This window comes from Anaeromyxobacter oryzae (assembly GCF_023169945.1).
In the GTDB taxonomy this organism is placed as follows: domain Bacteria; phylum Myxococcota; class Myxococcia; order Myxococcales; family Anaeromyxobacteraceae; genus Anaeromyxobacter; species Anaeromyxobacter oryzae.
In genome coordinates this window covers 4,076,103-4,528,357 of sequence record NZ_AP025591.1, presented here as the reverse complement: position 1 = coordinate 4,528,357, position 452,255 = coordinate 4,076,103, and the positions used below count along the sequence as shown (strand labels likewise).

At 73.7% G+C, this 452,255-nt stretch carries 391 protein-coding genes, 8 tRNA genes, 1 other RNA gene and 2 pseudogenes (2 of these 402 cut by a window edge); 208 read left to right on the top strand and 194 right to left on the bottom strand.

The window, feature by feature from the left end; genetic code table 11:
* Positions 1-2,006: the 3' portion of a hypothetical protein gene (locus tag AMOR_RS19800; protein ID WP_248353457.1), read on the top strand. The gene continues 13 nt to the left of window position 1, outside the view; only the last 2,006 of its 2,019 coding nucleotides appear in the window; its start codon lies beyond the left edge, outside the window; its stop codon occupies positions 2,004-2,006.
* A gap of 2 nt (positions 2,007-2,008) precedes the next feature.
* On the top strand, positions 2,009-3,562 hold the full coding sequence (locus AMOR_RS19795; protein ID WP_248353456.1) for a hypothetical protein: 1,554 nt from the start codon (positions 2,009-2,011) through the stop codon (positions 3,560-3,562).
* Between the two features lie 12 nt (positions 3,563-3,574).
* Here the strand turns inward: AMOR_RS19795 and AMOR_RS19790 are convergent, their stop codons facing one another.
* A complete protein-coding gene (locus AMOR_RS19790; RefSeq protein WP_248353455.1) occupies positions 3,575-4,075 on the bottom strand; it encodes a hypothetical protein in 501 nt (166 codons plus the stop codon).
* A 353-nt stretch (positions 4,076-4,428) separates the two neighbouring features.
* Between AMOR_RS19790 and AMOR_RS19785 the strand changes: the two genes are divergently transcribed.
* Entirely contained in the window at positions 4,429-4,815 is a 387-nt protein-coding gene (locus AMOR_RS19785; RefSeq protein WP_248353454.1) for a response regulator, read from the top strand.
* A gap of 71 nt (positions 4,816-4,886) precedes the next feature.
* Here the strand turns inward: AMOR_RS19785 and AMOR_RS19780 are convergent, their stop codons facing one another.
* From AMOR_RS19780 to AMOR_RS19725, 12 genes are all read right to left on the bottom strand, one after another.
* Entirely contained in the window at positions 4,887-5,069 is a 183-nt protein-coding gene (locus AMOR_RS19780; RefSeq protein WP_248353453.1) for a hypothetical protein, read from the bottom strand.
* Positions 5,066-6,178, bottom strand: a complete 1,113-nt coding sequence (locus AMOR_RS19775) for a TIGR04552 family protein (protein WP_248353452.1) — start codon at positions 6,176-6,178, stop codon at positions 5,066-5,068. Before AMOR_RS19775 ends, AMOR_RS19780 begins: the two co-directional genes overlap by 4 nt.
* A 184-nt stretch (positions 6,179-6,362) precedes the next feature.
* On the bottom strand, positions 6,363-8,174 hold the full coding sequence (gene gltJ / locus AMOR_RS19770; protein ID WP_248353451.1) for an adventurous gliding motility protein GltJ: 1,812 nt from the start codon (positions 8,172-8,174) through the stop codon (positions 6,363-6,365).
* Positions 8,175-8,236: 62 nt separating this feature from the next.
* A complete protein-coding gene (locus AMOR_RS19765; RefSeq protein ID WP_248353450.1) occupies positions 8,237-20,533 on the bottom strand; it encodes a tetratricopeptide repeat protein in 12,297 nt (4,098 codons plus the stop codon).
* A 409-nt stretch (positions 20,534-20,942) separates the two neighbouring features.
* A complete protein-coding gene (cglE, locus tag AMOR_RS19760) occupies positions 20,943-21,560 on the bottom strand; it encodes an adventurous gliding motility protein CglE (protein ID WP_248353449.1) in 618 nt (205 codons plus the stop codon).
* A 14-nt stretch (positions 21,561-21,574) separates the two neighbouring features.
* The gene (gene gltG, locus AMOR_RS19755; protein ID WP_248353448.1) at positions 21,575-23,596 is read right to left on the bottom strand and encodes an adventurous gliding motility protein GltG; all 2,022 of its coding nucleotides are present in this window, start codon (positions 23,594-23,596) and stop codon (positions 21,575-21,577) included.
* Between the two features lie 27 nt (positions 23,597-23,623).
* Positions 23,624-23,893 (bottom strand): adventurous gliding motility protein CglF, encoded by a 270-nt coding sequence (cglF, locus tag AMOR_RS19750; RefSeq protein WP_248362565.1) that lies wholly within the window; start codon positions 23,891-23,893, stop codon positions 23,624-23,626.
* A 79-nt stretch (positions 23,894-23,972) separates the two neighbouring features.
* Positions 23,973-25,325 (bottom strand): adventurous gliding motility TPR repeat lipoprotein GltE, encoded by a 1,353-nt coding sequence (gene gltE / locus AMOR_RS19745; RefSeq protein ID WP_263009826.1) that lies wholly within the window; start codon positions 25,323-25,325, stop codon positions 23,973-23,975.
* The gene (locus AMOR_RS19740) at positions 25,322-28,861 is read right to left on the bottom strand and encodes a tetratricopeptide repeat protein (protein ID WP_248353447.1); all 3,540 of its coding nucleotides are present in this window, start codon (positions 28,859-28,861) and stop codon (positions 25,322-25,324) included. The genes gltE and AMOR_RS19740 overlap by 4 nt, the downstream gene beginning before the upstream one ends.
* A gap of 27 nt (positions 28,862-28,888) precedes the next feature.
* Complete coding sequence (gene gltC / locus AMOR_RS19735; protein ID WP_248353446.1) at positions 28,889-30,853, bottom strand: adventurous gliding motility protein GltC; 1,965 nt, start codon at positions 30,851-30,853, stop codon at positions 28,889-28,891.
* Between the two features lie 6 nt (positions 30,854-30,859).
* Positions 30,860-31,636: an outer membrane beta-barrel domain-containing protein gene (locus AMOR_RS19730; RefSeq protein ID WP_248353445.1), complete on the bottom strand. Its 777-nt coding sequence runs from the start codon at positions 31,634-31,636 to the stop codon at positions 30,860-30,862.
* Positions 31,633-32,493, bottom strand: coding sequence for an outer membrane beta-barrel domain-containing protein (locus tag AMOR_RS19725; RefSeq protein ID WP_248353444.1), 861 nt, complete (start codon positions 32,491-32,493; stop codon positions 31,633-31,635). The genes AMOR_RS19730 and AMOR_RS19725 overlap by 4 nt, the downstream gene beginning before the upstream one ends.
* Before the next feature lie 173 nt (positions 32,494-32,666).
* Between AMOR_RS19725 and cglC the strand changes: the two genes are divergently transcribed.
* Both cglC and AMOR_RS19715 read left to right on the top strand, forming a co-directional pair.
* Positions 32,667-33,098 (top strand): adventurous gliding motility lipoprotein CglC, encoded by a 432-nt coding sequence (gene cglC, locus AMOR_RS19720; RefSeq protein WP_248353443.1) that lies wholly within the window; start codon positions 32,667-32,669, stop codon positions 33,096-33,098.
* Positions 33,095-33,559 carry a DUF192 domain-containing protein gene (locus AMOR_RS19715; protein WP_248353441.1) on the top strand — a complete coding sequence of 155 codons (465 nt, stop codon included), beginning with the start codon at positions 33,095-33,097 and terminating at the stop codon, positions 33,557-33,559. Before cglC ends, AMOR_RS19715 begins: the two co-directional genes overlap by 4 nt.
* A 5-nt stretch (positions 33,560-33,564) precedes the next feature.
* Here AMOR_RS19715 and AMOR_RS19710 read toward each other — a convergent pair whose 3' ends face one another.
* Positions 33,565-33,930 carry a TIGR02266 family protein gene (locus tag AMOR_RS19710; protein ID WP_248353440.1) on the bottom strand — a complete coding sequence of 122 codons (366 nt, stop codon included), beginning with the start codon at positions 33,928-33,930 and terminating at the stop codon, positions 33,565-33,567.
* Between the two features lie 67 nt (positions 33,931-33,997).
* Here AMOR_RS19710 and AMOR_RS19705 point away from each other — a divergent pair, with 67 nt between their 5' ends.
* A complete protein-coding gene (locus AMOR_RS19705; protein ID WP_248353439.1) occupies positions 33,998-36,310 on the top strand; it encodes a type VI secretion system protein in 2,313 nt (770 codons plus the stop codon).
* A gap of 4 nt (positions 36,311-36,314) precedes the next feature.
* On the opposite strand, the gene AMOR_RS19700 is transcribed toward AMOR_RS19705, so the two are convergent.
* Positions 36,315-36,785, bottom strand: a complete 471-nt coding sequence (locus AMOR_RS19700; RefSeq protein ID WP_248353438.1) for an AAA family ATPase — start codon at positions 36,783-36,785, stop codon at positions 36,315-36,317.
* A 126-nt stretch (positions 36,786-36,911) separates the two neighbouring features.
* On the opposite strand from AMOR_RS19700, the gene AMOR_RS19695 reads away from it, so the two are divergent.
* Positions 36,912-37,391, top strand: a complete 480-nt coding sequence (locus tag AMOR_RS19695) for a nuclear transport factor 2 family protein (protein WP_248353437.1) — start codon at positions 36,912-36,914, stop codon at positions 37,389-37,391.
* Positions 37,392-37,410: 19 nt separating this feature from the next.
* On the opposite strand, the gene AMOR_RS19690 is transcribed toward AMOR_RS19695, so the two are convergent.
* Both AMOR_RS19690 and AMOR_RS19685 read right to left on the bottom strand, forming a co-directional pair.
* Positions 37,411-38,379, bottom strand: a complete 969-nt coding sequence (locus tag AMOR_RS19690; protein ID WP_248353436.1) for a homoserine kinase — start codon at positions 38,377-38,379, stop codon at positions 37,411-37,413.
* 62 nt (positions 38,380-38,441) lie between these two features.
* Positions 38,442-38,972 carry a hypothetical protein gene (locus AMOR_RS19685; protein ID WP_248353435.1) on the bottom strand — a complete coding sequence of 177 codons (531 nt, stop codon included), beginning with the start codon at positions 38,970-38,972 and terminating at the stop codon, positions 38,442-38,444.
* Positions 38,973-39,110: 138 nt separating this feature from the next.
* On the opposite strand from AMOR_RS19685, the gene AMOR_RS19680 reads away from it, so the two are divergent.
* From AMOR_RS19680 to AMOR_RS19670, 3 genes are all read left to right on the top strand, one after another.
* Positions 39,111-39,935, top strand: a complete 825-nt coding sequence (locus AMOR_RS19680; RefSeq protein ID WP_248353434.1) for a tetratricopeptide repeat protein — start codon at positions 39,111-39,113, stop codon at positions 39,933-39,935.
* A gap of 142 nt (positions 39,936-40,077) precedes the next feature.
* A complete protein-coding gene (thrH, locus tag AMOR_RS19675; protein ID WP_248353432.1) occupies positions 40,078-40,692 on the top strand; it encodes a bifunctional phosphoserine phosphatase/homoserine phosphotransferase ThrH in 615 nt (204 codons plus the stop codon).
* Between the two features lie 114 nt (positions 40,693-40,806).
* Positions 40,807-42,474 (top strand): sigma 54-interacting transcriptional regulator, encoded by a 1,668-nt coding sequence (locus AMOR_RS19670; RefSeq protein WP_248353431.1) that lies wholly within the window; start codon positions 40,807-40,809, stop codon positions 42,472-42,474.
* A 1-nt stretch (position 42,475) separates the two neighbouring features.
* Here AMOR_RS19670 and AMOR_RS19665 read toward each other — a convergent pair whose 3' ends face one another.
* The 3 genes from AMOR_RS19665 to AMOR_RS19655 all read right to left on the bottom strand — a co-directional run bounded on the left by AMOR_RS19665 (position 42,476) and on the right by AMOR_RS19655 (position 44,795).
* A complete protein-coding gene (locus AMOR_RS19665) occupies positions 42,476-43,021 on the bottom strand; it encodes a GspE/PulE/PilB domain-containing protein (protein WP_248353430.1) in 546 nt (181 codons plus the stop codon).
* 170 nt (positions 43,022-43,191) lie between these two features.
* Positions 43,192-44,091 (bottom strand): tetratricopeptide repeat protein, encoded by a 900-nt coding sequence (locus tag AMOR_RS19660; RefSeq protein WP_248353429.1) that lies wholly within the window; start codon positions 44,089-44,091, stop codon positions 43,192-43,194.
* Positions 44,092-44,114: 23 nt separating this feature from the next.
* The gene (locus AMOR_RS19655; protein ID WP_248353428.1) at positions 44,115-44,795 is read right to left on the bottom strand and encodes an OmpA family protein; all 681 of its coding nucleotides are present in this window, start codon (positions 44,793-44,795) and stop codon (positions 44,115-44,117) included.
* Between the two features lie 115 nt (positions 44,796-44,910).
* Between AMOR_RS19655 and AMOR_RS19650 the strand changes: the two genes are divergently transcribed.
* The 5 genes from AMOR_RS19650 to AMOR_RS19630 all read left to right on the top strand — a co-directional run bounded on the left by AMOR_RS19650 (position 44,911) and on the right by AMOR_RS19630 (position 53,804).
* Positions 44,911-46,275: a sigma-54-dependent transcriptional regulator gene (locus tag AMOR_RS19650; protein ID WP_248353427.1), complete on the top strand. Its 1,365-nt coding sequence runs from the start codon at positions 44,911-44,913 to the stop codon at positions 46,273-46,275.
* 300 nt (positions 46,276-46,575) lie between these two features.
* Positions 46,576-49,206: a penicillin-binding protein 1A gene (locus tag AMOR_RS19645; RefSeq protein WP_318653817.1), complete on the top strand. Its 2,631-nt coding sequence runs from the start codon at positions 46,576-46,578 to the stop codon at positions 49,204-49,206.
* A 25-nt stretch (positions 49,207-49,231) separates the two neighbouring features.
* Positions 49,232-50,635: a VCBS repeat-containing protein gene (locus AMOR_RS19640; RefSeq protein ID WP_248353425.1), complete on the top strand. Its 1,404-nt coding sequence runs from the start codon at positions 49,232-49,234 to the stop codon at positions 50,633-50,635.
* Positions 50,632-52,068 carry an ABC transporter substrate-binding protein gene (locus AMOR_RS19635; protein ID WP_248353424.1) on the top strand — a complete coding sequence of 479 codons (1,437 nt, stop codon included), beginning with the start codon at positions 50,632-50,634 and terminating at the stop codon, positions 52,066-52,068. Before AMOR_RS19640 ends, AMOR_RS19635 begins: the two co-directional genes overlap by 4 nt.
* Positions 52,065-53,804: a sensor histidine kinase gene (locus AMOR_RS19630; protein WP_248353423.1), complete on the top strand. Its 1,740-nt coding sequence runs from the start codon at positions 52,065-52,067 to the stop codon at positions 53,802-53,804. The genes AMOR_RS19635 and AMOR_RS19630 overlap by 4 nt, the downstream gene beginning before the upstream one ends.
* Before the next feature lie 871 nt (positions 53,805-54,675).
* On the opposite strand, the gene AMOR_RS19625 is transcribed toward AMOR_RS19630, so the two are convergent.
* Together AMOR_RS19625 and AMOR_RS19620 are read right to left on the bottom strand one after the other, a co-directional pair.
* Positions 54,676-56,307, bottom strand: a complete 1,632-nt coding sequence (locus AMOR_RS19625) for an MXAN_5187 family protein (RefSeq protein WP_248353422.1) — start codon at positions 56,305-56,307, stop codon at positions 54,676-54,678.
* Between the two features lie 115 nt (positions 56,308-56,422).
* Positions 56,423-57,601 (bottom strand): pyridoxal phosphate-dependent aminotransferase, encoded by a 1,179-nt coding sequence (locus AMOR_RS19620; protein WP_248353421.1) that lies wholly within the window; start codon positions 57,599-57,601, stop codon positions 56,423-56,425.
* 172 nt (positions 57,602-57,773) lie between these two features.
* On the opposite strand from AMOR_RS19620, the gene AMOR_RS19615 reads away from it, so the two are divergent.
* Together AMOR_RS19615 and AMOR_RS19610 are read left to right on the top strand one after the other, a co-directional pair.
* A complete protein-coding gene (locus AMOR_RS19615) occupies positions 57,774-59,879 on the top strand; it encodes a S46 family peptidase (RefSeq protein ID WP_248353420.1) in 2,106 nt (701 codons plus the stop codon).
* 101 nt (positions 59,880-59,980) lie between these two features.
* A complete protein-coding gene (locus AMOR_RS19610; protein WP_248353419.1) occupies positions 59,981-61,384 on the top strand; it encodes an NCS2 family permease in 1,404 nt (467 codons plus the stop codon).
* 20 nt (positions 61,385-61,404) lie between these two features.
* On the opposite strand, the gene nadA is transcribed toward AMOR_RS19610, so the two are convergent.
* Entirely contained in the window at positions 61,405-62,409 is a 1,005-nt protein-coding gene (gene nadA / locus AMOR_RS19605; RefSeq protein ID WP_248353417.1) for a quinolinate synthase NadA, read from the bottom strand.
* Entirely contained in the window at positions 62,406-62,618 is a 213-nt protein-coding gene (locus AMOR_RS19600) for a hypothetical protein (RefSeq protein ID WP_248353415.1), read from the bottom strand. The genes nadA and AMOR_RS19600 overlap by 4 nt, the downstream gene beginning before the upstream one ends.
* A 110-nt stretch (positions 62,619-62,728) precedes the next feature.
* On the opposite strand from AMOR_RS19600, the gene AMOR_RS19595 reads away from it, so the two are divergent.
* Positions 62,729-63,526 (top strand): class I SAM-dependent methyltransferase, encoded by a 798-nt coding sequence (locus AMOR_RS19595; protein ID WP_248353413.1) that lies wholly within the window; start codon positions 62,729-62,731, stop codon positions 63,524-63,526.
* Between the two features lie 76 nt (positions 63,527-63,602).
* A complete protein-coding gene (locus AMOR_RS19590) occupies positions 63,603-65,471 on the top strand; it encodes a sulfatase-like hydrolase/transferase (RefSeq protein WP_248353412.1) in 1,869 nt (622 codons plus the stop codon).
* Between the two features lie 271 nt (positions 65,472-65,742).
* Here AMOR_RS19590 and AMOR_RS19585 read toward each other — a convergent pair whose 3' ends face one another.
* From AMOR_RS19585 to AMOR_RS19555, 7 genes are all read right to left on the bottom strand, one after another.
* Complete coding sequence (locus AMOR_RS19585; RefSeq protein ID WP_248353411.1) at positions 65,743-66,633, bottom strand: alpha/beta fold hydrolase; 891 nt, start codon at positions 66,631-66,633, stop codon at positions 65,743-65,745.
* Between the two features lie 58 nt (positions 66,634-66,691).
* The gene (locus AMOR_RS19580) at positions 66,692-67,510 is read right to left on the bottom strand and encodes a hypothetical protein (protein ID WP_248353410.1); all 819 of its coding nucleotides are present in this window, start codon (positions 67,508-67,510) and stop codon (positions 66,692-66,694) included.
* Between the two features lie 88 nt (positions 67,511-67,598).
* On the bottom strand, positions 67,599-70,025 hold the full coding sequence (gene lon / locus AMOR_RS19575; RefSeq protein WP_248362563.1) for an endopeptidase La: 2,427 nt from the start codon (positions 70,023-70,025) through the stop codon (positions 67,599-67,601).
* A 585-nt stretch (positions 70,026-70,610) separates the two neighbouring features.
* A complete protein-coding gene (gene clpX / locus AMOR_RS19570) occupies positions 70,611-71,849 on the bottom strand; it encodes an ATP-dependent Clp protease ATP-binding subunit ClpX (protein ID WP_248353409.1) in 1,239 nt (412 codons plus the stop codon).
* Positions 71,850-71,936: 87 nt separating this feature from the next.
* A complete protein-coding gene (gene clpP, locus AMOR_RS19565; protein ID WP_248353408.1) occupies positions 71,937-72,545 on the bottom strand; it encodes an ATP-dependent Clp endopeptidase proteolytic subunit ClpP in 609 nt (202 codons plus the stop codon).
* A 39-nt stretch (positions 72,546-72,584) separates the two neighbouring features.
* Positions 72,585-73,877, bottom strand: coding sequence for a trigger factor (gene tig, locus AMOR_RS19560; protein ID WP_248353407.1), 1,293 nt, complete (start codon positions 73,875-73,877; stop codon positions 72,585-72,587).
* Positions 73,878-73,957: 80 nt separating this feature from the next.
* Positions 73,958-74,039: transfer RNA gene (locus tag AMOR_RS19555), tRNA-Leu, on the bottom strand.
* Positions 74,040-74,172: 133 nt separating this feature from the next.
* On the opposite strand from AMOR_RS19555, the gene AMOR_RS19550 reads away from it, so the two are divergent.
* Positions 74,173-74,580, top strand: a complete 408-nt coding sequence (locus tag AMOR_RS19550; RefSeq protein WP_248353406.1) for a hypothetical protein — start codon at positions 74,173-74,175, stop codon at positions 74,578-74,580.
* Between the two features lie 85 nt (positions 74,581-74,665).
* Here AMOR_RS19550 and AMOR_RS19545 read toward each other — a convergent pair.
* From AMOR_RS19545 to rplM, 17 genes are all read right to left on the bottom strand, one after another.
* Positions 74,666-74,738 (bottom strand) — tRNA-Lys (locus tag AMOR_RS19545).
* Between the two features lie 120 nt (positions 74,739-74,858).
* Positions 74,859-74,932: transfer RNA gene (locus tag AMOR_RS19540), tRNA-Arg, on the bottom strand.
* A 29-nt stretch (positions 74,933-74,961) separates the two neighbouring features.
* Positions 74,962-75,034, bottom strand: a tRNA-His gene (locus AMOR_RS19535).
* A gap of 15 nt (positions 75,035-75,049) precedes the next feature.
* A tRNA-Arg gene (locus AMOR_RS19530) sits at positions 75,050-75,126 on the bottom strand.
* A 70-nt stretch (positions 75,127-75,196) separates the two neighbouring features.
* A tRNA-Pro gene (locus AMOR_RS19525) sits at positions 75,197-75,270 on the bottom strand.
* 71 nt (positions 75,271-75,341) lie between these two features.
* The gene (locus AMOR_RS19520; protein WP_248362561.1) at positions 75,342-76,064 is read right to left on the bottom strand and encodes a non-canonical purine NTP pyrophosphatase; all 723 of its coding nucleotides are present in this window, start codon (positions 76,062-76,064) and stop codon (positions 75,342-75,344) included.
* A gap of 10 nt (positions 76,065-76,074) precedes the next feature.
* Positions 76,075-76,794 (bottom strand): ribonuclease PH, encoded by a 720-nt coding sequence (rph, locus tag AMOR_RS19515; RefSeq protein ID WP_248353405.1) that lies wholly within the window; start codon positions 76,792-76,794, stop codon positions 76,075-76,077.
* A 56-nt stretch (positions 76,795-76,850) separates the two neighbouring features.
* Entirely contained in the window at positions 76,851-77,603 is a 753-nt protein-coding gene (locus tag AMOR_RS19510; RefSeq protein ID WP_248353404.1) for an N-acetylmuramoyl-L-alanine amidase family protein, read from the bottom strand.
* A gap of 49 nt (positions 77,604-77,652) precedes the next feature.
* A complete protein-coding gene (gene selD / locus AMOR_RS19505; protein ID WP_248353403.1) occupies positions 77,653-78,708 on the bottom strand; it encodes a selenide, water dikinase SelD in 1,056 nt (351 codons plus the stop codon).
* 101 nt (positions 78,709-78,809) lie between these two features.
* Positions 78,810-79,502 (bottom strand): tetratricopeptide repeat protein, encoded by a 693-nt coding sequence (locus tag AMOR_RS19500; RefSeq protein WP_248353402.1) that lies wholly within the window; start codon positions 79,500-79,502, stop codon positions 78,810-78,812.
* A gap of 49 nt (positions 79,503-79,551) precedes the next feature.
* On the bottom strand, positions 79,552-80,364 hold the full coding sequence (locus AMOR_RS19495; protein WP_248353401.1) for a nuclear transport factor 2 family protein: 813 nt from the start codon (positions 80,362-80,364) through the stop codon (positions 79,552-79,554).
* Positions 80,348-81,142: an outer membrane protein assembly factor BamD gene (locus AMOR_RS19490; protein WP_248353400.1), complete on the bottom strand. Its 795-nt coding sequence runs from the start codon at positions 81,140-81,142 to the stop codon at positions 80,348-80,350. The genes AMOR_RS19495 and AMOR_RS19490 overlap by 17 nt, the downstream gene beginning before the upstream one ends.
* Before the next feature lie 198 nt (positions 81,143-81,340).
* Positions 81,341-81,835: a regulatory protein RecX gene (locus AMOR_RS19485; protein WP_248353399.1), complete on the bottom strand. Its 495-nt coding sequence runs from the start codon at positions 81,833-81,835 to the stop codon at positions 81,341-81,343.
* A 76-nt stretch (positions 81,836-81,911) separates the two neighbouring features.
* On the bottom strand, positions 81,912-83,219 hold the full coding sequence (locus tag AMOR_RS19480; protein WP_248353397.1) for a type IV pilus twitching motility protein PilT: 1,308 nt from the start codon (positions 83,217-83,219) through the stop codon (positions 81,912-81,914).
* Positions 83,220-83,302: 83 nt separating this feature from the next.
* Positions 83,303-84,415 (bottom strand): lysylphosphatidylglycerol synthase domain-containing protein, encoded by a 1,113-nt coding sequence (locus AMOR_RS19475; protein ID WP_248353395.1) that lies wholly within the window; start codon positions 84,413-84,415, stop codon positions 83,303-83,305.
* 220 nt (positions 84,416-84,635) lie between these two features.
* On the bottom strand, positions 84,636-85,028 hold the full coding sequence (gene rpsI / locus AMOR_RS19470; RefSeq protein ID WP_248353394.1) for a 30S ribosomal protein S9: 393 nt from the start codon (positions 85,026-85,028) through the stop codon (positions 84,636-84,638).
* A gap of 12 nt (positions 85,029-85,040) precedes the next feature.
* The gene (gene rplM / locus AMOR_RS19465; RefSeq protein WP_248353393.1) at positions 85,041-85,490 is read right to left on the bottom strand and encodes a 50S ribosomal protein L13; all 450 of its coding nucleotides are present in this window, start codon (positions 85,488-85,490) and stop codon (positions 85,041-85,043) included.
* A 245-nt stretch (positions 85,491-85,735) separates the two neighbouring features.
* Between rplM and AMOR_RS19460 the strand changes: the two genes are divergently transcribed.
* Positions 85,736-87,007 (top strand): WD40/YVTN/BNR-like repeat-containing protein, encoded by a 1,272-nt coding sequence (locus AMOR_RS19460; protein WP_248353392.1) that lies wholly within the window; start codon positions 85,736-85,738, stop codon positions 87,005-87,007.
* Positions 87,008-87,048: 41 nt separating this feature from the next.
* Here AMOR_RS19460 and AMOR_RS19455 read toward each other — a convergent pair whose 3' ends face one another.
* The gene (locus AMOR_RS19455; protein ID WP_248353391.1) at positions 87,049-89,070 is read right to left on the bottom strand and encodes an ATP-dependent helicase; all 2,022 of its coding nucleotides are present in this window, start codon (positions 89,068-89,070) and stop codon (positions 87,049-87,051) included.
* A 103-nt stretch (positions 89,071-89,173) separates the two neighbouring features.
* Between AMOR_RS19455 and AMOR_RS19450 the strand changes: the two genes are divergently transcribed.
* Complete coding sequence (locus AMOR_RS19450; RefSeq protein ID WP_248353390.1) at positions 89,174-89,818, top strand: 4Fe-4S binding protein; 645 nt, start codon at positions 89,174-89,176, stop codon at positions 89,816-89,818.
* On the opposite strand, the gene AMOR_RS19445 is transcribed toward AMOR_RS19450, so the two are convergent.
* Positions 89,815-90,021 carry a hypothetical protein gene (locus AMOR_RS19445; protein ID WP_248353389.1) on the bottom strand — a complete coding sequence of 69 codons (207 nt, stop codon included), beginning with the start codon at positions 90,019-90,021 and terminating at the stop codon, positions 89,815-89,817. The two genes, AMOR_RS19450 and AMOR_RS19445, sit on opposite strands and share 4 nt — an antisense overlap.
* A gap of 92 nt (positions 90,022-90,113) precedes the next feature.
* On the opposite strand from AMOR_RS19445, the gene AMOR_RS19440 reads away from it, so the two are divergent.
* The gene (locus AMOR_RS19440; RefSeq protein WP_248353383.1) at positions 90,114-90,761 is read left to right on the top strand and encodes a CGNR zinc finger domain-containing protein; all 648 of its coding nucleotides are present in this window, start codon (positions 90,114-90,116) and stop codon (positions 90,759-90,761) included.
* A gap of 61 nt (positions 90,762-90,822) precedes the next feature.
* On the opposite strand, the gene AMOR_RS19435 is transcribed toward AMOR_RS19440, so the two are convergent.
* Positions 90,823-91,695, bottom strand: coding sequence for an RluA family pseudouridine synthase (locus AMOR_RS19435; RefSeq protein ID WP_248353381.1), 873 nt, complete (start codon positions 91,693-91,695; stop codon positions 90,823-90,825).
* Between the two features lie 134 nt (positions 91,696-91,829).
* On the opposite strand from AMOR_RS19435, the gene AMOR_RS19430 reads away from it, so the two are divergent.
* The 7 genes from AMOR_RS19430 to AMOR_RS19400 all read left to right on the top strand — a co-directional run bounded on the left by AMOR_RS19430 (position 91,830) and on the right by AMOR_RS19400 (position 100,002).
* Complete coding sequence (locus tag AMOR_RS19430) at positions 91,830-92,435, top strand: glutathione S-transferase family protein (RefSeq protein ID WP_248353380.1); 606 nt, start codon at positions 91,830-91,832, stop codon at positions 92,433-92,435.
* 112 nt (positions 92,436-92,547) lie between these two features.
* Positions 92,548-93,741: a cache domain-containing protein gene (locus AMOR_RS19425; protein WP_248353379.1), complete on the top strand. Its 1,194-nt coding sequence runs from the start codon at positions 92,548-92,550 to the stop codon at positions 93,739-93,741.
* Between the two features lie 81 nt (positions 93,742-93,822).
* Entirely contained in the window at positions 93,823-95,505 is a 1,683-nt protein-coding gene (locus tag AMOR_RS19420) for a sensor histidine kinase (protein WP_248353378.1), read from the top strand.
* 203 nt (positions 95,506-95,708) lie between these two features.
* Positions 95,709-96,278 carry a histidine phosphatase family protein gene (locus AMOR_RS19415; protein ID WP_248353377.1) on the top strand — a complete coding sequence of 190 codons (570 nt, stop codon included), beginning with the start codon at positions 95,709-95,711 and terminating at the stop codon, positions 96,276-96,278.
* A 77-nt stretch (positions 96,279-96,355) separates the two neighbouring features.
* Positions 96,356-98,311, top strand: coding sequence for an ATP-binding cassette domain-containing protein (locus tag AMOR_RS19410; protein ID WP_248353376.1), 1,956 nt, complete (start codon positions 96,356-96,358; stop codon positions 98,309-98,311).
* A 38-nt stretch (positions 98,312-98,349) separates the two neighbouring features.
* Positions 98,350-98,997: a caib/baif family protein gene (locus AMOR_RS19405; RefSeq protein ID WP_248353375.1), complete on the top strand. Its 648-nt coding sequence runs from the start codon at positions 98,350-98,352 to the stop codon at positions 98,995-98,997.
* Positions 98,998-99,036: 39 nt separating this feature from the next.
* On the top strand, positions 99,037-100,002 hold the full coding sequence (locus AMOR_RS19400; protein ID WP_248353374.1) for a M23 family metallopeptidase: 966 nt from the start codon (positions 99,037-99,039) through the stop codon (positions 100,000-100,002).
* Here AMOR_RS19400 and AMOR_RS19395 read toward each other — a convergent pair.
* Positions 99,999-100,799: an inositol monophosphatase family protein gene (locus tag AMOR_RS19395; protein ID WP_248353373.1), complete on the bottom strand. Its 801-nt coding sequence runs from the start codon at positions 100,797-100,799 to the stop codon at positions 99,999-100,001. The genes AMOR_RS19400 and AMOR_RS19395 overlap by 4 nt on opposite strands.
* Before the next feature lie 119 nt (positions 100,800-100,918).
* Between AMOR_RS19395 and AMOR_RS19390 the strand changes: the two genes are divergently transcribed.
* On the top strand, positions 100,919-101,218 hold the full coding sequence (locus AMOR_RS19390) for a hypothetical protein (protein ID WP_248353372.1): 300 nt from the start codon (positions 100,919-100,921) through the stop codon (positions 101,216-101,218).
* Positions 101,219-101,230: 12 nt separating this feature from the next.
* Positions 101,231-103,024, top strand: a complete 1,794-nt coding sequence (locus AMOR_RS19385) for a histone deacetylase family protein (RefSeq protein ID WP_248353371.1) — start codon at positions 101,231-101,233, stop codon at positions 103,022-103,024.
* Here AMOR_RS19385 and AMOR_RS19380 read toward each other — a convergent pair.
* Positions 102,987-103,505 carry a TlpA family protein disulfide reductase gene (locus AMOR_RS19380; RefSeq protein ID WP_248353369.1) on the bottom strand — a complete coding sequence of 173 codons (519 nt, stop codon included), beginning with the start codon at positions 103,503-103,505 and terminating at the stop codon, positions 102,987-102,989. The genes AMOR_RS19385 and AMOR_RS19380 overlap by 38 nt on opposite strands.
* 296 nt (positions 103,506-103,801) lie before the next feature.
* Between AMOR_RS19380 and AMOR_RS19375 the strand changes: the two genes are divergently transcribed.
* A complete protein-coding gene (locus tag AMOR_RS19375; protein ID WP_248353367.1) occupies positions 103,802-105,133 on the top strand; it encodes a hypothetical protein in 1,332 nt (443 codons plus the stop codon).
* Entirely contained in the window at positions 105,133-106,215 is a 1,083-nt protein-coding gene (locus tag AMOR_RS19370) for a cytochrome c3 family protein (RefSeq protein WP_248353365.1), read from the top strand. The genes AMOR_RS19375 and AMOR_RS19370 overlap by 1 nt, the downstream gene beginning before the upstream one ends.
* 115 nt (positions 106,216-106,330) lie before the next feature.
* Here the strand turns inward: AMOR_RS19370 and AMOR_RS19365 are convergent, their stop codons facing one another.
* The 3 genes from AMOR_RS19365 to AMOR_RS19355 are packed head-to-tail and all read right to left on the bottom strand — an operon-like array spanning position 106,331 to position 109,919.
* Positions 106,331-107,758, bottom strand: coding sequence for a UDP-N-acetylmuramate--L-alanine ligase (locus AMOR_RS19365; protein WP_248353363.1), 1,428 nt, complete (start codon positions 107,756-107,758; stop codon positions 106,331-106,333).
* Between the two features lie 8 nt (positions 107,759-107,766).
* Positions 107,767-108,966 carry a serine hydrolase domain-containing protein gene (locus AMOR_RS19360; RefSeq protein ID WP_248353361.1) on the bottom strand — a complete coding sequence of 400 codons (1,200 nt, stop codon included), beginning with the start codon at positions 108,964-108,966 and terminating at the stop codon, positions 107,767-107,769.
* Complete coding sequence (locus AMOR_RS19355; RefSeq protein ID WP_248353360.1) at positions 108,963-109,919, bottom strand: S66 peptidase family protein; 957 nt, start codon at positions 109,917-109,919, stop codon at positions 108,963-108,965. Before AMOR_RS19355 ends, AMOR_RS19360 begins: the two co-directional genes overlap by 4 nt.
* Positions 109,920-110,256: 337 nt before the next feature.
* Here AMOR_RS19355 and acs point away from each other — a divergent pair, with 337 nt between their 5' ends.
* From acs to yfcF, 5 genes are all read left to right on the top strand, one after another.
* On the top strand, positions 110,257-112,152 hold the full coding sequence (gene acs, locus AMOR_RS19350; RefSeq protein WP_248353359.1) for an acetate--CoA ligase: 1,896 nt from the start codon (positions 110,257-110,259) through the stop codon (positions 112,150-112,152).
* A gap of 114 nt (positions 112,153-112,266) precedes the next feature.
* Entirely contained in the window at positions 112,267-113,502 is a 1,236-nt protein-coding gene (locus AMOR_RS19345; RefSeq protein ID WP_248353358.1) for an AI-2E family transporter, read from the top strand.
* Positions 113,499-114,230, top strand: coding sequence for an FKBP-type peptidyl-prolyl cis-trans isomerase (locus AMOR_RS19340; RefSeq protein WP_248353357.1), 732 nt, complete (start codon positions 113,499-113,501; stop codon positions 114,228-114,230). Before AMOR_RS19345 ends, AMOR_RS19340 begins: the two co-directional genes overlap by 4 nt.
* Positions 114,231-114,795: 565 nt before the next feature.
* Positions 114,796-115,491 (top strand): carboxypeptidase-like regulatory domain-containing protein, encoded by a 696-nt coding sequence (locus tag AMOR_RS19335; RefSeq protein ID WP_248353356.1) that lies wholly within the window; start codon positions 114,796-114,798, stop codon positions 115,489-115,491.
* Between the two features lie 9 nt (positions 115,492-115,500).
* Positions 115,501-116,142, top strand: coding sequence for a glutathione transferase (gene yfcF, locus AMOR_RS19330; protein ID WP_248353355.1), 642 nt, complete (start codon positions 115,501-115,503; stop codon positions 116,140-116,142).
* A gap of 27 nt (positions 116,143-116,169) precedes the next feature.
* Here the strand turns inward: yfcF and AMOR_RS19325 are convergent, their stop codons facing one another.
* Positions 116,170-116,625, bottom strand: coding sequence for a GNAT family N-acetyltransferase (locus tag AMOR_RS19325; RefSeq protein WP_248353354.1), 456 nt, complete (start codon positions 116,623-116,625; stop codon positions 116,170-116,172).
* 9 nt (positions 116,626-116,634) lie between these two features.
* A complete protein-coding gene (locus AMOR_RS19320) occupies positions 116,635-118,482 on the bottom strand; it encodes a proline dehydrogenase family protein (RefSeq protein WP_248353353.1) in 1,848 nt (615 codons plus the stop codon).
* A 137-nt stretch (positions 118,483-118,619) separates the two neighbouring features.
* On the opposite strand from AMOR_RS19320, the gene AMOR_RS19315 reads away from it, so the two are divergent.
* Positions 118,620-119,060, top strand: a complete 441-nt coding sequence (locus tag AMOR_RS19315; RefSeq protein WP_248353352.1) for a pyridoxamine 5'-phosphate oxidase family protein — start codon at positions 118,620-118,622, stop codon at positions 119,058-119,060.
* 217 nt (positions 119,061-119,277) lie between these two features.
* Here AMOR_RS19315 and AMOR_RS19310 read toward each other — a convergent pair whose 3' ends face one another.
* Entirely contained in the window at positions 119,278-120,348 is a 1,071-nt protein-coding gene (locus AMOR_RS19310; RefSeq protein ID WP_248353351.1) for a methyl-accepting chemotaxis protein, read from the bottom strand.
* A 124-nt stretch (positions 120,349-120,472) separates the two neighbouring features.
* Positions 120,473-121,582, bottom strand: coding sequence for a methyl-accepting chemotaxis protein (locus tag AMOR_RS19305; RefSeq protein WP_248353350.1), 1,110 nt, complete (start codon positions 121,580-121,582; stop codon positions 120,473-120,475).
* Between the two features lie 251 nt (positions 121,583-121,833).
* Here AMOR_RS19305 and AMOR_RS19300 point away from each other — a divergent pair, with 251 nt between their 5' ends.
* Both AMOR_RS19300 and AMOR_RS19295 read left to right on the top strand, forming a co-directional pair.
* A complete protein-coding gene (locus AMOR_RS19300) occupies positions 121,834-122,304 on the top strand; it encodes a hypothetical protein (protein WP_248353349.1) in 471 nt (156 codons plus the stop codon).
* 6 nt (positions 122,305-122,310) lie between these two features.
* Positions 122,311-123,816 carry a type IV pilus twitching motility protein PilT gene (locus AMOR_RS19295; RefSeq protein WP_318653816.1) on the top strand — a complete coding sequence of 502 codons (1,506 nt, stop codon included), beginning with the start codon at positions 122,311-122,313 and terminating at the stop codon, positions 123,814-123,816.
* 899 nt (positions 123,817-124,715) lie between these two features.
* On the opposite strand, the gene AMOR_RS19290 is transcribed toward AMOR_RS19295, so the two are convergent.
* Positions 124,716-125,111 carry a VOC family protein gene (locus tag AMOR_RS19290; RefSeq protein ID WP_248353348.1) on the bottom strand — a complete coding sequence of 132 codons (396 nt, stop codon included), beginning with the start codon at positions 125,109-125,111 and terminating at the stop codon, positions 124,716-124,718.
* 79 nt (positions 125,112-125,190) lie between these two features.
* Here AMOR_RS19290 and AMOR_RS19285 point away from each other — a divergent pair, with 79 nt between their 5' ends.
* The 3 genes from AMOR_RS19285 (at position 125,191) to AMOR_RS19275 (ending at position 130,239) form a co-directional block, all read left to right on the top strand.
* Positions 125,191-127,752 carry a DEAD/DEAH box helicase gene (locus AMOR_RS19285; protein ID WP_248353347.1) on the top strand — a complete coding sequence of 854 codons (2,562 nt, stop codon included), beginning with the start codon at positions 125,191-125,193 and terminating at the stop codon, positions 127,750-127,752.
* Between the two features lie 136 nt (positions 127,753-127,888).
* On the top strand, positions 127,889-129,091 hold the full coding sequence (locus AMOR_RS19280) for a sodium:proton antiporter (RefSeq protein ID WP_248353346.1): 1,203 nt from the start codon (positions 127,889-127,891) through the stop codon (positions 129,089-129,091).
* Positions 129,092-129,135: 44 nt separating this feature from the next.
* The gene (locus AMOR_RS19275; RefSeq protein ID WP_248353344.1) at positions 129,136-130,239 is read left to right on the top strand and encodes a calcium/sodium antiporter; all 1,104 of its coding nucleotides are present in this window, start codon (positions 129,136-129,138) and stop codon (positions 130,237-130,239) included.
* 18 nt (positions 130,240-130,257) lie between these two features.
* Here the strand turns inward: AMOR_RS19275 and AMOR_RS19270 are convergent, their stop codons facing one another.
* Positions 130,258-130,971, bottom strand: a complete 714-nt coding sequence (locus AMOR_RS19270; protein ID WP_248353342.1) for a hypothetical protein — start codon at positions 130,969-130,971, stop codon at positions 130,258-130,260.
* Positions 130,972-131,068: 97 nt separating this feature from the next.
* Here AMOR_RS19270 and AMOR_RS19265 point away from each other — a divergent pair, with 97 nt between their 5' ends.
* Positions 131,069-131,371, top strand: coding sequence for a PQ-loop repeat-containing protein (locus AMOR_RS19265; protein ID WP_248353340.1), 303 nt, complete (start codon positions 131,069-131,071; stop codon positions 131,369-131,371).
* Here the strand turns inward: AMOR_RS19265 and AMOR_RS19260 are convergent.
* Complete coding sequence (locus AMOR_RS19260; protein ID WP_248353339.1) at positions 131,298-131,885, bottom strand: DUF488 domain-containing protein; 588 nt, start codon at positions 131,883-131,885, stop codon at positions 131,298-131,300. The genes AMOR_RS19265 and AMOR_RS19260 overlap by 74 nt on opposite strands.
* A gap of 209 nt (positions 131,886-132,094) precedes the next feature.
* On the opposite strand from AMOR_RS19260, the gene AMOR_RS19255 reads away from it, so the two are divergent.
* The gene (locus AMOR_RS19255) at positions 132,095-132,439 is read left to right on the top strand and encodes a hypothetical protein (protein WP_248353338.1); all 345 of its coding nucleotides are present in this window, start codon (positions 132,095-132,097) and stop codon (positions 132,437-132,439) included.
* A 10-nt stretch (positions 132,440-132,449) separates the two neighbouring features.
* Here AMOR_RS19255 and AMOR_RS19250 read toward each other — a convergent pair whose 3' ends face one another.
* Positions 132,450-132,821 (bottom strand): peptide chain release factor family protein, encoded by a 372-nt coding sequence (locus AMOR_RS19250; RefSeq protein ID WP_248353337.1) that lies wholly within the window; start codon positions 132,819-132,821, stop codon positions 132,450-132,452.
* A gap of 149 nt (positions 132,822-132,970) precedes the next feature.
* Between AMOR_RS19250 and AMOR_RS19245 the strand changes: the two genes are divergently transcribed.
* A complete protein-coding gene (locus AMOR_RS19245) occupies positions 132,971-133,723 on the top strand; it encodes a class I SAM-dependent methyltransferase (RefSeq protein ID WP_248353336.1) in 753 nt (250 codons plus the stop codon).
* Between the two features lie 119 nt (positions 133,724-133,842).
* Here AMOR_RS19245 and AMOR_RS19240 read toward each other — a convergent pair whose 3' ends face one another.
* Together AMOR_RS19240 and AMOR_RS19235 are read right to left on the bottom strand one after the other, a co-directional pair.
* A complete protein-coding gene (locus AMOR_RS19240; RefSeq protein WP_248353335.1) occupies positions 133,843-135,270 on the bottom strand; it encodes a DUF5666 domain-containing protein in 1,428 nt (475 codons plus the stop codon).
* 161 nt (positions 135,271-135,431) lie between these two features.
* On the bottom strand, positions 135,432-136,598 hold the full coding sequence (locus AMOR_RS19235) for a GNAT family N-acetyltransferase (protein ID WP_248353334.1): 1,167 nt from the start codon (positions 136,596-136,598) through the stop codon (positions 135,432-135,434).
* Between the two features lie 104 nt (positions 136,599-136,702).
* On the opposite strand from AMOR_RS19235, the gene AMOR_RS19230 reads away from it, so the two are divergent.
* Genes AMOR_RS19230 through AMOR_RS19205 form a run of 6 tightly spaced genes read left to right on the top strand, consistent with a single transcriptional unit; the run spans position 136,703 to position 141,581 of the window.
* Complete coding sequence (locus AMOR_RS19230; protein ID WP_248353332.1) at positions 136,703-137,680, top strand: fumarylacetoacetate hydrolase family protein; 978 nt, start codon at positions 136,703-136,705, stop codon at positions 137,678-137,680.
* A complete protein-coding gene (gene maiA / locus AMOR_RS19225; protein WP_248353329.1) occupies positions 137,677-138,339 on the top strand; it encodes a maleylacetoacetate isomerase in 663 nt (220 codons plus the stop codon). Before AMOR_RS19230 ends, maiA begins: the two co-directional genes overlap by 4 nt.
* Positions 138,336-139,523, top strand: a complete 1,188-nt coding sequence (locus AMOR_RS19220) for a 4-hydroxyphenylpyruvate dioxygenase family protein (protein ID WP_248353328.1) — start codon at positions 138,336-138,338, stop codon at positions 139,521-139,523. The genes maiA and AMOR_RS19220 overlap by 4 nt, the downstream gene beginning before the upstream one ends.
* Positions 139,524-139,539: 16 nt before the next feature.
* Positions 139,540-140,697 carry a homogentisate 1,2-dioxygenase gene (locus AMOR_RS19215; RefSeq protein WP_248353327.1) on the top strand — a complete coding sequence of 386 codons (1,158 nt, stop codon included), beginning with the start codon at positions 139,540-139,542 and terminating at the stop codon, positions 140,695-140,697.
* A gap of 54 nt (positions 140,698-140,751) precedes the next feature.
* Complete coding sequence (locus AMOR_RS19210) at positions 140,752-141,075, top strand: cupin domain-containing protein (protein ID WP_248353326.1); 324 nt, start codon at positions 140,752-140,754, stop codon at positions 141,073-141,075.
* Positions 141,076-141,125: 50 nt separating this feature from the next.
* On the top strand, positions 141,126-141,581 hold the full coding sequence (locus tag AMOR_RS19205) for a hypothetical protein (protein WP_248353325.1): 456 nt from the start codon (positions 141,126-141,128) through the stop codon (positions 141,579-141,581).
* Between the two features lie 969 nt (positions 141,582-142,550).
* Here the strand turns inward: AMOR_RS19205 and AMOR_RS19200 are convergent.
* Positions 142,551-142,757 (bottom strand): hypothetical protein, encoded by a 207-nt coding sequence (locus AMOR_RS19200; protein ID WP_248353323.1) that lies wholly within the window; start codon positions 142,755-142,757, stop codon positions 142,551-142,553.
* 171 nt (positions 142,758-142,928) lie between these two features.
* Here AMOR_RS19200 and AMOR_RS19195 point away from each other — a divergent pair, with 171 nt between their 5' ends.
* The 5 genes from AMOR_RS19195 to AMOR_RS19175 all read left to right on the top strand — a co-directional run bounded on the left by AMOR_RS19195 (position 142,929) and on the right by AMOR_RS19175 (position 152,334).
* On the top strand, positions 142,929-144,359 hold the full coding sequence (locus AMOR_RS19195) for a sigma-54-dependent transcriptional regulator (protein ID WP_248353322.1): 1,431 nt from the start codon (positions 142,929-142,931) through the stop codon (positions 144,357-144,359).
* A 260-nt stretch (positions 144,360-144,619) separates the two neighbouring features.
* A complete protein-coding gene (locus AMOR_RS19190) occupies positions 144,620-145,663 on the top strand; it encodes a hypothetical protein (protein WP_248353321.1) in 1,044 nt (347 codons plus the stop codon).
* A 48-nt stretch (positions 145,664-145,711) separates the two neighbouring features.
* Positions 145,712-148,762, top strand: a complete 3,051-nt coding sequence (gene glnE, locus AMOR_RS19185) for a bifunctional [glutamate--ammonia ligase]-adenylyl-L-tyrosine phosphorylase/[glutamate--ammonia-ligase] adenylyltransferase (RefSeq protein ID WP_248353320.1) — start codon at positions 145,712-145,714, stop codon at positions 148,760-148,762.
* A gap of 70 nt (positions 148,763-148,832) precedes the next feature.
* Complete coding sequence (locus AMOR_RS19180; RefSeq protein ID WP_248353319.1) at positions 148,833-150,842, top strand: APC family permease; 2,010 nt, start codon at positions 148,833-148,835, stop codon at positions 150,840-150,842.
* Positions 150,843-150,906: 64 nt separating this feature from the next.
* Entirely contained in the window at positions 150,907-152,334 is a 1,428-nt protein-coding gene (locus AMOR_RS19175; protein ID WP_248353317.1) for a patatin-like phospholipase family protein, read from the top strand.
* Between the two features lie 29 nt (positions 152,335-152,363).
* Here the strand turns inward: AMOR_RS19175 and AMOR_RS19170 are convergent, their stop codons facing one another.
* Positions 152,364-153,512, bottom strand: coding sequence for a hypothetical protein (locus AMOR_RS19170; protein ID WP_248353315.1), 1,149 nt, complete (start codon positions 153,510-153,512; stop codon positions 152,364-152,366).
* Between the two features lie 105 nt (positions 153,513-153,617).
* Between AMOR_RS19170 and AMOR_RS19165 the strand changes: the two genes are divergently transcribed.
* From AMOR_RS19165 to AMOR_RS19145, 5 genes are all read left to right on the top strand, one after another.
* The gene (locus tag AMOR_RS19165; protein ID WP_248353313.1) at positions 153,618-154,538 is read left to right on the top strand and encodes a branched-chain amino acid transaminase; all 921 of its coding nucleotides are present in this window, start codon (positions 153,618-153,620) and stop codon (positions 154,536-154,538) included.
* A 379-nt stretch (positions 154,539-154,917) separates the two neighbouring features.
* Positions 154,918-155,685 (top strand): Fic family protein, encoded by a 768-nt coding sequence (locus AMOR_RS19160; RefSeq protein WP_248353311.1) that lies wholly within the window; start codon positions 154,918-154,920, stop codon positions 155,683-155,685.
* Between the two features lie 279 nt (positions 155,686-155,964).
* Positions 155,965-156,792 carry a deoxyribonuclease IV gene (locus AMOR_RS19155; RefSeq protein ID WP_248353309.1) on the top strand — a complete coding sequence of 276 codons (828 nt, stop codon included), beginning with the start codon at positions 155,965-155,967 and terminating at the stop codon, positions 156,790-156,792.
* A complete protein-coding gene (locus AMOR_RS19150; protein WP_248353307.1) occupies positions 156,789-157,913 on the top strand; it encodes a DHH family phosphoesterase in 1,125 nt (374 codons plus the stop codon). Before AMOR_RS19155 ends, AMOR_RS19150 begins: the two co-directional genes overlap by 4 nt.
* Positions 157,914-158,001: 88 nt before the next feature.
* Positions 158,002-159,135 (top strand): cysteine desulfurase family protein, encoded by a 1,134-nt coding sequence (locus AMOR_RS19145; protein WP_248362557.1) that lies wholly within the window; start codon positions 158,002-158,004, stop codon positions 159,133-159,135.
* Between the two features lie 6 nt (positions 159,136-159,141).
* Here AMOR_RS19145 and AMOR_RS19140 read toward each other — a convergent pair whose 3' ends face one another.
* Positions 159,142-160,101, bottom strand: a complete 960-nt coding sequence (locus AMOR_RS19140) for a serine/threonine-protein kinase (protein ID WP_248353305.1) — start codon at positions 160,099-160,101, stop codon at positions 159,142-159,144.
* A gap of 127 nt (positions 160,102-160,228) precedes the next feature.
* On the opposite strand from AMOR_RS19140, the gene ssrS reads away from it, so the two are divergent.
* From ssrS to AMOR_RS19125, 3 genes are all read left to right on the top strand, one after another.
* Positions 160,229-160,423, top strand: a non-coding RNA gene (gene ssrS, locus AMOR_RS19135) — 6S RNA.
* A gap of 5 nt (positions 160,424-160,428) precedes the next feature.
* A complete protein-coding gene (locus tag AMOR_RS19130; protein ID WP_248353302.1) occupies positions 160,429-161,028 on the top strand; it encodes a 5-formyltetrahydrofolate cyclo-ligase in 600 nt (199 codons plus the stop codon).
* Positions 161,025-161,813, top strand: a complete 789-nt coding sequence (locus AMOR_RS19125) for a TIGR00282 family metallophosphoesterase (RefSeq protein WP_248353299.1) — start codon at positions 161,025-161,027, stop codon at positions 161,811-161,813. Before AMOR_RS19130 ends, AMOR_RS19125 begins: the two co-directional genes overlap by 4 nt.
* 3 nt (positions 161,814-161,816) lie before the next feature.
* On the opposite strand, the gene tyrS is transcribed toward AMOR_RS19125, so the two are convergent.
* Both tyrS and AMOR_RS29745 read right to left on the bottom strand, forming a co-directional pair.
* Positions 161,817-163,079, bottom strand: coding sequence for a tyrosine--tRNA ligase (tyrS, locus tag AMOR_RS19120; protein WP_248353297.1), 1,263 nt, complete (start codon positions 163,077-163,079; stop codon positions 161,817-161,819).
* Positions 163,080-163,677: 598 nt separating this feature from the next.
* Positions 163,678-164,259: pseudogene (locus AMOR_RS29745) on the bottom strand (SAM-dependent methyltransferase); the annotation flags it as partial.
* Between the two features lie 70 nt (positions 164,260-164,329).
* Here AMOR_RS29745 and AMOR_RS19110 point away from each other — a divergent pair.
* From AMOR_RS19110 to AMOR_RS19075, 8 genes are all read left to right on the top strand, one after another.
* Positions 164,330-164,719, top strand: coding sequence for a hypothetical protein (locus AMOR_RS19110; RefSeq protein ID WP_248353294.1), 390 nt, complete (start codon positions 164,330-164,332; stop codon positions 164,717-164,719).
* A gap of 156 nt (positions 164,720-164,875) precedes the next feature.
* Complete coding sequence (locus tag AMOR_RS19105; protein ID WP_248353293.1) at positions 164,876-165,061, top strand: YfhL family 4Fe-4S dicluster ferredoxin; 186 nt, start codon at positions 164,876-164,878, stop codon at positions 165,059-165,061.
* A gap of 226 nt (positions 165,062-165,287) precedes the next feature.
* Positions 165,288-165,590 (top strand): YfhL family 4Fe-4S dicluster ferredoxin, encoded by a 303-nt coding sequence (locus tag AMOR_RS19100; protein ID WP_248353292.1) that lies wholly within the window; start codon positions 165,288-165,290, stop codon positions 165,588-165,590.
* A 117-nt stretch (positions 165,591-165,707) separates the two neighbouring features.
* The gene (locus AMOR_RS19095; protein ID WP_248353291.1) at positions 165,708-167,360 is read left to right on the top strand and encodes a thiamine pyrophosphate-binding protein; all 1,653 of its coding nucleotides are present in this window, start codon (positions 165,708-165,710) and stop codon (positions 167,358-167,360) included.
* Positions 167,361-167,413: 53 nt separating this feature from the next.
* The gene (locus tag AMOR_RS19090; protein ID WP_248353290.1) at positions 167,414-167,971 is read left to right on the top strand and encodes a hydrolase; all 558 of its coding nucleotides are present in this window, start codon (positions 167,414-167,416) and stop codon (positions 167,969-167,971) included.
* A gap of 119 nt (positions 167,972-168,090) precedes the next feature.
* Positions 168,091-168,164: transfer RNA gene (locus AMOR_RS19085), tRNA-Pro, on the top strand.
* 144 nt (positions 168,165-168,308) lie between these two features.
* The gene (locus AMOR_RS19080) at positions 168,309-168,671 is read left to right on the top strand and encodes a hypothetical protein (RefSeq protein ID WP_248353289.1); all 363 of its coding nucleotides are present in this window, start codon (positions 168,309-168,311) and stop codon (positions 168,669-168,671) included.
* On the top strand, positions 168,664-169,311 hold the full coding sequence (locus AMOR_RS19075; RefSeq protein ID WP_248353288.1) for a hypothetical protein: 648 nt from the start codon (positions 168,664-168,666) through the stop codon (positions 169,309-169,311). Before AMOR_RS19080 ends, AMOR_RS19075 begins: the two co-directional genes overlap by 8 nt.
* A 269-nt stretch (positions 169,312-169,580) precedes the next feature.
* On the opposite strand, the gene rnk (AMOR_RS19070) is transcribed toward AMOR_RS19075, so the two are convergent.
* From rnk (AMOR_RS19070) to AMOR_RS19045, 6 genes are all read right to left on the bottom strand, one after another.
* Positions 169,581-170,069 (bottom strand): nucleoside diphosphate kinase regulator, encoded by a 489-nt coding sequence (rnk, locus tag AMOR_RS19070; protein ID WP_248353286.1) that lies wholly within the window; start codon positions 170,067-170,069, stop codon positions 169,581-169,583.
* A 177-nt stretch (positions 170,070-170,246) separates the two neighbouring features.
* Positions 170,247-170,999 (bottom strand): hypothetical protein, encoded by a 753-nt coding sequence (locus AMOR_RS19065; protein WP_248353284.1) that lies wholly within the window; start codon positions 170,997-170,999, stop codon positions 170,247-170,249.
* 70 nt (positions 171,000-171,069) lie between these two features.
* The gene (rnk, locus tag AMOR_RS19060) at positions 171,070-171,480 is read right to left on the bottom strand and encodes a nucleoside diphosphate kinase regulator (protein WP_248353282.1); all 411 of its coding nucleotides are present in this window, start codon (positions 171,478-171,480) and stop codon (positions 171,070-171,072) included.
* Positions 171,481-171,492: 12 nt separating this feature from the next.
* Entirely contained in the window at positions 171,493-172,230 is a 738-nt protein-coding gene (locus tag AMOR_RS19055; protein WP_248353280.1) for a sensor histidine kinase, read from the bottom strand.
* Between the two features lie 593 nt (positions 172,231-172,823).
* Positions 172,824-174,530: an HAD hydrolase family protein gene (locus AMOR_RS19050; protein WP_248353278.1), complete on the bottom strand. Its 1,707-nt coding sequence runs from the start codon at positions 174,528-174,530 to the stop codon at positions 172,824-172,826.
* Positions 174,531-174,892: 362 nt separating this feature from the next.
* Positions 174,893-175,645 (bottom strand): ZIP family metal transporter, encoded by a 753-nt coding sequence (locus AMOR_RS19045; RefSeq protein ID WP_248353276.1) that lies wholly within the window; start codon positions 175,643-175,645, stop codon positions 174,893-174,895.
* A gap of 278 nt (positions 175,646-175,923) precedes the next feature.
* Here AMOR_RS19045 and AMOR_RS19040 point away from each other — a divergent pair, with 278 nt between their 5' ends.
* Entirely contained in the window at positions 175,924-176,550 is a 627-nt protein-coding gene (locus AMOR_RS19040) for a hypothetical protein (RefSeq protein WP_248353275.1), read from the top strand.
* Positions 176,551-176,773: 223 nt separating this feature from the next.
* Here AMOR_RS19040 and AMOR_RS19035 read toward each other — a convergent pair whose 3' ends face one another.
* Together AMOR_RS19035 and AMOR_RS19030 are read right to left on the bottom strand one after the other, a co-directional pair.
* Positions 176,774-177,817: an alpha/beta fold hydrolase gene (locus AMOR_RS19035; protein WP_248353273.1), complete on the bottom strand. Its 1,044-nt coding sequence runs from the start codon at positions 177,815-177,817 to the stop codon at positions 176,774-176,776.
* A gap of 264 nt (positions 177,818-178,081) precedes the next feature.
* Positions 178,082-179,155, bottom strand: a complete 1,074-nt coding sequence (locus AMOR_RS19030; RefSeq protein ID WP_248353272.1) for an outer membrane beta-barrel protein — start codon at positions 179,153-179,155, stop codon at positions 178,082-178,084.
* 472 nt (positions 179,156-179,627) lie between these two features.
* Between AMOR_RS19030 and AMOR_RS19025 the strand changes: the two genes are divergently transcribed.
* The gene (locus tag AMOR_RS19025) at positions 179,628-180,770 is read left to right on the top strand and encodes an MFS transporter (RefSeq protein WP_248353271.1); all 1,143 of its coding nucleotides are present in this window, start codon (positions 179,628-179,630) and stop codon (positions 180,768-180,770) included.
* Between the two features lie 36 nt (positions 180,771-180,806).
* Here AMOR_RS19025 and AMOR_RS19020 read toward each other — a convergent pair whose 3' ends face one another.
* The 4 genes from AMOR_RS19020 to AMOR_RS19005 form a co-directional block, all read right to left on the bottom strand.
* Complete coding sequence (locus AMOR_RS19020; protein WP_248353270.1) at positions 180,807-181,451, bottom strand: rhomboid family intramembrane serine protease; 645 nt, start codon at positions 181,449-181,451, stop codon at positions 180,807-180,809.
* Between the two features lie 229 nt (positions 181,452-181,680).
* On the bottom strand, positions 181,681-182,151 hold the full coding sequence (locus AMOR_RS19015; protein WP_248353269.1) for a hypothetical protein: 471 nt from the start codon (positions 182,149-182,151) through the stop codon (positions 181,681-181,683).
* 111 nt (positions 182,152-182,262) lie between these two features.
* A complete protein-coding gene (locus AMOR_RS19010; protein ID WP_248353268.1) occupies positions 182,263-186,870 on the bottom strand; it encodes a translocation/assembly module TamB in 4,608 nt (1,535 codons plus the stop codon).
* A gap of 125 nt (positions 186,871-186,995) precedes the next feature.
* Positions 186,996-188,939, bottom strand: coding sequence for a BamA/TamA family outer membrane protein (locus AMOR_RS19005; protein WP_248353267.1), 1,944 nt, complete (start codon positions 188,937-188,939; stop codon positions 186,996-186,998).
* Positions 188,940-189,342: 403 nt separating this feature from the next.
* Between AMOR_RS19005 and AMOR_RS19000 the strand changes: the two genes are divergently transcribed.
* The 4 genes from AMOR_RS19000 (at position 189,343) to AMOR_RS18985 (ending at position 192,913) form a co-directional block, all read left to right on the top strand.
* Entirely contained in the window at positions 189,343-189,747 is a 405-nt protein-coding gene (locus AMOR_RS19000) for an ester cyclase (RefSeq protein ID WP_248353265.1), read from the top strand.
* A gap of 59 nt (positions 189,748-189,806) precedes the next feature.
* Positions 189,807-191,069, top strand: coding sequence for a M20 family metallopeptidase (locus AMOR_RS18995; RefSeq protein WP_248353264.1), 1,263 nt, complete (start codon positions 189,807-189,809; stop codon positions 191,067-191,069).
* Positions 191,066-191,737: a trimeric intracellular cation channel family protein gene (locus AMOR_RS18990; RefSeq protein WP_248353263.1), complete on the top strand. Its 672-nt coding sequence runs from the start codon at positions 191,066-191,068 to the stop codon at positions 191,735-191,737. Before AMOR_RS18995 ends, AMOR_RS18990 begins: the two co-directional genes overlap by 4 nt.
* Before the next feature lie 228 nt (positions 191,738-191,965).
* The gene (locus AMOR_RS18985; RefSeq protein WP_248353262.1) at positions 191,966-192,913 is read left to right on the top strand and encodes a DUF3500 domain-containing protein; all 948 of its coding nucleotides are present in this window, start codon (positions 191,966-191,968) and stop codon (positions 192,911-192,913) included.
* Between the two features lie 11 nt (positions 192,914-192,924).
* On the opposite strand, the gene metG is transcribed toward AMOR_RS18985, so the two are convergent.
* Positions 192,925-194,520, bottom strand: coding sequence for a methionine--tRNA ligase (gene metG / locus AMOR_RS18980; protein ID WP_248353261.1), 1,596 nt, complete (start codon positions 194,518-194,520; stop codon positions 192,925-192,927).
* Between the two features lie 385 nt (positions 194,521-194,905).
* Between metG and AMOR_RS18975 the strand changes: the two genes are divergently transcribed.
* Both AMOR_RS18975 and AMOR_RS18970 read left to right on the top strand, forming a co-directional pair.
* Positions 194,906-195,823, top strand: a complete 918-nt coding sequence (locus AMOR_RS18975; RefSeq protein ID WP_248353260.1) for a CPBP family intramembrane glutamic endopeptidase — start codon at positions 194,906-194,908, stop codon at positions 195,821-195,823.
* A gap of 27 nt (positions 195,824-195,850) precedes the next feature.
* The gene (locus AMOR_RS18970) at positions 195,851-196,804 is read left to right on the top strand and encodes a LysR family transcriptional regulator (protein ID WP_248353259.1); all 954 of its coding nucleotides are present in this window, start codon (positions 195,851-195,853) and stop codon (positions 196,802-196,804) included.
* 105 nt (positions 196,805-196,909) lie between these two features.
* Here the strand turns inward: AMOR_RS18970 and AMOR_RS18965 are convergent, their stop codons facing one another.
* The 3 genes from AMOR_RS18965 to AMOR_RS18955 form a co-directional block, all read right to left on the bottom strand.
* Entirely contained in the window at positions 196,910-197,143 is a 234-nt protein-coding gene (locus AMOR_RS18965) for a hypothetical protein (protein WP_248353257.1), read from the bottom strand.
* A 207-nt stretch (positions 197,144-197,350) separates the two neighbouring features.
* Complete coding sequence (locus tag AMOR_RS18960) at positions 197,351-198,376, bottom strand: chemotaxis protein CheB (protein ID WP_248353255.1); 1,026 nt, start codon at positions 198,374-198,376, stop codon at positions 197,351-197,353.
* 90 nt (positions 198,377-198,466) lie between these two features.
* Complete coding sequence (locus AMOR_RS18955) at positions 198,467-199,549, bottom strand: fatty acid desaturase family protein (RefSeq protein WP_248353254.1); 1,083 nt, start codon at positions 199,547-199,549, stop codon at positions 198,467-198,469.
* 309 nt (positions 199,550-199,858) lie between these two features.
* On the opposite strand from AMOR_RS18955, the gene AMOR_RS18950 reads away from it, so the two are divergent.
* Positions 199,859-200,893 carry a GAF domain-containing protein gene (locus AMOR_RS18950; protein ID WP_248353253.1) on the top strand — a complete coding sequence of 345 codons (1,035 nt, stop codon included), beginning with the start codon at positions 199,859-199,861 and terminating at the stop codon, positions 200,891-200,893.
* Between the two features lie 118 nt (positions 200,894-201,011).
* On the opposite strand, the gene AMOR_RS18945 is transcribed toward AMOR_RS18950, so the two are convergent.
* From AMOR_RS18945 to AMOR_RS18935, 3 genes are all read right to left on the bottom strand, one after another.
* Positions 201,012-201,629 carry a hypothetical protein gene (locus AMOR_RS18945; RefSeq protein ID WP_248353252.1) on the bottom strand — a complete coding sequence of 206 codons (618 nt, stop codon included), beginning with the start codon at positions 201,627-201,629 and terminating at the stop codon, positions 201,012-201,014.
* Between the two features lie 351 nt (positions 201,630-201,980).
* Entirely contained in the window at positions 201,981-204,185 is a 2,205-nt protein-coding gene (gene ptsP, locus AMOR_RS18940; RefSeq protein ID WP_248353251.1) for a phosphoenolpyruvate--protein phosphotransferase, read from the bottom strand.
* Between the two features lie 73 nt (positions 204,186-204,258).
* Positions 204,259-204,408, bottom strand: coding sequence for a lmo0937 family membrane protein (locus tag AMOR_RS18935; RefSeq protein WP_248353250.1), 150 nt, complete (start codon positions 204,406-204,408; stop codon positions 204,259-204,261).
* 302 nt (positions 204,409-204,710) lie between these two features.
* Between AMOR_RS18935 and AMOR_RS18930 the strand changes: the two genes are divergently transcribed.
* The 3 genes from AMOR_RS18930 (at position 204,711) to mgtA (ending at position 209,124) form a co-directional block, all read left to right on the top strand.
* Complete coding sequence (locus tag AMOR_RS18930; RefSeq protein ID WP_248353249.1) at positions 204,711-204,890, top strand: CsbD family protein; 180 nt, start codon at positions 204,711-204,713, stop codon at positions 204,888-204,890.
* A gap of 25 nt (positions 204,891-204,915) precedes the next feature.
* Positions 204,916-206,478, top strand: a complete 1,563-nt coding sequence (locus AMOR_RS18925; protein WP_248353248.1) for a B12-binding domain-containing radical SAM protein — start codon at positions 204,916-204,918, stop codon at positions 206,476-206,478.
* A 66-nt stretch (positions 206,479-206,544) separates the two neighbouring features.
* A complete protein-coding gene (mgtA, locus tag AMOR_RS18920; RefSeq protein WP_248353247.1) occupies positions 206,545-209,124 on the top strand; it encodes a magnesium-translocating P-type ATPase in 2,580 nt (859 codons plus the stop codon).
* Here the strand turns inward: mgtA and ribA are convergent.
* Positions 209,121-209,876: a GTP cyclohydrolase II gene (gene ribA / locus AMOR_RS18915; RefSeq protein ID WP_248353246.1), complete on the bottom strand. Its 756-nt coding sequence runs from the start codon at positions 209,874-209,876 to the stop codon at positions 209,121-209,123. The genes mgtA and ribA overlap by 4 nt on opposite strands.
* 188 nt (positions 209,877-210,064) lie before the next feature.
* On the opposite strand from ribA, the gene AMOR_RS18910 reads away from it, so the two are divergent.
* From AMOR_RS18910 to AMOR_RS18900, 3 genes are all read left to right on the top strand, one after another.
* Positions 210,065-212,707 (top strand): MGH1-like glycoside hydrolase domain-containing protein, encoded by a 2,643-nt coding sequence (locus AMOR_RS18910; protein ID WP_248353245.1) that lies wholly within the window; start codon positions 210,065-210,067, stop codon positions 212,705-212,707.
* A 188-nt stretch (positions 212,708-212,895) separates the two neighbouring features.
* Positions 212,896-214,068 carry an NAD(P)H-dependent flavin oxidoreductase gene (locus tag AMOR_RS18905; RefSeq protein ID WP_248353244.1) on the top strand — a complete coding sequence of 391 codons (1,173 nt, stop codon included), beginning with the start codon at positions 212,896-212,898 and terminating at the stop codon, positions 214,066-214,068.
* Between the two features lie 242 nt (positions 214,069-214,310).
* Positions 214,311-214,553 (top strand): hypothetical protein, encoded by a 243-nt coding sequence (locus AMOR_RS18900; protein WP_248353242.1) that lies wholly within the window; start codon positions 214,311-214,313, stop codon positions 214,551-214,553.
* A gap of 37 nt (positions 214,554-214,590) precedes the next feature.
* On the opposite strand, the gene AMOR_RS18895 is transcribed toward AMOR_RS18900, so the two are convergent.
* Both AMOR_RS18895 and AMOR_RS18890 read right to left on the bottom strand, forming a co-directional pair.
* Positions 214,591-214,893, bottom strand: coding sequence for a PRC-barrel domain-containing protein (locus AMOR_RS18895; RefSeq protein WP_248353240.1), 303 nt, complete (start codon positions 214,891-214,893; stop codon positions 214,591-214,593).
* A 57-nt stretch (positions 214,894-214,950) separates the two neighbouring features.
* Entirely contained in the window at positions 214,951-216,003 is a 1,053-nt protein-coding gene (locus tag AMOR_RS18890) for a sensor histidine kinase (RefSeq protein ID WP_248353238.1), read from the bottom strand.
* Between the two features lie 502 nt (positions 216,004-216,505).
* On the opposite strand from AMOR_RS18890, the gene AMOR_RS18885 reads away from it, so the two are divergent.
* The 4 genes from AMOR_RS18885 to AMOR_RS18875 all read left to right on the top strand — a co-directional run bounded on the left by AMOR_RS18885 (position 216,506) and on the right by AMOR_RS18875 (position 222,468).
* Positions 216,506-220,147, top strand: coding sequence for a chemotaxis protein CheB (locus AMOR_RS18885; RefSeq protein ID WP_248353236.1), 3,642 nt, complete (start codon positions 216,506-216,508; stop codon positions 220,145-220,147).
* 414 nt (positions 220,148-220,561) lie between these two features.
* On the top strand, positions 220,562-221,005 hold the full coding sequence (locus tag AMOR_RS18880; protein WP_248353234.1) for a hypothetical protein: 444 nt from the start codon (positions 220,562-220,564) through the stop codon (positions 221,003-221,005).
* Positions 221,002-221,298, top strand: coding sequence for a YtxH domain-containing protein (locus AMOR_RS29860; RefSeq protein ID WP_404800905.1), 297 nt, complete (start codon positions 221,002-221,004; stop codon positions 221,296-221,298). The genes AMOR_RS18880 and AMOR_RS29860 overlap by 4 nt, the downstream gene beginning before the upstream one ends.
* Positions 221,299-221,328: 30 nt before the next feature.
* Positions 221,329-222,468 (top strand): esterase/lipase family protein, encoded by a 1,140-nt coding sequence (locus tag AMOR_RS18875; RefSeq protein ID WP_248353233.1) that lies wholly within the window; start codon positions 221,329-221,331, stop codon positions 222,466-222,468.
* Positions 222,469-222,538: 70 nt separating this feature from the next.
* On the opposite strand, the gene AMOR_RS18870 is transcribed toward AMOR_RS18875, so the two are convergent.
* Together AMOR_RS18870 and AMOR_RS18865 are read right to left on the bottom strand one after the other, a co-directional pair.
* Complete coding sequence (locus tag AMOR_RS18870) at positions 222,539-222,946, bottom strand: hypothetical protein (RefSeq protein ID WP_248353232.1); 408 nt, start codon at positions 222,944-222,946, stop codon at positions 222,539-222,541.
* A 703-nt stretch (positions 222,947-223,649) separates the two neighbouring features.
* Positions 223,650-224,828 (bottom strand): sigma-54-dependent Fis family transcriptional regulator, encoded by a 1,179-nt coding sequence (locus AMOR_RS18865; RefSeq protein WP_248353231.1) that lies wholly within the window; start codon positions 224,826-224,828, stop codon positions 223,650-223,652.
* An 867-nt stretch (positions 224,829-225,695) separates the two neighbouring features.
* On the opposite strand from AMOR_RS18865, the gene AMOR_RS18860 reads away from it, so the two are divergent.
* The 5 genes from AMOR_RS18860 (at position 225,696) to AMOR_RS18840 (ending at position 229,729) form a co-directional block, all read left to right on the top strand.
* Complete coding sequence (locus AMOR_RS18860) at positions 225,696-226,262, top strand: lipid-binding SYLF domain-containing protein (RefSeq protein WP_248353230.1); 567 nt, start codon at positions 225,696-225,698, stop codon at positions 226,260-226,262.
* Between the two features lie 228 nt (positions 226,263-226,490).
* A complete protein-coding gene (locus AMOR_RS18855; protein ID WP_248353229.1) occupies positions 226,491-227,768 on the top strand; it encodes a 4Fe-4S dicluster domain-containing protein in 1,278 nt (425 codons plus the stop codon).
* Positions 227,769-227,913: 145 nt separating this feature from the next.
* The gene (locus tag AMOR_RS18850; RefSeq protein ID WP_248353228.1) at positions 227,914-228,063 is read left to right on the top strand and encodes a lmo0937 family membrane protein; all 150 of its coding nucleotides are present in this window, start codon (positions 227,914-227,916) and stop codon (positions 228,061-228,063) included.
* Positions 228,064-228,163: 100 nt separating this feature from the next.
* Complete coding sequence (locus AMOR_RS18845) at positions 228,164-228,556, top strand: cupin domain-containing protein (RefSeq protein ID WP_248353227.1); 393 nt, start codon at positions 228,164-228,166, stop codon at positions 228,554-228,556.
* A gap of 84 nt (positions 228,557-228,640) precedes the next feature.
* Complete coding sequence (locus AMOR_RS18840; RefSeq protein WP_248353225.1) at positions 228,641-229,729, top strand: AI-2E family transporter; 1,089 nt, start codon at positions 228,641-228,643, stop codon at positions 229,727-229,729.
* Between the two features lie 50 nt (positions 229,730-229,779).
* Here the strand turns inward: AMOR_RS18840 and AMOR_RS18835 are convergent, their stop codons facing one another.
* Positions 229,780-230,055 (bottom strand): AtpZ/AtpI family protein, encoded by a 276-nt coding sequence (locus AMOR_RS18835; protein WP_248353223.1) that lies wholly within the window; start codon positions 230,053-230,055, stop codon positions 229,780-229,782.
* 11 nt (positions 230,056-230,066) lie between these two features.
* Positions 230,067-230,330 (bottom strand): hypothetical protein, encoded by a 264-nt coding sequence (locus AMOR_RS18830; RefSeq protein ID WP_248353221.1) that lies wholly within the window; start codon positions 230,328-230,330, stop codon positions 230,067-230,069.
* 555 nt (positions 230,331-230,885) lie between these two features.
* Between AMOR_RS18830 and AMOR_RS18825 the strand changes: the two genes are divergently transcribed.
* The 5 genes from AMOR_RS18825 (at position 230,886) to AMOR_RS18805 (ending at position 235,214) form a co-directional block, all read left to right on the top strand.
* Positions 230,886-231,914 (top strand): MlaE family ABC transporter permease, encoded by a 1,029-nt coding sequence (locus tag AMOR_RS18825; protein ID WP_248353219.1) that lies wholly within the window; start codon positions 230,886-230,888, stop codon positions 231,912-231,914.
* Between the two features lie 3 nt (positions 231,915-231,917).
* Complete coding sequence (locus AMOR_RS18820; RefSeq protein WP_248353217.1) at positions 231,918-232,703, top strand: ABC transporter ATP-binding protein; 786 nt, start codon at positions 231,918-231,920, stop codon at positions 232,701-232,703.
* A 23-nt stretch (positions 232,704-232,726) separates the two neighbouring features.
* Positions 232,727-233,587, top strand: coding sequence for an MlaD family protein (locus tag AMOR_RS18815; protein WP_248353215.1), 861 nt, complete (start codon positions 232,727-232,729; stop codon positions 233,585-233,587).
* 55 nt (positions 233,588-233,642) lie between these two features.
* The gene (locus AMOR_RS18810; RefSeq protein WP_248353214.1) at positions 233,643-234,203 is read left to right on the top strand and encodes an ABC-type transport auxiliary lipoprotein family protein; all 561 of its coding nucleotides are present in this window, start codon (positions 233,643-233,645) and stop codon (positions 234,201-234,203) included.
* A gap of 105 nt (positions 234,204-234,308) precedes the next feature.
* Positions 234,309-235,214 carry a YihY/virulence factor BrkB family protein gene (locus AMOR_RS18805; protein WP_248353213.1) on the top strand — a complete coding sequence of 302 codons (906 nt, stop codon included), beginning with the start codon at positions 234,309-234,311 and terminating at the stop codon, positions 235,212-235,214.
* Positions 235,215-235,409: 195 nt separating this feature from the next.
* On the opposite strand, the gene AMOR_RS18800 is transcribed toward AMOR_RS18805, so the two are convergent.
* The 3 genes from AMOR_RS18800 to AMOR_RS18790 all read right to left on the bottom strand — a co-directional run bounded on the left by AMOR_RS18800 (position 235,410) and on the right by AMOR_RS18790 (position 237,217).
* Positions 235,410-235,916, bottom strand: a complete 507-nt coding sequence (locus AMOR_RS18800; RefSeq protein ID WP_248353212.1) for a hypothetical protein — start codon at positions 235,914-235,916, stop codon at positions 235,410-235,412.
* A 244-nt stretch (positions 235,917-236,160) separates the two neighbouring features.
* Entirely contained in the window at positions 236,161-236,364 is a 204-nt protein-coding gene (locus AMOR_RS18795) for a hypothetical protein (protein WP_248353211.1), read from the bottom strand.
* Between the two features lie 109 nt (positions 236,365-236,473).
* On the bottom strand, positions 236,474-237,217 hold the full coding sequence (locus tag AMOR_RS18790) for an MBL fold metallo-hydrolase (protein WP_404800904.1): 744 nt from the start codon (positions 237,215-237,217) through the stop codon (positions 236,474-236,476).
* A 343-nt stretch (positions 237,218-237,560) separates the two neighbouring features.
* On the opposite strand from AMOR_RS18790, the gene AMOR_RS18785 reads away from it, so the two are divergent.
* From AMOR_RS18785 to AMOR_RS18775, 3 genes are read left to right on the top strand one after another with little or no spacing between them, the layout of a single operon-like run.
* The gene (locus AMOR_RS18785) at positions 237,561-238,166 is read left to right on the top strand and encodes a sulfite oxidase-like oxidoreductase (protein WP_248353210.1); all 606 of its coding nucleotides are present in this window, start codon (positions 237,561-237,563) and stop codon (positions 238,164-238,166) included.
* A gap of 12 nt (positions 238,167-238,178) precedes the next feature.
* Positions 238,179-238,913: a ferredoxin reductase gene (locus AMOR_RS18780; RefSeq protein ID WP_248353209.1), complete on the top strand. Its 735-nt coding sequence runs from the start codon at positions 238,179-238,181 to the stop codon at positions 238,911-238,913.
* Position 238,914: 1 nt separating this feature from the next.
* Complete coding sequence (locus tag AMOR_RS18775; protein ID WP_248353208.1) at positions 238,915-239,187, top strand: DUF6510 family protein; 273 nt, start codon at positions 238,915-238,917, stop codon at positions 239,185-239,187.
* 87 nt (positions 239,188-239,274) lie between these two features.
* Here the strand turns inward: AMOR_RS18775 and AMOR_RS18770 are convergent, their stop codons facing one another.
* Positions 239,275-240,045 carry a VOC family protein gene (locus AMOR_RS18770; protein ID WP_248353207.1) on the bottom strand — a complete coding sequence of 257 codons (771 nt, stop codon included), beginning with the start codon at positions 240,043-240,045 and terminating at the stop codon, positions 239,275-239,277.
* Positions 240,046-240,139: 94 nt separating this feature from the next.
* On the opposite strand from AMOR_RS18770, the gene AMOR_RS18765 reads away from it, so the two are divergent.
* The 3 genes from AMOR_RS18765 (at position 240,140) to AMOR_RS18755 (ending at position 242,917) form a co-directional block, all read left to right on the top strand.
* The gene (locus tag AMOR_RS18765; protein WP_248353206.1) at positions 240,140-241,171 is read left to right on the top strand and encodes a C-GCAxxG-C-C family protein; all 1,032 of its coding nucleotides are present in this window, start codon (positions 240,140-240,142) and stop codon (positions 241,169-241,171) included.
* Between the two features lie 336 nt (positions 241,172-241,507).
* Positions 241,508-241,858 (top strand): hypothetical protein, encoded by a 351-nt coding sequence (locus AMOR_RS18760; protein WP_248353205.1) that lies wholly within the window; start codon positions 241,508-241,510, stop codon positions 241,856-241,858.
* 30 nt (positions 241,859-241,888) lie between these two features.
* On the top strand, positions 241,889-242,917 hold the full coding sequence (locus AMOR_RS18755) for a serine/threonine-protein kinase (protein ID WP_248353204.1): 1,029 nt from the start codon (positions 241,889-241,891) through the stop codon (positions 242,915-242,917).
* Here AMOR_RS18755 and AMOR_RS18750 read toward each other — a convergent pair.
* The 5 genes from AMOR_RS18750 to ydiK all read right to left on the bottom strand — a co-directional run bounded on the left by AMOR_RS18750 (position 242,914) and on the right by ydiK (position 248,840).
* Complete coding sequence (locus tag AMOR_RS18750) at positions 242,914-243,261, bottom strand: YnfA family protein (RefSeq protein WP_248353203.1); 348 nt, start codon at positions 243,259-243,261, stop codon at positions 242,914-242,916. The genes AMOR_RS18755 and AMOR_RS18750 overlap by 4 nt on opposite strands.
* A 120-nt stretch (positions 243,262-243,381) precedes the next feature.
* Positions 243,382-243,885, bottom strand: a complete 504-nt coding sequence (locus AMOR_RS18745; protein WP_248353202.1) for a cysteine rich repeat-containing protein — start codon at positions 243,883-243,885, stop codon at positions 243,382-243,384.
* A 21-nt stretch (positions 243,886-243,906) separates the two neighbouring features.
* Entirely contained in the window at positions 243,907-245,259 is a 1,353-nt protein-coding gene (locus AMOR_RS18740; RefSeq protein ID WP_248353201.1) for a patatin-like phospholipase family protein, read from the bottom strand.
* Positions 245,259-247,523 (bottom strand): patatin-like phospholipase family protein, encoded by a 2,265-nt coding sequence (locus AMOR_RS18735; protein ID WP_248353200.1) that lies wholly within the window; start codon positions 247,521-247,523, stop codon positions 245,259-245,261. The genes AMOR_RS18740 and AMOR_RS18735 overlap by 1 nt, the downstream gene beginning before the upstream one ends.
* A gap of 171 nt (positions 247,524-247,694) precedes the next feature.
* The gene (gene ydiK, locus AMOR_RS18730; RefSeq protein WP_248353198.1) at positions 247,695-248,840 is read right to left on the bottom strand and encodes an AI-2E family transporter YdiK; all 1,146 of its coding nucleotides are present in this window, start codon (positions 248,838-248,840) and stop codon (positions 247,695-247,697) included.
* Between the two features lie 231 nt (positions 248,841-249,071).
* On the opposite strand from ydiK, the gene AMOR_RS18725 reads away from it, so the two are divergent.
* The 11 genes from AMOR_RS18725 (at position 249,072) to AMOR_RS18675 (ending at position 261,508) form a co-directional block, all read left to right on the top strand.
* A complete protein-coding gene (locus AMOR_RS18725; protein WP_248353196.1) occupies positions 249,072-249,785 on the top strand; it encodes a hypothetical protein in 714 nt (237 codons plus the stop codon).
* 15 nt (positions 249,786-249,800) lie between these two features.
* Positions 249,801-250,931: a calcium/proton exchanger gene (gene cax, locus AMOR_RS18720; RefSeq protein WP_248353194.1), complete on the top strand. Its 1,131-nt coding sequence runs from the start codon at positions 249,801-249,803 to the stop codon at positions 250,929-250,931.
* Between the two features lie 25 nt (positions 250,932-250,956).
* Positions 250,957-253,536, top strand: a complete 2,580-nt coding sequence (locus AMOR_RS18715) for a mechanosensitive ion channel domain-containing protein (protein ID WP_248353193.1) — start codon at positions 250,957-250,959, stop codon at positions 253,534-253,536.
* Between the two features lie 121 nt (positions 253,537-253,657).
* A complete protein-coding gene (locus AMOR_RS18710) occupies positions 253,658-254,749 on the top strand; it encodes a fatty acid desaturase family protein (RefSeq protein ID WP_248353192.1) in 1,092 nt (363 codons plus the stop codon).
* Between the two features lie 193 nt (positions 254,750-254,942).
* Positions 254,943-255,887, top strand: coding sequence for a hypothetical protein (locus AMOR_RS18705; RefSeq protein ID WP_248353191.1), 945 nt, complete (start codon positions 254,943-254,945; stop codon positions 255,885-255,887).
* 31 nt (positions 255,888-255,918) lie between these two features.
* Entirely contained in the window at positions 255,919-256,170 is a 252-nt protein-coding gene (locus AMOR_RS18700) for a hypothetical protein (RefSeq protein WP_248353190.1), read from the top strand.
* An 87-nt stretch (positions 256,171-256,257) separates the two neighbouring features.
* Positions 256,258-256,455: a TIGR04563 family protein gene (locus AMOR_RS18695; protein ID WP_248353189.1), complete on the top strand. Its 198-nt coding sequence runs from the start codon at positions 256,258-256,260 to the stop codon at positions 256,453-256,455.
* The gene (locus AMOR_RS18690; RefSeq protein ID WP_248353188.1) at positions 256,452-257,441 is read left to right on the top strand and encodes a hypothetical protein; all 990 of its coding nucleotides are present in this window, start codon (positions 256,452-256,454) and stop codon (positions 257,439-257,441) included. Before AMOR_RS18695 ends, AMOR_RS18690 begins: the two co-directional genes overlap by 4 nt.
* A gap of 11 nt (positions 257,442-257,452) precedes the next feature.
* Complete coding sequence (locus tag AMOR_RS18685) at positions 257,453-258,373, top strand: lysophospholipid acyltransferase family protein (protein WP_248353186.1); 921 nt, start codon at positions 257,453-257,455, stop codon at positions 258,371-258,373.
* Between the two features lie 202 nt (positions 258,374-258,575).
* Positions 258,576-259,985 carry an ATPase domain-containing protein gene (locus AMOR_RS18680; RefSeq protein ID WP_248353184.1) on the top strand — a complete coding sequence of 470 codons (1,410 nt, stop codon included), beginning with the start codon at positions 258,576-258,578 and terminating at the stop codon, positions 259,983-259,985.
* Positions 259,982-261,508 carry an ATP-binding response regulator gene (locus AMOR_RS18675; protein ID WP_248353183.1) on the top strand — a complete coding sequence of 509 codons (1,527 nt, stop codon included), beginning with the start codon at positions 259,982-259,984 and terminating at the stop codon, positions 261,506-261,508. Before AMOR_RS18680 ends, AMOR_RS18675 begins: the two co-directional genes overlap by 4 nt.
* A gap of 12 nt (positions 261,509-261,520) precedes the next feature.
* On the opposite strand, the gene AMOR_RS18670 is transcribed toward AMOR_RS18675, so the two are convergent.
* Entirely contained in the window at positions 261,521-261,703 is a 183-nt protein-coding gene (locus AMOR_RS18670; RefSeq protein WP_248353182.1) for a hypothetical protein, read from the bottom strand.
* A gap of 173 nt (positions 261,704-261,876) precedes the next feature.
* Positions 261,877-263,307, bottom strand: coding sequence for a PQQ-binding-like beta-propeller repeat protein (locus tag AMOR_RS18665; RefSeq protein WP_248353181.1), 1,431 nt, complete (start codon positions 263,305-263,307; stop codon positions 261,877-261,879).
* A gap of 173 nt (positions 263,308-263,480) precedes the next feature.
* Between AMOR_RS18665 and arsN2 the strand changes: the two genes are divergently transcribed.
* Complete coding sequence (arsN2, locus tag AMOR_RS18660) at positions 263,481-263,918, top strand: arsenic resistance N-acetyltransferase ArsN2 (RefSeq protein ID WP_248353180.1); 438 nt, start codon at positions 263,481-263,483, stop codon at positions 263,916-263,918.
* A 58-nt stretch (positions 263,919-263,976) separates the two neighbouring features.
* Here the strand turns inward: arsN2 and AMOR_RS18655 are convergent, their stop codons facing one another.
* From AMOR_RS18655 to AMOR_RS18645, 3 genes are all read right to left on the bottom strand, one after another.
* On the bottom strand, positions 263,977-264,699 hold the full coding sequence (locus AMOR_RS18655; RefSeq protein WP_248353179.1) for a radical SAM protein: 723 nt from the start codon (positions 264,697-264,699) through the stop codon (positions 263,977-263,979).
* 134 nt (positions 264,700-264,833) lie between these two features.
* Positions 264,834-265,592 (bottom strand): DUF3108 domain-containing protein, encoded by a 759-nt coding sequence (locus AMOR_RS18650; protein WP_248362554.1) that lies wholly within the window; start codon positions 265,590-265,592, stop codon positions 264,834-264,836.
* 229 nt (positions 265,593-265,821) lie between these two features.
* Complete coding sequence (locus AMOR_RS18645) at positions 265,822-266,550, bottom strand: YsnF/AvaK domain-containing protein (protein WP_248353178.1); 729 nt, start codon at positions 266,548-266,550, stop codon at positions 265,822-265,824.
* Positions 266,551-266,790: 240 nt separating this feature from the next.
* Here AMOR_RS18645 and AMOR_RS18640 point away from each other — a divergent pair, with 240 nt between their 5' ends.
* The 4 genes from AMOR_RS18640 to AMOR_RS18625 all read left to right on the top strand — a co-directional run bounded on the left by AMOR_RS18640 (position 266,791) and on the right by AMOR_RS18625 (position 269,860).
* The gene (locus tag AMOR_RS18640) at positions 266,791-267,159 is read left to right on the top strand and encodes a response regulator (RefSeq protein ID WP_248353177.1); all 369 of its coding nucleotides are present in this window, start codon (positions 266,791-266,793) and stop codon (positions 267,157-267,159) included.
* Between the two features lie 28 nt (positions 267,160-267,187).
* Positions 267,188-267,955 carry a TSUP family transporter gene (locus AMOR_RS18635; RefSeq protein ID WP_248353175.1) on the top strand — a complete coding sequence of 256 codons (768 nt, stop codon included), beginning with the start codon at positions 267,188-267,190 and terminating at the stop codon, positions 267,953-267,955.
* Between the two features lie 86 nt (positions 267,956-268,041).
* Positions 268,042-269,316 (top strand): acetyl-CoA hydrolase/transferase family protein, encoded by a 1,275-nt coding sequence (locus tag AMOR_RS18630; RefSeq protein ID WP_248353174.1) that lies wholly within the window; start codon positions 268,042-268,044, stop codon positions 269,314-269,316.
* Between the two features lie 220 nt (positions 269,317-269,536).
* Positions 269,537-269,860, top strand: coding sequence for an STAS domain-containing protein (locus AMOR_RS18625; RefSeq protein ID WP_248353173.1), 324 nt, complete (start codon positions 269,537-269,539; stop codon positions 269,858-269,860).
* Here AMOR_RS18625 and AMOR_RS18620 read toward each other — a convergent pair.
* Positions 269,857-270,027: a hypothetical protein gene (locus AMOR_RS18620; protein ID WP_248353172.1), complete on the bottom strand. Its 171-nt coding sequence runs from the start codon at positions 270,025-270,027 to the stop codon at positions 269,857-269,859. The genes AMOR_RS18625 and AMOR_RS18620 overlap by 4 nt on opposite strands.
* A gap of 100 nt (positions 270,028-270,127) precedes the next feature.
* On the opposite strand from AMOR_RS18620, the gene ku (AMOR_RS18615) reads away from it, so the two are divergent.
* From ku (AMOR_RS18615) to AMOR_RS18600, 4 genes are all read left to right on the top strand, one after another.
* A complete protein-coding gene (gene ku / locus AMOR_RS18615) occupies positions 270,128-271,042 on the top strand; it encodes a non-homologous end joining protein Ku (RefSeq protein WP_248353171.1) in 915 nt (304 codons plus the stop codon).
* 10 nt (positions 271,043-271,052) lie between these two features.
* Positions 271,053-271,994: a non-homologous end-joining DNA ligase gene (gene ligD / locus AMOR_RS18610; protein WP_248353170.1), complete on the top strand. Its 942-nt coding sequence runs from the start codon at positions 271,053-271,055 to the stop codon at positions 271,992-271,994.
* A 100-nt stretch (positions 271,995-272,094) separates the two neighbouring features.
* Entirely contained in the window at positions 272,095-272,535 is a 441-nt protein-coding gene (locus AMOR_RS18605) for a phage holin family protein (RefSeq protein WP_248353169.1), read from the top strand.
* Positions 272,511-272,969: a hypothetical protein gene (locus tag AMOR_RS18600; protein WP_248353168.1), complete on the top strand. Its 459-nt coding sequence runs from the start codon at positions 272,511-272,513 to the stop codon at positions 272,967-272,969. Before AMOR_RS18605 ends, AMOR_RS18600 begins: the two co-directional genes overlap by 25 nt.
* 98 nt (positions 272,970-273,067) lie before the next feature.
* On the opposite strand, the gene AMOR_RS18595 is transcribed toward AMOR_RS18600, so the two are convergent.
* Both AMOR_RS18595 and AMOR_RS18590 read right to left on the bottom strand, forming a co-directional pair.
* Positions 273,068-273,307, bottom strand: a complete 240-nt coding sequence (locus AMOR_RS18595; protein ID WP_248353166.1) for a hypothetical protein — start codon at positions 273,305-273,307, stop codon at positions 273,068-273,070.
* On the bottom strand, positions 273,304-273,717 hold the full coding sequence (locus AMOR_RS18590; RefSeq protein WP_248353164.1) for a hypothetical protein: 414 nt from the start codon (positions 273,715-273,717) through the stop codon (positions 273,304-273,306). Before AMOR_RS18590 ends, AMOR_RS18595 begins: the two co-directional genes overlap by 4 nt.
* A 108-nt stretch (positions 273,718-273,825) precedes the next feature.
* Between AMOR_RS18590 and AMOR_RS18585 the strand changes: the two genes are divergently transcribed.
* Positions 273,826-274,323 (top strand): SRPBCC family protein, encoded by a 498-nt coding sequence (locus AMOR_RS18585; protein WP_248353163.1) that lies wholly within the window; start codon positions 273,826-273,828, stop codon positions 274,321-274,323.
* A gap of 86 nt (positions 274,324-274,409) precedes the next feature.
* Here the strand turns inward: AMOR_RS18585 and AMOR_RS18580 are convergent, their stop codons facing one another.
* The 3 genes from AMOR_RS18580 to lpxC all read right to left on the bottom strand — a co-directional run bounded on the left by AMOR_RS18580 (position 274,410) and on the right by lpxC (position 276,685).
* Entirely contained in the window at positions 274,410-275,435 is a 1,026-nt protein-coding gene (locus AMOR_RS18580) for a DUF2804 domain-containing protein (RefSeq protein ID WP_248353162.1), read from the bottom strand.
* Positions 275,436-275,445: 10 nt separating this feature from the next.
* Positions 275,446-275,682 (bottom strand): hypothetical protein, encoded by a 237-nt coding sequence (locus AMOR_RS18575; protein ID WP_248353161.1) that lies wholly within the window; start codon positions 275,680-275,682, stop codon positions 275,446-275,448.
* Between the two features lie 76 nt (positions 275,683-275,758).
* Positions 275,759-276,685: a UDP-3-O-acyl-N-acetylglucosamine deacetylase gene (gene lpxC / locus AMOR_RS18570; protein WP_248353160.1), complete on the bottom strand. Its 927-nt coding sequence runs from the start codon at positions 276,683-276,685 to the stop codon at positions 275,759-275,761.
* Between the two features lie 295 nt (positions 276,686-276,980).
* Between lpxC and AMOR_RS18565 the strand changes: the two genes are divergently transcribed.
* Entirely contained in the window at positions 276,981-277,718 is a 738-nt protein-coding gene (locus tag AMOR_RS18565; RefSeq protein ID WP_248353159.1) for a rhomboid family intramembrane serine protease, read from the top strand.
* Between the two features lie 16 nt (positions 277,719-277,734).
* Here the strand turns inward: AMOR_RS18565 and ruvB are convergent, their stop codons facing one another.
* Both ruvB and AMOR_RS18555 read right to left on the bottom strand, forming a co-directional pair.
* A complete protein-coding gene (gene ruvB / locus AMOR_RS18560) occupies positions 277,735-278,763 on the bottom strand; it encodes a Holliday junction branch migration DNA helicase RuvB (RefSeq protein ID WP_248353158.1) in 1,029 nt (342 codons plus the stop codon).
* 55 nt (positions 278,764-278,818) lie between these two features.
* Positions 278,819-279,481: an HAD family hydrolase gene (locus tag AMOR_RS18555; RefSeq protein WP_248353156.1), complete on the bottom strand. Its 663-nt coding sequence runs from the start codon at positions 279,479-279,481 to the stop codon at positions 278,819-278,821.
* Between the two features lie 197 nt (positions 279,482-279,678).
* Here AMOR_RS18555 and AMOR_RS18550 point away from each other — a divergent pair, with 197 nt between their 5' ends.
* On the top strand, positions 279,679-279,990 hold the full coding sequence (locus AMOR_RS18550; protein ID WP_248353155.1) for a hypothetical protein: 312 nt from the start codon (positions 279,679-279,681) through the stop codon (positions 279,988-279,990).
* 29 nt (positions 279,991-280,019) lie between these two features.
* Here AMOR_RS18550 and ruvA read toward each other — a convergent pair whose 3' ends face one another.
* The 5 genes from ruvA to AMOR_RS18525 all read right to left on the bottom strand — a co-directional run bounded on the left by ruvA (position 280,020) and on the right by AMOR_RS18525 (position 286,158).
* Complete coding sequence (gene ruvA / locus AMOR_RS18545; RefSeq protein WP_248353153.1) at positions 280,020-280,613, bottom strand: Holliday junction branch migration protein RuvA; 594 nt, start codon at positions 280,611-280,613, stop codon at positions 280,020-280,022.
* Entirely contained in the window at positions 280,610-281,164 is a 555-nt protein-coding gene (gene ruvC / locus AMOR_RS18540; RefSeq protein ID WP_248353152.1) for a crossover junction endodeoxyribonuclease RuvC, read from the bottom strand. The genes ruvA and ruvC overlap by 4 nt, the downstream gene beginning before the upstream one ends.
* A 136-nt stretch (positions 281,165-281,300) precedes the next feature.
* Positions 281,301-282,731, bottom strand: a complete 1,431-nt coding sequence (locus tag AMOR_RS18535; protein WP_248353151.1) for an MFS transporter — start codon at positions 282,729-282,731, stop codon at positions 281,301-281,303.
* 151 nt (positions 282,732-282,882) lie between these two features.
* Complete coding sequence (locus AMOR_RS18530; protein WP_248353150.1) at positions 282,883-284,127, bottom strand: MFS transporter; 1,245 nt, start codon at positions 284,125-284,127, stop codon at positions 282,883-282,885.
* 24 nt (positions 284,128-284,151) lie between these two features.
* Positions 284,152-286,158 carry a potassium transporter Kup gene (locus tag AMOR_RS18525; RefSeq protein WP_248353149.1) on the bottom strand — a complete coding sequence of 669 codons (2,007 nt, stop codon included), beginning with the start codon at positions 286,156-286,158 and terminating at the stop codon, positions 284,152-284,154.
* 245 nt (positions 286,159-286,403) lie between these two features.
* Between AMOR_RS18525 and AMOR_RS18520 the strand changes: the two genes are divergently transcribed.
* The 6 genes from AMOR_RS18520 (at position 286,404) to AMOR_RS18495 (ending at position 293,966) form a co-directional block, all read left to right on the top strand.
* Positions 286,404-287,792 (top strand): MATE family efflux transporter, encoded by a 1,389-nt coding sequence (locus AMOR_RS18520; protein ID WP_248353148.1) that lies wholly within the window; start codon positions 286,404-286,406, stop codon positions 287,790-287,792.
* A 48-nt stretch (positions 287,793-287,840) separates the two neighbouring features.
* Positions 287,841-288,275 (top strand): archease, encoded by a 435-nt coding sequence (locus tag AMOR_RS18515; protein WP_248353147.1) that lies wholly within the window; start codon positions 287,841-287,843, stop codon positions 288,273-288,275.
* 70 nt (positions 288,276-288,345) lie between these two features.
* A complete protein-coding gene (locus tag AMOR_RS18510) occupies positions 288,346-289,785 on the top strand; it encodes an RtcB family protein (RefSeq protein ID WP_248353145.1) in 1,440 nt (479 codons plus the stop codon).
* A gap of 51 nt (positions 289,786-289,836) precedes the next feature.
* Positions 289,837-290,058 carry a hypothetical protein gene (locus AMOR_RS18505; RefSeq protein WP_248353143.1) on the top strand — a complete coding sequence of 74 codons (222 nt, stop codon included), beginning with the start codon at positions 289,837-289,839 and terminating at the stop codon, positions 290,056-290,058.
* 34 nt (positions 290,059-290,092) lie between these two features.
* The gene (locus AMOR_RS18500) at positions 290,093-292,267 is read left to right on the top strand and encodes a thioredoxin domain-containing protein (RefSeq protein WP_248353141.1); all 2,175 of its coding nucleotides are present in this window, start codon (positions 290,093-290,095) and stop codon (positions 292,265-292,267) included.
* 70 nt (positions 292,268-292,337) lie between these two features.
* Positions 292,338-293,966, top strand: a complete 1,629-nt coding sequence (locus AMOR_RS18495) for a DUF4388 domain-containing protein (protein WP_248353139.1) — start codon at positions 292,338-292,340, stop codon at positions 293,964-293,966.
* Positions 293,967-294,000: 34 nt separating this feature from the next.
* Here the strand turns inward: AMOR_RS18495 and AMOR_RS18490 are convergent, their stop codons facing one another.
* The 5 genes from AMOR_RS18490 to AMOR_RS18470 all read right to left on the bottom strand — a co-directional run bounded on the left by AMOR_RS18490 (position 294,001) and on the right by AMOR_RS18470 (position 302,712).
* Complete coding sequence (locus AMOR_RS18490; protein ID WP_248353137.1) at positions 294,001-297,129, bottom strand: efflux RND transporter permease subunit; 3,129 nt, start codon at positions 297,127-297,129, stop codon at positions 294,001-294,003.
* A gap of 16 nt (positions 297,130-297,145) precedes the next feature.
* A complete protein-coding gene (locus AMOR_RS18485; RefSeq protein WP_248353135.1) occupies positions 297,146-298,288 on the bottom strand; it encodes an efflux RND transporter periplasmic adaptor subunit in 1,143 nt (380 codons plus the stop codon).
* Positions 298,285-299,550 (bottom strand): TolC family protein, encoded by a 1,266-nt coding sequence (locus AMOR_RS18480; protein WP_248353133.1) that lies wholly within the window; start codon positions 299,548-299,550, stop codon positions 298,285-298,287. The genes AMOR_RS18485 and AMOR_RS18480 overlap by 4 nt, the downstream gene beginning before the upstream one ends.
* 105 nt (positions 299,551-299,655) lie before the next feature.
* Positions 299,656-301,098, bottom strand: coding sequence for a sigma-54-dependent transcriptional regulator (locus AMOR_RS18475; RefSeq protein ID WP_248353131.1), 1,443 nt, complete (start codon positions 301,096-301,098; stop codon positions 299,656-299,658).
* Positions 301,099-301,101: 3 nt separating this feature from the next.
* Positions 301,102-302,712, bottom strand: coding sequence for a sensor histidine kinase (locus AMOR_RS18470; protein WP_248353130.1), 1,611 nt, complete (start codon positions 302,710-302,712; stop codon positions 301,102-301,104).
* 126 nt (positions 302,713-302,838) lie between these two features.
* Between AMOR_RS18470 and AMOR_RS18465 the strand changes: the two genes are divergently transcribed.
* Positions 302,839-303,894: a threonine aldolase family protein gene (locus tag AMOR_RS18465; RefSeq protein WP_248353129.1), complete on the top strand. Its 1,056-nt coding sequence runs from the start codon at positions 302,839-302,841 to the stop codon at positions 303,892-303,894.
* On the opposite strand, the gene AMOR_RS18460 is transcribed toward AMOR_RS18465, so the two are convergent.
* From AMOR_RS18460 to AMOR_RS18450, 3 genes are read right to left on the bottom strand one after another with little or no spacing between them, the layout of a single operon-like run.
* Positions 303,895-304,716 (bottom strand): prohibitin family protein, encoded by an 822-nt coding sequence (locus AMOR_RS18460; RefSeq protein ID WP_248353128.1) that lies wholly within the window; start codon positions 304,714-304,716, stop codon positions 303,895-303,897.
* A 24-nt stretch (positions 304,717-304,740) separates the two neighbouring features.
* Entirely contained in the window at positions 304,741-305,754 is a 1,014-nt protein-coding gene (locus AMOR_RS18455; RefSeq protein WP_248353127.1) for a cytochrome d ubiquinol oxidase subunit II, read from the bottom strand.
* Positions 305,751-307,085, bottom strand: coding sequence for a cytochrome ubiquinol oxidase subunit I (locus AMOR_RS18450; RefSeq protein ID WP_248353126.1), 1,335 nt, complete (start codon positions 307,083-307,085; stop codon positions 305,751-305,753). The genes AMOR_RS18455 and AMOR_RS18450 overlap by 4 nt, the downstream gene beginning before the upstream one ends.
* A gap of 174 nt (positions 307,086-307,259) precedes the next feature.
* Here AMOR_RS18450 and AMOR_RS18445 point away from each other — a divergent pair, with 174 nt between their 5' ends.
* The gene (locus tag AMOR_RS18445) at positions 307,260-307,565 is read left to right on the top strand and encodes a hypothetical protein (protein ID WP_248353125.1); all 306 of its coding nucleotides are present in this window, start codon (positions 307,260-307,262) and stop codon (positions 307,563-307,565) included.
* Between the two features lie 147 nt (positions 307,566-307,712).
* A complete protein-coding gene (locus AMOR_RS18440; protein ID WP_248353124.1) occupies positions 307,713-308,663 on the top strand; it encodes a hypothetical protein in 951 nt (316 codons plus the stop codon).
* A 10-nt stretch (positions 308,664-308,673) separates the two neighbouring features.
* Here the strand turns inward: AMOR_RS18440 and AMOR_RS18435 are convergent, their stop codons facing one another.
* Positions 308,674-309,447, bottom strand: coding sequence for a glycerophosphodiester phosphodiesterase (locus AMOR_RS18435; RefSeq protein ID WP_248353122.1), 774 nt, complete (start codon positions 309,445-309,447; stop codon positions 308,674-308,676).
* A gap of 102 nt (positions 309,448-309,549) precedes the next feature.
* Here AMOR_RS18435 and AMOR_RS18430 point away from each other — a divergent pair, with 102 nt between their 5' ends.
* Entirely contained in the window at positions 309,550-309,708 is a 159-nt protein-coding gene (locus AMOR_RS18430; RefSeq protein ID WP_248353120.1) for a twin-arginine translocase TatA/TatE family subunit, read from the top strand.
* 66 nt (positions 309,709-309,774) lie between these two features.
* The gene (locus AMOR_RS18425; RefSeq protein ID WP_248353118.1) at positions 309,775-310,494 is read left to right on the top strand and encodes a ZIP family metal transporter; all 720 of its coding nucleotides are present in this window, start codon (positions 309,775-309,777) and stop codon (positions 310,492-310,494) included.
* A gap of 9 nt (positions 310,495-310,503) precedes the next feature.
* On the opposite strand, the gene AMOR_RS18420 is transcribed toward AMOR_RS18425, so the two are convergent.
* Together AMOR_RS18420 and AMOR_RS18415 are read right to left on the bottom strand one after the other, a co-directional pair.
* Positions 310,504-311,268 (bottom strand): hypothetical protein, encoded by a 765-nt coding sequence (locus AMOR_RS18420; RefSeq protein WP_248353116.1) that lies wholly within the window; start codon positions 311,266-311,268, stop codon positions 310,504-310,506.
* A complete protein-coding gene (locus AMOR_RS18415) occupies positions 311,265-312,962 on the bottom strand; it encodes a zinc-ribbon domain-containing protein (protein ID WP_248353115.1) in 1,698 nt (565 codons plus the stop codon). The genes AMOR_RS18420 and AMOR_RS18415 overlap by 4 nt, the downstream gene beginning before the upstream one ends.
* Positions 312,963-313,071: 109 nt before the next feature.
* Between AMOR_RS18415 and AMOR_RS18410 the strand changes: the two genes are divergently transcribed.
* A complete protein-coding gene (locus tag AMOR_RS18410) occupies positions 313,072-313,683 on the top strand; it encodes a polyhydroxyalkanoate synthesis regulator DNA-binding domain-containing protein (RefSeq protein WP_248353114.1) in 612 nt (203 codons plus the stop codon).
* Between the two features lie 5 nt (positions 313,684-313,688).
* Here the strand turns inward: AMOR_RS18410 and AMOR_RS18405 are convergent, their stop codons facing one another.
* Positions 313,689-314,477, bottom strand: coding sequence for a ParA family protein (locus AMOR_RS18405; RefSeq protein ID WP_248353113.1), 789 nt, complete (start codon positions 314,475-314,477; stop codon positions 313,689-313,691).
* A gap of 16 nt (positions 314,478-314,493) precedes the next feature.
* Positions 314,494-314,838 carry a phasin family protein gene (locus tag AMOR_RS18400; protein WP_248353112.1) on the bottom strand — a complete coding sequence of 115 codons (345 nt, stop codon included), beginning with the start codon at positions 314,836-314,838 and terminating at the stop codon, positions 314,494-314,496.
* 45 nt (positions 314,839-314,883) lie between these two features.
* Between AMOR_RS18400 and AMOR_RS18395 the strand changes: the two genes are divergently transcribed.
* From AMOR_RS18395 to AMOR_RS18380, 4 genes are read left to right on the top strand one after another with little or no spacing between them, the layout of a single operon-like run.
* Complete coding sequence (locus AMOR_RS18395) at positions 314,884-315,825, top strand: ArsA family ATPase (RefSeq protein ID WP_248353111.1); 942 nt, start codon at positions 314,884-314,886, stop codon at positions 315,823-315,825.
* Positions 315,822-316,952 (top strand): ArsA family ATPase, encoded by a 1,131-nt coding sequence (locus tag AMOR_RS18390; RefSeq protein WP_248353110.1) that lies wholly within the window; start codon positions 315,822-315,824, stop codon positions 316,950-316,952. Before AMOR_RS18395 ends, AMOR_RS18390 begins: the two co-directional genes overlap by 4 nt.
* A gap of 12 nt (positions 316,953-316,964) precedes the next feature.
* Positions 316,965-317,375 (top strand): secondary thiamine-phosphate synthase enzyme YjbQ, encoded by a 411-nt coding sequence (locus AMOR_RS18385; RefSeq protein ID WP_248353109.1) that lies wholly within the window; start codon positions 316,965-316,967, stop codon positions 317,373-317,375.
* Positions 317,376-317,383: 8 nt separating this feature from the next.
* A complete protein-coding gene (locus AMOR_RS18380) occupies positions 317,384-318,502 on the top strand; it encodes a tetratricopeptide repeat protein (RefSeq protein WP_248353108.1) in 1,119 nt (372 codons plus the stop codon).
* A gap of 987 nt (positions 318,503-319,489) precedes the next feature.
* Here the strand turns inward: AMOR_RS18380 and AMOR_RS18375 are convergent.
* The 9 genes from AMOR_RS18375 to AMOR_RS18335 form a co-directional block, all read right to left on the bottom strand.
* Positions 319,490-320,143, bottom strand: coding sequence for a hypothetical protein (locus tag AMOR_RS18375; protein WP_248353107.1), 654 nt, complete (start codon positions 320,141-320,143; stop codon positions 319,490-319,492).
* Between the two features lie 23 nt (positions 320,144-320,166).
* The gene (locus AMOR_RS18370; protein ID WP_248353106.1) at positions 320,167-321,084 is read right to left on the bottom strand and encodes a HAMP domain-containing protein; all 918 of its coding nucleotides are present in this window, start codon (positions 321,082-321,084) and stop codon (positions 320,167-320,169) included.
* A 45-nt stretch (positions 321,085-321,129) separates the two neighbouring features.
* A complete protein-coding gene (locus AMOR_RS18365; protein WP_248353105.1) occupies positions 321,130-321,882 on the bottom strand; it encodes a roadblock/LC7 domain-containing protein in 753 nt (250 codons plus the stop codon).
* A gap of 2 nt (positions 321,883-321,884) precedes the next feature.
* A complete protein-coding gene (locus AMOR_RS18360) occupies positions 321,885-322,208 on the bottom strand; it encodes a hypothetical protein (protein WP_248353104.1) in 324 nt (107 codons plus the stop codon).
* A gap of 58 nt (positions 322,209-322,266) precedes the next feature.
* Entirely contained in the window at positions 322,267-324,174 is a 1,908-nt protein-coding gene (locus tag AMOR_RS18355) for a serine/threonine-protein kinase (RefSeq protein WP_248353103.1), read from the bottom strand.
* 8 nt (positions 324,175-324,182) lie between these two features.
* The gene (locus tag AMOR_RS18350; RefSeq protein ID WP_248353102.1) at positions 324,183-326,309 is read right to left on the bottom strand and encodes a DUF4388 domain-containing protein; all 2,127 of its coding nucleotides are present in this window, start codon (positions 326,307-326,309) and stop codon (positions 324,183-324,185) included.
* A gap of 236 nt (positions 326,310-326,545) precedes the next feature.
* On the bottom strand, positions 326,546-327,502 hold the full coding sequence (locus AMOR_RS18345) for a TraB/GumN family protein (RefSeq protein ID WP_248353101.1): 957 nt from the start codon (positions 327,500-327,502) through the stop codon (positions 326,546-326,548).
* Between the two features lie 56 nt (positions 327,503-327,558).
* A complete protein-coding gene (locus tag AMOR_RS18340) occupies positions 327,559-328,056 on the bottom strand; it encodes a DUF4112 domain-containing protein (RefSeq protein ID WP_248353099.1) in 498 nt (165 codons plus the stop codon).
* 32 nt (positions 328,057-328,088) lie between these two features.
* On the bottom strand, positions 328,089-329,909 hold the full coding sequence (locus AMOR_RS18335) for an AMP-dependent synthetase/ligase (protein WP_248353098.1): 1,821 nt from the start codon (positions 329,907-329,909) through the stop codon (positions 328,089-328,091).
* A 226-nt stretch (positions 329,910-330,135) separates the two neighbouring features.
* Here AMOR_RS18335 and AMOR_RS18330 point away from each other — a divergent pair, with 226 nt between their 5' ends.
* The 7 genes from AMOR_RS18330 to AMOR_RS18300 all read left to right on the top strand — a co-directional run bounded on the left by AMOR_RS18330 (position 330,136) and on the right by AMOR_RS18300 (position 339,641).
* Entirely contained in the window at positions 330,136-331,452 is a 1,317-nt protein-coding gene (locus AMOR_RS18330; protein ID WP_248353097.1) for an O-acetylhomoserine aminocarboxypropyltransferase/cysteine synthase family protein, read from the top strand.
* Positions 331,453-331,816: 364 nt separating this feature from the next.
* The gene (locus AMOR_RS18325; RefSeq protein ID WP_248353096.1) at positions 331,817-332,788 is read left to right on the top strand and encodes an ABC transporter substrate-binding protein; all 972 of its coding nucleotides are present in this window, start codon (positions 331,817-331,819) and stop codon (positions 332,786-332,788) included.
* A 70-nt stretch (positions 332,789-332,858) separates the two neighbouring features.
* Entirely contained in the window at positions 332,859-334,409 is a 1,551-nt protein-coding gene (locus tag AMOR_RS18320) for a methyl-accepting chemotaxis protein (protein WP_248353095.1), read from the top strand.
* Positions 334,410-334,588: 179 nt separating this feature from the next.
* A complete protein-coding gene (locus tag AMOR_RS18315; RefSeq protein WP_248353094.1) occupies positions 334,589-335,791 on the top strand; it encodes a glycosyltransferase family 4 protein in 1,203 nt (400 codons plus the stop codon).
* Between the two features lie 101 nt (positions 335,792-335,892).
* Positions 335,893-336,930: a glycosyltransferase 61 family protein gene (locus AMOR_RS18310; RefSeq protein ID WP_248353093.1), complete on the top strand. Its 1,038-nt coding sequence runs from the start codon at positions 335,893-335,895 to the stop codon at positions 336,928-336,930.
* A gap of 51 nt (positions 336,931-336,981) precedes the next feature.
* Positions 336,982-338,244 carry a two-component system sensor histidine kinase NtrB gene (locus AMOR_RS18305; protein WP_248353091.1) on the top strand — a complete coding sequence of 421 codons (1,263 nt, stop codon included), beginning with the start codon at positions 336,982-336,984 and terminating at the stop codon, positions 338,242-338,244.
* Entirely contained in the window at positions 338,241-339,641 is a 1,401-nt protein-coding gene (locus AMOR_RS18300) for a sigma-54-dependent transcriptional regulator (protein WP_248353089.1), read from the top strand. The genes AMOR_RS18305 and AMOR_RS18300 overlap by 4 nt, the downstream gene beginning before the upstream one ends.
* Here AMOR_RS18300 and AMOR_RS18295 read toward each other — a convergent pair.
* On the bottom strand, positions 339,632-340,477 hold the full coding sequence (locus tag AMOR_RS18295; RefSeq protein WP_248353087.1) for a nucleoside hydrolase: 846 nt from the start codon (positions 340,475-340,477) through the stop codon (positions 339,632-339,634). The two genes, AMOR_RS18300 and AMOR_RS18295, sit on opposite strands and share 10 nt — an antisense overlap.
* A 293-nt stretch (positions 340,478-340,770) precedes the next feature.
* Here AMOR_RS18295 and AMOR_RS18290 point away from each other — a divergent pair, with 293 nt between their 5' ends.
* From AMOR_RS18290 to AMOR_RS18250, 9 genes are all read left to right on the top strand, one after another.
* Positions 340,771-341,553, top strand: coding sequence for a WecB/TagA/CpsF family glycosyltransferase (locus AMOR_RS18290; protein WP_248353085.1), 783 nt, complete (start codon positions 340,771-340,773; stop codon positions 341,551-341,553).
* Positions 341,554-341,630: 77 nt separating this feature from the next.
* The gene (locus tag AMOR_RS18285; protein ID WP_248353083.1) at positions 341,631-342,491 is read left to right on the top strand and encodes a hypothetical protein; all 861 of its coding nucleotides are present in this window, start codon (positions 341,631-341,633) and stop codon (positions 342,489-342,491) included.
* Complete coding sequence (locus tag AMOR_RS18280; RefSeq protein WP_248353081.1) at positions 342,488-343,498, top strand: glycosyltransferase family 2 protein; 1,011 nt, start codon at positions 342,488-342,490, stop codon at positions 343,496-343,498. Before AMOR_RS18285 ends, AMOR_RS18280 begins: the two co-directional genes overlap by 4 nt.
* A gap of 243 nt (positions 343,499-343,741) precedes the next feature.
* The gene (locus AMOR_RS18275; RefSeq protein ID WP_248353079.1) at positions 343,742-344,764 is read left to right on the top strand and encodes a Gfo/Idh/MocA family protein; all 1,023 of its coding nucleotides are present in this window, start codon (positions 343,742-343,744) and stop codon (positions 344,762-344,764) included.
* Between the two features lie 2 nt (positions 344,765-344,766).
* Entirely contained in the window at positions 344,767-345,660 is an 894-nt protein-coding gene (locus AMOR_RS18270; protein ID WP_248353078.1) for a hypothetical protein, read from the top strand.
* 11 nt (positions 345,661-345,671) lie between these two features.
* Positions 345,672-346,487, top strand: a complete 816-nt coding sequence (locus AMOR_RS18265) for a WecB/TagA/CpsF family glycosyltransferase (RefSeq protein ID WP_248353077.1) — start codon at positions 345,672-345,674, stop codon at positions 346,485-346,487.
* A gap of 2 nt (positions 346,488-346,489) precedes the next feature.
* Positions 346,490-347,116, top strand: coding sequence for a hypothetical protein (locus AMOR_RS18260; protein WP_248353076.1), 627 nt, complete (start codon positions 346,490-346,492; stop codon positions 347,114-347,116).
* Between the two features lie 236 nt (positions 347,117-347,352).
* Positions 347,353-347,619, top strand: coding sequence for a hypothetical protein (locus AMOR_RS18255; protein ID WP_248353075.1), 267 nt, complete (start codon positions 347,353-347,355; stop codon positions 347,617-347,619).
* 985 nt (positions 347,620-348,604) lie between these two features.
* The gene (locus tag AMOR_RS18250; protein ID WP_248353074.1) at positions 348,605-349,681 is read left to right on the top strand and encodes an HNH endonuclease; all 1,077 of its coding nucleotides are present in this window, start codon (positions 348,605-348,607) and stop codon (positions 349,679-349,681) included.
* A 125-nt stretch (positions 349,682-349,806) separates the two neighbouring features.
* Here the strand turns inward: AMOR_RS18250 and AMOR_RS18245 are convergent, their stop codons facing one another.
* The gene (locus tag AMOR_RS18245) at positions 349,807-351,207 is read right to left on the bottom strand and encodes a GumC family protein (protein ID WP_248353073.1); all 1,401 of its coding nucleotides are present in this window, start codon (positions 351,205-351,207) and stop codon (positions 349,807-349,809) included.
* Between the two features lie 262 nt (positions 351,208-351,469).
* On the opposite strand from AMOR_RS18245, the gene AMOR_RS18240 reads away from it, so the two are divergent.
* Positions 351,470-352,480, top strand: a complete 1,011-nt coding sequence (locus AMOR_RS18240) for a glycosyltransferase family 2 protein (protein ID WP_248353072.1) — start codon at positions 351,470-351,472, stop codon at positions 352,478-352,480.
* Between the two features lie 13 nt (positions 352,481-352,493).
* Here AMOR_RS18240 and AMOR_RS18235 read toward each other — a convergent pair whose 3' ends face one another.
* Genes AMOR_RS18235 through nadE form a run of 3 tightly spaced genes read right to left on the bottom strand, consistent with a single transcriptional unit; the run spans position 352,494 to position 355,760 of the window.
* On the bottom strand, positions 352,494-352,748 hold the full coding sequence (locus tag AMOR_RS18235) for an acyl carrier protein (RefSeq protein ID WP_248353071.1): 255 nt from the start codon (positions 352,746-352,748) through the stop codon (positions 352,494-352,496).
* A gap of 2 nt (positions 352,749-352,750) precedes the next feature.
* Positions 352,751-354,784 carry an asparagine synthase (glutamine-hydrolyzing) gene (asnB, locus tag AMOR_RS18230; protein WP_248353069.1) on the bottom strand — a complete coding sequence of 678 codons (2,034 nt, stop codon included), beginning with the start codon at positions 354,782-354,784 and terminating at the stop codon, positions 352,751-352,753.
* A 1-nt stretch (position 354,785) separates the two neighbouring features.
* Complete coding sequence (gene nadE / locus AMOR_RS18225; RefSeq protein ID WP_248353067.1) at positions 354,786-355,760, bottom strand: NAD(+) synthase; 975 nt, start codon at positions 355,758-355,760, stop codon at positions 354,786-354,788.
* Between the two features lie 282 nt (positions 355,761-356,042).
* Between nadE and AMOR_RS18220 the strand changes: the two genes are divergently transcribed.
* Positions 356,043-357,614 (top strand): class I adenylate-forming enzyme family protein, encoded by a 1,572-nt coding sequence (locus AMOR_RS18220; RefSeq protein WP_248353065.1) that lies wholly within the window; start codon positions 356,043-356,045, stop codon positions 357,612-357,614.
* Between the two features lie 15 nt (positions 357,615-357,629).
* Here AMOR_RS18220 and AMOR_RS18215 read toward each other — a convergent pair whose 3' ends face one another.
* Positions 357,630-358,238 carry a serine acetyltransferase gene (locus AMOR_RS18215; RefSeq protein WP_248353063.1) on the bottom strand — a complete coding sequence of 203 codons (609 nt, stop codon included), beginning with the start codon at positions 358,236-358,238 and terminating at the stop codon, positions 357,630-357,632.
* Between the two features lie 22 nt (positions 358,239-358,260).
* Complete coding sequence (locus AMOR_RS18210; RefSeq protein WP_248353061.1) at positions 358,261-359,784, bottom strand: oligosaccharide flippase family protein; 1,524 nt, start codon at positions 359,782-359,784, stop codon at positions 358,261-358,263.
* 284 nt (positions 359,785-360,068) lie between these two features.
* On the opposite strand from AMOR_RS18210, the gene AMOR_RS18205 reads away from it, so the two are divergent.
* The 5 genes from AMOR_RS18205 to AMOR_RS18185 all read left to right on the top strand — a co-directional run bounded on the left by AMOR_RS18205 (position 360,069) and on the right by AMOR_RS18185 (position 367,494).
* Positions 360,069-361,376, top strand: a complete 1,308-nt coding sequence (locus tag AMOR_RS18205; protein ID WP_248353059.1) for a glycosyltransferase family 4 protein — start codon at positions 360,069-360,071, stop codon at positions 361,374-361,376.
* 12 nt (positions 361,377-361,388) lie between these two features.
* Positions 361,389-362,663 (top strand): glycosyltransferase, encoded by a 1,275-nt coding sequence (locus tag AMOR_RS18200; protein WP_248353057.1) that lies wholly within the window; start codon positions 361,389-361,391, stop codon positions 362,661-362,663.
* A complete protein-coding gene (locus tag AMOR_RS18195) occupies positions 362,660-363,703 on the top strand; it encodes a polysaccharide deacetylase family protein (RefSeq protein ID WP_248353055.1) in 1,044 nt (347 codons plus the stop codon). Before AMOR_RS18200 ends, AMOR_RS18195 begins: the two co-directional genes overlap by 4 nt.
* Before the next feature lie 174 nt (positions 363,704-363,877).
* Positions 363,878-365,674 carry a right-handed parallel beta-helix repeat-containing protein gene (locus tag AMOR_RS18190; RefSeq protein ID WP_248353053.1) on the top strand — a complete coding sequence of 599 codons (1,797 nt, stop codon included), beginning with the start codon at positions 363,878-363,880 and terminating at the stop codon, positions 365,672-365,674.
* 212 nt (positions 365,675-365,886) lie between these two features.
* Positions 365,887-367,494 (top strand): glycosyltransferase family 39 protein, encoded by a 1,608-nt coding sequence (locus AMOR_RS18185; protein ID WP_248353051.1) that lies wholly within the window; start codon positions 365,887-365,889, stop codon positions 367,492-367,494.
* Between the two features lie 27 nt (positions 367,495-367,521).
* Here the strand turns inward: AMOR_RS18185 and AMOR_RS18180 are convergent, their stop codons facing one another.
* From AMOR_RS18180 to AMOR_RS18160, 5 genes are read right to left on the bottom strand one after another with little or no spacing between them, the layout of a single operon-like run.
* Complete coding sequence (locus AMOR_RS18180) at positions 367,522-368,514, bottom strand: glycosyltransferase family 2 protein (RefSeq protein WP_248353049.1); 993 nt, start codon at positions 368,512-368,514, stop codon at positions 367,522-367,524.
* On the bottom strand, positions 368,511-369,905 hold the full coding sequence (locus AMOR_RS18175) for a hypothetical protein (protein WP_248353047.1): 1,395 nt from the start codon (positions 369,903-369,905) through the stop codon (positions 368,511-368,513). The genes AMOR_RS18180 and AMOR_RS18175 overlap by 4 nt, the downstream gene beginning before the upstream one ends.
* 31 nt (positions 369,906-369,936) lie before the next feature.
* Entirely contained in the window at positions 369,937-371,607 is a 1,671-nt protein-coding gene (gene xrtE, locus AMOR_RS18170) for an exosortase E/protease, VPEID-CTERM system (protein ID WP_248353045.1), read from the bottom strand.
* Complete coding sequence (locus AMOR_RS18165; protein ID WP_248353044.1) at positions 371,604-372,902, bottom strand: hypothetical protein; 1,299 nt, start codon at positions 372,900-372,902, stop codon at positions 371,604-371,606. Before AMOR_RS18165 ends, xrtE begins: the two co-directional genes overlap by 4 nt.
* A 3-nt stretch (positions 372,903-372,905) precedes the next feature.
* Positions 372,906-373,583, bottom strand: coding sequence for a polysaccharide biosynthesis/export family protein (locus tag AMOR_RS18160; RefSeq protein WP_248353043.1), 678 nt, complete (start codon positions 373,581-373,583; stop codon positions 372,906-372,908).
* A 360-nt stretch (positions 373,584-373,943) separates the two neighbouring features.
* Between AMOR_RS18160 and AMOR_RS18155 the strand changes: the two genes are divergently transcribed.
* Positions 373,944-375,347, top strand: coding sequence for a sugar transferase (locus AMOR_RS18155; RefSeq protein WP_248353042.1), 1,404 nt, complete (start codon positions 373,944-373,946; stop codon positions 375,345-375,347).
* A 242-nt stretch (positions 375,348-375,589) separates the two neighbouring features.
* On the top strand, positions 375,590-377,131 hold the full coding sequence (locus tag AMOR_RS18150; RefSeq protein ID WP_248353041.1) for an ammonia-forming cytochrome c nitrite reductase subunit c552: 1,542 nt from the start codon (positions 375,590-375,592) through the stop codon (positions 377,129-377,131).
* A 178-nt stretch (positions 377,132-377,309) separates the two neighbouring features.
* Here the strand turns inward: AMOR_RS18150 and AMOR_RS18145 are convergent, their stop codons facing one another.
* Positions 377,310-379,943 carry a multiheme c-type cytochrome gene (locus tag AMOR_RS18145; protein ID WP_248353040.1) on the bottom strand — a complete coding sequence of 878 codons (2,634 nt, stop codon included), beginning with the start codon at positions 379,941-379,943 and terminating at the stop codon, positions 377,310-377,312.
* 301 nt (positions 379,944-380,244) lie between these two features.
* On the opposite strand from AMOR_RS18145, the gene AMOR_RS18140 reads away from it, so the two are divergent.
* The 7 genes from AMOR_RS18140 (at position 380,245) to AMOR_RS18110 (ending at position 386,705) form a co-directional block, all read left to right on the top strand.
* Positions 380,245-380,754 (top strand): hypothetical protein, encoded by a 510-nt coding sequence (locus AMOR_RS18140; RefSeq protein ID WP_248353039.1) that lies wholly within the window; start codon positions 380,245-380,247, stop codon positions 380,752-380,754.
* Positions 380,747-381,877, top strand: a complete 1,131-nt coding sequence (locus AMOR_RS18135; protein ID WP_248353038.1) for a porin family protein — start codon at positions 380,747-380,749, stop codon at positions 381,875-381,877. The genes AMOR_RS18140 and AMOR_RS18135 overlap by 8 nt, the downstream gene beginning before the upstream one ends.
* Positions 381,877-382,215, top strand: a complete 339-nt coding sequence (locus tag AMOR_RS18130) for a hypothetical protein (RefSeq protein ID WP_248353037.1) — start codon at positions 381,877-381,879, stop codon at positions 382,213-382,215. Before AMOR_RS18135 ends, AMOR_RS18130 begins: the two co-directional genes overlap by 1 nt.
* A gap of 13 nt (positions 382,216-382,228) precedes the next feature.
* Positions 382,229-384,106, top strand: coding sequence for a SpoIIE family protein phosphatase (locus AMOR_RS18125; protein WP_248353036.1), 1,878 nt, complete (start codon positions 382,229-382,231; stop codon positions 384,104-384,106).
* Positions 384,099-384,614: an ATP-binding protein gene (locus AMOR_RS18120; protein ID WP_248353035.1), complete on the top strand. Its 516-nt coding sequence runs from the start codon at positions 384,099-384,101 to the stop codon at positions 384,612-384,614. The genes AMOR_RS18125 and AMOR_RS18120 overlap by 8 nt, the downstream gene beginning before the upstream one ends.
* Positions 384,611-385,009 carry an STAS domain-containing protein gene (locus tag AMOR_RS18115; protein ID WP_248353034.1) on the top strand — a complete coding sequence of 133 codons (399 nt, stop codon included), beginning with the start codon at positions 384,611-384,613 and terminating at the stop codon, positions 385,007-385,009. Before AMOR_RS18120 ends, AMOR_RS18115 begins: the two co-directional genes overlap by 4 nt.
* Positions 385,010-385,370: 361 nt before the next feature.
* Positions 385,371-386,705: a multiheme c-type cytochrome gene (locus tag AMOR_RS18110; RefSeq protein WP_248353033.1), complete on the top strand. Its 1,335-nt coding sequence runs from the start codon at positions 385,371-385,373 to the stop codon at positions 386,703-386,705.
* Positions 386,706-386,786: 81 nt separating this feature from the next.
* Here the strand turns inward: AMOR_RS18110 and AMOR_RS18105 are convergent, their stop codons facing one another.
* The 4 genes from AMOR_RS18105 to ttcA all read right to left on the bottom strand — a co-directional run bounded on the left by AMOR_RS18105 (position 386,787) and on the right by ttcA (position 391,042).
* Complete coding sequence (locus tag AMOR_RS18105; protein WP_248353032.1) at positions 386,787-387,956, bottom strand: phosphopentomutase; 1,170 nt, start codon at positions 387,954-387,956, stop codon at positions 386,787-386,789.
* A 164-nt stretch (positions 387,957-388,120) separates the two neighbouring features.
* Positions 388,121-388,801 (bottom strand): deoxyribose-phosphate aldolase, encoded by a 681-nt coding sequence (deoC, locus tag AMOR_RS18100; RefSeq protein WP_248353031.1) that lies wholly within the window; start codon positions 388,799-388,801, stop codon positions 388,121-388,123.
* Between the two features lie 53 nt (positions 388,802-388,854).
* Entirely contained in the window at positions 388,855-390,102 is a 1,248-nt protein-coding gene (locus tag AMOR_RS18095) for an AgmX/PglI C-terminal domain-containing protein (RefSeq protein ID WP_248353029.1), read from the bottom strand.
* 76 nt (positions 390,103-390,178) lie between these two features.
* On the bottom strand, positions 390,179-391,042 hold the full coding sequence (gene ttcA / locus AMOR_RS18090; RefSeq protein ID WP_248353027.1) for a tRNA 2-thiocytidine(32) synthetase TtcA: 864 nt from the start codon (positions 391,040-391,042) through the stop codon (positions 390,179-390,181).
* 160 nt (positions 391,043-391,202) lie between these two features.
* Between ttcA and AMOR_RS18085 the strand changes: the two genes are divergently transcribed.
* From AMOR_RS18085 to AMOR_RS18060, 6 genes are all read left to right on the top strand, one after another.
* Entirely contained in the window at positions 391,203-391,481 is a 279-nt protein-coding gene (locus tag AMOR_RS18085; RefSeq protein ID WP_248353025.1) for a TIGR02300 family protein, read from the top strand.
* 192 nt (positions 391,482-391,673) lie between these two features.
* Positions 391,674-392,561 carry a heme o synthase gene (gene cyoE / locus AMOR_RS18080; protein WP_248353023.1) on the top strand — a complete coding sequence of 296 codons (888 nt, stop codon included), beginning with the start codon at positions 391,674-391,676 and terminating at the stop codon, positions 392,559-392,561.
* Between the two features lie 4 nt (positions 392,562-392,565).
* Positions 392,566-393,546, top strand: coding sequence for an ABC transporter ATP-binding protein (locus AMOR_RS18075; protein ID WP_248353021.1), 981 nt, complete (start codon positions 392,566-392,568; stop codon positions 393,544-393,546).
* Positions 393,543-394,604: an ABC transporter permease gene (locus AMOR_RS18070; protein WP_248353020.1), complete on the top strand. Its 1,062-nt coding sequence runs from the start codon at positions 393,543-393,545 to the stop codon at positions 394,602-394,604. Before AMOR_RS18075 ends, AMOR_RS18070 begins: the two co-directional genes overlap by 4 nt.
* Positions 394,601-395,032: a DUF420 domain-containing protein gene (locus AMOR_RS18065; RefSeq protein ID WP_248353019.1), complete on the top strand. Its 432-nt coding sequence runs from the start codon at positions 394,601-394,603 to the stop codon at positions 395,030-395,032. Before AMOR_RS18070 ends, AMOR_RS18065 begins: the two co-directional genes overlap by 4 nt.
* Positions 395,033-395,064: 32 nt before the next feature.
* Positions 395,065-395,751: an Ig-like domain-containing protein gene (locus AMOR_RS18060; RefSeq protein ID WP_248353018.1), complete on the top strand. Its 687-nt coding sequence runs from the start codon at positions 395,065-395,067 to the stop codon at positions 395,749-395,751.
* Between the two features lie 276 nt (positions 395,752-396,027).
* On the opposite strand, the gene AMOR_RS18055 is transcribed toward AMOR_RS18060, so the two are convergent.
* Positions 396,028-398,310, bottom strand: coding sequence for a tetratricopeptide repeat protein (locus AMOR_RS18055; protein WP_248353017.1), 2,283 nt, complete (start codon positions 398,308-398,310; stop codon positions 396,028-396,030).
* Between the two features lie 112 nt (positions 398,311-398,422).
* Here AMOR_RS18055 and AMOR_RS18050 point away from each other — a divergent pair.
* Positions 398,423-398,498 (top strand) — tRNA-Ala (locus tag AMOR_RS18050).
* Between the two features lie 51 nt (positions 398,499-398,549).
* Here the strand turns inward: AMOR_RS18050 and AMOR_RS18045 are convergent.
* Positions 398,550-399,848, bottom strand: coding sequence for a mechanosensitive ion channel family protein (locus AMOR_RS18045; RefSeq protein WP_248353016.1), 1,299 nt, complete (start codon positions 399,846-399,848; stop codon positions 398,550-398,552).
* A gap of 66 nt (positions 399,849-399,914) precedes the next feature.
* On the opposite strand from AMOR_RS18045, the gene AMOR_RS18040 reads away from it, so the two are divergent.
* On the top strand, positions 399,915-400,190 hold the full coding sequence (locus tag AMOR_RS18040; protein WP_248353015.1) for a hypothetical protein: 276 nt from the start codon (positions 399,915-399,917) through the stop codon (positions 400,188-400,190).
* A 245-nt stretch (positions 400,191-400,435) separates the two neighbouring features.
* Here the strand turns inward: AMOR_RS18040 and AMOR_RS18035 are convergent, their stop codons facing one another.
* Positions 400,436-400,786, bottom strand: a complete 351-nt coding sequence (locus tag AMOR_RS18035) for a hypothetical protein (RefSeq protein WP_248353014.1) — start codon at positions 400,784-400,786, stop codon at positions 400,436-400,438.
* A gap of 184 nt (positions 400,787-400,970) precedes the next feature.
* A complete protein-coding gene (gene ligD, locus AMOR_RS18030) occupies positions 400,971-403,475 on the bottom strand; it encodes a DNA ligase D (RefSeq protein ID WP_248353013.1) in 2,505 nt (834 codons plus the stop codon).
* 97 nt (positions 403,476-403,572) lie between these two features.
* On the opposite strand from ligD (AMOR_RS18030), the gene ku (AMOR_RS18025) reads away from it, so the two are divergent.
* Positions 403,573-404,472: a non-homologous end joining protein Ku gene (gene ku, locus AMOR_RS18025; RefSeq protein ID WP_248353011.1), complete on the top strand. Its 900-nt coding sequence runs from the start codon at positions 403,573-403,575 to the stop codon at positions 404,470-404,472.
* A gap of 25 nt (positions 404,473-404,497) precedes the next feature.
* Positions 404,498-405,322 carry a tetratricopeptide repeat protein gene (locus AMOR_RS18020; protein WP_248353009.1) on the top strand — a complete coding sequence of 275 codons (825 nt, stop codon included), beginning with the start codon at positions 404,498-404,500 and terminating at the stop codon, positions 405,320-405,322.
* Positions 405,323-405,342: 20 nt separating this feature from the next.
* On the opposite strand, the gene AMOR_RS18015 is transcribed toward AMOR_RS18020, so the two are convergent.
* From AMOR_RS18015 to AMOR_RS18005, 3 genes are all read right to left on the bottom strand, one after another.
* Entirely contained in the window at positions 405,343-406,032 is a 690-nt protein-coding gene (locus tag AMOR_RS18015; protein WP_248353007.1) for a DUF4142 domain-containing protein, read from the bottom strand.
* A 100-nt stretch (positions 406,033-406,132) separates the two neighbouring features.
* Positions 406,133-407,158 carry an SPFH domain-containing protein gene (locus AMOR_RS18010; RefSeq protein ID WP_248353005.1) on the bottom strand — a complete coding sequence of 342 codons (1,026 nt, stop codon included), beginning with the start codon at positions 407,156-407,158 and terminating at the stop codon, positions 406,133-406,135.
* Positions 407,159-407,192: 34 nt separating this feature from the next.
* Complete coding sequence (locus AMOR_RS18005; RefSeq protein WP_248353003.1) at positions 407,193-407,615, bottom strand: NfeD family protein; 423 nt, start codon at positions 407,613-407,615, stop codon at positions 407,193-407,195.
* Positions 407,616-407,743: 128 nt separating this feature from the next.
* Between AMOR_RS18005 and AMOR_RS18000 the strand changes: the two genes are divergently transcribed.
* From AMOR_RS18000 to AMOR_RS17975, 6 genes are read left to right on the top strand one after another with little or no spacing between them, the layout of a single operon-like run.
* Complete coding sequence (locus AMOR_RS18000) at positions 407,744-408,373, top strand: DUF4129 domain-containing protein (protein ID WP_248353002.1); 630 nt, start codon at positions 407,744-407,746, stop codon at positions 408,371-408,373.
* Positions 408,370-409,632: a DUF4350 domain-containing protein gene (locus tag AMOR_RS17995; RefSeq protein ID WP_248353001.1), complete on the top strand. Its 1,263-nt coding sequence runs from the start codon at positions 408,370-408,372 to the stop codon at positions 409,630-409,632. The genes AMOR_RS18000 and AMOR_RS17995 overlap by 4 nt, the downstream gene beginning before the upstream one ends.
* On the top strand, positions 409,586-410,542 hold the full coding sequence (locus AMOR_RS17990; protein ID WP_248353000.1) for an AAA family ATPase: 957 nt from the start codon (positions 409,586-409,588) through the stop codon (positions 410,540-410,542). The genes AMOR_RS17995 and AMOR_RS17990 overlap by 47 nt, the downstream gene beginning before the upstream one ends.
* Positions 410,539-411,852 (top strand): DUF58 domain-containing protein, encoded by a 1,314-nt coding sequence (locus AMOR_RS17985; RefSeq protein WP_248352999.1) that lies wholly within the window; start codon positions 410,539-410,541, stop codon positions 411,850-411,852. The genes AMOR_RS17990 and AMOR_RS17985 overlap by 4 nt, the downstream gene beginning before the upstream one ends.
* Positions 411,849-412,844, top strand: a complete 996-nt coding sequence (locus AMOR_RS17980) for a stage II sporulation protein M (protein ID WP_248352998.1) — start codon at positions 411,849-411,851, stop codon at positions 412,842-412,844. Before AMOR_RS17985 ends, AMOR_RS17980 begins: the two co-directional genes overlap by 4 nt.
* Positions 412,841-413,767 (top strand): RDD family protein, encoded by a 927-nt coding sequence (locus tag AMOR_RS17975; protein WP_248352997.1) that lies wholly within the window; start codon positions 412,841-412,843, stop codon positions 413,765-413,767. Before AMOR_RS17980 ends, AMOR_RS17975 begins: the two co-directional genes overlap by 4 nt.
* An 11-nt stretch (positions 413,768-413,778) precedes the next feature.
* Here the strand turns inward: AMOR_RS17975 and AMOR_RS17970 are convergent, their stop codons facing one another.
* The 4 genes from AMOR_RS17970 to AMOR_RS17955 form a co-directional block, all read right to left on the bottom strand.
* A complete protein-coding gene (locus AMOR_RS17970; protein ID WP_248352995.1) occupies positions 413,779-414,498 on the bottom strand; it encodes a hypothetical protein in 720 nt (239 codons plus the stop codon).
* Positions 414,495-414,821 carry a hypothetical protein gene (locus AMOR_RS17965; protein WP_248352994.1) on the bottom strand — a complete coding sequence of 109 codons (327 nt, stop codon included), beginning with the start codon at positions 414,819-414,821 and terminating at the stop codon, positions 414,495-414,497. Before AMOR_RS17965 ends, AMOR_RS17970 begins: the two co-directional genes overlap by 4 nt.
* Positions 414,822-414,843: 22 nt before the next feature.
* Positions 414,844-415,710: a hypothetical protein gene (locus AMOR_RS17960; protein WP_248352993.1), complete on the bottom strand. Its 867-nt coding sequence runs from the start codon at positions 415,708-415,710 to the stop codon at positions 414,844-414,846.
* A 110-nt stretch (positions 415,711-415,820) separates the two neighbouring features.
* A complete protein-coding gene (locus AMOR_RS17955) occupies positions 415,821-416,333 on the bottom strand; it encodes an OmpA family protein (RefSeq protein ID WP_248352992.1) in 513 nt (170 codons plus the stop codon).
* Positions 416,334-416,512: 179 nt separating this feature from the next.
* Here AMOR_RS17955 and AMOR_RS17950 point away from each other — a divergent pair, with 179 nt between their 5' ends.
* A complete protein-coding gene (locus AMOR_RS17950; protein WP_248352991.1) occupies positions 416,513-417,208 on the top strand; it encodes a hypothetical protein in 696 nt (231 codons plus the stop codon).
* Between the two features lie 61 nt (positions 417,209-417,269).
* Here the strand turns inward: AMOR_RS17950 and AMOR_RS17945 are convergent, their stop codons facing one another.
* From AMOR_RS17945 to AMOR_RS17910, 8 genes are all read right to left on the bottom strand, one after another.
* Entirely contained in the window at positions 417,270-418,139 is an 870-nt protein-coding gene (locus AMOR_RS17945) for a glycoside hydrolase 5 family protein (protein ID WP_248362552.1), read from the bottom strand.
* A gap of 11 nt (positions 418,140-418,150) precedes the next feature.
* A complete protein-coding gene (locus tag AMOR_RS17940) occupies positions 418,151-418,927 on the bottom strand; it encodes a TIGR04290 family methyltransferase (protein ID WP_248352990.1) in 777 nt (258 codons plus the stop codon).
* The gene (locus tag AMOR_RS17935) at positions 418,924-419,688 is read right to left on the bottom strand and encodes a sugar phosphate nucleotidyltransferase (protein ID WP_318653814.1); all 765 of its coding nucleotides are present in this window, start codon (positions 419,686-419,688) and stop codon (positions 418,924-418,926) included. The genes AMOR_RS17940 and AMOR_RS17935 overlap by 4 nt, the downstream gene beginning before the upstream one ends.
* Entirely contained in the window at positions 419,688-420,839 is a 1,152-nt protein-coding gene (locus tag AMOR_RS17930; RefSeq protein WP_248352989.1) for a CgeB family protein, read from the bottom strand. The genes AMOR_RS17935 and AMOR_RS17930 overlap by 1 nt, the downstream gene beginning before the upstream one ends.
* A gap of 171 nt (positions 420,840-421,010) precedes the next feature.
* Positions 421,011-421,211, bottom strand: coding sequence for a hypothetical protein (locus AMOR_RS17925; RefSeq protein WP_248352987.1), 201 nt, complete (start codon positions 421,209-421,211; stop codon positions 421,011-421,013).
* A 68-nt stretch (positions 421,212-421,279) separates the two neighbouring features.
* Positions 421,280-421,459, bottom strand: coding sequence for a hypothetical protein (locus AMOR_RS17920; RefSeq protein WP_248352986.1), 180 nt, complete (start codon positions 421,457-421,459; stop codon positions 421,280-421,282).
* A 63-nt stretch (positions 421,460-421,522) separates the two neighbouring features.
* Positions 421,523-422,818: an MgtC/SapB family protein gene (locus AMOR_RS17915; RefSeq protein ID WP_248352985.1), complete on the bottom strand. Its 1,296-nt coding sequence runs from the start codon at positions 422,816-422,818 to the stop codon at positions 421,523-421,525.
* Positions 422,819-422,895: 77 nt separating this feature from the next.
* The gene (locus AMOR_RS17910) at positions 422,896-423,705 is read right to left on the bottom strand and encodes a PP2C family protein-serine/threonine phosphatase (RefSeq protein ID WP_248352984.1); all 810 of its coding nucleotides are present in this window, start codon (positions 423,703-423,705) and stop codon (positions 422,896-422,898) included.
* Between the two features lie 77 nt (positions 423,706-423,782).
* Between AMOR_RS17910 and AMOR_RS17905 the strand changes: the two genes are divergently transcribed.
* Positions 423,783-424,790 (top strand): serine/threonine-protein kinase, encoded by a 1,008-nt coding sequence (locus AMOR_RS17905; RefSeq protein WP_248352983.1) that lies wholly within the window; start codon positions 423,783-423,785, stop codon positions 424,788-424,790.
* 3 nt (positions 424,791-424,793) lie between these two features.
* Positions 424,794-426,134 (top strand): ammonium transporter, encoded by a 1,341-nt coding sequence (locus AMOR_RS17900; RefSeq protein ID WP_248352982.1) that lies wholly within the window; start codon positions 424,794-424,796, stop codon positions 426,132-426,134.
* 68 nt (positions 426,135-426,202) lie between these two features.
* On the opposite strand, the gene AMOR_RS17895 is transcribed toward AMOR_RS17900, so the two are convergent.
* Positions 426,203-428,092: an APC family permease gene (locus AMOR_RS17895; protein ID WP_248352981.1), complete on the bottom strand. Its 1,890-nt coding sequence runs from the start codon at positions 428,090-428,092 to the stop codon at positions 426,203-426,205.
* 764 nt (positions 428,093-428,856) lie between these two features.
* On the opposite strand from AMOR_RS17895, the gene AMOR_RS17890 reads away from it, so the two are divergent.
* On the top strand, positions 428,857-430,380 hold the full coding sequence (locus tag AMOR_RS17890) for an ammonium transporter (protein ID WP_248352980.1): 1,524 nt from the start codon (positions 428,857-428,859) through the stop codon (positions 430,378-430,380).
* A 62-nt stretch (positions 430,381-430,442) separates the two neighbouring features.
* Here the strand turns inward: AMOR_RS17890 and AMOR_RS17885 are convergent, their stop codons facing one another.
* On the bottom strand, positions 430,443-432,260 hold the full coding sequence (locus tag AMOR_RS17885) for a HAMP domain-containing sensor histidine kinase (RefSeq protein WP_248352979.1): 1,818 nt from the start codon (positions 432,258-432,260) through the stop codon (positions 430,443-430,445).
* Positions 432,261-432,391: 131 nt separating this feature from the next.
* On the opposite strand from AMOR_RS17885, the gene AMOR_RS17880 reads away from it, so the two are divergent.
* Both AMOR_RS17880 and AMOR_RS17875 read left to right on the top strand, forming a co-directional pair.
* Complete coding sequence (locus AMOR_RS17880; protein WP_248352978.1) at positions 432,392-433,777, top strand: sigma-54-dependent transcriptional regulator; 1,386 nt, start codon at positions 432,392-432,394, stop codon at positions 433,775-433,777.
* 428 nt (positions 433,778-434,205) lie between these two features.
* Positions 434,206-435,633, top strand: a complete 1,428-nt coding sequence (locus AMOR_RS17875) for an ammonium transporter (protein ID WP_248352977.1) — start codon at positions 434,206-434,208, stop codon at positions 435,631-435,633.
* A 61-nt stretch (positions 435,634-435,694) separates the two neighbouring features.
* Here the strand turns inward: AMOR_RS17875 and AMOR_RS17870 are convergent, their stop codons facing one another.
* Positions 435,695-437,086 carry a response regulator gene (locus tag AMOR_RS17870; RefSeq protein ID WP_248352976.1) on the bottom strand — a complete coding sequence of 464 codons (1,392 nt, stop codon included), beginning with the start codon at positions 437,084-437,086 and terminating at the stop codon, positions 435,695-435,697.
* A gap of 173 nt (positions 437,087-437,259) precedes the next feature.
* Positions 437,260-437,928 carry a helix-turn-helix domain-containing protein gene (locus AMOR_RS17865; protein WP_248352975.1) on the bottom strand — a complete coding sequence of 223 codons (669 nt, stop codon included), beginning with the start codon at positions 437,926-437,928 and terminating at the stop codon, positions 437,260-437,262.
* Between the two features lie 31 nt (positions 437,929-437,959).
* On the opposite strand from AMOR_RS17865, the gene AMOR_RS17860 reads away from it, so the two are divergent.
* Together AMOR_RS17860 and AMOR_RS17855 are read left to right on the top strand one after the other, a co-directional pair.
* The gene (locus AMOR_RS17860) at positions 437,960-438,988 is read left to right on the top strand and encodes a radical SAM/SPASM domain-containing protein (protein ID WP_248352974.1); all 1,029 of its coding nucleotides are present in this window, start codon (positions 437,960-437,962) and stop codon (positions 438,986-438,988) included.
* A gap of 112 nt (positions 438,989-439,100) precedes the next feature.
* Positions 439,101-440,564 (top strand): potassium/proton antiporter, encoded by a 1,464-nt coding sequence (locus AMOR_RS17855; RefSeq protein WP_248352973.1) that lies wholly within the window; start codon positions 439,101-439,103, stop codon positions 440,562-440,564.
* Positions 440,565-440,645: 81 nt separating this feature from the next.
* Here the strand turns inward: AMOR_RS17855 and AMOR_RS17850 are convergent, their stop codons facing one another.
* The 6 genes from AMOR_RS17850 to AMOR_RS17825 form a co-directional block, all read right to left on the bottom strand.
* Positions 440,646-441,722, bottom strand: a complete 1,077-nt coding sequence (locus AMOR_RS17850; protein WP_248352971.1) for an HNH endonuclease — start codon at positions 441,720-441,722, stop codon at positions 440,646-440,648.
* Positions 441,723-442,446: 724 nt separating this feature from the next.
* A complete protein-coding gene (locus tag AMOR_RS17845; protein ID WP_248352970.1) occupies positions 442,447-443,085 on the bottom strand; it encodes a TPM domain-containing protein in 639 nt (212 codons plus the stop codon).
* A 56-nt stretch (positions 443,086-443,141) separates the two neighbouring features.
* Positions 443,142-443,915, bottom strand: coding sequence for a TPM domain-containing protein (locus AMOR_RS17840; RefSeq protein WP_248352969.1), 774 nt, complete (start codon positions 443,913-443,915; stop codon positions 443,142-443,144).
* Positions 443,912-444,502 carry a LemA family protein gene (locus AMOR_RS17835; protein ID WP_248352968.1) on the bottom strand — a complete coding sequence of 197 codons (591 nt, stop codon included), beginning with the start codon at positions 444,500-444,502 and terminating at the stop codon, positions 443,912-443,914. The genes AMOR_RS17840 and AMOR_RS17835 overlap by 4 nt, the downstream gene beginning before the upstream one ends.
* 212 nt (positions 444,503-444,714) lie before the next feature.
* Positions 444,715-444,945: a hypothetical protein gene (locus AMOR_RS17830; protein ID WP_248352967.1), complete on the bottom strand. Its 231-nt coding sequence runs from the start codon at positions 444,943-444,945 to the stop codon at positions 444,715-444,717.
* A complete protein-coding gene (locus AMOR_RS17825; RefSeq protein ID WP_248352966.1) occupies positions 444,942-445,508 on the bottom strand; it encodes a BP74-related protein in 567 nt (188 codons plus the stop codon). The genes AMOR_RS17830 and AMOR_RS17825 overlap by 4 nt, the downstream gene beginning before the upstream one ends.
* A 129-nt stretch (positions 445,509-445,637) precedes the next feature.
* Between AMOR_RS17825 and AMOR_RS29740 the strand changes: the two are divergent.
* Positions 445,638-445,853, top strand: a pseudogene (locus AMOR_RS29740) (MGMT family protein); the annotation flags it as partial.
* Between the two features lie 227 nt (positions 445,854-446,080).
* Here AMOR_RS29740 and AMOR_RS17815 read toward each other — a convergent pair.
* Both AMOR_RS17815 and AMOR_RS17810 read right to left on the bottom strand, forming a co-directional pair.
* On the bottom strand, positions 446,081-448,615 hold the full coding sequence (locus AMOR_RS17815) for a glycogen/starch/alpha-glucan phosphorylase (protein WP_248352965.1): 2,535 nt from the start codon (positions 448,613-448,615) through the stop codon (positions 446,081-446,083).
* A gap of 179 nt (positions 448,616-448,794) precedes the next feature.
* A complete protein-coding gene (locus AMOR_RS17810) occupies positions 448,795-450,198 on the bottom strand; it encodes a M20/M25/M40 family metallo-hydrolase (RefSeq protein WP_248352963.1) in 1,404 nt (467 codons plus the stop codon).
* A 59-nt stretch (positions 450,199-450,257) separates the two neighbouring features.
* Between AMOR_RS17810 and AMOR_RS17805 the strand changes: the two genes are divergently transcribed.
* Both AMOR_RS17805 and AMOR_RS17800 read left to right on the top strand, forming a co-directional pair.
* On the top strand, positions 450,258-451,391 hold the full coding sequence (locus AMOR_RS17805; RefSeq protein ID WP_248352961.1) for a YcaO-like family protein: 1,134 nt from the start codon (positions 450,258-450,260) through the stop codon (positions 451,389-451,391).
* A protein-coding gene (locus AMOR_RS17800; protein ID WP_248352959.1) for a TfuA-like protein crosses the window boundary here: on the top strand, positions 451,388-452,255 show its 5' portion. Its footprint extends 449 nt past the window's final position; 868 of the gene's 1,317 nt are visible here — the first part of the coding sequence; it begins with the start codon at positions 451,388-451,390; its stop codon lies beyond the right edge, outside the window. The genes AMOR_RS17805 and AMOR_RS17800 overlap by 4 nt, the downstream gene beginning before the upstream one ends.

Below are 452,255 nucleotides of genomic sequence, written 5' to 3'. Positions count from 1 at the left end.
TCGATCCGCCCGACTTCGCCCCGCCGGATCCGCCTCCGGCGCCGCAGCGTCCGCGGAACATCCCGGGCGACGCGATGTTGTTCGTCGATCCGTCCGGCGCGTTGCTCCCGCTCTCGCCGCTCGAGGCGGCCACCGCGGGTCGCTTCGGGTACGTGCCCGCGTCGCCGCAGCAGGTCGAGGACTGGAACCAGACGCAGGCGCTCCACGAGAAGTACGGTGGGATCGGCGGCGAGCTGAAGGCCGCGGGCCTCGGCGCCGCCCGCGCCGCGTCCTTCGGGCTCTCCGACGTGGCGCTGACGGGGCTCGGCGCGATGAGCCCCGAGGACATCCGCGGCTACGGGCAGGAGAACCCGATCAGCAGCGCGGCGGGCGCCGCGGCGGGCACCATTGCCCCTCTGATCGCCACCATGGGAGCGAGCGCTCCGGCAGAAGCCGCAGGGGCCGCCGCGGAGGCCGCGCCTGGCGTCGTTCGGACCCTTGCCGGCATGACCGGACCGGCTCTCGCGGCGCGCGCGGGAGAGGGCATCACGAGCGGTCTGCGGGGCTCGCTCGGGAGCGGCCTCGTCGCGGGCATGCTGGCCCGCGGCGCCGGTTCGGCCGTCGAGGCGATGGCCTACGATGCCGGCCATCTCGTGTCGGAGAAGGCGCTCGGCGATCCCAACCTGACAGCCGAGGCGGCGCTCTCTCAGATGGGCGCTGCGGCAGCGCTCGGTCTCGGGGTCGGCGCGCTCGGGTCTGCGGTCGTGGGCACCGCGAAGGCGCTCATCCCGAAGGCCGCGGGGCTCGCGGCGAAGCTGCACGACGCCCTCGACGAGGCACCGGGTGCGCTGGAGGACGTCCTCGGGGGCGCCGGCACGGGTGCGGTCGCGGGTCTCGCGGGCGGTGCGCTCTCTGCCGTCCGCGAGGCTGGCGACGACCTCGTAGGAGGCGCAGCGCGCCACGCCCTCGGACACCTCGCCGGCGCGGCGGGGCTCGGCGCGGTCGCGGGACCGATGGTCGGCATCGCCGCGAAGTACGCGATCCCGAAGCTGGGGCAGGCGCTCGGGCGCCTCGCTGCGGAAGGTGTGCCCGAGGTCGTCGGGACTGCCGCAGCGGCCGGAGCGAAGGGCCTCGCCGCCGCGGGGCTCAGCGCTGCGGACAGGAGCGCAGTCGAGAGCCTTGTGGATCGTAGCGCCTCGGAGATCGCCTCGTCGCGACAGGCAGGCGCGCCGGACATGACCGGGGTCGCGATCGCCGACGATCCCGACCGAGTCGCGGTGCTCGCGCAGCTCGAGCGGGGAAACGTGAAGGTCGCGAACGAGATCAACGATGGCGCCGCGGCGGTCGTCTCCGGTTCCGATCGCGCCGCGTCGCTCTCCGGCGACTACTCCCCCGCGACGTTCCGCCGGCGCGTCGAGGCCATCCAGACGCTCGCGAACGCGCCGACCGTCGCGCTCCCGCATCTCGAGGCGCTGATCGCAGACACGCACCGGCACGCACCGAACGTCGGGCAGTCCCTGGCACTCACGGCGTCGCGCGCCGTCGCCTTCCTCGCGTCCAAGATCCCGACCCCGCCGTCGCCGAAGTGGGAGCCCTCCGCCGCGGAGATCGGGACCTTCAACCGGCACTGGAACGCCGTCGACCGGCCGACCGGCGTCCTCGGCGAGGCCGCCGCGGGCGTGCTCACGCCGGAGGCGGTCGAGAGCGTCCAGACCGTCTACCCCGCGCTCTACGCGAAGATGCGCGAGGCGGTCTTCACGCGGCTCGTGGAGCACGGCGGCGTCGAGAAGGTTCCGTACGGGCGGCGCCTCGCGATCACGCAGCTGCTCGGCGCGGACCTCGGCAACGACCTCGACCTGGGGTCGTTGCTCGCGAATCAGTCCGTCTACAGCCAGGGCACCGCGGTGCCCTCGATGACCCCGGCGCCGACGAAGCCCAGCAGGAGCGGCGCCGGGAAGGTCACGCTCGCGAAGCGTTCACTCACCGATCAGCAGGCCGCGCAGGCGCGCGGAGAGGAGAAGGCATAGGGTTGAGGAAGCCGCGCTCCGACATCCGCTCGATACTGGAGGACGCCGCGGCCATCCGTGGCGGGAAGTGCGCGAAACGGCCGGACGTCCTCGCCGGCGCGTTCCCCGAGCAGCGTGCCTTCATCGAAGACAAGTCGCCGCTCAAGTGGGCGCTCACCACGAGACGGGCTGCAAAGACGTTCAGTGTAGGGCTCCAGATGGTCGACGATTCGTTCGACTATCCGAACGCGACCTACCTGTTCATCTCGCTCACGCGCGAGGCGGCGCGCCGCCAGTTCTGGAAGGATGTGCTGAAGGCCATCGATCGCCAGTACGACATCGGGGCGGACTTCAACGAGAGCAGCCTCACGATGCGGATGCCGAACGGCGCCGAGATCGTGATCCTGGGCGCCGACGCCGACGAGCAGGAGAAGGACAAATTGCTCGGGGGCAAGTACCGCGTCGTCTGCGTCGACGAGGCGGCTTCCTTCACGACGGACCTGCGCGAGCTGGTGGAAGGCACGCTCGCCCCGGCCGTCGTCGACCTCCAGGGCCAGATCATCTTGACGTCCACGCCGGGCAACTTGTACGGCGGATTTTTCCACGAAGTGACTCACGGATCGGACGCGAGCTACCTCTCCCCGCCCGAGATGCGCGAGCCGGGATGGTCGGGCTTCGTCTGGACGACCGACAAGAACCCCTACGTCGCGAAGCAGTGGGGTGAGCAGTGCGAGCGGCTGAAGCGCGACAATCCGCGCATCACCGCGACGAAGTCGTGGAAGCAGATGCGCGAGGGCCGCTGGGTGATCGACGATGGGGAACGCGTCTATCGCTTCGACCGCTCACGGAACGCGTTCACGGACCTGCCCACGTTCGCCGGCGGCCAATGGCATGCCGCCATCTCTTGCGACCTGGGGTACCGCGACGCGACCGGGCTGCTCTTGGGCGCGTGGCACGACTGGGACCGGCACCTCTACTTCGTGCGCAGCTGGAAGGAGTGGGGCTTGGACATCTCAGGCGTCGTCGCGCGCGTGTACCTGCTCGCGGACGAGGCGCGCCGGATCTTCGGCGTGGACGTCGAGCACTACCTCGTGGACGGCTCGAACCGGCAGGCCGTGGAGGAGATGCGGCGCCGGCACAACGTCGGGTTCCTCGCGGCGGACAAGCAGGGCAAGGAGTTCCACATCGAGATCATGAACGACTCGTTCATCTCCGGCGACATCCTCGTGCAGCTGGAGGGCTGCACCGATGGTGTCCTCAACTCCGGCCGGAAGGCGGACACACTGGGGCTCGCCGACGAGTACGAGCACTTGACGTGGCACCCGAAGCACCGGACGCCCGGGCAGCGGAAGGAGTTCCACCCGCCACTGGAGAACGCGCTCGCCGATTGCGGCCTGTACCTCTGGCGTTACGCGTACAACTTCCTCGCGAAGGCGCCGGTGCCGTCGCCGCCGGTCGGCACGCCCGAGTGGTTCCGGGAGGAAGAGCAGCGCCTCTGGGACGCGGAGATCGCCGAGATCGAGGCCCGTCGCGAGGCGGAGGCGAACCTCGACGTCGACCCGATGCTGATTCACTGAGAGAACGGCCCTTCACGGCGTCCCCTTCACCCACTCCTTCTGGACGGCCTCGATCAGCACCGTCGCCGGCGGCCGATCCGGAACTTTGCCGGGATCTACTGTTTCTTCCACCCTCCGCGTCCGATTCAGGTGAAGGGCGAGCGCGTCTGCGCGAGCGACCCTTGATGGCTCGGTATCCACGCGAACATGCCGTTCGTCGGTGTACGCGACGACGGGGAAGGCCACCAGATCGGTGCTGAAGACGAGGAGGGTTTCGTCCGGACCGTCCGGACCGCCCCTCTTCAACTCGACCCGTACCAGTCCATCGGCGGCGTCGAGGTCGCGCTGGATGGCGTAGAAGAAGAGCCGGAAGGGCCGCTCGGCATCGTCTTCGGTCCTCGGCGGCGGGGCTTGCGGCCCGAAGGGTTGACGCCCCCGGCTTAGCGGCTGCCTGCTCGCGAGGTGTTTCAATAGTTTCTTCCTGGCCTCGGCGGTGTCGTAGTAGGCGGGGATCTCGGGCACGGGCGTCGGCATGCCCCTGGACGGTGCACACGTCGCGTCCCCGAGGCACGCCCCCGTCCCCTCACCGCCCGTGGACCATTCGTGGCCCGTTCGCCCCGCTGAAGCGCCCATCTCGGCCGGTCAGGCGTGCCCACGGGGCGACGCGGAAGCGCTCGGAATGACTACGCCCGGCTACTGGCGGTAGTCAGGCGTAATCACTCCAACAAGTACCAGCTGTTCTGATCGCGAGGCGCGGCCCGCCTGGATTGGGACGCGACGCGGCCCGCCCGGGCCAGCACGCGTCTCGTTCGGCCCGCTCGTCCCCCCGTAACATCCCGACGCAGTCGCGACATCTCGCAGCGACGCGGGCCGTCCAGCGTGGGCACATGTCCGCGACCGCCGAACCGCAGCCCTGCGTCACGGTGCTCCTCGTCGACGACGACGACGCGAACCGGGAAGCGATGACCCGGGCGCTGGCACACGCCGGGTTCGACGTGCTCCCCGCGGCCTCCGGGGCCGACGCGCTCGAGCTCGCGCGCGCGCACGAGCCGGACGTGGTCGTGCTCGACGTGATCCTCCCGGACTCGGGTGGCCTCGGCCTCGCCCGCGCGTTCCGGCGGGAGCACCCGCGTCACCCGGTGCCGGTCCTGTTCATCACGGGCCTCTCGCCGCCCGCCGTGCGCGACGCGCTCTCCCCCGCGCCCGTCCTGTTCAAGCCGTTCTCGCGCGGCGACCTCGTGTCGCGCGTCCGCGAGCTCGCGCGCGAGCGGTGAGCGTCCGCGCCGGGTCGACGATCGCTCGGTCCGCACGCCGCGCGTGCCGGGCCGCGAGCGGCCTGCCCCGCCTACGCCTCGTCGTCTTCCGCCGCGCCCTCGCCGTACTCGATGGCGCAGGCCGGGCAGAACGCGTTCGGCGCGTCCGCGCCCGGGATCTCGATGGTGGGCCCCTCGGCGCCGCAGACCTGGCACACGCCCGGGACGAGGACCTCGCCGCGGTCGATCGGGCTCTCCTTCGTCGGCTCTCTCACGATCCACCTCGCTTCCTCTTCTTCGGGACCACCAGGCCGCGGGACAGGCGCCGCAGCACGCGCTTCAGCTGGCGCCGCTTGTACCGCTCGTGCGAGGAGTCGCCCTCCTCGTTGATGCGGGCCGTGGCGCGATCGACCACCTGGAACTCGACCAGCGAGAAGACGATCCGCCCGAGCTCGTCCGCCATCGGATCGAGCGGCGACATGAGGTCGTCGATCCGGACCGGCAGGTCGACGACGAAGTTGAGCACGCGGTAGTCCTTCCCGCTGAACTCGTTGCGGGGCGCGGCGGGGTCCCGCCCCTCGAGGTCGGGCGGGAGCTGGAGCTGCGCCGCGACCGCGGAGCCCTGCGGGTGCCCGAGGATCAGGTCCGCGAAGCGGACCAGGCTGTTCTGCGTCTGCCCGGGCACCGCGTAGTTGAACGGGAACAGGTGCCGGGCGAGGTGGTGGACGATCGGCGCGATCTGGTCGGTCGTCTCGGTGACGATCCGGTACCGCACGCGATCGAACACCTGGGCGGCGACGGACTCCTTCTTCGCGAGCAGCTTCGTCACGAGCGACGACCGGCCCTTCACGCTGCCCGCGAACTCGACGATGGGCATGCCCGAGGCCTTCATCCGCTCGGCCTCGGCCATGATCCGCCGGTGCACGCGATCCGCGAGGTCCGCCTCGCGGATCGGGGTCCGGAACAGCAGCTCGCGGGCCTCGAGGTGGTGGATGACGTGCATCACCTTCAGGACCACGCACGCGATCCGCCGGTACTTCTTCGGCTCCAGCGCGCCGGACGCGAGCAGGAACACGTCGCGCACGTCCTCCGGCGCCGCCACCGGCGCGGCGACCCGGTAACCGAAGGCGTTCCGGAGGTAGTCCACCGCCTGGCCGAGGATGGCGCGGAGCCGCCGATCGTCGCGCGAGTCGTCGAGGTCGAACAGGTTGAGCCGCAGGAACGCGTCGACCTCCGCCGCCGCGGTGAATTCGAGGCGCCGCCAGTCGATGACCGAGCCGCCGCGGAGCAGCAGCCTGAGCTCCTCCAGCTCCGCCACGCCCATCTGCTCGAGCGAGCGGAAAGGGGCGGAAGGGCCGGGGGCGCGCTTCAGCTCGAACGCCAAAGAGGGGCCTCTGTGGTGGAGGGCGCCGGCTGTCGGCCGGCGGCGCTGAACATGGCAGCGCCCGCGGTCCCGGTCAAGCGAACCGGGAGCGCGGGCGGAGCCATGGAAGCGAGGGCTGGCGCCCTCGCCCCGCCAGCAAAAGCGGGTCGGGCCCCACCCCTGCGCACCTACGTCGTCGACTCCCTCAGAACTTTATCGGGAAGGTGACATCAGGTCGCCCGCTCACCGACCTCGGGAACTTCATCCCCCGGAGGACCCCGGTGAGACACTGGGCGATCGGGCTCGAGGCGTACTCGGGCGTCGCGCACGAGATCGCCTGCACGCCGCCGTCCGGCGCGATCGTCCACCGCATCTTGAGGACGCCGCTCGCCCCCGGATCGCGCGCCTTCTGCTCCTGCACGCACTGCTGCAGCGCGGAGACGCGCGCGAGGATGGTCTCGTTCACCTGCGAGTCGGTGAGCCGCTGCGGCACGGTGCCGCCGCCCGGGGCGGCGGGGACGTACACCTTCCGGCCTCCGCCGAGCGCCTCGTCCAGGGCGGGATCGCTGCCACCGCCGCCGCCGTCGAAGTCGAGCAGCGAGTCCTTCTTGGCCGCCGGCCTCGGCGCAGGCGGGGGCGGCGCCGCGGCGGGCGGAGGCGACGCCTGGGCGACGCGGACGGGCTCCTTCTCCTTCCGCGGCAGCGGCGCCTCCTTGTGCTTCGGGGCGACCGGCTCGTGGTGCGCGATCTTGCCGGGCGCGTGGCCCGGCTCGGGCGCCTTCGCCACCGGCTCGGGCGCGGGCGGAGGCTCGGCCTTGGCGGGGACCGCCTCCGGCGCGGGCGCCGACCTCGGCGCCTCCGGCGCGGCGGCGACGGCGGCGGGCGCCGCGGCGGAGGGGGTCGGCGCGGCGGACGCCGGTTCCGGCGCCGCCGCGGGCGGCGCGGGCGCGGGCGCCGGGGCGACGGGCGCGGTGACGGCGGCCACCGCCGGCGCAGCCTTCTGGTTCATGGACCGGACGACGATGACGGCCGCGGCCGCGACGACGACCACGACCGCCGCGGCGCCGATCAGCACCGCGCGCGCGGCGCTCCGCTTGTGCCGGAGCTCCTCCGCGCCGCGGGCCACCGACGACCGCTTCTCGATCTTCTGCTCGTCCGTCCGCTCGAGCGCCTTGATGGGGAGCGGGATCGCGCCGGTCGGGTCGACGCCGCCACCGTCCGGCAGCTCCTCGACGAGCGACTTCACGCCGTTCGGCGCCGGCCGCTGGGCCTCCGCGCGCGGCTCGGGCCGCTCGCGCGCGGCGATCTCCTCGCTCGCGAGGGCGGCCAGCGCGCTCGCCGCGACCGGCTTCCACGTGACCTCCGGCGCGGGCGCCGCGGAGGCGCTCGCGGCGGCGGACCCGGGCTGCGCGTGCTCGGCCCGGGCGACGACCGGCGCCGGCTCGGCGCGCGACGGTGTGCGCGAGGCCTGTGGCACCGGCGCGAGGTACGTCGCGAGGTCCGACATCGACGACAGCGGCGCCCAGTCGCCCATGCCGGGGCGCCACACGAGGGAGTCGGGGCCGACGTCGCCCGCCTCCCACTTGCGCCTCACCTCGGCGAGCGGCAGCGGCCCGACCTGCGCCTGCCCGATGGCGACGTACCACTCGGTCGCGGGCGGCGATGCGGACGCGGCCGACGCCGCGGCGATGCGCGCCGCCTCCTCCGCCGAGACGCCCTGCGTCGCGTCGAGATCGGGGGCCGGGGCGGCCGCCGGCGCGGGGGCGTCGCCGAACGCCTGATCGAAGGCGTGACCCAGCTCGCGCTCCAGCGCGTGCTCGCCGGTGCCGCCCGGCGCCGGCGCCGGCGCCTCCGCGGCCCGCGCGGGGGCCTCGGCCGCGACGGCGCCGTTCTCCACGGCGCGCCGGACCAGGATCACGTTGCTGCACTTCTTGCAGCGGACCTTGACGCCGTTCGGACCGACCTTCTCGTCCGAGATCATGTACTGGGCGTCACAGCGCTCGCAGGTGAATTTCATGTCCTCGATCCCGCTTCGATCCTAGGTTTCCATCCGTCCGACGGTCAACAAACCCGCCCGCGTCACGCGGGCACGAGGCACGACAGGCCGAGCCGCTCCCGCAGGGCGGCGTACTCCTCGGAGACGCAGAACAGCGCCAGGTCCCGCAGCCGGGTCTCGTCGCGCAGCTTGGAGACCTGCGGCCGCTCCTCCAGCACCGCCCGGCGCACCACCTCGAGATCCCCCGCGAGCAGCGCGCCGGCGCGGTTCGACGTCAGCTCGGCGCCGTCCAGGTACGACCGGACGTCGCCCGGATGCTGCACGTCGCAGTACGCGCGGGCGAGGAGCTTCAGGGTGTTCTTCCGCACCGGCTCCGGCAGCGTCTTCTCGAGCTCCCGCTTCAGCTTCGCCACGAGGTGGGGATCCGCGGTGACGACGAACCGCGACGTCCCCGCCGAGCACGCCGCCTGGAACACGAGGTCGAGCTGGTCGTGCGGCATGAGCCGGGCCATGAGCAGCTCGGGCCTCGCGAACGCGAGCGCCTTCCCGATGGCGAACCACAGCTCCTTCTTCGGCCGCTCCTCGAACATCTCGTCGGCGGCGAGGAAGCCGGGGGGATCGGTGGGGACGAGCTGCAGGAGCGCGGGGACGCCGCCCTTGCGGAACAGCCGGAGCCCCTTCAGACCCAGCGTCCGCTCGACGTACTTGAACATGTTCGCGAAGAAGAGCATCGAGCCCTGGACGTCGAGCTCGTCCTTCTTCGGGTTCACGCCGAGGTCCTTCTCCTTCTGCACGAACAACGGCCGCGCGTGCAGCGCGAGCAGGGTCATGATGTCCGCGAGCGGTCCCTTCACGCGCTCGTGGAGCAGCATCCCCCAGAGCTGGTCGTCGAGCGGGCGGCTGGCCTGGTCGCGCGCGAACTTCCGGAGCCGCGCCACCACCTGCACCTCCTCGCCGCCGGCCTGGCCGAGGAGGTGGACGAGCACCTGCGCCGCCGAGTAGGCCGGGTCGTACTGCTTCGCCGTCGCGTGCAGCTTCACGAGCGCCTGCGCCGCCTTCGGCGCCTTCGCGCCGGTCCGCAGGAGCTGGCGGTACGCCGCGATCGCCTCGCGCTCGGCGCCGGGCTTCCGCGCCGCGAGGTCGGCGAAGGTCTCGACCGCCACCGCGTCCTCCGGGTCCGCCTTCGCCACGACCTGGTACGCCATCCGGGCGCCGTCGTCGTTGCGGAGCACGTTCCGGTACAGGTCGCCGAGCGTCTTCCAGAGCGCGAGGCGCGCCTGGGCGGCGTCGGGCGTCTTCGGCAGCCGCTGCACCATCCGGAGATAGGCCTGCTCGAGGTCGGTCCACCGCTTCTGCCGGCCGAGGATCTCCTCGATGGCCGCGAACGCCTGGACGAGCCGCCAGTTCTTGTCGAGGGCCTTCTCGAGCTCCAGGACCGCCGCGCCCTCGTCCTTCACCTCGTCCCGGAGGATCTCGGCGAGCGAGAGGTGCAGCTTCGCCGCCCGCGCCGGATCGGCCTGCACCTCGGGCCGCGCGACGATCTGCGCCAGCACGTCGGCCGCCTTCTGGCCCTGGCGCGTCTCGCGGTAGAGCCCGAGGAGCGCCTCCGTCACCGGGAGCGAGGTGGGATCGAGCCTCGACGCGCCCAGGAAGGCGTCGATGGCCTGGTACGGATCCTGGAGCCGGTCGCGGCAGATCTCGCCGATCGCGACGAGGTTCTCGAGCTTCGCCTGGCCCTCGAGGAGGGGCAGCAGCCGCTGCCGCTGCTCGACCGCGCCCTCGAAGTCGCCGGTCGACTCGAGGATCCGGGTGAGGCTCCGGCGGGAGGGCTCGTGGTTCTGGTCGATCTCCAGCGCCTTCCGGAAGGCGTTCGCGGCGCGCTCGACCTGCGCGAGCTTCGCGGCGATCTCGCCGATCTGCCAGTGCGTCTCGACCACCTCGAGGTCGGTGAGCCCGTCGCGGTGGTGGATGATCACCGTCGTGAAGATCCGGAGCGCCTCCTCCCACTGCTGCTCCTGCACGAGGAGGTTCCCGAGCCCCTCGAGCGCGGGCAGGTACGTCGAGTCGAGCTCGTACGCGCGCCGGTAGGCGGCGAGCGCCTTCTCGCGGTTCCCGAGCTTCTCCGCCACGTAGCCCTGGCGGTAGGACTGGCGGCAGAGCTCCTTCGCGTCGCCGCCCTGCGAGAGCGCCTCGACGATGCCGTCGAGGACGCGCTCCGCGTCGGGCCACCGCGCCTGGGCGACGTAGATGTCCGAGAGCGGGCGGGCCGCGGCGAGGTGCCCCGGGGTCCGCTTCAGCGCCTCCTCGTAGTAGCGCGCCGCGCTCTCGCGATCGTCGCGCTCCTCCTGGTAGACGCGCGCGGCCTCCGTGTAGCGCTCCGTCTTCGCCTCGACGTCGGTCTCGTACCGCGCCTCGTCCACGAGAAGCTCGAGGTAGCGGTCGCGGTTCCGCTCGCGCTCGAAGAGTCCCTTCAGCGCCTTGATGGCGGGGAGGTGGCCGGGATCGAGCTGCAGGGCGCGGGAGTAGGCCTCCTTCGCGCTCGCCACGTCGAGGAGCATCTCCTCGTGGATCGCCCCCATCCGGACGTACAGCTCCACCGCATCCTTGGAGCCGCCGGCGACGCGCGCCTCGCGGCGCAGCATGTCGAGCGCGAGGTTCCAGTTCCCGCTGCGCTCGTAGAGCCGCCCGAGCGCCGCGACGGCGGTGCGGGAGTCCGGGTCGAGCTGGAGGGCGTGGTTGAAGATCGCCTCGGCGCGGTCGACGCGCGACATCTCCTTCCACCACACCTCCCCGATGGCGACCTCGAGCGCGACCTGCTCGCGCCGCTCCTGCACGAGGGAGAGGTGGTGCTGCATGACCGTGATGAGCCGGTCCCAGAGCCCCTCGTCGCGGTAGAGCCGCTCGAGGTTCTTCACGGCGGGGCCGTTCGCCCCGTCGAGGCGGAGGATCTGCTCGTTCCGCTCGATGGCCGAGCGCGGGTCGTGCAGCTTCTCCTCGTGGATCGCCGCGCTCTTCGCGAGGATCCGGACCTGCTCGCGCGGGTCCGCCGCGAGGGCGATCTGGCGCTCGTAGACGCGGTTGAGCTCGGCGAAGCGGTCGAGCTTCGTGTAGAGCCGCTCGAGCCCGGCGAGCGCGTCCTTCGACCGGTCGTCGAGCCCGAGCACCGTCCGGTACGCCTCGACGGCCGCCTCGTCGTCGCCGATCTCGTTCTCGTGGAGCGCCCCGATCTGGAGCTGGTACGCGATCCGCGCGGCGTCGGTCGCCGCGAGGTCGCGGGCGCGGGCGAGGATGCCCGCGAGATCGGCCCAGCGCTGCTCGCGCCGGTACAGGGTCGAGAGCGCCTCGAGCGCAGCGGCGTCGCCGCCGTCGAGCTCCAGCACCCGACGCAGGGCGCCGACGGCCTCGTCCACGTCGTGCAGCTCGGCGTCGTAGATCTTCGCCACCTCGAGGAGGAGCGCCTTCTTCTCCTCGAGGGCCGCCGCCGCCTCGAGCCGCTGCTCGAGCGTGATCACGAGGTCGCGGACGCGGCCGCGGCGCTTGAAGAGCTGCGTGAGCGCGTCGAGCGCCTCGGGGCTGGCCGGGTCGGCCTCGAGGGCGCGCCGGTAGGCGCCCTCCGCCGCGGCGGCGTCGTCGAGCTTCGCGTCCTGCAAGCTCCCGAGGTGGAGGAGGAGCTTCGCCTTCACCATGCCGCGGGACTTCTCCGCGATCTCCTCGAGCACCGAAGACAGCTCCTCGAACGCCTCCGTGTCCGCGGCGAGCCGCTCGGCCTCCGCGAGGGCCTCGGCGTCACCGGGCGCCTCGGCGAGCGCGCGGCACCAGGAGAGGAAGCTCATCTCCTTCTGCCCGAGCCGCTTCTCGTGGACCGCCGCGACCTCCTTCAGCAGGACGACCTTCTCCGCCGGATCGCCGAGCTGCGGCGCGAACAGATCGCAGACGCGGGCGAAGGCGCGCCAGTTGCCCGCCTCCTGGTGGAGCGCGCGCAGCCCGTCGTACGCGGTGCGGTTCCTCGGATCGAGCTCGAGCACCTTGTCGAGCGCCGCCGCCGCCGCGTCCGGCCGCTTCTGCTGCCGCCAGAGGTCGGCCACCGCGAGCCAGGCCGGCACCGCCTCGGCGGGCCCGCCCTGGGCGGCGAGCAGGGCCGCGCGGGCCTCGGCGGCGCGCACGCCGTCCTGCGCAGCGCCGCCCTGCCGGAAGATCTCCTCGATGCGGACGAGGTCGTCGGCGCCGTGCGGCTCGATGTCGAACGCGAGCTTCGCCTGCTCCACCGCGTCGCGCTTCTGCCCGGCGCGGAGCAGCACCTCGGCGAGCTCGAGGCGCGCGCGCTTCACGCCCGCCGCGTCCTCCTGCAGCGGCACCAGGCGCCGGTAGACCGAGACGAGCGCGTCCTGGTCGCCCTGGGCGGCGTGGATGTCCCGGAGCGCCTCCAGGGCGCGCCGGTTCTTCGGATCCGAGTCGAGGACCGCCTTGTACGACTGGACGGCCTGCGTCGCGTCGCCGAGGCGCGTCCCGAGGACCTGGCCGAGCTTGTCGTTCAGCCGCGCGATCTCGCGCCGATCCACGGTGGCGCCGATCCGGATCCGGAGGTGCTGCGCGAGATCCTGCCACCGCTCCAGCGACTCGTAGAGGTCCTCGAGCGCCGGGAGCGCCGCCTCGTGCCGCGGCCGCAGCACGAGCAGCTCCTTCCAGAGCGCCACCGCCTCGTCGAGGCGGCCGAGGTCGGCGACGAGCGCCGCCATCTTCGCGAGGACGCGCTCCTTCGACGCCGCGTCCTGGGCGACCGCGCGCTGCGCGGCGAGGTTCTTCACGAGGTCCTCGCGCCGGCCCGCGCCCTCGTAGAGCGCCTCGAGGGCGCGGAGCGACGGGACGTGGCGGGGATCCGCCTGGACGGCCGCCTCGTACGCCTCGGCGGCCCGATCCGGGGACGCGAGCTTCTCCTCGCAGAGCTGCCCCACCCGGAAGAGGAGCTGGACGCGCTCCGGCCCCTGGGCAGCGGCCGCGCGGGCCGCGAGCGTGTCGGCGAGCTCCGGCCAGCTCTCGAGGCGCGCGTGGATCCGCTCGAGCGCGGGCAGCGCCTCGGGCGCGGCGGCGGGATCCAGCGCGAGCGCGCGGCGGAGGAACCCGGCCGCGCGGCCGGGATCGCCGAGCCGCTCCTCGTACAGCGCGCCGAGCCGGAGCGCGACCGCGGCGGTCTCCGCGGGCGGGAGGCGGTCGATCTCGTCCTCGTAGATCGCCGCGAGCTCCTCCTCGTGGCCGCTCGCGCCGGCGAGCGCCTCCATGCGCGCGCGCACCGCCGCGTCGGCGGGGTCCTCGCGGAACGCCTTGCAGAGCGCGAGGAAGGCGAGCTCCGGATCCGCGAGCGCGCGCTCGCGGAGGTCGGCGAGCTCGAGGTACAGCGCCTTGCGCTCCTCGGGGTCGGGCCGCTCGCCGGCGCGGACCTCGAGGACCGCCGCCTGCTTCAGCGCGTCGCCGCCGGCCGCGTACGCGCGCTCGAGCGCGAGCGCGGCGCGGGCGTTGCCGGGATCCTTCTGGAGCAGCGCCTCGAGGCGCGCGATCGCCTCGGGGTGATCCGGGCGCGCCTGCAGGACCTCCTCGTACAGCCCGAGCGCGCCGTCGCGATCGAGGAGCCGCGCGTCCTTGAGCTCGGCGAGTCGCTGCCGGAGCACGACCAGCGCGGCCTCGTCGCCCGCGTCGGCGGCGGCGGCGACCTCCCGCTCGAGCACCTCCGCGAGGTCGACCCACCGCTCCGTGCGCAGGCACAGGCGGTCGAGGCGCGCAAGGGCGTCGCGATCCGACGCAGCGAGCTCGAGGAGGCGCCGCAGCGCCTGGATCGCGCCGGCGGCGTCGTCGAGCCGCTCGTCGAGCACCGCCGCGAGGCGGCGGAGCAGGTGGGCGCGCCCCTCGGGCAGCTCCTCGACCGCGAGCGCGCGGCGCAGCGCCTGGGCGAGCGCGTCGGGATCGGTGCCGGCCTCGAGCGCGTCGATGAGCCCGACGAGCGCCTCGCGATCGTCCGGCGCGAGGTCGAGGAGCCGCTGCCAGGCCTCGGCGGCGCGGGCCGCGTCGCCGCCCCGCGCGAGCCGCGCGATCCGGCGCTGGTACTCGGCGCGCGCGGACGGGTCGCGGGCGCGGTCGGCGTGCTCGGCGAGGAGCCCCTGCAGCTCGTCGCCGAGCCCGGCGGCCTCGGCGCCGCTGGCGGCGAGGTCCAGCGACTCGATGGAGTCCGGGTCCGCGGCGAGGGCGCGGCTCGCGGCGAGGAAGGCCATCTCCGCGTTGCGGAGGGGGCCGGCATAGGTCGCCGCCACGCGGCGGAGGAGCGCGGCCCGGCGCGCCGGGTCCGTCTCGTTCGCGGCGCGGGCCTCGAGCGTCTCGACCACCTTCCCGTGCTCGCCCTCGGCGGAGTAGACCGGCTCGAGGAGGAGCGCCGCCTCGAGGGCGGCGGGCCCGGTCGAGCGCGCGAGCTCCTCGAGGGCGGCGAGCGCCGCCGGGTGGCGGGGCACCTTCGCGAGCACCTCCCGGTAGGCGGCGAGCGCGCCGGCGGCGTCGGCGAGCCGCTGGTGCCGGATCTTGCCGAGGCGGTAGCGCAGCTCGGCGGCCTCGGCGACGAGGTTCGGCTGGCGCTCGGCCACCGCGAGCTCGCGTCCGAGGACGTCGACGAGATCCTCCCACCGTTCGGCCGAGCCGAGCAGTCGCCCGAGGAGTCGCAGCGCCTGCGGGTCCTCGGGATCGACGGCGAGGATCTTCCGGTACGCCTGGATGGCGCCTTCGCGATCGGAGAGGTGTTCGGCCATGATCTTCGCCACCTCGAGCAGGAGTTCCTTCCGCGCCGCGGGTGCGGGCGCGACATCCGCGAGCCGCTCGAGCGTCCGGGCGAGATCCCGGTGCGCGCCGAGCCGGCGATAGACGCGCGCGAGCGCGCCGAGCGTCTCTGCGGAGGGCGCCGCGGCGGCGACCTCCTCGTAGAAGCGCGCCGCCACGTCGGGCTTCCCGAGCCGCTCGACGTGGATCGCCGCGAGGCGGCGCCGCACCTCGAGCGCGGCGCCGGCGGGGAGCCCCGCCTCGATCGCCTCCTCGAGAGCCGCGGCGAGCGCCTCCCACGCTCCGGAGGCGGCGGCGAGCCGCTCGAGATCCGCCCGCGCGCCGGGCGCGTCGCGCCCGGCCCGGGCCGCCTCGGCGAGCTCGCGCGCCTTGGAGCGGAACGCGCCGTCGCGATCGCCGAGCCGCTCGTGCAGCGCGGCGATCTCCGCGAGGAGCGGGCCGTGCTCCGAGGCGTCCGCCACCTCGAGGCGCACCTCGAGCAGCGCCGCGAGCCGGCGGGCGTCGCCCGCGGTCCGCAGCACGTCCTCGAGGACGCGCGCCGCGGTCTCGCGCGCGTCGGCGCGGTCGAGGAGGCGCTCCAGGCCGGCGACGGCGCCCGGCTCGCGGGGGCTCTCGGCGAGCACCTCGGCGTAGGCCTCCACCGCCCGGCGCGGGTCCGGGTCCGTCTCGAGCAGCCCGGCGCGGCGGAGGAGGAGCGCCGTGCGCCGCGCCGGGTCGTCGGCGACCGCGCGCGCGAGCGCCTCGATGACCCACTCCAGCTCGGGCACCGCGGGTCCGCGCGAGAGGATGCGATCGAGCCCCTCGAGCGCGGCGACGTCGAGCGGCGCCTCCTCGAGCACGGCGCGGTACGCCTCCGCCGCGGCACCCGGATCCTCGAGCGCCTCCGCGAGCGCGCCGGCGTGGAGGAGGTGACCCGCGCGGTCCGCGCCCACGGCGAGCGCCGCCCGGCGGCGCGCGACGTCGAGCAGCTCCCGGGCGGAGCGAGCGGTCTCGTAGAGCCCCGCGAGCGCCTCGAGCGCCTCCGCGTCGTCGGGCGCGTCGGCGAGGACGCGGTTCCAGGCCTCGATGGCCGCCGCGCCGCCGCCGCGCTCGGTCCGGACGCGGGCCGCGCGGCGCCGGAGCGCGAGCGCCTCCTCGGGCTCCGCGCCGCCCGCGGCCTGCTCGTACACGTCGGCGACCTCGGCCTCGCTCCCGGTCGCGGCGGCGAGCCGGACGAGGTCCGCGCCCGCGCCCTCGCGCGCCGGCCCGCCCTCCGCGAACGCGCGGCACGCGGCGAGGAACGCGAGCCCGGGATCGTCGAGCTCGGTCTCGAGGATGGTGCGCAGCTCGGCGAGGAGGCGCGCCCGCTCGCCGGGATCGGTCACCGCGGCGAGGCGCGCCTCGCGCGCGGCCACCCGGCGGGTGTGCTCGCCCGCGGCGCGGAGCACGCGGTCGGCCGCCTCGAGCGCCTCGCGCCCGACGGGGCCCGGCACGGCGGCGAGCTCGGCGAGCGCGTCGCGCGACGCGGTCCGCCGTGGATCGCGCCGGACCAGCTCGGCGTGGAGCGCGAGCGCGCCGGCCGGATCGTCGAGGCGCGTGCGGCGCAGCTCCGCGAGGCGGGCCGCGGCGTCCACCTCGAACGCGCGGGCGAGGCGGCGCTCGAGCACCGCGGCGAGCGCGTCCGGCCGGTCGAGCCGGTCGTAGAGCCGCTCGAGGGCCGCGGCGGCCTCGGCGTCCTGGGGCGCGAGCGCCGCGACCTCCGCCCACGCCTGCGCGGCCCGCGGCGCGTCGGCGAGGCGCGCCTCGGCGACGGCGCCCTCCTCGCGGAGCGCGTCCTCCCGGACCGCGGGCTCCTGCGAGCGGCGCGCGATCTCCGCGCAGACGTCGGCGAGCTCGCCCCAGCGCTCGCGGGCGCGGTGCAGGCGCCGGAGCGCGGCGAGCGCCTCCCGGTCTGCGGGCGCGGCCCGCGCGACCTGGGCCCACGCCTCGGCGGCGCGATCCGGGTCGAGCCGCCGCTCGGCGAGGTCCGCCCGCTCCCGCAGGATGGGCAGCCGCTGCTCGGGCGGCGCGAGCTCGGCGAGCTCGGCGTGGAGCCGGGCGCACGCCTCGACGTCGCCGGCCTCGGCGGCGACCCGGCGGAGCTCGGCGCGGAGCTCCGCGTCCGCGGGCGCGAGGCGCGAGGCGGCGGCGAGGGCGGCGAACGCGAGCGACGCCTGCCGCAGCTCCTGCTCGGCGATCCGGGCGGCCGCGCGGCGCGCGGCGACCTTGCCCGCGACGTCCGGCGCGACGCGCGCCTCGGCCTCGAGCGCGCGGACGCGCCGGCGCGGGTCCGGGTGGCGCGCGAGCGCGGCGGCGGCGGCGCGGACCGCCTCCGGATCGCCGCCCTCGAGGTGGGCCTCCAGGGCGGAGAGCGCGGCGGGGTCGTCGGGGGACGCGCGCAGCGCGAGGACGGTCCGCTCGACCGCCGCCTTCTCGTCCCCGAGGCCGGCGCGGATCCGCGCGCTCTCGAGCGCGGCGCGGGACGCCTCGGCGGGGTTCGCGGCCTGCGCCGCCAGCTCCGCGAGCGCGTCGGCGCGCCCGGGGGCGTCGCCCGCGTCGCCGAGCGCCGCCGCGAGGCGGGCGAGGAGCCGGGGCCGCTGCTCCGGGGCCGCCACGGCGAGCGCGTCGCGGGCGGCCTGCGCCGCGCCTGCGGGGTCGTCGAGCCGCTCGTGCAGGACCTCCGCCTCCTGGGCGAGGAGCGCGACCTTCTCCGCGCCCTCGGCGGCGGCGGCGCGCTCGTCGAGCAGCGTCGCGGCCTCCGCCCAGCGCTCGCCGGCGAGCGCCGTGCGGGTGAGGGCGGCGAGGATGCCGGGATCGCCGGGGCGGAGCGCGACGGCGCGGCGGAGCTGCACGGCTGCGTCGTCGTACGCCCCGAGATCCTCCTCCGCGACCGCCGCGGCGCGGAGCCGGAGCGCCGCCTCCTCGGGGCGCCCCTCCAGGCGGCCAGCGGCCTCGTCGAGCAGCGCGAGGAGCTCGCGCTCGGCGCCGACCTCGCGGGCGAGGTCCTCGCAGCGGCGGCGAGCCTCGAGGTGATCCGGGCAGGCCCTGAGCGCCGCCGCCGCGGCGGAGAGCGCGCCGCGGCGATCGCCGAGGCGCTCCGCCCGGACGGACGACGCGTCGAGCAGGTGGCGCGCCCGCTCCCGCGGGTCGGCGCCGGCGGGCAGCGACCGCGCGAGGAGCTCCAGCATCGCGGCGTGCTTCGCCGCGTCGCCGGCGGCCGCGTACGCGGGGGCGAGCACCTGCGCGACCGGGAGCGGGGCCACGCCGCGCGCCAGGAGGCGCTCGAGCAACGCCGCGGCGTCCGCGCGCTGCGACGCGCCGACCCCGGCGGCCTGGACGAGCCCGGTGGCGATCTCCGCGGCGTCGGCGAGGCGGCCGAGCGGCTCCGCGAGCGACTCGGCGCGGGCGAGGGAGATGGCGCCCCGCTCCGCGACCCCCTTCGCGCGAGCCTCGAGCCGCCCCAGGATCGACACGCGCTCCTCGGCGGCGCGCGGCCCGCCCTGCCCCTCGAGGGCAGCGTGCAGGCCCCAGAGCGCCTCGTCGTCGTCGGGCGCGTGCTCGAGCACGTCGCGCCACCCGGCGGCCGCGCGCTCCACCTCTCCCGCGTCGGCCCACAGCTTCGCGAGCTTCGCGGAGAGCGCGCGCCGCTCGTCCCCGGTCGCCCGGGCGCGCTTCTCCTCGAGCTCGCGCGCGAGCTCCTCCTGCTGCCCGGCGCGGGCGAGGCACGCCTCGAGCGCGTTCGCCGCGCCCCGGTCCTCGGGGTCCAGCGCGACGAGGGCGCGCCACGCGCGCACCGCCTCCTCGGGGAGGGAGAGGTCGCGATCCAGGATCTCGGCCACGCGGCGGAGGAGGGTCTTCCTCGCCTTGAGGTCGCCGTCGACCGCCTCGGCGGCGGCGCGGTACGCCCGCGTGAGCTCGAGGAACGCGTCGGCGCGGGCCGCGGCGCCCTCCATCGCCTTGCGCGTGGCGGCGCGGGCCGGATCGATGGCGAGCGCGCGAGCGAGCGTCCGGAGCGCGTCGCGCGGCCTGCCGAGCTGCTCCTGCTGGACGTCGGCGAGCCGCTCGAGGAGGCGCACCCGCTCGGAGGGATCGCGCTCCCAGCGCGCGGAGAGGTCGAGCACCTCGGCGAGGCGCTGCCACGCGCCGGCGTCGGCGAGGAGCGGCGCGAGCGCCGCCGCGGCGGGGCCGTGGCCGGGATCGGCGCGCAGCGCGGCCTCGAGGTGCTGCCCGGCGCGCGCGGGGTCGCCGAGCTTCTCGCGCGCGAGCGCGGCGGCCCGGACGCGCAGGGGCGCGTGCGCGGCCTTCTCCGGCGCGGCCGCGAGGTGCCGCTCGAGGACCGCGAGGGCGTCGGCGAAGCGGCCGGCGTCCACGTGGTGCTCGAAGACCTGGAGCGCGGCGCTCTCGCAGGCAGGGTCGAGCTCGAGCGCGCGCCCCAGGGCGGCGACGAAGGACTCGGTGTCGCCGAACCGGACGAGGTCGACGCGCGCCATCTCGAGGTGCAGCGCGACGAGGGCGGCGCGATCGCGGGTCTGCGCCGCGAGCCGCGCGAGGGCGTCGGCGTGGCCGCGGTGGTCCCCGCGCTCCGCGAAGAGCCGTGCGAGCAGCTCGAGCGCGAACGGGTTCCCCGGCGCGGCGGCCCAGGCCCGGTCGATCCGCTCGAGGGCGCGAGAGGCGCCCTCGGGATCGTAGGCGGCGTGGAGCTGCGCGAGCCGGAGCTGCAGCGCCGCCGCTTCGCGCCGGTCCGCCGCCCGCGTCACGGCCTGGCCGAGGCGGGCGGCCTCCTCGCGCCACGTGCGCGGCATGGCCCTGAGCCGCTCGCGGGCCGCGGCCGCGCCGGGCGCGTTGCGGTCGAGCGTGAGCGCCTCGATGAGCGCGTCCATCGCGAGGCCGTGCTCGAGCGGCTCGTCCACGAGCCGCGCCCCGAGCGCCGCGTACTCGGCGGCGATCGCGCGGGGATCCGCGCCGGCGTCGCGCGCGGCGTCGAGCATCCGGCGGGCCTGCCCGAACCGGCGGAGCGCGACGAAGCACGCGAGGCCGCGCGTGCGGGCCTCGGCGAGCGCCGGATCGAGCCGGTTCGCGCGGGCGTAGAGCAGCGCGGCGCGGTCGCGGCGGCCGAGCCGCTCCTCCTGCACCTGGCCCAGCCGGAGCGTGAGCCGCGCGGCCTCGGTGGGTTCGCTCGCGCGGGTCGCCTCGCGCTCGAGGGTCGCGGCCAGCGCGCCCCAGTCGCCCTTCTCCTCGAGGAGCGCCACCATCGCGCGAACGGCGTCCGCGTGCCCCGGATCGGTCTGCAGCAGCTGCCGGTACAGCTCCTCCGCGCGAGCGACGTTGCGGAGCTTCCGGTGCGCGAGGTTCGCGGCCTGCGCGAGGAGCGGCGCACCCGGACCGGGCGCGAGCCGCGCGCGCCCCTCGTAGAGCGCGATCAGGTCCTCCCAGCGCGAGGCCTGCTCGTAAAGTCCCACGAGCGCGTGAAACGCCTGCTGATCTCCAGGAGCCACCTCGAGGATCTCGAGGTGCGAACGGATCTGGTCGTCCAGGGAGGGTGCGCTCAAAGTTGGCTTCGCCGGGGAGGGTTGGGCGAGAAAAACGCCAGACGTCGCGGAAGTATAGGCCTCGCTCCGCGGGAGGGTCAACGACACGACTCCCGGATTCCCGAGCCCTTACGGGCGTTTGCCTACATTGGATCCGCGCGGTGGGGCGTACCGCGCGGCGCTGTCGCGCACGCGCCGATGGCACCCTCACCGTGAGGCTCGGCGTTCAGACCGAGGGCTACGAGAGCCTGCGACGAGCCCCCTCCCCGTGGCGCGCTCCCCCGGCCGGCGAGAGGGAACGCGTCGGTACCGATCCGCCGTCCGCCTCGCGGCGCGCGCGGAAGACGGGTTCGCGGTGACCCGCGGTTGCTTCACGCGCGGTTGCTGGAGACGTAGCCCCGCCCAGCCGCCCGCGACCGAGGACCGCGCCCTAGAAGGTGTACCGGATCGTCGGGTACACGGCGACGCCGCTCGCCTTGGCCTTCGTGGCGTAGACGTAGTCGCCGGCGAACCCGACCGAGAAGTGCCGCAGCTGCGTGTAGTACTCGAGCCCGAGGCCGCCCTGGACGACGGTGTCCGTGTCGCCGAAGAGGCCGGTCGGGAACGACTTCGCGTAGCCGCCGCGACCGTGCAGGTAGACGAAGAACCGATCCCAGCCGTTCCGGTCCTTCTCGCCGATCACGGAGACGCGGAGGTCGAGGCCGGTGGAGAGCAGACTGAACGCGCCGTAGTTCGCGTTCGCCTTCTCGTTGCCGCCCTGGCCGAACAACGCGACCGAGACGCGGCTCCCGAGGTCCACGCCCATCGTCAGGCCGACGACGAGACCGCCGGCGGAGCCGCCGGACGTCCCCGCCGTCGGGAACTTCGCGGGGTCGGCGACCGGCGTGTCGAGCATTCCGAGGTAGCCCGCCTCGAACCCGATGAAGAACCCGCGCTCCACGTCGCCGAACCGCGGCGCGCGCGGATCCTGCTGGAGCGTCGGGGCGGCGTCCTGGGCGCCCGCGAGGAGCGGGACGGCGAGCGCGAGCGCGGCGAGGATCCTCTTCACGGTGGTGCCCTCCCCTACTCGCCGCCGGCGGACCGGAGGATCCAGGGGTACGTGATCACGGCGATGCCGCCGCCCTTCGGCTTCGGGAACTGCCAGCTGGTGATGCGGCTCATCATGCACTCGTGGACCTTCGAGTCCTCGAGCGTCGTCGCCCCGCGTTCCACCTCGGGCAGCGACGCGCTGCCGTCGCCGTTGATGACCCACTTGATCGAGACCTTGCCGCTGAGCTTCGGATTGAGCGCGAGCTGCTGCTCGTAGCAGTAGCGGATCTGCGCGGCGTGATCCTGGATCACCTTGCGCACGAGCTCGCGGTCGATGGAGCCCATCACCTGGGCGGTCCCCGTCGCGATGCTCACCGCGTGGTCGCCCTTCTTGCCGAGCCCGCCCACGCCGGTGCCGTAGCTGCCGAGCCCGCCGCCGCGGCCCTTCGTACCGACCGCGCCGATGCCGATGGTCTCGCCGCTGCCGCCGCCGCCCGACCCGGAGCCGCGGATGCCGAGACCGCCGAGCCCCTGCGAGTCGCCGACCACGGGGCCGAACATGTTGCCGACCGCGCCCTTGAGGTCGCCGCCGAGGCCGCCCTGGCCGAACACGGTGGAGAGGCCGCCGCCCGCGCCGCGCCCGAGCGCGCCGAGGAGGCCGCTGTTCCGCACGACGTCCTTCGCGTTGGGATCGATGGCCTTCGGGGCCGAGCGCCCGTTGGTCTTCGGGGCGTCCTTCTTCCCCATCTTCCCCTCGTCGCCCTTGTGCTTCTCGGCCATCTCGCCGGGATCGTCCTTCTTGTCGCCGGCCGACTTGTCCATCGGCTGCGGCTTCGGCGCCTCCGGCGGCTTGATGATGAACTTCGCCATCCGCGAGGGGTTCTTGAACAGATCGTCGGCGACGACGTCCGAGTCGTACGGATAGTCGCGCGCCATCACGATGAAGCCGGACTGCAGGAAGAAGAGGACGAGGAAGAGGTTCAGGAGCTGGTAGTTGAGCCGCTCCCAGATCGGCGCCTGCTTCACGCGCTCGGGGACGCGCGGCCGGGCCTCGATGGCGAGGTGGCTGCCGACCTCGGCGCGGATCGCGCCCGCCTTCGGGACCGGGATCCAGTACGCGCCCTTCACCGCCGAGTCGGGGAGCGCCTTCCGCGACTTCACGAGCTCGCCGAACGCGGTGCGCCCGCCCCTCTCCTCGACGACGCCCGTCATCCCGGTGCCGAACGCGAACTGGTACTCGCTGCCCTCGCAGCGGAGCATCGGGAACTGCGGGACCGGGAGGCCCTCGACGCGGATCGCGCAGTCGCGCCCCTCGCCGACGAGGACCGGCTGCTTCGGCCGGATGAACGTCGCGGCCTCGAGGAGCGTCTCGCCCCAGAGCAGGCGCAGCTCGACGCCGAGATCGGAGGCGGCGGAGAGATCCTCGATCGCCCGGTCGGCCGGGCGGAGGTGGAACCGTCCACGCGGCTCGGACGTCGCCGGCGCGCGCACGACCGCGGCAGGGCGCTCGACGGCCACGGGCCGCTCGGCGGGAGCCGGCGCGGGCGCGGGCGCGGCGACCGCCGCCGGCAGGGACACCTCGGGAACGCTGACCCCGGCGGGCAGCTCGTGCGTGTGCCCGTTCGTGCCGTTCTTCCCGTTCGCGTGGCCGTTGGCGTGCCCGTTCGTGCCGTTCTTCGGGCTCGCCCTCGGCGCGGCCACGACCGGCGCCGCGACGGCGCGGTTCACCGGCTCGACCGCCGCGGTGTTCGCCCCGTCCGGCCCCTCGAGCACGATCCGGAGCCCACCGAGGGTGATCTGATCGCCCAGGCGGAGCGCGCCGCGGCTCACCTTCTTGCCGTTGACGAACGTCCCCTCGGCGCTGCCCATGTCGATGATGGAGATCGCGCCGTCCGAGCCCACCTCGATGACCGAGTGGATGCGCGAGATCTTCTCGTCGTCGAGGCAGAGGTGCGCCGACGCGAGCCGCCCGATCTTGATGATCTCGCGGTTGAACTGCTCGGTCCGGACGAGCTCGTTCCCGCGAAAGACCTTGAGGGTGATGGGGGTGGGCATGGTCGCTCGGAGGGGCGCGCGATCCGGCTAGAGGTCGCCGGAGGCCTGCATGACCTTGTCGCGCCAGTTCTCGCGGATCTTGATGAGGTTCGAGTGATCGACCTTCCGGCGCGACTCGACGTACTCGCCATCCGGCCGCTTCAGGTCACCCTCGATCGTGTCGTCCTCGAAGTTGATGACGGTCTTCTTCTCGTACTCGACCTTCGGTTGGGGCTGGCTCCCGCTCTTGCCGCCGGCCGACTGAGCGACCGCCGACAGAGGAAGGAACAGCGCCATCGTGAGCACCAGCGTGCGCATCGTCGTGACCCCGCGTGCCATGGCCGAGCTTACCACCCCGGCCGAGAGACCTAGAAGCAACCGGCGTGCTCCTTTTCGCTCACCGTGTGGGGCTCTGGGCGGATGTGGGCGACACCGCTCCCCCCTGAGTGGGCACCGGCACCGGCGACGCCTCGCCCTTCTCCGCCGCCTTCCGCGCGGCTTCCTCCGCCGCCTTCTGCTCCGCCTTGCGCTTCAGCTCGTTCGCGACCTCCGCCGCGCGCCGCCCCTCCTCGACGGCCTGCTCGCACTCGCGCTGGAGCTTCAGCACGGGCGAGTCGGTCGTCGCCATCGGCCCCGCGGCCTGTGCGTACGCGCGGAACTCCTTGAGGGCGGGCTCGCACTCGCTCTTCACCCGCATGTAGAGGACGCCGCGCGCGAGGTGCACCTCCGGGAGGCGACCCGCGGAGACCTGCTCGGCGCGGTCGTACGCGGCGAGCGCGTCGTCCGGCTTGTCGAGGTGACGGAGCGCGATGCCGTACGCGAGCTGGACGGGCGCGTTCTTCGGGTCCTGCGCGAGGATCGCCTGCGTGTGCTCGGCGACCTGCTTCCAGCTCTCCTTCTTCACGGCCGCCTGGAGCAGGGCGTACCGCGCGGGGAGGTAGTGTCCGTCGAGCGCGAGCGCCTTCCGGAGCTGGACGGTCGCGGCCGCGTCGTCGCCCTGCCGCGCCGCGATCACGCCGAGCAGGTAGGGGAGCTCGGGATCCGCCCCGTCCAGCTTCTGCGCACGGAGCGCGATGAGCTTCGCGAGATCGAGGTTGTTCCGCTGCGCGGCGACGCGGACGAGCACCTCGTACGCTCCGACGGACCGGGGATCGCGGAGCAGCGCCTCGCGCGCGAGCCGCCACGCGTCGTCGAGCTGCCCCGCGTCGCGGTAGAGCGCGGCGAGCCGCGCGCGAGCGCGAGCGTCCTCGGGGAAGTCGCGGACGACGCCCGCGTAGATCGCCTGCGCGCCCTGGACGTCGCCGCGCTTCTCGAGCAGCACGCCCAGGTTCACGGCCGCCTGCCGGAGCGACGGCTTCGAGGCGAGGGCGCGCTCGTACTCAGCGCGCGCCTCGTCGAGCCGGCCCTGCTGCTCCAGCGCGACGCCCACGTTGAAGTGGACCTCGGCCACGTCCGCGGCGTCGAGGACGGCGCGCCAGCGCCGCTCGAGGACGGCCCAGTCGGTGGGCACCTGCAGCTTCTTCTGGTCCTCCTGAGCGCGCACCGCCTCCGCGAACAGCCGCTGCGCGCGCGCGGAGAGGGCCTCGGGCGCCTGGGCGTCCGCGGCGGGGCCGGGGGCACCGGCCTCGGTGCGGCGCTGGGGAGCGGCGTCGCGCTGGACCGGGGCGGCCGGGGCGGGGCGCTGCGGGGCGCTCGCGCAGCCGAGCACGGCGGCGAGCAGGAGCGGGCGCGCGATGAACGGGGTCTTCACGGGAGGAGGTCCTCGTCTTCGTCGGTGCTGCTCCCCTTCTTCTTGTGCGCCTTCCGCGCCGGCGCGGGCTCGTCCTCGACCACCCGCCGCTGCGGATCCGCGTCCGCCGCCTCGCCGCTCCGGCCCGGGGCTGCCTTCGCCCGGAGCGGAGGGAGCGCCGCGTCGGAGCTGCGGCGCGCGCCCTTCGCGGCGGGCACGGGCTGGACCTCGGCGAGGATGCCGTACCCGGCGGGCGCCTCGGCCGGCGCGGCCGCGGCGAGCTGCGGGACGATCTCCGGCGACGGGCCGTAGCGGTCCGGCTTCACCTTGAGCAGGATCGCCGTCGCCTCGCGCGCGCAGGCGTTCACCACGCCGTAGTCGCGCGACGCGTTCATCGCGAGCTCGAGCCCCTCGACCGCCTTCTGCTCGAGCGGCTCGGCGTACTGGGCGATGCCGGCCTTGTACTCCTCCTCGTACTCCTGCTTGCCCCGGTACTCGCGCGGCATCGGAACGTCCCAGAGCGCCTGCGCGAAGCGCTTGTAGCCGAGGCCGATCTTGTAGAGGGCGCAGATCGCCGGCTCCGCCTGCTTGAGCTTCACGACCTGCCCGTACGCCTCCTCGAGCTGCTTCAGCTTCCGACCCTTCGTCTGGACCTGGCCGGCGAGGAACTTGGGGGCGACGTTCAGCGTGATCCGGTCGTACTCGGCGAACGCCGGCTCGAGGTCGAGGTACATCGCCTGCGCGACGAGGGCGAGGCCGCGATCCTTCACCGCGCCCTTGTTCCGCTTCCAGTGCTCGAGCCCGAGCTGGTATGCGCGGCGCGCCCCGGCGGCGTTGCCGGTCTTCTCCATGAGGACCGCGATCCGCTGCTGGATCCCGAGCCACTCGTCGGGGTCCTTCGCGTAGCGGCGCTGGTACTCCTCGAGCTGCTTCAGCTCCTTGGCCGCGTGGCCCTGCCGCGCGTAGAGGTCCGCGAGGCCGAGGAACAGGCGGGGCGCGTCGGCGCCGTCCGGCCAGGCCTCGAGGTAGGCCTCGGTCGCGGCCTCGGCGCGCGCCCACTCGCGCAGGCCCGCGCGGAACACCGCGGCGTTCACGATCGCGTCGTTCGCCTTCTTCTCCTCCCAGCGCGCCACGGGCGCGGCGGGCGCGTCGTCCGCCTTCGCGGCCTTGCCCTTCGCCGGCTTCGCGTGTCCGCGCGCGACGGGCTTCTGGCCGGTCGACTTCCGCCACTCGCGGAAGTACCGCTCGTACCGGTCGGCGGCCTCCGCGAAGTCCGCGACCGCCTCGTACGCCTCGGCGTCGTCGTACAGGCACTTCGGCGCGAGCGGATCGGCGGGGAACCGCTGGATGAGCTGCTCGCGGATCTCGACGGCGCGGTCGAGCCTGTGGGCGCGCACGTAGTCGACGGAGGCGTTGTAGAGGGCGGTCGGGGCGAGGCGCGAGCCGGGCCAGTCGCGGGCGAACGCGAGGTACTCCTCGGCGGCGCCCTCGTGGTCCTTCGCGCGCTCCTTCTCCTCGATCACCTTGAACGCGCTCTGCTCGATGATCCGGGCGAGGTCGTCCTTCAGCGCCGGGTGCGCCTCGACGAGCGCCTTGTTCGCGTAGAACCGCTTCGCCCAGCCGTTCACGTTCCGCCAGTCGCCCAGCAGGTTGTACGCGTCGAGGACGAGGTTCGTGGAGTAGCCGGCGAGCTCGTGCGTCGGGTGGTCGAGCGCGATGCGCGTGAAGAGGTCGGTCGCCTCCGCGAACGCGTTGTGGCGGTAGTAGAGGTTCGCGGTCTTGTAGGCGATCTCCACCCACTTGTCGCCCTTGGGCTGCCACTTGAGGTAGCGCTCGCAGGCGTCGAGGAGCCGCTGCCGCTCCGGACCGATGGCGAGCTTCTTCCGGGGATCGCTCGGCACGCGCTTCTCGGAGTCGTCGAGCTTCTTCACGACGACGTCCCAGGCGAACACGGCGTTCTCGAGCGCGTCCCTGAAGAACTTGCCGGGCTTCGCGTCCTTGCCCGCCTTGCCCTCCGCGGCGGCGATGTCGGCGAGGACGACCCGCTCGTACTCGGCGCCGGCGTCGGCGAACTGGGCGAGGGCGTAGAGCAGCTCGGCGTGGAAGAACCGCATCTCGTACGCGGTCGGCTCGCCGGGGAAGACGTCGAGGTAGTCCTTGTAGACGGCCGCGGCGTAGCCCGCCACCGGCTCGTCGCGCGTCTTCTTCCACTCGTTGTGGTACTGCACCGCGAGGACGCGGAGCGTGTTCTCCGCGTCGCGGCGCGCCTCGACCAGGAGCTTGCGGTTCTTCTCGTCCTTCGCCTCCGGGAGCGCCTCGAGCTCCCGGATCATCGAGACGAACACGTGCGCCTGCTGGACGGCGGCGTCCTTGCGACCCATCCGGCCGGCGCAGGTGACGACGCGCGACTGGAAGAAGGGCGCCTCGAACGAGCGCGGCTTCTCCCGGATCATCCGCGCGTACACCAGCACGGCGTCGCGGTCCTTGCCCTCGTCGAAGTAGAGGCCGGCGAGGGACTTCAGCATGTCCCACCAGCCGGTCTCGCCGCCGACGCGCCGGAACTCGTCCCAGGCGCCCTCGGCGCTCCCGACGTGGCTGTAGGTGCGGACGTAGTCCTTCCGCGCCTCCTTCACGAGCGCGAGCTTGCGATCCGCCGGGATCGTCGAGGTCGGCATCTCGCCGAGGAAGATGACGGACCGGAACAGCTCGAGCGCCTCGCTCCAGTTGCCGAGGTTGTAGTGGACCCAGGCCTGCTTGTAGAGCGCGTACCCGTAGACGTTGCTCTCCTGGTAACCCGCCGCCTTCCTGTACGCCTCGAGGGCCTTGGCGAGGTTGCCGGCGCGGTCTCCCTTGTTCGCGCGGTCGAAGTAGTACTCGCCGAACGCCATCCAGGCGTCGGGCACGAAGCGCGACTGCGGGTAGCGCTGGATGAGGGCGCGGTACGCCTTCATCGCGTCCGGATCGTTCCGGTTCCGCTTCGTGAGGTTCTCGGCGAGGAAGAAGAGCACCTCGTCGAGGCGCGGGTACTTCGGGTACTTCGAGATGATGGCCTTGTAGAGCGCGACCGCCTGGTCCTGGCGGTCCCGCGACTGCGAATCGAAGTCGCGCTTCTCGGCCTCGAGCCGCTCCCGCTCCGCCGGGTTCGCCTTCCCGAGCGCGATGATCCGGTCGTCGCGCCGGTTCGCCTCGAAGAAGAAGTACTGCGACTCCTCCCAGAGCAGCTCGGCGAGCCGGAAGTACCACTGGGGCGTCTCGACCTCGCTCCCGCCGCCGAGCCGGATGAGCTTCTGGAGGCTCGCGATCTCCTCGCGCCGCTTCTCCGAGATGTCGAACTCCACGGTCTTCCGGAACGTCTCGAAGTCGAGCGCCGGGCCGCCGGCCTCCGCCGTCTTCGGCTTCTTCGCCTGGAGGCTGCCGCCGAGCGACGCGTCGGGCGCGACCGACCGCTTCTGGCCGAGGTCGGCCGCCGGGGGCGGCGCGCGATCAGCCGCGCGGGCCGCGGTCGCGCCAGCGGCGAGCGCCAGCGCGGCGACGCCGAGGACGAGGGGACGGGACATTCGCGGGGTCTCCGTGGCTCTCGCGCGCTAGCGGCTCGCGGCGGCCTTGCCTTCGGTGCGCGGCAGGCGGTCCTTGCAGCCCTTCGTGAGCGTGTACGAGTACGTGCCGAGCTCGTCGCGCCAGAACTCGCCCTCGTAGGGCCAGTAGAGGTGCTCGTCCGAGACCGCGTGCGAGTACTTGAGATCCCGCACGACCTCGACCTGGCTGCCCTTCGCGAGGGAGCCCTCGAGCGCCTCGCGCTCCTTGCGCGACACCTCGATCTTGATGCGCAGCGCCTGGGCGAGCAGCGTCCGGAGGCCGTCGCGCTCGTACTCGAGCTTCGCGCGCGCCCGCGCCCCGGCCTCCTCGACGAGCCCGCGCTTCTCCGCGGCGAGCGCGTCGCCGAGCCGCTTCGCGAGCGCCGACTCCCGGAACGCCGGGCGCTGCGCGCCGACCCGGAGGTCGACCTCGTCGTCGACCTCCTGGATGGACTCGGCGAGCCGCCGGACGTTCTGGTCCGTGAAGGCCAGCTTCATGATCTTGCGGGTGATGCTGCTGCCCGCGCGCTGCGCGTCGGCGATGAGGTCGTAGTAGTACGCCGGCGGCTGCGACCCGGCGGTGATCTTCGTGAGCTCGTCGTACACGGACTCGTAGCGCCCGGAGAACGTCTCGAGCACGAGGCGCGCCTCCGGGTACCGGCAGTTCTCGTAGTAGACGATCGCCTTGAGGACGTACGACTCCGGGTAGTACTCGTCCTCGAAGTACGGCGACTGCAGCGTGAGGAGGTTGCCGAGGGTCTTCTCGTAGTCGCCGATGCGATAGTGCGCGTACGAGGCCTCCCACAGCCCCTCGAGCCAGCTCTCGCCGCCCCACGGCATCTTGTCGTAGTAGAAGATGGCGTAGCGATTCTGGCGGTTCTCGTAGTGGATCCGGGCGAGCTGCAGGAACGCGAGCTCGCGCAGCTCCGGATCGGCGCGGCGGCCGCGCTTCGGGTTCGTGAGCCGGACCACGTCCTTGAAGGCGTTCGACGCCGACTGCGCGTCACCCTCGGAGTAGAGGACCAGGCCGTCCACGAACCGCGCCTTGGCGAACACGTCGCCCTCGTCGACCGCGGGGGCGTCGCCCGACGGCGCGGCCGCGGCGCCGGCCTGCTCGCGCACGAGCGACGCGAGGCGCCGCGCCTCGGTCCAGGCCGTCTTCGCCTCGCCGGCGCGCCCCGCCTCCTGCAGCGCGCGCCCGCGCTCGAACTCGTACTTGGCGAGGAGGAAGTGGAACTTGTCCTCGTAGCCCGGGGGGAACGCGTCGCGGGCGTGACGGGCCACGCGCGAGAGGAGCGGCTGCTCGTTCTTGAGCTTCCTCCCCACGAAGAAGAGCCACTCCATCGACGAGCCGTAGAAGCGGCCCTGCGGGCCGAGGTCGAGGACCTCGTCGAACGTGGCGAGCGCGGAGTGGTACAGGCCCATCCGGACGAGCGTCTTCCCGAGCTGGTACCGGGCCTCGTCGTGCGCCGGCGCGAGCGCCGGGTCGCGGAGGATCTGGTCGAAGGCGATGGCGGCGGTGTCGTTCGCGCCGTCCTGGAGGAGCCGCTTCGCGGCCTCGAGCCGCTCCTTCGCGACGCCGCTCGCCGCGGTGGCCTTGCCGAGGTCGATCCCGAGCCCGTCGCCGGACTGCGCCGGCCGCGCGGGCGCGGGCCGCGCAGGCGCAGGCGCGGGCTGCGGCGGCGGGAGCGGCTGGGAGAGCGGCTGCGGCTCGGCCTTCGGCGGCGCGGGCGGGGGCGTCTCGGCCTCCGGCTCCGCCGCGGGCGCCGCCGGCTTCTTCTTCGCCGGCGCCTTCTTCTTGTCCTTCTTGTGCTTGTCGGCCTTCGGCGGCGGCTCGGACAGATCGAGCCCGAGCTGCGCGCGCGCGTCGGCGGCCGCGGCGAGGAGGATCGCGACCGCGGCGAGCCGCAGGGCGAGACCGGCCCGGGCGAGCGGGCGCTTCGACCGCGAGTCGTAGGGCATGGGCGCGCGCATGGAGGCCTAGGGGGTCGAGCGGTTCTGGAACGGGAAGAAGACCGACAGCCCGAGCTCGGTGAAGAGCTGGTTCTGCACGTCCTTCCGGGCGCCGCCGCCCTCCTGCCAGTTCGGCACCGGGACCACGTACACGTAGTCCTTGAACTCGATGCGGGCGGCGAGCCACTCGGAGAAGAAGAACCGCAGCCCGACGCCGACGTGCCCGCCGATCGTCGACGCGTCGGGCGGGTGCTGGCCGGCGGCGGCGAGGACCGCGGCGTCGCCCGCGGAGAGCACCTTCTCGTAGGTGATGTAGTCCGCGCCGAGGAGCAGCGAGAGGTCGAAGTGCGCGACGCGCTCCGCGGCCAGGCTCAGCTTCCCGTAGATCGGCGACCAGCCCACCTCGAGCCCGCCCATCATCTTGAGGTCGCCCGGCACCTGGTACAGGGCCTGGTCCGACGCGTTCGAGCAGCCGTTGCGCGTGTCGCAGACCACCGCGGAGCCCGCGCGGACCGCCGTGCCCGTCGCGACCTGCGCGCCGACGAAGAAGTAGTCGTTCAGGTGGTACGCGAGCTTCACGCCGCCGAAGTACTTCGAGAAGAACGCGTCGTTCAGCGAGAGGTTCCCGCCGAGCGTGAGCTCGAAGCGCCCGCCCGTGCGGTACAGCTGGCCCGAGACGGGCGGAATCTTCCCGGCGAACGCGTCGGACTTGGACTGGGCGCGCGCCGCGGCGGGCGCCGCGAGCGCCGCGACGGCGGCGAGGGCGACGAGGGCGGCGCGGGCGCGGGAGCGAGGCGCGGTCATGGGTAGTAGTACTCGAAGGTCGTCGGGAAGAAGAACGAGATGCCCACGTTCGCCACGAACACCTTCTGGACCGTGCCGGGCACCGACTCCACCGGCTGATCCGGGTAGAGCGTCGCCATCAGCCCGAGGTCGAACGCGAACCACTCCTTCGGATAGAAGCGGACGCCGCCGCCGAGATCGGTGGCGAAGTGCGGCCCCTCGTTGCGCGGCGCGAAGCTCGTCGCGCTCCACACGGCCCCGAAGCCCGCCGCGAGATACAGGTCGAAGTGGACGATGTTCTTCCCGAGGAACGCGGCCTTCCCGTAGATGGGCGACCACACGCCGTCGAGCATCACCTGGCCGGTGAGCTGCGACGAGAGCAGCTGGCTCTGCATCGCGAGCTTCCCGACGCGCACGTTGTCGGTGCGGTACGGGGTGAACCAGTTGCCGCGGAGCGCGAGCGCGAAGCTGTCCTGGAGGCTGTACGCGAACCGGAGACCGCCGCCGAACTTCTCGTAGAAGGCGTCGTTCACGGTCGCCGCGAAGGTCGGCGTGAGCTCGAAGCGGCCGCGCTTCAGGAAGCCCTTTCGCTGGACCGCCTTCACCTTGTCTCCGAGCGCGACGTCCTTCTCCGAGAACGGGGCGCCCCCCTTCTTCTCCTCCTCCTTCGCGGCGCTCGGCGCGGGCGGCGGCTTCGGCTCGCCCTGCGGCTTCGAGAGATCCACCGGCGGGAGCTCGCCCTCATCGGAGGGTTGCTTCTCCGCCGGGGGCTGCTCGCGCTGCGGAGGTGGAGGCTGCGACAGGTCGATGCCCGGTATCTCCTGCGCGAACGCGGGAGCCGAGGCGATGAGGCACGCGATGGCGATCGTTGTTCTCATCTGGTCTCTTGTTGTCCCGCGTCCTCGGGGCATCCTAGCCAAAGGTCGGTGGAGGGGCAACGGACCGACCTTCGCGGAAAGGCGAGATCGTGCGCGGTTGTAGGGCGCTGTGGCTTCACCCGGAGCGTTCCTTGTCGCATTCACGATCGCGTGCTAACGATTGCCGTCGAGCCATGTCCATCCGACTTGCGCGGCTCCTACTCGTAGTGTCCGGCGTCACCGCGATCGCGGCGTGCCAGCGCCCCGCCGTGGGCTCGCGCTGCACCCTCACATGGAATCGCGCCGATGGCTCGATCCCGCCGCCGACGCCCTCCACGGCGCAGGGCGACTACTTCGAGTCGGGCAACATCGGCTGCGACGACCTCACCTGCATCGTCTCCCCCGCACCGGAGGGCTCGAAGTACGGCTCCTGCTCGGGGGAAGCGTGCGGGTACTGCTCGAAGCCGTGCGTCTCGAACGCGGACTGCTACTCGTCGAGCACGGGGCTCGTCTGCGATCAGATCGTCCTCGATCCGGCGTTCCTCGCCACCCTCGACGAGACGACGAAGCAGCGCTACCTCGGCGAGATCCGGTTCTCGTCGTACTGCGTGGTCCCGCGCCAGTGATCGTGCGAGGGGCCGCGCTGGCCGCCGCCGTCCTCGCCACCGTGGCCTGCGCCTCCGGCAAGAGCACCTCGGAGCCCGCGCGCCCCACCGGGCGCGTCGTCTTGACGACCGCCGCGGGCGCGCGCCACGCCGTCGCCGTCGAGGTCGCGCGCACGCCGGAGTCCCGGACGCGCGGGCTCATGTACCGCGAGAAGCTCGATCCCGACGCGGGGATGCTCTTCGTCTTCGACGAGAGCGAGCCGCACGGGTTCTGGATGAAGAACACCCTCATCCCGCTCGACATGATCTTCATCGACGACACGGGCCGCATCGTCGGCATCGTCGAGAACGCGGAGCCGCGGACGCTCACCACGCGGGACGTCGGCGCCCCGAGCCGCTACGTCCTCGAGGTCAACGGCGGATGGGCCAAGGCGCACGGCATCGCCAGGGGCGACATGGTCCGCTTCGAGGGAGTGCAGTAGGCGACCTACTGCTTCCGCAGCAGCCGCTGCGCGACGAGCGGCCCGAGGGACTCGTTCATGAGCCGCTCGACGATCGCCTCGAACTCCGCGCGCTCGCGGTCGTCGGACCAGACGAAGCGGATGCCCATCCCGGGCTCGTCGGCGTTCGCGCTCGCGTGAACGACCTCGCCGTTCAGCTCGAACGGCGACGCGCGGCCGGGCACGACGAGGCGGAACAGGAAGCGCGTCCCGACGGGGAGCGTCTTCTTGGTCCGGATGAACGTGCCGCCCTTCGAGATGTTCCTCGTGTAGTCGGCGAAGAAGCTGTTGAGCTTCTTGTAGTCGACCTTGAGCTCGATGGGCGCGCGCCCGTGCTCGCGGTGTTCCGGCATCGGGCGGCATGTTATCCCGCCCTCGCCGGGGCGCGGTAGTTCCGCCCCGTTCCGATATCGTGTCCGCGTGAGCCGACCGCCAGAGACCTTGCGCACGCTCGCCCGGCGTCCCTCCGTGGCCGTGGCCGCGATCGCGCTGATCGCGCTCGGGTTCGCGGGCGGCTGGGTGCCGCTGCTCGACGCCCCCGGGTACGAGCTCGGCGAGGCGGGCGCGCTCCTCGCGGCGCTCGCGCTCGCGCCGTGGCTCGGCGTCGCCGCGGCGCGGATCGAGCGCGCCCGCGCGACGCCGTCGCCCGGCGCCGCGTTCGGGGCGGCGGCCGCGACGGGCGGGCTCCTCCTCGCGCTCCTCTTCGCGTCGAACGCGGCGCGCGCGGCGCTCGGCCCGTGCCGCGTCCTCCCGTCCTCGGGGTTCCTCCCGGTCCTCGCGGCGCCGTCGCTCCTCCTCGGGACGGCGCTCGCCGTCGCGGCGACGTTCCTCGCGGGGGGCCGCCGCGCCGTGGCCGTGCTGCTCTATGCGGCCGTGGTCGCCGGCTCCCTGGCGCTGACGCTCCGGGCGCTGTACCTCGGCCCCGCCGCGTCCGCGCTCGACCCGCTCCTCGGATACTGGCCGGGGCCGCTCTACGACGAGCGGCTGCCGCTCGATCCGCGCCTGCTCGCCGCCGCGGCGGAGTCCACGGCCTGGGCCGTCGTGGTCCTCGCGTGGACCGCGGCGCTCGTCCGCCGGCCCGTCGCGGTCGCGCCCGGGACGGGGCCGATCCGCGCCCCCCGCGCGCCCTGGATCGCGCTCCTCCTCGCGACGGCGGCCCTCACGGCGCTCTCCCTCGCGCGCACCGCCGCCGGCGAGGGGCGGAGCCCGGCGGCGACGCGCGCGGCCATCGTGCGCGCGCTCGGCGCGACGCGCGGCGGCCCCCGCTGCACGCTCGTGCTCCCCGCCGAGAAGCCCCCGGCGGCGGCGGCGGAGCTGCTCCGCGAGTGCGAGTTCCACGTCGCGGACGTCGCGCGCGCCCTCGCCATCGCCGCCCCGCCGCACGTCACCGTGTTCGTCTACCGGAGCGCGGAGGAGAAGCGGCGCCTCGTCGGCGCCGCCGCGACCGAGTACACGAAGCCGTGGCTCGCCGAGATCCACCTCGGGGACGCGCCCCTGCCGCACCCGGTCCTCCGCCACGAGGTCGCCCACGCGGTGGCCGCCGCGGCGGCGCACGGACCGCTCCGCGTGCCGGCGCGGGCCGGGGTGCTGGTCTCGATGGGGCTCGTCGAAGGGCTCGCGGTCGCCATGGAGATCCCGCGGAGCGCCTGGACCGTGCACGAGTGGTCGCGCGCGGCGCGCGACCTCGACCTCCTCCCCGACGTCGCCCGGATCGTCGGGCCGGCCGGCTTCTGGGCGCAGGCCCCGGCGCGCGCGTACACCGCCGCGGGCAGCTTCATCTCCTTCCTCGTCGATCGCTACGGCGCGGACCACGTCCGGGACGCGTATGGCTCGGGGGACCTCGCGGTCGCCATCGGGAAGCCGCTCCCGGCGCTCGTCGCGGAGTGGCAGCGGTTCCTGGACGGCACGGCGGTGCCGGACGGGCTCCGGATCGCGGCGCGCGCGCGGCTGACCCGGCCGAGCGTGTTCGCCCGCCCGTGCGCGCGCGAGGCGGCGGCGCTGGAGGGGCAGGCGGCGGACGCGGCCGCAGCGGGGCGCGTGGAGGAGGCGTGCGCGCTGTACGATCGCACCGCGGCGCTCACCGGCTCCGCGGGCGCGCTCAAGGCGCGGGCCGACGTGCTCGCCCGCGCCGGCGCGCTCGAGCCGGCGCTCGAGGCCTATCACCTCGCGTCCCGGCGCGCGGACGGCGACGCGGCGCTCCGGGCCGCGATCCTGGGAGCGGAGGGGGATCTCGCCTGGCGCCGCGACGACGTCGCCGGCGCCGCGTCGGCGTGGCTGCAGGTGCTCGGCACGCACCCGGACCGCGCCGAGACGCGGCTGCTCCAGGCCAAGCTCGTCGCCGCGGGCGACCCCGACCTCGCGACGGCGGCGCGGCCCTACCTGCTCGGGCTCGAGGACCCCGCGACCGCGCTGGCCCGGGTCGCGCGCGTGCGTCATCCGCTCTCCGCCTACCTCGTCGGCCGCACGCTCGCGTCGCGCGGCGACGACGCCGCCGCCGCGGTCGAGCTCGCGCGCGCGACGGAGGGCGCGCTCCCGCCCGTCCTGGAGCGCGAGGCGCGGCTCGGGCTCGGCGAGGCGCGCTGCGCCTCGGGCGCCACGGACGCCGGCGCGGCGACGCTCAGGGAGCTGCTCGCGGCGCCGCAGGGCGCGGCCGACCGCGCGCGCGTCGAGGCCGCGCTCCGGCGGTGCCGGTTCGACGCGGGCCCCGGCGCGCCGCTGATTGACGGTGGGTGAACGGCTACGCGCCCTGCGCGCCGCCGCCGCGGAGCCGATCGATCGCGGCCTTCGGGTTCTTCACGCCGTTCTTGAGCAGCCACCAGCTCACCTTCATGCCGCCGATGGCGAGCACGCCGAGGTAGCCGTGCCCGAGCAGGCGGGTGGTCGGGGCGTCGATCCGGACGCGGACCTTGTAGGCGGGATCGTGCTCCAGGACGAGCTTGAAGAAGGCGATCCCGAACTCGCCCACGTCGTCCGACGCGAGGGTGGTGAGCCGCTGCACGGCCCCGTCGGGCAGCGTCAGGGTGAAGTCCGGGTCGGGTGCCGCTCCCTCCCGGAGCGCCGGCCCCCCGCTCTCCATCGTGAAGCACGCGGGGCCACCCTCGAGGGCGACGTTGACGCACGCGTTGCGGGAGAGCGGGCGGGCCGCCTTCCGCGCGGCGGGCGCCGTCTCGAAGAAGGTGCGCAGGGCCTCGAAGCTCTTGGCGGGCATGGGGCCGAATCTAAACAGCCCGGCGGCCCTCCGGCGAGAGGCGTCGCGCGCGCCGCGCGGGGCGCGTCGCAGGAGCGCGGTTTCCCTCGTTGACGGCCTCCCCGGACCGGGCCAAAGTCCGGCCCCATGAGAGCTTCCGCGCTGCTCCGCCTCCCCCTCGTGCTGCTCGCCCTCGCCGCCGCGGCGTGCAGCCCGCGCCTCCTGCCCGGCACGGAGATCAAGGACGATCCGGACACCCGCGCGATCTTCGAGCTCATCCGGGCGTACCGCGACGCGATGCGCCAGCGGGACGCCGCGGCGATCCTGGCGATGGTCTCGCCCGACTACTTCGACAACTCCGGCACGCCCGAGCCCGAGGACGACGTGGATCGCGCGATCCTCGAGAAGCGGCTCCCCCAGGACCTCGAGAAGGTCGACGCGATGAACCTCGACCTCACCCTCCGGAACATCCAGGTGCAGAACGACCGCGCGGTCGCGGAGGTGTTCTACGATTCGTGGTACCGCGTGAAGACGCCGGCGGGGGACGTCGCGCGCCGCGACTCCGACATCCACCAGTTCCGCCTCCGGAAGCTCGGCGGGAAGTGGCTGTTCGCGGGCGGGCTCTAGCAGCGACCGCCGCCCCGGCTCACAGCCCGAGCAGCTCGCGGTAGCCGCCCTCGCCCATCGCGCGGAGCGCGAGCAGCCGGTCCCGGTAGCGGCGCCAGTCCTTCCACGCGAGCCGGTCCTCCCCGAGCGCGGCGCGGTGGAAGGCGTGGATCCGCGAGGCCGTGAAGCGCAGCGCCGCGTACCTCGCCCAGGCGTACACGGCGTCCACGGTCTCCGGCTCGAGGCGGCGCTTGGAGCGGTAGCCCGAGACGAGCGCCCTCGCGCGCGCGGAATCGTAGCCGTGCACGTAGCACCACGCGTTCACCGCGACCCCGAGGTCGTAGGCGAACGGGTCGACGCAGCTCATCTCCCAGTCGAGCACGAAGCTCACCCGGTCGCCCACCCAGAGCACGTTGTCGACGAACAGGTCGCCGTGCACGAGGCCGCGCGGCGCGCCCGGCAGCGCCGCGGCACGCGCGAGCTCGTCCTCCAGCACCGGGAGCGCGGCCTTCACGTCCGCGTCGCCGTCGCCCTCCGGCCGCAGCTCGGCGATCCAGCCGGCCACGCGCGGCACCGCGTACGGGTTCGCGCGCTCGTGCGTGAAGCCGGCCGACAGATCGTGGAGGCGCCCGAGCTGCTCGCCGACGCGCCGGCACCGGTCCGGGCCGGCCGCCCCGAGCGCGATCTCCTCGCCCGGGGCGTAGGAGAACAGCATCGCCGGCTTGCCTGCGAACGGCACGAACGGGCGGCCGTCGTCGGCGAGGTGCAGGTGCGGGACCGGGAAGCGCGCGTCGAACAGGTAGCGCTGCACCTCGGCCTCGAACCGCACGTCGGCCTCGGTCTTGCCCTCGTTGATGCGGAGGAAGTACCGCTCGCCGCCCGCCCACACGTGGTAGTTCGTGTTCACCGCGCCCTTCGGCTCGGGCTTCACGCGGTCGGGCGCGGGTAGCCCGAACCGGCGAACGACCGCCGCGATCTCTTCGGGGGTGAGGACGGTGTAGAGGGCCATCGGGTCGGGGTGCGCCGCGGGCGCGCCGGGACGGGGAGAATGCCCGCTCGGCCGCGGCGGCGTCAATGCCCGCCGCCCGGCGCCGGCGCGCCCGGATCGGGCGGACCCGCGATCGCCTCGGCGAGCGAGATGGGGCGCCACTCGGCGGAGACGACGCGCCACTCGCCGTCCTCCCGCTCGAGGCGGCACGCGAAGCGGTGCGCGGTCGCCTCGCCGGGCAGGAGGCCCGCGAGCGTCTTCCCCTTCCCTGCCGCGCGCGACAGGATCGCGTCCACGTTCGCGCGCGCCGCGTCGCCCTCCACCGCGACGGCGGCGCCGGCGATCGAGACGGCGACCCACTCGCCGCGGAGGACCTGCCACGCGACGAGCTGCTTCACGCCTTGCCGGTCGAGCCCCTGCCCCCGGAACCGCTCCGACAGCGCGATCACCACTTCGGCCGGCCGCCGCTCCTCCGCGGCGCGCGCGGCCGAGTCGAGCAGCGCGCGGATCCGGTCCTCGTCGCGGGGCGGCGCCCGGGTCAGGCGCCAGGTGACGGTCGCGGCGAGCGCGACGGCGGCCGCCGCAAGGAGCTGGACCGCGCTGCGCCTGGACATCCGCGTTCACCTCCGGAGCCGCCGAGCAGGCGGGCGCTCCCGTTCCTTCCGTGGCCGGCGCGCCTGCCCGCCGGTTAGATTTCCGTGGGCCGCCCGTCGTCCCCCCGCCGGGGGGCGATCGAAAGTAGACTCGCCGCCGTGAGCCGGGACAAGAAGGACCACATCGCGCTCTCCGACGAGCACAACTCGCGGGGGATCGAGCTTGCCGACCGCGGGTGGCTCGACGAGGCCATCAAGGAGTTCAAGAAGGCGATCGAGCTCGACCCGAGCTCGGCGCATGCGCATGACAACCTCGCGACGGTCTACTCCGAGAAGAAGCTCTTCCGGGAGGCGTTGCACGAGTACCTCACGGCGATCACGCTCGAGCCCGACAGCGCGACGGCCCACTACAACCTCGCCTGCTTCCTCTCCTCGCACGGCGCCGACATGGCGGTCGCCGAGTACCGCGAGGCGATCCAGCTCGACCCCGAGTACCCGGACGCGCACCTGAACCTCGGCCTCACCTACGCCGACCAGGGCAAGAACGACGAGGCGGCCAGGGAGCTCGGGCTGGCGATCGAGCTCGACCCGAAGGATCCGTTCCCGCGCCACGAGCTCGCCGCGCTGCTCATGGACGAGGGCGACTTCCGGGGTGCCATCACGCAGCTGAAGGACGTGGTCCGGCTCGAGCCGGGGAACTTCGAGGCGGAGCTCGACCTCGGCATCTGCTACGCGCAGAAGGGCTTCTACGCCGAGGCCGAGCGAGCGTACGCGAAGGCGAAGGCGATCCAGCCCGAGGACCTCCTGCTGAACTACAACATCGCCGCGCTGTACGCGCTGTGGGGCAAGCCGCGCGACGCCCTCGAGGCGCTCCGGAAGGCGGTCGCCCAGGACGCCGCCAAGGTCCGCGGGTGGCTGCAGTCGGACCCGATGTTCGACGGGCTCAAGGGTACGCCCGAGTACGACGAGCTCGCGCACGGCTGACGCCGCTCGCCTCGAGCCTTTCCCCGAGCCTGTCGAGGGTCGGGGGAGGCGGAGTCGCGGGGCGCCCGACGGGCGTCGCCCGATCCGGACCGCGACCGAGAAGTGCTACACTGCGCGGCCCGCATCGCCAGGAGCCCGAAACGTGCAGATCGTCGCCCTCGACCTCGAAGGTGTGCTCGTCCCCGAGATCTGGATCGCGTTCTCCGAGCGCACCGGCATCCCCGAGCTGCGACGGACGACGCGGGACGAGCCGGACTACGACAAGCTCATGCGGTTCCGGCTCGAGATCCTGAAGAAGCATGGCCTCGGGCTCCTGGACATCCAGCGGGTCATCGCGCAGATGGGGCCCGAGCCGGGCGCGAAGGACTTCCTCGACGCGATCCGCACGCGCCACCAGGTGATCATCCTCTCGGACACCTTCTACGAGTTCGCCATGCCGCTCATGGCGCAGCTCGGGATGCCGACGCTCTTCTGCCATCGCCTCGAGACGGACGCGAGCGGCTTCGTCACCGGGTACCGGCTCCGCATGCCCGACCAGAAGCGCGCCTCGGTCCGGGCCCTGAAGCAGCTCGCGTTCAAGGTGATCGCGGCGGGCGACTCGTACAACGACACGGCCATGCTCGCCGAGGCGCACGCCGGGATCCTGTTCCGCCCGCCCGCGAACGTCGTCGCCGAGTTCCCGCAGTTCCCCGTCGTCCGCGACTACCCGGGCCTCGCGGCCGCGATCGGCGAGGCGAGCCGGCGGATCGGCGAGTAGCGGACGCCGGTCGGCCGTCTCCCTGCGACGGCGCCGCTACGACCCTGCGTCCCAGACACTCAGGGGAAAGTTCCCCCTTCCCAACAGCGCTGCGGCTCCGCTAGCCTCGGCTCCATGCCCGAGCTGGCGTTCTTCCGCCACGGGGAGGAGCTCCTCCGCGTGGCCCTCGGGGACCGGACCGCCATCGGCCGCGCCCCCGACTGCGACGTCTCCCTGCCCGATCCCGCGCTCTCCCGCGTGCACGCCGTCGTCGAGCGGCGCGGCGACGCCTTCCACCTGGTCGACCGCTCCGGGCGCGGCACGCGCGTCGGGGGGGCCGACGTCCCGGAGGCGCGGCTCGACGACGGCGCCGAGATCGGCCTCGGCACCTGGCGCGCCCTGTTCCGGGCGGCGGTCGCGGACGGCGGCGACGAGACGCGGCTCTCCGGCGGGACCGAGGTCCGCGCCGCCCCGGGCGCGTCCGCCCCGATCCCCGCGGCGCGCCTCCGCGTGCGCGCGGGCGGGCGCGAGCGGACGGTGCCGGTCACCTCCGCGGGCGTGATCGTCGGCAAGGAGCCGACGTGCGACGCGCCCGTCGACGACCCGTTCGTCTCGGCGCGCCACCTCCGGATCGCGCCGCAGGCGGGCCGCTGGCACCTCGTCGACCTCGGCTCGACGAACGGCACGTTCATCTCCGGCGCGCGCGTCGCCCAGGCCGAGCTGCCGTTCGGCGTCACCGTGACGCTCGGCGACGCGGAGCTCGTGCTCGAGCCGCGCGACGCGCCCGAGCCGCCGCGCGCCGAGGCCTTCGAGGGGATGATCTCCCGCGACCCCGGGATGCGGCAGGTGTTCGAGCTCGTCGAGCGCGTGGGCGCCTCGGACGCGGCCGTGACGATCCTCGGCGAGACCGGCACCGGGAAGGAGCTCGTCGCGCGCGCCCTGCACGCGCGGTCGACGCGGCGAGACGCGCCGTTCATCCCGGTGAACTGCTCGGCCATCGCGGAGACCCTCATCGAGTCGGAGCTGTTCGGGCACGAGAAGGGCGCGTTCTCCGGCGCCGAGCGGCTCCGGAAGGGCGCCTTCGAGGAGGCGGACCGCGGGACCATCTTCCTCGACGAGATCGGCGAGCTCCCGCTCGACCTCCAGCCGAAGCTCCTGCGGGTCCTCGAGCTCGGCGAGGTGAAGCGGGTCGGCGCGTCGCGGCCGCTGCAGGTGAGCGTCCGCATCGTCGCGGCGACACACCGGGATCTCCGCGCGCAGGTCCGGGCCGGGAAGTTCCGCGAGGACCTGTTCTACCGGCTCTGCGTCGTGCCGATCACCGTCCCGCCGCTCCGGCGGCGGCGCGGGGACGTCCGCGCGCTCGCCGAGGCGTTCCTCGCCCGGGCCGCGCCCCGCGGCGTGGCGGTCCGGTTCACCGACGAGGCCCTCGCGAAGCTCGAGGGCTACGACTGGCCCGGCAACGTCCGGCAGCTCCGCAACGTCGTCCAGCGCGCCCTCCTCTTCCGCGGCGAGGGCCAGCACGTCCCCGCGTCGGCGATCACCTTCGAGGACACCCGCGCCGCCCCCGGCGACACCGGTGACGACGACACGCTCTACGTGCGCGGCCTCACGCTGGAGGAGATCGAGCGCGAGGCGATCCGGCTCTCGCTGCGGCGGAACCGCGGCAAGCGCGCCGCGGTCGTGAAGGAGCTGCAGATCGCGAAGAGCACCGTGATGAAGCGGATCGGCCAGTGGGGGCTGCACGAGGAAGGCCGCGCGCCGGGCGACGCGGCGGAGCTCGAGGACGATCCGGCCGACGCCTAGCCTAGTTCCGCGGCTCGTCCTCGCCCCGCCGGAGGACCGTGAGCGGGTTCGTGTCCTCCGGCAGGTCGATCGCGTCGCGCCGCGCGGAGGCGTCGCCGCGGCGCGGGACGCCGTCGAGGTGGTACGCGATCGCCTCGTCGAGTTCGGAGTCCGCCGCGAGCAACGGCTGCACGACCATCCCCGTCGCGAACGCGAGCTCGTCGAGGACCCCGAGGTCGCCGGCGTCGGGGACGGCGACCTGGAGCGGCCCGCGGCGCGCCTCGGAGAGCCGCGCGAGCGGGAGGACGCGCCGCGAGCGGATGAGCTTCTGCGGGACGAGCGCCAGGACCTCGCGCGGCACCTCCCGATCGCGGAGATCCACGACGGGCACGCCGAGCTGCGCGCCGACGGCGTCGAGCACGGCGCGCTCCTTCATGAACCCGAGGCTCACGATCGAGCGGCCGATCCGTCCGCCCCACTGCCGCTGGTGCGCGAGGGCGCTCTCCAGCTGGACGGGATCGAGCGCCCCCCGGGCGACGAGCAGCTCACCGATGCGCACCCGTGCCATCGCGACCTCCCTGGACGTACCTCGCGCCATGCCTGTGCGAGTGACGTGCCGCCCATTCCGGCGGATGGCCCGGCGTGATCTCGCCGGGTTACGTCGCGGCACCTACATGTACGGTGTGACTCGCAGGGGGCGGCGCTGCAACGTCCCGGGTGAGGCGGGGGTCGAGTGCCCTACTTCTTCTTCGCCGCGGCCTTCTTCTTCCCCTCGGCGGGAGGGGGCGGCGACTCCGACGCCTGCAGGCGCGCGAGGCGCTCCTTCGCGCGCGCCGCGGCGGGGGTCTTCGGGAAGCGGTCGACGAGCTCCCGCAGGACGACCGGCGCGTCCTTCCGGAGGTCCTCGAGCTCGAGCATCGCGTTCCCCATCCCGAGCATCGAGTCCGGGAGGCGATCCGACTTCGGGGCGTGCTCGTAGACCCAGCCGTACGCGACGACCGCGTCGCGCCAGCGCTTCTGGGCGCTGAGCAGCTCGCCGGACCGGTACGCCGCCTCCGCAGCGTTCGGATCGTTCGGGAACCGCTTCACGTACTCGTCGTAGAGCGCGCGGGCGACGGCCGTGTCACCGTCCCCCTCGGTCTTCTGCGCCAGCTGGAAGAACGCCGCCTTGTCGTCCTGCTTCGGGAGGGTCTCGAGCTTCTCCTGCGCGAGCACCTCGTCGAGCGCGCCCTTCCCCTGCAGGCCCGCGAAGCGCTTGTCGGTCCTCGCGCGGTACGTGGCGATGCTCTTGTCGAGCTCGGAGAGGTCGTGCCGCGCGACCTCCTCCTCGCCCCGCAGCCGCGCGACCTCGTCCTGGAGGCGCGACAGCTGCACGCCGAGATCGGCGCCGCTCCGGCGCGCGGCCTGGTTCAGCTCGTCGATCTTCTGCTGGACCTCGACGATCTTCTTGTCGACCGCGGCGACACGCCCCTGGAGGACCTTCTGCTGCTCGTCGATGCGGCGTCCGTGATCGGACTGCGTCGACTCGATCCGGTCGAGGCGCGCCTCCATCTGGCGCCCCTGCTCCAGCGGAACCCAGCAGGCGGAGAGCGCCAGGACGAGCGCGGGCGCGGCGAGCGTGGTGGTGCGGAGCGTCATCGGTGACCTGGAACTCTACGCGATCATCGGCTGACCTGGAACTCTACGCGGCGGTTGCGGCTCCAGCACGCCTCGTTCGAGTCCGTGCAGAGGGGGTTCTCCTCGCCGTACCCGACGGTCTGCATGCTCGACTGGACCCCGAGATCGCCGAGGTACTTCTTCGCGGCCTCGGCGCGCTTCGCCGAGAGCGCCACGTTGTACTGCGCGGTGCCGCGCTCGTCCGCGTAGCCGTTCGCGGTGAGCGCCTTGGCAGGCGCGCGCTTCAGGCAGTCCGCGAACTTCTGGAGCGTCTGCTGCGACTGCGAGGTGATGGTGTACTTGTCGAAGTCGAAGCGGATCGTGAACGCGGACGGATCGGCGCACTCGGGCGGGACCGCGGCGGCGGCGCCGGCGCCGGCGGCCGGCGCCTCGGCCTGCTTCGCCACGCAGCGCTCCGCCACGCACTCCTGGCCGGCGGGGCAAGGCGTGTCCGGCCCGCACTGGGGCTTCGGCGCGCAGCGGTTCTCGCGGCACACGAAACCCTCGCGGCAGTCGGAGTCCTGGCCGCACTCCTGGCAGCGCCCCTCGACGCACACCTTCCCGACGCCCTCCTGGCTCGCGCAGTCCGCGCTGGACTTGCACTCGCCCTTCTTCACCTTGGGCGGACACCCCGCGAGCGCGAGAACGGCAGAGACGGACAGTGCGGCAAGCAGGACGCGACGCATGGGACCTCCGGGGATACACCGATACTTGGAGTGGGTCCTCGCTTATTTGCTCCATTCTGAACGGGTGTCAAAGGATTTCCTTCCCGCCTGACCATCCGGGATTAACATCCAGCGCATGCCCGTCACGGTGCTCGTCGTCGACGACGAGAGGAACATCCAGCTCACGCTCTCGCGCGCGCTCTCGATGGAAGGGTACGCGGTGGAGACGGCGAGCGGCGGACGCGAGGCGCTGGAGAAGATCTCCGCACGCCCCGTCGACGTGGTCGTGATGGACGTCCGGATGCCTGACCTGGATGGGTTATCCGTCCTCCAGCAGGCGCGCGAGACGCGGCCCGACCTGCCGGTCGTGATCATGTCCGGGCACGGCTCGATCGAGACCGTCCGGAGCGCGTTCAAGCTCGGGGCGTTCGACTACCTCGAGAAGCCCATCACGGAGAAGGAGAAGCTCCTCGTCGCCGTGAAGAACGCGCTCGCGCTGCAGAGCCTCCGCGCGGAGAACGCGGCGCTCCGCCGGGAGGCCGGCCTCTCCGAGATGGTCGGCGGCGGTCCGGCGATGCAGCGGCTGTTCGATCTCGTGCGGCGCGCCGCGCCTTCCGAGGGGCGGGTCCTCGTCACCGGCGAGAACGGCACGGGCAAGGAGCTCGTCGCGCGCGCGATCCACGAGAACTCGCGGCGCAAGGACGGGCCGTTCGTGAAGCTGAACTGCGCGGCGGTGCCGGCCGACCTGATCGAGAGCGAGCTGTTCGGGCACGAGCGCGGCGCGTTCACCGGCGCGGTCGCGGCGCGCAAGGGCAAGTTCGAGCTCGCCGACGGCGGGACGCTCTTCCTCGACGAAGTGGGCGACATGCCCGCCGCGATGCAGGCGAAGGTGCTCCGTGTCCTCCAGGAGGGCGAGTTCGAGCGCGTCGGCGGCGGGCAGACGCTGAAGTGCGACGTCCGCGTCGTCGCGGCGACGAACAAGGACCTGCAGGCGGAGGTGCAGGCGGGGCGCTTCCGCGAGGACCTGTACTACCGCCTCAACGTCGTCCCCATCCACGCGCCGCCGCTCCGCGAGCGGAAGGAGGACGTCCCGGAGCTCTCGACGCGCTTCCTCGCCGAGGCGTGCGAGCGGAACGGCCGCCGCCCGATGCGCCTCGCGCGCGACGCGGTCCTCGCGCTCCAGGCGCACGGCTGGCCGGGCAACGTCCGCGAGCTCCGCAACCTCGTCGAGCGGCTCGCGATCCTCTGCGACGGCCCGGAGATCTCCGCCGACGACGTCGCGACCGTGCTCCCCGACGCCCGCAAGCCCCGTGCGGATCGCTTCCGGGCGGGGGCGTCGTTCCACGAGCTGGTGGACGAGGCGGAGCGCGAGATCATCCTCGGCGCCCTCGACGCGCACGGCGACAACGTGTCGGACACCGCCCGCACCCTCGGCCTCGAGCGGAGCCACCTCTACAAGAAGATGCGGGGGCTCGGGATCAAGCGGGGTACGGGCGAGTAGGCCGACCGGGCGCGACCTCGAACCCGAGTCCCCCGTTCCGCACCCCTCCGTGTCGCTCCTGACACGTTCCGCGGAATCACCCCGCCGCCCGCGCGTTTCCCACTCGCGGAGCGCCTGGCACGCCCGCTGCTCTGGCGTCGTGGACGAATGCCTCCCCGCGACCGCCCCGCTGCCTTCCCCGTCGCCCTGCCTGGCGCTATGGTTCGAGCCCCCGTGGAAACCCCCCAGGACACCACCTTGCCTGCGCCCGCTCCCCCGCCCCTGGGGCCGGCGGGCGACCAGGCGGACGAGGAGCCCCGCGTGTCTCGTCGTCGCCTCTCGCCCCGCGCCCGCAAGGCCCTCCGCGCCACCGCGATCAGCGCGCTCGGCGCGCTGCTCCTCGGCGGGGGCGTCCTCTTCGCCTGGACCCGCGAGCTACCGGCCTTCGACGGGCTCAAGGACTACGAGCCGCTCGTCTCGACCCGCGTCTTCGGCAGCGACGGCAAGGAGGCCTTCCAGTTCGCGCGGGAGCGCCGGACGGTCGTCCCGATCCAGGAGATCCCGGACGTCCTCAAGAAGGCGGTCCTCGCCGCCGAGGACGCCCACTTCTACGAGCACGAGGGGCTCAACTACCTCGCCATCGGGCGCTGCGCCGTGAAGGGGCTCCTCGGCGGCGGCGTGAAGTGCGGCGGGTCCACCATCACGCAGCAGGTGGTGAAGACGTTCCTGCTCCAGAGCGAGTGGCGGGTGAAGCGGAAGGTGAAGGAGCTCGTCCTCGCGCCGCGCCTCGAGCAGAACCTCTCGAAGGACGAGATCCTCTACCTGTACCTGAACCAGATCTACCTCGGGCACCTCCGCTACGGCGTCGAGGAGGCGAGCCGGTTCTACTTCGCGAAGGGCGTGAAGCAGCTCACGCTCGGCGAGGCGGCGACGCTCGCGGGCGTCATCCAGTCGCCCATGCGCTGGTCGCCGGTGAACCACCCGACCGCGGCGAAGGAGCGGCAGCGATACGTCCTCCGCCGGATGATGGAGGAGGGCTTCATCTCGAAGAAGCAGGAGGAGGCCGAGCTGGCGCGGCCCATCGCCGTCTCGCCGCCCGAGGCGGAGCCGCCCGGCGTCTGGTACCAGGACGCGGTCCGCAAGTACCTCGTGGAGAAGTACGGCGAGGAGGCCGTCGAGACCGACGGGCTGCAGGTCGACGTCGCCATGGATCCGCTCCTGCAGCGCTACGCCGAGTCGGCGCTCGAGGCCGGGCTCCGCCAGGTCGACAAGCGCCAGGGCTGGCGCGGCCCTCTCCTCCACCTCGACAAGGATCGCCTCGCGGCGGCGCTGCCGCTCTGGCGGAAGCGGCTCGAGGCGGTCGAGCCGCGGCCCGGGCAGATCATCGTGTGGGACCTCGGGCGCGTGAACCCGGAGCAGATCGAGCCGGGCGAGGAGCAGGAGAAGGACGTGGCGCGGATGGCGCGCGCGAAGCCGCTCGAGACGGGCGAGGTGTACGCGGGCCTCGTCACCAGGGTGGACGAGAAGACCGCCACGGTGGACCTCGGCAACGCGCACGGGGAGATCCCGTTCGCCGACGTCGCCTGGGCGCGGAAGTGGAACCCGACCGTCGCGACCGCGGCCCCGAAGCGGATGGCGTCGGTCCTCTCGGCCGGCGACGTGGTGCTCGTGCGCGTGATGCCCGCGAAGGTCCCGGCGGAGCGCGCCGCCCGCGAGAACAGGGCGCTGGTCCTCTCGCTCGAGCAGACGCCCAAGGTCCAGGGCGCCCTCGTGGCCATCGATCCGGACACGCGCGGCGTCCGCGCGCTCGTCGGCGGCCTCGACTACCAGGCCTCGCAGTTCAACCGCGCGCTCCAGGCCAAGCGGCAGCCGGGCAGCGCGATGAAGCCGTTCGTCTGGGGCGCCGCGCTCGAGTCGCGCCGGTTCACCCCGGCGACCGTGGTCTACGACACGCCCGACCTCTACCGGGATCCGTGGACCGGCAAGGAGTGGAAGCCGCGGAACTTCGAGAAGGACCAGTTCGACGGCCCGATGCTCCTGGGCGCGGCGCTCGCGCACTCGAAGAACACGGTCTCGGTGAAGCTCGTCGACAGCCTCGGCGTCGACGCGGTGATCGCGTTCGCGCGGCGGATGGGGATCGCCTCCGACCTGCCGCGGAACCTCACGCTGGCGCTCGGGACGGGCGAGGTGTTCCCCATCGAGCTCGTGAACGCGTACGCGTCCATCGCGGCGCACGGCTTCACCACGCCGCCGCTCCTCGTCCTGCGCGTCCGCGACCGGTTCGGGAAGGTGCTCGAGGAGACCCGGCCTGCGCGGCCGCCCGCGATCGCGGCGGACGGCAGCGCCATCGTCCCGGCGAGCGGGACCGCCGTCGCAGCGCCGGGCCCCCAGGCCGCGGCGACGCCTCCAGCCCCGGACGGCGCCGCGCCGCCGCCCGCCGCCGATCCGGCCGCGCCGCCGTCGTTCTTGCTCCCCGAGAGCGGTACGCGCCCGGACGTCGCGTTCGTGCTGAGCGGCCTCATGCGCCAGGTGGTCGAGTCCGGCACCGGCGTGGCCGCGAAGGCGCTCGGCCGGCCCATCGCCGCGAAGACCGGCACGGCGCAGGACCACCGCGACGCCTGGTTCGTGGGCTTCACGCCCGAGCTCGTCACCGGCGTGTGGGTCGGCTTCGACGACAACTCGCCGATGGGTGCCCGCGAGACGGGCGCGGGCGCGGCCCTGCCGCCCTGGCTCGCGTTCATGCAGGCGGCGGTCGGCGCGCGCCCCGTGACGGAGTTCCAGCCGGTCGCGGGCGTCGAGTTCGCCCGCATCGATCCGGCGACCGGGCTCCTCGCGCCCGAGGGCCAGGCGGACGCGCCGTTCGTGCCGTTCCTCGCCCGGACGGCGCCCGCGCAGGCGGCGTCGACCTCGCCAGGGTCCGCGCCGCAGAACTTCTTCATGGACGATCGGTGAACGACTTGAGATGGAGGGAGGCTCGATGCGCCTCCTCGCTTTCGCCGTCGCCGTCCTCGCCACCGCGCCAGGCACGCGCGCTGCCGATCGCCCTTCGCCAGGCTCGGGGCGAGCGGACGGAGCCGCGTCCACCCGCGCGGCCGCCCAGCCGCCGGCGCTGACCGCCGCCGCCGAGGGGCTCGCGGACGGCATCGGCCCGCCCGCCGAGGGCCGCCGCGCCCTCGCCCTCGCGGTGGAGGCGCGCGTCCCCGCCCTCGCCGCTCCCGTCGAGGCCGCGGTCGAGGCGGCGCTCGCGCGGCGCGGGTACGCGGTCACGCCGCTCCGCGGTGCCGCCGACGCCGAGCTGGCCGCGCGCTCCGGCGGCCAGGACTGGCTCCTCCGCGTGCAGGCCGGGCTCGTCCCGGGCCGGCGCGAGCTGGCGCTCGTCGGCGAGCTCGTGCCGGCGTGGGCTTCCTTCTTCCTGCAACGCCGGCCCGGCGCGCGCGCGATCCCGCCGCGGGTGGTGCAGGCCCGCGCGCCCGCCGATCCCGAGACGCTCCTCCTCGGCCGCGAGGGCCGCCCGCCCGGCGCGCCGTTCGCGGCGGTCCGGCGGCTCGCGCGCGTCGAGGGGCGCGTCCTCGCCCTCGCGATCGGCGAGGTTCCCGAGGCCGGCGGCGTGGTGATCGCCGTTGCGACGCCGGACGCGGACCTCGTGCTCTCCGCGACGGGCGCGCCGGTGGCGGCCCGCGCGCTCGACGCCGCCGCGGCGCGGCCGGTCCGCGACCCGGCCGCGGCGATCGCGGTCGGCGCGTTCGGCGGGGGGCGGATCGCCGTGCAACACGCCGGCGCTCCGCAGGGCGACGTGCTCGCGGTGCGCGGCGGCCGCCTCGAGCCCGCGGGCACGATCTCGACGCCGCCCCTCTGCGCGGCGGAGGGCGCGCGCCTCTTCGGCGCGTTCGCGCCCGGGACGGGCGTCCTGCTCGACGTGCTCTCGCCCTTCTCGGATCCGGAGGCGCGCCCGCGGTCGTCCCGCCTCCTCTACGGCGTCGCCGCCGCGCCGCGCGGCGGTCCCCTCGCCTTCGCCGCGCTCGGCCAGGACCTGCGGCTCGAGCTGCTCGGCCAGGACCTCGGTCCCGCGGGCGCACCGCTCGACGGCGTCGGCGCGGGGTTCGCGCTCGCCGACCTCGACGGCGACGGCACCGCGGAGGTGATCGCCTCCGCGCCCTCCGTCGCCGGCCCGGATCGCGTGCGGATCCTCGCGCCGCGCGCCGAGGCGCCGCTCCTGCTCGAGTCGCCGCCCGTCGACGGCGTCATCCTCGCCGGCGCCGCGGGCGACCTCACCGGAGACGGCGTGGACGACGCGGTGCTCGCCGCCGTCGTCACGGCGCCGGGCGGCAAGGTGGCGACCGACCTCTGGATCGTCACCACCGATCCCAGGGAGGCGCCATGAGCTCGCCGGCTCGCCGGCTCGCGGCGGCCGCCGCGGCCGCCCTCCTCGCCGCGCCCGCGCTCGCGGGCGTCCGGCCCGCGTACGGCGGGACGGTGCGGATGTCCCTGCCCGCCGTCCCGCGCGTCCTCGATCCGGCCCGCGCCTGGGAGCCGGCGGACCTCGCGGCGGTCCGCGCGCTGCACGCGCCGCTCCTCGACGTGGGCCCCGACGGGAGGCTCGCGCCGGGGCTGCTCGCCGAGGTTCCGCTGCCCGAGGCGGGCGCCCGCGCGTTCCGGCTCCGGCTCGCGCCCGGGCTGCGCTTCTCCGACGGGACGCCGATCACGGCCGCCGACGTGGGCGCGAGCCTCGCGCGGCTGCTCGCGCGCGAGCCGCCGTCGCCGCACGCCTGGGTGGCGCTGCCGATCCTCGGCGCGGACGCGGTGCTCGAGGGCCGGGCGCCGGTGATGGCGGGGCTGCAGGTGCTCTCGGAGCGCGAGCTGCTCGTCACCCTCGCCTTCCCGCTGCCGGAGTTCCCGTGGGCGCTCGCGACGCTGCCCGCCTCGGTGGTCTCGCCGCGGGGCGCGGGCGCCGGCCCGTTCGTGCTCGTGACGCAGGACGCGCGGCAGGCGCGGCTCGCGCCGAACCCGAACGCCCGGCGCGGGCGGCCGTTCGCGGACGCGCTCGTGCTCTCGGGCGCCGACGCCCGCGGCGCGGCGCGCGCGCTCGGCGCGGGCGACGTGGACCTCGTCCTCCGCCCCGAGCCCGCGGGCGGCGTCGCGGCGGGCGCGACCCCGGCGCTGCTCGCGACGGTCGCCGCCGTGAACGGCCCCCGCCTCGGGGCCGGCGCGCCTGCGGTCCGGCGCGCCCTGGCGCGCGTGGACCGCGGCGAGCTCGCGCGGCTGTTCGCGCGCGGCCCGGCGGCGCCGCTCGAGACGGTCGTCCCGCCGGCGCTGATCGCCGGGCAGCGGGCGCCGGAGCCCGACGGAGGCGGCGGTCCGCCGCCCGCGCGCGTCGTCCTGCTCGTGTCGGCGGGCGTGCCCGATCAGCGCGCGCTGGCGGAGCGGCTCCAGGTGAAGCTGTTCGATCGCGGCGTCCGGGCGAGCGTGGAGGAGGAGCCGGCCGCGCGGTTCGCCGCGCGCGTGGCGGCCGAGGACTACGACGTCGCGCTCGTGCCCGTGCCGGTGCTCGCGCTCGCCCCGGCGCTCGCGGCGGGCGAGATCGCGCTCGCCGTCCGCGGCCCGGCTGCGGCGCGGCGCGCGATGGCCGACCTCGCCGGCGCGCCGCCGGAGAGCCTGCGCGACCGGCTCGCCGGGCTCGCCCGCGCCCTCGACGTGGTCCCGCTCGTCGCGACCGGGCTCCGCGCGAGCGCGGCGCCGGCGCTCCAGGGCGTCGCCCCGCGGCCCGACGGCGGCGTCGACCCCGGCGACCTGTGGCTCCTCGGAGGCGGCCGATGACGCTCCGCACGAAGCTCGCCGTCGCGTTCGCGCTGTTCGCGGCGGTGCCGCTCGCCGCCGCCCTCGTGCCGGTCTCGCGCGCGCTCGCCCGAGCCCTGGCGTCGGAGCACGCCGCCCGCCTCGACGGCGCCGCCGCCGCGCTCCAGGGCGAGCTCGACCGGCTCGGCGACGACGCCGCGGCCGCCGTCCGGGATCTCGCCCGCGCGCCGGAGCTGGAGGCCTTCGCCCGCGAGCGCGACGCGGGACTGCTCCCGCCCGCCGAGGCGGCCGGACGCGCCGGCGAGTGGATGACCTCGCGCGGCCTCGACGTCCTCGCCCTCGTGGACGCCGACGGGCGGGTCGTGTCGTCGGGCCACCTCCCCGGCCGCGCCGGGGACGTCGACCCCGAGCTGGGCGGGCTGCTCGCGACGGCGCCGGCGGGCCGCGCCGTCCCGCGGCTGGTCTCGCGCGCCGGCCCGGAGGGCGTCGCGCCGGTCCTCGCCGTCGTCGCCTGGACGCCGGCCCCCGCCGCGCCCGCGCTCCGGGTCGTGGGCGGGCTCGCGCTGGGAGCCGAGCGCGCCGAGCGCCTCGCGGCGCTCACCGGCGGCGAGGTCGCGATCCGCGGCGCGGACGGCGCGGTGCTCGCCGAGGCCGGCGCGCCCGGCGCGGAGGGATCGCGCCTGTGGCGGCGGCTGGCGCGCGTCTTCGGGGGCCTCGGCGCGGCGCGCCGGACGTTCCCGGTCGGTCCGCCGGAGGCACCGATCGCCCGGGTGGACGTGTCGGTCGCGTCGGAGGGGCTCGTCCGGGCGGGCGCGACGGTGGTGCTCGCGTTCCTCGCCGCGCTCGGCCTCGGGACGGCCGCCGCCGCCGCGGTCGGCACCCTGCTCGCCGCGCGCGTCACGCGGCCCCTCGAGGCGCTCCGCGCCGGCGCGGCGCGCGTCGCGGGCGGCGACCTCGGCGCCCACGTCGAGGTCCGCGCGGCGGGCGAGGTCGGGGAGCTCGTCCGGGCGTTCAACGCGATGACCCAGGACCTCGTCGCCGGGCGCGCGAAGCTCGCGCAGGCGGAGCGGATCGCCGCGTGGCGCGAGGTGGCGCGGCGCCTGGCGCACGAGATCAAGAACCCGCTCACGCCCATCGCGATGAGCGTCGAGACCCTCCGCGACGCGCACGCGAAGGGACGCGCCGACTTCCCGGAGATCTTCGACGAGGGCACGCAGGCGATCGGCGAGGAGGTTCGGCGCCTCAAGCGGATCGTGGACGAGTTCAGCCGGTTCGCGCGCCTCCCCGCCCCGGAGAAGGAGCCCGTCGCGGCGGAGGATCTCGTCGCCGCCGTGCTCGCGCTCTTCCCCGCGCCGCCGCCCGGCGTCGAGGTCCGCCGCGAGATCGCGCCGGGCCTCCCCGCCGTCCTCGCGGACCGCGACCAGGTGCTCCAGGTCCTCCTGAACCTCGTCCGGAACGCGCTCGACGCGATGCCCGCCGGCGGCACGCTCCGCCTCGCCGCCCGGCGCGCCGGGGACGCGGTCGCGTTCGAGGTGGCGGACTCCGGTGCCGGGGTCCCGGCGGAGGACCTCGACCGCGTGTTCGAGCCCTACTTCACGACGAAGGAAGGGGGGACCGGCCTCGGGCTCGCCATCGCGCGGCGGATCGCGGAGGAGCACGGCGGAGCGCTCGAGGTGGCATCCAGGGAGGGAGAGGGTGCGACGTTCACGCTGACGTTGCCGGTCGCGGCGGGCGCGGGGGTGGCGGCCAAGGCGTGAGAACGGGCGCCCTCCTCGTGGCCGTGACCGTACCCGCCTTCTCCGTGCCCGGGACTCGCGTCCCGCGACCGGTGGCCCTGGACCGATCCCCTGACTGACCCCGACGCGGTCAGCCGACCCCGAGTGCGACTGCGCGGCGACGTCGAGGTCGACCGCGAATGGAGCGCGAACGGGAACGGGAACGGGGTCGCGAACGGGAGCGGGAGCGAACGCGAACGGGAGCGGGAACGGGGTCGCGAACGGGGGCGGGAACGGGGACGCGAACGGGGGCGGGAGCGAACGCGAACGATCGCGAGCAGGACGCGACTATGACGCGAACGGAGCGCGAGCGCCTGGAGTAGTTCCCCCTCTCCCCCCGCAGTGTGGGGGGAGAGGGTCGGGGTGAGGGGGGCCGCTTGCCTCACTCGCACGTTTCGCTCTCAGTCATAGCCTGCGCGCGGCGAGGAGCCGCCGTCACGCAGGCCGGCACCCAGTGACGTTCGTCGTTTCACGCGTGCGGTTCGAGCCTCTGACGAAAGGCGAGTCGGATGGCGAGCGGCAGGCGGCCCCCCTCACCCCACCCCTCTCCCCCCGCTGCGCTTCGCTTCGCGGGGGGAGAGGGAGGAATCCTCTCGCCGACGGCGATCGCACCCCGACCCCGATCCCGCCCGCCCCCGATCCCGCCCGCCACCGACCCCGGCGCCGCCCCCGATCCCGACCCCGACGCCGCCCTCGATCCCGACCCCGATCCCGCCCGCCCCCGCCCCCGATCCCGACCCACGACCCCGCCCCCGATCCCGCCCGCCCCCGATCCCTCCCGCCCCGGAAAACGAGACCGGGCGCGCCCCAGAGGGCGCGCCCGGCCGAAACGTCCCGCTCAGCTGGAAGGCCGTTACCGCACCGGCGTCGCCTTCAGCGCCGCCTTGCCTTCCTTCACATAGACCTGGAACCGCACCGTCCGGCACGCGTACTTCGCGACCAGGGTCGCCTTGTTCGACTCGAGCTTCGCGCGGAACCGCTCGAAGGTCAGCCCCTCCGCGGGCTCGCCGCACTCGGTGCGGACGCGGAGGAAGTCCTGGAAGACGTCCCGCCAGTGCTGCTCCTCGCCGCCGGCCTCGGCGGGCGGGGCGGCGCGGGCCGCGGCCTGGAGCAGCGCCGGGGCGGCCGCGACCGGCGCGGGCGTGGGAACCGCGCGGGCCGGCGCGGGGACGGGAGCGGCCTCGAACGCGCCGCCTCCGAGCGTGGGGCCGGTGGCCGCCGGCGCCGGCGCGGGATCGGCCGCGGGCGCCGCGCGCGGGCGGACCGGGAACTCGAACGCGGGCGGGTCGGGCGTCAGGGCGGGCTTCTCGCCCCCGGCGAAGAACTCCTGCGTGAGGGAGGGCGCGGGCGCGCGGGCGGCCGCTGCCGCGGCGTCGAGCGCCTGGTTCATCGCCGCGGACACCGTGCCGAGCTGGCCGGCGAGCACGGGCGCGCGGGCGTTGAGATCGCCGCGGCGGATCTTGTCGGCGGCCGCGAGCAGGTCGGGCGGCACCGGTGCGGCGACCTCGGCGGGCCGGACGAGCAGCCCGAACAGGAAGCCGATCACCACCAGCGCGAGGGCGCCGGCGAGGAGCGTCCACTGCACGTCGAGGAAGGGCGCGAGGACCGCGGCCGTGGGAGCCGCCGCGACCGCGGTGCCGCCCGCCAGCCCCGGCACGGGGAAGGTGAGCGCCCGGTTCGCCGGCGCGCCGGAGAGGAACAGGAGGCTGGGCTTCTGGATGCGGAACCCGAGCACGTTCACGAACGCGGGGGCGAGGCGTCCGACGTCCCTCGCCGCGCCGGCGCGGGACGCGACCGCGACGAGCGCCGCGACGTCGCGGGCGCCCGCCGAGATCGGCTTCACGTCGGGCGCGACCACGACGAGCTCGGCGCCCGCCCCGGCCATCGCGGCGCGCAGCCACTCGGCGTCGACCGGCTGGAGCAGGACGAGCCCCGCGCCCTCGCCGGCCGGGACGGCGGCCGCATACCAGAGCTTCTCGGACCAGCGGATCCAGCCGCGCCGGGTCTCGCCGCCGACGGCGGCGCCGAGGGCGTCCACGAGCTCCTTCTCGCCGGCGCCCGCGTCCTGCGCCTTGCGCGCGTAGGCCTCGCGGCTCGCTGCGACGATCGTCGTGCCGTCGGAGACCGCGAACCCGGCCGCCTGCTCGGCGGCGGCGCGCGCGGCGTGGGCGGCGGCCTGGATCGCGGCCTCCTCGGCGGCGGGATCGGCCGCGGGGGGCGGGGTCCTGCGGCCGCGGGGCGACGGGGCCTCCTTGGCGTGGAGGAGCTCGACGAGCTTCGGGTCGCGCGCGGCGAGGGCGGCGACCGACGCGGTCTCGTTCGAGAGCGCGCGGACCGCGAGCGTGAGCTGCGCCGAGGCCGCCTCGAGGCGCGCATCCAGCGCGCGCGTGGCGACGCCTCGCTCGGCGACGGCCGTGAACCACACCGCCGCAACCGCTGCGGCGCCCACGAGCAGCACGAAGAGCCAGACCTTGAGCCGGTTCATCGTCCGCCCTTATAGGCGGGGACCGAGGGGGTGTCAAACGAGCGGCAGAGCGAGCAGGCGCACGTTCATCCGCGGAAAGAGGGAGGAATTCCCCGCTTTCGCCCAAGGTGAGATTTCACTTCGGGTCCCAGATCCCGGCGGCTGCGCGAGCGACGCGATCGCGGACGCGGGCGAGCCCCGCGGCGAAGGCATCCGGCGGCGCGAGGAGCGACACGACCAGGTGCCCGGCGCGCTCGAAGTCGTAGAAGAAGCCGGGCTGCACCGCCACGCCGTCGTCGAGCAGCGCCAGGCAGAGCCCCTCCTCGTCGATGGTCTCGCCGATCCTGAGGACCGCGCTCCAGCCGCCCGCCGACGGGAGCGCGTCGAACGGGGCGCCAGACGCCGCCGCGGCCAGCGCCGCCCGGTTCGCCGCGAGCCGCGCGCGGAGCGGCCCGAGGAACCGCTCCCGGTCCGCGAGGAGGCGGGGCAGCGCGAGCTGCGCGGGGCCGGAGATCGACAGGTAGGCGTCCGCGATCACCTCGAGCCGCTCCAGCGCGGCCGCGACGGGCGCTTCCGGACCGCCGGCGGCGATCCACGCCGCCTTCACCTGCGGGAGCCCGCACACCTTCGACAGGCCGGACAGGTGGAACGCGAGCGCGCGCGAGGCGCCGAGCACGCCCGCGGGCGGGACCAGGGCGGTGTCCGCGAACACCTCGTCGCCGACGAGCGCGAGGTCGCGCGCGGCACACAGGCGGTCGATCGCCTCCCGCTCGGCGGCGCCGAGCACCGCGCCGGTGGGGTTCGACGGCGACACGACCACGACCGCGCGCGTGCTCGCCGTCACCGCGGCCTCGAGCGCGGGGACGTCCAGGTGCCACGCGCCGTCGTAGCGGAGCGGGTACCGGACGAGCCGGACCGACTCGAGGTCGGCGAGCAGGTCGAGGAGCGGATAGCTCGGGGCCGGCACGAGGACCTCGTCGCCGGGGTCGCAGAGGAGCTTCAGCAGGAGCGCGTACCCCTCGCTCGTGGACGCCGTGAGCACGATCCGCCCCGGGTCGACGGCGTGGCCGCGCGCGGCGAGGTACGCCGCGACCGCCTCCCGCGCCGCGGGCAGCCCCCGCGGCTCGGGGTCGTAGGCCGCGATCCGCGGGTCCGAGAGCGCCGCCCCGAGCGCATCCGCAGGCCAGGCGAGCCCGGCCCGGGTCGGATTGGACTCGGCGAGATCGAGGAGCGGCCGCCCCGCGCTACGCGCCGCGTCGAGCCGGGCCGCGAGCCGGTTGCCCGCGAGGTTCCAGCCGGTTCGGCGCGAGAGCATCACCCGGGCATCGTAGCGCCGCTCGCCCCCGCGCGGTCGCCGGGCGGGAGATGTCACGTTCGCCTGCTTCTCGACTCATCAATCGACCGACCCTACATTCACGGGGTCCGCGCATCGAGGGGCTCTCTCCGGAGTGGACGGGGCCTCGACCTCCTCTCCCCGGAGACCACCGATGAAGAGACTCATCACCCTGCTCCTCGTCGCCGCGCCGTTCCTCGCGACCGCCGACGAGGGCATGTGGACGTACGACAACTTCCCGTCGAGCCGGGTCGCGAAGAAGTACGGCTTCACGCCGACGCCCGCGTGGCTCGAGCAGGCCCGCCTCGCCTCCGCGCGCCTCGCCGGCGGGTGCTCGGCGAGCTTCGTCTCCGAGGACGGCCTCGTGATGACGAACCACCACTGCGCGCACGAGTGCATCGAGCAGCTCTCGACCGCGCAGAAGGACTTCGTGAAGGACGGCTTCTACGCGAAGACCGGCGCGGACGAGGTGAAGTGCCCCGAGATCGAGGTGAACCAGCTCCTCGCGATCACGGACGTCACCGCCCGGATCCAGAAGGCCACCGCCGGCGCGGAGGGCGCCCGGTTCACGGCCGCGTTCCAGGCGGAGAAGGCGGCGCTCGAGCGGGAGTGCCAGACCGACGCGTCGCTCCGGTGCGAGGTCGTGACGCTGTACCACGGCGGCGAGTACGGCCTGTACCGCTACCGCCGCTTCCAGGACGTCCGCCTCGTGTTCGCGCCCGAGTTCGCCATCGCGTTCTTCGGCGGCGACCCGGACAACTTCATGTTCCCGCGGTACGACCTCGACGTCTCCTTCCTCCGCGTCTACGACGGCGGGAAGCCCGCCAAGACGCCGAACCACTTCCGCTGGTCCCCGGCGGGAGCGAAGGCGGGCGAGCTCACGTTCGTGTCCGGCCACCCGGGCCGGACGGACCGCCTGCTCACCATCGCCCAGCTGAAGGAGCTCCGGGACTTCTCGATGCCGGACATCCTGCAGCGGCTCGCGGAGGAGCGCGGGCTCATCAGCGGCTTCCAGCTCCTCGGACCCGAGCAGAAGCGCGTCTCGACGGCGCGGCTGTTCTACACGGAGAACAGCGTGAAGGCCCGCCGCGGAATGTTCGACGCGCTCCGCGATCCGGCGTTCTTCGGGCAGAAGGTGAAGGAGGAGGAGGCGCTCCGCGCCCGGATCTCGAAGGATCCGGCGAAGGCCCGGCGGTACCTCCCCGCGTTCGACGCCATCGCGAAGGCCCAGGCGCGGTACGAGCAGATCCGCCGCCCGTACACGTGGCTCGAGGCCCTGGGCGGTCGCCCGCGGATCGGCGGCGACCTCTTCTGGATCGCGCGCCACCTGGTGCGCGGCGGCGAAGAGCGGGCGAAGCCCGACGGTGAGCGGCTCAGCGACTACCACCAGTCGGCGCTGCCTGCGCTCGAGCAGGAGCTCTTCAGCGCGGCGCCCGTCAACCTCGACTTCGAGAAGCTCCGGCTCGCCTTCTGGCTCACCAAGGTCCGCGAGCTCCTCGGGGCCGATCACCCCGCGGTGAAGAAGCTCCTCGGGAAGGAGTCTCCCGACGAGATCGCGCAGCACGTGGTGGACGGGACGCAGCTCAGGGACGTCGCGGCCCGCCGGAAGCTCTGGGACGGCGGCGCCGCGGCGATCGCGGCCAGCGCCGATCCGATGGTCGCGCTCGCGCGCCTTTCCGACGCCGACGCGCGGGCGATCCGGAAGGTCTACGAGGACGAGGTCGAGGCGGTCGAGAAGAAGAACCAGGGGCTCATCGCCGAGGCCCGCTTCGCGGCGTACGGCCGCTCGACGTACCCCGACGCGACGTTCACGCTCCGGCTCTCGTACGGTCAGGTGAAGGGCTGGCGCGAGGGCGACCGCGAGATCGCGCCGTTCACGACCTTCGCCGGCGGGTACGAGCGCGCGACCGGGCGCGACCCGTTCGCGCTCCCGCCCTCCTGGATCACGGCCAGGGACCACGTCGAGCTCGCGACGCCGTTCGATTTCGTGACGACGAACGACATCATCGGCGGCAACTCCGGGTCGCCCGTGTTCGACAAGGACCTCCAGATCGTCGGCCTCGTCTTCGACGGGAACATCCTGTCGCTGGGCGGAGACTACGGGTTCGACGAGGCCGTGAACCGCACCGTCGCGGTGGACTCGCGCGCGCTCATCGAGGCGCTCTCGAAGATCTACGGCGCGACGCGGATCGTCGACGAGCTCCGCGGTGCGCCGTCGGGCGCACCGGGCCGCGCCGCGGCCGCCACGGGCGCGCAGTAGCGGGCGCCCGTCCCCACCGCCCCTCCCCTGCCGGTGCCGGCGGGGGAGGGGCTTCGCTTTTCCGCTCGGGCCCGCGCGGGGCGGCGGCTTATATCGCACGCATGGAGAACCCGACCGTCGCCCGCGCGACCCGCGCCTCCGGCCTCGACGCCTTCTTCGGCCTCACCGCCCGCGGGACCACCGCCCGGCGCGAGGTCCTCGCGGGCGCCACCACGTTCGTCACGATGGCGTACATCGTCTTCGTGAACCCCGCGATCCTCGGCGGCCCGAAGGACGTGACGGGCGCCCAGCTCTCGCACGCGGCGATCCTCACCTCGACCGCGCTCGTCGCCGCGGTCATGACCGTGGCGATGGGGCTCCTCGCGAACCTCCCCCTCGCGCTCGCGGCGGGGATGGGCCTGAACTCGGTCGTCGCATTCCAGCTCGTCGCGGCGCGCGGCCTCACCTGGCCGCAGGCCATGGGCGTCATCGTCGCCGAGGGCCTCGCGATCACGACGCTCGTCGCGACCGGGCTCCGGCAGGCCGTCGTCCGCGCCGTGCCGATGGCCATGAAGCGCGCCATCGGGATCGGCATCGGGCTGTTCCTCGGGATCATCGGGTTCGTGGACGCGGGGTTCGTGTCGCGCAGCCCCGCCGATCCGGTCCCGGTGGCGCTCGGGACCGCCGGTCACCTCCGCGGCTTCCCGGCGCTGCTCTTCGTGGCCACGCTCCTCCTCACCGCGTGGCTCCTCGCCCGGAACGTCCGCGGCGCGCTCCTCATCGGCATCGGCGCGTCGACCGTCGTCGCGGTCGTTGCGAAGGCGCTCCTCGGGAGCGCGGCCGGGTTCAAGCCGTTCGAGGTGGTCCTGCCGTCGTCGCCGGTCGCCCTCCCCGACTTCGGCCAGCTGGGCAAGTTCAGCTTCTCCTTCTTCGGCGCGATGGGCCCCGCGGCGGCGATCCTGGTGGTCTTCTCCCTCATGCTCTCCGACTTCTTCGACACGGTGGGGACCGTCGTCGCGGTCGGGCAGGAGGCGAAGTACCTCGACGCGCAGGGCAACTTCCCGCGACCGGGGACGGTGCTGCTCATCGACTCGCTCGCCGCGGTCGCGGGCGGCGCGGCGGGCGCGAGCTCCGCGACGACCTACGTCGAGAGCGCGTCCGGCGCCGCCGCGGGCGGGCGCACCGGGCTCACGTCGGTCGTGACCGGGCTCCTGTTCGCCCTCTGCCTGTTCATCTCGCCGCTCGCGGCGGTGGTCCCGCCGCAGGCGACCGGGGCGGTGCTCGTGCTCGTGGGATTCCTGATGATGCGCGAGGTCGGCTCGCTCCCCTGGGACGACTTCACCGAGGCGATCCCGGCGTTCCTGACGCTCACCGTGATGCCGTTCACGTACTCGATCACGAACGGCATCGGGGCGGGGTTCGTCACCTTCGTCGTGCTGAAGCTCGCCACGGGGCGGACGCGCGAGGTCCACCCGCTCATGGCGGGGGCCGCCGTCGCGTTCGTCGTGTACTTCGCGCTGGCGTGACCCGGCGCGGGATCCCCCCGCTACGCGTCCCGCGGCACCGCGATCATCCGCTCGAGCGCGCGGCGCGCCCCGGCGGCGACGTCGAGCTCGACCTGCACCTCGTGCTTCCCGCGGACGAGCGCGTCCCGGACCATGACGAGGTCGATCATCTTCATGTACGGACAGTGCATCCGGCACCCGATGCAGCCGTCGGCCACGATGAACTCCCTGTCGGGCCAGCGCTTCTTCATCTGGTAGACGATGCCGTGCTCCGTCGCGACGATGAAGGTGTGCGCCTGCGGGTGGCGCTCGACCGCGGTGAGCATCGCCGTCGTCGAGCACACCTCGTCGGCGATCTCCACGACGTCGGCGCGGCACTCGGGATGCGCGATGACGACGGCCTCGGGCTTCGCGGCCTTGACGCGGTTCACGCTCGCGGCGCGGAGGACGTCGTGCACGGGGCAGCAACCGTCGTACACCACGACCTCCTTCTCCGGGACCTTCGCCGCCACCCACTTCCCGAGGTTCTTGTCGGGCGTGAAGAGGATCTTCTTCTGGGGCAGCGACCGCACCACCGACGCGGCGTTCGCGCTCGTGCAGCAGATGTCCGACAGCGCCTTCACCTCCGCGGTGGAGTTCACGTACGTCACGACGGCGTGCTCGGGGTACCGCGCCTTCCAGTCCTCGAGGGACTCGGCCGTGATCGAGTCCGCGAGGGAGCAGCCGGCGGACAGGTTCGGCAGGAGGACCCGCTTCTCCGGGGCGAGCACCTTGGCCGACTCCGCCATGAAGTGGACGCCACAGAACACGATGGTCGCCTGCGGGACCTTCTTGCCTATGATGGCGAGCTGCAGCGAGTCGCCGACGTGGTCGGCGATCTTCTGGACCTCGGGCAGCTGGTAGTTGTGGGCGAGGATGACCGCGTCCTTCTCCCGGGCCAGGGCGCGGATCTCCTCCTCGAGGGAGGCGACGTCCGCGGCGGCGAGATCGCTGCCGGAGGCGGGGTTCGCGACGGGATCGTGGATGGGCACGACGGGGAGGCTCATGCTTTCACCCGGGCGCCGCGCGCGGGCTTGATGTCGCCCGTGCCGGCGGGAAAGAGGCGCCAGAACTCCCGCCGCACGAGGCCGACGAGCGTCGCCGACTTGGAGAAGCCGTGGTAACGGGCCACGGCGTCGAGCATGGCCGCGTCCTCGTCGGTGGCCGAGAAGCTGCGCACCTTCGCGGCGCGCCCGTTCCCGCTGGTCTTTTTCATGACGATTTATATAACTCTTGAGTAGGCGAAGATCCTAGCCGCCCCGACGCGCCGGCGCAACCCCGCCGGCGCCCTTGCGCGGGGGCCCGCGCCGGGCGAGCCTCCCCCGCGTGGACCTGGTCGTCACCACCCCGCTGCACCCCGCCCCCGACGAGGCGCAGGCGGCCATCGCGGCGGCCGGGCGCTACGGGCTCCCGTTCGTCGCGCGCGAGCGGCGCCCCCTCTCGCGCGTGGTCGCCGCCGCGGGCGCCGACGCGGCCCTCGTCCTCTCGTCCACGAAGGCGGTGCTGGTCGCCGGCGGCGCCGAGCACGCCTGGTCGCCGGGCATGGGCGCGCTCCGGATGAAGCGGGTCCTCGCCCGGCGGGCGGGGAGCCGGGCGGACGCGACGACGCACGACCCGTTCGCCGAGGCCGCCGGCATCGAGCCGGGGGATGCCGTGCTCGACTGCACCGCGGGGCTCGGCGCGGACGCGCTCGTCGCCGCCGCCGCCGCCGGACCGCGCGGGCGGGTCGTCGGCCTCGAGTCCTCGCGCGCCCTCGCCGCCTGGACCGGCGAGGGGATGCGGCGCCTCCCGCTCGAGCCCGCTCGGCGCGTCGAGGTCCAGCACGCGGATCACCTCGCGTTCCTCTCGGCCGCGGCGCCGGCGAGCTTCGACGTCGTCGTCTTCGACCCGATGTTCCGCCACGCCCGCGCCGAGCCCGGCGGGTTCGACGTGGTCCGGCGTCTCGCGGACGCGCGGCCGCTCGCGCCGGAGGCGCTCGACGCCGCGCGGCGGGTGGCCCGCCGGTGGGTCGTCGTGAAGGACGGCGCGCCGGGCTGGGACCTCGCGCGCCTCGGCCTCGTGCCGCTGCCGAGCGCGCGCGGCGCGCACCGGTACTACGCGCGCGTGCCCGCGCTCGGGCGCTGAGGGCGCCGCGGTTCCCCCGACGCGAGCGGCGCTCCTCGCCGCCCCGGGCCCCTGTATGATGATCGGCGCCCGTCGCATGCCCGTCCCGTGCCCGCCACCCGACGCCGTCGTCCACCGCCGGGCGCTGCTCGCGCTCGCGCTGTGGAGCGCCGCCGCCGCACTCCCCGTCGCCGAAGGCTATGCGCGCGCGGCGGACGCGCCGGGGCTCCTCTCGGCGACGTTCGTCCGGGTCGCGGCCGGAGCGCAGGTCCTCGCCGCGTGCATCGCGGTGGCGCTCGTGCTGTTGCCGCTCACGCTCGCGGCCGCGGCGCGCGCCGCGCTGCGGGTCGCCGCGCCGGTCGCGTTCGCGTCGCTCCACCTCGCGCTGCAGGTCGATCGGAAGGTGTACGCGCTGTTCCACTTCCACGTGAACCGGATGGTCGTCGACCTGCTGCTGACGCCGGGCGGGCTCGCCTCGCTGGAGCTCACGCGCAAGGACGTGACCCTCGCGGCCGCCGCGTGCGCCGCCGCGCTCGGCCTGGCGGCCGCCGCGCACGCCGCGCTCCTCCGGCGCGCGGCCCGCCGCCCGCACGACGGGGCCGAGCGGATCGCGTGGCGTCGCGCGCTCGCTGCAACCCTCGCGCTCCTCGTCGCGGACCGCGGCGTGTACGCCGCCGCCGACGTCGCCGCCCGCTCGGACGTCGCGCGCGCGGCCACCGCGGTGCCCGCCTACGGCCCGCTCCCCGTCCGGCAGCTCTGGCGCGTCCTGACCGGCGCGGGCGGCGCGCACCACCCGCTCGACCTGCTCGATCGTTCGCGCCCGGGGGTCGGTGAGCCGCGCTATCCGCTCGCGCCTCTCCGGTTCCGGGCGGGCGCGCCCACGCCGCCAATCGTTTGGATCGTGCTCGAGAGCTGGCGCGCCGACGCCCTCGACGACGAGACCACGCCGGTGATCGCGCGCTTCGCGCGGGAGTCGACGTGGTTCCGCCGGCACGCGAGCGGCGGCAACAGCACCGGTTTCGGCGTCTTCAGCATGTTCTACGGGATTCACGGCGTGTATCTCGACGCGTTCGCCGCCGCCCGGCAGCCGCCAGCGCTCCTCGCAGCGCTCCGCGCGCGCGGCTACGCGTTCGGGGTGTTCTCGTCCGCGGTCCTGACCTACCCCGCCCTGCGGTCGACGGTGTTCGCCGAGGTGCCCGGCTCCATCGCCGACGCCTTCGAGGGCGACGGCGCCATGCGCGATCGCGCCGCTGCGGCCGCCGCCATCGCGTTCGCCCGTGAGCGAGCGAGCGGGACCGCGCCCTTCCTCCTCGCGCTCTTCCTCGACTCGAGCCACGCCCCCTACGCGTTCCCGCCAGGAGACGCGCCGTTCGCCCCATACGCGCCCAACCTCGCGGTCGCGGAGATGGGCTCGACGGCCCCGGTGCTCATGAGGAACCGCTACCGCAACGCGCTCCGGTACGAGGATCGGCTCGTCGGCGAGGTGCTCGCCGCGCTCGGCCCCCGCGCTGGAGAAGCGATCGTGGTCATCACGGGCGATCACGGGGAGGCCTTCGGCGAGGGCGGGCACTGGTTCCACAACTCCGGCTTCGGGGAGGAACAGTGGCACGTGCCGCTCGTCCTGCGGATCCCGGGCCGCGGCCCCGGCGTTCGCGACGACCTCACCCGGCACGTGGACCTCGCGCCCACGCTGGTCGAGGTCCTCGGAGGTGAGGACCCGGCCGCGGATCGCGCCCTCGGGCGGTCGCTGCTCGAGCCGCCGGAGCACGGCCGGCACGCCGTCGTCTGCGGCTGGGCGGCGTGCGCCATCATCGAGGACGACGACACCACGACCGTGTTCGCGAACGGCATCGACGAGTCGACCCGGCTCACGGCTCACGGACCGCGCTACGAGCCGCGGGACCCGAGCGCCGCGCCGAGGCTGCTGATGGGCATCCTCGACGAGATGCGACGGTTCGTGCGGTGAGAGGCTCGCTTTCGTAGGCTCGCGCGGCGGTCGCGTGCCCGCGCTCCGGCGCTGACGCGGCCACGCGGCGCCCGCTCGCCCGCGGCCGGGCGGAGCTCCCCCTCCGCCGCGCTCCCGCCGCGGGGGTCGGCGGCGATCAACGCCAAGCTCCTGCAGGACCGCGAGTACCTCGCCTTGCTCGACCGCGCGAAGGACCTCTGGGTCGAGGGGTCGCTGAAGGACATCCTCGTGCAGATGCCGGAGTAGCGGAGGGCGGGCCCGCTCGACGGGCCTACCGGATCCCCGCGAGGAACGCGTCGAGCTTCCCGTTCAGCGCGTCGGGCTCGTCGAGCTGGAGCCAGTGCGAGACGTTCGAGACCTCGAGGCGCGGCAGCCCCAGCATCGCCGCGGCCATGAACGGGACCGGCCGATCACCCACCTCGATGGCGATGGCCGGGCCGCGGTAGGGCGCGAACCGCTCCTTGGCCGAGATCTGGGTCAGGCTGCGGCGCAGCGCCGCGAACGCGGGCGGGTCGAGCCGCGCGACGGCGCCGAGCACCTGGTCGCGCGTCGCGGGCCGCGCGCTCGGGCCGAGCATCTGCGCGAAGCCCTCGCGGATCGCGGGGGTCGTCGTGCGCGTCGCGTCGCTCGCCAGCATCGCCTGGACGTCCGGCCTGGGCAGCCCGCGGAGATCCCCGAGCGCGTCCACGTACACGAGCCCGGCGACGACGTCCGGATGGCGGCCCGCGTACGTCGTGAGCACCGCGCCCGACATGCTGTGGCCGACCAGCACCACCCTGCGGAGCTTGAGGGCGTGGATCACGGCGTCGAGATCGGCCGCCAGCGCGTCGATGGTGTACACGCCGTCGGACGCGCGGTCGGACTCGCCGTGACCCCGCTGATCGTAGGCCACGGCGGCGTGGTGCAGCCGGACGTGATCGAGCTGCGCGCGCCACACCTCGAGGTCCGAGCCGAGGCCGTGCACGAACACCACCGCGGGCTCGCCCTCACCACCGACGGACGCGCGGAGCTTCCCGGCCGTGCCGTCGACGTTCATGAAGAACTCGGGCGGCGCCGCGGGACGGGCCGGGCGCTGCGCCGCGGCGCCGGCGCAGGCGGTCGCGAGCACCAGCAGGACGGTCGGGAGGGGCCTCGCGGCGCGGCCCCGCGGTCGATCGAGCATGCCCCTTTCTACCGCGGCTCGAGGCGCGAGCGCACCTCTCTCGCGCAGGTGCGCGCCTCTACCGCGGCGGCGCGGCGGGCGGCCCCTTCTCCGCGAGCAGCGCCCGGACGCGAGCGGGATCGGCCCCCTCGCCCCCGGCGGCGACGGCCGCCTCGAGCACCTCGCGCACGCGCGGGTGCGCCTCGGCGTTCGCGCGGAGGGACCAGCGCGCCGCCTCGCCGACGAGGCGGCGCTGCGGATCCGCGTCCTCGCTCCAGGCGAGGTGGGCGGCGATCCGGACGATGACGCGACCGTCGCCGGTCGCGAAGAACGACGCCCAGAGGACGTCGAGCTGCGCGGGCGTCCCGACGGCGGCGAGCAGCGGGTCCGGTGGAGGCGCCGCCCGCATGGCCTCGAGCGCGTCGCGCACCGGCGCGGTCGCCCCGACGGCCGTGGCGAGCGCGGAGAGCGCCGCGGGCGTGCCGCTCGTCCAGACCGACTGCCACCACAGGACCTGCCCCGCCGTGGAGGCACCCTGCATCGCCCGGTTCCCGGAGGCGATCAGCTCGGGGTGCTCCCGCAGGACGGCGCCGGCGAACGCGGAGAACGGCCCGAGCGTGCCCTCGCCGACGACGCCGAGCCGGTCGGCCGCGACGAGCGCCTCCACGAGCCGGTCCGGGCGAGGGGAGCGGTAGTAGCCGGTGATGAAATCGCCGAGGTCGGCGGCGGTGGCGATCGGGGGCGGGGGGGTCGGGTCGGGGGCCTGGGGACCGGGGACAGGGGCCGCGGGCACGAGCGCCGGATTCGCGTTCGGGCTCGGGTTCGGGGGAACGTCCGCGGCAGCGTCCCCGCCCCACGCCGCCAGCATCGCCCACGCCGCCATCGCGCGCAGCCTCATGCCTCACGTCTACCACGACGCGCGCGCGGCAAAGAAAGAGCGCCCGGCCGTGGACGGCCGGGCGCTCGATGCGTCTTCCGTGGACCAGCTACGCCTGCGCGGTCGCCTCGGGCGGCTGCGCCGCGGGCGCGGGCTCCGGCTTCTTCAGGAAGCCCTCGGGCCGCTCGAGGACGAGCGCCTCCCGGAGGACCTCGTCCGCGTGCTCGACCGGCACGATCGTGAGCGCGTCCCGGACCTTCTTCGGGATCTCGCGGATGTCCTTCTGGTTCTCCTTCGGGATCAGGATCTTCTTGATCCCGCCGCGGTGGGCCGCGAGGACCTTCTCCTTGAGGCCGCCGATGGGCAGCACGCGGCCGCGGAGCGTGATCTCGCCGGTCATCGCGACGTCCTTGTGGACGGGGATCCGGCAGAGCGCCGACACGAGCGTCGTCGCCATGGTGATGCCGGCGGACGGCCCGTCCTTCGGGATGGCGCCCTCGGGCACGTGCACGTGGATGTCGATGTTCTCGAGGAACCGCTTGTCGAGCCCGAGGAGCTCGGCGCGGCTGCGGACGTAGCTCATCGCCGCCTGGGCGGACTCCTGCATGACCTCGCCGAGCTTGCCGGTGATCATCAGCTTGCCCTTGCCGGGCATCACCTGCACCTCGACGGTGAGCAGCTCGCCGCCGAGCTCGGTCCAGGCGAGCCCGGTGGTGAGCCCGATCTGGTCCTGCTCCTCCGCCGTGCCGTACCGGAACCGCGGCGGGCCGAGGTACCGCTGCACGGCCTTCTCGCCGACGATGTACGTCTTGCCGTCGACCTGGCCGTTCTTGAGGACGTCCTTCGCGATCTTCCGGCAGATCGAGCCGACCTCGCGCTCCAGGGAGCGGACGCCGGACTCCTTCGTGTACTTGTGCACGAGCGCCTTGAGCGCGCTGCGCTTGAACTCCACCGGCACCTGCTCGAGCCCGTTCAGCTCCTTCTGCTTCGGGATGAGGTAGCGCTGGGCGATCGACAGCTTCTCGAGGTCGGTGTAGCCCGCGATCCGGATGACCTCCATGCGGTCCTGCAGCGGCAACGGGATCCCGCCCATCGTGTTCGCCGTGCAGATGAACATGACCTTGGAGAGGTCGTAGTCGAGGTCGAGGTAGTGATCGTTGAAGTTGTGGTTCTGCTCGGGGTCGAGCACCTCGAGGAGCGCCGCGGAGGGATCGCCGCGGAAGTCGGTGGACATCTTGTCCACCTCGTCGAGGAGGAACACCGGGTTCCCGGAGCCCGCCTTCTTCAGCGACTGGATGATCTTCCCGGGCAGCGCGCCGATGTACGTGCGCCGGTGCCCGCGGATCTCCGCCTCGTCGCGGACGCCGCCGAGGCTGATCCGGATGAAGCGGCGGTTCATCGAGCGTGCGATGGACTTCGCGAGCGAGGTCTTGCCGACGCCAGGCGGCCCCACGAAGCAGAGGATCGGGCCACGGATCTTGTCGACGAGCTTCTGCACCGCGAGGTACTCGAGGATGCGCTCCTTCGGCTTCTTGAGCCCGTAGTGATCCTCGTCGAGGATGCGCTCCGCCTCGGGGATCTCGAGCTTGTCCTCGGTGTAGTCGTACCAGGGGAGCGAGAGGATCCAGTCGATGTAGTTGCGGACCACCGTGGCCTCGGCGCTCATCGGGCTCATCATCTTGAGCTTCTTGAGCTCCTTCTTGGCCTTGAGGGTGGCCTCCTTCGACATCTTCTTGTTCTTGATCTTCTCTTCGAGCTCCTGGATCTCGTTCTTGAACTCGTCGCGCTCTCCGAGCTCCTTCTGGATCGCCTGCATCTGCTCGTTGAGGTAGTACTCCTTCTGCGTCTTCTCCATCTGCTTCTTGACGCGAGTCCGGATCTTCTTCTCGACCTGCAGGATCTCGATCTCGCCCTGCATCAGCTCGTAGAGCTTCTCGAGCCGCTTCGCGGGCGACTCGGTCTCGAGGATCGACTGCTTGTCGTTCAGCTTGAGCGACAGGTGCGCGACGATGGTGTCGGCGAGGCGCGCCGGGTCGTCGATGCTCGCGACGCTCGTGAGCATCTCCGGCGGGATGCGCTTGTTGAGCTTGACGTAGGCCTCGAACGTCGAGTGCACCGAGCGCATCAGCGCCTCGAGCTCCACGGTGCGATCGCTCTGCTCCTCGATGTCGTCGGCCTCGACGAGCAGGAACCGCTCGGAGTCGAGGAACCGCTTCACGCGGGCGCGCTGCTTCCCCTCGACCAGCACCTTCACGGTGCCGTCGGGGAGCCGGAGCAGCTGGATGATCGATCCGATCGTGCCGACGGCGAAGATGTCGTCGGCGCTCGGCTCGTTCGTCTTCGCCTTCTTCTGGGCGCACAGGAGCACGGCCTTGTCTTGGGCCATCGCCTCCTCGAGGGCGGCGATGGACTTCTGACGGCCGACGAAGAGCGGCACCACCATGTGCGGAAACACGATGATGTCGCGGAGAGGCAGGAGCGGGAGCGTACGGCTCTTCTTCCCGTCCTTCTTCCCGTCGTCGCTGCGCGAGAAAATGGGCACGGTCGTTCTACTCCTTCGGAGGGCGCGCGCAGGCGTCCGCGGCGCGGGTGGAGACTAACTCACTTAACACCCGGCGAGCCGCGCTTCTTCGGATCGTCTGCACGCTGCGCGCGAGCCGGCGTCGGCCGGCACGAGCGCGGCACGAGGGCGTGTGCCGCGCCCGCTCCGACGAGCGTCCGCTTGCACCCCATCCGGCACCACGCCCGCGCGGAGCGGGCCGGCGCGCAGTCAGCAGCAACTCCTCGGCTTCCGCATCGTCCGACCGCGCGGGGTCCGCGTCGTCCGGGTCGAAACCGAAGATCGACGTGCCGGGCGGGAGGTCGGAGCCGAGACGGCCGACCGCCTGGCGCGGTGCGGCTCCCACACCGTCTCCGTCCCGATCCGGGTAGATCGGCACGAACCGGAACGGGGCCGGGTCCGCGTCGTCGCGTTCGCCGCGGCGGCGACGCTGCGATACCTGGCCGACCTGGATCGCCGCCTCGATGAGGCGCCGATCGCCTCGCAGGCGCCCTGCCGAAACGACCGCGGGCGGCCCTGGGGCCGCCCGCGCGTGGAGCTCCCGTGTGGCGAGGGGGCGCGCTAGGCGCTCTCCGCCTCCTTCTGCATCACCACGAGCGGCGCCTCGTGCTTCTCGATGACGTCCTCGGAGATCACGATCTCGCGGACGTTCCGCCGGCTCGGCACGTCGTACATGATGTCGAGCATCGCGTTCTCGAGGATCGCGCGGAGACCGCGCGCGCCGGCCTTGTTCTTCATGGCCGCCTTCGCGATCGAGACGAGCGAGCCGTCGGTGAACTTGAGGCTCACGCCGTCCATCTCGAGGAGCTTCTTGTACTGCTTCACGAGCGCGTTCCGCGGCTTCGTGAGGATGTCGACGAGCGCCTTCTCGTCGAGCTCCTCGAGGCTCGTGATGATCGGCAGGCGGCCGACGAACTCGGGGATCATCCCGAACTTGAGGAGGTCGTCGGGCTCGACGAGGGAGAGGAGCTCGCCGATGTTCTTCTCGGTCTTCGACTTCACGTCGGAGCCGAAGCCGAGGTTCCGGCCGCCCGAGCGCCGCTCGACGATCTGCTCGAGCCCGCAGAACGCGCCGCCGCAGATGAAGAGGATGTTCGTCGTGTCGACCTGCAGGAACTCCTGCTGCGGATGCTTGCGGCCGCCCTTCGGCGGCACGTTCGCGACCGTGCCCTCGATGATCTTGAGGAGCGCCTGCTGGACGCCCTCGCCCGACACGTCGCGCGTGATCGACGGGTTCTCGCTCTTGCGGGCGATCTTGTCGATCTCGTCGATGTAGACGATGCCCTTCTGCGCCCGCTCGATGTCGTGATCGGCGGCCTGCAGCAGGTTCACGATGATGTTCTCGACGTCCTCCCCGACGTAGCCGGCCTCGGTGAGCGTCGTCGCGTCGGCGATCGTGAACGGGACGTTCAGGATCTTGGCGAGGGTCTGGGCGAGGAGCGTCTTGCCGGAGCCGGTCGGGCCGAGGAGCAGGATGTTCGACTTCTGCAGCTCGACGTCGTCGATGGCGACGCGGCTCTCGATGCGCTTGTAGTGGTTGTGGACCGCCACCGCGAGCGTCTTCTTCGCCCGCTCCTGCCCGACGACGTACTCGTCGAGGATCGTCTTGATCTCGGAGGGGCGCGGGACGCGGAGCTTCTGCTCACGCTTCTCCTCGCCCGCGATCTCCTCCGCGATGATGTCGTTGCAGAGCCCGATGCACTCGTCGCAGATGTAGACCGTCGGCCCGGCGATGAGCTTCTTCACTTCCTTCTGCGACTTGCCGCAGAAGCTGCAGCTCAGGGTCTCGCGCTTCTCCACGGTCACTCTCCTTCGGAAAATGCGAGCCCGCTCTCCTGGCTGCTGCCCCTGAGGGTGCCCACCGGCGCCTCGCCCTGCCCCTCAATCTTACTGCGGCTTCTTCTCCGTCGCCTTCTTGGTGATGACGTCGTCGATGAGGCCGTACTCCTTCGCCTCGCCAGGCCCCATGAAGTAGTCCCGATCCGTGTCCCGCTCGATGCGCTCGAGGGGCTGCTTCGTGTGTCGCGCGAGGATCTCGTTCAGCTTCGCCTTGAGGCGGAGCGCCTCGCGCGCCTGGATCTCGATGTCGCTCGCCTGCCCCTGGAACCCGCCCGAGAGCTGGTGGATCATGATGCGGGCGTTCGGGACCGCGAACCGCTTGCCGGCGGCGCCGCCGGCGAGCAGGAAGGCGCCCATGCTCGCCGCCTGGCCGAGGCAGATCGTCGAGACCTGTGGCTTCACGTACTGCATGGTGTCGTAGATCGCGAGGCCCGCCGTGACGGAGCCGCCCGGGCTGTTGATGTAGAGGTTGATGTCCTTGTCCGGGTCCTCGGACTCCAGGAACAGGAGCTGCGCGATGACGACGTTCGCCACGTCGTCGTCCACGGGCGTGCCGAGAAAGACGATCCGGTCCTTCAGGAGGCGCGAGTAGATGTCGTAGCTGCGCTCGCCGCGGTGCGTCTGCTCGACGACGTACGGCATCGGGATGTAGGGCATCGCTCGGCTCCTCTTCTCGGACGCGCGCGGCGCGCGCGATCAGGACGACTTGATGTTAGCGGCGGAGGAGAGCAGGGCAAGGGCCTTCTCCTCCCTGATCCGGTTCTTTAGGGCCTCGCGGGCCTCTTTGCCGCGGACCTGCTGCTGGACCTTCGCGAGGGGCATGCCGAGCTCGTCGGCGATGCGGGCGGCCTCGGCCTGCAAGTCCTCGTCGGTGACGTCGACCTTCTCCGCGTCGGCGATCGCCTCGAGGAGCAGCGCGCCGCGGACCTGGAGGAGCGCCTGCTCGCGCAGGTCGGCGCGCATCCGGGCGATGTCGAGCTCGAGCCGCCGGATGTCGATCCCCTGGCGCGCGAACCGCTCGGCCGCGCCCTCGATCATCGTGTCGATGGCCCGCTCGACGAGCGCCGGCGGCACCTCGAACTCGTTCTTCCCGAGGGCCGCCTTCACGAGCGCGTCCTTGAGCTCGTTCTCGGCGCGGCGCTTCTCCCGCTTCTCGAGGTCGGACCGGATCCGCCCGCGGAGCTGCTCGAGCGTCTCGACGCCCTCGATGCCGACCTCCTTCGCGAGCGCGTCGTCGACGGCCGGAGGCTGCCGCACCTTGAGCTCCTTCAGCGTCACCTTCATGTGCGCGGTCTTGCCGCGCAGCGCCGGGTTGCGGTGGTCCTCGGCGAAGGGCTCGTCGATCTCGACGGTCTCGCCGAGCTTCTTCCCGGCGAGCTGGCCGAGGTTGCCCTCGGCCACCGGCCCCGGCGCGACCTTCACGGTGACGCTCTCGGCCTTGCCGCCCTCGAACGGCAGGCCGTCGATCGTCCCCTCGTGATCGATCACCGCCCAGTCGCCCTCCTGCGCCTCGAACCGCCCCTCCGCCGGCACCAGCTGGGCCATCGAGTCCTGCAGCTTCGTGAGCTCGTCCGAGACCATCTGGTCGGTGACCTCGGGCGGCTTCCGCGTGACCTCGAGGCCGCGGTAGTCCTTCGGCTCGAGCTTCGGCTTCACCTCGACGCGGGCCGAGTACTTCATCCCCTTCCCCTCGGCGACGCCCTCCGCGATCGAGACGCTCGGCGCGGCGACGACGGGCAGATCCTCGACGCGGACGGCCTCGGCGAACGTCTCGGTGACGATCCGCTGGGCGACCTCGCTCTCGACCTCGGACTTGAACTGGCGCTCGAGCACCTTGCGGGGCGCCTTGCCGGGGCGGAAGCCGCGGAGCTTCACGCGACGGGAGAGGCCGGTGTACGCGCGCTCGAGCTCCTTGGCGACGCGCTCGGGGTCCACCTCGATGGTGACCTTCCGCTCGATGGGGGAGACCGTTTCGACCTGGATCTTCATGTGGGATTCGACCTTTGCGAGAGGACGGCGAGAAAGGCGGTAGTGCTACGTGCGAGGGGATATCGGGGTCAAGCGTGAAGTGGGCGGGGAGGGGCTCGAACCCTCACGCCTTTCGGCACTGGATCCTAAGTCCAGCGCGTCTGCCAGTTCCGCCACCCGCCCGGTCATCGGAGGTCCTTTCGCGCCGACCGCCCGGCCCCCGGACGACGGTCCGCCCGCCGTCGCGAGCGCCGCCGCGGCAGACGTTTACCACGCGCCGCGACGGGTGGCCTCGTCCTGTAGTAGACAGGGCTGGGTGGACTTGCACCATGACCACGCTTCCGAGGCGCCGTGCACGCCGGAGTGTCCGGCCTGGGGCCAGGGCGCGCTGGAGCTCCTGAGGCTCCGCCGCCGCTGGTCCGACATGCTCGAGGCCTGCCGGACCGCGGCCGCGATCGAGTCGCTGATCGTCGAGCCGAGCGCGCCGGGCGTCGAGCTGCCCGAGTACCTGCACGAGGAGGCCCTCGTGCGCGTGAACCTCGTCGTGGGCCGCGACACGCCCGAGGTGCTCCTCGACGAGTGGGGGGTCCGCTGCAACCTCACCTTCCGGGGGCGACGGTTCGACTGCGCGTTCCCGTGGCCGTCGGTGCACGGCGGCGTCCTGCGGGCGCCGGAGAAGAAGCGGCCCCGGTTCGGCGTCATCCAGGGCGGCAAGAAGGACTGACGGCCGGTACGCGGAAGCGGATCGCCGCGCGGCGCGCCCCCTCGAAAAGGAAAACCCCCGGAGAGCGATCTCCGGGGGTTTCTTGTGAGCGCGGAAGGAATCGAACCTTCAACCTATGGATTAAGAGTCCATTGCTCTGCCAGTTGAGCTACGCGCCCGAACTTCTTCTCGGGATGGCCGAGGGGCCGCGTATCTAGCAGCCCCCTTGGATGCTGTCAACGTCCCGTGCCTGGGACGGAACGTCGAGGTGAAGCTCTGCGCCTTCGCAGCCGGATCTGCGCGCCCGGAGGGAGTCGAACCCCCGACCCGCGGCTTAGAAGGCCGCTGCTCTATCCAGCTGAGCTACGGGCGCAACCTGCATCGCCGCAGCGAAATACTGAGGGTGAGTAAAGGGGCTCGAACCCTTAACCCCCGGATCCACAGTCCAGTGCTCTACCGATTGAGCTATACTCACCGTAAACCAAGAAACTGGCGCGCCCGGAGGGAATCGAACCCCCGACCTGCGGCTTCGAAGGCCGACGCTCTATCCATCTGAGCTACGGGCGCTGAAGCGCTTCATCCGTCCGGCGTTGGAACGCATCATCGCGTCCCGGCCATCCACCAAGCTGTCAAAGAGTCGGGGCGGCGGGATTCGGACCCGCGACCTCCTGCGCCCAAGGCAGGCGCGCTACCAGGCTGCGCTACGCCCCGGAACTGCGCGGGAGCCCGAGGCGCCCGCCGTTTCCGAGAACGCCCGTCTGTAGCGGACCGCCGCCCCCGCGTCAAGGGCGCCGAGCGCCGGCGAGGCGCGCGAGCACCGGGAGGATCTGCCGGAACGCGGCGCCCCGGTGGGAGAGCGCGTCCTTCTCCTCCGCGGAGAGCTCCGCCATCGTCCGCGCCGGCCGGCCCGGCTCGCGGGCCGCGCGCGCGAGCTCCGCCTCCGGCACGAAGAGCGGGTCGTAGCCGAACCCGCCGGTCCCCCGGCGCGCGTGCCCGATCCGGCCGCGGCACACGCCGGTGACGCTCGCCTCGATGCCGCCGTCCGGGCGAGCGAGCGACAGCACCGCCTCGTACTCGCTGCCGCGGCGCGCGTCCTCCACGCCCCCGAGGGAGGCGAGCAGCTTGTCGTTGTTCCGCTCGTCGCGGGCGGCGCGCCCGGCGACCGGACCGAGCTCCGCCTCCGCCGCACCCGCGAGCTCGCAGACCGGGCTCGCCGGCCCGCCGCCCCCGAGATCGGACCACCGCGCCGAGTGGACGCCCGGTGCGCCGCCGAGGGCGTCCACGCAGAGCCCGGAGTCGTCCGCGAGCGTGTGGAGGCCGGACCACCGCGCCCACGCGCTCGCCTTCTTCTCGGCGTTGGCCTGGAACGTGGCGCCGTCCTCCTCCACCTCCGGCACCGCCCGCCCGAGGTCGTCCGGCGAGACCACCACGACCGGCAGCCCCGCCACGAGGCGGCGCAGCTCGCGCAACTTCCCGGGGTTCGTCGTCCCGAAGAAGAGGCGCAGCACGGGTCCCCTACCCCACCCGCAGCGCCAGGTCCTGCAGCGCCTTGAGCCTGGCGATGCCTTCGAGCGCGGCGTCGAGCATCCGGTCGAGGTCGGCGCGCGGGAACGGCTTCCCCTCCGCGGTCCCCTGCACCTCGACGAGCGCGCCGTCACCGGTCGCGACGACGTTCATGTCCACCTCGGCGGTGGAGTCCTCGGCGTAATCCAGGTCGAGGCAGACCTGGCCGCCCACGATCCCGACCGACACCGCGGCGACGCTCCGCTTCACCGGATCCCCGGCGAGCTTCTTCGAGCGCTGGAGCGATCGCACCGCGAGCACCAGCGCGACGTACGCGCCGGTGATCGCGGCGGTGCGCGTCCCGCCGTCGGCCTGGATCACGTCGCAGTCGAGGGTGATCGTCCGCGGCCCGAGCGCGCGGAGGTCCACCGCGGCGCGGAGCGCGCGGCCGACGAGCCGCTGGATCTCGAGCGTCCGGCCCTGCTGCTTCCCGCGCGCGGCCTCGCGCTGCATCCGCTCGTGCGTGGAGCGCGGGAGCATGCCGTACTCGGCGGTGACCCACCCGGCGCCCGTGCCGTACACGTGCGGGGGGACCTTGTCGTCGATGGACGCCGTGCAGAGGACGTGCGTGTCGCCGAACCGCGCGAGGCAGGAGCCCTCGGCGTGCTTCGAGAAGCCCGCCTCGAGGGCGATCTTGCGGAGATCCCGGTCGCCGCGCCCGTTCGTTCGCATCGGGCGCAGATAGCACGCGCGCGCGCGGCGCGCCATGCTTCTCGGCCGCGGGCGCCCTACCTCCTCGCCGCCCGCGTCTCCTTCCGGAACACGGCGATCCCGTCCGCGAGCGCGGCGGCGACCTTCTCCTGGTAGTCCTTCGCGCGGAGCCGCTCGGCCTCGCCCTCGTTCGAGATGAAGCCGACCTCGACCAGCACCGCCGGCATGCGCGCGCCGGCGAGCACGTAGAAGGGCGCCTGCTTCACGCCGCGGTCGAGGGCGCCCGTCGACGACACGAGCCGGTCGTGCACGGCGTAGGCGAGCCGCGACGAGCCCTCGAGGCTCGCCGCGTCCTCGAGCGACGACAGGATCGCCCCGACCGGATCGTTCGGGTCCGGCTCCGGATCGCCCGCGAGACGGTCGGCGTTCTCGCGGGCGGCGACCGCGCTCGCGTGCGTGTCGGTCGCGTCGGCGGAGAGGAAGTACGTCTCGACGCCGGTGGTCACCCGCCGCGCCTCGACCGTCGGCATGGAGTTCAGGTGGATGGAGACGAACAGGTCCGCCCGGATCGCGTTCGCGATCGCGGCCCGGTTCGCCATCGGCACCGCGATGTCGCCGGTCCGCGTGAGGATGACCTTGGCCCCCATCTTCCGGAGCCGCGCCGCGACCCGCCGCGCGATCTCGAGGGCGAGGTCGGACTCGCGTACGCCGCGCGGCGAGATCGCGCCCTCCTGGACGCCTCCGTGGCCCGGATCGATCACGGCGACGAACGCCGGAGGCGCGGCGCCCGCGGCGAGGGCGAGGAGGAGCGCGGCGGCGGGCGCGAGCATCGGCGCGCCCGATACTACCAGAGCGCCGCCGCGGACCCGAGGCGCCGCCCTACGACACGACGAGGCGCGGCGGCTCCCCGGGGAGCACCTCTCCCACCTCGACCGCCGGGACGCCCGCGTCCCGGAGCGCCGCGAGGACGCCGTCGGCGCGCGCCCCGTCGACGGCGGCGAGGAGGCCGCCGTTGGTCTGCGCGTCCGCGAGGACGATCCGCAGCTCCGGCCCGACGGCCGCGCCGAACTCGACGTTCGGCTCGACCCAGGCGAGGTTCGCCTTCGAGCCGCCCGGGACCACGTCCTTCGCCGCGAGCTCGGCGATGCCGTCGAGCACCGGGATCGCGGCGACACGCAGCCGGAGCGCGACCCCGGAGCCCTCCGCCATCTCCCACGCGTGCCCGAGCAGGCCGAAGCCCGTCACGTCCGTGAGCGCGTGCACGGCGCCGCTCGCGGCGAGCGCCTCGCCCGCGGCGCGGTTCAGCCCGGCCATGAGCTCGACGACGCGTTCGACGAGCGCGGGCGACGCGATCCCCCGCTTGATGGCGGTGGTGGCGATCCCGGAGCCGAGCGGCTTGGTGAGGACGAGCCGGTCGCCGGGGCGGGCGCCGACGTTCCGGAGCACCCGGTCCCGCTTCACGATCCCGGTCACCGCCATCCCGTACTTCGGCTCGGGGTCGTCGATGCTGTGGCCGCCGAGCACCGGCGCGCCGGCGAGCCGGGCCGACTCCGCGCCGCCGCGGAGCACCTCGCCGAGCATGTCCAGCGGCAGCGTCTTCACCGGCCAGCCGACGAGGTTGAGCGCGAACAGCGGCCGTGCCCCCATCGCCCAGATGTCCGAGAAGGCGTTCGCGGCGGCGATGCGGCCGAACCAGTACGGGTCGTCCACCACCGGCGTGAAGAAGTCGACGGTCTCCACGACGGCGTCGTCGGACCCGTCGAGCGCGTACACGGCGGCGTCGTCGCGCGTGGAGTGTCCCACCAGCGCGCGCGGGTCCTTCACCTCGGGCAAGCGGCGCAGGACCTGCGCCAGATCCGCCGGGCGGATCTTGCAGGCTCAACCCGCGCCGTGGCTGAGGCTCGTGAGCCGGACCGTCTTCTCGGTCTCCGTCATGGGCCCGTTCCATACCGCCGGCCCGGCGCCCGGGCAACGACGGCGCGGGGGGCCCGAGAGCGAAGCGAGCCGGCGGGGCGGGCGGGCCGCCCCCGCCTCCATCAGCTCATCTGGAGGTACATCTCGGCGTTGCGGTTCCCGGGCGAGATCTCGAGGACGCGCTGCCACTGCTTCGTCGCGTCCTCCTTGCGGCCCGCAGCGTAGAGGGACAGCCCGAGGTTGAGTCGCGCCGGCACGTAGGTCGGGGACTGACGGACGACCTCCTCGTATTCCGCGATCGCCGCCTCGCGCTGGCCCGCGTCCCGGAGCGCGCCTGCGAGCTTCGCGCGGATGTCGACGAAGGCGGGGCCGAGGGCGAGCGCGCGCCGGTACTCCTCGATCGCCTCGGGGTACATGCCGGACGAGAGGTACACGTCGCCGATCTCGGCGTACATGTTCGCGAGCTTGCCCTGCACGAACCGGTCGAGCTTGCCGTGCGACGCGCCGGAGCGGGAGAGCGCGTGACGGTAGGTCTCCTGCGCCTCCTTGTACTTGCCGGTGTCGTTGTAGGTGACGGCGAGGTTCAGCGCCGCGTCGGTGTACCCGGGGTTGATCCGGAGCGCCGCCTCGAACGCGCGGAGCGCTTTCTGGTACTGCCCCTGGTCGTGGTAGATGACGCCGAGCATGTTGTAGACGTCGGCGAACGACTGGTTGTGCTCCACGACCTGCGTCAGGTACTGCTCGGCGAGCCCGTACTCCTTCTTGAGGTAGTAGCCGCGCCCGAGCGCGAGGGCCTGCTTCAGGGTGTCGTCCATGGCGTCCTCCCGGCCTGGGCGAGTCTACACCGGCCCGCGGGCACCGCTATCAAAGGCCGTCCACGATGGCCCAGCGCTCGCCCTCGCGCGCGAGGACGTAGCGGGCGCGGAGCCGCGCCGGCGGGCGCCCCTCCATCTCGATGTCGTAGTCCTCGCCGACCTCCGCCCGCTCGCGCTCGACCCGGATCTGCCAGGCCTCGATCCGGACGCGCGCCTTCGGGCCGGCGGCGAGGTCCTCCCGGAGCCGGGCGAGGAGCGCGGCCTTCCCGCCCCGGCCGCGGTACCGCTCGGACACCACGCGTTCGTACGCCGCCGGGTCGCGCGCGTTGAAGGCGTCCTCGCGCCGGAACAGGGTCGTGAGCACGCCGCGCAGGTTGTCGAGCTGCCTCCCGTCCCCGCACCAGAGCGCGATGGAGCAGGGCGTCATGCCGAACGCCTCGCGGCCGATGTAGGCGATCCGAGCCCGCTCGTCGCGCCAGGTCACCCGCCCCTCGCCCTCCACGAGCGCGAGGACGTGGGCGGCCTTCCCGCCCTCGTCGAGCTGCACGGCGACCTCGGGGTAGCGGACCGGGTACAGCTCGACGGTGCCGCCGGACTTCCAGCCGTACACGTCGCCGAGCTGGGCGCGATCCTGGTGGAGGAGCGCCTCCTTCACCTGCGTCTCGGGGCTCGCCATGGCGACCGGGAGATCGACCGCGGTCAGCCGGTCCCAGTTGCGCCAGAGCAGCAGCGCCGCCGCGAGCGCGAGCGCGGCGGGGACGAGGTACGGGGCGCCGATCTTGGCGTGCCGTGCGCGGCGCGCCTCGCGGGCGCGCGGCTCGAACGGGCCGCCCGGCCGGGGCGGCTCACCGGAGCGCGGCAAGGAGCTTCTCGGCCTCCGCCCGGCGCGGATCGTCCGGGTGCTTCACGATGAGCTGCTGGAGCGCGGTCCGCGCGCGGAAGTTCTCCTTCAGCCGCTCGTACGCCTTCGCCATCTTCCAGAGCGCCTCCGCCTCGTGGCGGGATCCGGGGTACTGCTTCACGAGGTTCTCGTAGCGCCCCGCGGCGCCGGCCCACTTCTCGCGCGACCAGTAGTACTCGGCGACGTACCACTCGCGCGCGGCGAGCCGGGCCTTCGCCTCGGCGAGGACCTTGCGCCCCTCCTGGACCCACTGCGAGTCCTTCCCCTCCCGCGTCCTGAGGAAGTCCTCGAGCGTCTGCACCGCCTTCTCGGTCTGGCGCTGGTCCTTCTCGTACGCGGGCGGGAACAGCGCGAAGTCGCCCGGCGCGTCCTTGAAGTAGGAGAGGCCGGCCCGGTACTCGGCGTAGTCCACGTCCTCGCTCGTGGGGTGGAGCGTCACGAACTGCTTGTAGGACTCGGCCGCCTCGGCGAACCGGTCCTGGTCGAACTTGGCGTCGGCGAGGCGGAGGTCGGCGAGCGCCGCGTACTTCGTGAAGGGGAACTTCGACTTCACGTACTCGAAGAACTTCACCGCCTCCGGGTAGTTCTTCGCCTTGAGCTCGTCCACGCCGGCGGCGTAGTTCTCCTCGGCCGACTTCCCGAGCTTCAGCTCGCCGGTGAACGTGGTGTGCTTGGTCGTGCACGCCGCGGACAGCGCGACGAGGGCGGTGAGGGCCGCGAGGGAGGCGATCCGGCGCATGGGGCCGGGAGAATAACAGAGGAACGGCTGCCACGGGGGCGTGCCGCCCCGCCCCGCCGGCAAAGCCGTCGGAGCCCCGCCCCTGCCCCCCCGCGAGGCCCGTGACCTCGCGCGCCCGCGTTCGCGGGCACGCGCGAGGTCCCCGCGGCGAGGGGCTCCGCCCCTCCCCCGCTGCGCGGGGGCCCCCTCCCCGTGCTCTCACCCGTCCGTGTAGACGCCCAGCACCGCCGAGACCACGGAGCCCGCGAACCCGCGCCCGAGCAGGAAGCGCGCGAGGCGCCGCCGGCCTCGGTCGTCGAGGTCCTCGAGGGCGACCCCGCGCGAGCGCCGCGCCGCCAGCGCGCGGCACAGCTCCAGCTCCGCCGCGCGCCGGTCCGTCTCGCCATCCCCGGTCATCGCCGCCGCGATGGCGTCGCGCGCCGCCGCGGGCCCGATGCCCTCCGCCACCAGCCGCCGCTCCGCGAGCCGGGGCCCCGCGCCTCGCGACACGAGCCCGCGCGCCCGCGCCCGGGCGTACGCGGCGTCGTCCAGGTAGCCGAGGCCGCGGAGCCAGGCCATGACCGCGTCGGCCTCTCCGTCGAGGTCGTCCTTCGCGAGCCGGGCGCGGAGCTGCGCCTCGGTCCGCATCCGCGTCGCGAGCTGGCGGAGGGCGATGGCCTTCGCGCGGGCGAGGGGGGTCTCTTCGGACGCCATCGCGGCGAAGCTAGCACGTCATGATCTGCACGGCGGCGGTGGGCACGGCGGGACGGGGCGGCACGCCCCGTCCCGATCAGAACCTCTCGATCTGGAAGTCGTCGTCACCGCCCGCGCCGGGCGCAGGCGGCGTGGCGGGCCGCCCGGCGGCGGGCGCCGCGGGGCGTCCCGGCGTGAGGCGGCCGAGCGCGGCCGCCGGTCCGGCGGGCGGCGCGGGCGGGCGGGCCGAAGCCGCCGGGCGCGCCGCAGCGGCGGCGGGCTGCGGGGCGGGCTCGGGCGCCTTCTCGAACGAGTCCCACTTGGAGTCGGAGGTGCTGCTGATGCCGGAGACGCGGAGCGCGAAGTCGTCCGGGTTCGACGCCTGCCGCAGGGCCTCCTCGTACGAGATGAGGTTCGACTTGAGGAGGGACATCAGCGACTGATCGAAGGTCTGCATCCCGTAGGTCGTGTGGCCCTGTGAGATCGCCTCGTTGATCTCCTTCGTCCGGTCCTTGTCCTCGATGAGCTCGCGGACGCGGCCGGTGGCGAGGAGCACCTCGATCGCGGGGACGCGCCCCTTGCCGTCGGCGCGCGGCACGAGCCGCTGGCTGATCACGGCGCGGAGCACGGAGCTGAGCTGGAGCCGGACCTGCTTCTGCTGGTAGGGCGGGAACGCCGAGATGATCCGGTTGATGGTCTCCGTCGCGTCGAGCGTGTGGAGCGTCGACATGACGAGGTGGCCGGTCTCGGCGGCGGTGAGGGCGGTCTCGATCGTCTCGAGGTCTCGCATCTCGCCGACGAGGATCACGTCGGGGTCCTGGCGCAGCGCGCTCTTCAGCGCCTGGCCGAAGCTCATCGTGTCGACGCCCACCTCGCGCTGGTTCACGATCGAGCGCTTGTCGCGGATGAGGAACTCGATGGGATCCTCGATCGTCATGATGTGGCAGGTCTCGGTCGCGTTGACGTGATCGATCATCGCCGCGAGCGTCGTGGACTTGCCGGAGCCGGTGGTGCCGGTCACGAGGACGAGGCCGCGCTGCTCGCCCGCGACCTTCTCGAGCACCTTCGGCAGCATGAGCTGCTCGATGGACTGGATCTTGAAGGGGATGACGCGGAGGACGACGCCGATCGTGCCGCGCTGCTGGAAGACGTTCACGCGGAAGCGGCCGAGGCCGGGGACGCCGTAGGCGAGATCGACCTCGTTCGTCTGCTTGAACTTCTCCTTCTGGTACTCGTTCATGATCCCGAAGGCCATCCGCGCGATCTCCTCGGGCGGGAGGCGGCGGGCGTCCTTGAGCGGCACGAGCGAGCCGTCCACCCGGAACATCGGCGGGAGGCCCGCCTTCAGGTGGATGTCCGAGGCGCCGGCGCGGAGCGCGACCTGCAGGATCTCGTTGAGTTCCATCGCGATCACGGAGGGTAGCACCGCGATCCGAGCGGATCCAATGCCGGGCCCGCGGGACGGAGACGCCCCACGACCTCGGCGGTTCATGTGGGTGTTCGTGAGCGCGCCGCGCCCGGATCTTCACCGTCGGAGGACCCGGAGGACCCGGAGAGGCCCCGCGCGACCGCGCGCCGCCGCCGGAGCAGGTCCGCGAGCGCGCCGCGGCGGACGAGCGCGGAGGCGAGGCCGACGAGCACGAGGGTCGCGACCGTCGAGAGGTGGGTGAGGACGGCGAGGGCGGCGGCCTGCTCGGCGCTCGCGCCGAGGCGGCGCGCCGCGTACGCCGCCAGGGCGTAGTAGACGCCGGTGCCGACCGGCAGCCCCGGGGTGAGCTGCCCGAACGTCACGAGCGCGAGGATGATGGCGCCGCCCGCCGGCGCGCCGTCGACGCCGAACGCGGCGAGCGGGAGCGCGTACGCCGCCGCCGAGGTGAGCGGCGGCAGGAGCGCGGCCGCGAACGCGCGAGAGAGCCGGGCCGCGGACCCCGCGCCCCGGACGCCCTCCGACGCGGCGCCGACGAACGCCGACGCGCGCGGGTGCCGATCCGCGAGCCGGAGGGCGACGGCGCGCCCGCGCCGGACGAGGACGGCGAGGGCGAGCCCGAGCACCGCGACGAGCCCGGCGCCCGCGAGCGCGGCCCGGAGCGCCGCACCGTGGCCGCCGCGCGCCGCCGCCGCCACGGCGCCGAGCGCGACGACCGCCGCGAGCTCGAGGAGCTTCGCGAGGAGCTGCGACGACAGCGCCGCGCCGAACGGGGCGCCGGCGAACCGCGCCAGGAGCCAGGCCGCGGCGAGCGGCCCGACCTTGCCCGGCACCGTGTTGTGGACCAGCGCCCCGAGGGCGGTCGCGTGGAACGCGTCCCGGTACCGTGCCGGCGGCTCCGGCAGGACGAGGCGCCAGACGAGGGCGCGCCAGGCGGGGAGCAGCGCGGTGAGGAGCGCGAACGGCCCGAGCCACCGCCGGTGCTCCGGGAGCCGTCGCACGAACCCGGCGAGCTCGAAGCGCGGCGCGAGTCTCGGACCGCCCTCCCAGCCCACGCGGAAGAAGACGAGGAGCACGAGCGCCAGGCTCGCCGCGACCGCGACGGCGACGAGCACGGCGCGGCCGAGGCGGCGCGGGGGCCGCCCCGCCCGGTCGTGGTTCGACCGCTTCACCACGACCGGTCTCCTTCGCGTCGGATCGCCCCGAGCCCGTCGAGCGGCGAGCGCTCCTGCCGGCCACGGAGCTCCATTCCCTGAAGGTGGCCACCGGCGCCCCGACGGCCGGCGCACCGGGCGGATCGGCGAGGCGGTCCGACCGGCCGTCGAGCGCGCGAAACACGACGGCCGGCGCCGCGCGATGCGCGGGCCGGCCGTGTGGGGTGAAGCGTCCTGCGCTCTAGCGCTTCGAGAACTGGAAGCGCTTGCGGGCGCCCGGACGACCGTACTTCTTGCGCTCGACGGCGCGGGCGTCGCGGGTCATGAACCCGGCCTTCTTGAGGACCGGGCGGAACTCGGCGTTCAGCTCGCACAGGGCGCGGCTGATGCCGTGGCGGATCGCGCCGGCCTGGCCGGAGAGCCCGCCGCCCCGCGCGTTCACGAACACGTCGAGCTTGCCCATCTGGTCGACGAGCTTGAGCGGCTCGACGAGGATCATCTTCGACGTCTCGCGGCCGAAGTACTCGTCCATCGTGCGGCCGTTGATGGTGATGTTCCCGGTGCCGGGAGAGAGCCGCACGCGTGCGACCGCCTCCTTGCGGCGGCCGACGATGAGATTCGCCTGGGTAGCCATCGATCGATTCCCTTACTGCGCGAGGTTCAGCGCCTCGGGCTTCTGCGCGGCGTGCGGGTGCGTGTCGCCCGCGTAGACCTTGAGCTTCGTGAGCATCTGCCGGCCGAGCGCGGTGCGGGGCAGCATCCGGCGGACGGCGTTCTCGATGATCTGCTCCGGGTGCTTCTCCCGCAGCTTGTTCATCGGCGTGTGCTTCGCGCCGCCCGGGTGCATCGTGTGGGTGAAGAAGGTCTTGTCCTCCTCCTTCTTCCCGGTGAAGCGGGCCTTCCCGGCGTTCACGACGACGACGAAGTCGCCGGTGTCGAGCGACGGCGTGTAGGCCGGCTTGTGCTTGCCCTTGAGGATCGAGGCGATGCGGCTCGCGGCGCGGCCGACGGTGAGGTCGGTGGCGTCGACGACCCACCACTTCCGACCGTTGAGGGCCTCGGCGCGGGTGGCGCTGTGCGTGGTGCCTTTGGACATGGATAAACCTGCGGAATCCCGAAATTGGAAACGCGCCTTTTAGAGGAGGGACGCGCGCTTGTCAAGCGTCATCGCCCCCGTACCGCGCCCCCTTGGGACACGGCACGCCGCCGCGGGCCGGTAGGCGCGAGCGGGCGCGGACTGTAACTGCTCTCCCCGAAACCCACAAGAGCGGTCGTTCGGCCCCTCCAGCAGACCGGCGCCCAAGCCTGGCCGGTCGCAGGTTCGCCGCCGGAGGAGGCGACATGCGAACGGGCGGGTGGGCGGCGGCGGCGGCGATCGCGCTCGCGATCGTGGGATGCGGTGGAGGGGGCGATCATCCGATCGGCGCAGGGACGCCCACCGGCGGAGCCGGGAGCGGGTCGGGCGGGACGCCCCCGGGAGGCGGGGGGACGACCCCTGGAAGCGGCGGGACGACCCCCGGCGGCGGCGGGACGACCCCGGGCGCCGGCGGAACGACCTCGGCCGGCGGGAGCGGATCGGGCGGGGGCGCGGGCCCGGGCGGCGGCCGGGGCGCGCCGCTCGCCGCGACCTACACGGAGGGGAAGGTCCGGTTCTTCGCGGTCGGCGCGGACGGCACCTCGTACGGCCAGCGGCTCGACGACGCGCCGGATCAGCTCTACGCGAGCGCGGACGGGCGGACGTGGACGCTCCGCGCCGCCCAGCCCACGGGGCGCGTCTTCTTCCTCGTCATCCCCCTCCGGAGCGGCGCGCTGCTCGCGGACACGATCGGGGCGGACGGGAGCCACGCGATCTCGCGATCATCCGACGGCGGGCGGACCTGGAGCGTCGTCCTCCCCCTCGGCAAGTACCGGCTGCTGACGCCGGCGAGCGTCGCGGAGCTCGGGGGCGAGGTCTTCGCCATCGAGTACCAGGCGTTCACCGGCCAGAGCGTCCCCATCCGGCTCTGGGCGAGCGACGACGACGGGCGGACCTGGTCGGTCCGCAACGTCACGACGACGCACCGGCACGGCCACGGGCTCCTCGCGGACCCCGCGGCGGGCGCGCTCTGGACGTTCTATGGAGACCTCCAGGGCGGCACGTACCTGTCGCTCGACGGCGGCCGCACCATGACGCTCGTCCGCGGCCCGCTGGACGGCGGGGTGCTCGTGATGGCGGTCCCGACGGCGCAGGGCCTGCTCGGCGGCCTCGACACGCTCTGGCAGGCGCTCCCGCCGAACGTCGTCACCCTCTCGTTCGGCGGGGCCTACGCGCAGCACTTCCAGCTCCCCGGGCCGAGCTACTCCATCCGCGCGCTCGACGGCGGCGGCTACCTCGTCGGAGCGGCGCGGGAGCCGACCGGCGACGTGTACCCGGACGCGTCCGCCCACCTCTTCGCGTCGCCGGACGGCGTCTCGTTCCGCGAGGTCTTCTCGTGCCCACAGCTCGACCCGACGGCGACCGCGCGCGCCGACGTCTACTTCCAGCTCCCCACGGGCGAGGCGGTGGTGCAGGTCGTGAACTGTGCCGGGTTCGGCGCCGGAGGCCTCGGGTACGTGCTGCTGTCGCCACCCTGATCCGGGCGGGCGGGACCGGCGCGCCGGGATGGCCGGCCCGGCTACTTCGAGGCCCCGAGGCGCGCCCGGAGCGCCGCCATGACGTTCTCGGTGTGCGCCGCGACCTCCTGCGGCGGGGCGGCGAGCGCCTCCGGGTCCACCTTCTCGTGAGCGCCGGCGGGGAGGTCGTCGAGGAAGCGCGACGGCGTCCGCGGCAGCAGCTTCCCGCGCTTGGTCCGGGTCGCGACGCGCGTGAGGTAGAGCCGCTCGCGGGCGCGGGTGATCCCGACGTAGGCGAGGCGGCGCTCCTCGTCGAGGTCTCGCGCCTCGCCCTGGATCCCGGCGCAGGGGAGGTAGTCCTCCTCCGCCCCCACGAGGAACACCACCGGGAACTCGAGGCCCTTCGCCGCGTGGAGCGTCATGAGGGTGATGCCGCCTTCCTGGGCCGGGTCCTCCTCGTCGCGCGAGTCGAGGGCGAGCCGCTGCAGCCAGGTGGCGAGGTTCGGTCGCGCGTTCCGCTGTGCGTAGCCCTCCAGGGAGCGGAGGAGGCCGTCGAGCGCGTCGACTTTCCGCGCGCCGGCCTCGAGCGACTGCACGCTCGCGCGGACGTGCGTGTAGAGGTCCACCTCGGCGACGAGCCCCCGCGCGACCTCCGCGATGTTGCCGCGCTCGGCGAAGCGCGCCTGGTAGCGCTCGATGACCGCCACGAACCCGGCGATCTTCTCCGCCGCGCCGCGGGGCAGCTCCGGCACCTCGGGCGCGCGGCGGAGGGCCTCGAACAGGTGGACCCTCTGCGCGATCGCCCAGTCGTGGACTCGCTCGAGCGAGGTGTCGCCGATCCCGCGCGCCGGCACGTTCACGATCCGGGACAGGGAGACGTCGTCCTCGGGCTGGACGCAGAGCTTCAGGTACGCGAGGAGGTCGCGGACCTCGGAGCGGTCGAAGAAGGCGGGGCCGCCGTGCATCACGTACGGCATGGACCCTTCCCGGAACGCCTCCTCGAAGGGGCGCGAGAGGGCGTTCAGCCGGAACAGCACGGCGAAGTGGCTCCACGGCCGGCCCTCGGCGCGCTGCCGCGCGATCTCCTCGGCCACGAAGCGCGCCTCGTCCTCCTCCTCCGCGAGCGCGACGACGCGCACCGGCTCGCCGGGCCCGGACTCCGTGAACAGCGCCTTGGGCTTGCGCGCCGCGTTCTTCGCGATGACCGCGTTCGCGCACGCGAGGATGTGCCCCGTCGAGCGGTAGTTCTGCTCGAGCCGGATCTCCTTCGCGCCGGGGAAGTGCCGGTCGAAGCGGAGGATGTTCTTCACCTCCGCGCCGCGCCAGCCGTAGATCGCCTGGTCGTCGTCGCCCACGGCGCAGACGTTCCGGCGATCGCCCGCGACGTGCTTCAGGAGCTCGAGCTGCGCGAGGTTCGTGTCCTGGTACTCGTCGACGAGCAGGTACCGGAAGCGCTCCTGGTACTTCGCCTGGAGCGCCTCGTCGCGGCCCAGGAGCGCCACCGGCCGCGCGATGAGGTCGTCGAAGTCCACCGCCCGCATGGCGCGGAGCGCCTTCTCGTACCGGGGGAAGACCTCCGAGGCGACGAGATCGTAGTCGTCGCCCTGCCCTGCCTCGCGGACCGCGATCCGCTTCTTGCCCGCGTTCTTCGCCTTCGAGATCGCGGCGAGCACGCGGTGCGCGTCGAACTTCCGGTCGTCGACGGACACCTCGCGCATGCAGCGCTTCACCAGCGCGAGCTGATCGCCGGCGTCGCAGATCGCGAAGCGCTTCGGCAGCTCGGCGAGCTTGTGCTCCTGCTGGAGCAGCCACAGGCCGAAGCTGTGGAAGGTGGAGACGAAGACGTCCACCCCGGGCGGCCCTGCGAGCGCGGCCACCCGCTCGCGCATCTCGCCGGCCGCCTTGTTGGTGAAGGTGACGGCGAGGACCGACTCCGGATCCACGCCCTTCACGAGCAGGTACGCGACCCGGTGCGCGATGACGCGGGTCTTGCCCGAGCCCGCCCCCGCGAGCACGAGGACCGGCCCCTCGGTGGTCATCACCGCCTCGCGCTGCGGCGGGTTGAGGGTGGAGAGGTCGAGCATGGAGCGGGGCCGCGTTCTCACACGCCCCCGGCCGCCGAGACAAGACTTGAAAATCCGCGGGCGGGGGAGGCGGCGCGGCGGGCCGCGCTGGTAACATCCCGCCGTGCCCGCCGACGCGCCCGCGCCGCGGCCCCGCATCGCCGCGCGAGGCCGTCCGCTCGAGGATCCGGGCTGCGCCGGGTGCGCGCAGCTCGGCCTCCTGCGCGCGCTCCGCCGCGCCGCGCTCGACGTGGAGGGCGGGCTCGGGTGCGATCCCGCCCCCGGCGCGAGGCCGCCGTCGCCGGAGGCGCGCCGCGCCCGCCTCGCCGGGGCCGCCGAGGCGCTCGCCCGCCCCGCCGCGCTCGTGGAGGCGGCGCGGGGTCGCGCCCTCCTCGCGATCGCCGATCGCGGCCCGCACCGCGCCGCCGGGGTCGCGTCGGCCCTCGCGGCCGCAGGCGCGCGCGTCGTCCTCGTCCCGCCCGACGCCTCGCCCGCCGAGGCGGAGCGCCTGGTCGCCGCCGCCACGCCCGGCGCCGCCCTCGTGGCGCTCGTCGCCTGCGCCCGGGGCGGGCCACGGACGGCGCCGCTCGCGGTGGAGCGTGCCCGCTGCAACCGCTGCGGCGCGTGCCTCGGGCTCGGGTGCGTGGCGCTCTCCGACCCCGGCGGCGACGCCGTCGAGATCGACGGCGGCCGCTGCACCGGGTGCGGGCGTTGCGCCCCGCTCTGCCGGGCCGGCGCGATCGCGCCGCGGCGCGCGGACGTGCGCTAGGTCCCGACCCGCTCCGCCGCGGCCGGACGGCCGGACGTGCGGCCGAGCGGCGCGACGACGCCGACCGCGACCCAGCCCCACAGGAAGAGCCATACCGCGACGATCAGCAGGCCGCCGAGCAGGTCGCGCAGGACGCGCCAGCGGTCGCGCCGCGCCGCGGCGTGCATCGAGACGTTCCGGGTCACGTTCGGGAAGACCGTCATGGGACACCTCGCTTAACCGGCATACTGCGACTTTGACGGTTATGAGTCTGGAGCTGGCCTTCTAACCTGTCAAGTGGCACCATGGCGGTTACATGGGGACGGCGGCGACCAGGACCGAGTGGACCTTCGAGCTGAGCGGCGGCCGGCTCGCCCTCGACTTCGTGAACACGCAGGGCGGCATGCGCGGGGTCTCGCCGAAGGAGCACCTGCACGCGTACGCGGATCTCGTGGCGTTCGCGCGCCAAGCCGGCGCGCTCGACGACCGCCGCGCCCGCGCGCTGATGGCCGAGGCGCGGCGGAGGCCGGCCGACGCCGACGCGGCGCTGCGCGACGCGCTCGCGGTTCGCGAGGCGCTCTACCGGATCTTCCTCGCGCGCACCCGGGGCGGCGCTCCGGCCGCGGACGACGTCGCGCGGATCTCGTCGGCGGTCGGCCGCGCCCTCGCCCACCGCCGGCTCGACCCGCGCGACGCCGGCTTCGCGCTCGGGTGGGACGAGCCCGGCGACGCGCTCGACGCACCGCTGTGGCCCGTGATGGCCTCGGCCGCCGAGGTCCTCACGTCCGGCGCAGACCTCGCCCGCGTGCGCGTGTGCGGGCTCTACGACAGCGACGAGTGCAGCTGGCTCTTCGTCGACGAGACGCGGAGCGGGACCCGGCGCTGGTGCTCGATGAAGGACTGCGGGAACAAAGCGAAGGCGCGGCGTCACTACCGCCGCACGCGCGGCGGCGAGGACGGCTGACGCGGGGGCCGGCGACCGGGCCGCGGAGGATCGCGGCCGCCCGCCCGGAGCCGTCTCGCCTCTACCGCGGGCCGCCCCCGAGCGCCTCGAGCGCGCGGGCGAGGTCGTCCGGCACGGGCGCGCGGACCTCGACGCGCGCGCCGTCCGCCGGCCGCGGGAACGCGAGCCGCTCGGCATGGAGCGCCTGGCGGGCGATCACCGGCGACGGGACGCCGTAGACGGGGTCGCCGAGCACGGGCCAACCGGCCTCGGCGAGCTGCACGCGGATCTGGTGGGTGCGCCCGGTCTCGAGCGCGACGCGGAGGAGCGCCGCCCCCTCGAGCCGCGCCGCGACCTCGAACGAGAGGCGGGCGCGGCGCGCGGAGGGCACGCGGGTCGTGAAGCGGCGCGGATCGGCGGGGCTCCGCGCGTACGGCGTGTCGAGCCGGCCGCGGTCCGGCGGCGCGCCCGCCACGAGCGCGAGGTAGTCCTTCTCGACGCGGCCCGCCTCGAAGGCGGCGCGCAGCGCCGCGAGGGCGCGATCGCTCCGCGCGAGGAGGAGCGCGCCCGTCGTGTCCCGGTCGAGCCGGTGCGGGAGCCCGGGCACGGCGCGCCCGTCCACGTCGAAGGCGCCGAGCCGGCTCGCCGCGGTCACGACCGACGGCCCGCCGATTCGCGACGGCTCCACCGCGAGCCCCGCCGGCTTCGCCACGACGAGGCAGTCGGCGTCGTCGTGCAGCACGACGAGCTCGGGGCCGCTCGCGGCCGCGGCGACGGGGGCCGGCCGCGCGACGTCGATCGCCTCGCCGCCGAACAGCTTCCGGTGCGGCGAGCAGGTCTTCCCGCGGATCCGCACGCTGCCCGCCGCGACCAGGGACCGGATCCGCTCCACCGGCAGCGCGAGCGCGCGCGAGAGGAAGCGGTCGAGCCGCTCGCCGGCGTCGCTCCGCGGCACCTCGACGGTCTCCGTCCGCGCCGGCGCGCGGTCCCGCGGGGGCCCTTCTCCTTGACGCCCCGGTGCCGGCCTCGTACGACGAGGGCGGACGGGCCGCGCCGGCTTCGAAGGACGATCACCAGGAGAGGACACCGATGAAGCTCTACTACGTGCCGCGCACCCGGGCCACCCGGCCGCGCTGGATGCTCGAGGAGCTGGGCGTGCCCTACGAGCTCGTCCGGCTCGATCCGTCGAAGGGCGAGACGCGGACGCCGGAGCACCTCGCGCGGCAGCCGCTCGGGCACGTGCCCGCCCTCGAGGACGGCGACGTCACGCTGTTCGAGTCCGCCGCGATCTGCCTCTGGCTCGCCGAGCGCTTCCCGGAGAAGGGCCTCGTGCCGCCGCCGGGGACCGCCGGCCGCGCCGCCGCGTACCAGTGGCTCTTCTTCGCCGAGACGGAGCTCGAGCCGCCGCTCGGCGAGATCTCCCGGCAGAACCGTCGCCCCGAGGCGGAGCGGGACGCCGCCGCGATCGCCGACGCGCGGAAGCGGTTCCTCGCCGCCGCCGCCGCGCTCGAGGCGCCCCTCGCCCGGAACGCCTACCTCCTGGGCGGTGCGTTCACCGTCGCCGACCTCGTCGCCGGCGCGTGCACCTCGTGGGGCAAGGCGCTGGCGGGCGGCCTCGACGGCCTGCCGTCGGTGGAGGCGTGGCTCGGGCGCCTCAAGGCGCGGCCCGCCTGGAAGCGCGCCACGGCGGACTGAGGGCGCGCGCCCGCCGTGCGCGGTTTCCCCACCCGGCGATCCCGTACGGGCGGTGGACCCCTGCGCGCGGCGCCATGGTAACGTTCGTGGCGGGGCGCACCGCGCCCGCATCATGCGCTCGCTCTCGCTCCAGCTGAAGCTCCTGCTCGCCGTCGCCGTCCTCTCCGTCGCGTTCGCGGCGGGCTCCGCGCGCCTCGCGGCCGCCATCTTCGAGCGCCGGGTCGAGGACGGCGCGCTGCAGACGCTGCGCCGCGCGGCCGACGCGTTCGATGCGCAGGAGCGGAGCGAGATCGAGAAGCTCGCGGCGACCCTCGACGTGCTGCTCGCCAACGACGAGCTGCGGGAGGCGTTCGTGGCGCGGGATCGCGAGCGGCTGCTCGCGCTCGCGAACCGGCTCTTCCCGACGATGCGCGAGCGCGACCGGATCACGCACTGGTACTTCATCGCGCCGGAGGACCGGACCGTCTTCCTCCGCGTGCACAAGCCCGAGCTGTCCGGCGACCGGATCGAGCGCGTCACCCTCCGCCGCGCCGCGGACACGGGCGACCTCGGGGCCGGGAAGGAGCTCGGCCGGACGGCGTTCGCGCTCCGGTGCGTGCGGCCCTGGTACCACCGCGGCCAGCTCGTCGGATACATGGAGCTGGCCGAGGAGATCGACCACTTCCTCACGACGATGAAGTCCCGCACCGGCGACGAGTACGGGCTCCTCGTGAAGAAGAAGTACCTCGACGAGAAGGCGTGGGCGCAGGTCCTCGGCCCGCGGGCGAACACCTGGAACGACCGGGCCGACGTGGTCGTGGTGGACACGACGACGTTCACCGACGGCATCATCGACTTCGACGGCGACCTCGACGCGGTGCCGGACGGCGGCGCCTTCTCGGGCGAGCTCGTGCGCGGAGACCGGTCGTTCGTGCGCGGGGTGTTCCCGGTGCGCGACGCCGCGGGCCGGAAGGTCGGCGGCCTCTTCGTGCAGCACGACTTCACCGCCCCTCACTCCGCGATGCGCGCGGGGGCGCTCCAGGTCTTCCTCGTGCTCATCGCCCTCGGCGTCCTGCTGGCCGCGGCGATCGGCCTCACCACCCACCGGATCGTGTTCGCCCCCCTCGAGCGGCTTCGCCGCAGGCTCGAGGCGGAGGCGGCGCGCGAGCGGCTGCCGCCGGGGCGTGTCGTGGACCTCTCCGACGACGAGATCGCGCGCCTCGAGGCGCTCCTCGATCGTGCGCTGTTCCCGAGCCGGCACCGCGACGTTGCGTCGCGTCCCGGAGATACGGGGCCGGCCAAGGACGTTTTGTCCTCCGACGGTTGACGCTCGCCAAGGCTCCCCGGCGATCGCGGGCGCATGCTCCGTATCGAGGAGGCGGCGGGGGTCCGCCGTTCACCCAGGGGGATGACCAAGACGGCCGCAGGCTCCGATCGCGGCGCCGAGGCAGAGAGGTCGGCCGGACCGCGCGCGCCGCGGCCCGGCCCGGTCCCCTTCCTCCACCGGCTCTCGACCAAGCTGCTCGGCGTCACCGCGATCCTCGCCCTCGCCGCGCTCGTCGCGCTCTGGGCGGCGGATCGCCGGCTCGGGCGGGCGCTGGTCGGCGAGGTGGAGCGCTCCTCGGCGCTCCTCGGCGAGGCGCTCCGCACGACCACGCGCGACGCGATGCTCGCCGATGGCCCGGAGCACGCGTACGACGTCCTCGCGCGGATCGCGGCGCTCGAGGGGATCGACCGCGTGCGCGTGCTCGACGCGCGGGGGCGCGTGGCCTTCTCGACCGTCGCGGCGGAGCGCGGGACGGTCGTCGCGAAGGACGAGGCGCCGTGCGCCGGGTGCCACGCCGGACGCGCCGAGCCGGTGTCGCGCGCGCCCGCGGACGCGCGTGGGCGCACCGAGGTCGGCCCGCGCGGCCGGCGTTACGCGATGGTGACGCCCCTCTACAACGATCGCGCCTGCGCCACCGCGGCGTGCCACGTCCACCCGCCGGGGCGGCAGGTGCTCGGGCTCCTCGAGATCGGCGTCTCCCTCGAGCGCGTCGACTCGGGCGTCTCGGCGTTCCGCGTCGGGGCGGCCCCGCTCCTCGCCGCGGGCATCGTGCTGATCGCGGTCCTGCTCTACCTCCTCGGGCGGGCCGAGGTGCTCGGGCCCGTCGCGGCGCTGCTCGAGGGCATGCGCCGGGTCTCGCGCGACGAGCTGGACGTCGAGGTGCGGGTGCGGTCGCGCGGCGAGATGGGCGCGCTCGCGGGGTCGTTCAACGAGATGACCAGCTCGCTGCGCGCCCTCGAGGACGCGCTGAACGGCGTCCTCGCGAACCTCGAGCACGAGGTCGAGGCCCGGACCGCGGAGCTGCGCTCCGCGCAGGACCAGCTCGTCCGGACGGAGAAGCTCTCCGCGCTCGGGAAGCTCTCCGCCTCCGTCGCCCACGAGATCAACAACCCGCTCGCGGGGATCCTCACGTTCGCGAAGCTCGTCTCGCGGACGCTCGCCGAGGGGCCGCCGGACGACGCGCGGCGGGCGGTCCTGCAGAAGAACCTCGCCCTCGTGGAGCGCGAGGCGCAACGCTGCTCGGCGATCGTCCGGAACCTGCTCGACTTCGCGCGCGAGCGGCCGATCCAGCGCAAGCGCGTGGACGTCAACGCGGCGATCGACGAGGCGCTGTCGCTCATCGCGAACCAGGTCGCGATCCAGGAGATCGCCCTCGTCCGCGAGCTCGCGCCGCTGCCGCCGGTGCTCGCCGACTTCGGTCAGCTCCGGCAGGCGTTCGTGAACGTCGCGATGAACGCGTGCGAGGCGATGGGCAAGGGCGGCCGGCTCGCGATCACCTCGCGGACTCGGGACGGCGCGGTGGAGATCGCCATCGCCGACACCGGGCCCGGCATCCCGCCCGAGCGCCTCGGCCACATCTTCGACCCGTTCTTCACGACCAAGGAGAAGGGCACCGGCCTCGGGCTGTCCGTGGTCTACGGCATCGTCCAGCGCCACGGCGGGACGGTCACCGTGGACAGCGCGGTCGGCGCCGGGACCACCTTCGTCCTGCGACTCCCGGCGGATCAGGACGCCGACACGACCGGGCCCGGGCAGGCGGCGTAGGCGGGTCGGGGTCGGGGGCGGCGGCGGGTCCTCTGAATGACCTCCCTCTCCCCCCGCAGTGTGGGGGGAGAGGGCCGGGGTGAGGGGGGCCGCTCGCGTTCGAGGCCCGAGATCCGAGTGGCCGGGAGCGGGCCAGGGCCCACGGGCCACCGGACGCGGCAAGGGGCGATGCATCCGGCCCGATCCCGGTGTAGAGAGGCCCAATGCGCGAGCTCTTCATCGTCCGCCACGGGGAGACCGAGTGGAGCCGGATCGGGCGTCACACCGGGCGGACGGATCTCCCGCTCACCGCGAAGGGCGAGGACCAGGCGCGCGCGCTGGGGCCGCGGCTCGCGGGGCGGAACTTCGCGCGTGTCCTCGCGAGCCCGCTCCGGCGCGCGTGGGACACCGCCCGCCTCGCGGGGTTCGGCGACGTCGCGGAGCGCGTGCCCGACGCGATGGAGTGGGACTACGGCGCGTACGAGGGGCGCACCCGAGCCGAGATCCTCGCGGAGACCCCGGGCTGGACCATCTGGACGGGGGGCGTCCCCCGCGGCGAGTCGATCGAGGACGTCGCGCTGCGCGCCGACCGCGTCCTCGCGCTCGCGGGCGCGACCGATGGCGACGTCCTCCTGTTCGCGCATGGCCACCTGCTCCGCGTGCTCGCGCTCCGCTGGCTGGGGCTCGACCCGCGGCTGGGGGCCCGCCTCGCGCTCGGGCCCGCCCGCGTGGGCGTGCTCTCGCGCGAGGGCGAGGTGCCCGTCCTCGGGCTGTGGAACGCGGCGGGGCCCTGACGCCCGAGCCGGACGGCCCGCCCGCCGGGCCGCCGGTCGACTTCGACGGGCGCACCGTTCCGCGCTAGGAGGAGGGGGTGGAGCAGCCCATCGTCACCCTCGACCGCCTCGACGTCTCGCTCGGCGGCGCGCGCGTCCTCTCCGGCGTCTCGCTCACCCTCTCGCGCGGCCAGGGGCTCGCGGTCCTCGGCCCGAACGGCTCCGGGAAGTCGACGCTCCTTCGCCTCCTCCGCGGCGACGTTTGGCCGGACCCCGCGAGCGCGGGCCGGCGGCTCTTTCACGCGGACGACGGCGCGTCCGCGAGCCCGATCGGCGTCCGCGAGCGGCTCGCCCGGGTCGCGCCCGAGACCCAGGATGCGTACGTCCGGAACGACTGGAACCTGCCGGTCGAGGCGGTGATCCGCTCCGGCTTCTTCGATCAGCTGTGGCCGTCCGAGGCGGCGACCTCCGCGCAGGCGGCGCGCGTCCGCGCGGCGGCGGAGGCGCTCGGCGTGACCCACCTCCTCCGCCGGTCCTTCCTCGAGCTCTCGCGCGGCGAGGGCCGCCGCGTGCTCCTCGCCCGCGCCCTCGCGCCCGGCCCGGACGCGCTCCTGCTCGACGAGGCCTGCGACGGCCTCGACGCGGAGGCCCGCGCGGACCTGCTCGGCCGCGTGGCGGCGATCCTGCGAGGCGGGACCGCGGTGGTGATGGCGACGCACCGGGCGGACGAGATCGTCGAGGAGATCCCGACCGTCGCGTGGATGGAGGGCGGGCAGATCGTGAGGTTGGGGACGAGGGAGGAGGCGATCGGGGAGGCGAGGGAGCGCGACGACGAGCGCGACCCGTCCTCCGTGAACGTGCCCGTCACCGTGCCCGACCCCGAAGCCGAACGCGAACCCGCGGGCCGTGCCCGTGACCCGCGTCCCGTGGCCCGTGGCCCCTGGTCCGTTCCCGGCCACCCCGACCGCGATCGCGAGCGGCCCCCCTCACCCCGGCCCTCTCCCCCCGCGGAGCGGGGGGAGAGGGGGAGTTCACCGGGTGACCGCGAACGCGACTCCGCCCATCCGCTCGGGCACGGTGAGCGGGGGAGTCCACCGGGTGACCGCGAACGCGACTCCGGTCGTCCGCTCGGGCACGGTATGCGGGGAAGTTCACCGGGTGACCGCGAACGCGACTCCGACCGTCCGCTCGAGCACCGTGTGCGGGGAAGTTCACCGGGTGACCGCGAACGCGACTCCGACCGTCCGCTCGAGCACCGTGTGCGGGGAAGTTCACCGGGTGACCGCGAACGCGACTCCGGCCGTCCGCGGGGAAGTCCACCCGGTGACCGCGAACGCGACTCCGCCCATCCGCTCGGGCACGGTGTGCGGGCCGGGGCTCCCCCCATCCTCTTCACCCTCCGCTCCGTGACCGTCCTCGTCGAGGGCCGCCCCGTCCTCGACGAGGTCGACTGGACCGTCCGCCGCGGGGAGCGCTGGTGCGTCCTCGGCCCGAACGGTGCGGGCAAGTCCACCCTCCTCCGCCTGCTCGCGGGGACCGAGCAGCCGGCGCGCGGCGAGATCGACCGGCTCGGGCTCGGACCGCGGGCGGGCGCCGACGACCTCGCCGGTCGCGTCGGCCTGGTCTCGCCGGAGCTGCAGGCTCGTCACCGGCTGGACGCGCCGGCGCTGGACGTGGTCGCCTCCGGGTTCGCGGGCTCCATCGGGCTCGCCGAGCCGGCGACCGCACGCCAGCTCGACGGGGCCCGGCGCGCCGCCGCGCGGCTCGGGATCTCCGAGCTGCTCGCGCGCCGGATCCTCTCCCTCTCCTACGGCGAGCTCCGGAAGGTCCTCCTCGCGCGGGCGCTCGCGCCCGGCCCGGACGTCCTGCTCCTCGACGAGCCGCTCGCAGGCCTCGATCCGGGCGCGCGCGCGCACGTCCTCGCGGTGCTCGACCACCTGCGTGCCGAGGGCGTCGCGGTGGTCGCGGTGTCGCACCACGCCGACGAGTTGCCGCGGGCCGCCGACGGCGTGCTCCGCATCGCGCGCGGGCGGGTCCTCCCGCCCCGTCCTTGATTTCCATTCGCCGCCCATCTGCGGCAGGATGAGCGCGCATGGCCGACGGCCGCCGCCGCCCCGACCCGAGCCCCGCGCCGCCGCCTCCGCGACGCGGCGGAGCGCCGTCCCCCGCCGACCGCGCCTCGCCGGGCCGGCGGATCGTCGCCCCGCCCGCGGGCGTCGTGACACCGCGCGATCCGTCGGTCCGCGTCGTCACGGGCCCGATGTTCATCGACACCGCGAGCGGCACGTTCGAGGACCGCCGCCCCGCGCCGCCGCCGGTCATGTCGCGGCGCGAGTTCGAGCAGGAGCTGCAGCGGCTGCTCCGGGGATACGCGCAGGACCAGGAGAACCCGGGCTCGGTGTCGTGCACCGGGTGCCGGCGCTGCGTCTCCTGCATGTTCTGCGAGGACTGCGAGGAGTGCCACCGCTGCACGCACTCGCGCGGCTGCCGCTCGTCGACGCACCTCACGCACTGCGTCGAGTGCGACGCCTGCCACGAGTGCGCCTACTGCGTTCGCAGCGAGAGCTGCACGCGCTCGAACTACCTCGTGCTGTGCCGCGCGTGCTCGGAGTGCACCTACTGCTTCGGCTGCGTCGGGCTCGCCAAGGCCGACTTCCACATCCTCAACGTGAAGTACACCCGGACCGAGTACTTCCGCCTCGTGAAATCCCTCTCCGCGGAGCTGGGCCTTCCCGGGTAGGCGTGCCCGGGGCCCCGCCGCCGCCTATCCTCTCCTCCGATGCCGCTCGCCACCGCCCTCGCGCTCGCGCTCGCCGCCGCGCCGGCCACCCCTTCCCTCGCGTTCGCCCCGGCGGCGGCGCGCCCCGGCGACGTGGTGCTCATGGAGGTCACGGGCGCGCGCGAGACGCCGCACGGGACGCTCGCCGGGCGCCCCCTCGTGTTCTGGCGCGACGGCGAGAGCTGGCGCGCGCTCGCCGCGCTGCCCATCGAGACGGCCCCGGGCACGATCGCGGCGCACGTGGAGGTGGGCGGCGCGCCGATCGACGCGGCGCTGAGCATCGTCGAGCCGGGCTTCGCCTCGCACGCGCTCACGCTGCCGCCGAGGTACGTCGAGCCGCCGCCCGAGGTGAAGCGGCGGATCGAGGCGGACCGTCGCGCCTTCGCCCTCGCGTTCGATCGGCCGTTCGAGGCGCCGCTGTTCGCCCGCGCCTTCGGGATGCCGCGCGACGCTGCCACGAGCGGGCGGTACGGAGACCAGCGCGTCCTGAACGGGAAGGTGGACAGCGTCCACTACGGCCTCGACCTCCGCGGGCCGCGCGGCGCGGCCGTGTCCGCCTCGAACGACGGCACGGTCGCGCTGGTCCGCGACGCGTACATGTCCGGGAAGACCGTCGTCCTCTGGCACGGCGCGGGGATCTTCACCGTGTACTTCCACCTCGACCGGGTCGACGTCCACGACGGCCAGCGCGTCCGGCGCGGGCAGCGGATCGGCCTGCTCGGCTCGACCGGCCGGTCCACCGGCCCGCACCTGCACTGGGGCGTGAAGGTGGACGGGCTCTACGTCGACCCCGAGTCGCTCGTCGCCATCGACTTCGGGAAGGGCACGGCCCCGGCGCGGCAGGCGGTCGCGGCGCCGCGGCCCACGCGCCCGCAGGAGGCGGCTCCCGCGCAGGCGCCGGCGGAGACCGCCCCCGGCGCGCCGCCGGCCGAACCGGCCGAACCGGCGACCGCCGGTCCGCGCTAGCGCCCGCCGCCCCGGACGTGCGCGATCACGTCCAGCATCGGGCCGTGCAGGGCGGGCGACGCGGCCAGGATGTCCCCGGTCTCGAGCATCCGGTCGCCGCCGTCGAGATCGGTGACGCGCGCGCCCGCCTCGCGTGCGAGGAGGATGCCGGCGGCCACGTCCCAGGGCTTGAGCCGCTGCTCCCAGAAGCCGTCGAACCGGCCGCACGCGACGTACGCGAGGTCGAGGGCGGCGCTCCCGAGCCGGCGCACGCCGCGCGCCCGCGTCACGAACGCGCCGAAGAGCCGCAGCGGCAGCTCGTGCTCGCTGTGGATGTCGTAGGGAAAGCCGGTGACGAGCAGCGCGCTGTTCACCTCGGTCCCGCCGGACGGCGCGAGCCGGACGCCCCCGAGGAACGCGCCACGACTGCGCGCCGCGGTGAAGAGCTCCTCGCGGAGCGGATCGTACGTGGCCGCGGCGGCGAGGCCGCGCGCGTCCGTGACCGCGACGTTCACGGCGAAGACCGGGAGGCCGTGGGCGTAGTTCGTCGTGCCGTCGAGCGGATCGACGATGAAGCGCAGCCCGCCGGCTCCGGCGCCGCTCGCCCCGGACTCCTCCGCGAGCACGTCGGCGCCCGGGAATCGGTCCGCGAGGAAGCCGAGGACCGCGGCCTCGCTCGCCCGGTCCGCGTCCGTCACGAGGTCGATCCCGCCCTTCAGCTCCACGGTCCGGTGCTTGCCCCAGCGCTCCCGGAGGACCGCCCCGCCGCGGCGGGCCGCCTCGATGCACGCCTCCAAGAGCTCCTGCTCCGCCGCCATGCACTCCCCTTTCGTGAGGTCCGGCGACAGGATAGCCGTCCGCTCTCGCCGCCGCACCCCGCGAGGAGCGGCGCTCGTCGCGAGCGCACCCGCGCCGCGCGCTTGCTACACTCGGGGCCATGGTCATCCGCGCGCTGACGGTGTTCCGGACGCTGTTCCTCGCGTACCTGGTGTATTACACGTTCCGTGCGACCCCGCTCATCATGGGGTTGCCCGAGAACGTCACGGACCCGTACCCGATCTGCAAGGCGAGCAACACCGCGCTGCAGAAGGGGATCTGGATGGCGCTCGCCTGGATCGCGCTCGAGACCGCGATCGGGTGGTGGTGGTGGTCGCGCGCGAGCCGCAAGCCGCTCGAGCCGGACGTGCCGAGGGCGGGCTCCAGCGAGCCGCCGTTCGCCCCTCCCTCGCACCGGTAGGCCCGGAGGACGATGCAGCCCCGCGCGTTGCTGTACCGCCTCCGCTCCTGGCTCCACCGCCGGGACGTGTCGGTCTGGTACGACGCGCGCTACCGCCTCCCGCTCTCGGGGATCGAGGTCTCGGCGGGCATGGAGCCGCGCCGCGCCGACCACGTCGCGTGGTGGCTGCGCGAGTCGAGCGCCGTTCCCGAGAGCGGCTTCCGCGCGCCGCGCCGGATCTCCTACGAGGATCTCGCGCGCGTGCACGACGCGGACCTCCTCGAGTCGCTCGGCCGGCCCGAGACGCTCGCGCACGTCTTCGCGGTGGATCCTTCGGACGTCCCCGTCGACGAGGTGATGACGACCATCCGCCTCGCCTGCGGCGGGACGCTGGGGGCGGCGCGCGAGACGCTCCGCACCCGCGCGCCGGCGCTGAACCTGCTCGGCGGGTTCCACCACGCCGGGCCGTCCTCCGCGGGCGGGTTCTGCCCCGTGAACGACGTCGCGGTCGCCATCGCCGCGCTCCGGGCCGAGGGGTTCCAGGGGCACGTCGCGGTCCTGGACCTCGACGCCCACCCGCCCGACGGACTCGCCCTCGCCCTCGCGAACGACCCCCGGCGCTGGATCGGCTCCATCTCCGGCTCGGACTGGGGCCCGCTCCCGGAGGTCGACGAGACCGTGCTGCCCGAGGGCACCGGCGACGACGGCTACCTCGACGCGCTCGGGGCGCTGCTCGCGCGGATGCCGCGCCCGCAGCTCGCGTTCGTGCTCGCCGGCGGCGACGTCCTCGCCGGCGACCGGATGGGCCGGCTCGGGCTGTCGCTCCGCGGCACGCGCGAGCGCGATCTCCTCGTCGCCGCGGAGCTCGAGGGCGTCCCGGCGGTGTGGCTGCCGGCCGGCGGCTACTCGCGCCACGCCTGGCGCGTGCTCGCGGGGACCGGGATGGCCCTCACCGCCGGCTCCGACGAGCCGATCCCGGAGGACTACGATCCGCTCTCGGCGCGGTTCGCGGTGGTCTCGCGCGCCCTCTCGCCGGTGGACCTCGGCGACACCGGCGAGCTGACCGCGGAGGACCTCGAGGAGGCGCTCGGGATCCGACCGCAGCGGCAGCGGCTGCTGCTCGGCTTCTACACCGCGTCCGGGATGGAGCACGCCCTCTACCGCTTTGGGATCTTCGAGCAGCTCGAGCGCATCGGGTACCGCAACTTCCGCGCCGCGTTCGACTCGTCCGGGATGGGCGAGCGCGTCCGGCTCTACGGCGAGGCGGACGGGGAGGAGGTTCTGCTCGTCGAGCTCATCCTCGAGAAGCGCCGCGTCCTCGGCGTCGAGGTGCTCTACGTCCACTGGCTGTCGCTCCGGAACCCGCGCGCCCAGTTCAGCGAGCGCCGGCCGCGGCTGCCGGGGCAGGAGGTGCCGGGGCTCGGCCTCGCCCGCGAGGCGGGCTCGATGCTGGCGCGGATGGCGGTGCGCCTCGGCGTCGGCGGCGTCGTCTTCCGGCCGTCGCACTACCACACCGCCTACGCCGCGCGGCACGAGTTCGCGTTCATCGATCCGGAGCGTCAGGGCCGGTTCGAGGCGCTCGTGCGGGACCTCAAGGGTACGTCGCTCCGGGAGGCGACCCTCGCGGTGAGCGAGGGCCGCCTCCGGATGAACGGCGCGCCCTACGCATGGGAGGCGGACGAGATGGCGTACTGGCTCCGCGAGTCGCCGTCGGAGCCGGGCGAGGTGGAGCGCGAGCGCGAGCGGGTCCACTTCACCGTCGTGCCCCCGGCGGAGGCCGACGCCGCGGTCACGACGCGGGCGGCGCCTCCGCCAGCAGCGCCTTGACCTCGCGCTCGAGCCGCTCGCCCGACGCGGCGTCGAACCCGACGTGGACGTGCCGCACGATGCCGCGCCGGTCGAGGACGAGCGTGGTCGGCAGGCGCTGCACGTCGAGGGGCTCGGAGAGCTTCGCGCCGCCGCGGTCCCAGAGGATGGCGATCGAGACCGGGTGCTGGACGAGGAACGCGTCGAGCTGGGCGCGGTCCTCGTCGAACGACACGGCGGTGACGGCGAGACCCTGCTCGCCGTAGCGGTGCGCGAGCCCGTCGAGGTGCGGGAGCTGGTCCTGGCACGGCTCGCACCACGTCGCCCAGAAGTCGACGACGCGGACCCGGCCGTCGGCCTCGAGCCGCACCGGCCGCCCCGACAGGTCCTCCGCCGCGATGTCGACGCTCTTGCCGGTGAGGGCAGGCGCCCGGAGCGCGGGGCGCGCGGTGGCGCACGCGGTCGCGGCGGCGAGCAGGACGGCGAGGGCGGGTCGGGCCATGGCGGGATTCTAAGCGGGGAGCACGACGCTCGCCGGTTCGCGGCGCGCCTCGGGTGCCTTCCGCCGTGCGCGTGGGAGCGGCGGGCGCGCACGCACCGGTTGCTTCACGCAGCGTGCTCCGGCGCGAGGTCGTTCCCGGTGGGCAAAATCCCAGGTGGGTCGAGGGGCTTCGTAAAGGTTTCCTGATCTGGAGCAACATTGGATCCTCGCGCGTGTGCGAAGGTCGCCCGCGAATACGTCCGTCGCTTCGCGGTGCACCGCCGTCGCGACCCACCGTCCGCCGAGGTGAGCTCCTGATGCGCCATACAAAGTTGATCGCCGCCGCCCTCGTGCTGCTCGCCGGGGCCACGGTTCGTGCCGACACGGTCGACGTCAGCTCGACCACGCTCGTCACCGGGGGGCAGCAGACCCGGTTCACCGGCGGCACCAAGCTCGACCTGGTCACGGTCGTCCCCGCCTACGAGATCCTCTCCGTCGTCGCCCGTGACGTGACGAACCCGGTCGCGAGCGACCTGCAGCTCGTGCTCGCGGGCTGGGGCGCTTACGACTTCGACCACCTCCGCTGGGACAACGGGACCAGCTCGAACCTGAACGGCGACCTGCAGATGGGTTACGTGCAGGGCAAGCTCCTGAACCGGCAGCTCACGCTCCGGATCGGCCGCGAGCAGGTCCAGACCGGCGTCGCCCGGATGATCCACATCGACGGCGGCGAGGCGATCGTGCTCCTTCCGGCCGGGTTCCGCGTGTCCGGCTACGTCGGCGCCCCGGTCTCGCAGCGGTTCCAGTCGCGCAGCGGCCTCCGCAGCTGGAACCCGGAGGGCGGCGACCTCGCCTACGGCGGCCGGCTCGCGTACTCGCTGCCGATCCCGGGCGTCCCCGGCCGCGGGCTCGACATCGGCGCCTCGGCGAACTTCGTCGAGGACGGCGGCGATCCCGTGCGCCAGGAGGTCGGCGGCGACCTCCGCCTGCAGCCGATCGGGAACCTCACCCTGCTGGCGTTCGGCGCGTACAGCCTCTACGACGACCGGTTCTCCGAGGCGAGCGTGATGGGCACCTGGACGCCCATCCACAAGCTGCACCTCTCGGCGGACTGGCACTTCTTCGCGCCCGACCTGTTCCTCGCGCGGAACTCGGTCCTCTCGGTGTTCTCGGCCTCCGACCGGAACGAGTTCGGCGGCGGCCTGACGTACGAGCTCGGCCGCGGCCTGTCGGTCGGCGCCGACTACCACCTGCAGCTCGAGCCCGGCGCGACCGAGGAGTCGGGGCACCACATCGGCCACGACGCCAACGCGCGCCTCGACTGGTCGCGCGGCGCCACCGTGGCCGGCGCCGAGTTCCTGTTCCTCGACGCCCTCGAGAACGGCTACTGGGGCGGCCGGCTCTACGGGCGGCAGTCGTTCGGGAAGCTGTTCGCCGCCGCGGACGTGATCGGCCACGTCTTCCGCGAGAAGGTGAACAACGAGACCTACGCCGTCACCGGCACCCTCTCCGCCGGCCTCGAGCTCGCCCGCGGCTTCTCCGCGGTGATCTCCGGCCGCGCGGGCGTGACCCCGTTCCTGGAGCAGACCTACGACGTCATGGCGAAGCTCGTCTACAACCAGACCTACGTGCGCCGGGAGGTGCGGTGATGAACCGGCTCCTCCTCTCCCTCGCCGCCCTCGTGGCGGTGACGGGCTGCAAGCTGAAGCCCATGTCCGAGACGTACGCGACGGAGCAGTCGCCGTACGTCTTCCCGCACTCGCCCCACGTCGAGAACGACGTCGCGTGCAGCAACTGCCATGCGGGCATCGAGAAGGCGACGAAGCTCGATCCGGCCGGGCGGCACGTGAAGCTGCCCGCGAAGATCTCGAAGAACGACGCGTGCAGCGGCTGCCACGACACCGACCCGAAGATCACCATCCCCTCCCAGCGGCCCCGCGCGCGGCTCACGTTCAATCACGCGGAGCACCTCCCGCGCGTGAAGGGTGACTGCAAGGCCTGCCACAAGGCGCTCCCGGACAAGGGCGACAAGCAGGCCAAGGTGCCGCCGATGGTCGCCTGCACCACCTGCCACAACCACCAGAAGGACTTCGCGGAGGCGCGGTGCACGCCGTGCCATACCGACCTCAAGGGCTACAAGCCGGTGACGACCTTCGCCCACGAGGGCGACTGGATGCGGATCCACGGCCGGCTCGCGAAGCCCGTCGCGGAGAGCTGCGCGCAGTGCCACGACCAGACCTACTGCGCGGAGTGCCACTCCCCGCAGACGACGCCGGCGCGGCCGTCCGTCATCTGGCCGGAGGAGGTCACGCGCGCGTTCATCCACCGCGGTGACTACGTGTCGCGGCACATGATCGAGGCCGGCGCGAACCCGGCGAGCTGCCGGAAGTGCCACGGCAGCCCGTTCTGCACCGCCTGCCACGAGCTGCAGGGCGTCTCGGCGGCGGCGGTGACCAACGTCCGCGATCCGCACCCGGCGGGCTGGGCGAACCGCGCTCTGGGCGGCACCGCATTCCACGGCGACGCCGCGCGGCGGGACATCACCTCGTGCGCCGGGTGCCACGACAACGGCGCCGACACGATCTGCGTCCGCTGCCACAACGTCGGGAACAGCATCACCCAGGGCCTCGGCCCGAACGGGCCGCACCCGCAGAGCTTCATCTCGAAGCACCGGAACGAGGACAAGTCGAAGAACTCGATGTGCCTCGCGTGCCACACGAACGGCACGTAGCCGCTGCCTGAAGCACGACACACGACGGGCCCGGTCGCGAGAGCGGCCGGGCCCGTTCCGCTTCAAGGGCCGCCCGCGGCGCCCCTCCCCTGCCGCTGGCCGTGAGCGGGGTGCGCTACCCCCGCCCGACCGCCTCGAGCACCTTCCCCCAGATCCCGCCGAACGCACCGTTCGACATCGCGACCACGACATCGCCGCCCCGCGCCGCGCCGGCGATCGCCGGGACCATCTCGTCGACCGTGGCGTACACGTGGGCGCGCTTGCCGCGCGCGTTCAGGGCGGCGACCACCGCGTCCACGTCGAGCCGCTCGCTCTCGGGGACCTTGTCCGTCGGGATGGGCCGGAGCAGGAAGACCTCCGCGGCGTCGGACCAGGTGGCCGGGTCGGCGTAGTCGTGCTGGTGCAGGTTCCGCCGGCTGGTGTTCGAGCGCGGCTCGAAGGCCGCGAGGAGGCGTGCGCCGGGGAAGCTCCCCTGCACCGCCGCGAGGGTCTGCCGGACGGCGCGGGGGTGGTGGGCGAAGTCGTCCACGACGGTGACGCCGCCCGCGGTGCCCCGCACCTCCTGCCGGCGCTTCACGCCGTGGAACGCGGCGAGCCCGGCCGCGATCTCCGCCGGCGAGAGGCCGAGCGCGGTCGCCGCCGCCGCCACGCCGAGCGCGTTCTCGACGTTGTGGGCGCCGCCGACGGGCAGGTGCACCTCCGCGAGCGCCGCGCCGTGCCGGACCAGCGTGAAGCGGGCGCCGTCGCGATCCAGGCGCAGGCCGCGCGCCTCCCAGTCGGCGCCGGACCGGTCCACCGCGTACGTCTCGACGCGCGCCCGCGACCGGGCGGCGATCCGGCGGACGCTCCCGTACGCCGCGCACGCCGCGAGGAACCCGCCGTCCGGGAGGAGGTCGACGAACTTCTCGAAGGCGCTCTCGTAGTGCGCCTCGTCCCGGTAGATGTCGGCGTGATCGAGCTCGCAGCTCGTGAAGATCGCGGTCTTCGGCCGGTAGTGCAGGAACTTGGGGCCCTTGTCGAAGTACGCGGTGTCGTACTCGTCGCCCTCGACGACGAAGTGGGCCCCCTGCCCCAGGCGGAAGTTCGACTCGAAGTCGCGCGTCACGCCGCCGACCAGGAACGACGGGTCGCGTCCGGCGTGGTGCAGCACCGCCCCCATCATCGCCGAGGTGGTGGTCTTGCCGTGCGTGCCGACGACCACGACGCCGTGGCGCGGCCCGATGAAGAGCTCGCCCAGCGCGGCGGGGAAGGACACGTGCGAGAGCCCGCGGTCGCGCATCGCGGTCGCCTCGGGGTTCACCATCCGGACGACGTTCCCGACCACGACCACGTCCGGCCGCGCCCGGTCGAGGTTCGCCGGCGCGTACGGGGACATCGCCTGGATGCCCCAGCGCTCGAGCTGGGTCGACATGGGCGGGTAGACGTTCTCGTCGGAGCCCGTCACCTCGTAGCCCGCGGCCTTCAGCATCCCCGCGAACGAGCCCATGCCCGTGCCGGCCACGCCGATGAGGTGGATGCGCTTCACGCTCTTCCAGTCGATCACGTCTGCTCCTAGAGGCCGAGGGACTCCGCCACCGCGTCGTGGAACCGCTGGCGGAGCCCGCGGATTCGCCCCTTGTCGGCGGTGCCGCCGGGGTGGGTGTGGTTCGTGAGGAGCGCGCACACGACGCCGGCATCGAGGTCGATCCAGAGCGAGCACCCGGTGTAGCCGAGGTGCCCGATGGCCCCGCGCGGTCCGCGCCCCAGGCGGCTCCCGAGCGAGGTCGCCCCGCCGCTCGGGGTGTCCCACCCGAGGGCCCGCTCGCTGCCGGCGACCGCCGGATCGCGCCGGGCGAACTCCGCCGCTGCCGACGCCGGCACGACGGAGCGGCCGCCGGAGAGGGCGTCGAGCCAGGCCTGGCCGAGCGCGGCCACCTCGAGCGCGGTCGAGAACACGCCGGCGTGGCCGCCGACCCCGCCCATGGCCCAGGCGTTGTCGTCGTTCACCGCGCCCGCGACCACCTCGCGGCGCGCCTGCGACCAGCCGGTCGGGACGAAGGTCCGGTCCTCGCCTCGCCGGCGCGCGTCCGCGGGCTCCGTGCCGTCCAGGAAGAAGGTGGACGCGAGGCCGAGCGGCGAGAAGATCCGGGCGGCGGCGAGCGCCGCGAGCGGCGCGCCCGCCACTCGCTCGACGAGGAGGCCGAGGGCGATGAACCCGGGATCGCAGTAGAGGGCGCGGGTCCCCGGCGGCGCCTCGACGGCCTCCGCGAGCACCGCCTCGCGGACCAGCGCGCGCCCGCGCCGGCACGCGCCGGCGAGCGCCTCGGCCGGCGGCCGCTCGCGGGCGGGCGCGAGGAGCCGTGCGGCCTCCGGATCGGCCGCCAGCCGCGCGTGATACGGGCGCCACGCCGGGAGGCCGGCAGCGTGGGCGAGGAGGTGCCGCGCCGTCACCCGCTCCTTGCCGCCCGCCTCGAAGCCGGGGAGGCGCGCCGCGACCGGCGCGTCGAGGTCGAGCGCGCCGGCCGCCACGAGCTGCGCGGCGAGCGTGGTGGTCGCCATAACCTTCGTGAGCGAGGCGACGTCGAGGAGGTCGTCGCGGCGGAGCGGCCGCTCGGACCCCGGTCCGCCCGCGCCCGCCGCGGCGGCCACGCCGTGCCAGCTCGCGTGCGCCACGCGGCCCTCGCGGAGCACGGCGCTCGCCAGCGCCGGCGCGACGCCGTCCTTCCGCGCCGCCTCCAGGACGGCGACGACCGCCGGGAGGACGTCGCTCACGCGGCGCCCCCGTCCGCCTCCAGCCACCCGTCGAAGAGGAGGCGCGGCGAGCCGTCCTCGCCGGAGGCCGGCGCGACGAGCGTCGCGCAAGCGCCGAGCGGGACCGCGAAGTTCGCGTCCTCGTGGCCGGCGGGGATCCCGTCGATGGCCGGGACGCCGAGCGCCGCGACGAGCTCCCGGACGACGTCCGCGCCGCGCAGGCCGGGCGCGTCGCAGTCGGCGAGCTGACCGACCGCCACGCCGGCGACGCCGGCGAACACGCCCGCCAGCCGGAGCTGGGTCAGGTACCGGTCGAGCTTGTACGGCTTCTCGCCGACGTCCTCGAGGAGGACGATCGCGCCGCGCAGGTTCGGCTGCCACGGCGTGCCGCAGAGGTGGGCGAGGAGCGTCAGCGACCCGCCGAGGATGGGCCCCGAGGCGCGGCCTTCGCGGATGACACCGGTCCCGGCGAGCCCGGCGCCGGGCGCGGGGGCGCCACGTCCCCCGCTCCGGCGTTCGCGGCGGAGCAGCGCCTCGAGGTGCGCGACGGCGGCCTCCGGCGCGCGGCCGAGCTGGGTGAGCACGGGACCGTGCACGGTCGCGAGCCCGGCGCGGTTCAGCGCGACGTGGATCGCGGTCACGTCCGAGAACCCGACGACGAGCTTCGGGGCGGCGAGGAGCGGTGCGGGATCGATCGTGGAGAGGATCCGCGTCGCGCCGTAGCCGCCGCGGGCGCAGAAGATCGCCCGCGCGTCCGGGTCGGCGACGGCCTCCCGCCACTCCGCGGCCCGGCGCGCGTCGTCCCCCGCGAGGTACCCGCGCCGCGCGTCCAGGTCGTCGCGCCTGCGCACCACCAGGCCGAGCCGACGCTCGAGCACCTCCACGCCGCGCGCGAGCTGCTCGGGATCGAACGGGCTCGACGGCGCGACGACGCGGACGACATCACCGCGCGAGAGCGGCGGGGGGATTCGCACGGCGCGGAGGATAACCGCCGCCAGGGGTGGGGTCGAGGCGGCGCGCGACGGCGAGGACGCGGAGTCACCGCCCCTCGGAGGGAAGCCACCCCGGCCACCCGTGGATACATCGAGGGACGGGGAGCGCAGCTTTTTCGGTCACGGCCGGGTGCGTCATGCGAATTCGTGCTAGGGGGCGTCTAAGCGTTTGGTAACTTGGGTGCTTTCGGCTCGATTTCAGGCCGTGCAAGAGATGCGGCGCGACTCGCCCCCCCGAGCGCGCACGCACGCAAACTTCGCGGGTCGCTTGGGCGGCCCCGGGGCGCCGAGCGCCGCCCCCACAGACAAGGAGCGTGTGATGAGCCCGAAGTCGCAGCTGGAAGGCGAGGTCTTCTATCCGTCGCAGGAGGTCGCCGCGCAGGCGCGGGTGAAGGACTGGGACGCCGTCGCCGCGCGCGCCGCCGAGGATCTCGAGGGCTTCTGGGGCGCCGAGGCGGAGGAGCTCGAGTGGTACCGGAAGTGGGACAAGGTCCTCGACGCCTCCGAGAAGCCCTTCTACCGGTGGTTCAAGGGCGGGCAGACGAACATCGTCCACAACTGCCTCGACCGTCACCAGCGCACCTGGCGGAAGAACAAGCTGTCGCTCGTGTGGGTCGGCGAGCGGAACGAGGTGCGGACCTACTCGTACTTCGCCCTCAACCGCGACGTCTCCAAGTTCGCGAACGTCCTGAAGGCGATGGGCGTGAAGAAGGGCGACCGCGTCACGATCTACATGCCGCGCATCCCGGAGATCGTGATCGCGATGCTCGCCACGGCGAAGCTCGGCGCGATCCACTCCGTCGTGTACGGCGGGTTCTCCGTGGACGCGCTCCAGGGCCGCATCGAGGACTCGGAGTCGAAGGTCGTCGTCACCGCCGACGGCGGCTTCATGAACGGGAAGATCGTCGAGCTCAAGAAGACGGTCGACGACGCCGTTCGCCGCTGCCCGACCGTGGAGACCGTGATCGTCGTCCAGCGCACGGCGCACGAGGTCCGGATGGAGCCGGGCCGCGACTACTGGTACCACGACCTCATGAAGCTCCCCCTCGCCTCGGGCGTCTGCCCGACCGAGGTGATGGAGTCCACCGACCCGCTCTACGTCCTCTACACGTCGGGGACGACCGGGAAGCCGAAGGGGCTCGTCCACTGCCACGGCGGGTACCAGGTCGGCATCTACTCGACGCTCAAGTACGTCTTCGACGTGAAGGACGAGGACCGGTACTGGTGCGCCGCGGATCCGGGCTGGGTGACCGGGCACAGCTACATCGTGTACGGGCCGCTCCTGCTCGGGGCGACCACCTTCATCTACGAGGGCGCGCCGACGTACCCGTACCCGAACCGCTGGTGGAGCCTGATCGAGAAGTACGGCATCACGATCCTCTACACCGCGCCCACCGCGATCCGCGGGCTGATGCGCTTCGGCGAGTCGTGGCCGAACCGGCACGACCTCTCCACGCTCCGGCTCCTCGGCTCGGTGGGCGAGCCCATCAACCCGGAGGCGTGGAAGTGGTACCACCGCGTCATCGGGAAGGGCCGCTGCCCGATCATGGACACCTGGTGGCAGACCGAGACCGGCATGTTCATGATCACGCCGGTCCCGACCATGCCGCTCAAGCCCGGCTCGGCCACGAAGCCGTTCTTCGGGCAGCAGGTGTCGATCCTCGACGACGCCGGGAAGTCCGTGCCGGACGGCGAGGAGGGCTTCCTCGTGCTCGAGAAGCCCTGGCCCGCGATGGCCACCACCGTCTACAAGGATCCGGACCGGTACGTGAAGACGTACTGGACCAAGTATCCGGGCCGCTACATGGCGGGCGACGCCGCGAAGCGGGACAAGGACGGGTACTACTGGGTCATCGGCCGGACCGACGACGTCATCAAGGTGGCCGGGTACCGGCTCGGCACCGCCGAGATCGAGAGCGCGCTCGTCTCGCACCCGGCCATCGCCGAGGCAGCGGTCATCGGGCTCCCGCACGAGGTGAAGGGCCAGGCGATCCACGCGTACGCGCTGCTGCGCCAGGGCTTCAAGCCGGGCCCCGAGCTCGAGGACGAGGTGAAGGCGCACGTCGCGCAGCACCTCGGCCCGATCGTCCGGCCGGAGAAGATCAACTTCGTCGACCAGCTCCCGAAGACCCGCTCCGGCAAGATCATGCGGCGCGTGCTCAAGGCGCGCGCCCAGGGGTTGCCCGAGGGCGACGTCTCGACGCTGGAGGAGTAGCGGCCTGGCCGGCGCGGCGCGCGCTCTTCACCGGGAGAGCGTGCGCCGCGACGCCCGGCGCGCCCCACCGAAGATCCGCGGCCCCTCCGGGGATCTGTGATACTTCCGCGCTCGATGCAGACGGGCCTGCCCCTCTGGAGGCGCCCCCGGGCGCAGCTGTACACCGTCACGGCGATCGTGTGGGCGCTCGTTCTCGCGATCCTCTTCCTCGCCTGGCCGTTCCTCCTCCCGTTCCTCCTCGCCGCGCTCGCCGCGTACGTCATCGACCCGGTGATCGCGCGCATCGCAGCCGCGCGCGTCGGCGGCCGGCCGGTTCCGCGCGCCGCGGCGGTCGCGGTCGTGTACGCGGTGCTCGGCGTGGTCGTGTACCTGCTCGCGGTGTCGGTCTTTCCGGCGGTGTACCGCGAGGCCGTCCGCGGGCTGCTCGAGCTCCGCGACGCGCTCACGAACGTCACGCCCGAGAGGATCCGCGAGTGGACCGGCGGGATCGACCGGTTCCTGCGCCGGTACGGGATCCCGCTGGACGTCACGCCGGGCGGGACGCCCACCGCGGGCGGCCGCTTCTCGGTCGACCTCGCGGCCGGGCTCGCCGAGGCGCTGCAGGAGACGAGCGTCTTCCTCCGCGGGCGCGTCGGCGACGTCGTGACGTTCTCGCGGGCCATCGTCACCGGCACCTTCCAGACGGTGTTCTTCGTCATCCTCCTCTTCATGCTGACCGCGTTCATCTCGATGGACGCGCCGCGGATCCTGCGGTTCTTCGAGACGCTCGTCCCGACGGCGTGGCGGCAGGACTTCCGGCGGCTCGTCCGCGGCATCGACGCGGGGCTCTCGGGCGTCGTCCGCGGGCAGCTCACGATCATGCTGGTGAACGGGACGCTCACGCTCGTCGGGCTCCTCGTCCTGCGGGTGCCGTTCGCGTTCGCCCTCGCCTTCCTCGCGACGCTGCTCTACGTCGTCCCCCTCTTCGGGACGATCCTGTCGTCGGTCCCCATCGTGCTGCTCGCCCTGACGGCGGGCGGGCTCTCGAAGGGGCTCCTCGCGCTCGGCTGGATCCTCGTCATCCACGCGCTCGAGACGTACGTGCTGAACCCGAAGATCATGGGGGACGCCTCGAAGATCCACCCGGTCCTGATCGTCCTCGCCCTGGTGGTCGGCGAGCGCACCCACGGGATCATCGGGGCCCTGCTGGCGGTGCCGGTCGCGAGCGTGTTCGTGGCCGTGTTCCGCTTCCTCCACCGGAAGCTCGCCGAGCTGGACGCGCGCGCCGCCGCCCAGCCCGGCACCACCTCGCTCGCAGCGCCGGATGCGGCCCCGACAGAGCCGCTCACGAAAGGAAGAACGCAGCCATGAGAACGCTGATCGCCGTCCTCGCCGTCGCGCTCGCCGCTCCGGCGCTCGCGCAGAATCCGAAGGCCGAGGAGAAGAAGCCCGCCGCGCCCGCCGCGCCCGCGGCGAAGCCGGAGCAGAAGCCGCCGGAGAAGCTCGACACCGACAAGAGCCTGTACGCGGTCGGCCTCGCCGTCGCGAAGAGCCTCGACGTGTTCGCCCTCACCCCCGCCGAGGCGGAGAAGGTGATCCAGGGCGTCAAGGACGGCCTCGCCGGGAAGCCGAAGTTCCAGCTCGACGAGAAGGCCCAGACGTCCGTGCAGGAGCTGGCGCGGACCCGCATGGCCGCCGCCGCGCAGAAGCAGCAGGCGGCCGGCGTCGCCTACCTCGACAAGATGGCGAAGGAGAAGGGCGCGGTGAAGACCGAGTCCGGCGCGATCGTCATCCCGATCAAGCCCGGCACGGGCGCCACGCCGGCCGTGACGGACACCGTGAAGGTGCACTACACGGGCACGCTCGTCGACGGGAAGGAGTTCGACTCGTCGGAGAAGCGCGGCGAGCCGGCCGAGTTCCCCCTGAACGGCGTCATCAAGTGCTGGACCGAGGCGCTGCAGAAGATGAAGGTCGGCGGCGAGGCGAAGGTCGTCTGCCCCTCGGGGATCGCCTACGGCGAGCAGGGCCGGCCGCCCGTCATCCCCGGCAACGCCGTGCTCACCTTCCACGTGAAGCTGCTCGACATCGTGAAGAAGTAGCGGCGCTCGAGGGAGGCGGCGGACGCGAGCGTCCGCCGTCTTCCCGTGCCGGTCGCGCCCGGTCGACGCAACCTTCGCCGACTCGCGCCACCGCGCCTGCGGAGTCCCTCGCGGCGTGGACGAGCCCGCGCTGTCGGTGAACCTCACCCCCCACGGTTCCGGGACGCGCCGCGCCGCACGCGGCGTGGCAGGCTGCGTGTACCGGTCGGGGGGCGAGTGTTTGCGCCCGGGGAGGTGGGGAATGAAGCGGACGCTCGGGCTGCTCGTCGTCCTCGTCGTGCTGGCCGCAACCGCGTGGCTCGTGGTCGCACGGCGGGCGCCGAACGGAAGTATCGATGCGGCGGCTGGCGGCGGCGCTGCGAACGCGAGTGCGAGTGCGAGGTCCAATAGACCTCCCTCTCCCCCCGCCTCGGCGGGGGGAGAGGGCCGGGGTGAGGGGGGCCGCTCGCGTTCCTCGACCGCTCGCGCGTCGGGCACGGGGAGCGGGCCAGGGCCCACGGGCCACGGGACGCGGGTCACGGGCACGGAGAAGCCGGGTACGTTCACGGGCACGGCCACGGGCACGATGGTGGCGACCCCGATCCCTGACGCGATCCCGACCCCGATCCCAACCCCAACCCCCGCCGCCAACGCACTCCCCGGCGCGCTCTCCGGCCATCTCCGCGACGCTCAGGGACGCGCGCTCGCCAGCGTCACCGTCCTCGCCGTCGCAGCCGACGGCAGCGACGCCGGCGAGACGGTCACCGACGACGATGGCTTCTTCCTCATCTCCGCCCTGCACGCCGGACGGTACGCGGTGTTCGCCGGGCTCGAGACCGCGCTCGCGAGCCGCGTCCCCGTACGCGGCGCCGCCGTCCGGAGCGGCACCGTGAGCCGGATCGAGCTCGCCGAGTCCGCGCGCGGCGCCGTCGTCCGGGTGCACGCGCGCGAGGCCGACGGGCGCGACGCGCCGGCGCAGGCCGTGCTCGTGGCCGGCGCGCCGGGCGTGCCGTCGTCGTTCGGGTCGCTCCTCGCGAGCGAGGCGATCTACCTGCCCGACCTCGGGGACCCACGGAGCGTGCTCCCGAACGTGCCCGCCGGCGTGTACACGGTCGTCCTCCTCCGCCATGCGGGCGCGACCCCGATCGCGGCGCGCGACCCGGTGCGCGTCCCCGGCGAGGGCGAGATCGCGATCGACGTCCGGATCCCGGCGGGCGAGAGCGCGTCCGTTCCCGCCGCCGCCCCGCCCGGACGCGTTGCGTCCCGCCCGCGCGGCGGGTAAGAGCGGGCCATGGCCGACGAGATCGTGCTGTACGGGAACGAGGACTGGACGAGCCCCTACGTCTTCTCCGCCTTCGTGTGCTTGAAGGAGAAGGGCGTGCCGTTCCAGGTCGAGCGGCTCGACCTCGCCGCCGGGCAGCACCACCGCCCGGAGTACGCGGTGCCGTCCTTCACCGGGCGGGTGCCGGCCCTCCGCCACGGCGACTTCTGGCTGGCCGAGTCGTCCGCGATCGACGAGTACCTCGAGGACGTGTTCCCGCCGCCGCGGCACGCGGCGCTGTACCCCGCGGACCCGCGGGAGCGCGCGAAGGTCCGGATGGTCCAGGCGTTCGTCCGGAGCGACGTCGCCCCGCTGCGCGCCGACCGCCCCACCTCGACGCTCTTCTCCGGCGACAAGCCCGGGCCGCTCTCGAAGGAGGGGAAGGCCGCCGCGGATCGCCTCGTCGCGGTCGCGGAGCGGTTCCTGCCGGCGGGTGCCCAGTACGTCGCCGGCGCCTTCAGCATCGCCGACGCCGACCTCGCGCTGATGCTCCAGCGGCTCGTGCACAACCACGACCCGTGCCCGGAGCGGCTCGCCACCTACGCGCGGGAGATCTTCCGGCGCCCCTCCATCCGCGAGTGGCTCGGGCACACGCGCTGGCAGGAGCGCTGAGGAGAGAACGCTCCGCTCGCAGCCCCTCTATCGCAGCCGCCGCCAGTACAGCACCTCGCCGACGTCGGGGAGGACGAGCCCGGGCAGCGCGCCGACGCGCCGGTAGCCGTGCCGCTCGTAGAAGCGCTGCGCGCCGTCGTTGAAGTCGGACACGAGCAGGAACGCGTGGGCGCTCTCGCGCGCGACCGCGGCCTCGAACGCCTCGAGGAGCGCCGCGCCGGTGCCGCGCCCCTGCCCCGCACCGAGCACGGCGATGAGCTTCAGATACCCGCCCATCGCGAGCGTCCCGGCCGGCAGGAACCAGGCGAGGCCCGCGAGCGCGCCGTCCTCCTCCGCGACGAGGAGCCCCTCCCCGCGGCCGAGCGCGGCCGAGAGCGCCGCCTCGAGCTTCTCCGGGGTCCGGCCGTAGCGGACCATGAGCGGCAGCGCCGCGAGGCCGCGCGCGAGCGCGGGGACGTCTGCGGGGGCGAGCGGGCGGATCATGCGGCGATCCTAGCGGAACGGCACGAGCGGCACCGGGATCCACCGCTCGCTCGCGCGGACCACGACGCGACCGCCCGGCGCGAGGTCGAACCAGATCCGCGCCCACCCGTCCTCGTCGTCCCGGCCGAGGAGGAGCGCGCCCTCGAGCTCGAGCCCGAGGCCCGCCGCCGGGACGGCGACGGTGAGCGCGGGGATGGCGGCCTCGCCGTGGTTCCGGACCTCGGCGGCGCCGTCCGGGCGGTACGCCACCTCGACGTCGCCGAGCGCCCGGAGCCGGTCGCCGGCGTCCACCCAGGTGAGCGAGGCGAGCCGCCCGGCGCTCACGCGCGCCGCGAGCCGCGCGAGCGCCGCGTCGAGCTCCGGATCGACGACGAGACGCCCCGGGGCGACCTCCCGGACGACGAGGCGCGCGAGGTGGTCCGCGGTGTGCGTGGTTCGCGCGGAGGGTCCGAGGTACGTGTGCGCGACGAAGAGGCCGCGCTCGGCCTCCAGGCGGGCGAGCGCGTCGTCCGAGAGCGCCGCCGCGAGGGCCGCCGGCGCGTCGTAGAACATCGACGAGCGGAACACCCACAGCCGCGGGTCGAGAGGCATCGGGTAGTACGCTGCGCGCGCCTCGTCCGGCGCGCCGCCCAGCAGGTTCACGAGGCGCGTCGCGCCCGGCCCGAAGTCGCCGGCGGCCCACACCCAGCGCACGCCGGCGTCCGCGAGCACGTCGCGGATCCCGTACGCGCCCGTGGTCCTCCAGCCGTCCGTCGCGACCGCCTCGCAGTTCGTGTACGGCTCGTGGTCGATCCACGTCGCCGGCCGCCACCGCGCCGCGGCCGCGAGCCCGGCGCGGACCTCGTCGCGCCGGTCGGGGTCGGGCGTGATCGAGTGCAGCGCCACCTCCGAGCCGGCCTCGGCGAGGTCGTCCGCGAGCACCCGCGTGGCGCCGTCGTCGAGCCCGCCGCGCCGCGCGTGGACGAAGAAGGATCGCGTGAGGCGCAGCCCGCGGCCGAGGAACCCCGCGCCCACGCCGCCCTGCGCGCTCGGATCCGAGTCGCCCCAGAGCACGGCCCGGAGCGCGTCCGGGTCGGTCCGGTCGGCGTGGTCGGTGAACACCACGGCGGCGCGGGCGCCCGCGGGCCAGCGCTCCACGATCACGGGCAGGATCGGCGCGCGGTCCGCGACCGGGTACAGGGCGGCCGCGAGGCGATCCTCCTCCCCGGGCGCGCGGGGCGCGCCGGGCAGCGAGCGGCGGCGCTCGAGCGCGCCCCATGCGACGTGCTGGCCGTGCTCGAGGCCCGGCACCGCCTCGAGGCAGGTCTCGTACGTCGTGAACGGGCGCGCCGCCGCGTCATCGAGGACGAGCGCGGCCTCGACGCCGCCGGGGGTCGCCCGGAGATCGGCCGCGGCGAGCCCGGGGCCGCCCGCGAGGAGGGCCGGACCGGCCACGACGAGCAGCGGCGTCCCGCGCTCGACGCGCTCCGGACCCGCGAGCGGCGCGAACCCGAGGCTCCGCGTCACGGCCCAGGGTGACCCGCGCCACGCGAGCACGAGCGCCGCGCGCTCGAGCTCCGCCCGCGCCGTCCACCGGATCCCGAGCGCGATCGACCGCGCGCCGCCGGGCAGCGGCGCGAGCACGAGCTCGGCCTCCCACTCGGCGCCCCGCGCTCGACCCTCGACGGCGCCGTCCGCGCGCGTGCGCCAGGCGATGGCCGGTGCAGCGGCGTCGGGGTGCGCCACGGTCCGGAGCTCGAGCCGGACCTCCAGGGGGAGGTCGACGTCGCCGAGCGGCAGATCGATCGGCGGCGCGGCCGGCGTGGTGCCGAGCGCGCTGGCGAGCGCTGCGGCGACCAGGGGGAGGAGCGAGGGCACGCCAGGAGGATGCCGGATCGCCCGGGACGGTCAAGGCGGGCCGGCAGGCGAGCGGGCGGGCGGGCGAGCGGTCACCCCAAGTGCCCGTGGCGCCGGGGAGCGCGGCGGAGCCACCTTTCCGGGATAGGGAGGATGCGATGCCCGACGATCCGCGCACCACCGCCGCCCTGCTCGCGCGCTTCCGCACCGCCCTCCTCGCCACGCGCGGCGAGGACGGGCACCTCCGCTGCCGGCCGATGGCGATGCGCCATACGGTGCGCGGCGAGGAGCTCTGGTTCGCGACCGCGCCGGACTCGACGAAGTGCCGCGACCTCGAGCACGACCCGCGCTGCGCGCTCGTCTTCTTCGACGCCGCGGACGGGACCACCGTGAGCCTCTCCGGCACGGGCGAGGTGATCCGCGATCGCAAGCTGATGACCGAGCTCTGGGACCCGTCCTGGACGCGGTGGTTCCCGGGCGGTCCGGACCCGAAGGACGTCGCGCTGCTCCGGGTGATCCCCGAGCACGTCGAGCGCCACGACGGCCGGACGGGCGGGACGGAGGTCCTGTTCGCGGCGTCGCGGAAGCGGGGACGGTGACGAGGGTCCCCTGCCGTTCTCCGTTACCGTTCTCCGTTGCCGTTACCGGCTTCTCCGTTCATCGCGTCCCGCGTCCCGTGTCCCCTGTCCCCTGTCCCCTGGCCCGCCCCCGTTACCCGTCATGAAGCGGGAACGGGCCACGGGCCGCGGGACACGGGAGGCGGGTCACGGGAACGGGTGCGGAAACGGAAACGGAAACGACGCTGGAACGCGCCCGCTACGCCTCGACAGCCCGCTTCAGCCCCGACGCGAGATCGTTCAGCGCCTTCGCCTCGGTCGCGACCGCCTGGGTCGACGACATCGTCTCCTGGGTGGCGAGGTAGATCTCGTTCATCGCCTTCAGCACCTGGTCGATGCCGTGGTCCTGCTGCTGGGCGACGGTCGCGATCTCCTTCGCGCCCTGGGACGCGTCGCGGAGCGCGGTGGCGAGCCGCCGGATCGTCTCGCCGGTCCCGGAGGCGACCTGGGCGCCCTGCTCGGCGCGGCGGATGCCCACCTCGGCCGCGGTCATCGCTGCGAGCATCGCCTTGTGCACCTCGGAGAGGATGCCCTTCACCTGCGCGCTCGCCTTCTTGGCGTCCTCCGCGTGGTGGCGCATCTCGACGACGACGTCGTTGAACCCGCGCGCCGCCGGGCCGGCCTTCGTGGCCTCCGCCGCCGCATGATCCGAGAGCCGCTGCGAGCGATCCGCGATGTAGTTCACCACCGACGCGATCTCGAAGATGTCGCGCATCCGCCCGTTCAGCCCCTCGATCCGCTGCGAGAGGCCGCGGACCTCGTCCGCGAGCTTCACCATCTCGCCGGTGCTCGTCTCGATGGCGCTCAGGCCCTCGTTCGAGGTGCGCTCGCCCTGCCGCGCCAGCCCGATGACGGTCTCGGCCGTGAGGGCGGCCTTCGTCGCGGTCTGCCCGAGGTGGCCCATCGTCGCGGTGGTCTCGCGCACCGACGCGGCCGTCTCGGCGGTCATCGACGAGAAGGAGGACACCGTCGACAGGAGCGACTGCGCGGCCGTGAACAGCTCCGACGCCGTCTTGAGATACCCCTCGCGGCGCGCCTGCTCGACGGCGACGATCTCGTCCTGCCGCCGGCCCGCGAAGCTCGCGAACACGCCGAGGAAGAACGGCGCGGTGAAGATGATCCAGACGAGCGGCGAGGTCGCGACCGCCTTCACGAGCCCGGGACCGGAGAGGCCGAACTCCGGCCGGGTCGCCGCCTCGATGACGGTCCCGATGATCGGGAAGAGGATACCGAAGAGCGCACCGAAGAGGGCGTACCTGCGCGTGTACATGTCGCTCCCGAAACCCTGTGGATTCGAGCCATTGTGCCCGATGTGGGACGCGGGTGCCAGCGCCGGGTGTGGCGGCGGCGGACGCCGCGGTCGAACCGCCGGTCCGTGCTCGGCGGGCGACGCTTCAGTGCTTCACGGCGGTCTGGAGCGACGAGGCGAGCGCGTTCAGCGACCGCGCCTCGCGCGCGACGTGGTGCGTCGAGGCCACGGTGTCCTCGGTCGCGTGCGCGATCCCGTTCATCGCCTTGAGGGCCGCCTCGATGGAGCTCTCCTGCTGCTGGGCGACCCGGGCGATCTCCCGCGCCGCGCGGGCCGACTCGCGGAGCGCGGTGGAGAGGCCCTTGATGATGTCGCCGGTCTCCGCGGCGACCTTCGCCCCCGCGACGGCGCGCGCGCTCCCGGACTCGGCCGCGGACAGCGCCGCGAGGACGGCGTGCTGGACGTCGGCGAGGATGCCCTTCACCTCGTCGACCGCCCGGCGCGTCTCCTCCGAGAGGCCGCGCATCTCCACGGAGAGCCCCTGCAGCTCCGCCGCCGCCGGGCCGGCGCGCTCCACCGCGGCCTGCGCGGCGGCCGCGACGCGCTCGGCGCGATCCGAGACGTCCGACACCACCGTGGCGACCTCGAAGATGTCGCGCATCCGCGTCGAGAGCCCCTCGATCCGCGTCGAGAGCGCGCGGACGTCCTCGGCGAGCCGCAGGAGCTCGGCGCTCGACGCCTCGGCGTGCCGCAGCCCCTCCTCGCTGGTGCGCTCCGACTGGAGCGCGAGCCCGATGACCGTCTCGGCGGTGAGCGCGGCGGCGCTCGCCGTCTGCGAGAGCTGGTTCATCGTCGCGGTGGTCTCGCGGACGGACGCGGCGGTCTGCGCGGTGGTGGACGAGAATTCGTGCACGTTCCCGAGGAGCCCCTGCGCCGCGTGGAACAGCTCGGAGGCGGTGCGGGTGAGGCTGTCACGGCGGGCCTGCTCGAGCCGGACGATCTCCTGGCTCTGCCGCACGAGCTCCTCGCTCTGGCGCACGAGGTCCCGGTGCTGCCGGACGATGATCATCCCGAGGCCGCCCAGGACGAACGGGGTGGTGTCCATGATCCAGAGGAGCGGCTGGCCGAGGTGCGCGGCGACGAGCGAGCCCGGCGCGACGTTCCCGTAGTGCCGGAGGGCCTCGATCAGGGTGCCGACGAGCGGCAGCCCGATGCCCACCAGCGCGCCGTACCAATCGTACCGGAACCTCCGCATCGAACGCTCCCCGCCGCGGACCGCGCGCGGCGAGCGGATCCTGTCCAGGGCCGCCCGCGCGCGCCACCGGTCGAGCGGGTGAGCCCGAACCCGCGGGTCCACGGTCCCGCGCGCCGCGCCCCCGGGGCGCACGACGTGCCCGCTGCACCCACAGCGAAACGGTCCTCGCGCCGTGCCCGGGGGACAGACGCGCGATCGTTTCCGGGCACAATGCTCCGCGCGCCGGCGAAGGCGCACGGGGAGGTCCACGGATGGAGGAGCTGCGGGTCCCGAAGCGGCGCGTGCCGGCGGAGGTGGTGCTGCCGGGCGGCGCCGAGCGCCGGGTGGTGCTCTTCCTCGCGGAGGCGGCGGCGGACCACTCCGGCGCCGAGCAGCCGGGAGATCTCCTGAACGGCCCGGGCGACTTCTTCCCCGCGCTCGACGAGCTCGCCGGGGCGATGACGTTCCTGCATCGCGGCGCCGTCGCCGTCGTGCGCGTGGCCCGGACGCTCGAGGCGGACTGCGCCGAGGCGCTGACGCTCCCGACCGAGCACGAGGTGGAGGTCCACCTCGCCGACGGGAGCTGCCGCACCGGCCTCGTCTCGTACCTCCGCCCGCCGGATCGGGCGCGGCTCGTGGACTTCCTGAACGAGGCGCCGCCCTTCTTCCGCCTCCTCGAGGCGGATGCCGTCGCGCTCGTGAACAAGCGCCACGTCACCCGCGTCGTCCTCCTCTCCCGGTAGATCCCCATGGCCCGCATCGACGCGTTCATCGATCGTCTCTTCCAGGAGTCCGCCCGCGACCTGAGACTCGAGACCGGCGCCGGCGCCGTCGTCTCGGCGGCGCGCGGCCCGGTCCTGCTGCTCAAGCAGCCGCTCACGACGCCGCAGATCGTCGGCGCCGTCGCCGAGATCGTCCCGGCCGACCAGCGCGCCGGGTTCCCGCGCCCGGGCGTGACGGCGTTCCCGTACCTCTCCCCGGCGGGCGCGGTGGAGGTCCGGCTCGAGACGACGGACTCGGGCGTGCGCGTGGTCGTGACGCCGCGCGCCGCCGGGCGGCCCCTCCCCGACGACCCGCCGGCGTCGTCGCCCGCGGCCGTCGCGCGCACCGCGACGCCGACGCCCGTGGTCGGGGCCGTCCGCGGCGGCCGGATCGCCGCGCCGCAGGATCCCCGGGCGGCGCTCGACGCGCTCCTCGACGCGATGCTCGCGCGGCGCGCCTCCGACCTGCACCTCTCGTCCGACTGCCCGCCCATGCTCCGCGTCGACGGCGACATGGTTCCCGAGCGCGATTACGGGCCGATCTCGCACGAGCGGCTGAAGGAGCTGCTCTGGTCGATCGCGCCCGAGAAGAACCGCGAGGAGTGGCACGCGCGGAAGGACACCGACTTCGCGCACGAGACCCCCGCCGCGCGCTTCCGCGTGAACGTGTTCTCGGATCGCAAGGGGATCGGCGCCGTCCTCCGACAGATCCCGAGCGAGATCCTCACCGCCGAGAAGATGGGCCTGTCCCAGCCGGTGCTCGACCTCTGCCACCTCACGAAGGGGCTCGTCCTCGTCACCGGCCCGACCGGCTCCGGCAAGTCGACCACGCTCGCCGCGATGATCGACTACATCAACCGCAATCGCGACGACCACATCATCACGATCGAGGACCCCATCGAGTTCGTCCACCCGAACAAGCGCTGCCTGGTGAACCAGCGCGAGGTCGGGATCCACACGAGCTCGTTCAAGCACGCGCTCCGCGCGGCCCTCCGGGAGGACCCGGACATCGTGCTCGTGGGCGAGCTGCGCGACCTCGAGACGATCGCCATCGCCATCGAGACCGCCGAGACCGGCCACCTCGTGTTCGGCACCCTCCACACGAACACGGCGGCGTCGACGGTCGACCGCATCATCGACCAGTTCCCGGCCGACCGGCAGGCGCAGATCCGGATGATGCTCTCCGAGTCGCTGAAGGGCGTCATCTCCCAGACGCTCTGCAAGCGGATCGGCGGCGGCCGCGTCCCGGCCCTGGAGATCCTGCTCTGCACGAGCAGCGTCTCGAACCTGATCCGGGAGGGGAAGACCTTCCAGATCCCGTCGATCATGCAGACCGGCCGCGGCGCCGGGATGGCCACGCTGAACGACGCGCTCCTCGATCTCGTGAAGCGGAAGGTCGTCGAGCCGCGGGAGGCCTACACGAAGGCGGTCTCGAAGTCCGAGCTGAAGGGCGTCCTCGAGCGCGCGGGGATCGCGGTCGATCTCGCGGCGTAGGCCGGACCGGGAACGCGACGGCGAACGCGACGCGTGACCCTGCAATCGGGGAGCGTCGCCGGCCCCGGAGCGCACGGCGTGACGACCGGGGGCGGGGACGCCCCCGTCGGTGATGGGCGGATGTGGCCGTGAGGGCGTGCGTACCCGTTCGACGGACGCCCCCTCACCCCGGCCCTCTCCCCCACGCGATGAAGCCGCGCGGGGGAGAGGGAGGGATCTGGTGTGCCGGGCGAAGAGGACCAGCGCGAGGTCAGCGCGAGGTCAGCGTCGAGGTCGGCGTCGAGGTCGGATTCGGTCGAGGTCGGGCTCGGGCGAGGGCGAGCGGCGAGCGGCGAAAGCGAGGCCGGGATCGCGAACGCCAACAGGCGCCGCGCCATACAGTCGGGGAGGCCCCCTCGCCCGCGCGCAGCCGCGTCGCTGCGTACGGACCCGATCGACAGTACTTCAGCCGCGGTGCACGCGACGTGACACGCGAGCGCCCCACGGAACCGTTCGCCTCGCGCGACGCACGCCACGACCGGGCGCGAGCGTGGCGCGTCCGGGCGTGCCGCGGCCCCGCGCGCTTCGGCGCCCGATCGACCTACGGCGCCCGGTCGCGAGTTCCGCGGCGAGCACGGACGAGGGGGCCTCCACGCCGGCGCGGCGCCGGTCCCGGAGCGCACCGCAAGAGAGCAGGGTGCGGGACGCCCCGTCGGTGATCGGCGGATGTCGCCGCGAGGGCGTGCGTACCCGTTCGACGGACGCCCCCTCACCCCGGCCCTCTCCCCCACGCGATGAAGCCGCGCGGGGGAGAGGGAGTACGACTGGAGGGAGCGGGATCGTGCGCAGGTAGAGCGAGTACGTACGGCGTTGGTCCCGCTCGCAACGCTCCGGAGGAGAACGGCTGCCGCCGTCGGGCGCTACGAGCCGAGCCCGCCGATCGGCTGACCGAACGTGAACTCGACGAGGTGCCCGTCGGGATCGCGGAGCATCGTGACGTACCCGATGTCGCCGCCGCCGTCCCAGGGCGGCTCGGCGAGGATCCCGAGCCGCTCCCCGTCGGCGGCGAGCCGGTCGATGTCCTCGCGCGCGGCGCACTGGAACCCGAGGTGATCGATCCGGCAGTCGACGGGCGAGAGGTAGAGGACGAGCACGAAGGGCGGCGGGGAGGCGGCGCCGGGCGGGGCGAGCCAGACGGTGTGCCCGTCGGGGCGCCCGTCGCGGACGGGCTCGAGCCCGCAGAACCGGCGGTAGAAGGCGATCGAGCGATCGAGGTCGGCGACCTTCAGGACCACGTGCGTCCAGCGGGGCGGCATGGGACGAGTATCGCCGATCCGGGGCGCCGGGAGGCGGCGCTGGCGCCGCCGCCCCGCCCGCGGTACCAAGAGGCGGCCGATGACCACGCTCACCCCGATCGCCGGCGAGGCCCCGCTCGCCGCCCTCCTCCCGCCCCGCGGCGAGGCCCTCGCGCCCGACGCCGTCCTCGACCGGTTCGTCTCCTGGGTCGCCGGCACCGGGCTCACGCTCTACCCGCACCAGGAGGAGGCGATCCTGCACCTCCTCGACGGGAAGCACGTCGTGCTCTCGACGCCCACCGGCTCGGGCAAGTCGCTGGTCGCGACGTTCCTGCACTTCCAGGCGATGGCGGCCGGGCAGCGGTCGTTCTACACGTGCCCGATCAAGGCGCTCGTCAACGAGAAGTTCTTCGACCTGTGCCGCGTCTTCGGGCCGGAGAACGTCGGGATGATGACCGGCGACGGCGCCGTGAACCGCGACGCGCCCATCGTCTGCTGCACCGCCGAGATCCTCATGAACCTCGCGGTCCGCGGCGACGCCCCCCGCATCGACGCCGTCGTGATGGACGAGTTCCACTACTACGGCGACCGCGACCGCGGCGTCGCCTGGCAGGTCCCGCTCCTCGTCCTCGAGGACACCCGCTTCCTGCTCATGTCCGCGACGCTCGGGGACACGAAGGCGATCGAGGCGTCGCTCCAGGAGGTGACCGGCCGCGCGATCGAGGCCGTCCGGAACGCGGCGCGTCCCGTCCCCCTCGAGTTCGAGTACCGCGAGACGCCGCTGCACGAGACCATCGAGGAGCTGGTCTCGGCGAACAAGGCGCCCATCTACCTCGTCAACTTCACCCAGCGGGCCGCGGCCGAGCAGGCGCAGAACCTCATGAGCGCGAACTTCTCCTCGAAGGAGGAGAAGGCGCGGATCACGGAGGCGCTCGCGGACGCCCGGTTCGACTCGCCCTACGGCAAGGAGCTCCAGCGGTTCGTCCGCCACGGCATCGGGCTGCACCACGCCGGCCTGCTCCCGCGCTACCGCCTCCTCGTCGAGAAGCTCGCGCAGGGCGGTCTCCTCAAGGTCGTCTCCGGCACCGACACGCTCGGCATGGGCGTGAACATCCCGATCCGCACCGTCCTCTTCACCCAGCTCTGCAAGTTCGACGGGACGAAGACGGCGATCCTCTCCTCGCGCGACTTCCACCAGATCTCCGGGCGCGCCGGCCGGAAGGGCTTCGACGAGAAGGGCTACGTCGTCGCGCAGGCGCCCGAGCACGTCATCGAGAACAAGAAGCTCGCGGAGAAGGCGGCGGCCGGCAAGAAGGTCGTGAAGAAGCAGCCGCCGACGAAGGGCTACGTCCACTTCGACCGGAACACCTTCGAGAAGCTCCGGGAGAAGGAGCCCGAGCCGCTCGAGAGCCGCTTCGAGGTGACCTTCGGCCTGCTCGTGAACCTGCTCCAGAGCGAGACGGCGCGGGTCGGCGGCGGGTACGGCCGGCTGGTCGAGCTCATCGGGCGGTCGCACGGCAACGACTACGTGCGGGCGAAGCACCGGCGCACCGCCGCGCAGCGGCTCCGGACGCTCCGCGGGGCCGGGCTCGTCGAGCTGAAGCGGATCGAGGGGTACCGGGGCGCGTACCTGCGGCCCGCGCCCGGGCTCCAGCGCGACTTCTCCCTCTTCCACACGCTCTCGCTGTACCTCCTCGACACGCTCCCGAAGATCCCGCGCGAGCGCGAGACCTACGCGCTCGACGTGCTCTCGATGGTCGAGTCGATCCTCGAGGACCCCGACGTCATCCTCTGGAAGCAGCTCGACCAGGCGCGCGGGCGCGCCGTGGCGGAGATGAAGGCGCAGGGGATGGAGTACGACGAGCGGATGGCGGAGCTCGAGAAGGTCGAGTACCCGAAGCCGAACCGCGACTTCGTCTACGCGACCTTCAACGAGTTCGCCGCGAAGCACCCCTGGGTCGGCGCCGAGAACATCCGGCCGAAGTCGGTGGCGCGCCAGATGGTCGAGCGCTTCATGACCTTCGCCGACTACGTGCGCGAGTACGAGCTGCAGCGGTCCGAGGGGCTCGTGCTCCGCTACCTCTCCGAGGCGTACAAGACCCTCGTGCAGACCGTGCCGGAGACGTACCGCGACGACGCGCTGCTCGACGTCATCGCGTTCCTCCGCGCCACGGTGCGCGGCGTCGACTCGTCCCTCATCGACGAGTGGGAGCGGATGCGGGATCCGGCGTACCAGGCGCAGGCCGTCGACGCGCGCGCCGCCGTCGCGGCGACGCTCGGCCCGCCGCCGATCTGGGCCGACCCGCGCGCGTTCGCCGCCCGGCTCCGGAACGAGCTGCACGCCGTGCTCGTCGCCCTCGCCCGGAAGGACCACGCCGCGGCGGTCGCCGCGCTCGCGCCCGGCTCCGACTGGACGCCCGCGCGCCTGGACGAGGCGATGGCGCCGTACTGGGCGGAGCACCCGCGCATCGACACCACCCCCGCCGCGCGCCGGCCCGACAACACGTTCGTGAAGGAGCTCGGGCCGCGGCGCTGGGAGGCGGTGCAGCGGATCGTCGACGAGGCCGGCGAGGTCGACTGGGCGATCACCTGCGAGATCGATCTCTCCGGGACCGTGGACCCGGATCGGCCCATCCTCTCCCTCGTAAGCGTCGGGACGTGACCCGGCGGCGGCAGGCCCCGCCGGATCCATTCAGAACCCCTCAGCATCTCTCGATCATTATCTTTTGAACGAGAGTTGCCGCTCCGCTAGCTCCCCGGATGCGCGGTCCGCGCCGCGCCTCTCTCCGGGAGCGCACGTGAAGAAGGTCCTCCTCTACTCGGTCCTGCTCGTCGCCGGTCTCGCCGGCTCGCAGCTCCTCCCTGCCCTCGGCGACGCCGAGCGGGCCGCCCGCGAGGTGCTCCGGGTCGCGACGATGGCGGCCCTCGGGTTCGTCATGATCCGCGTCGGGCTCGAGTTCGAGCTCGACCGGACGCGGCCCCGTGCCCTGCTCGTCGACTACGGCGTCGCGGCGACCGCGGCGGCGTTCCCCTGGATCTTCGCCGCGGTCTACTTCGTCGTCGTGCTCGGCGAGCCGGGCGCCGCGGGGAACCTGCGCGCCTGGAGCGAGGCGCTCCTCGCCGGCCGCTTCGCCGCCCCGACCTCGGCGGGCGTCCTCTTCGCGATGCTCGCGGCCGCGGGGCTCGGCGCCACCTGGCTCTACCGCAAGGCACGGGTGCTCGCCATCTTCGATGATCTCGACACGGTGCTCTTCATGATCCCGCTGAAGATGCTCCTCGTCGGCGCGCGGTGGCAGCTCGCCGTCGTCGTGGTCGTCGTCGTGGGGCTCCTCGCGGCGGGTTGGCGGTGGATGCGTTCCCTCCGGGCGCCGACCTCCTGGCCGTGGCTCCTCGGGTACGCGGTCGCCATCGCGCTCCTCTCCGAGGCGATCCACCTCGCCTCGCTCCGGATCGACGACGTGATGGGCATCCACGTCGAGGTGCTCCTGCCCGCGTTCGTGCTGGGCGTCGCCATCGCGCACCGGCCCGGCGCCGACGGCGCGACGGGCCACGCCGAGTCACGCGCCGACCTCCGCGCCGCCGACGCGGTCTCCGGCGTCTTCATGGTGCTGGTCGGCCTCTCGATGCCGGTCGTGGACCTCGGCGAGCAGGGCGCCGGGGCGCTCGCGCTGCACGTCCTCGGCGTCACGGCGCTCGCGAACCTGGGGAAGATGTTCCCGGTCTTCTGCTACCGGGGCGAGGCCACGCTCCGTGAGCGGCTCGCGCTCTCGATCGGGATGTGGCCGCGCGGCGAGGTGGGCGCGGGCGTGCTGGTGGTCTCGCTCGGGTACGGCATCGGCGGGCCGATGGTGACCGTCGCCGCCCTCTCCCTCGCGCTGAACCTGCTGCTCACCGGCGGCTTCATCGCCGTCGTGAAGCGGCTCCTCGCCTCGGTCCCGGAGCGCGTCGGCGTCCCAGCCGGAACCGCGCCGCCGCTGCCCCGTGCCGCCGCCCGACGGTGAACCGGGCTCGCCCCTCGCCGGAGCCCCCGGACCGGAGAACGGACATGACGCTCGCGACCCTCGCCCTCCTCGTCCTCGGCCTCGCCCTGCTCACGGCGGGCGCCGAGGCCCTCGTCCGCGGCGCCTCGCGCCTCGCCCTCGCCGCGGGCCTCTCGCCGCTCGTCATCGGCCTCACCGTCGTCGCGTACGGCACGAGCACGCCCGAGCTGGTCGTCTCGACGATGGCGTCGCTCCGCGCCCAGCCGGACATCGCCGTCGCGAACGTCGTCGGCTCGAACGTCTTCAACGTCCTCTTCATCCTCGGCGCCTGCGCGGTGATCCTGCCGCTCGCCATCTCGCGCCAGGTCTGGCGGCGCGAGGTGCCGATCATGATCGGGGCGTCGCTCCTCCTCCTCGCCTTCGCCGCGGACGGACGGGTCGGGAGGGGTGAGTCGCTCGTCCTCCTCGCCGGCATCGTGGGCTACACGGTCGTGAGCATCCGCGCGAGCCGCCGCGAGTCTGCGGCCGCCCAGGCCGAGGCGGCGCACGGCGAGCGGCTCGACCGCCCGGCGCGCCGCGGGCTCGGGACGAGCGTGCTCCTCGTGCTCGGCGGCCTCGGCGCGCTCGTGCTCGGCGCGCGCTGGCTGGTGGACTCGGCCGTCGCCATCGCCCGCGCCGCCGGGCTGTCGGAGGTCGTGATCGGCCTCACCATCGTCGCGGCCGGCACGTCGCTCCCCGAGGTGGCGACGTCCATCGTCGCGACGATCCGGGGCGAGCGGGACATCGCCGTCGGCAACGTGGTGGGCTCGAACGTCTACAACGTGCTCGCGATCCTCGGCGTCGCCGGCCTGGTCGCGCCGGGCGGCCTCGTGGTCCACCGTTCCCTCGTCGCCCTCGACATCCCGTTCATGACGGCGGTCGCGGTCGCGTGCCTGCCGCTCTTCTTCACGGCGCGGACGCTGGCGCGCTGGGAGGGCGGGCTGTTCCTCGGGTACTACGCCGCGTACACCGCGTACCTCGTCCTCGCCGCCACGGAGCACGACGCGCTCCCCGCGTTTTCCCGGGTGATGTGGCTCTTCGTGGCGCCGATCACGATCGTGACGATCGCGGTGGTCACCGTCCGCGCGATCCGGATCGAGCGCCGCACGACGAGCGCGGCGCGCGGCTGACGCGGAACCGGGGCCCGCTCAGGGCCGGAAGGTCGCCTCGGGGAGCGACGCCGGGAACTCCACCTTCTCCAGGACCGTATCCCCGGTGGTGCGACCGTTCGCGTAGTTCCCCTCCCGGAACGCGACCAGCACCCCGTCCACCGTGCGGAAGTCGGAGTACGTCGTCACGAACTCGAGCGGCATCCCGCCGGTGCCGGTGCCGCGCGAGCGCAGGATCCGCCCGGTGGCGGCGTCGATCGCGGCCTCGATCCGGAGGCCGGGCGCGACCTCGAGCGCGAGGACCCGGAGCGTCTTCCCATCGACCTCCGCCGTGCCCTCGTCCACGAGCTTCGCCTCCCACGCGGCGAGCAGCGACGGCAGATCCAGGCGGGCCGCCTGGAGGATCATCGAGACGAGGAACGGCCCCTGCACCTCCTCGCCGAAGCGCCAGCCGCGGCTGCCGTCGAGCACGCGGACCTCGCGCGGCGCGTCGGGGTAGGCGATCTCGACGCGGAGCTTGCCGGAGCGCTGGTAGACCCGGCTGATCCGGCCCGCCGCGCCGGGGTGGAGCACGTTGGACGTGACCGAGCCTTCCTCGCGGATCCGCGCGAGCCGGACGATCGCCTTCTTCCCGCCGTACGCATCCACGCAGCGCTCGACGAGGGCGTGGATCGCGGGCGCCGGGCCGGAGGCCTTCGGCGCGGGATCGGCGGCGAGGGCGAGCGCGAGCAGGACGAGCGACGGTGCGGACAAGGGCGACCTCCGGGGAAGGGCGCGGCAGTGTCGCCCGGCCTCGACCCGCGCGCAACGCGGGTGCCACCCGCGGCGCAGAGGGCCACCCTTCCAGGCAATGGTCGAGCTCATCGGCTGGTTCAGCTCCGCCGTCCTCCTCGCGACGCTCGCGCGGCAGGTCTGGAAGCAGTGGCGCGAGCAGCGCGCCGAGGGCGTGTCCCGCTGGCTGTTCGTCGGCCAGACGACCGCGTCGGTGGGCTTCACGCTCTACAGCGCGCTGGTCCGGAACTGGGTCTTCACGGTCACGAACGCGCTCATCCTGCTGAACGCCATCGGCGGGCTCGTCCTCACGATGCGGCTCCGGCGGCGGCAGGCGGCGGGTACGTCACGCGCCGCCCCTCCACGCGCGCGAACGGCGTGAGCCGGTGCGGCCGCCACCTGCCCTTGCCCGTCACGTGCTCGACGACCACGCCCCGCGCGAGCAGGGCGTCCGCGATGAGCGAGCGATGGCACCGCCACGGCACCGCCTCGGCGCACAGGAGCGCCACCGGCCCGGACCGCGCGAGCGCCGCGAGCGCGCGGAGCCCCTCCTCGAACTCCGGCGTGGACATGTGATCGGCGTACCCGCGGAAGCTGGCGTTGCGCCACGCGCCGTTCGGCGAGCCCTTGCGCGCGTGGCGGAGCCCCCCGAGCAGCGGCAGGTGGGCGTAGCCGATCCCCGCCGCGGCGAGCGCACGCGAGAGGGCGCCCTGCTCGAACTGCGGGTTCGCGCGCGACCGGGGGATCGTGCGCACGTCCGCCACCGTGACGACGCCGGCGGCGCGGAGCAGCTCGACGAGCTCCTCGATGGGACGGGTCGAGTGGCCGAGCGCGAACACCCGCGCACCGCCCCATCCCGGCGCCGCCCTCGGCCGCCGCTCCGCCTTCTCCGCCACGCACCGGATCTGCTCGGGCCCCGCGCGTCGCGCCAGTGCGCCTCCGAGGCGGGCGGCGGCGCCCCGGGGGAGCCGCCCGGCCCCGGCCAGGGCGCGAGCCTGGCGCAACGCTTGGTGTTGACAATCACCGGGCGGCGGGCGGATACCTCGGCCACATGCTCCTCGGAAGGTCGTCCGACGGACCTCGGTGGCCGCGAGGTCAGAAGTTCATGCTCTCTCCCTCCGGCGTCGCTGCGGAGGAGGCTTACCGGGCGGCGTACACGGCGGCGCGCGGAGGCGGACGCAGCGCCCTCGACGCGGCGCTCGCGGCGTGGGCCTCGCCGCTCGCGGTCGCCCCCGGCGACGGGTTGATCCTCCGCGAGCTGCAGGCGAAGCCGCGCGGCCTCGCGGACGTCACCGGCGCGCTCGAGGACGCGGGCATCGCGCCCGCCGAGGTGCGGCTCGCGATGGACCGGCTCGTCAAGGCCGGGCTCGTCGCGCTCGTCCCGCTCGCGTCGCAGGCGGAGAAGGAGCCGGCGCCGCCGGCGGCGCCGCGCACCCGCTGGCAGTACTGAGGCGGCCGCCCTAGTCCCACCCCCTGCGCGACGCCTTCCGTTCGCCGCGCGCCTTCTTCTCCTTCAGGCGCCGCTCCTTCGCGCCGCGCGTGGGCTTCGTCGCCCGGCGCGGCTTCGGCCGGTGCGCGAGCGCCTCGAGGCGCGCGCGGAGCCGCTCGAGCGCAGCGGCACGGTTCTGCGGCTGGCTCCGCCGCTCGGTCGCGGTGACGACGACGCCCGTCGGCCGGTGGGCGAGCCGCACCGCGCTCTCGGTCTTGTTCCGGTGCTGCCCACCCGGGCCGCCGCCGACGTAGAACGACTCCTCGCACTCGGCGAGCAGCGCGGCGTCGTCTCGCGCGAGCGCGCGGCGCGCCGCGGCGCGGATCTCCTCGGGGACGGTCATGCGGGCTCCCTGCGGTTCGGGCGAACGGACACGATCCGGCCGTCGACGCCCCATTGTGCCCCGGGCGCCGGGGACGCGCGAGCGGTTCGGCGCCGCGGACGCGTCAGAGCCCCTCGGCGCGCCGCACGCGCCCGCGGTAGGCTCCGGACGTGTCCCGCCGCGCCGTCCGCCCCGCCGATCACGCCCGCTGGGTCTTCAACCGGCTCGCCGCCGACTACCGGCTCCGGCCCGGCTACCCGGACGCGCTGCTCGCCCGCCTCCTCGCGCTCGCGGGCGGGCCGTCGCCGCGCGTCGCCGACCTCGGCGCGGGCACCGGTCACCTCGCGCTGCCGCTCGGGCGGCTCGGCGCACGCGTCGCCGCGGTGGAGCCCGCGCGCGAGATGCTCGCCGCGCTCGCCGCCGAGGCGGGCCCTTCCGTCGTCCCGGTGCACGCGGCGGCGGAGGACACCGGCCTCCCCGCCGCGGCGCACGACCTCGTGGTGCTCGCCGACGCGCTGCACTGGATCGATCCCGAGCGCGGCGCCCGGGAGGCGGCCCGGCTCCTCGCCCCCGGCGGCGTCCTCGCGGTGGTGACCCCGCGCCTCGCGGCGACGCCGTTCCTCGATGCGCTCGCGGCCCGGATCGCCCGCGCGAACTTCAAGGCCCGCCCGGCCCCGCCGCCGGTCGGGCTCCTCTTCTCGACCGCCGGGATGCCGGCCCCCGCCGCCGAGCGCTTCGACGACGCGGTGTCGCTCGACGAGGCGCGCCTCGCCGCGGTGCTCCGCTCGCTGTCGTACGTCGGCCCGGCGCTCGGTCCGGCGGCGCTCGACGCGCTCCTCGCGGACGCCCGCGCGCTGGCGGCGAAGCACGGCGGCGCAGTGTGGGCGCGGGAGATCACGCTGTGGTGGGCGAGGGCCGGTTGAGCGGTCCACCCCCGCACCCCGTCGCCCGATAGACGAAGCCCCCGGGACGCGGGGCGGCGTCCCGGGGGCTTCGCGCGCAGCGGGCGGAGGCCCAGCCAGCCGCGCCCGCGCACGACACGTCACTTCTGGCTCTCGAGCTCCATCTCCTTCGCGGTGAGCGTGGTTCCGGAGAGCGCCGTCGCGTCGCGCCCGCGGACCTTCACCACGGTGACCCCCGGCGTGATCGCCGCGAAGAACGCCGCCCGGTCCAGCGGGGCGTCGGCGGCGGTCTCGGCGTGGAATTCCGTCGAGGCATCGCTCGCGGCGGTGAGGCCGAGGATGCCGAGCGAACCCGCCGCCGCGTCCGCCGAGGAGACCACGCCCTGGAGCACGAGGCGGGTGTCGTTGGTCGCCTCGATGCGCGTCGCCACGAGGCCGGCGCCGCCGCTGCGCGGCACGCCGCGGACCTCGATCGTCGTGCCGGCCGCGAGCGCGGACGGGGAGATCCGCCACTCGGTGAGGTCGGAGACGCTGACCGGGATGCCGAGGAGGGAGAGCGTGCCCGCGGCGCCGGAGATCGCGACGTCCGCCGCCGCGCCCTGGAGCCGGTACGCCGCGCGGAAGGAGACCTTCTCCGCCTGGAGGACGCCGGCGACGAGCGCGTGGCCCTCGACCTCGACCTTCACGCCCGGCGCGAGGTCGGTGGGCGCGCCGAGGTACCACCGGGTCGTCGCGGTGGTGTGGACCGCCTGGCCGTCGACCACGAAGTCGCTCGAGGTGCCGGACGAGACGATGCCCTCGATCTCGACCTCGGTGGCCTCGCCCTCGCCGCGGTCCTCGAGCGAGACCGCGGCGGCGACGATGGCGCCGCCCTGCGGCGCGCCGGCGGAGCGGACCTCGACGTACGAACCGTTCGCGATCCCGGCGGGGAGCGCGACGCCGGGGGCGAGCGTGACCGTCCACGCCTGCGCCGCGTCGGGGGAGATCTTCAGGGTGAAGCCGGCGGCGGAGAGGTCGGACACGAAGCCCTTCAGCTCGAGGTCCTCGCCGGTCGCGTCGTCGTGGTCCACGCGCGTCGCCCGCAGCCCGCCGCGATCGTCGGGCACGCCCGAGATCCGGACCCGCGACCCGCCCGAGACGCCGGCCATCCGGGAGCCGTCGGGGAACTCGGTCGAGTCGTCCACGCGGACGGTCTGCCCGCCGACGACGAGGAAGTCGGTGCCCTTGTCGTCGACGCGGCCCTTCGCGACGTCCTCGAACTCGACCTCGGCGGCGGTGCCGGTCCGATCGTCGAAGGTGCCTTTCACGGTGACGACCATTCCCTTCTCGAGCTCGGACTCGGGCCGCTGCGCCTTCTCGATGTGGACCGTCGCGGAGCGGGTGTCGATCCTCGTCCCGTTCACGGTGATGGACCCCGCCGCGCGCTCGGTGATCGCGCCGCGCGTGAGCTGCAGCCCCGCACCGCCCCCGCCGGGTCCGGTGCCGGAGGAGGAGGAGCCGGAGCCGCCGCAGGCGAGGGCGGAGGTCACGAGGGCTGCGAGGACGGGTGCGAGGGGGCTGCGCTTCATGGTGGTGATCCTTTCGTCGTTCCGGGCGCATGCGCGGGCGCGCGTTCGCCCCGGGGTCGTGGCGGCGTCACGGCGCCGCGCTCGACGTGAAGGACACCGGGCGCCCGCTTTCCGGACGCCCTCGATTGCCCGTGGCCGGGCGTGGAGGCCGAGGGTCGGCGCTATCCGCCGAGCCGGGCGTGCTCCTCGCGCCAGCGGGCGACGGCCTCGAGCCGCTGCGCGCGCTCGGTGTCGAGGTGGCGGCGGAGGGCGGCGTCGAGGCGGCGGTCGAGGACGAGGTGGGCGCTCCAGGTCTCCGCGGGCTCGAAGCCGCGCGCGATCTTGTGCTCGCCGCCGGCCCCGCCCTCGAAGACGGAGACGCCGCGCCGGATGCACTCGTCGATGGAGTGGTACAGCGCGACGTTGAAGTGGAGGAACGGGTGCTCCTCGACGCAGCCCCAGTACCGGCCGTAGAGCCGCGTCGGGCTCGCGAGGTTGAACGCCATCGCGACGAGGCCACCGTCGCGGCGCGCCTCGACGACCTCCACCGCGTCCGGCAGGCCCGCGATGACGCGCTCGTAGAAGGCGCGGTTCACGAAGCGCATGCCCCAGACCATCTTGTCCGTCGTGGCCCGGTGGAGCGCGAAGCACGCCTTGGCCCAGCCGGCGGGATCCCGGACGAGCTCGTCGCCCCGCACCGTCCGGATCGCGATGCCCTGCCTCTCCGGCATGCTCTTCTCCCGGCGGATCGCGTTCCGGCGCTTCGACGGGAACCGCGCGAGGAAGTCCTCCGGCGTGCGATAGCCGTCGTTCCTCCAGTGGTACTGGAAGTCGATGCGGAGCGCGAGGCCGGCGGCCTCGAGCTCCCGCGCGTCCTCCGGATCCGGGAACAGGGCGTGCACGCCGTGGATGCCCTCGTCGGCGCAGAGCCGGCGCGCGGCCTCGACGACGGCGTGGACCATCGCGCCGCGATCCTCGCCGGGGGCGACCAGGACGCGCCGCCCGGTCGCCGGGGTGAACGGCACCCCGAGGACGAGCTTCGGGTACCACGGCGTCCGCCCGCGGGCGGCGACGGACGCCCACTCCCAGTCGCGGCCGAAGTCGCCGTCCGAGCGGTCGCGGGCGTACGCGGGGGCGGCGGCGACGACCTCCCGGCGGCGGCGCACGACGAGGTGGCGGGGCACCCAGCCGGCCCGCGGGGTCGCCGCGCCGCTCTCCTCGCAGGCGAGGAGGAACGCGTGCCGGAGGAAGGGGCTCGCGCGGTCGGGCTCGTGCGCGAGCAGCGCGTCCCACGCGGCGGCGGGGATCTCGGAGAGGGCGCCGTGGACGGAGACGGTGAGGCCGGTCACGGGGGACCTTTCTAGCGCGCCCCGCGCGCGGGTGCCGAGGACGCGCCCTCGCCCCGCCCGGGCCTTCGAACGCGGGCGACCGCCCGTTACTACCTTCGCGAGAGATGCGGCTCGCGACGGTACGGGACGGCAGCCGCGACGGGCGGCTGGTGGTGGTCCGCCGGGACGGCGACGCCGTGCTCGACGCGCGGAGCGTGGCGCGCACGCTGCAGGACGCGCTCGACCGCTGGGACGCGTGCGCGGCGTCGCTCCGGGCCCTCGCCGCGACCCTCGACGCCGGGGACGTCGACGGCGAGCCGCTCGATCCCGACCAGCTCCTGTCACCGCTCCCCCGCGCGTACGAGTGGATCGACGGCTCCGCGTACCTGAACCACGTCCGGCTCGTGCGGAAGGCGCGCGGCGCCGAGCCGCCGCCGACGCTGGAGACCGACCCGCTCGTCTACCAGGGCGGATCGGGCGTGCTCCTCGCGCCCACCGAGGACATCCCGCTCCAGGATCCTGCCTGGGGGCTCGACCTCGAGGGCGAGGTCTGCTGCATCCTCGGCGACGTGCCCCGGGGCACCCGCGCCTCCGAGGCCGCCCGGTGCGTGCGGCTCCTCTGCCTCGCGAACGACGTGACGCTGCGGAGCCTCGTCCCGGCGGAGCTCGCGAAGGGCTTCGGCTTCTTCCAGTCCAAGCCGGCGACGGCGTTCTCGCCGTTCGCCGTGACGCCGGACGAGCTCGGCCCGGCGTGGCGCGACGGCCGCGTGCTACTCCGCCTGACGGTGCGGTGGAACGGGAAGGTCGTCGGCGACCTCGACGCCGGGCCGGAGATGCACTTCTCGTTCCTCGACCTCGTCCAGCACGTGGCCAAGACCCGTGCGTTCACCGCGGGGACGATCCTCGGCAGCGGCACGATCTCCAACGCCGACCGCGCGCGCGGGTGGTCCTGCATCGCCGAGCAGCGCGCGCTCGAGCTGATCGACCACGGCGAGGCGACGACGCGGTTCCTGGCGGCGGGCGACACCGTCGAGCTCGAGATGCGCGACGGCGCCGGCCGCAACGTGTTCGGCACCATCGCCCAGCGGGTGGTGCCCGGATGACGACCCTGCGCCTCTACTCCTACTGGCGGTCCTCCAGCTCGTGGCGCGTCCGCATCGGCCTCGGGCTGAAGGGGCTCGCTTACCAGTGCGTCCCGGTGAACCTCCTCACCGGCGAGCAGCACTCCGAGGCGCACCGCGCCCGGAGCCCGATGGGTCAGATCCCGGTGCTCGAGGTCGAGGAGGACGGCCAGGTGCTCCGGCTCGTCCAGTCCATGGCGATCCTGGAGTGGCTCGACGAGCGGTTCCCGGACCCGCCGCTCCTCCCGGCGGACCTCGCCGGCCGCGCCCGCGTCCGTTCGCTCGCGGAGCACGTGAACTCGGGGATCCAGCCGCTCCAGAACGCCATCGTGCTGCGGATGCTCAAGGAGCGGCACCCCGGCTACGAGAAGGAGTGGGTCCGGCACTGGATCACCGTCGGGCTCCAGGGGCTCGAAGCGGCGGTGAACCACGGCCCGGTGAGCCGGTTCTGCCACGGCGACGCGCCGGGCCTCGCCGAGTGCTACCTCGTGCCCCAGATGTACAGCGCGCGCCGCTTCGGCGTAGACGTGGCGCCGTTCCCGACGCTCGGCCGGATCGAGGAGGCGTGCCGCGCGCTCGCGCCGTTCCAGGCGGCCGAGCCCGACCGCCAGTCCGACGCCCCGCCCGAGAGGACGCCATGACGACCGCCGCCGACAGGCTCGAGCCGCTCGGGATCGTCCGCATCGAGGCCCTGCACTACTACGTGCACGACCTCGCGCGGAGCCGCCGGTTCTACACGGAGAAGCTGGATTTCGCCGAGGTGGCGCGGAGCACGGCCGCGCTCGAGGCGGAGGGCAGGCAGCGCTCCGCCGTGTTCGAGGCGGGACAGGTGCGCATCGTCTGCTCCGAGCCCGCCGGCGAGGGCGGGCGCGCGTGGCGGTACCTCCGCAAGCACCCCGACGGCGTCGGCACGGTGGTGTTCGAGGTCGAGGACGCCGCGCGCTGCTTCCGGCTGCTCGAGGAGCGGGGCGGGACGCCGGTCACCGACGTCCAGGAGCACCAGGACGACGGCGGGACGCTCCGCACCTTCAACATCACCACGCCGCTCGGCGACACCACGTTCCGGTTCGCGGAGCGGAAGGGCTACCGCGGGATCTACCCCGGGCTCGACCGGCTCGAGGCGCCGGAGGGCGGGAGGAACGCGTTCGGCTTCGGCCAGGTCGACCACCTCACGCAGAACTTCCAGACGATGAAGCCGGCGCTCCTCTGGATGGAGCACGTCCTCGGGTTCGAGGAGTTCTGGGAGGTCCAGTTCCACACCAAGGACGCGACCGCCGCCGACGCGCGCCGCCAGGCGCTCCAGGCGCAGAAGGGCTCGGGGCTCCGCTCCATCGTGATGAAGGACCCGCGCTCGCCGGTGAAGTTCGCGAACAACGAGCCGTGGCGGCCGGCGTTCAAGTCCTCCCAGATCAACGTCTTCAACGAGGACCACCGCGGGGACGGCATCCAGCACGCGGCGCTCACGGTGGAGGACATTCTCTCCGCCGTGCGCGGGATGCGCGCCCGGGGCGTCGAGTTCATGCCGACGCCGGCGTCCTACTACGAGGCGCTCCCGGAGCGGATCGCGCGGACGGGCATCGGGCGCATCGACGAGGACGTCCGGACCGTGCAGGAGCTGGAGATCCTGGTCGACGGCGCGGGGCCGCACTCTTACCTGCTCCAGATCTTCCTCCGCGACGCGGCCGGCCTCTATCACGAGCCCGCGGCGGGGCCGTTCTTCTTCGAGATCATCCAGCGCAAGGGCGACCAGGGGTTCGGCGCGGGGAACTTCCGGGCGCTCTTCGAGTCGATCGAGCGCGAGCAGGTGAAGGAGGGCCGGGCGTAGCGCCCGCGCGGCGCGCATGCTCGACCGGATCGTCCAGGGCGCGGTGCCGAGGAAGCACCACCTCGCCTTCCGCGACGCCGAGGGGCGGCTCCTGTACGAGGAGGCGTACACGCGCGCCGGCTTCGACGGACCGTACACGCTCGCCTACCACCGCGGGCGGCCGCACGCGGTCCACGCCGTCGAGCCGCGCCACGGGTTCCCGCTCCCGGAGGCGGGCCCGGCGCGCCGGCTCGAGAAGCGCCACTACCGGACGCAGGACCTCGCGCCGCGCGGCGGCCCGCTCGTGGACGCCCGGGTCCCGCTCCTCTTCAACGCGGACGTGACCATCGGGCTCGCGACGCCGACCGCGGCCGATCCGGTCTACCTCGCGAACGGCGACGCGGACGACCTCTACTTCGTCCAGGAGGGCGGCGGCCTCCTGCGCTCGCCCCTCGGCGATCTCCGGTTCGGGAAGGACGACTACGTCTACGTCCCGAAGGGCCTGCTGCACCGGTTCCTGCCCGACCCCGGCCCGCAGCGCTGGCTCGTGCTGGAGTGCGCGGGCGGCGTGCACCTGCCGTCGCAGTGGCGGAACGAGACCGGGCAGCTCCGCATGGACGCGCCGTACTCGCACCGCGACTTCCGCCGGGTCGAGTGGAAGGGGCCGCAGGACGAGGGCCTCCGGGACCTCGTCGTGAAGCGCGCGGGCGCGTTCCACGGCTTCCGCTACGACGCGCCGCCGCTCGACGTCGTGGGCTGGGACGGCGCGCTCTATCCGTTCGCCTTCCCCATCCTGAACTTCCAGCCGCGCGCGGGGCTCGTGCACCTGCCGCCGACCTGGCACGGCACGTTCGCGACGCGGGGCGCGCTCGTGTGCTCGTTGGTGCCGCGCCTGCTCGACTTCCACCCCGAGGCGGTCCCCTGCCCGTACCCGCACGCGTCGGTGGATGTGGACGAGGTCCTGTTCTACGTCCGCGGCGAGTTCACCTCGCGGCGTGGCGTCGGCGCGGGCTCGATCTCGCACCACCCCGCCGGCACGATGCACGGGCCGCACCCCGGCGCGTACGAGGCGTCCATCGGGGCGAGGAGCACGAACGAGCTCGCGGTGATGCTCGACTGCTACCAGCCGCTCGCGGCGACGCCGTTCGCGCTCGGGATCGAGGACCCGGGATACCAGGAGAGCTTCATCGGGTGAGCCTCTTCGTGCTTGCAGCCCCGCTCGCGCCTGCGAGCGGAACAGGTGGGAGCCATGACATCACCTCCGCCGTTCGCGGCCGACACGGAGTGGATCGCCAGGACCGACACGGTGGCGGTGCGGGTGAACACCCTCGCGCCCGGCCAGGGCTCGCCCTGGCATCTCCACACGGCCGTCACCGATGACGTCTTCTCCCTGGACGAGGGGATCGAGGTGGGCCTGCGGGAGCCGGACGAGACCGTCACGCTGGCTCCGGGTCAGCGCCAGCGGATCCCCGCAGGACGTGTCCACCGCGTCGTCAACCGGGGCTCCGCGCCGGCGCGTTACCTGCTCGTGCAGGCCACGGGGCCCTACGACTTCGTCGAGGTTCCGGGGTAGGAGGGAGGAAATCCTCGGTCCGCCGGCCCGCGCCGCGGTACACCCCGCACATGCCGTTCCGCGTCACCCGTCCCTACGCCCCGCGCCCGGTCGCGTACCGCGGCGTCGTCGAGCACCTCGGCTACCGGCTGAAGCGCTACTCGATCTGGCTCCCCGGCGAGACGTTCGCGGAGGCGCGCTTCCGGGCGGGCCGGGGGCTCGCGCTCTCGGCGGTGCCCGAGCCGGCGGTGACGGCGGAGCGGCCCGGCGTCGGGTTCCTCGTCGAGCACCAGGGCCGCGACATGGACTTCGTGGTCGTCGCCTGGTGGGACCGGGAGAACGAGCTGCCGGTCCGGATCATCGTCTGCGACGAGCACGGCGGCTGGCGGCCGGCGCGCGACGAGTCGTTCTGCGTGTGGGACCTGCAGGTCATTGCGGCGGAGCGCGACGCGTACGTGGAGACCGTGCTCACGCCGGGGGGCGGCGGAGTGGAGGGGTATCTCGGGCGATCGTGGGCGGGGACGTAGGCCGTGTTCAAGGGCGAGTGGAAGGGGTGGCTCCTCATCACGGTCGGCTGGGTGATCCTCGGGCTCATCGCCTCGGTCATCGCGGTCGACGTCATCGGAATGCTGCGGTAAGGACCCCGGCGAACGCTGCGGAGTGGAGAGCGTTCGTGACGCCCTAGTCGCCGATGGGGCGGCGTACCGGGAAGGCACGCGTCGCGGTCGGACGGGCGCCCCCTCACCCCGGCCCTCTCCCCCACGCGATGAGGCCGCGCGGGGGAGAGGGAGGTCTTCTGGCGCTTCGCGCCGGGGAGAGGGACGATCTTCGGAGGCGCGCGGGAGGGCCAGATGCTCCCGGGCGCGCCGCCGCTCCCGGCGGACGGTGGCCCCGGTCGCCGGGAGGCGCCGCGCCATACAGTCGGGGAGGCCCCCTCGCCCGCGCGCAGCCGCGTCGCTGCGTACGGAACCGATCGACAGTACGCAAGCCGCGGTGCACGCGACGTGACACGCGAGCGCCCTACGGAGACGATCGCCTCGCGCGACGCACGGGACGTCCCCGGGCGCGAGCGTGGCGCGTCCGGGCGTGCCGCGGCCCCGCGCGCTTCGGCGCCCGATCGACATACGGCGCCCGGTCGCGAGTCCGCGGCGAGCACGGACGAGGGGGCCTCACCGCGGGCGCGGCGCCGGGCCCGGAACGCTCCGCGGGAGATGCCGACGGCGAAGGCAATTGGGCGCGAAGGCGAAGGGATCTGCGAACGCGACCGCAAGGCGAGGGGGAACGCGAACGGGACCGACGCGTTCGAGCGGGACCGTCCTGCGGCCGCCCCTCACCCCGGCCCTTTCCCCAGGCGATGACGCCGCGCGGGCCCCGTCACCCGGCCCTCTCCCCCGCGCCTTGGCGCGGGGGAGAGGGAGGGGTTCAGGACGCTCTCGCGCGTCCGCGCGTGCCGCCGATCCGTCCCCGAGAGCTGGACGGATCGAAGGGTGAGTCCACTACGCCGGAGCGGGGATCGGCGTGAAGGGCGAGTCGTAGGCGATGTTGCTGGTGCTGGGATCGGTGGTCAGGATGTTCATCCCGTCGTCGAACAGGACCGTCGGCGCGACGTATCCCGGGATCTTGCCCTGCCGCTTGAACCGTCCGCCGGAAACCGCGCTCAGCTCCTCGTCGCCGAGGATGGTCTTCTCGTTCCTTCCGTTCATGATCTCTCCTTGGTCTCCGCTCCGGGCGGGAACCGTTTCGTGAGTGTGTTCGCTGGGCGGGGGCGATCGGGTCCGTCCGTCGCTCCGTCCGTGGGAGAGACCGGCCGGGATCGGAAAGCTGACACGTCGACGCGGGCGCCCGCTCTCCCGACCGCCTATACTCGGCCCCGCATGGACCCGAGCAAGCCGACCATCCTCGTCGTCGACGACGAGAAGAACATCCGCCGCTCGCTCCGCATGGTGCTCGAGCCGGAGGGCTACGAGGTCACCGAGGCCGAGAGCGCCGAGGACGGCCTGAAGCTGCTGGAGGCCGAGCCCATCGACCTCTGCATCTTCGACATCCGGCTGCCCGGGATGGACGGCCTGACCCTCCTCTCGAAGGCGCGCGAGCTGTGGCGCGACCTCCCGGTGATCATGATCTCCGGGCACGCCGACACGAGCGACGTCGTGGACGCCGTGAAGCGCGGCGCGACCGACTTCTTCTCGAAGCCGGTCGACCGCGATCGCGTGCTCGTCTCGGTCCGGAACGCGCTCGCGCGCCGGAGCCTCGAGGAGAAGGTGAAGGACCTCGGGGCGCGCGAGCGCCGGTTCGCGGACGAGATGCTCGGCGAGAGCCCGGCGATGGCGAAGCTCCGCGAGGACATCGCGAAGGTGGCGCCCACGAGCGGCCGCGTCCTCGTCACCGGCGAGTCCGGGACCGGGAAGGAGCTCATCGCCGCGGAGATCCACCGGCAGTCGAAGCGCGCCGCCGGTCCGTTCGTGAAGGTGAACTGCGCCGCGATCCCGGGCGAGCTCATCGAGTCCGAGCTCTTCGGGCACGAGAAGGGCAGCTTCTCCGGCGCAGGCGCCCGGCGCCGCGGGCAGTTCGAGGTCGCGCACGGCGGCACGCTGTTCCTGGACGAGATCGGCGACATGAGCCTCTCCGCCCAGGCGAAGGTCCTCCGCGCGCTGCAGACCGGCGAGATCGTCCGGGTCGGCAGCGAGAAGGCGTTCACCGTCGACGTGCGCGTCGTGGCCGCGACGAACAAGGACCTCGAGGCCGAGGTGCGCGAGGGCACCTTCCGGGAGGACCTCTTCTTCCGCCTGAACGTGGTCCCGCTCCGCGCCCCCGCGCTGCGCGAGCGGCTCGAGGACGTCCCGCTCCTCGCCGAGCGGTTCTTCCAGCTCGCGGTGCGCGAGAACGGCATGCGCCCGAAGCCGGTCGATCCGGACGTGTACCCGCGGCTCGCCGTGTACCGGTGGCCGGGAAACGTCCGCGAGCTCCGGAACGTCTGCGAGCGCATGGTGATCATGAGCGGCGAGCGGATCACCGCCGCCGACGTGCCCGAGGGCGTGGGGCCCCGGGCCGCGCCGGCGCCGGCCGGCACCGGCGCCGCCGACCTCTCCCGGTACGGGGAGGTGCCGCTCAAGGAGCTCCGCGACCTCGTCGAGCGCGACTACATCCTGAAGAAGCTCGAGGAGCACGACTGGAACATCACCCAGGCGGCGCAGGCCCTGGGCGTCGAGCGGACGAACCTCCACAAGAAGATCAAGCAGCACGGCCTGTCCCGCGCCGGCCGCGGCGTCGCGCCCGCCGCGGGCGACGACGCGGGCGAGGACTGAGCGCCTCGCCTCCACGGCGCCCTTCGACTCCGCGCGGCCGCGCTACGCTCAGGGCGAACGGTGTAGACGGGGGGCCCCGGCCTTCCGCCCGCCCGCCCCCGCGTCCCCGCGTCCCCGCGTCCCCGCGTCCCCGCGTCCCCGCGTCCCCGCGTCCCCGCCCCGCCCATCCCCGCCGGCAGTCGTCCCCGCCGCACGCCTTGAGCGCGCCGCGCCGAGCTTCTAGACTGCCCGGCTGGCGGGGGCCGAACGAGGTCGCGGGAATGGAGCTCCGCCAGGAGGATCTGCTCGCCGTCGCCCGGCAGGGCGTCGTCACGCCGGCCCAGGCCGACGAGCTCTGGCGCGCGCTCAGCGCCGCTCCACCCGCGCCGGATCCCGTTCCCGTCGCGCCGTCGTCGACCGCCCGCGAGGTGCTCCTCCTCGCGGCGGGCATGCTCGCCGCCGCGCCCGCCGCGGCGGTCGCCCTCTCGACATGGGAGCGGTTCGGCGGCGCGGCGGCCGCCTTCGGCACGTCGGCGCTGGCCGCCGCCGCCGCCCTCGCCGGCGCAGGCACGCTCCGGCGGCGCGCGCCCGGCGCGAGCGCGGCGCTGCTCGCCGCCGGACTCGCCCTCGTGCCCTTCGCGGTGCACTGCGGCGAGCACTGGATCGGCTGGGCCGTGACCTCGCCGCCCCCGGACGATCTGGGCGACTGGCTCCTCGGGCATCGGCTTCCCCCCCTCGCCGCCGCCGCAGCCGCGACGGTGGTGGCGCTGCGGATCCTCCGCTACCCGGTGCTCGCGGCGGCACTCGCCGCCATCGCCTGGTTCGCGGCGATGGACGCGGCGCCCGCGATCTTCGGCCCCTCCCCGACGTGGACGCAGCACGCCCTCCTCTCGACGCTGCTCGGGCTCGCCGTGCTCGGAACCGGCTTCGGCCTGGACGGGCGCACGCGGCGCGACCACGCCGGCTGGCTCTACGTCGCCGGCCTCGTCTCGTTCTGGGGAGGCCTCACCACGGCGCAGTCGGCGAGCCGGACGTCGCTCGTGCTGTACGTCACGGTGCAGCTCTGGCTGCTCGCCGCCGCGCTCCTCGTCCGGCGCCGGGCGTTCGCCATCGCGGGCGCGATCGGGCTCGCCGGCGCGGCGGGGCGGATCGCCGACGCGACGCTCGAGCCCGCGGCGCTGCCGGTCGTCTTCGCGGCGGTCGCGGCCGCCCTCGCCGGCGGAGCCGTCCTCTGGATCCGGCACGAGGCGCGGATGTCCGGCGCCGTGATCGAGCGGCTGCCCCGGCGCGTCCGGCGGCTCCTCCCGCGGGCCGGCGCGCGCTGAAGCGGCGGCGGCGCCGCGGCCGCGTTCGCGGCGCTATGATGACGCCCCGTGCTCACCTCCCACGCGATCCCCGGCCTGCCGCCCGCCGAGCCCCGCGATCCCGCGACCGCCGAGCGCCTCGCCCGGCTCGGCAAGCGCTTCCCCGCCCGGGTGGACGCCATCGTCGCGGCGTGCCGCCTCGCGCCGGATCCCGACCTCGCCCTCGCCGGCGTGGAGCGGTTCGTCGACGGGGCCGGCGCGGTGCCGGAGGAGCCCGATCTCCTCGAGGCCCTGGCGCTGCTCGCCGGCGCGTCGTCGATGATCCCCGCGCTGCTCGCGCGGACCCCGCACCTCCTCCGCCGCGCGGCGCGCTCCCCCTGGCTGCTCAGGCCCCGCGCCGAGGCGGAGCTCCGCCGCGTCCTCGACCGCGCCGCGCGGCGCGTCGCGGCGGACGACGTCGCGGGGTTCCACCGGCTCCTCCGGCAGGTGCGCGCCCGCGAGGTGGTCCGCATCGCGCTCCGCGATCTCCGGCGGGCCCGCGTGAAGGAGGTCACGGGCGAGCTCTCGGCGCTCGCGACCGCTTGCCTCGACGCGGCGATCCGGTTCCACGACCGGCGGCTCCGGGCCCGGCACGGACCGCCGGCGGGGCTCGCCGACCGCGAGCCGGGCGCCGGCTTCTGCGCCCTCGCCATGGGGAAGCTCGGCGCCCGCGAGCTGAACTTCTCGTCGGACATCGACCTCATCTACGTGTACGACCGCGACGGCCAGACCACCGGAGAGAAGGCGGTCACCCACTTCGCGTACTACGCGAAGCTCGCGGAGCACGTCACGGAGGCGATCGCGAAGCCGACCGAGGACGGCTTCGTGTTCCGCGTGGACCTGAACCTCCGCCCCGACGGCCAGAACGGCCCCATCGTGAACAGCGTCCGGGCCGCCGAGCTCTACTACCAGTCGTTCGGGCGGTCGTGGGAGCGGAACGCGCTCGTGAAGGCGCGGCCCGGCGCGGGGGACCTCGAGGTCGGCGACGCGCTCCTGCGGAGCCTCGAGTCGTTCGTGTGGCGGCGCAGCCTCGACCTGGGCGTCATCGAGGAGATCCAGGCGATGAAGGCGCGCATCGACGCGCGCGCCGGCGGCGAGGGCAAGGACGACCTGAAGCTCGGGAAGGGCGGCATCCGCGAGGCCGAGTTCTTCGTGTCCGCGCTGCAGCTCCTGCACGGCGGCCGTGACGAGGGGCGCGCGCTGCGCGAGCGCGCGGTGCTTCCCGCGCTCGAGCGGCTGCTGTTCGCGGGCATCGTGCCGGCGAAGGACCGCGACGAGCTCGCGGACGCGTACCTCTTCCTCCGCCGCGCCGAGCACCGCGTCCAGATGGTGGAGGGCGCGCAGACGCACCGCCTCCCCGCGCCCGGCGAGCGCCTCGGCCTCGCGCGGTCGATGGGGTACGCCTCGGAGGAGGCGTTCGAGGCCGTCCTCGTGGCGCACCGCGAGCGCGTGGCCGGGCTGTTCGCCGGCCTCCTCGGCACGGGCAAGGAGGAGGTGAAGCTCGACCCCGAGCTCGCGCTCCTCGCCGAGGCCGACGTGGAGCCCCAGCGCCGCGCGGAGATCGCGGTGCGGCGCGGCTTCGCGGATCCCGACCGCGCCATCGCCGCGCTCGACGCCATGGCGCGGCGCCGGACGCCGTTCTCGCGCCTCGGCGATCCGGCCGCCGCCGTCGCGCTCCTCTCCGACGTGCTCGGCACGCCGGATCCGGACCAGGCGCTCTCGCACCTCGCCGACTTCGCCGCCGCGCTCCGCAACCCCGAGCCCTACTTCCGGATGCTCGGCGACCGGCGGCGCGTCGCCCGGCTCATGCTCTCGCTGTTCGGGACCTCCGACTTCCTCTCGAAGCGCTTCCTCCGCCACCCGGAGCTCATCGACATCCTCCTCCGCGAGGACCAGGTGCGGCTCGCGAAGGACCGGGAGACCTTCCGCCGGGAGGTGGAGGAGCGGCTCGCGACGGTGCCGGAGGACGACCTCCCGCTCGACGAGGTCCTGGAGCTCCGCCTCGGCGAGCTCCGGCGCTACAAGAACGAGGAGGTCCTCCGCATCGCGATCCACGACATCGCCGGGACGCTCGACCTGCCCGCCGTGTCGGGGCAGCTCACCGACCTCGCCGAGGTGAGCCTCGAGGCGTGCCTCGCGCTCGCGGAGACCGAGGCGAGCGCGAAGGGCGTCCTCCCGGCGGGCCGCCTGTGCGTCATCGGGATGGGGAAGCTCGGCGGTCGCGAGCTCGGCTACCACTCCGATCTCGACCTCATCTTCCTCTATCCCGGCGGGGCGAACGTCCCCGGGTACGAGCGCTACGCGCGCCTCGCGCAGCGCCTGATGTCCTTCCTGCAGATGCCGCTCCGCGAGGGACGCCTGTACCAGATCGACACGCGGCTGCGGCCCTCCGGGAACCAGGGGGCGCTGGTCATCGGCACCGATGGGTTCACGCGGTACCACGTCGGCGACGCGCTCCCGGGCGGCGAGGGGCGCGACGGCGCGATGGGTCACGTGCGGAGCCAGCTCTGGGAGCGCCAGGCGCTGCTCCGCGCGCGGCACGTCGCGGGCGACGCGGCGCTGTTCGAGGAGATCCGCGCGCGCGTCATCGTGCCGGTCGTGTACGGGCTGCGCGAGGACCGGGCCGCGCTCGCCGCCGAGATCCGGCGGATGCGCGAGAGGATGGAGACGGAGCTCGCGCGCGAGTCGTCGCGCGGGAAGAACCCGAAGACCGGGCGCGGCGGGCTCGTGGACGTCGAGTTCGCGGCCCAGTTCCTCCAGCTCGCCCACGGCCACGATCACCCCTCGATCCGCACCGGCTCGACGCCCGAGGCGCTCGGGAGGCTGCGCGCGGCGGGCCTCCTCCGCGAGGCGGACCACGAGGCCCTCGCGAAGGGCTACGACTTCCTGCGCCGCGTGGAGCTGCGGCTGCGGATCGTCCACGACTACGCGATCGACCACCTGCCGGAGCGCGGCCCCGCGATGCACCAGCTCGCGCGCCGGCTCGGCTACTACGGACCGGAGCCGGGCGAGCGGTTCCTCGGCGAGTACGCGCGCGTCACCGCCGCCGTCCGGTCGGCCTTCGACGCGGTCGTCCGCTGACGGACCGCGCGGGCGGGGTGAACCCCTCGCGAGGGGAGCGGCGCCGGAGGGGCCGCGCTAGTGCTTCCCGGTGGAGGACGTCCGGGCAGAGCCGGGGCGGATCGACCCGCGCGGGCGCCGCGGATCCCTGCGGAAGCGCCTCCTCGGCGCGCCGCGCGACCTCCGGGACCCCCGGACGTACCACGCGATCTCGCTCGTCGCCCTCCTCGCCTGGGTCGGCCTGGGCGCGGACGGGCTGTCCTCGTCCGCGTACGGCCCCGACGAGGCGTACCGCGCCATCGGGACGCACCACTTCCTCGCGCTGGCGCTCGCGGCCGCCACCGCGGTGACGGTGCTCGTCATCTCCCTCGCCTACTCGCAGATCATCGCGCGGTTCCCTTTCGGCGGCGGCGGCTACGTCGTCGCGACGAGGCTCCTCGGGCCGAGCGTGGGCGTCGTCTCCGGCGCAGCGCTCCTCGTCGACTACGTGCTCACCATCTCCGTCTCGACCGCCGCGGGCGGCGACGCCGTGTGGAGCTTCCTCCCGCCGGCCGCCGCGCCGTACAAGGTCCCCGCGGAGGCGCTCGCGATCGGGCTCCTCGTGGTGCTGAACCTGCGCGGCGTCCGCGAGTCGGTCACCGTGCTCGCGCCGATCTTCGGCCTCTTCCTCGTGACCCACGCGATCCTGATCTTCGGGGCGATCGGATCGCACCTCGGCGACGTCCCGGCGGTGGCGTCGCAGATCCACTCGGAGTACCGGACCGCGGTGTCGACCGAGGGGCTCGCGAAGGTCTTCGGGATCTTCCTCCTCGCGTACTCGATGGGCGCCGGCACGTACACCGGGATCGAGGCGGTCTCGAACGGCCTCCAGATCATGCGCGAGCCCAAGGTCGCGACCGCCCGCCGGACGATGACGTACATGGCGGTCTCGCTGTCCATCACCGCGGGCGGGATCCTCCTCGCGTACCTCCTCTTCCGCGCCGTGCCGCAGGAGGGGAAGACGATGAACGCCGTCCTCCTCGAGCGGTTCGCCGGGGGGTTCTCCCCCGGCGGCGTCGCCATCGGGCGCGGGTTCGTCGTGGGGACGCTCGCCATCGAGGCGGCGCTCCTCTTCGTCGCCGCCCAGGCCGGCTTCCTCGACGGCCCGCGGGTGATGGCGAACATGGCGACCGACTCGTGGCTGCCCCGCCGGTTCGCGGCGCTGTCGGAGCGCCTCGTCACCCAGGACGGGGTGCTCCTCATGGGCGGCGCGTCGCTCGCGACGCTGGTCCTCACCCGCGGCGACATCACCCACCTCGTCACGATGTACTCCATCAACGTCTTCGTGACCTTCTCGCTGTCGCAGGCGGCGATGCTCCGGTACTGGCGCCGGCACCGGCGGCCGGGCCGCGCCGGCGGCTTCGCGATCCACGGGCTCGCGTTCGTGCTCTGCGCGGGGATCCTCCTCGGCGTCGTCTGGGAGAAGGGCCGGCAGGGCGGCTGGGTCACCATCGTCGTGACGAGCCTCCTGGTCGCGCTCTGCTTCGCCATCCGCCAGCACTACCGCACCGTCCAGGGAAACCTCCGGCGCCTGGACGAGATCATGAACGCCCTCCCCGCGCACCCGGTCGCCGAGCACGGACCGCTCGATCCCCGCCGCCCGACGGCGGTGATGCTGGTCGGCGGCTACGCCGGGCTCGGCATCCACGCGCTGCTCACGGTGCAGCGGCTCTTCCCGGGGTTCTTCCAGAACTTCCTCTTCGTGTCGGTGGGCGTCATCGACTCCGCCACGATGAAGGGCGTCGAGGAGGTCGAGGAGATCCGCCGCCGGACGGAGGAGTCGCTCCGCCGGTACGTGGACCTCGCGCGGCGGCTCGGGCTCGCGGCGGACTGGCGGATGTCGGTGGGGACGGAGGCGGTCGCCGAGGCGGAGCGCCTCTGCCTCGAGGTCGGGCGCGAGTTCCCGCGCGCCGTCTTCTTCGCCGGAAAGCTCGTCTTCAAGGAGGAGCGCTGGTTCCAGCGCCTCCTCCACAACGAGACCGGCTACGTGCTGCAGCGGCGGCTCCAGTTCGCGGGGCTCAACACGATGGTGCTTCCGGTCCGGGTGCTCGAGGCGGCGTAGATCGGCCTGGTGCGCCGGCTCCCCACCTCGCGCGCGCCGCGCCGTCGTCTAGAATGGCCGCCTCGTGCCCTCCGGCGACCCCATCGACGCGCTCCGCGACGCCGCCCGTCCGTTCGAGGAGGCCGAGGCCGCCCTGGTCCGCTCCGTGGTGAGCACCGCGGCGTGGCTCTCCGAGCCCGACGAGGCGGCGCTCCGGTACGCGCTCAACCTCGCCCGCCTCGAGCGCGTCCGCGCGCCGGACGGCGCCGACGTCGATCTCGCGCCGGCCCTCGCGCCCTTCCGCGCCGACGTCCGCGAGCGGCTGGTCCCCGCCCTCCTCGCGCCGGGCGGCCCCGATCGGGCCCGCGTCGTCGGCCTGGTCGCGGATCTCTCGCTCCACGCCCGCGCCTTTCGCGACCGCGCCGTCCTGGCCTCGGCGGGGCGCCTCTCGCCCGACGCGCTCGATCGCGAGGTCTGCGAGAAGGCGCTCGTCCTCGTCTGCGGCGGCGGGGGCGGCGTCGCCTGGTCCTACCTCGGGGCGTTCGCGCTGCTCGACCAGTACGGGCTCGTCCCGCGCCTGCTCGCCGGCACGAGCATGGGCTCCGTGCTGCTCCTCTTCCGCGCGCGGCGGCTCCGCTGGCACGCCGAGGACGTGGACGCGGCGCTCCGCCAGCTCTCGTTCCGGAGCATCTTCCGCTTCCTGCAGACCGAGGCGCGCTACGGCGTGCCCGCGGCGATGCGCCTGTACCTGCGCGCCGCGATCGGCGACTTCCTGAAGGGCCCCGACGGCCATCCGCTCACGCTCGGCCAGCTCCCCATCCCGCTCGTGGTGGCGGTGACCGGGATCCGCGCGGGCGCGCTGCCCCGGGACCCGGCGGCGTACGAGCACCTCCTCGACGAGCACGGGCGCGCGCCCCGGCCCGGCGTCCTCTCGCGCGTGGTGTCGGACGTGCTCCAGGCGCTGACCGAGCTCCTCGCGCAGGGCGATCGGTTCGCCCGGATCTACCTCGGCGAGGATCCGGAGACGCGCGCCTTCGACGCGATCGACGCCGTCGGGTTCTCCTCGGCCCTCCCCGGCGTAATCCACTACGACGTGCTCCGCGACGACGAGCGGATGCACCGGCTGCTCGCCGCGGTCCTCGAGCGCCACGACGTGGCGCGGCTCTGCGACGGCGGCCTGGTCGACAACCTCCCGGCACGCGCCGCGTGGGCCGCGGTGCAGCGCGGCGCCGTCGGCACGCGCAACGCGTTCGTGCTCGCGCTCGAGGGCTTCGGGCCGAAGCTCGCGCACCCGCTGTGGTTCGGGCTGGAGCAGCTCGCGGCCAAGAACGTCGCCCGGAGCCGGCCCTTCGCGCACCACCACCGGTCCTTCCAGCGCGTGCTGTCGCCCCTGGAGATCGTGCCGGACGACGAGACGCTCCGGCGGGCGGTGCAGGGCGCGAAGGCGGAGCTGCACCCGGACCTGCCGTTCGTCGCGCGGATGGTCCGGCCGTTCGCGCCGCTGCAGGCGTAGGGGCACGCGGCCAGCGTGCCCGCTCGGGCCTAGGGCCCACCGCCCTCGGGCAGCGCCGGCCGTCCGGTGCGCGGGTCCCGGTCGGCCATCCCGATGGAGAGGAGCATCGCGCGCTCCTCTCCGGGCGCCAGCGCGCGGCCGTGCCACTCGAGGCCGATGAACACCTCGTTGCTGGCGAGCGGCACGCCCGGGCGCTGCAGCCCGGGCTGGTTCGCGAAGAAGACGAGGTCCGGCTGATCGTCCCCGACCCACGCGATGAAGTCCGCGGCGCCCGTCTTGGAGTCGACGATGCCCGCCCAGCGGTTCACGCGGGCGTCCACCTGCGACTCCTCCGTGACGATCCCGCCCGCGACCCAGCCCAGGTTCCCCTCCGCGGAGCCGAACTCGCCGACCCACGGCTCGTCGCCGTACGCGTAGGTGTAGGTGGCGGGGAGGTCGCCGAGGTTCACCACCCGGATGCCGAGCTTGAAGAACGGGCGCCCCGCGCGGAAGTAGGCGAAGCGGTCCATCCGCAGCCGCGCGCCGCGGCGCTCCAGCTCGTGCGAGCTCTCGAGGACGACCCGCTGCCCGTCGCGAACGAGGACGCGGCTCCCGAGGAACCTCCAGTACGACGGGTAGATCGGCGTCTCGTCCGGCAGGAGCCAGATCGCCTCGTTCACGTTGCACCAGATGTGCGTCCACCCCCGGGCGTCGTGGTGCGTCATCCCGCTCTCGTTCTGCGCGCCGGGATCCGCCGCGATGTCCGGGAGCGCGCCGCCCACGAAGAGGCCGTGCGGCGTCGCGCCCTCGCTGTCCTGGAAGCGCGAGAACAGCGTCACGAGCTCGGTGCCGTCCGCGAGGTGATTGCGGATGATCCCGCTTCCCTCGCGCTCGTCCCACTGGAGCTCGAGCCGCGGCGCCTCCGGCCCGGCGGCGCGCGCGGTGAAGAGGCGGCGGAGGGGCGAGAGCGGAACGCCGGCGACGAGCCGCGACCCGTCCCCGAGGAGCAGGTCGTCCTTGATCTCGAAGGTCGGCCCCTCCTTCCCGCGGAGCAGGTACAGCCCGTACCAGTGCCCCGCGATGGAGAGGCGCGTCATCGCCGCGAAGACGCCCGCGAGCGCGAGCGCCACGATCGCCGCGATGCGCGCGCTCCGCGCCCCGCGGCCCCCCCGACGGACCACCTCCCCGCCGGTCGACATCGAACCCTCCCGGCCCCGACCGCTTGCGCGATCACACCGGCTGGTTGAATCCGCACCACGCCTGAGGCATGTTCGGAGCTCCCCTCATACGCTCGGGCTCGCGAGATGATCAAGGCCGACAAGATCTGGATCGATGGGAAGCTGGTCGCGTTCGACGACGCGAAGGTGCACGTCCTCACGCACGCGCTGCACTACGGCGTCGGCGTGTTCGAGGGCATCCGCGCCTACAAGACGGCGGACGGGCGCTCGGCGGTGTTCCGGCTGAAGGAACACGTCCAGCGACTGTACGACTCCGCGCACATCGTGCTGATGGAGATCCCGGTGCCGCCCGAGCGCCTCGAGCAGGCCTGCGTCGAGGTCCTGAAGGCGAACAAGCTCGACGCCGGGTACCTCCGGCCGCTCGCGTTCTTCGGCGCGGGGGCGATGGGCGTCGGCGCCGGCGCGACGAACCCGGTCCAGGTGATGGTCGCGGCGTGGCCGTGGGGCGCCTACCTCTCCGAGGAGGGGCTGAAGAAGGGCATCCGCGCGAAGGTGTCGTCGTTCACGCGCATGCACGTGAACGTGAACATGGTCCGGGCGAAGGTGTCGGGGCAGTACGTGAACTCGTTCCTCGCGACGCGCGAGGCGGCGATGGCCGGCTACGAGGAGGCGATCCTCCTCGACACCGAGGGCTACGTCGCCGAGGGCTCGGGCGAGAACATCTTCATCGTGAAGAACGGCGTGCTCCAGACGCCGCCGCTCTCCGCCCCCGTCCTCGCGGGCATCACGCGCGACTCGGTGCTCCGGATCGCGAAGGACCTCGGTGTCCCGGTGAAGGAGGAGAAGTTCACCCGCGACTCGATGTACCTCGCGGACGAGCTCTTCATGACCGGGACGGCCGCGGAGGTGACCCCGGTCCGCGAGGTCGACAACCGCCGGATCGGCAAGGGCGAGCCCGGGCCGATCACGAAGCGGATCCAGGACACCTACTTCAAGGCGGTGCGGGGCGAGGAGCCCCGGTACCGCGAGTGGCTCACGCCGTACTGACGATCCGTCGAGACCGCGCGTTCGAGACCGCCCGTCGTGAGGACCGTTGGTGGTGAGCTGTCGAGCCACGAACGGATGCGATGGTCGCCTCGACCGGCCCCCGGCGGGCGGTAGCGCCGTGACACCCACATCGACGCCTTCGCCGCCTGTCCCACAGGCGCCCGGGCGCTCGCCCGCCGGCCGCCCGGAACAAAGCCGACCGCTCCCTCGTTCCATTCTCCCGGAAGGGCAAATTCGTTGACCTGTCGCGGACGATTCAGCTAGATTCCCCGCGCCTTTCCGGGGTTCGTTTTTGAAAATCAGCTGAGATGTCCGGGGGTTTGGAGCGGTCCAGGGCGAGGTCGCCCTCGCGACCGCAGGGCATCGAGGAGTGTCAGGGATGCGGACTCGATACGTCGACATCGACGATCGCATGGAAGACCTCGCGGACCGGCTCCGGACGGATCCGGAGCTCGAGCAGGACTTCCTGTCGAAGTACGAGCTGTCGTGGCTGTACCACGAGAACGCGCTCGAGGGCGTCGTCTACTCCGGCCAGGAGCTCGCGACGGCGCTCGATGGCGCGCCGCTCGCCGACGCCACGTTCGTGAGCGCCCTCCAGGAGATCCGGAACCACAAGACCGCGCTCGACCTCGTTCGCGAGGAGGCGCTCGCGAAGAAGCCGAAGCTGAACCTCACGCTCGTGAAGCGCCTGTACGAGGTGCTCGGGCAAGGGATCGACGGCCGGAGCGTCGCGGAGTTCCGCAAGGACATGCCGCTCCACCGCGCGTACTTCCACGACATCGCGCAGCCGCCCAAGATCCAGCCGCTCCTCCAGAAGCTGCTCGACGCGTGCGAGACCGCCGACTTCAAGACCGCGCACCCGATCCAGCAGGCCGCGAAGCTGCACCACGGCTTCATGCAGGTGTTCCCCTTCACGGAGAACTCCGGGCGCGTGGCGCGGCTCCTCGCGAACCTCGTCCTCTTCCACGCGGGCTACCGGCTCCCGGTCATCATCCACGCGACGGATCGGCAGCGGTACTACGAGTCCCTCCGCGTCCCGGAGGCGACCCTCCGCGACCTCACGATGGAGGCGCTCGACAACGCCCTCGCGCAGGCCGAGAAGCTCTTCGCCGACGCGCCGGTGCGCCGCCGCAAGGCCGCGCGCTAGCCGGGCGAACGCTCACCGAGGCGCGCCGCTCCCTCCGGGGGCGGCGCGTTTCTCGTTTCCGTGATGATCAGGGATGCCCCCCGTAAGAGGGGCCTCGCCTGGTTCGCGCGCACGGGCGTGGCTGGATCCCTGGCATCGCAGACCAGGCGATGGCGGGGGTTCCGCGGCCCCTCTGGCGCAGTCAAGCTATTGAAATCGCAGGGCTCGCGTCCAGTGCGGGTCAGGCGATGACCGAGCGTGGCGGGGCGGGGCCCGGCTATTGTATAGCTACGCCCCCCTATGCTCCTCGGTGCGCACGAAGGGATCGCCGGTGGGGTCTCGACGGCGTTCAGCCGCGCCGAGGCCGACGGCGCCGACTGCCTGCAGATCTTCACGCGCAACGCGCGCGGCTGGGCGGCGAAGCCCCTCGAGGACGACGAGGTGACGCGGTTCCGCGGTGAGGCCCGGCGGACCGGGAAGCCGGTCGCGGCGCACTCGTCCTACCTCATCAACTGCGCCGCCCCGGACCGGGTGATCCGCAAGAAGAGCTGGGAGGCGCTCGCGGACGAGCTCGGCCGCTGCGAGCGTCTCGGCATCCCCGCCCTCATCTTCCACCCAGGGAGCCACGACGACGTGGCCGAGGGGACGAAGCTGGTGGCGGAGGCGATGGAGCGGGCGCTCGATCGTGTGCCCGGCAAGGCCAAGCTGCTCGTGGAGACGACGGCCGGCCAGGGCACGAGCCTGGGCTGGCGCTTCGAGCAGGTCGCGGCGATCCGGGACCTGGTGCCGGCAGGGAAGCGCCGGCGCACCGCGGTCTGCGTGGACACCTGCCACATCCACGCGGCGGGGTACGACATCACGACCGAGGACGGATACGAGAAGACCATCGGCGAGCTGGATCGGGTCGTCGGGCTCTCGAACGTCCGGGCGTTCCACCTGAACGACTCGAAGAAGCCGATCGGGTGCCGGGTGGACCGCCACGAGCACATCGGCGAGGGCGCCCTCGGGCTCGCTCCGTTCCGCCTGCTCGTGAACGACGACCGGTTCGCGGAGACGCCGGGGTTCGTCGAGACGGAGTCCAGGTGGAAGGAGAACATCGAGGTCCTCCGCGGCCTCGTCCGGCGATGAAGTCCAGCCTGCCCATGCGTCACGCCTCCGAGGAACCGCCCAAGGCGCGGTCGCGCCCGCTCGTCCGGGCGGCCCGGATGGCCCTCTACCCGCGGTCCACCGAGGCCACCCGCGGGAAGCTCGATCGCCTCGTGCAGTACGCGAGGGCGCACAAGAAGGCCCTCATCCTCACCCACGACAACCCCGATCCCGACTCCATCGCGGCGGGGGTCGCGCTCGCGCACCTCCTCGAGAAGCTCGCCGGCGTCGAGGCCATCGTCGCGTACGGCGGGATCGTCGGCCGCGCCGAGAACCGCGCGCTCATCAAGGTCCTGAAGCTGCCGGTGGTGCCGGTCGCCCGCGTCGTCTTCGACGAGTACGACCTCATCTGCATGGTCGACACCCAGCCGGAGCAGGGGAACCACTCTCTCCCGGCGCGCCACTTCCCCGACGTGGTGATCGATCACCACCCCGAGCGCCCGGACTCGCACCTCGCGCCCATCGCCGACGTCGGCGGCCCCATCGGCGCCACGTCCACCGTCGTCGCGGAGTACTTCCGCGCGAGCGGGCTCAAGGTGCCGTCGCCGGTGGCGACCGCGCTCTTCTACGGGATCAAGGCGGACACGCGGGACCTCGGGCGGCAGACCACGCGGCAGGACGTCGACGCGTACCTGTGGCTCTTCCCGATGACGGACAAGGACGCCCTCGGGGAGATCGAGCACCCGAAGCTCCCGCTCGACTACTTCCGCCTCTACCACACGGCGATCGAGCGGGCGCAGGTGTACGGCGACGCGGTGGTCTGCGATCTCGCCGACATCTACGCGCCGGACATGGTCGCCGAGGTCGCCGAACGGTTCATGTCCCTCGAGGGCATGCGCTGGTCGCTCGCGTTCGGCGAGTACGAGGACAACCTCTACTTCTCGATCCGGACGGGCGATCGGCGGATGAACGCCGGCCGGCTCATCCGCGACGTCATCGAGGCGCGCGGGGGCTCCGCCGGCGGCCACGGCACGATGGCCGGCGCGCGGCTCCCGGTGAAGGAGCTCGGTCCCGTCGCGACGAAGCGGCTCAAGGAGGACGTCGTCAAGGACTTCCTCGACGCGTTCGGCCTGAAGGGCCGGAAGGGCAAGAAGGTCGTCTGAAGGGGCCCGTTCCGTGAGCCTGTCGAGCGACGGACGGGCGCGGCGGGTCGCGCTTCGATAGGTTCAGGCGAGCGGGGCTCACGCCTTGGTGTACCTCGATCACAACGCGATCACGCCCATGCGGCCGGAGGCGATCGCCGCCGTCCGTGCGGCGCTCGACGTGTTCGGCAACCCGAGCTCGGTGCACCAGGCCGGCCGCGCCGCGCGCGATCTGCTCGACCTCGCCCGCGCCCAGGTCGCCGCCGCGCTCGGCGGCGCGCCGGGCGAGATCGTCTTCACCTCCGGCGCGACCGAGGCAGCCGCCCTCGCGATCCGCGGCACCCTGGGTCGCTCGCCGCCCGGGCGGACCCGGCTCGTCGTCACCGCCGTCGAGCACCCGTGCGTCCTCTCGCTCGCCCGCATGCTCGAGCGGACCGGGACGCCGCTCACGGTGGTCCCGGTCGACCGGCGCGGCCTCGTGGATCCGGACGCCTTCGCCGCCGCGCTCGGTCCCGACGTCGCCCTGGCCTGCGCCATGCGCGCGAACAACGAGACCGGCGTGATCCTCCCGGTCCCCGAGCTCGCCCGGGCCGCCCGGGAGAGGGGCGTGCCCCTGCTCTGCGACGCCGTGCAGGCGGTCGGGAAGATCGCCGTGGACGTCCGCACCCTGGGGGCGGAGCTGGTGATCGTCACCGGCCAGAAGTTCGGCGGTCCCCGCGGCGCCGGCGCGCTCTGGGTCGCGAACGGGTTCCCGCTCGCGCCGCTCTTCGGCGGCGAGCAGGAGCGCGGTCGCCGCGCCGGCACGGAGAACCTCCCCGGCATCGCCGGGCTCGCGGCGGCGATCGACGCGGCGGTCCGGGCCCGGCCCGCGGACGAGCCGCGGATCGCGGCGCTCAGGGATCGCCTGGAGACCGGCCTCCTCGCGGCCGTGCCCCGGACGCGGGTGAACGGCGCCGGCGCGCCACGGCTCCCCGGCACGCTCTCGGTCACGCTCGACGGGTGCGACGCCGAGGCGCTCCTCATGGCGATGGATCTCGAGGGGGTCTGCGCGAGCGCCGGCTCGGCCTGCCACTCCGGCTCGACGAAGCCCTCCGGCGTGCTGCTCGCGCTCGGCCTCTCCGAGGCCGAGGCCCGCTCGACGCTGCGCCTCAGCCTCGGCTGGAGCAGCACCGCGGATGACGTCGCGGCCGCGCTCCGGATCGTGCCGCCGCTGGTGGCGCGGGTGCGGGCGGCGATCGGGTAGCGGCGCCTACCTCGCGCCGAACAGGCCCCGCACCACCGCCGCGATGGCGAGCGGCGTCCCGACGGCGGGGTCGTACAGGGTCGCGAGCTCGCGCGCGAACGCCTCCGCGGTGGGAAAGCGCCAGGCGGGATCGGCGGCGATGCAGCGGAGCACCATCGAATCGAGCTCGAAGGGCACCTCGGAGCGGACCTCGGAGGGCGCGCGGAGCGTGCCCGCGAGGATCCGCTGGCCGACCGCGTTCACGTCCGCGCCGGGGAAGGCGGGCGCGTTCGTGAGCAGCTCGAAGAAGACGGCGCCGAGCGCGAAGATGTCGCTGGCGGGCGTCGGCCGCGCGCCGCGGATCAGCTCCGGCGCGAGGTAGTGGATCTTCCCGACCGCGCCACCCGGGCTCGCCGCGGCGGCGCCGGCCGCGCGCGCCACGCCGAAGTCGCCGAGCTTGATCTCGCCGAGCCTGGAGATGAAGACGTTCGACGGGGACACGTCGCAGTGGACGATCCCGAGCGGCGCACCCGCCTCGTCGCGCCCGGCGTGCGCGTGCGCCAGCGCGTCGGCGACGACGTGCGCGACGTAGGCGGCGAAGTCGACGGGCAGGAGGATCCCGCGGGCGGCGCACTGGGCGAGGATCTGCTTCAGGTTTCGCCCGTCGACGTACTCCATCACGATGAAGGGCGTCCCTGCGGCGACGCCGGTCTCGAGCACCTCGACGATGCCGGGGTGGCGGAGGCGCCGCGTGATCTCCGCCTCCTGGGCGAAGAGCGCGACGTACGAGGCGTCCCGCGCCAGCTCCGGCCTGAGCCGCTTCACCGCGACGGTCCGGCCCGCCTCCGGACCGGCGACGGCGACGGCTCGGTACACCTCCGCCATGCCGCCCGTCCCCACGAGCGCCTCGATCGAATATCCGGAGAGATCGCTACCGTTCACAGAGGTCGGTTCCCGGCGCCCGGCGGCCTCCCGCGGCGAGCGCATGCGGGGGGCATTCTACCCGCGAAGGCTCGACACCTCGCTTGACAGGGCTGGCGTGGAGTCCTAGGATCAACTTGGTCAAAACCCCCCGTGAAATCGGGGAGTTAAAGCTCTTTTCCAGCCATCGAGCTGCCCCCTGCCGGGTTCGTGATTGGGTCCCCGCGTCGTTTGGGCCGACTTTGTGCCAAAGCGGAGCGCCCGCCCACGTCCATGAGCAAGCTCCCATGCAGCGAGGGAGAAGCCTACGGACGCTGGTGTACCGGGTGCCCCACCTGTAGAAATACAGGTCCAAACAACCGGGCCACACGGCTCACGCGGGGGGCTTTTTTTTTGACGGGAGTCGAGACCAGGTCGGGCGACGCGAAGCGCGCCCTCCGATCCGAGCTCATCGCCGTCCGCGCGCGCCTCTCGCAGGAGGAGCGCAGCGAGAAGTCCCACGCCATCGCCGAGCGGGTCGATCGCATCGCCGCCGTTCGCGACGCCCGCACGGTCGCGCTCTACGCGCCGCTCGGCACCGAGGTCGACTCCACCGAGCTCGCCCGCCGCATCGGCGCGCGCGGCGGCCGCGTCGTCTACCCGCGCTCGGTCGTGGGCGAGCGGCGTCTCGTCTTCTGCCGCTGCGATCCCGCGGAGCTGGTGCGCGGACCGCTCGGCGCCCGCGAGCCGCCCGCCGGAGCGCCCGAGGTGGCGCTCGCGGAGGTCGACTGCGTGGTGATGCCCGGTGTGGCGTTCTCGCTCGACGGCCTGCGGCTCGGGCGTGGCGGCGGCTACTACGACGCGACGCTGTGGGCGATGCCGGGCTCCGCGCGCGTCGGCGTGGCGTTCGACGTCCAGGTCGTCCCGTCGCTGCCCCGCGAGCCCCACGACGCGCCGCTCGACGCCCTGGTCACGGAGTCGCGCGCGCTCACCTTCGCCCGGGGCGCCCGGTGAAGATCCTCTTCGTCGGCGACGTGTTCGGGAAGCCCGGCCGGCAGGCCGTGCAGCGGCTCGTGCCCCGCCTCATCGCGCGCGAGGGGCTCGACCTCGTGATCGCGAACGCGGAGAACTCCGCCGCCGGCGCGGGCGTGACGCCCGACGCCGCCGAGGAGCTGCTCGCCGCGGAGGTCGACCTCCTCACGAGCGGCAACCACATCTGGTCGAAGCGGGAGATCGTGCCGTACCTCGAGAAGCCGGGCTCGCGGCTGCTCAGGCCGGCGAACTACCCGGGCGCGCCCGGGCGCGGCCGCGGCATCGCCTCGACGCCAGACGGCCGCCGGCTCGGCGTGGTGAACCTCGAGGGCCGCGTCTTCATGAAGGCGCTCGACGACCCGTTCCGCGCCGCCGAGGCGGAGATCGCTGCGCTCCGAGCCGAGGGCGTGACCGCGATCCTCGTCGACATGCACTGCGAGGCGACGAGCGAGAAGAACGCGATGGGCTGGTTCCTCGACGGCCGCGTCTCGGCGGTGCTCGGGACGCACACGCACGTGCAGACCGCCGACGCGCGGGTCCTCCCCGGCGGCACCGCGTTCGTCACGGACGTCGGGATGTGCGGGCCGTGGGACTCGGTGATCGGCGTCCGCAAGGAGCTCGTGCTCGAGCGCTTCCTCACGCAGCGACCGGTGGGGTTCGAGCCCGCGAAGCGCGACGTGTGGCTCCAGGGCGCGATCGTCGAGATCGACGACGCGACCGGGCGGGCCCGGTCGATCGCGCGGGTGCAGGAGCGGCTCGAGGAGTAGGGATCAGGAGACCACGAGCAGGGCGTGGTTCCGCTTCCCCTTCTGCAGCATCACGAACTCGCCGTGGAGCAGGTCGGCGGCCCCGAGCGTCCGCTCGGGCGCGGCGACGGTCTCGCCGTTCACGAGGAAGCCCTTCCCCTGGATCCCGCGGCGCGCGTCGCCCTTCGAGGTGGCGAGCCCGACCCGCACGAGCGCGTCGAGGACCCCGAGGCCCTCGAGCTCGGCGCGCGCGAGGTGCACGACCGGCAGCTCCTGCGAGAGGACGCGGAGCACGTCGGCGCCGGCCCCGCGGAGGTCGGTGCCGCCGAAGAGGAGCCGGCTCGCCTCGACGACGCTCCGCACCGTGTCGGCGCCGTGGACGCGCGCCGTCACGTCCTCGGCGAGGCGCCGCTGCGCCGGGCGCTTCCCCGGATCCCGCGCCTGCTCCGCCAGGAGCGCCGCGATCTCCTCGACCGGGAGGAACGTGAAGAACTTGAGGAGCCGCTCGACGTCGCGGTCGTCGGTGTTGAGCCAGAACTGGAAGAACTTGTACGGCGAGGTCCGGGCCGGGTCGAGCCACACCGCGCCGCCCTCGGTCTTGCCGAACTTCGTGCCGGCGGCGGTGGTGAGCAGCGGGAACGTGAGGCCGTGGACGCTCGCGCCCTCCTTGCGGCCGATGAGCTCGGTGCCGGCGGTGATGTTGCCCCACTGATCGCTGCCGCCCATCTGCAGCTCGCAGCGGTCCGCCTTGAAGAGGTGCCAGAAGTCGTACGACTGGATGAGCATGTACGAGAACTCGGTGAACGAGATCCCGGCCTCCATGCGGCCCTTCACCGAGTCCTTCGCGAGCATGTAGTTCACGGTGAAGTGCTTGCCGACGTCGCGGAGGAACTCCATCAGGCCGAGGGGCCGGAGCCAGTCGGCGTTGTTCCGCACGCGGGCCGCGTTCGCGCCCTCGAAGGAGACGAACCGCTCGAGCTGGCCGCGGATCGCGGCGACGTTCCGGTCGATCTCCTCGACCGAGAGGACCGGGCGCTCGGTCCGCTTCCCGCTCGGGTCGCCGACCATGCCGGTCCCGCCGCCCACCACGATGATCGGGGTCCCGCCCGTGCGCTGCAGCCAGGCGAGCGCCATCACGGCCAGCAGGTGCCCGACGTGGAGCGAGTCCGCGGTGGGATCGAACCCGACGTAGCCGGTGAGCGGGCCGTTCGCGAGGCGGTCCGGCAGGCCCGGCGTCGAGTCGTGGATGAGGCCGCGGGGCGTGAGCTCTTCGAGAAGCGTGCGCATGGGCGGCATAGATTAACGGATCTTCCGCCGCTGGGAGCCGCTTCCTGCGGCTGGACGCCTAGCGGCGCCGGCGCGAGGGAGGCGCCGCACGGGGCCGGGCGTGATGGGTCGCGGAGGGGCGCCGAGGGGTGGCCTTCTTCGCGGTCGCCTTCGGGTTCGAGGTCGCCTTCGACCTCGCAGCGGCACTCGGCGTCTTCGCGGTCGCCTTCGACTTCGCCGGTGCCTTCTTCGCCGTCGCCTTCGACTTCGCGGTCGGCGTCTTCCCCGGTGCCCTCTTCGCCGTCGCCTTCGCGCTCGACTTCCCGCTGGCCTTCATCGCGGTCGGCGCCGCCTTCGCGCCGGCCTCCCGCCCCACCTTCTTCGCGGGCGCGCTCACCCACGGACCTCCCTCTCCCCCCGCCTCTCCGGGGGGAGAGGGCCGGGGTGAGGGGGGCCCGCCGGCGACCGTCGCGGTCGCGGTGGTCGGGGTCGGGGGAGTCGGTCCGGGGCCCACGACCCCCGGGACGCGGGCCTCGGGCACGGGCACGGGCGCCGGGGTCGGGGTCGGCGTCGGGGTCGGGGATGCGCTCGCGGTGGTGCTCGTCCCGCGGAACCCCTTCCCCAGCACGTAGACCTCGTACGAGCTCTCGCGCGTCGCCTCCGGCCGCACGATGTGGAAGCTCTCGAACCGCGCCCGCAGCTCCCGGCGGAGCACCGGGAAGTCGCCGCCCATGAAGACCTTCGCGACGAACGCGCCGCCGGGCGCCAGCGTCTGCTCGGCCACCGCGAGCGCCATCCGCACGAGCTCGAGCGAGCGCGCCTCGTCGGTCACCTTGATGCCGATGGTCTTCGGCGCCATGTCGCTCGTCACGAACCGGAAGCGGCCGGGATGCAGCGCGCGGATCCTCTCGAGCGCGTCCGGGGCGAGCAGGTCGACGACGGCCGTGCGGACCCAGGGCTTGCCGAGGTTCCGGATCGGCTCGAGGTCGACGCCGACCGCGACGCCCTTCTCGCCGACGGCCTCCGCGAGGATCTGGAGGAAGCCGCCGGGCGCGGCGCCCAGGTCGAGCACGGCGTCGCCGCGGGCGAGCAGCCGGTGCCGCTGCAGGATCTCCTCGATCTTGAACGCGGAGCGGGCGCGCAGGCCGGCCTTCTTTGCCTTGCGGAAGTAGAAGTCCTTCGGGTCGTAGGGCTTGGCCATCCGTTGGTCCGTTGCCGGGGCTCCCCGGCGGCAGGTATCCTGACCGCTCGCGCAGAGCAGTCAAGCCGACATGTCCCGCACCCGGATCGCCCTGCTCTGCCTCCCGCTCGCCCTCGTCGGCGCGGGTCTCGCCGCCCACGCCTCGCGCCGGGTCCGGGAGGAGGAGCGCGCGCTCACGGCGCTCGCGGCGGAGAGCCAGGCCGCGGGACGGTCCTTCGTCGAGACGCTGCAGGGCGAGCACGCGGAGCGGCAGAGGCTCGTCTTCGAGAAGCGGCGGGCGGCGGCGCTCGGCCTCGCCGCGGCGCGGCGCGACCGGCTGATCGGCGTCCTCCTCGTCGGGGCGGCCCTGCTCGCCGCTGGAGCACTGACCGTCATGCGCCGGATCGCCGAGGAGGTGGCGGAGCACCGCGCCGACGTCGACGCCGCGGCGCCCGAACGCGGACCGGATCGGTCCCGTTGAGCGCGCATCCCCGCCGGGGATCGTCGACGAGAACGGTCCGAATTTCGTGAAGATTTTTGGCGTTGGAACCTTGACTCCCCGGGGCAGGAGATCGGATAAGTCGCGTCACCCGAGCGAAGCCCACGCGGCTCGACCGAAACGAGAGGACAACGGAACATGGCCCTGAAGATTACCGAGGAGTGCATCAACTGCGGCGCCTGCGAGCCGGAGTGCCCGAACCAGGCGATCAGCCAGGGTGACGACATCTACGTCATCGACGCCGGCAAGTGCACGGAGTGCAAGGGCCAGCACGACTCGCCCGCCTGCGCCGGCGTCTGCCCGGTCGACTGCTGCGTGGCTTAGTGTAGCCCGACCCGCGCCGCGCGCCCGGAGCCTGACGGCCCCGGAACACGTTGCCGCGGTGCGGTGTTGGAAGGAACGGCGGCCCCGAGGCCGCCGCCAGAGCGCCCCGCCTGGCTTCGAGCCGGCGGGGCGTTTTCCGTTTTAAGCTCCGCGGGCGCCGGGCAGGAACAGCGGCCCGCCCTTCCATGTCCGGTTCGCCCACGCGGCGGACGAGAGGAGATCTCCGATGGCCACCTTCATCACCGAGGAGTGCATCAACTGCGGCGCCTGCGAGCCGGAGTGCCCGAACAGCGCGATCACGCAGGGTGAGGACATCTACGTCATCGACCCCAACCTCTGCACCGAGTGCGTGGGGTTCCACGACGCGGAGGCGTGCGCCGCGGTGTGCCCGGTGGACTGCTGCGTGCCGGATCCGGCGCGGCCGGAGACCGAGGAGCAGAACTACGCGAAGCTCGCGAAGATCCACGCGGACAAGACGTTCCCGCCCCTCGCCGAGCTGCCCGCGAACCTCTCGCGGTTCCGCAAGTAGCGCGCCCACCGCGCGCCTGCCCGGACGCCCCGCGTGCCCACGAGGCGCGCGGGGCGTCGTCGTTTAAGGATCCGGCGAGGCGCCGCGAGGACGCGGGCGGCGCGCGCCGGAGGGCACATGGAGACGTTCACGGGGGGGCGACTCGTCGCGCGCATGCTGCGGAAGGAGGGCGTCGGCACCGTCTTCACCCTCCCCGGCCTGCACGTCGCGCCGATCTACGCCGGGTGCGTCGACGAGGGGATCCGCGTCGTCGACACGCGCCACGAGCAGGCGGCGGCGCACGCGGCGGACGCCTGGGCGCGCCTCACGCGCGGCGCCGGCGTCGCGATCGTGACCGCCGGGCCGGGCGTCACCGACGCGGTGACCGGCGTCGCGAACGCCTGGGCGGCGAGCGTCCCGCTCGTGCTCCTCGGCGGCGCGGCCCCGGCCTTCAACCTGGGGCGCGGCTCGCTGCAGGAGATGCCGCAGACGCAGCTCTTCGCCGGCATCACGAAGTGGTCCGAGCGCGTCCCCTCCCCCGAGCTCGTCCCGAGCTTCCTCGCGAAGGCGTTCCGCGTCGCGCGAGCCGGGCGGCCCGGCCCCGTGTTCCTCGAGCTGCCCTGGGACGTCCTCTCGAACGGGGCGGACGAGGCACTCGCGGAGGCGCAGGTCCGGTACCGCACCGACGCGCGGTCGCCGGGCGACCCCGCGAAGCTCGAGGAGGCCCTCGCGCTCCTCGCCCACGCGGAGCGGCCGGTGCTGCTCGGCGGGTCGTCGATCTGGTGGGACGACGCGGTCGCGCCGCTCGAGCGGCTCGCCTCGCGCACCGGGATCCCGGTCTACCTGAACGGCATGGGCCGGGGCTGCCTCCCGCCGGATCACCCGTCCTTCTTCCAGGGGTCGCGCAAGGAGGCGCTCGCCCAGGCCGACGTGGTGCTCGTGGTGGGGACGCCGCTCGACTTCCGGGTGGGCTACGGGACGGAGCCGACGTTCGCGCCCGGTGCGAAGGTCGTCCAGGTGGACGTGGACGCCGCCGAGATCGGCCGGAACCGGCCGATCGACGTCGGGATCGTGGGCGACGCACGGAGCGTGCTCGCCGCGCTCGAGCCCGCGGCGCGGCTGTCGTCCGGTGCCCTCGCGTGGCGGGCGTTCCTCCGCGAGAAGGAGGCGGAGCGCGCGGCGCGCCAGCGGGTCTTCGAGGAGAGCGATCAGCGCCCCATCCACCACTTCCGGCTCGCGAAGGCGCTCGACACCGTCGCCTCGCGCGCCGGCGACGTCACGTACGTCGGCGACGGCGGGAACGTCGTCGCCGTGGCGGCGAAGGTCCTGCGCGTCGAGAAGCCCGGCCGCTGGCTCGATCCCGGGCCGCTCGGCTGCCTGGGGGTGGGCGCGCCGTTCGCGATCGCCGCGAAGCTCCTCGATCCGGCGCGGCCGGTCTGCGTCGTCCAGGGCGACGGCGCGTTCGGCCTGAACGGGATGGACTACGACACCGCCGTCCGGTTCGGGCTCCCGATGGTCGTCGTGGTCGGCAACGACGCGGCGTGGGGCCAGATCCTCATCCCGCAGCGCGGGCTGTACGGGGAGGACCACGCGGTGGCGACGCGGCTCGCCCCGACGCGGTACGACCGGGTGGTCGAGGCGCTCGGCGGGAAGGGCGAGCACGTCGAGGATCCCGCGGACCTCGTGCCGGCGCTCGAGCGCGCCTTCGCGTCCGGGACCGTATACTGCGTGGACGTGGCGATCGACCCCGAGGCGGCCGCGGCGGCGGGCGCGGCGGGATACGCGGTCTAGAGATCTCGCCCGCCACCGCGCCGCGGCGGCGGGCTCACGGAGCGGAGGCGACGATGACACCGAAGGTGAAGCTGGACCGGAGCCGGGCGGCGATCCTGATCGTGGACGTGCAGGACCGGCTCACGCCGACCATGCCGCCCGAGGCGCTCGCGCGCGTCCTGAAGTACGGGAAGGCGCTCATCGGCGCGGGCAAGGAGCTCGGCCTGCCGGTGCTCGCGACGGAGCAGTACCCGAAGGGGCTCGGCCACACGGTGCCCGAGCTCCGCGACGCGCTCACCGCCGCCCCGCTCGAGAAGGTGCACTTCTCCTGTGGCGCCGATCCCGCCTTCGCCGCCGCCCTCGAGACGACCGGCCGGCGCCAGGTCGTGATCGCCGGGATGGAGACGCACGTCTGCGTCTTCCAGACGGCGCGCGACCTCGTGGCGATGGGCTACGAGGTGCACGTCTGCGCCGACGCGGTGTCGAGCCGGACCGAGGAGCACCGGAGGACCGGGCTCGAGCTGTGCCGCGAGGCCGGCGCGATCATCACGACGGCGGAGACGGCGATCTTCGACCTGCTCCACCAGGCCGCGACGCCCGAGTTCAAGAAGGTGGCGCCGCTCATCAAGTGACCGGTCCGCGGCGGTCGCGGGGATGGCGCCCCACCCCCGCCGACCGCCCGCAAGGGAGGCCGGCGTTCCCGGTTGACCCAAGGGTTTCGCGGTGCTACCTATCGCGTCCCCGCAGTTCCCGGGGCGTAGCGCAGCCTGGTAGCGCACTTGCTTGGGGTGCAAGTGGTCGCTGGTTCAAATCCAGTCGCCCCGACAATCGAACCGCCCGTCATCCGGTGGCTTTCCGGGGACGGGCGGTTCTCTTTTCGGGGGGCGGGTGCGTCCCGGGGTGCGCTTCGCGACCCGAGGGACTGAGCCGGCGCCTCTTCCGGCCGGCGTCGGCTTCACGGGAGCGTGCATGAGCCAGATCCAGGCACCGCCGGAATGGAAGGGCACCTTCGTTTCGACCCTCGACGCGCTCGAATTCATGCGCCGCCTCGACGACGAGGGCCGCCCCCTGAGCGTCTTCTTCGGGGAGTGGGATGTCAGGCGCTTCGGCGCGTTCGTGGATGGCCTCTGGGCCCACCTCTTCTTCTGCGGCGCGAGCAACCCCGGGTGGCAAGGCTTCTTGGATTGGCTGCGAATCCACCATGGCCTCTCCTCCGGCCCGTGGGAGGAGAAGTTCCTCGCCGACGCGGGCGGCGATCATCACGCAGCGATCCGGCGATTCCTGCGGGAGGCAGCGGAGTTTCGAGCGCGGACCCCGGCTGGCGATGCTTGAGTCCTACGACCGCACGCTCCCGTACCGGATCGCGTTCGGGCTGGCGTTCTTCGGTGCGTTGGCCTTGTGGGAGGTCTTCCGCCGAGGACGCGAGAGCCAGCGGCTCCGGGAGTACGGATTCCTGCTCTTCGCGACGGTCGCGTCGGTCGCGTTCGCGCTCCTGCACGACCAGGTCACCGCCACGATCTCTCCCGAGTACTTCCTCACCGCGAAGGGCCTCGCGAACGATCCCCGGCCTTTCCGGGCTGCGGTCGCGATCCTCGCGGTGAAGGCGTCGTACTGGGTCGGCCTGGTCATCGGCACGACGTTGCTCGTCGCGAACAACCCCTCGCCGCGGCGTCCGCAGATCGGCTACGCGATGCTCGTGAAGCTCGCGGCGCTGCCCCTCCTGTTCGCGGTCTTGGGGGCGGCGGTCGGCGCGGCGATGTTCCGGGGGATCGACCTCGGGCTTCGAAGCGCGGCGATCGCCGTGGTCGGGGCGGGCGCCGCGAGCCGGTTTCTCGTCGTCTGGGGCATCCACGCGGGCTCCTACCTCGGGGCGCTGGTCGGCGGCATCGCCGCGGTGACCATCGTCGTCCGGCGGCGGCGCCGGTTCGGCGCAGCGGCCGCGGCGGACATCGAGCACGCGCCCCTGGCGTAGGGGCGACGGGCGCCGCCGCCAGGTCGGTCGTGCTGAGCACGAGGCGCAGCTTCCCGTTCTCGACCGCGTAGATCTGGTCCGTCTGCACGCCGCAGTTGCAGCAGCCCCAGCTCGCGTGCACGTAGTCGACGCCCCCCAGCGTGAATCCCGTGCCCCCCCACCCCCCGAGATTCGGGCCCCCCCTCCCTCCCGTTGTCCAACGCGGACCCACCGGCCCCTTCAAGTTTTACCGTCCCGAACCACTCACCGCGCTCCCGTGACCCCCCACCTCACAGGTGAAACTCCTCGGCCGCCTCCGGCTGGTACTGCACCGCCTCGACCTCGAGGACGGCCATACGGTCGTCGCGCAGCGGCCACCCAAGCACCGCGCCCTCGGACAGCCCCAGCAGCGCGACGCCGACGGGAGAGAGCACGGAGACGCGACCCGCGCCCGCGCGCTCTTCCCCGGGGTAGACGAGGACGACCTCGCGGCGCTCGCCGCTCTCGGTGTCCCTCAGCACCAGCCGCGATCGCATGGTCACGACGTCGCCGGGGATGCGGTCGGGCGGAACCACGATCGCGCTGCGAAGCGCCGTGGCGAGCAGCTCGAGCGCGCCGTCTCGCGGCGAGTCGCCCCCGAGCGACTCCAGTAGGCCGCGCGCGAGCGCAGCCCGGAGCCTCGCCGCGTCCTGCTCGGTGACCAGCAGGCGATCGGTGCGCCAGGAGCCGACCTCGTCGACGATGAGGCGCTGGTCGTGCTTCACGGCATGACGGGACATGTGCTTCCTCCTCTCCGGGTGAAGGAGGCACCCGGCGCGCTCCGCGCGTCGAGTGCTCCGTGGTCAGCGCTTCGGTGGCGCGGTGGGTTGCTGGAGCGCAACGCACCGCTGCTTCGTCTCGGTCCTCCGCCGGGCGTTCGCCGTGCGCGCCCTCTCACGCGGGCGGCGCAGGCCGCGTCAGGGCCGCCGGGGTGGGTGTCGGTCGGCAGGGCGCGCGAGCGCCCGCCGGATCGTCACGAACGCGTCCTCTGCGCGGCAGAGCACGTGCTCGATCCGCCACCCGCCCTCGACCCTCCGCATCCGGAGGCAGTTCACCCCGCGCGACGCCCGCGACGCGTGGACGGCCTCGTACGTGCTCATCGCGACCGCGACGTCGTCGACGACGTGGACGGTCCTCTCGAGCTCCGTGACCCGCAGGTCGCGCGCGCTCCGTCTCCCCGCGGCGACGAACTCGCCCGCGGGCACCGCGTCGCCCTCGCCGGCTCCCCCACAGTCGAGGAGGGCGCCGCGCGCGAACAGCGCTTCGAGCTCGTCCCACCGCTGCTCGCCCGGCGGACCCGAGGGCGCCGCGTAGAAGATGCGCAGCAGGCGCTCGATGGCGAGGAGGTCCGCCGGAGACACGCGCGCGGCCAGCGGATCGCGCGACGGATCCTCGTCCGCTCGCCGCTCGCCCTGCGCCCGCGCCCGCCGCAGCGCCGCGAGCTCGCGCCGCGCACGGTAAGCCACCGCGGCGGCCACGACCGCCAGCGGGAACGGCGCGGTCACGAGCGCGTGTACGACCGCGCTGTCGCTCGCGCGAAACCCCGCCGCGCTCGCGACGACGCCCGCCATCCCGAGCCCGATCGCGGCCAGCGCGGCGATCGCCGCGCGGTTCGCGACCCGGCGGTCGCGGTCGATGCTCCGATGTTCCAGCCCGATGTCCACGAACATCTCCTGCCTCCTCGCGACGCGCGGTCGCGCAAACTGTCCCGCTTCGGTCGCGTCCCTCGCAACCGAGAGGTCATGCCGCCGTCCCGGCCCCGCTCCGCGCGGGCTGCGCGACGGAGACGATGCGGATCTCGGCGATCCGGCCGTCGGGGAGCGGCCAGTCGATCGCGTCACCCTGCCGTTGCCCGATGAGCGCGGCGCCGATGGGCGCGAGCACGGAGATCCGGCGAGCGGACGCGTCCGCGGCGGAGGGATAGACGACCACCACCTCCCGCGTGCCGCCGCTCCTCGCGTCCTCGAACGCCACCCGGGAGTCGATCGTCACGACGTCCCTGGGCAGCGTCGCGGCGTCCGCGACGATGGCCCGGTCCAGCTCGACCGCCAGCCGCTGGGCGGCGGCGCCGTCGCGGCCGCGCGAGTGCTGCTCGACGAGCTCGCGCAGGCGCTCGAGCTCGGACTCGACGATGTAGATGCGCTCGGACATGGCCGTCCTCCTCTAGGATTCCACGGCGTGCTCAGGGTGCTCCGGCGCGCAGCGCGGCAGCTCCAGGACGAACGAGATTCCCCCGCCGCCGGTGAACCGCGCGAGCGCGCCGCCGTGGGCGAGCGCGATACGCCGGGCGAGCAGCGCCTCGAGACCGCTCTCGTCCACGTCCGCGATCGCGTCGCCAAAGTCCGGGGCGATCTCGGCGGGCACGCCTCGGCGCCCCGCCTCCACGCGTAGCACGACGCTCTCGGCGTCTCCCCTCCAGCGGAGCGAGACCGAGTCCGCCGGCGATGCGTGCCTCGCGGCCAGCTCGACCAGGTACGAGATCGCCTGGGAGAGCCTCCCCGGATCCCACTCCCCATGGCCGTCCCCATCGCTCTCGTATGTGATCCGTCCGCGGAACCCGATCTCGCGCAGCTCCTCGATCGCGCTCTCGCAGACGGCGCCCAGCTCGCACGGCCGAGGATCGACGGGGAGCTCGCGCCCGCCGTCGAGGTACAGGAAGTCGAAGACGCCCGAAAGGACGCGCGCGATACGCTGCGCGTGCATTCCCGTGAAGTCGAGGAGCTCGAGCTCGCGGGCGGAGAGCGTCGGCGGACGCCGGAGCTCGCTCGCGCGGACTCCGAGCGCCCACGCGGAAACGACGAGCTCGCGCGCGGTGGCGTCGAGGATCCGGGGAGCCAGGTCGCGCGATCCGGTGTCGGAGCCGACCGGCGCCGCGATAGGGAGTTCGTGACGATGCAGCATGGAGCACCTCCTGCCCGCAAACGGGCGTGAAGGCCGCGCGGGGCTGGCGCCCGCGGGAACGCGTGGGTTCGATGAATGGAAGCGGACCTGGGTCGCGCGGCGGCAGCCGGGAGGAGACGGTCCCTGCCGTCGTCGCGGGCGCCCCGAGCGGCTAGGCCGGGCTCGAGGCGCGGTCGCCGAGACAAGCCGTATCGCGGACGCGCGCGAGCGCCCGGGAGACCCCGGGGAGGCGACGCTGCGTCGTCGAGCTGAATCGGTGGGCGAACACGGCTGGAATTCAATTAACCGCGTCCACGCCGCGGCGCAACCGTCGAGGCGCTCGGGGCCCGAGACGGTGAGCATCAAGCGAGGTCGTCGTCCGCGTGCGCCGTTGCTGGCACGACGCATCATCGACGGACACGCAAGGGAATCGGGTGCTCGCCGTCGCCCCGGGAGCGCGCCTCGACGTCGAGCTCGTGCACGCGCTCTCGACTGAGGTGTGGGACAGCGCCGGCATCCCGCGCGAGCTGGTCGAGCGGTCGATCGCGCATTCCGTGTGCTTCGGCATCCACGAAAGGCGAGCGACAGGTCGGGTTCGCGCGCGTGGTCTCCCGTCAACCGGGGAGCGTGTACCGGCGCTCGATCGCGTCCCGGACGAGCCGGCGGCTCTCCGCAGCGGACAGGTCCCCGGCTTGCTCCATGCCTGCGATCTCGCTCGCGAGGTCCTGATCCTTCACGACGTGCCGGATCCAGCGCGAGTAGTGGCCGCCGTGCAGGTGGTACAGCCACGTCTCGTCGTCGACCCCGTCGCCGATCTCCGTGAACGCGATGAGATTCTGTGCCCGCAGCCGGAGGCGGCCGTCGGGACCGCGGAAGACGAACGCGTGCGGTCCGAGGTTCCCTTCCGCGTACTTGCGCAGGTGCCGCAGCCGCGCGGAACGTGCCGGAACGGTCTCGAGGAGCACCGGGTCCTCCTCTCGGCCGAGAAACCACGCGACGACCTCGCCGCGACGGAGGCGCGTGGCCGGCATCGGCGGAGCGCTCCTCTCGCGCCCGGCGGCGACGGCCGCGAGCGTCTCCGCGGCGCGGGGACCGACCGCGACCGCGATGTCGATCATCGCGACTAGGGGTCGCGCGAGCTCCGCGGGGTGCAGCGTGACGAGGACGGTCTCTCCGAGTCCTTGCGGCACCGTCGAGGGCACGAGCCCCCACGACGCGGGCCAGAGGTGATGCGCCTCGTCGATGACGATCCAGTGCGGGCGCCCGGTGCGGGCGCGCATGGACTGGAGTCGAGGCACGAGCTCCGCGAAGAAGGCCGGCCGATCCGCGAGCGCGATTCCCAGGAGGTTCACGACGAGGTTGGTGGCCGGCTCCGAGAGCACGTCGAGGATCTCGGCGATGTGCGGCGCCCGAACGCGACTGCCGAGGGTCACGATGTCCTCGAGCGTCGAGTAGTCGCCTTCCGGGTCGATGATGCACACCTGGTACCCCTTCTCGATCAGCCGCTCCAGGAATCCCGTCGCGAACGTCGACTTGCCTGCCCCGGACGTCCCGGCGACGAGGATGTTGTCCCCGTACGCCGGGATCGTGACCTCGTCACCGCCGGGGCTGCGTCCGAGCAGCAGCGAGTCGTGCGCCACGGCCGTGCTCCGCGCGCGGAGGTCGTCACGGACGAGCTCCTCGATCAGCTCGACCACGCCCTCGCCGGCGCCCCCGTCCGTCGTGAACGCAGCCCGCGCCCTGAGTGACGCGACCGCGCTCGCCACCGCCACGCCGCACTCTGCGAGCTGGAGCATCCCGTGATCGTTCGCGTCGTTTCCGATCGCGACCACCTCGTGACGCGAGAGGCCCAGCCTCCGGAGGGCCGTCTCCAGCCCGGCCGCCTTGTTGACGCCCGGCGGAAGCACCATCACCGCGTCGCCGTTGAACACGATCTGCAGCTCGAGGCCGAGCTCGCGGATCACTTGCAGGATCGCGGTCTCGTGAGGGTGCCACGAGCTGACGATGACCTGCCCGAGGTCGTGCGTGATCCCCCGGGCGCGCAAGGCATCCGCGAACGGCGCGGGCGCAGGCGCCGCCTGCAAGGACGTCTCGCGCGACGCGGGCCAGTACAGCACCCCACCGTTCTCCGCCACCACGCAGTCGAAGACATCGACGCGAGAAAAGACGCTAGATAGGTCCCCGAGCTGCCGACCTGTCACCAGCACGGCGCGCCGGCCAGACGACCGCAGCTTCTCGAGCGCTGCGACAGCGCGGTCGCTGACACGGCCGCTGGCGGCGAGCGTCCCGTCGTAGTCGGTCGCGAGTGCGTGGTAGCGCATTCGTTCGAGCGGACAGAGTAGCTACGAGGCCGCGCGAATGCCGGGACGGTATCTTTCCTCTTGGCTCAGACCGGGGTCCGGATGCGTCCCACACCGCGCTGATCTGGTCAGAGCCGCTCGTCGCGTAGCAGTGGCCACCCTGCAGCGTCGCCCGGATGACTTCCTCGGTGAGCTTTCTAGCTCGCTCGAACTCTCCTCGCGAGATCGCCTCGGAGGTGGCGACCTCTCCGCGCCCACCGGGATGACGGGCGGCTCGATTGTCGGTTCTCTTTCGGGCGGCGTGGCGCGCTTCGAAGCCGATCGTCGGCCGACATCGTCGCGACGCGGGCCCGTCCCGCGGAGGTGGTGGGCCGGTCCGGCGCTCACCCCCCGAGCTTCGTCAGGACGAACGCGGCGAGGAACCCGACCACGGTCACGAGCCCCGCCACCTGGTGCGTCTCGGCGAATGCCTCCGGGATCATCGTGTCGGCGATCATCGCGAGCATCGCGCCCGCGGCGACCGCGGTCGTCGCCGCGACGATGGCTGGCGAGAGCGCCGCGAACACGACGTAGCCGATCAGCGCGGCGAGGCCGGAGGCGACCGCGATCCCGGTCCAGACCGCCGCCACGTAGGCGAGCGACCGGCCCGCGTGGCGCATCCCCGCGGCGCTCGAGAGCCCCTCTGGCACGTTCGAGACGAAGATCGCGATGACCGCCACCCAGCTCACGGCGCCGCCGCCGATCATCGAGACGCCGATCACGATCGACTCAGGGATGCCGTCCAGCAGGGCGCCGACCGCGATCGCGAGGCCGCTCCCCGGCCGCTCCCCCTCGCTCGGCTGCTGGCCGGAGCGCTTGCGGTGCTTCGCGCCCCGCCTCGCGAGCGCGGCGCCGAGCACCGTGTAGACGGCGGCGCCCGAGAGGAAGCCCGCGGACGTCGCCCCGAAGCCGCCGCGGTGGAACGCGTCGTCCATGAGGTCGAACGACAGCGCGGAGATGAGCACGCCTCCGCCGAACGCCATCACGGAGGCGATGATCCGCTCACGGATCGGGACGAAGTAGCCGGCGGCGGCGCCGAGCACGAGCGCGGACCCCGCGAACAACCCCCAGAACCCCGCCCATCCCCACGTCGGCATCTCGCGCCTCTCCGGACGGCCCGGCGCGCGCCGGCGCCCGGGCGCCGTGCCGTCGTCACCCCCACGACATCCTGTGCACGCCGGACGCGCGTACCAACCCGCTCGGGCGCACGTCGGGAGGCGACCGCTCGACGGCGCCCGCGCCCCCGCCGCGAGCGGGCGGGGCGCGGCCCGGGACCGCGTCAGACGGGCGGCCTTCGTTCACATGTCTTCACACTTCGTGTATCGGGCCTCTCCGGCCTCTCGGGTTTGGTAGTCTCTCCGGACCGGAGAACGCGATGGGACCTGACGGCTTGGACATGGATGGGGCTGCCACACTGATTTCCGACCTTGCTGGACGCGACTTAGACGGCAGCACTGCCTGGCGCCAGCTCGTGGCCTGGTGTGCATCGAACCGGCCGCACGCAGACTGGGAGCGGTTTCGCACGCTCGACTTCGACGCCGAGCTGCAGAGACTCCGTGGATGGCTGGGGCGCGTTCTGCACTCCGCGCCGCCGGACCCCTCGGTGACGGGGCTCTACTTCGGCCTGTTCAACCCAGTGTACGACGATGGCGAGCCGGTTGCCGACGTCTACGTCGCCGGCGGCATCTACGGCTCAGGGGACTGGTTGTCGTCGGTCAGTGAGCACTGGTTTCCCGAAGGCCGCTACGCTCACTCCGAGCTGCTAGCCCAAGTGTACCGGACCGCGTACGCGTCGGAAGGCAGCCTCGGTAACGACGCCGAGTATCCGCTCGTGCTCGGGTTTGGCGTGCTCGCGGCGAAGCACCTCTGCCAGGATCTCGGCCAACAGCTCCTGGCCCGAGGCCGCACCGAGCTGTGGATCGCGGCCGGGTTCGATAGCGGCGACGTCTTGACGCTCGGACGCCTGACGCCCTCCGGCCTCGCTATCTCGCCGGCCTGGTAACGGTGGTGCGATGGTTCCTTTGTCGCTTCACGTCGACGGGAACTTTCGGTCGGGCCTCTCCGGTCGTGTCATGCGCAGTTGACCGAGCGAGGCTGCGTCGGGTCCGCCACGGTTGCTCACCAGCGCCTTGAGCCGACGCACCTCTCGACGAGAAGCGGTAGGTCTCGTCGAGCGTGAGCGATGAAGTCGTAGTCGGCCGGGATCGTCAGCGTCGATGTCGGACTCAAAGACCATCGACCTCGACGATGGCTTTCGCAAAGGCCTGCGGAGCTTCCTGAGGCACGTTGTGGCCGATGCCCTCGAGAATCTGGTGCCGGTACTTGCCCGAGAATTTCTTGCGATAGGCCGAGCCGTCCGCACCCGGACCGTCGAAGTCACTGGCAATGGTGATTGCCGGTACGGAGATGACAGGACCCTTGAACAGCTTCTGCTCGAGTTCGTCGTATCGCGACTCGCCCTTTGCCAGCCCCAGCCGCCAGCGGTAGTTGTGGATGACGATCGCGACGTGATCCGGGTTGTCGAACGACGCTGCCGTGCGGTCGAAGGTAGCGTCATCGAAGTGCCATTTCGGCGAGACGTTCTTCCAGATGAGCTTGTTGAACTCGTGACGGTACTTGTCGTACCCGGCTCGGCCGCGTTCCGTGGCGAAGTAGTACTGGTACCACCAGCCGTATTCAGCCACCGGCGGCAACGGTTGCATGTTCGCCTCGAGACTCGTGATCAGGTAGCCGCTCACGGAGACGATGGCCTTGCAGCGCTCAGGCCAGAGCGCCGCCATGATGTCGGCCGTCCGCGCTCCCCAATCGAAACCGGCGACGATCGCCTTCCGGATCTCGAGAGCGTCCATGAGAGCGATGACGTCGAGGGCCACGACCGATTGCTGGGCGTTGCGGAACGTCTCACTGGAACGAAAGCGCGTCGTGCCATAGCCGCGCAGATACGGGACGATCACCCTGTAGCCCGCCGAGGCCAGCAGCGGAGCGACGTCGACGTAGCTGTGGATGTCGTAAGGCCAGCCGTGCAGAAGAACGACCGCCGGCCCCGTGGCGGGGCCGACTTCGGCGTATCCAACGCTCAGGAGGCCCGCATCGACCTGCTTGAGAGGACCGAACGATGTGTTCGTCCCTCGCCTGGCGGCCCCATCTGCCGCGCCTTCCTTGACGGCTTGCGCGTCCGCTGAACGCAGCATGCCGAACTGGGCGGCGGCCATCGTCATGGCTGCGGTGCCACAGAACCGGCGGCGACCACGGTCGATCGTCTCGGACATGCCTTCACCCGTTCCCTCGTCCCGTGCCTCGCATCAGCCGGCTGCGGCACGCGACGGTGGTTCGCCGCCATGTAACGAAGCCTCGGACGAGCCGCGCGATTCTGATCGGTTGCGGAGCGGTCGGGGTGCAAGAGACGAGCGACCCGTGTGCCTCCGGCCTCGCATCGGCCCGGTCGCAACGTTCTCGTCCGGCGGCACGCGCCCGCGCCTGGTCCTTGGGCGCCTGGGAGGAGCACGCCGGGCGTCGGCGCCGGATCGCCGGGGTCAGAACCAGGCCAGCGCAGCGGCCTGGACCGTCGTCTGGTAGCTCTTGCCCGGCGTGAGGTCGCCCGTGTCCACGCGGTCGTGCCGCCCCTCCAGTCGGAGCTCGGCGGTCGAGCCCAGCGGCACCGACAGGCCGAGCGTGCCTTCCCAGTACTTGTTCGGCGTCGGCGGCGCGACCTGGATGCCGTCCGAGTCGTCCAGGTACTCGCCGCGGCCGGAGATCCGGAGGCGATCCCCGAAGAACGCGACCCGGGCCATGCCGGAGATCCCCCAGTAGCTCGCGCTCCCGAGCCTGCCGTAGTCGGCGTTGAGGTTCAGCGACAGCGGCCCGAAGGCCCTGCCGACGACGCCGTCGAGGAGGAGGCGGTCGTCCTTCTCGTAGGGATTGCGGCCGTACATCGCGTTCAGGGTCACCGTGGTGCTCGACGGCCCCGCGTAGACGAGCGCGAGGTGCCCCATCTTCTGCGGGCCGACCTCCTTCGGCGGGTTGTCCCAGCCGTTGAACAGCGCCGCCATCACCGACAGCCCGGCCACTCGGGGCACCGGGATCGTCACCCGCAGGCCGGTGTGCGTGAACGGGATCGCGAACGAGAAGAGCAGCGAGCGGGAGTACAGCCAGTCGTCCTTCGCCTCGATCACCTCGGCGCCGGCGTTGGTGACGAACTTGCCTCCGTCGACGACGATGTCGCCCGGGAGCTTGTAGCTCACGAACGCCTGCTCGACGACGACGTCGCCGCTCGACGGCGTGCTCCTGAACATCAGCGCGCTCGCGGTCTGGCCGAACCCGACGTCGGCGCGGAAGCCCACCGAGTACGGCTTCGGCGGCGTGAGCTGCGCGGTGAGCTTCGCGAACGACAGCTCGAACCCGTTCGTCTGGTCGAACGCGCGGAGCGGGTTCGCCGTGCTCTGCGCCTGATCCAGGTTGGCGGAGAAGTAGGTGTCGACCAGACCGTGGAGCTCGAACGTGTCGTACCACTTCGGTGGAGGCGCGTTCTGGACCGCCTCCTCCGAGACGGCGGGCAAGGGCGCGAGCAACGTCACCACGAGGCAAGTCGTCGAGATCCGGTCGAGCACGTCCGTCCTCCTTCCGCTCCGAGCCGCCCCGTGGTCGGCCTGCGCACGCCCGAGCGACCCCGAGTCGCTCGCTCGTCCGAGCGGGGAGCCATCACGCACGGAGCATCAGCACGATCCGCGCCACCTGACCCCCGCAGCGCAGGCCCGCTCGCGGGCCGATCCGCGGAACCGGGTCCAGGCTCCGCGTGCCGGCGAGGTCGGCGGAAGGCGCCGAGGGCGCGCCCGGGGTCGCAGCGTTGCAGGATGCAAACCACCATCGGGGAGGTCCGCTGCACGTTTCCTGGCGCGCGAGGGCACGCGCAACGTGCACGCCATCTCCGGAGTCGGCCGGCGCAGGTCACGGCGCGGCGCGGCGCGCGAGGCTATATCCCCTCGCTCCCGCCCGCCGGAGCGCCTGCTCTTTCACTTGGCCCGACCGCTCGCGACCTCCCGTCCCGGCCCCGCGCCGCCCGCGAACGATCCCGACTCCGGCGTGACCACCCGGATCCTGCCCGCGGTCGGCTTCAGCTTCGCCTGCTACCTCGTCATCGGGATGCTGCTCGCGATCTTGCCCTCGTACGTGCACCTGCGGCTCGGGCTGAGCACGGTGGTCGCCGGGCTCGTGGTGAGCGCCCAGTACGTGGCGACGGTGCTCAGCCGTCCGCACGCCGGACGGATGACCGACGCGCTCGGTCCCAAGCGCACGGTCCTCTACGGGCTGCTCGCCTGCACCGGGAGCGGCGCGCTCTCCCTGCTCGCCGCGTGGGGGGACGGCGTGCGCGGGCTCGGGCTCGGCAGCCTCATCGCGGGACGGCTCCTGCTCGGGGCCGGCGAGAGCATGGTCGCGACCGGCGCGACGATGTGGGGGATCGGCCGGGTCGGTTACCGGCACACGGCGAGGGTCATCTCCTGGAACGGCATCGCGACCTACGGCGCGCTCGCCGCCGGGGCGCCGCTCGGCGTGGTCCTGGAGCGGCGCTGGGGGCTCGCCTCGGTCGGCGCGTTCGTGGTGGCCCTGTCGCTCGCGAGCGCCGCGCTCGCGCTGCGCATGAACCCGGCTGCGGTCGTCCACGGCGAGCGGATGCCGTTCCGCCGGATCCTCTGGCGCGTGACGCCGCACGGCATCGGGCTCGCCCTGGGCGGCGTCGGCTTCGGCGTGATCGCCGCCTTCGTGACGCTCTACTACGCGCAGCGGGGCTGGTCGGGAGCCGCGCTCGCGCTCTCCGTGTACGGCGTCTGCTTCATCGGGGCGCGCCTGCTCCTCTCCGACGTGATCCAGCGGTTCGGCGGGTTCCCCGTCGCCGCGGCATCGTTCGCGGTCGAAGCCGTGGGGCTCGCGCTCCTCGGCCTCGCCCCCGCGCGAAGCGCCGCGTTCGCGGGAGCGGCGCTCACCGGGTTCGGGTTCTCCCTCGTGTTTCCGGCGCTCGGGGTCGAGGCGGTGCGCCACGTCCCGGCCGAGAGCCGCGGGGCGGCGCTCGGCGCCTACACCGCCTTCGTGGATCTGTCGCTGTTCGTGAGCGGGCCCGCGGCGGGCGCGGTGATCGGCGGGTACGGGTACCCGGCGGCCTTCGTCTCGGCCGGCGGCGCCGGGGCGCTCGCGCTCGGCCTCACCCTGTGGCTGTCGAGGCGCGGCTAGCCCCGACCCAGGCCTTGACCTGGGCCTCCAGCCGTTTCACCGCGACGAAGCGGCGGGAGCGACGGCGGGGGTCGTCAGCGCCCAGGTGAGCGCCACGCCCGCGACGAGACCGCCGAGGTGCGCCGCGTGATCCACGTTCATCCCCGCGAGCGCGAGGGTCCACAGGGCCGCAGTGCCGGCGACGCGCTGAACTCTGCGACTGCGCACGAACGCCCGCCACGTGCCCAGGCGGCGCGCGTCGAGCGCGAGCCAGGCGCCGACGACACCGAACCCGGCCCCGGACGCTCCCGCACCGATCACGTCGTGCGCGAGCACGCTCGTCGCCGACGCGGCGATGGCCGCGCCGAGATACAGGACGGCGAAGCGCGCCGACCCGAGCGCACGCTCCACCGGCGTGCACCACCCGACCATCGTCACGACGTTCCAGGCGAGGTGAACGACCCCGATGTGCAGGAAAGCAGAGCTGACGAGGCGCCAGACCTCGCCCGCCCAGACGCGTCCACGCTCCGTCGCGCCGAACCGCACGAGCGTGTCCACGTCCTCCGTCGATCCGTGCTGCTCCGCGATGACGAACAGCACGACGCAGGCGGCCAGGAACAGGGTCGTCACGGGCGCGCGGCGCACGACCTCGAGCGCACGTCCGAAGGCGGGGTCGGGGCCAAGGAGCTTGGTTCGGGCCATGGGGACCATGCCGCGGCGGCGAGACGCACTGTGGGTGACCGAAGGCTACCGCGGGTACTCGTTTAGTAGCACGTCCTCCTGCCCGCCCTCGCCGATATCCACGATTCTGCTGCATCGGATAGCGTGACGTCCCGACCGAGAGTTGTTCCGATTTCGTAGAAATCGATCGTCGCGCCGGCGCCTGTCGCGACTCGGCAGGTGTGAGCGCGGACGCACCAACCCACGGCGGCTAGGCCCCAAACCGCAGCGTGGCCGACGGGGGCCTCGCCGCCCGCCGCCGTCGCGACGCGCCGAGCTGCCGGAACAACAGCCTCCCGTATCCCGTCATCACCGCGAGCCCAAGCGCGCCCTTCGCCAGATCGGCAATCGACGTGGGCTGGGGAAACGGCCGCAAAGCCATCAGGCGGTAGACCGCGAACACGATCCAGCGGACCGCAAAGACCATCCCGAGCGTCCAGGCGAACGCGAGGAACATCACGTACGCGTGGAGCACCCGCGTCTCCAGGCGCTCTCGGTGACCCGGCGCACGCGCGTCGGGAGGAACCGGGAACCGGCGCTCGATCGCGCGCGACACCGCGCGGCGGGCCAGGAACGGCGCGAAGAGGCCGACGACGAGGATCCCGCACGCCGCGAGGGCCGACACCAGCCCGGGGTCGAGCGCGGCCGTCGCCGTCCCGAGCATCGAGGGGCCTCGGTACATGCCCCACAGTCTACTCATTCACTCGTGGCCTCTGCACACGAGTTCCAGGGCTCCCACGCCGGTCGACGCGGGCGTCGACCACGCTGGCACGAGATCTCTCAGCGCGATCCTTCAATAATCCTTCCGCCAGCTCACACCGGCTCCGCCCGCGCGCGCGTCCCCGTACCTACCGTTGATGCTCCAGCGCTTCGAGAGCTGGTACTCGAGGTCCACCTCGTTGGAGTTCTCGCCGCGCATCGGGTCCGCACCGATCCGACCCTTGAACCCCACGTAGAACCGGTCGTTGACGTAGGTGCCGGCCTCGAGCTTCGAGCCCTCGACGCCGCTGTCTCCCGCCTCGATGGAGAGCACGTCGAGCGGCAGCTTGCCGGAGAGCGTCTTCTTGAGCTGCGACGCCGCGACCGAGCCCAGGAGCGACGCCGCCTCGCCGGCCGGCGATGAGGCGCCGGTCCCGTGGTGCAGGGAGGTGTGGCCGGTCGCGAGCAACGTGTAGATCTCCGTCTCGGAGAGCGGCGGGTCCGACGTCGGCTTGAGCTCCAGCTTCTCGGGCTCGCCCTGCACGTTCAGGTGCACCGTCACCTGCTCGATCTCGTTCTTGTAGGTCGCCGTGACGTTCAATGCGGGCTGCATGGGCGGCCCCGCGAACGTGACCTTCGAGTCGCGCTCCAGGTCGAAACGTCGCCCGAACACCTCGAGCCGCCCGCGGAGGACGTTCACGTCGCCGAAGATCCTGGGCTCGGTGGCGTACTCGATGCGGAAGCCCTCCGAGAACCCGATCTCCGTGTTGACGTCGTTGCCCTCGATCCAGAGGTTCCTCGGAGCGTTCACGAGCACCGTCACCTCCGTGACCGGACGTGCCGGGACAGGCGATTCGCCATCGCTCGCGGAGGAGCCCGTCCCCGCCGCCCCCGCCGTCCCCGTCGCCGCCACCACCTGCGGCGACTTCGTCTTCGAGCCGCGGATCGGCTTCCCGTCGAGCGTCAACACGACGTCAGGGGGGTCATCCAGCTTCTGCACGTCCTTCCGTTGCACGACCGGGAGCTGCACGTGCGCCTCGGGAATGTGGAGGTTCTCGATCGCGATGCGGGCGGGAGACGCCTCGCCCTCGGCAGTGCTGCGGATGGACAGGGTCGCCGCGAGCTGCCCCTGGGACATCACCGGGAGCTTGTCCACGTCGGCCTGGGCGTGGATCTTGAACGTCCCGCTGCCCGTCCGCTCGACGACGGCCGAGAGCTTGGCCGTGCCCTTTCCGCTCTTCGCGGTCAGCTCCTCGAGCTGCATGCGGCGATCGTCACCGCTCGCCACCAGGTGCATGCCCGTGAAGCTCCCGCTGCCGTGCGTGAAGACCGCGCCGTCCTTCCACTCGATCCTGCCCTTCACGGTCGGCGAAGTCATCGTCCCGCCCGCGCGGGCGTCCGCGTAGAGGAGCCCTCCCAGCCGGTCCACCGCACCGCTGAGCTTCGCGAGAAACGCCGGGTCGAAGTCCTTCGCGCTGAGCGTCGCCTCGATCGGCGCTGCGTCGAGCCGCGTCGCGCTGGGATGGGACAGGTCGAGGTGCCCGTTCGCGGTCGCGTGCAGCTCGCCCCCATTCTGCGATCGCATCAGAAGGTCCAGCGTCTCCTTCGCGCTCCCGTACTCGAAGCTCAACGCCACCCGCCCCTCGGGACCGTCGCCGGCGCCGAGCCCGTCCGCCCATACCCGGAGCAGCGCCCGCGGGTCTCGAACCGTGCCGCTCACCGCGAGCCGGCCCGCGAGCGTGCCGCGGACCTGCACCTGCGCCTGCGCCGGGTCCACGTTCGCCGGCTGCGCCGCGGCCTGGAGCTGGGACAGGGAGAGCGGGCCGACGTTGGCCTCCAGCGTGAGCGGCGCCTGCGCCAGGCGGGCTCGATCTTTCAGCTGCTTCGGCCCGATGCCGACGCGGGCCTTGGCCGTGAGCAGCGGCTTCCCGCCCTGCTCGGCCCACACGTCGGCGCGGAGATCGTCGCCGGCGTGGAGCTCGACGTTTGCGTCCACGGGCGCCCGGCCCTGGATCCCCACCCGCTTCGCGCTAAGGGACACCTCGCCGCGGGGCGCGGCGGCCGAGACCGTTGCGTGCGCCCGCGCGCTCAGCGTGCCGTCCAGCGGCTGCGTGCTCATCCCTGCCTCGGACAGGAGCTTCAGGGGGAGGTCCCGGACGTCGGCCTCGAGGGCGAACTCGGCCGCAGTGAGCGCTGCCGCGCCGGGCCGCTCGCGGAGGAGTTGCCCGAGCGTGAAGGGGGTCCTCACCTCGACGAAGCTCTTCCTCCCCTCCAGCGCCAGGTCCGCGCGCGCTCGGAGCCGACCCGCGTCCGCGCTCTCCACGGTGACGTCGACGTCGGAGGGCGGGAGCTGCTTCGCCCGGAGCCGGCGCCCCTCGAGCGCGACCCGGAGGCGGGGATCGTCCGCCGTCCCCCAGACCGAGACCCGCGCCGAGACGAGCCCGGAGACGGGCGTCTCGACGCCGAGCTCCCGGAGCGCTTCGTCCAGGCGCAGCTCGGCGAGCACGAGCTCCACCTTCACCGGGACGCGCCGCCCGCGCTCGAGCGCCTTCACCGGCACGTCGAAGCTGCCGGTCAGCCCGACGCCCTGGCCCTTCGCGGCGAGCGTTCCCTTCGCCACGTCCCCGGCGTAGCCCGCGTCGACCCGGAGCTGGAGCTCGCGGTACCGCTCGAAGCGTCCCCCCCGGAGGTCGACCTGAGCCATCACGTCCGGCTTCGAGCTCTGCCCCGTCGCGCGCACCCGGACGTTCAGCACCCCGCCGAGTCCGAGCGCCGGATCGACGAAGGCCCTCGGGAGCCTGCCGAGATCGAGGGAACGGACCTCGAGCGCGGCGTCGAGCTTCGTCCGGCGCTTCAGCACCCTGGCCGAGATGACCTGATCGCCCGACCGCAGCGTGAAAGGCGACACCGCCACGACTCCCGGGCGCGACTCGATCCGGACCGGCGCCTCGAGCTCCCAGCTCGCCTCCGGATAGCGCAGCGCCAGCGCCCGCAGCGTCCCGCCGTGTCCATCCGGTGAGAGCGAGGCCCGCCCGCCGACGCTCAGCTCCGCGTAGCCGTGCACGGCGGCGTCGAGCGTGAGCTCCTCGCCCTCGCCATCCACCGCGAGATGTACCCCCCGGAAGATCTTCCGGGGCGCGAGCGCCACCTTCCTCGCCTCGAGGCGCGCGTGCATCCCGGCCGGAGCTTTCACGTTCGGCACATGGAGATGGAGCGCCAGTCCGTCCACCCGCGTCTGCTCGTACGTGAGGACGGGGAAGCTGCCGTCCGCCTCGACCGACGGCGCCTCGGTCGATCCGCTCAAGGCGAACTCCAGCAGGCCTTGCCCCTTCGCGGAGAGGCCCGTGGGCCCGACGAGCTTGCCGATCGTCCGGCTGAACGCGTCGAGGTCGCTCACGATGAGCCTCCCGGCGAACGAGAGCCGCTCCTTCCTGCCCTGCCCTCGCGCCTCGATCCGCACGCCCGGGACGCTCACGACGAGGTCGCGGAGCTGGACCTCGCCGTCCGCGGCGCTCGCCACCACGTGCACCGGACCCATGGTCTCCTCCGCGATCGGTGAGGGAGGCACGCTGAGCTCGAGCCGGCCGACGGCGTCGTCCAGCGACGTCCCTCCCCCGGACGCGAGCAGCGTGAGACCCACGTCGGACGTGGGGCCGCGGTCGGTGAGCTCGCTCAGGTCCACGTGCCGGACCGTCAGCCTCGCGGCGCGAGCGCGTCGGGCCGCGAGGTCGAACGTCCCCTCCACGCGCGCGGACGCCGACCCCGCCTTCGCGACGAGGTGGAGCGACAGCTCGTCGCCGCTGCGCTTCGCCTCCGCCGACAGCGTCGCGGGTGCACGGAGGGGGTAGCCCGGCGCAAGGGCCCGGGCGACCTCCGGCGGGACCACGAGCGACTCGATGCGCGCCTCGACGTGGCGCTCGTCGTCCAGGTGCGCCGTGGCGACGAGCGCCGCGGCGCCGAGCTCGAGCGCGACCCGCGCGTCCTTGCGCTCTCCCGCGCCCGTCGCGTCGACGCTCAGGTGAAGGAGGGCCTCGAGGGGAGCGGCGAGCGCCGCGGTGATCTCCAGCCGCGCTCCGAGTGCTGCTCCCACCTTGTTCGCGGAGCCGAGCGCCCTGAGGTCGTCGAGGTGGACGTGGCGCGTACCGTCGGCGGAGCGCTGCACGACGTCGATGACGCCGCCCGCGATCTCGAGGTCCTCCAGCACGAATCCGAAGCTGCTCCCCTCGCCTCGCGTCTCGGGCTCGGGCCCGGGGGTCCGGGTGCGCGCGGCGATGGCGCGCTGGAGGTTGCTCCCGCCGTCGTCCTGCTCGAGGTGGAGCTCGGGCGCGTCCAGCCGAACGATGGCGACATCGATGCGCCGCCGGATGAGCGGCGCGAGCCGAAGTCGCACCTCGAGGCCGGAGACGCCCGCGACGAGGTCGCCCTCCGGATCGCGGAGCTCCACATCCCTGAGCACGAGGTGCGGCCCCGCGAGGGAGAGCGCTCCAACCGAGAGCGCGCCCTCGATGGTCGCGTTCGCCTTCTCCACGAGGAGCGCGCGAAGCCTCTCTCCTCCGGACGGCGACGCGAGGTAGGTCAGCGCCCCGGCGATGACGACGAGCACGAGGCCCACGAGCGACAGCGCGCCGATGGATAGCCGCCTCAGCCACTTGTGCCGGCGCGGGCTCCGGCTCGGAGCCCCGCTCGATCCGGACGGTGCCACGGACGACCCCCTCGTTCCGCCACCGGAGACAGGCGGGCTTCCCCATGGGTAAAGCGCGCCGGCACAAGTTGGAATCGACGGGTGGCCCTGCATGCTCGTCCGCCCACCGAGCGGTGCGTCGCAGCTCAGAACGCCTCGCCGATCGAGATGTGCAGCACGCAAGGGCCTTCCGGCGCCCCCGCGGTCGGCCCGCCGCTCCCGAGCCCGAAGCAGCTCGACCGCGTCGGGTAGCTGAGCGACGTGCCGGGCTGCTGGAACACCTGCAGGGGAGGGCCGACGTCCAGGCGGTAACCGAAGTCGACCCGGATCGGCCCGATGGGGGTTCGATAGCGGGCCCCGGCGCCCACCGCGACCAGCATGTCGTCGAGGAAGGGCGTCCTGCCGATGCGCTCGGCGGTGACGAACCCCGTGTCCACGAAGGCGGCCAGGACGAAGTTGCCGGTCACGTTGTAGCGAACCTCGAACGAGGACTCGAAGAGCCCGTTCCCGCCCACGGGCACCGTGTAGCCCTCCGTCGTGGAGCCGGACACGGGCTGCACGACCTGCGGCGCGAGCCTGCGCGTGTTGAAGCCGCGCATGTCGTTCCCGCCGGAGTACAACCGCGCGACGATGGGGCTCGAGGTGTCAATCCCGTCGAAGGGGATGAGCGTGCCCATCTTCAGCCGGGCGGCGAACGTCAGCGTGTCCTCTTCGAGGAACGAGACGTAGGCGCGGACCTCCGGGATGATCCGGAAGTACCCGAAGCTTCCGCCCAGGATCCCGCCGCCCTCCTGGAGCGACAGCGCGAGGTAGTAGCCGCGGCGAGGCTCCTGGCGGTCGTCCCGCTGATCCCATTCGACGACCTCCTCCGCGTACGAGAGCACGCAGTTGGTGGGGCATCCGAAGAGCAGCGTCGGCGCGGTGCCACCGAGCTGCGCGGTGCCGGACTCGAGGTGGTACCACTCGAGGTTGTAGGAGGGCGTGATGGAGAGGTGGTTCGTCGGCGTGTAGACCACGCCCAGCTTCGCGCGGCTGCCGTAGTAGCTGTAGGCGGGCTCGATCCCGCGCTCGATGGCGAGCCTCGTGTCGAGCTTGAGATCGCGGAAGAAGAACCTGGGCTGCTCGAGCTGCGCGCTGAGGCTCCCCACCACCCCTGACTTTGCGCCGGAGGCGCTCGATGCATAGAAGGTGGGAATCCACGCGTAGCCGGCCCTGGCATCGAGCGTCAGCTTGCGGAGGCCGCCCCGGAAGTCGCGGTCGATGTAGCCCGCGGTGGCGCCGACCTCCTGGCGCGTCTGGTCCACGGAGATGCCGCCGCCGGTGGCGAGCGTGTGGAATCGCGATTCCTGGGCGTCCACCTGCAACGGCACGGTGAGCTCTGCCGGATCGGGCTCTCCCGGCTTCACCTTCACCGCTCCGAAGACGTCCATCTTGAAGACGCGCGCCTCCGCCTCGCGCTGCGCCTTCAAGGAGTACCAGTCGCCTGGCTTGGCCTCGGCGGCGGCCTGCTCCGTGATGCGCCATGCCGGCACGCGGGAAGGCGTGTAGGGCTTCACCGACAGGGCGCCGAACCGGTATCGCGGGCCATGATCGATGCTGACCGCGACGTCAGCCGAGCGGGTGTCGAGGCCCACCTTGACCTCGCCCTGCACCGTGGCTGCCGCGTAACCCTCTTCCAGGAGCGTGCGGAGGAGCTTCTCCTTGAGCCCATTCCAGCGCTCCACGATGAAGACCTGGCCAACCTCGAGGTTCACCTCGGAGAGCAGCCGGTTCCGGTCCTCCTCCGGGAGGTCATCCACCCCCTCGATCGCGACCGAGGTGATGTGGGTCGGCTCACCCTCCTGGACGGTCGCGACCGCGTCCACTTCGCCCTTGCCGTGGGGCTTCACCCCCGCGCCGGTCACCCTGGCCTGGTAGAAGCCCTGCGCCCGGTAGAACTTCTCGATCCGGCGCAGGTCGGTGTTCCACGCATCCTCGTCGAAGTACTGCCTCCGCGAGAACGGGACCCAGCTGTTCTCGGTCGTGACGAGGTGCTTCTTGACGTCCCCCTCCTTCACCCGGCGCGCACCCTGGATCCGGACCGAGTGCACCTGGGGTGAATCCCGCCTCTCGCCGGTCGCGCAAGCCGAGACCAGAAGGACGGTCACAACGAAGCGCGTTCGTCGTCCCTCGGGCACCGCACACTCTTAGCTCAGGCGAAGCAGGACATCTGGACCACGGAGCAGCGCCAAGCGTGTCGCGCGCGCTTCTCGAACGGGTGAGCGAGCGGCCGTCGGATCAGCAGCCTGCGCAGCGAAGGTGCCATGGGCCCGGAGAGGAGCGCCGGTGGAGAGCCGGACTGCTGCCCCTGTCCGGGCGACCCTTCATTTCGCCATGCAGTCGCGCGCGGCGCGAGCGTAGAAGGAACCGACCCGAAGTACCGGGACCCCAGCGGGCACGCGGGGCTTCACGTCGGGGGAGGGTCTCATGAGCGGCGAAGACAATCTTCAGCGGATGAAGACGCTCGATGACGCCTGGAACTCCCAGAACTGGGAGGTCTTCAGGAAGCGCCACTCGGCGGACACCGCCGTCTACTGGCCGGGGCAGCCGGAACCGACCCGCGGTCGCGATGCGCACCAGGTGGAGTCCGAGGCCTTCTTCAAGTCGATCGAGAACCACCTCGACAACGACCCGTACAAGGTCATGATCGCCTCGGGCGACTGGACCTGCACGATCGCGAACTGGACGGGCAGGATGATCGGGCCGTGGAAGGGTCTGGACGGAAAGGTGCATCCGGCGACCAACAAGCGGTTCCAGCTGGAGTTCTGCACCGTCGCCCGCTGGAAGGACGGCGAGATCGTCGAGGAGAAGCTGTTCTACGATCACGTCGGCTTCCTCAGGCAGATCGGCGTGCTGTAGGGGCCCGCGGGCGACGCGGCGGCCAGACGTGTCGGCTCCCTGAGCGAAGGGAGGAGCACATGGCGCATGCGCTCGGAGTGAACGACTTGCTCACTCCGCTCGACGGTCTGATCCCAGATCTGGAGCGGCTCTACACCGATCTCCACGCGCACCCCGAGCTCTCGATGCAGGAGACCCGGACGGCGGGCATCGCGGCGGGGCGGCTTCGCGCGGCCGGCTACGAGGTGACGCCGGGCATCGGGAAGACCGGCGTGGTCGGTCTGCTCCGCAACGGCGACGGCCCCACCGTCATGCTGCGCGCCGACATGGACGCGCTGCCCGTCAAGGAGCTGACGGGACTGCCCTACGCCAGCACGGCCACGTCCACCGACCGCGACGGCGACGCCGTCCCGGTGATGCACGCCTGCGGTCACGACATGCACGTGGCCTGGCTGGCGGGCGCGGCGGCGCTGTTCGGCCAGTCCCGCGGCGCGTGGCGAGGGACGCTGCTCGCCGTATTCCAGCCGGCGGAGGAGATCGCCGCCGGCGCCCAGGCGATGATCGACGACGGGCTCTTCATCCGGTTCCCGAAGCCCGACGTCGTCCTCGGGCAGCATGTCATGGTCGGCGCCGCAGGCGTCCTCGGCTGGCGCGCCGGCGTCATGACCTCCGCTGGGGACAGCCTCCAGATCCGGCTCTTCGGCCGGGGGGCCCACGGCTCGATGCCTCAGGCGAGCATCGATCCCGTGGTGATGGCGGCCGCGACTGTGCTCCGTCTCCAGACCATCGTCTCCCGCGAGCTCGCCGCGACCGAGGCCGCCGTCGTGACGGTGGGCGCGCTGCAGGCCGGCACGAAGGAGAACGTCATCCCCGACGAGGCCCTCCTCAAGCTGAACGTCCGCACCTTCGACGAGGGCGTCCGCGCTCGCGTGCTCGCCGCCATCGCGCGGATCGTGAACGCGGAGGCCGCGGCGTCCGGGGCGCCTCGTCTGCCGGAGATCACGCCGCTCGACCGCTACGGATCCGTCCGGAACGACCCCGAGGCGACCCGCCGCGTGGTCGCGTCGTTCGGCCGGAGCTTCCCGTCCGAGTGCGTCCAGGAGGTGGAGCCGACGTCGGCGAGCGAGGACTTCGGGTGCTTCGGCGCCGAGTGGCACGTGCCCTCGGTGTTCTGGTTCGTGGGTGGCACTGATCCGGAGGCGTACCGACAGGCCCGGGCCGCCGGCCGGATGGGCGACCTCCCGACCAATCACAACCCTCGCTTCGCGCCGGTCGTGCATCCAACCCTGCGCACGGGCGTGGCGGCGGCAGTGGCCGCGGCGATGGCCTGGCTTTCGCCGTGACCATCACCCGCTTCGCCGTCGATCTGGGCGTGCTCCCGATGGCGCTCGACCTCGGCGGCACGTTCGTGTTCGCGATCAGCGGTGCGGCGGCCGCCGCCAAGCACCGGCTCGACGTCTTCGGAGCCCTGGTGCTGGCGCTGGTGGCAGCGAGCTCGGGCGGGATCGTTCGCGACGTGCTCATCGGCGCCGTGCCGCCGGCTGCCCTCGACGACTGGCGGTTCGTCGCGGTCTCGCTCCTCGCCGGCGCCGTGACGCTCCGCTGGCACTCGGTCGTGGAGCGCCTGCGGAACCCCGTGCAGCTCTTCGACGCGGCCGGCCTGGCCCTCTTCGCGGTCTCCGGCGCGCACAAAGCGCTCGCCTTCCACCTCGGCCCGCTTCCCGCCGCGCTGCTCGGCATGGTGAGTGGAATCGGGGGCGGTATCGTCCGCGACCTGCTGGTGCTGGAGGTCCCCGCCGTGCTCAACGCCGAGATCTACGCCGTCGCCGCCCTGGCCGGCGCGACCGTGGTGGTGATCGGAAACGGGCTCGAGCTTCCGTCTTCCCTGGCCACGACGGCCGGCGCGCTCCTCTGCTTCGGGCTGCGCTTCCTCGCCCTCCGGCGCGGCTGGCGGCTGCCCGTCGTCGGCGAGCCCAGGCCATCGGCCGACGGCCGTCCGGACCGAGAGTAGTTGCCCGCCCGGGCCGCCCGGACCGAGAGTAGTTTGCCGCACCAGCAACACGCGCCCGTCGAAAGACCCGAACCTCGCTGGAGACGTGACGAGAGAACCGGTCCTCTGCGCAGCCCATGGCGCGGACTGACGGCTCACGCCCGGTGGAGGAGCAGGGCGGTGCCCGGAGCACCGGAGCGATGCCGGCGGGAGGCTGCGCAAGCGCCGCAGGGTGGCTACATCCCACCCATGCGCGACGAGGCCGTCGCCTTCCTCCGCAGCCTGACGCCCGAGCAGCGGCGCCGGGCGACCTTTCCCATCGACGGCCCCGAGCGACTCGACTGGCACTACGTCCCGCGAGAGCGCCCCGGTCTACCGCTCGGGGAAATGGATGACGATCAGCGCGCCGCCGCTCACGCGCTCCTGCGCTCGGCGCTCAGCGACGCCGGCTACCGCAAGGCCACCGACATCATGCGCCTCGAGGAAGTCCTCCGCGCGATGGAGAGGGTGCGTCGGTCCCGCCGCGACCCGGACAACTATGCATGGAGCATCTTCGGCGACCCGGAGGCGGAGTCGGCCTGGGGCTGGCGGGTCGAAGGGCATCATCTTTCGCTCAACTTCACGTTCGCAGACCATTCGGTCCTGGCCGTCACGCCCGCCTTCATGGGGGCGAACCCCGCCAAGATTCCGTCGGGCCCGCTCGCGAGCCTTCGCGTTCTGGGCACGCAAGAGGACATCGCGCGCGAGGTGGTTCGCAGCCTGGCGGGAGCTCAGCGGGAGCGGACCATCATCGCCGCGCGGTCGCTGGGCGACATCGTGAGCGGTCCTGGTCGCGCCGACATGCTCAGAAGCCCGGCTGGCCTGCCGATCGGCGACATGGGAGCGGCGCAGCGTGCCGTGGCGGAGCGGCTGATCGAGGAGTTCGTCGCCAACCTCCGGACCGAGCTCGCCGAGGCGCAGCGGGATCGCATCCGGGAGGCGGGCCTCGGCGCAATCCACTTCGCCTGGGCCGGCCCCGTCGAACCGGGTCACGCGCACTACTTCAGGCTGCACGGACCGCGGCTCCTGGTGGAGCACGACAACACGCAGAACGACGCGAACCACGTCCATTCCGTCTGGAGGGATCCGGGGCGAGATTTCGCCCTCGACGTCCTCGGCGAGCACTATCGCGCCGGCCCCCACGCGGTCGCTCGCTGAGTCAGCGCAGCTCATGCCCGTCCCCTCGGGGCGGCGCGCGTCCCGGAATCCCTGCTCCAGTCTCTGCCCCCGATTCGCCCGAACAACGGCGCTCCGCGCGTGAGCGGGGCCCCGGTCGGCAGCACGTTCCAGCCGACCCCGCCCTCGAGCGGCGGCGCCCGGAGGCGCGTCCGGAGGTCGTCGGACGCCCCTGGCAGGAACGGCGCCAGCTCACGCGCGATCACGTGCAGCGCCTCGAGCGCCGTCCGCAGCGTTGCGGCGGCGCGACCTTGCCGTCCCTCCCGGACGTCCTCCCACGGCGCGGCGGTCGTCACGTACCGGTTCGTCGCGTCCACGAGCCGGAAGACGCCCGCCAGCGCCTCGTCCAGGGACAGCCGGTCGACGGCCGCGTCCACCTCGGAAGGCAGCGCCAACGCCGAGTCTCGAAGCTCCTGGTCCGCCGCGAGGGCGACGCCGGGTTCGGGGACGCGCCCGTCCGTCACCTTCTCCGCGAGCGCCAGGATTCGGCTCGCCAGGTTCCCGAGCCCGTTCGCGAGCTCCGCGTCGTGGGCCTGTTGGAAGCGCCTGAGGCTGAAGTCGCCGTCCCGTGCCGTCCGGATGTGGCGGAGCAGGAAGTAGCGTACCGCATCCGCGCCGTACTGCACGATGAGCGGGGTCGGATCGATCGACCGCCCGGACTTGCTGATCTTCTCACCGTCGATCGTGACGTATCCGTGCACGAGCAGGTCCGTCGGCCACGGGAGCCCCGCCGACGCCAGGAACGCGGGCCAGTACACCGCGTGGAACCGCGCGATCCCCTTCCCGATGACGTGTACGCGCTCGCCCTCACCGCACCAGTAGGTATCGAGGCGGCTTCGGTCCCTGCCTCCGTATCCCAGCCCCGCGATGTAGCCGCAGAGGGCGTCGAACCAGACCCAGATCACCTGTGACGCGTCGCCCGGAACGGGGAGGCCCCATCCCCTCGCGCGCGCGGCTGATCTCGACACGGAGATGTCGCGCACGGGACCACGCAGGAACGCCAGGGTCTCCTCGCGCGCCCCGTCGTGGACCACGCGAAGCCTCCCGCTCTCGATCGCCTCGCGCACCACGTCGGCATACCGCGAGAGCCGGAAGAACCAGTTCGTCTCCTCGACGATCTCGAGCGGGGCGTCGTGCTCGGGGCAGCGCCCGTCGTTCAGCTCCTCCGGTTCGTAGAACCGCTCGCACCCGACGCAGTACCGCCCGTGGTACGGCTTCCGGTAGAGGTCGCCGCGGTGGGCGCACGTCTCCCACAGCGCGCGGACGGCGGGAGCGTGCGCGGGGTTTGCGCTCGTGCGCTGGAAGTCGTCCGCCGAGATGCCGAGCGCGTCGCTCAGCGCCTCGAACGCCGCGGCGTGGTCCGCCACCCACGCCGAGGTCGGCACACCGGCGCGTTCGGCGGCGAGCACGTTCTTGAGGCTGTGATCGTCGGTTCCGGTCACGAAGCGAACGCGGCGCCCCCGGATCCGGCGGTGTCGCGCGAACGCGTCCGCGACGCAGAGCTCGAGCGCGTGGCCGAGGTGAGGGTTCGCGTTCACGTACGGGATGGACGTGGTGACGTAAGACGTTTTCTGCGCGGCGAGAGGCATGGTCGGCTCCTTCGGGTGAAGGGCCGCCCCCCGCGGAAGCCGTAAGACGACGGCCGCCCAGAGGGCGGCCGGTTGGCTCGACACGTTGGCGTCGGTTACGGGATCAGACGCGCACGACGAGCGGCACGGCAGCCCCTGCAATCAGGGCGCGCATCATCGCCATTCGCGTCTGGGACCCAGCGTGGATCACGTCGAAGAAGATGGCAGCCGCCGATCCGTGCGTCAAGCCGAACCACGCCGCCGGCAGCCGCGGCGCACCCCCCTGCGACCCCGGGCACCACCGCGGCCACCGCGTCGACGGGGAGCTCCCCGACCCCCGACGTCGACCGCGCGTGCGAACTTCCGTGCGGCGAAATAGCTGCGCACCCCGCCCGTAGGTGACTGGATGCCACCGGTGCCTCCCTGGCTGGGCCGAGCGCTGTCACCGCGCTTCTGGCCCTGGCGCCTCGCCATCGCGGTCCTCGCGCCACGGCTCCCGATCATCGTCATCGATCGCGCCGTCCGCCTGCCGGGAGGCGAGTTCCAGCGGCTCATCGAGACGCGGCTCCTCTCGGCGCTGGTGAGCTTGCTCGTGCTCGTCGCCGTGGTGCGGCTCCTGGAGGGGCGCACGCTCGCGCAGACGGGGCTGTTCTCCCGCGCGGCATGGGGCCGAAGGGTCGCCGAGGGGCTCGCGCTCGGCGCGAGTCCCGTGCTCGCCTACGGGGCGGGGCTCGCGGGCGCTGGGCTCGCCGCGTTCTCATGGCCAGGCGAGGCGACCCTGGCCGAGGCCGCCGGGCTGGCGGCGGTCATCCTGGTGGCAGCCGTGGACGAGGAGATCCGATTCCGGGGCCTCGCCTTCCGGATCCTCGAGGAGGGTACGGGCAGCTCGGTCGCCCTGATCGTGAGCGGCGCGCTCTTCGGCGCCGCCCACGCCGGAAACCGCGGCGCGACGCCGCTCGGAGTGGTGGTGGTCGCGATCGGCGGCGTGCTCCTGGCGGCCTGCTACCTCCTCCACCGCTCCCTGTGGATCCCGATCGGCTTCCACTTTGCGTGGAACACCACGATGGGCGCAGTGCTCGGGCTGCCCATCTCGGGGATTCCGATCCCGGCCCTGCTGAGGGCCGACGTGACCGGCCCCGGGCTCTGGACGGGTGGACGCTTCGGCCCGGAGGCGAGCCTGCCGATGGCCATCTTCGTCGTCCTGGCCTCGGCGACGTACGTCTGGCGCGCGGCTGCCGCGGGACGGTTCGCGCGCGGCACGTGGCTGCGAGAACTCCGGGGCCCCGTCTCTCCGGGGCCGGCTTGTCCGGGGAGCGGCCGCTAGGCTAGGCCAGTAAAGGTGTCGTGGCTCATGGCGACCGTCCGACAGAAGCCGCAACGCAGCGCCGCGCCCGCGCCCGCGCCCGCGCAGGAACGCTACGGCCATCTCGACTGGGGTCACCTGCGCTTCTTCCTCGAGCTGGTCCGGACCGGCAGCCACGGCCGCGCCGCCAAGCGGATGGGCGTCGATCGCAACACCGTGGCGCGCCGCGTGGCGGCGCTGGAGGCGGAGCTGGGGGTGGCCCTCTTCGAGCGCGGGCCGCAAGGCTGGAGCCAGACGCTGGAGGGCCAGGAACTGGCTGAGCTGGCGAGCCGGGTGGAGGAGCACGTGATGGCCCTGGCCCGCCACGTGGACGCGCGGGACCCGACGCTGCGCGGGATGGCGCGCCTCACGACCGTGCCGCACCTGGCCACTCACCTGCTGCCGCCCGCGCTCCCGGCGCTGCGCCAGCGCCACCCCGAGCTGGTGCTGGAGGTGGTCGCCGACGCGCGGGCCTTCGACCTGTCCCGCCGCGAGGCCGACCTGGCGATGCGCCTGGGCCGCCCCCACGACTCGGGGCTGGTGGCGCGACGGCTCTCCCAGCTGGCCCACGGCTTCTACGCGGCCGCCGCCACGGCGGCCGGGGACCGTGGCGCGGTGGACTTTCGCGCCGACATCTTCCTGGGCGGCGAGGGCGGCGCCAGCGAGCCGCAGGAGCGCTGGCTTCAAGAGCTGGCGCCTGAGCGGCGGGTGGTCTACCGCTGCAACAGCACCACCTCGCTGCTGGAGGTGGCGCGGCAGGGGCTCGGCGTGGTCCTGCTTCCCTGCTACATCGGCGACGCGGATCCGGCGTTGCGGCGGCTGGACGGGCCGGAGCCGGCTTTGCACGAGATCTGGCTGCTGGTGCACGGCGACCTCCGGCGCACCCCGCGGGTCCGGGCGGTCATGGACTGGCTGGACGAGCTCGTCGCGCGCGCCCGGCCGGCACTGCTCGGGCAGCGCTGAGGCGGGCGCGCGACCCGGGACGTGCCGCGTCATTGCCGAGCCGGTCGAGGGCCGCGCGAGTGAGGAGCGGCTCGCCGAAGAGCGCTCGCGGCGCCGGTGCTCGCGTCACCGGATGGCGAGGAAGAAGGCGACCATCGTCGCTACCCAGCCGAGGAGAAGGACGGGGCCGAGGGCGAACACATGCGGCACGGCCGTGCATGTCGCTACGCTCGAGCAAGTCAGCTTCCGGCGTCCGAGAAGCTGGCACTGCAGACAGGACAGGGCGGTGGGAGCAACGAGGGGGCGTTCACCAGCGATCGGCAGTGAAACCGGGACGGCGACAGCGATGGCCTTGCCCATGACAGATCTTCCACCGCGCGGTTGGGGTGGACGTTCGAGGAAGCCGGTGCGCACCTGAATGTCGATCAAGCGGGCGCGCGCGGGCGACCGGGCGGCAAGAGGGTGAACTTGTGTTAGCGCGGTGCTGGTGTTCGCGCTCACCCGTCCCGGCTGCGCCCCAAGGTGGTCGCAGCGGACGTCCCGACCGCCGCGTGCCGGGTGACCAGCTCACTCCAGGTCGCCCGGCCTGGAGCTCCGGATGCCGGTCCCGAGGACCAGGTCGCGGATCCGGGTGACATCATCGTCCACCGCACGGGCGTCCTTCTCGTGAACCTCGGCCTCCTCGAGCAGGTTCTGCTTTCTCAGACGCTCTGCGAGCAGGCGGGAAAACGTGACCCGCTCTTCCATGATCCGGATGGCCGTCCAAAGAGCGCTCTCCGTGTTGCGACGCTGCTCCGCTGCGAAGATCTCCCCCGTGAACGAGTGTCCGACATGGCAGCGCACCTTGAGCGGCTCCCCGTCGCCGATCTGCCAGATGGCGCCGTTGCAGTCGGGACAGGTGAAGGTCGTTCGTTCGCCGATCCGTTCGACGTTCTCCAGGAACTCCTTCGTGTTCATGACCTGGTCCGCGATGTTCGCCTCGATCTCGAGGGACGTTGTCGTCGGAAAGTCCTCCTGGGGGAGCGGTGGCTCCGCGACCAACCGCATCAGGAGGGCGCCGGCGTCCGCGATGGGAACCGTGTGATCGACGGTCATGTACCGGAGCGCGGTCATCGGCATGCTCGGGTACTCGGCCTCTGCGGGATCCTGCACGACCGTGATCCCGCCCCTCTTCTTGATCGTCTGCAGCCCGACCGTCCCGTCGTCGAGATATCCCGTCAGGACCATCCCGATGACCCGCGAGCCGTGCGCCCGAGCAGCGGACCGGAAGAGCGCGTCGATGGAGGGCCGAAACCGGTTCTCTTGCGGACCGCGCGAGACGCGGACACGGTCGCCCTTCAACAGAAGGTGATGATCGGGAGCGGCAACGTACACGTGGCCCGCGAGGATGGCCTCGTCGTCGGCGGGGCTGCGAACAGGAAGATCGGTGATGTCGCCCAGGAGCTTCGGCAGGTAGCTCTTCTTGTCAGCCGCGAGATGCTGGACGACGAAGATCGCCGCACGAATGTCTTCCGGAAGCTCGCCCAGGACGGCGCTGAGGGCCTTGAGGCCGCCCGCCGAGGCCCCGATGACGACGATGTCGTGGCCGGTCAACGTGTCCTCCACCGCCCGTGTGTCGAACGGGTGGGTTGCTCAAATCTGCGCACTCGATCACCGCGCCCGTGCCCATCGCGACGCCGCAGGTCACGCCGCGCCGGCGAACGCCGCGGTAGCGCTCGGTCGCCGCGCAGGCCGGCCCGGGATCGCGAACCGGACGAGCCGGCGCATGGCGCTCGCGAACTGCGACGCCAGCGAGCCGGTCGCGTAAGGGATGCCATGGCGCTCGCAGATCGCGCGTACGCGCGGCGCCATCGCGGGATAGCGCCAGGCGGGGATGTTGGGGAAGAGGTGGTGCTCGATCTGGAACCCGAGGTGGCCGCTGAGGATGTGTCCGAGCTGCCCGGTCTCGAAGTTGCTGCTGCCCGACACCTGCCGGACGTACCACCCGGCCCGGTCCTCGCCCGCGACGTCCTCCTCGCGGAAGGTGGCCGTCCGCTCCGTGAGGTGGCCGCAGTAGATGACCGCGTACGCCCAGCCGTTCCGGAGCGCGTTCGCGAGCACGTTCCCCGCGAGGACCTTCACTGCGAGCGGACCGGCGAGCGCGGGGTAGAAGACGTACTCGACGAACCCCTTCCGCGCGGCCTTTCGCGCGAAGGCCCAGACATCGCGGACCACCTCGCGACGGGGACGTCGCTTTCCGCCCTCGCTCGGCTGCGGGCCGAGCGCGTCGAGGAGGCCGAGGTCGTAGGCGCCGATGGAGTACTCGAAGAAGAGTCCGCTGAGCGGGCTGACCAGCGGCTGGAGCAGGTGGATCGGCTTCCAGGGCACCTCGTCGGAGAAGCGGAACGCGTTGTACCCGAAGTCGCGATCCCGCCCGATGACGTTCGTGAAGACGTGGTGGGTCGCGTTGTGCGCCCGCTTCCAGCTCTTCGCGGTGCCGACCATGTCCCACTCGTAGGTCGCGGAGCTGAGCGATGGATCGCGCATGAAGTCATACTGACCGTGCAGCACGTTGTGCCCGATCTCCATGTTCTCGAGCACCTTGTAGGTGCCGAGAGCGACCACGCCCGCACCCCAGCTGATCGGCTCGAGGCTGAAGTGCAGGAGCAGGCGTCCCGCGATGCGGGAGATCCGCGCCACCGATCTGATCGTCCGGATGTACTCGGCGTCACGGGCGCCGACCTTCGCCGCGTACTCCTGCCGAAGGGCGTCCAGCTCGGTCCGCAACGATCGTGATTGCTCCGCTGTCAGGTTCACCCGTTCCCCCCGCCTCTCCGGCTGCGCCGCCGTCCGTTCGACCACGCTGCTCGATATGTGCCGCCGGTGTCATGAGCCGGTCACGAGACGTCCCGCCACCTCGAGAGGGCGAGCGCTCAGGGGACGTCGGGCGTGGGAGCGCTCGGGAGGGGGACGCGTGCCGAGCCCACGGATGCCCCGGCGTCCACGGGCAGCGAGGCTTCCCCGCCGCTATGCTTTCAAACGAGGTCGCCCCTCTCCCGCATCTCGCTCGCGCCGTGGCGGCTCCAGGAGCCCCACATGGCCAGCCCTCACGGTTCGTTCCGCTTCGCGCGGTCGAGCCTGAACGACCCACCGGACGAGACACCGCGCGGCGATCCAGCGGCTCTCACGCCGGACCACCTCGCGCGCCTGCTCGACCTCTCCCGCGCCCTGTCCGGCGCGTTCGGCCTCGCGGACGTCGCGATCGTCGCCGCGGAGCGTGGGCGCGTCCTCACCGGCGCGTCCGCCACGCAGATTGTGGAGGTGCGCGAAGCCGACCGGCTCGCGGTCATCGCGGAGGACACCGGGCGTGCGCCCCCTTCCGCCCCGAGATCCGGCACCTTCGTCCGCGCCGGTGGTCCGGAGCACGACGTGGCGCGCAGTGGCGAGCCCGCCTGGCTCCGGTCGCGCGCGGAGGCCTCCGAGCGCTGCCCGAACCTGGCGCTCGAGGCGCTCACCGGCGGACCGGACGGCGCCGCCTGGGCAGTGCTTCCCCTGGTAGCGGACGACGAGGTGAACGGGGTCCTCACGCTGGTGTTCGACGAGGTGCAGGGGTTCGACGGCCCCACTCGCGCATTTCTCTGCGAGGTCGCTGCCGCGTGCGGGAGCGCGCTCGCGCGCGGGAGCCTCTTCACCCGCGAGCGCAGCCGCGCGAACGCCTCCGAGGAGGCGCGCGCGGCGGGCGAGGTCCGGGAGCGCCTCACAGCACGGCAGATCGCCGATCGCACCCGCCTCTACGAGCGAGAGCGGTTCGCGCGCGCACGCGCCGAGGCGGAGACGATCGTCGCGGTGCGGGCGGCGAACGAGCTGGAGCGAGACGCCACCGCGGCGCGGGACCCCGCGCTCCGGGCGACCAGCGCGCACCCTCTCGATGCCTTCGTGGTGCAGTACGAAGAGACCGGGGTGGACGGCCCGGTCGCCGGCCTCCTCGGGGTCTTCTCTTCGGAGGCGACGGCGCGCGACGCGCTGCGGGAGCTCGACCGCTCGCGGTCGCTCGCCTTCCACGCGTCGATCACCGCGTGGACCCTCGACGTGCCGGGACCGCGGACACGGGTCGAGATCGATCTGAGCTGACGCTCGCGACCTCCGACCCCCGATCTCAAGCTCCGCCGTAGCTCCCCTGCGCTGGCCGCGTCGTCGGCCTCTGCGCCCGCAACGGCCGGCCGTGAGCACGCGCCCACGGCCATCCACCCTACTTGCCGCTTCCCGTCCCCGTCTGTTCGCTGCTGCCGCTAGCCTCCAGCCGACGCTGGGACTCCTCCCACTGCTGCCGCGCCGTGGTCGCCTGGACCTCGCGGGACTTGGCGTTCTGCGTTGCCGCGGCGAACTCCCCCTGCGCGTCATTCACCGCTGTCTGGAAGCGGCCGGCGTCGTACTTCGTCGCAGCTGGGTTCTGGGCCTGCTCGAGTGCCTGCAGCTTGGACCACTCGACGCGCGCCTCGGCAACCTTGACCTGTCGCTCGGCTGCCTCCACCTCCGCCTTGCGCTGGTCAATATGCTTACTGGCGTACTCGGCGTGGAGATCGGCGACCTGCTTGTGTACCCTCGCCTGCTCCTGAAGCTGACGCGCCTTCTCCAGCTCATCCGGCGCACGGCTCTCGTTCGCCAGTTTCTGCTGGGCATCGGCTACTTTCTGGTCAGCCGCGGCCGCCTGCTGATCAGCCTTCGCAGCGCCCTCCTCGTTCTGGGCCTGCTGCAGCCTCAGCCTCGTGCGTGAAAGAGAATCATTCGCGACGCCCAGAGCCAGCCGAGCTTGATGTACGAGCGCTTCCTGCTCCGGCCCGAGCCTGCCGACGTCTGCTTCGGACACGGTCGATGACTTTGCTTCACTCTGCGCCCCCCCATGCATGCAGCTCATGACGGCCGCGAATGCGAGGGGGATGATTCGCCGCGACCGCGAGCTCGGACACGCCGAGCGACTTCCCTTGATCGTCATTGGCGGATCCTCCCACAGGAACATCCGTCGCCCCAGGCGCGCGGGCACCTCCCAGCGTGAAGAGGTCTGCTGCGAGGATGCACCCCTTGCCGGGCACGTCGCGCGTGTGGACCTCGCCGCGGTTCGCCGTGACGGCTCTCCGGGTCGTCGCCACGCCCCGACCGAGAGTTGTCTGCTCCGCTTCGTGCGCAGAACGCCTCCCAGCGCCCAGGGGAGGCGTTCCGATCAGGCGAGCTGGGCGTCGCGAAGTGCGGCCGCGACGGAGCGCGCGTCCGAGAGCGCGAGTATCGCCCCCATCGCGCGGCGCATCGGCTCGAGACGCGCGCCAGCGAGCGCCTGCTTCAGCTCGGGGATGGCGGTGGGGACGACGCTGAGCGAGTCGACGCCGAGCGCCATCAGCGCCAGGGCCACATCGGGGCGTACCGCGATCTCGCCACAGACGCCCACGCGCTTTCCCGCGGCCCGAGCGGCGGCGGCCACGCGAGCCACCATGCGCAGAATCGCCGGGTGGTACGGATCGCTGAAGGCAGCCATCCGCGAGTCCTCGCGGTCGACGACCAGCGCGTACTGCATCAAGTCGTTCGTGCCGATGGACAGGAAGTCCGCCTCCCTCGAGAGGTCGACCGCGAGCTCGACGGCCGCCGGCACCTCGATCATCACCCCGATCTCGGGCGCCCTCTGGGCCCGCGGCTCGTCGAGGTCGGCGATCGCCTGGCCGATGAGGGTTCTCAGGCGGCGGAGCTCTTCGATCGACGTGACCATCGGAATCAGGATGCGAAGGGGGCGATCTGCGGCGGCCAGGGCGAGCGCCTGCACCTGATCTCGCAGCACGTCGGGGTGATCGAAGAGGACGCGAATCGAGCGATACCCGTGGAACGCGCCGCGTGCCGTTGCGACGTGCCCTCCAGCCACGAACTTGTCACCGCCCAGGTCGAGAAGGCGGAAGTGAATGGGTCCGGCGGGAAACACCTCGTAGGCCTTGCCGTAGATCCTCACCTGCTCGGCTCGCGTCGGGAACGAGTCACGGACGATGAAGGGGAACTCGGTGCGATACAGCCCGATGCCCTCGGCGCCGTTCTCACGGGCGATGGTCAGATCCGAGGCGACGCCGACGTTCGCGTGCAACGTCACACGCTCACCGTCCGCGGTGCGGGCGAGGACGTCGCGGAACCTCGAATGCTCGGTCCGCGCGCGCTCGGCGCGCCGACGCTCCTCCTCGTAGCGGGTCAGCGTGTCTTCGCTGGGGCGCACGACGACCGCGCCGCTCGTGCCGTCGACGACGAGCCGGTCGCCGGGCCGCACCGACTCGAGCATGTCTGCGATCCCCGTGACCACCGGGATGGCCATCGCTCGCGCCAGGAGGACGCCGTGCGACGTCGCGCCGCCGCTCTCGGTCACCAGCGCCTGCGCGCCTTCGGTCTTCAGCTCGACCACCAACGACGGGGGGATGCGGCTCGTCAGGACGATGCCCGCGCCGAAGCGTGCGCGGCTGCCCCCACCGAGGACGTGGTCGAGCAACCGGCTGCGCAGATCATCGACGTCGTCGATCCTCTCGCGGATGTAGGCGTCCGGGACGAGCCTCAGCCGTGACTCGAATTCCTCGAGAGCCACGTCGATGGCGAGAGGTGCGCTCAACCCGCGTGCGATCTGCTGATCGATGTGCTCCAGGAGCGTCGGGTCGTTGAGGAGCATCAGATGCGACGCGAAGATGAGGGCGTGCTCCTCGTCGATCTCGCGCGCCGCAGCAACCTGGATCCTCGAGACGTCATTGTGCGTCTTCTCGATCGCGGTTCGCACGCGCGCGCGCTCCGCGGCGGCTTCTCCCGCGGGCAAGTCACGCGCGGAGAGATCGAGTCGGTAAGCGCCGCGAAACACCGCGGGTCCCATCGCGATGCCGGGCGACGCGCCGACGCCACGAAGGATCCGCTCCCCGCCCTCCGTCCCCGCGGATGACGGTCGCGGTGCGGCCCGGGGTGCGGGTCGCTCGCCTCGATCGAGGGCACCGATGATCCGCGCGTTCTCGACGATCCCGACGAGCTGCGCGCATGTCGTCGCGAGCGTCCCGATGTCCTCCACCGAGAAGGCGCGCCGGATGGTGCTCTGCAGCACGAGCGCGCCCACCACGCGATCACGGAGGATCATGGGGGACGCAACGAGCGACGCCGTCTCTCCGCGGGTGGTGGCGACGCGTCGCTCGGCGATCACCTGAGCGGCGATGGACTCTGCCTCGGCGCCCGGGGGTTGGCTCCGCCCGGACGGATGGAAGCCATCGGCGGCGCCTCGCACGAGGTCCCCATGCTCGTCGAGCAGGAACACGAAGCAGCCTTCGACGCGCAGCCGTTCGGCGATGACGCGCGTCGCGGCCTCGAGGATTCGATCCAGCGAGTGCGCCTGCTCCACGACGTGAAGCAGGTCCATGGTGAGGTTCACGGTAGGTCCTTCCGGTGACACCGGAGCTCATGGACGGTGCGGGTCCATGTGTCCTACCTGCGGAGAAGCAGCTCTAGGCCACGCGCCGGCGCCGGATGACCTCCACCAGCAGCGAGATGAGGGCCAGCACCAGCAGGAGGTGGATGAATCCACCGAGTGTGTAGGAGCTCACGAGCCCGACCGCCCAGAGAACGAAGAGGATGACCGCAATGGTCCACAGCATGACGACCTCCCGGCGCGGCGCTCGCTCGTCTGCCGCGCCATCGTGAGCGTGCGCCGGAGCGAAGGGGACGCAGGGCGGTCAGCGGGGTTGCACGGAAGAGGCGCGATCGATTCCTGCAGCACGCGAGCGTGGCACGACCGGGGTTCCCGCGGCCGCCGCGCCGCGAACGGACGACGCGGTGTGGCCCGGCGGGTTCCAACCCTGCTGGCCGCCGCCGATCCGATGACCGCGGCGCACGCTCATCGCGATCGGGAAGGTACCCCTCCGGGAGGGACCAGATCCCGAGACATTGGAGGGCCGCCATGAAGCCGAGCACGAAGGACCAGGCGAAGGGCAGGTTCGAGAACCTGAAGGGCAAGATCAAGGAGGTCGCCGGGATCATCACCGGACAGCGCAAGCTCGAGACCGAGGGGAAGAGCCAGAAGCGCGCCGGCAAGGCTCGCGAGAAGCTCGGACAGGTCGAGAAGATCGTCGGGAAGTGAGGCGCGACGTCGCCGGATCTCAGCCATGCGCGCTCTCCTCGTGCAGTCCCGCTCGCCGCGCACCTACTGGAGCTTCGAGCGAAGCCTCCCCTTCATCCGCAAGGCCGCGACCCTGCCGCCGCTGGGGCTCGCCACGCTCGCGGCGCATCTCCCGGAGCGCTGGGAGCTCCGGCTGCGCGACCTGAACGTCGCGCCGCTCGAGGACGCCGACCTGCTCTGGGCGGACGCGGTGCTCGTCTCCGGGATGCTGGTGCAGGTCCCGTCGGTGCGCGAGGTGCTCCTCCGTGCGCGCGCCCTGGGCCGGCGCACCGTCGTCGGCGGCGCCGGGCCGAGCACCGCGCCCGAGCTCTTCCCGGAGGCGGACTTCGTCTTCCGCGGCGAGGCCGAAGGGCGGCTCGACCTCCTCGTACGAGTCCTCGAGGGTCGGGAGACGCCGGCGCCCCGCCTCCTCTCGGCCGAGGACGGCGTCCGGCCCGATCTCTCCCTCGCGCGCGTGCCCCGGTTCGACCTCGTGGACCTCCCGCGCTACGCCAACCACGCCCTGCAGTACTCGCGCGGCTGCCCGTTCCGCTGCGAGTTCTGCGACATCGTCGAGCTCTTCGGGCGCGTTCCCAGGGTGAAATCCCCGGAGCAGGTCGTCGCCGAGCTCGAGGCCCTGCACGCGCGCGGGGCGAGGGGCGCGCTCTTCTTCGTGGACGACAACTTCGTCGGCAACCGGCGCGAGGTGATGCGCCTGCTCCCGGTGGTCCGCGCCTGGCAGGAGCGCCACGGGTTCCCCTTCCAGCTCTGCACCGAGGCCAGCCTCGACCTCGCGAGCGCTCCGGAGCTCGTGGCCGGGATGGTCGCGGCCGGATTCCAGGAGGTGTTCCTCGGGATCGAGACGCCCTCCGCCGCCGCCCTCCAGGAGACCGGCAAGAGCCAGAACCTCCGCATGCCGGCGGCCCAGGCCGTCGAGACGCTCACCCGCGCCGGGCTCGAGGTGTTCGCCGGCTTCATCGTCGGGTTCGACAGCGAGGGACCGGACATCTTCGACCGCCAGCTCGAGCTCATCTCCCGCCTGCCGATCCCCAGGGCGATGGTGGGGCTCCTGATGGCGCTCCCCGGCACGCGCCTGTGGCGACGCCTGGAGGCGGAGGGCCGCCTCCGCGGCCACGGCTGCGGCGACAACTTCGAGCGCCCGAACTTCGTGCCCGCGCTGGATGAGCCGACGCTGCTCGCGGGGTACCGGCGCGTCGTCGCGGCGCTCTACACGCCGGAGCGCTACTACGCGCGCTGCGCGCTCGCCGTGGACCAGCTGCCGCTCCGCGCCCGCGCCGCGGCCGACGCCGGCGCGGCCGAGGGATCGCTCGCCGCGGTCGCACGGATCGCGTGGGGCATCGGCGTCCGGAGCCCGCGCCGGCTCCACTTCTGGCGCCTCGTCGGGCACGCGCTGCGGCGCGGCACCGGCGCCCTCCCGCGCGCGCTGGCGCTCGCGGTGATCGGCGAGAGCCTCATCCCGTACACGCAAGAGGTCGTCCTCCCGCGCCTCGATCGGTCACTCGCCGAGCTCGCGGCGCACGACGCGCAGCGCGACGCCGCGTCCGCCTGAGCCGGCGATCCTCGCGCGGCGTGAGTCGAGGGCCAGATGACGGCTGCGCGGTTCTGGAGCGGTCCCTTGCCGGCACTCCTCGAGGAGCTGGGCACCTCCGCTCGCGGCCTCTCCACCGAGGAGGCGTCCCGAAGGAGCTCGACGGGAACCTCGACGCGCCTGCGGCGCACGAGCCGGGCCAGGGGGCCGCGACTTTTCCTGCACCAGTTCGAGAATCCCATCGCCGCGCTCCTCCTCGTCGCGGCGATCCTCGCGTTCTTCCTGGGCGACCGCGCCGACGCCGCGATCATCCTCGCGATCGTCCTCGTCAGCGGCTTCCTGGGGTTCTGGCAGGAGCGCAAGGCCGCGCACGCGGTCGAGCAGCTCCTCGCCATGGTACGGCCGAAGGCCACGGTCCTCCGGGACGGCGTGGAGCGACAGGTCGCTCCGGAGGAGGTCGTGCCCGGTGACGTCGTCCTCCTCTCACCAGGCGACAACGTGCCGGGTGATGGACGGCTCCTCACGGCCAACGACCTGTTCGTCGACGAGGCGGCGTTGACGGGGGAGAGCTATCCCGTCGCGAAGGCTGAGGCCGCGCTCTCGCCCGATGCTCCCCTCGCGCGCCGGACGGATGCGGTGTTCCTCGGCTCCCACGTGGTCAGCGGCAGCGCCGTTGCCGTCATCGTGAAGACCGGTCGCGACACCGACTTCGGCGCCATCTCGGAGCGCCTGCGCCTGCGCCCACCCGAGACGGAGTTCGAGCGCGGCGTGCGAAGGTTCGGGTACTTGCTCCTCGAGATCACGCTGCTCCTCGTGCTCGCCATCTTCGCGTTCAACGTGGCGTTCCATCGACCGACGCTCGATTCGTTCCTGTTCGCGCTGGCGCTCGCGGTCGGGCTCACCCCGCAGCTCCTGCCGGGCATCATCAGCGTGAACCTGGCCCATGGCGCGCGACGGATGGCGGCGAGCAAGGTCATCGTGAGACGTCTGTCGTCCATCGAGAACTTCGGCAGCATGGAGGTGCTGTGCTGCGACAAGACTGGGACGCTCACGGAGGGCGTCGCGCGCGTGCACTCTGCCGTCTCGATGACGGGCGAGGCCTCCGAGAGGACGCTCCTGTACGCCTACCTCAACTCGTCCTTCGAGAAGGGATACGACAACCCGATCGACCGAGCCATCCGAGAGCATGCCCGGCGCGACATCTCCGGCTGGCGAAAGCTGGGCGAGAAGCCGTACGACTTCTCGCGCAAGCGCCTCAGCGTGCTGCTCGGCAAGGACGGTGAGGCCCTGCTCGTGACCAAGGGAGCCGTCCCCAACGTCCTGGGCATCTGCACGACGGCGGAGGGATCGGACGGAGTCGCGGTCCCTCTGGAATCGGCCCTGCCGATCATTCAGTCCCGTTTCCAGGAGCTGAGCGCTCGGGGCCTGCGGGTCCTCGGCGTGGCCTATCGAACCGCAGGGCTCGGCCAGCGGCTCGTCCCCGACGATGAGGCCGGGATGACCTTCCTCGGGTTCGTGGTCCTTCACGATCCGGTGAAGCAGGGAGTCGCAGACATCATCCGGCAGCTGCGTGAGCTCGGCGTCTCGCTCAAGGTCATCACCGGCGACAACCGATGGGTCGCGCAGACGCTCGGCCGCCAGGTCGGGGTGAACGCCGACGAGCTGCTCACGGGGGCCGAGCTTCACGACCTGTCGGAGGCGGGACTCATCGGGCGCGTGGCCGAGGTGGATCTCTTCGCCGAGATCGAGCCCGCCCAGAAGGACCGCATCATCCTCGCCGTCAAGAAGGCGGGCCACGTCGTAGGGTTCATCGGGGACGGGATCAACGACGCCTCGGCGCTGCACGTCGCCGACGTGGGGATCTCGGTCGACAGCGCGGTGGACGTGGCCAAGGAAGCCGCCGACATCGTGCTCCTGGAGAAGGACCTGGGAGTGCTGGCCACCGGAGTGCGCGAAGGCCGGGCGACGTTCGCGAACACGATGAAGTACGTGCTGATGGCCACCAGCTCGAACTTCGGCAACATGTTCAGCATGGCGGGGGCGTCCTTGCTCCTGCCCTTCCTGCCGCTCCTTCCGTCGCAGATCCTGCTCATGAACCTGCTCACGGACCTGCCCGAGATGTTCATCGCGAGCGACCGCGTCGACGCGGAGATGACCGCTCGCCCCCATCGCTGGGACATCCGCTTCATTCGACGCTTCATGCTGCTCTTCGGGCTGGTGAGCTCGGTCTCCGACTATCTGACCTTCGGCCTGTTGCTGGTCGTGCTGGGGGCGCCGGAGCGCCTCTTCCGCACGGGATGGTTCGTGGAATCCGTCGTCTCCGCGACCCTCATCGTGCTCGTGGTCCGGACGCGTCATCCGCTCCACCGCAGTCGACCGGGAAGGCCACTCCTCACCGCCGCGCTCGCGGTGGTCCTGGCCACCCTCGCCCTGCCGTACCTGCCCGGCGCGGAGTTCCTCGGGTTCCAGCACCTGCCACCACCGTTTTACCCCGCGCTCGGCGCGATCATCCTCGTCTACGTCCTCTCCGCGGAGATCGCCAAGCGATGGTTCTACCGGGGCGACCGGGACGCCGCTGGCGTCGTTCCGCGCAGCGCCGCGCTCATCGAGGCGCCGCTCGGCACGACCGCCGGATCGGCGGAGAGCGGCGCGGGAACGGTTCGCTAGGGCTCTTCGAGGACGATCACCGGCTCACCTTGCTCCGGCAGGTGTTGCTTCCCGTTCAGATCGATGTAGTGGCCCGATCGCGCGGCCTTCGTCTCCAGGTAGAACCGATTGTGCTCGTTCGGCCGCATGATGTGCGGGATGCGAGCGGACACGCGGATGCCGTGCTGCTCGAGTTGCTCGATCTTGTCGGGGTTGTTGGTCATGAGCCGGATCGAGCGCACGTCGAGGCTGACCAGCATGTGCGCCGCGATGGCGTAGTCGCGCTCGTCGTCGCGGAAGCCCAGCGCGAGGTTGGCGTCCACCGTGTCCAGGCCGCCGTCCTGGAGCGCGTAGGCCCGCACCTTGTTGATGAGGCCGATTCCGCGCCCTTCCTGCCTGAGATACAGCAAGAGCCCGCGCTCGCGGGAGCCCAGGTCGCGGAGTGCGGCTTCGAGCTGCTCGCGGCAGTCGCACCGGAGAGAGCCCATGACATCTCCGGTCAGGCACTCGGAGTGGAGCCGCGTCGGGACGTCATCGGCTCCCATCACATCGCCGTGCACCATCGCCACGTGCTCCTTGCCATCCCGGTTGTTCCAGAACGCGACGAGGCGGAACCGGCCGAAGCGGGTCGGCAGGTCAGCCACTGCCTCGACCTTCACGCAGACGTGGTGCGCGCCGAAGCCGCTGCAGTCATGGTCCCTGTCACGCTCGACCAGTCCTTCGAGCGTGGCGACCCGTCGTAGGCCGGTGCACGGAGTCGGAGCTGAAGCCATGAGGCACGATTAGCGCGTTCGACGCGGAGGGACCGATCCGGCGTGGGGACACACCCCGAACTGGGCCGTGCGCATGAGCGCTGTCGGGCGGCGCGGCGCACGTCCTGGCGCACGGGCGCGACCCGCCGCCCGCAAGGGAGGCGGTCGACCCGCCCCCGAGCCGAGGCGGGCTGCTAGAGTCACGGTGCGTGAGCGCCGAGCGAGAGCGGCTGCGCGACGCCGACGAAGGCCGGCAGCCGTGGCGGCGCTGGGGACCCTACCTGGCCGAGCGTCAGTGGGGGACGGTCCGGGAGGACTACAGCGCCGGCGGCACGCCCTGGGTGTATTTCCCCCACGAGCACGCCCGCAGCCGCGCCTATCGCTGGGGCGAGGACGGGCTGCTCGGGATCTGTGACGACGAAGGGCTGCTCTGCTTCGCTCCGGCGCTGTGGAACGGCCGCGACCCCATCCTCAAGGAGCGGCTCTTCGGGCTCGCGGGGCCCGAGGGCAACCACGGGGAGGACGTGAAGGAGGAGTACCACTACCTCGACGCGGTGCCGTCGAGCTCCTACCTGAAGGCGCTCTACCGCTACCCGTTCTCCGACTTTCCGTATCAGGCCCTCCGTGACGAGAGCCGGCGCCGCGGGCGCGATGTCCCCGAGCTCGAGCTCCGGGACACCGGCGTCTTCGCCGGAGGCTGGGTCGATTTCTTCGTCGAGTACGCCAAGGCCGAGCCCGAGGACCTCCTCATCCGCCTCACGGCCGTCAGCCGTGCGCCCGGACCGGCCGTGCTGCACGTCCTCCCGCACCTGTGGTTCCGGAACACCTGGTCCTGGGGCCGTTGGCCGGAGCGTCCGCGCATCGCGCTCCTCGGGGCCGGCCTCGCGAAGGCCGACCACTCGCGGCTGGGGGTGCTGTACCTCCAGTGGCAGGAAGCGCCCGAGCTGCTCGTCAGCGACAACGACACCAACTTCGCCCGGCTCTACGGCCACCCGCCCTCGGGGGCGGTCAAGGACGCCTTCCACGACGCGGTGGTGCGGGGCCGCCGCGACGGGCTGCGCGAAGACGGCGAGGGGACGAAGCTCGCGCTCTGGCACTCCGTCAGCCTGCCCCCCGGCGGCGCGAAGGTGATCCGGCTGCGCCTGCGGCGGGACCCCGCGCCGCTGCCCTTCGCCGACTTCGACCGGATCTTCGCCGCGCGCGAGCGCGAGGCCGAGGAGTTCTGGCGGGAGTCGGCGGCCGGCATCGAGGACCCCGAGGCGCGGCGCGTGCACCGCCAGGCGCTCGCCGGCCTCCTGTGGTCGCGTCAGTTCTACCACTGGGACGTCCCGCGCTGGCTCGAGGGAGATCCGGGACAGCCGGTGCCGCCGGCGGAGCGGAGGCGAGGACGCGACAGCGGGTGGGAGCACCTCAACAACGCCGACGTGCTCCTCGTCCCCGACAAGTGGGAGTACCCGTGGTACGCCGCCTGGGATCTCGCCTTCCACTGCGTCGCGGTCGCCCGCGTGGACCCGGAGCTGGCGAAGGCGCAGCTCGTCCTGCTCCTCCGCGAGTGGTACATGCACCCGAACGGTCAGCTGCCCGCGTTCGAGTGGAACCTCGGCGCTGCGAACCCGCCCGTGCACGCGTGGGCGGCCTGGCGGGTCTTCGAGATCGACCGCGAGCTGCGGGGCGGCCGGGGGGACCGGGCCTTCCTCGAGCGCGTGTTCCACAAGCTCCTCATCAACTTCACGTGGTGGGTGAACCGCAAGGACGTGGAGGGCCGCAACGTCTTCCAGGGCGGGTTCCTCGGCCTGGACAACATCGGCGTCTTCGATCGCAGCGAGATGGCGCCCGACGGCGCCCTCGATCAGGCCGACGGGACGAGCTGGATGGCGATGTACGCGCTCGATCTGCTCCGGATCGCGCTCGAGCTCGCCCGCGAAGAGCCCATCTACCAGGACGTCGCGACCAAGTTCTTCGAGCACTTCCTCTACATCGCGGACGCGATGAACGACGTGGGGCGGCAGGGCGTCGCGCTGTGGGATCCCGAGGACGAGTTCTTCTACGACGTGCTCCGGCGGTCGGACGGACGCGCGGTGCCGCTGAAGATCCGCTCCCTGGTCGGCCTCATCCCGCTGTTCGCGGTGGAGGTGCTGGAGTCCGAGCAGCTGGCCCGCGTTCCGGAGTTCGCCGAGCGGCTCCGGTGGTTCCTGCGTTATCGCCCCGACCTCGCCTCGCTCGTCTCGCGCTGGCACGTTCCCGGCGCCGGGGACACGCGTCTCCTCGCGCTCCTCCGCGGCCACCGGATGAAGCGGGTCCTGCGGCGGATGCTCGACGAGGCGGAGTTCCTGTCGCCCTTCGGCGTGCGCTCCCTCTCCCGCCATCACCGCGAGGCTCCATTCCGGCTCGCGCTCGATGGAACCTTCACCGTCGACTACGAGCCAGGGGAGGCGAGGACCGGCCTCTTCGGAGGAAACTCCAACTGGCGCGGACCGGTCTGGGTGCCGATGAACTACCTGATCGTCGAGGCGCTCCGGCGATTCCACCGCTACTACGGAGACGACTTCAGGGTGGAGTGCCCGACGGGCTCGGGGGTCCCCCTCTCGCTCGCGGAGATCGCGGACGAGATCGCAGGGCGCGTCCTGCGGCTGTTCCTGCCGGGACCCGACGGGCGGAGGCCGTACCAGGGAAGCGGTCCGGCGCTGCCGGGTAGCGAGGACCTCCTGCTCTTCCACGAGTACTTCGACGGAGAGGACGGCCGAGGCCTCGGAGCGTCCCACCAGACCGGGTGGACGGCGCTGGCGGCGGAGCTGCTGCGGACGGAGGCGCGCGCGAGGCGTCGCTCGCGCACGGCGCGCCACGAGAGGTGAATGCATCTCGCTCGCGCCGCCCGCGGCACGTGACACGGCCGCCCGGATGCCCGGCCCAGGGCGAGTGCGCGCAGGGCGCGCGCGTCGGATCGACGCCGCCGATGGTGGCGCCCCAGCACTCCCGGTCCGGGTCCGAGACAGTGCCGTACGATGCCGCGCCGTACGATTCCGCTCGGGAGGACATCCCCGTGACCGACGACCTCGTCGTGCCGAACCGCACGGACACCGACCCCGCAGGCCGCGGCTCCGCGCCGAAGCTGACGCGCGACGCGATCGGCGAGATCCTGCGAGCAGGCAAGCACCTCCTGGTGCAGGGGGCGATGGGCCTCCACGTCTCCGACGGGCTCGCCGGGAAGGTGGCTGCGGCGAAGAGCGCACGGTTCGTCACGGCGGGTACCGTCTCGGGCGTGGGGAAGACGCCCGAGCTGCTCCGGCGCGAGCTGCGGCGCGCCCGGGCCGAAGCGCCCGGCGGGTACGTCGGCGTGAATCTCATGGCCGCCATCAATCACCTCGACTTCGAGCGGCTCGCCCGCACCGCGCTCGTGGAGGGCGTGAGCTTCATCGTGCAGGGCGCGGGCATCTCACGAGAGGTGATCCGCTGGTGCCACGACGCCGGCACGCCGTTCGCCGGGATCGTCTCGTCCGGACGCCTCGCAGCGATGTACGAGAAGTGGGGCGCCGACTTCCTCGTCGCGGAGGGCGCGGAAGCCGGGGGTCACATCGGCGACATCGAGCTGCCACTCGCCTCGCTCGTCGAGGACGTCCGGAGCCATTCGTCGCTGCCGGTCGTCGCGGCCGGGGGCATCGACGCGAGCGACGTCGCAGCGTACCTCGCGCAGGGTGTCGCCGGCGTCCAGCTCTCGACGCGATTCATCGCGTGCAGGGACGGAGACGCCCACCCGGCGTTCAAGACGATGCACCTCGGCAAGGGGGCGGACGACGTCGTCGTCATCACGAGCTGCGTGAAGGGCATGAAGGCGCGGGCGGTCCGGAACGCCTTCACGGACGCGCTCGCCGCGGGGGACCACTTCCCCCCGCGCTCGAAGGCCTGGTTCTTCGGGAAGGACGGCTACGGCGGTCGAACCAAGGCGTGCATCGAATGCCTCGGGACGGGGCTCTGCAAGTGCCGCGCGAGCGACTTCCACGAGAGCTTCTGCATCACGGACGCGCTGCTGCGGGCGGCCATCCTCGGCGACACCGTGCGCGGCCTCTTCTACACGGGACAGAGCGTGACGAGGATCCCCGAGGGCACCGTGCAGGAGCTGAAGACCGTGCAGGAGCTCGTGCTGGAGCTGGACCGTCTGCTCGAGGACGGCTCGCACCGGACGCACGCTCTTTCCGCGGCGAGCGCCTCTCCGTGATCCGGCCCGACGCACGCGCGGACCGTCTCGATGCAGTCGGAAGGGCGCGCCCTCGAGCGTGGAAACGCCCGGGAGAGGGACGCGAGCCGAGCTCGCGGACGCCCCGGCGTCCACGGGCAGCGAGGCCTCCCCGCCGCTATGGTTCGAGCGAGGTCGCCCCCCGAGCAACCTCGCGCGCCAGCTGGCCGTCTTCGGCGCGGCGCGCGGTGGGGCGTCGCGGGTCGCCCCACAGAGGAGGAGTCATGACTCGCGAGACGAGGAGCGCGGCGTCCCTGGCGCTGGCGGCGGCGGTCTCGCTGATGGGCAGCGCGCTGCTGCTGAAGGGAGGCCGAGCGCTTCCGGTCATGACGGGCGGTGCGCCCGAGGACCACCCCGGCATCCTGCTCGTCGCGGTCGTCGTCCTGCTCGCGGCGACGGGCGTGCTGCTCCTCGCGATGGCCGGGAAGGGGCTCCTCGACTCGAGGCGTCACCCGCACGCTCACTGACCCGCCCGCGCGCGTCGGGGGGGACCTCGACTCACGGTCAGTGGGTAGCCGCAGGTTCGCCCTCGGCGGGGAGCACCTCGCGCAGCCCGTCGACCGGGACCGAGAGCACGACGGCATCGCCGACCGACTGGATCAGCCTGATCGGGATCTCGACCGTTCCAGCGTGGAACATCGTCCGCGAGGCGCCCAGCTGGTCGGCGACGTCCTTTCGCAGCTTCACCCGGAGCGACTCCACGCTCCACGCGTCGCTGTCCAGGAAGAGCGCTGCGATCTCGCCGACCGCCCGCCCGTCCGCCCCGATGACCGTCCGTCCCCGCAGGTTCTCGTCAGAGAGACGCATGGCGCCTCCTTCTTTCACTTGCTCCTCTCTCGAATCTAGGTCTCACGGCCTCGGGGCTCACGCGGCGGCCGCGGAGGCCAGGGGCAGCTCGATGCCGAAGATGCACCCCTTCCCGGGCAGGTCCACGGTGTGAACCTCGCCGCCGTTCGCCGTGACCGCCTTCCGGATGATGGAGAGGCCGAGCCCGAGGCCTGCTCGATCGCTCCCGCGCCGGCTGCTCACACGTCCAAGGCCGCCGCACTCGTCCTCCACCTCGATGAAGACGCGGCCGTGCTCGCCCCGGCCCCGGATGACCACGCGGCCGCTCGCCCGGGTGTACCTGAAGGCGTTGCGCAGCAGGTTCATGACCGCCGACGCGAGGAGCTGCGGGTCGACGTCGATGGCGAGCGTCGGATCGACGGGCTCGACCGTGAACCGGATCCCCCGGCACTGAGCGTGCAGTTCTGCAGCGGCCGCGAGTTCGTCGAAGAACGCCAGCAGCGAAACGCGTTCGTGCCTCCGCGCGTCGGCGGCCAGGCGGACCTCGGAGACGAGGCTGTCGAGGAGGTCCCGGATGTCGATGAGGCTCCGGCCGAGCACGGCGACGGCGCTGGCGCTCGCGCCCGGCTTGCCACCCTTGACGACCTGGAACGAGAGCAGCGCCGTCTGGACGAAGTTCCGCAGCTCGTGCGCGATCCGACCGCGATGCTCGAGGTCGTGGTGCGAGCTTGCCTCCTCCTTCAGCCGCCCGTACTCCGCAACGGCCTCCGCGAGGGCGGTGTCCAGGCAGCGGTTCAGCGTGTGGAACTCCTCCGGGCTGATGGTCGCGCCCCGCTCTGCGGCGAGCTCCGTGATCGCCTGGCACACGTCGGCGTAGTCGTGGACGAGGCGTGAGACCGAGGCTCCCTGGGCGAGCAGCTCGCGCCCGTGCCTCGCGGCGCCCGCTCCGATGGCGGTCGGCGGGAAGGGCGTCGCCGTCATCTCCAGCCGGAGCGTCTCCGAGAGCTGGGCGAGGAAGAGGCGGACGCAAGCCTCCAGCTCGCCCGTGGAGACGGAAGGCGACGGGCTGGCCGCGGCCTGGGCCCTCGCCATGAGCTCCTCACGGTTCGAGCTGATGAAGACGTTGAGCATGACCTGGCTCCTTCCCCGGTTGCCTGTCGACGGGCCCGAGGGCTCGTCGTCGTCGTCGAGCGGCCGAGCGCTGGATGCGAGCTTCAGGCCGACGGTCGACGACCCACCTGCCGCGCGGAGCCAGGTGGGGGGACGAGTCCGAGACGAGGCCGGTGGACGCCTGACGATAGGTCTGCGGGCGCTCCCCGGCACGTTCCCTGTGCGGGGTCATTTCAGCGCACCCGACCCTTTCCAGATCGGCACGCTCCAGAGCCCCGCCCCGATCACGAGCCGGCGCGGAGCTCCTCGGTACTATTTTGGGCGACCCAGGATTCGCTGCGCATCGCATACTTATTTGGGGGTTGGGGGGGAGCCGTAGCCCAGACTGCCCTCTCGACGACCCTCGCGCCTGCTACAGAGGCAGGGGACACGGACCATGGACGCACAGGAACCCACGGCATTGCCCGCGAGCGACCCCCAAGAAGCCGAGTGGCGCGCCAGCGAAGGGGAGCGTCTCCTCGTCGTGGGCATCGGTGCCTCCGCGGGCGGCCTGGAGGCGCTCGAGCGCTTCCTCCAGCGGGTCCCGCCGGACAGCGGCCTCGCCTACGTCGTCGTGCAGCACCTCTCCCCGGAGCACGCGAGCAGCCTCGCCGATATCCTGGCTCGCGCGACGAGGCTCCCGGTGTTGACCGTGACGGAGGGGCAACGCGTCGAGCGCGACCACGTGTACGTCATCCCGCCGGGAGCTGGTCTGGTCGTCGAGCGCGGCGCCCTGCGGCTCGTCGCTTCCGACCAGAAGGGCGTTCGCCTGCTGGTGAATGCGTTCCTGACCTCCCTCGCGGAGGACCAGCGCGAGAACGCCGTCGGCATCGTGCTCTCCGGGACGGGCTCCGACGGCGCGCTCGGCATCGCGGCCGTGAAGCGGCACGGAGGCCGGACCTTCGCGCAGCTCCCCGCCGACGCTCGCTACGAGAGCATGCCCGCCGCCGCGATCGCGACGGGGACGGTGGAGCAGGTTCTTCCGGTCGACGAGATCCCGGCGGCGCTCGTCCAGCTCGCCGCCGAGCGACGGAAACATCCGCCCGAGAGCGCACGGGGCGAGGCGGAAGGTTTCCGCCAGGCGCTCGAGGTGGTCGGCCGGGCGACGGGGCACGACTTCAGCCGCTACAAGCGGACCACGATCCTTCGCCGGTTCCACCGGCGGATGGCCGCCACCGGGACCGCCACGGTCCGGGAGTACGCCGCCCTCCTCGAGGGCGACGTCGACGAGGCCCGGCGCCTCGCCGACGACCTGACGATCAACGTGACGAGCTTCTTCCGCGACGACGGGCCGTTCCGGGTGCTCGAGCAGATCGTGATGCCCGACATCGTGGAGCGACGGCGAACGGAAGGAGTCCGGATATGGGTGCCGGCCTGCTCCTCCGGCGAGGAGGCCTACTCGGTCGCGATCCTGCTCCGCGAGCGCGCCGACGAGCTCCCGCACCCGCCGCAGATCCAGGTCTTCGCGACGGACATCGACGCGTCCGCCCTCGCGGAGGCACGCCGAGGTCAGTACACGAGCGTCGTCGAGCGTCAGGTGAGCCCCGAGCGGCTGGCGCGCTACTTCACGAAGCGCGGGGAGGTGTACTCGGTCACGAAGGCCGTCCGCGACCTCTGCATCTTCACGGAGCACGACCTCGTCCGGGACCCGCCGTTCTCCCGCATGGACCTCGTGTCCTGCCGCAACCTGCTCATCTACCTCGAGCCCGCGCTCCAGAAGCGGGTCATCGAGCTCCTCCACTACGCGCTCCGCCCGGGCGGATACCTGATCCTCGGCAAGGCCGAGATGATCGACACGAAGGAGCGGGAGCTGTTCGAGGTCGTCGACAAGGTGGAGCGCGTGTTCCGGCGACGCGAGGTGGACCGGCGACCCGCGATCCTGCCGGCGGGGCGGCGGGCGCTGCCCCTCGGGCTGGCGCCGCCCGGCCGGCGAGCCGATCCCGAGGTGAGGAGCGCCGCCGACCGCTCGCGGAGCATCGTGCTCGAGGAGTACGCGCCGCCGTCGGTGGTGGTCGATGCCCGCGGGGAGATCCGATACTACTGGGGGACGAGGCTGTCGGTCTTCCTGCCGCCCCACGCCGGCGCCCCCGCGACCAACCTGATGCACCTCGCCCGGCGCGAGCTCCGGGTCGAGCTCTCCGCCGCCCTCCACAACGCGGCGCGCCAGGGGAAGCCGGTCATCTACAAGGACGTGGTGGTGGAGGCGGAGGGCGTCCAGCGCCGGCTCAACCTCGTGGTCCGGCCGCTTCCGCCCACCGAGCAGGATCCAGACGAGCTGTTCCTCGTCGTCTTCGAGGAGCTGCAGGCCACGCCCGTCGCGCATGGGACGCCGCTCGACGCGCCGACGCTGGAGCGTCACCGGCAGCTGCAGCGCGATCTCGAGAGCACCCAGGAGCGGCTGCAGGTCACGATCGAGGAGCTCGAGAACGCGAACGAGGCGCTCCGCACGTCCAACGAGCAGCTCCAGGCCCTGAACGAGGAGATGCACTCCGCCAACGAGGAGCTGCAGACCTCGCAGGAGGAGCTGCAGTCGGTCAACGAGGAGCTCAACACCCTGAACGCCGAGCTGAGCAAGAAGGTGGACGAGCTCGAGCTGCTCTACGGCGACCTTCAGAACCTGTTCCAGAGCACGCAGATCGCGACCATCTTCCTCGACCGCGAGTCCCGGATCGCCCGCTTCACGCCGGCGGCGACGGCGGTCTTCCGGCTCGCCGACGGCGACGTGGGGCGGCCGCTGGCCGACTTCGCGGCCCGGTTCGACGCCCAGGACGTGCCCCAGGAGGTGGCGCGGGTGCTCGAGACGCTCGCGCCCGTCGAGCGCACCGTCGGCCTGGTGGACGAGAAGCGCTCGTTCCTCATGCGCATGCACCCGTACCGCACCCCGTCCAACGTGATCGCGGGCGTGGTGGTCTCCTTCATCGACATCACCAGGCTGAAGGAGACGGAGGCCGCCCTGCGGCGAGCGGTGGAGGAGCGGGAGCGCGCCGAGCACGCCCTGCGGGACGCGGACCGGCGCAAGGACGAGTTCCTCGCCGTCCTCTCTCACGAGCTGCGGAACCCGCTCGCGCCCATCCGGAGCAGCCTCCACGTCCTCGAGCACGCACCGGCGGACGCCGGCGCGGCGGCCAAGGCGCACGAGATCATCGCGCGGCAGGTGGGGCATCTCGCGCGGCTCGTGGACGACCTCCTGGACGTGACGCGCATCGCGAACGGCAAGCTCCAGGTCGAGCGCAGGCCGATGAACCTCCGGGACCTGGCTCAGCGCACGGCCGAGGACCACCGTGGCCTCTTCACCGCGCGCGAGGTGGCGCTCGAGGTCGCGCTCCCGGAGCAGCCGCTGTGGGTCGAGGGCGACGCGACGCGCCTCGCGCAGGCGATCGGGAACCTGTTACAGAACTCCGCCAAGTTCACCTCGAGCGGCGATTCGGTCCGGCTCTCGCTCGAGGGGGTGGGCGGCTTCGCGGTGCTGCGCGTCCGTGACACCGGCATCGGCATCGAGCCAGCGATGCTGCCTCGCCTCTTCCAGCCCTTCGCGCAGGCCGACTCCTCGCTCAACCGCCGCCTCGGCGGGCTCGGCCTCGGCCTCGCGCTCGTGAAGGGTCTCGTCGAGACCCACGGCGGCACGATCGACGTGTCGAGCGGCGGCAAGGGCGCGGGGGCCGAGTTCGTCGTGCGGCTGCCGCTCGTGGCGGCGCCGGTCCAGACGGAGGTCGCGCCGGTGGCGGCGGCGCGACCGCGCCGCATCCTGATCATCGAGGACAACCTCGACGCCGCGGAGAGCCTGCAGCTCGCGCTCGAGCTCGAAGGGCACGAGGTCACGGTGGCGCATGACGGGCCCCAGGGTATCGAGCGCGCCCGCGAGCTCGTGCCGGAGGTGGTGCTCTGCGACATCGGGCTCCCGGATGTGGACGGGTATGCGGTGGCGAGGGCGCTTCGCCGCGAGCCGGGTCTCCAGAACACGCAACTGGTCGCGCTCACCGGCTATGCGCTCCCGGAGGACCAGCGGCGCGCCCTGGAAGCCGGGTTCGACGCGCACCTCACCAAGCCCGTGACGGTCGAGGGGGTCGAGGAAGCCATGGGTCGTGCGCGGCCGCGACCCTCGCCGGGGGGCCTCGCGTCGTCCTGACGCCGCAGCACCGGGAATGCAGGCACCCCGCGGCACCACCGAAGCCGGGCAGCTCAGGCGGGGTGCTATTCGCTCTGGCGGGACGTCGCCCCGAGCAACGAGCACCATGCATGCGGGGCCCGCTCTCGGCGTGCGCCAACGAAACGCAATTGATCAGCGTCCATACGTGCGCATGCTCGTGGTGGCCACGGCGCACCCCTGACCCGGGCGCTCGCCGGTGTGCCGGATTGGGGGCGCCATGTCGCTGACCACGATCCTGATCATCGTCCTTCTCGTCGTCCTTCTCGGTGGGGGCGGGTTCGTCTGGACGAACCGCAGGTGACCGCACGCGCAACGAAATTGCGCGAGCCCTGCTAGAGCACGAAGCTGCCGCGCCGCCGAGACGAGCGCTGGCGAAGCGCGGACGGAGGTCGTGTGACGACGGAGAGCTGGGGGACGGCGCTGCTGGTCCTCGGGGCCGTCCTGGTCGGCGCCGCCATCCCGGTGCTCGTCCAGTTGCGGGCGACGCTGCGCGCGATGGACGAGACGCTCCGGCGATCCGGAGCGCGGCTCGACGAGGCTCTGGCCGCGACCGTCGTCGCTGCCGGGAGGATCGATGCGCTGGTCGTGCGGCTGCAGGAGGGCGGCCGGATCGAGCAGCTCGTGGACGGCGTCGCGGACGTGAGCCGGATGGTGAGCCAGCTGCGGGATACCCTCCGCGTCGCGTCGGCCGTCGGCGCGGCGGTGGGCCCGGCGGTCGCAGCGGCGATCCACGCCTTCCGGGAGGATCGGGAGGGGGTGACACCTGGGCCGCTGCAGGTCGCCCCGGTCGAAACCAGAGCAGTGCACGCCGAACCAGGAAAGCAGGCCATGCCATGACGGAGACAGAGCATTCCGGAAGCGGAGGTCTCAAGGTGTTCCTCGCCTTCGTCGGAGGCGCGCTGGTCGGAGGCGCCGCAGCCGTGCTGTTCGCACCGCGCGCCGGCGCTGAGACGCGGCGGCGCCTCACTGGCGCGGTGGATGACTCGAGGGAGGCCGCCTCGCGCATGCCGCAGGCGATCCGCGAAGCGACGGCCGCGGCGAAGGCCGCGTTCGCCGCGGCGCTGAAGGAGAACGCGGGAGCGGACGCGGCCGTCTCGGCCCTTCCCGGATCCCCGCCTCGCCACCATTAGTGAAGTGGCCGCACGGGTGATACTCCAGCGGTGCGCGCCACGGACCAGGTGATCCTCGTACCAGGCTTCTTCGGCTTCGGCTCCTTTGGCCGCGAGGGGAAGCCGCACATCATCTATTTCGACCACGTCATCAAGGCGATGGTGGCAGCGCGGCCGGAGCTGAGCGGGCGCATCCACGTGCACGAGCCGCCGCCCATGGGTTCGCTCGAAGCGCGCGTGCGGACCCTGCAGGACGCGGTCCTGCAGCGCCTGGGCGGCGCGCTCCTGCGCGGCGAGTCGACGGGACGGGGCCCGCGTATCCACATCGTCGGCCACTCGACCGGCGGCCTCGACGCGCGGCTGCTCGCGAATCCGCGCTACCGCTTCCGTGGAGAAGACCGCAGGCTGCGAACGCAGCTCCTGCGGCACCTCGGCACGGTGGTGACGCTGTCGGCACCTCACCACGGCACGCCCATCGCGAAGAGCTTCGTGCGCGGCCTTCCCCGCCTGGTGCTGGAAGGGATGTCGGTGGCGACCATCATGGCCAACGCCGGGCGGGTGACCCGGCGGCTCGGGCTGCCCGGGATCGGCCTGGCCTACACCCTCTTCCAGGCGGTGAGGCCGCGGCCCAGCATGAACGGGCCGGTCATCGATCTCCTTTCCGGCATGGACGAGGAGACGGCGCGCGAGATCGAGCGCTTCCGCGGGATGGTCATGTCCGACAACCGGATCCTGCGTGACCTCGCGCCCGAGCGGATGGCGACGCTCAACAGGCGCCTCGGCGACCACGCGGGGCGGCTGGTGGAGATCGTGACCGTCGCCCCGAGACCCTCCTTCACGCGAGGGGGCCTCGACGCCCTCGACCGCCGCGCGGTGTATGCCCTCTGCTATGCCTGCGCAGCGCGCAGCGACTTCCGGCCCCAGAGCTTCCCCAAGGGTCCCTGGCTCGCCGCGTGTGCGCCCGGGACCGAGCGCGAGGCGGTGGAGGATGCTCCGCGCGCCAACGACGGCATCGTACCTGCCTCATCCCAGACGCTCGCCGGCCGCGCCGCGCGCATCGTGCTCGCCGACCACCTGGACGTCGTCGGCCACTTCGAGTGGCGCTGGAACACGACGCTCTTCAAGTCGGGCGCGGCCTTCGGCCGGCGCGAGTTCGAGGAGCTGTGGCGCTTCGTAGCCGAGGCACTGTGAAGTGTTCTGGAGCGGTTCTCCGAGCACCGCACGAGCTTGCGGGCTGTGCGAACGGTGCTCGTGGCCGCCCCTAATCGCGATCGCCGCCGTGCCCGTCGTGCCCGTGTTCCTCGTCGCTCCGCTGGTCCCCATCCCCTCGGTAGTGCCGGTAACGGCCAGGCGGGGACTGCACGAGCGCGGCCGGGACGTAGCGGGGTTCGACCCGCTCCCAGCTGCCGCGGTGGTCGCGTGCGCGGAACCACGTCTGATCCTGGCGCGCCCAGTAGTAGCCGTCCGCGTAGAAGATCTCGTGGTCCATGTCGCGGGCGACGCTGACGCCGGGCTGCACGACGACGAGCGGCGGCAGCTCTGCAGGTAGGCTCAGCGTGAAGGAAGCCTCCCCGCCCCTCCGTTCTTCGCCCCTCCGTTCTTCTTCTCGAGACGTCGCGTAACACCCACCGAGCGCGACCGCGACGAGAATGCACACGAATGTCCTCATGAAGTACCTCCTTTGATCCGTGAGGACTGCACGCATCGCGCCAGCCGTCCCCGCGCCGCGTCTTCGGCGGTCCAGGTGATTCCGCCTCCGTCTGGCTCGCGCTCCTCCAGCGCTCCGCGCCTCGTGGCGCCCGTCCGCACCGACCTTCGAAGGACGACACAGGCGCCGGTGGAGTGAGGGGAACCGTTCGCGAACGTTCACCGACGACGCTCGCCGTCCAGCCGGCGACCTGGGCGGCTGGAGTATCGGACGGTTGCCTGGGCGACGCGGCGGGCACGGCGGGTGCTCCAGCGACGGATCGAAGCTTCCCGAACACACACCCTCCACTTCCGCCTCTGGCAGGTCCGCGGACCCATCCCATGATCGAGCCGCTCTTGCTGGCCATCGGCATCCTGGCGCTGCTGATCACGTCGACCGCGCGACCCGTCCGCGCTCGACTTCGGATGGGCTTCCCGGCCGTCCTTCCGCCCTTGATCGAGGTTCAGCCCGGGGTCCGCGTCGTCCAGGACTTCGACGAGGAGGTCTTCTTCATCGGCGGCGACTACTGGGTCCAGCGCGACGGGAGCTGGTACCGCGCTCGTGATCACCGCGGTACGTGGCGCCACGTCCGCCCGGGGCTCGTCCCGACGGCGCTCATCCGGCACGAACCCGGCCGCTACCGCCACTGGCAGCACGGAGGCATCACAGGCCGTAGCCTGAGCCTTCACCGACGGCGGAAGCAGGCCGGGTCGAGCTCCGCCGACCAGAGCAGCCGGTACAGCTTGGGCCGCGAGACCCCGACGTGGCGCGCCAGCTCGGCCACCCGGCCGCCGAATCGCCGGAGCAGCTCCTCCAGGCGAGCCCGGTCGAGCTCGACCGGGGGCGCCGCCGGAGGGAGCACCGAGCGTTCGATGCGGTTGTCCTCCAGCGCCGCGAGCACCTCCGGGCCGAGCGCGAGCGGCTGTCCGGCCGGAGTGGCGATCACCGCGATGGAAAGCACGTTCGAGAGCCCGCGAACGTTGAGCGGCCAGGGATGAACGAGCAGCGCCTCCTCGAGATCCGGCGTCAGGGCCCGCCCCTCCGCGCCGAGCTGCGCCAGCAGGGCGCGGGAGAGCGCCGGGATGTCCTCGCGACGGTCGCGCAGCGGCGGCAGGCGGATGTTCCACTGCGCCAGCCGAGCATAGAGATCGGCGCGGAACAGGCCTTGCTGCACCAGGCTGACGAGCTCGCGGTTGCTCGCGGCGACCACGCGCACGTCCACCGGGACGTCGCGCGAGCTGCCCACCGGGCGCACCTGCCAGGTCTCGAGCACGCGCAGGAGCGTCGGTTGGAAGGCCAGCGGGATGTCGCTCGCCTCGTCGAGGAGCAGCGTCCCACCGCGCGCGGCGCGGAAGAGACCCTGCTGCTCCGCGACGGCGCCGGTGAAGGCTCCGCGCACGTGACCGAAGAGCTCGCTCGCGAGCAAGCCCTCGGTGAACCCACCGCAGTTGACCGCCACGAACGGCCCGGACCGGCCGCTGTGGCGGTGGAGCAGGCGGGCCACGATCTCCTTTCCCGTGCCGGTCTCACCGGTGACCACCACCGTTCGCGGATGGGGGGCGACGGCGGCGATGCTGCGCCGGACGGCCTCGATGGACGCGGTCGCGCCCGTCAGCTCCGGCTCCGTGGCGCTCCGCGGCTCGTCGGCCGCGGGAGGTGGCTCGGTGCTCGTGTAGACGAACATGGTATCGCCGAGGCGGAGCACGTCTCCCTCGGCCAGCGTGTGCGACTCGCGCACGGGGACGCCGTTGAGGCGGGTGCCAGCGGCGCTGCCGAGATCGTGCACCACGGCGTGCGCGCCCTGGAAGCGGACCTCAGCATGCCGGGGAGACATGGCGGGATCGCCGAACGGCTGGTCGAACACCGCCTCTCCACGCCCGAGTACGAGGCCCTCGCGTGGGATCGGGCGGCTCTGCGCGGGGCCGGTTCCTGGGTGGGGAAAGGGGAGCAGGAGCGCTGGCGGGAGCGTCCCTGGTCGCAGCCGGATTGTTCCGGTCATGGCGCCCTTCTGCTCCGCGCGGGAGAAGAGCGGCTGGTGGTGTGTCAGCTGTCCGCGCGGCTGCCTGGATCGTAACCGCAGCCTGCCTGCGCGCCCGGCGAACGTTCGGGGGCGCCGGCGTGAACGTTAGCCGCGAAGGCGTGCGTCCAGCCGCGCCTACCCGGCGGTGGGACCGGGGGCGACGTGCCACGGAAGCGTGACGGTGAACGTCGATCCGAGGGCTTGTGCTCGCCGAAGTCGACGCCGGTGGTCGCCCGCACGAGCGCGACGACCTGCGCCAGGTGGGGCCGGCGCTCGTACGCCGAGGCCGGCGGGCGGGTGGCGCGCACGCGGTCGAGCGGACGCGGCGGGCGGGCGTCTCGGGATGGTGTCGAGCGCGTCGGCATGCGGTGGACCCTCTCGGACGGAGGCTCGGGTCCAGAATGCGGCCCAGGGAAGGCGGTTCGACCGTGAGGAAACCTTGCTCCGATCGGTCGCCACGCGCTCGCTCCACCGTCGCCCGACTCGCTCCGACTCGCTCCGCGTTCGCGTCGTGGGCGTCCGCGGACGTTCGCGGACGTTCGCCGGTGACGTGGGGGTACGCGCCCGAATGGCGCGGCGGGGCTTCGACGGTCCGTGTATCCCAGCCGTGCCCGCAGCCTGCCCGCGCCGGTGTCGGCGCGCAGGCACTCGGTCCCGGGCGCTCGCGCGGGCACGAGAACCCGGAGTCACTTCACTGCAGGGAGTGTTCACATGCTGAAGATCCTGAGCACGCTCGTCGCCGTTGCGCTGATGGGCCCCGCTCCTGCGTTCGCCGACCAGAAGAGCGCGAAGGATGACGAACGGGCCGTGAAGCACGCTCGGCAGGCCATCGTGGAGCTCGAGCGGGCCGATCCCGGCCTCACCCGGCTCTTCGACAGCGCGGCCGGCTACGCCGTGCTCCCCACCGTGGGGAAGGGCGCCATCGGCGTCGGCGGCGCGCACGGGACGGGCGTGCTGTTCGAAAAGGGCATGCCCGTCGGCGAGGTCACCCTCACGCAGCTGACGGTCGGTCTGCAGCTCGGCGGGCAGTCCTACACCGAGGTCATCTTCTTCGAGACCGAGAAGTCGCTGGCGAGCTTCAAGAAGGGTGAGTTCACCATGGCCGCCCAGGTGAGCGCGGTGGCCGCGGCCGCAGGGGCATCGGCGAACGCGAAGTACGTGGAGGGCGTGAGCGTCTTCACCCTCGCGAAGGGCGGCGTGATGGCGGAGGCCAGCGTGGGCGGCCAGAAGTTCGGCTACCGACCGTTCGACAAGCCGATCACCACCAGCTCCAGGTAGACGGCACCTCCGTGAAGGCGTTGCGCTCCAGGCCAGGCCGCCTCGCGGCGCTGGGCTCGAGCCAAGGACCAAGGGCGAGGCGGGATGCGCGCCGGGGCCGGAGCCCCGTGCGCACGTCCTCGCACCGCCCGGGGAGTGATCGGCGCGCGGCCTCCTCACGAGCCCTCGTCGCGGCGCGGAGAACGAGGTAGCCTCGGGGCGTTCCGCGGGATTTCGCGACCGTCCGTCATGGCGCACCGAACGTCACCGTCCGTCTACGACCGGCTCACGGAGCGGCTCAACCGCTGTTCCCAGGGGGCGCCCCCCTCCGAGAGCCTCTTCCAGATCCTGAAGATCCTGTTCAGCGAGCGAGACGCCGCGCTCGTCTCGGTGCTCCCGCTCAAGCCGTTCGACGCGGCGAAGGCGGCGTCCATCTGGAAGACCAGCGAGACGGAGGCGCGCCAGGCGCTCGACCAGCTCGCCTCTCGGGCGCTCCTCGTCGACGTGGAGACCGAGGACGGCACCGAGTACGTCCTGCCCCCGCCCATGGCCGGCTTCTTCGAGTTCTCGATGATGCGGGTGCGCGAGGACGTCGACCAGAAGGCGCTCGCCGAGCTCTTCTACCAGTACCTGAACGTCGAGGAGGACTTCGTCCGCGCCCTCTTCGTGGGCGGGGAGACCCAGCTCGGCCGCACCTTCGTCCACGAGCCGGCCCTCTCGGAGGAGAACGCCCTCCACGTCCTCGACTTCGAGCGCGCCAGCGAGGTGATCCGGACGGCGACCCACCGCGGCGTCGGTCTCTGCTACTGCCGGCACAAAATGGCTCACCTGGGGCGTGCTTGCGACGCGCCGCAGGACATCTGCATGACCTTCAACACCTCCGCCGGGTCGCTCATCCGGCACGGGCACGCCCGGGAGGTGGACGTCGTCGAGGGGCTCGAGCTCTTGCACCAGGCCCACGAGCGGAACCTCGTGCAGTTCGGCGAGAACGTGCGGGAGGGCGTGAACTTCATCTGCAACTGCTGCGGGTGCTGCTGCGAGGCGATGATCGCTGCCCGGCGCTTCGCCGCCGCGCACCCCGTCCACACCACCCACTTCCTCCCGGTGGTGGACGCGGAGGCGTGCAGCGGCTGCGAGCGGTGCGTGCGGGTCTGCCCGGTGGAGGCGATGAGCGCCGTCTCGGCCAACGATCCGCGGCGCCCCCGGCGCACCGTCGCACGGCTCGACGAGGCGCGCTGCCTCGGGTGCGGCGTCTGCGTGCGGACCTGCCGGGAGAAGGCGCTCTCGCTCCGAGAGCGCGGCCCGCGCCGGCTCACCCCGATGGACGGCGCGCACCGGGCCGTGCTCATGGCCCTCGAGCGGGGCAAGCTCCAGGACCTGCTCTTCGACAACCGGCTCCTCTGGAGCCACCGGGCGCTCGCCGCCTTCTTCGGCGCCATCCTGAAGCTCCCGCCCGCGCGGCGCCTCCTCGCGACGGAGCAGGTCCGCTCGCGCTACCTCGAGGCGCTCGTCCGACGGTTCGCCTAGCGAGCGGACCGTTCGCGAACGTTCTCGAGAACGCCCGCGCGGTCCACCCGTCCGCGGGCGCGGCAGGGATGTCGGACGGTTGCCCGGAACACGCGACGGGCACGGCGCGTGCTCCGGAAGCGATCAGGACCTGAAGGGAGTCATCATGCTCTGGACCCTCGTGATCATCCTGCTCGCGCTCTGGGCGGTCGGTCTCGTCACCTCCACCACCATGGGCGGCCTCATCCACCTCCTGCTCGTGGCGGCCGTCGTCGTGTTGCTGGTCCGCGTGATCCAGGGTCGCCGCGTGGTCTAGGAGGACCGCTCGTCGCGACGATCGCATTCGACCTCGTCCCCCGAATGGGAAGTCGCGTGTCGAGCGCGCCGAGGAGACCCTGAACGACAGGGAGTCGGTCATGAAAGGCTTCGTGCAAGACATCGAGAGTCTCGCCATAAAGAACCACGAGTTTCGCCGGGTGCTCTACACGGCCCAGCACTGCCAGCTCGTCGTCATGTCGCTGGAGCCCAGGGGAGAGATCGGCGCGGAAGTCCACGAGCTCGACCAGTTCTTTCGCGTGGAGGAGGGTTCGGGCGAGGCGGTCCTCGATGGCGTTCGGACGGCGCTCCGAGCGGGCTTCGGGGTCGTCGTCCCGGCTGGCACGAAGCACAACATCATCAACACCGGCAGTGTTCCACTGAAGCTCTACACGCTCTATGCGCCCCCGAATCATCGGGACGCCGTCGTCCACCGTACCCGCGCCGAAGCAGAGGCCGACGACGAGCACTTCGACGGCAAGACGACGGAGTAGGCCGTCGACCTCGCACCGGGCCGATCTCCCCCGCCGCCGCCCCTGATACGCCGCGCAGCCGAAGCGGAGTCCGAGGTTCAGCCCGTGTCGTCCGACCGCCCTGGCAAGCCCGCCTCGGTCCCGCCTCGCCGATCGCAGGTGAGCCTCGCGACCGTCTTCACGGTGTGCTTCGGCGTCGCGCTCGCGGCCGCGCTGGTCTTGTTCCTCCTGAAGACCAGGGTCGCCCTCCTCCTCACGCTCGGTGGCGCGATCGCCGCGGTGGCGATGGATCACGCGGTCGAGGCGCTCGCGCGGCGGGGGCTCCGGCGCCCGTGGGCGATCGCCGCCGTCCTCTGCGGGCTCCTCGTCGTCTGGCTCGCGCTGGGATTCCTCCTCGTCCCGCCCATCGTGAGCCAGGCGAGGGCGCTCACCGCCGAAGCTCCTGCCCTGTGGCGGAAGCTGCACGACACCCCGCTCTTCGCCAGCCTCGATTCACGCTTCCACTTCCTCGAGCAGCTTCGCGAGTCGGTCCCGGGCGCGGCCACGGCGGTGAGCACCGCGGTGGGCGGGATCGTCAGCGCGCTGGGCGGGATCCTCGCCTTCGTGTTCCTCGCCGTGTTCATGCTGGTGTTCGGTCGCGACCTCGCCGCCACGTTCTTCGCCGAGGTGGTGAGCCCGGCGAGCCGCGAGCGGGCCGAGCGGATCGCCTCGAACATCTACCGCGCCATGGGCGGTTACCTCGGCGGGCTCCTGGGGATCTGTGTCATCAACGGGACGCTGACGACGGTGCTCCTCGTCATCCTCCGGACGCCCTTCTTCCTGCCGCTCGGGATCCTGAGCGGCTCGTCGAGCCTCGTCCCGTACGCGGGACCCCTCGTGTCCGGCGCGACCGTCACCCTGTTCGTGCTCGTCACCGGCGGTGGCTGGAAGGCGCTCGCGGCCGCGATCTACTTCGTCCTGTACGGGCAGCTGGAGGGCAACGTCCTCGCGCCGCTCATCTACCGGCGCGCCGTCGACGTGAACCCGCTCGTCACCCTCCTGGCGATTTTGTTCCTGGCGGAGTTCATGGGGATCGCAGGGGCGATCCTGGCGGTGCCGGTCGCGGCCGCAGCGCAGATCGTGATGCGGGAGCTGCTGCTGCTCCGGCGGACGGGCGGAAAGCGAGGAGCCCCGAGCGCCCCGCCGGATCCGTAGCTCCGCCGGGACGGCCGAGAGCCCGCTTCGACGTCCACGCACCGGTGGGTTCAGGCGCGTTTCGCGTCAGCATCGGCGCGCAGCACCCTCGTGAAGAAGCCGATGAATCCGACCACGATCCCGATCACCGCGCCCGTGACCAGCAGCCACTGCACGGTGTGGCCCAACCAGCGGTCGAGCCCGTAGCCGATGGCCGTGAACGCCGCCACCGAGCCCATGAGCGTGCTGGACGCCGCCATGTAGGGTTCTGCCCGCCGGTAGGCAGCCGCGCCGCCCGAGAGCCCGCGCTCGGAGTCCCTGGGCCCCGGGTCGATCTTCGCGTCCACGGGGGCCGGCATCACGCGCTCGCGAGCGGCGCTGCGGGCTCGAGCTTCCTCCAGCAGGTGCCGCACCGGGTCGCGGCGCGCATCCCGACGCTCCCGCAGAAGGGACACGACCGCAGCTCGGGCGGCGGCCCGAGCCCGAGGAACTCGATCAGCTCGGCCCACGACGACAGCAGCGCCGTCGTGTCGGCGCCCGTCGAGTCCGGCCGGGCGAGGAGGCGTGACATCTCGCGATCCAGGGCTTCGACGATCGGCCTCAGCCCGTCGGTCTGCATCATGATCCACCGTCCTTGCCGTTCGGACGCCGAAGAGGCGAGCGGTCCAGAGGCGAGGAGTCGATGGCTCGGCGCGGGTGGGCAGGTGGTCGAGCAGGACGTCCGGTCAGCCCGACCGCTTTCAAGGTAGGCCCCGAGGAGCGCTTCGACGACCCGTGCTTCGACGGTATCTCGGGGTCCTCTGCGCGATTCCGCGGCATCCTCGCGCTGCCCAGGAGGCGACCGGGTGAAGCCGCGCTCCACGTCGGTGTGGACGGGAGCAGCGCCGCATCATTTTACTCTCGGTGCGCCCCCTGACCGCAGCGGGGTGACCCGCCCATCCGAAACGGCGTGGTCGCCGTCGCCGCGGGCGGAGCGGCTCCGTCGATTCGCGCTCGGCGGGGCCCTCGTTTCCATCACAGGGGTTCGTTCTTACCGTTGATTCGGGAAGCCGGGCTCTTCTGGACCGGCCCCGGCGGGACGGAGCGGACGATGGCCCTTGCGGGCTCACCCGGCATCCGAGTCGAGGGTGGCGCGGTGCGCTGCAGCGGCTCGTGGACGATCCATCGCATCGGCCGCGTGGAGCGAGCTCTTCGGGGGCTCGCGTGGCCCGAGGGCGTCGCAGTGGCGGTCGACGCCACCGCCGTCGGGGCGATGGACACGGCCGGAGCCTGGCTGCTGGCGAGGACCGCGCGCGGGCTCGAGCGCAGCGGACATACGGTCACCCTGAGGCTCCGCCCCGAGCACGAGGCGCTCCTCGAGATCGTGACATCCTCGGGCGCCGTCGGCGGGCCGCCGCGTGGGCGCGAGCGTGCGCGCTTCCTTCCGACGCTGGGGCGCAGGGCGTGGGATTCCGGCCGCGAGCTCGGTGGCCTCGTCGCCTTCTTCGGCGAGATGGGCGTCACGGCGGCGCGCGCCCGCGCCGGACCGTTCCGGGTCCGCTGGCGACAGATGCTGCAGCACGTGCAGGCTGCGGGGTTCGAAGCTCTTCCCACCGCCGCCTTGCTGTCGTTCTTCATCGGGGTCGTGATCGCCTTCCAGGCATCGGTGCTGTTGCGCCCTTTCGGCGCCGGCATCCTCGTCGCGGACCTGGTCGGTCTCGCGATGATGCGAGAGCTGTCGCCGCTCGTCATGGCCATCATCGTCGCGGGGCGCTCGGGCTCCGCGTACGCCGCACAGATCGGCGCGATGAAGATGACGGGGGAGATCGACTCGCTGCGAGCGGTCGGCCTCTCGCCCATCGAGGTCCTCGTCCTGCCGAGGATCGCCGCGCTCCTGCTGGTCCTCCCGCTCCTCACCGTGGTGGCGGACGTCCTCGGCCTGGCCGGCGCCATGGTGGTCGCGAGGACGGAGCTCGCGATGGGCGCCGGTGAGTTCCTCGGGCGCGTCGCCCGCGAGATCCGCGCCTCGAACTATCTCCTCGGCGTGGGCAAGGCGCCGGTGTTCGCGGTGATCGTCGCGGCCGTCGGCTGCTACCAGGGATTGCAGGTGACCGACGACGCGGGCAGCGTCGGGCGGCGCACCACCGGGGCGGTCGTCCAGTCGATGTTCCTGGTGGTCGTCGCGGATGCGTTCGTGCTGGTGGTCGCGAGGCAGCTCGGGATCTGATCCATGGCCACCTCGGTCCCGTCAGCGCCGGAGATCGTGATCGCCATTCGTGACGTCCACACCACGGTCGGCGGCGACGCCATCCACGACGGGGTGACGCTGGACGTCCACCGGGGGAGGATCTTCGCGCTCGCAGGGCCGAGCGGCTGTGGAAAGACCCTGCTCCTCAGGGAGGCCCTGGCGCTCCATGTGCCGGACTCCGGGTCGATCCGGGTGCTCGGGCGAGACGTGGTGGCAATGGGCGACGAGGAGGCCCTCGAGCTCCGGCGGCGCTGCGGCGTCGTCTTCGAGCGTGGCGCGCTCTTCAGCTCCCTCACCGTCGCGGAGAACGTCGCGTTGCCGCTGCGGGAGCGCTCGCGACTCGGCCGGACGCTCCGGGACGAGATCGCAGCCCTGAAGATCGCGCTGGTGGGGCTCCCCCCCGGCGCCGGGCCCAAGTACCCGTCGCAGCTCTCCGGTGGGATGCGCAGGCGCGCCGCCCTGGCCCGGGCGATCGCGCTGGACCCGGAGCTGCTGTTCCTCGACGAGCCGAGCGCGGGGCTCGATCCGGCGAGCGGCAAGGAGTTCGAGGAGCTGGTGCGGCACCTCAACGAGCTCCTGGGGCTCACGGTCTTCGTGGTCACGCGAGATCTCGGGCTCCTGTGGAACGTCGCCGACCACGTCGCATTCCTCGGGGAAGGGCGGATCGTCGCTGCGGGCACGATGGCGGAGGTGTCGCGGTCGGATGAACCCGTGGTGCGCGCCTACTTCCCCGGGACACGCAGCGGACCTGCGGGGGCACCGCGATGAGGGCGCAGCCGAACTTCGCGGCCGTGGGCGCATTCCTCCTGGGGCTCGGGGCCGTCGCGATCCTCGTGGGCCTGTGGCTCGCGGCGGGAGGGGTCCCCGGCAGGCGGCAGGAGAGATACGTCGCCCGGTTCGCGGAGTCGGTGTCCGGCCTCAGCCGCGGCGCGCCGGTGAAGTACCGGGGGGTGCCGGTCGGGTCCGTCCGTGAGATCTCGCTCGATCCCGCCGATCCCGCGCAGGTCCGGCTCGTGCTCGAGGTCGCGCGCGGCACCCCCGTCAGCCAGGACACGGTCGCGGTCCTGGCGTTCCAGGGGTTGACCGGCATCGCGTCCGTCGAGCTCAGCGGGACCAGGCGCGACTCTCCTCCGCTCGCGCGCGCGCCCGGCGAACCGTACCCGGTGATCCGAACCGCCCCGTCGACGATGAGCCGTCTCGAGACCGCCGTGACGACGCTCCTCGGCGACCTCGGGGAGACCGCCTCGGACGTGCAGCGGCTCGTCGCTTCGCTCGCCGGGAGATCCGGGGACATCGACGCCGCGATCGCCGACGCCGCGACGTCCCTGCGCCACGTCGCCGAGGCGAGCGCGCAGCTGTCCGGGGTCGCCGCGCGGATGGGGCGAGGGGCCGAGGCGGTCGAGCGGATGGCAGACGAGGTGAAGGGGGTGGGATCTGCGGCGCGCGCCGCGGTCGACGAGGCAGCGCGCGCAGCTCAGGAGACCAGCCGGACCCTTCAGCAGATCAACGGCAGCTCGCTGGTGGAGGTCGACCGGCTCGTCGCCGAGCTGACGGAGGCGGCCGCCGCGCTCGGCCGCGTCTCGCGCGAGCTCGCGCGGAACCGGGGAGCGCTCCTCGGCGGCCAGACGCCGCCACCGGGACCGGGTGAGTGACGTGACCTGCGCGCCGTCGAGCCGCGGGGCCATCCGGGCGGCCCTCGGAGCCGTGATGGGGGGTCTGATCGCCTGCGTCTCCCTCGGACCGTCGACACCGCCGACGCGCTACGAACTCCAGGCGGACTTCGAGGGTCAGCCCGTCGCCGGGCCGGGGCCTGCCCTGGTGGTGGCGGTCCCCACCGCCGCGGCGGGCTTCGACGGACCGCGCATCGTCTACGTGCGGAGATCGCACGAGCTCGAGTTCTTCTCACGCAACGAGTGGGTGGACGCGCCGGCGCGCATGCTCGCCCCGCTGCTCGTCCGGGCGCTCGAGCGCAGTGGGCGGTTCCAGTCCGTGTCCGAGGCCGGCACCGCCGCCGCTGCGGGACTGCGCCTCGAATCCGAGATCGTGCGGCTGCAGCACGAGTTCACGGTTCGTCCGAGCCGCGTCCGGTTGACCGTACGCGTCCAGCTCTCCGACGTGGCCTCTCGACGTGTGCTCGGGGCCCGGGAATTCGAGACCGTGGAGGAGGCGCTCTCCGACGACCCGTACGGCGGCGTCGTGGCCGCCAACCGCGCCGTCCGGCGGGTGCTGGACGACATCGTCGCGTACTGCGTCGGGTCGACGGAGTAAGCTGGCGCTCCGCCGCGCCTCTCGAGTTTCGCCGTGTAGTGGAACTCCCGCGCGTCCTCGTGACAGCGAGCGAGTGGCCGAGGGGAAGACGGCAGGTGAGGCGCCATGGACCCGGTTCGTGACGTTTGGAGATGGACCACGCGCCTGCTGCTCTTCGCCGGCCGGGCCCTGCGCGCGTTCTCGCGCAACCGTGGCATCCTGCTCGCCGGCGGCGTTGGCTATAACGCGCTGCTCTCGCTCGTCCCCTTCCTGACGCTCGCGGTGGCCGCTCTCTCGATCCTCTTCGACGAGGCTCGCATCCTCGGCATCTTGCGCCCGGCGCTCACCGCGCTCGTCCCTCAGCACGCGGACGCCTTCCTGCAGGCGGCGCAGGCATTCCTCCACACCGAAGCGTCCACCCGCGCTCTCAGCGTGGTGTCCATGCTGTTCTTCAGCTCGATCGCGTTCCGCATGCTGGAGCAGGCAGTTGGAGCGATCTTCCGCTCGTCCAGCCATGCCGCGCACCGGAGCTTCTGGGTCTCGGCCCTGCTCCCCTACCTCTTCATGCTGGTGCTGATGGTGGCTCTCCTGGGCGTCACCCTGCTCACGGCCGGCCTCGACGCCCTCGACGAGCACCACCTGCGGATGTTCGGGCTGCAGCGCCCGCTCGCGTCCGGGATCAAGCTGCTCCTGCGGCTATCGGGCTTCCTCGGGCTGGTCGTCCTGTTCGCCGGCATCTACCGCGTCCTGCCGGTGGTCAGGATCTCCGCTCGGCGCGCCTTCATCGGAGGCCTCGCCGCGGCGGTGCTCTGGCGACTCACCGCGTTGTTCATGGTGTACTTCTTCACCAACATCTCGATGGTGAACGTGCTCTACGGGTCGCTCGCCACCGTCGTCGTCGTGCTGCTCTCGCTCGAGATCGTGTTCGTCATCCTCCTCCTCGGCGCGCAGGTCATCGCCGAGCTCGAGGCCAGCTCCGCCGCGGGAGTGCGCTGGTACGAGAAGGCGCGCGAGGAGACGGGCCGAACGTAGGCCGGACGAACCTGACGGTCTTCCTGCCGCTTCCCGCCGGCGCGCCTGCGAGCTCGCGCCGAAATCTGGTCGTGAACGACGTGAGTCGGCGGCTCCAGGAGACGAGAACGACGGAAGACGCCCCGACCACCAGGGTGATCGGGGCGCAGGCGCAGCGTGTGCCGGGCGTCTGGTGGTCGGGGTTCGGCGCCGTCGTCAGCGGCCCTGGACGGCGAAGTGAACCTCCTCGCGCCGATCCTTCCGCCCGGCGAAGCCGTCGTCGACGAGGCGATCGACCTTGACCAGGCGGTAGTCGCAGTTCCCGGTGGCGGCGAGCGAGCTTCGGAACCCCGGGAACCCGCCCCTCCGCACGCTCGCGCAGACCACGGGCTCGGCTCCGGCCCGCTCGTACACCACACGCTTCGCCGCGGGATCGTAGGTCAGCCCCGGCACGCTCACCTGGACGGGAGCGTCCATCTCGCACTCCCCCTCCGAGTCCCGGCAGGGCGCCTGGAACCGATAGTGGAGCACGAGCCACGCGCGGCGGAACCGATCGCTCGTCGCGTAGTCGATGCCCGAGAAGCGGCCCTCGCCGTTCCGCACGTCGTCGGCGATCTTCAGGTCCACGGGCGTGGTAGCCGCCCGATCGACCTGCTCGATCGCCTTCGCCGGCCCGACCGCAACCAGCAGGGCCGCGCTCCCTGCCATCATCCACCGCCTCATCGTGTTCTCCCGTCGTTCAGGGCCGCCCGACTGCGGGCGTCCGTTCCCCCAGACACGACGCAGGACGCGCTAGATGGTTCCCTCGCGGTGCGCTCGTCCTCCACCACCCGACCCAGCACCCGACCCAGAGTGATACCTGCTGGCGACGATAGTTCCTGTGAGCGACACGAGCTCGCGGCGTCTCAGACATCCCGGCCGAACCGCGGAAACTCTCGGTCCGGGCGCGCGGCCGCGGTCCGGTCGCCTAGGGCCCGGTCACCGTCACGGACCCGGTGGTCGCCGCGCCATCCTGAAGGTCGTACTTCCAGGCGTTCGCGAGCTCGGCGCTCGAGAGAATCGAGCGGTCGAGCTGGAACGCGGCGGTACAGTCGACGCCGCCGGCAGAAGGCGCGGCGAACGTCGCTCCAGCGGTGACGTAGCTGATCGGGATGGAGCCGTTGCACGTCATGGGTCTCCCCGAGCGCGCTCAGGCGGCGCCGCCCCGGCCAGCTCCTCGAACGGCGTCGGCAGGCGTCAGCGCGACGGCGACGACACCTCCGACCGAGCGGCGCAGCGGCTCAGACCGGATACCAGCCGCCCTGCTCGAGCGGGGCGATGCCGCTTCCCGTGAGCTCGAGGTGATCGGGGAAGTGCGCCAGCCGCAGCTTCGCCCGCAGCGCCGGCGGCAGCGCCGAGAGGCGCTCGAGCGGGGTGTGGATCCCGAAGCCGGCCTCGTGGATCACCAGGTCGGCGTCGGCGAGCCAGTCGACGAGCTCCGGGTCGAACTCCGTGTCGGCGCTGCACCCGACGCAACGCCCGCCTCCCCGGATCCGGAACGCCGTCGTCGGCACGGGGTGGCGCGTCCGGCGACACTCGATCTCGAATGGTCCGACACGGACGGCGGCCCCCTCCGTCAGCGGGATCATCTCGAAGAAGTCGTCCAGGTTTCGCGCCGTCGGTTCGCGCCTGGGGTCGTGCTCCATGCCCGCAGCCAGATGGCCATCCCAGAGACGCCGGGCCACGTCCGGGTGAGCGGCGATTCGCGCCCGCCGGCCCAGCACGAAGTGGCTGAAGTACCCGAGCCCCTCCAGGCCGGAGGAGTGGTCGGCGTGGAGGTGCGTGAGCGCGACGGCCTCCACCTCGTCGAGGTCCACCGGAACGCCGCTCCGCACCGACGCGTCGCGCATCATCTTCCGGATCGGATGAGGGCAGTCGACGAGCAGCCACCGCCCCTCGGCTCGCAGGGCGAGGCACGTGGAGTAGTGCTCCGCCGAGAACGCATCTCCCACACCCAGCGCCAGGACGTGAAGGTCGCTCATCATCCGACTCCCTACCCGAGAGCGCGGCCAGGTTCGAGACCAAAGAGCCCCGGATCCCGTGCGACCGTAATGGCGTCCCGCTCATGACGCATCGGACCCGGCCGCGGCGATCGGCTCCACCGTCGCTCGCGGAGCGGGAGAGGCGCGTCGAACGAGCGAGGGGTGCCCGAGGAACCAGGCGGGCTCGCCCATGAAGGAGCGCGTGCTGCCCCATGCGCCCGCGAAGACTGGATGGCGCGGTGCACGGTACGCCTCCAAACCGTCCGGGGGCGAACAGCCGATCGCCCCACATTCGGCGAACGGCGGGCGGCTTGCGCCGCCCGGTCGCCGCGACGCGAGGACCATCGTGATAACGCGAGGATTCCGGAGCAGGCGGCAGCGCGCTGACCCATCGCGGGTTCCCCCCGGCCAGTACGTCACGGACGACTTCCCGGTCCTGTCCGCCGGCCCGACCCCGCGCACGTCACTCGAAGCATGGTCGTTCGCCCTCCGGGACGTGGACGGCGGCGAGCTCGCGACCTGGACCTGGAAGGATCTCCTCGCCCTGCCCCCGGCCACCGTCACGGTGGACATCCACTGCGTGACGAAGTGGTCCAAGCTCGATACGCGCTGGAAGGGCGTCACGATCGACGGCCTCCTCGAGGCCGCCGGGCTCGACCCGGACGCACCTTACGTCACGGCCTTCTGCGACGGCGGGTACACGACGAACCTGGCGATGGAGGACCTGCTCGACGGTCGCGGCCTCGTCGCCTACGAGTACGACGGCGCGCCGATCGATCCGGAACATGGGGGTCCCGCGCGGCTGCTCATCCCGCACCTCTACTTCTGGAAGTCCGCGAAGTGGATTCGCGGTCTCGCGTTCATGGAGGAGGACGAGCCCGGCTTCTGGGAGACGCACGGGTATCACCTCCGCGGGGACCCCTGGAAAGAGGAGCGCTACGCGGGAGACTGACCGGTGCGGCCCATGCCCATCCCATGGCTCGCCGCGGACGTGCGGGAGATCGTGGTCGAGACCCCAGACGTGAAGACGATCCGCCTCGCCGTCCCGGGGTGGCGAGGACACGTGCCCGGCCAGCACGTCGACGTGCGGCTCACGGCGGAGGACGGGTACCAGGCGCAGCGCAGCTACTCGATCGCGTCGCCGCCCGAGGAGGACGGGGTCGCGCTCACCGTCGAGCGCCTCGAGGACGGCGAGGTCTCCACGTTCCTGACGGAGGAGCTGCGAGCCGGCGACCGCCTCGAGCTGCGGGGGCCGCTCGGCGGCTACTTCACGTGGACCGTGGAGCAGGGCGGTCCCCTCGCGCTCGTCGCCGGCGGCAGCGGCATCGTGCCGCTCATGGCGATGCTCCGGCACCGCGCTGCGCAGGCGAGCAACGTGCCGACCCGCCTGCTCTGCTCGTGGCGCGCGGCGGAGCAGATGATCTACCGCGACGAGCTCGCCCGCCTCGCGGCGCGACGCGACGGCCTCGAGGTGACGCACACCCTGACCCGCGATGCGACGGCGGACTGGCGCGGCCACTCCCGCCGGATCGATCGCGAGATGCTCCTCGAGGCCCTGCCCGGCCCCGAGGCCCGTCCGCTCGCGTACGTCTGTGGGCCGACGCCGATGGTCGAGTCCGTCGCCACCCTGCTCGTCTCGCTCGGCCACGCGCCCGAACGGATCCGGACCGAGCGCTTCGGGCCGACGGGAGGTGGGTGACATGCGAGCAAGCGGTGAGGATCGGCTGGACGGCAACGGCGCCGCAGGGGTCCTGCGGGAGGTGTTCGCGGTCGAGATGACGGCCGCGGCCCTCACCTGCGCGGGCTGCGGACGTGTCTCGGCGGTGGGTGGGCTGCACCTCTACGGCGGAGCGATGGGCGCCGTGCTGCGCTGCCCGAGCTGCGAGGCGCTCGTGGTCTGCATCACGAGCGTACCGACCGGGCACTTCATCGAGCTCCGCGGCATCGTGCACGTCCACCCGGACGGTGACTGACGCGTCGCGATCCACCAACGGTGAGGGTCGCAAGTCGGCGAGGACGTCTCGGGACCGCAGCTCGTGGCCGTCGCGGGAGGCCGTCCCTCACTCCCGCAGCGCGAACGCGGCCCCCTGCGGATCCTCGCAGACCGCGATGCGCTCGCCGCCCGGCAGCATCGTCGGGCCGAGGACGACCCCGCCTGCGGCGCGAACCGCGAGCAGCGCGGGCTCGAGCGCGGCGACGCGAAAGAAGAAGAGCCAGTGGGGGTGCACGCCCGGGCGCCCGGCCACGTCCGCCATCGCGCCGACGCTCGGTCCGCCGGCTTCCCACGCGAACGGCTGGACCACGCCGAGCGTACCGAGGTCGACGCGCTCGGTGAGACGCCAGCCGAAGAGCCCGCAGTACGACGCGGCGGCACGGTCGAGGCCGGTCGTCTCGAGCACGTGCCAGGTCACGCCGGCGCGCGCGGGCAGTCGAGCCTGCGCCGACGCGAGCGCGACCACCGCGCCGCCCGGATCGCGGAGGATCGCGACGTCGCCGCCGGCGGTCGGCCGCGTCGGACCGAGGCGGATCGCGCCGCGCTCGACGAACGCCGACGCCGCGCGCTCCACGTCGTCGACGCCGAGGTGGCCGAGCCAGTGGGCCGGCGCGCCCCGCGCGATGGCCTCTCCCGGCAGCGGCACGATCTCCACCTCTACGTCGCCGAGCACCGCCGCGTAGAACGCGCGCGCCGCGGCGACGTCGGTGGTGCGCAGCTCGTAACGCTGGAAGCGGATCATGGTGGCGGCGCCCGTGGCGGCCGAGCCTAGCCTCGATCCGAGTGCCCCGTCCACGAGCGGACCGGCGCCGGCGGTCGAGTGGGCGAGCCCGGGCATGGTCGTGGGCTCGGTCGCCGTGAGGCCTCTGCGGCAACCCCGATTGGCGCGCCCGGCCTCCGCACGCGGCCGTACCGTGGCGGCGGAGCAGAGCATGGACACCGACCGATCCTCCGGCGGCCGTCCCCCGGGTCCGGGGCAGGAAGCGCGATGGGACGCGCCGATGGACGCGAGCCCCGAGGCGGCGAGTCGGTACCGGCGCCGGAGCACCTCCAACCTGCTGAGGATGGGGCACTGCGCGCCGACGGTCGCACGGACGATCCTCGACGTGACCCGGAACGAGGGCGAATGGCTGATCAGGCTCTCCGCAGGATTGCCGGGCGGCATCGGCGACACCGGACACGAGTGCGGCGCCGTCACCGCGCCGCTGCTCCTGCTCGGCCTCCGCTCCGGCGGCGCGATGGATCGCGGCCTCCCGGTGATCTTCGACCGGGGACGTGCGTACTGCGAGCGGTTCCTGGAGTGCAACCGCTCCCTGTCGTGCAAGGCGGTCCGGGGCGACGACCGCCTCCTGAGGCGCTGCGTCCGGGCGATCCGCCGCGCGCCGGAGCTCCTGGCGCAGACGGTGTCGAGCGACCCCGTCGGCGCCATCCCGATCCACGACCGCGAGGCCTACCGGGTCCTCTGGTCCCACCTCGCGGAGCGCGGCTTCCACTGCGCGCACGCCGTCCTCCGGCGCCTCGTCCCCGTCACGCCCGCGCTCCTCGACGCGACCGCTGGATTCGTGGGCGGCACGCTGTTCATGGGGATGACCTGCAGCGCGCTCGCGGCCGGCGTCATGGCGATCGGGCTCGCGGAGGGCGAGATCGAGAGCAGCCGCCTGAAGGTCGCCCGGCTGATCGCGACGATGTTGGTCGGCGGCGACGTCCTCGACGACCGCCTCAATGCGCTCAACAGGAGCGTGAAGCGCGGGAAGGCCCTCGCGCGGTGGTTCGCCGCCGAGCATGGCAGCACGCAGTGCCGTGCCCTCACCGGCTGCACGTTCTCGTCCCGGGCGGACGTCGAGAGATACATCCAGGGCGGCCAGGTCATCCGGTGCGAGCAGCTCGCCGCCCGGGTGGCCGAGCGCGTCCAGGCGATGCTCGCCGTCGACGCCGGCAGCGAGCCGGCGCGCGCTCCGTCCTGACGTCCCGGTCGCTCCACCGGTGCCGCGGCCGATCTTCTGGCCTTCGGCGCGGGCCGCTCATGCTGCGCCACGCACCGGAGGACGGCGCTGATCTTCGCGCGCCGCGCGAGCGCGAACCGGAGCACGTCCTTGTGCGGCCGCTCGGCGGCCCCCGCCGCCCAGCGCGCGGAGCTCCTCGGTCGCCGAGTCCGGCCGGCCGCCGCCCCCGGCGTTGCGCCCTGCACGCCACGACCGGGGTGTTCGGTGCACATTGCGCGACGGGGCGGTCGGATGCGGCGAGGATCGGGCCCGAAACGTCCCTGCAGGATCCGGCACGCGGGATGCTCTCCACCCTGCATGCTCTCGCCGATCACGACGCTTCCCCGGCGTGCGGTCACGGGCGATCGAACGACGCCTTCCCGCCAGCTCCGGGTCGCGCTGACGGGCGCCGCCGTCCTGGCGGTCCTCGCCGCCCTCATCGTCGTCGGCGACGGCGATCGCAGGTCCGTCCGGAAGCTGGATGCACCCACGCGCGCGGGCCTCGTGGAGCGCGCCCTCGTCGATCTCCGGGCCGCCTGCGGGCCCACCGATCGTGCCGCGCCGGAGACGTGGTGCCGCGAGCGGGCGGAGTTCGCCCTCGCCTTCGACGAATGCGACGAGGCCTGCCGAGCGACGGCCCGCGAGGTGCTGCGGGTCCCGGCCCGGTGACGATCGCCCCACCTCCACGGACCCGATCCCATGCGTGATCCCGGCGTCGGCGACGTCCTCGACGGCCACCGCATCGAAGCGCTCCTGGCCCGCGGCGGCATGGCCTCGGTCTTCAGGGCTGTCGACGAGGCGTCGGGCGATCCCGTCGCGTTGAAGGTTCCGCACATGCAGTACGAGGCCGACGTGGTCTTCTACGAGCGCTTCCGGCGCGAGGAGGAGATGGCCCTGCGGCTCGACCATCCGAACCTCGTCAGGGCGCGGCCACCTCCCCGCGAGAAGACGCGCGTGTACCTGATCATGGAGTACGTCGACGGCGTCTCGCTCGCGGAGCTCCTCGGCGGCGGCCCGCTCCCCCCGGCGCAGGCGGTCGAGATCGCCCGGCAGAGCTGCGACGCACTCGCGTACCTCCACGCCCACGGCGTCGTCCACCGCGATGTGAAGCCCGGGAACGTCCTGCTCACGCGTGAGGGCCACGTGAAGCTCCTCGACCTCGGCATCGCGCACGTCGAGACCGCGCGGCGCCTCGCCATCACCGACCTGTCCGCCTCGATCGGCACGCCCGACTACATGACGCCCGAGCAGATGCAAGGCCGCGCCGGGGACGCCCGCGTGGACCTCTTCGCGCTTGGGACCATGCTCTACGAGATGCTGACGGGACGGCTGCCGTACGCCGGAGGCGGCTGGGAGGCGCGGGCGCGCGCCAAGAGGCTCGGAGCACCGACGCCGCCCTCCGCGCATGTCCCCGAGCTCCACCCGGGCCTGGAGTCGATCGTCATGAAGGCGATCGACCCCGTCCTCGAGGAGCGCTACGCGAGCGCGGTCGACCTGCTGGCGGACCTGCGGGACCCCTCGGCCGTGGCCCCACGCGACCTGACCCGCGCTGCGGTCCGCCGGACGCCCAGGCTGGACCCGAGGCCCGTGGCCGCCCTCCTCGCCATCCTCGCGGCGCTCTCCGTCGTCGGCGGGGTCGGATGGCTGGCCCATCGGCGCGGCCTCGAGACGAGCACCACGAGCCCGGCCGCGGGCGCGCCCCCGCGCACGGCCGCGCGCCCGCCCTAGGAGCCTCTGCCGAAGTGGATGACGAGGCTCCCCGCGAGGATCACCGCGAGCCCGGCCCACGTCGAGGTCGGGATCCGATCCTGGAAGACGACGCGGCCGATGAGCACGCTCACGACGGCGAAGATGCCGACGTAGGCGCCGAGCATCCGGGAGAAGTCGAGATCGAGCAGGTTCACCACGATGCCGTAGCTCCCCAGCACGGCGAAGCCGACCGCGATGACGGCGAGGCCGCTGCCCCGCATGCCCTTGCGAATGAGCGCGTCGCCGAACACCTCCAGCGCGGCCGCTCCGATGAAGATCGCGATGGCCCCCGCCCTGCCTGCTCCCAGCGTCCCTGGATTCATCGTGTCTCGGCCCCCGCGACTCGCTCGAGTGACGGCGTGTACCACGAGGGCAGCTGCACCGACGGGGCCACGCGGACCGGCCCGCGCCTTCCGGCGCGGCGCCGCCCGGCGGAAAGCCCCTCACGGTCCCATCAACGCCTTGCAGGCCGCCGACAGCTCCGACTCCCTCGACTTGAGGCACGCGAGGACGCGTCCCTCGCCCCTGGGGATGCCCTTGCAAAGCTTCTTCATGTCCTTGCCGCATGCCTTCGTGAACTCCGCGTACTTCTCCTGCGCGCCCTGGACGATCTCCTGGCACTTCGGCGCGAGGCTGCCCTTGTTCTGGGCCAGGCATCGGAGGACGGCCCCCTGGCCGGTCTTCACGCCGGCGCAGTAGGACTCGATGTCGTCCCGGCAGGCGTCCCCGACCTCCTTCACCTTCCGTTCGATGGAGGCGAGGTCGGCCTTGCACTCCGGCGAGAGCTTGGCCTTGTTCGCCGCGAGGCACGCCGCGATCCTCCCGCCGCCGGGCTTGATCCCCGAGCACAGCTTCTCCACGTCGGCGCGGCACGCGTCGTCCCCGGCGCGCGCGCTCCCAGCCGCCAGCACCGCCGCCGCGAACAGCACCCGAGCCATCGTCCTCATGTGGTCCTCCTCGCCAGTCACCTACGGCGCGCTGCGCGTCGACGCGGACGGGGCGCCCCCCAGCGCCGCGACCACCTTCCGGAACTCGGGGGACTCACGAAGGAGCCGCCCGGCGATCTCCCGGAGCCGGTCCACCTGTCCGTCCTCCAGGTGGAAGCTCGTCGGCAGCTCGCGGACCCAGCGGCGCTCGGCCGGGTCCGAGATCGCCTCGAACGTCACCTCGACGAGGAACGCGCTCCGGCCCGGAGCCGCCCGGGCCCACCGCGCGAGCTGATCGCGGGCGGCCTCGACCACCTCGAGCGAGTAGCGGTCCACCGGGATGGAGCGGGCCTGATCGAGGAGCGATCCCTTTCCGGGCGGCTCGGCCGACCGATCCCAGTCTCGCGGCGGGTCCCGCTGCGCGTTCACCACGATGGCGACGACGGTGCGGGGTCCTCCGGGGAGACCCGGCGCGAGGGACGGCGGTGCGGTCGCGATGGTGTCGAGCGCCTCGACGAGCGCCCGCAACCCCAGGTTGTCCGCGATGCCGCCGTCGAAGAGGTGCACGTACGGCCGCTCGACCGCGTCAGCGTACGACCGCAGCTCGCGCCCGCGGAGCCCGCCGCGCCCGAGCGACGCGCCCGATCCGGTCGCCGCCGCCCACGCGGGCTCGTGCCAGCCGCACGAACCTGCGCGGTTCTTCAGCGAGATCGGGGTGAGCATCGGCGGGAGCGCGGACGACGTGGCGACCGCCCGCGCCACGGGGAAGGCGGAGAGGTCGGAGCAGAGGACGTCGAAGCTCTCCTGCGTGAACGGGAAGCGCGCGCCGGTCGTGACGTCGGCCCCGTTCACGACGACGAACGGGCCGCCGCTGCGGAGGAGATCTCCGTACGTCGCGCGATCGAAGACGGTCTCGTCGTACAGCTCCGCGGCCAGGTCGGACCGCGAGAAGGTCCCCGACATCAGCCGGAACCAGTTCGCGGGCGAGAGCACGCGCGCGGCGATGGCATGCTCCACGTCCCGCTTCAGGAACTTGCCCTCGAACTCGTCGAAGATCCGGTCGCCGCGCAGCGCGTAGTAGGTCGCGGTGAAGGTGCCGCCGGAGACCGCGGAGATGACGTCCACCTCGTCGAGGAGCCGGTGGCGGGCGCCTCCGGCCGCCACCTCGGTGCGGGCGAGCTCCTCGAGCGCGCCGTACGCGAGCGCGGCGGCCCGGGTGCCTCCCCCCGAGAACGAGACGAAGAGGAGGAGGTCCTCGGACTGGTTCGCGCGCCGGACGTTCTCGAGGCGGTACCCTGTCCGCGGGTCGTGGCGAGCGAGCGGCGCGTTCTCCGGCCAGTGGGTGCACCCGATGGCCGCGGCGACCGCGGCGACGCAGAGGATGCTCGCACGCATCAGAACCCCCACTGGACGCCGATCCCGGGGCCGAGCGCCCACTGGTTCTTCTGACCGCTGCCCGCGGGCGGGTACCAGTTCGCCGTCAGCTGGAGGCGCACGCGCTCCAGCACCGCGGCCGCGACGCCGCCCTGGATGGTGGGGCGCGAGCAGTCTCCGATCACGTCGGAGCCCGGATCCGGGCACTTCCCGAACCCGCCGCCGTCGTTCGACGAGAAGAGCCACCCGCCGCGGAGGAGCAGGCTCGGCTGGAGCCGGGTGCTCGACCACCACGACGGGAGGTACTCGGCGCCGGCCACCACGCCCATGATGAAGTTGCCGTGCTCCGACGAGAGCAGCTGCTCGGAGCCGACGAGCTGGAGGGCGGCGTGGAACCGGAGCGGCGCGACGTAGACCCCTCGGGTCGCGAAGCCCTTGCTGATCCCGATCTCGGGATCGCGCCCGTACATCGCCCAGATCGTGAACCGCGGCGGGACGTAGGCGACCTGGTCCGCCGCCATCTTCACGAGCGTGCTCACCACCAGGTCCTGCCCCGTCGGCTGCGTGGCCGCTACGGAGTCACCGATCGAGAGGAACCGCGCGCGGAGCGTCGCCGGAGCCTTCGACGCCTCGTCGCGCCGGAGCCCGAGATCCTTGAACTCGAACTGGTGCGCCGCGAGGAGCCGCATCGAGTAGGCCGCGTCGTTCTCCTCCCCGCGCCGGCGCCACGCGTCGCCGGCGAGCGGCTCCACGAGCGGGACCTGCATCACCGGCTCGCCGCGCCTCGCCCGGCGGCAGAGCGCGTCGCCGTCGTACGTGTCGTCCTTCAGGACGGCGCAGGCGTTCCACAGCCGCTCGATCGAGGTCTGGAGCACGATGCGGAAATCCCGCAGCTCCTCGCCCGCGCAGGCCTCCTTGGGTTCGGGGGCGCCGTCCATCACGGCCCTGAGGCACACGTACCGCCGCCACGCGGCGGCCGCCTCCCGGGCGGCGGGCGTGTCCTCCGGGAACCTCGGTGGCGGAGCGCCCGCGCGCGCCAGCCGCGCGCCGAGCCGGGCCTCGGCGAGGCGCCGGGCGTCGTACATGCCGAGCGTGAAGTCGAAGCGGCGGAGCTCGCCCTCGACGAAGCCGAAGAACGCCCCGAGCGGCGAGCTCGCCGCGGGCAGGTGGCGCTCGGGGATGATCAGGTGCTCGAACACGTCCGGGGAGTCGTCGTGGACGTAGAGCAGGTTCTTCGCGCGCGCGGTGGCGAGGAAGGCGCCGCCGACCTGCGTCGTCACGCCGAGCAGCGTCTCGAACTTCTTCGCGCGCGGCTCGTTCGTCGGCTCCGGGAACGTGCTCGCCTCGGTGGAGAGGTAGGCGAGCACGAGCGACGGAGGCAGGTCCCGCACGGTGAGGTCCGGCGCGTCCATCCACCGCGGCCCCGCGCCGCGGTCCTCGCGGAGCCCCGCGGCGGCGATCCGGGTGGCGAGGCGGACCGGGGTGTTGTCGAACACGCCGCCGTCCACGAACAGGTCCTCCCGGGCGTCGGCGACCGGGCACCTCGCCCCCGAGGACCCGGCGCGGACGACGCAGTGCCTCACCGCCTGCGGAGGGAACGCGCCCGGGAACGCGGTCGACGCGAAGAGCGCGTCCACGAGCGCGGAGAAGACGACCTCGCCGTCCTGCTGCTCGGGCAGGAGCGCCTGCTCGCCCTTCCACCTCGGGTCCACGTAGTTCGTGAGCCGCGGCGCCTTCCCCGGGCCTCGGCCCTGGACCCTCACCACGAAGTGCTCCTCGACGCGCGGGAGGCGGAGCCGCTCGCCCTCCGTCGTGACGACCCGCGGGACGAGGCGCGTCACGGACAGGCCGAACACCGCGTCGCAAGACTCCGGCAGCCCCGCGTTCCACGTCCGCACGATGAGCTCGAGGGGCGCGTCGAAGGCGGCGCGGGAGAACGCGCTCGTCTTCTGCGCCTGGCCGGGGACGTGGAGCTTCCCGAGGCCGAGCGGGATCCACGCGTTCCACACGAGGCTCGCCGTCGGATCCGGCACCGCTCCCCCGCACGACTGGAGGATCGCCATGAACCCGTTCACGGACCCCGCGGACGCACCGGTGACGATCTTCGGCCTGGCGGCGGCCGGGTTGAGGCGCATCGCCTCGACGACGTAGTAGATGAGCCCCGCCTCGTAGGAGCCGAGGCTGACGCCGCCGGAGATGGTGATGGACGCGGGTGGCTGAGCCGATCGAGCGACACCGGAGACGAGGAGCACCGCCGCGGCGAGGGCGATCCTTCGGCCAGTCATGCCCACGGCGTTCCCACATCCCTGCGCCGGAGGCCATCGGACGAAAGCCCCACTGTCATGGGGCGGAGGACCGCGTGACCTCCCCGGGGCGTGCCTCAGGGCGCAAGACGGCCTCCGACTGCGGCGACGCCGCTCGGCTTGGCAAGGCCGCCAGCGGCGACCGTGCACGCGTCAGACGGACGAGGTGATCTTCCCCGCGCCGCGGGCGACGGCCGGTCCTGCGTCGATCGCGGGGGCGCCCGTCGGCATCGCCTCGCCGAGCCCGGAGGAGATCCAGCTCTGGAGCAGGTTCACCGTCACCGCGAGGATCACCGGCCCCACGAAGAGGCCGATGACGCCGAGCCACAGGAGGCCGCCGATGACGCCGGGGAAGATGAGCAGCAGCGAGAGATCGGCCCCTCTCTTGATGAGGACCGGCCGCAGCACGTTGTCGATGGTCTGGGTGACGATGGTGATGACGAGGAGCACCGTCCCGCGCCCCGGGGAGCCCGTCGCGTACAGCCAGATCACGCAGGGCACCAGCGGGAGGAGCGGCCCGACCTGGGCGATGCAGAAGACGAGGACGACCGCGGTGATGAGCCCCGCGAACGGGACGCCGAGGGCGACGAGACCGATGCCGGCGAGCGCCGTCTGCACGGCCGCCGTGACGACGATGCCGAGAGCGACGGCGCGGATGGCCTTTCCCGACAGCTCGACGATCGCCTCGCCGCGCTCGCCCGCGAGGCGCCGGAAGAAGCGCCGGAGCGCCTCGGCCGCGCCCTCGCCCTTGGCGAAGAGGATCGCCGAGATCACGACGGTGAGCAGGAAGTGGATCACCAGGCTCGCGAAGCCCCCCGCCTTCGCGGCGAACCACGTGAGCGCCGTCCCGAGGTACGGCGCCACGCGCCTGGCGAGCTCCTCTTGCGACAGGGCGGCCAGCGCGTCCCATCGGGCCGCCGCCTTGTGGCCGACGAGGGGCAGCGCGTCGACCCACGCCGGAGGCGGTGGCACGCGCAGCTCCGGCATCGTGCGAGCGAGGTCCGCGACGCGGCCGGACTGCTCGATCAGCGTCGCGAGCGCCAGGTACAGCGGGACGAACAGGACGAGCAGCAGCACGACCGTCATCACCGCGACGGCGACGCCGCGGTGGCCGCCCAGGCGCGCCTGGGCGCGGCGCATGAGCGGCCAGGTCGCGACGACGATCATCGTGGCCCAGAGGAGCGCGCCGAGGAACGGGAGCAGCACCCGGAAACTGCCCACGATGAGCACGCCGATTCCGAGGATCGACAGCGTGATGCGGGCGAGATCGCGCTGAGCGGCAGGCTCCGTGACGGGCATGGCCGCATTGTAAGCGGCGTTCCGCCGTCGGCTCACGCCCGCGCGGGACGTGCCGCCCGCGCGCTGGCGCGCATCGCGGCCGGCGTGCGAACGAGCGCGCGAGACCCTCCGACGCGTACGCCCCCGCCGACGGGTCGGGACGAAGGTCTGATGGCGGCCGCTGGAACGGAACGGGACGATGCCGTCGTTCCGGTCGGGCTCGTGTCGTGAGGACCGGACAGGGAGGCGACCATGACCCGCATGCTCGCGCTTGCGACCGTGCTTCTCGCGATCGCCCGGACGGCCGCGGGGCAGCCCACGGCGGCGCCGGCGTCGCCCGGCGAGTCCACGGCCGCACCCGCCGCGCCCCCGCCGACCGCCGAGACGACGCCGCCCGCCGCCGAGCCCGCGCCGCCCGCTGAGACGCCCGCCGCAGCCGCGCCTGCGGCCACCCCTGCGGCCCCTGCCGCCGCGCCTCCCGAGTCGCCGCCCGCCCAGCCGGCCCCCGCGGTCGCGCCCGCCCCTCCGCCTCCGCCGCCGCCGGCTGCCACGCAGCAGCAGCAGCAGCGCCGCCGGCCCCTCTACACCTGGGGCAGCATCGGGACGACCTTCGCCTACGGCCAGACCTATGGAAGCGCGAGCTTCGGCGTCGGCTACCTCATGCAGGCCGGGATCGCCCCGAACGTCGAGGCCTCCTACGTCTTCGGCAACTCGCCGACGATGTGGGCCCTCAAGCCCGGGGTGACGTGGTTCATGCCCGTCCCGCGCTTCCAGCCTTACGTGGGCGCGTACTACACGCACTGGTTCGTGAACGGCTCGCTCCCCGACGAGAACGGCGTGGGGGCGCGAGCGGGCTTCTCTCTCGGGCGGATGATCTCGCTGGGCGTCACGTACGATCGCGCCCTCAACTGCGAGAAGAACTGCGAGAGCTGGTCTCCGCAGGTCGCCGCCGGCTTCTCGATGTAGCGGCGCGGGAGGCGCATGAGCGAGCGGGCCGCGATCGCCGAGGCGCCCCCGGCCGAGCCGCCGCGCCCCGGTGCGCGCTGGCTCAGGCCGTCGCTCTCGTGGCTCCTCGCGTTCGTGCCGGTCGCGCTCGCCCTCGAGCACGGCGGCGCGCGCCCGCCCCTCGTCTTCTTCGCGGCGGCGCTCGCGATCGTGCCCATCGCCGCCTGGATCGTCCGCTCGACCGAGCAGCTCGCCCATTACACCGGCGACGCGGTGGGCGGGCTCCTCAACGCCACGTTCGGGAACGCGCCGGAGCTCATCATCGGCCTGGTCGCGCTCCGGGCAGGGTACTTCGACATGGTGCTGGCGTCCCTGGTCGGCGCGATCCTGGCGAACCTGCTCCTCGCACTCGGCCTCGCCTTCTTCGTCGGCGGGCTGCGGCACCGCGACCAGACGTACCGCGCCGACGCCACCCGCGTGTACGTCTCGATGATGCTGCTCGCCGTGACCAGCATGGCGGTGCCCTCCGCGTTCCGCTCGCTGTCCGGAGGGACCGTCGCGGCCGCGCAGCACCTGAACCTCTCCGTGGCCGTGGTCCTCCTCGCGCTCTACGTGCTGTACCTCCTGTTCATGCTGAAGACACACCCGCACCTCTTCGCTGCCGAGGGCGGGGGCGAGGGGCACGGCGCAGGGGCGGAGCAGTGGAGCGTGGCGCGCGCGGTCGTCACGCTGCTCGTGGCCTCGGCGCTGGCCGCCTGGATGAGCGAGGTCCTCGTCGGCGCGGCCGAGGGCACCGGCAAGGCGCTCGGGATGTCCCAGGCTTTCGTCGGGCTCGTGTTTCTCGCCATCGTCGGCGGCGCGGCGGAGAGCGTATCGGCCATCACCATGGGCCGGGCGAACCGGATGGACCTGGCGGTCAGCATCGCGATCGGGAGCTGCATCCAGATCGCACTCTTCGTGGCGCCGGTGCTCGTCCTCCTGAGCTACGCGTTCTCGCCGGAGCCGCTCCAGCTCGTCTTCCCGCGGGTGCTGGTGGCCACCATCTTCATCGCCGTGACGGTCAGCGCGGTGGTGTCGGGTGACGGGCGGTCGAACTGGTTCAAGGGGGTCCAGCTCGTCGCCGTGTACGCGCTCTTCGCCCTCCTGGCCTACTTCGTCCCGACCTGAGCGGCTGTGCGTCGCGAGGAGGCTCATGCCGAAGAGGGCGACGAGGGCGCGCGGCACGACCGGTGACCTCCGGCTCGCGCTCGTCGCGACGGCACTCCTGGCCGCCGGCGCCGCGCGCGGCGCGGGTACCGGTGCGGTCCCGTCCCCCCTGGCGGGCGCGCGCGAGGCGCCGGAGAAGATCGACGTCAAGCCGCCCGCCGTCCCGTCGCCTCAGCCGATCCCGGTGGAGCACGTCTTCCGCGCCGCCGACGACCTCGCGGCGCCGCTGCGGGCCGCGGAGGCGGCCGCCGGTCCCGATCCCGCCGTCGAGGAGGTGGAGCGGCGACTGGAAGAGGCGGCACGGGCCAGCCAGGTCCTCCGCGCGCGGCTGGACGCGCAGCGCCTCGGGGACACCTCTGCCCGCGAGATCGAGCGCCTGCGACAGGGCCTGGCGCGGGAGGATCTCTTCCTCGCGGACGGACAGCTGGTCCTCGAGAAGCGCGCCGAGCGGGTGGCGACCGCCGAGCGGCAGATCGAGGACCGGCTCGCGTCGTGGCAGCTGACCGCCGAGGCCGCGCGCGGGGAGCAGGCGCCGCCGGCCGTGCTCCGGCGCGTGGCGCAGGTCGAGGAGAGCCTGCGCGCCGCGGAGGCGCGCCTGCGGACCGAGGGCGATCGGCTCCTCGGGATCCAGGGGCGCGTGAGCGAGGTCCGCGCCGGGCTTTCCCTCGTCGCGAGGTCGGTCGAGGAGGCCGACGCCGCGCTGCAGCGCCAGCTCTTCGAGGTCGAGAGCGCGCCGCTGTGGCGGGCGCTGAGCGGCCCGAACCGGACCGGGGCTCTCGGAGGGCAGCTCCGGCAGGCGCTGCGCGAGAACGGGCGGGACCTCGCCGACTTCTTGGCGGAGGAGCAGGAGCGGCTCTTCCTCCACCTGGCGATCTTCGTGGCCCTGGCGCTGGGGCTCCTCGCGCTGCGCCGCCCGGTCGCTGCGATGGGGGCCGAAGGCGCGGCGCTCCGCGGCGCAGCCCAGGTGCTCTCCCGGCCGTGGTCGGCGGCGCTCCTGCTGTCGCTCCCGCTGGCGGGCGGGCTGTATCCCCTGCTCCCTCCCTCCCTGAGGGATCTCCTCTTCCTCGTGTTCCTGGCGCCGCTGCTCCGGGTCCTGCCCGGACTCATGCCGGACCTGTTCCGCCGTCCCCTGTACGGCCTCGTGGCGCTGTTCGCCCTCGACAAGCTCGCGTCCATCGCCCCGCCGCGCACGCTCCTCGCGCGCCTCACGCTGCTCCTCGTCACCGTCGGCGCACTCGCGGGCCTCGTGAGGGGCCTCCGCCGCGGAGGGTGGGCTCGCTTCCTGAGGGCGGGAGCCTGGCGCGTCGCGACGAGGAGCGCCGCCGTCGGGGCGGCCGCGCTGCTCGCGGTGTCTGCCGTCTCGAACGTCGTCGGAAACGTGACGCTCGCGGAGCGGCTCACGCACGCGACGCTCGCCAGCGCGACGCTGGCCGCGGTGCTGCTCGGAGTGGACATCGTCCTCGAGGGCGCGCTGGCGGCGCTGCTCCGGGTCCCGGCCCTGCAGCGCCGGCCGCTCGTCGCCCGGCACCGCGCGCTGCTCGAGCGACGCATCGCCGGGCTCCTGCGCGCCGCCGCCGTGGCGCTCTGGGCCTGGCGGACCGCGAAGGGGCTCGGCGTCGCCGCCGCCTTCTCGGGCGCTCTCAAGGCCGTGCTCGGAGTGAGGCTCCACGTGGGCGGGCTGGACGTCTCGCTCGGGAACGTGGTCGCCTTCGCGGTGACGCTGGCGGTCTCGCTGGCGCTGTCGAAGGCCATCCGCTTCGTGCTCGACGAGGGCGTCTTCTCCGAGCTCCGCCTTCCGCGCGGAATCCCCGCCGCCGTCTCGACGACGGTGCAGTACGGGCTCGTGCTGCTGGGCTTCTCCTGGGCGGTGCTGGCGTCCGGCATGGAGATGAGCCGCTTCTCGTTCCTGCTCGGCGCCCTCGGCTTGGGCATCGGCTTCGGGCTCCAGAACGTGGTGAACAACTTCGTGTCGGGACTGATCCTGCTCTACGAGCGACCGATCCAGGTGAGGGACATCGTCGAGGTCGGGACGATCGCGGGCGAGGTGACGCGCATCGGCGTACGCTCGTCGACGGTGCGGACCTTCACCGGCGCCGAGGTGATCGTCCCCAACGCCACGCTGATCTCGGACGCGGTCACGAACTGGACCCTCTCGGACAGGCGCCGCCGCATCGACCTGGGCGTCGGCGTCGCGTACGGGACCGCGCCGCAGCAGGTGATCGACCTCCTCCTCGCGGTGGTCCGGGGTCGCGCCGGGGTCCTCGACGATCCGGCACCGGTCGCCCTCTTCCTCCGGTTCGGCGAGAGCTCGATGGAGTTCGCGCTCCGGTTCTGGACCGCGGACTTCGACCGGTGGGTGCTGCTCGCCAGCGAGGTCATGGTCGAGGTGCACGCGAGCCTCGGCCGCGCGGGGATCCAGATCCCGTTCCCGCAGCGCGACCTCCACGTCCGGTCGCTCGCCCCCGCGGCGGCGGAGGCGCTCGCCGCCGCCCGGATGCGCCGCGGCGACGGATCCGCTCGTGCGCCCTCCGAACCGCCGTCCCCCGAGGCAACACCGCCGGGCTGAGCGCCGGATCGCCGTCCAGCGCCGCCCCCGATCCCGCGCGGGGCGGAGGGAGGCTCTCGCGCCGGTGCGCCGGACCGTCCGCGATGACCCCCCGATGACATCTCATCCCCATGTTGAGGAGATGACCCCGACCGCCCTCCGCGTCCGCTTCCCGCACGACGACGGGTTCCACTCCGACCTGAAGCGCGGCGTCGCGGCGTACTTCGAGCGCACGGGACGGCTCCCGCACGGCGGTCGCGCCATGCACGTGAAGACGGCGGCCATCCTGGGGTGGTTCGCGGCGTCGTACGGGCTCCTCCTCGCCGTCGGCGGAGCCTCGGCGTGGCTCGCGGTGGGCCTCACGGTCTCGCTCGCGCTCGCGACCGCCGGCATCGGGTTCGCGGTGATGCACGACGCGAACCACGGCGCCTACTCCCGGTCGCCCCGCGTGAACCGCGCGGTCGGGCTGGCGCTCGACTTCATCGGCGCGAGCTCGTACGTGTGGCGGTTCAAGCACAACGTGCAACACCACACCTACGCGAACGTCGCCGGCCAGGACGCCGACATCGACGCCGAGCCGTTCCTCCGGCTCTCGAGCGCGCAGCGCCGCCGCGCGCTCCACCGGTGGCAGGGCGGGTACGCCTGGCTCCTCTACGGCGTGCTCGCGCTCAAGTGGTGGCTGGTCGACGACGTCGTGGACCTCGTCCGCGGGACGATCGGCGGCCACCCCTACCCGCGGCCGCGCGGCCGCGAGCTCCTCGCCGTCTTCGCCGGGAAGGTGACGTTCGTCTGCTGGGCGCTGGTCGTCCCGCTCCTCATTCACCGCAGCGCGTGGCCCCTGGCCCTCTTCGTGCTCGGCGCGTTCGTTCTGGGCGTCGTCATGTCGGCGGTCTTCCAGCTCGCCCACGCCGTGTCCGGCGCGGAGTTCCAGGCGCCCGGCGGCGACGGCCGCATGCCCACGGGCTGGGCGGAGCACCAGGTCCGCTCGACGGTGGACTTCGCGCCCTCGAGCCGCGTCCTCGCCTGGTACCTGGGCGGCCTCAACTTCCAGGTCGAGCACCACCTGTTCCCTGGCGTCTGTCACGTCCACTACCCCGCGCTGGCCGCGACCGTGGAGGAGACGTGCCGCGCGCACGGGATCCCGTACCGCGCGCTGCCGTCGCTCCGGGCGGCCATCTCGGCGCACCATCGCCACCTCCGGGCGCTGGGCGCGCCCGCCCTGGCCGAAGCGTGACGAGCGCGCTGGAGCGCGCGGTGGTATACCAATGACCCCCCGGCGGATGACGCCGGCCCTCCACGCCGCCGTGAGCGACACGGCGGGATTTCACCCCGCGCCACCCTTCGTCCCGCGACGAGCCGCCCTCCGCGTCACCCGGCGCGCTGGACGCGACGCGTGTCGATCCCTGCCGCGACGGAAAAGGCGAACCATGAGCCTCGAGAACGGAATGCTGGTGCAGCACGCCTCCCTGGGCCTCGGGAAGATCGTCGCCCTCGAGCCCAAGGCCGTGCACGTCTTCTTCGCGGCGAGCGACGCGCGGTTCGCGACGAAGCTGCGCCTGCCGATGGCGCTGTCGCTGCTCACCCCCGCCGCGGCGCCGGACGCCTGGCTCTCGGGCCTGTCCGGCTTCGCCCTCGACGAGAAGACCGGCCGGTACGGGCGCGCCGGATCGTGGCTGTCGCACGGGGAGGCGGTGGCGCGGTTCCTCGAGGCGTTCCCGGAGGGCTTCGCGGATCCGCGGTACGTCGCCACGACGGGCAAGGAGCGCTCGGACCAGCGCGCCTCCCGGTGGCGGCGCGCGCACGAGGCCTTCGTGGAGGAGCTCGGGAACGGCCAGGGGGAGCGGCTCCTCGAGGCGGGAGACGTCGCGGGGCTCGTCGAGCGCGCCGTGCGCGTCGAGCGGAACGTGAGGACGCTCCACAAGGACGCCGACAAGATCTCGCTCGAGGTCGCGCTGAAGGACCCAGGCGCCGCGCGGACCTTCTTCGCGGCGCTGTTCGAGCTCCTGGCGAGCTCGCCCGACCAGACCCGGTTCGAGGCGCTCGCCGAGGCGACGGCCGCGCTCACGCCGGACGCGACGCCGGAGTCCCGCTGGCCGACCGTGACGCTCCTGCCGTTCGTCGCGCGACCGGAGCTCCACATGCTCCTCCGCCCCCGGTTCGCCTGCGACGTCGCGCAGCGGCTCGGGCTCGAGCTGGCCTACTCCGCCGCGCCGAACTGGAAGACGTATTCGGCCCTCCTCGGATCCGCGGCGCTGCTGCTCGAGAAGCTCCGGCCGCTCGGCGCGAAGGATCACGTCGACGTCGAGGCGTTCATGCACGTCAGCACGGCGAAGCAGCCCAAGCCGCGCCCCGAGCTGCACGCGGTCACCTGAGCCGCACTCTCCTCGATCCCGGGAGCCCCCCATGCCGCTCGACCCGTTCCTCGCCGCCGTCCGGACGCATCTCCTGGACCCGCTCGCCGCGCGCACTCCCTGGGCGCGCGGTGCCTGGTGCCGGAAGCAACGCCGCCGCCTGGACGCCCGCCGCGGCGCGGTCGTGTGGATCCGGGGCGACGCGCTTCGCTGGGCGGAGTGGGGCGCGCGCGTCGGCTACTTCGAGGTCCAGTACATGGACGGGCTCCCGTACCTGCGTGCGGTCCAGGACCCGGTCGCCTGACCTGCCGAGCGCCGGCGCTGGAGGTGGCGGTGCGCGCTCCGGAGGGCGTACCCTTCCCCTGAGCGCGCGCGAGGCGTACAAGAGGTGATGCCGGACGCGCGAAAGCAGTCGCTCTACTTCCCCGAGGAGATGCTCAAGGAGATGCAGCAGGAGGCGATCCGGCAGGATCGTTCGCTCTCCTGGGTCGTGCAGCGCGCCTGGCGGCTCGCGCGCGCCCGCATCGCCACCCTGCCCGCGAGCGGCGCCGCCGCCCTGCCGGCGCCCTCCGTCGCGGAGGTCCCGTGAGCGAGCTCGCGACCGGGATGCTCGTGCAGCACGCCTCGCTGGGCGTCGGGAAGATCGTGGCGGTCGAGCCGACCGCCGTGCACGTCTTCTTCCCCGACAGCGAGAAGCGCTTCGCGGCGAAGCTCCAGCTCTCCATGGCCAGGACGCTCCTCCGGAGCGACGGCGTCGAGCGGAACGCCTGGCTCGAGGGGCTCTCCTCGTTCGCGCTCGACCCGGTGACGCGGCGGTACGCGCTCGCGGCGAACTGGGTGACCCACGAGCAGGCGATCGCGGACTTCCGCGCGACGTACCCGCGGGGTTTCCTCGATCCCGCGTACATCGGGAACGGCTCCGGGAAGCGCGAGCGCGCCTCGCGGTGGCGCGCGGCGAGCGCCGCCTGGACCGAGGGGCTCGGCGAGGGTCGGGCGGAGAAGCTCCTCGAGGCCGGCGACGTCCGGGAGCTGATCCGGCGCGCGCTCGTCGTCGAGAAGCACGTGGTGCTCGTGCCCGGCACGTTCGAGGCCGGCGCGCTGACGGAGGCGTTCGGCGACGAGGACCTGGCGGAGGCGTTCTTCGACGCGCTGCTCGGGGTCCTCTCGGTGCCGTCCCCCGCGCGCGCCCGCTTCGACCGGCTCTTCGCCGCGACGCTCGCGCTCGACACCCCGCCCGCGCTCGCGTGGCCGCTCGCGACGCTCTTCCCGTTCCTCGCGGAGCCCGCCCGGCAGGTGTTCCTCTGGCCGAGATCCGCCTGCGGCGGGGCCGAGCGGCTCGGGTGCGACCTGCGGTTCGACCCCGCCCCGAACTGGAGGACGTACGCGGCCCTCCGGAGCTTCGCGGCGAAGCTCCTCGAGGAGCTCCAGCCGAGCGGCGCGCGCGACTTCGTGGACGTCGAGGCGTTCCTCCACGCCACCGCGACGACGCCGGCGCGGGACCGCGGCGAGGAGAGCAAGGCGACCCGCCGGCCACGCGCGGCGAAGGCGGCCGCCGCGGGCAACCGCAAGGGCTAGCGGTCCGGAGCATGGCGGCGACCGGCTGGAAGCGCGCGCGGCGCGCGGTGCGCGCGGCGGTGATCGTGGCGTTCGTGCGCGCGCTCATGACGATGCCCCTCGGGGTCGCGCTGGCGCTGGGCGGGGCGCTGGGCCGCCTCGCGTGGGCGATCTCCCCGCGGATGCGGCGCGACATCCGCGCGAGCCTCGCGGTGGCGTTTCCGGAGCGCAGCGATGCCGAGCGCGACGCGATCGCGCGCGCGAGCCTCGTGCACCTGGGCTGGGTCGGCGCGGAGGCGATCACGATGCGCCGCTGGGCGGACCGCCTCGACGCGTACGTCGACGCGCCGCCCGAGGCGATCGCGACGGTCGAGCGCGCGTGGGCGCGTAAGAAGGGGATCATCTTCGTCCTCGGGCACATCGGGAACTGGGAGCTGACGTCCCGCCTGTCCCGCTACGTCCAGCCGAACGCGGCGATCGCCAAGCGGAGCTGGCACGTGCGGCTGGACCGGCTCTCCGAGCGGTTCCGCGCCGAGAATGGCGTCGGCACGTACTGGCGCGACGACCCCGCGACCGGGCGCGCGATGCTGCGGCTGTTCCGGCAGGGCGGCGCCCTCGGGATCCTCATCGATCAGGACATCCGCGACGTCCAGAGCGTCTTCGTGCCGTTCTTCGGGCGCCCCGCCGCGACCCCTCGCGCCGCGGCGGACCTCGCGCTGCGCTTCGGGGCCGCCGTCCTCGTGGTGACCTGCCACCGCCGCGGGCCGCGCGCCGGGGACGGTCATCGCCTCGAGGTCGTCGAGGTCCCGTACGACGCGGCGGCGCCGGATCGCGAGGGCGAGGTGGTCCGCCTCACCGCGGCCTGCGCCGCGGTCCAGGAGGACGCGATCCGGAGGCATCCGGCCGAGTGGGTCTGGATGCACCAGCGCTGGAAGTCGCGGCCGGACCGCTAGGGAAAACCCTGCTCCCTGCCGGCGCGACGCGCCGGATCGCCCGCGCCCCGAATGTTCGTGGACGGGTCCCCGCGTTCGAGTGAGGAGAAGGTTCGCGACCCCGCACTCCGCGGGAGCGATCCGGGGGGGCTCGGTCATGTCCGCGAGCGAGCGACGCACGAGGCCGCGGGTCCGGACCGGCGTCCCAGGCCTGGACGATGTCATGGCCGGCGGCCTGCCGGGCGGGCGCGTGCACCTGCTGCAGGGCAGCCCCGGCTCCGGCAAGACGACGATCGCGCTGCAGTTCCTGCTCGAGGGGCTGCGGCAGGGCGAGCGCTGCCTGTACGTCTCGATGTCCGAGAGTCGCGACGAGGTCCTGTCCGTCGCGGAGTCGCACGGCTGGAGCCTCGCGGATCTCACGATCCTCGACGCGTCGCAGGCGGTGCCGGAGGACGAGAACACGCTGTTCCAGCCGTCGGAGGTCGAGCTCGGCGAGCGGATGGACGCGATCCTGGGGGAGGTGGATCGCGTGCGACCGACCCGGCTCGTGGTCGACTCCTGCACCGAGCTGCGGCTGCTCGCGCACACGCAGGCCCGCTACCGGCGCCAGATCATGTCGCTGAAGCGGCAGCTCGCGGACCGGGACGGGACGGTCCTCCTCATCGACAACCCCGCGCCGGACGTGCCAGACGTGCTGCTGCAGAGCCTCGCCCACGGCGTCATCGTCCTCGAGCACGTCCAGGCCGACCTCGGCGGTGACCGGCGGCGGCTGCGCGTCATGAAGATGCGAGGGGTCGCATACCGCGGGGGGCCGCACGACTTCGTGATCCGGACCGGTGGCGTGGTCGTCTTCCCGCGCCTCGTCGCGGCCGAGTTCCGCGCGCCGATGGCGTCGGAGACCTTCGCGACCGGGCTCGCGCCGCTCGACGCGCTGCTCGGCGGCGGGCTCGCGCGCGGGACGAGCACGCTCGTCATGGGGCCGGCCGGCTCCGGGAAGTCGGCCCTCTCCACGCTCTGCGCGGTCCGCGCGGCGAGCACGGGCGAGCACGCCGCGATCTTCTCCTTCGACGAGTCCACGCAGGTAGCGCTCGCGCGATCGCGCTCGCTCGGGATGGATCTCGGGCCGCACGTGAGCTCCGGCCGGATCTCCCTCGACCAGATCGATCCCGCGGAGCTGTCGCCCGGCGAGCTCGTTCACCGGATCCGGGCGGCGGTGGAGGAGCGCGGTGCGCGCGTCGTCGTCCTCGACAGCGTGAACGGCCTCATCCAGGCGATGCCGAACGAGAACTTCATGATGCTGCAGCTGCACGAGCTGCTCATGTACCTCTCGCAGCGCGGCGTCCTGACCGTGATCGTGCTCGCGCAGCACGGCATCGTGGGCGAGGACGTCGCCGGGCCTGCCGACGTGAGCTACCTCGCGGACACCGTGGTCCTGCTCCGGTACTACGAGGCCCAGGGCGCCGTGCGGAAGGCGATCTCGGTGGTCAAGAAGCGGACGGGCGCGCACGAGACCACGATCCGCGAGTACGTCCTCGACGGGAACGGCCTCCACGTCGGCGAGCCGCTCACCGCATTCCGGGGGGTCCTCAGCGGCGTCCCGGTGTACGACAGCCCCCCGCCGGCGGCGCCGTGACCGCCCAGGCGCGCGCGGCCGAGCAGCTGCTCGTTCTCGCCCCGACGGGGCGGGACGCTGCGCTCGCCGCCCGCGTCCTCGAGCAGGCCCGCCTCGCGTGCGAGATCTGCCCGGACGTTCCGCGGCTCGTCGCCGCCCTCGAGGGCGGCGCGGGTGGCCTCCTCCTCGCGGAGGAGGTGCTGGTCGGTGCGACCCCCGGCACCCTCGCGGAATGGGTCGCGCGCCAGCCGGCCTGGTCCGACCTGCCCATCATCGTGGTGACGAGCGCCTCCTCGCCCATCGAGCCCGGCTTCGCCCTGGCGCGCCTCGCGCCCCTCGGCAACGTCACGCTCCTCGAGCGGCCGCTTCGCCGCGACACCCTCGTGAGCGTCGCGCGGTCGGCGCTCCGCGCCCGCAAGCGTCAGTACGCCGCGCGTGACGTCCTCGCCGCGCGCGAGCAGGACGTCCGCGCGAGGGATCAGTTCCTGGCGATGCTCGGCCACGAGCTGCGGAACCCGCTCGGCGCCATCACCATGGCGCTCGAGGTCATCGACCGGCGCGGCGGCGCGGAGGAGCGGCAGCTCGCGATCGTGCGGCGGCAGGCGCACCAGCTCGCGCGCATCGTGGACGACCTCCTCGACGTGGCGCGCGTCACGTCCGGGAAGATCGCGCTGCACCGGGTCCCGATCGAGCTCGGGACCGTCGCGGCCCGCTGCGTCGAGGCCTTGCAGCCGCAGGCCCACGAGCGCGGCGTCGCGCTCGCCCTCGACGAGCCGGCCGGCGCCGTCGCGCTGCTCGCGGATCCCGTCCGCCTCGAGCAGGTGATCGCGAACCTCGCGGGGAACGCGCTCAAGTACACGCCCGCGGGCGGGCACGTGACCGTGACGATCGGGTCCGATGGAGGCGAGGCGGTCCTGCGGGTACGCGACGACGGGATCGGGATACCCCGCGACCAGCTCTCGCGCGTCTTCGAGACCTTCGCCCAGGTCGACACCTCGCTCGACCGCGCTCGAGGCGGCCTCGGCCTCGGGCTCACGGTGTCCCGCTCGATCGTCGCGATGCACGGCGGCACGATCGAGGCGGCGAGCGAGGGCCCCGGCCGGGGCAGCGAGTTCGTGGTGCGGCTCCCGGTGGAGAACGGCGACGGGCCGGCGACCGCCGCGCTCGCGCCTGCCGGGGATCGCCGGCGACGCGTGCTCGTGATCGACGACAGCGACGACAACCGGTCGGCGCTCCGGCTCGCCCTCGAGCACCTCGGCCACGAGGTGGCCGAGGCCGAGGACGGCAAGACCGGGCTGCAGCGCGCCGTGGCCGACGGCGCCGAGGTCGTCGTCGTCGACATCGGCCTGCCCGGGATCGACGGCTTCGAGGTCGCCCGCCGCATCCGCGCCGCGCGCGGGCGGAGCGTCCTCCTCGTCGCGCTCACCGGGTACGGGCAGCCGGACGACCGGCGGATGGCCCTCGAGGCGGGGTTCGACGTCCACCTGACCAAGCCGGTCCAGCTGGACACGCTCGCGCGCGTCATCCGGCGCGAGCCCACCTGAGCTCCCGGTCGCCTACGCCGGTCCGGGCGAGGCGACGGGATCGCCATTCCCGCGGTCGCGCAGGATCTCGAGGCACGCCGGGCAGGTCACGGCCCGCGCGTGCTTCGTCGAGCTCGTCTGCTCCGTCACGCCGCAGACCACCGCGCGTCGCACGGTGTCGTAGCCGTGGACGACCTGCCCCGTCTCGTGCGCCATGCCGACCTCTCGTGAGGGTGCCACGATGGAAACGTGGCCACGGGCGGCCGCCCTGGCCGCCGTCCTCCGGGTCCCTTCCTTCCGGTACGGCTCGACCGGCGACGCGCGGTGGCGCCGGCCGCTCATCGGGCGGATGGGACGGAGACCGCTCGCACGGCCGCCCGCCTCGATGGTCAGCGCGCCCGGCGGTCCGCGCCGGCGCTGCCGTGCGCGCCGCTCCAGCCCCACGCGAGGGGGCGCCGGCCGGGGAGCTCGAACGCGCGGATCTCGTGAACGGCCGCCGGCTCCCCGAACGGCTCCCAGCCCACGCCGACCAGCGCCACCCAGCGCCCATCGGCGAGGACCGCGCTCTCGTACCGATCCCGGCCGCGGTCCGGCAGCGCGACGCGCATCCACTCGAGACCGTCGACGTCGATCTCGCGCAGCCGGGCGCTCGTCCGTGTCGAGACGTGGCCCGTCTCCCAGTCCGTCGAGCCCACGAGGAGCGTCCCCGCCTCCGTCGGGAGGGGCGCGAGCGTCCACGTGCCGACGCCGGCGGTCGGGATCCGGCCCACGTCGACCGCCCACGACGGGGTCGAGGTGCCGAGCCGCACGCGCTCGAGGCGCTCCGCCGTCTCCCCTTCCGCGAACGCGTCCACGACGGCGTAGGCGCTCCGGCCTGCGACCGCGGCCGAGGCGCTCCCCGCGAGCGATCCGATCTCGGCGCCGGTCGCGGCGTCCAGGATCGCGGGCGGCGCGATGACCACCCCGGACGCGACCGCGACGAGCGCGGAGGCGCGAGCGGGCGCCGGGACGTCGTAGCGCACCTTGCCGGCGGGGGACACCGAGACGAGCCGCCGGCCCCGCTCGTCTCCGCCGAGCACGTACGCGTCGCCGCGCTCGTCGAGGAGTGGGCCCAGCCCGAAGGTCCACGCGGGAGCGTCCGGGACGCTCGCGCTCCACCGGAGCCCGCCGCCCGCGAGCGCATAGGCCTCGACGGCGTGCGCGCATCGGCCCTGCTGCGCGCACCGGGTGACCACGAGCACGGCGGCCGAGCCGCTCGCGGCGGGCGCGCTCGCGGTCGCCGAGCACGACCAGAACGCGCGAGGCTCCGCCAGGTCCGCGGCGAACGCGTGCGACCACGCGACCGCACCGTCCGCGGTGCGGAGCGCGACGACGCGGGCATCCGTCGCGCACGCCACCGGCGCGGCGCCGGTGCGGAGGACCAGGAAGTCCCCCGCGACGAGCAGCGTCTCCTCCGGGGTCCCGGCGGCGGACCGCGCCGAGCCGGCGGGGATCGGGACGCGCCAGCGCTCCGAGCCGTCGGCGCGGAAGGCGACGACCTCACCCGCGCCGGTCGCCGCGTCCGCGATCTCGAGCCAGTAGACGGAGCCGTCCGCGCCCGCCGCGCCGGGGAAGATCGCTTCGCGGCCGGCGGGGACCGCGTACGTCCACGCGGTCGCGAGCGTCCCGTCCGCCGTGCGGAGCGGCTCCGGAAGCGCTGCGGTCGGCGCTACGGGCTCCGTGAGGTGCGGATCGGGCGTCCACGACGTCGCTCTCCTATCGGCGCGGCACGCGGAGAGCAGGACCAGGAGGCACATCCCGAGAAACCGCGCTGCCGGCATGCGCCGACCGTGGGGACCGCGAGGCGAGATCGCCAGCCGCCTCGCGGGTCGTCTCGCGGCGCGAGGCGCACCTCGAGTCCGGGTGGATGGAGGCCGCGTGCCGTGGATGACTCCGCGCGCCCGCTTCAGGCATGCTCACGGCGCGCCCTTCGACCGGCGCGAGGAGGAACGAGATGACCCGGACCGAGATCGTGCCCGCCGCCGCCGCCGACCTGGAGGCGGTGCGCGCGCTCCTCGAGAGCGCGAACCTCCCGGTGGCGGACCTCGGGTCGCGCGACCAGCACTTCCTCGTGGCGCGTGACGGCGAGGCGGTCGTGGGCTGCGTCGCGCTCGAGCAGTACGGGACGGTGGCGCTGCTCCGGTCCCTCGCGGTCGCGCCGGCGCGCCGCGGCGCCGGCCTCGGTCGCGCGCTCTTCGACGCGATCGTGATCGAGGCCCGCCGCCGCGGCATCGAGGAGGCCTATCTCCTCACCACGACCATCGAGCCGTTCGCAGCGCGCCGCGGCTTCGTCCGGGTCGACCGCGCCAGCGTCGCGCCCGCGGTCCGCGCGAGCGCCGAGTTCCGCACCTGCTGCCCGGCGAGCGCGGTCTGCATGGCGCGCCGGCTGTAGCGCGCGCTTCGGCGGACGCTCCCCGGCCCTGCTCACGGTCCGCGACGATCCGGGTGCGCTATGCGATCGCGCCGCCGTCGGGATCGAGCGTGAGCGCTCCATCCTCGGCGTCGAGCAGCAGCCGCGCCTGTGCGGCGTATCCGCTCATGCGGTGCACGAGCAGCTCGAGCGGCCGCCTGCCGACGAGGAGGCCCTCCCGGTCGAGGAAGCGCAGGAGCGGCGAGAGCGGTCCCAGGTGCGACGGATCGCTCGCGTCGAACCGGATCATCACGTCGATCCAGTGCCGCGCCAGCGCGACGTTCGAGAGGATCCGGTCGAAGCTCGGGCCGCCCTCCGCGAGCGGGCGCTGCCGGTCGTGGAACGGGGGCGGCCCTGCCAGCGTCACCAGCGCGCGGGTGATGCCGGACGCCCGGAGCAGGCGCGCGGTGTGGCCGTCGAGCAGCGTCCCGTTCGTCACGAGGCCGCCGCGGTACTGGATGCCGCGCCACGTGCAGAATTCCTGGAGCGCCGCCGAGTCCTCCACGAGCCGGTCGATCACGAGCAACGGCTCGCCGCCGTAGAACGCGACGCCCACCGCCTCCGCGCCGCTCGCCTCGATGCGCTCGATGACCCGCTCGGCGGCGGATGCGCCGCGCTGTCCTTCGTCGAGCGCGCCGCGGCTGGGGCGGGGGCAGTGGAGGCACTTCAGGTTGCACGGAGCGTCAAGATCGACGAGGCACCGCAGCCGCGGTCGTTCCCGCCCATCGACCGTGCAACAGCCCTCGCTCGCGACCAGCCCCACGCGGCCCGCTCCCCCGCCGCGAAGCTGTGCATGACCCGGCGGAGCGACGCTGACGGAGATCAACGGGTCCGGCTGCAATTCGGGGCTGCACCGCTGAGGGTTCCGGCAGAGCGGCGCGACCGGGAAGACCTCGGTCAGCGCCGCGCGGCGCGATCGTGCGGCGGCGCGCCGGACGCACCCGCCTCGTCCGGCTTCCCGGGCTGGTACCCGGAGAGCTCCGCCTTCGCACGGCCGATGGCGAAGTCCGTGGTGATGCGCACGACGATCCGCCGCGCGTCGTCGCTGAACCAGACGTACGTCGGGTTCTTCTCGCTGAACTTCCCGGTCATGCCCGTCGGCACCCGGACCCTGACCGTGGCGAACTTGCCGGCCGGGGTCGAGATGGTCTCGCGCGCCTCGACCGTCGCGGTCACCTTCGCCACGTCCTTCCCGACCAGCACCGGGAAGTCGTGCGTCGCGCCGGGCTCGAGCGGGAGGGTCCGGAGCCGGAAGACCATCGCGACGAAATCGACCGTGTCCGGGGGGACGTCGATCTCGTACGTGTTGTCGTACTTGCCCTTCTGCCGGACGATCGCCTTGTTCGAGGCCCGGTCGAACCGCGCGACGTCGGTGTGCTTGTACCCGGGCTCCACGGCGTCCAGCGTGAAGGTCCGCGGCAGGCCGGTCTCGACGTCGAGCACGCTCGAGAGCTGCTCGCGCACGTCGACGACGGAGACGAGGCCGCTCGTCCTGGCGAGGAGCAGCACGGGCAGCGCGCCTCCCTCCGGGCGTCCCACCGCGATGCGCGCCTTCCCCATCGTCACGCCGAGGTACTCGATGGAGAAGTCCATCCGCTCCTCGGGCGCGTAGGGGACGGCCTGCGTGGCCAGGGACAGCGCGATCGCCATGGTCATTCCGAGCACGTCGGGGGTCCTCGAGGGGCGCGACATGCCGCGCTCGCCGGGCGCGAGCGGGCCGAACCGTCCCGGGAGCGTAGCCCGGCGTCGAGGGCCACGCCACCCTGGCGCCCGTCGTGAGCCCCGCTGCGGGCGGGCTCCCGCTGCAACGACCACTGCCGGTGCGGCACGCGCGCGCGCCGCACCGGCCGGCCGAGAGGGGCTCAGCGCCCCATGATCCCATCCGCTACTCCTTCGGCGGCTCGCCGAGGCCCGAGTCGCGACGCTCGCTCGTCCGGTCGACCTCGCCCTCCCCCTCGATCCGCGCCTCCTCGCGGCGCACGTCGGCGTCGGCGCGGCGCTCCTCCTGGCGGCGCGTCTTCGTGACGCGGATCTCCTCGCGCACCACGGGCTTCTTGCGGATCTCGACCTCCTCCTCCCGGATCGGGACGGAGACGGTCTTCTCCTGGAACGACTGCGGCCCAACCTCGGCGCTCCCGGACGCCGGGACGCGCTCGACGTGGACCTCGTCGCGCGTCACCGGCACCTCGATCTGCCTGTGCTCCGTGACGACGTCCTTCCGGACGCGGACCTCGCCCGCGTCGCGCATCTTCGTCTCGGCGGTGAGCTCCTCCTCGGCGAGCGGAACGCGCACCTCCTCGCGGGAGCCTGGCAGGCGCTCGTTTCCCTCCGTCCGCGCCGTGAGGTTGTCCGCCGTGCTCCCGGTCTGCCCGGCCTCGAAGGCCTCGTCGCCGGCCTCGCGAAGCGCCGACGCGGCCGCGCTCAGGTGGACCTCACCGTCGCGCACGTCCGCCACCTGCTCGTAGCGCGCCAAATAGTCCTTCGGGAAGAAGAACCCCTTCTCGACGAGGAAGAAGCTCTCCGAGCACTGGACGACCTTGCCGAGCTTCTCCCCGTCGCTGCTCCGGACCGCCATTCCCTGCTGCACTCCCTGCTGCACTCCCCGGTTCTCCATCTCTCCCTCCTCGGTTCGGGTGTCACCCCAACGTGGCGATCGCCCCCGGGCGATCCAACAGACGGGATCCCCGGCGATCGGCGGCGTGGCCGGCGCCGACGGGCCCGCTCGCCCGGTCGCGGCCCGGGCCGTTCCGGGGGGGCGCGGCCCGCTGGCCGGGGCGGGCGGGGGGCGAGCGGTGACTCCCCGCCAGGGCCGGCACTTTCGGGCGCGAGTCACGATACTGTGCGCGACCGTTCGATGAACGACGCTCGCACCATCGTCGTGGTGGACGACGACACCGATCTCCGCGAAACGCTCGGCGAGCTGCTCGTCGAGGAGGGCTACGACGCTCGCCTGTTCGAGAACGGCCGCACCGCGCTCGAGTTCCTCCGGGCGGACGGCGACGATCCCGACCTCATCCTCCTCGATCTGATGATGCCGGAGATGAACGGCTGGCAGTTCCGCGAGGAGCAGCTCCGCGACGCGCGGCTCAAGGAGATCCCCGTCGTCGTCATGACCGCGAGCCGCGGGCTGGACGCGAACCCGATCACCGCGACGGAGATCCTCTACAAGCCCATCGGGCTCGGGGAGCTCATCGAGGCGGTGGAGCGGAACGCGTCGCGCTGACCCTCGCCACGCCGTGGTACAAGGCGCGGTGCCCGACGTCTCGCCGGAGCGGATCGCGCTCCTCGCCGCGGTCGCCCTCGCGGCGGGGACCATCGACGCGGTCGCGGGGGGTGGCGGCCTCCTCACCGTCCCGGCGATCCTGTGGGCCGGCCTGCCGCCGCACCTCGCGCTCGGCACGAACAAGGGGCAGTCCGTCTTCGGCTCCTTCGCCGCCCTCGCGCGCTTCGCCCGGGGCCGGATGGTCGACGCGGATCGCGCCCGGATCACGTTCCCGCTCGGGCTCGCCGGGTCGCTCGCCGGCGCCGCCCTCGTCCTCGCGGTCCCGCCGGCGGCCCTCCGGCCGGTCGTGCTCGCGCTGCTGGCCGCGGCGGCCCTGTTCGTGGGTCTCCGGCGCCCCGGCGCCGCGCGGCTCGAGGACGCCCCGCCGCCGCGCCGCGCCGCGCTCCGCGCGGCGGGGATCGCCCTCGCGATCGGCGCCTACGACGGGTTCTTCGGCCCCGGCACCGGCACCTTCCTCATCGTGGCGTTCGTGGCGCTCCTCGGGGACGGCCTCGCCCACGCCTCGGCCGACGCCAAGGTCGTGAACTTCGCCTCGAACCTGGCGGCCGTGGGGCTGTTCGCGGCGCGCGGGAAGGTGGTCTGGCGCGTCGCGCTTCCGATGGCCGCCGCCCAGCTCGCCGGCGGGTGGCTGGGTGCGCACCTCGCGATCCGGCGGGGAGACGCCCTCGTCCGCCGCGTGGTGGTCGCGGTGGCGCTGGCGCTCGCGGCGAAGCTGGCGCTCGACATGCGCGGCTGACCGTCCGGGCGCCGCCCCTGTTCGCGCCGCCCCCGCCCGGCTGCTACACTGTGGGCTCCCGGGGGACGAAAGGAGCGCGCGCCGCGATGAGCCGCAAGGTCACCGCAGAGGAAGCCGTCGCCGTCGTGAAGTCGGGCGACCGCGTCTTCATCCACAGCGTCGCCGCCGCGCCGCGGCGGCTCGTCGAAGCGCTCACCGCACGCGCGAGCGAGCTCCGGGTCGTGGAGATCGTCTCGATCCACACCGAGGGCGACGCGCCGTACGCCGCCCCGCAGCACGCGAAGAGCTTCCGCGTGAACGCCCTCTTCGTCGGCGTCAACGTGAGGCCCGCGGTGGAGGAGGGCCGGGCCGACTACCTCCCGGTGTTCCTCTCGGAGGTCCCGCAGCTCTTCCGGGCGGGCATCCTCCCGCTCGACGTCGCTCTCGTCCACGTGTCGCCGCCCGACCGGCACGGCTACTGCTCGCTGGGCGTGTCCGTGGACGTGACGCGCTCCGCGGTCCAGACCGCCCGGACCGTCATCGCCCAGGTGAACCCGCGGATGCCGCGATCGCACGGCGACGGGCTCATCCACCTCGACGCCATCGACTACCTCGTCGAGGTCGACGAGCCCATCCACGAGATGCCGCTCGCGACGCTCACCGACATCGAGCGCGCGATCGGTCGCCACTGCGCGGAGCTCGTGGACGACGGCGCCTGCCTGCAGCTCGGGATCGGCGCGATCCCGCAGGCGACGCTCGCGGCGCTCGGCGATCACCATCGCCTCGGAATCCACACCGAGATGCTCTCCGACGGGATCGTCGATCTCGTGGAGAAGGGCGTCATCACCGGCGAGATGAAGCGCGTGCACCCCGGGAAGATCGTGGGAGGCTTCGCCCTCGGGACCCGCCGCCTCTACGACTTCCTCGACGACAACCCGCTCGTCGCGATGCTCGACATCGCCTACGTGAACGACACCGCGGTGATCCGGCGGAACACGAAGGTCACCGCCATCAACAGCGCCATCGAGGTGGATCTCACGGGACAGGTGTGCGCGGACTCCATCGGGGACCGCCTCTACTCGGGCGTCGGCGGCCAGATGGACTTCATCCGCGGCGCGGCGCTGTCGGAGGGGGGCAAGCCCATCATCGCGCTGCCCTCGGTCACCTCGAGCGGCGAGTCGCGCATCGTGTCGTTCCTGAAGCCCGGCGCGGGGGTCGTCACCACCCGGGCCCACGTGCACTTCGTCGTGACCGAGCACGGCATCGCCGACCTCTTCGGGAAGAACCTCCGCCAGCGCGCCGCCGCCCTCATCGCGGTGGCGCACCCCGCCCACCGCGACGCGCTCGCGGCCGAGGCGCGCCGACGCTTCGGCTCGTGGTGACCGCCGCGGGCGCACGCCCGTGCCCCTCGCCGGACCCGCCGCGCTCGGATGGCGCCCGGGCCGGTACGCGCGCGGTGACCCTGCGGGCGGTCCCCCACTACGGCGTTGCGGCGCGTCGCTCGCGTGAGAAGGATCGCGCCGGGGAGTCCTGACGACGCGGCGAGCGACGGTCTGGTGCCTGCGCGTCGGCACGGGCGCGCCGGGGTCCGGAGGGAGCGCCATGCCGGAGAGCAGCTGCACGTTCCACAGCGAGCACGAGGGCGACCGGACGGTCATCCGCCTGTGCGGGACCTTCGACCGGGCCTCGGCCTTCGAGCTGGCGCAGCGCCTGGAGGGCGAGCACGATCACGAGCTCGTCCTCGACTTCAGCCTCGTCCGCGAGTTCGCCGACCTGGGCGTCGCTACGCTCGCGCACGGGCTGGCGGGCGCGGACCACCGGCTGTTCATGCGCGGCCTGCGACAGCACCAGCTCCGGATCTTCCGCTACTTCGGCGTCGACGTGGAGGCGTCCGCCGACGGCGATCCCGGCGCCACGGCGAGCTAGCGCTCGCCGCTCTCTCCCGGGTCCGGCGCCTCGCGCTCACGCTCGACCCCCTCCTCCTCTCCCGTCCCGAAGTAGCCGTCGTCGTACGGCTCCCTGGTCGGCGGCAGATCCGTGCGCGGCGCGTCCCCGGCGTCCTTCCGCGGCTCGTCCCTTCGCTTGCCCGGCATCCCGTACCTCCTCCGAGAATCTGGGGCCGCCGGAGCGCGCGGAGAACCCCGCGTTGCCTCCGCCCGTCCGGGGACGGATCGTTCGCCCGGGGGGCTGCGCATGCCGAGGGCGATCTGGAGCGGAGCGCTGACGTTCGGGCTCGTGAACATCCCGGTGAAGCTCTTCACCGCGGTCTCGCAGAAGGACGTCCACTTCCACATGCTCCACGACAAGGACGGCGGGCGGATCCGCCTGAAGCGCTTCTGCGAGGTGGAGAACGAGGAGGTCCCGTACGAGCACGTCGTGAAGGGCTTCGAGGTCGCGTCGCACCGGTACGTGACGGTCACCCGCGAGGAGCTCGAGAAGTACGATCCGAAGGCCACGCGCACCGTCGAGATCCACGACTTCGTGGACCTCTCCGAGATCGACCCGGTCTTCTTCGAGAGCACGTACTACCTCGTGCCGGACCGGAGCGCGGCCAAGGCCTACCGGCTCCTCGGGGACGCGATGCGCAGGGCGGGGAAGGTCGGCATCGCCACCGCGGTGCTCCGGACCAAGGAGTCGCTTTGCTGCGTGCGGCCGGCGGAGGGCGAGGCGCTCGCCCTCTCGACCATGAACCGGGCCGACGAGGTGATCCCGGTGTCGTCGCTGGAGCTGCCGGAGGCCGGGGGGAAGCCTTCCGAGCGCGAGCTCGCGATGGCGGAGCAGCTGGTCGCCTCGCTCACGGGCCCGTTCGAGCCCGAGCGTTACCCCGACCTGCGCCGGCAGCGGATCCTCGAGCTGGTCGAGAAGAAGGCGGAGGGCCAGACGATCGAGGCGCCGGAGGCGGAGGAGGCGCCCGCGCAGGTGGTGAGCCTCGCGGACGCGCTGTCGGCGAGCCTCGCGGCGGCCCGGCGGCGCGGCGCGGAGGGGCACGACGGCGCGCCGCGCGCGGCCGAGGAGCACCGCCGCCCGGCGCACGGCGCCCGGCGGCACCCCGCCCAGGCGGCGGCCCGGACCGCGCGGGCGAAGCGGGCGCGCAAGAAGCGGGCGTAGGAGCGGCGACGTGGCGAGGGGCGGGGCGATCGAGGTCGACGTCGCGGGGCGGCGCATCGTCCTCCGTAACCTGGACAAGGTCTTCTACCCCGAGGCCGGCTTCACGAAGCGTGACCTCGTCGACTACTACACGCGCATCGCGCCGGCGCTCCTCCCGCACCTTCGCGGCCGTCCCCTCACGCTGAAGCGCTATCCGGACGGCGTCGCCGGGCCGTTCTTCTACGAGAAGCGCTGCCCGCGGCACCGGCCATCGTGGTTCCGGACCGAGGCGGTCTGGAGCGACGGGAACCAGGCGTTCATCGACCACTGCGTCGTGGACGATCTCGCCTCGCTCGTGTGGCTCGCGAGCATCGCCGACCTCGAGCTGCACGCCTCGCTGTCGCTGGCGCGCAGCATGAGCCGGCCGACGGTGCTCGCCTTCGATCTCGATCCCGGCCCCCCGGCGGACGTGGTGGCGTGCTGCGACGTCGCGCTCCTCCTCCGGCGCCTCCTCGGCGCGCTCGGCCTCGAGTCGTTCCCGAAGACGTCGGGCTCGAAGGGGCTCCAGGTGTACGTCCCGCTGAACCGGCCGACGTCGTACGACGAGACGAAGCCGTTCGCGCACGCGGTCGCCCGCCTGCTGGAGCAGCGCCACCCCCGCCTCGTCGTCGAGCGGATGGCGAAGTCGCTCCGCGCGGGGAAGGTGCTGGTGGACTGGAGCCAGAACGACCCGCACAAGACCACGGTCTGCGTCTACTCGCTCCGCGCCCGCGCCCGGCCGACCGTCTCGGCGCCGGTCCGCTGGACCGAGGTGGAGAAGGCCGCCCGGTCCCGCCGCGCCGCGGGCCTGGTCCTCGAGGCGCGCGACGTCCTCCGGCGGGTCGAGCGCGGCGGAGACCTGTTCGAGCCGGTGCTCACGCTCATGCAGCGCCTGCCCGGCGCGGCGGAGCTCGCCCGCGCACCCGCGCGGTGAGAGCCCCGCGCCCCCCGCGGCCGTACGGTGCGCGCGGCCGGTCGCGGGAGCACCTTGTCTCGTGCGCCCGCGAGGATCGGCGGTGGGCCGAGGGGGGACGATGAACGCGAACGACCGGCCGGGGATCCCGACCCATCCGCCGCCGCCGCGCGGCGCGGGACTGCGCGAGCTCCCGACCCGCGACCTCGTGACGGAGGTCGCCCGGAAGGCGAGCACCCTCGTCCGCAAGGAGGTGGAGCTCGCGAAGGCCGAGGTGCGCGCCGACCTGCGCGCCGAGATCAAGATGGCGAGCGGCCTCGGCGCGGCGGGGCTCTGCGCGATCTTCACCGTCCAGCTCCTGCTCACCGCGATCGTGCTCGCGCTCATGGAGGCCGAGGTCCTGCCGGGGTGGGCCGCCGCGCTGATCGTCGCGGCGGTGGTCCTCGCCGTCGGCACCGGCATCGGCCTGTGGGGCTGGGCGAAGCGCGTCCGCAAGCCGCTCGACACGACGCGGCGGTCTCTCCAGGAGAACGTGCGATGGGCGAAGGACCAGATCGCGTGAAGAACGGGTCTCCCGGGGGGGGCGACGTGCGCCGGGTCTCCGGCGAGATCGAGAGCATCCGGGGGGAGCTCGGCGCGCTGGTGGCGGAGCTGGACCGGCGCCGGCACGAGGCGTTCGACCTCGGGCTCCAGGCGCGACGTCACCCGGTGGTCGTCGCCGTGGCGGCGAGCGCGGCCGCGCTCGTCCTCGGCGGGCTCATCGCGCTCGCGGTGCGGTCGCGGCGCGAGCGGCGGCGCCCGTCCACGCGGATCCGCGAGACGCGTCGGGCCCTGGCCCGCCTCGTCGAGCACCCGGACCGCGTCGCGGCCGAGCCGAGCATCCCGAACAAGATCGTGACGGCGGTGGCGGTCGCGGCCGGGACCGCGTTCGCGAAGCGGATGATCGATCGCGCGGTGAAGTCGCCGCCGCGGGTCCCGCAGGCGCGGCCGGCCTGAGGCGGCGACCCGCCCTTCGACTCCGCGGAGGGCGGCCTTCTCATCCCATCCACGCTCAGGGCGACCGGGGGGCGCGCCGCTCCGGGCTCGGGGCGATGTCAGGCGTCTTCGGGCACGCCTTCCCGGGCGCCGGCGTGATGGGCGCAGTGCGCGCAGCAATAGGTCCGGCCGCCGGCGTCCACGCCGTGGCCGATGATGCGGCAGGCGCAGTGCGCGCACCGCGGCGCGAGCGCCTGGATCGCGCACTCGAAGCTGTCGAAGACGTGGCGCTTGCCGCCCGCGGTGATCTCGAGCGCGCGCTCGTACTCGTTCCCGCACACCTCGCACGTCCCCGTCATGCCCCGCCCCTCCGCCGGCGCGCCCGCCGCTCGTCGGTCCCGCCGCGGCGCGCGAGGGCGATACCCCAGGCGGCGGCCAGCGCGGCCTCGAACGCCGCGTCCGCGAGGTAGATGGGCGAGATCCGCCGGCGCCGCCCCGCGTACCAACCCTCGACGACCGCGATGCCCGCCGCGGTGACCGCGCCGAGCGCGGCGACCTCGGGCGTGATCGAGCGGCGGACTCCCGCTGCGGCGAGCGTCGCGCCGATCGCGGCGACGAGCACGCCCACCGTCTTCACGAGCCAGGGCTCGCGCTTCGGGCCGGTCACCGCCTCGAAGCTCGCCTCGTCGAGCAGCGGCCAGACGCCCGTCGCCAGGTAGAACGCACCCTGTCCGATCGCGAGCGCCCGCCCTGCTCCCCCGTCGCGCACGAGTCCACGTTGGTCACGCCCTGGGGCGGACGCGAGCGGAGGCGCCTGCCCGTGCCATCCGGGGCCGCCGTGGCAAGGCTTCCGGTGGAAACCTCCCAGGGGGGACACATGGCTCGGGTCGAGAAGAGCATCGAGGTCGATAGGCCGCTCCGGATGGTCTACGACCAGTGGACGCAGTTCGAGGATTTCCCGCGGTTCATGGAGGGCGTCGACGAGGTCCACCAGATGGACGACAGGACGCTCCACTGGAAGGCGAAGATCGGCGGCAAGGACGAGGAGTGGACGGCGGAGATCGTCCAGCAGATCCCGGACCAGCAGATCGCCTGGCGGCACACGCGCGGCGCGATCAACTCCGGCGTCGTGACGTTCACGCCGCTCGAGGGCGACCGGTGTCGCGTCACGCTCGCGCTCGAGTACGATCCGCAGGGCGTCGTCGAGAAGGTCGGCGACATGCTCGGGTTCGTGTCGCGCCGGGTCGAGGGGGACCTCGAGCGGTTCAAGCGCTTCGTGGAGGAGCGCACGATGGAGACGGGTGCCTGGCGCGGCACCATCCACCCATCCGGCGGCGTGACGCCGGACCACTCCGGCCACACCGGAATGCACTGACGGGACGGCGCGGGGGCACGCTCATCCGCGTGCCCCTGCGCTCGCTCGCGCCCCGGGCCCGCGTCTCCGCCGCTCTCGCGAGCGCATCACCACCGGGCCCAGTGATCCTCGACGACCCCGGGCAGCGCCGCGACGCGCCGGCCGGCGACCACGCCCTCGAACGTCCCCGCGACCTGGACGAAGCGCGTGCGCACGAGCGCGAGCTCCTTGCGCTCTCGGTGGAGCGCCTCCGGGAGGAACCCGAGGTCGACCGCGCCGCCGCCTCCCGCGATGCGCCACGGCGCGAGCGGTCGGGCCGGATCGAGCTCGAACCGGACCGGCGGCAGCCGCTCCGGCCCCGGCGCGAGCAGCGCGTTCTCGCCGGCGTCGCAGTCGGGCACACCGAACCCCGCGCACAGGTTGAACGCGAGCGGCGCGCCGCTCGCGTCCCGGCCGGTGCCGAGCGCCCAGCGCCAGGCGGTCTCCCGGGCGAGGAGGCCGGCCGTGTAGTCGAGCGCGCCGGTGCCGTCGAGCCGCAGCGTCCGCCCATCCACGCGCGCCGCGCCTTCCGCATGCAGCGCGCCCGCCTTGAGGGTCGTGCGGGGCCCCGCGCCGGGAACGGCGGCCACCAGCGTGAACGGCTGCGGCGCGTCGGCTGCGGAGAGCGAGACGTCGAGCTCGAGGTGCCTGCGTACCCGGCCAGTGAGCCGCCAGGCGGCGCCGGTGCGCTCCACCCGGAGCGCCATCGCGCCGCCGTCGAAGCGCGCCCGCGCGCCCTCCGCCGGCGACGCGCCCACCTCCGCGTTCACCTTCGGCAGCCCCGCGCCGGACCGCTCGACGACCATCTCGCGGCGTCGCCGGTCGAGGACCCACACGAACGCGCCGCCGAACAGCCCCGCCTCCACGATCGCCGCGCCGACGAGCGCCTCCGCGCCGCCCGCGAACAGGTAGAACCAGCGCTTCGCGCGAGCGGCGCGGCGGAGCCGGTCGCGGAGCCCGGCCCGAGCGCGGGGCGCGACGAGCGCGACGAGCGGGATCACGCCGGCGAACGCGCCGAGCCGCGGCGCCCCTGCCGCGTCGAACACGGCCTCCGGCGCCGGGGGGAGCGACGCGGGGTAGGGCACGGCCGTCATGGTGGGGAGCCTACGCCGCCGCCGCACGCCGGAGAGCGGCCCGGACGGCGTCGAGCCCCGTGTGGAGTACGGCGCCGTCCCACAGCGCCGGGGTCGCCGCGGCTCCGCCCCGGGCCGCGAGCGCGTCCCGGTGCGACTCGAAGGTCACGTTCCGGAAGACGACGCGGTCCACGAGCCCGAGCTCGGCGACGAGCCTGCGCGCGGCGGCGGAGTGGGGCTCCGAGAGCCGATGGAAGAGCTCGAGCACGCCGGAGAGATAGCGCGGCCGCGCGTGTGGACACGCGCGGCCGCTCGAGGATGCCGGACGAGGTGAAGGATCGGCGCTAGGCGATCTGGCCGTTCGGGACGACGAGGGCCGGCACGTTGGCGCGGATCGCGGGCGCGTCCGCCTCGGCGGTGACGCGGACGACGCGGTGCGAGGTCGGATCCGCGAGCACCTTGCGGACGAGCGCCTGGTTCATCGCGTGGCCGCTCTTCACCGCGATCAGCGCGCCGACGATCGGCATCCCCGCGAGCGCGAGGTCGCCCACGGCGTCGAGCACCTTGTGGCGCGCGAACTCGTCGGGGAAGCGGAGGCCCTCCGGGTTCAGTATCGAGAACTCGTCGACGACGATGGCGTTCTCGAGGCTGCCGCCCTTCGCGAGCCCCATCGCCTGCATCCGCTCGATGTCGCGACGGAAGCAGAACGTGCGGGCGCGCGCCACCTCGCGCTCGAAGCTCCTGTCGGAGAGCGTGACCCGGAACGCCTGGTTCGTGATGAGCGGGTGGCCGAAGTCGGCGGTGAACTCCACCGCGAACGTGTCCGACGGCTCGAGGCGCGCGACCTTGTCGCCGTCGCGCAGCTCGATCACCTGATCGACGACGAGGTACCGCTTCCCGGCGGACTGCACCTTCACGCCCGCCTCGTGCACGAGGCACACGAACGGCGCGGCGGAGCCGTCGAGGATCGGGATCTCGGGCCCGTCCACCTCGACCCGGCAGTTGTCGATGCCCATCCCGTGGAGCGCGGCCATCACGTGCTCGACCGTCGAGACGCGCGCCTTGCCGGACCCGATGCTGGTGGACAGGGTGGTGTCGACGACGAACTCGTTCCGGGCCGGGATCTCGACGCCGAGATCCATCCGGACGAACGTGATGCCCGCGTCCGAGGCGGCGGGCGCGAGCGTCAGCGTCGCGGGCTTCCCGGAGTGCAGGCCGATGCCCGTACACGAGACCCGCTTCGCCACCGTCCGCTGATTCCAGTAAGCCATGTCGAGTGTCCGTCCCGTCCTCTGGGCGTGGCGCCCGGGCGACCCCCACTTGAGCAATCGACGTGCCAGTCAACGCCTGGGCACCGTCGTGCAGCCCCGCCGGCGCATACTACTAAGAGCTCGGTACTTTGGGCTTTTTTCCAGCTACCCGGATCGCTGGGCCCCTGTTTGGCCCAGGAGGGTGTCGGAGTCCTGATCGCCCTGTGCCTCCGCCGCGACATGCGTGTCAGACCGGCACGATGACACGCACCTCGAACGCGGCGCCTTATAGCATGACCGGCCGAGGCCCAAAGGCGTGATCCCGCTCAGCGACGACAACCCGCTCGAACGAACGCCGATCGTCACGATCCTCTTCATCGCCGCGAACGTCCTCGTCTTCCTCTGGCAGATCGACGCTCCGGCGCTCCCGGCCGCCTTCGCGTCGGGCGACGTGCTCGGGTTCCTCGAGCGAAACCTCCAGCTCAGCGCGTTCCGCGGCGGCCTCGTGCCGTACGAGATCCTCACCTTCACCGACATCGAGTACCGCGACATCGTCCCGCCGCCGTTCACGATCCTGACGAGCATGTTCCTTCACGGTGGGTTCATGCACATCGCGACGAACATGCTGTTCCTGTGGATCTTCGGGAACAACGTCGAGGACGCGCTCGGGCGCGTCCGGTTCGTCGTCTTCTACCTCGCGTGCGGCATCGCGGCGGCGCTCGTCCAGGTGGTCGCGTCGGCGGTGACGGGCGACCTCCTCGTCCCGATGGTCGGCGCCAGCGGCGCGATCGCGGGCGTGCTCGCGGCGTACATGGTGCTCTTCCCGCGCGCGCGGGTGACGACCCTCGTCATCATCGTGGTGTTCATCCGGATCGTGCCGGTGCCCGCCGGGTTCTTCATCGGGCTCTGGTTCCTGCTCCAGATCCTCTCCGTCCTCTTCGGCGGGAACACCGGCGTCGCGCTCTTCGCCCACATCGGCGGGTTCGTCGCCGGGTGGCTGCTCGTGCGTCTCATGGGGCGGCGGCCGACGCAGGCGCGGCGGGTGGTGTGGTGACCGCGGCGCGCGCGGCCTAGAACAGCCCGCCCTGCTTCCCGTGCGGCCTCTCGCGCCCGAGGTGCGCGAACGCGGCCGGGAGCGCGACGCGCCCGCGGGGCGTCCGCGCGAGGAAGCCCTCGCGAACTAGGAACGGCTCGTAGACGTCCTCGATGGTGTCCGACTCCTCGCCCACGGCCGCCGCGACGGCGTCGATCCCGACCGGGCCGCCGCCGAACGTGTCGATCACCGAGGCCAGGATCCGGCGGTCCATCGCGTCGAGGCCACGAGCGTCCACCTCGAGCCGCGCGAGCGTCCGGTCGACGATCTCGCGGGTGAGCTTCCCGTCCCCCTCCACCTGGGCGAAATCGCGGGCGCGCTGGAGCAGCCGGATGGCGATGCGCGGCGTCCCGCGGGCGCGCCGCGCCAGCTCCTCGGCGCCGGCGGCCTCGACCGGGAGCGCGAGCTTCCGCGCGGCGCGGACGGCGATCTCCTTCAGCTCCGGCGCGCCGTAGTACTCGAGGCGCTCCTGGATCGGGAACCGATCGCGGAGCGGGCTCGCGAGGAGGCCCGTGCGCGTGGTCGCCCCGACCAGCGTGAAGCGCTCGAGCTTCATCTCCATCGTCTGGGCGCCGAGGCCGGCGCCGAGGACGACGTCGAAGCGGTAGTCCTCCATCGCCGGGTAGAGCGCCTCCTCGACGGCGGGGGAGAGCCGGTGGATCTCGTCGATGAAGAGGATGTCGCGCGGCGCGAGCGCGGTGAGGAGGCCCGCGAGGTCGCCCTTCTTCACGAGGGCGGGGCCGCTCGTGACGTGCAGCGTGACGCCGAGCTCGCGCGCGAGGATGTGGGCGAGCGAGGTCTTCCCGAGACCGGGCGGTCCGGAGAGGAGCACGTGATCGAGCGCCTCGCCGCGCGCTCGCGCCGCCGCCGCGTACACGCGGACGTTCTCGACGATCTTCTCCTGGCCGACGTAATCCTCGAAGGTCGCGGGCCGGAGCGACTGCTCCAGCCGCTCCTCGCCTTCCAGGGTCTTCGGGGAGACGTCGCGGACCGGCTTCGGGGACATGGCCGCGGCGAGCGTAACACGCGCGGGTGACCGGCTCGTCATGCCTCGGCGCGGGTCAGGCCCACTCCGGCTCCGGCCAGAGCCGGTCCACGACGTCGGCGAGCGCGAGCAGGTCCGGGACGACCAGGTCCGCGGGGCCGACGCGCCGGTGCGGCCGTCCGACGAGCACGGTCGTGAGCCCGAGGGACCGCGCGACCGAGAGGTCGTAGTCGGCGTACGCGGCGACGTGCCACCAGGCGGGCCCGAGCGCGGCGCCCGTGACCGCCGCCGCCGCCGACCAGAACGCCGGGGCGGGCTTGTAGACGCCGACGTCCTCGGCGCACAGCCAGCGCGAGAGCCGGAACCCGAGCCGCGCCTGCACGTCGACGCCGTGTCGGCGATCGGAGTTCGTCATCGCCAGGCAGGGCGCGCGGGCCTGCAGCCGGAGGAGCGCCGCGCGCGCATCGGGGAACGCCGGCCAGGTCCCGGCGTCGCGACCGATCGCGTCCGCGTCGCCGGGGTCCATCCCGAGCACGTCCACGAGGCTCCGCGCGACGATCTCCCGATAGGACCGGAACGGCGCCTCCTGCTCGAGGACCCCCTGGCGGTCGACGATGCGATCGAAGTCCCCGTCGCCGAGCGCGACGCCGCGCAGCGCGAGCGCCGCTCGCAGGCCGGCCTGCCAGTCGAGGACGGTCCCGAAGACGTCGAAGGAGAGGAGCGCGGGGCGGACGGGCATGCGGGGAGTCTGGCCGAGGCGCGGCCGGCGCGCCAGGGGTTCGGAGGCGGCTGCTGCACCGCCTCGACCTCGTCCGACTCGCCGATCGCCTCCCGGCCGCGGGTCCGCATGGACCTTCCGTGACGATTCGTTAAGCTCTATTAACGCGCGCTCCGGAGCTCGACGACGATGCGACACTCTCCCGGACAGGAGCCCTCATGACGTCCCGCGCATGGATCCCGCTCGTCGCGCTCGCCTCCGCCGCATGCGCCCCGGTCCCCCTGAGGAAGGCCGACGGCAGCGGCACCGTGCTCGTCAGCCAGCGGCTCGCCACGACCGTCGAGTCCGAGCACCGCTGCCCTCCCGAGCGGATCACCGTCATCCGGATGGACGACTCGATGGACGCGGACTACTTCGAGCTGGACGTGTGCGGCTCGGTGCGGCGGTACGAGAAGTTCCAGGGCGGCGACACGTTCACCTGGGTGGACGTGACGACGCTCTATCCGCCGACGGACGACATCTCGCCCTGACCGTCGCGGAGAGCGCGCGCGGCCGGGCGTCACCCCCGGAGCAGCTTCAACGCCTCCCGCAGCAGCTCGTCCAGCTTCTTCCCCTCCGCCCCGTCCCGCAGCGCGTCCGCCGCCCCGTCGGCCTGCGCCGGCTTGTAGCCCAGGTTCACGAGCGCCGTCCGCAGCTGCTCCACCGCGTCCGCGCCCGGGCGCGCCTTGGCCGGACCCGCCGCCCGGGCGAGCGCGACGAGCTTCTCCTTCAGCTCGACGACGAGCCGCTCGGCGGTCTTCTTCCCGATGCCCTGCACCTTCGTGAGCCGCGCGACGTCGCCCTGCGCCACCGCCTGCGCGAGCTCGCGCGCCTCGATGCCGGAGAGGATGTTCTGCGCGGCGCGGGGACCGACGCCCTTCACGTCGATGAGGGCGCGGAAGACCGCCTCCTCGTCCTCGCTCGCGAAGCCGAAGAGATCCAGGGCGTCCTCGCGGACGTGCGTGTACGTCCGGAGCGTCACCGCCTCGCCGCGGGGCGGCAGCGACGCGAGCGCGAGCTGCGAGAGGTGGACGAGGTAGCCGACGCCGCCCACGTCGACGATGGCGTGGTCGTCGGACTTCTCGGAGACCTTGCCGGTGAGCCGGGCGATCACGGCGCGCTCCGGCGGTGATCCCGGCGCGCGGGGACGAGCCGGGCCAGGGCGGACGCGGCGCCGCGCTTCCCGGCGGCGGTCGCGAGCCGGAGCGGCCTGCGGGCGAGGTGACAGACGGCGAGCGCGAGCGCGTCGGCCTCGTCGGAGAGGTCGGGCGAGGCGCCGAGGAGCATGCGGGCGGTGCGGAGCATCTGGTCCTTGCCGGCGCGCCCGTTGCCGGTGAAGGCGAGCTTCACCTCGGCGGGCGCGTACTCGAAGACGGGGAGCCCGGCGCGAGCGGCGACCGCGAGGGCGACGCCGCGGGCCTGGCCGAGCACGAGGGCGGAGCGGGGCGATGCACCGCAAAAGACCGCCTCGACCGACACCTCGGCCGGGCGCGCGCGGGCGATGACGGCGTCGAGGCCGTCGAGGATCCGGCCCAGGCGGACCGCGATCGGGAGATCCCCCGGCTCGAGCACGCCCGACTCGACGACCCGGAGCCGCGCGCCCTCCCGCTCGACGACGCCGAAGCCGCAGCGCCGCGAGCCGGGATCGATGCCTAGGACGATCACGCGGGCATGCTAGCAGACGCTGAACCGGCGTCCAGCGGGCGGCCCACGGAGCCGTCTGCCGGCGTGGCCGTTCGCCCCGAGCCCGTCGACGGGCCGACCGCGAGCGCATGGTTCGACAGGCTCACCACGGGCGGCCTCAGACCTCGGGCGTCGGACGCCCGGCCTCTGCGCCCGCACCGGGGGCGCGCTCCTCGCCCGCGCTCCGGCTGGCCTCCGCGCGGACGACGGAGCACGCCGCCGCGGCGATCGCGAGCGCGGCGCCCGTCCGGAGCGCGAGCGCGTAGCCGGAGAGGAACGCCGGCCCCGCCGGGGCGCTCCCGGCGCGGAGCGCGAAGAGGCTCCCCGCGAGCGCGACGCCGATGCCCATCCCGACGTTGCGGGCGGTCGCGAGGAGCCCGCCGCCGGAGCCGAGCCGCTGCCTCGGGAGCGACCCCATCACCACCGAGTTGTTCGGCGCCTGGAAGAGGCCCATCCCGACCCCACAGACCGCGAGGCGCGCCATCACCGAGGCGAGCGCATCGTGCGCGCCGGCGGCGGAGAGCAGCACCAGGCCCGCGGCGAGGATCACCATGCCGGCGACCGGGAGCACGCGCGCGCCGATCCGGTCGGAGAGCCACCCGGAGAGCGGCGACGCCACCGAGAGCGCGATGGGCACCGCGGAGAGCGCGAGCCCGAGTCGCCCCGGCGGGAGGTGCAGGACGCGCGCGAGGTAGAAGGGCGTGAGGAACGTCTGCGAGAACATCGCCGCGTACGAGAGCAGGCCGGCGAGGAGGCCGAGCGAGACGGGCCGGCTCCGGAAGAGCGCGCCGTCGACGAGCGGGGACGGCGCCCGCCGCTCGCGCCACGCGAGCGCGGCGGCCGCGCCCCCGCCGACCACGAGGAGCGCCACCGCGATCGCGTCGGGGTGCACGAGCCGGTCCACGGCCGCCAGCAGCGACGCGAGCGCGAGAGCGAGGAGCCCCGCGCCCGGCCCGTCGAACGGCGGGTGGAACCCTGGGCGGCGGCGCGGCAGGATTCGCGCCGCCCAGGCCGCGCCGGCGATCCCGACGGGCACGTTCACGTAGAACACCCAGCGCCAGGAGAGGTGGGCGAGGATGAGGCCGCCGATCGGCGGCCCCGCGGTGAGACCGAGCGCGACGACGGTGCCCACGGCGCCGAGCGCGCGACCGCGCTGCTCCGCCGGGAACGTCGCGGTGACGACCGCGGGACCCACCGCCATCGTGGCGCTCGCTCCGACCGCCTGGAACACGCGCGCCGCGACGAGCGCGGGGAAGCTCGGAGCCGCGCCGCACAGCGCGGAGCCGAAGGTGAAGACGACGAGCCCCGCGACGTACACCGTCCGGAGCCCGACGAGATCGGCGGCGCGGCCCATGGTGAGCAGCGTGGCGCTGATGGCGAGGAGGTACGCGGTCACCGCCCACTCGAGCCGATCGATCGTGGCGTGGAGCTGCGCGCCGATGGTGGGCAGCGCGACGTTCACGATGTTGCCGTCGAGCGTCGCCATGAACGTGCCGACCGCGATGGCGGAGAAGGCGATCCAGGGCGAGCGCGGGCTGCGGAGGTGCATGGGGGAAGGGCTGTACGTACCCGACGCGCGGCCGCGGGTCGAGCGCAGACGCGGGCCCGGCCGGGCAGGCGGTGCCCCGCTCCGCCTCGCCCTTCGAGGCCGGACGTGCTTTCCCCGGGGCCTCGGCCCGCGGGGAACGGGACGCGGCCGGTCAGCTCGCGACGGGCGGGAAGAGCGTCGGGTGCTCGGCGAGCACGGTGCGGCGCAGGCGCGGCAGGGCGACGTGGAACACGGCGCTCGCGACGAGGACCACGAGCGCGCCGGCCGCCAGCGTGTGCGGCGTCCCGACCCGGCTCGCGGCGAGGCCGGCGGCGAGCGAGCCGAACGGCGTCACGCCCACGAACAGCGTGGAGAAGAGCCCCATCACGCGGCCGCGCAGGTCCACCGGCGCGAGCCCCTGCAGGAGCGTCATCGTCCCTGCCATCTGCGTGATGAAGCCGAAGCCGGTGACGGCCAGCGCCGCGATGGAGAGCGCGGGGCTCCGCGACAGGGCGAGCACGAGCACGCCCGCGCCGAGGAGCGTCGTCCCGACCGCGACGCGCCGGCCGAGGCCGCGGAGGCCATGCCGCAGGAGCAGGCCCACCGCGCCGACGAGGGCGCCGATCCCGGCGGCGCCGAGGAGGACGCCGTACAGCGAGGCGCCGCCGTGGAGGATCTCCGACGAGACCACCGGCAAGAGCGTGACGTACGGCATCGCGAAGAAGCTCGAGACCGCGAGGAGCGCGAGCAGCGCCCGGACGTGCGCCGTGCGCCCCGCGTACGCGAGCCCCGCGAGCAGGTGGGCGCGGCGGCTGCCCGTGTGCGCCGGCTGCGGCGGCGGCCGCATCACCAGGAGCGCGTAGTAGGTCCCGGCGAAGGAGAGGGCGTTGAGGAGGAAGCAGATCCCCTCCCCCACCGCGGCGACGAGCAGCCCCGCGAGCGCGGGCCCCACCGCGCGCGCCGCGTTCACGATCGACGAGTTGAGCGCGACGGCGTTGGGCATGTCCTCGCCGGCGATGTCCGCGAGGAGCGCCTGGCGCGCCGGGATCTCGAAGGCGTAGGTGAGGCCGAGCATCGCCGCGAGCACGATCACGTGCCAGGGCCGGACGGTGCCGGTGAGCGTCAGGATCGCGAGGAGCACCGACTGCGCGATGGCGTTGGTCTGCGTGGCGAGGACGATCCGCCGCCGCGGCAGCCGGTCCGCGAGCGACCCGGCCCAGACGCCGAGGAAGAAGACCGGGACGCTCCCGAGGAAGTTCACCAGCCCGAGCATCTCGGAGGAGCGCGTGAGCCTCCAGACGAGCCACGCCTGCGCGACGGACTGCATCCACGTGCCCGCGAGGGACACGAGCTGGCCACCGAAGAACAGCCGGAGGTCGCGCTTCTCGAGGGACCGGAGGGCGTGGGGCCAGCGCATGGGAACGGCGCTCCGGCCGCCGGATCAGAGCTGGATCTGCGCGCCCATCTCGACGACCCGGTTCGGGGGGAGACCGAAGAAGGAGCTCGCCGTCTGGGCGTTGCGCGCCATCACGATGAAGAGCCGCTTGCGCCAGCCCCAGATCGCGGACGGGCCGTTCGGCAGCAAGGTCTCCCGCCCGAGGTAGTAGGTCGTCTCCATCGGGACGATCTTGATGCGGGGCCCGCCGCCGACGAGCGGCCGCGTCGGGAGCGAGTCGAGCATCGCCGGGACGTCCGGCGTCTCCATGAACCCGTAGCGCGCGAGGACCTGGAAGAAGCCGCTCCCGAGGTCGCGCGTCGAGACCCGCTCGCGATCCGGGACGAACGGGATCTCCTCGGTCATGAGGGACACGAGGATCACGCGCTCGTGCAGGATCTTGTTGTGCTTCAGGTGGTGCAGGAGCACCGGCGGCACGCCCCCCGGGTTCGAGGTCATGAAGACCGCGGTCCCCGAGACGCGCTGGAGCTTCTTCCGCCCGATGTCCGCCATGAAGAAGTCGAGGGGGAGCCCCGACTCCCGGAGCATGAGGGCGAGCGCGTCTCGGCCCCGCTTCCAGGTGGACATGAGCGTGAAGACGAAGATCGCGGCCGCGACCGGGAACCAGCCACCGTCCTCGAACTTGATGAGGTTCGCCCCGAAGAACGCCACGTCCACCGAGAGGAAGAGCGCCGTGAGCGGCCAGGCCTTCGGCCGCGACCAGTGCCACTGATCCCGCGCGACGCGGTGGAAGAGGAGCGTCGTCACCATCATCGTCCCGGTGACGGCGATGCCGTACGCCGCAGCGAGGCGGGAGGAGGTCTGGAACCCGAGGACCAGCGCGACGCACGCGACGCCGATCGCCCAGTTCACCTCGGGGATGTAGATCTGCCCGATCTCCGACGACGACGTGTGACGGATCGTGACGCGCGGCGAGTACCCGAGCTGCACCGCCTGCTGCGTGAGCGAGAACGCGCCGGAGATGAGGGCCTGCGACGCGACGATCGCGGCCAGCGTCGCGATCCCGATCATCGGGTAGAGCCCCCAGGAGGGCACGAGCAGGTAGAACGGGTTCGTCGCGGCGGTGGGGTCGTGGAGGAGCAGCGCGCCCTGGCCGAGGTAGTTGAGGAGCAGCGCGGGCATCGCGAGCGCCAGCCACGCGAGGCGGATCGGGCGCTTCCCGAAGTGGCCCATGTCCGCGTAGAGCGCCTCGCCGCCGGTGATGACGAGGACGACGCCGCCGAGGACGAGGAACCCCTGCCAGCCGTTCGCGAGGAAGAAGCGGATCCCGTGCACCGGCGAGATCGCGAGGAGGATCGACGGGTCGTGGGTGATGCCCCGGATCCCGAGGAGCGCGATCGAGGTGAACCAGACGAGCATGATGGGCCCGAACACCGCGCCCACCGTCGCCGTCCCGCGCTTCTGGATCAGGAACAGCAGCACCAGGATCACGACCGTGATCGGCACCACCAGGTGGCCGAGCGCCGGCGCGGCGACGGTGACGCCCTCCACCGCGCCGAGCACCGAGATCGCGGGCGTGATGACGCCGTCGCCGTAGAGGAGCGCCGCCCCGAACAGCCCGAGGATCAGCAGGACGCGCCGACCGGCGCGCGTGGTCTCGGTCTTTCCGACGAGCGCCATGAGCGCGAGGATCCCGCCCTCACCCCGGTTGTCGGCGCGCATCACGAACGAGAGGTACTTGAACGTCACGACGAAGGTCATCGCCCAGACCACGAGCGAGAGGACCCCGAGGACGTTCGGCGGCGTGGGGGCCACCCCGTGGAGGCCGGTGAAGCACTCCTTCAGCGAGTAGAGCGGGCTCGTCCCGATGTCGCCGTAGACGACGCCGAGGGCGCCGAGGGCGAGCGCCGCGAGGGCCTTCCCCCTCGGCTTCGGGCGGTGGCCGTGCGGCACGGGCGACGGCGTCGCGGCGGGCAGCTCGCCGGCGCCGGGCGTCGGCGCCGGCTTCGCGTCGGCAGCAGGGAGATCCTGGGGTGATGGAGCCTGGGACATCTGAGGGGGCGGTCCGTGAAAGGCGGCGAAGGAAAGCAGATCGTCGTCGGCGAGTCGAGTGGCGACCCCACCTCCGCGCACACGCGGCCGTGGTTGTTATCGAATTTGTCTATCCAGCACTGCACTTGCGCCAGGCAGGCCCCCCGTAAGGGTCAATCCCGCTTGGCTGCAAGTTCCCATTAGCAATTCACGGGCCGCCCACCGCTCGCTCCTCTCCGTACCCTCGGATATCTTCGCGCGCCCCGATGACCTCGCCTCACCCCTTCCGCGCGGAGCTCCGCGCCCTCGTGCGCCTCGCGCTGCCGCTCTCCATCGCGGCCAGCGGCCAGGCGCTCATGGGCGTCGTGGACACCGCGGTCGTGGGGCGCGCCGGGCCCGTCGCGATGGCGGGGACCGGGCTCGGGAACGCCCTCTTCTTCGCCGTGGGCGTCTTCGGGATGGGGCTCATGCACGGCGTCGACCCGCTCGTCTCGCAGGCGCTCGGTGCGGGGGAACCGGGCCGGGCGCGCCGGTTCCTCTGGCAGGGCGTCTGGCTCGCCGGCGCGACCTCCCTCCTCCTGGCGGTCCCGCTCGCGGTCGCGCCGTCCGTCCTCGTCCGGCTCGGCATCCCGCCCGGCGTCGCGCGCGAGGCGGGGCGCTACCTCTGGCTGCGACTGCCCGGGCTGCCCCTCTTCCTCCTCTACTTCGTCGCCCGCGCCTACCTGCAGGCGCACGGCCTGCCCCGGCCCATGGTGATCGCGGTGGTCGCGGCGAACCTCCTGAACGTGCCCGCGGTGGCGCTCCTCGTCTTCGGGGGCGCGTCGCTCCCGGCCGCCCTCGGCCCCCTGCGCCTCGTGCCGCCGATGGGCGCCGCAGGCGCCGCGCTCGCCACGACCCTCTGCATGGTCGTGCAGTCGGCGATCCTCGTGCTCGCCATCTCCCGCGTGCCGTTCCCGCGCGCGGGCCGCGGCCACCGCCGGCCCGCCTGGCCCGACGTGCGCGCGGCGATCCGGGTCGGCGGCCCCATCGCGCTGCACATGGGGACGGAGGTCGGGATCTTCGCGACGGTCGCGTTCCTCGCCGGCCGGCTCGGCGCGGACGCGATGGCGGCGCACCAGCTCGCCATCTCCATCGCGAGCCTCACGTTCACCTTCGCGGTCGGCTTCGGCGAGGCGGGCTCGGTCCGCGTCGGGTGGGCGGTCGGCGCGCGCGACCGGATCGGCGCGCGCCGCGCCGGCCTCGCGGCGTTCTCCGGCGGCGCCGGGTTCATGTCGACGTCCGCGCTCGTGTTCCTGCTCTTCCCCGGCCCGCTCGCGCGGCTCATGACCGACGACGCGCAGGTCGTCGCGACGGCGGTGCCGCTCCTCCGGGTGGCCGCCCTCTTCCAGATCTCCGACGGCATCCAGGGCGTCGGCGCCGGCGTGCTGCGCGGCGCGGGCGAGACGCGGTTCACCTTCATCGCGAACGTGTTCGGCCACTGGGTCGTGGGGCTCCCCGCGACCATCCTGCTCGGGTTCGGGCTCGGGTATGGGGTGACGGGGCTCTGGGGCGGCTTCTGCTTCGGCCTGACCGCCGTCGCGGCCTCGCTGCTCGCCCGGTTCCTGCGCGTCTCGTCGCGCGAGATCGTGCCCCTCGCGGACCGCGCCATCGCCTGAGCCCACGCGGGTCCGCCCCCGCCGCGCTGCCGGGCGTAGGCTTCCATCGTGCGCCTCGCGCTGCCGCAGCCGTTCGAGGACCTCGACCACACCGCCGACGTCGGCGTCCGGGTCCGGGGCGCGTCGGCCGAGGAGGTGCTCGCGCGGCTCGCGCTCGCGCTGGGCGCGCTCCTCGCCGGAGGCGGGGCCGTCCACGCCGACGCGGAGGAGCGGGTCGCGGTCGCGGGCGGGCCTGGGCTCGCCGGCACGGCGGTCGCGCTCCTGCGGGAGCTCCTGTTCCGCTTCGCGACGGCGCGGCGGATCCCCGCGGAGATCGAGATCGTCCGGCTGGGCGAGGACGCCGTCGAGGCGCTCGTCGCGACCGGTCGCTACGATCCCGACGTGCACGGCGAGGGCGTGGATCTCAAGGCGGTGACGTGGCACGCCGCGCGGCTCGAGCGCGAGGGCGACGGCTGGATCGGCCAGGTGGTCTTCGACATCTGAACGGGCCCCGTCGAGCGAAGCGTGACCGGTCCCCCGCGGCGCTCCTCCGTCGGCGCGATACGAGGACGACATGCAGCTCCGCCGCATCGAAGGCGACCTCTGGGAGATCCCGCGCGAGGGGCGGATGAAGGTGCCGGGCCGCGTCTACTCCGTGGGGCCGCCGGCGCCGGACGATCCTGCGCTCGAGCAGGTGAAGAACGTCGCCCACCTGCCCGGGATCCTCCGCTTCTCGCTGGCGATGCCCGACATCCACTGGGGGTACGGGTTCCCGATCGGCGGCGTCGCGGCGGTCGACGCCGAGCACGGGGCCGTCTCGCCCGGCGGCGTCGGGTACGACATCAACTGCGGCGTGCGCGTGGTCACCACCGCGCTCGACGCGGGCGACCTCCGGCCGAAGCTCCACCCGCTCGCGGCGCAGCTCTACCGCGACATCCCCACCGGCGTCGGCGCGAGCCGCGCGATCCCGCGCCTCGACGACGCGGAGCTGGACGAGGTGCTCCGCGACGGCGCGCGCTGGGCGGTGCGGCGCGGCTTCGCCGCCGCGGCCGACGACGCGGAGCGCTGCGAGGAGGGCGGCAGGCTCGCGGGCGCCGATCCGGACGCGGTGAGCGATCGCGCCCGGCAGCGCGGGTCGGATCAGGTCGGGACGCTCGGGAGCGGGAACCACTTCCTCGAGGTGGACCGCGTGGCGGAGATCTACGACGAGGCCGCCGCCGAGGCGTTCGGGCTCTTCCCCGGGCGCGTCGCGATCCAGATCCACTCCGGCTCGCGCGGCCTCGGGTACCAGGTCTGCGACGAGGCCCTCGCGGCGCTCGCGCCGCGGCTCGCCAGCTTCGGCGAGGACTACGCCGCGCTGCCCGACCGGCAGCTCGCGTGCGCGCCCGTCGACAGCCCCGAGGGTCGCCGGTACCTCGCCGCGATGCAGGCGGCGGCCAACTTCGCCTGGGCCAACCGGCAGGTCATGACGGGGCTCACGGTCCGCGCCTTCCTGCACGCGCTCGGGATCTCCGAGCGCGACCTCGGCGCGCGCCTCCTCTACGACGTCTGCCACAACGTGGCGAAGCACGAGGAGCACGAGGTGGACGGCGTCCGCCGGCGCGTCCTCGTCCACCGCAAGGGGGCGACCCGCGCGTTCGGCCCCGGGGACGCGCGCGTGCCCGCGCCGTACCGGGACGTCGGGCAGCCGGTGCTCATCCCGGGCGACATGGGCCGCTACTCCTACGTCCTCGCCGGGACGGCGCGCGCCATGCGCGACACGTTCGGGAGCAGCTGCCACGGCGCCGGACGGCTCCTCTCGCGGGGCGAGGCCCTGCGGCGCGCGCGCGGCCGATCCATCGCGCGCGAGCTGGCCGACCGCGGGATCGAGATCCTGGCCCGCGGGAAGAAAACCCTCGGCGAGGAGATGAGCGACGCGTACAAGGACGTGGCGCAGGTCGTCGCCGTGATGGACGGCGCGGGGATCTCGCGGCTCGTCGCCCGCCTGGAGCCGATGGCGGTCATCAAGGGGTGAGTCTGCCGACGCCCGGTGCGTCGCCCCACCCCCCATGCCTACCTTGCCGTCATGGGCGACCCGCCCGAACTCCCGCTGAAGCTCCTCAAGGGTGGCCGGACCGACGACGACCCGCCCACCGGACGCCCGCTCCCCCGAGAAGCCCTGCGCGTCATCCCCGGCGGACCGGCCGGGGACCTCCAGGCCGCCATCGAGGAGACGGTCCAGGCCGCGCGCAAGATGCGGCAGGAGATCGAGGAGCGAATCGCCAAGGCGCTGGAAGAGCTGTTTTGAGGCCCGGGGCCTGCGTCACCGTTAATTCCCCTTCATGGTCGAAGCCCTTCCCGGAGCGGGCCCGTTCCCGGAGGTGCTCGCGCGACGCCTCGCCGAGGCCGTCGCCGCGCGGAGCCGCGCGCAGGCGCCGCGGACGCACCACCTCGTGGACGGGCGGCCGCGGTACACGAACCGGCTCGCGCTCGAGCGGAGCCCGTATCTGCTCCAGCACGCGCACAACCCCGTGAGCTGGTACCCGTGGGGCGACGAGGCGTTCGAGGAGGCGCGGCGCAGAGGCAAGCCCGTGTTCCTGTCCGTCGGCTACTCGACCTGCCACTGGTGCCACGTCATGGAGCGCGAGTCGTTCGAGGACGAGGAGATCGCCCGCGTCCTGAACGAGCGCTACGTCGCGATCAAGGTCGACCGCGAGGAGCGGCCGGACGTGGACGCGATCTACATGACCGCCGTCCAGCTCCTCACGGGCGGCGGCGGCTGGCCGATGAGCGTGTGGCTCACCCCGGACCGCGAGCCCTTCTTCGGCGGGACCTACTTCCCGCCGCGGGACGGCGTGCGCGGGGCGACGCGCGGCTTCCTCGGCATTCTCGAGGAGGTCGCGGACGTGTATGCGAGGGATCGCCCGCGCATCTCGGCGGCCACCGGGTCGCTCGTGAGCGCGGTCCGGACGGCGCTCGCGTCGCACGGGGCGGCCGCCGACGAGCCGCCCGGCCCCGGGCCGATCGAGGAGGCGGTGGCGCTCTTCCGCCGGACGTTCGACGAGACCCACGGCGGCGTCCGCCGCGCGCCGAAGTTCCCGTCGAACCTCCCGGTGCGCCTGCTGCTCCGTTACCACCGCCGCACGGGCGACCCCGAGCCGCTGCACATGGCGCTCCTCACGCTCGAGAAGATGGCGGCGGGCGGGATCCACGATCAGGTGGGCGGCGGGTTCCACCGCTACTCGACGGACGCCGCGTGGCTCGTCCCGCACTTCGAGAAGATGCTGTACGACAACGCGCTCCTCGCGGTGGCCTATGCCGAGGCGTGGCAGGTCACCGGCCGGCGCGACCTCGCCCGCGTCGTCCGCGGGACGCTCGACTACCTCGTGCGCGAGATGACGTCGCCCGAGGGCGGGCTCTGGTCCGCGACCGACGCGGACTCCGAGGGCGAGGAGGGCCGGTTCTTCGTCTGGGAGGAGCGCGAGCTGCGCGACGCGCTCGGGCCCGACGCGGACCGCTTCGCCGCGTTCCACGGCGTGACGCCCGAGGGGAACTTCGAGGGGCGGAACATCCTCTGGGTGCCCAGGCCGGACGAGGGCGAGTGGGAGGCGCTCGCGCCCGCGCGGGAGAAGCTGTACGCGCTCCGGGCGCGGCGGGTCCCCCCGCTCCGGGACGAGAAGGTGCTCGCAGGATGGAACGGGCTCGCGATCTCGGCGCTGGCCTTCGGCGGCCGCGTCCTCGGGGAGCGGCGGTACGTCGAGGCGGCCGCGCGGGCGGCGGACTTCGTGCTCGGTCGCATGGTGAAGGACGGCCGCCTCCAGCGGACCTGGGTCGCCGGCGAGGCCGCCGTCCCGGCGTTCCTCGAGGACCACGCGTTCGTGGCGCAGGGCCTGCTGGAGCTGTTCGAGGCGACGTTCGAGCCGCGCTGGCTCGCGGCGGCGGTCGACCTGTCGGACCGGCTCGAGCGGCTGTTCGGGGATCCCGAGGGCGGCGGCTGGTTCACCACGGCGGCGGACCACGAGCGGCTCCTCGCCCGCGAGAAGCCGACCCACGACGGCGCCGAGCCGTCCGGGGCGTCGGTCGCGGTGCTGAACGCGCTCCGCCTCGACGCGTTCACCACGGAGCCGCGCTGGCGCCGCGCGGCGGATGCCGCGCTCCGGCACTACCACGCCGCCCTCGAGGCGCAGCCCGCGGCGCTGACCGAGCTGCTCCTCGCCCTCGACTTCGCCACCGACTCGGTGCGCGAGGTCGTGCTGCTCTGGCCGGACGGCGCGCCGGCGCCGGAGCCGTTCCTCGACGTGCTCCGCCGGACGTTCCTCCCGAGCCGCGCGCTCGCGGGCGCGGCCGAGGGCGACGCCGCCGCGCGGCTCGGCGCGGTGGCGTCGATCGCGGCCGGGAAGACCACCGCCGGCGGCCGTCCGACCGCGTACGTGTGCGAGCGCGGCGCGTGCCGGCTGCCCGCCATCGCGCCGGAGAAGCTGGCGGCGCAGATCGCTCCGGTCCGGCCCTACCGGTAGGCGCTCCCGGACCCGCGGGTGCGGGGTGCCCCGCGCGCGCCCCGCGCCGGCGGCGCTACACTCGCGCGGCATGTTCCCGCCGCCCGCCGAGGTCCTCGCGAAGCGCGAGGGCGCCATCGCCGACACGCCGCTGCCGCTCCTGCTCCAGGCGATCTTCGCCGCGGGACGGACCGTCACGCTCGACCTCCGGCTCCGCGGCCTGGAGAAGCGGATCCAGTTCGAGGACGGCTCGCCCGTCGCCTGCCGCTCGAACCTCCTCCACGAGACGCTCGGCAAGTTCCTCGTCTCGAAGGGGAAGCTCACCGAGGACGAGCACCAGCAGGCGCTGCAGGACAGCGTCCGCACCGGGAAGCGCATCGGCGAGCTCCTCGTGACGCAGGCGAAGGTGTCGGCGTTCGAGCTCTACAAGCTCATGCAGGCGAACCTCGCCCTCCGGATCCTGGACGCGTTCCGCTGGGCGGACGCGACCTGGCGCCTCCACGGCGACAGCGAGCCCGCGGAGCTGGCGCTCCGGATGAACCCGGCCCAGCTCGTCCTCACCGGCTGCGCCGGCTTCGTGCCGTTCGACGTCGTGGCGATGCAGCTCGCCTTCACCGACGGCCAGCGCTTCGCGCTCGTGCCCCGCCCGCCGCACGCGCTCTCGGAGCTGAAGCTCTCGACGCGCGAGGCGAAGCTCGTGCAGGTGCTCAGGCGTCGCCCGACGTTCGACGAGGCGGTCTCGGCGAGCGGGATGGAGGTCGAGGAGGCGATGCGGCGGATCTACGCCCTCGCGGTCCTGGGCGTGGTGGCGTTCGCCGAGGCGGTGCCGGAGGAGGCGGGGCCGGGGGCGAGCGCGACCCCCGTGCCCGAGCCCGAACGCGAACCCCTCTCCCCTGCCCGTGGCCCCCGCCCCATGGCCCCCGGGCCCGGGCCCGTGGCCCCCCACCCCGATGGCGCCACCTCGTCCAGACCGTCTGCGGCGCCCGACGCCCTCCCGGAGGAGTCCGACGCGCTGCGCGACGCGCTCGTCTCCGCCTACCTCGACCACCGCGCGAAGGACCCCTTCGACCTCCTCGGCGTGGCCGACGATGTCTCCGCCGCCGACGCGCGCCGGGTCTTCCTCGACCTCGCGGACCGCTTCTCGCCGCTCCGGTTCCGGAGCCCCGACCTGCGCGAGAAGGCGGAGGCGCTTCTCGCGGCCCGGGCCAGGGCGTTCGGCGCGCTCGCGGACGCGGACCAGGCGGCGCTGTGGCGGAAGCGGCGGGCGGCCGCGGCGGAGAAGGTGCGGGGGGCGGCGCGCCCGTCCGCCGCGGAGCAGTTCCGCATCTCGACGAGCCTCCTCGACGCGGCGGCTCAGTTCGCCGAGGGGCTGCGGCGCCTCGAGGCCGGCAACGCCCGCGGCGCCCTCGAGTACTTCCAGTACGCCGCCGACATCGAGCCGCGGACGCTGCACCGGGCGCACCTCGCCTGGGCGCGGTTCCTCGTCGATCCCGCGCGCCACGCGCGGCTCGCGCTCCAGGAGCTGGCCGAGGCGGCGCGGACCGACCCCGGCTGCGGCCCGGCGCACTTCTTCGCCGCGCAGATCCACCGCGCCGAGGGGCGCCTCGCGGAGGCGGAGGACGCCTACCGGCGCGCATTCAAGGCCGACCCGTCCGACCGGCGCGCGCAGGAGCTCGCCCTCGAGATGCTGCGAGCCCGGCGCGCGAACGCCCGACCGTGACGAGCGCCCGCGCGCCGGACCCCACGCCGGTGGATCAGTCCCGATCCACCGGCGCTCCCTGGAGAGCGACCACCGAGAGCCTCCCGTCGCCCGCGGTGAGGCCACCCGACCTGCGCCCCTCGACGAGCGCGTAGAGGACGGGCAGCACGAAGAGCGTGAGCAGCGTCGCCGAGACGAGGCCGCCGATCACGACGATCGCGAGCGGCCGCTGCGTCTCCGCGCCGATCGCGTGCGAGAGCGCGGCCGGGAGCAGGCCGAGCGCGGCGAGCAGCGCGGTCATCAGCACCGCCCGGAGCCGCGCCTGCGCGCCGGCCTCGACGGCTTCGACGACGCCCGCGCCCGCGCGCCGGCGCGCCTCGATGTCGGACAGGAGCAGCACGCCGTTCAGGACCGCCTGGCCGATGAGGGCGATGAAGCCCACCGCCGCGGAGACCGACAGGTTCGTGTGGGAGACGTACAGCGCCACGACCCCGCCGATGAGCGCGAACGGGATGTTCGCGAGGATGAGGAGGGCCGAACGGAGGCGGCCGAACGCCTTCAGCAGGAGCACCAGGATGAGCAGGATCGAGAGCGGGATCACGATCGCGAGGCGGTGCATCGCGCGCTGCTGGTTCTCGAACTCGCCGCCCCAGGTGATCTGGTAGCCCGCGGGCAGCTCGACCGCGCCGCCGACCGCGGCCTGCGCGTCCCGGACGAACCCGCCGAGATCGCGCCCGCGGACGTTCATCTTGATGCCGATGAAGCGCTGGTTCGACTCGCGGTTGATCGCGGCGCGACCCTCGCCGACCCGCACCGCCGCGAGCTCGGAGAGCGGGATCGACGGACCGTCCGGCGCCGGGACGAGCACGTCGCGGATCGCCGAGAGCTGGCCGCGGAACGCGCTCGGGAACCGGACGTCGACGTCGAACTTCCGCTCGCCCTCCCAGAGCTGGGTCGCGACCTTGCCGCCGAGGGCGGTCTCGATGGCCTCGTCCACGTCGGCCACCGCGATGCCGTACCGCGCGATCTTCTGGCGGTCGATGGCGATCTGCACCTGCGGGAGCTGGCCGGCCTGGATCACCGCGAGGTCGGCGACGCCGGGCACGCCGGCGAGGGCGCGCTCGACCTTCGAGGCGAGCGCGTCGAGCTTGCCGAGGTCCTCGCCGAAGAGCTTCACGGCCACCTGGCCCTTGATGCCGCTGATGCCCTCCTCGACGTTGTCCTTGATCGGTTGCGAGAAGTTGTAGTCGATGCCGGGGAGCTTCCGGAGCCGCGCGTCCATCTGCGCGACCAGGTCCTCCTTGGACCGCGCGGTGGTCCACCTGTCCTCCGGCGCGAGGTCCACGAACATCTGGAGGCTGTTCACGGGCGCCGGGTCGGTGCCGTCCTCGGGCCGCCCGAGCTGGGCGACGACCGTGCGGACCTCGGGAAACTCGAGCAGGGCGGCCCGGATCCGCGGGGCCATGCGCTCCGCCTCCTCGAGGGAGACGGACGGCGGCAGCGTCGCCGTGACCCAGAGCGAGCCCTCGTCGAGCTCCGGCAGGAACTCCGAGCCGAGGGCGCCCGCGAGCACCAGCGCGCCCGCCAGGGCCACCGCGGCGGCCAGCAGGACCTTCCCCCGGTGCGCGAGCGCGAAGCGGAGCGCGGGGCCGTAGGCGCGCTCCGCGACGCGCACCACCGGCGACTGCCGCTCCTTCTCCTTCCCGAGGAGCAGCGCCGAGAGCACCGGGACGAGGGTGAGCGACGCGATCAGCGCGCCGACGAGGGCGCTCGCGACGGTGTTCGCCATCGGGGCGAAGATCCGGCCCTCCACGCGCTGGAGCGTGAAGATGGGCACGTACGCCACGATGATGATGCCGAGGGAGAAGAGCGTGGGCCGGGCGACCTCGTGCACCGCGCGGCGGACGACGCCCGCGGCCGGGGCGGCCGGCTCGGCGTGCCGGCGCCGGAACACGTTCTCCACGATCACGACCGCGCCGTCGACGATGATGCCGAAGTCCACCGCGCCGAGGCTGAGCAGGTTCGCCGACATCCCGCGGACCTTCAGATACAGGAAGCTCCCGAGCAGCGAGATCGGGATCACCGCCGCGACCACGACCGCGCCGCGCCACGAGAGCAGGAAGAGGAGGACGACCGCCGTGACGAGCACCGCCCCCTCGGCGAGGTTGTGCAGCACGGTGTGGAGCGTGTGGTCGACGAGGGTGGTCCGGTCGTAGTACGGCACGATCCGGACGCCCTTCGGCAGCACGCCGCCGTTCAGCGCCTCGACCTTGGCGTGGATGCCCTCGAGGACCTTGCCCGGGTTCTCGCCCTTGCGGAGGAGGACGATCCCCTCCACCACCTCGTCCGTCCGGTCCTTCGAGACCTGCCCGCGCCGCGGCACCGCGCCGACGGACACGCGCGCGACGTCGCCCACGGTGAGCGGCGTCCCGCTCCGGGCCGCCACGACGACGTTCCTGAGGTCGTCCGCGGACCCGAGGTAGCCGATGCCGCGGATCACCATCTCCTCGGCCCCGTGGCGGAGGTAGTTGCCGCCCGCGTTGGCGTTCGAGCGCTGGAGCGCCTCGAACACCTGCCGGAGCGAGACGCCCTGCCCCTTGAGCCGCGCCGGGTCGACCTCGACCTGGAACTGCTTCTGGTAGCCGCCGAACGAGACCACGTCCGCGACGCCGGCCACATGCCGGAGCTGGCGCTCGAGCACCCAGTCCTGCAGCTCGCGGAGCGCCATCGGGCTCTGCTCCGCCTGCGGATCCGGCACGAGCACGTAGCGGTAGATCTCGCCGATGGGCGTGTAGAGCGGCCCGAGGGACGGCGTCACGCCGTCGGGCACGTCCACCTGCCGGAGCCGCTCGGAGACCTGACTGCGCGCGAAGAAGTTGTCTGTGCCGTCCTCGAACGTGAGCGTCACGACCGACAGGCCGTAGATCGAGATCGAGCGCATCGCGGAGAGCTGCGGCGTCCCGTTCAGCTCCTTCTCGATGGGCGAGGTCACCTGCCGCTCGACCTCCTCGGGCGCGTGCCCGGGGAAGAGCGTGATGACCTGCACCTGCGTGTCGGTGACGTCCGGGAACGCCTCGATGGGCAGCTCGTGGAAGGCCCAGAGCCCGGCGGCGACGAACGCCGCCGTGAGCACCAGGACCGCCCACCGCTCGCGGAGCGACCAGTCGACCAGCCGGTTCAGCACGCGTCCTCCTCCGTCCCTACGTCCCGTCGATCGCGGCCCGCAGGAACAGCGCGCCGTCCACGACGACCTGGTCGCCCGGCGCGAGCCCGGCGAGCACGCGGACCCGGCCGTCCTGCTCCGGCCCGCTCTCGATCGTCCGCTTCTGGAACCGGCCCTCGCCGAGCGCGACGACGACCGCGCTGGCCTCGCCGTCGGAGAGGACCGCCTGCGCCGGGACCGTGAGCACCGCCTCGCCCGGGGCGCCGCGGAGCGACACGCGCGCGAACATCTCGGGCTTGAGGAGCCGGTCGGGGTTCGCGACCTCGATCCGGACCTTCACCGTCCGCGTCGCCGGGTCGACGAGATCGCCGACGTGCCCGACGCGCCCCTCGAAGACCTTGCCGGGGAAGCCGGCCACCTTCACCGACGCGGCCTGCCCCTCGGCGACCTGTCCGAGATCGCGCTCGTACACGTCGGCGAGGACCCACAGGCGCGACAGGTCCGCGACGGTGACGAGCGAGGTCCCGCCGTCGGCCCGGACCTCCATGCCCGGGTTCGCGGGGCGCTCCACGACGACCCCGTCGATGGGCGCGCGCAGCACGTACCGCGAGGCGCGCGGCGTGGCGGCGCGCGGATCGATCCCGAGCACCTCGAGCCGCCCCTGCGCGCGCGCGAGCGCCGCCGCGGCCTTCGTCTCGTCGCTCTGCGCCTGGAGCACCTCCTTGTACGGCACGGCCTGATCGGCGTAGAGCCGCTGCTCGCGGGCGAGCGTCTTCCTCGTGACCTCGGCGTCCGCCGACGCCGCGACGAAGTCCGCGACCGCGCTCTCCGCGTCCGGCGAGGCGATGACGAGGAGGCCCTGGCCCTTCTTCACGCGGTCGCCGGCCTGCACGAGCAGCTCGGTCACGCGCCCGGAGACCGGCGCGCCGACGCGCGAGACGCGGCCCTCGTCGAAGGCCACCTTGCCGGTCACCGCCGTGGCGCCCGCCTCCGGCGACGGCTCGACGCGGGCGAGCTTCACGAAGTCCGGGACCTCCGGGAGCCGCACCTCGCCGGGCGGCGCGGGGCGTCGAGGCGGGGCCTCGAAGGCGCGCCCATCCGAGCACGCGGCGGAGGAGACGAGGGCGGCGGCGGCCACCGCCGCGAGCGGCGAGCGGACGGGGAGCGGCGGGCGGATCATGCGGCCTCCGGGAGCTGCGCGCCCACGGCCTGCTCCAGCTCCAGGCGCGCCTCGCGCAGCTCGTACAGCGTGTCCAGGTAGTCGGCGCGGAGCGCGATGTCGGTGCGCTCCGCCTCGAGGAACTCGAGCAGGCTCTTCTCGCCCGCGCGGTAGGTCTTCTCCATCACCTCGAGGGCGCGGTCGGCGCGGGTGAGGGCGCCGCCCTCGTAGCGGGCCACCTTCTCCGCGGCCGCCGCGTAGCGGGCCCACGCGCCCGCGACGTCGCGGCCGATGCCGGCCTCGGTCGCGGCGAGCGTTCGCTCCGCGGCGCTGACGGCGACGTCGGCTTTCTGCACCTCGCCCCGGCGGCGATCGAAGATCGGCAGCGGGAGCGAGAGCGTGACCGCGAGCGCGTCGGGGTTGTCGCCCGCCGCGACCGCGGCCGAGTGGGTCCAGGCGACGCCCACCGTGACGTCGGGGATCCGCTCGGCGCGGGCGAGGTCGGCCCCGGCCCGCGCGGTGGAGAGCGCCGCCCGCGCGCGCGCCAGGTCCGGCCGGGAGGCGAGCGCCCTCGTCGTGAGCGCGGCCTCGTCGAGGGGAGCCGGCGCGGTGCGGAGCGTCCCCTGCACGTCCACGTCGGGCGGCGCCCCAGGCCCGGCGAGCCGGAGCAGCTCGGCCACGGCGGCGCGCTCCGCCGCGACGGCGTCGGCGAGGTCGTTCTCCTGCTTCGAGCCCTCGAGCTCCACGCGGTCGAGATCCACCGCGGAGATGTCCTCGCTCGCGAAGCGGGCGCGCATGATCCGGAGCGTCTCGCCGTAGCGGGCCTTCACCGCCTCCGCGAGCGCGCGCCGCTCCCGGGCGCGGACGGCGTTCCAGAACGCGGTCCGGAGCGCGTACACCGCCGACCGGCGCGCGTCGTCCACACCGAGCCGCGCCTCCTCGACGGCGCTCCGCGCGGCGGCGAGCCGCTTCCCGCGCTTGCCGCCGAGCTCGATGGGCTGGTCGAGCTCGAGATTGGTCGTGTAGTTGTGGGCGAACCCGGCCCCGTTACCGGATCCCGTCAGGTTCGCCTGGAGCGGGATGTTCCCGAGCGCGGTGGAGAGGTTCGGGTTCGGGCGGGCGCCCGCCTGGACGGCCTCCGCCCGGGCGGTCGCCTCCGCGAACCGCGCGTCGACGAGCGCCGGGCTGTTCTTCTCGAACGCCGCCACGGCGTCCGCCTCCGTCCAGACGGGGCGTCCGGCGGGCGCGGAGGCGGCGAGAGCGACGAGCGCGACGGCGAACACGCACCGCGTCGTGGCAAGCCGCGCGCCAGCGCGGAAGTGCCCGAGATCACGTCCGGGTGCCGCCCGCGGGCGGGGCCGGCCACGCCGGCTTTCGAAAGGATCTTGCTAGCTCTCCGGGGCGTCGTCCTTCCAGCGGGACACGTCGATCCCGTGGTCGGCGATCTTCTTCGCCACCGTGGGGTAGGACACCCCCATCCAGCGCGCCACCTGGCTCTTGTTGCCCCCGGCGCGGGCGAGCAGGTCCTCGAGGTACGCCTTCTCGACCTCGCCGAGCGTGGGTGGCCGTCCCGGGTCGGCTCCCGCGGCGGGGAGCGGCGGAGGTGCCACGGGAGGCGCGGCGTCCGGCGCCGGCGCCGGCGCCGGCGCCGGCGCCCCGCGGAGCAGCACGGACTCCGGCGAGAGCACGTCACCGGCCTCGAGGACCACGGCGCGCTCGATGACGTTCCGGAGCTCGCGGACGTTGCCGGGGAACGCGTACGCGAGGAGGCGCCGCTCCGTCTCCGGGGCGAGCCCGCGGATCGACTTCCCGGCGCGCGCGGCGAGCTCGCCGAGGAAGAAGCGCGCGAGCGGGAGGATGTCCTCGCGGCGCTCCCGGAGCGGCGGGATGGTGATCCGGAAGACGTCGAGGCGGTGGAACAGGTCGTGGCGGAAGCGGCCCGCCGCGACCTCCGCGGCGAGCTCCCGGTGCGTCGCCGCGAGGAAGCGGACGTCGGCCTGGAGATCCCGGACGCCGCCGAGGCGCCGGAACACCTGGGTCTCGAGCACCTTGAGGAGCTTCGCCTGCGTGGCGAGGGGCATGTCGCCGATCTCGTCGAGGAAGAGGGTCCCGCCCTCGGCCTCCTCGAGGAGCCCGGGCTTGGCGCGCTTCGCGTCGGTGAACGCGCCCTTCTCGAACCCGAACAGCTCGGACTCGAGGAGCGTCTCGGGGATGGCGGCGCAGTTCAGCTCCACGAACGGGCCGTCGCGCCGGCCCGGCGTGCGGAAGTGGACGAGGTGGGCGACGACCTGCTTCCCGGTCCCGCTCTCGCCCTCGACGAGCACGGTCGTGTCGGGCGAGGTCGCGACCTTCGCCGCGAGCTCCACCACGGCGCGCATCGCGGCCGACGCGCCGACGCAGAACTCGCGCTCGAGGCGCCGCCGCGCGGCGCCGGAGAGCCCCTCGGCGCGGCGCCGGAGCCGCCGCGTCTCGAGCGCCTTCTGGATCGTGACCACCAGCGCCGGCAGCTGGATCGGCTTCGTGAGGTAGTCGAACGCGCCGGCCTTGAGCGCGTGCACCGCGTTCTCGATCTCGCCGTACGCGGTGGCCATCACCACGAGCGGCGCGTCCTCGCCGCCCTCCTCGCGCAGGCGCTCGAGGACCGCGAGGCCGTCGGCGTCCGGCAGGTTCCGGTCGAGCACGACCACCTGGGGCTGGAAGGCGCGCGCGACGCCGAGCGCCTCGCCGCCGCTCGCGGCGGTGCGCACGTCGTGCCCCTCCGCCGCGAGCGCCGCCTGCGCCACCACCCGGAACGTCTTCTCGTCGTCCACCACCAGGATCCGCGCGCCCATGCCCTAGGCTCCTCCCTCCGCGGGCAGGATCACGCGGAACGTCGTGCCGCCCTCTGGTCGATCCACCGCCTCGATGCGGCCGCCGTGCGCCGTCACCACGCGCGAGGCGATGGCGAGGCCGAGGCCGGTGCCGGTCCGCTTCGTCGTCACGAACGGCTGGAAGAGCTTCGCGCGCACCTCGGGGGCGAGGCCGGGGCCGTCGTCGCGCACCTCCACGACCGCGGCCCCGTCCGCGGCCCGAGCGTCGAGCTCGAGGCGCCGGCGGCGCTCCACCCGCGGGTCGCCGAGGCGCTCGCCGAACGCGCCCGGTCCCATCGCCTCGACGCCGTTGCGGGCGAGGTTCGTCACCGCGCCGAGGAGCTTCGCGGCGTCGCCGCGCGCCGGCACCGGGCCGGGCGCCGCGACCCGCACCTCGACCCCCGCGTCCTCGGCGAGATCGGCCACGGCGGCCGCCGCCTCCCGGCAGAGCTGGGCGAGATCGAGCGGCGCAGGGGTGAGCCGCGGCGGCGCCGCGAAGAGGGTGAGGTCGTCGGCGACGTCGCGCAGCCGGCCGATCTCGCCGCGGGCCTGCGCGTGCACCTGCCGGAGGACCGCCGGATCGCCCCTGCCCGCCGCGAGGAGATCCAGCGCGACCGAGAGCCCGTTCAGCCCGTTCTTCACCTCGTGCGCGATGGCGGCGGAGGTCTTGCCCATGGCGGCGAGGTGGCGCGACCGCGCGAGCTCGACCTCCGCGCGCTCGAGGCGGCGCACGGCGAGCCCGAGCGCCGCGCCGACGGCGACCGCGAGCAGCACCGCGACGGCGACGGTCGCCACGAGGCGCCGGAACGGTGCGCGCAGATCGCCCTCGACGTCCTCCGCCGAGAGCACGAGGCGCAGGACGAGGGGCGTGTCGCCCACCTCCGCCTGCGTCTGGAGCCATCGCGCGCCGTGCGGGTCCTCGACCCAGACCTGCCCAGGCCCGTCGAGCCGGCGGGCGGCGCCGGCGGGGAGCTGGCCGCGGGCCTCGTGCGCCACCGCGACGTCCGCGCGGTCCGCGCCGCCCGGCAGCACGAGCGTCACCGCGCCGCGGTCCCGGACCGCGCCCGCGAGCGCCTCCCCGAACAGCGTGCGCGCCGCCTGGCCGCTCACGATCCCGGCGATGGCGCCGCGGCCGGCGATGGGCGCGGCCACGTCCATCTCGCCGGCCTCGAAGTGGACCGACGCCCGGCCCTGCCCGCGCGCGAGCCCGACGAGCAGCGCCCCCGGGGCCGCGGGCCGTGCACCCTGGGGCTCCGCCCAGAGCACCGCGCCGTCGGCGTCCAGGATCGCGATGGACATGGCGAACAGGACGGTGTCCCGGCGCGCGATGCGGAGGACGCGCTTCTCCGGCTCGAGCGTCCCGTCGGCGAGGTCGATCTCCGCGAGCTTCGAGAGGCGAGAGATCTCGGCCACGAGCGCGTCGAGCTCGTTCCCGATGAGCTGCGCCCGCGACCGGACGAGCAGCGACTCGCGCTCGGCGGCGGACTCGAGGGCGGCGGCGCGGTAGCGGACGAGGAGCAGGCCGCCCGTCGCGCCGACGGCGACGGCGGCGAAGGCCGTCAGCACGAACACGAGCCAGCCGGGGCGAAGGCGCATCTCGACCCATTGTAGGCGGGGCGGCGCCCGCGCGGCGGGGCGTGCGCGCGCACCCCGACCCGGGGCCGCCCTCCGTCATGACGGAGGATCTGGATCGGCCTCCGCCATCGTGTACCATGCGCCGCCATGACCCGCCGCGCCGATCCCCTCCGCCACTTCGCGAGCGACAACTACGCCGGCATCTGCCCGGAGGCCTGGGCCGCGCTGGCCGAGGCGAACGTGGGGCACGCCCCCGGCTACGGCGACGACCGGTGGACCGCCGAGGCCGCCGACCTGCTCCGCGAGACGTTCGAGACCGACTGCGACGTCTTCTTCGCGTTCAACGGCACCGCCGCGAACTCGCTCGCGCTCGCGGCGCTCTGCCAGTCCTACCACTCGATCCTCTGCCACGAGACGGCGCACGTGGAGACGGACGAGTGCGGCGCGCCCGAGTTCTTCTCGAACGGGACGAAGGTGCTCACGGTGCCGGGGCCGCACGGGAAGCTCGACCCCGCCGCCATCGATCACATGGTCCGCCGCCGCTCGGACATCCACTACCCGAAGCCGCGGGTGGTCTCGGTGACGCAGCCGACCGAGCTCGGCACGGTCTACCGCCTCGACGAGCTCCGGGCGATCCGCGATCGCGCCCGGGCGCACGGGCTGAAGGTGCACATGGACGGCGCGCGGTTCGGCAACGCCGTCGCCGCGCTCGGGTGCCGGCCGCGCGAGCTCACCTGGGAGGTCGGCGTCGACGTCCTGTGCTTCGGCGGGACGAAGGCCGGGATGGCGGTGGGCGAGGCGGTGGTCTTCTTCGATCGCGCCCTCGCCTCCGAGTTCGAGTACCGGTGCAAGCAGGCCGGCCAGCTCGCCTCGAAGATGCGCTTCCTCGCCGCGCCCTGGGTCGGCATGCTCCGCGGCGGCGCGTGGCTCCGCCACGCCGCGAACGCCAACGAGATGGCGCGGCTCCTCGAGCGGTTGCTGCGGGAGGTGCCGGAGGTGAAGGTCCTCCACCCCGTCGACGCGAACGCGGTGTTCGCGACGCTGCCGCCGGCCGCCGCGGCCGCGCTGCGCGTCCGGGGCTGGCGGTTCTACGACTTCATCGGCGCGGGCGGCGCGCGGTTCATGTGCGCGTGGGACACGACGGAGGAGGACGTCGCGGCGTTCGTGGACGCGCTGAAGGCGGCGGTGCGCGAGGGGCGGTAGCTACTTCTCCCCCTGCAGGATCAGCGGCAGCCCGCTCTTCCCGCTCCCGACGATCACGATCTTCGCGTTCTGGCTCGCCGCGAGCCGCTCGGTCGCCTCGATCCCCTTGAACTGGAGGTACTCGGGGGTGAGCCCCTGGCGGACGATGCTCTGGTACTTCGCGATGCCCTCCGCCTCGATCTGCTTGCGCTGCGCCTCCTGCCGCTCGCGGTCGAGGGTGAACCGCATCTTCTGGGCGCGCTGCTCCTCGGCGAGCTTGTCCGCGATCGCGGTCCGGATGGTCTCGGGGAGGATCACGTCCCGGACCAGCACCGCCTCGACGATGACGTGCTTCCCCTCCAGCGCGCGGAGCACCTCGTCGTAGATCTGCCGCTCGATCTCCTCGCGCTTGGTCGAGTAGATCTCCTCGGGCTGGTAGCGCCCGAACACCTTGCGCGCCTCGGACCGGACCACCGGCGCCACCACCTTCTGGTCGTAGTCCGGGCCGATCTCCGTCTGCAGCGCGTAGAGCTCGTCCACCTTCGGCCGGTACCGGACGCTCGCGTCCACCTGGATCGCGAGCCCGTTCGAGGAGAGGACCGAGAGCGACTCCTTCATCTCGTGCACGCGCGTGTCGTACGGGATGACGCTGTTCCAGACCGGCATCAGGTGCATGCCCTCGTCGAGCACCTCCTTGCTCGTGCCGCCGCCGAGGCTCTTGAACACGATGCCGCGGTGCCCGGAGTCGACGGTCGGGCACTTGCAGCCGGGCAGGAAGGGCGCGATCGCGAGGATCGCGAGGGTCAGGCTGCGGAGCGTGTCGGCGCGGCGGGCGAGGCGCATGCGGGTGGTCCTCCCGCGACGAGCCTACCGGGGTCTCGCGCGGTCCACCACCGCGAACGGCCGCTCCCCCTTGAAGATACGGAAGAGGAGGTACAGGGCGGGGAGCAGGAACAGCGCCCCCGCGCCGAGCGCCCACAGGACCGCGACGAGCGTCGCGCGCGGCCCCGCCGCGGAGGCGAGGGTGAGATCGGGCGTGACGAGGTAGGGGTACTGGGACGCGCCCCACCCGATCACGATGAGCGCCACCTGGAAGACCGCCGCGGTGCGGGCGAGCCGCACGCGGTCCCTGAACAGCGCCCCGAACGCGACGATCGCGGCGGCGCCCGTCGCGACGTGGAGCGGGAGGGTGAAGGTCCGGCGCGTGAGGCCCTCGAAGACGAGCGGCGCCTCGCGCGACGAGAGCGCGGCGACCAGGAGTGCGCAGAGGAACACCGCCGCGCCCGCCGCGATGGCGCGGCGGCGGAAGTCGTCGCGCAGCACGCCCTCCGCCTCCACGGCCAGGTAGGTGGCGGCGAGGTACGCGAACAGGACGGCGGCGAAGAGCCCGGTTGCCACCGGGAACGGCGAAAGCCACGCGAGCGCGTCGACGGTCGCGCCGCCGGCGAGCCGTCCCGTGGCGAGCGCACCGACGACGACGCCCAGCATGAGCGGCGCGAGGATGGAGGCGCCCGAGAAGACGACGCCCCAGCGCCGCTGCACGCGGTCGTCGGGCCGATCGTAGGTGCGGAAGGTGAACGCGGCCCCGCGCAGGACGATGCCGACGAGGAGGAGGACGAGGGGCGTGAAGAGCGCGATGGACACGCGCGCGAACGCCGCCGGGAACCCCGTGAAGAGGAGGACGACCACGAGGATGAGCCACACGTGGTTCGCCTCCCAGATCGGCCCGATGGCGCGCTCCACGAGGTCGCGCTGCGCCCGGGTGCGCGGCCCGGAGGCGAGGAGATCCCAGATGCCGCCGCCGAAGTCGGCGCCGCCGAGCAGCGCGTAGAGGACGAGCGCGGCGAGGATCACGGCGCCGAGGAGGTCGTGAGGGCTCACGGGGCCGCCTCCGGGGGCACGTGCGGCGCCGCCGCGGCGTCCACCGGGACGTGCGCGATCTGCCGGCGGACGAGGACGATCACCATCACGCCGAGGAAGACGTAGAGCAGCGTGAACGCGACGAGCGGCGCGGCGAGGTTCGTCACCGGGGTCACCGCGTCGGCGGTGCGCATCGTGCCCCAGATCGTGAAGGGCTGGCGGCCCCACTCGGTCACGAGCCAGCCCGCCTCGAGCGCGAGGAAGCCCATCGGTGACGCGAGGACGATCGCCCGGAGCAGGCGCGGGCCGGGCTCTCGCCCGCGGACGCGCTGCACGACCCAGGCGAGCGCGACCAGCGCGAGGAGCGACCCGAGCCCGACCATCACCTGGAAGGCGAGGTGCACGAGGCGCGTGTTCGGCCAGACGTCGCGGGGGAACGCCTTCAGCCCCTTCACCTCCGCGCCGGGATCGTGGAACGCGAGGAGCGACAGGCCGCGCGGGATCTCGAGGGCGAACCGGGTCTGCTCCGCGGCGGCGTCGGGGAGGCCGCCCACGCGCAGCGGCGCGCCGCGCTCGGTCTCGAACTGGCCCTCGAGGGCGGCGAGCTTCACCGGCTGCGTGCGCGCGATCTGCCGGGCGGAGAAGTCGCCGGAGAGGGGCTGCAGGAGCGCCGCGAGCGCCCCGACGCCCAGCGCGATCCGGAGCGCGGCGCGGTGGAAGGCGTGATCCCCGTGCCGCAGCAGCAGGAACGCGTGGATCCCGGCGACCGCGAACCCGGTGGCGGCGTACGACGACAGGAGCACGTGCACGACCTCGTGCGCCCAGCCGGGCGGGAACATCGCGACGGCCGGCGCGACCCCGGTCGCGGCGCCGGCGGCGTCCACCGAGAAGCCCGCCGGCACGTTCATCCACGCGTTCGCGAGCGTCACGAAGAACGCGGAGACCGCGCCGGAGAGCGCGACCATCGCACCGGCGGCGAGGTGGAGCCGCGGGCCGGTGCGATCCCAGCCGTACAGGTAGATGCCGAGGAAGATGGCCTCTGCGAAGAACGCGAAGCCCTCGAGCGAGAACGGCATCCCGATGATGGGCCCGGCGAACGCCATGAACCGCGGCCAGAGCAGGCCGAGCTCGAACGAGATCACCGTCCCGGAGACGGCGCCGACGGCGAAGAGGATCGCGACGCCCTTCGCCCAGCGTCGCGCGACGTCGAGGTGCACCGGGTCACCGGTCCGCCGCCAGCGCCACTCGGCGAGGACCATGAAGAGCGGCATCGCGACGCCGACCGCTGCGAAGACGATGTGGAAGACGAGCGAGGTCCCGAAGAGCGCCCGGGCGGCGAGGAGATCGGACACGGCTCCGCTCATCTGCCGGCCCGCGCCGGGGACCGCGAGTCCCGGAGGGGCGCCGCGACCGCTTGCCGCCGGCCGCGGGCCGGCTTCCGCTCGCGGTGCGAGCGCCCGGGCACGCAGCCCGGCGGCGCGGTGGGCAGGTTCTGGGCTCAACCCCTTCCACCGCAGGAGGATCGGATGAGCTACGAGGATCGTGCGACCGAGACCGTGGAGAGCCAGACCGCGAAGGTGCCCTCGCTCGCATTCATGGGACTCGCGATCGGCGCGATGGCCGCCTCGGCGGCGCTCGTGCTGACGGGACGTAAGCAGCTGGGCAACTTCGTCGCGCAGTGGGCGCCGTCGATCCTGATCATGGGGCTCTACAACAAGATCGCGAAGGAGCTCGCGGTGCCGCGGCGCCGGATGACGTCCGGCGACGCCGGCATGTCGAGGGGTCTGGGCGAAACGAGCGGCACCTACAGCGGCGCCGGCGCGGGCCTGTAGGCGCGCCGCCCGGCGGCTCGCACCCGCGGAGCGGGAGGGGCCCGGGTAAATTGACACTCCCGAAAGGGGGGCAGTAACCTCCAGCGTCCGTTCGCTCCTCCGCCCGGCGTCGCGCCGGGCGGGGGACGCGCGCTCCCCGGAGGCTCCATGTCCCGCCCGCTGGCGCCCGTCCTCGCCGCCGCCGTCCTCGCGCTGCCTCTCGGAGCGCGCGGCGCCGAGCCGCTCGACATGGATCTGTCGCGCCTCGGCGCACCGGACGCGCGGGTCTGGAAGGCGATGGACGGGACGCTCTCGGACGCGGACGCGGCGCTGCGGGCGAACGACGCCAAGGTCCGCTTCGGCATCCTCTCCTCGGAGATGGCGCTCGCGATCTCCTCGGCGATCCTTCACCCCGCCTCCACGACCGGCCACTCCGGGTTCGACTTCGACCTCGAGGCGGCCTACGTCGGCGTGCACCCGTCCATCATCGGGAGCGGCGCGACGGCGGCCAGCGACTGGCCGACCCACGCCCTGACGCCGCACGAGCTCTTCCTGCCTGCGTTCCACGTCCGCAAGGCGCTGCCGTTCAGCTTCGAGCTCGGCGGCCGGATGATCTACCTCTCGCAGTCGTCGTACTTCGCCGCGCAGGTCGAGGGGAAGTGGGCGCTGAACGAGGGGTTCGACGTGCTCCCGGATCTCGCGGTGCGCTTCGCCTGGACCCAGCTCTTCGGGCAGCGCGACTGGGACCTCGGCGTCGGCGACGTCGACCTCATGATCTCGAAGCGCTGGGGCGTGAACGCCGTGACGAGCTTCACGCCGTACGCGGCGGCGCGGTTCTCCCTCGTGCGGGCGTCGACGAGCGTCATCCAGTACCAGCCGACGACCGACGTGACGCAGGCGATGGATACCTCCGCGGCGTTCCCCAGGCTGAGCGCCGGCTATTACCGCACCACGGTCGGCCTGCGGATGACGGCCTACGCGGTGTCGATGGCGGCCGAGGCGACGTACTTCGGAGGCTCGAAGTACTCGGGGAAGGCCGACCCGACCGCGGCGCAGTACCCGAGCTTCCGCCTGAACTCGTCGTGGGGCGGGGCGTGGAAGTTCGGGTTCGAGTTCTAGGACGATCGTCTCACCTCCCCGTCCTCCGCCTCACGACCTCCCGCGTCCGGCCCGGGACGTTGGAGATGATCGCGGTCGCGCCGAGGTCCACGAGCCGCTCGATCTCCTCGGGCGCGTCCACGGTCCAGACGTTCACCGCGAGGCCGCGCGCTCGCCACGCGGCGGCGCGCGCGGGCGTCACGAGCACGCGCTCGGGGTGGACCGCCTCGGCCCGGAGGAGCCTCGCGGCGAGCGCGGTCCGCAGACGCCACGGGTGCTCGTGCTCGAAGAGGAGGCCGACGGGCAGGTGGGGCGCCGCCGCGCGGAACGCCGCGACCAGGCGGTAATCGAACGACGACACGACGACGCGGTCCTCGGCGCGCGCGGCCGCGACGACGGCGGCGGTCGCCCGGGCGAGCGCGAGGTCCCGGCCCCTCGACTTGAGCTCCACGTTCACGACGGCGCCCGGGAGCGCGTCGAGCACCTCCGCCAGCAGCGGGATGCGCTCCCCGCGGAACCGCGGACCCGCGTGCGCGCCGACGTCGAGCGCGCGCAGCTGGGCGAGGGTGGCGTCCCTCACCCGGACGGGCGCGCCGGCGATGCGGGAGGCGTCCTCGTCGTGGAAGACCACCACCTCGCCGCTCGCGCAGCGCCACACGTCGAGCTCGACGCCGTCCGCGCCCTGCTCCATCGCGAGGCGGAACGCCGCGAGCGTGTTCTCGGGCGCATCGGCGCTCGCGCCGCGGTGACCGAGCACGAGCGGCCGGCCCGATCCGCGCGGGGCGCCTCGCCGGGTGGTATCCATGGACGGCCTCCCGTCCCCGCGCGGATCGGGTGCGACGGCGCTTGGCGCGCACGGGGACGCGCGGCTATCCTAGCCCCGCCGTCGCCCTTGCGGCGGAGCGCCATGACCGACCTCGCCATCGTCGTCTTCGTCGCCGTGCTGGTGTTCGCCGCGACGCGGATCCCGGCGCTCGGCGACGCCCTCGGGCGCGCGCTGAAGCGAGGCGCGCCCCCCGCGGACGGCGCAGCGCCGCCGCGCGGGGACGGGCCCGACCGCCGGTGATCGCGGCGGAGCCGTTCACGCTCTCGACCCCTGCCGCAGGGTGAGCTGGTGTAGCCTCGCGGGCCCGTGACCCTCCGCGAGCTCCTCCTCATGGCGATCCCCGCGTCCGTCGCCCTCGGCGGCGGCGTGCTCGCGGCGCTCTGGCACCCCGGGCACCGCGCTCGCAGCCTCATCCAGCACTTCGCCGCGGGGGTGGTGCTGGCCGCCATCGCCGTCGAGCTCCTGCCCGAGATCGAGCGAGAGCACGCGCCGGGGCCGGTGCTCGCGGCGTCGTTCGCCGCCGGCTGCCTGGTCATGTTCGGCCTGAAGCTCCTCACCGACCGGCTCGAGTCGCACCCGGGTGCGCGGACCGGCATCGCCACCGGCCTCATGCTGGCGGTCTTCGTCGACGTGGCGATCGACGGCTTCATCATCGGGGCCGGCTTCGCCGCGGGCGGCGAGACCGGCCCCGTGCTCGCCGTGGGCCTCTCGGTGGAGCTGCTCTTCCTCGGCCTCGCGCTCACCTCCGAGTCACCGGGCGGCTGGCGCATCGTGGGCGTCTCGGCCGCGCTCGGCGTGGTGGTGCTGGCGGCGGCGGCGGCCGGAAAGCTCCTGCTGGGCGGCGCCTCCCACGCGGTCATCGGGGGCGCGCTCGCGTCGTCCGCCGCGGCGCTCATCTACCTCGTCACCGAGGAGCTGCTCGTCGAGGCACACCAGGGCCAGGAGCCCGAGACCCCCGTCTCGACGCTGGTGCTCTTCGCCGGGTTCCTGGCCTTCTGGTCGGTGCAGCTCGTCGGGCGCGGGTAGGCGCCGCCCTCAGGCCATCCGCGGCAGGCGCGCCGCCGCGAGGCGCCGCGCGAGCGCGCGGACCAGCGGGTGGACCGTCCCGTCGCGCGCGACGTCCGCGAGGTCCGCGGCCGCGAGGAAGGGCAGGAGCTCGAGCGCGACGCCCGTCTCGACGTAGGGGTTCCGCGCGATGGCGAGCGCCACGGCCGGGCGGGTGCGCCAGCGCCGCGTCTCGAGCAGGCACCGCAGCGTCCCCGGCCGGATGGGGCGGCGCGCGGCGATCCGGACGACGAACTCCTCGGTGAGCTGCGGGTTGCGCAGCAGCTCCCGGACGACCACCGGCTCCCCCTCCGCCGCGAGACGCGCGAGCAGGTCGGGATCACGGTTCGCGCGCGCGAGCGCCTTCTTGTGCCCGAGCGTGAGGTGCGCCAGGCGAGTATCGGCGCGATCCCGCGGCGCCTCGTACGACCGGAGCGGCGGTGGCGCGACGAGGAGGCCGGACACCTCGGCGAGGCCGCGCTCGACCGCGGCGGCGTAGAGCTCGGCGCGCCAGGCGTAGGACAGCAGCGGCTCGGGCCGCGAGAGGGCCTGGCCGACGGCGGCCCAGCCGGCGCGCTCGCCGGCGCCGCCGCTGCGCGCGAGCGCGGCGAGGAGATCGACCGCGGTCTCCGGGTCCATCGCGGCGAGCGCGCGCGCGGCCGCGTGGACGCGGAGAGCACCCTCCTCGTAGGCGGCGAGCCGCCGCGCGAGGGCCCGCGCCGCGCCCGATGCCTCGGGCCCGGCGAGCCCCTTCATCGCGCGGCCCCCGCCCCCGGCCTCGCCGCCACCCGCACCGAGGCGCCCGCGAGCTCCGCCGGGACGTCGCCGATCGCGACGAGGAACGCCACCCGCTCGCCCGGCCGGATCGCCGCAGGCGCCCGACCGCGGACCGTCGCGGAGAGGACCTCGAGCGCCGGCGCGTCCGCCGAGCCGTAGAGCTCCTCGGCCGTCGGGATCGCGCCGGCGGGCGCGGCACCCCGGGCGATCACCCTCCCGTCGCGGACGATCTCCACGTCCACGGTGACGCCGCCGACCGGCGCCGCGGCGTGCGAGACGACTTCGCCGCGTACGAACAGGACCGGCGGCGCGTTCGCGCGATCGTAGAGGCCGCTCGTGACGCCCTCCGTCGCGAGCGCCGCCGTGCGAGCGCCCTCGCGTGCGAGCGCGCCGAGGACGGCAGACGGACGGAGCGCGCTCGCCCCGGCGCCGGCCTCGCCGCGCCAGACCACGCGGAACGCGAGGGCGACGACCAGGAGGGCGGCGAGCGCGACGGCGTTCACCGCGACGGCCCGGAGGCGCGCGCCGCGGCCGCCCGGGATCCGGGCGAGCCCGGCGGCGGCGGCGTCCTCCGCCTCCGCCGTGGCGACCGCGCGCGGGGAGGAGCTTCGCGCGGAGGTGGCCGCTCCCGCCGCCGCGGGAGGAACCGGAGGCGCCGCGGGTGCGTCCGGCGACGGCGCCGGGGTCGGCTCCGTCGCGAGCGCGAGCGCGCCGTCGTCACCGCCCGAGTAGAAGGTCACCTCGCTCGGATCCGCGAACCCGATCTCGGCCGCGGCCGCGGGCGCCGGATCGGGCGCGGGGAGCGGATCGTCGGGCGCCGGCAGCTCGGAGCCGGCGGCGCGGATGCCACGCGCGGGGCCCGGCGTGGTGCGGTCCTCGAGCGCGAGGTCGGCGCCGGGGCCGCCGCCGAGGTCGGGCGAGGGAGCGCCGGCGGGCTCGGCAGCGAGGTCGAAGTCGCCGGAGAAGTCGAGCTCGGCCGGCGCGACGGTCGAGGCCGCGGGCGCGGGCGTCCGGTCGGCGATCTCGAGCCCGGCGCCGGCACCGGGCATGGGCGGCGGCGCGGGCGAGCGAGGGGGCGCGCTCGCGCCCGCAGGAGCGTGCCCGAGCAGCGCCGAGAGGTCCGTGACGGGCAGGTCGGAGCCCCGGGACGGCTGCGCCCGGGGCGTCACGACGGCCGCGAAGGGATCAGCGATCGCCGCGAACGGGTCGTCGGCCCGCGCCCGCGCCCCGCGGCTGGCGGCGGGGGCGAAGGGATCCGGGGCCGCGGGAGCGAAGGGATCCCCGGCGGGCCCCGGGAACGGATCTGCGCCGGCGGCCGCGACACTCTGCGGCGCCGCGAACGGGGTGCCGGCGCCGGGCGCGCCAAAAGGGTCGGCGGCGGGACCGCCAGGCGCCGGCGAGGACGGCCCGGGCCGCGCGAGCGCGGCCGCGAACGGGTCGTCCGGCGCAGGCCGACCTGCGGGCGCCACCTCGAGCTCGACGTTCGGCATCACGCGCGCCGGCCGGGGCGGGGCTACCGCCGGGGCGCCGCCGGCCACCGGCATCGTCCCGAGATCCCTGTGGACGAGGAAGACGTCCTGGCACCGCGAGCAGCGAACCTTCGCGCCGCGCGGGCCGACCTTCTCGTCGGCGACCTTGAACTTCGCCTGGCAGCGCGTGCAGATGACGATCATGCGGCCCCGCTCGGGACTGCGAGATTACACCGCGAACGCGCTTGACACCAAGCGCCACCGACAGAACAATCCTCGGGATCCTGCACACTTACCGCCGCCCTGGGACCACATGACCGACGAGCGCACTGAGGGTACGGAACAGGCCGCAGGAACGACCGCGCCGGCGGGAGTCGAGCCGAAGGTCATCAAGCGTTACACGAACCGGAAGCTCTACGACACCGTGGAGAGCCGCTACGTCACGCTCGACGAGATCGCCGAGATGATCAAGGCGGGCGGTGAGGTGAAGATCATCGACAACCGGACGAAGGAGGATCTCACGTCCGTGACCCTCGCCCAGATCATCTTCGAGGAGGAGAAGAAGACCTCCAAGATGAGCCTCGAGACCCTCCGGGCGCTGATCCGCCAGGGCAGCGAGGTGGCCCAGCGGCTCGTGGAGGGGACCCAGGAGCAGCTCCGCGGCCGCGTGGACGCGGTGAAGGCCGCCGCCGAGCAGCGGGTCCAGAGCCTGCTCACGCGCGGCCAGGCGACGAGCGACCGGGCGAAGGAGCTGGTCCAGGCGTCCCAGGAGAGCGTCGCCGCGATGCAGAAGAAGGTCGACGAGCGCGTCCGGGCCGCGATGGAGGGGATGTCGAACCTCGCCGAGGTCCGGCGGCAGCTCGACGAGATCGGGCAGCGGATCGAGGGGCTCGAGCGGCGCGTCGAGGAGCTCTCGAAGAAGTAGTCCGGCTACGCCCCGCCAGCGGCGCGGAGCGCCGGCGCGCGAGAGAGGATCTCGTCCCCGATGGCGGCGAGCGCCGTCGCGCCGGACGAGCGCGGCGCGTACTCGAAGATCGTGCGCCCGTGGCTCTGGGCCTCGTCGACCTTCACGGACCATCCGAGCACGGTCCTCGAGAGCGCGTCCGGGAAGCGCTCGTGGAGCTTCGCGAGGATCTCGTCCGCGAGCTGCGTCTTCCGGTAGAGGGTCGGGACCACGAGGAGGAGCTCCGGCGCGCGGCCGCGCTCCGCGCGGAGCCGGTCCAGGCTCTGGAGGATCTCGGCGCAGCCGTCGAGGGCGAGGTAGGTGAGCGCGACCGGGATGACGAGCTCCCGCGCGCCGCGGAGGACGTTCTCCGTCACGAGCGACTGCGAGGGGGGCGCGTCCACGAGCACCGCGTCGTAGCGCCCCTCCCGGATCGTCCCGAGCCGCTCGTCGAGACGGTCGGCGCGGTCGGGGGCGGGCGCCACCGCGACGGGGAACCCCGAGAGATCCTTGTTCGCGGGCACGAGGTCGAGATTCTCGACGCCGGTGGGCCGGACCACGTCGTCGAACCCGACGGTGTAGTCGAGGAGCCAGTCGTGCACGGTCGGCGAGAGCCCGCGCACGTCCAGGCCGAGCGACTTCCCCGCGTGGCCCTGCGTGTCCATGTCCACGACGAGGACGCGCTTGCCGCGCGCGGCGAGCCGCGCCGCCACGTTCACGCACAGCGTCGTCTTGCAGGTGCCGCCCTTCTCGTTGATGAAGGCGATCCGCCGCATGGGTCCCGGCGGCGCGCTAGGCGGCGTCGTCCGGCTCGTCGGCCTCGTGGCGGGCGCGCGCCGCCGCGGGCGGCGCGTCGACCCGGGCGGAGAGGCCGTCGATCATCGACTCGAGCTCCTCGAGCTTCCGCTTGAGGGAGGCGACGTCGTCCCGCGACGGGAGGTTCGCCGCGTGGAGCGCCTGCTGCACGCCCCGCTCGAAGGTCTCCCTCGCCTGCATCGCCGAGGTGACGAGGCTCGAGAGGCCCGTGGTGACGCGGTCGCTCGCGAGGAGCTTGCCGACCACCTTCCCCATCCCCTCCTCGCCGGCCGCGAGGGCCCGCTTCAGCACGGGATTCCGGAGCACGTCTTCGAGGCGCATAGATGGTGGACTTGTCACCCTCCCCTCGCTAGCTTGTCAAGCCTCGTGGGCCTCCCGACCCTTCTCGAGCGACGCCTCGTCATCGTCACGGGGAAGGGCGGCGTGGGGAAGTCGACCGTGACGGCCGCGCTCGCCCTGCTCGCCGCCCGGTCCGGGAAGCGCGTGCTCGTCTGCGAGGTGAACGCGCAGGAGCGGATCGCACCGCTTCTCGGCGCGCCGGCGGCGGGCCACGCCACGCGGCAGGCGCGGCCCGGGATCTCGACGGTCAACGTCACCCCGCCGGACGCGATGCGCGAGTACGGCCTCATGGTCCTCCGGTTCCGGACCATCTACGAGGCCGTCTTCGAGAACCGGGTGGTGAAGTACTTCCTGAGAGTCGTGCCGTCCCTCGCCGAGCTCGTCATGCTCGGGAAGATCCTCCACGAGGCGCGGACGGAGGAGCGCGGACGCCCGCGGTGGGACCTCGTGCTCGTCGACGCGCCGGCGACCGGCCACGCCGTCCAGCTGCTGCGGGTGCCGAGCGCCCTCCTCGACACCGTGCCCGGCGGACCGCTGCGGCACGACGCGGAGTGGATGGAGGCGATGCTGGTCGACCCGGCGCAGACCGCGATCGCCCTCGTCACGCTCCCCGAGGAGATGCCGGTGAACGAGGCCATCGAGCTCGACGGCCAGATCCGCGAGGTGCTCGGGATGCCGCGCGCGGCGCTCTTCGTGAACGCGATGCCCGACGCGCGGTTCACGCCCGAGGAGGCGGCGCTGCTCGCGCCGCTCGCCGCCGCCGCGCCGCCGCTCGGGCCCGCGGCGCAGGCGGGGCGCCTCCAGGCGCTCCGCGCCGAGCAGGCCGGGCGCTACCTCGCGCGCGCCCGGGCGGCGCTGGATCTCCCCACCTGCGTCCTCCCGCTCCTCCCCATCGCGGAGTGGGGACCTGCGGCCGTCGAGGAGATCGCCGCCGCGATCGCCGCGGCGCCGCCCGGGAGCCTCGCGTGAGCGCGGTTTCCGAGAGCATCGCGCCGCGGCGGATCGCGGTGTGCGTCGGGTCGGGCGGCGTGGGCAAGACCACCGTCGCCGCGACCATCGCGCTCCAGCGGGCGCTCCGGGGGGGCCGGGCCCTGGTCTGCACGATCGATCCGGCGCGGCGGCTCGCGAACGCGCTCGGCCTCTCGACCCTCGGCAACGTCGAGTCCCGCGTCCCCGAGCACAAGTTCGCCGAGGCCGGCCTGCACCCGAAGGGCGAGCTCTTCGCGATGATGCTCGACGTGAAGCGCACGTGGGACGACCTCGTGACGCGCCACGCGCCCGACCCGGCCCGCCGCGAGCGCATCCTGAGGAACCGCCTGTACCAGCAGATGTCGGCCGCCCTCGCCGGCTCGCAGGAGTACATGGCGATGGAGAAGCTCTACGAGCTCGCGACCGATCGTGACTACGATCTGATCGTCCTCGACACGCCTCCGACCGCGCACGCGCTCGACTTCCTCGACGCCCCGGACCGCATCCTGGACTTCCTCGGCAACGAGACTGCGCGGGCGGTCCTCGCGCCGGCGCTCGGGGCGGGGCGCCTCGGCCTCCGGCTCGCGCAGCTCGGGGGCGGGTACATCGCGAAGACCCTCGCGCGCTTCACCGGGCAGGAGGTGCTCGGCGACCTCGGCGACTTCCTCCAGGGCTTCCAGGGCATGTACGACGGCTTCAAGGAGCGGGCCGCGGCGGTCCGCGCGCTCCTCTCGCGCGCCGAGGTCGGGTTCGTCCTGGTCTGCTCCCCGTCCGCCGTCTCCATCGACGAGGCGCTCGCGTTCCACGAGCGCCTCCACGCGGAGTCGATGCCGATCGCCGGCCTCGTCGTGAACCGCCTCACGCCTGACCTCTGGCCCGCCGGGGCGGGCCCGCTCCCCGCGGCGGAGGCGCTCGCGCCGGAGCTGGCGGCGGCGGGCGCGGCGGCGGACGATCTGGCCAGGCGCCTGGCCTCCACGCTCGCCGATCACCAGGCGCTCGCGACGGCCGAGCGACGGGCGCTCGCCCCCCTGCTCGAGCGCGTGACGACCGCCCAGGCGCTCGTCCCACGCCTCGAGACGGACGTGCACGACCTCGCGGGCCTCGCCAGGCTGGCCGAGGGGCTCTAACATGCCGGACGGATGCGCCTGCCGGACCTCTCCGTCGAGACCCACGCGAAGGCCGAGCTCGTCGAGATCACCGGCGAGATCCGGGCCGCGCTCCGCGCCGCGGGCGTGACCGACGGGCTGCTCGTCGTCTACGTCCCGCACACCACGGCCGGCGTGACGATCCAGGAGAACGCCGACCCGGATGTGAAGGCCGACTTCCTCCTCGCGCTCGAGAACGCCGTCCCCGCCCGGCCGCCGCGCGGCGCCTACCGGCACGCGGAGGGGAACAGCGACGCGCACGTGAAGACGGCGCTCGTCGGGACTTCCGCCACGGTGATCGTCGAGCGCGGCGCGCCCGTGCTCGGCACCTGGCAGGGGATCTACCTCTGCGAGTTCGACGGGCCGCGGCGCCGGACCGTGAGCCTCAAGGTGCTCCCCGGGTGACCCCGCACATGACCCTCCGCCGGACCGCGACGCTCGTCGCGCCGTTCATCCTCATCGCCTGCGCCGGGGCCCGCGCGCCGCGCCCAGCCGACGCCGCCGCCGCGCCGGCGGGCGCCTCGACCCCGCAGCACCTCGCCTTCCCCCCCGAGGAGGTGAAGGTCTCGCCGACCGACCTCGAGCTCGAGGGGAAGAACGACGAGGAGCTGTTCGCCATCGGGACCGCCGCGTACGGCGCGGGCGAGTACGCGCGCGCGGCCGCGGCGTTCGCCCGGCTCGCCGACCTCTTCCCCACCTCGCGGCACGAGGCGGCGGCGCTGTTCGACGCGGGGCTCGCGTACCAGCACCTCGACGAGTGGCGCCTCGCGCTCGAGCGCTTCCGGACGGTGGAGCGGAAGTACGAGGGGCCGGACGCGCTCGAGGCGAGCTTCAAGATCGCGGACTGCCTCTACTACCTGCACGAGCTCGACGAGGCGCACGCGCGGCTCGAGGCGATCCTGCGCCGCGACGGCCTCGACCCGGCGCTGCGGATCCGCGCGCTCGCACAGCGCGGCGTCCTGGAGCTCGAGGGCGGCAAGACCGAGGACGCGGAGAAGAGCTTCCGGCTCGCCCTCGGCGCGTGGCAGGGCGCGAGCGACCAGGAGCGGCTCGACCCGTACTACCCGTCGCTCGCGCAGTACTACCTCGGCGAGACGTACCGGACCTGGTTCCGCGCGCTGCCGCTCGATCCCTCGAGCGGAGACGAGGAGCGGCTCCGGCAGGACCTGGAGCACAAGGCCGAGATGCTGCTGTCGGCGCAGGGCCACTACCTCCGCGCGATCCGGATGGGCGACGACCGCTGGGCGGTCGCTGCCGGCTTCCGCATCGGCGAGCTGTACGACGAGCTCCGGCGGCAGCTGCTCGACGCGCCGCTCCCGCCCGGCCTCGACGAGGAGCACGCGGCCGCGTACCGGTCGGAGCTCCGCAGGAAGGTGCGCGTCCTCGCCACGAAGGCCATCTCGGCGTACGACCAGACCCTCGCCCGCGCCGCCCGGTCCGGCGTGGACGACCTGCGCTTCCTCTCGGACGCGCAGGAGTCGCTGGCGCGCCTCAAGTCCGCGCTCGCGGAGGACGCGCCGCCGGGGACGTGAGGGGCAACTCGGGATCGAATCACATCGGCACGTTCCGAGTGCGCTCGTGCGTCCATCCGCCAGCAGCCCGATCGCCGACTGAAGCGGAGAAAGCCGGACCGGGCCTTCGCGCCGGAGCGCAGGGACCGGGCGTTTCGTACGGACCGGCCCGCAGTACTTTAGCCGGCCTGTCACGGATCGCGTGCGGCCCCCCTCACCCCGGCCCTCTCCCCCCGCTGCGCTTCGCTTCGCGGGGGGAGAGGGAGGGATCTGGTGTGCCGGGCGAAGAGGACCAGCGCGAGGTCCGCGTCGAGGTCGGAGCTCGGGGTCGGGCGAGGGCGAGCGGCGAGGGCGAGCGGCGAGCGGCGAGCGGCGAAAGCGAGGCCGGGATCGCGAACGCCAACAGGCGCCGCGCCATACAGTCGGGGAGGCCCCCTCGCCCGCGCGCAGCCGCGTCGCTGCGTACGGACCCGATCGACAATACTTCAGCCGCGGTGCACGCGACGTGACACGCGAGCGCCCCACGGAACCGTTCGCTTCGCGCGACGCACGCCACGCCCGGGCGCGAGCGTGGCGCGTCCGGGCGTGCCGCGGCCCCGCGCGCTTCGGCGCCCGATCGACCTACGGCGCCCGGTCGCGAGTCCGCGGCGAGCACGGACGAGGGGGCCTCCACGCCGGCGCGGCGCCGTACCCCGGAGCGCCCAGCACCCGTCGCCGGGCGGACGCGAAAGTGAATGGGACCGAGATCGCTGACGGGAAGGCGCGAATGCGAACGTGACCCAAGGTGGCGCCGGTCACCGTCGCGGCTTGACGTTCAACACGGTTGCTCTCCCCCCGCTGGCACGGGGGGAGAGCGGGTACATCTCCAAGCCGATTCGAGCTTCCCGTTCGCGTCCGCGCTCGCGCTTCCCGTTCGCGCCCGCGCTCGCGCCAGTTCGCTTCTCGCGCTCCCGTTCGGGCGCGCGACGCGCTCCTGGAGAAGCAGCTCGACCCGACCTTCGAGGGCTCCTACAGCTCGCCCTTCGAGTCGACGGCCCGGAAGCCGATCCGCACCGCGCCCCAGTGCACGCCGCGGACGAAGACCGGCACCGAGAGATCCACCATCGTCTCGCCCGTGTCCCGCTGGTAGCGCTGGATGAGGAACGCGGCCTCGTTCTGCGCCGCGGCGAGCCCGGTCCGGTCGTTGAAGATGCGCTTCGTCCGGTTGTTCACGAGGTCGCTCGCCATGTTCCCGGTGAGCGGGAGCGAGTATCGCTGGTTGTGCGTCGGGAGGTAGCCGTACCGATCGACCATGACCGTGAAGATGATGGTCGGCGAGCGCGCGAGGATGCTCTCCTCGACGCCGAGGATGTCGCGGTCGGAGAGGCGGTCCCAGTCGGTCGTGAACTTGGGCGGGTCCGTGTTCGGCACGGGGTAGTAGAGGAAGCTGAACAGCTGGTCCTGCGTGACCTCCTTGCTCGCGATCCACCGCTCCAGCGTGTCGGTGCAGCGCCGGGCGAACTCGTTCGCGAGCGCGAGCATCTCCCGGTCCTGCGCCGAGAGGCCGTCGACCACGGCGGCGGGGACCGGCTTCGGCGCCCGCTGGGCGCGGGCGGTGGCGGGGGCCAGGGCGGCGAGCGCCAGGCCGAGGATCGCGCAGACCTCGAGGACGGAACGCTTCATGGTGTCGTCTCCTCCGGTGGCGGTCAGTGGCCGAGGCGCGTCATCGCGGCCTTCATGCTGACGCGCAGGCGGTCGATCGTCTTGGTGAGCCGGCCGATCTCGTCGACGGACGGCGACTTGACGGGCGTGTCGAGCTCCTCGCCCAGGCTGATCCGGTCGGCGGCCTCGGTGAGCGCGACGACCGGCTTCATCGCCCCGTGGACCACGAGGAACATGGCCCCCACGGTCACGAGCGCGAACATCCCGAACACCGCGATCAGGATGCCGATGAGCTGGCGCTGCCGGCCGGCGATGCGCTCCATCGAGACGGCCACCCGGAACCCGCCCCAGTGCTTCCCCTTCACGTAGATCGGCGAGGACACGTCCCACATCGTCTCGCCCGTGTCGCGGTTGTAGACCTGCAGCAGGCTCGGCTGCAGGTTCTTCGCCGCGGCGATGCCCACCGGGTCGTCGAAGATGCGCTTGGTGCGGTTGCCGGAGAGGTCCTTGGACGCGTCGCCGGTGAGGGGCTTCTGGTAGCGCGTGTTGTGCGTCGGCAGGTAGCCGTTCTCGTCGACGCCGACCGCGAACACGAAGTCCTGGTGCTCGAGGAACTTGTCCTGGAACACGAGCACCGCGCGGTCCGTCAGCGCGTCGTACCGGGTGTGGAACTTGGGCTTGTCGCCCCAGTCGTGGCCCTTGATCGGCGCGTAGCTCCGATCGAACACGTCGTTCACGGTCACGAGCCCCGCGTCGATCGCGCCGTCGAACACGTCGCCGTACTGGCGGGCGCCGATCGCGGCCGCTACCCGGGCCTTCTCGAGCGTGAGCTCCTCCATCTGCCGCGTCTGGTGGACGGTGATGACGGTGGCGGCGATCGCGGTGAGCGCGAGCGCCAGGACCGCGAGCTTCAGCGACACCTTCGCGCCGAGGCTCCTTCGGACCGCGAGAACGATGGACATCTCCTGACCTCCAAGAGTCGATCCAGGGGGTGGCCTGCTCTTCGGCTATCGGCTCTGCAGCGTGCTGCGGAACTTGGCCCGATCGTCGGCGTCCTCGATCTGGCCCGCGAGGTCGTCGAGGAGCGGCCCCGCGGAAGAGAGCGCGAACGGCGCGTCCGGCGACACGCGACGGACCGCCTCCTCCACGTACACCTTCGAGATGGGACCCACGTGACGCGCGAGCTCCTTCGCGCAGCGGGAGAGGAACGCGCCCGCCGCGGGATCCGCGACCGCCACGCGCGAGAGGCCGACGCTCGAGATCTTCGACCAGCTCAGGCCGGAGTTCGCGAGCACCGGCTTCGACTCCGACGGCAGGTGCGCCGACGAGGACGCCGCGGGCGGCGCGTGGGCGGCCGCCGCGAGGTCGTGCACCGAGGACGCGCCGGGGCCCGGGGGTGCCCCCTCGTCGAGCGCCTTCTTCAGCTTCGTCGCGGCGACCCGGATCGCCACCGTCGCGAACGAAGGGTTCAGCGCGGCGTCGGCGACGAGCGCGAGCACGTGCGTCTGACCGTCGCGGGCCGCGCCGAGGTTCCGGAGGAGGAGCTTGCCGTCGGCGAACTGCGCCGTGAGCCACTCCCAGTCGCGCTGCTGCAGCTGGACCGCGTCGGTCGCCCTCACGAGCGTGGCGCTGACCTGCTCGCAGAGCGCGCGGTCGTAGACGGCGTGACCGCGGGACGCGACCAGCCGGCCGGCGCCGTCGAACACGAGCGTCGCGCTCACGCCGGAGAGATCGAGCAGCGCCTGGAGGATGTTCTCCATGATCAGCCTCGTCCTTGCAGGGATGTCTCGAGAGCCTTCTCGACGCCGGCGTGGGCCGCCGCCGGCTCGACCGCCGCGGTCAGCACCGACCCGCCGCGGACGGCCAGGACGTGGGCGCGGTTCGCGCCCGCGAACGTGATCCGCTGCAGCGCGCCGAGGCCGAGGTGCTCCCCCGCCTCGAGGAGGCTCGTCACGACGAAGCCGGCGACCGCGGCGACCGTCTCGCCGTCCTCCTCGCGGAGGGCGTCGAGGAACGTGCCTCCGACGTCTCCCAGCACGGCGCTCCTCACCTCGGGGAGGCCGGCGATCAGCGCGAGCTCGGACATGGGTCGCTCCGTCGTTGTGCGACCGGCGCCTCACGGCGCGCCGGCTCTTCGGTCCAGGTCACGGCTTTCCTCTCGGCCAGGGCGGCAGGCCCGCGCCCCGGCGGCAAGCGTCGATCACGTCGATGACCTCCGTCGGCGGCCACCGGTCCGGCCGGCGCGGCAGCGTCGCCGGCGCGGCCGGGGACCAGCGCTCCCGGTCCGACGCCGCCCAGGCGTGCCACGACGAGAGCGTCCGGCGGCGCTCCGCGGCCGCGAGCCACAGCATGTTCTCGGCGATCCGGTTCACGCGCTCGAGCGCGCCCTCGGACCGGAGCGCCAGGAGGAGCAGCGCGTCCGGGGAGACGAGGATCGGCGGCGCACGCGGCGCGAGCGCCGCGTCGATCCACCCGCGGACGTGAGCGCCGATCTGCGCGCGGTCGAGGGCGGGCACGGCGACGAGCGTGAAGGCGTCGCCCCGGAGCGAGACCCCGGCGCGGGCGAGCGCCTCCGGGACCGCCGGCTCCGCGGCGAGCAGCAGCTTGAACGAGCGCGACCAGAGCGCCGCCTCGACGATGCGCACGAGGGCGCGCGGCGCGGCCTGCGTCGCGGGCACGCCGTCCAGGACGACGACCGGCGGCGCGCCGCGCGCGTGGTGCTCCTCGGTGAACCGCGCGACGAGCGCGTCCAGGCTCGCCTCGTCCGACGCCTCCTCGGGCACGCCGGCGGCGCGGCAGAGCCTCTGCAGGCAGGTCCGGCCCTCCCCGTCCGCGCCGGCGTCGAGCGCGATCGCGAGCCGCTCGCCGGAGAGCTCCGCCGCCGCCTGGCGGGAGAGCGCGCCGCAGCCGCTGTGCGGGCCGCCGCTCAGGAGCAGCACGGTCACGTCGTCGCGCGCCCACTCCGCGACGCGCGCCCGCACCGCCGCGAGCGGCTCGACGACGGAGGCTCCCTCGTCCGCGGGCACCGCCCCGGCGAACGGCCGGAGCCGGAACCCGAGCACGTCGGCGAGCGGCCCCGTCGCGCGCTCCGCGGGCGCGCGCGCCGCCGCGCGCGGCGTCGCGGGGCGGCGCGCGGCGGGACGGTACCCGGGCGCAGCGCCCGCGCCGGGCGCGGCCACGAGCTCCTGCAGCACGCGCCGCCCGTCCCAGAGCAGCGTCTGCGCGGACGCATGCCGCTCCCGCGGAGCCTTCGCGAGCGCCCGGGCGACGAGCGCGGCGCACGACTCCGGGAGGTTCGGCACGAGCGTCCGCGGGTCGGGCACCGGCGCCCGGAGGTGCGCCTGCTCGACCGACGCGACGTCGGGGCCGGGGAACGGGGGCGTCCCGGTGAGCAGGTGGAAGTAGGTCGCCCCGAGCGCGTAGACGTCCGATGCGGGGCTCGCGGGCTCGCCGCGCCAGATCTCCGGCGCCGTGTAGTACGGCGTCCCGACGCGGACGTGCGCGTTGCCGGCCCCGACCTCCGCCGACCCGAGCGCCATGCCGAAGTCGCCGAGCTTCGTCACCCCGTCCTCGCCGACCAGCAGGTTCGCCGGCTTCACGTCGCGGTGGACGACGCCCGAGCGATGCGCGGCGTCGAGCGCCGAGGCGGCCTGGAGCAGCATGTCCGTCGCGACGTCGGGCGCGATCCTGCCGGCCTTCGCGACGAGCGCCTCGGCGGAGCTGCCGACCACGTACTCCATCGCGATGTAGCAGTGGTCGCCGTGCCGCGCGGCCCCGTAGATCTGCACGACGCGAGGGTGGTTGATGCGCGCGACGAGCCGCGCCTCGGCGAGGAACCACTGGACGGGATCCTGCCCCTTCGCCTCCGCGACGCTCCAGGAGAGGATCTTGATGGCGGTGGGGCGGAGGAGCGCCTCGTCCTTCGCGAGGTACACGATGCCCATCCGCCCGCGCCCGATGATCCGCTCGAGGCGATAGTTCCCGAGCTTCAGCCCCACGAGCTTCGTGAGGTCGGCGCCGTCCGGCTCGGGCGTGGCGATCGAGCGGGGCATGGGTCCCGTCACGGCTTCGCGCCGGCCTCCGCGGGGCCGCGGGAGGCCTCGTCCATCTGCCGGAACACGTCGAGCAGCACCGCCTGCGGATCCACCGAGACGGGGAGCTCGCCGGGTGCGGCCTCGCCCTCGAGCTCGCGGCTGAACGCGAACTCACCGTCCTTCCAGGAGACGAGCTCCCGCACCACGAGCGCGATCTGGCGCTCGAGCGCCTCCTGCACGGCCCCGGCGTCGACGAGGCCGTCGCGGACCAGCCGCGCGCCGACGACCTGATCCGTCTGCTCCGCGCCGGCCGGGACCGCGCGGAGCGCCTGCGACCCGAGCTTCCCGGCGCGGACGAGGAGGTCCGCGACGCCGGGCGTCGCCGGCGACGCCGCGCCGGTGATGAAGCCCTCCCGGAAGCGCAGCGCCCCCATCCCCGCGGCGGTGCTGCACACGAGGAGCCCTGTACGGCGGGCGGTCCGGAGGAACTCGAGGAGATCGGGCAGCGCGAACACGCTCAGCCGTCCCGAGAAGACCGACTCGGTGCCGCCGGTCGCCGCCTGCTGCGCGCGCGCCAGGATCGACGACGACGACGGCCGCTGCGCCGGCGGGACCTCGGTGGCCGCTGGCCCTGCGACGACCGCACGCGGCGACGGCGGCTCGCCGCCGGTCTCGCGGGCGTTCGCGATGCAGCCGAGCCCCAGCATCACCGACGCGCGGTCGCCCGGCGAGAGCTCCTGCGAGAGCAGCGCCCGGAACATGCCGGCCGCGTCGTCGTACTTGCCGATCTTGAGGAGCATCCACGCCAGCGCCTCGCGCGCCTGGAGGAAGCCGGGCGACGTCCCGGCGATCCGCGCGAGCGCGCGGATCGAGCGCGCGCTCGGCGGCGCGTCGTGCTCGTGGAGGAACTCGGCGGCGTCGGCGCGCCCGACCTTGCCCTGCCGGATCGCCTCGATGAGGGCCCGCACGCGGTCCGCGGCCGGCGTGCGGAGCGGGCCGAGCAGCGCCTCCGCCGCGGCGAGATCGTCCCGCAGCAGGGCGCGCCGCGCCAGGAAGATCGGCGGCTCGTCCCAGGCGGGATCGCGCGCCGCCGCCTGGCGGGCGGCCTCGGCGGCCTCGTCCTCGCGCTGGAGCAGCGCGAGGATCCGCGCCTCGGCGAGCCAGGTCTGCGCGAGGCCCCAGGTGTCGGCGATCCGCTCGAAGCGGCCGCGCGCCTCGGCGAGCCACGCGAGCGCGCGGGCGGGGTCGCGGTCGTGCGCGAGCACCTCCGCGGCGACCCACTGGCTCACCGCGCGCGCCTCGATGTCGAGCTGCCGCCCGAGCTCCAGCGACTCCTTCACGTGGGCGCGCGCGGTCGGGAAGCTCCCTCGCTTCAGCGCGGCCCGCGCGCTCCAGTGCAGCGCGAGCCAGCGGAACGAGAGGTTCTGCTGCGACGGGGCGGCGAGCTCCCGCAGGATCCGGTCCCCGCCGACGCCGTCGCCCGCCATCACGCTCCCGACGCCCTCGAGGAGCAGCTCCAGCGCGTGCGCGCACTCCGCGGCGGGCAGCGGCTCGCTCCCGGGACGGCGCGCGCCGGCCGCCGCGGGCGCGAGCAGGTCGCGCTGGCGCGCGACGGCCTCGGTGAGATGGCCGCGCACGAGCGCCCTGCGCAGCGCGGCCCATGCATCGGGGCCCTGGCCGCCCCGGTCCGTCGCTCCCGCCGGCGCGGCACGGTCGGGCCGCCGCTCGACGACCTCCCGGGCCTGGCCGGACGGCGCGGGCGCGACGGTCGGAGCGGGCGGCGCCGCCGCTCTCTCCGCGGACCTCGGCGGCGCCGCCGGCGCGGTCGGATCCCCGGGGCGCACCCACGCGCTCGCCACGGCCTCCACGGCCTTCGTCGCCCGGAACGGATCGACGGCGACGAGGAGGAGCGCGTCGGGCCGGATGGCGGCCACCATCGCGGCGCCGGGGCCCTTCACGACGAGCAGCTCGAGCCCGGCGAGCCCGACGACGCTCCCGGCCGCGGCCAGGTCGGCGACGACGGAGGCGGCGGTCGCGACGGTCTCCGCCGGGAGCCGGGCGCCCGGCGTGCCCGCGAGCACGCGGCCTTTCAGATCCGCGGTGACGGCCGCGCGGACCTCGGACAGCCCATCGAACGAGGGTGGGAGGGTCATTCAGGACGTCGGCCGCGGAGTCGCGCGGTGCACGAGCGCCATCGCAGCCGGCGAGGACGTCCGCCGGTCGGCAACGCGCTCCGATGGGGATGCGGTGAACATCGGCGGCCCCTGGGTGGATCGAGCTGCACTTACGCGGCGATCAGTCCTGCACCGTCAGGCGATGGTAGGGACCGCGCGTGCGACGTGTCAATATGTCGCACGTTCACGGCACACACGGCGGGCCGCCACGAGACTCATTCCCGTGCGAGCTGCCGGACGCGGAGCCCGCGCGCGGCAAGCAGGGCCAGCAGGCCGCGATCGCCGACCAGGTGGCCTGCGCCGACGACGGCGAGGTGGACCCTCGGCGCGCCCGCGAGGGGCGCGAGCTTCTCCGCCATCGCGCGGTTCCGCGACCAGAACATCGCCTCGTAGGCGGGCGCGAGCACCGGATCGCCCAGATCCTCGAACGCGATCGCCTCGAACGTGGCGGTGTCCCCGGCGTGCCACGCCGCGGCGGCGGCGCGCGCGTGCTCCACCGTGCGCAGGCCACGGTGCAGCGACTTCGCGAGCGCGTGCAGGTCCACGGCCTCCGGCGTGCCCGTGAGCGCCGCGAACTGCTCGTCCGCCGTCTCGAGCTCGACGATGTCGCGCTTGCCCCGGGACCGGTCGAGGAGCCTCGCATCAAGGCCTGCCTTCTCGTCGAACCCCGCTGCCTTCAGATCGAAGAACGCGAGCATCATCGAGACGAGCCACGGGCGCATGCGGTCCGCGGCCGACTGCGGGAACCCCACGCGGTCGAGCTCCGCCGCGAGCAGTACCCGCGTCTCGTCGTCGAGGCGCGCGAACAGCGTCTGCGTCGGCGGGTACATGCCCTTCTCCAGGACCAGCTTCTGCATCTCGGCCGGAGACACGCGCTTCGGATCGAGCTCGACGACCAGGACCTCCGCGCGAGCGAGCGCCGCCTCGAACGACGGCGGAAGCTCGAACGTCTCGTCGCGGCCCAGGTGCATCGAGCCGGTCAGGTACAGCGGCCGGCCGGGCGCGTCCGGCCGCGTGATCTCCCACAGGAACGCGCGGGGCGCCGGCGCGGCAGCCACCGCCACGGGCGCAGCAGCGGGCGCGGGCCGCGCGCCGGCGCAGGCGGAGAGAGCGGAGAGGAGCGCGGCGGAGAGGGCGAGCGCGGCGGACGTGCGGCTGGGGCGGGAGCGCATGGAACCCGAGCAAACCATCCGGCGCGCGCGGCGTCCAGCCGCCGCACGAGGGAGCTTCACCGTGAGTGCATCTCCCCGGTGGCCCACGCGACGACGTGCCAGCCCGCGAACACGACCGCGGCGGTGACCGCGAGCACCGCGGCGAGGACCCCCGCGACCACGAGGGCGCTCGATCTGCCGGCGCGGGCGGGCGCCGCCGACCACGCGTCGAGCAGCGCCGCGTTCCGCAGGTTGGCGCGCCAGGCGACGTCGAACAGGTCCCCGAGCACCGGGACCGCGCCCACGACGGAGTCGATCGCGAGGTTCAGCCCCATCCGCACGAGGACCGCGGGCGGGGCGCCGAGGCGGTGCGCGACGACGACGATCCACGCGCCGAGGAGGCTCCCCGCGAGGTCGCCGAGGCCGGGGAGGAGGCCGAGGAGCGGATCGAGGCCGACGCGGATGCCGGTCCCCGGGATCACGAACGCCGCGTCGAGCCAGCGGGCGAGCCGGCGCACGTCGTCGAGCCGGCGCGCGTCCCGCGCCGCTCCCACCGCGTCCCGTTCCCGCCGCATCCTCGTGTTCTAGGGTGGCCCGGGCCGGAAGGCTACGCCGCGGGCAGCTCGCCGCGGTAGAGCCCGTCCAGCTCGGCCGCGAACCGCCGCTCGATCACCTTGCGCTTGAGCTTCTGCGACGGCGTGACCTCGCCCTCGGTCTCGCTGAACTCCCGCGGCACGATGGCGAAGCGCTTCACGGTCGCGAAGCGCGGCAGGGCCGCGTTCATCCGGTCGAGGTCGCGCTGCACGATCGCCCTCACCTCCGGGAGGAGCGCGAGCTCCGCGACCGGCGCGCCGGCGCGGCCGTGCTCCCCCGCCCACCGCGCGAGGGCCTCCGGGTCGAGCGTGACGAGCGCGGTGACGTAGTTGCGGCGGTCGCCGTGCACGAGCACCTGCGACACGAGCTGCGACACCGCCTTGAGCCGCGACTCGAGCTCGGCCGGCGCGATGTACTTGCCGCCCGACGTCTTGATGAGGTCCTTCTTGCGGTCGGTGATGGCGAGGAAGCCTTCCGCGTCCACGAACCCGACGTCGCCCGTGTGGAGCCAGCCGTCCGCGTCGAGGGCCTCGGCCGTCTGCTCGGGCAGCCCGTGGTAGCCGCGCATGATCCACGGCCCGCGCATCAGGATCTCGCCGTCCTCGGCGATCCGGACCTCCACCCCGGGGAGGGCCGGGCCGACGGTGCCGATCTTCCGGGCCCGCGGCAGGTTGCAGTGCGTCGCCGCGGAGGACTCGGTGAGGCCGTAGCCCTCGAGGATCACGACGCCCATCGCGTCGAACAGCTCCGCGATCTGCTTCGAGAGCGGCGCCGAGCCGGAGATGAAGAACTGGAGGCGCCCGCCGAACAGGTCGCGCACCTTCCGGAACACGAGCCGGTCGGCGATCGCGAGCTGCGCCGCGAGCACGGGACCGGGGGGCCGGCCGGCGCGGCGAAGGCGCGAGGCGTCGAGGCCCACGCCGATCGCCCAGCGGAAGATCCCCGCCTTCACCGGGCCGCCGGCGCGGGCGTTGGTCAGGACCTTCGCGTGGACCTTCTCGAAGATGCGCGGCACGGCGCAGACGAACGTGGGCCGGATCCGGCCGAGGTTCTCGACGAGCCGCTCGATCCGCCCGTCCACGGCCGTCGGGAACCCGATCCGGAGCTGGGCCGTGCCGATCATCTTCCCGAACGAGTGCGCGAGGGGGAGCCAGAAGAGCTGGAGCACGTCCGGGTGATCGAGGATCCCGGACTGCTGGACGGAGCGCGACTGCTCCACCCAGCAGGAGTGGGTGAGCTCGACACCCTTGGGGCGCCCGGTCGTGCCCGACGTGTAGAGGAGCGTCGCGAGCGCGTCGGGCCGCACCGCGGCCGCGGTCTCCTCGAACGCGCCGGGATGGGCCGCGTCCCACGCGCGCCCGCGCGCCTCGAGATCCTCGAGCCCGATCACCCAGCCGTCCGGGGACGGCGCGCCGTCGAACGTCACGACGTGCCGGAGCGCCGGCAGCTCGCCGCGCCGGGACGCGAGCTTCGCGACCTGCGCCGCGTCCTCCGCGAACGCGACCACCGCGCCGGAGTCCGAGAGGATGAAGGCGCACTCCTCCGCGGTCGTGGACGGGTAGATCGTGCTCGTCGCGCCGCCCGCGCACAGGATGCCCAGGTCCGCGAGGATCCACTCGATCCGCGTCTGCGAGAGGATCGCGCAGACCTGCTCGCCCTCCAGGCCGAGCGCGCGCAGGCCGGAGGCGATCGCCCGGACCCGCGCCTCGGTGTCGGCCCAGGTGAGGCTCCGCCAGGCGCCGTCCGGCGCGGGGTAGCGGAACGCCTCGGCGGCGGGCGTCCGGCCCACGCGATCGAGGAAGAGCTCGGGGACGGTGCGCGGGTCGTCGGTCACGAGGCGGATCCTCCGGAGAGCGGGACTCTAAATCGAAGCCGGCCAGCGGGCGACCGGAAGCCGACGCCCCGGAGGAGCCCGCCCGGAGATCGTCCGCCGCAGCGCTCGGCCATCCGCTTGAGCGGCGTACGCTCGCATACGCCTGTACGCTTGACAGGACTTCCGTCCGCTAACTAGGATTACCGTCCACTACAGCGGAACCCCGATCCTCCGAGGAACGAACCCCATGGCGATCCCCCCGAACCGGAAGCTTCGCTTCGAGACCTTGCAGGTCCACGCCGGCCAGGAGCCCGCGCCGGGCACCAACGCCCGCGCGGTGCCCATCTACCAGACGACGTCCTACACGTTCGACTCCGCCGACCACGGCGCGAACCTCTTCGCGCTGAAGGAGTTCGGCAACATCTACACGCGGATCATGAACCCGACGACGGACGTCTTCGAGAAGCGGGTCGCCGCGCTCGAGGGCGGCGTCGCGGCCCTCGCCACGGCGTCCGGCCAGGCGGCGCAGTTCCTCGCCATCGCGAACATCGCGCAGGCAGGCGACAACGTCGTGTCGACGAGCCGCCTCTACGGCGGCACCTACAACCAGTTCAAGGTCACCTTCCCCCGCCTCGGCATCGGCGTGAAGTTCGTCGACGAGGACGACCTCGCCGCCGTGCGGAAGGCCATCGACGGCAAGACGAAGGCGATCTACGTCGAGTCGATCGGCAATCCGGCCGGCAACGTGCCGGACTTCGAGGCGCTCGCCGCGCTCGCTCACGAGAACGGGATCCCGCTCATCGTCGACAACACGTTCGGCGCCGGCGGCTACCTGGTCCAGCCCATCGCCTGGGGCGCCGACGTCGTGGTCGAGTCCGCCACCAAGTGGATCGGCGGCCACGGTACGTCCATCGGCGGCGTGATCGTCGACTCCGGCAAGTTCGACTGGGCCAGGAGCGGGAAGTTCCCGGCCTTCACCGATCCGTCGCCCGGCTACCACGGCCTCGTCTTCAACGACGTGTTCGGGCCGAAGGGGCCGTTCGGCAACATCCAGTTCATCATCCGCGCCCGCGTCGAGGGGCTCCGCGACCTCGGGCCGGCGCTCTCGCCGTTCAACGCGTTCCTGCTCCTGCAGGGCCTCGAGACGCTCTCCCTCCGCGTCCAGCGGCAGACCGACAACGCGCTCGCGCTGACGAAGTGGCTCAAGACGCACCCCTCCGTGGCCTGGGTGAACTACACGGGGCTCGAGGATCACCCGCACCACGCGCGGGCCCGCAAGTACCTCCGGAACGGCTTCGGCGGCGTCTTCACCTTCGGCATCAAGGGCGGGTTCGAGGCCGGCAAGAAGTTCATCAACGCGGTGAAGCTCTCCTCTCACCTGGCGAACGTGGGCGACGCGAAGACGCTCGTCATCCACCCCGCATCGACGACGCACCAGCAGCTCTCCGACGCCGAGCAGAAGAGCGCCGGCGTGACGCCGGACCAGGTCCGCGTCTCCCCGGGCATCGAGCACCTCGACGACATCAAGGAGGACTTCGAGGAGGCGTTCCGCGCCGCGCGGTAGGCGGACGCGTCCACGGCGCCTTCCGGTGCGCCCCGCATCCCGGTGGCGCGTCGGAGGATCGGGAGAGGGCCCCGGCGTCGGGGCCCTCTTTTTTTCATTCGCGCGGCAAGCGTTCGTTTACGCGTCCCGCGGGCCAGTGTCGCCGGATCGTGCGCCGTGAGGGAAATGCCCCAGGCGCGAGCCCCACGGGGCGATCGCCACCCCGGACGACGGCTGCGGCGCCGGCTGGGCGGAGCGGCGCGAAAGCACCGTCGGCGTGCTCCGGTCCCGCGCCCGGGACCGGCCCGCCGGAGCCCGGCGGGTGGTGCCGTCGTTGCACGAGGCCCCGCGCACGTTCGCATCCTTTCCACCCACGAGGTCCCGCATGTCCCCGCTCACGAAGTCCTCGCTCGCACTCGCGCTCACGATGTGCGCGGCGCTCGCCCTGCCCGCCCGCGCCCAGAGCGTCGCCGGCAAGAAGGTGCTGTTCGTCAACTCGTACCACGAGGGCTACCCCTGGTCGGACGGCGAGGAGCACGGGGCCAGCGCCGCGTTCCAGGGCAGCGGCGTCGAGCTCCGCTTCTTCCGCATGGACACGAAGCGCCACCAGGACGAGGCCTTCCGGAAGCAGGCCGCCCAGAAGGCGAAGGCGGAGATCGAGGCCTTCAAGCCCGACCTCGTCATCGTGGCCGACGACCCCGCGGTGAAGTACGTGCTCGAGGCCCAGTTCAAGAACGCGAAGGTGCCGTTCGTCTTCTGCGGCGTGAACTGGGACGCGTCGAAGTACGGCCTCCCGTACTCGAACGCCACCGGCATCGTCGAGGTCGCGCCGGTGAAGGCGCTCGTGTCGAACCTGCGCGCGCTCGCGAGGGGCGGCCGCGTCGGTTACCTCACCGTGGACTCCGAGACCGAGCGGATCGAGGGCCCGTCGTACGCGAAGACCCTCGGGGCGCCGTTCGCGACCGACCTCTACGCGAAGACCTTCGCGCAGTGGAAGGAGGGCTTCCTCCGCATGCAGACGGACGCCGACCTGATCCTGCTCGGCAACGTCGCCGGCATCAACGACTGGAACGAGGCCGAGGCGAAGGCCTTCGTCCTCGCCAACGCGAAGGTCCCGGTGGGCGCCGCGTACGACTTCATGATGCCGTACGCCATGCTCGGCCTCACGAAGATCGAGGAGGAGCAGGGCGCCTGGGCGGGCCAGACGGCGCTCCGCATCCTCCGCGGCGCCTCGCCCGCTTCCATCCCGGTCGCGACGAACTCGCAGTCGAAGATCTTCATGAACGTGAAGCTCGCGCAGGCGGCGAAGATCGTGTTCCGCCCCGAGATCGTCCGCAGCGCGCAGGTGGTCCAGTAGGCCGGCGGGGTCGCGCCGCCGCCCGACCGGCGGCGGCGCGCCCGCGCTCCACCCCGGGGGCACACCGCACATGCTGATCCGCACCAAGCTGAGCCTCATCCAGTCCCTCCTCATGACCGCCTGCCTCGCGGTCATCGTCGCGGTCATCTACGGCTCGGCGTCCCGGCTCATCAACGAGAAGGACGACGCGCTCTACGGCGAGCGCCTGGACGGGATCACCGGCCAGATCGAGGCCGAGCAGGCGAACCTCCAGCGCACCGGGCTCGCCGGCGTGGACGCGTACGTCGAGGGGGCGCAGAAAAGCCTCCTCGAGGTGCTCGTGAAGCGGTACGGCGAGACGCGCTCCGAGGCGGTGCGGTTCTTCATCCTCGATCGCGCCGGGAAGGTGATCCATCACCCGACGATCGCCGCCGGGGCCGCCCTCGGCGTCGACGCCGCCGTCCTGGGCGCCGAGAAGGGGACGGTGCGGACGACCCTCGACGGCCAGCCGACCTGGGTCGCGTGGCACCGCGACGACGCGTGGGGCTGGACGGTCGGCTACGCGGTCGTCGAGGCCCACAAGTACGCGGCGCTGCACGCCTTCGTCCGCGAGCTGCTCGCCATCAGCGTCGTGTCCGTCGCGGTGATGCTCGCGATCACCTTCGCCGCCGTGAAGCGCATGCTCGCGCCGCTCGGCGGCGTCGTCGCCGCGGCGGAGCGGATCGGCGCCGGCGACATGTCGGCGGAGATCGCGGGGGGCGGCCACGACGAGGCGGGCCAGGCGCTCGGCGCGATGCGGGACATGGCCGCGCGGCTCGGGCAGGTCATCGCCGAGGTCCGCGGCGGCGCCGACGCGATCCTCGCGGCGTCCACGCAGGTGTCGGCGACGGCGCAGACGCTGTCGCAGGGCACGGGGGACCAGGCCGCCTCGGTGGAGGAGACGACCACGCAGCTCGAGGCGATGAGCGGGTCCATCGAGCGGAACGCCGACGCGAGCCGCCAGACCGAGAAGGTCGCGGCGGGCGGCGCACGCGACGCGGGGGAGAGCGGCGCGGCGGTCGACGCGACGGTGAAGGCCATGCGCTCCATCGCCGAGAAGATCGGGATCGTCGAGGAGATCGCGTACCAGACGAACCTCCTCGCCCTGAACGCGGCCATCGAGGCGGCGCGCGCGGGCGAGCACGGGCGCGGCTTCGCGGTCGTCGCCTCCGAGGTTCGCAAGCTCGCGGAGCGCAGCCAGCGGGCCGCGAAGGAGATCGCCGGCGAGGCGGCGTCGAGCGTCGAGGTGGCGGAGCGGTCGGGCGTGCTGCTCGACGCGCTCGTGCCCGCCATCGAGCGGACGGCGAAGCTCGTCCAGGAGGTCGCGGCGACGTCTCGGGAGCAGGCGGCTGGCGTCGTCCAGATCAACCGCGCGATGGGGCTCGTCGACCAGGTGACGCAGCGGAACGCCTCGGCGGCGGAGGAGCTCTCCTCCACGTCGGAGGAGATGGCCTCGCAGGCGGAGGCGCTCCGCCAGCTCGTCTCGTACTTCCGGATCCCCGAGGCGAGCGGCGCGGGCGCGCGCCCGAACGCCGCCGCGGGCGGGCCCGGGGCGACGGTGCTGCGGCTCGCGCCGGCGCGCACGGCGGCGCCGGCGGCGTGAGGCCCCCACCCGCTCCGCGGGCGCCGTGCCGGGGCCGCCCCGGCGGCGCCCGCGCGTGCGCCGCAGCGCCCTGCCCCACCTGGCGCCTGTCCGCGATCCTCGTTCTGTGATTGGTGGAGGATCGGCCCGGGGTGCTCGCGACGATCGCGTCGGGCACCGGTCGGGCGGCGGGGGGACCCGTGACCGCGACGACGCCAGCCGGCTCCCGGGAAGGAACTCTCAGTGAAGGTCGCGCCTCGCCGGGCGAAGCGCCCGCCCCGGGGGCGGCCCCGTCACCGCGCCGCCGGATCCTGATCGCGCTCCCCGGGCTTCACCGCGTCCGCCGCGGCGCCGAGGTCGCGCTCGAGTCCATCGGCCAGCACCTCGCGGCGGCCGGGCACGTGGTGACGCTCGTCGGCTCGGGCCGGCCCGATCCCGCCCGCGCCTATCGCTTCCGGTCCAGCCCGTGTCTGCCCCGCGAGCGGCTCGAGCGGCTGCCGTCGATCCCGGTGCTCCGGACGGTCTACGCGTACGAGGAGCTCACGTTCGTGCCCGGGCTCGCCGTGCAGGCGCTGCGCGACCGTCACGACGTCACCGTCGCGTGCAGCTACCCGTTCACGAGCTGGACGCTGCGCGCGCTCCGCCTCGGACGGCGGTCTCCCGCGCACGTGTACGTCACCCAGAACGGCGACTGGCCCGCGTACGCGCGCAACAGCGAGTACCGGTTGTTCTCGTGCGACGGCCTCGTCTGCACGAACCCGGTCTACTACGAGCGGAACCGCGAGCGGTGGCGGTGCGCGCTCATCCCGAACGGCGTCGACGAGCGGGTGTTCGCGCCGGGGCCGCGGCGGACGCGGTTCGGCCTGCCCGACGCCGCCCCTGTCGCGCTCATGGTGAGCGCGCTCATCCCGAGCAAGCGCGTCGTGGACGGGATCCGGGCGGTCGCCCGCGTCCCCGGGCTGCACCTCCTCGTCGCCGGCGACGGCGAGCTACGCGCCGAGGTCGACGCGTGCGGCGCGGCGCTCCTCGGACGGCGCTTCCGGCGCGTCGCGATCTCCCACGAGGAGATGCCGGAGCTCTACCGCGCGGCGGACGTGCTGCTCCACATGAGCCAGGCGGATCCGTCGCCGCTGGCGTACGTGGAGGCGCTCGCGACGGGGCTGCCCGTGGTCGCGCACGACGAGCCCGTCACCCGCTGGACGTTCGAGGGCGTGGCCTCCCTCGTCGACACGACCGACGGCGCCGCGGTCGCCGCCGCGCTCGAGCGCGCCCTCGGCGCCACGTCCGCGGCGGAGGTGGCCGCGCGCCGGGCGCTCGTCGAGCGCCGCTTCACGTGGTCCGCGGTCGCGCGCCAGTACGCCGAGTTCTTCGAGGTGGTGCTCCGGGGCTCGCGGGGCTCGTAGCGCGTCGACCCTGCGTCAGCGGCGCACACCCCGAAAGCCCAGCCCGCCGGGTCGAGCCCGGAGCGTTGCGCAGGCCGCGGGGATCGTCCGAACATGGCCCGATGCTGCAGCAGCTCTCCTACGTCACGCGTCGGCTGCTCCGGCGCACGCTGCCGCTCACCGACGCGGCGGCGCGGAGCTGGGTGATCCACCCCGCGCAGCGGACGCGGCGGAGCCGCGCCTTCTTCCTCGACGGACAGCTCGATCGCGTCGAGGGGGTGCAGGAGGAGACGACGCGCGAGAACGAGGAGCGCCGCGTGCTCGGCTCCGCCGTCGAGCACGCCGCCACGCGAGGGCACGAGCTCCGCGACGCGGTCCTCGTCGGCGGGTCCGTGTACGCCGGCGGGTCGCGCCTCGCCCTGCTGCCGGGCTCCGCGGTCCCCGAGACCTTCCAGAGGCCGCGCGAGGAGCTGGCGACGGCCGCGCTCGACTGCACGTTCGTCGGCAACCGCTACTTCGGCCACTGGATCACGGACGACTGCCCGCTCCACCTCCTCGCCCGGGATCACGCGCCGCCCATCGGCGTCGTCCGGGCGCCGTACGCACAGGAGGAGGGCTACTGCGCGCTGTGGGGGCTGTCGCCGAGGAAGGTCCCGGGCGCGCGCGTGCGTTCGCTGCTCGTCTTCCAGGACTACGGCCAGAACGCTCACAAGCGCGGCCGGTACACGGCCCTGCGGACCGCGCTCGCGGCGCGCGTGGGCCCGCGGCGCCGGCGCGGCGTCTATCTCCGGAGGGGCACGACCGGGGTGCGCCGGCTGCTCGAGAACGAGCAGGAGATCGAGGCGCGCCTCGCCGGCCGCGGATTCGACGTCGTGGATCCGGTCGGCGGGTCGGCGGAGGACGTCGCGCGGGCCTGCGTCGGCGCGGCGTGCGTCGTGGGGGTCGAGGGCAGCGGGCTCGCCCACGGCGTCGTGGCCGTCGCGGACGGCGGCGCGATCGTGGCCCTGCAGCCGCCCTGGAGGTTCAACAACGTCTTCAAGGACTACGCCGACTGCCTCGACCTGCGGTACGGCTTCGTCGTCGGGACGCGCGCGGGGGACGGGTTCCGCGTGGATCCGGGAGAGCTGGAGCGTACGCTGGACCTCTGCGACCGCGCCTGACCCCACGGCCCCTTCTCCCGGCTCCGGCGCGCGGGTTAGGCTGCGCGCCCGATGCGCCTCCCTTCCGCCGGCCTCGCCGGCCCGGCCGCGCCGTTCGCCGTCGCCGTCGCCGTCGCGCTCGCCCTGCTCTCGCTGGCGGCCGCCGCCGTCGTCCTCGTGGCGCGCACCCGCGCCCGCGCTTCGACCCGCACGCTCGCCGAGGCGCTCGCCGCGGCGGAGCGCGAGCGGGAGGCCCGGGCTGCGGACTCGAGGCGGCTCCAGGCGATCATCGACTCGATGGCGGACGGCGTGATCTTCATCGACGCCGGGGACCGCATCGCGCTCGTGAACGCCGCCGGGCGCTCGCTGCGGAACCTCCGCGACGGGGAGCGGCGGCCGGTGAAGGAGTGTCACCCGCGCGCCACTCACGCGATGCTCGACCGCGTCATGGGCTACCTCCGCCGCGGGGACGACGCCGGGGCGGCCCACTCGATCATCAAGGAGCGGGAGGGCCGGTACGAGACGACCTATGCGGCCGTCAGGGTCGACGGCGCCTACGTCGGGACGGTGATGGTGATCCGGGACATCGCCGAGCGCCGCACGCTCGAGCGGCGGCTGCTCGACGCCGAGCGGCTCGCCGGCCTCGGGCAGATGTCGGCGCAGATCGCGCACGAGCTCCGGAACCCGCTGAACGTCATCGATGGTGCTGCGCAGTACCTCTCCCGGCGCTTCGCGGCCGATCCCGAGGTGCGCGAGTACGCCGGGCTCGTCGGCGACGAGGTGCAGCGGGTCAACCGGTTCGTCTCCGCGCTCCTCGGCGTCGCGCGGCCGGCCGAGCCGTCGTTCGCGCCCGTCGCCGTGAACCGGCTCCTCCGCGACGCGGCCCAGCGCGCGGCGGTCGCCCGCGGTCTCCCGGCGTCCGCGGTGTCCCTGGACCTCTCCCCGGACCTGCCGGTCCTCGACGTCGACGGCTCGATGATCACGGAGGCCCTGGTGAACCTCGTCCAGAACGCGCTCGACGCGGGCGGGACGACCCCGCCGGAGCTCGCGAGCCGCTACGAGGCGGACGGCGGCGACGGGGCCGTCGTCGTCGAGGTCCGGGACCGCGGCTGCGGGATCCCGCCCGACCAGCTCGACGAGGTGCTCCGGCCCTTCGTGACGACGAAGCCCACCGGCACGGGGCTCGGCCTGGTCGTGGTGGTGCGCGCGGTGGAGCAGCACCGCGGGCGGTTCGAGCTCGCGCCGCGCGACGGGGGCGGGACGGTGGCCCGGATCCGCTTCCCGGTCCGGCAGACCGTCTCGGGGGCGGCGCGGGGCTCGGGGGTGGCGGCGTGAGCGCCCCGGGCGGCGCGGAGGGGCTCGTCCTCGTCGTGGACGACGATCCCGGGACGCGGAAGGTGGCGCGCGCGAACCTCGCGCTCGAGGGGTTCGAGGTGCTCGTCGCGTCGTCGGGCGCGGAGGCGCTGGCCCGCCTCGCCGAGAGCGACCCGCTGGCGATGGTGTCGGATCTCAAGATGCCGGACGTGGACGGCATCGCCCTCATGGAGCGGGTGCACGCGCTCCGGCCGTCGCTCCCGGTCGTGCTCGTCACGGCGCACGCGACGGTCGAGACCGCGGTGCAGGCGATGCGGAAGGGCGCGCTCCATTACCTCGTGAAGCCGCTCCGCTTCGACGAGCTGGCGCTGGTCCTCCGTCACGCGGTCGCGCACGAGCGGGCCCGGCGCGACGTCCTCCGGCTCCGGGGCGAGCTCGAGCGCGCGGCGGGGTTCGAGGAGATCGTGGGCGGCTCGCCCGCGATGCGGGAGGTGTTCGCCACGGTCGAGCAGGTCGCGGCAGCCGACGCGACGGTGCTCCTCCGCGGCGAGACCGGGACCGGCAAGGAGCTCGTGGCGCGCGCGCTGCACCGGCGCTCCCCGCGCCGGGAGCGCCCGTTCGTCGCCGTGAACTGCACCGCGGTTCCGCGCGAGCTCATGGAGAGCGAGTTCTTCGGCCACGAGCGCGGCGCGTTCACCGGGGCCACGGCCCGCCGGGTCGGCCGGTTCGAGCAGGCCGACGGCTCGACGCTCTTCCTCGACGAGGTGGGCGACCTCGACCTCGCGATCCAGGCGAAGCTCCTCCGCGTCCTCCAGGAGCAGGAGATCACCCGCGTCGGCGCCGTGGACGCGCTGAAGCTCGACGTCCGGGTCGTCGCGGCGACCAACCGCGATCTCGAGGCGCTCGTCCGCGAGGGCCGCTTCCGCGACGACCTCTACTACCGCCTGAACGTGATCCCGATCCGCCTCCCGGCCCTCCGCGAGCGGGTGCAGGACCTCCCGCCGCTGCTCGAGCACTTCCTCGGCTCGTTCGGCCAGCGCTACGGGCGGCCCGTGCCGGTGCCGCCGCCCGAGCTGCTCGCGGCCGTGCAGGCGTATCCGTGGCCCGGGAACGTGCGCGAGCTGCGGAACCTCTGCGAGCGCGCGGTCCTCCTGGGGTGGTCCGCCGTCGCGCCCATCCTCCAGGGCGACGCCGGGCGCCCCGCGCCGGGCGCCGACGCGCCGCTCGCCGACACGAGCGTACCGCTCCTCGAGGCGCGCCAGCGCCTGGTGGAGCGGTTCGAGCGCGAGTACCTGACGAGGCTGCTGCGCGAGCACCGCGGCCGGATCGGCGAGGTCGCCCGCGCCGCGGGCATCGCGGAGCGGAACCTCTACGAGAAGATGAAGGCCTACGGGCTGAGCCGCGACGACTACCGCTGAGGCGGGAACGGCGCGCGCTCCGGCGCGGCGACCGGGAGGGCCGCGAGCGTGGCGAGGAGGGCGCGCGCGATCCGGTCCTGCGCCGCGGCGACGAGGTGGCCGCCGTCGTCGGTGTACGCCGGCGCGAGGGCGAGCGTCGACGTCCCCCGCCACTCGGCCCGGGTGACGGAGCCGTCCGGTGCGGTCGCCTCGAGGCGCGCGAGATCGAACAGCGGCGCGCGGCCGCCGTACTCGGCCCGGAGCCGCGCGTTGAACGCCTCTCGGCGAGCGTTCTCGAGGAGGCCGTACGGCGGCTTGCCGAGCGCGCCCTTCACCAGGGCGCGGGCGCCGCCCTGCACCGTCGTGAGCGGGACGGTGACGTGCACGAAGGTCGTGCGGGGGTGCCGCCGCGCGAGCTCCGCGAGCGCGGTCCGGTAGACCTCGAACAACGCGTCGGCGTCGGTGTCTGCGCCGAAGTCGGCCCAGCAGAGCTTCACGAGCGCGACGTCCGGGGGCGGCCCCTCGAGGCGGGCGAGCAGCGCCGCGAACGCGTCGAGCTTCGTGCGTGGCGCGCCGTTCTCGCCGACGAGCGCGTGGGAGAGGCCCGGCGCCAGCGGGCCCGCGCCGCGGACCTCGGTGACACCGAGGACGCCGCCGTGCGCGGCCGAGAGCCGCGCGACGCCCGCGAGCACGTTCCCGCCCACCGACTGGTGACCGAACAGGACCCGGAGCCGCGCAACGCGGGCCAGGTCGTCCCCGAGCTTCGCGTTCGCCGCGTCGCCGGCGGGCACCTGCACCGCCGCCGCCGCGACCAGGGTCGCCGCCACGCCGACCACCACAGGGAACAGGACGCTCATCGCCGACCCCCCTTGGCCGCGAAGACCGAGGCCCCCGCGCGAGGACGCGTGCCCCCGGCGAGGAGGACGCGCTCCGTCTCGGCCCCCCGGCGAGCGAAGTCGGATCGCTTGTACGCCGCTGCCGGACGGCGTGTCAAAGCTCGCGCGCGTCCCGCCACGCTGGCGCGCGCACGCGCTCCGCCCCGCCGAGGGGGCCTGGCCGCGCGGGGCCTCACCGGACCGCGGGCGGCATCGTTACCGTGGCGTGCGCCCGCGCGCCCGAGGGAGCCGCCGTCGCAGAGGAGCCGCGCCACGTGCCAGGCCGAGTCCGGCTGGGTCGGATCGAGATCGACGCGCTCGACACGAGCGAGGCGATCGACGCCATCGAGGCGCTGGTGCGCGCGCGACGGGGCGGCGCCGTCTTCACGCCGAACGTCGATCACCTCGTGAGGCTGGAGCGCGACGCCGCGCTCCGGGTCGCGTACGAGGCCGCCGACCTGCGGCTCGCGGACGGGATGCCGCTCGTCTGGGCCGCTCGCCTCGCCGGCACGCCGGTGCCGGAGCGCGTGGCGGGCGCGGACCTCGTCGTCCCGCTCGCGCGCCGGGCCGCCGCGCGGGGCTGGCGGGTGTACCTGCTCGGGGGCCCGCCCGGCATCGCGGCCCGCGCCGCCGCGGCGCTCGCGCTCCTCGGCGTCGTCGTCGCGGGATACGACGCTCCGTGGATCGACGACTCTCGCGAGGGTCGCGCCCGGGCCCGCGACGCCGCGGCCCGGGTGAGCGCCGCGCGCCCGGACCTCCTCTACGTCGGTCTCGGCGCGCCGAAGCAGGAGCTCTGGATGGACCGCCACCGGGACGCGATCCGGCCCGCGGTCGCCGTCGCGGTGGGCGCGAGCCTGTCGTACCTGGCGGGCGCGCTGCCGCGCGCGCCGCGGTGGGTCTCGCGGAGCGGGCTCGAGTGGCTCTTCCGCCTCGCGTGCGAGCCCCGGCGGCTCTGGCGCCGCTACCTCGTCGACGGCGTCGCGTTCCTCCCGATCCTCCTGCGAACGCTCCACGAGGCGGAAGGCCGCGCGGCACGCGGTCCCAGCGCGATCGTGTAGCCCCGCTCCGGGCGGGCGCGCCCCTCGAACGAGCGCTGTACGATGCGCGCCATGCCGCCCGCACCGGAGCCCGCGCGGTGAGCGTCCCGATCGCGCGCGCAGCGGCGGATCCTCCGCCTGAACCGGAACCGCTCCCGCGCCCCGCGCTCGTGCAGGCGACGGCGCCGGGGATGCCCGGCATCGATCTCCTGCGGCTGCTCGCGGTGGCGGCGATCGCCTGGTTCCACGCCGGCGGGCCTTTCTCCGAGTACCTCGGCTTCCGCCTGCCCGCGGTCGCGCTCGTCACGAGCCTCGTCGTCTCCCGGAGCGCGCGGTGGGCGCCGCGGCGCGTGCTGGTGCCGTGGGCCATCTGGTACGCCGTCTACCTCGCCGCGCTGCTGTTCCGGCTTCGAGAGCAGAGCTGGGGCGGTGCAGCGGAGCTCCGGTGGCACCAGCTCCTGCTCTCCGGGCCCGCACCGCACCTGTGGTACGCACCGTTCGCCCTGATGGCGGGGTGGCTCGTGACGCGGTTCGCCTCGGCTGCGACCGGGTGGATCCTCGGCGCGGTCGCCCTCGCGTCGGCGGTCGCCGTCGCGATGCGAGGGCTGCCGTACCCGGGGCCGCAGTGGGGGATGGTCCTCCCCGCGATCCCGGCGGGCATGCTCCTCGCCCGCAAGGACGCGCCGCGGTGGGCACTCCTCGCGCTCGTCGCGGCGACGACCGCGGCGCTCGGGCTGCGCTACGCGATCGCCGTGGCCCTCGTGCTCGGCGTGTCGCGGTGGGAGGGGCCGCGGCTCCGCCGCCTCGCCGAGGTCGGGCGCGGCGTCTACTGGAGCCACGTCCTCGTCATCCTCCTCCTGCACAAGCTCGGGACGTCGAACCCGGTCGTCGCGCTCGCCGGCGCGGGCGCGGCGGCGCTGGGCCTGTCCGCGACGCCGTGGGGCCGGAGGGCGCTGTGACGAGCCCTCCCGAGCTGCTCGTCGTCGTCGTGAACTACCGCACACCCGACGTCACGCTCGCGTGCCTCCGCTCGTTGGCGGCGGAGCTCCCCGCCCTCCCCGGCGCGCGCGTCGTGGTGGTGGACAACGGCTCGGGCGACGGCTCGGCCCGACGCCTCCGGGCGGCGATCGACGCGGAGGGCTGGGGCGCGTGGGCCACCGTGCTCGCGCTCGCCGAGAACGGCGGGTTCGCGTACGGCAACAACCGCGGGATCGCGGCGGCGCCGGAGGCGCGCTACTTCCTCCTCCTGAACAGCGACACGGTCGTGTCGCGCGGATCGCTCCGCTACTGCCGCGACGCGATGGACCGCGATCCGGCCGTGGGCGCCCTGAGCTGCACGTTGCTGAACGCGGACGGGTCCATGCAGAACGTCGCGCGCCGCTTCCCGACGCCGCTCCGGCGCGCCGCGGGCGCGCTCGGGCTGCCCTGGCGACTCCCGCGCGCGTTCGCGTGGGCCGATCTCGACGATCCGGGGTGGGACCGCTGGACCACGCGCCGCGACGTCGAGTGGCTCGGCGGCGCGTTCCTCTTCGTCCGAGGCGACCTCGTGCGGCGGATCGGCGGGCTCGACGAGGACTTCTTCTTCTACGGCGAGGACGTCGAGTTCTGCGCTCGCGTCTGGCGCGCCGGCTACCGGTGCCGCTACGACCCGACCGTCTCGATCGTGCACCTCGGCGGAACGTCGTCGGATCCCTCCCGGCTCGCGACCGGCCACCGCCTCGCGCACGCGTGGCGCGCGCGCCACCTCGTCCACGAGAAGCTCTACGGCCGGCGGTCCGCCGCCGTGCTGCTCGCGCTCGATCGCGCGGTGATCGCGGCGCGGCTCAGGGTGCTGGCGTGGACCGCCGGGCCGACCGACGCCCGCTACGCGAACGCGTCGGCGGTCCAGGCCGTGCTCCGGAGCGCGGAGACGGTGCGCCCGTGGCGGCCACCTCGGGCTGCTGCGCCGCCGAGCGCGGGCGGATGATCGAGATCGCCGCTCCCGCGCGGCGCGAGCGTGGCCGGAGCGCACAGCCACGAAGTTGGGGCGCGTTCCGGGGGCGATCTCGACGCGCGTCCCTTGCGAGCATCCCACGCTTGCATGATGGGTGGCGCGGACACGCTCCGCTAACATGCACGCGTTGACCATCTGTTGGCCGGGGGGCCTCGGGACGAGCTGGGTGTCGGAGCGGAGCTTCCGCGACGCGCCGGCTTCGGGCCGAGGGGCGGCATGACGAGAGCAGGCCTGATCGGCGCCGGGAAGATGGGCATCTCGCACTACGCCATCCTGGGTGCGCATCCGCGCGTCGAGGTCGCGGCGGTCTGCGACAGCGCGGCGTACGTCACCTCCGCCCTGCGAAGGCAGACGGGCGTCCCGACGTACAAGGACTTCCGGAAGATGATCGACGAGGCGGCGCTCGACTGCGTCGTCGTGGCGACGCCCACCGCGACGCACTTCGAGGCGGCGGCGTATGCGCTCGAGCACGGGCTGCACGTCTTCGTCGAGAAGCCGCTCTGCCTCGATCCCGCCCAGAGCCTGCGCCTCGCCGAGCTCGCGGTGGCGCGGCGCCGCGCGAACCAGGTCGGCTACCACAACCGCTTCATCGGCACCTTCCGCGAGGCGCGGCGCCTGGTCGAGGCCGGCGCGCTCGGCGACGTGTACCACGTCGCGGGCAGCGCCTTCGGGCCGGTGGTGGTGCGGCCGAAGACGGGGCTCACCTGGCGCGCCCGGAAGGAGGAGGGCGGCGGCTGCCTCCACGACTACGCCTCGCACGTCGTGGACCTCATGAACTTCGTCGTGGGTCCGCCGGAGGAGGTGGCCTCGGCGCACCTGCGCGCCATCCACTCGCGCGACGTGGAGGACGCGGTCTGGGCGGAGCTCCGGTACCGCGGCGGCGGACACGGCACGCTCGAGGCGAACTGGAGCGATCCCGCGCACCGGAAGATGAGCACCACGATCGTGGTGTACGGCACCCGGGGGAAGCTCGTCGCCGACCGGCAGGAGCTCCGCGTCCACCTGGGCCCCGGCGCCGGGGTGGAGGGCTACCGGGAGGGCTGGACGATCCGCTACATCACCGAGCTCCAGGCGCCCGTCGCGTTCTATCTCCGCGGCGAGGAGTACTCCGCCCAGCTGGACGCGTTCGTGGACGCGGCGGAGCGCGGGACCGCGGTGCACGAGAACTCGTTCGGCAGCGCGTACGAGACCGACCGGGTGATCGACCTCGTCATGAAGGCCGGCCAGCGGAGGAGCTAGGCATGGACCGCATCCTCTTCGGCGACAACCAGTTCTTCGGCGTGAACCACATGTCCGAGGAGAAGGCGCGCGCGCAGGCGATGAAGTTCCGCGACACGCAGGACATCATGCGCGTCCTCGACGCCGCGTACGACGCCGGGATCCGCGTGTTCATGTGCACGACGCACGACCGGGTCGGCGAGATCGCCGACCTCGTCCGGGCGAACCCCGCGCGCTACCCGGACCTCGCCTTCTATCCCTGCCTGCCGTACGCGCACAAGTACGCGAACTCGGTCGGCGAGGTCGGGATCCTCGAGACGATCCGGAGGTTCGCCCCGGGCGGCGTCCTCGAGACGCTCGTGAAGGGCGCCGTCTCCGCCGCGACGCAGGACGTGCAGAAGCTCATGGAGATGCTGGTCGACGCCGAGCTGAAGCGGTTCGCCGGAACCCGCATGCCGATCGTGTTCGTGCAGAACGTCGTGACCGATCTCCTCCTCGGGCTGAAGCTCGATCACCTGCTCGCCGCCTTCGCCGCGCACGTCGGCGCCCGCCACGGTGCGGAGGCGGGCTTCATCACCATGAACCTGCCCCTCCTCGTCGAGCGGCTGGAGCGCGTGGGGGTCGTGAACCCCATCGTCTGCGCCAACGTGAACAAGATCGGCTTCCGGATGAGCGGCGGCGTGGACGCCTACCGCGACGTGCTCCGGGCCCGGCGGTGCCGCGCCATCGCGATGTCGGTGCTCGCGTCCGGCGCCATCCCGCCGCGCGAGGCGATCGAGTGGGTCTGCGGCCTCGAGGGCGTCGACTCCATCGTGTTCGGCGCTTCGTCGGCGCAGAACATCCGCCAGACGAAGGCCCTCATCGACGAGGCGTGGGGCCTCGCGCCCGCGGCGACGCTGCGCCGCGCCGCGGTGTGACGGGGAGCGCCATGCGCGAGCGCGTCCGGCTCCTCAACGTCGACATCGACGACATCACGATGGACGAGCTCCTCGACGGCTTCCGCGAGGGCATGCTGCTCACGCTGCACGTCGACATGATCATGAAGCTGCAGCGGGACCGGGAGTTCTACGAGCTCCTGCCGCGGTTCGACGTCGTGACCTGCGACAGCGAGATCCTCTTCCGGGCGGCGCGGCTCCTCGGGCGGCCGCTGCGCGAGCGCGTCTCCGGCTCGGACTTCTTCCCGCGCTTCTGCGAGCGCCACCGGGACGACCCGGAGATCACGATGTTCCTCTGCGGTGGGCAGCCCGGCGTCGCGGAGCGCGCGCGGAAGAACGTGAACGCCCGCGCCGGCCGCGAGATGGTCGTCGGCGCCGACGCGCCGCCGTTCGACTTCGACACGCGGCCGGGGGAGATCGAGCGCATGATCGCCGCGATCGACGCGTCGCGCGCCTCCGTGCTCGTGGTCGGGCTCGGCGCGGGCCGGCAGGAGAAGTTCATCGCGCGCCACCGCGACCGCCTCCCGCACGTCCGCACCTTCCTCCCCCTGGGCGGCACGCTCGACTACGAGGCGCGCACGCTCTCGCGGCCCGCCGCGTGGGTCACCGACGCCGGCCTCGAGTGGCTGTACCGTCTGGCGCGCGAGCCGCGCCAGCGCTGGCGGCGGTACCTCGTGCACCAGCCGCCCGTGCTGTGGCACCTCGCCCGGCAGCGGCTGGGCCGGTACGAGGATCCCTTTGCGTCGCCTCTTCACGGCGCGCCGGCGCGCGCGCCGGCGGCACCGTCGAGCGACGCGCGAGCGGGGTGAACATGGCGCACGGAAGCAGGTGGCGGCGAGGCGAGCAGGCGGTGGACGTGGACCTGGCGGCCGAGCCGGATCCGCTCGTCGCGCGGCGCATCGAGGCCGCGCGCGTCGTGGCGCCCGCAGGGCAGGCCGAGGCCGGGAGGCACGAGATGACGGGTGCGGCGCCGGACATGGCCTTCGATGCGAGCAAGGAGCTGGCGCTGCCACCGGTCGCGCCCGCGCCGGAGCTGCTCGAGCTGTGGTTCAGGCTGGCCCAGCGCACCTGGACCTCCGTGGCGCTCGTGCCCGCCGACGGCGGCACCACGGCTGCGGCTCCGTTCGCGCGATCGCTCGCCGAGGTCGGCCGGCGCCTGCACGGCGCACCGGTCACCGCCATCGCCCCCGACGAGCTCGACTTCGCGACCGCCGCCGCCCTCGCGGAGTGCGTGCGCGCCGCGGCGCGGAGCCCCGAGGGCGCGCGGGTCGTCGTCGCCGTGCCGCCCCTCGTCATCGAGCCGCTCGGGACGGCGGCGGTGCAGGCCGCCGACGTCGTGGTGCTCTGCATCGAGCTCGGTCGGACGCGGCTCGCGGGGGCGCGCCGGACGCTCGACCTGGTCGGTCGCGAGCGCGTCGTCGGCTCGCTGCTGGTGTGATCGGACGGGGGGCTGCGCCTGACGATGGAACTCGGGATTTCGGGGCGTCTACGACAGCGCTCGGACCTTCACGGCGCCGCCGTCATCGCGCTCGCCGCCGTGAGCCGACGTTGCAGAAGGAACAAGCCGCACGGTAGAAGCGAACCTCGCACGAACGACCCGTCAACGAGAGAAGCGCATGACGGACACGAACGCGCGGTGGCAACCCGAAGACAACTCGGACCGGAGAGCGAGCCGTGCTCAAGGACCTGATTCTCGGTCTGATGCTGACCGGACTCGTAGTGGGTCTCTGTGGTGCGCTGGCCTCCTTCTCTTGGCGCAAAGACGGCGTGTCTTCGCGGGAGTTATGGCTGGCCGGGAGCAAGGCCGCCGCCTATCCGGAGCGATACGTCCGCCCCGACCGAGTCCTCGTCGTCCGCGTCTTGAACTTGGTCGGGGTCGGGCTCTGCCTGGCGGGCGTCCTCATCATGGTTGCCGGAACCGTTCAGCCTCTGCTCCGGTAGACCAGACTGCCGACCCGCGGTGAAGCCGCCCCTGCGGCCTCCAGGGCGCTCCACGGCGCCGCCGTCGCCGTGGCGGAGATGGCCGGCGCCGAGTTGACGGACCGAGTCTGCGAGCAAGCGCCCATCCGCATCGGGACCGGATGATTCCGGCGACATCCTCCTCGGCACCTTCGCCGCCTACCATCAGCAAGGGCGCGAGCGCCTCGTGGAGCGCATCCGGGCCGGGCTCGCTCACGCAGGCTTCTTGGTAGCCGATCCACGCGGTCGACGTTTCCCCGGCGCGGACCCGCCTCGGCCGTTCCTGTGCTCAGCCCTCCTTCACCAGACCGGCCGGGCGCAAGGCGCCGGTTCTCGTTCGGCTTGTGATGAACATGGGGGCTGCGCGTTGACGATTCATCACATGTCTCCGCGAGGGTCGGCGCCTCGGCGATCGTGGTCGCGGGGACCTTCGTGGCTGGCAGATGAGCGGGAAGGGGCTGAGAAGACGGGGACGGCCGGGGCGGAGCCGCGTGGACGGGACGTTGCAGCGTGGATCGGCCCACAAGAAGCCTGTGTTGCGGCGCCAGCGATCCGGAGCTCAGCTGAGCCGAGCCGCGGGGCGCGCGGGAGCGTCCACGCGGGAACGGGCTTCGATGTTCGAACGATGCGACGAGGGTCCGTGTGTGTCGAGCCGTGGGCCCGCGAGCAGCAGTTCGCTCGATGAACCACTCTCAGTGAACTATGATCCGCACGGCCGCCGGCGCAGCGCGGATGAATCCCTGCCGCACCCAACGGGAACTTCACTGTGCGCTTGACGCAGGGCGGGCGAAAATCGCCGCTCGCGCTCGGGCTCACGCGAGAACGGCGCTGCTGGAGCGCTGGCTCGGCGGGATGCCGCGCTGGAAGTTGCCGAAGGGGCCGCGCGGCGCTCCTCCGCGTTCGCGCGTCAGCGGGCCGTTCCCGCGTGTTTCAGGAGGCCTCGAAAACGCGTGCGAGAGTGCTCTTCATGGACACCGCGCGCACGCTCTCCGCGAACCTCGCCTCCCTCCTCCGCCGCGAACATTCCGCCCTCGGCGCGTTCCTCGTGGCGCTCGCCGACTTTGACCGGCGCCGCGCCTGGATGACGCTCGGGCACGCCTCGCTGTTCGCGTACCTCCACCGCGAGCTTCGGCTCTCCAAGGCGGCGGCCCAGTACCGCAAGGTCGCGGCGGAGCTGATCCAAGAGGTGCCCGCGGTGGGCGACGCGCTCGGCGAGGGTCGGTTGTGCCTGACCTCCATCGTCGAGGCCGCCCGGGTGGTCACCGCGCAGAACTGGGAGACCGTGCTGCCCCGGTTCTTCGGGCTCTCCCGGCGAGAGGCGATGGAGGTCGTCGCGGAGCTCCAGCCGCACCCCGGGCCGCCGACCCGGACCATCGTCTCTCCGGTGCGGACCGCGCCCTCCGAGGTCGCCGCCGGCCCCGCCTCGGCGGTCCCGCCCCTTCCGCTCGAGGCCGGGGCCGCCGGGCCGGCGGGGAACCGCCCTTCCGGTTCGTCAAGCGAACTCACTGAGCGTGAAGTAAACACTTCTACCCCCACGCACAGGCCCGCGGAGGTCGTTCCCCTCACCGCAGACCTGCGCCGGTTCCACCTCACCGTCTCCGATCGCTTCCTCGAGAAGCTCCAGGCGGCAAAAGATGCACTCTCCCACGCGCGTCCGGGGGCAACGGAGGAGGAGCTTCTCGAGGCTGGCCTCGACCTCCTCCTCGAGAAGGCCGCGAAGCGGAAGGGCCTCGTCGCGAAGCCACGGAAGACCCCGCGGGCGGCGAAGTGCGACCACATCCCGGCGCACGTGAAGCGGGCGGTGATGGAGCGGGACGGCGGCCGCTGCCAGTTCCGGCTCCCCTCCGGCGAGATCTGCGGCTCCACCCACCAGCTGGAATTCGATCACATCGAGCCGGTCGCGCTCGGCGGAGCGTCGACCGTCGAGAACGTCCGGATCGCCTGCAAGCGGCACAACATCATCTCGGCGCGGAGGGTCTTCGGGGACGGCTGGATGGATCGGTACGCCCCGGGCAAGGCCTCGCTCCCGGCCGAGACCGGCTGAAGACGGCGGAGCCCATGCGCCCGCGAGAGCGGGCGCGTCCCCGAACGTGAGCCCCTCCCCGGCGCGCGGGGCCTCCCTCCCGGCCGCCCCACGATCCGTCGGGCCGCTCGGCTCGCGCGCGCTCGTCAGGGCCGGCGCAGCTCGGAGAGGATCGGGACGCCCAGCTCGCGCTCGATCTGCCAGCGCTCGACGATCCGGCCGCCGCGCACGTCGGGCCAGGCGGCCGCGAGCACCGCGAGGAAGATCGACAGGACCGTCCCGAGCCCGAAGACCTTCGTCGGGTCCGGGCTCACCGGCGTCCGCGGCTCCTCCGGCGGCCAGATCACGTTGTAGCGGTACTTGAACGCAGCCCGCACCGCGTCCAGCTCGAGCTGCGCGGCGTTCACGCGCTCCAGGATCCGCTGGTACTGGAACCGCGCCTCGCGGACGCGCTCGTCCTCCTCGGCGGACGCGCTCGAGCGCTGCGGGGCCGATCGCACCTCGACCACGCGGGCCGGAGCCGGCGACGCCGACGGAGCGTCGCGACCCGATCGCGCCGCGTACTCCTTCCGCAGCTTCGCCTCCTCCTCGCGGAGCGCGGTGATCTGCGGCGACTCCCGCGAGAGCGAGTCGATGTCCCGGCGCAGGCCGATCACGCTCGGGTGCGCGTCCGAGTAGGTGTTCCGCCGCTCGTCGAGCTGCGCCTGCAGGTCCGCGAGGCGCCGGCGCCGGAACTCCTCCACGTCCTGGATCGCGCGCTGCTTCGCTTCCAGCATCGACTTCAGCCGGACGAGGTCCTCGTCGGGCGCCTGCACCATCGCGTCGGGCCGCGGCGCCGGCTGGAGGTCCCGGTAGACGACGCGGGGCGCCTGCTGCGCCTGCTCGCGCTGGACCTGCGCGAGGACGCGGTCGAGGTTCTCGCGCGCGGTCACCACGTGGCCGCGCAGCACCGAGATGACCTCGTCGATCGAGGTCACCTCGCGGAGGTGGCGCGCCTCGATGAAGTTCTGGAGCGCGCCCTGCACGATCAGATAGCCCTGCTGCGCGTCGGGCCAGTCGAGCGTGATCGTGATCGTCCCCTCGTCGGCCGTGACCTGCAGCTTCTCGTCGAGGTAGCGGGCGAGCCGGTCGCGCGGATCGTCGCTCGCGCTCGCGCCGGCGCGGAGCTTTCGCGGCAGCTCCACGGAGTCCACCGGCGGCGGCCGCTGCAGGAGCCCGGCCTCGTCGACGAGGGCGAGCAGGTTCTCGCGGCGGTGGACGATCTCCCACGCGAACCGCGTCGGAGCGTCCTCGCCGGTCGGCCGGACGTTCGACGGGAGCGCTTGCTGCCGCTGCGCGAGGATCGTCGTCTGCACGCGGTAGACGGGCGTCTTGGTCCGGTAGTAGACGGCGCAGGCGGCGAGCCCGCACGCGAACACGAACGCGGTGACGAGCTTCCGCCGTCGCGCCGCGCCGAGGACGAGCCGGGTCCACTCCGCCGGCGTCGGACCTCGCGGCCGCGCGCCCTCCTCCTCCCACGAGTCTCCCCCCGTCCCCGGCTCTCGCATCGCGTCCCCCGGCGGGCGAGCGTAGCGCAACGCGCGACGCGCGCGAGCGAGCCCGGACAGGGAGCCGCGTGCCGCGGCTCGAGGACACGCGATGGAGCGCCGGTCCGGGGCGACCAGCGCGGGTGCGACCGGAGGTCACCCGCGGCTCGCCGCGCCGGCAGCGCTCCGCGTGACGATCCGCATCGCCCGCCGTGCCCGCTCGCGCCTGCACCGCGTCACGCCGGGCGGCGTATCATCGCGAGGCCGACACGGAGCCAGGCCCATGCGCAGGTACTGCCTCATCACGCCGTGCAGGGACGAGGCACGGTACGCCTCCCGGACGCTCGACGCGATCTTGCGCCAGACCGCGCCGCCCGCGTCCTGGGTGATCGTGGACGACGGCTCGAGCGACGCCACGCCCCGCATCCTGGCGGAGTACGCGGCGCGCGCGCCGTTCATCCGCGTGCTGCGGCGGCCGGACCGCGGCGACCGCAAGCTCGGCGGCGGCGTCATCGACGCGTTCTACACGGGGTACGACACGATCGATCCCGCCGCGTTCGACTACGTCTGCAAGCTCGACCTCGATCTCGACCTCCCGCCACGGTACTTCGAGCGCCTGATGGATCGCATGGAAGCGGACCCGCGCATCGGGACGTGCTCCGGAAAGCCGTACTTCTTCCACGGCGGCCCGCCGCCGGCGCAGGTCCGCTTCCCCCTCGACGACACGTCCGCGCTCACGTCCGAGATGCTCGCCGACGACAACTCCGTCGGGATGATCAAGTTCTACCGCACGCGATGCTTCGAGCAGATCGGCGGGTTCGTCCGCGAGCTGATGTGGGACGGCATCGACGGCCACCGCTGCCGGCAGCTCGGCTGGCGGGCGCTGTCGTGGGACGACCCCGAGCTCCGCTTCGTGCACCTCCGGCCCATGGGCACGAGCCACCGGAGCTGGTGGACCGGGCGCGTCCGGCACGGGTTCGGCCAGTGGTTCATGGGGACCGATCCGGTGTTCATGCTCGCCGCCGCGACGTACCGGATGACCCGGCCGCCCCGCGTCGTGGGCGGCCTCGCCATGCTGCGCGGCTACCTCGGAAGCATGCTCCGCGGCCATCCGCGCTACGGCGACGACGCGTTCCGGAGCTTCCTGCGCGGGTACCAGCGCGCGTGCCTGGTCCGCGGCCGGCGGCGGGCGCTCGCGGAGCTCGACGCACGCCAGGCGCGGGTCTGGGATCCCGAGCGGCGGCCGTCCGCGCCCGCCCGGGACGGAGCGGGCGCCGCGCGCGCCGCGGGATGATCGCCGCCCGGCGTCACGCCGGCGCGAGGTGGCGCTTCCGCGCCACGAACGCGGCGATCCGCGCGATCGACTCCAGGTTCTCCGGCGTCGTCTCCTGGTCGTGGACGCGGATCCCGAACTCCGCCTCGAGGAAGGCGATCACCTCGAGCATCCCCGTCGAGTCGACGTAGCCGCTCGACACGAGCAGCGTGTCGTCCGTGATCTCCGCGGGATCCGCGACGTAGAAGTTCTCCACCACGAACTGCCGCACCCGATCCTGGATCTTCATGCTCACCTCCCGGACGCGCCGATCCGGACGGCGGCGCCCCCCTGTCTCGAAACGCGATCGACGACGGTCTCGAACGCGGCCGGCGCACCACGCGCCGGCGCGCGGCGCACGAGCTCGCGGTGCAGGAGCCCCGTCGACAGGACGCCGACGAGCGCCATGTTGTCCGCATTGGAGAGCGGCGCGCCGGTGCTCGCGCGGCACTTCCTGACCAGCCGCGCGACGGCGGCGGGCTCGAACACGCCGGCGTCCGCGAGCGCGTCGTCGCTGAGGATCTCGGCGACCCACGCGGGCGCGTCCGGCGCCGTGAACGAGAGCGCGTCCGGCGCTCGGTACGGCTGCTTCGGGCGGCGGAGGATCTCGTCCGGCACGAGGCCGCGCGCCGCGCGCTTGAGGACGTGCTTCTCGTCGAGCCCCCGGAGCTTGTACGACGCGGGGAGCGCGTTCGCGAGCGCGATCACCTCCGCGCCCAGGAACGGGAACCGGCCCTCGACGGAGTTCGCCATGAGCATGCGGTCGCCCTGCGACGAGAGCAGGTAGGCCGACAGCAGCGTCCGCGCCTCCAGGTGCTGGTCCTGCGCGAGCGGCGCCCACGACGTGAACTCGCCGGGGAGCGACGCGAGCAGCCGCGCGACGACGTCGACGCGCCCGGCCTCCCGCCTGACCTCCCCCGTGAAGAGCCGCTGCAGCGCCGCGGCGGAGCGCCAGCGCGTGCCGTGCGCGAAGCCCGGCGCGGCCCACCGCTCGCGGCCGAGGCCGAAGAACTCGCGCGCCATCGCCTGCTGCAGGACGGGCGACCGCGCCAGGTACGGGTAGAGCCGCTCGAGCAGGCGCGGCCTCAGCGCCGATCCGGGCTGCCGGCCCCAGAACCGGCGGATCTTCCCCTCGCGGAACAGGTCGTACCCGGCGAACAGCTCGTCGGCGCCCTCGCCGGTGAGGACGACCTTGATCCCCGCGTCGCGCACGAGGCGCGAGAGCAGGAGCATCGGGGCCGGGGCGCTGCGGAGGAGCGGCCGCTCCGCGTGCGCCACGACCTCCGGAAAGATCTCGGCGATGTCGCGACGGCGGACCACGATGTCCCGGTGCTCGCTCCCGATCCGGTCGGCGACGGCGCGCTGGTAACGCGTCTCGTCGTACTCCGCGTCCTCGAAGCGCAGCGAGAAGGTCTGGAACGAGGCGCCCTTCACGCGCCGGCCGAGCGCCGCGACGAGCGAGCTGTCGAGGCCGCCCGAGAGGTAGCTGCCGACCGGCACGTCCGCGCGGAGCAGGCGGAGGCGGACGGCGTCCTCGAGGGTCGCGCGGACGCGCTCCGCCGCCTCCTCCACGCTCCCCGCGAACGCGTCGCCCGGGCCGGTGGGGAACCGCGGCCGCCAGAAGGCCCGGTCCTCGGTCCGGCCGCGCGCGACGCGGCGGACATGGCCGGGCTCGAGCTCCGTCACGCCCCGGAAGACGGTCTGCGGCGCGACCGCGCTCCAGAAGGTGAACGTCTCGGCGAGCCCGACCGGGTCGAGCGCGCGGGGCATCGCCGGATCGCCGGCGAAGATCGCCTTCACCTCGCTGGCGAACGAGAGGCGCCCCTCCCGCTCGCAGAGGTACAGGGGGCAGATGCCCATCGGATCACGCGCGAGCACGAGGACCTCGTCCCGCGCGTCCCACAGCGCGATGGCGAACTGGCCGTCGAACCGCGCGAACGCGTCGTCGCCCCAGGCCTCGTACGCGTGCACGACCACCTCGGTGTCGCTGCGGGTCCGGAAGCGGTGGCCGAGCGCGACGAGCTCCTCCCGCAGCTCGAGGTAGTTGAAGACCTCGCCGTTGAAGACGATCCACAGCGAGCCGTCCTCGTTCGAGAGCGGCTGCTGCCCGGTCGCGAGATCGATGATCGAGAGGCGCGCGTGCGCGAGGCCGGCGCGGAGGTCGCGATAGAGGCCGCGCTCGTCCGGGCCCCGGTGGCGGAGCGCCGTCGCCATCGCCTCGAGGTCCGCGCGTGCGGGGGGCGCAGCTCCCGCCCGCAGCACGACGATGCCGGCGATCCCGCACATCTCAGCCGCCCCGCGCCTCGCTCGCGAGGAGCGGCGCCTCGTGCAGGTACCGGCTCGCGCGCCGCTTCGCCTCGATGTCCCGGAAAACGCGCTCCACCTGCGCCGGCGAGAGCCCGAGCGCGGCCGCGACGTCCTCCGGGGGTGTGTCGTGGTCGTGCGCCCAGAGGCAGAGGTCCATCTCCGCGTACGGCAGGGCGAAGTAGAACTCCTCCTGTGTCTGCGCGAGCGAGAACGTGTCGGTGGTCGGCGGCCTTCGCCGGATCTCCTCGGGCACGTCGAGGTGCGCGGCGAGCGCGTAGACCTGGGTCTTGTACAGCCGCGCGATCGGCTTGAAGTCTGCGGCGCCGTCGCCCTGCTTCACGAAGAACCCCTGGTCGTACTCGAGCCGGTTCGGGGTGCCGGCGACGGCGAAGCCCAGGCGATCCGCGTGGTAGTACTCCATCATCTTCCGGACGCGCTGCTTGAAGTTCGTCGCCGCGACGAGCTGGAGGTAGGCGGCGGCGGTCATGCGCGACGCACGCTGCCGGCCTTCGGGGTCCTCCACCGTGAGCTGCGTGATGTTGAGCCGCTCGCCGTCGAGGAGCGACGGCAGCGTGAGCTTGCACCGCCAGCCGTCCCCGTACCCGGGGAACACCGAGCGGATCGCCTCGCGCTGACGCGCGTAGCACCCGAGCGCGTCCAGCGCGGGGCCGACGTCCTCGACGGCGTGGCGGATCCCGAGCCGGCCCGCGAGGAGCCGGCCGAGGCGGAGCGCGTCGGCCGAGGAGTCGCGCTCCGGCATGAGCAGCCCGAAGACGCGATCCGGGCCGAGCGCGCGCACGCAGAGCGACGCGACCACGGAGCTGTCGATGCCGCCGGACATCCCGACGACGGCACCGCGCCGCCGCAGCGTCCCGAGCACCTGCTCCCGGATCGCCGCCTGGATCGAGGCGGCGACCTGCGGAGCGTCGATGCGAAGCACCTCACGCGAGAACATGGCGCTCGATCCCCCCTGCACGAGCCACCGGCGCGCGCGCCCGCGATCTTCGGGGGCAACCGCGCCGGGTGAGTGCCACTCTACCGGAGCCACGAGGCGCACCCTACGCGTGCCCCGCTGCCGGCCCTTCCGTGACCGCGCCCCCGCGCAGGGGGAATGCGCGATACTCGGCTGCGCCGCGTCGGGACGGACGTGGCGTGCGTGACCGGATGCCACGCGCGTCCGGTGCGTCCGGCGAAGCGCGGAGCCGCGCGTCCGGGTACGGCGGAGCGGGGGACCACGATGGACTCACCCTTCCTGCACGAGTGGGTGTTCCAGCACGCCGCGCGGCGGCCCGGGGCGCCCGCCGTCGCGTCGCCCACCGCGCGCCTCACCTACGGCGACCTCGCCGAGCGGACCCGCGCGCTCGCCGCCGAGCTCGCCGCGTCCGGGGTCCGGCCCGGCGATCGGGTCCTGCTCGCGCTCCCGAGCACGCCGGCGACGGTGGTCGCGGGCCTCGCGGTGCACGCGGCCGGCGCGACCGCCGTCGAGGTGAACCGTGAGTGGAGCGCGGCGATCCTGGGCGACATCCTCGCCCGGAGCCGAGTCCGGCACGGGTTCCTGTGGGCGCGCGACGCCCGGACGTGGCGCGGCGCGGGCGCCGGCGCCCTCCTCGAGCGCGCCTGGGTCGTGCACCCCGGGCCGCTGCCCGCGGCGCTCCACGACGACCTCGGGATCCCCGCGACGTGGCTCCAGCTCGACGGGCGGCTCGACCCGCGCGCCGCGCCGGCGCCCTACCGGCCGCCCCCCGCGCCCGCGCGCGAGGCGCCCGCGCTCGTCCTGTACACGTCGGGGAGCACCGGACGTCCGCGCGGCGTCGTCCAGACGTTCGGGAACGTCGACGCGAACGCCAGATCCATCGTGGCGTACCTCCGGCTCGGTCCGGACGACCGCGCGCTGCTCGTGCTGCCGCTGTACTACTGCTACGGCCGGAGCGTGCTGCAGACGCACCTCCTCACCGGCGGGTCGGTCTTCCTCGACGGCCGCTTCGCCTTCCCCCGGTTGGTCCTCGAGGCGCTCGCGGCCGAGGGCTGCACCGGCTTCGCCGGCGTCCCGCTCACCTTCGAGATCATCCGCCGCCAGGTCGACGTCTCGACGCTGCGCTTCCCGCGCCTCCGTTACCTCACGCAGGCCGGCGGGCCGATGGCGCCCGACACCATCGCGTGGGTCCGGGAGGCCTTCCACCCTGCGTCGCTCTTCGTCATGTACGGCCAGACCGAGGCGACGGCGCGGCTCTCGTACCTGCCGCCGGAGCGCGCCGAGGACAAGAAGGGCTCCATCGGGATCCCGATCCCGGGCGTCGAGCTGCGCGTCGTCGGCGAGGACGGCGCCGACCTGCCCGCCGGCGAGGTCGGCCACCTGGTCGCGCGCGGCGCCAACGTGACCCCGGGCTACCTCGACGAGCCCGAGGCGACCGCGGCGATCCTGCGGGACGGCTGGCTCTGGACCGGCGACCTCGCGGCGCGGGACGCGGACGGCTTCTTCTTCCACCGCGGCCGCTCGAAGGAGATCCTGAAGATCGGCGGCCACCGCGTGAGCCCGGTGGAGATCGAGCACGTCGTGGCGCGCCACCCGGAGATCGCCGAGTCCGCCGTCATGGGCGAGCCGGACGCGCTGCTCGGCGAGGTGCCGGTCGCGTACGTCGTGCCGCGCGCCGGCGCCACGCCGGCCGACGCCGAGCTCCGCCGGTTCTGCCGCGCGCAGCTCCCGGCCTGGCAGGTCCCGGTCCGGTTCGTGCTCGTGGACGCGCTCCCGCGGAACGAGGCGGGCAAGCTGCTCCGGGCAGAGCTCGCGCGGCGCGCCGGCGCCGCGTGATGCGGCGCCGCCGACTCAGCTCCCGACGTCCTTCTCCCGCTCCGGCTCCTCCTCGCGGACGGGGGCCGGCGCGCGCGCCCCGGCGGCGTCGCCGCCCGCGCCGTGCGCCCGCGCGAGCAGGCTGCGGCGCAGGACGCGCGTCGGGACGGGGAGGATGGCCGAGTCCGGCGGCACGTGCCGGGTGACGACGCAGTTCGCCCCGACCATCGACCGATCGCCCACGCGCACCCCTCCGAGGACGCGCGCGCCGACGTACACGTCCACCCGGTTCCCGAGCTTCGGCAGCCCGGGGAGCGGCCCCGTCCCGAGCGTCACGTCGTGGAACAGCAGGCAGTCCTCCCCGATCTCCACGCCGCGCGGCACGAGCACGTTGTTCGGATGGATGAGGCACAGCCCCGGGCCGATCCGGGCCTTAGAGGACAGGTCCACCTGGAGGAAGAGGTACCAGGGCAGGCGAACCATCCGGTACAGGGTCACGATCACGACCCGCAGCAGCGGGTTCCGGAGCGCGTGCGCCCAGACGCCGACCCGGTAGGTCGCCCCGATCCAGAACCCGAGCCGGCGGTGCCAGCCTCCCAGCTTCTCGTACCTCGCGGCGTCGCGTCTCAGCTCTTCGAGCAGCATCGTGGACCCCTCCATCGATCGGCTACGGGGCGGCGCCGAGCCCGGGGAGCGGCTCGCCCTTCCTCGCCGTCAGCGCGCGCCGCACGTACCGGATCGCGAGCGGCGCCCAGACCACCACCACGACCACGCCCGCCGCCAGGAACGCGGCGGCGGTCCCGCCGAGGGCTCCGGCCCGGCGGCCCGCGGCGGAGGCGACCAGCGCGCTCGCCGCGATGGCCCCCGTCAGCGCGACGTCTCGCGCGACGAGCCGCACGCGGCCCACCCGCAGGCCCGCCGAGGAGACGGCGTACTTCACCGCGTCGCTGGCGACGAGCCCGACGAGCGCGCCCCGGAACCCGTCCACGCGGAACCCGATGGGCAGCAGCACGAGCATGCTCGCGAGCTTCGCGGCGCGGTTCGCGGTGAGCCACCGCAGCCGGCCCTGCGCCAGGATCGCCGCGCTGTTCGTGGCCTCGAGGATCTGGAACCACCCGGCGACCGCGAGCAGCTGCAGCACCCAGCCGGCCTCCCGATACCGCGCGTCGTACAGGAGCCGGATGAGGTACGGGCCGGCCGCGAGGAGGCCGCTCGCGATGATCGCCCCGCCGAGCGCGAGCGGCGCGCGGGCGCGGTGGAAGGCGGCCTCGAACGCGCGCGTCTCCTGGAGGCGGCTGTACGCCGGGAAGAGCACCGCGCTCCCCAGCCGCTGGGCCGCCTGCGTCGGCAGCATCGCGAGGGCCGCGGCCACGCCGTACACGCCGAGGAGGTCGAGCGGGATCATCTTCCCGAGGACGAGCCGGTCCGACTGTCCGACGAGGAACGTCAGGATCGTGCTCACGAAGATCCAGCGCCCGAAGCCGAACAGCACGGAGAGGTCCTCGCGGGAGAGCTCGAACCGATGGCGGATCCCCGGGAGCGCCACGTGGCTCAGCACGAGGCGGAGCCCGCCGCCGGCCAGGCCGCCGACGACGACGGCCCACACCGCCGTCTCGCGCTCCGGGCCGGCGAGGGACCGGTGCGCGGCCGCGAGCGCGACCATCGTCACGATCCCGACGCCCTGAGCCGAGAGATCGACGAGCGTGAGCTGCCGGAGCCGGAGGTCGCGGGCGAGCGTGTGCATCGAGGTCGACTCGAAGCCGAGGAGCACGGTCGTGAGCCCCGCGACCGGCACGTACCACGCGAGCCCCGGCTCGCCGTAGAACGCCGCGAACGGCGCGGCGAGCGCGCACGCGCACATCCAGAGGACGATCCCGCGGCCACACTGGACGGTCCACGCGGTGCGCAGGAACCGTTCGCTCGCCCCGCCCCGGCGCTGGATGATCGCCGGCCCGATGCCGACGTCCGAGAACATCGCGAGGCCCTGCATGAGCGTCGTGATGAGCGCCATCACGCCGAACACGCGAGGGAACAGGAGCCGCGTCAGGACGAGGTTGCCGGCGAACCGGAGGAGCTGGCCGGCCGCGTAGCCGCCCATCGCCCACGCGGAGCTGGACGTCATCGAGGGCGTGGCGACGACCGCCTCGAGCGGTGCGCCTTCCGCCGCCGACGGGCCGATTCCCTGCGTCATCGCCTCCCCCTCCGCGGCCGGCGACGTGCCCCGCGAGGCTGCCTCAGGATAGGCGCCCGCCCCGCGGCCGAGAACCGGCGTGCCGCCCGGGACGGCGGGGCGCGTCCCGGAGCCGCGCCCCCCGCGGATGCGTGCGACGAAGACCGGGCCCGGCTCGGCGCCGGCACCGTGGGCGACGCCCCACGGACGCGGTTCGCTTCCGGGTTCGCTCCTATTGGCGCGACAACGGCGGCGGGCCGGCGCCCATTCCCCTCCGCAGGAGGGCATGTCACTGTTCGTGCTCGATGACCGGGGCGCCAGGCGTCATCGCTGCGGGTCCTCGGGCGGACGTTCCGGCGCTCCGCCCGCGGATCGCGTATCTCGTCAGCCAGTACCCGGCGCCCTCGCACACGTTCATCCGTCGCGAGATCGCTGCCCTCCGCCGGCGGGGGGTGCTCGTCGACGCGTACTCGATCCGCCCCGGCGAGTGCCTGTCGGAGGCCGACCGCGCGGAGCAGGCGGGCACGTTCTACGTGCTGCGGCCGCCGTGGCGCGCGTTCGCCGGAGCGCTGGCGTGGAGCTTCGCCCGGAGCCCGCGCCGCTGGTTCGTCACGCTCGCGGCGACGATGCGCCACCGGCTGCCGGGGGCGGCCGCGCTCGTCCGGTCCGGCTTCTACTTCGCCGAGGCGATGCGGCTCGCGCGCGAGCTCGACCGGCGGCGGACGACGCACCTCCACGACCACTTCGCCAACGCGGCGGCCCAGGTCGGGCTCGCCGCGGCGCGGTACCTCGGCCTCGGCTGGAGCCTCTCCGTGCACGGCCTCTCCGACTTCGACGGCCCCACCGCCCCCCTCCTGGCGCAGAAGATCGCCGCGGCGGAGTTCGTCGCGTGCGCGACGCGGCACGGCCGCGCGCGGCTCGTGCGCCTCGCGCCCGAGGGCGCGTGGAGCAAGCTCCACGTCGTCCGCTGCGGCGTGGACCCGGCCGCGCTGCCGCACGCCGAGGCGCGCCGCCCGCCCCGTCCCGGAGAGCCGCTCGAGCTCGTGTCCGTCGGGCGCCTCGCGCCGGAGAAGGGCCACGCCGGCCTCGTCGAGGCGTTCGCCGAGGTCCTCCGGCGCGGCGTGGACGCCCGCCTGACCATCGTGGGCGGCGGGAGCGAGGAGGGCCGGATCCGCGCGGCCATCGCGGCGCACGGCGTCGAGGGGCGGGTGGCGCTCCGGGGACGCCAGCCGGAGCGCGTCGCGCTCGAGGCCATGGCGCGCGCCCACGTGTTCGTGCTCTCGAGCCTCGCCGAGGGACTCCCCGTCGTCCTCATGGAGGCGCTCGCGCTCGAGCTCCCGGTCGTGGCGCCTGCGATCGCGGGGATCCCGGAGCTCGTGGTCCACGGCGAGACGGGGCTCCTCTACCCCGCGGGCGACTGGCGCGCGCTGGCGGACCGGGTCTGCGCGCTCGGGGCGGATCCGCAGCTCCGCGCCAGGCTGGCGGCGGCGGGACGCGCCCGCGTCGCCGAGGAGTTCGACGCGGATCGGGCCGCGGCACCGCTCGCCACCCTGTTCGGCGCGCGCGGCCCCGCGACCGCCGCGGCAGGCGGCCTGCGGCGCGCGGAGCCCTGAGGGACGCCCGGCATGTACCTCCTCACCATCCACGTCCCGATCCTCGTCGACGGCGACGCGCTGCTCGTCCAGACCGACTGGAAGCGGTCGCTGCTCCTCCTGCGCGACTCGCTCCAGGGGCTGTTCGGCCAGGTGACGGTCCTCGCGCCCTCGCTCCCCGTCGCGGCGAACCCCGGGACGCAGCCCCTCGATCGCGTCTCTCCGTCCGACGACCTCCGGCTCGTCCCGAGCTTCGACGTCCGCTGCCGCGCGCGGGAGTACTGGCTCCGGGAGCGGCGCCGGTGGGTCCACGACGTCGACCGGCTCGTCGCGGAGGCGCGCGTGGTGCACGCGGGCGTCAACGACGTCTACCGCCCGATCTGCTTCGAGGGGATCCGGGCCGCGGTCCGCCGCGGGACGGCGTGCGTGTTCGTCGAGGACACGGACGTTCCGTACGCCGTGGAGCAGGCGACGCACGGTGCGTCCGCCGGCGAGCGGCTCCGCGGATGGGCGTACGGCCGCGCCTACGAGGCGATGGGGCGGTGGGCGGTCCGGCGCGCGGATCTGAGCCTGCTGAAGGGCGCCGCGGTGATGCGCCGGTACGCCGGCTTCGCGCGGAACCCACGCGCGTTCCACGACACGTCCTACCGCACGGCGGAGGTGATCCCGATCGGCGAGCTCGACGCCCGCGTGTCACGGCTGCGGCCGGGCGGTCCGCTCCGCTTCGTCTACTGCGGGCGCCTCATCGAGAGAAAGGGGCTGCTCCGCTCGCTCGCCCTCCTCCGCGCCGCGATCTCCCGGGGCGCGGACCTGACGTTCGACGTGATCGGCGACGGCCCGCAGCGGGCCGAGCTCGCGGCGGCCGCCGCGGTCCCGCCGCTCGCGGGGCGGGTCCGCCTCCTCGGCGCCGTCGAGTACGGCCCCGAGCTGCTCCGGCGGCTCCGCGCGTACGACGCGCTGCTCTTCACCTCGACGCTCGAGGAGACGCCGCGGATGATCTTCGACGGCTACGCGGCGGGGCTGCCGCTCGTCGCGACCGACATCCCGTACGTGAAGGAGCGCCACCGCGAGGACGGGGCCGTCGTCGTGCTCGACGGGAACGACGACCGCGGCTCGGCGGAGCGCCTCGAGGAGGCCTGGCGCCGGCCCGACCTCCTCGCCGGGCTCGCGCGCGCGGCCCGCGCCGCCGCCCTCTCGAACTCCGCGGACGTCTGGTACGGCCGCCGCGCCGAATGGACCTTCGACGCGGTGGCGCGGCACGACGCGGCGCATCGCGCCCGGACGCCGAGCGCCACGGGGTCCGGATGACGACCGCGATCTCCCGCGCGCGCCTCCTGGCGCGCGACGCGCTCCTCGAGGCGTGCTACCGGACCGGCGCGACGCGCCCGGACCGCGCGCTCCGCGAGCGGCTCACGATCGTCACGTTCCACCGCGTGCTCCCCGCGGAGCTGGCACGTGAGTACCCGATCGACACGCTCGCGGTCACGACGGAGGAGCTGGCCTGGTGCCTCCGGTTCCTCGCGGATCACTTCACCTGCGCCACCCTCCGCGACGCGTCCCGGGCGTTCGCGTCGGGCGAGGCCGCCCGCCGGCCGTGGCTCGCGGTCACCTTCGACGACGGCCAGCGCGACAACTTCGAGCACGCGTTGCCGGTACTCGGGCGCGCCGGCGTGCCCGCGACCTTCTTCGTCCCGGTGGACGCGGTCGACACGGGCGAGCCGCTCTGGCACGACCGCCTCGCCTGGGCGGTCGCGCGCGGGGGCGCCCGCGACCGCACCGCGGCGGCGGCGCTCCGGGCGGCGCTGGGCGTCGACGGCGAGGCGCCCGCGGCCGCCCTCGTGCGGCGCGCCCTCGATCACGCGAAGCGCCTCGACGACCGCGCGCGGGCGGAGTTCGTCGCACGGTGGGAGGCGCGGCTCGGCGGGCCGGCGCGGCCGGCGTGGGACGGGATGATGACGTGGACGCAGGTGAGGGCCCTCGCCGCGGCAGGACACGAGATCGGCTCGCACTCGATGTCCCACGCGATCCTGACCTCCTGCGACGACCGGGCGCTGGAGCGCGAGACGCGCGCCTCGCGCGACCTCCTGCGGCGCCGCACCGGGTGCGACGTGGAGTCCTTCTGCTATCCGAACGGCGATCACGACGCGCGCGTGCTCGCGGCCGTCCGGCGCGCCGGGTACGCACGCGCGGTCACGACGCGATGGGGACCGAACGACCGGTCGGCGCCGGAGTTCGCGCTCAGTCGCTGCGACATCCAGGGCCGTACGTCGCGGTCCGCGCGCGGCACGCTCTCGCCGGCGCGGCTGGCGTGGCGGCTCACGGGCCGCTCCGCGCCGCGCTCGAGGTGATGCGTGAATCGGCGCACCCGTGGTCGGATGAGGTGCGCCAACATCACACCCGCTTCCCTCGACCATGGAGGGTTTTTCCGACCCAGGGAATCGCGTACAGACCTCGCCTGTCCCATGACATCGGTACGCGTCTCGCGCGGCCCGAACCCTCAGCTCCCAGCAAGCGAGGTCCTGATGATCGTCCGCCGCTCGTTCGCCCCCATCGTCGCCGTCGTCGCGCTCCTGCTCGCGTGCGGAGGCTCCGGTCCCGGCTCCGAGGACGTGCTCGGGTTGATGCCGCCGCCAGGCATCGTCGCGCAGGCGGCGCTGGACGTCGTCTGGTCCATCCAGGAGGCGAGTGGCTGCGGCTCGATCACGAGCGCCGGCGTGTACACCGCGCCGACGGCGCCGGCGACCTCGGCGTGCCACATCGTGGCGCGCGTCGCGAACGACACGACGGCGAGCAGCGTCGCGACCGTCACGATCGCGGCGGCGCAGACGCCGCCCCCGGCGCCGCCGCCGCCGGCCGGCACGTCGGGCGACGCGATCTCCCGCTGCGCGAGCGATCCGATCCGCTCGACCGGAACCGTCTACTACGTCTGCAGCTGCGACTCCGGCGCCCAGGCCGGATGCGCCGCCGGCGACGACGCGAATCCGGGGACGTCCCCCTCCGCGCCGAAGCGCACCTTCTCCGCGGCCCAGGCGCAGTTCCGGGGCATGAACGCGGGCGACACCGTGGCGCTGTGCAAGGGCGGGAGCTGGGTCAACGTCGCGTCGACCTCGCCCCACTGGGTGAACTCGCGGTGCAACGCCACGAGCACCTGCGACCTCCGGGCCTACGATCCGCCGGGCACGAGCGGCCGCGCGAGGCCGTACGTCGACATCACGTCCACCGCGATGGACTTCTGGAACGCGAGCGGCGGCACCAAGGGCTACCGGTTCCAGGGGATCAGCTGGCACGGCCGCAGCGGCGCGTACGGCTTCTACACCGCGACGCGGAACCTCTCCGACGTGATGCTCTGCGACAACCGCTTCGACGGCTTCAACGTCGCGGTGGGCCCGATGATCGACCGGCTCTACGTCGTGTCGAACCAGATCGTGAACAGCGCGACGCAGGGGTTCATCGGCGGCTCGAACTACGGGCGCATCGAGAACAACACGTTCGACAACAACGGCACGGCGGTCGGGCACCACTCCATCTACCTCGGCGCGGGGATCACGGACGGCGGGACCAACCTGACGATCCGCGGCAACCACTCGACCCGCTCCTCCCAGAGCAACGGGAGGTGCATCGGCACGCACATCGTGGCCCACGGCCAGTTCCAGAACCTGCTCATCGAGGGGAACACGATCGAGGAGAGCGGCACCTCCGCCGACCCCGGCTGCTGGGGGATCGGGATCCTCCGCGACTCCGAGGTGCCGAGCGGCTCGATCCCTCCCGAGTACTTCCGCAACGTGACGATCCGCGGGAACACCATCCGGAACGTGGGGAACGCGCTCATCGCGCTCGGGCAGTGCGAGAGCTGCGTGGTCGAGAACAACCTGCTCATGCCCGGCCCGACCATGGGCGGCACCGCGGTCTACGGCACGCCCAACAACTACGCGCCGCAGACCGGCACGAACGGCTCCGACGCGGACACGACGAACCTCGTCGTCCGCAACAACACCATCTACTCCACGGGCGGCCAGGCCTCCGGCATCTCGTTCGAGCGCGCCGGCGGCGGTGGGCACGAGATCTACAACAACGCCGTGTACGTCGTCGGCGGGAGCTGCATCCCGCAGACCGCGGGCGTCACCTACAACGCCTTCAACACGTGCACGACGGCGGCGACGTCCAGCTGGTTCGTCTCCGCCGGCTCCGACTTCACGCCGGCCGCAGGGTCGCCGCTCGTGAACGCGGGCACCACGCGCGGCGGCGCGACCCCGACGATCGACTTCCTCGGCACTCCGCGCGACTCGACCCCGGACATCGGCGCGTTCGAGCGGCACTGACCCGGCACGGGCGCGCGCGTCGACCGCGGCGATCGGCGCCTCGATCGACGCGCGCGGCACCCGGCCGGAGGTCCACGGCCGGAGTACCGCGGGGCGCGCGCGCTCGCCGCGATCGGCGCTCCGGCCGCGCATGGTAGGCTCCCTCCGCGGCGGAGGAGCGCGCACCGCGCGGCACGCGCGGCGGCCTGGCGCCCACGCCGGGGGGGCGTGCCGTGTCGAGCCGGAATGCCGGACCCGGACCTCGGGTCGCGTGGGCGCTCGTCGGGATCCTCACCCTCGGCGCGCTCGCGCTGCGGGCGTTCCGCCTCTCCTGGCCCGTCCTCTCCACGGACGAGTATGCGACGTACGCGTTCGCGACCGAGCCCGTCGCGCGGCTCCTCGGGCCCGACTACCGCACCGAGACCAACCCGCCGCTCTACTACCTGCTCCAGCGCGCCTGGCTCGTCCTCGGCGACTCGCCCGGGGCGCTCCGGACGCTGCCGCTCGTGTTCGGCGTCGCCTCCGTGCCGCTCGTCTACGCGCTCGGGCGCCGCCTCGCCGGCACGGGACCGGCGCTCGTCGCGTGCGCGCTCACCGCGATCTCCGAGATCCACGTCTTCTTCGGCCGCGAGGCGCGCGCGTACGCGCTGCTGACGTCGGCGAGCCTCGTCGCCCTCCTCGCCCTGGCGCGGCTCGCGAGCGCGTGGGGCGCGAGCGGGCTCGCCGACGGCGACGGCGACGCGGGCCGCGAGGCGAGCGCGTCGCGCGCGGGCGCCGGAGCGTGGCGGTGGTGGCTCGGGTACGTGGCCGCGTCGACGGTGGCGGTGTACGCGCACAGCACGGCCGTGCTCCTCGTCGTGCTCGCGAACGTGCTCGTGACCGCGCTCGTCCTGTCGCGGCGGCTGCCCGTGTCGTTCCTGTACCGCTGGATCCCGGCGAACGCGGCGATCGTCGCGCTGTACGCGCCGTGGCTCGCCGTGACGGTCGAGCAGTGCCGCTCCGTCCTGGCGGACTTCTGGATCCCGGAGTCGTCGCCGCGCTGGGTGGCGTCGCAGCTCATGGGCCTCTACCCGTGCCCGCGGTGGAGCAAGCCGGTCCTGTACGCGCTGCCGCTCGCCGGGGCGTGGCTCCTCCGCAGGCGCCCGCTGGCGCTCGCGTTCGTGCTCGTCTTCGCGGTCGGACAGCCGCTCCTGCTGTATCTCGCGAGCCTGGTCCGCCCGATGTTCTACGTGCGGCCGATGATCTGGACGACGCCGTTCGGGTACCTGCTCGCCGGCGTCGCCCTCTGCGCCGTGCGGCGGGTGGCCGGCGCGCCCGGCTTCGCCGCGGCCCTCGCCGCCGTCGCCGCCGTCGCGCTCCGCGGGACGGCGGCGCTCTACCCGGCCGCGCCGGAGGTCGCCGACACAGCGGGCTTCGTGGCGCCGCTCCGGGCGTTCGCGCCCGCGACCGACGCGCTCGTCGTCGCCCCTGCGCCGTTCGCGTGGCAGCTCCGGTACGAGACCCGGGCGGCTCCCGTCCCGAGGCCGTGGCTGGGCCTCACGTTCGGCGACAAGCCCGACCGCCTCGCGCCGTGGTACCCCGTCGAGGAGCTCCGCCGGGCCGAGCTCGTTTCGCGCCTCGAGGGGCTCGAGCGCGTCTGGCTCCTCCTCGAGGTGCACCACCTGTTCCCGCCCGCGCCGGGCGACGGCTTCGAGCCCGCCCTCGCCGACCTCGACCGATGGGGCGCGCGGGCCGCCGCGTGGCGATCCGGGAACCTGGAGCTCATCCGGTTCGATCGCGTCCCGCCCGCCGCGCTCGCCGGCGACGCCCGCGGGCGGCCCGGGACGGGCGCGGCGCGGTGATCCCGCGGCCGCCGACCCGCCGCCACGTCACGATCGCTTGTACTCGATGAGGATCGCCGGCCGGCTGCGAGCGCGCCCGGCGAGGTACTTGAGCTGCCCCTGGCACTCGGGGAACGCCGCGAGCACGGAGAACGCGGCGTACAGCCACGCGTCCGCCGGCGCCGCGCCGCGGCGGAGGGTGGCGCGGTACGAGCGGATCGTCTGCGTCGCGTACAGCGCGAGCGGGAGCAGGAGCGACGCGCCGCCCGTCGCCGGGACGGCGACGAGGGCCACCGCGGGCAGGAGGCCCCCGGAGACGAGGATGCTCACGTTCTTCCGGAGCCAGGGCCACTCCGGCGCAGCGCCATGCTTCGCGCAGCGCTCGGCGTAGGCGTGGCCGGCCCGGACCGAGCGCGTCCACCACTGGCCGAAGCGCGTCATCGCAGCGTCGTGGAGCGTCATCTCCGCGTCGATGCGGAGGATGCCCCACCCCGCGCGACGGAGCCGGAGACACAGCTCGGGCTCCTCCCCCGCGATGAGCGTCCCGTCGAACCCGCCGACCTGCCGGAACGCGGAGACGCGCATCAGCGCGTCACCCCCGCAGGACCGCGCCGGCCCGACGGGCACGTTCCACTCCATGTCGCAGAGCCGGTTCCAGACCGAGCGCCGCGGGAACCGCTCGCGCCTGCGCCCGAACACGACGGCGAGGCCCGACTCCGTCTCGAGCGTCAGGAGGCCCCGCGGGAGCCACTCCGCGGCCACCTCGCAGTCGCCGTCCACGAACTGCACGAGCTCGAGGTCCGGGCAGAGCTCGAGCAGCCGCTCGAACCCCGCGTTCCGCGCCCGCGCGGCCGTGAACGGGACGGCAGGATCGAGCGCCACGACCGCGCGGCACGTACGCGCCGCGAGCGCGGGGCTGCCGTCGGTCGATCCCGAGTCCACGTACACGACCGGCGCGCCAGAGGGCGCGAGCGAGGCGAGGCATCGCGCGAGGCGCTCTCCTTCGTTGCGGCCGATCACCACGACGCCGATCCGGGTCACCGCGCGCTCCCCGCGGGCGACGCGAGCGCCGCGCCGGCGACGACGACCGGCGCCGGCGCGCGGCCCTGAGCTGCCGCCGGGCGCCGCCGCCGGACCAGGCTCCGGACGTCGACGCCGGCCAGGGCGCCGCCCGCGACGAAGTACACGGGGTTGGTCATCGCGTTGAACAGCGAGTCCACCGCGAAGAGCGCGAGGACGACTCCGAGCGCCACCGCGGGTCCGGCCCCCGGCGCGGCCGCGCGCCGCCGCCGCAGCCGGACCGCGAGCCGGACCACGGGCAGCACCGTCGCTGCCGTGATGGCAGCGAGGCCGACCAGGCCGAACTGGCCGAGCGCGATCACCCAGAACCCGTCCGGCGTGGCCGCCCGCCCCTGGTCGTCGTAGGCGATCCAGCGGCCGTACCGGCCCCACCCGGTGATGGGCCGCTCCAGCGCCTTCGCGGCGAGCTGCTCCTCGTTGGCGAGCCGGAACCGGAGCGACGCGAGCCGGACCGGCGACGCGACGCGCGCGGCCGCGTCGAGGACCGCCGTCCTCGGGGCCTCGCCCGTGAGCCGCACCGCCATGTACGCGGGGGCGGCGAGGGCGAGCACGATCAGCAGCGCGCGGACCCGCGCTCCGTCGGCGAGGAGCAGCACGGAGGCGCCGACCGCGAGCAGGACGACGGCCCCCGTAGACTTGGTGAGGACGGTCGTCCCGACGAGCGCCACCGCGATCCACGGCATGCCGATCCCGCCGACGTCCCGGAGCGTTCGCCGGGTCCAGAGCGCGACCGCCAGGATCGAGCCGACCGCCATCCAGAGCGCGACCATCAGGCCGTGGTGCATGAAGACCATGGGCCGGAAGGTCCCGCCCCAGCGGACCGTCTGGTCGAACGCGTGCTGGTGGAAGCCGTAGAGCGCGGCGTGCAGCTGCGGGCTCATCCGGATCTCCCAGAGGCACAGGGGCACGTACACGAGCGCGCCCGTGAGGACGCCGACCGCGAGCGCGCGGACGCCGCCGCGGTCCGCGAGGAGCGTGCGTCCGAGGAGCCATGGCACGCCCCACCGCGCGGTGTTGAAGAGCACCGCCGCCCCGCCCTCGTAGGCGCCGAGCCCGTTCGCGAGGGAGGACACGAACGGCCATGCACACCAGATCGTCATCGGGAGGTCGACCAGGCGGGGCCGGAAGGCGGCGAGCCGCCCGGGCGCGAACGCGACGGCACCCGCGAGCATCCCCGCCGAGAGCACCATGTGCTTGTCGTGGTAGCCGGTGACGTCGTATCCGGCGACCGGCAGGAACAGCCACCCGCCCACGAGCGCCGCGACGAGCGCGCGGCGCGGCGGCAGCGACGCGAACAGCAGGAGCACGACCGGGATCCAGCCGAGCAGCGCAGCGTGCGTCGCGAGGTTCATGTCTCTCCACCCGCCCCGGGCGCGCCGGCGCCTAGGACCAGAGCCCCCATCGGCCGGACAGCATGACCGCCGCGGCGATCGCGGCGTTGCAGAGCGCGTGCGCGAGGACCGCGTCCCCGAGCCGGCCCCGGACGAGCCGAGCGATCGCGAACGCGACGCCCGCCGCGGTCCCCAGGATCCACCCACCGTGCAGCAGCCCGAACCCGAGCGACGACAGGGCGACCGCGGTCCACGTCCACGCCCGCGGCGGCACGCGCTCGAAGTCGGGCGAGACGAGCCACGGCAAGAGGAAGCCGCGGAACGCGAGCTCCTCCGCGAGCGGGACGACGAGGCAGGACCCGGCGACGCGGGTCGCGATCCAGGCCGCGCGCTCCGCCGGGCCCAGCCGGGCGACCGCGTCCGCGAGGCCCGCGCCGTCGCCCGCGCCGAAGGCGATCCACGGCACCGCCACGGCGCCCGCGAGGAGCACCGGCGGCCACGACCAGGACAGCACGGGGGGCGACAGCGACCGGCGGACGAGCAGCAGGGCGATCCCGGCCACCAGGATCCGCGCGCCGTACGCGCGGTCGAGCGCGCCCTCGCTCCACGCCCCGGTCACGAGCGCGGTCGCGATCGCCCCGAGGAGCGGGGCGACGTACGCCGCTGCCGCCGCGGGCACGCCCGGCGCGGCGACGGACGCGGCCGCTGCCGTCGCGTCCGGGCGCGGTGCCGGCGCGCGGCGCAGCCACGCCGCCCGCTCGGCGAGCGCGACGCTCCCCAGCGCCACCGCCGTGAAGAGGACCCAGCCGGCGCGCGAGTGGAAGCCGCCCAGCGCGAGCGCCTCGCGGCCCGACGCGCCGAGGAGCACGAGCGCCGCGATCCGCAGCACGTTCGCGGCGAGCGCCGCCGCCGCGCCGAGCGGAAGCAGCACGAGCGCGCGCGGGAGCCGGACGCGATCGCGGCTCGTCGCGATCCAGACCGCCTGGAACACGAGCACGAGCCCGAGCCCGTCCACTCCCGAGCAGACCTCGGAGATCTCCACGTCGAAGCCGCCGACGCCGATGAGCCGCTCCTCGAGCTCGACCGTCACGGGGGCCGCACCGAGCCGGAGCAGCGCCGCGGCGCCCCGGAGCGTCCCCTCCGAGAGGACGCCCCAGAGCCGCTCCGCCTCGAGCGCGCCCCGCCACGCGAGCAGCCCGGCGGCGAGCGCGAGCAGCGGCGTCCGCCAGCGCGTCACGACCCGGCGCGCCACCCACGCGAGCGGGGCGGCCGTGCGGACGGCGAGGAGGACCACCGCGACGAGGATCGCGAGCCACGCGGCGAGCGCCCCGCCGGTGAGCGGCGGCGCGCCCTCCGCCAGGATCCGCCGCGTGAGCGCAGCCGCCGCCGCGAAGGCCGCCACCTGGACGGCGAGCGCCGGCCCCGGCCGCCACGCCGGCAGCGGCGCCGCCGGCCCCGGCTCGGCGGAGCGGGACCCGCGAGCGAGGAGCACGCCGCCCACCGCGGCGCCGAGCGCGACGGGCACCGCGAGCCGGAGCGTGCGCACGACCGGCATGTACGGACCGTCGAGCGGCAGGTCCACCAGGATCGACAGCGCCAGGTACTCGGCCGCGAGCAGCGCGGCGGGAAGCCCCCAGCGCAGGGCACCGGACCGGTCCGCGGTGGCACCGGAGGCGGACGGGGCGCCGCCGGGCGGCGCGAGCGGCAGCGGCGGGGCGCTCATGGCGTGGGCTCCCCCCCTCCGCGCGCGTCGCCGCGCCCGGCCGGCGCGGCGCCGCCTCCGCCCGGCGTCCCGGCGGAATCGTCCCCCTCGCGGCTCCCGTGCCCGTTCCCGAGATCGCTCCCCGGCCTCCTCGCCGCGCGGGGCACGCGCGGGCCGTACTCGAACCGCGCCGAGACGAACACGCCGTACTCGGTGTAGGCGGGGAGCCCGGTCCCGGGCCGGGCGCGCTGCCAGTCGCTGGTCGCGCCGATCCCGAACCCGAGCCGCTCCGCCGGCGCCCAGTCCAGGCGGACCTCGGCGAACGAGTCGAACGCGCGCTGGGCGCCGGTCAACGACCGCCCCATCGCGCCGCGCGCCGCGACCTTCCACTGCGTCGAGATCTGCCACATCGACGAGGCCGCGGCGTGCAGCCGCTGGTTCGCGCCGCCGACGAGGGGGTCCAGGTACGGAGCGAGCCGGACCTCGAGGCGCGTGTCGATCCGGGCCGGACGCTGGAGGCTGTGCGTGATCGCCGCCTCCCCCGCGGGCTCCAGGCCAGAGAGATGGCGGTCGGGATACTCGACGCTGCGCAGCCACGACACGCCGACGGCGCCCGAGGCCTCGAGCGCGGGCGAGTAGCGGTGGGCGAGCCCGCTGCTCAGCGTCGCGTACCGGTACAGCGCCCCGGTGGCAGGCGTCCGCCCGGTGCCCGCGTCGAGGCGCGTCGCGAGGACGTCGTGCCGGGTCGCGTTCCAGGCGATGCGCCCCTCGGCCTCGAGGGTCTGCTGGACCGGGACGAGGACGCGCGAAGCCAGGTCGTCGCCGCCGCCCGCGGTCACGCGCACCCGGACCGCGCCGATCGTTCGCGGATCGAGCCGGCCCTCGACGTACCCGCGCCCCTCGATCCTCGCCGTCCGCACGATCGCGAGCGTCGGGACCGGGCTCGCCACGCCGGGGCTGCCGGTGCTCGTCCTCAGGTCGGTCGTCCCGGCCTCGCCGCCGACCGCCGCGTAGGCGCGCCACGTCGGCGAGAGGCGCGCGAGGAGGTGGAGGTCGCCGCGGTGGAGGACGTCGAGCTCGGCGGCGCCCTCGACCTGCGGCACGCGCAGGACGGGCGCGTACCCCGCGCCCACGTCGAGATCGACGCCGCGGAGGTCCAGGGCCGCCGCCGGCGTGGCCTCGATCGCGGTCGTCGTGAGGCTCTCGCCGGCCACCGTGGTGACGCGGGTCCGCTCGAGCGCGTCGACGCCGGCGCGGAGGTCGACGCCGGGCGCCCCGAGCACGAGCGCGGCGACGGTGACGAGCGCGCCGAGCATCTGCTACTCGACGACGACGACGTCGCCCGGCCGGAGCTGGAACGTCGCCCACCCACGCTCGCCGCGCGAGAGCGCGTCCCAGCGGAACCGGATGCGGACGGGCGCCGGGTTCCCGTCCGCCCAGTAGCCGCGGCGGAGGAGGTAGATCCGGTCCCGGTGCGCGTAGTCCCCGAGGCCGCCCGCCGCGGCGATCGCGTTCAGGATGCCGGCGCCGCGCTCGAGGTCGTAGATGCCCGGCCGGAAGACCTCGCCGACGATGGAGACCCGCATCGGCCGCGGCTCCACGACGGTCACGGTGACGACCGGGTTCACCACGTAGCTCTGCAGCTTCGTCCGTAGCCGGTTCGAGAGGTCGGCCGGGGTCACGCCCGCCGCGTCGACGTCCTGGAGGAAGGGCACCGAGATCTTCCCGTCCTCGCGGACGCGGATCCGCTCGGCGGACATGGTGTCCTGCTGCCAGACGCGCACCGAGACGACGTCGCCCTCCACGATCCGGTATTCACCGCCCGTCCGCGCCTGCTCGTCGGGCACCTCGCTGGCCCAGAGGTACTCGCGGTTGCGGCCGTGGCCGCACGCCAGCAGCACGAAACCGATGACGATCGGCGCGAGCCGGCGGAGGACGCCCTGCCTCGAGCGCGCGGACCGGCGCTCCGGCCGCCCGAGCGACGCGTGTCTTTCCATGAGTGCACGGGGCCTACGGCCCCCCCCCGGCCGGCTCTCCGCCGGCGTTGCCGTGCTGCGATGGGCGGCATGTTACCGCCGTGCGGTGCGGCCGACGCTCCGCGCCCTTTCTTGGGGCCCTCTCTCTCCTCTCCGGGTGAGCGTCTCCAGCGCATGTCCGCTCGGGCAGCGACGCTCCGCCGCGCCTTCACCCTTCGTGATCGTCGATCGAACACGCGCGGGCTCGGCCTTGAGGGCGTGCGTCAAGCGCTGTCGTGGCGTCGTGGGGCCCACCCGAACACACAAGGGCACGCGCCGGCCTCGGGAGCCGGTGCTACTTCGAGCCCATCACCGCGAGTTCCTCGGGGGGGGAACGGGACCATGACGAAGCATTCCGCACTTGCACGAAGCGCGGGTGCGCTGGTGTTCGATCTCGTGGCGCTCCTCCTCGCGCTGCCGCTCGCTCACCGTGCGTATGGCCTCGTGTTCCTCCCGACGACCCGGCTGCCGCCGCTCGACGAGCTGGGGCTCCCGCTCGCGGTCGCGCTCGTCCTCTGGGGCATCGCCGCCTCGCTCACGCGCGTGTACGAGCGGCCCGACGGGACGCTGGCCGGATCGGAGACCGCGCGCGTGCTGGTCTCCCTTGCGCTCGTCGGGCTCGCCGCGGCCGCCGTCGCGTTCTTCTCGAAGGACGCGCTCTCGCGCCTCCTCATCCTGCTGTTCCTCGCGTGCGCCGCCGTCGTGATGCTCGGCCACCGCGTCCTCGGACGGCTCGTCGCGCACGTCGCGCGCCGGAGGGGCCCCGGCGCCCGCCGCTACGCGGTGGTGGGGACGGGCGGGCTCGCTCGCGAGATCGTCGACACCATCGCCGCGCACCGGGAGTGGGGCTTCGCCCTCGCCGGCTTCGTCGAGCTCGACGAGGACGGCGCGCGGAGCCGCGGGCCGGTGCTCGGGAAGGTCTCGGAGCTCGGCGCGATCCTCGAGCGCGAGGTCCTCGATCGCGTGATCTTCGCGGTCCCCCGGGATCGCCTGTCGGCGCTCGAGGCCGCAATCGAGCAGTGCGAGCTGTTCGGGGTCGAGGCGCAGGTCTCGCTCGGCGTCTTCCGGCACGGCACGTCGCGCATGACGGTCGAGGATCTCGACGGCCTGCCGATGCTCGCCTTCAGCCGCACGCCCTCGGACACCGTCGCGCTCGCGGTCAAGCGCGCCTTCGACGTGGCGGTGAGCGCGACGGTCCTCCTGCTCCTCTCCCCGCTCCTCCTGGCGCTGGCCGTGGCCATCAAGCTCGACTCCCCCGGGCCCGTCTTCTTCCGGCAGCGCCGCGTCGGGCTGAACGGGCGCCTCTTCTCGATGGTGAAGTTCCGCAGCATGCACGTCGACGCCGAGGCGCGGCTCGAGGCGCTGCTCGCGCGGAACGAGATGTCCGGGCCGGTGTTCAAGATGAGGGACGATCCGCGGATCACGGGCGTCGGGCGGTTCATCCGCCGCGCCTCCCTCGACGAGCTGCCACAGTTCTGGAACGTGCTGAAGGGCGAGATGAGCGTCGTCGGGCCCAGGCCCCCGATCCCGGCGGAGGTTCGCCAGTACAAGCGGTGGCAGCGGCGGCGCCTCTCCGTGAAGCCGGGCATCACGTGCAGCTGGCAGGTGAGCGGCCGCAACGAGATCGACTTCGATCAGTGGATGGAGCTCGACCTGCAGTACATCGACGAGTGGTCGCTCTGGCGCGACGTGCAGATCTGCATCCAGACGATCCCGGCGGTGTTCACCTCCCGCGGCGCCCGCTGAGGCGGCGGCCCATCGCCCTCCTGCGCGCCCGTGGGGCCGCAGCTCGCCGGCGGCCGTCGGATGCCCGCATCCGATCGCCGCCGGACCTCGTCCGGACGCCCGGCCGTCCGCCCGCGTCTCCGCGCGGGGCGTCAGCAGGAGTTCCGCTCGTCACGCGCGCCGGGATCTGGCAAAGGGCTTGCGTCGCGGGGGACGGGCTCACCCGAGCCCTGCTCCACGCTCCAACCCCGAGGACAGCACTCATGACCGAGAAGACTCACCTCCGAGCCGCCGGGATCGGCCTCGCCGCCCTCCTCGCCGGCACCACGCTCGCGGCCGGCGCGCAGACGAAGGAGGCGGCGCCGAGGAAGACCGCGCCCGCTGCGAAGAAGGGCGCGAAGCCCGCGGAGAAGAAGGTGGCGCCGAAGCCCGCCATCACCGAGGACACCGAGGACCCGGCGATCTGGGGGCAGGAGTATCCCCTCGAGTACGAGACCTACCTCAAGACCGTCGACCAGGTCCGCACCAAGTACGGCGGCTCCGAGGCGCTCCCGCGCACGCCGGACGAGGCCGACCCCCGGTCGGTCGTCTCGCAGGAGAAGATCGAGGAGGATCCGCGGCTCAAGACGATGTGGGCCGGCTACGCGTTCAGCGTGGACTTCCGCGAGGAGCGCGGGCACGCGTACATGCTCGAGGACCAGACCTTCACGAAGCGGCAGGCCGTGGTGAAGCAGCCCGGGTCCTGCATGCAGTGCCACGCGTCGACGGTCATCCCGTACCGGAAGCTCGGCGACGGCGACCCGGTGGCCGGGTTCCACAAGATGAACGCGATGGCGTACATGGACGCGCGGAAGCTCGTCTCGCACCCGGTCGCGTGCATCGACTGCCACGATCCCGCGACGATGCAGCTCCGCGTCACCAAGCCCGGCTTCATGGAGGGCATCCGCGCCTGGAAGGAGTCGCAGGGCGTGAAGGACTACGACGTGAACAAGCAGGCGTCGCAGAAGGAGATGCGCGCGTTCGTCTGCGGGCAGTGCCACGTCGAGTACTACTTCAAGGGCAGCGACAAGCAGCTCACGTATCCCTGGGCGAACGGGATCCAGGTCGACCAGATCCAGGACTACTACGACCGGATCGCGTTCAAGGACTGGGTCCACAAGATCACCGGCGCGCCGGTGCTGAAGGCCCAGCACCCCGAGTTCGAGATGTGGAACCAGGGGATCCACGGCCGCTCGGGCGTCACCTGCGTCGACTGCCACATGCCGGAGATCACGTACAAGGGGCAGAAGATCACCGATCACCAGGTGAACAGCCCGCTCCTCAAGATCCAGGCGTCCTGCACGAGGTGCCACGCCGACGTGAAGCCGGACGAGCTCAAGGCGCGGGTCGAGCGGGAGCAGGACCGCTTCTTCGCCCTGCGGAACACGGCGATGGACTCGCTCATGCTCCTCATCTCCGATCTCGAGAAGGCGAAGGCCGGAGGGAAGACCGACGAGCAGCTCGTCACGCCGCGCTACCTCCAGCGCCGAGCCCAGTTCTACCTGGACTTCGTCGAGGCGGAGAACTCGACCGGCTTCCACGCGCCGCAGGAGGCCCTCCGGATCCTCGCGCAGTCCATCGACTACTCGCGCCAGGGCCAGCTCGCGATCCGGGACCCGAGCTTCAAGCCGACCGTCGCGGTGGTGTCCGTGCCGACCGCGGCGCCCGGACCCAACCAGTCGACCGCGCCGGCCGCGCCCGGCGCGCCCGCGCAGCCGCTCCACCCCGAGCCGCAGCCCGCCCCGGGCGCGCAGCCGAGGAGGTAGGCGCGGCGGTTGCGGTTGCGGTGCCCGTTGCCGTCACCGCGCCCGCTGCCGCCTCCCGCCTCCCGTGTCCCTGTCCCGTTCCCGTCGGGGACGGGACACGGGACACGGGATTCGGGTCACGTCGAGCGGAGACGGTGAACGGAAACGGAAACGGAAACGGAAACGGAAACGGTGCGCGTCACGGTGCGGTCGGATCCCAGACGCCGTGCACCTTCCCCACGGCCTGGGCGCCGCTCTTCCCGTGGCAGGAGGCGCACTGCTCCTTGCCCGCGGACGTGTACTGCGCCGCGTGGAACCGGGCGAACTCCGTGCCGTGGCAGCCGAGGCAGGCCGCCTGGACCGGCGGGGTCCTCGGCTCGGCGTCGGTGTGGACGAGGGTCGCGGCGTGCAGGATCGACGCGGTCTCGTTCGAGACGGTGGGCTGCGCGGTCGCCGGGACCGCCTCGACGCGGTACGTGCCCGGCGCGTGGCACCGGGTGCAGTCCGCGAGGTTCCCGGGGTAGAGCACCTCGTCGCGGAACTTGGCGCCGGTGGAGCCGTTGCCGGTGTACGCGAGGAAGGGCGCGAGCGCCGAGAGCTCCGCCGGGCCGGAGCGCCCGCCGGTGTGGACCCGGTGCATGTAGACCTTGAAGTGGTAGGTCCGCTCCTCGACGTTGTCGTTGGTGCCGTAGGACGTGGAGTTGAACGGCGGCGTCCACGTGAAGACCGTCGAGAGGTTCACGTTGCCGGTGGCGGGGTCCTTCGGCCGGCGGTTCCAGTCGGTGCGGTCGGCCGTGTGGCACATCACGCAGTACTGCACCTGGTGCCTGCCGCCGTGGAACACGAGCCGCTGGTGGCAGGCGTCGCAGCCCTCCTGCGCGATGACCATCCGGCGCGGCTCGGGCGTGCCGCCGGCCAGGTCGAAGTAGGCGATCGGGTTGTCCGCGAACTCGCTGATGGTCTCGCCGGTGTACGGCCACACGAGCGGCATCGTGAGCGACGAGGGGACGGCGTCCGTCGTGGCGGTCGCCGCCTTCGCGGCGTTGTACTGCTGGGGCGCCGCGGAGCGCCGCGCCTCCATGGCGACGGCCCAGGTGCCACTCGCCGTCGGCGGGACGTCGTTGGTGAAGGTGTACTCGAACACGCCGCCGGCGTCCGCGGCGAGGGCGACCGGGATGCACGCAGTCGGCCCGCCGGTCCGGCAGAGGGACTCGGACACCGGCGAGAACGCCGCGGGCGGAGTCCCGGAGTAGGCCAGCAGGTAGTCGGTGCTCGGGCCGGCCACGGTGATCGTGAGCGACGTGATCGCGCGCGGGATCGGGTGGTTCGCGTCGGATGCCGGGACCGGCGCGTTGAGCGGCGACACGGCGCCGGCGCGGTCGGTCACCTTGAACCGGACCCGCGGCTGCCCCCCGGGGCGGAGCCCGTCGACCACGCTGCCGTCGATCATGACGCTCTTCACCGAGACGATCTCGAGGACCGGGATGTCGAGCTTCGACGTCGTCTGCGGGACGGCGTGCGCGGTGTCGATGGGCACGTACGGCGTGGCGCCGCTGGCGAGATGGCACTTGCCGCAGTCCGCGTCCGTCGCCTGCGGGCCGCCCGGGTGGGCGAGGTGCGTGGCGTCCGGGGCGTCGGTCCCGAACCAGACGTCGGGGTGGCAGCCCTGGCAGCTCCGCCGCGAGATCTCCGTCCTCACCGCAGACTCCTGCCTCGCCCCGGCGTGGCACGCCTCGCAGCTCCGGTAATCGCGCGGGAAGGCGACGCCGAGCAGGACCGTGCGCGCCGGCTGCGCGTTGTCGGCGCGGACCGTGACGTGCCCGAAGGTGCGCTTCTTGCCCTGCTCGCCGACGACCGAGAACTCGGGCAGCGGCGTGACCGTCGTCGCCGCCACGTTGCGGTTGGTCGCGAACGGCGCCGCGATCGCGGTGGGCGGCGGGTCGAGGGGCACCGCGGGGCCGGACCTGCTCGCGAGAAAGAGGGTCGGGAGGTTCCGCCCGCGGTGGATGCGGTGGACGAGGCGCCCGAACTCGAGCGGGTTCGGGTTCGTGGCCTTCGTCGCGCCGGCGCCGGCCATCGCCGCCGGGTCCATGGTGTCCGGGTCGGCGTGCTGGAAGGTGTGGCAGGTGACGCAGAGGTCCGGGCCGACGCGGACGCCGCCGTGCCCCTTCACCGCCCCGTGGCACTGGTTGCAGTTCTTCGCGAGCACGAGCTCGCGCGACTGGATCGGTCCGCCGTCCGGCCGGAAATCGAACGTCGCGCTCGTGAGGGAGGTGCCCGGGACGCCCGCGAGGAAAACGCCGAGGCGGACGGTGGTCCCGGGGTCGATGGGCGCGACGGTCTTTCCGAACACGTAGGTGAACGTGCCGTCGCCGTGGTCCATGAGCTGCCCGCCCGCGTCCACCCCGGGCTGCTGCACGTTCGTGAGCACGCCGGGGCACGGCGCGAGGGGATCCGTGCAGGTTGCGTCCGACCCGGGGCCCGCGACGGGGAGCGTCGCGATCGTCTGCGCGCCGGTGAAGAGCAGGTTCTTCCAGGCGGGGACGCCGGTCACCGGCTCCACGTCGAGCACCGCGATCGTCCAGCTCGGCTGGAGCTGCGCCGCCGCACCGGTGATCGGGCTCCCGTCCTTCGACAGGGAGAAGTTCACGAAGACCTGGCGAGGCTCCGCGCCGCTGCCGTTCAGGGAGGCGCCGGTGATCGTCACGCCGTAGCCCACGGGCGGCGGCGCGGTCCCGGCGGCCCCGCCGATGCGCGGCGGTTCCTGCTTGCAGGCGAGAGCGGCCGCGAGGCACAGCCCGGCAGCGAGACGCGGAGTGGAACCGAAGCGCATCGAACCCTCCTGCGCGCACCCCCGGTCTGCGTCGCCGCCGCGCCCGGGAGGCGCAGCGCGGGCAGATCGACGCGCGCGACGGTCCGCAGCTTGCCACGACCCGGCCGGGAACAGGTACTCGGAGGTCGCCCCGCGAACGTGGCACCTGTGCGGCAACCTGACCCATGGGTCCGGGTGGGGGAAATCCCCCATCCCACGGCACATTGACAGAATTGACACCCACACGGGATTACCGCCTACGATGCGCAGAACGCCACGCCGCGAACAGCCGAACCGCGTCGGGGCGTGGGAGGTCGGGGCCATGCGCATCGGCGGCACCATGCCGTCCGGTCATTCACTGAACGGCAAACGTGCGGTCGCGGCCCAGCGCGCGACACCCGTTGCGGTCGCGCTGCTCGCGGCGGTCGCCGCGCTGTCGATCGCCGCGTGCGAGCCGCAGCGCAAGGTCGGCGCGCTGAACGACGCCGGCACGGCGCAGGCGAAGTCCTTCTCGTCGATCGCCCAGGACATCCTCGTCCCGCGCTGCGCCACGTCCGCCTGCCACTCCGGGAGCCCGCCGCCGGCCGAGCCGACCCTCGACGCGGATCTCGCGTGGAGCGCCCTCGTCGGCGTCCCGTCGCAGCAAGCCTCCGGAACCCAGCTCGTGGAGCCGTTCGCGCCGGAGCGGAGCTACCTCGTGATGAAGCTCCGCGGGACCGCCGGCAGCGCGGGCGGGATCGCGACCGTGATGCCCATCGGCGAGGCGGCCCTCGACGAGGCCGACATCGCCGCGATCGAAGCGTGGATCGCCAACGGAGCGCCGAATGACTGAGATCCGCATCCGCCTCGCCGTCGCCGCGCTGCTGGCCGTCGCCGCGGCGCCGGCGGCGCGTGCGAAGGACAGCAACGTCCAGGTTTCAGGCTCCGTGTACGTGGACTACTGGGGCATCCCGGACCAGACCGCCCGCACGCGCGCCCCCGACGGCATCGGCCCGGAGGCCTCGCTCAAGGTCGGCGTCGACATCCACGACGATCTCTCGTTCTCCGCCAAGGCCTGCGCGACCTGCCACGGCTTCGAGCTCGAGCACGCTTACCTCGACTGGCAGCCGAAGTCCTGGTTCAACGTCCAGTTCGGCCGGATCCCGGTGCCGTTCGGCGAGTACGCGCAGCGCGTGGATCCGTCGGGCCACCGCACCGCGTCCGCGCCGCTCATCTACGACATGGGCCGCATGGCGTATGGCGAGCGGACGGCGATGAACCTCGGCGTGATCCCGCAGCCGTACACGGACACGGGCGCCCTCCTCTACGGCGTCGCCTGGCTCGGCTCGAAGCTCCAGGTCTGGTACGGCGCGTACGCCGTCGCCGGCCTCAAGGGCTCGAACGACCTCGACTGGATGGCGATGCGCGCGTCGCCCTACACCGACAACAACAACGAGCCCGCCGGCGGCGGCCGCATGGCGGTCACCTACGCCTCGGATGGCGACAGCTTCATCGGCGACATCTCCCTCGGCGGCTCCTTCACCGCCGGCCGGTACGACAAGGCCGCGAAGCTCGCCTACGTGATGTGGGGCGCCGACGCGACGATGAAGCTCGGCCCGTTCACGATGCGGGGCGAGTACGCGACGCGGCGGACCGACCTCGATCCGAACGCGACCTACCGCTACGACATGATCGACGACTGGTTCGACAAGCAGGGCTGGTACGCCGAGCTCGAGCACCCGCTCGGCGGCCACCTGAACGTCGTCTACCGGTACGACGAGCTGCGCCGGAACGGCATGCCGCTGCCGGGCTCGAGCGCTCAGCTCTCGACGGACAGCCGGATCGTCCGGTACACCGGCGGCCTGATGATCACGCCCGCCCAGGCGGTCTACATCAAGGCGTCGTGGGAGTACTGGCAGCCCACGGACTTCGGCGCCTTCCAGTCGTGGCACGTAGGGTTCGGAGGGGCCTTCTGATGAACGTCATCGCCATGGCCGGCGCGGCCGCCGCGCTCGCCGGTCTCCTGCTCACGGGGAACGGGGAGAAGGCGCCCCCGGATCCGCGCGACAACGGTCCGGACCGGATCGACGTCGCGTCCTATCCGGGCGAGCAGCAGAAGAACTACGGCGTCTACGCCGCCAAGTGCGTGAAGTGCCACCCGCTCGCGCGGTCGGTGAACGCGCACTACAGCGCCGGCGACTGGAAGCGCTACCTGAAGCGCATGATCCGGCGACCGAACTCCGGCATCAACGAGGAGCAGGCGGCGCAGATCTACGATTTCCTGAAGTACCACGCGAACAAGCAGGGTTACTGAGGTCTCTCCGCCGATGCTCGCCGCGATCGCCGAGCGTGCACGCACCTCGCTCCGGGTGCGTCTGCTCCTCGCCTCGGTCGCGCTCCTCGCGATCGCGCTCGCCACGGCCGCGTTCGCGTTCGAGCGCGCCGCGCGGTCGGTGATCGTCGAGGCGGTGCACTCGCACCTCGCCGGCCGCGTCACCGAGGTGCACGAGGCCGTGCGCCGGTACCTTCGCGAGCGCGCGGTGTCGGTCCGCAACTGGGCCGAGGCCGAGGCGATGCAGATGAGCATCGACTCGGGCGACCCGAAGTTCGCCGAGGACTACCTGCGGCGCGTCATCCAGGATCAGGAGGGCGCCATCACCGCCGCGGCGCTCCTCGGCACCGACGGGGCGATCACCGCCGCCGTCCGCTCCGCGCAAGGCGAGAAGCGCGGCACCGCCCTCCCCCAGGCGCGCGGCAAGAAGGTGGTCCTGCCCGCCCTGAAGACCGCCGAGAAGGGTGAGCTCGTGGCCGAGGTCGGGCAGCTCACGGACCTCGTGCCCGGCGTGGAGAACGCGAGCGTCCTCTTCCTGGTGGCGCCGGTGAAGGACTTCGCGGGCGACCTGTGCGGCTTCGTCGTCGCCGCGGTGCCGCCGCAGTCGCTCTCGGTCCTGCTCGCGGACGTCACCGGCAAGGACGGCGGCTACCGCCCGGTGATCGCCGATCCCGAGCGGAAGCTCATGGTGTCGGTCCCCGGCGTGGACGAGGCGTCGATGCGGCCGGTCCTCGACCTGCCGGCCGGCGAGCCGGGCAGCCTCGAGCACCTGTCGCCCAGGGGCAGCGCGGCGGTCCTCGCCGTCCGCACGAAGCCGGCCACCGAGGTGCCCCGCTTCAGCGCGCTCATGCTCCTCGACGAGAGCGCCGCGTACGGCCGCCTCTACTGGCTGCGCGGCATCCTCGGCGTGCTCTTCGGCGGCGTGCTCGTCGGCGCGGGCGTGGCGAGCGTCGTCGCGCTCCGGCAGGCGTCCCGTCCCCTCACCGACGTCGCCGCGTCGATGTCCCTCGTCGCGGGCGGCGACCTCTCGACGCGCGTCCGCGAGAAGTACACGGACGAGCTCGGCGAGCTGGTCCAGTCCTTCAACACGATGGTGACGGAGGTCGAGAAGTCGCGCGACCAGCTGCAGCGGACGGAGGCGCTCCGCAAGGAAGTGCAGATCGCCCACCAGATCCAGACCGCGATCCTGCCGGTCAGCCCCGCGGTGAAGGGGTTCGAGGTCGCGGCGCGCATGAAGCCCGCCGACGACGTGGGCGGCGACCTCTACGACATCCTCGCGTTCGAGGACACCTTCTGGGTGCTCGTGGGCGACGTCTCCGGGCACGGCATCAACTCCGGGCTCGTGATGATGATGGCCCAGGCCGCGGCGTACGGGGCCATCGCCGACAACCCGAAGTGCTCGCCGAAGGACGTCATCTCCGCGGTGAACCGGGTCGTGCACGAGAACGTCCGCAAGCGGATGAAGCGCGACGACTACCTGACCCTCATGGCCGCCCGGTACATGGGGAACGGCAAGTTCGTCGCGGCGGGCGCGCACCAGCCCATCTTCATCACCCGCGGCGGCGGGTTCATCGAGGTGGTCGAGTCCGTGGGGCCGTGGGTCGGCCTCAGCCCCGATCCGGTCGGGGTCGAGGAGTACGAGTTCAAGGTCGCGCCCGGCGAGAGCATCTGCCTCATCACCGACGGCATCATCGAGGCGACCGACAAGCGGGGGGAGCTGTTCGATCAGGAGCGACTCACGGGGCTGCTCGGCGCCGTGGGGAACGCTTCGGCCCCGGAGGTGCTCCGGGTGCTCTTCTCCGCCGTGGAGGTGTTCGCGGCGCACCAGGCGGACGACATGACGGCCGTCGTCCTGAGGCGAAAGCATGACTGAGGCGAAACAAGGCAAGCAGCCCATCTACCTCACGATGCGGATGAAGCCGCCGTGGGTCTTCATCGACGAGCTCCGCCGCTTCGTCGAGTCGTTCTGCGCGTGCGCGTGCCCCGGCTGCGATCGCGAGGCGCAGATGGCGCTGGCGGTGCACGAGCTCATGCAGAACGCCGTCCCGCACTCGCACGGCGAGGAGGTCGAGCTCACGCTCGAGGTCGAGCCGGAGGTCGACCGCGTCGCGGTCTCCGTCTCGAACGCCTGCACGGACGCCGAGTTCAACGCTCTCGCGGAGCGGATCCAGAAGATGAACCGCGAGCCGGACGCGCTCCAGCATTACCTCCGGGCGATGAAGGACACGCCGGTGCACACGCGCGGCGGCCTCGGCCTCGCCCGGATCCGCTTCGAGGCACAGCTCGACCTCTCGGTCTCCCGATCCTGGGGTCGTCTCACCGTACACGCGTTCGGGAAGCTGAACGTCCCCACGCTCCAGATCCCCGGAGGACTCCGATGAGCACCGCCCAGCCCGGGAGCCGCAGCGCTCCCTTCCAGATCGCCGAGGAGAAGTACTCGGCGAGCGTCGTCGCCGATGCCCAGGGGACGCGCGTCGTGTTCCGCGGCACCATCAGCACGCCGAACCCCGCGGTCGTGATCAACCCCTTCGTCGACGCGATCCACGACGAGCTCGTGAAGAGCGGCGCGAAGGAGGTCTACATCGACTTCCGCGACCTCGAGTTCTGCAACTCGTCCGGGTTCAAGTCGTTCATCCACTGGATCCAGAAGCTCCAGGAGCTGCCCGAGGCGCAGCGGTACGGGCTCAGGTTCATGTCGAACGCCGCCCGCAAGTGGCAGCGGACGAGCCTCCTCGCCCTGTCCTGCTACGGGGTGAACTCCGTCACGATCCAGTAGAGCGCCGGCGCCGCCCTGCGGGGGGAGGCGCGAGCGCCGGGAAGGGACGCCGCGGCGCGACCGCGGCCTCCCGACCCCCACCACCGTCGGGCTCAGAACCGGGATCGGACCTCGTGATCCGATCCCGGCGTCCGCGCGTCCGAAACCGGCCGCCCGCGCGCCGGGTCGGCCCCGTCGCCGCTGGCATTTTCGATGGGTGCAGGCTGGCAAGGCGCTTGCCTAGGGGGCTCCGTCCGGAGAACCCCCGACCGGGCGCGCCTCCCGTTCCGGGCGGCGGTGGCAGCATGGCCGGCCGCACCCACGTCGGGAAGACACCAGCGAAGCGTCGGCCCAACCCGAATCGGACGTCACCGGAGGTCGAATGTCCCGAAGGATCCTCTCCGTCGCCGCCGCCCTGGCCCTCGCCCTGGCGGCGGACGCCGCCGACGCGCAGGCGAAGAAGCCCGCCCCCCCGCCCGCTAAGGCGGCGGGCCCGGGCCAGGCGTGCATCGACTGCCACGAGCAGACGAGCCCGAGCATCGTGTCCGACTGGCGGCTCTCGCGACACTCCGCGATGGACGTCGACTGCATCAGCTGCCACGGCGACGGCCACAGGACGAAGGACGACTTCGCCAAGGCGAAGCTCCCCACGCCCGACACCTGCGCGCAGTGCCACGAGGCCCAGGTCGCCCAGTTCAAGCGCGGCAAGCACGCCTGGTCGTGGGCCGCGGTGAAGGCGATGCCGACGTTCCATTACCAGCCGGTCGCGATCCGCGAGGGCCTGAAGGGCTGCGGCGGCTGCCACAAGCTCGGCCTCAAGAGCGAGCAGGAGACGAAGGAGCTGCGCGAGACGTCCGGCGGCTACGGCGTCGCCTCCTGCGACGCGTGCCACACGCGCCACCTGTTCTCGAAGGCGGAGGCCCGGCGCCCCGAGGCCTGCCAGACCTGCCACATGGGCTTCGATCACCCGCAGTGGGAGATGTACAGCGGGTCGAAGCACGGCGTCCGGAACGCGCTCAAGAGCCAGAAGGCCATCCCGGAGACGAGCGCGGCGCCCACGTGCCAGACCTGCCACATGCAGGAGGGCAACCACGAGGTCCGCACCGCGTGGGGCTTCCTCGCCGTCCGGCTCCCGATGCCGGAAGGTGACCCGCAGTGGACGGCCGACCGGGCGACGATCCTCCAGGGCCTCGGGGTGCTCGATCCGCAGGGCAAGCCCACGGGCCGGCTCGAGGTGGTGAAGGCCGCCGACGTCGCGCGCCTCACGCAGGAGGCGTTCGACGCCGAGCGGACCAAGATGGTGAAGACCTGCACGCAGTGCCACTCGCAGGGGTTCGCCCGCAAGCAGCTCGAGCAGAGCGACGGCCTCATCCGCGACGCCGACCACCTGATGGCGGAGGCGATCCGGACGGTCGCCGGCCTCTACCAGGACGGCGTGCTCGCGAAGCCGAAGGAGTACGCGTACCCCTTCCCGGACCTGCTCACGTTCCACGACGCGCCGACGCCCGTCGAGCAGACGCTGTTCGTCATGTTCCTCGAGCACCGGATGCGCGCGTTCCAGGGCGCGTTCCACGCGAACCCGGACTACGCGAACTGGTACGGCTGGAGCGAGATGCGCCGCGATCTCGTGGAGATCAAGGCGATGGCCGAGGACATGCGGCGGGTCGCGAAGGTGAAGCCCGGCGCGCCGGCGAAGAAGCCGGCGCCGAAGAAGTAGGCGCGGGCAGCGCCCGGATTCCCGAAGGCCCCCTCTCCGCGGCGGAGAGGGGGCCTCCCGTCCCGGCGCGCGCCGGACGAGCTACCGGCGCAGCTCGGGGAGGAAGCTCGTCCCGACCTCCACGGGGACGCCGAAGTAGTCGGCGACCGTCGCGCCGAGGTCCGCGAACGAGCCGCGCGTCCCGAGGCTTCCGCCGCCGCCGTCCGCCGCGTGCACCACGAGCGGCACGTACTCGCGCGAGTGGTCCGTGGAGGGCGTCGTCGGATCGCAGCCGTGGTCGGCGGTGAGCGCGAGCAGCTCTCCCGGCCGGAGCTTGCCGACGAGGCGCGGCAGCGCCCGGTCCAGCTCCTCGAGCGCGCGGGCGTAGCCGACCGGATCGTTCCGGTGCCCGTACAGCATGTCGAAGTCGACGAGGTTCACGAACACGAGCCCGTGGTCCACGCGCTCGAGGAGCGCCTCCGTCTTCGCGAGCCCGTCGGCGTTCCCCTCCGTGTGGATCTCCTCGGTGATCCCCTTCCGGTCGAAGATGTCCGGGATCTTGCCCACGCCGATCACCGGAACGCGCGCGTCGACGAGCTTCTCGAGCACGGTCCGGCCCGGCGTCGCGATGGAGAAGTCCTTCCGGTGGTAGGTCCGGACGTACTTCCCGGGCGCGCCCACGAACGGCCGCGCGATGACGCGGGCGACCCTGAACCGATCCAGGAGGCGCCGGGCGGTGTGGCACCAGGCGTAGAGCGTCTCCAGCGGGACCGTCTCCTCGTGCGCCGCGATCTGGAACACCGAGTCCGCCGACGTGTAGACGATCGGCTTCCCCGTCCGCTGGTGCTCCTCGCCGAGGCGCTGGATGATCTCCGTGCCGCTCGCGGCGACGTTCCCGAGCACGCCGGGGACGCCCGTCTCGCGGACGAACGGCTCCACGATCTCCGGCGGGAAGCCTCGCGGGAACGTCGCGAGGCCCTCCTGGAGGACGATCCCCATCATCTCCCAGTGGCCGGTGATGGTGTCCTTGCCCTGCGACCGCTCCGCCATGCGCCCGTGGAAGGCGGCGGGCCGCGGGTCGGGGGGCACGCCTTGGATGGCGGTGACGTGGCCGAGGCCCATCCGGCCGAGCGTCGGCAGCGCGAGCCCGCCGACGGCGCGGCTCGTGTTGCCGATCGTGTCCGAGCCCTCGTCCCCGTACGCGCGGGCGTCCGGGAGCGCGCCGCAGCCGGCGCTGTCGGCGACGAGGATGACGAAGCGGCGGCGGTCCATGGTGTCACTCCTTAACCGCGGGGAGGGGGCCCCGCGCAGCGGGGGAGGGGCGCGCGCGGGGACCTCGTGCGCCGTCGCGAAGCGAAGCGCGGGAGGTCACGGGCCCGCGGAGCAGGGGTGGGCCCCCGACGGAACTGCCGACGGGGCGGGGCAGCACGTCCCGTTCAAAAGTCGCCGGTCACGATGGCGACGGAAGCCGACGACCCGATGCGGCTCGCCCCCGCCCGGACGAGCGCGAGCGCGTCCGCCGCGGTCTTCACGCCGCCCGAAGCCTTGACCCCCATCTCCTCGCCGACGACCGCGCGGAGGAGCGCCACGTCGTCCACCGTCGCCCCGCCGCCGCCGAACCCGGTGGAGGTCTTCACGTACGCGGCGCCGGCGCACCGCGCCAGCGCCGCCGCGACCACCTTCTGCTCGCGCCCGAGCCGGGCGGTCTCGAGGATGACCTTCACGGGCACCGGGACGGCCTTCACGACCGCGCGGAGGTCGTCGAGCACCTCCTCGTGGCGGCCCGCGAGCAGCGCCGTCAGCCGGATGACGAGATCGATCTCCTCGGCGCCGCTCCGCACCGCCTCGAAGGCCTCGAGGACGCGCGCGCCGGTGGCCGCCTCGCCGCGCGGGAAGTCGACCACCGCGATGGGCAGCACCTTCGTGCCCGCGAGGAGCCGTCGGGCTTCCGCGACGGCGTTCCGGTGGACGCAGACGGCGGCGAAGCCGTGGGTCCGTGCCTCGGCGCAGACGCGCTCCAGGTCCTCGCGCGTCGCGCCTGGCGCGAGCAAGGTGTGGTCGATGAGCGGCGCGAGATCGCGCGGGACGCGGATCGCGCCTTCGGGAACCGTGGGCATGACGCCGGATGCTACCGCGCGCGCGGCGCCGGGGGTAGGCGCCGGCGGGCCCGTCACCTCACCGCGGAGAGCGCCAGGGGCGCGGAGACGTCGATCGCCTCTCCCTGGAACGCCGGGAACACCACCCGCCGGGAAGCGGCGACGAGGCAGCGCCCGAGGGAGGTCTTCTCGAGGTCCGCCTCCGCGATCCAGCACGACGAGACGACGCCCGTCGGCTGGACGGTGAGCATCAGCGTCGCCTTCCGGTCGTCGAGCCTGAGGCGCGGGTTCGCCTTGACCGCCTTGGTCACGCAGGCGCCGAAGGCGGCGCGGTTGTCCGCGAGCGCCTGCTCGACCGAGTCGCGGTCGAGCGCCGACCGGCCCGTGTCGAGGCTGGTCTTCGCGATGGCCGCGGCCGGCGCGGCGTCCTGCTTGCGGTCGAGCAGGTCGAGGAGCTTCCGGTCCTTGTTCGCGATCTGCAGGCTCCGGGGCCGGTCGCGGCCTCCGGCGTCGAGCGCGACGGGCTGGAATCCGGCACGGGCGCGGGTCGCGGCCGGGCTCGGCGGCGGCGGAGCCGCGTCCGTGGCCGTCGCCGCGACGGCCGGCGTGGGCGCTGCCTCGGCGGGCGGCGGAGAAGGAGGCGCCGCGGGAACGGGAGCCGGCGCCGGCGCGGGCGCCGCGGCGACCGGTCCGGGCGCCGGCCGCGGCACCTTCCGGCGCCCCGGCCCGAGGAGCAGCGCGGCCGCGACACACGCGGCGATGCCGGCGAACGCCGCGGCCGCGACCAGGAGATGGCGCCGTCGCGGAGCCGGTGCGGTGGCGCGATCGGACGGCGGCGCGGCGTCGTCGGCCGGGGGCGCCGCGGCGGCGCTCGCGCCCGCGAGCCAGTCGAGCTCCGCGCCCGAGAGCGCCGGCTCTCGCGCCGGCGCGCGCGCGACCGGCGGCGGCTCCGGCGCGCGGACGACGGGCGCGGTCGCCGTGCCCCCGGCATCGCCTCGATCGCCGAGGAGATCCGCGAAGGAGCCGTCGTCCCCGGGAGGCGGAGCGGCCGGGACCGCTCGCGGCGCGGGCGGGGGCGGCGGTCCCGCGGACGGAGGGCGCACGCTCGCGGGCGCGGCGGACGGCATGGGGACCGGCGTGAGGAACGGCGCCGGCGTGAGCGCAGGACCGTGCGGCGCCTGCCCGGCCGCCGGCGCGGTCGCGGCGGCCCGGACGACGATCGTGTGCTCGCAGGCCTTGCACTTCACGCGGAAGCTACGGCCCTGCACCTTCTCGTCGGCGATGGAGTAGAGGCGACCGCAGCGGTCGCAGGAGAAGTTCACCGCGCGATCCTACCGGGCGCCGGAAAGGGCAGGCAAGGAACCGCGCGCCCACACCCACGGTCGCGCGTCCCGTGAATCAGCGACGCTCGCCGGCACCCAGCGCCACGAGCGCCGCCGCCTCCGCGCCGCACGCGTCCTCGTCCTCGTCCGCGTCGATCCACGGATCGCGGCCGGTCGCCGCCGCGACCTGCCGGAGCAGCCCGCGGTCGAGGAGGTGCGACGGCACCACGTGCGCGAGCGCGTTCAGGAGGTTCCCCTTCACCGCGGGGTGCTCGGCCGAGAGCTCCGCGAGGAGCGCCTTCACCCGCTTCCGCCGGAGGTTCGGCTGCGAGCCGCAGAGATCGCAGGGGACGATGGGGAACGCCATCGCCGTCGCGAACGCGGCGATGTCCTCCTCGGCGGCGTAGCAGAGCGGCCGGACCACGATGTTCCGCCCGTCCTGCGCGTGCAGCCTGGGAGGCATGCTCTTCAGCGCGCCGGAGTAGAGCGCGCTCAGGAGGAGGGTCTCGACGAGGTCGTCGCGGTGGTGGCCCAGCGCGATCTTGTTGCAGCCGAGCTCGACCGCGGCGTTGTAGAGGACGCCGCGGCGGAGCCGCGAGCAGACCGGGCACGTGGTCTTCCCCTCCGGCACGAGGCGGCGCACCACGGAGTACGTGTCGCGGTGGAGCATCCGGTACGGAACGCCGACCGCCTGGAAGTGCCGCTCCACGATCTCCGCGGGATACCCGGGCTGCCCCTGGTCGAGGTTCACCGCGAGCAGGTCGAACCGGACGGGCGCGCGCTGCTGCAGGCGCATGAGCAGGTGGAGCAGCGTGTAGCTGTCCTTCCCGCCCGAGACCGCGACCATGATCCGGTCGCCGTCGCCGACGAGCTCGAAGTCGGTGATGGCGCGCGCGGTGGCGCGCAGGAGCCGCTTCTCGAGGCGTGCGACGTCGTTCATCGTCCGTCCGCTCCGCGCCGGGACGGGTCGGTGGCGCGGTCGCGGGCTCTTCTAGCGCGGCCCTGGCCCCCGGTCGAGCCGGGGGCCTCGAAAACCCTTTGACCTCGCACCCTCCCCTGCGTTAACTGGCGCCCGATCTCCAGACGGGGACGAGGAAACGATGCCCGCGAAGGACCTCGGCACCAAGTACACCTGCTTCAAGTGCAACACGAAGTTCTACGACATGAACAAGGCGGCGCCCGTCTGCCCGAAGTGCGGCGCCGACCAGCGCGAGAGCCCGGCGGTCAAGGGCCCGCCTCCCGCCGAGAGGCGGCCGCGCGCGGCCGCCCGCCCGGTCGCGCCCGAGGTCGAGGAGGTCGAGACGGTCGAGGCCGCCGTCGACGACGAGGACCTCGAGGCGGACGAAGAGGCCGAGGACGTCGAGGAGGACGAGCCGTAGTCGCGCGGGTGATCGGTCCGCCCCGCTCCGGGGCGATCGTTCACCCCGAGTGACGCAGCCGCGCGCACCGCCGAGGCAGCGGCCCTCCCGGGCTGCATCCGCGCCGCCGGCGCGGGAGGCGCGGAGAGCGGCCCCGCGTGGAGGCCCCAACGCGACGTTGACCCCCGGGCGAGCCGTGAGTATCTGCTCACGGTGACGACCGCCAGCGTCCCCCTCCGGACGGCCACGCCGCTCGCCCACCTTCGGGACCTCCTCCTCCTCGCGAAGCCGCGCCTCTCGGGGCTGGTGATGATCACGTGCGCGGGCGGGATGTGGCTCGCGCCCGGGCACATCGGGCCCGCCCGGGCGATCCTGGCGGTGCTCTCCACCGCGGCGGTCGTCGGCGCGGCGAACGCCCTCAACTGCTACCTCGAGCGCGACATCGACGCGCGGATGCGGCGCACGCGGGACCGTCCGCTCCCGGCGGGGCGCGTCGAGCCGTTCGTCGCGCTCGGCCTCGGCATCCTCGTGCCGGCGTTCGCGATCCCCGCCCTCGCGCTCGCGGCGGGACCGCTGACCGCCCTCCTCGCCCTCGTCGCGCTCCTCACCTACGTCGTCGTCTACACGCCGATGAAGCAGCGCTCGACGCTCGCGCTCTTCGTCGGCGCGATCCCGGGCGCGATCCCGCCGCTCATGGGCTGGACCGCGGTGACGGGCCGGATCGAGGCCGGCGGGCTCGCGCTGTTCGCGCTCCTCTTCGCCTGGCAGCTCCCGCACTTCCTCGCCATCTCGCTATACCTCGCCGAGGACTACGCACGCGGCGGCCTCAAGGTGTTCGCGGTGGTGCACGGCGAGGCGCGGACGCGGTTCTGGATCGCGGTGTGCACCGCGATCCTCGTCCCCGCGTCGCTCGCGCTCGTGCCCCTGCACGTCGCCGGGGCCGTGTACGCCGGCGTCGCCGTCGCGCTCGGCGCGGGGCTCGCGAGCTACGCCCTCCTCGGGCTCGGGCGCACCGGCGGACGCTGGGCGCGCTCCTTCTTCCTCGGGACGCTCGTCTACCTCACCGCGCTGTTCGCCGTCCTCTTCGTCTCCCCTTCGTGAAGCGATGCCGGTGTCCGCCGCCACCTCCGCCGCCGGCGCGACCGCGAGCGCGCCCCGCCTCGCGCTCGAGGGCGTCGCGTTCCGCTACGGCGACCGCGAGGTGCTGCGCGGCGCCTCGCTCGCGGTCGCCCCGGGCGAGATCGTCGGGCTGCTCGGCCCGAACGGCGCCGGGAAGTCGACCCTGTTCGCGATCCTCGCGGGCCTCCTGCCGCCCGCGGCGGGCACGTTCCGCCTCGACGGCCGCGCGATCCCCGCGGGCGCCCGCGCCCTCCGCGCCGCCTCCGGGATCGTGTTCCAGGCGCCGGGGCTGGACGGCAAGCTCTCGGCCGAGGAGAACCTGGCCATGGCGGCGCGGCTCCACCGCGTGCCGCGCGCAGCCGCCCGCGAGCGCATCCCGCGGCTGCTCGAGGCCGCCGGCCTCGCGGGCCGTACCCGCGAGCCCGTCGAGCGCCTCTCCGGCGGGATGCGCCGCCGGGTCGAGCTCGCGCGCGCCCTCGTGCACCGGCCCGCGATCCTCGTGATGGACGAGCCGACCACCGGCCTCGACGCGGCCGCGTTCCGCGCGTTCTGGGCCGAGATCGAGGCGCTCCGGCGCGCCGAGGGCCTCACCGTGATCCTCACGACGCACCAGCCCGACGAGGCGGAGCGCTGCGATCGGCTCGCGGTGCTCGCGGGCGGCGTCGTGGTGGCGTGCGACACCCCCGCGGCGCTCCGCGCCCGCGTGCCGGGCGACGTGGTCGTGGTCGAGGCGGACGATCCGGAGGCGATCGCCGCCGAGATCGAGGCCCGCCTCGGCCTGCCCGCCCGGGTGCGGGACGACGGGGTGCACGTCGAGAAGGAGCAGGCGCACACGCTCGTGCCGCGGATCGTGGAGGCCTTCCCCGCCGGTCGTCTCCGCGCCGTGTCGCTCCGGCGGCCGACGCTCGCCGACGCGTACCTCGCCATCACCGGGGCCTCGCTCGACGAGGGGAAGGAGGCGGCGTGAGCGGGAGGGCCACCCCGAACCCGAACGCGAACCCGCGGGCCGTGCCCGTTGCCCGTGGCCCGATCCCGAGCTCGACCGCGACCGGGACGGGCACGGGGAGCGGGCCAGGGCGAGGGCCCACGGGCCACGGGACGCGGGGCACGGGCACGGAGACGCCGGGCACGTTCACGGGTACGGGTACGGGCACGCCAGCCCCCGTTGGCCCTGAGCGTGGCGCCCTCGAAGCGGGTGCGGAGTCGAAGGCCGCGCCCCCGCTCCCCCCGCCCCGCTCGTCCTCCCTCGCCTACGACCTCGCCACCGCCACGGTCCTCTGGCGCCGCGACCTCGTCCGCTTCTTCCGCCAGCCCTCGCGCCTGGCCGGCGCGCTCGGCCAGCCGATCATCTTCTGGTTCGTCATCGGCGCGGGCATGTCCGGCACGTTCCGGATGTCCGGCGGAGGCGGGCCCGGGTACCTCGCCTTCTTCTACCCGGGCGTCGTCCTGATGGTCGTGCTGTTCGCCTCGATCTTCACCACGCTCTCCGTCATCGAGGACCGACACCGGGGCTTCCTCCAGGCGGTGCTCGCCGGGCCCGGGTCGCGCTTCGCGCTCGTGCTCGGGAAGACGCTCGGCTCCGCGTCCGTCGCGCTCACCCAGGCGGCGCTGTTCCTGCTGCTCGCGCCCGCCGCGGGGATCCCCTACCTGTCGGTGAGCTGGCCGCTGCTCCTCGCAGCGCTGGGGCTCGCCGCGATCGGGCTGGCGGCGCTCGGCTTCGCCGTCGCCTGGTTCGTCGACAACGTGCAGGGGTACCACGCGATCCAGATGACGCTCCTCGTGCCGCTCTGGGTCGTCTCCGGCGCGATGTTCCCGGTGCCCGCCGACCGGCCCGGGTTCGCCGCGGTCATGCGCTGGAACCCGCTCTCGTATGCCGTGTCCGCGACCCGCCGCGCGCTCGCCGGCCCGGAGGCGCCAGGGGTCCTCCCCGGCTCGGCGCTCGAGGACCTCGCGGTGTGCGCGGCGTTCGCCGGCGCGGGGCTGCTCCTCGCGCTGCTCGCCACGCGGAGGGCGCCCCGCCCATGACCCTCGCCGCCGTCCTCCCGTCCGTGAACGCCGCGCTGAACGCGACCAGCGCGGTCCTGCTGCTCGCCGGGTTCCTCGCGATCCGGCGCGGCGCCTGGAAGGTGCACCGCGCGTTCATGCTAGCGGCGTGCACGAGCTCGGTGCTCTTCCTCGCCGGGTACTTCACCCGCATCGCCCTCACCGGCACGCACCGGTTCCCCGGGAGCGGCGGGCTCAAGGCCCTCTACCTCGCCGTGCTGCTCTCGCACACGGTCCTCGCCGCGGCCGCCGCCCCGCTCGTGCTCCGGACGCTGTTCCTCGCGGCGAAGGCCCGGTTCCCGGACCACCGGCGGATCGCGCGCGCCACCTTCCCGGTCTGGATGTACGTGTCGGTGACGGGGGTGGTCGTGTACGTGATGCTCTACCACCTCGCGCCCGCGATCCGCTGACCGGCGGTGCGAGCCCGCGGTAGCATCGCGGGATGAACTCGCGCGCCCTCGCTGTCCCGCTCGCCGCCGTGCTCGTCGCAGCCTGCTCCAAGGCCGAGCGGATCGAGCTCGATCCCGGCTCGGTCCGGTTCGCCGGCACCGGCAAGTCCTCGAAGGTCCACGCGACGCCCCTCGATCGCCGCGGGCAGCCCGTCCCCGACCAGACCTGCGTCTGGTCGTCGACCGACGAGAAGGTCGCGACGGTGAAGGGCGTCCACAACGACGCCACGATCACCGCGGCGGGCCCGGGCTCCGCGGCCGTGCGCTGCGCCATCGGCGGCGTCGCGGTCGAGGCGCCCATCGTGGTCCGGGTCGTCGCCCGGGTCGTCGTGGCGCCGGAGCGCGCCGAGCTGAAGATGCAGGACGAGGCGGCGCCGCTCGCCCTCCAGGTCCAGGCCTTCGACGATCAGGGCGCGCCGTTCGCCGGCCGCGTCGCGACGGTCACCTGCGCGAGCGAGGACGTCTGCCGCGGCGACGCCCGCGGTCAGCTCTGGGCCGTCGGCCCGGGCGCCACGACGGCCACCGTCGAGGTCGAGGGCGCGCGGACGACGCTGCCGGTGCACGTCGTCGACGCCCGCACCGCCGAGGGGAAGCCGCGCGCGGTGAAGGGCAACCCGATGGAGGAGATCGAGCGGGCGGTGAAGGCCCGGGACGAGGCGGAGCGGCGCGCCAGGAAGTGACGCACGATCTCGCCGTACGGTCTCGCCGTACGATCTCGCTTCCTTCGTTCGTACTCCCTCTCCCCCGCCGTACGATCTCGCTTCCTTTGTTCGTACTCCCTCTCCCCCGCGCGGCTTCATCGCGTGGGGGAGAGGGCCGGGGTGAGGGGGCGCCGCCCGCACGGACGCGCCGCGCCCGCGAGGTCGCGCCTCCGCCACTGCGACGGGGGCGTGCGCCGGGCACGTGCGACAGGGGCGTCAACGCCGACGCGGGCCAACGGCGCCCGCTAGGCGCCCTCACCTCCCCAGCATCTTCCCCGCTTCCGCCACGTGGGGCGCCCGGGGGCAGGCCTTCGTATACGTCTCGAGGCGGGCCTTCGCCTTCTCCGTGAGCTTGCCGGCGTCGAACTCGAGCTTGCCCGCGTTCCAGAGCGCGTCGCAGTTCGCGGGGTCGAGCTCGAGCGCCTTCCCGTAGAGATCCTCGAGCACCTCGCGCTTCGCGCCGCGCGCCCGCTCCACGTCGGCCTTCTCGACGTACGCGACCGCGGCGCCGCCCGCGCCGCCGGCGCCGTACTCGTCGATGGCCTGAGTGAGCTCCACGAGCGCGCCGGGGATGTTGTTCTTGTCGCGGTGGAGCCGCGCGAGCGCGACGCGGGCGTCGGGGAACGGCTTCCCGAGCGCGATGGCCTTCTCGTACTGTCCGCGGGCGAGGTCCGCGTCGCCGGAGGCGCGGTAGGCGTCGCCGAGGAGGAGCGCGAGGCGCGGGCTCTCCCCGAGGCGGGTGATCGCCTTCTTGAGGACGTCGATGGCCTGGGGCGTGCCGCCCTCCTTCGCGAGGAGCGCGCGGACCAGGTCGGCGTAGAGCGAGACCCGCTTCGCGTCGAGCGACACGGCCCGCTGGAACGCCTCGACGGCGCCCGCCGCGTCGCCGGCCCGGAGCTTCCGCTGGCCGACGAGCCACGGGAGGTCCGGGTTCGCCGGGTCGAGCTTCGCGGCCTCCGCCTCCTCCTTCGCGGCGTCGTCCGCCTTGCCCTGGGCCGCGAGCGCGCCGCCCCGGATCGCGTGCGCGAGCGCGAGCTGCGGCTTCGACGCGCCGGTCCTCGGGTCCAGCACGAGCGCGGCGGCGCGGCCCGGCTCCTCGGACTGGCCGCGGCCGAGGAGGACGAGCGCCTTCCCGAGGATGGAGGGGACGTGCTCCTTCTGCGTCCGGAGCGCGTAGTCGTACCAGCCGCTCGCCTGCAGCTCGTACCCCTCGCCGCGGCGGCGGAACTGCTCGGCGAGGAGCCACGCGGTCCGCGCGTCCCCGGGGTTCTGCTTCTGGGCGCGCGAGAGCGCGTCGCGCGCGGCGTCGAGGTCGCCGGTGCGCAGGTGGACGGCGCCGAGGACGGCGGTGAGGAACGCGCTCTGGGCGCCGTTGTCGCCGCCGAGGACGGCGTCGAGCGCCTCCTTCGCGCCCGCGGCGTCGCCGACCTGCAGCTTGAGGTAGGCCTCGGCCGCGATGAGGTGCGAGTGGCGCCCGAGCGCGCGGCCCGCCTGCAGGTGCTTCAGCGCGAGGGCGCGGGCGGCGTCGCCGTCCCCGTGCTCGGCGTAGCGGATCGCGGAGACGTACGCGAGGAAGGCGTGGCCGGCGAGCGAGTCCGGGTCGGCGTCCAGGATCTGCTCGGCTTTCTGGCCCGCCTCGACGTACGCCGGATAGACGTCCTTCTCGACGAGCGGCGTCGTCTCCTTGAGCAGCGCGGCGACCCGCTCGATGCGGGCGCTCCGCGCCTTGCTCCACATGGCCCACCCGCCGAGCGCCGTCGCGAGCACGACCGCGAGCGCGACGGTCGTCACGACGGTCGCGCGGCGGCCGCTCCGGGCGTCGCGCGCGCGGCCGGGGAGCTGGAACGACTGCGTGCCGTACTTCTGGGCGAGCTGCTCGGCGTAGGCCCGGCCCTGCACCCGCTGCGACGGCACGGGCGTCGGGAGCGGCACCTCCTCCGACTGATCCGCGACGGCGGTCGCCGCACCGGTGCTCGAGACCGGCGCCGCGGCCGCGCGGGCTGCCGCCGGCGGGGCAGCGCGGGGAGCGACGCGAGGGGCGACCGGTGGGCCGCCCGGCGCTGGCGCCGGGAAAGCGGGCGGGGCGACGGCCGGCGGCGGCGCGGGCGGAGGGGCCGCCACGATCCCGTACTTCGCGAGCGCGTCGCGAACCTCGGGATCGTCGGGCGCGGCCTCGGCCGCGCGGCGCAGCGCCGCCTCGCCCTCGGCGCGCTCGCCGAGGCGGAGGTGCAGGACGCCCGCCAGCCGGTTCGCGGCGGCGAACGTCGGGAACGCGGCGAGGACCGCGGCGAGCTCCTCGAGCGCCTTGCGGTCCTTGCCCTGCTCGGCGTAGACGCGCGCCAGCAGCACCTTCGCGGCGGGGTCGTCGGGATGGGCCTTCACGCCCTTCTTGCAGACGACCATCGCCTCCATGAAACGACCGTTCGCGAGGTAGGCCTCCGTGAGGGGGCGATAGGCTTCGGAGCCCGGGTCGGACGCGAAGGCGTGCTCGAGGGCGGAGAGCTCTGCGGGCGTGAGTGGCTTCGAGGGCGTGGGCATGGGCTCGTACCGGTGGAGCAAGATAGCACCCGTTCTGGCCAAACGGAGCTTGACACCTCCCCGCCGGAACCGTTAAGAACGCGGTCCCCTGAGACCTCGGGGGAGAGTTCGTGGGGCTGTAGCTCAGCTGGGAGAGCGCTAGAATCGCACTCTAGAGGTCGTCGGTTCGATCCCGATCAGCTCCACCAATCCGAAGCGGCCCGGCGGAAACGCCGGGCCGCTTCCTTTTCGGGCGAGCCTCAGGACCGCGGCGCCACGGAGCCCACACCGGCGCCGTCCTCCGACACCAGCCGGACGGTCCGGGTCGGATAGGCGAAGGTCGTCCCGGCGCGCTCGACCGTCTCCATGAACGCGAGGAAGAGGTCCTGACGGATCCCGGTGAACTCGCCCCAGTCCTTCGTCGCGAACCACGCGACCACCTCGACGTTGAGGGTCGAGTCGTTCAGGGCCGTGAACCGGACGCTCGGCGCGTCGCGCGCCCAGAGCTTCGGGTGGCCGCGCAGCGCCGCCTCGATCCCCGAGAGCACCGCGCGCATCTGCGCCGCGGTCGTCTCGTAGGAGAGTCCGAGGTTCACGAACAGCCGGATCCGGTCGCGGGCCGCGAACGTCTCGGTCTTCATGTCCGCGAGCTTGCCGTTCGGGAACGTGACGAGCGTCCGGTCCAGCGTGCGGATGCGGGTCGAGCGCATCCCGATGGTCTCCACGGTCCCCATGACGTCCTCGACCTTCACGAAGTCGCCGACGCGGAACGGCTGATCGACGCCGATCGCGACGGAGCCGAAGAGGTGCTCCACGGTCTTCTGCGCCGCGAGGGCGATCGCGATGCCGCCGATGCCGAGGCCGGCGAGGAGGCTCGCCACCTGGAACCCGAGCTCGTTCAGGACGGCGACGAGGCCGATGGCGAGGAGGATGACCTTGCCGAGCTTGCGGCCGAGCGGCAGGAGCCCGCTCAGCCCGACGTTCGCCTTCGTCCAGGGCGCCTCGCCCGCCGCGGCGAACGCGACGTCGATCGACCGGAACCCCGCCCAGAAGAAGACGAGGTACGTCGCTGCCCGCAGGACGCGCTGCAGCACCCCGATCGCCGCGTCGTCGAGCAGCAGCGCGGAGTGGAGCGCGGTGACGATCGCGATCGCCCACATCCACGTGAGCGGGCCGGCCACCTTCGCGATGAGGATGTCGTCCCACTCCGTCTTCGTGCGCGACGCAAGGTGCCCGAGCACGCGCCGGGTGATCCATCCCAGGAGCGACCCGAGGACGTACGCGAGGACGACGAGCAACGGGATCGCCACCCACTGCCACCAGAGGAGGCCGCGCGGCCCGCGGGACAGCAGCGACGCCGGCAGGTGCTTCTCGAAGAACGGACGCGCGTCGGGCGCCGCGAAGCGCTCGCGCGGCGCCGGCGCGGCCGGCGAAGGGACGGTGGTCGCGGACGCGGGCGCCGGCGGCGCCGCGCCCTGTGGCGCGGGGAGCGCGGGCGCGGCGAGGGCGAGGAGGATCGCGGCGGCGGCGGCGCGCGCCGGCAGGCGGTGCGGGATCATGGCGGCGGAGGATAGCGCGAGCGAACGCGGCGGGCCGGGTTAGATTGTGCGCGGGAAGGAGCCTGGATGGCGCGCGTCGCGATGGAGGCGTTCGAGGAGGGGACGGAGGTCGTCCGCGTCTATCTGGCGGCGACGCTCGCGGAGGCGCAGCAGGTCGAGCGCGTCCTCGAGGGCGCCGGGCTGGACTACGCCGTGGAGGTGGAGGAGTTCGCGTCGCCGACCGCGCTCGGCTCGAACGCGCCGCGGCGCGGAGCCGGGTTCTGGGTCGAGCCCGGCGACCTCGACGCGTCCTGCGACGCGCTCGAGGGCGCGGGGCTCGTCCGCGGCTTGGTGCAGCGTTAGTGCGGGCGTGTCCGTGACCTCGAGCGCCCGCCTTCGCGGGCGCGCGCGAGGTCCCCCGCGGCGCGCTGCGCGCGCTACGCCGCCTTCGGCTTCGGCAGCGGCTTGCCCTTGGCGATCTCACGGGGCGTGCCGCCCCGCCCCATCGGCAGAGCCGCTGGGGCCCCACCCCGGCGCGCGGGGGCCCGTGACCTCGCGCGCCCGCCTTCGCGGGCGCGCGCGAGGTCCCCCGCGGCGCGCTGCGCGCGCTACGCCGCCTTCGGCTTCGGCAGCGGCTTGCCCTTCTCGAAAGCGGCGCCCTCGCCGAACTTGGCGACGATCTTCCGCTTGGTGTCGAGGCCGGTCGCCTCGATGACGAAGTTCGGGACGCGGCGAGCGCGGTGATCGGCGACCCACTTCGTGATCTCGGTGCGGGGGCGGCGCGTCGCGGTGTTGCGGCGACCGCGGCCGCCGCCGGCGCTCGCGAGCTCGCGCTGGATGCCCTCCTGCACGAGATCGCTGACCTGCTTCGCGATGGCGGCGGACACGCGCTGCACGACCCGGTCGGCGGCGTCGCGGAGGATGGAGTCGATGGACGTTTCGCGGGGCGGTCTCGGCATCTGGGTGGCTCCTGGTGGGAGAGCGGGGTTTTCACCATATCCGATTGGTGACGATTGTCCACGGAATCGTCGCGCCGCGTCACGGGAAATTGACGTCGCAATGACGTGCGGGCTCGGCCAATCGGGGCGCCGACCGGCGGGCCCCTCCGGGATGAGAGGACGCCGCTCCGCGGGCGCGCCGCCGTCAGCGCGCCGGCCGCGCCCCGCGGCCCTCGAGCCGCTCCCGCAGGCGCGCCAGCGCGGCGACGAGATCGGGCCGCGCGTCGAGGACGGGCCGGAGCGGGTCCGCGCCGAGCTTCTCGGCACGGGCCGGGACGTTCCGGATGGTGAACCGCGACGGGTCCAGCCGCGCGTTCACCTCGCTCCAGCGCAGCGGGGTCGAGACCGGCGCGCCGGGCCGCGGCCGCACGGTGTACGGGGCGGCAATCGTCTTCCCCCACCCGTTCTGGAGGTAATCCAGATAGACGCGCCCGCCGCGCGCCGGGATCGCGCGCGCGGTCGTGGAGATGTCCGGGTGCTCCCCCTCGACGGCGCGCGCGAGCAGCTCCCCGAGCGTGCGCGCCTGGTCGTGGGTGAGCTGGCCGCCGACCGGGACGAGGACGTGGAGCCCCTTCTGCCCGGTGGTCTTCGCGTAGGACGGGAGGCCGAGCTGCTCGCACAGCGCGTGCACCGCGCGCGCGAGCCGGACCACGTGTCCGAAGGGCGCCTCCTTCGGATCGAGGTCGACGACGCACCAGTCCGGCCGCTCGAGCGCGGGCGTCCGGCTCGCGAACACGTGGATGGGGATCGTGCCGAGGTTCACGAGCCAGGCGAGCCCGTCGGCGTCGTCGACGAGGAAGTGCTCGAGGTCGCGCCCGGTCTCCTCCGCGTGCACGGTGACGGTCCGCATCCAGGGCGGCCGCCACTCGGGGGCGTCCTTCTGGAAGAAGCTCTTCCCATCGATGCCGTCGGGGTATCGCGTCAGCACCAGCGGCCGGTCCGCGAGGAACGGCAGCATGAACGGCGCGATGGCGCGGTGGTAGGCGACGAGCTCGCCCTTCGTGATCCCGTCCGCGGGGAAGAAGACCTTGTCCGGGTTGGTGATCTTCACCTGGCGCGCGTCGGCGGCCGGCGCGTGCGACGGCGGGGGCGGATCGTGCGCCGCGGCCGCCTCGCGGATCGCCTCCTCCGGCCGCTTGTCGTCGCGCACCCGGAGGAACACCGGCTGGCGCAGGAGGCCGTCGGAGGTCCACTCGCGGTAGCGGACCTCGACCACGACCTCCGGATCCACCCACGTGTTCCCGCGGCCGCGCGGGACGGGGCCGCGGCACGGCGGGGTCTTGCGGATCCGCGGCGCGAGCCGCGCGTGCAGGTCGTCGAGCTGACGATCCGTGAAGCCGGAGCCGACGCTGCCGGCGAACACGAAGCCCTCGCCGTCGAACACGGCGAGGAGGAGCGCGCCGAAGCGCGCCCGGCCGGCGCGAGGCGCCGTGAAGCCGACCACGGCGAAGTCGCCCGCGCAGGCGAGCCGGATCTTCTGCCACGCGGACGACCGGCCCGCCCGGTAGGGCGCGTCGGCGCGCTTCGCCACGATGCCCTCGAGCCCGCGCGCCTCCACCTCGCGGAAGAGCGCCAACCCGCGTCCCTCGACGTGATCGGCGAACCGGACCGGCCCGAGCCGCGGCACGACGTCGGCGAGCAGCTGCTTCCGTTCCGCGAGCGGCAGCGGGCGCACGTCGCGGCCGCCGACCGCCAGGAGGTCGAAGGCGAAGAGCGTCGCCGGCGCCTCGATCGCCGCACGGGCGACGTCCTCGCGTCGCGCGAGCTGCCCGCGCTTCTGCAGGGCCTGGAACGAGGGCCGGCCGTCCGCCCCGAGCACGACGACCTCCCCGTCCACCACCGCGTCGACGGGGAGCATCTCGATCGCCTTCGCGACCTCCGGGAACAGCGCCGTCGCGTCATCGCCGCTCCGGTAGCGCAGCTCCGCCCTCGCGCCCTCGCGCCGCGCGAGGAGCCGGTACCCGTCGTACTTGAGCTCGAACAGCCAGCCGGCGTCGTCGAACGCCGCGTCGCGCAGCTCCGCCAGCATCGGGGCGAGGTCCTTCTCCGCGAGGCGGCGCTCCTTCGCCCCGAGCCGGACCGCCTCGCGCACCGCCGCGTCGGCGCGGCTCGTCCCGGCGGCGACCTCCTCGAGGAGGCGTCCGGAGAGCACCGACTCCTGCGGGAAGGGCCGCCCCGGTCCGGCGAAGGCATCGCCGCGGTGCTTCAGGAGGAGCCACTCCTGCTTGCCGCCCTGCGCGCGCCGCGTCCGGACGAGCGTCCACTCGCCGCGGAGCTTGTACCCGTGCAGGAGGAAGACGAGCTTCCCCTCGGCCAGCCCGGCGACCGGGTCGCCGACGGGCTGCCACGCGCCGCGATCCCAGACGATGACGGCGCCCGCTCCGTAGTTGCCCGCCGGGATGGTCCCCTCGAAGTCGGCGTACTCGATCGGGTGGTCCTCGACCTCGACCGCCATCCGCTTGTCGGCCGGATCCGCGGACGGCCCCTTCGGGACCGCCCAGCTCCGGAGGGTCCCACCGAGCTCCAGGCGGAAGTCCCAGTGGAGGCGCCGGGCGGCGTGCTTCTGGACGACGAACAGCCGTGACGCGCCGGCGATCGCGCGCTCCGGCCCCGCTCCGAAGGGCTCGGGCGTCCGCGCGGGGTCGCGCATCGCGCGATATCGGTCGAGCCGGTCGGCCACGATCCGTGAAGCCCCTCCCGGACCGGACGGGAGAGCCGTCCGAGGACGTTCTCCTTATAACGGCGTCATGGCCCCTCGCTCGCTCGCGACCGGGACGATCTCGTTCGGTCTCGTCTCGATCCCCGTCCGCCTCTACGCCGCCACGCAGCCGGCCGCGTCCGTGTCGTTCAACCTGCTGCACGCGAAGGACGGCGCGCGCCTCCGCCAGCAGTACGTGTGCTCGAAGGACGGCGAGAAGGTCGAGCGGGACGACATGGTGAAGGGCTACGAGTTCGCGAAGGACCGGTACGTCACCTTCTCCGCGGACGAGCTCAAGGCGCTCGAGGAGCTCGCGACGCAGACCATCGACATCGCCGAGTTCGTCCCGGCGGCGGAGGTCGATCCGGTCTACTTCGACCGCGCCTACCACCTCGGGCCGGACCGGGGCGGCGCGAAGGCTTACCGGCTGCTCGCGGAGGCGCTCGCGCGCTCGGGGAAGGCCGCCCTCGCCCGCTACGCGGCGCGCGGGAAGCAGTACCTCGTGCTCATCCGGCCGAGCAGCGGCCGGCTCGTGATGCAGCAGCTCTACTACGCCGACGAGGTCCGGACGCCCGAGGAGGTCCCGGTCGACGACGCCGAGCTGAAGGAGCCGGAGATCCAGCTCGCCCTGAAGCTCATCGAGCAGACCGCGTCCGACGCCTTCCACCCGGAGCGCTACGAAGATTCGGTGAAGAAGCGGACGCTCGAGGCCATCGAGCGAAAGGTCCAGGGGCAGGAGATCCAGGTCGCCGCGCCGGCGGAGCCGCAGGGCCAGGTCATCGACCTCATGGAGGCGCTGAAGGCGAGCCTCGACGCGACGGGGCGCGCGCCCACCGCCCCTTCCGCCGCGCGCGAGGAGGTCCCCGAGGCCGCCGGGGACCGCAAGGCGCCGCGGCGCGCCCGCCGGGACGCCGAGGCGAGGCCGGCACGCGCCACTTCCAAGAAGTGACGCAGCCGTCTAACCTCGGGCGCGAATGTGGGGCTACCGCGCCCAGGACGTCGCCCGGATGCTCGGCCTCTCGGTGGACGAGGTCCGGCGATTCGCGCGCGCCGGGTTCGTGGATGCGCGCCGGGGCCCCCGCAACGAGCTCCGCTTCTCGTTCCAGGATCTCGTCCTGCTCCGCGCCGCGGCCGGGCTCGTCCACGCGCAGCTCCCCGCGGCGCGGGTCCGGCGCGCTCTCCGCCAGCTCCGCGAGCAGCTGCCGGCCGGCCGGTCCCTCGCCTCGGTCCACGTCGCCGCGGAGGGCGAGGAGGTGGTCGTGCAGGACGGCGGCGCGCGCTGGGCGCCGGAGTCCGGCCAGGTGCTCCTCGACTTCGACGTGAGCGACCTCGCCCGGCGCGTGGCGCCGCTCGTCCGCGCCGCGGCCCGCAAGCGCGCGCCGGGGAAGCTCGACGCAGAGTCCTGGTACCAGTGGGGCTGCGATCTCGAGGACGGCGCGCCCGCAGAGGCGCGCGAGGCCTACCGCGAGGCGCTCGACCTCGAGCCCGATCACCCGGGAGCGCACCTGAACCTCGGGCGCCTCCTGCACGAGGGCGGCGACCCGCGCGCCGCGGAGTACCACTACCGGCGCGCCCTCGCCGACCCGGCCCACCGGGCGACGGCGGCGTTCAACCTCGGCGTCGCCCTGGAGGATCAGGGGCTCCTCGACGAGGCGCTCCTCGCGTACGCCCGCGCCGTCGAGGCGGACGCCGGCCTCGCCGACGCGCACCACAACCTCGCTCGCCTCCTCGAGCGGCTCGGCCGGAAGGCCGACGCGCTCCGGCACCTCGCCGCGTACCGGCGGCTGGTGCGGGGGTAGCCCCCCGCACCGCCGTCGCGTCACCGCTTCGCCTGACCCCGCGCCTTGTCGATGGTGACCTTCGCGGCGCGCGCCTGGTTGAGGTGGTCCTCCATCACGTTCTCGGCGTCGTCCAGCCACTTCTTCACGCGGGCGTCCTTGCCCGGCGTCGACTCGCGCATCTGCTTGGTCGAGGCGACGTCCGCCTCGAGGTCCTGGATCATCTCGTGGATGAAGTCGGTGTCGAACTGGTCGCCGGACTCGCCGCGCAGGCGCGTGAGCACCGCGTCCTTCGCGGCCGTGTCCGCCTGCCCCACGTTGCCGATGTCGAACCCGCGCTCCTTCGCGAGCTTCGTCAGGTCGTCGTCGAGCTTCTGGTAGTCCTGCTGCATCTTGCTGCCGAGCGACTTCACCTGCGGGTTGTTGCCCCGCTCGGCTGCGAGCTTGCCGGCGTCGCGGTAGCCCGCGTTCCGCGCGTGGAGCGGCCCGAGCTTCCCGCGGAGGTCGTCCGCGGAGATCTGGCCGTTCGGGCCGGCGGAGCCGGTGCCGCCCGGCTGCGCGCTCGGCGGGGTCGGCGCGGGTGGCGTCGACGTCGGCGGCGCGGGAGCCGGCTGGGGCACGGTGCGGGGCGGCGGCGTACCGGGCGGCGTCGACTGCGCGCGCGCCGTGCCGCCGAGCGTCAGCGCGGCCGCTCCGGCCGCGACGAGCAAGCGGTAGCTGGTCTTCGTCATGTCGTGAGTCCCTCCCGCTCGAAAAGATGCGGCCGGCTCCGCGCGGGTGCAGCGCGGGCCGGCCGGAGGAGGAAGCGGCGGGCGATGCCCGCGGGCGCGATCAGGGGACCGGGCGCCCGGGGGGCGGGGGGCGCGGGGGCAGCGGCGGAGCGGCGCCGCGCGGCGGGGCGGCGATGGTGTTCCGGACCGGCTCCGCCTGCGGCGCCGCGGTGCGCAGCACGTTCATGGCGGCGGCGATCATGGAGCCGACGTCCGACAGCGTCGCCGGGAGGATGACGGTGTTGTTCACCTTGGCGAGGTTGCCGAACTGCTCGACGTACTGCTCGGCCACGCGGAGCTGCACCGCCTCGATGCCGCCCTGCGCGCTGATCGCCTCCGCCACCTTCCGGAGGCCGTCCGCCGTCGCGCTCGAGATCGCCAGGATCGCCTGCGCCTGGCCCTCGGCCTCGTTGATCTGCTGCTGCCGCGACGCCTCGGACGCCTTGATGACCTGCTGCTTCTTGCCCTCGGCGCTGTTGATGGCGGCGTCGCGCTCGCCCTCCGACGCGAGGATGACGGCGCGCTTCTCCCGCTCCGCGCGCATCTGCTTCTCCATCGCGGCGAGGACGTCGCGGGGCGGCGTGATGTTCTTGATCTCGTAGCGGAGGACCTTCACGCCCCACGGCCCGGTGGCCTTGTCGAGCTCGGTGATGACCATGCCGTTGATGTGCGACCGCTCCTCGAACGTCCGGTCGAGGTCGATCTTGCCGATCTCGCTGCGGAGCGCGGTCTGCGCGAGCTGGCTGATGGCGTAGTAGTAGTCGGCGATGCCGTAGGAGGCGCGCTGCGGATCGAGCACCTTCAGGTAGAGGATGCCGTCGACCGCGACCTGCACGTTGTCCTTGGTGATGCAGACCTGCTCCGGGATGTCGAGCGCCTGCTCCTTCAGCGTGTGCCGGTACCGGATGGCGTCGATGAACGGCAGGAGGATGTGGAACCCCGCGTCGAGCACGCCGTAGAAGCGGCCGAGCCGCTCGACGACGTACGCGTTCTGCTGGGGGACCACCACCGCGGTCTTCACGACCACGAGGATCGCGAAGATCGCGAGGACGACGGCGATCACGAGCGCGGCGCTGAACGATTCCATGGAGGTTCCCTTCCGGCGAGAGACGAGGCGCGCCTCACTCGGCGCGGAGCCACAGGACGAGACCGTCGACCCGCTCGACGCGGCAGCGCTGGCCGGCGCGGAGCGGGATCCCGGAGGCGATCCGGACGGACCACGGGACGCCCCGCAGCTCGGCCTTGCCGTGCCCGCCCGCGGCGACGTCCTCGAGGAGCACCGCCTCCTCTCCGACCAGGCCGTCGACGACGGCCGGCGGCCTCCGCTCGAGCCGCTCGACGAGCCGGTTCCGCAGCGTCGCGAGGAGCACGAGCGAGATCGCGGTGAAGGCGAGCCACTGCCACACGTCGCCGACGCCCAGCGCCGCGAGCGGCGCGACGCACAGCGCCCCGATGCCGAAGAACAGCGCGAACAGGCCGCCCGGCGTCACCATCTCGAGCACGAGCAGGGCGAGCCCGCCGAGCACCCAGAGCCACCAGTCCATCGTCGCGAGCCTCCCAGGAGACGCGGGGATCCTACCACCCCCGCCTCGCGCGGCGGGAGCGGCGCGCTGCCGCCGGGCCGGCAGGACGTGCTTGTGCGGCCGTGACGCCCCGTTCTACCCTCCTCCCGATGCCGTTCCTCGCCGGGATCGTGGCCGCTCTCGTCGCCGCCGCGCCCGGGGCTCCGGAGCCGGGCCGGGCCGCCGACCCCGCGGCCGTGCGCGACCGCGCCGCACGGATCCTGTCGAGCCGCGAGTACCAGCGGGCGCTCCCGGACGCCCCGCCGCCGCCCCGCCTCGACCTCCCCCTCTCCGGCCTCGCGGCCCTGCTCCGCGTCCTCGGCTGGGCCGGGCTGGCGGTCCTCCTCGTCCTCGTCGGGACCTGGGCGGCCCGGCGGCTCCGCCGCGCGCCGGGGGACGTCGAGGTGCGCGAGGCGGCCGCCACCGCCGCGCCGATCGCCATCCCCATCGGCTCGGCCGAGGCGCTCGCCACCGCCGGCCGGTACGGCGCCGCCATCCACGCGCTCCTCCTCGACACGCTCGCGGCGCTCTCCCGCGCCGCGCGCCTCGCGCCGTCGCTCACGTCGCGCGAGATCGTCGAGCGGGTGGCGCTGCCGGCGCGCGCGCGGGACGCGCTCGCGGGCCTCGTCGTGGCGGTGGAGGTCTCGCACTTCGGCGGCGCGGAGCCGGGCGAGGCGGACTACCGCGCGTGCCTCGACCGGTTCCACGCCTTCCTCGAGACGTACCGGAGCGCCGCGTGAGCGCCGTCGACGGTCCGTTCACGCGCCGCGGCGCGCTCGCCGTCGGCGGCGTCGCCCTCGCGTCGCTGCTCGCCGCGGGGTTCCTCGGGGTGTTCGGGGACGCGATCTCGGACCCGCCGACCGCGCTCGCCGACGCGTGGAGCCCGTCCGCCGTAGGCCACCGCGCCTACCTCGCGCTCCTGCGGGAGGTGGGCGTCCCGGTGATCGTGTCGCGCCACCGGACCGCCGACAAGGCGCAGGACGGCGCGGTCGTCGCGGTGCTCGAGCCTCGGATCGAGGACGGCGAGCACGGCGCCCGCACCGAGACCCTGGTCGCCATCGATCGGGCCGCGCGGCGGCTCCTCGTGGTGCTGCCGAAGCGCGCCGCCGCCCCGGATCCCCTGCAGCGCCGCTGGATCGCCCACGCCTCCCTCGAGCCGCTCTCGGAGGCGCAGCGCGTCGTCGACGCGCTCGAGCTCGACTCCGAGGTCGTCCGCCCCGACCATTCCATCGCCGCCTGGCGCGGCCCCCTCCCCGCGCCCGCGCTGGACGCGCCGCAGCTCCTGCGCTCGAAGCGGCTCGCGCCGCTCGTCGAGTCCGACGACGGCATGCTCGCGGGCGAGCTCGCGGGAGAGGGCTGGCGCACCATCGTCGTCGCGGATCCCGACGTCCTCGAGACGCACGGGCTCGGCCGGGGCGACAACGCGCTCCTCGCCATACGCCTCGCGGAGCGCCTCGGCGCCGGGGAGCGGCCGCTGATCGTCGACGAGACGCTCCACGGCAACGAGGAGCAGCCGTCGCTCGTCCGCGAGCTGCTCCGCTTCCCGCTGGTGCTCGCGACGCTGCAGGCGCTCCTCGTGGCGGGCCTGCTCGCGTGGGCGGCCCTGGTCCGCTTCGGCCGGCCTCGCCCCCCGCCGCCCGCGCTCGCCCCCGGGAAGGCCTTCCTGGTGGAGAACACCGCCGAGCTGCTCCGGCACGGCGGCCACCTCCGGCACGCCGCCGCCGCGTACCTCCGCGCCGCGAAGGACGACATCGTGGCGCGGCTCCGGCCGCCGGGCGAGCCGGGAGCGCCGGACGCGTGGCTCGCCCGGATCGCGGCGGCCCGCGGCCGCACCCGCGACCTCCGCATGATCGAGGAGCGGGTCCGCAAGATCGAGGACGCACGCCACGGCGCCGAGGCGGAGACCGTGCGCGCGGCGCAGGCCATCCACCGCTTCCGACAGGAGATGACGCATGGAGCTGCAGACGATCCGGGACGCGACCGCGCGGCTCAGGGCTGAGGTCCACAAGGTCGTCGTCGGCCAGGACCGGGCCCTCGACCTGATGCTCGTGGCGCTCCTCTCCGACGGGCACGTCCTCGTCGAGGGCGTCCCGGGCACCGCCAAGACGCTCCTCGCGCGCGCCTTCGCGGCGGCGCTGGGCGTCGGCTTCAGCCGCATCCAGTTCACCCCCGACCTCATGCCGGGCGACGTGATCGGCACGAACCTCTTCGACTTCCGGACGAACGCGTTCGTCCTCACGAAGGGGCCGATCTTCACCGACGTGCTCGTCGCGGACGAGATCAACCGTACGCCGCCGAAGACCCAGGCCGCGCTCCTCCAGGCGATGCAGGAGCGCGCCGTCACCATCGACGGGAAGACGCACACGCTGTCGGGCGGGTTCATGGTGCTCGCGACCCAGAACCCCATCGAGCAGGAGGGCACCTACCCGCTCCCCGAGGCCCAGCTCGATCGCTTCCTGTTCAAGATCAGCGTCGGGTACCCGGCGCGCGACGAGGAGCGGGACATGGTCCGCGTCCACGGCCACCGGACCGCGACGCCGCCCATCTCCGAGTTCGGCATCGAGCCGGTGGCGGGCCTCGAGGACCTGCTCGCGATGCGCCGGACGGTGGCGGGGATCCGGCTCGAGGAGCCCATCGTGGACTACGTGGTGGACCTCGTCCGCGCGACCCGCGGCCGGCCCGCCCTGCTCTGCGGGGCGTCGCCGCGCGCGGCGAACATGCTCGCCACCGCGGCCCGCGCCCACGCGGCCATCCAGGGGCGCGGCTTCGTGATCCCGGACGACGTGAAGGCGCTCGCGCTCCCGGTCCTCCGGCACCGGGTCGTCCTCGCGCCGGGCGCGGAGATCGAGGGGCTCACCGCGGACCAGGCGGTGGCCCGGGTCGTCGAGGAGGTCGGGGCGCCGCGGTGATCTACCCGACCCCCAGGGCCGTCGCGCTCGTGGCCGCCGGCTTCCCCGTCGCCCTCCTGCCGGCGCTCGTGCACCCGCGCCTGTGGGGGCTCTGGCTCGTCGCGGCGGCGCTCTCCGCCATCGCGATCGGGCTCGACGCGCTCCTCGCCCCGGCGCCGCGCGGCGTCTCGATGGAGATCGACGTGCCCGGCCAGCTCCCCATCGGGGAGGCCGGGGCGGCGCGCGTCTCGATCGCCGGGGTCCGCGGCGCGAGGGCGCTCGAGGTGCTCGCCGACCTGCACGCGGATCTCGCCCCGCAGCCCGTGCGCGGGATCCAGCCGGGCCCGGACGGCCGGGCGGAGCTCGAGATCCCGCTGCTCGCCCGCCGGCGCGGCCGGCCGACGGTCGACGCGCTCTGGCTGCGCTGGCAGGGGCCGCTCGGCCTCGCCGGGCGGCGGCGCCGCGTCGAGGTCGCGCGGGCCATCTCGGTCGTGCCGAACCTCCGTCCCGTGCGCGCCGCGGCGTTCCGCTACTTCGGCGCGCGCGAGCTCTCCGCCGGCGTCCAGGTGGAGCGCTTCCTCGGCGACGGCTCCGAGTTCGAGGCGCTCGTCGAGTACGTGCCCGGCCTCGACCCGCGCGCGATCTCCTGGAAGGCCTCGGCGCGCCACCGCGAGCTGCTCTGCCAGGAGTTCCGCGCCGAGCGGAACCACCAGGTCGTCCTCGCGCTGGACACCGGCCACCTCGTCGCCGAGCCGCTGGAGGGCGTGCCGCGCCTCGATCACGCGGTCTCCTCCGCGCTGCTCCTCGCCTACGTGAGCCTCCGGCTCGGCGACCGGGTGGGGCTGTACGCGTTCGATCGCGCCGCGCGCGCCTGGGCGGAGCCGCAGGGCGGGCTCGGGTCGTTCGCGCGCCTGCAGACGCTCTCGGCCCAGCTCGCCTACTCGACCGAGGAGACCAACTTCACGCTGGGCCTCGCCGAGCTCTCCACCCGGCTGCGGCGCCGCTCGCTCGTCGTCGTGTTCACCGAGTTCGTGGACACCGTGACCGCTGAGCTCATGATCGAGAACCTCTCGCGCCTCGCCCGCCGCCAGCTCGTCGTGTTCGTCTCGCTCCGCGACCCCGGGCTCGACGCGGCGGCGCTCGCCGCGCCGCACCGGGTCGGGGACGTGTACCGGTCGGTCGTCGCCGCCGACTTCGTGCGCGAGCGCGAGCGGGTCCTCGCGCGCCTGCGGCGGATGGGGATCCAGTGCGTGGACGCGGCGCCGGGACAGGTCTCGGCGCAGCTCGTGAACCGTTACCTCGACATCAAGCGCCGGGAGCAGATCGCGTGACCGTGGCGCTCAAGAGCGCGGCGTTCCGGGCCGAGCGCGAGGCGAGCTGGCGCGAGCTGGAGGCGCTCGTGGCGGCGGTGGAGAAGGGCGGGGTCGGCGCGCTGGACCCGCGCGCGCTGGCGCGCCTCCCGGCGCTCTACCGGGCGGCGCTGTCGTCCCTGTCGGTGGCGCGGGCGATCTCCCTCGACCGCAACGTCCTCGACTACCTCGAGTCGCTCTGCGGCCGCTCCTACCTCGCGGTGTACGGGACGCGGCGGCACCTGCGCGACGCGCTGGCCGACTTCTTCGTCCGGCGGTTCCCGCGCGCCGTCCGGGCGCACCGCTGGCACCTCCTCGTCTCCTGGGCGCTGATCCTCGCGGGCGCGGTCGCGGGGTTCGCCCTCACGCGCGCCGACCCGGAGCGGTTCTACGCCTTCGTGGACGCGGCCTACGCGCAGGGCCGCGGCCCCGCGTCCTCCACCGAGTCGCTGCGGGAGGTGCTGTACGCGCACGACGAGGGCGCCGCGCGCATGCTCAAGACGTTCGCGATGTTCCTCTTCTCGAACAACGCGCGCGTCGGCCTCCTCTGCTTCGCCATCGGCTTCGCGGGCGCGGTCCCGGCGGGCCTCCTCCTCTTCTCCAACGGCCTCGTGCTCGGCGCCTTCGGCGCGCTCTACCACTCCCGCGGCCTGTCCCTCGACTTCTGGGGCTGGATCCTGCCGCACGGGATCACCGAGCTCACCGCCGTCGCGCTCTGCGGCGCCGCGGGGCTCGCCATCGGTCAGGCCCTCGTGTTCCCCGGCCGCGAGGAGCGGCTCGCCGGCCTCGCCCGGCGCGGCCGCGACGCCGGCGTGCTGGCGCTCGGCGCGGTCGCGCTCTTCTTCTGCGCGGCGCTCGTCGAGGGCCTCTTCCGCCAGCTCGTGCACGCGGTGCCGGTCCGGTACGCCGTGGCCCTCGGGTCGCTCGGCGTCCTCTACGCCTACCTGTTCACCTCCGGGAGGGCGGACCGATGAGCACCCGCCCCGCCGCGCCGCCCGCCCCCGCCGCGCCGCCGGCCCTCTCGGCGGCCGAGGCGCGCGCGAAGGAGATCGTGACCCCCGAGGGCGTGCCGATCCGGTTCACCGTCGCCCTCGCGGGCGACCGCGCCGCGGCGTTCCTCCTCGACCAGCTCATCATGGCGGGGATCCTGCTCGCCACCGGCCTCGTCCTGGGCGGGCTCGCCTGGTCCGGCGTTTCCGTCGGCGGAGACCTCGCCGGCGCGATCCTGATCCTCGCCTGGTTCCTCGTCCGCACGTTCTACTTCGCGTACTTCGAGCTGACCTGGCAGGGGCAGACGCCCGGCAAGCGGCGGCTCCGCCTGCGCGCCATCGACGCCCGGGGCGGCCCCCTCTCTGCCGAGGCGATCATCGCGCGGAACCTCACCCGCGAGCTCGAGATCTTCCTGCCGGTGATCGCGCTCTTCGCGCCGGAGGCGGTCTTCCCGGGCGCGCCCGGCTGGGCGCGGCTCGCCGCGCTCGTGTGGATGCTCCTCTTCGGGCTCCTCCCGCTCTTCAACCGGGATCGGCTGCGGGTCGGCGATCTCGTCGCGGGGACGGTGGTGGTGCGCACGCCGGACGCGGTGCTGCTCGAGGACCTCTCGGCCGCCCGGCCCGCCGCGGCCGCCGCGGCCATCCCGTTCAGCGACGCGCAGCTCGACGTGTACGGCGTCTACGAGCTGCAGGTGCTCGAGCAGGTGCTCCGCGGCCGGGGCACGCCGGGCCACGCCGACTCAGTCCGGACCGTTGCCGCGAAGATCCGGCAGAAGCTCCAGTGGGACGGGCCCGCCGTGCCCGACGCGCCGTTCCTAGAGGCGTTCTACGCGGCGCTGCGGGGGCGGCTCGAGCGGAGGCTCCTGCTCGGGAAGCGCCGCGAGAGCAAGCACGATCGTGGCGCCTGAGAGGCGCCGGGCTACTCGAACACCACCTCGAGGGCCGCGGCGGTTGGCGCCTCCTTCGCGGCCACGAGCGCGCGGTACGCCACGGTGGCGCCGACGAACGGCAGGGTCAGCGCGGTCAGGACGAGTACCGGCACGACGCCCCAGAACACGACGTCGCTCGCGGCCCCCCGCGGCAGCGCGCCGTCCGGGATCGCATCCGCGCACGCGCGAACCCCCAGCGAGAGGACCGCGGCGACGACCCCGAGGAGCAGCTGCCCGAGCGCCACGCCGACGCGGTGCCCTCGCGTGAGCTCGACGCTCCGGGCGAGGGCGCGGAGCGGCCCAGCCCCCTCACCGAGGGCGATCGGCAGCGCCGGCGCGAGCGCGGCCGCCACCGCGATCCCGGGCACGACGAGCGCGGCGGACCCGACGAGCACGGCGGCGGCGGACAGGACGCCGATCGCGACGACGGACGGCGCGCGCCGCAGGACGGCCCAGGCCGCGCGGAAGCCGGCGGGCACCCGGCTGCTGCCGTCGCGGAGTCCCTGGAGCGCCGCGGCGGCGACTCCGCCGGCGTGCAGCGTCGAGACGAGGGCGACGGCGATCACGAAGGTCCACTCGGCAACGGCGAGGGTGGCGATGAACACCCCCCACGCGAGCGCAGCGAGGACGACGAAGGCGGGCAGCTGGCGCGCCCAGAGCGCGAGCGTCACGCCGGCGAGCCGCCCCGGCGAGAGCGCCGGCGCCGTCACTCGAACACCACCGCGACCTGCGCGGTGTCGACGCCCTCCTTCAGGACGCGGAGGTCGTGGTACGCGACCGCGAGAGCGATCGCCATCGGCGTGGCGCCGACCTCGAGGAGGGCCTGCTGGACGGCGCCGAGCAGGCCTGGCGAGACGCCGGCCGCCTCGCCGCCGAGCCCGATCGCCGCGTAGCTGCCGGCGGCCACGGCGATCATGAACACGAGGAGCACCGCGCCAACCAGGAAGACGCCGACGAGCGTGAAGGGAACGAAGTGCTTCCCCCACAGCGAGAAGCTCCGGCCGAGCACCGCGCCGGGCGAGAAGCGTTCCATGCGATCCCCTCCGGAGCTGGACCTACTCGAACACCGAGGCGAGCTGCGCCGTGTCGAGCCCCTCTCGCGCCGCGCGGAGCTCGTGGTAGGTGACCGCGCACCCCACCGACGGGATGCACGAGAAGAGCGCCGTGCCGAGCTGGCTCACGACGAGCGTGCCCATCGGCGCGTGCTCGGCCGGGAGCGCGAGCACCGCGAACGCGCTCGCCGCGAGCTGCACGCCCATGGAGAGCCCCCACAGCACGCCGAAGAGCGCGAGGAACGCAGCGAAGACCTTCCACCGCACGCCGCGGGTCAGCTCGGCGCTCCGCGACAGCGCCTGGAACGGGCCGATCCGCTCGACCACCGCGGCGGGCACGGACGCAGCCCACGCGCAGGCCAGCATGATCCCGGGGAACACGAGCAGGATGGACGCGAACATGATCGCGATCCAGGCCACGAGCGCCAGCGCGACGACCGGGAGGCCGCGACCGAACCCGGTCGTGAGCATCGCCCCGAACGACACCCGCTCCCCGCGCAGGTAGCCGAACGTCCCGCGCGTCATCGCCCCGAGGGCGACGACGTAGAGCAGCATCGAGACGACCCAGACGACGCCGAACCCGCCGAGGAACCGGCCGAACCCGTCGCGGTAGAACGAAGCGGGATCGGCCTGCGCCGCGAGGAGGCTCCGCTGGAAGTCCACGAGCCAGACCACCACCGGCGCCATCGTGACGACCGACAGGATCGTGAACGGGACGACGTTCTTCCACCACGCCTTGAGCGTCTTCCCGATCACCTCGCCGGCGGTGAACCCTGCCGCCGCGGCGTACGCCGCCGCCGGCAGGGGCGCCTCGTACGGCGACGGCCGGACGAGCGTCGTCGGTAGCGGCTGCTCGTCCGGCTGTGACATGCGAGGCCCCCTCTGCGTGCGGCGGGAGCATAGCGCGACCGCTGCGCCGCTCGCGCCGCGAAAACCACCCGGCGGAGAGGCGCGCCGGGTGGTCGGATGTGGGGACGACGCTACAGCCGGACCTGGACCTCGTAGCGCCGGTTCTTCGCCTTCTTCGCCGGCGTATCGTCCGGCTTCACGAGGGGCCGCTCCGAGCCCATCCCGACCGACTCGATCTCGTCGCGGGGGACGCCCTTCGCGACCAGATCCTTCTCGACGACGGCGGCGCGCTTCGCCGACAGCTCCTTGTTGTGCGCGGCGGAGCCGCTCGTGTCGGTGTGGCCGGAGACGACGAACTTGAAGTTCTTCACCCCGGACGAGTCGAGCTTCTTCTTCGCGTCGATGAGCGCGTTCGCGAGCCGCTTCATCTTCGCGTCGCATCCGGGCGCGAGCACGTCCGTGTCCGTCTTGAAGGAGCACTGGTTCTTGTGCCCTTCGTCGAGGAGGCGCTTGTTGATCTCCTGCTCGAGCTTCCCCACGGTGGCCCGACCGGCGACGTTCTTGGCGGCGTCCCAGGGGTTCTGCGCGCGCGAGGCGGCGGGGAGGGCGGCGAGGGCGAGGGCGGTCACGATGGCGATGCGCATTTCGATGGGCTCCGATCGAGAGGTTCGCGCGCATGGTGCAGCCCCCGCTCGCCGCGCGCAACCACGACCTCGCCTCCCGGTGCGCGCACGCCGGCAGCGCCGGCGCGCGGCGCGTGCGACCGGGCTCCCGCCGGCCAGCCCCGGTGCGCAGGATGTACGCGTTCACGGAGGTACCCGACATGGCACAGCGAGTTTCGAGCACCACCACGGATCACGACACGATCCGCCGGTGGGCAGAGGAGCGGGGCGGGACGCCGACGCAGGTGGCCTCCACCGCGCGGGGCGATCAGACCGGCATCATCCGCATCGACTTCCCGGGTTACAGCGGCGAGGGCAAGCTCGAGCCGATCTCGTGGGACGAGTGGTTCCAGAAGTTCGACGACGCGAACCTCGCGTTCGTCTACGAGGAGACGACCGCGCGCGGGCAGCGGTCGAGCTTCAACAAGCTGGTGGGCCGCGAGACCGCCCAGGCGCGCGCGCAGGGACGAAAGACGTCCCGGCGGGCGGAGCGGGCCGGCGGCTCCCGCGGCGGCGGCACGATGCGGGCCCGGCGGACGTCGGGCACGCGCGGCCGGAGCACCGGCCGCGGGGCGCGGAAGACGGGCTCGCGCGGGAAGACCACCCGGCGTGGCGCGTCCACCCGTACGACGTCGCGGCGCGGGACGTCGGGCCGGCGGCAGGCGTCGGGCGCGATGGCGGCCCGGACGGCGGGGACGCGCCGCGGGTCGACCTCGGGCCGCGGCTCGACCGGGCGCGGCACGAAGGGCGGGTCCCGCAGCCGGACCGGCACGAAGGGCAGCCGCGGGACGTCACGGCGCTCCAGCGCCGGGCGGAAGGGCGGCGGCCGCTCCGGCGGGCGCGGCCGGAACCGCTAGCGTCACGCCGGGCGTGTGCCCCGGGCTCGATCGACGCGCCGGGGCCTGACGCCTCCTCCGCCTATCCGTACCGCCGCACCATCCGGGCGCAGAAGTCCGCGTACTCCTCGGGCTGCCGAGGGGGGCTCGTGTGGTGCGGCCGGATCCCGCGGTGCTCGGGGGTGAAGCAGAACGTCACCGTGACCTCGAACGGCTCGAGCGCCTTCATCTGGCGGTCGAACCAGGCCTCCCAGCCCGGCCGGTAGCTGTCCGCCCAGGAGAGCCCCGTGCGCAGGTGCTTCACGCCGAGCTCCTCGAGCCACTTCACCCCGGCGTCGAGCCGGTGATCCTCGAAGTGGAACCACTGGCAGATCCCGAGCCCGGGCGCGTGGCGCGCGAAGCGCCGGAGCGCCGGCTTCGGCGTCCCGTCCTCGCGGACGAGCCCCATGTAGAAGTGCCGGTAGTAGGACGAGCCCTCCGCCTCCCGGTGACGCGTCGTCGCCGGCCACGCGCGCGGCAGGTCGAAGAGGCTGTACCAGTGGATCCGCGGCGCGCGCCCGAGGAGGAGCTCCGCGGTGCGGCCGAGGCCCCAGTCCTGCACCTCCTCCGCCCCGAACGACGAGACGCCGACCTCCGAGATCCAGACGGGGTGGCGCACGGTCGCGGTGATCTCGGCGAGGCGCGACGGCCACTCGTGGATCTGCCAGTGGTTCCAGTCGAGGGGGAAGCCGTGGATCGCCACCGCGTCGACCTCGTCGAGCGCGCCGTGCGAGCCGACGAGCTTCAGGAAGCTCGCGTCGATCGGCGACGTCCCGCCGAGGACGCGGGTCAGCCCGGGGCGCTCCGCGCGCACGGCCTCGCCGGCGAGCCGGACCATCGCGGAGAACTGCTTCCACTCGGGGTCGAGCTGGAAGTCCCAGTGCGAGAGGTTGTTCGGCTCGTTCCAGAGCATCACCGCCTCGATCACGGGGCACCTCCGCCGGAGCGGCCTTCGCGCGCGGGGTAGACCGGCCCCCCGAACGGATCCGGCTCCGCGAGCCGGCACAGGTACACCTCCGTGCCCGCGACCGGCGACGGCGCGAAGCCGGCCGAGCGGAGCATCGCCTCGACGCAGGCGCGGTTCGGCACCCACCAGTTCGTCTCGTCGTTCGCGTACTTCCGCTCGATGAAGTGGAGCTTCGGCCACGACGGGTGATCGAACACCTCGCGCTCCTCGAACGGATAGTCGGGCGCCGCGGGGAACCGGCCCTGGCTGCCGCGGATCATGCTCTGGAACACGAGCAGCTCCGGGGCGACGTGCGCGCGGAGCAGGTCGAGGGCGAGGAGCGGGTGCCGGAGGTGGTAGAGGACGCCCATGAAGAGCACGACGTCGAACCGCTCTCCGCCGAGACGCGCGACGTCGTACACGGAGAGCTCGCGGAACTCGACGTCGAGCCCGGCGACGTCCGCCGCGAGCCGCGCCTGCTCGAGGTAGCGCGGATCGAAGTCGACGCCGAGGACCCGCGCTGCGCCGCGCTGCTTCATCTCGAGCGAGAAGAAGCCGGCGTTGCAGCCGATGTCGAGCACCGACCTCCCGGAGAGATCCTGCGGCAGGGCCGGCGCGATCGCGCGCCAGACCATGGCGGGATAGTCGCCGAGGAAGTGATCCGGCGCCGTGCGTACGCCGCCCAGATCGAGGTTGTGGAACCAGGGCGAGAGCGCGCGCACGCGCGCCTCGATCTCCTCCCGCGTCATGCTCATCCCGTCACCCCCGGCGCGCCGCCGTCCGGCGTCGTGGGCCGCCCCAGCTCCCGCAGGAGCGCGAGCGCCTCGTGGTACCCGTGCAGCGTCCCGACGTCCACGTACGCCTGCCCGGCCCGGACCGCGCGCGCGACCCCGCCCCGGCCGATCCACGCGTTCACCAGCGTCCCGACGTACGCGTCCTTCCGCCCGCGCTCCTCGAAGAGCGCGTGCAGCTCCGCGAGGATCGCGCCGGTGAGCCTGAACCCGCCCCAGATCCACCCGGTCCGCGGGCGCTCGACCTTCACCTCGATCTCTTCCACGCGGCCGCCGGCATCCGCGATCACCGCGTCGAACAGCTCCGGCCGCGCCACGGGGAAGAGCAGGAACGACAGCCCCGCGGGGAGCGCCCGGAACCCGTCCACGGGGAACCACACCGTGTCCGGCAGGCCGACGAGGATCTCCTCCTCCGGGGCGATGAACGGGAGTGCCCGGAAGAGCGCGTCGCAGAGCCCCGCGGGCTGCGGCTGCACCACGTAGCAGATGCGCGCTCCCGCGACGTTCCCGCCGAAGTACTCGACGATGTCGGACTTCCCCGGCGAGATGACGAAGCAGAGGCGGTCCGCGCCCGCCCGGATCATGCGCTCGACGAGGTACTCCGAGACGGCGCGCGGGCGCTCCGTCCCGTCCACGAGCCGGCTCCCCACCGGGAGGAGCTCCTTCGAGAAGGCGAGCGGCTGGATGCGGCTCCCGACCCCCGCCGCAGGAACGATGCCCCACATCAGGAGACTCCTCCGTCGGTCGGCCGGGACGGTGTGTCGCGCTCGCGTCGTCCCGGGACGCGGTCGCCGTCGTGGTCCCGGTCGCGGCGCGCCGCCTGCTCGCACCGCGCGACGAGCTCCCGTGCCCGCGCGTCCGCGGTGTGCTCGTCGAGCGCGCGCTCGCGGGCGCGCGCGCCCATGCGCCGGAGCGTCTCGCGCGGCAGCCGGATCGCCTCGATCGCCTCGTCGGTGGTCCGCGCCACCAGGATCTCGCGCCCGGGGGTGAAGAATGCGTCCAGCCCCTCGAACCAGTCGGACAGCACCGGGACGCCGCACGCGGCCGCCTCGAAGAGGCGTCCCGACGGGCAGTGGCCGAGCGCCGCCATCTCGGCACGCGTCACCGACACCGTGAGCGGGGAGGAGCAGAAGAACGACGCGTGGAGCGCCGGCTCGAGGTGGCGGACGTAGCGGATGTTGTCGCGCCACGGGAACGCACCGTCGTACATCGAGCCGGCGAGCACGAACGTTCCGTCCGCGAGGCGCTCCGCGGGGCGGACGAACAGCGCCTCGAGCGCCGCCTGCCGGGACGCCGCGTAGGTGCCGAGGTACGAGACGTCCCCGGCGAGCTCCGGCCGCGGCCCCGCGGGCCGGTGAACGGCGGGATCGACGGAGCCGTGGAGCGGGGCCGCCCTCCGCGCGCCGAGCAGGTCCCTGAGCGCCGAGAGGGCGCGCCCCCCCGTGAACGAGAGCACGAGGTCGAAGTCGCGGAGGCCGCGCGGCCCGAGCCACTCGACCGGCGCGCCGGCGCGGGCGCGCTCCACGGTGACGCCGGTGTCCAGGTCGTAGAACGCCTTGACGGGCGCGCGCGCCGCGAGGACGAGCGCGGTGGCCACGAGCGCGTCGGGGCAGTACGACGTGACCATCGCCACGTCCGCGCCGGCAAGCTCCGCCTCGGCGCGCGCCCGCACGTCGCCGAGGTCGCGGTAGAGCACGAGGTCCCCGCCCGCGAGCGCCGGGGCGTCCCGGTGCGCCGCGTACCACGGCTGGTCCCTCTCGAAGAAGACGAGCTCGTGGCCCCGCCGGGCCAGCGCGGCGGCGAGGCCACGCCACAACGTGGCATGGCCGTTTCCCCACGACGAGCTGACTGTCAGCCCGAACACCACGAGCCGCACGATCCCGTGCCCCCTCCCGGCCGCGCGGAGCGGCGGCCCCCTCCGGGAAAGCTAGGGCGCGTACCGGCGACGCCGTGAGCCCTGGGGGGCGGAGGCCGGAAGTGCGGCGAGAGGTTTCCGAGAGGTGGAGCGCGCGCTCGCCCGGCGGGCTACCGGAGCGCGCGATGCGGCCTACCGGCGGCTGGCCCACTCGCGGAGGAGGAAGTCCTCCTCGAGCGGCGTCAGGTCGAACCGGACCGCGGCCTCGCCGACGGCGCGGGCGCGGTCGAGGCGCGGATCGTCCTGGGCGCGATCGTCGAGCCACCGCATCGCGCGGCGCAGCGTCTCTCCGCTCGGCTGCAGCCCGCCGCCGCCCATCGTGCTGTCCGCCATGATCGGTCCTCCGGGCCCCCGGCGGGCAGCATGGACCCGCCGGCGCCCCGGAGCACGGACCTTCGGGGTCAGCGGCGATCGGCGCCGGGAGGCTCCGGGAGCTTCTGCGCCGAGGACTCGGGCTGGCTCCAGCCCTCCTCCTCGCGCGGATCGTCGTCGCCGCTGGCGATCCGCAAGCCCGGCTGCACCGCGTCCGCGGCCTTCTGCGGGGTCATCACGTCCTTCTCGTCGTCCGGTCCCTGGGGCATCCGCTCACCTCCGTGAGCCGACGATGGGCACGGGCGGATCGGGCCGCCCGGCCGGGCGGCCGCTCAGAGGACGAGCCACGTCGCGGCGACCCCGGCGGTGCCGGCCGCGAGGGTGGCGAGCTGTGCCGCGAGCACCTGCCGGCCGAACCTCCAGCCGCCGGCGACCGCCGCCATCACCCCCTTCACCAGCGTGTTGGACGCGGCGCCGAGGAAGATCGTCGTGGCGGCGACCTCCGGCCGGACGCCGGCGCCCGCCAGCTTCGCCATGGAGAGCGTGATCGCGTCGACGTCCGTCGTCCCCGCCAGGACGCCCGCGGCGTAGGTGCCGCCGGTCCCGAGGTACAGGGTCGCGGCCTTCGAGCCGAGGAGCACCGCCGCGAACACGAGCGCGAACCAGACCGCGGCGCCCAGCTCGAAGGGGTTCGTGAACCCGACCGCGCTCCCGTCTCCCCGCGCGCGCTCGGAGCGGTGCCAGAGCACGAGGCTCGCGCCGGCGCCCGCGACCGCCGCGCCGAGCATGGGCGCCGCGAGCTTCGCCTCGAGCGACGGGTTCACCACCGCGACGATGACGAACACGCGGAGGAACATCACGGTGGACGCGAGCATCACCGCGAGCGCCGCGGACGGCGCGAGCCCGGGCTGCTCCTTCGCGCGTTCGCTCATGGCGAGCGTGACCGCCGTGGACGAGACGAGGCCGCCCACGAGCCCGGTGAGCCCGAGGCCGCGCCGAGGCCCGAGGAGCCGGATCGCGGCGTAGCCGGCGAAGGAGATCCCGGAGATGAGGACGAGCAGGACCCCGATCTGGAACGGGTTCAGGACGTCGAGCGGCCCGTAGGTCCGGTCCGGCAGCAGCGGCAGGACGACGACCGCGACGAGGAGGAACTCGAGCGTCGCCGCGGCGTCCTCCGCGGTGATCCGGCGCGCGAGCGGGTGGAGCTTCGTCTTGGACGAGAGCAGGAAGGTCGCGACCACCGCGATCGACGCGACCACGAGGAGCTTCGTGCCGAGCGGCTCGAGGACGCCGCGCGTCATCGAGAGGACGCCGAGCAGGAACGAGAGCAGGAACGCGGCCTCGGAGGTGATCCCCCGGTGCCCGCCCCGGAGCACGTCCCCGGCGTAGTTCACCGCGAGGAGCAGGACCATCGCGGCGAACGGGATCGCCACCACGGCGAGCCCCACCTCGCGCGCGGCGAGGGTCGCGACCGCGGCGCCGAGCGAGAGGAGCGGGTGCGTGCGCGCCCCGCCCGGGAACGAGTCGCGCTCGGTGTCCGCCGGCCGGGAGCGCTCGCGCTCGAGCCCGATGAGGAGGCCGGCGGCGAGCGCGATGCCGAGCGAGGCGTAGGGCTCGAGGTGGGCCATCCAGGGACATCCTACCGCGGGCCCCGCCCCCGCCGCCCCGTGCGGCACGGTGCCCCGGGGTCGCCGCGCGGGCGCCGTCAGCGACCGAGCAGTCGCCGCAGCCGCGACCCGAGCCCTTCCGGCGACTCGCCCGCCAAGGGTGCGCCCCCGGTGACCCGCACGACCGCCGCGCTGAGGTTGTCGGGCGTGCCGCGCGCGTTGGCCGCGTCGAGCAGCGCCCGGCACGCCTCGGCGGCGAAGCGCTCCCCCACGAGCGCCGGTAGCTCGGCGTCGTCGAGGACCCCGTGGAGCCCGTCGCTGCAGAGGAGGAGGATGTCCCCCGGCGCGAGCCGCTGGACGATCCGGTCGCGGCTCACGATCAGCTCGCGCCCGACGCTGCGGGTGAGGACGCTGCGCTCCGGGTGGAGGCGCGCCTTCTCGCGGCTGAGCAGCCTCATGCGCACCTTCTCCGCCGCGACGGTGTGGTCCTTGGTGAGCTGGACGGCGGCGCCGTTCCGGAGCAGGTACAGCCGCGAATCGCCGACGTGCACGGCGGTGAGCTCCCCGCCGGCGACCACGGCGGCGGTGAGGGTGGTGGACATGCCGCGCAGCTCCGGGACCGCGATGGCGCGGTCGTAGAGCTCGATGTTGGCCTGCTGCACGGCGCGGTAGAGCCGCTGGCCCGGCGCGGCGGTGGCCGGCTCCTCCGCGTAGGCGCGCAGCAGCACCTCGACGGCCATCTGGCTCGCGACCTCGCCGGCTGCGGCGAGCGAGACCCCGTCCGCGACCACCGCGAGGGCGTTGCCGTCCGGATCGACCCGCGCCGCGCAGGCGTCCTCGTTGTGCGGGCGCGTGGTGCCGCGGTCGGTGAGCGCGGCGGCGTCGAGCACCCATTCACCCACGGCCACCTCGGCGCACGTTTGTTGCGGCGCGCCTCGGGCGCGCACTAAGGTTGGCCCATGTCATCACGGGCTCCGGTCGCCTGATGCGCGACCCCGTCGTCGGCGAGAAGCTCGACCAGTACGAGCTCCAGGCGCTCCTCGCGCGCAGCGGCATGGCGTCGATCTTCCGCGCGATGGACGGGTTCACCGGCGCCACCGTGGCGCTCAAGGTCCCCCACGTGCAGCTCGAGGCCGACGTGGTCTTCGCGCAGCGGTTCGAGCGCGAGGAGCAGATCGGGCAGAAGCTCGACCATCCCAACATCGTCCGGTTCCTGAAGCCGCGCGAGAAGAGCCGGACGTACATGGTGATGGAGTACGTCGAGGGCAAGTCGCTCCGCGCGCTCATGAAGGGGAAGCCCCTCCCCACCGCCCAGGCGCTGGACGTCGCCCGGCAGGTCTGCGGCGCGCTCGCCTACCTGGAGTCGCAGGGCGTCGTGCACCGGGACATCAAGCCCGAGAACATCCTCCTCACCGCCTCGGGCCAGGTGAAGATCCTGGACTTCGGCATCGCGCTGGCGGAGGCCTCGCGGCGGCTGACCTGGGGCGCGCTCTCCAACGCGCTCGGGACGCCCGACTACATGGCCCCGGAGCAGATCCGCGGCCGCCGCGGCGACATCCGGACCGACATCTACGCGCTCGGGATGCTGCTCTACGAGATGCTCACCGGGCACCTCCCGTACGACAGCGCCAACCCGCGCGCCCTGCTCCGCGCCAAGGCCAGCGAGGAGCCCCGGCCGCCCAGCTACTACGTGAAGGACTTCGACCCCTCGCTCGAGGCCATCATCCTGAAGGCCATCGAGCGCGACCCGCGCCACCGGTACGCCGCCGCGGCCGAGCTGTGCCGCGACCTTTCGGACCCGTCCGCGGTGGCCGCCCGCGATCCCGCCCTGGGCGACTCCCGCCGGCGCGCCAGGGTCCGCGCCCGCCGTCGGACGATCGCCTCGGCGCTCGTCGTGGCCGTGCTCCTCGCGCTGGGGATGCTGGTCTGGCTGAGCAACCGCCTCTCGGCGCCGGCGAGCCCGCGCGCCTCGCCCGCCGTGGAACGGAGGTGACGCGTGGCCCCGTCGCTCGAGCCGTCGTTGAACCTCGCCTGGGTGCTGCTGACCGGGTTCCTCGTCATGTTCATGCAGGCCGGGTTCGCCATGGTGGAGACGGGCTTCACCCGCGCCCGGAGCGCCGCCAACACCATGGCCATGAACCTCATCATCTACCCGGTGGGCGTCCTCGGGTTCTGGCTCGTCGGCTACGGCCTCATGATGGGCGGCGTGCGCGAGTGGACCACGCTCGGCGCCGCCGCGCCGGGCGGCCACGAGCTCGCGCTCACGCTCGGCGGCCGGGCCTGGGGCCTCGCCGGCGCCGCCCGGTTCGCGCTGGTGACGGTGGCCAGCGAGCCCTCGCACCTCGCGATGTTCCTGTTCGCGACGGTGTTCATGGACACCGCGGCGACCATCCCCACCGGCGCGATGGCCGAGCGCTGGAGGTTCGCCGCGTTCCTCGTCTACGGCGTCTTCATGTCGACGCTGCTGTACCCGCTCTACGGGAACTGGGTGTGGGGCGGCGGGTGGCTGGCCCAGCTCGGCGTGAACGTCGGGCTCGGCCACGGGCACGTCGACTTCGCCGGCTCGAGCGTCGTCCACATGACGGGCGGGCTCACGGCGCTCGCCGGGGCCATCGTGCTCGGCCCGCGCCTGGGGCGGTTCCGGGCCGACGGCACCATCGGCGCGATGCCCGGCCACAACCTCCCCATGTCGGTGGTGGGCACGCTCATCCTCGCCTTCGGGTGGTTCGGCTTCAACGCCGGCTCCACCCTCTCGGCCGCGAGCCCCCGGATCGCGCTCATCGCCGTGAACACGATGCTCTCCTCGGCCGGCGGCGCGCTCGCGGCGCTGCTCTCCGTCTGGTTCACGCTCGACAAGCCGGACGTGGGGATGGCCTGCAACGGGCTGCTGGGCGGCCTGGTCGCGATCACCGCCGGCTGCGCCTTCGTCACGCCCGCGGCCGCGGTGCTCGTGGGCGTGGTGGCCGGCGTGCTGGTGGTCTGGAGCGTCGGCCTGCTCGAGCGCAGGCTGCGGGTGGACGATCCGGTCGGTGCGTTCGCGGTGCACGGGGTGTGCGGGACCTGGGGCGCGCTGGCCGTCGGCCTCCTGGCCGACGGCAGCTGGGGGAACGGCTGGAACGGCGTCGCGGGCCCCGTCCGCGGGCTCCTGTTCGGAGACGCCGGCCAGCTCGGCGCGCAGCTCGTGGGCGTGCTCGCGAACGCCACGTTCGTCTTCGGGACGTCGTACGGCTTCTTCCGGCTGGTGGACCGGCTCGTGGGGAACCGCGTGTCGGCCGAGGTGGAGCAACAGGGCGTCGACGCGCTGGAGATGGGGACCGACGCCTATCCGCGAACCTGAGGACGCCCCGCGCCGGGGCGCGATCCCGGGCAAGGATCGCGCCCCGGCGGGAGCGGCCGCGGCCCGCGCTACGCGGCGACCACCTTCTCGATGAGCACCGCCTTCCCCTTCTTGCGGCTCGAGCGCAGGAAGTAGACAGCGCCGTAGGCACCCCAGAGCAGGCACACGCCCAGCGCGATGTACGGCTCCTTCGGGCTCATCCCGCTCACCGTGAACGGGCCCACCAGGTAGAAGAGCATGCAGGCCAGGTTGGCGAGGAGGCCGAAGAGCGGCACGAACAGGTGCTTGAACCCGCTGAACTGCTTGTGCTCCCGGAACGCCACGATGGCGACGATGCAGGTGAGCATGTAGAGCAGGAACGTCCCGAAGTTCGAGATCAGGGTCATGATCACGAGGCTGTTCGGCAGGCTCGGGTAGGTCTCGGGCTTGAAGAGGCCGACGGAATACCAGAAGCCCTGGTACTTGGCCTCGAGCGGCGCCGGCGAGGTGCCCCCCAGGTACGTGACCACCGTGAAGATCCCGAGCACCGCCGAGATGACGGCCAGCGTCCAGATGGCGCGGTGCGGGGTGAGCCGCTTGCCGTGCAGGAACCCGAAGTGCTCCGGCACCTCGTTGTCCTTGCCCATCGCGTAGGTCACGCGCGCGCCGGTCGACAGGCACGACAGCGTCGTCCCGATGAGCGCGAGGAACACGGTGGCCGCCTGGACGAGCATGAAGGCGCGCCCGGCCGCGTAGCTGCCGAAGAGCCAGGTGCCCGCGAGGACCATCATGTCGCCGAGCGGCGCGCCCGAGGCGGCCGCGTCGCTGAGCGTGTAGCCCTGGTTCAGGAAGTAGTTCGCCGCGAAGTACTCGATGGCGTAGCAGACGATGCCCTGGATGCCGAGCGAGAGCAGCACGGCCCGCGGGATGTCGCGCTTGGCGTTCTTCGCCTCCTCTCCCATCGAGGTGACCGACTCGAAGCCCACCAGGATCAGGATGGCGATGCACGCCTGGATGACGATGAACGAGAAGCCGTGCGGCGCGGTCACCGACGAGGCGGTCGGGTGGAACTTGAAGTGCGGGGTGAGGTCCTTGGGGTGATCCGCGTCCACCGGCTCGAGGCTGGTGGCCGCCGCGGGCGCGTAGCTCAGCGTGAACGGGACCGGCTTGCCGTCCTTCAGCTCCGGCACCGGGTTGCCGTCGGCGTCGAGCTTGTTCTGCAGCACGGGCTGCCCCGCCGCGTCGAGCTTGGGCTTGCCGTTCTCCAGCGCCGGCTCCTGCGCGACGACGAAGTCCACGGGCACGCCGTTCACGAGGTGCCAGCCCCTCGAGCCCTCCGGGTGGTTCATCCGGTAGGAGATGGCGATGACCGAGAAGACCAGCAGCGCGGTGATCTGGATGACGTTGATGGCGAAGTTCACGCCGGTGGTGCCGGTCACGCCGCGGAACGCGATGTACGCCACGCCCAGCGCGAACACGACGCAGAAGACCGCCATGAACGGGAAGCTGTTGTACGCGCCGCTGAAGGTGTTCGGGAAGAACTGGTTCAGCAGGTAGCCGGAGAGGATGGCGGTCACGCCCACCATGACCCCCGGATAGACCCAGTAGTAGAGGTGCGAGGCCCACCCGGTGATGAACTTGGCGACGCGAGCGAACCGGTAGGCCTTGGTCCGGTTCAGGAAGGCCTGCTCCGCGAAGAAGTAGGAGGACCCCGCGCCGGGGTACAGCTTCGACAGCTCCGCGTAGCTGATGGCGGTCGCGAAGCAGAGCAGCAGCGCGGCGAGGATCCCGAACCACATGGCCGAGCCGGCCATGGGCGCCCCGTACAGCGACTGGATCTGGAACGTCAGCCAGAGGAACGCCCCCGGCGCGATGAGCGCCATGGCGTTGATCGTCAGGCCGGTCAGGCCCAGCGTGGGGCGCGGCCCCGTCGTCCCCGTCGAGGGGCTCGTGCTTCCTTCGTTCAGCGGTGTGGCCATGTGAATGCTCTCCGGTCTCTCGGTTTGGATTTCCGCCCGTCCCGTCCAGGTCGACAAAGAGGCCTTTGTGCAGCGGACGTGCCGGGGCGTGCGCGCCCGCGGCGGACGAGGCGTGCAACGCGAGCATTTCGACGCGTGGTCGCGGACTTCGCGCTCGCGCGCTGGCGACCCGCCGCGCAGGGTGCTGCACAATGCAAAGGCGGCTGGAAGGAGCGCGCCAAGCGCCGCCCGCGGAGCGGGCACTCCGGTGCGTGCGGAGCGAGCCGAGGACGGGAGACGCGGACGGGCGAGCTGGCGCCCGACCGGGAAGCCGGCGGCCGTCTCGCCCGGGCTGCGCCCCGCGTTCCGCCCCGACGGCGATCAGAGGTCGCGACGTGCGCCGGGCCGCCGGCAGTCGACCCGGCGGTGAGGACTTGCGCGTCGTGGTTCCCGCCGGCACGCTCCGCGCCGCCCTACACGGTGAGTGGAGTCCGGAGCGCAGCTCCTCGGCGTCGTCCCCGCGCGCGCGGGCCGCGAACGAGCCGGGGCCCGCCGGGAATCCGGGCATGGCTCAGCCCGCCGGGCGTCCAGATCCGCCGCCGCGCGCTGGAACGGCTTCGGCGCGATCGCCCCTCAACGCTCTGCCACACGGAGTATTTCGCGCCCGGGACGGGTCGTGCGGTTCGCGGCACATACCGTGCAATCCGCACGAACCGGCTCGGGCGACGCCCGCGCCGCACGGCTGAATTTTTCGGCTATTCGCGCAGCTCGAGGGAGCCAAAGACATGTTGAGGCGATTCATCGAACGGTTGCACGAGCGGGAGGGACGGCGGGTCTTCCTCGCCGTGCTCGGCGGGAAGACCATCGCGGCGCTGCTGCTCTGCGGCGCGATCTACGGTCTCTCCAACTTCGTGGGTACGGCCCACGCCGAGGAGGCGGCCGCCGTCGCGCCGTACATCAACCCGATCAACACGCTCTGGACGCTCGTCGCGGCGTTCCTCGTGTTCTTCATGCAGGCGGGGTTCATGATGCTCGAGGCCGGCTTCGCCCGCGGCCGCGAGACGGTGAACATCCTCCTCGAGGGCATCGTCGACACCGCGCTCTGCGGCATCCTCTTCTGGGCGTTCGGCTTCGCCTTCCTGTTCGGCTCGGGGAACGGGTTCATCGGCCTGCAGTACTTCTTCCTGCACGGCACGCCGGAGACGTACGGGGCGACCGGCATTCCGATCCTCGCGTTCTGGCTCTTCCAGTTCGCCTTCGCCGACACGTGCAGCACCATCACGTCGGGCGCGATGGTCGGCCGGACCGGCTTCTGGGGCGACATCCTCTACAGCATCGGCGTGAGCGGCTTCATCTACCCGATCATCGGCCACTGGGCGTGGGGGCCGGATGGCTGGCTCGCGGTGGCGGGGTTCCGCGACTTCGCCGGCTCGACGGTCGTTCACACCATCGGCGGCTTCGTCGCCATCGTGGGCGCGATCGCCCTCGGGCCCCGGCTCGGCCGCAAGTTCAAGCGCGACGGCGGCGGCATGCCTCCCGGCCACGACATGACGATCGCCGCGGTGGGCGGCGTCATCCTGTGGTTCGGCTGGTACGGGTTCAATCCCGGCTCGACGCTCTCCGCCATGGACTACATCGGCATGAGCCGCGTGGCCGCGAACACCACCCTCGCCGCGGCGGCCGGCGCCCTCTCCGCGCTCTTCTTCGTCTACCCGCGCCACAAGATCTGGGACACCGGCTTCACGGTGAACGGGTTCCTCGCGGGCCTCGTCGCCATCACCGCGCCCTGCTACTGGGTGTCGCCGTTCGGTTCCATCGTCATCGGCGCCGTCGCGGGCGTGCTCGTCGTCGTCGCGTTCGACTTCGTCGAGTGGCTCCGCATCGACGACCCCATCGGCGCCTGGGCGGTGCACGGCGCGAACGGCGTGTGGGGCACCCTCGCGCTGGGGCTCTTCGCGACGGGCCAGTTCGGCGTTCCCGGCCCCACCGGCCCGGACACCTCCACGCTCGTGAAGGGGCTCTTCTACGGCGGCGGGTTCGCCCAGCTGAAGCTGCAGCTCATCGGCAGCGGCGCCGTCATGCTCGCCACCGTCGTGGTCGGCTTCGCCCTGATGTACGCGGTGAAGGCGACCGGCACGCTGCGCGTCTCCGAGGAGGGGGAGCTCATGGGCCTCGACCTGCACGAGCACGGCGGCTTCGCGTACCCCGAGATCATGTCGCCGCTCGGGTCGGTCGGCTCCGGCCACGCCCTGATGGACCCGGAGGACGCGCGCGCGGTCGTCCCGGTCCCGGCCGTGAAGCCGTCCTGATCGATCGTGGGATCGCCGTGAACAAACGAGCCGCGCCCCCGTCCCCGGGGGCGCGGCTTCTCCTAGTCCGCGATCGGCAACGTGAACCAGAACGTGCTGCCGCTCGCGGCGTCGGTCTCGACGCCGATGACGCCGCCGTGCGCCTCCACGATCTCCCGCGCGATGTAGAGCCCGAGCCCGATCCCTCCGCCCTTCGCGCCCGGGATCTGGAAGAACCGGTCGAAGATCCGCCCGACGTACTGCGGGGGGATCCCCGGTCCTGCGTCGCGGACCTCGAACCGGGCCACGTTCTTCCCCCGCACGGCACGGGCGACGACCCGCGCGCCTCGCGGGCTGTGGCGCAGCGCGTTCCCGACGAGGTTCCCCAGCACGATTCCGATGCGGTCGGGGTCCGCGGAGACCGCCAGCGCCCCCGGGAGCTGCACGTCGAGGTCGATCCCGGCCGATCGGGCCGACACGGCCGCCTCGGACGCGGCGCGCTCGAGGATGCGGTCCGCCTCGACCGGACGCGCGTGCACCTCGAGCGCCCCCGCCTGGATGCGCGACAGGTCGAGGATCTCGTCGACGAAGTCGAGCAGGCGTTCGCAGTCCGCTCGTGCACCGCCCATGAGCTTCGCCTGCTCGTCCGTGAGGGGCCCCGCGGCGCCGTCGGCGCACAGGTGCACCGCCATCCGGAGCGAGGTCAGCGGCGTCCGGAACTCGTGCGCGACGGTCGCCACGAGGTCGTTCCGGAGCTGATCGAACCGGGCGAGGCGGGTCACGTCCTGGAGGACGAGGGTGACCCCGATCGCGGTCCCCTCCGGCGAGACCAGGGCCGTCGCCTGCGGAAGGAACCGCCGGGGTCCGTCCGCGCTGGAGATCGCGACGGCCTCGTCGAGGCGGTGCGGCACGTACGAGCCGCTCCCGCTCACGACGTGCCGCCGCGCCGCCTCGAGCCGCTCCGCGAGCGCCGGCTCCAGGCCGAGCGCGTGGAGCTGCTTCCCGGTGCCCTCCTCGCGGCGCAACCCGAGGACCCGCTCGGCCGTCCGGTTGAGGTTCAGGACCGCGCCGCCGGCGCTCAGGATCAGCACCGGGTGATGGAGGCTCTCGATCGCCGCCTGCGCGGACTGCTGCGCGCGCATGAGCTCGCCGAGCGAGCTCCTCCGGTACGCGTCGAGCCGATCGGCCATCGTCTCGAACTCGCGGGCGAGCGCGGAGATCTCGTCGTCGCCGGCCGGGCGCAGCCGCGGCTCCCGGTGGCCCTCGCCGAACCGCCGGACCGCGCGCGCGAGGCTCGTGAGCGGTCGGACGGTGCGAGTCGTCAGGCTGGAGGAGATGACGAGGCCGATCGCGAGGGCAGAGCCCGTGGCCGCCGCCATGAGCGCGAGCAGCCGCCCCGCCATCCGCCTCGCGCCTTGGCTCTTTCTCCGGATGGCCTCCGCGTTCAGCGAGAGGATCTCGTCCGTCGCGCCCTGCACCGCGGTGCGCGCGCGCGTGAGCGGCCCCGAGTAGGAGGCGCGCCGATCCGTGGCCGCCGCCGCCGCGTCCTCGGCGCGCCGGTACTCGTCCCAGGCGGCGGCGAGGCGACGCGTCGCCTCGGCCTCACCAGGCTCCGTGATGTTCTGCCACTGGGCCGCCAGCTCGGCCTGGAATCGCTCCCGGTGCTCGGAGGGGGCACCCCCCGCGTCCCACCCGACCGCGCGCAGGAGGGCGTCCCGGTTCATCTCCTCGAGCGCGGCGGACATGCGCTGGGCCATCAGCGCGCTTCGATAGTTGTCCTGGAGGGTCTTCGCGGAGCTCTCCCCGAGCGAGGACACGGTCCGCAGGGAGGCGGCTCCGACGAGCAGCAGCGCCGCCGCCAGAGGGGCCTGGGCCAGGAGCAGTCGGCTGCGGAACGTCACGGTCGTCCTCCTCGCGTGCGCGACTCGGCACGCCGCGCGCATGCCGGAATCGAGCCGGCGAGCCGGGTGCCCGGCCCGGAACGCCATTCGAGCAGCGGAGCCGGAGCGCTGCCCAACCAGCGAGCACCATCGTGCCTGCGTCCGCGCCAGACCGCCTCGAGGAGAGCACCCTCGGTCCCGCCGGGGGGGGCGCGACCCGCGCGCTCGTGGTCGACGACGAGCCGAACATCCGCCACACGCTCGCGCTCTGCCTCAGGCAGATGGGTTGCGAGGTAGCGGAGGCTCCGACGGGCGGGGCCGCCCTGGACGAGCTGCGGCGGCGCCCATACGATCTCGCGCTGCTCGATCTGCGGCTGGAGGCGGAGGACGGGATCGAGGTGCTGCCGAGGCTGCTCGCGCTCCGGCCCGAGCTCGACGTCGTCGTCATCACCGCCTACTCGACCATCGACTCCGCGGTCGAGGCGATGCGCCGCGGCGCCAAGGACTACGTCCCGAAGCCGTTCACGCCTGCACAGATCCGCGACCTCGTGGAGCGGACGCGCGAGCGGCGGAGGCTCGAGCAGCGCGTCGCGCACGTCGAGGTGGAGCGGCGCGCCCCGGTCGCCGCGTCGGCGCTCGCCACCGCATCCCCGCGGATGCGCTCCGCGCTCGACATGGTGCGCCGCGCCGCGGCGCACGACGTGCCCGTGCTGCTCCGTGGCGAGCCGGGTACCGGGAAGACCGGGCTCGCCCGCGCCCTGCACGACCAGAGCGCCCGCCGCGCCCGACCGTTCGGCGTCGTGAGCTGCCGTGCGGCTTCCGACGAGCGGCTGACGATCGAGCTCTTCGGCCGAGGCGGCGGAGCCGAGGCCGACGGCAGGGGCGTCCTCGAGCGCGCCAGCGGCGGAACGGTGCTGCTGGACGAGACCGGCGAGCTGTCGCCCGCGCTCCAGGCGCGGCTGCTGCGTCTGATCCAGGAGCGGCGCTTCGAGCGTGTCGGGCAGACGTTGGCGCGCACCTGCGACGTCCGGATCGTCGTGGCGACCGACCGTGACCTCGAGGCCGACGTGACCACCGGCCGGCTGCAGCGAGACCTGCTGTATCGCCTGAACGTGATGGAGATCGTCGTCCCGCCGCTGCGCGAGCGCCCCGAGGACGTGGTGCCGCTCGCGCGCGAGCTCCTGGCGGACTTCGCGAGCTCGGCAGGCAGGCCCGTTCCCACGCTGTCACGCGCCGCCGAGGAGGTGCTGCTCCGCTGGTCGTGGCCGGGCAACGTACGGGAGCTCCGGAACGTCGTCGAGCGCGCCCTGATCCTGGCGCCCGGAGACGTGATCGAGCCCGAGGTCTTCCCCGGCCGGATGCTGGGCCCCTCCTCCACGGGTGAGGTCGTGCCCGGCGGCGACTTCACCGCCGAGGAGATCGAGCGCGAGCACGTGCTGCGCGTGGTCGCCCGGACCCCGACGCTCACGGAAGCGTCCCGCATCCTCGGCGTCGACGTCACGACGCTCTGGCGGAAGCGCAAGAAGTGGGGGCGGTGAACCCGCCCCCTGCGTGGCCGCCGACCGGCGAGAGCACTGCATCCTGCAGCGAGACCCTCCCCGCCGGCGTGCGGCCGAGGAGAGGCTCTCGCGCCGGCGCGGCGGCGGAGCGGCGAGGTGCGCGAACGGCGGGCGGCGGGGCGCCCGCGGCGCGAGCAGCCGCCGCGTGGGCGGCGGTGGTCGTCGAGCGCGACCGCCGCGATCTTGCTCGCCCCCGGAGCAGGACCGCGCCTCGACGGCGGGCAACCGCGACCGGCGGCCGCGGGCGCCGCGGCGGAACGGGCCGCTCCCGGGCGTGCGCTGCATTTCGCAATGCACGGGCATGCACGGTGCAATGCCGCCGGACCGACGCGGAACGGCGACACGCTCTCGCACGCCGTTGCTGCGCCACCTTTCGTTCCCGAGGGAGACCAATGACCGGATCACCGATGACCGAGATCGCGACGAACACGCACCGCGCAGGGCGGCCTCCCCGGCGCAACTGGTCCGCGAGGAGGCTCGTCGCGGCCGTCGCGCTCCTCGCGCCGATGATGGCGCTCGCCTCCGACGCCCCCAAGATCGACACGGGCGACACCGCGCTCGTGCTGGTCAGCGCCGGGCTCGTGATGCTCATGACGCCGGGCCTCGCGTTCTTCTACGGCGGCCTCGTCCGCGCCAAGAACGCCGTCCACACGATGAACCTCTCGATCGTCTGCATGGCCATCGTCGGCGTGCTCTGGGCCGTCGTCGGCTACAGCCTCGCGTTCTCGCCCGGCGGAGCCATCGACCGGTTCCTCGGCGGGTTCTCGTGGCTCGGGCTCTCGGGCGTCGGCGACGCGCCCGAGGCGTCCCTCGCGGCCACCGTCCCGCACTCCGCCTTCATGCTGTTCCAGGGCATGTTCGCGGTGATCACCCCCGCCCTCATCTCGGGCGCCATCGTCGAGCGCGTGCGGATGAAGGCGTTCGTCCTCTTCGTCGCGCTGTGGAGCCTCCTGGTCTACGCGCCGGTCGCGCACTGGGTGTGGGCCCCCGGCGGCTGGCTCCGGAACATGGGCGTCCTCGACTTCGCCGGCGGCACCGTGGTGCACATCAACGCCGCCGCCGCGGCGCTCGTCGGCGCGATCCTCCTCGGCAAGCGCGCCGGCCTGAAGAGCCCCACCGTGCTGCCGCACAGCGTCCCGTTCGCGATCCTCGGCATGGGCCTCCTGTGGTTCGGGTGGCTCGGCTTCAACGGCGGCAGCGCGCTCGCCGCGAGCGGGCTCGCCTCCACCGGCTTCGTGAACACGTTCTTCGCCCCCGCGGCGGCGGCCGCCGCCTGGGGCCTCGCCGAGCTGGTGCTGCACGGGAAGGTCTCGGGGGTGGGCCTCGCCTCCGGCGCCGTCGCCGGGATGGTCGCGATCACGCCGGCCGCGGGGTTCGTGAAGCCCGGCTCCGGCCTGATCATCGGCGCCCTCGCGGCCATGGCGTCCTTCACGGCGATCCGCATCCGCCCGAAGCTCGGCCTCGACGACTCCCTCGACGTCTTCGCCGTCCACGGCGTCGCGGCGACGCTCGGCGCGCTCCTCACGGGCGTGTTCGCGTCGACCGCCGTCAACGCGGCGGGGGCCGACGGCAGCGTGGCGCTGCTCGGGAAGCAGGCCGTCGGCGTCGTCGTGACGATGATCTTCTCCGGCGTGCTGTCGTTCGCCCTCTACAAGCTCGTCGGCGCCGTCACGCCGCTCCGCGCCGACGAGCAGGACGAGTGGACCGGCCTCGATCAGTCGGAGGCGGGCGAGCGCGCGTACATCCCGGGCGACATGGACGCGTCCAGCTCCGGAGCGATCGGCCACGCCGCGCCGTCGCCGACGGCGTCGGCCCTGAGCCTCACCACGAAGTGAGCGTCGAGCGCGCGGCCCGGCCGGGACCCGGGCCGGGCCGCGCGGCCGAGCCTCCGGGCGATCAGGCGAGCAGCCGGAGCACGTCGTCGCGCAGCGCCGCGCGGGCGGCGGCGTCGGGCGCCGCCGGGAGCGCGCGCTCGAGGACCTCCGCCGCCTTCCGGCGGAAGCCCTTCTCCTCGTACACGGCGGCGAGGACGCGGAGCGACGGGAGATGGCGGGGCCGCAGCTCGACGGCGCGCTCGAGCGCGGTCATCGCGCCGAACCCGTCCCCGCTCGCCCGGAGGGCGCGCCCGAGGAGGAGGTGCGCCTCGCCGGAGTACGGGCTCGCGCGCGCCACGCCGCCGAGGACGGCGAGCGCCTCGGCGACGTGCCCCGCCGAGAGGAGCTGGCGCGCCCGCGCGAGGTCCGGCTCCGCGGCGGCGGCGTCCGCGTCCGCCGCGCGGAGGTCCCGGCCGGCGGCCGCCCCCGACACCCGGGCGGCCTCGACCCGCCGGAGGAGATCGTCGAGCCGGAACGGCTTCTCGACGTAGTCCTCGGCGCCGTACTCGTCGCGCGCGTCCTGCGCGAAGCGCCAGCCGCGGTAGATGGCGGTCATCATCACGACCGGCACGTCGCACGTGCGCGGCGAGGACTTGAGCCGGCGGCACGCCTCGAACCCGTGCACGCGCGGGAGCATCGCGTCGAGCAGGACGAGGTCAGGGACGAGCGCGTCGGCCTTCTCGAGCGCCTCCGCGCCGTCGGCCGCCGTCTCGACGGCGCACCCGTTCGCCTCGAGCGTGCGCGCGACGAGGCGCAGGATGTCCGGCTCGTCATCCACGGCGAGCACGAGCGGGCGGCCGTCGCGGGCCCGCGCCGCCGGCTCCGGATCGGCGACCTCGATGGAGACCTCGCCCTCGTCGTCGCCGTCCTCGAGGAGCTCGGCCTCCGCGAGCAGCTCGACCTCCCCCACCTCGTCCGCGGGTGGCAGGGCGGCGCCGACCTGCGGCCCGCCGGCGGCGGCCGCGCCGCGCCACACGGCCTCCCCGCGGTCGCGCGCGTCGTACGCGGCGACGATGGCGGCGCCGAGCGGGCCCCGCACCGCCGCGTACACCGACACCTCGCGCCCGGTCACGAACCGCAGCTCCGCCACGATCCGCTCGTCGAGCGGGTGGGCCATCGCGAGGTGGATCCGGCCGCCCTCCACCGAGAGCGGCAGGATGAGATCCGCCTCGGCCACGGCGCGCGGCACGACCTCGAGCACCTCGAGCGCGATGGAGGTCCGCGAGAGGTCGACGCCGGCCGTCCCGTACCACTCCGCGAGCGCCGCGGCGAGCGCCCCTTCGTTCACGCCGGCGGCGTGTAGCCGCGACGCGAGCGGGAGGGGCGACCAGCGCGGATCCCGGAGCGCAGCCTCGACCTGTGCGCGCGTCGCGACGCCGCGCTCCACGAAGAGATCGCCGATGCGGCGGACCAAGGCCCCTCCCCCGGCGGCCCGTCCGGACCGCCTCCGGGATCCTGACCGGCCGCGCGCGCGCGCCGTCCCACGAGGCAACGGCCCGCCTGCGCGGGACGCGGGCAAACCCTCGGGTGCGCGCGGGTGCGCAGGGGGCGGCCCGCGAGGGGCCGGCGTGCAGGGGCGAGGGGACGTCAGCCGACGGTGTCGGCGTACGTCATCACGAGGTACATCACGCTCTCGCCGTCGGCGCGGCTCCGGTAGACGTGCGGCGCGTCCGCCTCGAAGACGATCGCGTCGCCGGCGCCGAGCTGCTCCTTGCGGTTCCCGACCTCGATCTCGACGGCGCCCTGCGCGACGACCAGGTTCTCGATCGTGCCGGGGTTGTGCGCGTCCGCCTTCTCGACGCCGCCCGGCGCGAGCCGCAGCTCGTAGAACTCCACGCGTCGTGGCTCGTCGAACGGGAACAGGGCCCGCGACGAGAAGCTGCCGTCGTGGCTCGACAGGACCTTGGCCTGCTCGCCCCGGAGGATGTGGAGGCCGCCGCTCGCGCGCGCCGAGATGAGCGCCGAGAACGGCACGCCGAGCGCCGAGGAGATCTTCCACAGCACGTTGATGGTCGGCGCGCTCTGGCCGAGCTCGATCTGGCCGAGCATCGCGCGGGAGACGCCGGACACCTTGGAGAGCTTCTCGAGCGAGAGGCCGCGCTGGCCGCGCAGGCGTCGCAGGTTGCCGCCGACCACCGGCGTCAGGTCCTTGCCCGTCGCCGCCTGCTCGCGGACGTCCGGCGCCGGCCGGGGCTCGGGGGAGGGGGCGGCCGCCCGGCGGCCGCGGGACTTGGGGGTCTCGCGCGCGCTCTTCATCGCGGCTTTCTTTTCCGTTACAACGGAGGCGTTGTCAACGAATGCTCCCCTCGCCGGCGGGCCGTGGCGGCTGACGCTCGTCACGAACCCGGACGACTGCAACCTCGCCTGCGCCATGTGCCCGTGCGGCGTCGCGCGTTCCGAGGGGCGCGTGCCGCGTCCGCCGCGGCGCATGGATCCCGCCCTCGCGTGCGCCATCCTCGAGGAGCGCCGGGGGTCGGCGCTCGTCGAGGTGATCCCCTCCACGATGGGGGAGCCGCTCCTCTGGCCCGGGCTCCCGGTGCTGATCGCCCGCGCCGCCGCGCAGGGGGTCGCGCTGAACGTCACGACCAACGGCACCTGGCCCGGCCTCGGCTCCGTGGGCTGGGCGGAGGCGCTCCTGCCCGCCTCGCGCGACGTGAAGATCTCCTGGAACGGCGCGACGGCCGCGGTCGCCGAGGCGATCATGCCCGGCCTCTCGTTCGCGCGCGCCGTCGAGGACGTCCGCGCCCTGGTCCTCGTCCGGGACCGGCTGGCCCGCGCGGGCACGCGGCGCTGCACCGTCACGTTCCAGGTCACGGCGCAGGAGGCGAACGTCGCCGAGCTGCCCGGGATCGTCGCGCTCGCGGCCCGGCTCGGCGTGGACCGGGTGAAGCTGAACCACCTCCAGCCGAGGTTCCCGTCGCTCGCCGACGCTTCGCTCCGCCGGAGCGCGGACGCGATCGGGCGCTGGAACACCGCCGTGCGGGCGGCGCGGGGCGCCGCCGACGCGGCGCAGCGGGCCGGCGGCGTCGCGCCGGTCCTCGAGAACGCGGTCGAGCTCCGCCCCGATCCCGCCGACCCGGCCCCGCGCGGCCCGTGCCCATTCGCCGGCCGGGAGGCGTGGGTCCACGCCGACGGTCGGCTCGCGCCGTGCCCGCACCCCGCCGCGGCGCGCGGCGAGCTCGGCGACTTCGGCTCCGTCGACCGGACGCCGCTCGGCGAGCTGTGGGCGGGCACCCCGTTCCGCGCTTTCGTCGCGGGCCACCTCGAGCACCCCGTGTGCCGGACGTGCCCCTTCCGCCGGCCCGGGGGCGCGTAGCGGGCGGGCTCGCCGGCGCCCTCGACATCGCCCCGCGGACGAGGCGAGCCGGGGGTCGCCCCGCCCCCGCTTCGGCCCCGACGCCCGCCGGAACTTCGGCTACGCTCGGCCGGTGTCGGAGCCCTTCTCGACCGCGGTCGCCCTCGCGCTCATCGGAGTGCTGCTCGGGCTCTCCGTCCTCGCCTCGCGGGGGTCGGGGCGCTTCGGCGTGCCGGTCGCCCTGCTCTTCCTCGGCGTCGGCATGGCGGCGGGCCTCGCGGGGATCGCGTTCGACGACCACCGCGCCGCGTTCCGCCTCGGCACGGTCGCGCTCGTCCTGATCCTCCTCGACGGAGGCCTCTCGACGCCGGTCGCGAGCGTGCGCCGCGTCTTCGCGCCGGCGGCGATCCTGGCGACCGCGGGCGTCGCCGGCACGGCGCTCCTCGCCGCCGTCGGCGGGCGCATGCTCCGGCTCCCCTGGGGCGCGGCGCTCCTGTTCGGCGCGATCGTGTCCTCCACGGACGCCGCCGCCGTCTTCTCCGTGCTGCGCGGCGCGCGCATCCAGCTCCGCCGGCGCGTCGCGCAGGTGCTCGAGCTCGAGTCGGGCCTGAACGACCCGATGGCGGTGATCCTCACCGTCGCCTTCACCACGGCGCTCGTCGAGGGACACGCGCCGGGCATCTCCATCGTCGGCGGCGCCGCGATCCAGCTCGCCGTGGGCGGCGCCGTGGGCATCGGCGCCGGCCGCGCCGGGCGCTGGGTGCTCGCCCGGGCGCGGCTCAGCGCGGGCGGCCTGTACCCGGTCCTCACGCTCGGGCTCGCGCTCGCGACGTTCGGGGCGGCGACCATCCTGCACGGCTCGGGCTTCCTCGCCGTGTACGCGCTCGGCGTGGTCCTCGGGAACGGCCCGCTCCCGTACCGCACCGGGCTCGTGCGTGTGCACGACGCGATGGCGTGGTTCGCCCAGGTCTCGATGTTCCTCCTCCTGGGCCTGCTCGCCGACTCGGGCCGGCTCGTCGAGGTCGCGCTGCCCGGAGTCGCCCTCGCGCTCCTCCTCGCGTTCGTCGCGCGGCCCGTCGCGGTCGCCGCGTGCCTCGCTCCGCTCCGCTTCGCGCCGCGCGAGGTGACGTTCGTCGCGTGGGTCGGCCTCCGAGGCGCGGTCCCCATCATCCTCGCCACCTACCCCGTCCTCGCCGGCGCCCCCGGCGCGCGACGGATCTTCGATCTGGTGTTCTTCGCGGTCGTGGTCTCCACGCTGCTCCAGGGCGCGACGATCCGCTGGCTCGCGCGGAGGCTCGACCTCGAGGTGGCGGGGACGCCCGCCCCGCGCGCGGTGCTGGAGATCGTCTCGCGCGAGCCGCTCGCGGGCGAGGTGCTCTCGTTCTACGTGGAGGCGGCGAGCGCCGCGGCCGGCTCGGTCATCGCCGACCTGCCGTTCCCCGAGGGCGCGACGATCATGCTCGTCGTGAGGGGGCACGAGCTCGTCCCCCCGCGCGGGCAGACCGTCCTGCAGCCCGGCGACCACGTGTACGTCTTCACGCGGCCGGAGGAGAAGGGGCTGGTGCTGCTGCTGTTCGGGCGGGAGGAGGAGGGGTAGGGGCTCACGACGCGCCCGCGCGTCGAAGAGCGGCGGGGCGCCGCTCTCGCAGGGCCACGTCCGCGTCCGGGAGCGACTACTTCAGCCGGTCTCGGCCGGGAGCGAGGCCTTGCCCGGAGCGTACCGATCCATCCAATCGTCTCCGAAGACCCTCCGCGCCGAGATGATGTTGTGCCGCCGACAGGTGATCCGGACGTTGTCGACGGTCGACGCGCCGCCGAGCGCGACCGGCTCGATGTGATCGAACTCCAGTTGGTGCGTGGAGCCACAGATCTCGCCGGAGGGGAGCCGGAACTGGCACCGGCCGCCGTCCCGCTCCATCACCGCCCGCTTCACGTGCGCCGGGATGTGGTCGCGCTTCGCCGGCCTCGGGATCTTCAGCGGCTTCGAGACGAGGCCCTTCCGCTTCGCAGCCTTCTCGAGGAGGAGGTCGAGGCCTGCCTCGAGAAGCTCCTCCTCCGTCGCCCCCGGACGCGCGTGGGCAAGCGCGTCCTTCGCCGCCTGGAGCTTCCGGAGGAAGCGATCGGAGACGGTGAGGTGGAACCGGCTCAGGTCCGCGGTGAGGGGAACGACCTCGGCGGGCCTCCGCGCGGGGGCAGAGGCATCCACTTCACGCACAGTGAGTTCGTTAGACGAACCGGAAGTGCGGTTCCCCGCCGGCCCGGCGGCCCCGGCCTCCAGCGGAAGGGGCGGGACCGCCGAGGTGGCGCCGGCGGCGACCTCGGAGGGCGCGGTCCGCACCGGACAGACGATGGTGCGGGTCGGAGGCGCGGGGTGCGGCTGGAGCTCTGCCACGACCTCCATCGCCTCTCGCCGGGAGAGCCCGAAAAACCGGGGCAGCACCGTCTCCCAGTTCTGGGGGGTGACGACCCGGGCGGCCTCGACGATGGAGGTCAGGCACAGCCGACCCTCGCCGAGCGCCTCGCCCACCGCGGGCACCTCTTGGATCAGCTCCGCCGCGACCTTCCGGTACTGAGCCGCCGCCTTGGAGAGCCGCAGCTCGCGGTGGAGGTACGCGAAGAGGGAGGCGTGCCCGAGCGTCATCCACGCCCGGCGCCGGTCGAAGTCGGCGAGGGCGACGAGGAACGCGCCGAGGGCGGAGTGCTCGCGGCGGAGGAGGGAGGCGAGGTTCGCGGAGAGGGCGCGTGCGGTGTCCATGCGGAACACTTTCGCATGCGTTTTCGAGGCCTCCTGGAATGCGCGGAACGGCCCGCTGACGCGCGGACGCGGAGTGGCGCCGCGCGGACCGCTCGGCGACGTTCAGCGCAGCACGCCGGCGCGCCAGCGCTCCAGCAGCGCCGTTCTCGCGTGAGCCCGAGCGCGAGCGGCGATTTTCGGCCGCCCTGCGTCAAGCGCAGAGTGAAGTTCCCGTTGGGTGCGGCAGGGATTCATCCGCGCTGCGCCGCCGGCCGTGCGGATCGTAGTTCACTGAGAGTGGTTCATCTGGCGAACTGCTGCTCGCCGGCCCACGGCTCGGCACACACGGACCCTCGTCGCATCGTTCGAACATCGAAGCCCGTTCCCGCGCGGACGCTCCCGCGTGCGCCCCGCGGATCGGCTCAGCTGAGCTCCGGATCACTGGCGCCACAACACACGCTTCTTGTGGGCCGATCCACGCTGCAACGTCCCGTCCACGCGGCTCCGCCCCGGCCGTCCCCGTCTTCTCAGCCCCTTCCCCGCTCACCCATCGGTCACGCATATCTCCGCGTTCACGATCGCCGACGCGCCGGGCCTCGCGGAGACATGTGATGAGTCGTCAGACCCACCGGGAAGGGCGGGGGTGAAGGGGCTCCTCGCGACTCCGGGACGCCGGTCAGACGCCCAGCCCTCACGCCGTTCCCCGAGCGCGTGAGTGGGTAGCCCGGGGTCGCCTCCATCGTTCCTACGTCCTCGACAGCCGGATCGCGTCCTCGAGCTCGTTCACCGGCGGCCGCGTCGCGGCATCCCGCGGGAAGTGCTCCGCGAGCCTCGCGCCGCACAGGGCGATCGCCTCGACGAAGCCCTTGCCCGGATCGCCGGTCCGGAGGCCCTCGACGAGCGCGGCCACGGTCCGGTCCCACTCCCCCGGCGCGAGCTTCGCGTCGATGCCCTTGTCGCCGAGGACGACCGCCTCGCGCTCGAACAGCGAGGCGAACACGAGGACGCCGGTGCCCTCCGTCGTCCGGTGCAGCCCCTGCTCGTGGAACGCGCGGACCGCACGCGCGCGGACCGCCTCGTCCAGGCCGCGGCGCCCGACCAGGAGCCGCTCCACCGGATCCCACAGCGAGATCGCCGCGCCGAGGAGCCCCGCCGCGAGCTGCGCGAGTGGCAGCTCGGGAAGCGTCAGCGGGAGGTGCAGCGCGAGCACCACCGCGGTGGCGATCGCCGCCGCGACGAGCGCGCCGCGGTACTGCGCCTCCGGATAGGGATCGCTCTTCTCGACCACGACCGGCACGATCTGCCCGCGGGAGAGCGCCTCCGCGCGCCGCACCGCGTCCGCGATCCGCGTCCGGACCGCCTCGTCGAACTGGCGCTCGAGCATCGTTCCTCTCCGCAAGAAAGAGACGCGGCGCGCCGGGGCGGCCGCGCGTCGAACGTCTACCAGCGCCCCGAGGCGCCGCCGCCCGAGAAGCCGCCACCGCCGCCGGACCAGCCTCCGCCACCGCCGCCGCCGAACCCGCCTCCTCCCCACCCGCCCCGGCCGCCGCCCCACCCGCCGCCGCCGATCCACGGCCCGCCGCCCCACCAGAGCGACCGGCGGCGCCGCGGGCCGAAGCCCGAGATCGCCCGGACGACGAAGACGAGGACGAAGATCGCGAGGATCGCGAGCGTCGAGAGATGGAGCCCCTGCGGCGCACGCCGGACCGGGCCGACCCCGGAGGGCAGCGCGCCGAGCGCGCCCAGGATCTGCACGCCCGCGTCGTAGAGCCCGTCGCCGAACCGCCCGGCCTGGAACGCGGGGACGATCGTGCCGCGGATGATCCGCGACGACTGGGCGTCAGTGAGCCCGCCCTCGAGGCCGCCGCCGACCTCGATCCGCACCGCGCGATCCTGGACCGCGACCGTGACGAGGACGCCGTTGTCCTTCCCGCGCGATCCGATCTTCCACGCCTCGGCGACGCGTATCGAGTAGTCCTCGATGGGCTCGCCCTCGAGCGACTTCACGATGAGGTACTGGAGCTGGACCCCCTGCCCGCCCGCCCCGCCCCGCGCGCGGACGGAGAGATCCGTGAGCCGCCGGACGGCGCCGCCGTCGAGGAGGCCGGCCTGGTCGACGACCGGGCCGGTGAGCGGCGGGATCGGCGTCGCCGCGACGGCCGGAGCCGAAGCCGCGACGGCGAGCGCGATGGCGAGCGCGCGCACCGGGGTCACTTCCCCCCGAAGTCGACCTTGGGCGCCTCGCGGGCGTTCTCGGTCGTGGCGGTGAACTGCGCCTTGGGCTGCTTGTGGTAGAGCATCCCGTTCGTCCAGCTCGTCGGCGGGACCGTGACGAGGTTGTTGAACTGCTGGACCGCCTCGATGTAGCGCCGCCGCGCGATGGCGATCCGGTTCTCGGTGCCCTCGAGCTGCGCCTGCAGGTCCCGGAAGTTCTCGTTCGCCTTGAGCTGCGGGTAGTTCTCGGAGACGGCGAGGAGCCGGCCGAGCGCGCTCCGCAGCTCGCCCTGGGCCGCCTCGAACCTCTTCATGTTCTCCGGCGTGAGCTGGTCCACGGTGAGCTGCACCTGCGTCGCCTTCGCGCGCGCCGCGACGACCCCCTCCAGCGTCTCGCGCTCGTGGCTCGCGTAGCCCTTCACCGTGGCGACGAGGTTCGGCACGAGGTCCGCGCGCCGCTGGTACTGGTTCTCCACCTCTCCCCAGGCGGCGGACACCGCGTTCTCGGACTGCGGGATCGACTGCACGCCGCAGCCGCCGAGGAGGGCGGCCGCGAACGCTGCCAGGACGGCCCGGTTGGTTTTCATGGCCGAAAGCTAGCGCCAGCCCCGGCGCGGGAACAGCACGAATTCTCGCAGCGACCCCCAGAGAGGGCCTCATTCACGATTTGTATGGATCGGCCGCTGCGCCTGCGGCGCGGGCTCTCATGATCACGGCGTCATCCTTTCGCCCTGCGCCCGTCGAAGGGCCGCTCGCCGCGACCGTTCGTGGTTCGGCCCACCACGAGCGGTGCTCGCGATCAGAGGACGAGCCAGGCCGCGAGCAGCAGGCCGGCGGCGCCGGCGGCGACGCGCAGCGCGCCGTGCCGCACCGCGGCCGCCCCGGCGTGGAAGACCCCGGGCGCCGCGCCCGCGCGGATCGGGCCGCCGCGCAGGCCGCGCACGCCGTCGCGGACGAGCGCGAGGGCGAGCACCGCGCCCCAGGCGATGAGCAGGTGCAGCAGGATCGCGCGAGCGAGCGCGGGCGTCACCGCCGGTCCACCGCGACGACCCGGACGTGCTGCACGGCGAGGTCGGGGCACCAGGTGCCGACGTCGACGAGCCAGTAGGGCTTCGCCTCCTCCACGTACGCCGGGCAGCCGCTGCAGATCCCGTCCGGCGACGCGAGGAAGGTGGCCGTCGCGGGATCGACGTGCCACGTCCACTGCGGGTCGCAGTCGGTCCCGTCGCGCAGGTCGAACCGCGGGATCGCCGGGCCGGGCGAGCTCGGGTCGGCCAGGAGCGCCTCCGCGCGCGAGATGAACGCCGGCGCGATGGCCCAGAACTTCACGATGGACCCGCACGCCTCGAGCGTCACGAACGCGCCCCCCGCGCGGTCCGCACAGGACCCGCTGGTCGGGTCGACGACGCACACCCCGGAGATGCAGGCGAGGCCGGCATCGCAGACGGCGTTGCAGGCGCCGCAGTGCTGGACGTCGTAGCGCAGGTCGTAGCAGACGTCGCCACACAGCTCGAGCGGGACCGGACAGGGATTCCCGGTGCAGCCGAGCGCGGCGAGGAGGAGGGCAGCGAGCGCAGCGCGCGGATGGGGCATCGGCGGCCGCGAGCGTAGCACGGCCGCCAGGCGCCGCGAGGGGCGCCCCTCGTCCGCGCGCGCTCGCGCGCCGCGCTCGAGTCGCTCGCGCCCGTGGACGGCGGAGCGCGCCCGATCTAGCCTCCCGCGGTGCCCGATCTCCCTGCCGGCTGGAGCGCGTTCTACCGGGTCGTCCGCCGCATCCCGCGCGGGCAGGTCGCCACGTATGGCGAGGTGGCCCTGCTCGCCGGCAAGCCGCGCGCCGCCCGCCAGGTCGGCTACGCGCTCGCGGCGCTCCGGGGCGCAAAGCACGACATCCCCTGGCAGCGGGTGCTCGGGACGCGGCCGCGGGGACACGCCGCGATCTCGATCCTGGATCCGATGGGGGCGGCCGTTCAGCGCGACCTCCTCGAGACCGAGGGCGTCGCGTTCGACGAGCGCGGCCTCGTGGCCCTCGACCGGTTCGGCTGGAGCCGGGCGCGGCGCGCGACGCGGACGTCGCGAGGCGCCGCGCGCCGGCCGCCGCGGGCGGGGAGCTCCCGCCGGAGCTCGCGAGCCCGCACGCGCGGGCGTCGCCAGCTCCGGCCGTCCCGCTACCCGACGCGGACCGGCGGCACGTTCCAGATCTCCTCCGCGTACTCCCGGATGGTGCGGTCGGAGGAGAACTTCCCGGTGCGGGCGACGTTCAGGATCGCCATGCGCGTCCAGTGCTCGGGGTCGCGGTAGGCCTTCTCCACCTCCTCCTGGCACGCGCAGTACGCCGCGAAGTCCGCGAGCACGAGGTACGGGTCGCCGCCGTTCAGGAGCGAGTCCACGATGGGCCGGAACAGGCCCGGCTCGCCCGGCGAGAAGACGCCCGAGGCGAGGGCGTCGAGCACCTGCTTGATCCGGCGGTCGTTCCGGTACCACTCCCACGGATCGTACCCGCGCTTCTTCAGGGCGGCGACCTGCTCGACGGTGAGCCCGAACAGGAAGAAGTTCTCCGCGCCGACCTCCTCGCGGATCTCGACGTTCGCGCCGTCGAGCGTGCCGATGGTCAGCGCGCCGTTCAGGGCGAACTTCATGTTCCCGGTGCCGGAGGCCTCCTTGCCCGCCGTCGAGATCTGCTCGGACACCTCCGCGGCCGGGAAGATCCGCTCCGCGAGCGAGACCCGGTAGTTCCGGAGGAACGCGACGGTCACGCGGCCCTTCACGTCGACGTCGTGGTTCACGACGTCCGCGACCGAGTTCACGAGCTTGATGATCCACTTCGCCATGGCGTACCCGGGCGCCGCCTTGCCGCCGAACAGGTACGTGCGCGGGTACGGGTCGTAGGAGCGGTCCTCCTTGAGGCGGAGGTACTCGCTCGCGACGCGCAGGACGTCGAGCAGCTGGCGCTTGTACTCGTGGATCCGCTTCACCTGGACGTCGAAGATCGAGTCGAGGTCGAGGGTGATCCCGTTCTCGGCCCGCACGATCTCGGCGAGCCGGGCCTTGTTGTCCCGCTTCACGCTCCGGAACAGGCGCCGGAAGCCGGCATCCTCGGCGAGCGGCTCGAGGCGGCGGAGCTGGGTCGCGTCGGTGAGCCACTCCGGCCCGATCACCTCGGTGATCGACTTCGCGAGCCCGGGGTTCGCCTGGAGGAGCCAGCGGCGGGGGGTGACCCCGTTCGTCTTGTTGTTGAACTTCTCGGGCCAGAGCGCGTGGAAGTCCCGGAAGAGCTCGCGCTTCAGGAGCTCGGTGTGGAGCGCGGCCACGCCGTTCACCGAGTGCGAGCCGACCACGGCGAGGTTCGCCATGCGGACCTGCTTCGTCGGGCCCTCCTCGATGACGCTCATCCGCGAGATCGCGCCATCGTCGGCCTTCCGCTCCGCGCGCACGCCGTCGATGAACCGGCGGTTGATCTCGTAGACGATCTCGAGGTGGCGCGGGAGGACGCGGCCGAAGAGGTCCACCGACCACCTCTCCAGCGCCTCGGGCATCAGGGTGTGGTTCGTGTAGCCGAAGGTCGCGCGGGCGATCTCCCAGGCCTCGTCCCACTCGAGCCCCTGCTCGTCGACGAGGACGCGCATCAGCTCCGCGACGGCGATCGCGGGGTGCGTGTCGTTCATCTGGATCGCCACCTTGTCCGGGAAGCTCCCGAACCCGTCGTGCATCTTGAGGTGGCGGTTCACGATGTCGTGGATCGAGCAGCAGACGAAGAAGTACTGCTGCTGGAGCCGGAGCTCCTTGCCCATCACCGTGAGGTCGTTCGGGTAGAGGACCTTGGAGATGTTCTCGGAGAGGTCCTTGTCCTCCACCGCCGATAGGTAGTCGCCGGCGTTGAAGTCGGCGAGGTCGAGCTCCTGCGACGCGCGCGCGCGCCAGAGGCGGAGCGTGTTGACGGTCGAGTTGCCGAAGCCGGCGATCGGGACGTCGTAGGGCATGCCGAGCACGTGCCGCGCGTCGACCCAGCGGACGCGGAGCTTGCCCTTCTCGTCGACGTAGTGCTCGGTCCGGCCGTAGATCGACACCGGCACGGTCGCGTCGGGGCGCGGGATCTCCCACGCGCTCCCGAACCGGAGCCACTCCTCGGGGCGCTCGACCTGGTAGCCGTTGCGGATCTCCTGGTCGAAGATGCCGAACTCGTACCGGATGCCGTAGCCGTACGCGGGGATGGACAGCGTCGCGAGCGAGTCGAGGAAGCAGGCGGCGAGGCGGCCGAGGCCGCCGTTCCCGAGCCCGGCGTCGGGCTCCTGCGAGAGGAGGTCCGCGAGGTCCAGGCCGAGGTCCGACAGCGCCGAGCGCATGCCGTCGTACAGGCCGACGTTCAGGAGGTTGTTCTCGAGCGCCTTCCCCATCAGGAACTCGAGGGAGAGGTAGTAGACGCGCTTCGCGTCCTGCTTGTAGTAGGCCTGCTGCGTCTGGATCCACCGGCGCATCATCCGGTCGCGCACCGAGTACGCGACCGCGAAGTAGCGATCGAGCGCGGTGGCGGTGTGCTCGTCCTTGCCCTGCGAGTACTGCAGGTGATCGGCGAAGGCCCGGCGGAGCGTGTCGACGTCCGTGGCGGTGCGGGAGTTCGGGAGGTCGCGCGCGCGCTCGAGCGCCCTCGCTTCCTCGGAGCGAGCGGTGGTTCCTCTCCTCTGCTGCGGCTGCTGCGGCGGCATCCAGGCTCCTTCGTCGCGGCGCCCGTGAGGGGCGTGCCAGCGGCGCATCATCATAACGCTGGGACACCGGGGGGCCATGGGATGCGCTGCAGTCGGGGGGCGAGCAGCCGAGGCCCGGCACGCCGCAGGGCGTCCCCGATCGGATGGGCGTCGGGTGGTACGCCGGCCGCACCCGGCGCCTAGGCGCCCTTCCGCAGCGATCCCGCGAGCTCCGCGTACAGGTGGATCGCGCTACGGATCGCCTTCTGGAAGTCGCCGAGGTTCAGGCTCTCGTTCTCCGAGTGGGCGTTCGAGGACGGGTCCTCGACGCCGATGAGGAGCGCGGGGGCCCCGCCGAGCGCCTTCGCGAAGGGCTCCACGAACCCGATGGACCCGCCGCAGCCGATCGCGAGGGCCTTCCTGCCGAACCCCTTCTCGAGGGCGCGGAACGCGGCGCCGAACGCGGGGTGGGCGACGTCGGTCATCCACGGCGCGCCCGCCGTCTCCGGCTTGACCGTCACCTCGACACCCCACGGCGCCGCGCGCTTCAGCGCCTCGACCAGCCGCTCGCGCGTCTCGGCGGCGTCCATGTCGGGGACGAGACGGATCCCCACCCTCGCCCACGCCACGTCGTTGATGATGTTCCGGGCGTCCTTGCGGGTGGACGCCTGGATCGCGTTCACGGCGAGCGCCGGCTGCCACCAGTTCACCTCGAGCGGGTGGCCCTCGCCGAGGAGCTTCACCCCGGGCCGCATCCGCGCCTGCTGCCGGAACGCGTCCACGGTGACGGGGAGCGCCGCGATCGCCTCGCGCTGCTCGCGGGAGAGCGGGCGGACCCGGTCGTACACGCCCGGGATCGCGATGCGGCCGTCCGCGTCCACGAGCGTCGCGAGGATCTTCGCGAGCGCCATCGCCGCATCCGGCACCGGGCCGCCCCACATCCCCGAGTGGACGCTCTGCTCGAGCGCGCGGACCTCCACGTCCACCGTCACGAGCCCGCGGAGCGCCACCGTGATCGAGGGGACGCCCACGTCGACGTTGCCGGTGTCCGTGAGCACCATCGCGTCGGCGTCGAGACGCGACCGGTACTTCGCGAGGAACTCGCCGAGGTGCTCGGAGCCGATCTCCTCCTCGCCCTCGATGACGATCTTCACGTTGAGCGGCATCCGCTTCGCCCCGCGGACCCAGGCGTCGACGGCGGCGGCGTGCACGAGGATGCCCGCCTTGTCGTCGGCGGCGCCGCGCCCCCAGAGCCGGCCGTCGCGCTCGGTGGGCTCGAACGGCGGCGAGCGCCACGCCTCGGCGTCGCCCGCCGGCTGCACGTCGTGGTGGGCGTAGAGGAGCAGCGTGGGTGCCTCCGGCGCCTCCATCCGCTCGCCGAAGACGTACGGGTGCGCGCCCTCCACGGTGAGCACCTCGACCTTCTCGAACCCGCGCCGCCGGAGCAGCTCCGCCACCGCGTCGGCGCTCCGCTTCACCTCGATCTCCGGGAAGCCGGCGAACGACACGCTCGGGATCCGCACGAGCCGCTTCAGCTCGTCGAGGTAGATCGCCGCGTTCTTCTCGTAGTGGGCGAGCGCCAGCTCGACCGGGGTGCCGGACATGCGTGCTCCTCTGCTGGGAAGGACGCCGAAAGGTTCGTCCGACGAGATATAAAGCCGCGGTGCGCGGGGACCCTCACCCTCTTCGGGACGGAGCGCTGGCCGGCGTCGCCGCGGCGGTGGGCGTCACGCGCGTCGCGCGGCTCACCGGCCTCGACCGGACCGGGGTCGAGGTGGCGAGCGCGGTCCGCCCGGCGGGCCACGTCCTGCAGGTGACGAACGGAAAGGGCGCGACCTTCGAGGAGGCGGCGCGCGGCGCGCTGCTCGAGGCCGTGGAGCTGTGGGCCGCGGAGCAGCCCGTGCCCGGGCCGTCCGGCGCGGTGGACGCGCTCCGCGCCGCGGCGCCGGACGCGGAGGTGGTCTCGCTCGCGGACCTCGCGCCCGGCGCCGACCCCTCCTGGGATTCACTCGTCGTGAGCTGGCGCGAGGCGGAGGCGCTCGGCGGCGGCCGGGGCGCGCGCCGCGCCCTCGTCCCAGCCGTCGCGGTCTCCTGCCCGCCGCCGGGCGCGCCGCCCCTCGGGCCGGCGGTGCTCTCCTGGAGCTCCAACGGGATGGGGGCGCACCCGAACCGCGACGCCGCGCTCCTGCACGCGCTCCTCGAGGCGATCGAGCGCGACCAGCTCGCCCGCGCGCTGCCGGAGGGCTTCACCGAGACGGCTCTCGCGGCCCGGCTCGTCGATCCGGCGTCGCTCGCGGCGGTGGCGCCGCGGACGGCGGCGGCGCGCGCGGAGCTCGTCCGGCGCGGGTTCGCGGTGCACCTCGTCGACTGCGGGGCCAAGCTCGAGGTCGCGGTCGCTGCGGCGCTCCTCGTGGATCCGCACGGCGCGCCGGTGCCGGTCGCCGCCGGCTACGCCTGCCGCCTGGACCGCGACGCCGCGCTCGCCGCCGCGCTCCTCGAGGCCTGTCAATCCCGGGCGACGGAGATCCACGGCGCCCGCGAGGACGTGCTCCACGGCGACCGCGACGCCGCGGCGCCGCTCGCGGCGCTCTGCGCCGTGATCCGTCCGCGCCGGAGCGCCCGGGCGATGCCGTCCGCGCAGGTCCCGTCGCCGGCCGCGGGGCTGCGCCGCGTCCTCCGCCACCTCGACGCCGCCGGCCTGTCCCGCGTCGTGGCCGCCGACCTCCCCGCGCCCCCCGGCGTCCACGCCGTGAAGGTCCTCGTGCCCGGCTTCCTCGTCTCGGAGCTCCTCCAGTGAGACCGCCGCGCCTCCGGCCGGCCGACGTGGTCGCCTTCCTCGGCCCCTCGCTCTCGCCCGCGGCAGCGCGGGCCGTCGCGCCCTGCCGCGTGCTCCCGCCGGCGCGCGCCGGCGACGTCCTCGCGGTCCTGCCGGAGCGGCCGCTGGCGATCGCGCTCGTGGACGGGCTCTTCGACACGACGCCGTCCGTCTGGCACCGCGAGCTCCTCGCCGCGCTCGACGCCGGCGTCGCGGTGTTCGGCGGCGCGAGCATGGGCGCGCTCCGGGCCGCTGAGCTCGCCCGGTTCGGCGTGGTCGGCGTCGGCCGGATCGCGGCGTGGTACCGCGACGGCGTCCTCGTCGACGACGGCGAGGTCGCGCTCCTGCACGGCGGCGCCGAGACCGGCTTCCGGGCGTTCACCCTGCCCCTCGTGCAGGTCCGCGCCGCCGCGGACGCCGCCCGCCGGGAGCGGGCCGCGTCGGCGCGCGAGGCGGCCGCGCTCGTGGCCGCGGCCGCGGCCATCCCGTACCGCGAGCGCACCTGGCCCGCAGTGCTCGGCGCGGCGCGCCTCGCGCCCGCCGCCCGGACGCGTCTCGGCGCGTTCCTTCCGCGCGTGCCGGACCTCAAGGCCGCCGACGCCCGCGCCACCGTCGAGGCCGCGGCCGCGTTCGCGCGCGCCCGGCGCGCCGGCGCGCCGCCGCCGCCGCGCCCGGAGGTCCCGCCCCCACCCTCGCACCTCCGCCGCGCGCGGCTCGCGCGGGCGGCCTCCGCGCTGCCGGGCGGCGGCGCCGTGCCGTCCGGCGCGGTCGTCGCTGCGCTCGCCCGCCGCCCCGACGCCGGCCGCCTGGCGGCGGACGGGCTGCGGCGGGCGCTCGTCGCCGCGT

What these genes read in the sequence shown, in the direction of transcription:
- AMOR_RS19790 (WP_248353455.1), bottom strand. Translation starts at nt 4,075, where the DNA reads ATGCCGACGCCCGTGCCCGAGATCCCCGCCTACTACGACACCGCCGAG.
- AMOR_RS19785 (WP_248353454.1), top strand. Translation starts at nt 4,429, where the DNA reads ATGTCCGCGACCGCCGAACCGCAGCCCTGCGTCACGGTGCTCCTCGTC.
- gltJ (WP_248353451.1), bottom strand. Translation starts at nt 8,174, where the DNA reads ATGAAATTCACCTGCGAGCGCTGTGACGCCCAGTACATGATCTCGGAC.
- gltG (WP_248353448.1), bottom strand. Translation starts at nt 23,596, where the DNA reads ATGCCCACCCCCATCACCCTCAAGGTCTTTCGCGGGAACGAGCTCGTC.
- cglF (WP_248362565.1), bottom strand. Translation starts at nt 23,893, where the DNA reads ATGCGCACGCTGGTGCTCACGATGGCGCTGTTCCTTCCTCTGTCGGCG.
- AMOR_RS19740 (WP_248353447.1), bottom strand. Translation starts at nt 28,861, where the DNA reads ATGTCCCGTCCCCTCGTCCTCGGCGTCGCCGCGCTGGCGCTCGCCGCT.
- gltC (WP_248353446.1), bottom strand. Translation starts at nt 30,853, where the DNA reads ATGCGCGCGCCCATGCCCTACGACTCGCGGTCGAAGCGCCCGCTCGCC.
- AMOR_RS19730 (WP_248353445.1), bottom strand. Translation starts at nt 31,636, where the DNA reads ATGACCGCGCCTCGCTCCCGCGCCCGCGCCGCCCTCGTCGCCCTCGCC.
- AMOR_RS19725 (WP_248353444.1), bottom strand. Translation starts at nt 32,493, where the DNA reads ATGAGAACAACGATCGCCATCGCGTGCCTCATCGCCTCGGCTCCCGCG.
- cglC (WP_248353443.1), top strand. Translation starts at nt 32,667, where the DNA reads ATGTCCATCCGACTTGCGCGGCTCCTACTCGTAGTGTCCGGCGTCACC.
- AMOR_RS19710 (WP_248353440.1), bottom strand. Translation starts at nt 33,930, where the DNA reads ATGCCGGAACACCGCGAGCACGGGCGCGCGCCCATCGAGCTCAAGGTC.
- AMOR_RS19700 (WP_248353438.1), bottom strand. Translation starts at nt 36,785, where the DNA reads ATGCCCGCCAAGAGCTTCGAGGCCCTGCGCACCTTCTTCGAGACGGCG.
- AMOR_RS19695 (WP_248353437.1), top strand. Translation starts at nt 36,912, where the DNA reads ATGAGAGCTTCCGCGCTGCTCCGCCTCCCCCTCGTGCTGCTCGCCCTC.
- AMOR_RS19690 (WP_248353436.1), bottom strand. Translation starts at nt 38,379, where the DNA reads ATGGCCCTCTACACCGTCCTCACCCCCGAAGAGATCGCGGCGGTCGTT.
- AMOR_RS19685 (WP_248353435.1), bottom strand. Translation starts at nt 38,972, where the DNA reads ATGTCCAGGCGCAGCGCGGTCCAGCTCCTTGCGGCGGCCGCCGTCGCG.
- AMOR_RS19670 (WP_248353431.1), top strand. Translation starts at nt 40,807, where the DNA reads ATGCCCGAGCTGGCGTTCTTCCGCCACGGGGAGGAGCTCCTCCGCGTG.
- AMOR_RS19665 (WP_248353430.1), bottom strand. Translation starts at nt 43,021, where the DNA reads ATGGCACGGGTGCGCATCGGTGAGCTGCTCGTCGCCCGGGGGGCGCTC.
- AMOR_RS19660 (WP_248353429.1), bottom strand. Translation starts at nt 44,091, where the DNA reads ATGACGCTCCGCACCACCACGCTCGCCGCGCCCGCGCTCGTCCTGGCG.
- AMOR_RS19655 (WP_248353428.1), bottom strand. Translation starts at nt 44,795, where the DNA reads ATGCGTCGCGTCCTGCTTGCCGCACTGTCCGTCTCTGCCGTTCTCGCG.
- AMOR_RS19650 (WP_248353427.1), top strand. Translation starts at nt 44,911, where the DNA reads ATGCCCGTCACGGTGCTCGTCGTCGACGACGAGAGGAACATCCAGCTC.
- AMOR_RS19640 (WP_248353425.1), top strand. Translation starts at nt 49,232, where the DNA reads ATGCGCCTCCTCGCTTTCGCCGTCGCCGTCCTCGCCACCGCGCCAGGC.
- AMOR_RS19635 (WP_248353424.1), top strand. Translation starts at nt 50,632, where the DNA reads ATGAGCTCGCCGGCTCGCCGGCTCGCGGCGGCCGCCGCGGCCGCCCTC.
- AMOR_RS19630 (WP_248353423.1), top strand. Translation starts at nt 52,065, where the DNA reads ATGACGCTCCGCACGAAGCTCGCCGTCGCGTTCGCGCTGTTCGCGGCG.
- AMOR_RS19625 (WP_248353422.1), bottom strand. Translation starts at nt 56,307, where the DNA reads ATGAACCGGCTCAAGGTCTGGCTCTTCGTGCTGCTCGTGGGCGCCGCA.
- AMOR_RS19620 (WP_248353421.1), bottom strand. Translation starts at nt 57,601, where the DNA reads ATGCTCTCGCGCCGAACCGGCTGGAACCTCGCGGGCAACCGGCTCGCG.
- AMOR_RS19615 (WP_248353420.1), top strand. Translation starts at nt 57,774, where the DNA reads ATGAAGAGACTCATCACCCTGCTCCTCGTCGCCGCGCCGTTCCTCGCG.
- AMOR_RS19610 (WP_248353419.1), top strand. Translation starts at nt 59,981, where the DNA reads ATGGAGAACCCGACCGTCGCCCGCGCGACCCGCGCCTCCGGCCTCGAC.
- nadA (WP_248353417.1), bottom strand. Translation starts at nt 62,409, where the DNA reads ATGAGCCTCCCCGTCGTGCCCATCCACGATCCCGTCGCGAACCCCGCC.
- AMOR_RS19600 (WP_248353415.1), bottom strand. Translation starts at nt 62,618, where the DNA reads ATGAAAAAGACCAGCGGGAACGGGCGCGCCGCGAAGGTGCGCAGCTTC.
- AMOR_RS19590 (WP_248353412.1), top strand. Translation starts at nt 63,603, where the DNA reads ATGCCCGTCCCGTGCCCGCCACCCGACGCCGTCGTCCACCGCCGGGCG.
- AMOR_RS19585 (WP_248353411.1), bottom strand. Translation starts at nt 66,633, where the DNA reads ATGCTCGATCGACCGCGGGGCCGCGCCGCGAGGCCCCTCCCGACCGTC.
- AMOR_RS19580 (WP_248353410.1), bottom strand. Translation starts at nt 67,510, where the DNA reads ATGAGGCTGCGCGCGATGGCGGCGTGGGCGATGCTGGCGGCGTGGGGC.
- clpP (WP_248353408.1), bottom strand. Translation starts at nt 72,545, where the DNA reads ATGCCCTACATCCCGATGCCGTACGTCGTCGAGCAGACGCACCGCGGC.
- tig (WP_248353407.1), bottom strand. Translation starts at nt 73,877, where the DNA reads ATGAAGATCCAGGTCGAAACGGTCTCCCCCATCGAGCGGAAGGTCACC.
- rph (WP_248353405.1), bottom strand. Translation starts at nt 76,794, where the DNA reads ATGCGAACGAACGGGCGCGGCGACCGGGATCTCCGCAAGATCGCCCTC.
- AMOR_RS19510 (WP_248353404.1), bottom strand. Translation starts at nt 77,603, where the DNA reads ATGCTCGCGCCCGCCGCCGCGCTCCTCCTCGCCCTCGCCGCGGGCGCC.
- AMOR_RS19500 (WP_248353402.1), bottom strand. Translation starts at nt 79,502, where the DNA reads ATGGACGACACCCTGAAGCAGGCCCTCGCGCTCGGGCGCGGCTACTAC.
- AMOR_RS19490 (WP_248353400.1), bottom strand. Translation starts at nt 81,142, where the DNA reads ATGCGCCGGATCGCCTCCCTCGCGGCCCTCACCGCCCTCGTCGCGCTG.
- AMOR_RS19485 (WP_248353399.1), bottom strand. Translation starts at nt 81,835, where the DNA reads ATGGCGTCCGAAGAGACCCCCCTCGCCCGCGCGAAGGCCATCGCCCTC.
- AMOR_RS19480 (WP_248353397.1), bottom strand. Translation starts at nt 83,219, where the DNA reads ATGGAACTCAACGAGATCCTGCAGGTCGCGCTCCGCGCCGGCGCCTCG.
- rpsI (WP_248353394.1), bottom strand. Translation starts at nt 85,028, where the DNA reads ATGGCTACCCAGGCGAATCTCATCGTCGGCCGCCGCAAGGAGGCGGTC.
- rplM (WP_248353393.1), bottom strand. Translation starts at nt 85,490, where the DNA reads ATGTCCAAAGGCACCACGCACAGCGCCACCCGCGCCGAGGCCCTCAAC.
- AMOR_RS19460 (WP_248353392.1), top strand. Translation starts at nt 85,736, where the DNA reads ATGCGAACGGGCGGGTGGGCGGCGGCGGCGGCGATCGCGCTCGCGATC.
- AMOR_RS19455 (WP_248353391.1), bottom strand. Translation starts at nt 89,070, where the DNA reads ATGCTCGACCTCTCCACCCTCAACCCGCCGCAGCGCGAGGCGGTGATG.
- AMOR_RS19445 (WP_248353389.1), bottom strand. Translation starts at nt 90,021, where the DNA reads ATGACGGTCTTCCCGAACGTGACCCGGAACGTCTCGATGCACGCCGCG.
- AMOR_RS19440 (WP_248353383.1), top strand. Translation starts at nt 90,114, where the DNA reads ATGGGGACGGCGGCGACCAGGACCGAGTGGACCTTCGAGCTGAGCGGC.
- AMOR_RS19430 (WP_248353380.1), top strand. Translation starts at nt 91,830, where the DNA reads ATGAAGCTCTACTACGTGCCGCGCACCCGGGCCACCCGGCCGCGCTGG.
- AMOR_RS19425 (WP_248353379.1), top strand. Translation starts at nt 92,548, where the DNA reads ATGCGCTCGCTCTCGCTCCAGCTGAAGCTCCTGCTCGCCGTCGCCGTC.
- AMOR_RS19420 (WP_248353378.1), top strand. Translation starts at nt 93,823, where the DNA reads ATGACCAAGACGGCCGCAGGCTCCGATCGCGGCGCCGAGGCAGAGAGG.
- AMOR_RS19415 (WP_248353377.1), top strand. Translation starts at nt 95,709, where the DNA reads ATGCGCGAGCTCTTCATCGTCCGCCACGGGGAGACCGAGTGGAGCCGG.
- AMOR_RS19405 (WP_248353375.1), top strand. Translation starts at nt 98,350, where the DNA reads ATGGCCGACGGCCGCCGCCGCCCCGACCCGAGCCCCGCGCCGCCGCCT.
- AMOR_RS19400 (WP_248353374.1), top strand. Translation starts at nt 99,037, where the DNA reads ATGCCGCTCGCCACCGCCCTCGCGCTCGCGCTCGCCGCCGCGCCGGCC.
- AMOR_RS19395 (WP_248353373.1), bottom strand. Translation starts at nt 100,799, where the DNA reads ATGGCGGCGGAGCAGGAGCTCTTGGAGGCGTGCATCGAGGCGGCCCGC.
- AMOR_RS19390 (WP_248353372.1), top strand. Translation starts at nt 100,919, where the DNA reads ATGGTCATCCGCGCGCTGACGGTGTTCCGGACGCTGTTCCTCGCGTAC.
- AMOR_RS19385 (WP_248353371.1), top strand. Translation starts at nt 101,231, where the DNA reads ATGCAGCCCCGCGCGTTGCTGTACCGCCTCCGCTCCTGGCTCCACCGC.
- AMOR_RS19380 (WP_248353369.1), bottom strand. Translation starts at nt 103,505, where the DNA reads ATGGCCCGACCCGCCCTCGCCGTCCTGCTCGCCGCCGCGACCGCGTGC.
- AMOR_RS19375 (WP_248353367.1), top strand. Translation starts at nt 103,802, where the DNA reads ATGCGCCATACAAAGTTGATCGCCGCCGCCCTCGTGCTGCTCGCCGGG.
- AMOR_RS19370 (WP_248353365.1), top strand. Translation starts at nt 105,133, where the DNA reads ATGAACCGGCTCCTCCTCTCCCTCGCCGCCCTCGTGGCGGTGACGGGC.
- acs (WP_248353359.1), top strand. Translation starts at nt 110,257, where the DNA reads ATGAGCCCGAAGTCGCAGCTGGAAGGCGAGGTCTTCTATCCGTCGCAG.
- AMOR_RS19345 (WP_248353358.1), top strand. Translation starts at nt 112,267, where the DNA reads ATGCAGACGGGCCTGCCCCTCTGGAGGCGCCCCCGGGCGCAGCTGTAC.
- AMOR_RS19340 (WP_248353357.1), top strand. Translation starts at nt 113,499, where the DNA reads ATGAGAACGCTGATCGCCGTCCTCGCCGTCGCGCTCGCCGCTCCGGCG.
- AMOR_RS19335 (WP_248353356.1), top strand. Translation starts at nt 114,796, where the DNA reads ATGGTGGCGACCCCGATCCCTGACGCGATCCCGACCCCGATCCCAACC.
- yfcF (WP_248353355.1), top strand. Translation starts at nt 115,501, where the DNA reads ATGGCCGACGAGATCGTGCTGTACGGGAACGAGGACTGGACGAGCCCC.
- AMOR_RS19325 (WP_248353354.1), bottom strand. Translation starts at nt 116,625, where the DNA reads ATGATCCGCCCGCTCGCCCCCGCAGACGTCCCCGCGCTCGCGCGCGGC.
- AMOR_RS19315 (WP_248353352.1), top strand. Translation starts at nt 118,620, where the DNA reads ATGCCCGACGATCCGCGCACCACCGCCGCCCTGCTCGCGCGCTTCCGC.
- AMOR_RS19310 (WP_248353351.1), bottom strand. Translation starts at nt 120,348, where the DNA reads ATGTACACGCGCAGGTACGCCCTCTTCGGTGCGCTCTTCGGTATCCTC.
- AMOR_RS19305 (WP_248353350.1), bottom strand. Translation starts at nt 121,582, where the DNA reads ATGCGGAGGTTCCGGTACGATTGGTACGGCGCGCTGGTGGGCATCGGG.
- AMOR_RS19300 (WP_248353349.1), top strand. Translation starts at nt 121,834, where the DNA reads ATGGAGGAGCTGCGGGTCCCGAAGCGGCGCGTGCCGGCGGAGGTGGTG.
- AMOR_RS19295 (WP_318653816.1), top strand. Translation starts at nt 122,311, where the DNA reads ATGGCCCGCATCGACGCGTTCATCGATCGTCTCTTCCAGGAGTCCGCC.
- AMOR_RS19290 (WP_248353348.1), bottom strand. Translation starts at nt 125,111, where the DNA reads ATGCCGCCCCGCTGGACGCACGTGGTCCTGAAGGTCGCCGACCTCGAT.
- AMOR_RS19285 (WP_248353347.1), top strand. Translation starts at nt 125,191, where the DNA reads ATGACCACGCTCACCCCGATCGCCGGCGAGGCCCCGCTCGCCGCCCTC.
- AMOR_RS19275 (WP_248353344.1), top strand. Translation starts at nt 129,136, where the DNA reads ATGACGCTCGCGACCCTCGCCCTCCTCGTCCTCGGCCTCGCCCTGCTC.
- AMOR_RS19265 (WP_248353340.1), top strand. Translation starts at nt 131,069, where the DNA reads ATGGTCGAGCTCATCGGCTGGTTCAGCTCCGCCGTCCTCCTCGCGACG.
- AMOR_RS19255 (WP_248353338.1), top strand. Translation starts at nt 132,095, where the DNA reads ATGCTCTCTCCCTCCGGCGTCGCTGCGGAGGAGGCTTACCGGGCGGCG.
- AMOR_RS19250 (WP_248353337.1), bottom strand. Translation starts at nt 132,821, where the DNA reads ATGACCGTCCCCGAGGAGATCCGCGCCGCGGCGCGCCGCGCGCTCGCG.
- AMOR_RS19240 (WP_248353335.1), bottom strand. Translation starts at nt 135,270, where the DNA reads ATGAAGCGCAGCCCCCTCGCACCCGTCCTCGCAGCCCTCGTGACCTCC.
- AMOR_RS19230 (WP_248353332.1), top strand. Translation starts at nt 136,703, where the DNA reads ATGCGGCTCGCGACGGTACGGGACGGCAGCCGCGACGGGCGGCTGGTG.
- maiA (WP_248353329.1), top strand. Translation starts at nt 137,677, where the DNA reads ATGACGACCCTGCGCCTCTACTCCTACTGGCGGTCCTCCAGCTCGTGG.
- AMOR_RS19220 (WP_248353328.1), top strand. Translation starts at nt 138,336, where the DNA reads ATGACGACCGCCGCCGACAGGCTCGAGCCGCTCGGGATCGTCCGCATC.
- AMOR_RS19215 (WP_248353327.1), top strand. Translation starts at nt 139,540, where the DNA reads ATGCTCGACCGGATCGTCCAGGGCGCGGTGCCGAGGAAGCACCACCTC.
- AMOR_RS19210 (WP_248353326.1), top strand. Translation starts at nt 140,752, where the DNA reads ATGACATCACCTCCGCCGTTCGCGGCCGACACGGAGTGGATCGCCAGG.
- AMOR_RS19205 (WP_248353325.1), top strand. Translation starts at nt 141,126, where the DNA reads ATGCCGTTCCGCGTCACCCGTCCCTACGCCCCGCGCCCGGTCGCGTAC.
- AMOR_RS19200 (WP_248353323.1), bottom strand. Translation starts at nt 142,757, where the DNA reads ATGAACGGAAGGAACGAGAAGACCATCCTCGGCGACGAGGAGCTGAGC.
- AMOR_RS19195 (WP_248353322.1), top strand. Translation starts at nt 142,929, where the DNA reads ATGGACCCGAGCAAGCCGACCATCCTCGTCGTCGACGACGAGAAGAAC.
- AMOR_RS19190 (WP_248353321.1), top strand. Translation starts at nt 144,620, where the DNA reads ATGGAGCTCCGCCAGGAGGATCTGCTCGCCGTCGCCCGGCAGGGCGTC.
- AMOR_RS19170 (WP_248353315.1), bottom strand. Translation starts at nt 153,512, where the DNA reads ATGTCGACCGGCGGGGAGGTGGTCCGTCGGGGGGGCCGCGGGGCGCGG.
- AMOR_RS19165 (WP_248353313.1), top strand. Translation starts at nt 153,618, where the DNA reads ATGATCAAGGCCGACAAGATCTGGATCGATGGGAAGCTGGTCGCGTTC.
- AMOR_RS19160 (WP_248353311.1), top strand. Translation starts at nt 154,918, where the DNA reads ATGCGGACTCGATACGTCGACATCGACGATCGCATGGAAGACCTCGCG.
- AMOR_RS19155 (WP_248353309.1), top strand. Translation starts at nt 155,965, where the DNA reads ATGCTCCTCGGTGCGCACGAAGGGATCGCCGGTGGGGTCTCGACGGCG.
- AMOR_RS19150 (WP_248353307.1), top strand. Translation starts at nt 156,789, where the DNA reads ATGAAGTCCAGCCTGCCCATGCGTCACGCCTCCGAGGAACCGCCCAAG.
- AMOR_RS19140 (WP_248353305.1), bottom strand. Translation starts at nt 160,101, where the DNA reads ATGCGCTCGCCGCGGGAGGCCGCCGGGCGCCGGGAACCGACCTCTGTG.
- tyrS (WP_248353297.1), bottom strand. Translation starts at nt 163,079, where the DNA reads ATGCGCACGCTTCTCGAAGAGCTCACGCCCCGCGGCCTCATCCACGAC.
- AMOR_RS19110 (WP_248353294.1), top strand. Translation starts at nt 164,330, where the DNA reads ATGTCCCGCACCCGGATCGCCCTGCTCTGCCTCCCGCTCGCCCTCGTC.
- AMOR_RS19105 (WP_248353293.1), top strand. Translation starts at nt 164,876, where the DNA reads ATGGCCCTGAAGATTACCGAGGAGTGCATCAACTGCGGCGCCTGCGAG.
- AMOR_RS19100 (WP_248353292.1), top strand. Translation starts at nt 165,288, where the DNA reads ATGGCCACCTTCATCACCGAGGAGTGCATCAACTGCGGCGCCTGCGAG.
- AMOR_RS19095 (WP_248353291.1), top strand. Translation starts at nt 165,708, where the DNA reads ATGGAGACGTTCACGGGGGGGCGACTCGTCGCGCGCATGCTGCGGAAG.
- AMOR_RS19090 (WP_248353290.1), top strand. Translation starts at nt 167,414, where the DNA reads ATGACACCGAAGGTGAAGCTGGACCGGAGCCGGGCGGCGATCCTGATC.
- AMOR_RS19080 (WP_248353289.1), top strand. Translation starts at nt 168,309, where the DNA reads ATGAGCCAGATCCAGGCACCGCCGGAATGGAAGGGCACCTTCGTTTCG.
- AMOR_RS19075 (WP_248353288.1), top strand. Translation starts at nt 168,664, where the DNA reads ATGCTTGAGTCCTACGACCGCACGCTCCCGTACCGGATCGCGTTCGGG.
- rnk (WP_248353286.1), bottom strand. Translation starts at nt 170,069, where the DNA reads ATGTCCCGTCATGCCGTGAAGCACGACCAGCGCCTCATCGTCGACGAG.
- AMOR_RS19065 (WP_248353284.1), bottom strand. Translation starts at nt 170,999, where the DNA reads ATGTTCGTGGACATCGGGCTGGAACATCGGAGCATCGACCGCGACCGC.
- rnk (WP_248353282.1), bottom strand. Translation starts at nt 171,480, where the DNA reads ATGTCCGAGCGCATCTACATCGTCGAGTCCGAGCTCGAGCGCCTGCGC.
- AMOR_RS19055 (WP_248353280.1), bottom strand. Translation starts at nt 172,230, where the DNA reads ATGCTGCATCGTCACGAACTCCCTATCGCGGCGCCGGTCGGCTCCGAC.
- AMOR_RS19050 (WP_248353278.1), bottom strand. Translation starts at nt 174,530, where the DNA reads ATGCGCTACCACGCACTCGCGACCGACTACGACGGGACGCTCGCCGCC.
- AMOR_RS19045 (WP_248353276.1), bottom strand. Translation starts at nt 175,645, where the DNA reads ATGCCGACGTGGGGATGGGCGGGGTTCTGGGGGTTGTTCGCGGGGTCC.
- AMOR_RS19040 (WP_248353275.1), top strand. Translation starts at nt 175,924, where the DNA reads ATGGGACCTGACGGCTTGGACATGGATGGGGCTGCCACACTGATTTCC.
- AMOR_RS19035 (WP_248353273.1), bottom strand. Translation starts at nt 177,817, where the DNA reads ATGTCCGAGACGATCGACCGTGGTCGCCGCCGGTTCTGTGGCACCGCA.
- AMOR_RS19020 (WP_248353270.1), bottom strand. Translation starts at nt 181,451, where the DNA reads ATGGCCCGAACCAAGCTCCTTGGCCCCGACCCCGCCTTCGGACGTGCG.
- AMOR_RS19015 (WP_248353269.1), bottom strand. Translation starts at nt 182,151, where the DNA reads ATGTACCGAGGCCCCTCGATGCTCGGGACGGCGACGGCCGCGCTCGAC.
- AMOR_RS19000 (WP_248353265.1), top strand. Translation starts at nt 189,343, where the DNA reads ATGAAGACGCTCGATGACGCCTGGAACTCCCAGAACTGGGAGGTCTTC.
- AMOR_RS18995 (WP_248353264.1), top strand. Translation starts at nt 189,807, where the DNA reads ATGGCGCATGCGCTCGGAGTGAACGACTTGCTCACTCCGCTCGACGGT.
- AMOR_RS18985 (WP_248353262.1), top strand. Translation starts at nt 191,966, where the DNA reads ATGCGCGACGAGGCCGTCGCCTTCCTCCGCAGCCTGACGCCCGAGCAG.
- metG (WP_248353261.1), bottom strand. Translation starts at nt 194,520, where the DNA reads ATGCCTCTCGCCGCGCAGAAAACGTCTTACGTCACCACGTCCATCCCG.
- AMOR_RS18975 (WP_248353260.1), top strand. Translation starts at nt 194,906, where the DNA reads ATGCCACCGGTGCCTCCCTGGCTGGGCCGAGCGCTGTCACCGCGCTTC.
- AMOR_RS18970 (WP_248353259.1), top strand. Translation starts at nt 195,851, where the DNA reads ATGGCGACCGTCCGACAGAAGCCGCAACGCAGCGCCGCGCCCGCGCCC.
- AMOR_RS18965 (WP_248353257.1), bottom strand. Translation starts at nt 197,143, where the DNA reads ATGGGCAAGGCCATCGCTGTCGCCGTCCCGGTTTCACTGCCGATCGCT.
- AMOR_RS18950 (WP_248353253.1), top strand. Translation starts at nt 199,859, where the DNA reads ATGGCCAGCCCTCACGGTTCGTTCCGCTTCGCGCGGTCGAGCCTGAAC.
- AMOR_RS18935 (WP_248353250.1), bottom strand. Translation starts at nt 204,408, where the DNA reads ATGCTGTGGACCATTGCGGTCATCCTCTTCGTTCTCTGGGCGGTCGGG.
- AMOR_RS18930 (WP_248353249.1), top strand. Translation starts at nt 204,711, where the DNA reads ATGAAGCCGAGCACGAAGGACCAGGCGAAGGGCAGGTTCGAGAACCTG.
- AMOR_RS18925 (WP_248353248.1), top strand. Translation starts at nt 204,916, where the DNA reads ATGCGCGCTCTCCTCGTGCAGTCCCGCTCGCCGCGCACCTACTGGAGC.
- ribA (WP_248353246.1), bottom strand. Translation starts at nt 209,876, where the DNA reads ATGGCTTCAGCTCCGACTCCGTGCACCGGCCTACGACGGGTCGCCACG.
- AMOR_RS18900 (WP_248353242.1), top strand. Translation starts at nt 214,311, where the DNA reads ATGACTCGCGAGACGAGGAGCGCGGCGTCCCTGGCGCTGGCGGCGGCG.
- AMOR_RS18895 (WP_248353240.1), bottom strand. Translation starts at nt 214,893, where the DNA reads ATGCGTCTCTCTGACGAGAACCTGCGGGGACGGACGGTCATCGGGGCG.
- AMOR_RS18890 (WP_248353238.1), bottom strand. Translation starts at nt 216,003, where the DNA reads ATGCTCAACGTCTTCATCAGCTCGAACCGTGAGGAGCTCATGGCGAGG.
- AMOR_RS29860 (WP_404800905.1), top strand. Translation starts at nt 221,002, where the DNA reads ATGACGGAGACAGAGCATTCCGGAAGCGGAGGTCTCAAGGTGTTCCTC.
- AMOR_RS18870 (WP_248353232.1), bottom strand. Translation starts at nt 222,946, where the DNA reads ATGAGGACATTCGTGTGCATTCTCGTCGCGGTCGCGCTCGGTGGGTGT.
- AMOR_RS18860 (WP_248353230.1), top strand. Translation starts at nt 225,696, where the DNA reads ATGCTGAAGATCCTGAGCACGCTCGTCGCCGTTGCGCTGATGGGCCCC.
- AMOR_RS18855 (WP_248353229.1), top strand. Translation starts at nt 226,491, where the DNA reads ATGGCGCACCGAACGTCACCGTCCGTCTACGACCGGCTCACGGAGCGG.
- AMOR_RS18850 (WP_248353228.1), top strand. Translation starts at nt 227,914, where the DNA reads ATGCTCTGGACCCTCGTGATCATCCTGCTCGCGCTCTGGGCGGTCGGT.
- AMOR_RS18845 (WP_248353227.1), top strand. Translation starts at nt 228,164, where the DNA reads ATGAAAGGCTTCGTGCAAGACATCGAGAGTCTCGCCATAAAGAACCAC.
- AMOR_RS18830 (WP_248353221.1), bottom strand. Translation starts at nt 230,330, where the DNA reads ATGATGCAGACCGACGGGCTGAGGCCGATCGTCGAAGCCCTGGATCGC.
- AMOR_RS18820 (WP_248353217.1), top strand. Translation starts at nt 231,918, where the DNA reads ATGGCCACCTCGGTCCCGTCAGCGCCGGAGATCGTGATCGCCATTCGT.
- AMOR_RS18810 (WP_248353214.1), top strand. Translation starts at nt 233,643, where the DNA reads ATGGGGGGTCTGATCGCCTGCGTCTCCCTCGGACCGTCGACACCGCCG.
- AMOR_RS18805 (WP_248353213.1), top strand. Translation starts at nt 234,309, where the DNA reads ATGGACCCGGTTCGTGACGTTTGGAGATGGACCACGCGCCTGCTGCTC.
- AMOR_RS18800 (WP_248353212.1), bottom strand. Translation starts at nt 235,916, where the DNA reads ATGAGGCGGTGGATGATGGCAGGGAGCGCGGCCCTGCTGGTTGCGGTC.
- AMOR_RS18795 (WP_248353211.1), bottom strand. Translation starts at nt 236,364, where the DNA reads ATGACGTGCAACGGCTCCATCCCGATCAGCTACGTCACCGCTGGAGCG.
- AMOR_RS18790 (WP_404800904.1), bottom strand. Translation starts at nt 237,217, where the DNA reads ATGATGAGCGACCTTCACGTCCTGGCGCTGGGTGTGGGAGATGCGTTC.
- AMOR_RS18780 (WP_248353209.1), top strand. Translation starts at nt 238,179, where the DNA reads ATGCCCATCCCATGGCTCGCCGCGGACGTGCGGGAGATCGTGGTCGAG.
- AMOR_RS18775 (WP_248353208.1), top strand. Translation starts at nt 238,915, where the DNA reads ATGCGAGCAAGCGGTGAGGATCGGCTGGACGGCAACGGCGCCGCAGGG.
- AMOR_RS18770 (WP_248353207.1), bottom strand. Translation starts at nt 240,045, where the DNA reads ATGCCCGGGCTCGCCCACTCGACCGCCGGCGCCGGTCCGCTCGTGGAC.
- AMOR_RS18765 (WP_248353206.1), top strand. Translation starts at nt 240,140, where the DNA reads ATGGACACCGACCGATCCTCCGGCGGCCGTCCCCCGGGTCCGGGGCAG.
- AMOR_RS18760 (WP_248353205.1), top strand. Translation starts at nt 241,508, where the DNA reads ATGCTCTCGCCGATCACGACGCTTCCCCGGCGTGCGGTCACGGGCGAT.
- AMOR_RS18755 (WP_248353204.1), top strand. Translation starts at nt 241,889, where the DNA reads ATGCGTGATCCCGGCGTCGGCGACGTCCTCGACGGCCACCGCATCGAA.
- AMOR_RS18750 (WP_248353203.1), bottom strand. Translation starts at nt 243,261, where the DNA reads ATGAATCCAGGGACGCTGGGAGCAGGCAGGGCGGGGGCCATCGCGATC.
- AMOR_RS18745 (WP_248353202.1), bottom strand. Translation starts at nt 243,885, where the DNA reads ATGAGGACGATGGCTCGGGTGCTGTTCGCGGCGGCGGTGCTGGCGGCT.
- AMOR_RS18740 (WP_248353201.1), bottom strand. Translation starts at nt 245,259, where the DNA reads ATGCGTGCGAGCATCCTCTGCGTCGCCGCGGTCGCCGCGGCCATCGGG.
- AMOR_RS18735 (WP_248353200.1), bottom strand. Translation starts at nt 247,523, where the DNA reads ATGACTGGCCGAAGGATCGCCCTCGCCGCGGCGGTGCTCCTCGTCTCC.
- ydiK (WP_248353198.1), bottom strand. Translation starts at nt 248,840, where the DNA reads ATGCCCGTCACGGAGCCTGCCGCTCAGCGCGATCTCGCCCGCATCACG.
- AMOR_RS18725 (WP_248353196.1), top strand. Translation starts at nt 249,072, where the DNA reads ATGACCCGCATGCTCGCGCTTGCGACCGTGCTTCTCGCGATCGCCCGG.
- cax (WP_248353194.1), top strand. Translation starts at nt 249,801, where the DNA reads ATGAGCGAGCGGGCCGCGATCGCCGAGGCGCCCCCGGCCGAGCCGCCG.
- AMOR_RS18715 (WP_248353193.1), top strand. Translation starts at nt 250,957, where the DNA reads ATGCCGAAGAGGGCGACGAGGGCGCGCGGCACGACCGGTGACCTCCGG.
- AMOR_RS18710 (WP_248353192.1), top strand. Translation starts at nt 253,658, where the DNA reads ATGACCCCGACCGCCCTCCGCGTCCGCTTCCCGCACGACGACGGGTTC.
- AMOR_RS18705 (WP_248353191.1), top strand. Translation starts at nt 254,943, where the DNA reads ATGAGCCTCGAGAACGGAATGCTGGTGCAGCACGCCTCCCTGGGCCTC.
- AMOR_RS18700 (WP_248353190.1), top strand. Translation starts at nt 255,919, where the DNA reads ATGCCGCTCGACCCGTTCCTCGCCGCCGTCCGGACGCATCTCCTGGAC.
- AMOR_RS18695 (WP_248353189.1), top strand. Translation starts at nt 256,258, where the DNA reads ATGCCGGACGCGCGAAAGCAGTCGCTCTACTTCCCCGAGGAGATGCTC.
- AMOR_RS18685 (WP_248353186.1), top strand. Translation starts at nt 257,453, where the DNA reads ATGGCGGCGACCGGCTGGAAGCGCGCGCGGCGCGCGGTGCGCGCGGCG.
- AMOR_RS18680 (WP_248353184.1), top strand. Translation starts at nt 258,576, where the DNA reads ATGGCCGGCGGCCTGCCGGGCGGGCGCGTGCACCTGCTGCAGGGCAGC.
- AMOR_RS18670 (WP_248353182.1), bottom strand. Translation starts at nt 261,703, where the DNA reads ATGGCGCACGAGACGGGGCAGGTCGTCCACGGCTACGACACCGTGCGA.
- AMOR_RS18665 (WP_248353181.1), bottom strand. Translation starts at nt 263,307, where the DNA reads ATGCCGGCAGCGCGGTTTCTCGGGATGTGCCTCCTGGTCCTGCTCTCC.
- arsN2 (WP_248353180.1), top strand. Translation starts at nt 263,481, where the DNA reads ATGACCCGGACCGAGATCGTGCCCGCCGCCGCCGCCGACCTGGAGGCG.
- AMOR_RS18650 (WP_248362554.1), bottom strand. Translation starts at nt 265,592, where the DNA reads ATGACCATGGCGATCGCGCTGTCCCTGGCCACGCAGGCCGTCCCCTAC.
- AMOR_RS18645 (WP_248353178.1), bottom strand. Translation starts at nt 266,550, where the DNA reads ATGGAGAACCGGGGAGTGCAGCAGGGAGTGCAGCAGGGAATGGCGGTC.
- AMOR_RS18640 (WP_248353177.1), top strand. Translation starts at nt 266,791, where the DNA reads ATGAACGACGCTCGCACCATCGTCGTGGTGGACGACGACACCGATCTC.
- AMOR_RS18630 (WP_248353174.1), top strand. Translation starts at nt 268,042, where the DNA reads ATGAGCCGCAAGGTCACCGCAGAGGAAGCCGTCGCCGTCGTGAAGTCG.
- AMOR_RS18625 (WP_248353173.1), top strand. Translation starts at nt 269,537, where the DNA reads ATGCCGGAGAGCAGCTGCACGTTCCACAGCGAGCACGAGGGCGACCGG.
- AMOR_RS18620 (WP_248353172.1), bottom strand. Translation starts at nt 270,027, where the DNA reads ATGCCGGGCAAGCGAAGGGACGAGCCGCGGAAGGACGCCGGGGACGCG.
- ku (WP_248353171.1), top strand. Translation starts at nt 270,128, where the DNA reads ATGCCGAGGGCGATCTGGAGCGGAGCGCTGACGTTCGGGCTCGTGAAC.
- AMOR_RS18605 (WP_248353169.1), top strand. Translation starts at nt 272,095, where the DNA reads ATGAACGCGAACGACCGGCCGGGGATCCCGACCCATCCGCCGCCGCCG.
- AMOR_RS18600 (WP_248353168.1), top strand. Translation starts at nt 272,511, where the DNA reads ATGGGCGAAGGACCAGATCGCGTGAAGAACGGGTCTCCCGGGGGGGGC.
- AMOR_RS18595 (WP_248353166.1), bottom strand. Translation starts at nt 273,307, where the DNA reads ATGACGGGGACGTGCGAGGTGTGCGGGAACGAGTACGAGCGCGCGCTC.
- AMOR_RS18585 (WP_248353163.1), top strand. Translation starts at nt 273,826, where the DNA reads ATGGCTCGGGTCGAGAAGAGCATCGAGGTCGATAGGCCGCTCCGGATG.
- AMOR_RS18580 (WP_248353162.1), bottom strand. Translation starts at nt 275,435, where the DNA reads ATGACGGCCGTGCCCTACCCCGCGTCGCTCCCCCCGGCGCCGGAGGCC.
- lpxC (WP_248353160.1), bottom strand. Translation starts at nt 276,685, where the DNA reads ATGGCTTACTGGAATCAGCGGACGGTGGCGAAGCGGGTCTCGTGTACG.
- ruvB (WP_248353158.1), bottom strand. Translation starts at nt 278,763, where the DNA reads ATGTCCCCGAAGCCGGTCCGCGACGTCTCCCCGAAGACCCTGGAAGGC.
- AMOR_RS18555 (WP_248353156.1), bottom strand. Translation starts at nt 279,481, where the DNA reads ATGCCCGTCCGCCCCGCGCTCCTCTCCTTCGACGTCTTCGGGACCGTC.
- AMOR_RS18550 (WP_248353155.1), top strand. Translation starts at nt 279,679, where the DNA reads ATGACGTCCCGCGCATGGATCCCGCTCGTCGCGCTCGCCTCCGCCGCA.
- AMOR_RS18535 (WP_248353151.1), bottom strand. Translation starts at nt 282,731, where the DNA reads ATGCACCTCCGCAGCCCGCGCTCGCCCTGGATCGCCTTCTCCGCCATC.
- AMOR_RS18530 (WP_248353150.1), bottom strand. Translation starts at nt 284,127, where the DNA reads ATGCGCTGGCCCCACGCCCTCCGGTCCCTCGAGAAGCGCGACCTCCGG.
- AMOR_RS18525 (WP_248353149.1), bottom strand. Translation starts at nt 286,158, where the DNA reads ATGTCCCAGGCTCCATCACCCCAGGATCTCCCTGCTGCCGACGCGAAG.
- AMOR_RS18520 (WP_248353148.1), top strand. Translation starts at nt 286,404, where the DNA reads ATGACCTCGCCTCACCCCTTCCGCGCGGAGCTCCGCGCCCTCGTGCGC.
- AMOR_RS18510 (WP_248353145.1), top strand. Translation starts at nt 288,346, where the DNA reads ATGCAGCTCCGCCGCATCGAAGGCGACCTCTGGGAGATCCCGCGCGAG.
- AMOR_RS18505 (WP_248353143.1), top strand. Translation starts at nt 289,837, where the DNA reads ATGGGCGACCCGCCCGAACTCCCGCTGAAGCTCCTCAAGGGTGGCCGG.
- AMOR_RS18500 (WP_248353141.1), top strand. Translation starts at nt 290,093, where the DNA reads ATGGTCGAAGCCCTTCCCGGAGCGGGCCCGTTCCCGGAGGTGCTCGCG.
- AMOR_RS18495 (WP_248353139.1), top strand. Translation starts at nt 292,338, where the DNA reads ATGTTCCCGCCGCCCGCCGAGGTCCTCGCGAAGCGCGAGGGCGCCATC.
- AMOR_RS18485 (WP_248353135.1), bottom strand. Translation starts at nt 298,288, where the DNA reads ATGATCCGCCCGCCGCTCCCCGTCCGCTCGCCGCTCGCGGCGGTGGCC.
- AMOR_RS18475 (WP_248353131.1), bottom strand. Translation starts at nt 301,098, where the DNA reads ATGGGCGCGCGGATCCTGGTGGTGGACGACGAGAAGACGTTCCGGGTG.
- AMOR_RS18470 (WP_248353130.1), bottom strand. Translation starts at nt 302,712, where the DNA reads ATGCGCCTTCGCCCCGGCTGGCTCGTGTTCGTGCTGACGGCCTTCGCC.
- AMOR_RS18465 (WP_248353129.1), top strand. Translation starts at nt 302,839, where the DNA reads ATGACCCGCCGCGCCGATCCCCTCCGCCACTTCGCGAGCGACAACTAC.
- AMOR_RS18460 (WP_248353128.1), bottom strand. Translation starts at nt 304,716, where the DNA reads ATGCGCCTCGCCCGCCGCGCCGACACGCTCCGCAGCCTGACCCTCGCG.
- AMOR_RS18445 (WP_248353125.1), top strand. Translation starts at nt 307,260, where the DNA reads ATGAGCTACGAGGATCGTGCGACCGAGACCGTGGAGAGCCAGACCGCG.
- AMOR_RS18440 (WP_248353124.1), top strand. Translation starts at nt 307,713, where the DNA reads ATGTCCCGCCCGCTGGCGCCCGTCCTCGCCGCCGCCGTCCTCGCGCTG.
- AMOR_RS18435 (WP_248353122.1), bottom strand. Translation starts at nt 309,447, where the DNA reads ATGGATACCACCCGGCGAGGCGCCCCGCGCGGATCGGGCCGGCCGCTC.
- AMOR_RS18430 (WP_248353120.1), top strand. Translation starts at nt 309,550, where the DNA reads ATGACCGACCTCGCCATCGTCGTCTTCGTCGCCGTGCTGGTGTTCGCC.
- AMOR_RS18420 (WP_248353116.1), bottom strand. Translation starts at nt 311,268, where the DNA reads ATGAAGGGGCTCGCCGGGCCCGAGGCATCGGGCGCGGCGCGGGCCCTC.
- AMOR_RS18415 (WP_248353115.1), bottom strand. Translation starts at nt 312,962, where the DNA reads ATGATCGTCATCTGCACGCGCTGCCAGGCGAAGTTCAAGGTCGCCGAC.
- AMOR_RS18410 (WP_248353114.1), top strand. Translation starts at nt 313,072, where the DNA reads ATGACCGACGAGCGCACTGAGGGTACGGAACAGGCCGCAGGAACGACC.
- AMOR_RS18405 (WP_248353113.1), bottom strand. Translation starts at nt 314,477, where the DNA reads ATGCGGCGGATCGCCTTCATCAACGAGAAGGGCGGCACCTGCAAGACG.
- AMOR_RS18400 (WP_248353112.1), bottom strand. Translation starts at nt 314,838, where the DNA reads ATGCGCCTCGAAGACGTGCTCCGGAATCCCGTGCTGAAGCGGGCCCTC.
- AMOR_RS18385 (WP_248353109.1), top strand. Translation starts at nt 316,965, where the DNA reads ATGCGCCTGCCGGACCTCTCCGTCGAGACCCACGCGAAGGCCGAGCTC.
- AMOR_RS18380 (WP_248353108.1), top strand. Translation starts at nt 317,384, where the DNA reads ATGACCCTCCGCCGGACCGCGACGCTCGTCGCGCCGTTCATCCTCATC.
- AMOR_RS18375 (WP_248353107.1), bottom strand. Translation starts at nt 320,143, where the DNA reads ATGAAGCGTTCCGTCCTCGAGGTCTGCGCGATCCTCGGCCTGGCGCTC.
- AMOR_RS18370 (WP_248353106.1), bottom strand. Translation starts at nt 321,084, where the DNA reads ATGTCCATCGTTCTCGCGGTCCGAAGGAGCCTCGGCGCGAAGGTGTCG.
- AMOR_RS18365 (WP_248353105.1), bottom strand. Translation starts at nt 321,882, where the DNA reads ATGGAGAACATCCTCCAGGCGCTGCTCGATCTCTCCGGCGTGAGCGCG.
- AMOR_RS18360 (WP_248353104.1), bottom strand. Translation starts at nt 322,208, where the DNA reads ATGTCCGAGCTCGCGCTGATCGCCGGCCTCCCCGAGGTGAGGAGCGCC.
- AMOR_RS18355 (WP_248353103.1), bottom strand. Translation starts at nt 324,174, where the DNA reads ATGCCCCGCTCGATCGCCACGCCCGAGCCGGACGGCGCCGACCTCACG.
- AMOR_RS18350 (WP_248353102.1), bottom strand. Translation starts at nt 326,309, where the DNA reads ATGACCCTCCCACCCTCGTTCGATGGGCTGTCCGAGGTCCGCGCGGCC.
- AMOR_RS18345 (WP_248353101.1), bottom strand. Translation starts at nt 327,502, where the DNA reads ATGCGCTCCCGCCCCAGCCGCACGTCCGCCGCGCTCGCCCTCTCCGCC.
- AMOR_RS18340 (WP_248353099.1), bottom strand. Translation starts at nt 328,056, where the DNA reads ATGCGGCGGGAACGGGACGCGGTGGGAGCGGCGCGGGACGCGCGCCGG.
- AMOR_RS18330 (WP_248353097.1), top strand. Translation starts at nt 330,136, where the DNA reads ATGGCGATCCCCCCGAACCGGAAGCTTCGCTTCGAGACCTTGCAGGTC.
- AMOR_RS18325 (WP_248353096.1), top strand. Translation starts at nt 331,817, where the DNA reads ATGTCCCCGCTCACGAAGTCCTCGCTCGCACTCGCGCTCACGATGTGC.
- AMOR_RS18320 (WP_248353095.1), top strand. Translation starts at nt 332,859, where the DNA reads ATGCTGATCCGCACCAAGCTGAGCCTCATCCAGTCCCTCCTCATGACC.
- AMOR_RS18310 (WP_248353093.1), top strand. Translation starts at nt 335,893, where the DNA reads ATGCTGCAGCAGCTCTCCTACGTCACGCGTCGGCTGCTCCGGCGCACG.
- AMOR_RS18305 (WP_248353091.1), top strand. Translation starts at nt 336,982, where the DNA reads ATGCGCCTCCCTTCCGCCGGCCTCGCCGGCCCGGCCGCGCCGTTCGCC.
- AMOR_RS18295 (WP_248353087.1), bottom strand. Translation starts at nt 340,477, where the DNA reads ATGAGCGTCCTGTTCCCTGTGGTGGTCGGCGTGGCGGCGACCCTGGTC.
- AMOR_RS18275 (WP_248353079.1), top strand. Translation starts at nt 343,742, where the DNA reads ATGACGAGAGCAGGCCTGATCGGCGCCGGGAAGATGGGCATCTCGCAC.
- AMOR_RS18270 (WP_248353078.1), top strand. Translation starts at nt 344,767, where the DNA reads ATGGACCGCATCCTCTTCGGCGACAACCAGTTCTTCGGCGTGAACCAC.
- AMOR_RS18265 (WP_248353077.1), top strand. Translation starts at nt 345,672, where the DNA reads ATGCGCGAGCGCGTCCGGCTCCTCAACGTCGACATCGACGACATCACG.
- AMOR_RS18260 (WP_248353076.1), top strand. Translation starts at nt 346,490, where the DNA reads ATGGCGCACGGAAGCAGGTGGCGGCGAGGCGAGCAGGCGGTGGACGTG.
- AMOR_RS18250 (WP_248353074.1), top strand. Translation starts at nt 348,605, where the DNA reads ATGGACACCGCGCGCACGCTCTCCGCGAACCTCGCCTCCCTCCTCCGC.
- AMOR_RS18245 (WP_248353073.1), bottom strand. Translation starts at nt 351,207, where the DNA reads ATGCGAGAGCCGGGGACGGGGGGAGACTCGTGGGAGGAGGAGGGCGCG.
- AMOR_RS18240 (WP_248353072.1), top strand. Translation starts at nt 351,470, where the DNA reads ATGCGCAGGTACTGCCTCATCACGCCGTGCAGGGACGAGGCACGGTAC.
- AMOR_RS18235 (WP_248353071.1), bottom strand. Translation starts at nt 352,748, where the DNA reads ATGAAGATCCAGGATCGGGTGCGGCAGTTCGTGGTGGAGAACTTCTAC.
- asnB (WP_248353069.1), bottom strand. Translation starts at nt 354,784, where the DNA reads ATGTGCGGGATCGCCGGCATCGTCGTGCTGCGGGCGGGAGCTGCGCCC.
- nadE (WP_248353067.1), bottom strand. Translation starts at nt 355,760, where the DNA reads ATGTTCTCGCGTGAGGTGCTTCGCATCGACGCTCCGCAGGTCGCCGCC.
- AMOR_RS18220 (WP_248353065.1), top strand. Translation starts at nt 356,043, where the DNA reads ATGGACTCACCCTTCCTGCACGAGTGGGTGTTCCAGCACGCCGCGCGG.
- AMOR_RS18215 (WP_248353063.1), bottom strand. Translation starts at nt 358,238, where the DNA reads ATGCTGCTCGAAGAGCTGAGACGCGACGCCGCGAGGTACGAGAAGCTG.
- AMOR_RS18210 (WP_248353061.1), bottom strand. Translation starts at nt 359,784, where the DNA reads ATGACGCAGGGAATCGGCCCGTCGGCGGCGGAAGGCGCACCGCTCGAG.
- AMOR_RS18205 (WP_248353059.1), top strand. Translation starts at nt 360,069, where the DNA reads ATGACCGGGGCGCCAGGCGTCATCGCTGCGGGTCCTCGGGCGGACGTT.
- AMOR_RS18200 (WP_248353057.1), top strand. Translation starts at nt 361,389, where the DNA reads ATGTACCTCCTCACCATCCACGTCCCGATCCTCGTCGACGGCGACGCG.
- AMOR_RS18195 (WP_248353055.1), top strand. Translation starts at nt 362,660, where the DNA reads ATGACGACCGCGATCTCCCGCGCGCGCCTCCTGGCGCGCGACGCGCTC.
- AMOR_RS18190 (WP_248353053.1), top strand. Translation starts at nt 363,878, where the DNA reads ATGATCGTCCGCCGCTCGTTCGCCCCCATCGTCGCCGTCGTCGCGCTC.
- AMOR_RS18175 (WP_248353047.1), bottom strand. Translation starts at nt 369,905, where the DNA reads ATGAACCTCGCGACGCACGCTGCGCTGCTCGGCTGGATCCCGGTCGTG.
- xrtE (WP_248353045.1), bottom strand. Translation starts at nt 371,607, where the DNA reads ATGAGCGCCCCGCCGCTGCCGCTCGCGCCGCCCGGCGGCGCCCCGTCC.
- AMOR_RS18165 (WP_248353044.1), bottom strand. Translation starts at nt 372,902, where the DNA reads ATGCTCGGCGCGCTCGTCACCGTCGCCGCGCTCGTGCTCGGGGCGCCC.
- AMOR_RS18160 (WP_248353043.1), bottom strand. Translation starts at nt 373,583, where the DNA reads ATGGAAAGACACGCGTCGCTCGGGCGGCCGGAGCGCCGGTCCGCGCGC.
- AMOR_RS18155 (WP_248353042.1), top strand. Translation starts at nt 373,944, where the DNA reads ATGACGAAGCATTCCGCACTTGCACGAAGCGCGGGTGCGCTGGTGTTC.
- AMOR_RS18150 (WP_248353041.1), top strand. Translation starts at nt 375,590, where the DNA reads ATGACCGAGAAGACTCACCTCCGAGCCGCCGGGATCGGCCTCGCCGCC.
- AMOR_RS18145 (WP_248353040.1), bottom strand. Translation starts at nt 379,943, where the DNA reads ATGCGCTTCGGTTCCACTCCGCGTCTCGCTGCCGGGCTGTGCCTCGCG.
- AMOR_RS18140 (WP_248353039.1), top strand. Translation starts at nt 380,245, where the DNA reads ATGCGCATCGGCGGCACCATGCCGTCCGGTCATTCACTGAACGGCAAA.
- AMOR_RS18135 (WP_248353038.1), top strand. Translation starts at nt 380,747, where the DNA reads ATGACTGAGATCCGCATCCGCCTCGCCGTCGCCGCGCTGCTGGCCGTC.
- AMOR_RS18130 (WP_248353037.1), top strand. Translation starts at nt 381,877, where the DNA reads ATGAACGTCATCGCCATGGCCGGCGCGGCCGCCGCGCTCGCCGGTCTC.
- AMOR_RS18125 (WP_248353036.1), top strand. Translation starts at nt 382,229, where the DNA reads ATGCTCGCCGCGATCGCCGAGCGTGCACGCACCTCGCTCCGGGTGCGT.
- AMOR_RS18120 (WP_248353035.1), top strand. Translation starts at nt 384,099, where the DNA reads ATGACTGAGGCGAAACAAGGCAAGCAGCCCATCTACCTCACGATGCGG.
- AMOR_RS18115 (WP_248353034.1), top strand. Translation starts at nt 384,611, where the DNA reads ATGAGCACCGCCCAGCCCGGGAGCCGCAGCGCTCCCTTCCAGATCGCC.
- AMOR_RS18110 (WP_248353033.1), top strand. Translation starts at nt 385,371, where the DNA reads ATGTCCCGAAGGATCCTCTCCGTCGCCGCCGCCCTGGCCCTCGCCCTG.
- AMOR_RS18105 (WP_248353032.1), bottom strand. Translation starts at nt 387,956, where the DNA reads ATGGACCGCCGCCGCTTCGTCATCCTCGTCGCCGACAGCGCCGGCTGC.
- deoC (WP_248353031.1), bottom strand. Translation starts at nt 388,801, where the DNA reads ATGCCCACGGTTCCCGAAGGCGCGATCCGCGTCCCGCGCGATCTCGCG.
- ttcA (WP_248353027.1), bottom strand. Translation starts at nt 391,042, where the DNA reads ATGAACGACGTCGCACGCCTCGAGAAGCGGCTCCTGCGCGCCACCGCG.
- AMOR_RS18085 (WP_248353025.1), top strand. Translation starts at nt 391,203, where the DNA reads ATGCCCGCGAAGGACCTCGGCACCAAGTACACCTGCTTCAAGTGCAAC.
- AMOR_RS18075 (WP_248353021.1), top strand. Translation starts at nt 392,566, where the DNA reads ATGCCGGTGTCCGCCGCCACCTCCGCCGCCGGCGCGACCGCGAGCGCG.
- AMOR_RS18065 (WP_248353019.1), top strand. Translation starts at nt 394,601, where the DNA reads ATGACCCTCGCCGCCGTCCTCCCGTCCGTGAACGCCGCGCTGAACGCG.
- AMOR_RS18060 (WP_248353018.1), top strand. Translation starts at nt 395,065, where the DNA reads ATGAACTCGCGCGCCCTCGCTGTCCCGCTCGCCGCCGTGCTCGTCGCA.
- AMOR_RS18055 (WP_248353017.1), bottom strand. Translation starts at nt 398,310, where the DNA reads ATGCCCACGCCCTCGAAGCCACTCACGCCCGCAGAGCTCTCCGCCCTC.
- AMOR_RS18045 (WP_248353016.1), bottom strand. Translation starts at nt 399,848, where the DNA reads ATGATCCCGCACCGCCTGCCGGCGCGCGCCGCCGCCGCCGCGATCCTC.
- AMOR_RS18040 (WP_248353015.1), top strand. Translation starts at nt 399,915, where the DNA reads ATGGCGCGCGTCGCGATGGAGGCGTTCGAGGAGGGGACGGAGGTCGTC.
- AMOR_RS18035 (WP_248353014.1), bottom strand. Translation starts at nt 400,786, where the DNA reads ATGCCGAGACCGCCCCGCGAAACGTCCATCGACTCCATCCTCCGCGAC.
- ligD (WP_248353013.1), bottom strand. Translation starts at nt 403,475, where the DNA reads ATGCGCGACCCCGCGCGGACGCCCGAGCCCTTCGGAGCGGGGCCGGAG.
- ku (WP_248353011.1), top strand. Translation starts at nt 403,573, where the DNA reads ATGGCCCCTCGCTCGCTCGCGACCGGGACGATCTCGTTCGGTCTCGTC.
- AMOR_RS18020 (WP_248353009.1), top strand. Translation starts at nt 404,498, where the DNA reads ATGTGGGGCTACCGCGCCCAGGACGTCGCCCGGATGCTCGGCCTCTCG.
- AMOR_RS18015 (WP_248353007.1), bottom strand. Translation starts at nt 406,032, where the DNA reads ATGACGAAGACCAGCTACCGCTTGCTCGTCGCGGCCGGAGCGGCCGCG.
- AMOR_RS18010 (WP_248353005.1), bottom strand. Translation starts at nt 407,158, where the DNA reads ATGGAATCGTTCAGCGCCGCGCTCGTGATCGCCGTCGTCCTCGCGATC.
- AMOR_RS18005 (WP_248353003.1), bottom strand. Translation starts at nt 407,615, where the DNA reads ATGGACTGGTGGCTCTGGGTGCTCGGCGGGCTCGCCCTGCTCGTGCTC.
- AMOR_RS18000 (WP_248353002.1), top strand. Translation starts at nt 407,744, where the DNA reads ATGCCGTTCCTCGCCGGGATCGTGGCCGCTCTCGTCGCCGCCGCGCCC.
- AMOR_RS17990 (WP_248353000.1), top strand. Translation starts at nt 409,586, where the DNA reads ATGGAGCTGCAGACGATCCGGGACGCGACCGCGCGGCTCAGGGCTGAG.
- AMOR_RS17975 (WP_248352997.1), top strand. Translation starts at nt 412,841, where the DNA reads ATGAGCACCCGCCCCGCCGCGCCGCCCGCCCCCGCCGCGCCGCCGGCC.
- AMOR_RS17965 (WP_248352994.1), bottom strand. Translation starts at nt 414,821, where the DNA reads ATGGAACGCTTCTCGCCCGGCGCGGTGCTCGGCCGGAGCTTCTCGCTG.
- AMOR_RS17960 (WP_248352993.1), bottom strand. Translation starts at nt 415,710, where the DNA reads ATGTCACAGCCGGACGAGCAGCCGCTACCGACGACGCTCGTCCGGCCG.
- AMOR_RS17955 (WP_248352992.1), bottom strand. Translation starts at nt 416,333, where the DNA reads ATGCGCATCGCCATCGTGACCGCCCTCGCCCTCGCCGCCCTCCCCGCC.
- AMOR_RS17950 (WP_248352991.1), top strand. Translation starts at nt 416,513, where the DNA reads ATGGCACAGCGAGTTTCGAGCACCACCACGGATCACGACACGATCCGC.
- AMOR_RS17945 (WP_248362552.1), bottom strand. Translation starts at nt 418,139, where the DNA reads ATGCTCTGGAACGAGCCGAACAACCTCTCGCACTGGGACTTCCAGCTC.
- AMOR_RS17940 (WP_248352990.1), bottom strand. Translation starts at nt 418,927, where the DNA reads ATGAGCATGACGCGGGAGGAGATCGAGGCGCGCGTGCGCGCGCTCTCG.
- AMOR_RS17935 (WP_318653814.1), bottom strand. Translation starts at nt 419,688, where the DNA reads ATGTGGGGCATCGTTCCTGCGGCGGGGGTCGGGAGCCGCATCCAGCCG.
- AMOR_RS17925 (WP_248352987.1), bottom strand. Translation starts at nt 421,211, where the DNA reads ATGGCGGACAGCACGATGGGCGGCGGCGGGCTGCAGCCGAGCGGAGAG.
- AMOR_RS17920 (WP_248352986.1), bottom strand. Translation starts at nt 421,459, where the DNA reads ATGCCCCAGGGACCGGACGACGAGAAGGACGTGATGACCCCGCAGAAG.
- AMOR_RS17915 (WP_248352985.1), bottom strand. Translation starts at nt 422,818, where the DNA reads ATGGCCCACCTCGAGCCCTACGCCTCGCTCGGCATCGCGCTCGCCGCC.
- AMOR_RS17905 (WP_248352983.1), top strand. Translation starts at nt 423,783, where the DNA reads ATGCGCGACCCCGTCGTCGGCGAGAAGCTCGACCAGTACGAGCTCCAG.
- AMOR_RS17895 (WP_248352981.1), bottom strand. Translation starts at nt 428,092, where the DNA reads ATGGCCACACCGCTGAACGAAGGAAGCACGAGCCCCTCGACGGGGACG.
- AMOR_RS17890 (WP_248352980.1), top strand. Translation starts at nt 428,857, where the DNA reads ATGTTGAGGCGATTCATCGAACGGTTGCACGAGCGGGAGGGACGGCGG.
- AMOR_RS17875 (WP_248352977.1), top strand. Translation starts at nt 434,206, where the DNA reads ATGACCGAGATCGCGACGAACACGCACCGCGCAGGGCGGCCTCCCCGG.
- AMOR_RS17865 (WP_248352975.1), bottom strand. Translation starts at nt 437,928, where the DNA reads ATGAAGAGCGCGCGCGAGACCCCCAAGTCCCGCGGCCGCCGGGCGGCC.
- AMOR_RS17850 (WP_248352971.1), bottom strand. Translation starts at nt 441,722, where the DNA reads ATGGACACCGCACGCGCCCTCTCCGCGAACCTCGCCTCCCTCCTCCGC.
- AMOR_RS17845 (WP_248352970.1), bottom strand. Translation starts at nt 443,085, where the DNA reads ATGCTCGAGCGCCAGTTCGACGAGGCGGTCCGGACGCGGATCGCGGAC.
- AMOR_RS17835 (WP_248352968.1), bottom strand. Translation starts at nt 444,502, where the DNA reads ATGAAAACCAACCGGGCCGTCCTGGCAGCGTTCGCGGCCGCCCTCCTC.
- AMOR_RS17825 (WP_248352966.1), bottom strand. Translation starts at nt 445,508, where the DNA reads ATGCCCCATCCGCGCGCTGCGCTCGCTGCCCTCCTCCTCGCCGCGCTC.
- AMOR_RS17815 (WP_248352965.1), bottom strand. Translation starts at nt 448,615, where the DNA reads ATGCCGCCGCAGCAGCCGCAGCAGAGGAGAGGAACCACCGCTCGCTCC.
- AMOR_RS17810 (WP_248352963.1), bottom strand. Translation starts at nt 450,198, where the DNA reads ATGTCCGGCACCCCGGTCGAGCTGGCGCTCGCCCACTACGAGAAGAAC.